Consider the following 461,373-nt stretch of genomic DNA (forward strand, 5'->3'; position numbering starts at 1 on the left):
TGATGGCGGTTGTTCTGGTATTCAGTTTATTAAATTCCCTCGCGGGAGATGTATCTGCCAAGTTTTTGGCTGAGCATCAGCCGGAGAAACTCGCAGCTGCCGAGTGGCATTTCGAGACGGAAAGCGGCGCGGACTTAATTTTATTGGGATGGCTGAATGCAGAACATGAAATTATAGGAGCCCTCCATTTGCCGAAAGTACTCAGTTTCCTTGCCTTTGGAGACTTTAACGCTGAGGTAACCGGGCTGAACGAATTTCCGCCTGATGAGCACCCGCCATTACTTGTGCACTACTTGTTTGATCTGATGGCTGGAATAGGTTTCGCTCTACTCGCTATATCCAGTCTGTACTTCCTGTTTGTGTTCTGGAAGAAACGAAATCAGTTTAACAAGTGGATGCTTCGTATGGTTGCGCTCAGTGCACCGCTCGCTTTTCTGGCCGTTGAGATGGGTTGGTTCTATGCAGAGATCGGTCGGCAGCCATGGATCATTCGAGGTTATATGCGCGTAGAAGAGGCCGCTACTTCTTCGCCGAGTGTAAGAATTTTATTTTTCGTCTTCTTGCTTCTGTACATCGTGCTCGGCGTCATCTGTGTTCTCGTGCTGAGACGGTTGTTCAATAATAATCCAGCCGAGCTTGAGATGGAGAAATGGTTGAAGGAGAAACATGATCAATCAGCTGAGAAAGGGGACAAAAGCTGATGAGTTATGAGTTAATTGGGATATCGGTACTCTGGCTGTTCTTGTACGGCTATCTTATTGTAGCTTCCATTGATTTTGGAGCAGGTTTTTTCGCCTTTTATGCACGCCTGACGAAGCAGGATCACCTGATTAATCGTCTGATCTCCCGTTATCTATCACCGGTCTGGGAGATCACCAACGTATTCTTTGTCTTTTTCTATATTGGTATCGTCGGATTCTTTCCAGATACGGCCTATTATTATGGTTCCGCGCTGCTTGTTCCGGGAAGTATTGCCGTCATTTTGCTTGCCATACGTGGGTCGTTCTATGCTTTCGAGAATTATGGTTCCAAAAATAACATCGTATATCTGTTTTTATACGGAGCTACAGGGTTACTTATTCCGGCGTCGTTGTCAGTGGCACTGACATTGTCTGAAGGCGGCTTTATTCTAAAGCAGGGGGACAGCGTTTCCCTGGATTATTGGGCTCTGTTTACGAATCCATTATCATGGAGCATCGTTGGACTCGCCATCGTATCCGTATTGTTCATTAGCGGATCATTTCTTACATTTTACGCTTCTCGGGCAGAGGATCATGCGGCATTAAAACTGATGCGTAACTATGCTCTGTTCTGGAGTACACCGACCATTATTCTCGCGCTGACTGCATTTATATATTTGGGTCAACACAATGAGCGTCATTTTCAAAATATGATGGATTTATGGTGGTTACTGGCGCTATCCGTTGCATTTTTCATGATTGCCATGTGGCTGTTGTATAACGGACGCCGCTACGGATTAGCTTTTATCTGCATCATGCTGCAATTTTTCACAGCCTTTTTTGCATACGGGATTGGACAATATCCTTATATTCTTGATCCATTCATCACCATTCAGAGCAGCGCCACACCACCAGCGATGGGGTTCGCACTCGTCGTTGTGTTTATCGGAGGTCTGTGCCTGTTAATTCCATCACTTATTCTGGTCTTCAAACTGTTTCTGTTTGATGCGGATTATGTGAAAGGGAAAAAATAAAGGAGGAGCATTCTGTGAAGAGGAAAGCCAAATCCAATCTGATCTCGCAGCAAATGTCTTTACAACGAAAAAACAGGCTTCTCCTTGCGATCATCTCGCTGGCATTGGGTGTAGCTATTGTGAGCCAGGCCACATTGGTGGCCGAAGCAGTGCAGCGAATCTTTGTAGAGGGAGCTTCCTTCTCATCAGTGATGCTGTTGCTTGGACTATTGCTAGCTGTTATGGCTGTACGCACACTGTTGACGTATGGTAACGGGAAAGTGGGCTTGCATATGGCAGCCCATGCCAAGACAAATATGCGAGCGTTGGTGTTGCGGAATCTGACCCGCGCTTCCATGCCTTCAACCCTTCATGGACAGACTGGAGGAAAGGTCAGCATTGCGCTGGATGCTGTGGATGAAGCCGACAGTTATTTCAGTCAGTACATGCCGCGTATGATGGAAGCTGCGATGATCCCGATACTGATTCTGATCGTTACGTTTACGCAGCACGCCAATACAGGCTACATCATGCTGTTTACAGCGCCGTTTATCCCGCTCTTCATGATTTTGGTGGGACTCAAGACCAAGAACAAATCCGAGGAGAAATACGCGCAGCTGGCTGAGTTTTCCGGTACATTTCTGGATTCGCTTCAAGGGCTGGTTACGTTGAAAATATTCGGACGGGCTAAACGTCAGCAGCAGGAGATTGAACGCAGCAGTCTGGGGTATCGTGATGCCACCATGGGCATTTTGAAGATTGCCTTTACAAATACGTTTATGCTGGAATCGATCGTCATGTTAAGCATCGGTATTGTGGCGCTTGAACTGGCTATTCAGTTACTTGTGTTCAAATCGATGACCTTTCATACGGCCTTTCTCGTGTTGTTACTCGTCCCTGAATTTTACAGTCTGTTGAAGAATACGGGAACAGCTTTTCACAGCGGACGAACCAGCATGGGGGCCATTCGCAAGGTGGAAGAGATGCTTAAGGAAACCAATATCATGAGCACGCCAACGAAGCTTGAAGAAGGTTCCGATCAAAGTGAATTAACCGATGTCGATGTAACAGCACATGCAGAAGAACTCCGCAAAGCTCGTGCTGAATTGATTCCGATGCCACCATCCATTGAACTGGAGCATGTCCGGTTCCAGTATGCATCGGATTCCTTTGGACTTGAGACTGGACAGGTCTCGATTGGACCGGGAGAACAGATCGCTATTGTAGGCAAAAGCGGTTCAGGTAAAACCACGCTGCTTCATCTCATTGCCGGTTTGCTGAAACCAGATTCGGGAGCAGTTCTGGTTAACGGAAGCAAGCTATCGCAGCATGATGAAACTGCATGGTTTGAGGATGTTAGCTATATTACACAGCATCCGTATATTTTTGCAGGTACCTTTGCAGAAAATATCTCGATTGGTGCAGGTCGAAACGTCTCCAGAGCTGAAATAGAACAGGCGGCAGAGGAAGCAGGACTAGCTGGCGTTGTCGCTCAATTGGAACAGGGATTGGATACCTTTGTTGGAGAGGGTGGTCGGGGGCTATCTGGTGGGGAAAAGCAGCGACTTGCCTTGGCACGTGCTTTTCTGAAGAAACCAGCCGTTATTTTGTTCGACGAACCCACTGTTGGACTGGATCTGCACACGGAGCGGGTACTGCAACAATCCATTGCGTTATTAGCCAAAACGGCCACGATGATTACGGTGGCACACCGTTTATATACGATTCAACATGCAGACAACATTTTGTTTATGGACAATGGGCTGTTGGTGGATTCAGGACCTCACCACGAGCTTCTTGTCCGCTTGCCTCAATATGCCGAGATGGTGGATGTTGGGCGAAAAGGAGGGTTAGCATGAATGAGCTGACGATACTATCGAAAGCGATGATTCAGGAGCGCAAGGATATCTTGTTTTCGATTTTGGGCGGATTCATCGCCGGCATAGCAGGGGTAGCGCTCTTTTCCGCGAGTGGATACATGATCTCGCAAACGGTATTTGCGCCTCCGCTATACACCTTAATTGTGCTCACCTCGATGGTTAAACTGCTCGGTTTTCTTCGAGCGGCGAGTCGTTATGCAGAACGTTTGTATTCCCATAGGGCGACGTTCTCCATGCTAAGCCGTTTGCGGACATCCTTTTTTGCCAAACTCATTCCGATAACGCCGGGTATCTTGAACAAAAACCGAAGCGGAGATCTGCTTGCGCGGATCGTGGGTGATGTGGAAAGTTTGCAAAATTACTTTTTGCGCGTCGCATATCCACCGATCATTGTTGTTATGGTGTTTTTGGCTACCATGTTGTTCACTTCGGCTTTTTCAATCTGGATAGCGTGTTTGCTGGTACTCGGCATGCTGATCACGGCATTTGTTGTACCAGGCATTGTCTTGTTGGGTCAGCGAAAAATACACGGACGTGTCCGCCAGCAACGGGCTTTGCTGTCCACGGAAGTAACCGAAGTGTTGTATGGTTTCCGGGACCTGAAAGTATACGGTCAATTGGAACAACGTGAGCAACAGCTTCAGCAGGCTTCCGCTGCATTGGCAATAGAACAGAAACAAGCCGCTTCGCACTTGCTGCGAGGGCAGTCCATGCACGTTTTTGTGACATATCTCGTGACATGGGGAGTGCTGGCACTGAGTGCTTCTTTAATTATGAATGGAGTGTTCGCCGGTGTATTCCTCGCCATGCTGATCCTGGCTACGCAGACCGTGTTCGAAGAAGCTGCGGCAATGGCAATATTACCTCTATATAAGCAAGATAGCGAACATGCAGCTCAGCGACTGTCGGAAACGGTGCCGACCTCCGATGTGCAACTTGTACAGCCAAGCGGTGAAGTGTCAGCCGATCATACGGTTTCGATCGAGTTATCTCATGTTACTTTTCAATATGAAGGGGAATGGAGACCGGCACTAAAGGAGTTATCCCTGCAACTTGCTGCAGGCTCCAAAACAGCGATTGTTGGGCCGAGCGGGTCAGGCAAGTCAACGATTATCGATGTGCTACTCAAGCTGCGAACACCAACGTCTGGTGATGTACGTTTAAACGATGTTTCGGTGCAGGATCTGAATGAGGAGAGTATATGGCAACGGGCGAATGTTGTGTTGCAGCAAAGTCACTTCTTCCGGGGAACCATTCGGGATAACCTGCTGCTGAGTGGAGAAGAACATACGGATGAACAACTGCTGGCTGTTCTGGATAAAGTACAACTGACGAATAAGTTGTTGACTGACATGGTGTATGAAAAAGGGGAGAACCTGTCGGATGGCGAGAAGCAGCGGCTGGCTCTTGCACGCGCCATGTTGCGCAACGGACGTTTATGGCTGCTGGACGAACCGACTTCTTCTCTGGATTACGTCACAGAGCAACGTGTATTACAGCAGCTTATGGCGCAGGCATCCGAAGATACACTGCTTCTAATCTGTCACCGGCTGACCGGATTGGAAGAGATGGATCGCATTGTTGTCATGGACCAAGGCAAGATTGTGGAGTCCGGTTCTTTCTCCGAGCTGATGGAGCAAAAAGGATATTTTTATGAAATGAAGCAAATTGAACGACAAATGATTGGGGACACCGGGGCGTGAAAATGTAAGAAGAGTCCTGCTCATGGTGTCAGTCGTACTTCAGAACAGGCTAAAGAATGGTCACTGATAGTATCGTCAGTTAGCCGTTCTTTAGTCTTTTTTGTTCGCTAATTTAAACTTATATAGGATTCTCGCCAACAAAAGGTTCGCTAGACTCCTTCGCAAGAGTTCGTTTAATGGTAAAATATTTAAAAATGGTCCATGTTGGAGGATACGCATGTATAAACTGATGATTGTCGATGATGAATTGCTCATGCGGGTTGGAATTCGTTCCATGCTGAATTGGGAAGAGTACAATTTCCATGTTGTTGGTGAAGCTGGGAATGGTAAAGAGGCATTGAGCCTTGCACTTGAAATGATGCCTGATCTAATTATTACAGATATCAAGATGCCCATTATGGATGGGCTGCAGCTTATACAAGAGGCGTCCGGCTTACTGAAAACCTGTAAGTATGTCATCCTGAGTAATTTTGACGAATTTCATTATGTGAAAGAAGCACTAAAACTTGGCGCTTCAGATTACTTGATTAAGAGCGAGATCACGGAATCCTCCCTTATTGAGCTCCTGAGCACAGTTGGACAGAAACTGCAAAGCGAACATGTTCATCCAACCAACTCATCCTCTATCGCACAGGATTATTCCAAGAGCCTAAGATATTTAAAGGATAGTTTCTTCCAGGATGTTGTAAGCGGATTCATAAGTGGAGAGGATATCGTCTCCAAAGCAGAAGAACTGCAATTTCGTATCCATTCGGACCAGCTCGTCGTCATCAAGTTCATCGTGAACTATTACGAGGACGCGAAGAGGAAATATGTCGAGAAGGGGGAAAAGCTGCTCCGATTTTCAATTCTTAATATTATGGAAGAGATCATTCCTTCGAAGTGGGAGAAAGAGATTTTTGTTGAAAGTTCTTCTGAATATTGGGTAATCGTCAATGTACATCCTGAGAGCCAATCTGTTCACACCGATTTAAATAAACTATGTAACAAATTGCTGTCTTCCATCAAGGATTTCATGAATCTGTCGCTCACGGCAGGGGTAAGTACGATGGTTTCCGGCTTCCCTCACATTAAAAAGGCCTGCCAAGAGGCGGAAATGGCTCTACAACATGGGTTCTTCACAGGTAGCAACCAGGTATTGTATTACGAGTATAGGGTCCAATCCCCAGATCGACATGAAGTTAAGGGGGCTTTAAGCCCGCAACAAGAACGAGATTTGTTGAAGTTGTGGGTAAGCAAAGACATCAAAAAAGCGGAGGGATTCCTTGAAGGCATCCGATCCAATCTGGAACAGCTACGAGCGGATGAGAACAGCATTCGCAAGCAATATATCATGGTCATGGAGACCATTCACTCCCATCTATCCCGAGCTGCGGAGAGAGGTACCCCTTCCTTAACAGAGAAATCGCCATATGAAATCGTTCTAAAGGGGGAGTATTGGGAGGATATCCATCAAGATATGCTTGCTCATATTGCGTATTACTTCCAAACCGATTCCCAAATCAAACAGGAAAGCACCTACACCGATCTTGCGACTGAATTGATCGACAAGTATTATGCGGAGGATATCTCCCTGCAGAGTATCGCTAACCAAATCAGTGTTAATCCGTCGTATTTAAGCCGAGTGTTCAAGCAGGAACGGGGAGAGAACTTTATCACGTACTTGACCCGAGTTCGAATTGAACATGCCAAAGCCTATCTATTGAGTAGAGGAATGAGAGTATATGAAATAGCGGAAAAGGTAGGCTACCATAATTACACGTACTTCAGTAAGATTTTCAAAAAATCGGTAGGTGTTACTCCTGAGGAATATCGAGAGTTACAGCAGGGATGAATGTAATCGGTGAATAGAGGTGCAGCATATGAAGCATGTTCGGCCCTTCCGAATCAAGTACAAAATTATGGTGATCTGTATGACGGTCATTATCCTGCCGGTATTGGTGATGACAATCAATTCGTATTACTCCTCAGAGCGGTTACTGGCACAGAACTATACAACGTTGCTAACCGATCTGGCCAAGCAGACGAATATTCGCATTGACGAGTTCCTCAAGGAGATTGAGAAAATTTCATTGTTAGCCAGCAATGGCCTCAGTGACAATCTGTCTGCAACTCATGAAGGGAGTTTTCCGATCCAGGATTTCCTGCGAGAGGGTGATGAACAACATGAGATTGCCGCGTACAATATTCTGATGAATTATATCATGATGAAAGATCGGGTATTCTCCATCTACCTCTACAATATGAACGGAGGGCAAGACCTTTTTGTCAGTCCACATCAACCCATTGATCCAAACTTCAAAGTAACGAACGAACTGTGGTTCAAAAAGTTCATGCATGATAATGATCGAACCATTACGCTCACAACACGAATCGACGAGCAATTGGAGAATAAAATACTGGCAGTGTCACACGCTCGCAAAATTCATGATGTGTCTAGTGGGGAACTGCTTGGCGTGATCGTTGTCAGCATTGATATCAAATTCATCGAGATTGTCAATCGAAACTTGCAGGAAGGGTTACGCTCCAGATTCATGATCGTTGATGAGGATGACAAGATCGTATACAACGTGAACGAACGATTAATCGGGACTTTGTTCCGGGACAACGTTCGTCCACCTGAATCATTAAATGTCGTGGTGACCAGTCCCCTTAGTCAGCAAAAATGGACAACTTACTTGTATATGCCTTTGGATGAGCTGACAGCGGATGGAAAAATATTGGGCCGTAATCTGGTGACTCTCGCTATAGTCATTGTTCTTTTTGCTGCCGTCATATCCATTTTTCTATCTCACGTGATCACAACTCCCATTAAAAAACTGCTACGGAATATTGCCCTAGTCGAGAAAGGTCAGTTTGAACAAGTCGAACCTATTGACTCACGAGACGAGATTGGACATTTATCCATTCGATTTAACAGAATGTCCCACGAGCTAAAGCGGTTGGTCGAACGGGTGCAGCAGGAAGAGATTGAAAAAGCCAAGGCGGAGATGCGTGCGCTGCATGACCAGATCAAGCCTCATTTTCTGTATAACACACTTGGGTCGGTGAAATGGATCGCCTCGATGCAACAAGCTGACAAAATCGTGGAAATGACCGATGCCCTAATCTCGATGCTTCGCTATGCAACAAAATCCGATGGAACTCTCGTCACAATTCGTGAGGAACTCGATAATATAACCAATTACGTAACGATCCAGAATGTCAGGTACTACGATTGTATTCAGATGAGATATGAGGTAGAGGATAGAGTGCTGGATTATCGAATGCCCAAAATGATCCTGCAGCCCATTGTGGAAAATGCAATTTTTCATGGTCTGGCCGAACTGGAGGAAGACGGAATCATTACCATTCGGATTCAACTGCGGGTGGATGAAGTTGTAATCGAAATCTGTGATAATGGCGTGGGTATGGATGATCATACCATGCAGAACCTAATGGAAGAAAAGTCTGGTGCAGGTACAGGAGCCAATGGGATTGGTTTGCATAATGTACAGCGTCGAATTCAACTTCATTTTGGAAAACCTTATGGAATACAGGTGGAAAGTAAAGTAGGTGAAGGTACCAAGTTCTCCATTCTGCTGCCTGCCATCTCAGAGTATAGGTAGTATAAAAGGGCTCGCAGTAATAACTGCAAGCCCTTTGGTTTACCCCTTGACGCTTCCTAACACCAAACCCTTGGTAAAGTATTTCTGTAAGAACGGATACACGAGTAAAATGGGAATAGCACCCAAGAACATTTGAGCTGCGCGTCCCGTTCTGGCGTTCATCATGGACAACAGCTGCGTGTAATCTGATCCTGATTTCAGCATGATTTGCTCAAAGCTCTGCAACAGGGTCTGGAGGTAGCTTTGTAATGGGTAATTGGCTGGATTGTTCATATAGATAATGCCATCGAACCACGAATTCCAGTGGGCCACGATACTGAACAAACCAACGGTTGCGAGAGCTGGCTTGAGAAGCGGGAGGAGTATACGAAGCAATACCTGTACAGGGCCAGCCCCATCGATAATGGCTGATTCTTCAATCTCCTCGGGCAACCCCCTAATGAAATTCATGAGGATGATCATACTGAATACGGGGAGAGCCCCAGGCAGGATCAGAGACCATATGGAATCGATCAGCCCCATTTTGACGACAACGAGATAGGTTGGAATTAGTCCTCCACTGAATAACATGGTTACGATGAAAAATCCCATATAGATATTACGCCCCATCAATTTTTGCTTCGATTTGGAGAGGGGATAGGCCGTGAGTACGATCAGAACCAGATTCACCAAAGTCCCGATAACGGTTCGTTGAATGGCTACCCAGAGAGAAGAGAAAAAGGAACCTCCCGTTAATGCAAATTCATAGGCCTTGGTTGTAAATTCCACTGGCCAGAACGTAACACTTCCCGCAGAGACGGCCGCACTGCTGCTGAATGATACAGCTAACAGGTTAATAAAAGGCAGGATACACAGGAGAGAGATCAGAAGCAATATGATGTAGTTTAGGATAAGAAACACCCGCCTGCTCAGACTTTTGTCATAGATCATAGTATCAGTTCCTCCTTCTTAGAAGATGCGATAGCCAGCCACCCTGTAGGCCAGGATATACGATACGGCAACCAGAACACTGGAAATGATGGATTTGAACAATCCTACGGCGGTACCGATTGAATACTGTGCCTGCTGAATTCCCAGACGGTATACATAAGTGTCAATAATATCACCGGTCTGATAGACGACAGGGGAGTAGAGATTATAGATTTGGTCAAAGCCAGCATTGAGTACATTTCCAAGTGACAACACGGTCATTAAAACAATTGTTGGCATGAGGAGGGGCAGTGTAATGTAGATGGTTTGCTTCCAGCGCTTGGCTCCGTCAATTACAGCGGCCTCGTAAAGACCCGGATCAATACTGGTAAGGGCTGCCAAATAAACAACCGTGCCAAACCCGAAGCCTTTCCATATGTCACTCACGATCATCGTCCAGGGAAAAATGGAGGGTGTGCCAAGAAAGGAGATCGGTGCAATTCCGAATACGCCCAGAAACGTATTAATAATGCCATCGGAACTAAGGATATCCAGCATGATGCCGGCCATAATGACCCAAGAGAGGAAGTTTGGAATGTAGACTAATGTTTGGAATGTGCGTTTGATTCCACTGTGAAGTACCTCGTTGAGCAATAATGCAAAAATGACGGGCACGATGATACCCCCAATAATCTTGAAGACAGACATGTACAATGTATTCCAGATCGTTCTTACGAAGTTCGGCTGATTAAAGATATGCGCAAAATTATCCCATCCGACCCATGGCGAATTGAAACCAAGGCCCGGATTGTACTTTTGAAACGCGATAATAAGTCCGTAGAATGGGATGTAACTAAAGATGAAGACCAGGACCAGACTGGGGATCAACATGAGGTGATAAGCTCGCTGTTGCTTCCATTTTCTCAGCATTCGTATTCCTCCGTTCTTGGCGCGATAAAGTTGTAACCGCTGCCAAGAAGGGACGAGAATCATTCCCGTCCCTTCTTGGCAACAGACTTATTATTTTCCGTATGCCTCATTGACGGCCTGAGTTGCATCATCGCCTCCGGCTGCTCGCCAGTTCTGGACAATCACATCGAAATAATCAATACTTTCGCTACCCATAATGATCTTGGTGAAGCCCTCCGTCAGGATATCATCCAAAGTTGTTCCATAGCTTGACAGGATCTCTGGTGTAACACCCCATAAGGCTGTTTTCGTATAGTTTTCGCTGTCGAGTACTTTTTTGGCAAGACCATACGCATTTTTGGGAGCACCTTGTTGCAAATAATCACCGACTGCTCCTGGGGTTGCATTCTCCATGAATTCAACACTGTTATTATATTTTTGCCACATACCCGAAGTCGTGAGTCCACTGGTATCCTTGGATTCAAGGGCAGCAGACACCGCCTCAAATTGCTCGTAATCCGAATTCGGATTCAACACACGGAACGCACCGACAACATGGGCAATATCGTTATCCAGCAAAGCAGATAGCGTTTCTGTAGATTCCTTGCCATTGCCTTCATCCACGATATAAGCATAGTCGTTCAAAATCTCGATCACTTTCTCGGGGTTCTTGAATCCCTTCTTCATGACAATATAATTGTTGTTGGCGAAAAAGATGGATTGTTTGGCTTCCTTCCCATCGACGGTAGGAATGATATATGGATAGAAGATAGCGTCCTTACCCAAGTTGGATACCGTATCGACACCCGGATTATAACCCCACCATTGATAATAAGGCTGCATTCCCACTTTGCCGGCGACAATGTCTGCGTTCATCGCGTTGAAGTCTTTGATTGCAAATTCCGGATCAATGATGCCTCGCTTGTACCATTCTGACCACTCAGCCAGTGCATTCTTCATCTCAGTCTGCACGGAGCCATACACGAGTTGTCCACTTTTATCCTCCATCCACATATCCGGATGCGCATTCCATGCGATCGCGAGCAGGTTAAGGTAATCCAACGACTGATCTACTGCTATGCCATAACCACCGTGCTTTTCCATAAATTTCAATGCGATATTCTTAATGTCTTCCACAGATTTCGGGTCCTGGAGCCCTAATTCTTCTTTCCAGTCGTTCCGAATCCAGATGAAGTCTGGTTGTTCAATTAATCCCCAGTGCATCTGCGGTATGCCGTACAGCTTACCGTCCTTCTTTCCGGACTCGTAACTGTCTGCATCCGCTTCCATATAACCTTTGAGACGATCCGAAGCGTGTTGATCAAAGACCTCTGAGAGGTCCATGACCATATCGGCTTCGACCAACTGCCTCAATTGCGATGGGTTAACCCTGAAGACATCAGGCAGATCGTTCGATGCGATAGCCAAATTCAATTTGGTATCATACTCATCGCTGACCCAGTCTGTTTTCACATTGATATTAAACTTCTCTTTGTAGCGCTTGATCCACACATTGTTGGTGATGTCGTCGCCCTTTGGATATTTTGCAGAAGTGTATTCAGATGTTACGGTGTGAATGGTTGTCGTTCCAGCCTCGTTGGAATCCGGATCTGTCGTTGAACCTTTCTCTGCACCGCTTCCATTGCTACAGGCTGCGAGTAATAAGGTTGACATGCACATAGACAAGACTAAAGCTTTCGTTTTCTTGTTCATTTCTTTTCCCCCTTATCAGTCAGAATCAATAACGCTTTCTTGAAAATATTCTAAACGAGAAAGGGGGAATGCGATATAAAGGTTATTGACGGGAACCCGTATGTTTTTTTACTTTCGAGTCTTAGCGAAGACAAGATCAATGAGCTTTGTGCACTTTTTTTACTTTATACTCCTTCTTTTTTTACTCATGTCTCCAAAAAGTGCTTTAGATGACGTTCGATAACGATTGAATCCGCTTCGTTAGCTCCAATTCCAAAGCAGTGTCCCCACTTGGACTCTATAAGTTGAAGTACAGCGTTGGGCATATGTTGAACATCATACGCACTGTCTTCAGGCGTAAAGAACAAGTCACTTGACCCTGGCATAACGAGTGCAGGAGAGGTGATCTTACGCAGGGCCTGTTCGAAGTTACAGCGATCCTCGGGATTGTTACTAATGTCTCCATCTATTCCTGTACGCAGCATGGTAATCAAGTCGTTAGCATCAAAGGAAAGAAATACCTGATCCCAGTAATCTTCCACATATGATTTTAAGGTATCGTAACCCTCAGATCGGTACAATTGCTCCAAATAATACGCTTGCGAAAATCCCCATGGAGCATAAACTCTTCCCATCGCTGCGAGACCGGCAACCGGAGGGCGCTCATACCTGCCATTTTTAAAATTGGAATCTGCCTGTAATGCTGCGATCATGGCTTCGAATACCAACTGTGTATGGGGTCTGCTCTTTGCCGTTCCGCCAAATGGGGCAATACGTTCAACCATCTCCGGATAACTGGTTCCCCATTGATAGACCTGCATGGCTCCCAGAGACCAGCCTACAACGAGTTTAATCTTGTTAATACCGAATTTCTCAGTGAGTAATTGATGTTGGGCACGCACATTGTCATACATGGAGATGAGAGGAAAGTTCTCCTTATCAAATGGGGCAGGGGTATTGCTCGGAGAGGACGATAATCCGTTACCTAACATATTAGGTACAATGATAAAATACCGACTGGGATCCAAGGCCTTGCCCGCTCCAATTAACCATTCATTATCTGTGTGAAGCCCAGCAAACCATGTTGGGACGACAATAACATTGTCTTTTGCCGCATTTAGGTTTCCATAAGTCTTGTATGCCATAAAAGCTTGAGGGAGATGTTGCCCCGATTGAAGTAATGTATTTCCAAGGTTATATGTTTCATAATCGTTCATGGATGGATTCTCCTTAAAATATAGTCATAACTTGATTTCACTCTACATTACGTCTATCATCAATTCAACGAAACGTTATTGAATATATCGTTCATTTTTTTTGAACAGAGGAGGCGCTTGATTCATGGAAATACGTCAGTTAAAAACCTTTTGGACACTTGCATCGACCTGTAGCTTTCATCAAACTGCTGAATTATTGAATTATGTACCGTCTACCATTACGATGCAGATCAAATCACTGGAAGAAGAGCTCGGGGTGAAATTGCTGGATCGATTAGGCAAAAAGGTTGTGTTAACCGACGCTGGGCAACAATTTTTGCCGTACGCCACTAGAATCTTAAATGATGTAGAGGAAGCGAAGTGCATATCAAGTCAACATGGGGAATTGGCGGGAACGGTTGTCATCGGAGCAGACGAGGTACTCTGTGCTTATCTTCTTCCATCCTTGTTCAAACGTTTCCGAGTGGAGTACCCTGGTGTGCGGTTATTCTTCCGCCCGTTGTCTGGTCAAGAGCTTAAATCGAGTCTGAGAGAAGGGCATGCAGATATCGTGTTTGTATTGGATGAACCTGTTGGTTCCAAAGATCTCCATTCCGAGTTTTTAAAGGGTGAGCCCTTTCGAATGGTGGTTTCTCCGGATCATATGTTAGCATCGCGTTCCACGTTGGTCATTGATGACTTTCACAAACAGCATTTTTTACTGACCGAAAAGAACTGTTCGTATCGCACTCATTTTGACCAATCCATAACAAAGAAAGGTGCGGATGCTCTGACAGAGCTGGAGTTTCATAGTGTAGAAGCCATTAAACAGTGTGCTATAGCTGGACTTGGAATTGCGCTGTTGCCTGAAATGGCTTTGAAGAAAGAGTTAAGCGAGGGGGAAGTGGTTTCTCTGCCATGGGATTTGTCAGATGTGTCCTTTACTGCACAAATGCTATGGCATCGGGAAAAATGGATTTCTCCGTCCATGGCTGCTTTCATGCAGGTCGCAAAGAGTGAGTGGAATTGATTGTTCAGAATTTGTTTAGATGTATGTGTTAAAATATTCTTCACAAAATATATGGGGGATTACAATGGAAAGAAAGATTAGAAATTCTGCAAAAGCATTAATTATCAAAGACGGGAGGATGCTGGCGATTAGGCAGGAAGATCATGGAGATGTCATCTATACCTTGCCTGGCGGGAGCCAGAATGCAGGTGAAACACTGACTGAGGCTGTGAAGAGAGAAGTCGCAGCAGAAGTCGGTGTAGATGTGGAGCCTTTATCTTTGGAATTCGTCATTGAAGGTGTCTATGGTGCAGCTCTTCATCGTGTAGATTTTGTTTTTTTATCCGAATACATAGGTTTAAGGGACAATAACAGTGCTATTCTGTCAAGTGACGAAAATCAAATAGAGTATGAATGGCTTGAAATTAAAAATTTGATGCAATTACCTTTATTGCCTTCAAAATTAAGGAAACAGATCGTAAGGTTGGTTAAGGGAGAACAAACGGTTATGTATTTAGGGAGTGAAGAAGATGACGAGACTGAATCGTTAGATGTGCACACGGCAGCTTTGTAAGTACAAAGCAAAGGCTATTTCAAAGGACGTGATGGTCCGGTGAAATAGCCTCTTTGCCATTGAACAAAATGTACCGAGTGATTCAAAATGAACTTCCAGTCGAAGAGTTTACATGAGACCAGGCATTATATATCTTGTTTCTTCAAACCTGCTGTCATATTTTTCTGACCCCACATTACAACGGATTCGATTAAAGGAACCAATTCCTTACCCGATTCTGTGAGCGAATATTCCACTCTCGGAGGTACCTCATTATATTGCTCCCGGTGTACAATGCCGGAATGAATCAAATCCTTCAGACAGTTCGTTAGCATCGTTCCGGTAATGCCAGGCAGTCTTCGTTTTAATTCATTGTAACGTATACAGTCACTTTCACTAAGGATTGCCAGGATCGGAAGATTCCACTTGCCTCCAATAACCTGAAATGCATAAGTCGCTGGACATAACTGATCAAAATTAAACTCGTATTTCACTGGATACCCTCCAATAGTATACTTTTTGATACTAAGTCAGAAAAAGAATCGTACTTGTTCAGAAGTTTGTAGACATTATAATCAAACTAACACAAGAAAATCAATTCATAAAACAAGATAAAGGCGGGATATACGTGAGTAACGAATCTATGATGTGTGATCTGGAAACAGGCATATGTGGTGTGGGCGAAGAAGAAACTATGCAAAAAATCAATCTGAATCACGTTGAGAAAAGGATAACTCTTTATTACGCAACAGATCCGATCTGCTCTCACTGTTGGGCGCTTGAGCCTGTGCTTCAACGGTTTGTAGAGGAATACGGTCATTATTTTACGATGCAAATCAAAATGGGTGGGCTACTGGCTAACTGGAACGGTTTCTCGGATGGTGCTAACGGGATTCAAAAGCCTTCGGACGTTGCAGAACATTGGAAGGAAGTGGGTGAGCACTCACGCATGCCCATCGACGGTTCCTTATGGCATGACAATCCAATACTTTCTTCCTATCCGCCATCTCGCGTATTTAAGGTCATTCAGAGTACACACCCTGGTAAAGAGCATGAATTTTTAAGACGTGCGCGTGAGGCCGTGTTTGCATTTAATCGAAATATTGGAGAAGATGATGTGCTGACGGATATCGTCAATCAACTGGGCTTGAATGGAAAAGAAGTGGTTGAGGCGGCTACACAGCAGTCGGCACAAGAGTTATTAGAGGAAGACTTTGAGCGTGTCGCCAGCTTGGGAGTTAGAGGTTTCCCATCCATCATCATTGTGAATGAAGAGAACCAGGGTATGAAAATTGTCGGAGCGCGTTCTCTTGAAACATATGTGCAAGCACTTCAGCAGGTACTGGGAGTTGATCTGCAACCAAAACAGATTACCTCGTTGGAGCAGAAAATGAATGAAGGACACCTTCTTTTTTCTAAAGAAATGGAGGTCATGTACGATATTGAAAAGAGTGATATTGCATCCTATGTAAAATCTGAATTGGCAGATAACACATATCGTGTGGGTCATATTTTAAATGAGATGTATATTGAGCGTATCTGAGGAAAAAACAAGGAATCTGTAGTCGCACGTCAGAATCTTCCTGCTTCGGCACAGGGATGTGTTATTCGCACAGGCAAGTCGTCCACCCATTGCGTAGACTGAAGTAGATCAAGTCAAGTGAGGTGAATTCCATGGCGAAGACCAGTGAAATACACGTCAAGGCAAAACGGCTTAAGGATCGTCCAGTCTGCGTGACTCTTCATAATGGCGAAACGTACGTTGGCTACATCTCTGATGTCAATCACGCAGGAGTAGTGATTACCGGGGGTGGAAAGCTTACTCAGACCGCAATTACAACACCTTCATCTGAAGGCAGTACGCGCAAAACCAAACCTAAAGCAGGGGCTGCGAGAAAAACAGCATCTTCTCGAAAACGTAAACGGGGCAACAGTTCTCATAAGTCGCAGGTACGATCCCGGTCGATGTCTCGTTCAACTTCCCGGCAAGCTCAGGTATCATCTTTCATGCCTATGTTAGGGTCATTGTTAGGTGGCTTTGGCGGACTTGGCGGTGCAGGCTCGATTGGAGGTATGTTGGGTGGAGGTATGCGGTTGTTTGGCATGATCCAACGCTTTACACCTGTGGTCAAAATGGGGTATGGCATGATTAAGCAGATTCAGCCATTTATGGGGGCCGTTCAAGGGTTGATGAATCCACCAAGCCAGACAGCTCAGGGTGAAGCCGCCGAAGCGGAAGAGAACGAGGACTAATCAAATGCTCATGCAAGAAAGCAAATTGAAAGCTGCTTCCCGTGCTCGATGGAGGCAGCTTATTTGCATGCCGTTATAAGCTGAAATGGTGCTCTCGCAAAGAATTTCCCTTGGCAGCATGTGCTAACGAACCTACCACATCTTATTAGGCTGATAATCAAGAAATAAAAATTGTAACGAACCTCAGTGAAGCTAATGCTCTATAAAATGTCTTCTGATCCTGAAATGGTAGTCCGTTTGCCGAAATAAAGTCTCTGTGATTCGTTACACGTCAAATCTGCGCAAAAGAAAGCGAATAGCGTGTGTGATATTCATTAGATCATTACAGCGATTTGCACTAACAAGGTTTCCTTGTTACAGTGAACGCGAATAAGGGGCCTTCCCAGTCATCGGTATGACTCATGGGACGGCCCCTCACTATACTGATCTTGCCTAGCATTGAAACACGTATGGTAATTTGGACTATTTTAACGAAAAAGATCTTTCAGCTAACTAATTTTTATTAAGCCTGTTTGGTTTTCAGGCGAATTACGTTCCATGACGCTTTGTTCAGCACAGCTTGAACTTTACCTTGATCCACGGTTGTGTGTCCGCCATTGTGTGGAAGGACGTTGCGTGGATTTTCTTTGGTATTCGTAGCTTTCAGGTCGTTGTTTTCCAGTACGATGTGCTCCACAAATGTGGTTTCTCCGAAAGAACGCAGATCCACATTCAATTCCAATTGCTCATCCAGATGTCTGTTCACCGCAAAGATCGTAATTGTGCCGTTCTCTTCATCGTGCACACTGATCGCTTCGAGATAAGGAACATCTGTAAAGTCTTTGGAGTCGTATTTAGGTGAAGTTGTAATGGAGCGCAACACTGTACCACGACCGAAGTTGGAGGCGTGCATGAACGGGAAGTACGTTGTCTGGAACCAGATCGCTCCGTTATTTTCAGTCATGATTGGTGCAATGGTGTTAATCAGCTGTGCAAGGCAAGCCATTTTAACACGGTCAGCATGTTTGAGTATGGTGATCAGATAACAGCCCACTGCCAATGCATCTTCATGTGTATACACATCTTCAAACTCTGGAGGGGCAATCTGCCAACGTTCTTCCATACGGCTTGTGCCAATGGATTTCCAGACATTCCACTCATCCAGGGACAGCATCAATTTCTTTTTGCTGCGTTTCTTGGCTTGTACGAAATCACAGATGGAAGCCACACTATCAATGAATTGATCCAGATCCAGCGAAGTCGCCAGGAAGTCATATGTGTTGTCCTTGTTGTTATTGTAATACTGATGCAGGGACAAGTAGTCCACATTTTCATAGGTAAGATCAAGCACGGTTGCTTCCCAATCTGCAAATGTCTTCATATCACGGCTGGAGCTGCCACATGCAACGAGTTCAATCTCTGGATCAACCCATTTCATCGCTTTGGCTGTTTCATTCGCAATACGACCGTATTCATATGCAGTCATCGCACCAATCTGCCAAGGGCCGTCCATTTCATTACCGAGGCACCATGTTTTGAATTTATGTGGATCTTTATATCCGTGAGAGATACGCAGATCACTCCAGTATGTGCCAGATGGGTGATTGCAGTACTCCACCAGGTTTCTGGCTGCATCAATACCGCGAGTACCCAGATTTACAGCCATCATTACTTCCGTACCTACCAACTTCGCCCAATCTGCAAATTCGTTCGTGCCCACAGCATTGGTTTCAATCGTCCACCAAGCCAGCTCAAGTCTGCGTTTACGCTCTGCTACCGGACCAACGCCGTCCTCCCAATTGTAACCGGATACGAAATTACCACCCGGGTAACGAACGATGGGTACGTTCAGCGCCTTGATCGCTTCAATGGCGTCCTGACGAAAACCTTGAGCATCCGCATTAGGATGACCTGGATCATAAATGCCGCCATATACAGCCCGTCCCAAATGTTCTACAAATGAACCGTATACGCGAGGGTCAACCTCCGCAATCTGAAAATCTTTATCAATAAGCATCTTGGATGTAAGCATGGGAAAACCTCCATAGAATTAATTTTAGATGTATAAGAAACTTTATTTGACGATGAGTTCGCATAAAAGCAAAATCAACTCATTGATTTGTTATCTAATGTGTATCATAATGCTATTATAATGAGCAAGTTCATTTTGCAGGGTTCGCTAAATAACGAATCCTGAATCAGAAATATATGGATACTATAATTTGATAAAGGTGTGAAGTTCATGATGCTTGGCACGGATGCCTCATCCTTGATAATATATGAATCGCTAGCCAGCGAGGCTCGTTTAAATATCGTTCGTCTATTATTGCAAAACAGGGAAATGCATATCAATGCACTTGCCAAAGAGCTGTATCTGAGCAAAGCCATCGTTAGTACACATGTGAGCAAATTGCAGAAAGCGGGCATCATAGGCAGCCGCATGAAGCGTGAGAACGGTGGGACATATAAATATTGCTTTATTCTGCAAGAATTCATGACGATCAATCTCTCTCCGGAACCAGTTGATGCTCCGTACCATGAAGTCTCTATTCCGGTGGGTCAGTATACGGATTACGAAGCCTGGCCCACCTGTGGCATTGCAACTACAACGCAAATGATTGGACAATATGACACACCAGCCTGTTTCATGGATCCGGATCGGGTCAATGCAGGCATTCTTTGGTTCGCACGAGGCTTTCTGGAATATAAGATTCCCAATTATCTGAATACAGAACAGCATCTCCAGGAAATTGAAATTTCACTCGAACTCAGTTCGGAAGCACCCCAAGTTAATGAAAACTGGCCTTCCGACATTCGCTTTTCCCTTAATGGCAAACACTTGGGAACATGGACAAGCCCTGGTGACTTTGGCGATCGGAAAGGCAAACATACACCGCTATGGTGGAAATTGGACGTCAATCAGTATGGTGTACTGAAGGTGCTGCGCGTTAACGGAGAAGGCACGTTTATGGATGGTCAGCGCATCTCGGATGTGTGTATCCACGATCTGCAACTGGATTCTTCCACATACTGGACATTTGGATTAAGACCGGAAGAAGGGGTGCCCGGTCGTGGAGGACTTACACTTTTTGGGAAAGGGTTCGGTAACTACGATCAGGACATTTTGATTCGATACTATTACGATGAAGGGGAGTCTACATCTCCTAATGTATAAAATGCTGTCCTTTATGTCATTGTAATAAGACAATAATCACCTAGATGAAGCGTAAGAGAAATCCTTTGTATTGGTATTGACAACGATTACATCGGTGGTGTAAGATACAGCTAAATAAGGAGTGTCACTGATTCGATCAGGCACCACCACAGTCTGGATTTCACAAGTTTGTTTGACTTGTGTCCGGGACCATGGTGGTGCTTTTTGCATATTGGGGGTGAGAACATCATGAGGTTCAAAAAAACGTTAAACAACAACATTGCCCTGGCAGAGGATGCCGAAGGCTGCGAAGTCATTGTGATCGGAACCGGAGTTGGGTTCAAAAAAGTGAAAGGACAATGGATTGAACGGGAACAGATTCAAAAAACATTTCGAATCGGCTCAAATGACAAATACCAGCGATTGGAGCAATTTTTTAATGATATCCCGCTGCAAGTCATTAACGTTACCGATCAAATCATTGAGCATGGCCGAAGCCAAATCGGTAAAAAGCTGAACGATTCCATTCTGCTCACCCTGGCTGATCACATTCACTTTGCGCTGGATCGCTTCAAGAGTGGTGTTGACGTGCCGAATCCGCTTCACTGGGATATCCGTCATCTGTATCCTGTGGAATACCGTATCGGAGTCTATGCCGTCGAGCTAATTAACGAAGCTTTTGAGGTAAGTTTGCCATCGACAGAGGCCAGTTCCATCGCTCTTCATTTTGTGAATTCGCAGTTTGATTCGGGCAGTATGAATCAAACGATCAAGATAACCCAAATGATTAATGACGTATTAGATATCATGACGGATCATTTTGGAATGGCACTGAATCAGGAGACCACTGATTTTTCCCGTTTCGTTACCCATCTCAGATATTTCATCGTCCGACAATTGAACAGGGAAGTACTTTCCTTCAAGGATCAGCAGTTTCTGTATGACGTATTGTCGGAGCGATACCCGTCCAGCTTCCGGTGCGCACTTAAGATAAAAGAAGCGATGGAGCAGCAGCGCGGATTCGAGATTACTCCCGATGAGATGGTATACCTCATGATTCACATCGAGAGAGTGACATCCCGTTTCGACACGGGTTGATCTCAATACAACCAGCTTGGAGCTATATCACATGATTATGAATATGGAGTGTTACTGATTCGATCAGGCACCACCAAATGTTTCCGACTCCGCTACCTGCGGCGGGCCGGGTTGGCATTTGGTTTTTTTTCGCCCAAAAAAGGAGGAAGCAGCATGAATCACCGGGAGTTGTCGCAAGAAATCATTCACTTAACAGGAGGGCAAGGGAACTTAACACAAGCCTGGCATTGCATCACACGGCTGCGATTCAATGTTCGTGATGAAGATAAGGTTCAGCTCGAGCAGATCAGAGCATTAGACGGTGTGCTCGGAGCCCAGTTTCAGAGCGATCAGTTTCAAGTCGTCATCGGAAACAAGGTCGCGGCCGTGTATGAAGAGATTGAGGGTCAACTGAAACAGGATGGCAAGCCGCAACCCGAAGCAGGTGCTCCACGTTCCAGAGGCATTAATGCAGTACTGGATACAATCTCGGGTATCTTCACTCCCATCCTTCCTGCCATCATAGGTACAGGTATGCTGAAGGGTATTCTGGCTTTACTGGTTACACTCGGAGCCATCCAGGAGACGAGTGGAGAGTATCAGATTCTGTCATCTATAGCGAATGCAGCTTTTTATTTTTTACCTTTTCTGCTTGCTGTCTCGTCTGCCCGCAAGTTCAAAGTCAATGAATATATTGCCCTGACCCTCGCAGGCACGTTATTGTATCCAACCATCCTGAATGCATATCTGGCAAATCAGCTGGAGCCGATACGTTTTCTTTCACTGCCCGTGTCCATTGTGAATTATACCCAGTCTGTCATTCCAATCATTCTGGGTGTGTGGCTTCTGAGTTACGTTCATCGCTGGGTGGATCGATTCATTCCTGGCCCGGTCAAGGTGATCTTCACCTCGATGATTGTATTAGTCATCACGGTTCCCATTCTGCTTATTGCCATTGGGCCACTCGGAAATTACATCGGTATCTATCTCGAAATGGGTACATCCTGGCTATTTGCTCATTCAGGTCCGTTGACCGGAATTGTTCTTGGTGGATTAATGCCATTGATCGTGATGACAGGCATGCACTATGCGTTTTTCCCGGGTACGTTGCAGAACTTGAGCAAACTTGGATATGACGTGCTTTTGTTGCCGATCAACCTTGTGACCAATATGAGCCAGGCGGGTGCCGTGGCGGCCGTGTTTCTCAAAACAAAAGACAAGTCCATGAAATCCATAGCCTTGTCCAGCGGCATCTCTGCCTTGCTCGGCATCACGGAGCCAGCACTGTACGGGGTAACACTGAAGTTGAAAAAACCATTTTATGCTTCACTGATCGGTGGGGCCGCTGGCGGCGGGTTTATTACTGCAGTTGGTCTGAAGTGCTTCGGCTTTGCCGTGCCGGGACTGCTGGCCCTTCCATTATACATTGGCCCAGGGGGAGGCATGGCTAACTTCTGGTATGCTCTGAGCGGCATCGGCATCAGCTTTACCGTTTCCTTCATACTGACATTACTGCTCAAGTGGGATGAGCCGAACACAGATCGTATTGCCGTATCCGATTCATCCCAATCACATCAAGCCACAACAACGGTTGTGACTGATGAAGAGGCAAGAGCTGTAACCGTGCATTCAATCGAAGAAAAGAAAGGCGAAGTATTCAGCCCGCTCACTGGCGAAGTTGTGCCGCTTGCATCGCTACCGGACAAAACCTTTGCTGAGGAGATGACCGGAAAAGGTATTGCCGTTCTTCCGCAGGAAGGACGCGTAACAGCCCCATTTGACGGAATCGTCACCATGGTTGCCAAAAGCAAACATGCGGTCATGTTAACGTCGACGAGCGGGGTTGAAATTCTTATTCACGTTGGATTGAACAGTGTATCGCTCAAAGGGAAATTTTTTGACGTGAAGGTTACTGCCGGACAAGAAATGAAGAAGGGTGATCTGCTTCTGGAGTTCGACATGGATGGTTTGCGGGATGCTGGGGTTAATCCGGTTACACCGGTAATCGTAACCAATACACCAGATTACCTTGACGTGGTGCCGGTTCAGGTGAAGGGGGTGATTCCGATGAATGAATTGCTTCTCCTCACTGTTCGCTAACAGCTGTATGAAGGCGTAATTTATTTATAAGGGACTTACGAGCAATATAAAACAACTTTGTATTCACCCAAAAAAGGAGAGAAACCACATGACAAAAACAATTAAACACTCATTTCCTAAAGGATTCCTATGGGGAGGAGCTACCGCAGCCAATCAGCTCGAAGGGGCATATGACGCAGATGGCAAAGGTCTCTCTACTTCAGACATGGCACCTTATATCCCTCATGAAGAGCGTAACGGGAAAGATTTTACTTTCGACGTGGATTCCGTTCAACTGGAAGAATATCTGAGCGGTAACTCAGGCGTCTACTTTCCAAAACGAAATGGTGTGGATTTCTATCATCGCTACCAAGAAGACATTGCATTGTTTGCAGAGATGGGTTTCAAAGTGTTTCGTCTGTCGATCGCGTGGACACGCATCTTCCCGACAGGAGAAGAAGATGTTCCCAATGAAGCTGGACTTGCCTTCTATGATAACGTGCTCGACGAACTTTTGAAATACGGCATTGAACCGCTCGTAACGATCTCGCACTACGAAATGCCTGTAGAATTAACCCGTAAATATAACGGCTGGGAAAGCCGAGAAATGATTGATCTGTATCTGAAATTTGCCAACACACTGTTTGACCGTTACAAAAATAAAGTGAAATACTGGATCACCTTTAACGAGATGAATATGATGCTGACAAGCCTGTACACCGGCGGCGGCATTCTGGAAGATAAAATTAAGGGTTCGCAGGAACAGGTGGCATACCAGGCGACTCACCATCAATTTGTCGCAAGCGCACTCGCTGTCAAAAGCGGCAAAGAGAAAATGCCGGATGCTCAGATTGGTTGTATGATCTGCCGCCTGGAGACGTATGCTGCGTCCAGCAAACCGGAAGACGTTCTGCAAACACTGAAAGAAGATCAGATGAACTTGTTCTATCCGGAAGTACAGGCAAGAGGTGAATATCCGTCTTACATGCAACGTTACTTTGATGAACAGGGTATCGAACTGGTAAAAGGTCCTGAGGATGATGCCATTATCCGAGATAATACAGTGGACTTTATCGCATTCAGCTACTACATGACGTATATTGGAAAATATGACCCGAATGATAACAGCAACTCCGGCATGCTCGTCAGTCAGATTAAAAATCCGCATCTCAAAGCTACCGAATGGGGATGGCCTATCGACCCAATCGGCCTGCGTATTGCGCTTAACCGGCTGTATGATCGTTACCGGATGCCGCTCTTCATCGTGGAGAACGGGATGGGTGCAAAGGATACACTGGAAGAGGACGGAAGCGTATATGACACCTACCGGATTGAATACCTGCGCAGTCATATCGAGCAGATGAAAGAAGCGGTAGCTGATGGCGTGGAATTGATGGGTTTCACCAGCTGGGGTCCTATTGATATCATTAGCTGTTCAACTTCAGAGATGGGTAAACGATACGGATTTATTTACGTGGATCAGGACAATGCAGGACATGGTTCACTAGAAAGAACACGCAAGGATTCGTTCTACTGGTACAAACAAGTCATTGAAACAAATGGAGAAAACCTGTAATTATACAAAATTATAAGCCGCCCTTATGGGCGGTCTTTATTATGTACTAGCCAATAAAGGAATAATTACGTAAAATTGTGATATCCAAACAAGAGGAGTGAATTCAATGTCTAACAAGGTGATTGTGCTTTAGGTTCACAAAAGGATAGTTGTGTTAAGCATTCCTTTTGTGGACATTGCCGTGCGGGAAACCGTCCCAACAATGTTTACTGGAGGAGATCATGATTAACTTTAACGAAGCTGTTAACATTAGCAATACCCATGTACTGGCGCGAGTACCCGAGCTGTTTCATCTGGACGGTTACAACATTCAGCTTGTTGCCCCTCATGAGGGTGGGCGGAATATCGTTTACACTTGTGAGCAAGCGGGATGCGAACCGCTAATTCTCCGCGTGTCTTTTATGTCTGACAGAAAGCGGGAAGATTACATTGCCGAACTGGAATATGTCCGGTATTTATTTGAGCACGGGGCCAGTGTCTCGAATGTAGTCAGCTCGATTAAGGGCCATCTGTTGGAAGAGATCACTTATGATGAGCATACGTTCTTTATCAGTATGTTTGTGAAGGCCAAGGGAAAGTTGCTGGTAGAGAACCATTATCAGTATCGTGAAGGGGTTCCACTTGCCGAATACCATTATAATAGCGGTAAAGTTCTTGGGAAAATGCATCAGCTATCCAAAAGCTATGAACCCGTTCATAGCAGGCATCATTTTTTGGATAAATATAATAAGGAGTATATCGAAAGGGTGGTCCCTGAATCATTCTCTTTGCTCAGAAGTAAAATGATGGAACTTCTTCAAACGGTACAAGAATTGGGGATGAGCCAAGAGACATTGGGCATGATCCATTTCGATTACAATGACGGGAATTATTCGATTGATTTTGATACGGGACAAATCACGGTATATGATTTCGACAATTCCTGTTTTGGCTGGTACATGTTTGACCTCGCAAGTTTATGGATCAACGGGGTCGGCTGGATTCAATCTGAAGCTGAAGCGGACCAACGTAAACAGTTCATGGATGAGTATTTCCAAACCGTGCTCGCAGGATACACTTCAGAAACCCAGGTTTCTGATGCCATGCTGGATAAGCTGCCTTTATTTATTCAAGTCAGCCTTCTGGAGAATATTGTGGATCATTTTGAGATGACGCAGCGCGAAGGGGAGGAGCCGGAAGAGGATGACGAGGCTCTGTTATATCTGATTAAATGTTTGGAAGAAGATATTCCTTATAAAGGATTCTTCCATGAGATATATTCCACTGAGGCTCCCTTTGAATATGAGGAACGCTGAAGGGGCCTACATTGCAATCAAGAATAATGAATGATCAATCGATACAAAGAGGCAGCCGGCATAGACCGGCTGCCTCTTTGTGTATCTGAAGGACGCTATTCAAATTTGGAAGGAGGCACGTTGTAAAATTTTTTGAATGCTTTGGAGAACGTAAAGGGATCGGGATAACCCAGAAATCCGGCAATTTGCTGAATCGTATATTTTTTCTCGTACAGATAGTCTCTGGCCCGGTTCATTTTGATTTGATTGATGTACTGCCCTGGTGTGATACCCAGTATTCTCTTGAACAAAGAAATAAAATATTTCTCAGAGACGCCGGCAATAGCCGCAAGCTCGTTAACTCGGATGGCACGATGCAGATTCGCATCTACGTAGGGGAACACGTTCTGCAGAACTTCCAGACTTCCTTCGATTTTTCTCGGTTTGCTGTCTTTCAGAAAATCACCGTAATACAGACCTTGCCGGTGTAATTCAAATATTCTGGCGATCACGAGAAGCAGAGAGGCTTTCAAGTAAAGTGGGCTTCCGGAAGCACCGCTACTCTGCTTGTACCTTTGATAGGATGAGGTGAACAGCGTTGATTCCTCCCAGATCAAGTTGCCAGGTACGACGCCCGGGAGTTGAAACTCGCCGAGAATGCGCTTCTGTTCAGCGATGCTGAAATCAAAGTGCATATATACAAATCGGCACAGATCTCCGGTCGTCGAGGCGGTGTAGGGCATATCCGGGTAAAAGAACACGACGTCACCCGGGTTGGCCATATGTTCGAATCCATCAATACTAATCTGGACGGAGCCTGCTGTAATGAACCAAAGATCATAATCGGAATGGGACTTGTGCTCCGTCCAATGGCTGTCGTGTGTTTGTTCCAGATAAGAGCTCATGCGCAGTGTGATATACTCCGATAGTTCATCAATTATACTCATATTTACAGTCCCTGCATGCATCCAATTCAACCTAATCCTCTCCACTTTATGACATCCTGCATCTTTCACTATCATAGCAAAGGAATTATCTCTTGTTAACTATCGTACGATATGACATGTATTGAAAACTATCACACATTCCGATTCCAGCCCACTCACCTATAATGAATTTATATCGTTAAGAGGAGGGGTTATTGATGAATGCTACAAAAACACAGCATCCAAAGGTAGTCGTTATTGGGGCAGGCAGCCTGTTTTTCGGTCGTCAGTCCATCTGGCAGATGGTTCACTCCCCATATTTGAATCAGGGAACGCTGGCTTTGGTGGATACGGATGAGGAACGGCTCTCGAAAATGGTAACTCTGGCAGAAAGGGTTGCGCGGGAGAACAATGTGTCCTTAAAGATTGAGGGCTCGGTGGACCGAAGACAGGTCCTTCCGGGAGCCGACTTCGTCGTGCTCAGCTTTGCGGAGCAATCGGTGAAGTATAGGGGCATTGACTGCCAGATTTCTCTAAAGTATGGAATTCGCATGTGTTCCGGCGACACCATTGGCCCGGGCGGGATCTTTCGCGCGATGAGGGAACTACCGGTTATTATGGAATGCGCCAAAGACATTGAGGAGCTGTGTCCGGATGCATGGGTGATCAATTATATTAACCCGTCTACCGTGCATGGCATCGCATTACATCGTTATGCACCGAAGCTTAAATCGTTTGCATTGTGCGATAGTCATCATATGCCGCATAAAAAAGCCTACTACGCCGCACGAGCCGGGATCATTGCAGACAATAGCCAGTTTACAGAAGAAATCAACCAGAAATTCGATTTTCGTATCGCTGGTGTCAATCATTTCACTTGGCTGCTCAAAGCCGAGTATGAAGGAAAGAATCTAATGCCTTCAATCGCAGAGGCCATGCGTAAGCTGGCAGGTGACGAGAACAACGGCGGTGATCGGGGCGCAAAAGCTCTTTTTAACGATGCAATTACGTATGAACTGTATGATATTTTCGGAATCATTCCTACTTGTACGGCGCACACGAAGGAATACGTTCGGTATTGGCAAGGACTTGGCAAAACCACAGACACAATCCCTCCATTATCGATCTGGGAGACAGAGGACAGGTATGAACGTCACGATGAAATGTGGCGTCAGGTGGATGACTTTCTTGCCGGGAATATCCCGATTACTGACTACATGAACATGTTTGGACCGGATCATGCGACCGATATTATCGAGAATATGGTGGGGAACTTGGGCAAAAAGTTCTTTATCAATACACTCAATCAAGGCGCGGTAACCAACATGAATGCGGATTCGTTTCTGGAACTACTGTGCGATGTAGATATGGACGGAGTGAAACCACTCCATGTAGGCGAGATGCCACGCGGGATAAGAGGGATGCAAGAACTTGTGCTGGATACCCATGAGCTTACGGTGGAAGCTGTACTGGAACAGAGCTTTGTGAAACTGAGAAGGGCGATGCTTACCGATCCGCTCGTGAATTCCATTAGTGACGCAGACAAGATCATTCATGAGTTGTTGGAACTGGAGCGTGATATGATCCCGGACGTTTGGTACAAGGATAGACTGCAATACAGCTAAGAGTAGATAGTAAACAAAGACCATGTCTCCTTCAACAGGAATAACATGGTCTTTGTTTGTATTATTTTACATTTTTCATATGTTAAGAAATTCTATTCCACTTTATATAAGCCTGCATTTTCTGCATAGTACGAAGTAATAAAATCACGAAATTCGATAACAGAAGCAGATAACCATTTTTGTTTGACCCAGGATAAGCTTATTGGATATATCGCTGAATCATCAGCAATTTTTACATAACTTAACCCAAGCGTTCTGCATACGGAGATAGGAAGTAATGCAACACCCTGATTAAGCCGGATAATTTCGAGCAGGGTATGGGAATCAACTTCGAATGCAAGATTAGGGTGAAAGCCTGCTTTTTCACAGAGCATGGAGGTAAATCGGCTGTACTCCTTATTATCCGCAAGGGAAATAAAGGGCTCAGTAGCAACAACACGTAATGAAATGCTTGTCTCTCCGCCGTATGCATGATTTTTGGGCACAACCAAGACAATATCCTCCTCGACCAGGACAACACTCTCAATCTCCTCATCCAGAATCGGATGCCCCGTAATGCCCAGATGCATGTCGCCTTTTTTCAATCCTGTAATAATTTCGCTACGGGTCCCGATCCCCTGATGAAGTTTGGTTTCAGGGGAACCGTTGATGTAATCACTAATAAGGCCAGTGAGAAATCGGGTATTCGTAATGGAGATTCTGATTGTATTGGATATTTGCTGTTCCTCCGCTCTGATCTCCATCTCTGCATTTTCAATTTCGATAAAAATTCGGTTTACGTGCTTCAAAAGAATCTCACCTGAGGCATTCAATTGAATGTTTCGTCCTCTTCTATGAAATAAGGGGGTACCCAGTTCATCCTCAAGTCTTTTGATCGTCAAGCTTAGGGAGGGTTGAGCAATATTCAATTGTGCAGCTGCCTTGGAGATATGTTCGGTGTAGGCAACGGTCTGAAAATATTTGAGCTGAAGCAATTCCATTCACGCGCACTCCTTATTTATTCTGATAAATATATATAGTACTTATTATGTATTATATTAAATTTAAATATTGATGTAGAATTTTTTTATGAGATGCAGTTCAAATTTTTATATAACAAAACTTAATTAAATGTATAAGGTAGGTGTCTTTGATGAAAATCGATGTGAACAACATAGCTAAAAATCTGAATACACCCCTAACGGCTCCGGCATACCCGATGCCACCGTACAAGTTCGTGAATCGTGAATACTTGAATATTATCTACCGAACGGATGAAAAAGCGTTGCGGGCAGCCGTACCAGAACCCTTGGAAATTACGGAACCCTTGGTTAAATTCGAAGTGATGTGGATGCCGGATGTTTCTGGACTCGGTGCCTATACAGAAGCTGGACAAGTTATCCCTGTGCAATTCAATGGGGAGCAAGGCGATTATGTGCATTCGATGTATGTAGACAATTTCCCCGCGATTGCAAGTGGCCGAGAGCTCACCGCTTATCCGAAAAAGCTCGGTGCACCGAAGTTGTATACCGATTCAGATACACTTGTTGGCACACTTGATTATGGAACGCTGCGTGTAGCCACGGCAACAATGGGCTATAAACATGTGGAGATGGATAAGGAGCTCGCCAAACGTGAAATATGCCGTCCTAATTTTATGATTAAGATAGCTACCGACTATACAGGGAATTTAAGAATATGTGATCTGATTCGAACTCAGATTACGGACATCGAAGTGAAAGAAGCGTGGACAGGACCTGCCCGGCTTCAACTGTTTGAACACGCATTGGCACCTCTTGCAGATCTGCCTGTATTGGAAGTTGTATCTGCTTCTCATATTCTTACCAACTTAACCTTGAACGCAGCACAACCTGTATACAACTACCTGGAAGAGAAATAAGGAGGAACAATATAATGAGAATTGCAATTGTAGGAGCAGGATCTTTGGGAACCATCGTAGGTGCATACCTCGCGGATGGCGGTATGGACGTTGAGCTAATTGATGCATATCAGGAGCATGTAGAATCTTTAAATCAAACGGGTGCTAAAGTAACGGGTACCACGGAGTTTCAAGCAAAAGTAAAAGCCATTACTCCTGAGCAGAAATCAGGACAATATGACCTCGTTTTACTTTTAACCAAACAACTGTATAACGATTCCATTCTTCAGGAATTACTTCCATTCTTGAAAGAAGACAGTATCGTATGTTCGTTGCAGAACGGGATTCCGGAAGAAAAAGTGGCGTCCATCGTGGGTGAAAAACGCGTCGTTGCAGGCTCCGTTGAGTTTGGCGCTACGTTCATTGAACCAGGTGTATCAAGTCTGACAACGGAGTATACGCAGTTTAAGCAGTATGCTTTTCAGATTGGTGAATTAAATGGTGAGATGACCGAACGAATTCAACGCGTGAAATCGGTGTTGGACCTTGTGGGTGGAACACATATTTCTGATAATCTGGTTGGAACCAAATGGTCCAAATTGCTGATAAACAATGCATTCAGTGGATTATCCGCTGCCTTGAATGGGGAATATGGAGACATTATTGATCATGAAGCTGGCATTGTGAGTGCAGCTCATATTGCGGACGAGACGATTAAAATTGCTCGCGCCAATGGAGTCACATTGGTTAAAATGAATGGATTCGACATCGCTTCACTCGAACTGAACAGCGAAGATGATATTCCTGAACGGGTGAAAACATTACGTTACGTGATGGAGCCATCCAGACTGCTCAAAGCAAGTATGCTTCAAGATCTGGAGAAGAACCGCAAAACGGAAATTGATTATATTAACGGAGTCGTTTCAAACAAAGCAAAAGGCACCGGAATTGCGACCCCTTATAATGATTTAGTTGTAAAACTGGTCAAATCTGCTGAAGAAACACAAACGGTTCCCGATTTTGATACGAATATAAAAGCATTTGAAGAACTATTAACCACACATAAATAAATCATATATTCACACTCTATATTGACCGAATCAGGAGAATAACGTCTCTGTGATTCGGTTCGATCTCGGAACTAGGCCTGTGTAGCGAATAGCGTGTGTCAGGTTCATTAGAACAAAATCACATTAATTAGGGATGTCCTCCGTCATATTTGACTTGTGGGACATCCCTGTTTGTTGTATTAATAAATCTAGTCGGACTTTCAGGACGGGTTAATCCTTAGCAAAAATAGAAGGTAGGACCGTCAGTAACCTCTCACGGGTCAGGGGATCATCGTAGTTCCAGCCAGCTTCTACTACATGTACATTACTTGATGCCAACACTCCAACCAAACTTAGGAGCGGAGAAGGGGTATTTATATTCATCCCCTCCTCGGGAACCATCACGAAGTTTCGGTCTCCAGCGTATTGAGTGATTTTATCGTGACCGATTTGTATCCATGCTCTGCCATTAATGATCAGTTGATATACGGATTCGGTGGGGCGAAAGCCGAGAGATTCATACACTGTAGCGGCAAATCCCGTCTGTCCCATAACATATATGTTCTTGTCCAGCACCAGGAAGACCGTTGCCCGTTCTCCTGTAATATAATCATCTGCCAATTGTCGCCGGATCTTCCTGACGCTCCCCTCATAGCGGTCGATCCATTGCTCGGCCGTTCTGCTTCGGCCGAACAGATCCGCAATATAACGAAGACGCTCAAAGGTGCTGGTTGCTTCGCTATAGACGATCGTAGGTGCAATGGCGTCCAATTGAGGTAACTGCTGCTCACTATAGTTGCCAAGCAGTATAAGATCAGGCTCAAGTAAGGAGACTTGCTCCGGTGCGCCTTGCAGTCCAATGTCCGGCATGTGCTGAAGTCTGTTTCGATATATGACTTGTGATTTCATTGTCGTTATACCCGCACCGACGGGGCGGATACCAATCGCAAGCAACTCGCCAAGGGTATTGGTACCTGTGGCCACGATACGCATAGCTGCATCAGGTAGGGAAATCTGCCTGCCGAGGGAATCGGTGATCGTTCTTTGCCGGGTACGTCTTTGTATATTGGCGTATTCCCGTGGAGGATGTCCTGTGAGCTGATGAAAGCGTCGGCTGAAATAATACTCATCCTTAAAACCGACTTGTCGGGATATTTCACGCAAGGTCTCGTTTGAACTGGACAATAGCTCCTTAGCATGCTTGACTCGAAGCTCTGCCAAATAATCTGTTGGCTTTTTGCCAGTTGCCACCTTAAACGATTTGCTATATTGCCATCGAACCATCCCGGCCATTTCAGCCAAGAACTCTACGTTCAGATCTTCGTTGTAGTGCTGCTCCATATAACTAAGTGTACGCTGTACCGCTTGATCATTTTGCACCGGCGGAGGAACGTTTTCTAGCTGAGCCATCAGGCCAAGTATCAGTTGCAGCCGGGCTTGAGTAACTGCTAACTTTGAATGAGGCGTAGGCATATGTTTTTTGTGAAACCGATTTTGTTTGTTTGATTGCACAGACGACGGAGAAAACCAGTCCTCGCCCGCCAACGCAAGTTTTATAGTTGAAAGAGACAACCTGTAAGGAAAGCCCAGCATAAGAGGAGGGCAGGATGGGAGCAGATTCAACTTATCCACTTGAAACGCGAGAAAGGTAAACCGGGCTACATCCGCTTGCTCTTTTGTCGTTTGAAGAATGCAGGATTGCTGAGCAGGGAGCAGAATACAACTGCCTTGACTCAGATCTTGGGAAATGTTGTTCGTTAACAGCCGAATTCCATGATTCAGAGCAATAAGCAGTGTATATTCATTGCTATCCTTGCTCGTGGTTGATGTATTATGGTGATTGGTTTCCTGCAATGATGTGAGCTGAAGCAGATCATGCTGCTGCAGTTGAATGTATAGGGAAGCCATTTGCATTCGGGAGCACTCCGATCTAATGATAATAATTATCAATGACTAGTGTATCACATTTTGCACGATAGAGAATATTTCGCTGCAGATCTTAGTATGAGCAGTACAAGTTTACCAAAACCAAAAATCCTCCATATCCCAAAGGATTCGGAGGATTTTTGACATTATCAATGCGTTATTTTGGATTGATCCATTTCGGCAGTTCATCAAGCAATTGCTCCAGTGCCAACAGGTTGTCGGTATTCCAATCGGTTGATGCTGTGTAGACGCGTCCTTGCTGAACGGCAGGCAACGTTTTCCACAAAGTGCTTTGTAACAAGCGATCGGACTCAGCTCGACTTTCGTCATTATCCAACGTAAGGACAAAGAGGTGATCTCCTGCATAGTCCGGCATTAGTTCTTCCGAAAGCTCGATGAATGTCTGGCCCTTGTCAATAATGTTCTGCTGAATTGCAGGGGGAATGGAAAATCCGTGCTCTTGATACAAGACTACGCCCAAGGAACGATTACCCATCACATAGAGCTGTTTACCCAACTGCAAGAAGATGGTCGCTGTCTCGCCCTCTGCCACATTCAACTTGTCCCACATCGCTTTCGCTTTTGTATCAAATTGGCTGATCCATTGCTCGGCTTCATCCTCTTCGCCAAAAATGTTACCAAGCTCGCGTACGCGTTCTGTAAATGGTAACGCCGAGTTGAAAGGAATGGTAGGCGCAATCTTCGAAAAAGCGGCATTCCGGTCAGCATCCTGGTTATAACCATTCAAAATTAAGTCAGGCTGCAAGGCGGTTATGGCCTCCAAATCACCAGGGTTCCCGACATCCTCAATACCTTCTAATTGGTCTACGATATAGCTTTCTGAAGCATGAATCAGATTGGCTCCAACGACAGGGATGTCCATTGCCAGAAGATCTCCAAGTGTTGAACCAAGATAGATAACTCGTTGTGGTTGAGTTGGTATTTCAATCACTTCGTTTGTTTGGGTTGTATAACTTTTTGTCGTTTGCTCGTTGGAATTTACAGGCTCTTGTGAAGAGGCGCTTTCCGAACGGCTGCATGCTGCAAGGACGGATAGAAGTAGAAAGCATGCTCCCCATACGAATAGATGTTTCCTCATTGTACTGTTCATTATTTGTTCCCCCTAAGTTCTCTTTTTCTCATTGATAACCATTATCAATTACAATGTAATTATAGAAGCCATTCCGAGGGCTTACAATGAAAAAAACGCAGTGAATTTCTTTGTACAAAAGTCAATATACGCACATGGATAATAATGACATTGACAACTGCGAGTTTTTCTAAAATAATAGAATGTAATTGAATACTGGTACCTTTAATTCAGTCCAGAGAGGCTGGCAAGGGCAGCGGATTTCATAATCACGCGAGAATCAGGGCATATTCCGTCACGGGGTGCTTTGTATCTTCGCGCGGGTTATGATGCAAAAAGAGGCTACTTGTCAGTGTATAATTTGACGAGTAGCCTCTTTTTTCTGCTTTTTTGGTATCAGATACACTTTACGTTGGGGGTATTCTGATGAGCAAACAAGATCAAGAATTTTCATGGCAAGCTGTGCCGAAATCGCAAAGAAACCACTTTTGGAAGACGTTATCCGTCATGCTCGGTTTCACATTTTTCTCAGCAAGCATGTTGGCAGGAGGGACATTGGGCGTCAGCTTGACGTTCATGCAGTTCATTGGCATCGTGCTTGCAGGTAATCTGGTGCTGGGTATCTATACAGGGGCACTGGCGCATATCGCTGCCAAAACAGGCCTGTCCACACATTTGCTCGCTAAATATGCTTTCGGTGCAAAAGGGTCGTATCTGCCTTCGTTCCTGCTCGGTTTCACACAGGTCGGATGGTTCGGAGTTGGCGTAGCCATGTTCGCCATTCCGGTCGCCAAAGCGATGGATTGGAACGTGTATCTGTTGATCATCATCTTTGGACTTGCCATGACGGCATCAGCCATCTTCGGCATGAAGTCACTCGTCATTCTCGGTTATATTGCAGTTCCTGCGATTGCCATTCTGGGTGGTTACTCCATGTTCGAAGGTGCAGGAGCGCTGGGCGGTCTGCAAGGGTTGCTTGAATATACGCCGACACAGACGCTTACCGCGGCGGCCGCATTGACGATCTGTATCGGATCATTCATAAGTGGCGGAACATTGACACCCGATTTTGCCCGGTTTTCCCGGACATCCAAACAGGCAGTTACCGCAACAGTTATTGCATTTTTCCTCGGTAACTCACTCATGTTTTTGTTCGGCGCAGTTGGTGCAATGGCCTATAACCTGGCCGATATCTCGGAGGTCATGTTCCTGCAAGGATTGATCATCCCGGCAATTATCGTTCTGGGCCTAAATATCTGGACGACTAACGATAATGCATTGTACGCTTCTGGTCTTGGTTTTGCCAACATCACCAAAATCTCGAAGAAATTCTTCGTCATCGTTAACGGCATCGTGGGTACCGTATTCGCCATGTGGATGTACAACAACTTCGTCAGTTTCCTGAATGTATTGGGCGCGGCGGTACCGTCCATCGGGGCTATTATTATCGCAGATTACTTTATTGTGAAACGTAGAAACTATAAGCCATTTGCCGAGATGTCATTCAAAAATGTAAACTGGGTAGCGATGGTGGCTTGGGCCATCGGCGTTGCATTCGCCCAACTGGCTCCTGGCGTAACACCACTGAACGCATTGCTTGGTACAGCAGTGGCCTATATTATCTTGATGCTAATTGTTCCTGCCAAAGAATCCAAAGAAATGGGGAAAATAAATGATTATACAGAACGCAAAATTGCGGGGTAAAGAAGGACTATGGAATATCTTAGTGAAAGATGGGAAATTCGAACGAATCACACAATCACTTGAAGTGACCGAAAATGAGGAAATTCTGGATGTCAACGGATCACTTGTGCTGCCACCGTTCATTGAACCACATATTCATCTCGATACAACGCTGACAGCTGGTGAGCCGGAATGGAATCTAAGCGGAACGCTGTTTGAAGGCATTCAACGCTGGTCACAGCGCAAGGCTTCATTAACACATGAGGATGTTAAAACACGCTCTAAAACCGCACTCAAGTGGCAATTGGCACAGGGCATTCAGCATGTGCGGACTCATGTGGACGTTACCGATCCGAGCTTGATTGCCGTTAAAGCGATGCTTGAAGTCAAGGAAGAAATGGCTCCATATATGGACATTCAGCTTGTTGCTTTTCCACAGGAGGGCATTCATTCTTATCCAAACGGAGCAGAGTTGCTGGAAGAGTCACTTAAAATGGGCGTAGATGTGGTTGGTGGTATTCCACACTTCGAATTCACGCGGGAATACGGCGTTGATTCAATGAAAGTTGCGTTTGATCTGGCTGAGAAATACGATCGTCTAATCGATATCCATTGTGATGAAATTGATGACGAACAATCTCGTTTTGTTGAAGTGGTTGCCAAGGAAGCCTACGAACGTGGACTGGGTTCACGCACAACGGCAAGCCACACAACTGCGATGGGCTCATATAATGACGCTTATACGTATAAGTTGTTCCGTCTGCTGAAGATGGCTGATCTGAACTTTGTCTCGAATCCGCTGGTTAACATTCACTTGCAAGGACGTTTCGATACGTATCCAAAGAGAAGAGGACTGACGCGTGTCAAAGAACTGCAGGAAGCGGGTCTGAATGTATGCTTCGGTCACGATGACATTTTCGATCCGTGGTATCCGCTCGGTACAGGCAACATGCTTCAAGTGCTGCACATGGGGATTCATGCTTCGCAGTTGCTTGGTTACGATCAAATCGTAAATTCGATCGACCTCATTACCAAAAACAGCGCAAGAACGCTGCACATCGAGGATGTATACGGTATTGAAGAAGGCAAGCCTGCTAACTTCATCGTACTTGAAGCAGAGAACGAGTATGAGGCTGTTCGCAAACAAGCCGGCGTACTGTATTCCTTCAGAGGCGGTCGTAAAATTGCAGAATCGAAGCCGCGGGACACATCCATCATTTTTGAGGGCGGATCAGAGAAGGTTACTTTTAACAAATAATAGATATTAGTCTGTTGCTGTATGCATGTAAATGATGAAAAGCAAAAAAAGTCGCAATTTTAGCGGCTTTTTTTGCTTTTTAGTACTAACCATGCCATGCATTATTCTACTGAATTCAGAAGAACAAAAAGATGCTTTAGAGCAACATTCCAATATTCAACCACTTAACTAAGGGCTCCACTAGCAGCTTGCTTCCCGCCTTTTTTACGAACAAAACTAAGAATCAGCAGCAGCAGTGGTAATACGCCAAATAAAAATATGGACATATTGCCGAGAAAATCACCCAAAGCTAACGTTTCCTCCAGGTTTTTAGGCAGGTAAGCAATCAAATATAGCACGGGTAACATCGCAAATTGTATTCCGGTAATTTTTTTGAGACGAAACAAATCTCGAATACCAATGGAAGCAAAATAGTGCTTAAAGGCATAGGTTGCAAAAATTTGCATGAGCCAAAATACGATGAAAAGCGATTCATAGCGCTCAAATAAAAATCCCTCAATCTCAAAACTTCGAACCATATCAAACGTTGGCCACATCCGCGTCTCAACACCCGCTAAAGACAAATTTCCCACGACGGTGACAATCGTGACCATGTATATAATCGTGCAAATAAGTATGCTATAAATGGCAGTTTTATTACTCGCCTTCACGTCTTTCATATAAGCTGTGACGATGAGCAAAACTTCATATCCGGAGTAAGAGAGGCATGAAGGCTTGAGTCCCTTCAATACAGGCATAATCCCCTCACCCAGAATGGGTCTGAGATTAATGATATCAAACATTTTAGTACTCAAAAGGAATACCAGCGCGAGCAATACCAGCGTAACCGGCAGAACGATTGAAAAGACACGGATGATGACCATGAGACCACCTGATAGCATGTAAATACCTATCCACAAACTGACCATAATAGTCACCCAACTGGGGGTACGCTCAAGGATGTACATACTCGTAATTTCCGCCATGACTCTGACTTCGAATGAGCATAGAACAACAAAATATACGATAATTAAAAGTCCCAATAGATAAGCAATCCATTTTCCTGTGATTTCAGGAATGAACTCGAACACCGTTTTACCGGGAAATCTACGACATAAAGTGACAAGAAGCAGGCTGATTATGGTTACGACCAAACCAGCCAGAATGACGGAAATCCATACATCCGGTGTTTCCACCGCCTTGCTAATCGTACGAGGGAGCGTTAGTATTCCTGCACCAAGGATGGAGTTAATAACGACAATAATAACTTCAGAGGTACTGATTGTAGATGCGGATTTCGTCACAGGTTTCACTCCAAACTGGAGAATTTGTTTGTAGTGTTACCCAAGGCAGTTATTTTATGTAATCATTCATTCGATGAGTTAAGATGAATACTCTTGAAATGCTTCTCTAGCTGAACGAATGGTAATGTTTCTCCGTTTGTAACAACTCCTATATTCAATGTAATAAATGTAATTTTTTACATAAGTTTTACATTCAGGTAACAGACCTTTGATCTCCTCTTGTTATGCTGGTTCTGTTTGAAATTACATAAGCCATTCTATTAAACAGACAAGGGAGAGAATTATGATCAGTCACTTCTGCAAAAAGATGTTACCCATCCTGTTATCGCTTTCTTTAATATTCGGATGGTTCGCGGGTATTGGGGGAGTAAATTCAGCTCAAGCCGAATCGTTATCTGAGCCCGACATTCTGTTAGAACGCAACACCGATTGGAAATACTTCGATCAGGGGCAGAATCTGGAAACGCAATGGCGTACTTCATACGATGATTCGTCATGGGAGCTAGGATCCGCCCCGTTTGGCTATAAGGACAATGGTAATGGTATAAGCACTTCCTATTTCGGGTCTCTCAAAACGGAAGTTGGTTATGGTGATGACAAAAAGCTAAAATACCGCACGACCTATTTAAGAACGAACCTAACCGTTAATAAAAATGAAATTGATGGCTATGGACAAATTCTCGGCACATTCGGAATTGATGACGGGGCAGTTATCTATGTAAACGGCGTTGAAATACGTCGCTTTGGCATGCCTGAGGGCGAGATTCAGTATTCAACCAAAGCAACATCAAGCCAGGACTTGCCTGTAATGTATGAGGATATAGATCTCACTGAGCCGCTAAAAGCTTACCTGCACGATGGCGACAACGAAATTGCGGTCGAAGTTCATCAACAAAGCGACAGCAGCTCAGATTTGTATTTTGACATGGAGCTGAAAGCATTGGCGGAAGCGCCATCACTGGATATCAGTAAAGTAACGGTTACTTTCTATGGTGATGCAACAACAAGTAGAGGCTTCACTTGGTATACACCTCTTGCATCCACACAGAGCAGCGTTCAAGTAGTACCGAACCAAGGAACAGCTGTAGACTTCAGTCAGGCCCAAAGCTTCAACGGGCGCACAACCGTGGCTTTCAACTCTCCGGGAGAGATGGTGCATAAGGCAGAAGCGACAGATCTTATTCCGGACACCTCTTATTATTTTCGGGTTGGCGATCAAAATCTGGGCATATGGAGTGAGGTTGGTACATTCAAAACTGCTCCCATTAGCGGAGCCTTTACATTTATTGACCTGACGGATACTCAAGCGAAGGAAGAGGATGAGGCTATTCTATCTGGCTCTACGCTCTCCAAAGCATTAAACCAGATTCCAGATGCTGCGTTTGTTGTTCATAATGGTGATGTTGTAGAAAACGGAACGTCCGAGCAGGAATGGAACTGGTTGCTTGGTCATTCCCAATCCAGTCTGATGAACACAACCATTGCACCATCTGCGGGCAATCATGAGAACAAGAATTATGCGTTCTACGATCACTTTAACCTGAAGCAACCTGAGAATGCTGCAATAGTGACAGGGGCTTACTATTCTTATGATTACAGCAAAGCTCATTTTATCGTATTGAACTCCAACGAAAATTCCACGGAATACGCAAACTTCTCCAATGAGCAAGTGGCATGGATGAAGCAGGATGTGGAAAACGCCAAAGCTGCCGGAGCAGAGTGGATCATCGTCAACATCCATAAAGGACCGTATACAACATCCAACCATGCCACAGATAGCGATATTATCGGCGCAAACGGTGTACGAAATAAAATTGCTCCGTTGATGAATGAACTGGGTATCGATTTGGTTCTTCAAGGACATGACCATATCTATGCACGGACAAAACCCATTAAGAGCGATGGTACAGCTGAAGACGTGTCCAAAATTACGGAGACGGTGAACGGACTGAGTATCGAATACGCAGTGAAGCCTGATGGAACGATTTATATGATTCCAGCTACCGCAGGGGCGAAAGTATATTTTAAGAACCAGAAACCAGAATTAGGTGAAGCGTATTTCAGTTTGTTCGAACGTGCTGAAGAAAATCATGCAAGGCAGTATGGTGATACTACGAGCGCAGCCAGAGGGCAGGTTCAGAATTTTGTTTCATTTACAATTGATGGCGACAAACTTACAGCTGTAACATATGAGATTGACCAACATACCAATAGCGGGCAGCCGTTCATTGTAGATCAATTTGGAATTCTCAAAGAAACGAATACGGTTCCCGTTCCAGAAGAGATCAAAAAGATCACGGTAACGTTCCATGGAGATCCGACCAAGAACAAAGGGTTTACATGGTATACATCGGATAACCTAGTGCGAAGCGACCTTCAAGTCGTGGAGAAAACATCAGCAGCACCAGATTTCACACAAGCCAAATCGTTTGAAGGACGTTCTGCTCAGCCTGCCAATGCTCCAACCGAGCGGATGCACAAAGCAGAAGCGACAGATCTGAAAGCAAATACCACCTATTTCTTCCGTGTAGGCGATGCTACCAAGCAAGTATGGAGTGCCACAGGTACGTTCCGTACAGCACCGGCAAAAGGAAAATTCACCTTCATTGATCTGGCGGATACCCAAGCGAAAGAAGAAGATGAGGCTATTCTGTCTTCCGAGACATTGGCCAAAGCACTAATAACGGTACCCGATGCACAATTCGTTGTGCATAACGGTGATATTGTGGACAAAGGTGTCAAAGAAGAACAATGGAACTGGCTGCTAGGACACTCACAGGAAAGTCTGTTGAATACAACCATTGTTCCTTCCTCCGGAAATCATGAGGACGAAAACTATGCTTTCATTGACCATTTTAATGTACAGCCTCCGGTGAATTCCGCAACTGAAACAGGAGCTTATTATTCTTACGACTATAGCAATGCGCATTTTATTGTACTGAATTCCAATGAGGACTCAGAGGAGTATAACAACTTTTCTCTAGAGCAAGTCCAGTGGCTGAAGGAAGATGTTCAGACTGCCAAGAAAAAAGGAGCAGAATGGGTCATCGTCAACATTCACAAAGGCCCATACACAACATCTAATCATGCAACAGATGCTGACATTATGGGAGTAAATGGAGTGAGAACCAAGATTGCTCCAATCATGGCTGAACTTGAGATTGATTTTGTTCTTCAAGGGCATGACCATATCTATGCACGTACTAAACCGATTGATCAGAAGGGGAGTGCACGTCAACCAGAAATAATCACGGAAATGCAAAATGGACAGAAGATGGAGTACTCTGTGAATCCCGATGGCACAATCTATCTGATTCCGGCAACAGCAGGTCCAAAAGTATATTACAAAAATCCAAGTACGAGTCTGGGAGATGCTTACTATAATCTTTTTGAACGCGCGGAAGAAAATCATGCGGCACAATATGGCCCGGACCCAAGTGACAACCGCCGTCCAAAACGTAGTCAGGTCCAAAACTTTGTCGGTATTACGATAGATGGGAGCAAATTGACGGCGATAACGTATGAAATTGATCAGAATTTGAATGGGGCGAGTCCATTCATCATCGATCAGTTTGGTATTGTGAAGAAATCAGAGACTACGAATCCAAATCCTGGTACATCCAATCCGGGAACATCGAATCCAGGCTCAGGTAACGGGTCCAGTAGCGGGAATAGCTCCTCAGGAAACGGTGGAAATACAGCAACCGATAACCGTCCAGACACTGGTACTGACAACGGAAGCAATCCAGGGAATGGGGCAGGGACAGGATTAAATAATAACAGTAGTAATGAAAATACACCAACCATGAATGATACGGCTGGGCATTGGGCCAAATCTGCCATTGATCGGGCGCTTGCAGCTGGATTCGTAAATGGTTATGGCAAAGATACATTCCGTCCTAATCAGAAGGTTACACGTGCCGAATTCATCACCATGCTGGGTCGTGCAATGAAACTGAATAACGTAAGTGACAATATCTAGTATACGGATGAAAACAAGATCCCCTCTTGGTCTAAACCGTATATTGCAGCAGCTGCATCTCTGGGCATCGTCAACGGTTACGCCAATGGTTCTTTTGGGCCAGGTAAGACACTAAGCCGATCAGAGATGGTCACCATGATCGTACGTGCAGGCGGAATCCCTGCGGATTCTAATGCGAAACTAAACTTCAAAGATGCCAAGGATGTTCCAGCATGGGCAGTTTCGTATGTAGCTGCTGCTGTAGAAGCTGGACTGGTAGGCGGTGTGGGCGGCAATCGGTTTGCACCGGCGCAGACAGCTACCCGGGCGGAGGCAATCACACTTATTATCGGGCTTCTGGATACGAAAGAATAACTTAATCATTCATAAAAAAAGAAACCAATGTGAGAATCCTTTTCTCTCATTTGGTTTCTTTTTTTTATGACTACTCTCTTCATCGATGAAGATCGATAAGGCAGACGAAGAGAGTAGTCGAAGGGTTGCTGATTGGAAAAAGGTATCTCCATGAACAACTAGTTAAGATATTTCTTGCGAAATTGGAGGGGAGATATGCCAACACTTCGCTTGAAGCAGGTAGAAAAGTAAGGAGAATATTGAAAGCCTATCTCAGTCCCAATCCGATCTATCGACCATTCCGTCGAAATCAGAAGTTGTTTTGCCCGCTCAATCCGGAATTGATGTAAATACTGAACAGGTGTCACACCGTATTTCATTTTCATACAGCGAACGATGTAGCTGGGATGGAAGTGCAGTGCTAACGAGAGAGTTTCATTGGTGATCTCCTCTTGGTAGTTCTTCTGTAGAAACACAGCTACGTTCTCAGCAAGCCGTGAAGCAGGTGTCTTGGCCATATCGGAGATGCCATTTTCGAGTATGGCCAGAAAGCTGAACAGCAGTTGCTGCTTCTCCCAGAAGGACTCCCCTACCGGCAACTCCAAAAGCTGTTGCATCAGATCAAATGCGATCTGGGGGGTTAGTATTGTGGTTTTCTTAGGTAATCGTATGGACTTTGGCTTATCGAATGGCGATAACGGAATGGTTGCTTCCAATTCTTCTCTTAAGCGACTTTGATCCCAGTCCAAATGCTCAAAATGAACCCAGTAAAACGTTGTTTCCTGTTTGCAGGACTTAAACGAGTAATGCGAACCTTCCGGCAGCAATACTAGTGCATCACCTGTACCGAGTGTCCATTCCATCCCGTTCTCACCGATATGTAGTTCTCCATCAACTACAAGCAGCACATCAAACAGGCCGAAATTTCTTCGATTCGGATGACGGTCACCTGCACGGAACGTTGAACGACCAGATTCCCAGTAATATGGAAGAGGTGGGGTTTGTAACGCAACAATTAATTCTTCGTCCAATGAATTAACCTCATTTTTTAGTGTCATTTTGTATAGAAATAATCTTATTTCATTACTATTTTCACATCTGATAAAAGCATATACTCGACTATATAAAGAGTCAAATTTTATAAATTTGAGGTGTGTATAATGGGAAAAAAGCAAATCGAAATTCAAGACCAATTTTGGAATACATATTCCGATCTTGTACGAGAAACCGTTATTCCTTATCAATGGGAAGCCCTGAACGACAGGGTGGAGGATGCTGAACCCAGTCATGCCATTCGAAATTTCCGTATTGCTGCTGGCTTGGAGCAAGGAGAGTTTGGCGGATGGGTATTTCAGGATAGTGATCTTTACAAGTGGTTGGAGGCCGTTGCTTATTCGCTCCGTCATCACCCCGATTCGAGGTTGGAGCAGCTCGCCGATGATTCTATTGAATTGATCGCTCAAGCTCAACATGACAATGGTTATCTGAATACCTATTTCACGATCCAGGAACCTGGGAAACAATGGACCAATCTTTACGAAGCGCATGAGCTGTATTGTGCAGGTCATCTCATTGAAGCCGCAGTTGCTTATTATCAGACGACAGGCAAGCGTAAATTACTGGACATCTCTTGCCGATTCGCTGATCTGATTGATCGTATGTTCGGACCCAAGCCTGGACAGATAAAGGCTTACTGCGGACATCAGGAAATTGAGCTGGCATTGGTCAAGCTGCACACCATTACGGGTGAAGAGCGATATCTGAATCTTAGTCGGTTCTTCATAGATGAACGTGGCAAGCAGCCGAATTATTTTATCGAGGAATGGGAACGTGGTAGCCGGACAAACATCTGGTCCCAGGGAATGCCTAATCTTGAAGTCTATCAATCTCATCTTCCTGTTCGTGAGCAAAAAGTAGCGGTTGGACACTCCGTTCGGGCAGTTTACATGTACACAGCGATGGCTGATCTTGCAAGAATAACAGGTGACAACGGGCTGAAGGAGGCCTGTGAACGACTCTGGTCGAACACAACAGGCAAACAAATGTACATTACCGGCGGCATTGGTTCGACACATCTCGGGGAAGCTTTTACGTTTGACTACGATCTTCCGAATGATTCCGTATACGCAGAGACCTGTGCTTCAATTGGTTTGATTTTCTGGGCACGCCGTATGCTTCAGTTGGAAGTGAAGAGTGAGTATGCGGATGTTATGGAGAGAGCGCTGTACAACAATGTTCTGGGTAGTATGTCTAAGGATGGAAAGCATTTCTTCTATGTCAACCCACTTGAGGTATGGCCTGAAGCAAGTCTCAAAAATCCGGATAAACATCACGTCAAGCCCGTCCGACAAAAATGGTTCGGATGCTCCTGTTGTCCTCCGAATGTTGCACGGTTACTAAGTTCGCTGGATGATTATATATACGATATATCAGAAGAAGAGAGAACGATCTATACTCATCTGTATATTGGAAGCAAAGTTTCCTTTCAACTTGACGACAGTACAATAATATTGCATCAACGCTCTAATCTGCCTTGGAACGGTCATGTTGAATTCTCGATTCAGCTACCTCAGGATGGCGTCGAATTTGAACTTGCGCTGCGTATACCGAATTGGTTCCAGGAAGAACAGCCAGTGTTGAATGTGAATGGAGAAAGGCAAGATTTTCTTGTTAAGAATGGGTACGCAAAAATAACGCGCGGCTGGTCCGATGGAGATACAGTAGAGTGGCTGCTTCCGGTTGAGCCAAAGTTCATTGCTGCGCACCCGTCCATTCGGGCAGATGCTGGCAAAGTAGCCATTCAACGCGGTCCGCTCGTTTATTGCATCGAAGAAGCAGATAATGGAGTACCGCTCACTTCGATCGCTCTGGAAGTGGAGCCACAGTTAACCGCGTATACTGATCCAGATTTGCTAGGTGGTTGTGTCGTTGTAGAGGGGGACGGTCGTGTGAATGACGACAGCGATTTATGGTTAGATGGTAAGCCGTACCGCCCTTATGTTAAACAGAAAAAGACTCTGCGTTTCAAGGCCATTCCCTATTATCTGTGGGGGAATCGCGAGGCTGGTGAGATGAGTGTTTGGCTCCGTTATTGAAGATGAAGTATGGACACTCGAGGCTTTGTTCACAGTCACTCTCCAAATAAGCATAATAGAAAAAACGAAGGCAGTTGCCTTCGTTTTTTTCTGTTTTGTTGGACTCCACCGATTACTCGTTCTTTTAGCTGAATTAAATCGACGATCATGAATTGGTGATTTCTATAGATTTTTGCATAAATATCACCTTTTTGAAGCCTGCCTTAACAGTAAATGGGCCGGATTTCAGTTCTTTGTGGACTCTATAACCGAAACGCTCATATAATTTTTGAGCTGAAGGATTCGTATCCACGACCTCAAGATTGATTGTCGTCATATGCTTACCAAGGGCGACTTGTTCCAACTTGCTTAATAGCAATTTACCTATTCCATGACCACGTGCTTCTTCAGATACGGCGATGGGGTCAATATGCAAGACGTTTTCGTTATACAGATGAAATTTTAAATAAAATGCATAGAATATATATCGCCAAGTGGCCACTAAAGGGGAGTATACGTTCCGAAAAACTCCAATCTTAGCTGGCATGAACGCTTTTTTTCCGATATTATATCCGAGAAATCCGACCACTTCTTCATTTCTTAATGCATATATGCCTTGTTCAAATTGAATAGATTGACATAATAATTGTACTGCTTGTTTTTTCGTTTTCGCATAAAACCAAAGATATTTTACTTTCAATGGAAAAGCTTCGTAAAATAAATAAGCAACTTGTTCTTGTTGTTTTGCATTAAGCTGCTGTTTGATTTGAATTTCGTTCATAGATATCTCCCCAATCCTTCATTTAAGAGTTTGTTGATGTTCTATCATTTATTTTCCTAAATTGCAGAAGCGTGAACAATTCACATTCCTTTGGGTTATGGGAACATTTCTTAGGTTTCTTCGTATGTTGCTTGGGAATCGCCTCATTGGAGGGAAAGGAGGTAACCAGATGAATAGTACGGGTAATTTTACCGACAGTGCTCCCATGAACGTGCAGTTATTATATGTCAGAGATGAACCGTTCCGATGGCATAATTCCATTGAGGTGGTGATTGTGCTGGAAGGTAGTATACATGTTGCCATTGCAGATGAGCAAAGAACGTTAGGTGCTGGTGCGATAGAAATTTTCAACATCAATCAAGTTCACCGTCTATGGCAGACCGATGAGAACAATGTCATACTCCTAATAAATATAGATGCTGAATTTGCAAAAGGGTATTGTCCGGATTTATCGTATGTGTGGTTCGCGCATGAATTTAGCCCTGGGGCATATCTAGGGATAGAACGAGTAGAAGGGGTTATTAAGGCGATATGCACGTTAATAACTTCAATTGTAGCTACAGGTGAGAAACCATTGCTAAGTATAAAGAACACAGTCGAACATATGCTGGATCTGCTCATTGCGAATTTTGATGCAAAAAGAATGTTTGAAGGGAACTCAACCAAGCTGCAAAGAATAGGAAGAATATACGATTATTTATTCAATCATAAGGGGTTTATAAACAAAGCATCTTTGAATGAAATTTCCAAACATACCGAGGAATATTTAAATTTGGATTATTTGTCATCACAGTTCAAGCTATTGATCGGCGATACGCTGCAAAACCTGCTACATTACTTGCGCATTGAGCATGCGATTAAACAATTATTAACGACAGATAGCAGTTTAGCAGAAATATCAGTGGAGAGTGGTTATTCTTCGCCCAGATATTTTTATCAACGATTTAATAAAATTTACCCAGAAGGTCCGAAGGCATTTCGTGAACAACACATCAAGAAACGGGAGATGAAAGGACATACCAGAGAATCAATCGATCCAGCATTGGTTATGGCAAGGCATCATGAAGTATTTAGATTGTCTGAGAAGATCGAGAATGAACAAAATAAATGGATTCACATCGATCTATTTGGACCTGCTGAACAAAATTCGACTTCTCCCTCTCTGATCCAGATATCTGAATTGATAGAAGGTAATTCACATACGTATCTCCAGATGATCCTTCATGCAAATAATGCAAGCCCAAAAGTCATCTTTAGATTTGATGAAACTTTCCATGTTGCTGGCCGTGGCGATATTCAAGTTTTGACAGGCATTCTCAACAAGTTCAGGGAAAACGATATTTCTCCTGTATTTGTCGTTAGAACAAGTAGTCAAGCTATTTCGGAACAGATAAGCACAATACAAGGACTACTTCAAAACTATACACTCACTTATGGGGCAGAATATATGAAGGGATGGAGAATTGAACTTCAATAACATCAAGGATTAAGTGAGCATCTGTAACCACTATATTGATAAAAAAAGTTGCGAAGCCGTGCTGCTTTGGATATGATTAATCAATTGATGATAAAGATAGTGAGGTAGAAAAAATGATCGCAAGAACAGAAGAAGACTTTAATGGTTTGAAAGAAATCGGAAAAATTGTTGGTGCTATTAGAGATGAATTGGTACAAAAAACAGTTCCAGGTATAACAACTAAAGAACTTGATGATCTGGCTGGGGCATTGTTTGAGAAAGCTGGCGCAGTTTCTGCTCCAAAAAGTGAATATAATTTCCCGGGGTATACTTGTATTAGTGTTAATGAAGAAGTGGCGCATGGTATCCCGGGAGAACGAGTTATTCAAGAAGGCGATATCGTGAATATTGATGTGTCCGGCTCCAAAAACAGTTATTTTGCGGATACGGGAATATCAATTGTGGTAGGCGAAGGCGAAGAAGTATTAACGAAGGTATGCGACGTTGTTAAACTGGCATTCGAAGCAGGACTTAAAAAAGCAAAACCGGGTTCCAAAAAAAGTGGAATCGGAAAAGCGGTATTCCAAACGGCCAGACAGCATGGATTAACAGTTATTAAAAACCTTACGGGACACGGTGTTGGACGTGCGATACACGAAGCACCTGACCACATCTACAATTATAATGATCCATCGGATGATGAATTGTTAAAAGAAGGCATGGTTATTGCATTCGAACCATTTGTCTCAACTTCAGAAGAAGAAGTATTCCAGACTGGAGATGGCTGGACCTTTGCTACTAAAAATAGCTATGTAGCTCAGATTGAACATACGATTATTCTTACTAAAAATGGTCCAATCATCGTTACACTATAATGAGTTCAACTTGGAAGTCGCTAATTAGCGGCTTTTTTGTTTTATTGTGACGTTATAACAGGTCGAAATAATACGTTCGCTTATTAATTTATGTTGAAATTTTGGAAGGATTTAACGTATATTTAGATCTGGTGACGAATAAGTAATATCCTTAATGTTTCCAATACAGATTTAGTAGTTTTTATAGATTCAACTCAGCAACCCCAATACATAAGCTTACTATTATCGTGCGGGCAGTGGTGAAGTAATGCGTGATGAAAAATGAAGCATGTACATTCAACTTTCTTTTACCACTTAGACTTGAAAGGATCGGTATTGTGCTAAAAATAATTAATTTTCTTCTTTTCTTGCTGATCATTTGGGTAGTCATTTTTTACCCTTTTCGTTTGGTTTGGTTTGAAGGTGTAAAACAGATTCCCGCAGATCTTCATGGTGTTTATTTGCTTTTCTTGTTCTTTGGATATCTGATCTGTTCATCTGCAATGGGACTTATGGTTGGCAAGATGTTTTTTAAACGAAAAGAACAATAATTGTGGGTAAGAATAATCTTCTTTGATCGATGTATTCTCCAAAACAGGAGGTGATATATGAATACCATTCTCAAAGTTATAGAAAAACTAAACTTAAATGTCTTACATATTGAAGATGTTCCAGAGTCATTTAGTTCTGATGTATACAAACTTACTCTTGTCAGTGGAGAAAACGTATATGTGAAAATTCCATTTAATAAGGATAAACTATTCCGTGAATTTCAGATGCTTGAACAATTAAAGGATGTAATACCTGTTCCCAAGGTATTGGACATTTGGGACGGGGATGAAAGTGATATCGGAGCGTTGCTCCTTTCAGCAATTCAAGGTATACCTTGTACAGGAGAGATGGATGAGAATCTTTCTTTTCAGATTGGCATGTATCACGCTATGCTCCATGAGGTTAAAACTCCTGGGTACGGTTACCATGGATCCGATGGTTTTAAGTTACTTGACCAAAATAATTGGAGATTATATATCAAAAGTAATTTTGAAAAGTGGAAAGAACCCTGTAAAGAAATTCTCGACCCTGAATTGGTTGAGAGATGTATTCATCACTTTGATGGTGTTTTCTCTGCTTTACCGCATCCTGACGGACCGTGCATTGTTCACATGGATTTTAGGCCAGGTAATATATTGGTAAATGGTAACGAGGTGGCTGGCATTATTGATTTTGAGAGCGCTCGTAGTGGTTCCTCGGAAATAGATTTCACAAAAGTGAATCGATATATTTGGAAAGTCAATCCGAGAACAAAGATCCCGTTCATTAAAGGTTATGAATCGATTCGACCTATGATGGCTCTGGAAAGCGTGCTACCATTTTACGATATGTACGATGCTTTCAGCGCAGTTGTTTGGTGTAAAAATAGAGGCATTCAAAAAAATAATGCGTTCCTTCAAGAGAATATCCGTATTCTAAGGAATTCGGTGGGTTTCAGAATAGAGTAATAGAAGGGGGATTTGACTTAACATGAATGAACAAAGTGCTAAAAATAAGGCAGCTTGGGAACATCGGGCATATGAATTTTGGAATAGACGAGATGGTTTACCTAAGGAAAAGGCACAACAAATATTAGCTAATCCCCTTGCACAGCTTAAAAAACATAAGCAGTATTTTGAACAGATTACCGGGAAAAGAATTGCTAATCTTTGTGGTTCAAACGGAAGAAAAGCAGTCCCAATAGCATTGTTAGGGGCAGATGTTACCGTATTCGATATATCTGAAGAAAATAAGAAATATGCTTTAGAACTGGCAGATGCCGCCAATGTGTCTATACAATATGTTGTTACTGATATTTATGATATAGATGTAGAAAAGTATGGTGGTCATTTTGACATGTTATATTTGGAAGGCGGAATTTTACACTATTTCAATGACATTGAAAAATTCATGTCGCTACTGTTCTCGTTACTTAAAGATGATGGTGTAATGGTTCTAAGTGACTTTCATCCTTTAAGAAGGTGTCTCGTTTCCTCTAATTCTCAAATCGAATACTCAATCCAGGCAAACTACTTTGACGAGGAATTACATAATGGCGATGTAGCATATAAACATTATTTCGATCAAGATGAACAACAGGACTTTCCAGATGTTTCGATCAGGTTGTACACGCTTAGTGAAATAATAAATTCCGTTATTACTACTGGTTTTAATATAAAGAAATTTGATGAGCATCGTGGTTGGGATAATGAGAACATTCCATGGGAATTTACAATTGTAGCTAACAAGTAAACTGAAAGTTTAATCTCTAAGGAAACCACTTATAGGGAATAAAGTGAATCAGCACAAAGTCGGACAGGATGAATGGCGCCATGGAATATATCGAAACAAATCTAGCGGACACAATCTCATTTGACGAAATAGCACAGCGAGCCTTTTGCTCGACCTATCATTTTCAAAGAATGTTTCCATTTATTACTGGCGTATCGTTATCGGAGTACATTCGACGTCGACGGTTGACTTCTCCAAAAGCCTATCCTCGAATGTCCTTTCATATTTCAATAAAATGTGATGATGATGGCAGCGTTGATCATATGAATGACTTACTGGGACGTTTTGGTGATACCATGTTACATGCCGCCCTTTATGATCACACGAAAGAATCTTTCAAATACATGATCTGTTATCATGCACCTAAGGGGCTTGAAATTCCGGAGAAATTCACCAAACTTGCTGTCCTACCATTAACGTGGGCGCTTTTCCCGGAGCCGTAGTGTGATATGCAAAAATTATGGTAACGAATCTATTCTGAGTGGTTTCCAACATCTGAATATGAACAGGTTGAGGGCCCTGCTTTCGAAATGTATTATGGAATGGCACGACATGGGAATGTTTCAGGTGAGATCTGGATACCCGTGAAGAAACGAGTGAAGTGAAGGATGGGGTAGGGGGTGAACTGCCAAAGTAATTAAAGAGCTTAAATCGTAAGTTATATAGGTTCATTCAAAGTCGCTAATCTAAAATAGCGGCTTTTTTGCTTTTCTGTTTTGAGTGGGGGCTGAACTTACGGTCCACAAGGGGATGGGACGGAGTGCTCTTACAACTCATTGATTATATTTCGAATTAGTACCAATACTACATAATCAAGGGGGATTGTGAAAATGAAGTTGCAACCCAAATTTTCCAAACAAATCGTTCGCAATATCGATCTAATTGGTGACTTCATGGGAAACAGTTCTGATTTTGTTGTTCGTGAGATCACGATTGGAAGGAAACACGCCGCTCTGTTTTATTTGGATGGCATGGTTGACATGCAGAAGGTACAAGACAACGTGATTCGTCCATTGCATGAATTCACCTTTTCAGATAGGGATGAGATGTCTTTACCATTTTTGAAAAATAGCATTCTGGATGTCGGCGAAGCAAGTTTGGCTCAGAGCATTGAAGATGCATTGGATCAAATTCTTTCAGGCGGAGCTCTATTGTTACTGGACGGTATGGATGAAGGATTAGTTATTTCCTTGCCAGGATGGGAAGAACGCAGCATTACAGAATCGAAGGCGCAGCCTGTGATCAGAGGTCCGCAAGAATCGTTTACGGAAACGTTACGCACAAATACAACGATGGTTCGCCGCAGGGTTAAAGATACAAGAGTGCGGCTATCAAACATCAAAGTTGGTGAGAAAACCAAGACGGACATATCGGTCATGTATATGGATGGGATCGCTGATCAGGATATGGTTCTGAACTTGATATCCAGATTAAAAAGGATGAACGTAGATCGTGTGCTTGAAGGCGAATATCTCGAAGAATCCCTCACAGAGAAGAAACAGTTTACTATATTTCCGATTTTCTATAATTCGGATCGTCCAGATTCTATTGCAGCAGGCGTCATGGAGGGCAAAATTGCGATATTTGTGGATGGAACTCCTTTCGTTATCCTTGCCCCCGCGGTGTTTGTTGATTTCATTCAATCAGCTGAGGATTATTATCAATCTTATATTTACAGCAGCATTATTCGAATATTAAGATACATCTCCCTGGTAATTTGTATGTTGGCTCCAGCCATATATGTCGCGTTAACAACGTTTCATCAGGATATGATTCCAACAGTTCTGTTATTAAGTTTATCTGCGCAGCGTGAAGGAGTGCCTTTTCCGGCATTTGTAGAGGCCATAATCATGGAAGTGATTTTTGAAATCCTGAGAGAGGCAGGACTTCGAATGCCAAGAACGGTTGGTCAGGCAGTTTCCATTGTCGGTTCCATCGTTATTGGTCAGGCGGCCGTAGAAGCAAATATTGTTTCACCTGTTATGGTCATTGTCGTTGCCATTACAGCTATTTCAAGCTTTGTTATCCCTTCTTATACGATGGCCATTCCAATACGGATATTGCGATTTGTATTTATCGGGTTAGCTGCGATCTACGGAGTATATGGTTTGACAGTTGGCATGCTCATACTCTTTGTACATCTGAATAGCCTTCATTCATTTGGTGTGCCGTATATGACTCCTTTTGCGAATTACAATTCGTCGAAGCAGAGTGATGCCGTATTGCGTTTCCCATTTAGGAATAAAACAAATCAGTACAAAAAACAAAAGGAGTAAGCCCCCATGACCTCGTACCGATCCACAACTTTAAAACTGCTTACTTACATCTTGCTCATGGTCGTTGTTACGGGTTGTTGGAACAGTAAAGAGCTGAACGAAATATCCGTTGTGATAGCCCTGGGTATTGATACAGTGGATGACCAATATGAAATCAGTCTGCAAGTCGTCGACCCTTCTCAAATGTCTCGTAATCGGGCTATGGAACGGTCACCAACGATCGTTTTTTCCAGCCGCTCTGACACACTATTCGAAGCTCTTCGAAAACTCACCACCGAATCATCTCGGAAAATGTACATGTCTCACCTGAAGTTTGTAATCTTTGACGAGAAGACGGCAAGAAACGGCATCAAGAAGCCATTGGATTTTCTGTTACGGGATCATGAAATTCGCCCTGATTTTCATTTGGCCATTGTCAGAGGGAGTTCCGCTAAGGATGCCGTTACGTTCGTAGCTCCAACCGAAGTTTTACCTGCAATGGATATGTATAAAGCTTTGAAAGTATCTGAGAAAACATGGGCACCGACCTCTGCGGTCGATGCCAAAGATCTTCTTCAACGTTTAACGAAAGATGGCATCGAGCCCGTTCTTACGGGCATTCGATTGAACAATCTAAATAAAGGTCTAACTCTCGATAACGTGAAAGAATCACCGAAACATGTGAATTATTTATTTACCGGAATTGGCGTATTCCAGGGGGACCGGTTGACTGGCTGGATAGAAGAATCCAAGAGTAAGGCTTTTACCTACATATCCAACCGCGTTTCCAGTACAGTTGCTTCCGTTAGCTGCCCGAATACCAAAGGAAAGTTTGCTTTTGAAGTCATTCGTAACAACGTAAAAATCATTCCAAAAATAAAAGACAGTGAACCACACATTACGCTTGTAGTGGATACAGAAGCCAACATCGGAGAGGTCACGTGTAATGCTGACCTGAAAGATGAAAAGACGTTTAATCAGTTTCAGGATGCAGGCAGAGAAGAACAGGAACAGATTTTAAAGGAAGGCATTCAAAATGCGCAGCAGATCGGTTCCGATATATTCGGATTTGGGGAGGCTTTTCATCGAAAGTACCCCCATGAATGGCACAAATGGAAAGAGGATTGGACGAAGAAATTTCAAACTCTCCAGGTAGACATTCATCTCCAATATCGTTTGCACCGTGTCGGAAAAATTACCAATTCCGTCGGTTCCCATCAAGACAATTAGGAGAGGAAGTATATGTTATATGTAATACTGGTCGGATCTATTTTCGCAATGGTTATTGAATTTCGAGCGTTGAAGGAGAAGCAATACGTACGTGAAATCGTATATAGCTTGGTATTGTTTGCTGTAGGCGTTATATTTATCGTTCTGAGGATAGCGCATATTGAACTGCCTAGTCCACTGGAAGGGATTCGGATGATATTCCAACCGGTAAGCCAGTTTATTACAACAATATTATCATAGAAGGGGACTTTGGAGTGAATACCAAGCTGACTGTTCGCCAGGCCATTACATGGTTTGCTCTGTATCAAATAGGAAGTGCATACTTGGTACTGCCTGCAGCTATTACCTCTGTTGCTAAACAGGATGCGTGGCTTTCCATTCCCATGTCCTTGGCCTTTTATCTGTTGTTGATCCCGTTGTATACCTCTATCGCCAGGCATATGAAGGGAAGAACTTTCGTGGAGTATCTCCGTTGTCTCTTCGGCCCTCTGGGCGGGACGATTGCCACAGTTTTCATTTTTTCCTTTCCATTTCTTGAGTGTATCATGACACTTCGAAATCTAGGAGACTTTGTCACGACATCTATTATGCCTGAAACACCTTACGATGCCATATATTTCATGATGCTTATAGCCGTTTATTTTGCCGTACGATCGGGTCCGGTCGTCATTGGCCGTTGTGCGGAAATTTTGTTTTTTTTCCTTCTGGCGCTGTATCTATTGGTCAGAATTACTCTTCTTCCTGGTGCGGAACTAAACAATCTTCTTCCTATTTTGGAAAACGGTTTGAAACCTGTCGTTCTCGCATCCATCAATTTATTTGCTTTCCCTTATGTAGAAGCGATCCTTTATCTTTTTTTTGCACATCACTTCTCAGATCCAAAACAATGGAGAAAATCGGTGATTGTAAGTGCCTTGATTAGCGGCAGTATGTATTTTTTCATGGTGTTGCAAATCATCACAGTCATCAGCGCTGGTGTAATAGCGGATTTGACGTTTCCTACATTTTTTATTGATCGAACCATTAATATTGGCGAGTTTCTTCAGCGATTTGAGATCATCCTGGCAATCGTCTGGTTCGTTACTATTTTTTTCCGCCTTGCACTGCTTCTGTATATTTCAGCACAAGGGATTGCGGATGTTTTTCGCCTTCGTACCGTTAACGCTCTGCTGATTCCCATGATACTGATCATATTAGCCATGGCGAATTTCATATGGCCTAACATTTCATTCATAATCGAGTTAAATCAAGTATGGCCTTATTCTGCCATGATGTTTGGCATTATGTTTCCTGCTGTGCTTTGGGTGACTAGCAAGATTAAAGGATCGTTAGAACCGATTAAGGAGTACTAATTCTTGTCCTCTGCTGAAGATAAGAACTTGTATTCCGCCTGGCGAAGACTGCATTTTGGACTTTAGGAACATAATCGCTCAGTGGCGTTAAAAAAACATCAGTACCTATAATTTCATTGATGCATCATATTTCTACGGTACTGGTAGGGCGTAACCCCGTATTCCAATTTGAACAACTGGATAAAATATTGATTTTTTCGGTAACCAACCATCTGGGCTATATCGGCTACACGGAGTTCCGAATCTTGAAGCAGTTGCGAAGCTTTCTCCAACCTCTTCCTGGAAATATAGTTTGACACATTTTCGCCCGTCTCCTGTTTAAACAGTTTGGAAAAGTAAACAGGATGGAGATGGGCAACTTTGCCCAGTTCATCCAGACTAAGGCCATGTGACAGATGGTCTTCGATATACGTTTGCACTTTGTCGACGATAGTCTGAATGGACATCTGTTTGTTGTTTCGGATCCGACTGACCCGTTCCATGAGAGTTGAGGATAGTTCATCAGGATGCCGTAACTGGTGGAATATCCAATTCAAGGTTTCCGAAGAATTGCGATCTTTATCGGTCAGATATACATATTGAATGGTATTCATAAGAAAGATTATTTTTTGCTTACGGAGGCAGATTTGATCATATTTTTTAAGGATAACTCCGGCTGATTCCCAATCACCGCATGACGGGGAATGGCTGAATATACCAGTAAGATCCTCTGAGTTTACATCCTCATTAAGGAAGAACCTGTAGAATATCTGTCGGGTCACGTGTCGATCAGTCAATACAAAGGGAGGGGACATAAGCGATTGCTCCAGTTTAATGGTCAGTTCTGAAGCAGTTTCTTCCGGAACAAAAGCGACCAATTGGGCTCCAGCAGCCCATACGAGACGATCCCATTGTTCACCGACAGCATGTTTTAGAACACTCTCTTGTTCCTGTGTGAAACCCTCCAGCTTGAGACAGCAAAAGCGGCGTTTCCCTATAAATTCAGCATAAGCCTCATATTGCTTTTTTAATATTTCGTTATGTCCAAGCAGCGATAGCAAAAACTCCAATCCATTAAAGTTCTCCCATGCAACAGTTTGAGCAGGCCGTGTCTTTGTAATATTGTTGATGGCTTTGGTCATGGCTTTCTCCACATCATCTTTGTCGACAGGTTTGAGCAGATAGTCCAGTGCGCCTAAACGGATTCCTTGTTGCGCATATTCGAACTCGGAGTAGCCGGAAAGGATGATCACTTTGGTTGGCAAGTTATGTTGGTGAATATGCTGAAGCAGATCAAGACCTGAGACCTCAGGCATTCGGATATCAGTGATTAGAATATCAATATGGGTTTGAGTCAGCATTTCCCTTGCCTCAATCGAATTGGTCATCGTCTCGATCTGATCAATACCGTAAGTTTTCCAATCGAGCAAGTGCTTCATATACTCAACGACATAATGTCCGTCATCCACAATTAATAATCGCATGAACTATCTCCTTTCACTTCTGAAGTGCTGATGAGAAGCAGGACGGACAAGCCGCCCCAATCATTTGTTGTAAAATGTAGCCCGCTATGTTCGCCATACGTATTTTTCAGACGTCGATTGACATTCCAGAGCCCTACGCCTTTGATTCCTTCAGGCGAAGCATCGCTCTCAAGTCGAGCCTCCAGGCTGCGGATATCCTCCAGCGAAAGACCTTTTCCATCATCGGAGACTTTGATCGTTATCGCAGCTTCTGTCTGTCTTACATCGATCCTCACCCGATGGGCACCTTGATGTCCTTCAATTCCATGTTGAATCGCATTTTCAACCACGGGCTGGATGATCAGCGGCATGAGGGGAAGGGAGGACAGTTCTTGCGGCAGATCAATGTTGTACTCCATTTTTTTACTGAGAGCCATAATAATCAGGAAATGTTCCGCAAACTGAAGCTCGCTTTCTAACGTAACTTCATGCCGGTCCAACTTGGTTAAATACCGATAATATTCAGCCAGATGTTTGCTCATACGCATGACAGAATCAGGTGAAAACTGAGCCACTGACATAATGAAAAACAAACTGTTGTACAAAAAATGGGGATTAATCTGAGCTTGGAGTTGTTGAAGTTCCGCACTTCGTCTTAGTTCCGTTTCGGTTTTCAAGGATACGAACAGATCCTGGATCTCGGTGACCATATGATTAAAACTTCTGAACAGGGTGTAAAACTCTCTATCCGTATTTTCGGTAATACGCGTGTTATGATTTCCTTGTTCGACCTGTGAAAACTTTCTCTCCAACAAGCGGATATTACGGTAATAGTTCCGGTAAAACGTAAAGATCACAACCAGACCAAGTGTAAAAACAGCTAAAATGCTCGCAAAGAATACTTTACGGTTACGGTCAAGCGGTTGCAGGAAATCATTCGTCTGTGTATATGTAATCAGATAGGCGTCGATCGATTCGATATATCGCGAAAGAACATAGTAATCGTCCGAATTCGTGTGATAATCATATTTTATAGTTACTTCTGGCTGAGGTAAGAGCATCTTGGTAACCGCTTTCAGAAGTTCGTTGTCGATTTCTTTCTCGCTCCATACCTGCTGGGGGCTAAACCAAAAAAAAGCATTTGAGCTGTCGTTGTTCACAGCTTTTTTCAGCAGATTTTTCAAATAATCGGTATTCAGCTTTACACCAACGATGTACTGAGTCGGTTCTGTTTGTCCCGATTTTTGAATGTAAGGGTAGAGAGCGAAGTAATACAAGCTATTACCGACAATTTGCCATCCTCGCTCATGAACATCCTTGAACGGAAGTCTTGCCTCTGGCGTACTGTTGGTGGACAGAAATGTTTCTTCAGATTTCCAGTAGATGCCGATTGATTCGATCGATCGACTGGATAGGAGTGTTTGGCGCAGGCGATCAACGATATCGTTTTTCTTCATTTGGGAATCGTAATTGCTGAGCTCGATAACATGCCTCTGATAAAAGCGAACATCACTGTCGGCTGCATATTGAACCCCGTACATATTCGCCTCGTATATAATCCCGTCCAGAATACCTGTCACATAATCAAGCTGGTTTTTGGAAGCGCCAATCAGATTTTCTTCTAGTGTCTTGGAGCTCAAGCGGTTCATTATGAAAAACAAACTCAATGTCAGCAGCAGAAAAAAAACAAAGAAATAGATGAATCGCTTCATATACATTTTTCGGATCATATGTGTTTCCTTTCATATCGCTACACGTATAGGTTAAACCCCGGATCGGATTAACTTTAATATAAGCCAAACCTTTCAAAAGCGGAAGAGTAGCAACCATGATATATGAAAGCGTTTTTAAAATACTTCAGGGCGGGGTGATGATCTTGAAATTTTGGCATTTTGGAGTGAGAGCGCTTTTGTTAAGCTTATCTTCAAGGATCGCTTTCGAAAAGCCATCATAGAGGAGGTATTCAACATTAACGAGATTGTGCCCGCCAGATCCGCAAAAAAAACAAAAACAAAGCTTTCCCAGCGGACTTCATTCAGAAAGGAACTCAAGAAAAGCTGGCCTTTGTACGTCCTGTGTATTCCCGCTTTTGTGTTTGTCTGCATCTTTTCTTATGGTCCGATGGTAGGTTTGCTTATGGCATTTCAGGACTACAAGCCATGGCTGGGCATCACAGGTTCACGGTGGATCGGGCTAGATAACTTCGAACGAATTTTCCAGTACAAAGAAGCCACACAAGCGATCGTCAATACGCTGATTATCGCCGTTTCTAAAATTATCGTTGGCATCATTGTTCCGATCGTCATGGCCATTCTGCTGAGCGAGATCCGAAATATGGGCATTAAGAAAAGTGTTCAGACACTGGTGTATCTGCCGCATTTCTTGTCCTGGGTTACTGTGGCAGGCTTGATGATCGATATTCTCGGATTAGACGGAGGCATCAATCACATTTTGACAAGGATTTTCGGAAACGATCCCATTTACTTTTTGGGTGATCCTGATCTGTTTCGATTCACGGTTGTAATTAGTGACGTATGGAAGAGCTTTGGCTTCGGCATGATTGTTTATCTGGCGACCATTGCGGGAATTAACCCTTCCTATTACGAAGCGGCCGAGATCGATGGGGCCACACGCCGGCAGCAGATTCGATACGTCACCTTGCCTAGCATGTTACCCATGATTATCGTCATTTCTACGCTGAGTCTGGGCAATATTCTGGATGCAGGCTTTGATCAGGTATTCAATCTGTACAATCCGCTTGTCTACAGTACAGGAGATATCATTGACACCTATGTCTACCGTTCATCCTTGTTAAACGGACAATACGGCTTCGGGACCGCTGTAGGACTGTTCAAATCAGGAATAAGCCTGATCTTGATCGTTGTCTCCTACAGGCTGGCCTATAAATATGCCAATTACAAAATATTCTAACAAGGAGGGAGAGGGATCATGTACCATAAAACGACAGGCTATAGAGTATTCTCCTATTTTAATTACGCATTCATGATACTGGCAGGTCTCGCTTGTTTTCTACCACTGCTTCATCTGCTCGCGCAATCGCTCAGTAGCAAAGCGGCTATTAGCGGTAATATGGTGTCATTTTGGCCGGTGGGGTTCAACGTGGATGCCTATGTTAAAACGTTCAACAATTCCAATTTCAACGGTGCCATGCTGACATCCATCACTCGGACCGTATTGGGTACGACCATCAGCATGTTTATCCTTACCTGTGCAGGATATGCCCTGTCCAAGGAATTCCGGGGACGCAACGTGCTCATGTGGTTTTTTATCTTCACCATGCTCTTCTCCGGGGGATTGATACCTTCTTACATATTGATCACAGCCCTTGGATTAAAGGACACCATATGGGCGCTTGTGTTACCGGGAGCATTTGGTGCGTATAACCTGATTCTTCTCGTCAATTTTTTTAAAACGATTCCCAAAGCCCTGGAAGAAGCGGCATTCATTGATGGAGCATCCTTCTTCGTCATTCTCAGCAAAATATATTTACCATTATCTCTGCCAGGCATTGCGACCGTATCCTTGTTCATTATGGTGGGGCACTGGAACTCCTGGTTTGACGGCATTTTGTACATGTCGGATGCGAGTAAGTATCCGCTGGCTTCGTTCCTGCAGACCGTTGTCGTACAGAGCAATATGCAGAATATGGCGATGAGCCAGTCTGAGGTGGCAGCCATGTCTGAACAGAGCATCAAGGCAGCGCAAATTTTTGTAAGCACGCTCCCAATCATTTTGGTATATCCATTTTTACAACGATATTTCGTAAAGGGGATTGTACTAGGAGCCGTCAAAGAATAGTTAGGATGACGATAAATTGGATTACTATAAGTTCATCTAAACATTTACACGATAACGGAGAGGACAGAAGAGACCTGAAGAAGCGGAGCGTTCGCCTAAAAGCTTTCTGAAAGAAAGCTGCATCGGAAGCATACGCTATTACCAGAATTTCACCTTTGAAAAAATGAATAAAAACTCTGGTAATAACAACGATCGGAAGGTTGTTCTGTCATCGGAGTGCCAGTGTAAATATGCAATTAGTTGAACTTATATAGAAAACAAATTGAGTATGAGTGAAGGGGGCATGTTTCCATGAAGAAAAGAACTGATTTATGGAAAATGGTAAGTATCGTTATGCTGTCGACTATTCTTGTGGCTGGCTGCAGCAAAGGGGAGAGTGCTTCCGAGACCGCACCGGCATCGGTGCTTAAGGACGGAAAATATGATCCGCCATTTACGATCACCATCGCCAAACAACAGGATGAGAATGCCGGGAAGTACATCAATGGGGAGACGTTGAATGACAATGTGTTGACCCGTTGGGGCGAACAAAACCTGGGTATCAAAATCCAGACCACCCTGCTGGGAGGTGATGCTTCACAATATAATACCAAGCTGCGGCTGGCCCTGACGGGTTCCGAGAAGCTGCCAGACGTTCTGCCCGTCTATGACACCATGCTGGTCAATGATCTGATCGAGTCAGGGCAGGTCAAGGAGATTACGGAAGACATATCAACCTACATGCCTGAACGGATAAAAGAAATTTACAAACAATACCCGACTACCTTCAATCCAGTGGTTAGGGAGGGTAAGGTCTACGGAATGGCGATTGCGCCGAATCTGACAGAAGGCGAAGTCATGCTGATCCGCCAGGACTGGTTGGACAAATTAAATATGAAAGCGCCAACAACGATTGAAGAGTTTGAGCAAGTCATCGCGGCATTCACCAATGAGGACCCGGATGGGAACGGCAAGAAAGACACATACGGCTTTACATTTTCGGGTAAAGATTCCTACAATACGGGCTGGGTTAGCGATCCGGTTATGATATTCAGCGCATACACGGGCAAGCATCTTCCAAGGCAATGGCATAACGACAACGGCAAACTTACCTATGGATCGGTGGCTGATGGCAACAAAGAGGCACTTGCCAAGTTACGCGATTGGTATGCGAAAGGATACTTGAACAAAGAATTAGCCACCCAAGGGGCATGGGACGCACTGTCCGATTTTACGGAAGGAAAAGCAGGTATCATCATTGGTCGTCCTTGGCTGTACGACAGTGTGAAGGACGTGGAGAAAAATGTTGAGGGTGCACAAATTAGTGCATATCCGACCATTCAAGGCGTGAACGGTGACAAGACCTATCAGTCCGCCCAGTTGAACGATGGCGTGTTCATGTTTAACAAGGATTTTCAGAACATGGAAGCCTTCTTCCTGTACTACGATAAAATGTACGATGCGGCGTTCAGCACGGGAGATTTTAAATATGGCTACGCTCAAGGATACGATTACGACATCGTCAATGAGGAAGTCACTTTCGATCCAACGAAATTCAATACGCCACTCGAGGCGGTGCAGGGCGTTGGAAAAATGGCATTTACCAAAAATACACCGAGTGTTGATGGTCCCGGGCAATCGTACTACGATCTGGCGAACGGCGTTAAAGCCGACACGGGAGTCCTCATTCAGAGTGCTTCAAAGGACCAAACGACCCAGGATGGATACCGGATTTCATATGAGAACAGGGATGTTTTGCTGCCAAATGAGTTTAATGGTCCGCCAACACCAACAATGCAAAACGTGTGGGAACAGTTGACCACCATGGAACAAGAAACGTTCACCAAAATCATATATGGCAATGAACCACTTGAAGCATTTGATACCTTTGTGAAACAGTGGCACGAAAAAGGCGGAGACACGGTTATCGAAGAAGTTAACGACTGGTACAACCAAGCCAGCGAGACGGATGTAATGACACTGATGAATCTGAAATAAAGTCAAGTTCACCTGGATCAGCCTTCCTGCGACAGGAAGGTTGGTCTTCCAATAAAGGAGATGATGAGACATGATCAAAGGTAAATCGTGGATTGCTGTCGTCATTGCATTGATGTTGTTAACCGTACATTTAACGTCCTCAGCTCAAACCGTTCATGCTGCTGGTGAAGAGACCCAGATTGCTGCAACACTGTTTGTATTGAAAAATGAATCCGAAGTATCCAACGCCAAAATTCATTGGGCACCTGTCCAGGGAGCGACTGCATACGAATTGTACAGATCCGAGAACAACGCGCCCTATACGTTATTACAGACATTAAAAGGTATAACGACGGATGATTATGACCTCAACATGGGTAGCACTTACAAGTATCAAGTCAAGGCTTACGGTGGAACTTCCTTGTTAACCTCCGCTGTCTCGCCAGATTATATCCCTTACAGCCTCCCGGATAACCTCACAACTTTCGATAACACCACGCAATCTACTCTCATGCTCCCGAATGAACTTAAAGTGGGGGGTACCTACTACAGGTTTAACTTCGTACAAAAATCATCCGGTGGATTCGGCGAAATGATTCAACAGACATCAACGGATGATATTACGTATGGTAACGACAAAGTGGTCCTTTCCTACACGGATCATCCGGATCTTGCGAATGCTAAGTTTGAGGGAATTAATATCCTGTACCATGCGCCCACGAACAAATTCGTTTTTTGGGCTCACTATGAGAACAGTACAGATTACACACTAGCCAGAGTATCGGTTGCTTCGGCCACGCCAGGAGAAGACTTTACATTCCACAAAAGCTTTCGGCCAGAAGGGAACGAATCCAGAGATATCTCCATTTTCAAAGATGACGATGACTCAGCTTATCTGATCTCTACCGCCAATAATAATTCGGACACGATTCTGTATAAGTTAACCTCCGATTGGCTGGATGTAGATCATCAAGTTTCTGTTATTTATCAAAGTCAACACAGGGAACTGCCCAAGATGATCAAGAAGGATGGCATTTATTATCTGTTCTCTTCCCAAGCGGCAGGTTGGTATCCGAGCATACCTTTGTATTCATCAGCAACAAGCATAGACGGAGATTGGTCAGAATTGCGGACGATTGGCAACACATCAACCTTCTCGGCGCAGTCAGGTTCCGTCATGCGGGTGAAGCCAGATACGGGCAACAACGTGGTTATGGTTGCGTATCGCTGGATGTTCGGCTGGGCAGGCACGCAAAATGGAACAACGGAAGAACGACTGCTTCCCGTTTGGTTCTCCGATGGTTACGCATTTTATGATTATTTTGATCAAGTCCTGTACAACACAAGCGATGATGTTGTCGTTCCAGTTCAAAATGGAAAACTGCTGTCGCAAGGTAAACCTGCAACAGCACAAACGGCTACCGGAACGAACCCGGCAAGTTATGCCAATGATGGTAACTATCAAACCGAATGGGTCGGTACAGGCGGTTCCTGGCCGCATTGGTGGAAGGTAGACCTCGGCTCCGTTCAGCAATTGAATAACGTGCAGATCTCCTGGTGGATGCAAAAAGGCTCCGAAGGGTTTTACAAATATAAAATTGAGACCAGTACGGATAATCTAAACTGGACCGTAGCATTGGATCGAACCAATAATACATCTTACGGCTTCACCTCAGATAGTCTATCAAGCACTGATGCCAGGTATGTACGAATTAATATGCAAAATGCGGCACTCCATAACAACCCTAACAATTGGTACACGCCAAGGCTATGGGAGGTGAAGATATTTGGATCGGATACAAATTAAAGATACTTCCAAGAAGAGAGGTAACGGTGGGAATAATCGATTAGCTAATGGTCGCATCTGGAATGATTCAAGCGGTAATCCGATCCATGCCCATGGTGGACATATGTTATTCCATGGCGGTTATTATTACTGGTATGGTGAGGATCGTAGAGAGGATATATATGTGAGTTGTTACCGTTCCAAAGATCTATTCAACTGGGAGTTTCGGAACCATATCCTGACGGCTTCTACGCCAGCTGCACCCATTCGAGTTCGGACGAATCTGGCATTAATGAACGACAAGGGCGGAAAGGTGAATCTCGAACGCCCTAAAGTGATTTTCAACACGGTGACACAGAAGTTCGTTCTCTGGGTTCACTATGAGAATGGAAACCATTACAACGATGCCGCTTGCGCCATTGCCACATCTGATTCTCCGGATAGCCAGTTCATTTATCATGGCAGCTTCAATCCCTATGGTTACATGTCGCGTGATTGCACGCTCTTTCAGGACGATGACGGGACGGCATATTTTATATCCGCTGCCAGAGATAATGCGGACCTTCACATCTATCGTCTGCAAGAGGATTACCTTAATGTGGAAAGTCTTGTCGGAAAGCTGTGGCAGGGGGAATATCGGGAGGCGCCAGCTGTCTTCAAACGGAAAGGGACGTATTATATGGTGACCTCCTTTTGCACGGGTTGGGCTCCCAATCAAGGGAAATACGCGATGGCTAATACGATGGATGGACCATGGGGAATACTAAGCGATTTTGGCGATGAAACGACGTACCGCACGCAACCAGCGTTTGTGCTGAAGCGATCAGAAGAGGAGTACCTATACTTTTCGGATCGCTGGAACGGATCGGATTACTTCCAATCCAGCTATGTGGTCCTGCCCATTGAATTCAATGGAGACATTCCGACTCTAGGTGAGTATTCCACGTTTTCTTTGCGAGAGGATGCACATCTGATTCATTTTGAACGATAAAAAGACTGATGAGAAAAGACTTTGATCCTACTGCGAATGCAGGTTCAAAGTCTTTTTGGATGAATTTTATAACTTCAAATCGATTGAATAGCGATCGCGGAGTACTGATAAATGGTGGAGCTCATGCCCAGCCATAACAAATGCAATCGATCGAGCTGAAGCAGGATTCTCACTGACGATCCCTCTACAGAGCCATGCTTCCGGGGTGAGGCGACGAAGCATAAGAATGGTTGAGCGGCGTGTGACGGCATATTCTTCACTTAAATCGTTGAGGTTATATTTATTAAAAGGGTGGGTTTGCATGAGCACATCCTGATCATATCCAGGATGATTTGTTTTGTCACCTCTGGCGATGCGAAGCAATCGGCTGCTCATGATGCGTTCGTTATCCAGAAGGTGGCCGATGACCTCTTTCACGCTCCATTTGTCTTCGGCGTAACGATAATTTGCTCGCTCCTCTGTTAATGAAGAGAGCAGCGTTGGTATGATGTTGGCTTGCAGTTCTAAGCGTTCGATGATGTTTCCTTCAGGCACAAGCCGGATATAACCTTCATAATAAGCTCCATATTCATCTGTAGCAGGTCTTTCAACCATGTTAATACCTCCTTTGGGATTCATAACTTTGAAATATATTGTAGCATATATCTTGCTTCCAGCATTAAAAACAGCCCTCCGCTTGATTGGCGGAAGGGCCGTTTCATGTGATTTGAACAGTTTATATCGTTGGGGTGTACCACTTCTAATCCGTATGTCCTATTCCTTTTTTCTGGGCAAACTTCTCCAAAACCGTAAAATCCTCTGTTACTTTTTTGAACGGCAACGTGTCCAGCACCTGTTCCCGGTAACTCTTTTTAGCCGCTGCACTGAGACGGGAGTCAAGTATACTGAGTATGCCAAGGTCCATTTCACTACGAATCAAGCGACCTGTTCCTTGCCGTAACCGAAGAAGCATGTCCGGTACAAAAACTTCCATGAACGGATTCTCCGTCACAGATGCCTTATATTCATATACAGGATCGGAAGGAACAGGGAAGGGCAGACGGAAAATAATAACCTGTGACAGGTCGGAACCCTCGATATTCACACCTTCCCAGAATACACCGGTACCCAGGAGTACACCTTTGCTTTTCCTGAATTCGGCGATGACACTGTCCTGGGAAGATCCCTCTTTTTGAACATGGACTGCCCATGTATTTTCACTCCCACTCGAACTCAACTTTTGGTGAATGTACTTCATGTCCTCCTTTGCTGAAAAAAGGACGATGGTTCTTCCCTGAGTTAGATTACAGAGTCGAACCATCTCTTGGTAAGCTGCTTCAAGATAGTTTTCTCGCTGGTCATGGTGGTAATATGGAACGTTGTTCGAGATGTACATCATGGCATGATTCGTGTAGTCAAAAGGGGAGGATTTGCGATCCATGAACTCCCCCTTATAACCGAGGGAATGTGTCAAATAAGAGTATTGTTCCTCCAGTGTATCTCCGCCTTGGCACAGCGTTGCCGACGTTAGGATTACAGGTACCTTGCCATTAAATAAAGCGTATTTCAGAAATTGGCTGATATCTTTGGGACAGATGCTGATCTTGGCTACTCCGAGGGGACTGCTTGCCCATAAGAGATAGTTGTCCTCTGATTCAGCCAAGACATGGATGACGGTAATCAGTCCGTTGATGGCTTCAAAAGCGTCATCGATCTCCCGCTCATGGCGTGAGGTCAAAATGGAAAGGCGCAGACTGAGATCTTTCAGATTGCTCAAAACTTGGTTTAACGGTATTCCTCTGATCTCCGACACTTTGATTCGGTCGTTATCCTGCTTGGCATGGTGCAGCAAATCTGCACTGATCTGTTTGAATATATGCTGAGCACATTTTTTAATAAAATTGGATTGTGAAAAGAGCCTCTTATCCCCGTACTGCTTCGTGAGAAGCTGCACCGTGGTATCCAGAATGCGGCAGATCCCCCGATACGTAAATTCAAGCGTTCTGGCATCTCGAACTTTTGCTTCCAGATTATGCGCCTCATCAATCACGATTAGAGCAGGCTGTTCCGAGATGATACTCTTGGTTCCTTCTTTTTTCTTCATCAAATCTCGTATGAGCAGGTCCTGGTTTACGATAATAAAATCAATCTCGTGAGCTTTTGCATTCAATTTCGCTCTCATATCGTAGAACAAACATGAATTTTTATGATGACAACGTTCAAATGTGCAATCATTTACGGAAACATGAGACCATTCGGCATCACTAATTCCAGCTTCAATATCCGCTCTTTCATCAATTTCATAATTTAATATGCGCTGAGCGAGGGTAGACACGGAAGAGGTCGTATCATCAGGTTCAGGACTAATCCATTCCGCCGCTCTACTTCGGCAGGCATACTGACCCATGCCTTTCCCAACGACAGATCGAACTGTTGTGAATCCCAGCCGGCTGCCAATGATCCTTAAATCTTTATGTATCTGTTCCGAAAGCTGAATGGAGGATGTCGCTATAATGATTGGTTTCTGAGACATTTGATTCGTGAGCAGACTTGGGATCAGGTACCCAAAAGACTTACCGATTCCGACACCAGCTTCAATCATGGCGTTATGGCCATGGATATAAGCATCGGCTATATCGAGGGACATTTCTTGCTGTCCGATCCGCTCTCTAAGGCCCATTCGGGGGAACCTGTCATATATTCGGAAGATGGCATTAACCAAAGAACGTTCGATTTCCTTGTCCGGTTCCCGCTTATTTATTTTATAGAGTTCATTTAACCAATTCATAACAATCACCCCTCTTCCGAATAATGAACTTCTTGTACTACATTTTGGAGACGATGTACCTCACAATGGGGCTGTGACGGCATTTTTCAATCGGGATACGCCTTCCTGTAATTGTGCATCTGACAAATGTGCAAAAGACAAGTATAACCCGTATTTCGTACCAACAGTGCTTGAACTGCTGACTTCTGAGTATACCACACCTTGAGACTTAGCCGATGCCCGAAAGGCCTCATACGTGGATACATTACCTCGCCACCAGCCGAACACGTGCAGACCTGCTTCGTTCTCCACCCAATCAAACCATGTGGAAAGTTGCTGGTTCAAAAGTTTGAGTAACAGATGGAATTTGCGACTGTACAATCGATTCATTCTGCGCAGATGACGCTCATATTGACCACTTATCATAAATGCGGCTAACGCCCGTTGTTCAATCAGATTAACAGGTCTTGGCTCGTATAGTGCCTGTGCCTTTCTAAAGGTGTCTGCCAAGGTGGGAGGGAGAACTACAAAACCAAGTCGTACTTCAAAAGGTAGTGTTTTCGTAAAGCTGCCCAGGTAGATTACACGTCCTGCTTTATCAAGTGTTTTCAGCGGTTCAACATGCATCCCGCGATATCGGAATTCGCTATCATAATCATCTTCGACAATCATTGCATCATGACGGTGTGCCCAATCCAGCAAGGTTTGTCTGCGTTCAAGGCTGAGCATTTCGCCAGTAGGAAACTGTCGTGAAGGCGTGACAAACAACATGCGAGCTTCCCAGTCTTGGGGCACAACGCCCTGACCATCGAGATTGGCTTCAATCAACTTGGCACCCGCAGCCAAAATGGCTTTAGAAATCCCGACATAACAAGGACTTTCCGTCACGACATGATCCCCGGGATCTGCAAGTAACTGAGTGAGTAAAGCTATGGCTTGCATGGAGCCTGCAGTCACGGCAATATGATCCGGATCGACTTGAATTCCCCGCATTCTTCGAAGGTACGCGGCAATGGCTTCTCTCAATCTCGGCTCCCCGGTTGAGCTTACAATAGAAGAGGTGGTGTCCGGATGATGTTCACGCTGCCTTATCTCCGCATATAAACGGTTGTTCCATTCATCGTAAGGGAATTTGGATAAATCAGGTTGGTATTTGCTAAAGTCGATAACTTCGTCGTTCTCTAGACTGGAATCATGGGCATGTGCATTCGCGGGTAAATTACTTTGAAACGTCTGTTGTTCAAACTTCTGGATACGATTCCCCCAGGCTGATAAGTGATGGTTACAAGTTTTTACGGTGGACCCATCCTTACTTAAATCCAACTGATAGGCAACAAAGGTTCCTCTCCCATGCTCTGATTGAATGTAACCCTGAGCAGTCAACGTATCATAGACCTGATTCACCGTTCCTCTGGAAATGTGATACGTTGCGGCTAGCTCTCTAGTAGAAGGTAACTTCTCGCCATGTATAAGCTGGCCTTCATGAATAGCATCACGAATCGCATGATAAAGAGCCTTCATCTTGGTATATTTTCGGTTCAGATATGAACTGTAAGCTACATGAAATTGCATATGCCCTCCAGGAGTTGTATTTGAAGTGGTACAATAAAAACCGAAATTATTGGATCTTTTTATATGACCATTCTCATTTTATACTAAATCATAGATTAGAGCGATGGCTTTATTGAAAACCACCCAAAAGTTAATTAGGAGGACTACAATCATGCAAACAGGTACAGATCGTGTAAAAAGAGGAATGGCTGAGATGCAAAAAGGTGGCGTCATCATGGACGTTATGAATGCAGAACAAGCTAAAATTGCCGAGGCGGCAGGGGCAACAGCAGTTATGGCTCTTGAGCGGGTACCCTCCGATATTCGTGCAGCTGGCGGTGTAGCTCGCATGGCGGATCCAACCATTGTGGAAGAAGTTATGAAAGTTGTGTCTATTCCAGTTATGGCCAAAGCACGTATCGGTCATTACATAGAAGCCAAAGTACTTGAATCGTTGGGTGTGGACTATCTCGATGAGAGCGAAGTTCTCACACCTGCAGACGAAGTGTTCCATATTGATAAACATGAGTTCACTGTACCATTTGTATGTGGAGCCAAAGATTTGGGAGAGGCACTTCGCCGTATTGGTGAGGGTGCATCGATGATTCGTACAAAAGGTGAGCCTGGAACGGGCAACATTGTTGAAGCAGTTCGTCATATGCGTCTAATTAACAGCCAGCTTCGCAAAGTGCAAAACATGTCCAAGGACGAGCTGTATGCTGAAGCCAAAAACCTGGGTGTAGCTTATGAGCTACTCCGCGAAATTCATGAAAATGGCAAACTTCCTGTCGTTAACTTTGCAGCAGGAGGTGTAGCTACTCCGGCTGACGCAGCACTTATGATGCACCTGGGAGCAGACGGTGTATTTGTAGGATCAGGTATTTTCAAATCCGATAATCCTGAGAAATTCGCTCGTGCGATCGTTGAAGCTACAACACATTACACGGATTACAAACTGATCGCCGAAGTATCCAAAAACTTGGGCGCCCCTATGAAAGGGATCGAAATTTCGAAGTTGGCTCCAGAAGAGCGCATGTCCAACCGCGGCTGGTAAGATAGCAGGGCATCAGTGAGTAGGTAGTTTGAACATTTATAAAGAAGAGCCGATCATTAAACTTAAATGATCGGCTTTTTTGTTATTTTTGAACTTCAGTTCGCCATTGCATTCTGTCGCTCTTGACGTAACGGACGTCGCACTGTTTAGCTTGTTGATATCTTCAAAATGCTGTGTCTATAATAAGCGGTATGAAGGAAGGTGCAGACAATTCGCTATCTATACGAGTTTATTCAACATCAGGACGATTTGCCTATGAAACTCTTCGTGAACTCGGTGAAGCATATTGATTTCCATTGGCATAAGGAAGTGGAAGTTGTATATGTTCTTCATGGTTCAATCATCATGTATCTGGACCAGCAGCAATATACACTGTATGAAGATGATGTGATCGTGGTAAACAGCATGTCCGTCCACAAGATCGAACGAACCAATCAGGACAACGTGTTATTGACATTGCAGTTCGGTCCTGAGTTGATGAACAATAATGCGTTTATCTCCTGTAACTCTGCCTTGAATGTGGAGCAGGACGCTTCCTGGCTGCATAGCATTAAACAATATCTTGCGCAGATGGTATGGGAGATCAACAAAAAAACACCGGGTTATCAAAATTTCACTATGGGCAGATTACAGATGTTATGCGGCTGTCTGCAGAGGTATTTTTCCAGTGGAACAAATTCCGCATTGGAAGACGGCAGCAGGGATTATGACTATAAAAGACTAAACAGGGTCCTCACATATATTGATTTACACTACAATGAGAAGATTACGCTGCAGGATATGGCCGATTCCGAACATTTAAGTCTGCATTATTTCTCCCACTTCTTCACCGACAAAATCGGGATACCTTTTCAAAAGTATTTGACGCTTATTCGTTTGGAGAAGGCTCAGGCTCAGCTGGCAGCAAATGATAAAAATATTTCGGAGATCGCGCTGGATTGCGGATTTGCGAATGTGAAGCTGTTTAACAAATACTTCAAGGAAAAGTACGGCTGCACGCCCGGTTCCTATCGGGAAGCTTCGCGTACACCGGAACCCCATCAGTTGAATGTGAACCGCAAGCCCAAAACGTATGAGGAATCTTCAAGCGGAGATTATTACGAGATGGAAACGTTGAATGCGATAGGCTCACTGTATCGATATCTGGATGCTAAGGTAGACCCCGATCATGACACGATCCCTGTACCGTCTACACATCTGTCAGACCAAACCAGCATTGAGGTTCGTGCGGATCAGACGTCGTTCGTCTACGAAAAGCACTGGAATATCACCATGACGGCGGGGAGAGCCATCGAAGGTTTGCGTGAAGATTGGCGGAAGCAGCTGTCTGCTCTGAAAGGCAAAGTACCTTTTCAGTACATTCGATTTCACGGCATATTTAATGATGAGATGATGGTGTACAGCGAAACAGAGCAAGGCGCTCCTGTCTATAACTGGTCTTATGTGGACAAGTTGTATGATTTCCTGCTGGATCAGGGAGTTCGGCCATTTGTGGAATTAAGCTTTATGCCGAGCCAGCTGGCGAGATCCAAGGAAACGTTATTTTGGTGGAGGGGGAATATTAGTCCGCCATCCGACCCTGCCAAGTGGCAGACCCTTGTTCGCGAATTCATCAGGCACTGTTTGAATCGTTATGGGGCGGAAGAAGTGAAGAAGTGGTACTTCGAAGTATGGAACGAGCCTGACCTGGCTGGTGTTTGTTGGGCGGGAAGCAAGGAAGAATATTTCGCTTTTTACGAATTGACCGCCCATGCTATCAAAACGGTATTGCCCGATCTGAGAGTGGGGGGCCCAGCGATGGGTTATGGATCTCTTTGGAACGACACCTGGGCTGAGGATTTTCTGTCATACTGCAGGAAGCATGAAGTTGTTCTCGACTTTTTCTCGTTCCACATCTATTCGGAGTATCCCAAGTTAAAAGTTGAAGAGGATCGTTTAACTCAAATCATGCCGCCATCTTTCTATAAGGAAAGTATTGATCTTCTTCGGCAGAAAATGAAGGCGTCTTCGTACGGTCATGTTGAACTCCATGTCACCGAGTGGAATTTTTCGCTGTATGACCGTAACTTGCTGCACGATACCATGTTCATGGCTCCATTTGTCATTTATCACACCATGAATACACTCGGTGATGTGAAAGCCATGGCTTTTTGGTCCTTTACCGATGTATTCGAAGAAAGTATCGTTCCTACTTCTCCTTTCTATGGAGGCTTTGGCCTGATCAATCGCGATGGTCTGAAGAAACCCAGCTATTATGCATTTGAACTTATGCAGAAGCTGGGTGATGAGCTGCTAATCAAGGGAGACGGTTATGTCGGAACGCGAAAAAGTGACGGAAGCATGCAATTTTTGTTCTATCATTATGTGCATGTCGATCAGCTGTTTGCGAGTGGAGATTGGTCCGAATTATCCAGCTCAACCCGCTATGACGTATTTGAGGAAAAAGGAAACAAAGCTTATGAACTTACCCTGAGCAAGCTCGAGGGACCTTATAAATGCACAAGTTATCGACTGGACAGGGAGCATGGATCGGTATTTGATGAGTGGGTCCGCATGGGATCGCCCGATTCCTTGACGGAAGAAGAAATCCTCTTTTTAAACGGGAGGAGCGGCCCGGTAATGAAGACAGAGATGGTAAGGGATGAATGTTGGCGTAAAGAATTGCTACTCCCTCCTCATGGCGTGTTGCTACTCATTTTGGATAGACAATATTAGAAAAAATTACTCTTAAGACATCCTTTCAGTATTGAAGGGATGTTTTTTGTTGTTTATTTCTTGTTCAGGCTGGCAAGCTAGAACTGTAGCGATGGATTGGGCAAAAAACGATCCATGATGCGGCAAGTTCCAACAAGAAAGCGTTAACACAAATCGATATACTATGGTTGTGGCAGCATAGAGGAAGACAGGGGGAGTTTTGGATGAAGCGTTTCATGAAATGGATGACAGATTCGTTTGCGCCAAGATTGGAGGCGTTTACGAACAATATTTGGGTTTCTTCGATTCAAGAAGCCATCATGGTCGCCATTCCGATGATTTTCATCGGTTCAATTATCACATTGATTTCGATTTTGCAGGATTTCATTCCGGGAATGCCGGACCTGACACCCATCACAACATTCAGTTTTGGTTTGCTGGGGTTGTTTATTGCTTTTTTGACACCTTATGTCGTGATGGAAAAAAGAGAACGACATAAAATCAAGTTGCTTGCGGGAATGACGGGGATATCTCTGTTCGTTATGCTGCTTAACCCAACTCTAAACGAAGACGGTACCATTCAGTTCATCCTTGAACGATTTGGACCCTCGGGGATGATTACAGCACTCTTGGTAGGTGTATTTGTCGCTCTTGTAATGATCATGTGCAACAAATTTTCGTTCTTCAAAAAGGGATCTTCACTTCCCGAATTCATTATGGACTGGTTCGATTTTCTCGTCCCGATCGCCCTGGTATTAACAACAGGATGGTTGCTTGTATATCAGCTTCATTTTGATATTTTTGGACTGATCGTGAACGTATTTGAGCCGATCAATGCCGTAGGGCAAAGTTTAACCGGATTTTTATTGTTCAATTTCATTGGTGTTGTACTGTATTCTTTCGGCGTAAGCCCGTGGGTCATGACACCGATCTGGTACGCGATCTGGATACCTGCAATCGAAGAAAATGCAGCTCTTGTGGCAGCGGGACAAGATCCCGTCAATATCAACACGTTTGAAACCTTTTTCTCCGGATGGCTGGGTATTGGAGGAATGGGAGCGACCTTGCCGTTAGTTGTTTGGTTCCTGATGGCACGTTCGAAAAAACTGAAATCTGTCGGCAAGGCGACTATTATCCCATCCTTGTTCAACATCAATGAACCCGTCGTATACGGAGCACCTATTGCCTTTAATCCATTACTCATGGTGCCGATGTGGATTAACTCACTTATCACGCCGGTGATTGTGTACTTGGCTCTCGACTGGGGTTGGGTACGGATTCCGAGCAAGATCTTCCAGCTATGGTACACGCCGATCGGCCTCTCCACCTATATTATGTCCGGACTCAATGGGCTGATCTTGCTGGCGGTCGTCCTGGTCATTGTATTTATTGTCTGGTTTCCGTTTTTCAAACTGTATGATGCACAGGAACTGAAGAAAGAACAAGAACAAAATTGATATCAGAAGGGTGAGTACGATGGATAAATCAATCAATGAATTGTTGTCGGCATTGACGCTGGCCGAGAAAGCTTCGCTCTGCGCAGGATTGAATATGTGGATGACAAAAGGAATTGAGCGGTTAAACATTCCGCCGGTTCATATGTACGATGGGACAAACGGTATCCGTAAAACGAACAGCGATGAAGAAATGGGGATTACAACGGAAAATGTACCCGCAACCTGTTACCCTACGGGTTCAGCCATCGGCTCTTCGTGGAATACGGAATTGTTGTATGAAGTTGGTGTGGCACTGGGACGTGAATCAAAAACCATGGACGTTGAGTTGCTGCTTGGACCTGGTGTCAATATGAAAAGAACGCCACTTGGCGGAAGAAACTTCGAATACTACTCTGAAGACCCATACTTGACGGGGGAACTTGGAGCGGCGTTTATAAACGGGATCCAAAGCGAAGGAGTGGGCGCTTCTGTCAAACACTTTGCGGGTAACAACCAGGAGTTCGAGAAAATGGTGACCAGTTCGGAAATTGACGAGCGGACGCTTCGCGAAATTTACCTGAGTGCTTTCGAACGGATTATTAAGAAATCCGATCCTTGGACGGTCATGTGTTCTTATAATTTATTGAATGGAACGTACACGAGTGAGAACGAACATTTGCTGCATGACATTTTGAGAGAAGAGTGGGGTTATGAAGGTGTAGTTCTATCCGACTGGACTGCTGTCAATGATCGCATACGCGGACTGAAGGCTGGACTTGATCTGGAGATGCCGGGCCCTGCGCATTACAATGCCAAGGCAATCATTGAGGCGATTCAGAACGGAAGCCTTTCCGAAGAACAACTGGATCGAAGCGTGGGTCGTATTTTGAAGCTGGTTGAGCGGGTAACAGGCAACAAAAACATGGGGTCTTCTGAAGGTGCGGATTACCATGCACTTGCTCGCAAAGCGGCATCCGAAAGTATTGTGCTTCTGAAAAATGAGAACGCGACTCTTCCCCTACAGCAGGAATCGCTGGCATCGATTGCCGTGATTGGACGGTTTGCCAAGAAACCTCGAATTCAGGGTGCAGGCAGTGCGAAGGTTACGCCGACAAAAATCGATATTCCGTGGGACGAGATAAAGAATCTGGCTGGCGATACCATTACCATGGGGTATGCAGAAGGATATCCGGAGGATGACTCCATCCGTGATGAGTTAATTCAGGAGAGCGTTGCATTAGCCAAGAATTCCGATGTTGCTGTACTGTTTGTTGGCCAACCGGAATATGCCGAATCGGAGATGCATGATCTGCAAGGCATTGATCTTCCCGAACATCAAGTAAAATTGATTCTCGCCGTAGCCGCAGTGCAACCCAAGTGCATTGTCGTAACTAGCAGCGGCACCGCATTGGCAATGCGCCCATGGATACAGCACGTACCAGGTGTGATTCACGCGTGGTTGTCGGGTCAAGGCATGGGTAAAGTGGTTGCAGATGTATTATTCGGACACACGAATCCGTCGGGTAAGCTGTCCGAGACCTTCCCGGTGAAGCTATCGGACAACCCTTCCCATATGCGGATTCGCGGAGAGAACGGCAAGCTGTATTATCGTGAAGGTCTTTTTGTAGGATATCGGTATTATGACCGGAAAGAACTGGCTCCTCAATTCCCGTTTGGACACGGATTGTCCTATACATCGTTCTCGTACACGGATCTGAAAGTGGCCCAGACGAATGCTGGTGTTACTGTTTCTTTCCATTTAAAAAATACAGGTAAACGTAAAGGGAAAGAAGTTGTTCAATTGTACGTGCACGATGAAGAGTGCACATGGACCCGTCCAGAGAAAGAGTTAAAAGCCTTTGTCAAAGTTGAACTGGAGCCGGGTGAAAAACGCAAGATCACGTTTGAACTGGAAGAGAGAGATTTTTCATATTACAACACCAAGTACAACCGCTGGGTAGCAGAGACCGGATACTTCCAAATTTCGCTTGGCAGCTCGTCCAAAGACATTCGAATCACCGAACGTCTGCATTGCGACTTTGGTAAAGAAGAAATCACGTTCCACAAATTCAGTCTGCTCAGTGAGTGGATGAGTGATTCGGCAGCGAAAAGGGAATTGGAAAAATGCCTGATTGAAATGAACGAACATGTTACAGATAAGGTATATCTTAACGAGGAGTTTGTGGGATTCTGGGCAGATTTCCCAATGATTAAAGTATTCCAAATGTTCGGCCAACAATGGATGAACGAACGTTCACCTGATGAAATTATTAATGAACTTATCGGCAAGGTTAAGCAGGCACGAAATGAATAGTTAAGTACAAGAAAACCAAGTTTGATCCTAAACAAAGGACATAAACTTGGTTTTCTATCGTTTTGGGATGAAGGTTAGGAAAATGCGACGAAGTGAGCCACCAGATTCCATGAAATAAAATTTATGGTCATAGCAAAAAGGCATCCAAAGGGAGGAGGGGCTTTATATTCAATTTATAGTTGATATTGATTATTGTTCTCATTTACACACTTCGACATTTACTGTATACTGACAATAGTCATTTTACATATTGGTCAAAAAGACAAGAGAGAATTCAAAAGGGAGAGATTATTCACATGTTGGTATCCGTTAAAAAAGGGATGTTTCTTGGTTTGATTACTGCAATGATTCTGGTGCTCGCAGCGTGTTCAAGCAACAATGGTGGCAGTGAAGATGCAACTGGCAGTTCACAGCAACCTGCGGAGAGCAGCGCCACGAATACAGCGGCAAATGGGGAACAAACCGACGCAGACGCTTCAGGTGCAGCTCAAACCACCTATCCAGTAACCGTTTCAAACTATACAACAGAGAACGGCACATGGGTGAAGAAGGATCAAACGTTTGACAAGGCACCTGAACGAGTAGTTGCCAATACGCAAGGTGCAGCCGAGCTGATGATTCGCCTGGGTTTGACAGACAAGCTTGTAGGTGTAGCAGCGCTGTTCGGCAGTGTGCCTGATGATATTGCTGATGAGTTCAAGAAAATTCCTGTGCTGGCTGAAGGCTATGTGGGCAAGGAATTGACTATTGGCGCTTCCCCTGATCTGGTTGTGGGGCGTGGTGGATTGTTTGAGGACGCGGATTGGGGTGTTGGTACAGTAAGCAGCTTGAATGATATGGGAATTAAAACGTATGTACAAAGCACCAGTGTTCCTGATGCATCGTTAGATAGTCTGTATCAGGATATTACTGAATTAGGTGAGATCTTCAACGTACAAGCTAATGCAGCGGCATATATTGAGACGCTTAAAGCACGCGCGAATGCCTTGTCTGCCCGAGCTAGCGCTGAAACGATCAACTATGCATCTTTTTCGGATAATGGTGATGGAACCATCGGAATTTACAACGGGAACGGAGATACATTTATTGAAAGTGCAATGTCATTGATCAATATGCATAATATGCTCATTAATGAAACCGGAACACTAAGTCTGGAGAAGCTCATCGAGATGAATCCGGATGCCCTGATTATTTCGAGGTATGCGGGTGGCATCGATCCTGAACAGACGATTGAAAAACTGTTAGCCAACAAACAGGTACAAAACATTAACGCAGTTAAAAACAAGAAGATCTATATTATTGATTTCAATAACTTCTGGGGTTACGGAGATTCTATCTTCACAGGTGTTGAAGGACTCGCTGATGATTTAGGTTTATAAATGAGTAACATATAAACACCAGTTGCTAATTAATAATTAATGCACGACCAATAGCTAGCCGTACAGACAGAGAGCCAATAACCCTATTTCGTGGTTATCGGCTCTTTTATAGTTCAGGCTGTTTGCCATTTCGGATGCTTATCCGGCCCCAGTCCTGCCAGTATTATTATTAAGCTTCGCTTCGTGGCTCCATTAACATGATATGACATTCCTTTTTGGCGGAAGGCTTAATCTCGACTCCTTTGGGGACAATATACATTTCGTCCTTAGAAATCTTCACTTGCCCATCACGAAAATCAATTATCATTTCCCCTTCGAGCACAAAAAACAACTTATCAGTTTCCTCATGAACATGCCACTCAAAATCTCCAGCAATCTTTACGATCTTAAATTGATGGTTATTCATTTCTCCAATGAGTTTCGGAGACCACAGATCGTTTATTTTCGAAAATTCCTCATTCAATTTAATAGATTGATAGTGCATCGTAATTCCTCCTGTGTATTATTCGTTTAAGTTCAGTATACTGATTTGGATTATGGTATAACATGGATGCCTGTTGAAATCAGGATGGATTATTGATGAACTTCTGACGATACTCAGTAGGAGAGACACCATATTGTTTTTTGAACACTCTACTAAAATAAAAAGGATCGGCAATGCCCACCGTTTCAGCGATCTGTTGCACAGGCACATCATTTGCCAATAACATTTGTTCTGCCATGTCCATACGATATTTCAATATATATTCTGCTGGACCCATACCTGCATGTTTTCTAAACACGTAGGAAAGTCGATTTCGATTAACGTTATTTTGTTCTGCAAGCGATGCGATAGACAGACTTTGATCATAGTATTCCTGAATATACGCAGAGACCCGTTCAAATAAAACATCTGATTCACAACTGTTTTGCCTATGGTCAACACATAATAAAGTTTCATTCAGTACATCGCGAAACAGCATCTCGGTCTGAAACCTTGAAATACCTCCATGCTGGTTATACACATGCCAAAGACGCGTAATTAATTCAATCAGACGAGGGGATTGGCCCGTTGATAATTCAAAATGCTGATGAGAAAAGCTTGACTCTCCCAGGTCTGAACTACATATCCGGTATAATACCAAGATGTACTCCCAATCATTTTTATTAAACACGGTTTGGTCAAGTTTCATTTTTGCCCCCCCATGTACAACTTTTCCTGGCGAAAAGATATAGGGCGTCCCATCAAATTGAAATTGTATTTTTCCTGTCAGAGGAAACACAAATCCAGGGAAAGAATCGGTATAGTCAGCGTGGGGCACGCCTGGATTTCTGGCATATCGATATATTCCTTCAACTTGAAAAGGAATGTGTGCAAAATGCGCTGCTAACTGATTAACGTCTACTTTCACATTACATACCTCGTTTCAATAATGTTGCCAGTCCTGTTGAGATAAATCGCTACAGATCTTACTACAAGACTATTGATAATCATTCTCACTGTCAACATGTTAAACAAAAACCCTTCAAGAATCACGAGAGCACGAAACCTCTTTTTTTGCATCTGGGCAATTGAATCGATCTTGTGTTAACATGTGCACTAACTAATCCAAATGCTTGCTTGAGAAGGGGAACCCATGTCCATTCGAATAAAAATGCTGCTGTCCTTCACGGGTATGCTCGTTATAAGTCTACTGTTTATCCTGCTTACGGCAAGCCTGTACACGATTGCAGCCACAGGGGATCTACAGAGTTTTCGCGATATTTACAAGGTACATTATCAGATCAATCCACTGACTGAACAGGGAGAATCGATCTTTCAAGAGATGAAGTTTCTGGCTAAAAATGACCCGGATGATCTGCAGAACAAGGTTTTACTGCGTGAATATGACATGAAGCTGCGAGCTGAGAAGTCAGGGCTCTACGTCAGACGGGAGAATAGCCAGATCTTCGAATCGTTGACCTTCAACCAGCCAGAACTAAAGCAAGCACTGCCTGCCTATGATCTGAACAATTATCAGATTCGAAGCACTTTCAATATTGGAGAACGATTTTATGCGTATGCAAAGTTTGATTTTCAATATTCAGATGGGGAACGGGGAAGTATCTTCGTCATTCGTGAGAGAAGCCCCTTCGCAGAGCTTACTCGCAAGCTGTTACCTGTGATGTCATTACTGCTTATCGGCGTCCTGATCATCGCGAATCTTCTCTTGTTCCGCTGGATCACGCGTAGTTTCATTAAGCCGCTCAATCAACTACGAAGCTCAGCCGAGCAAATTAAGGATGGCAATCTATCTTTTAAGATTCAATTAAACTCCAATGATGAGGTTGGACAACTCAGTGAAGCATTTGAGAGTATGCGAAATCAGTTGCAGCGCTCCTATGCCCTACGACAACAGGACGAAGCGAACCGCAAAGAACTCATTTCCAACATTTCGCATGATCTCCGTACGCCGATCACCAATATTAAAGGATATATTGAGGGCATTCGTGATGGGGTGGCAAATACTCCTGAGAAAATGGAGAGTTACGTTAATATCATTCACTCCAAAGCAGTTAGCATGGATAAGCTGGTGGATGAACTGTTTTTGTATTCGAAGCTTGATTTGAACCAAGAGCCTTTCCTGTTCGAGACAGTTGATATCGCTGATTTCCTCGAAGACAGCATTGAAGAGCTGAGATACGACATGGAGGATAAAGGCGTTGCGTTGTATTGGAATAACCAGGTGTCTGGTCCCGCTATGGCTGCTGTGGACCCGGAGAAGTTAAAACGTACCGTTGTTAATGTGGTGGATAATGCACTCAAATACATGGAGAATGAACACAAACGATTCGAGATTACACTTCAAGCGGATGAAAATTGGATTACGATGACGTTTCGAGATAATGGCAGAGGTATACCTAAAGAGGCATTACCCTATATTTTCGAACGCTTCTATCGCGCAGAACAGTCCCGCAATTCCTCAACCGGTGGAAGTGGGCTTGGGCTGGCCATTGCCCGCCAAATCATAGATGGACATGGAGGTTTTATCTGGGCCGAAAGCCAGCCCGATGATGGCACGAGCATATATATCAGACTGAAACGGCTGAATGAAGAGAGGGACTAATGAGTATGGCTAGCATATTGATAATTGAAGACGAAACGACGATTGCTGAACTGGAACGGGATTATTTTGAACTCAACGGATTTTCCGTGGATCTCTGCCATACCGGTGATGAAGGCCTGAAGCAAGCACTGGAGGGAGACTACAATCTGATCATTGTTGATCTGATGCTCCCTGGACTTGACGGGTTCGAGTGTTGCAGGCGGATTCGTGAGGTGAAGGAGGTACCCATCCTTGTCGTTTCCGCGAAAAAGGAAGAGATCGATAAGATCCGGACATTCAATCTGGGAGTCGATGATTTTATTACAAAACCGTTTAGCCCAAGTGAATTAGTTGCACGAGCCAAGGCTCATTTAACCCGATACGAGAGACTACTTGGCAAAAACAAACCGGCCCAGCAGGATGAAATTCACATCCGCGGTCTTCACATCGACAGAGGCTCACGCCGCGTTTTCGTTAATGGCGAAGAGGTAGCGATTACAACCAAGGAATTCGAGTTACTTGTATTTCTCGCCAGTCATCCCAACCGTGTATTCAGCAAATCCGATCTGTTCGAGCGCATCTGGGGCATGGATTCCACCGGAGACATTGCAACCGTCACCGTCCATATTCGCAAACTCCGTGGGAAACTCGAGACAGACCCCAAAAATCCGGAATACATCGAAACCGTCTGGGGCGCGGGCTACCGATTCACCGTATAAGTTTTGTGAAAATTTAGAGCCAGTTTATAATTTGTTAATCATTTTGTCCTTGGGAGTTTCTTTTTGTCCTCTATTCTATAGATACAGGCAACTACAATCTATAGAGGAGGAATTCAACGATGAATTCGACAACCCGCAAAATCGCTACATTTCTAACCATAACTGCATTAGGTACAACCGTATTCCCACTAACTGCGAATCAAGTACACGCAGCTACATACGTTACTAACATTGCCGCAACAACGGCACAACTTAGCCAACAGCAGATTGATGCTGCTGTCCAAGAACTAAATAGCTTGGGAATCATGAACGGATATGCAGATCAATCCATGGGTGAACATAGAGCGATTACGCGTGCTGAGCTAGCATCCTTGGTTTACAAAACGTTTAATTTGGAAGGCAAGACGGGCGAAACCTTAGAAATAACGGACGTGAACCCGAACGCGTGGTATGCACCTTATGCGTCAAAGCTAGTTGAACTCGGCATCATGCAGGCAAAAGACGGACAATTCTCTCCGCAAGCTCAAGTGACAGATGCTGAACTTGAACAGGTCGTATCCAAAGCAATGCAGCGTGATGTAAAGTCCGTTCATCATTGGATGAGCAAGTTCTACTCCGAGAACGGTTCAGCAACGCGCGGTGAAACCGCAGTACTCCTGCAAACAGCCTACCAAGCCATTCCTTCGGATCAGGCTCAAATCGAGAGCGTTCGATCACTGAATGCCATTACGCTGATCGTCACATTCGACAAACCGCTGACAGCAACGGATGAAGCTTTTGCGAAGGCACAAACGGACTTTGCGTTTACCGGTGGTCTGACGTTGACCAATATGCCCCGTTTGAAAACAGGGTCAATTGCGACTTACATCGTTCCAACGTCCGTACAAGATGCTGGTGCAATATACAGCCTGACTTACAAAGACCAAGAGGTTGGTTCCTTTGAAGGCAGTGGCACGAAAATAAATATGACAACAGCTACTCAAGTAACGAATGATACATTCGAGATTGAAGCACTGCAAGAGAACGGTGTGGTGGATTACGGTTATATTATTTCGGCTTACAGCGGTGGTCGAGGAGCTAATGCGTTCGTACTGAATGATCAGGAGCAAGCAGGCGGCAAAACGTTTCAAATCATCTCTTCCATGCAGGCAAGACAAGTGGTAATTACGCCAGAAGGTGGCGAGTCTATCGTTGCCAGATACGTTCCGTTTACACAATCCACAGATGGAAAACAAGAACCGAAGTTCCGTTTGCCTGAAGGTCAAACGCTGCAATCAGGTGTCACGTATACCGTTTCTTCGGATTGGGCCAACATCGAAAATGCTTCATTCACTGCGAAATCGTTCGACGCGCTAGAAGTGGCAAGTGCTCAGGCAGTGAGCGAAACTTCCATCGAAGTTATGCTTGCCCAAGATCCTGGAGATGAGCTGTTCTCTGGTCGAAGTGTAACGTTAACTTCACCTAGCGGGGATGTTCTGACAGCCACTTATAAATATTCAAGTCGAAAAGGTGCGACAGGTGTATTCGACCTCGCTAATGACGGGAAGCTTACTCCAGGTACGACTTATACAATAAACCCAGTTGGGGATTGGAGTATCGCTTCTTCGGTAACCTTGACACTGGAATAAAGGAGGCAGTATGAGTAAGTCGTTGATCATCTTAATCCTGATAAGCAGCATGTTCATCGTGCAAGGCTGTGTACCTGAAGCAAGAAACGACTTCGCAGTGGAGGAGAGGAGCATGACTTCACTGGAAGAACAATTGTTCAAGGCGGTAGAGGACAGAGATAATGAAAGTATTCAAAAGTGGATTCAAGCAGGCGCCAATATCAATGCTCAAGATCAGAATGGACGAACGGCTGCCATGATTGCAACTTACAATAATGATCTAACTTCGGCCAAAGCGTTAATTAAAGCGGGTGCGGATGTGAATATACAGGACGATATGAAGAATAACCCGTTTCTGTACGCTGGCGCTGAAGGATACCTGGATATTTTGAAGCTGACAATCGAGGCGGGAGCGGACCCAGCGATAACGAATCGATATGGAGGGACGGCACTTATTCCGGCATCGGAACATGGATACGTGGAAGTAGTACAGGAACTTCTGACTCAAACTTCGGTGAATGTGGACCATGTTAATCAACTGGGATGGACAGCACTGCTCGAAGCGATCATTCTTAACGATGGCAATGCCCGGCAGCAGGAGACAATACAATTACTCATTGACCATGGAGCAGACGTGAATATACCGGATCGTGATGGGGTATCACCGCTCAGTCATGCGAAGAGTAAAGGCTTTGAAGAGATTGAAGCCATTTTGATACATGTTGGTGCGAGATAGATCTAGTTAGGGTAAATTAAGAAACAATCATGTATAGGTAGATATATGTGAAAATGCTATTCATGGAGAGCCTGATTCCTTCTATGCTGAAGGGCAGGCACTTCATGAATATTTTTTTATTTAAGAAATCAGCGTAATCTTAGTGTCATCATGAGATACGACAATCTTAAAAAATGAATATCTCTGCTTTAAAGTTTACTATAGTGTACCCCACTGCTTCCAGATAAAATGGAAATACCAACCATGTAAGCGATATCTATTATTGTAGCTCAGGTATCTTCATCGTTTTCACCTGCTACTCAGTAGCTCTAACTTGAACAGGTTGGAATCATTCATGGAGGTGTATGATGAAAAGGAAGTCTTGGTATACATTGGCGGTAACTGGTGTCATCTCTTTGTTTTTTTCGGTAAGCGCTTTCGCGGGTTATGTTTTCTGGGAACCTCTAACCTATTTTAACGCAAGTACGTGGCAAAAAGCGGATGGGTATTCCAATGGGAGCATGTTTAACTGTACGTGGAGGGCCAACAATGTTAATTTTACAAGTGACGGCAAGCTTAAGCTTGGTTTGACCAGCTCTGCACAGAACAAGTTTGATTGCGGAGAGTATCGTACCACAAATACGTATGGGTACGGCTTGTATGAAGTCAGCATGAAACCTGCCAAGAACACGGGTGTAGTATCGTCTTTTTTCACATACACAGGCCCTGCACATGGCACCCAATGGGATGAGATTGATATCGAATTTTTAGGAAAAGATACAACCAAAGTGCAGTTTAATTACTATACCAATGGCGTTGGCAATCATGAGAAGGTTATCAATTTAGGTTTTGATGCATCTCAAGGTTTCCATACGTATGCTTTCGACTGGCAGCCGGGACATATCAAATGGTATGTGGACGGTGTCTTGAAACATACAGCAACCAGCAATATTCCTTCAACACCTGGAAAAATCATGATGAACCTGTGGAATGGAACGGGTGTAGACAGCTGGCTCGGCCCTTATAACGGTGCCAATCCACTCTATGCGGAATACGATTGGGTTAAATATACGAGTAATTAAGCAGATTGAAGCAGCCGTTACCGGCTGCTTTTTTTACTTTCTTCAGGCGTTGTATTTATTAAATATATGTATTCAATATCCAATATCCTAAATTAATGCAATAAATGTTGCAATATTAGTATGGGCATAAATATCATTCATTCATTATGATTAACGTGTAAGCAACATTACATAGACTGGGGGAACGAAGTTGGACACAAGTAAAAAGAGACGCGTAGGCAGCTTGGTCATGATCGGTGTATTGGCCCTATCAGCAGCCTTGAGCGGATGCAGCAGCGGAAACGACAAAAAGACAGAAACGAGCGCACCGGCAACAACGTTGGAGCTCAAAGATGGGAAATATGATCCACCCGTATCTATTACGTATTTACGGCCATGGGGTCCAGATGTGAAGTTTAAGCCGGGTGAGGATCAGGATAACAACGTCCATACCAAATGGGCCAAGGAGAAACTCGGAATTGAGCTGAAAAACCAGTGGATATCTCCTTCCACCAATAATGCATTCGAAACAAAACTGCGCCTGTCACTTGCTTCCAATGCGGACATGCCGGACATTATTTCGTATCGTGGGGAATTCAATCTGGTGCGTGAATTGATTGAGTCCGGAAAATTTGTCGATGCGGGCGAGTTGTTTGACCAATATGCAAGCGATACATGGAAAGCAGCCGTAAACGAAGATCCTTCCGTATGGTATCCATACATGCAGGATGGCAAAAAGATTGGTATTCCGATTCTGGACTATGCCTATAATGGTGATCCTGTCATGTGGATCCGTGAAGACTGGATGAAGAAATTTAATCTGGAAGCACCTAAAACGATAGACGATCTTGAAGTCATTATGGAAACGTTTACGAATCAAGATCCGGATGGTAATGGGAAACAGGATACCTACGGACTGACCATTGGTTTCAAAAACTGGCTGAACACATGGATGTCAGAAGCTGGATGGGTATTCGGCGCTTATGGTACAATGCCGAACCAATGGAATCTGACGGCAGACGGTAAACTTGAATACGGTTCCGTTACACCGGGTGCGAAGCAGGCTTTGGCCAAGTTACAAAGCTGGATGAGCAAAGGTTATATTCCGGAAGAAGCCGGTGTGTATGACGAGACGAAAGCTGCTGAAGAATTTACTGCTGGAAAAGCAGGTATTGTGGTAGGACCTCACTGGATGCCATCCTGGCCGCTCGAGGATGTGAAGAAGAATAATCCTGAGGCTGAATACAAGGCGTATCCGATTCCTTCCGGTCCGGATGGTCAAGCAGGGAGACATGGTACGTCGAACGGTAACGGCGTGATTTTGATCAACAAAGACATGAAGAATCCGGAAGCCTTTTTCACCTATCAGAACTATCTCTTTGATCACTATGCGAATCCTAAAGAGGGCGATGAGTTCGAACATGGATTTGCGGAAGGATACGATTGGGTTATGGTAGATGGGAAACCATCAACCGATGCAAGTCTTACAGGTGGTTATGCTCCCGAGAAGTACACGTTAACGTTTGATGGAGCGCGAATTCCGAATCTGAGCATGACAACACTTGCGAAGCTGGCAAGCGGTGAAGAACCGACTACGCCTTTCGAGAAAAAGATCAAATCAGGTGTACCTACACCTATGCTTGATGCCGCCAAAATTGTATTGGATCAAAAGGACATCGTGTTCAATCAAATGTTTACAGGTGCACCTTCCATGACAATGCAGATGAACAATGATATTTTGACGAAGATGGAGAAAGATACCTTCTCCCAGATTGTATATGGCAAAACCTCCGTGGATGCATTCGACTCGTTTGTTGAGAAGTGGAAATCCTCAGGCGGAGACCAGATTACTAAAGAAGTAAACGAGTGGTATGAATCCGTGAAAAGCGGAAAATAGGACGAGGGGCGCCGCAAACATGAATTCGATGCGGTGCGGTAACATAAGCAGCATAAAGGCATTGCAGGAGAGCAACTCCCGCAATGCCTTTTGTTATGTCATATGAATATGGGGGAACGGTGAGTGAACTTGAACGTCAAGTCTGATCTGAGTACCCCTTAAACTGGAAGATTTTCCCGATATTCTTGCGGAGTGAGATCATAAAATTTCTTGAAGACTCGAATGAAATATGCGGTATTGTTGTACCCGACAAGTTCTGCGATCTCAAACACTTTGGCAGTAGATGTTCGCAAATGATAAGCGGCTTTCTCCATTCTTAATCGGTATACGTATGCTGTAAGTGCTTCACCGGTCTCCGCTTTGTATACCTTGGACAGGTATACCGGATGCAGATGAACATGGTCAGCAATGGCAGGCAGTGATACATCTCCAGCCAGATGAAGGTCGACGAAACTTTTGACGCTGCGTACAATGGTGCTGTGATTATCCCTAAGCTCTTGTTCGGCATCATCTCTTATGTAATGAAGTGTGCGTATGGACCAGTCCTGTAATTGCTGTGCAGTGGAGTAACTGGGAGCTTGAAAATAGCGATAGGACTCTGCTGGAATCAAAGAAGAGATTTGTTTGCCATTTTTATGAATGATGTAGGCAAACGCACCCGCAATAGCGAAATACACCTCAAAGGTTGACTCCGCAATATCATGATGTTCATTGTAATGCAGCAGTTCCTCAAAAATATGCTCGATTTTCTGTTCCACATCCTCAAACCGCCCAGCTTCCAATAGGCTGATCAACGTTGGCGGCTGATAAAGGGACCTGATCGTATGTAAAGGGTTGGCGTCTGTTTCATCGGAAGCTGTGACAAACAATCCTTGGACTTGACCCATCCGTTTACGCATGGACATGACCGTACGCTCATAGAGTTCACCAATTTCGTAAGGAAACTTACCCCAGTTGGATACAGAGATTGAGATTGCACCCTTTAAGTATAACTGAACATTGGTTTGAATTTGGGCAGCATACTGCTCAAGCAGGGTCTGAGGCGTCTCGTTTCTGCTATAGCTCATTGTTGTTGAGTGTTTCATGCTAACCAGAACAACGATGTAATCATGAACATCTCGTGTGTGCCAGATATGAAAATGATTATGCATTACTTCACTAATGATATTACATATCGCATATTCCATTAGGGCCAGATCGCCGTGTGCCATATCGGATAAATGTTTTTCCATACGAATAATCAGCATACCGAGATCTTCGCCTATGGAGTAGGGAAGCTCCAGCAGATCAAGCTTGTCTGTCAGTGTCTTCGGATCATAGACTTTTCCGGTCAGCAACTCATGCAGCATCGTGGATTGAAGCAATGGAAGATGATCCTGAAAGGCATGTAAGGCTCGTTGATGAGATGCTGCCGTTTCCCATTTTTCTTTAATTCGATGAACAAGACGTTGCACCGATTCGATCAGATCTTCATCGCTAACGGGTTTCAGCAAGTAATCGAAGCTTTCCTGCGCAATGGCCTGTTTGGCATATTCAAAGTCCGCGTGACCTGATAAGAGAATCGTCTGCACATGAGGCCACTTTTCATGAATCGCTGTAATAAGTGCAATGCCTGACATTTCAGGCATACGTATATCGGTAATTACAATGTCAATGTCGTGATTGTCCATGATTTCCAGTGCTACTGCACCGGATAAAGCTTCATGGACCGTACCGATCCCGCAACTCTCCCACGGAATGGTCTCTGCTAGTGTCTCCACGACTGAACGTTCATCGTCCACTAATAAAATTTGCAGCATGGGTCGCTCACCTACTTGTCTGTATTGTCGTGCCATCTGATGTTAACTTTAATCCCACCCATTGAAGATTGTTCATATAAGAGTCCCGATCCTTCACCGTACTGAAATGACAAACGCTGATGCACATTCCATGTACCACATCCCATATTCTCATCCAGCGGCTTAAGAAGGTTATCTCTCAGAAGATCCAGCTGTTTCTCAGACATGCCAAGCCCACTGTCCTCCACGACGATCGTGTACACATCTTCCTCGCAGACCGCATAGATTTTAATCTCACCATCCACCGATTTGGGCTCCAGACCATGAATAATAGCGTTCTCAATAATAGGTTGAAGGGTTAGTCTTGGAACTGTTTTATCTAAAATATCATGAGGCACATCGATTGTAAAATGCATTCGTTCCAGACGCAGTGACTGGATTTCCAAATAATTTTTGACCATCGTCAACTCTTCCCGAAGCGTGGCTTGGTCCTTTTCGGACCTGGTTATGTATCGGTAATACTCTCCTAGATTCAGTGCCATGGCTACCACAGCCTTTTCATTTTTCATTCGGGCCATGTTCTTGATATAGAAGAGACAGTTATAGAGAAAATGCGGATTAATCTGCGATTGAAGCTGTTTGAGCGTAGCTTCGCGGCTCCTTAATTTCTCCTCGTATACATTCTCGATCAACTCTTGAATTCGCTGGGCCATGATGTTGAATCGTGCAAATAACAGACTGAATTCATTGCGTGCCGGGTGATGCAGCCGAACAGAAAAATCCCCAGTGGATAAGCGATTGGTCCCTTTTACCAACTGTAGAAGCGGAAGCTGTACACTGCGATAGAGTGTATATAAAACAACGACACTCATTACGATCAGAACGGCAATTGAAGCGTAAAACAGATTTCGGCTGCTCGTAATCGGTTTCAAAATCTGTTGCATGGGCACATAGTCAACATAATACCAGCCCAGGCTCTTGGATTGAATATAGGAGACGTAATATTCCGTTTGGTTTAGCGTTGTGGTGAATCCACCGCTGGCTTGCAGTTTTGTTTCTTTCAGAGAGGGCAGTATGGCATTCAGAGTATCCTTTCCAGAGCTATTGCTGATTAGTCCATAGTCGGGATGGAACATGAATGGATCGCCCTTATTGTTTAACTTGTTTTGGTTGAGAAGGGCAGTTAAGTGATGAACTGGAAAACTGATTTTGGTTATTAATCGAGCTTTGTCGGGTTGCACCATCGCTGTCGTTGGGTCTGTCGTGTACCAGATAAACTGACTGTCGGCATAGGTCCAGGACTGCGATAGAGGCTCCTTAAATTCATTATCACTGTACGGAATGTAAGCGTAGTAATCCGTCGATATCACTTTTTTCATTCGAGGAAAGTATAGTGTGATGGTCGAATGCCATTTGCTTGCCGCGTTGTACAGATTCATCTTTTCCAGAATGGCACTTCCAACTTTCACACGTTCATAGGGAACATCCTTGTAGTCAGGGCGCTGATATTCCTGAATGCTTGAATCTTGTCCAATGGACATTCCATATAATGACAATTGGTAAATGTTGGATTCTACTGAATCAGCAAATGTCGACAGGTGATTCATCGTATTGTTCTGAATCTCGTGTTCAATGACACGTACACTTTCCCGGTTTGAGTATGTGTAGAGAAACAATACCAGAATAAGCAGCATCACAAACAACAATGTAATTTTGGTAAAGACATTCATGCGTGTAAACAAAGTCCAACCTCCTAAATCTCATTTAAATATTGATATCGTTGTTGCAATATTAGGATATAGATCGCAAATTTCCATTGCTATAATTTTAATATACAAGTTCACGATGACTTGTAAAATACAAAATTTAGAACATGGGGGATGCAGGAGTGAAGGAACATACGTTAGAAACGCCGCATAAACGGCGCTCCACCAGGGTCAAACAACGCTGGAATATGCAACGGAATTGGACCTTGCATATGATGCTCGTTCCAGCCGTTTTGCTGGCACTGGTGTTTCAGTACATACCGATGGGTGGCATTGTAATTGCTTTTCAGGATTTTAAGCCTTACTTGGGATTTTCTGAATCCAAATGGGTTGGTTGGGATAATTTTCGGTATCTATTCTTATATCCGGACGTAGGTCAGGTAATTTGGAATACGCTGGTCATTGCATTTTTCAAAATCATCGCGGGACTGTTCGCTCCATTTTTGTTTGCCATTTTGCTCAATGAAGTGCGCTTGACGGCATTCAAAAGAGTGAGTCAAACACTTGTGTATCTTCCGCATTTCCTATCATGGGTTATTCTCGGTGGGATTCTGCTTGATATCCTGTCTCCTCAGGGCGGCATGGTGAACCAGCTTGTCGTAGCCTTTGGAGGAGAACCGATCTTCTTCCTGGGAGATGGCACATGGTTCCGTATTACGCTGATCGTCAGCGATGTCTGGAAAGAATTTGGTTTTGGTACGATCGTATTTCTGGCTTCTCTATCAGGAATTAATCCTGCGCTCTACGAGGCTGCCGAGGTGGATGGGGCCAACCGGTTCAAACAGACGCTGCACATTACGATTCCGGCATTGATGCCGATTACAATTGTACTGATGACACTCTCTATCGGTAATATCCTGAACGCCGGTTTTGATCAGGTGTTCAACTTGTACAATCCGCTTGTGTATGACAAAGGCGACATCATTGACACCTTTGTGTATCGACTCGGAATTTTGAACGGGAAGATGAGTTTTGCCACAGCAGTGGGGTTATTCAAATCAGTGGTAGCTACCATTTTGATTGTTATATCGTACAGAATGGCTTACAAACTGGCTAATTATCGAGTTTTCTAGAGAGGAGAAAAGGGCTTGTATTATAAAACAAAAGGATACCGCATTTTTAGCATCGCTAACTATACTTTTCTTGGAATATTATCGTTACTCTGCATTTTACCAATTATTCACATATTGGCTGTTTCATTCAGCAGTATGGCGCCTGCTTCATCGAATCTGGTCAGCTTCTGGCCCATTGGTTTCACAACGGACGCTTATGTGAAAACCTTCGGAAACTCCAATTTCATCAACTCGCTTCTGGTGTCTCTTAAACGGACTGTGCTTGCAACGATCATCGGTATGGTCATCATGCTCATCACCGCATTTCCGTTGTCGAAGGAAGATATCAGCTTTAAAGGCCGCTCCTTGTATACATGGTTTTTTGTATTCACCATTTTGTTCAGCGGCGGTTTGATCCCCAGTTACATTCTGATACAGAAGCTTGGGCTGATGAATACGATCTGGGCGCTTATACTGCCCGGTGCTCTGTCCGTGTGGAACGTCATTCTGATGATGAATTTCTTCCGTGGTCTGCCGAAAGAACTTGAAGAAGCAGCCTATCTGGATGGAGCAGGTCATATCAAAACATTGATTCTGGTCTACGTTCCATTGTCGCTTCCAGCAATCGCAACCTTGTCTTTGTTTACAATGGTGTATCAGTGGAACTCCTGGTTCGACGGCATGATCTATATGTCTGATATTAAAAATTATCCGCTTGCTTCTCTGTTACAGACCATTATTGTTCAGCAAGATCTCAGCAAAATCAATGTGGACCCCTCCATGTTGGAAAATATCTCACAACGAACCGTGCGCGCAGCACAGATCTTTATTGGTGCGCTTCCCATTCTGATGGTATACCCGTTTTTACAACGTTTCTTCGTAAAAGGAATTGTTATTGGAGCAGTCAAGGAATAGGCTATGCAATGCAAGGATAACCGAGCTGAGGGAGGAAGTAAGATGAGAAGAGGACTGGCATGTATGGTGGCATGGAGTTTAATGGCTACCCTTGTATATCCGGCAACCGCTGGGGCAGAAAGGGTACAGGAACAAGCGGAGGTGGGGAATGTGCAGGCGAGAAGCCTGCACTCCTCTGTTTCCTATAATGACCTTACCGGGCATTGGTCACAATCCGCAGTTACCCGGTTGCAGGACTTGAATCTATTGAAAGGTTACACGGACGGCACATTCAAGCCCAATCAGGTCATTAGCCGAGCTGAATTCGTTATGATTCTGGATCGGGCGTTTGGTTTCTCTGGTCATGCGGAGAGGGGTTCATATGCTGATCTGTCTTCAGACGATTGGTACCATGATGTGATGGTTAGGGCCAATGGTTCTGGCATTATTGAAGGCACAGATCGTGAGCATCTGTCACCGAAACAACCGATTAGCCGGCAAGATGCTGCAGTTATGGTAGATCGAGCTTTTCAACTTTCAAGGACTGCGAACGAAGATAGTGAACCATTGCAATTTCAGGATGCAGATGATATTTCCAGTTATTCCAAGAAAGCGCTTACCTATTTGGTGAACGAAAATATGATTAAAGGTTTCCAGGGGAAATTAAATCCCAAAGCTCCGATTACACGAGCGGAGACGGCCGAGTTACTGTCGGCGATGATTGCCGATGTGAAAAGTGCTCCTGGTATATATGAGTCCCGGGTGGATGGCAACTTCATTATTAATTCAACAGATGTCACGCTGAAAAATACCGTTATCAAAGGAAATCTTCTACTGGCAGAAGGCATTGGCGAGGGGACTGTTGTTCTTCAGGGCGTAACCGTTACAGGAAGTGTCATTATTAAAGGCGGGGGCAGTCATTCCATCGACATTAGCAACTCCAAGCTGAATCGAGTAGTGGTTGACAAACGAGGGGAACCTGTCAGAGTTGCCATCACGGAAGAAAATACGATTCAGGAGATCGTTGTCATGGAACAATCCATTCTGGAAATCTCTTCAGAGAGCCTCATTGATTCCATGAATATTCATGCAGAAGCGAATCAGACCCGAGTGGATACCAAAGGTACGATTCAACAATTAAGTGTTGATGCGAATGATGTTGTTATTAATGGAGAGAAAGTGAAACAAGGTCTGCGTACATCCATGACAGGCGAAGTTCAGCAACCTGTATCGTCACAGCCTGGGGGTTCAACGAGTGGGGCAAACACGCCAACGCAATCTACTCCTGGAGAGCAAACACCATCCAACCCATCGATACCGAGCAATCCTGGGGGTGAAAAACCGGTACCTGCTACAACGATTCCGAATGACCAATGGGAACTGGTCTGGAATGACGAGTTTAACGGGTCTGCGATTGATGCCTCCAAATGGACTGTTCAGGATACGGGTCTGGTCTATAATAATGAGTTGCAATATTACAGCCCGGACAATACTCGCATTACGAAAGATGAGAATCGGAGTGTACTGCAGATTGAAGCGAAAAAAGGGCAGAAAAATGGTAAAGATTACAGCTCAGGCAAACTGATCTCCATGGGAAAAGGTGACTGGACTTACGGTAAAGTGGTCGTACGTGCGAAGCTTCCTATTGAAAAAGGCATGTGGCCTGCCATCTGGATGATGCCTACGGATGAAGCGCATTATGGTGGATGGCCGGCATCTGGAGAGATTGATATTATGGAGCTCATTGGTGGCAATGAGAGTAATAACAAGGTATATAGCACATTGCATTATGATAGTGTGAAGCCTGATGGTTCCCATGGACATGATCAGGGAAGCCTTACTCTTCCGAAGGGAGAAACGTTTGCTGATGATTATCATGATTTCCAGGTGGAATGGTTGCCGGGCATGATCCGCTTCTATGTAGATGGTAAATTGCATCATGAAGTGACCAACTGGCAAACAAAGGCGGCGGGCCAACCTGAGTATTACACGTTCCCTGCACCATTTGATCGTCCATTCTATCTGATTCTGAATCTGGCCGTTGGCGGAGACTGGCCGGGCTCACCTGAGAGTGACTTCACTTCTGAAACGATGAATGTTGATTTTGTGCGTGTGTACTCTTACAAAAATCTCAACACATGGCCTGATGTAACAACCAATCCCATCGAGCCTGTACAACAGCGTGAACCACAAGCAGATGGCAATCTAATCTACAATGATCGTTTTACGGAAGGGTCTGAAGAAAATGGAGTGCCTCTGCAGTGGAATTTCATTACGAATGCTGACGGAGCGGGCAGTGTGCAAGTTGTAGAGGATGAGCAGAAAGGCAAAGCAGCACAAGTTACCATTGATGCATCGGGGACTGAAAACTATTCAGTTCAACTCACACAGATGCCGATGTACATCCAGAAAAACAAAAAGTACAAAATACAATTTGATGCGAAGGCATCTGCTAACCGTACAATCATGTCCAAAGTGAACCAATATGAAAAAAGCTGGACGAATTATTCGGGTGAGAACACCTTTGCACTCACGACTGAGTGGAAATCCTATGACTATACCTTCAATATGCGGGATGGATCGGATAATAATGCCAGATTCGAATTCAATCTGGGGCTGGATGATACAAGCGTTTGGTTTGCCAATGTCAGGCTGATCGAGGTGGGTGATGCTGATCCGCTAACGGTTGAACGCAACGCGTTACCTGATGGCAACTTCATTTACAATGGAACGTTTGATCAAGGTAAAGAGCGTCTGGGATTCTGGTCAAGCAGCATTCAAGAAGGTGCAAAGGCTCAGATCGGCGTAAATAACTATTTGAAATTCCCAATTATGGAGCGCGAGCTCGTCGTTGATGTTACTCAAACGAATGGTGAGCCGCAGCAGGTGTCTGTGAACCAACCGGAGTTGAAGCTGGAAGCGAATACAACGTACGGCTTCTCCTTAGAAGCCAAGGCAGATACACCACGAAGAATGGATATCGATCTTGTCAGCAGCAATGGGCATACGGTGCAGGTTCATCAAGGACAAAACCTCTCATTGAGCCAAGAAATGAAAACGTATACCGGAGAGATCGTTATTGGAGATGGGACATCCATAGCCCAGTCCGATCTACAACTGTTATTCGGTAGTTCGAAAGGTAAGGTATATGTGGACAATGTGCGTCTGACCAAACGAGGCAAACCGCTGTCCGTGAATGGCTACGCACATGTACCTGCAACCGAAGCCTGGACGATGCAGGGCCTGCAACTGGAGGACTCCGTAGAAGGTGGAAAACATGTCAGTTACATGGATCAGGGAGATCTGCTGCAATATAAAATTGAGGTAGCCCAAGACGGAGAATATGTTCTGTCTGCGCGAATGGCCAGTGGGAAAAGCGATTCTGAGGTACGGTTCAGCATTCAGGATGAACAAGGTACAATCGTTGCTCAATCCGAACTGAATCTCGGAGACACGGGGGGATGGCAAACATACAAAACCGTGTATTTCCCGGGTGCCAACTTGACAGCAGGCAAATTCTATTATGTGAATTTTGAAGGAGCAGATTATAATACACGTTGGGTGGATATTTCACTAAACAAAGTTCAGAACAGCCAGCTTGGAGCGGATCTGAATCATTGGGAGCTAATTCCTGATGATCTGACAGCTTCACATGACGAGGGTAAGGGATTAACGATCAATTTGCCTGGTACAAGTGAACATTGGTGGGATGCATTGCTGCAACAAGGTCAGATCGAACTGGAGGCAAATAAATCATACCGACTTACGTTCGAGGCATCTGCTTCAAGTCCTAAGTCGATGCAAGCGGCCCTCTCTCAGAATGCAGGGGATTTTGTGAAGTATTTGGAAGAAGAAGTGCAATTAAGCACAGATCCACAGCCATATAGTTATACAATAACCATGGGAGATACCTCTGATTCGGCAGCGATACTTGCATTCGGACTAGGATACCCGTTACCTGCAGGTGAACACTCGATGAACATCTATAACATTCAGTTATATGAAGTTAATCCGAATGCAGATCAAGGAGGCCAGCCAGCTCATGTTAATCTTATTTCCAATGGAGACTTCTCCAAAGGTAAAGACAGCTGGTTTACCCATGCGGATGGTAATGCGGCTGATCTAGAGATACAAGTTAGCAACCAACAACTTCACGCCAAGATTGGTAATGCAGGACAGCATCCCTGGGATCGTCAAGTCATCAATGAAGGATTTGGCATACAGCAAAGTTTTAAGTACAAATTGACGTTTAAAGCCAAAGCGGAGAAGTCCAGAAAAATGGGTTTGGGAATTGGATGGGTTGACGCAGCTGCCAACTATGAATGGCATGGATTTTTTGGGGCACGAGTTGACTTGACTCCTGAAGAACAGGAATTTACTTTTACATTCGATGCAACAGAAGCCAGCTATGCGAATACTCGCATCTCATTTGATCTCGGTAACATTGGCGGTGAACAAGACGGCAACACTACCGTCTCATTGTCCGAAGTTAGCTTGATTAATCTGGGTCCTGCCAATTAACTTTTAATCTCATTCTCTTAGCAGCCAAAAAACGTAGAATAAAGTTGCCTAACAGTGACATCATAAAGAGGTAGTACACATCTCAGTTTCCAGAGGAGGATCTCTTTTATGGCTGACCAGAAGAAACGAAAAGAAGCTGCCTGGAAGTCACGAAAGCAAGAACAGCATCCCCATGGTAAAATCAAATCGCTAAAAGAATTATCCAGCGAATATGAAGAGAAACCTACTACGAATTAAGCAAAAGACTGTCAGTGAACATTGCTGGCAGTCTTTCTTCATATGTTGCAGATATCGAGCTTAAGTACAACCTCTGTTCTAAAAACGAATGAATATAAGATATTAAGTATATATAGTTCGTAAATAACTGTGAACAAATCGTCAAATCGTTGACAACACATGTTATTTTAATTAGAATACGAAATGGACTTCAGGTTAAAACAGAGATGAGTATCTTTATGTTTCGTTTATTTAGAACTTAGCTGTTAAATCTTTAAATCCTAACAACGAATATAGGAGCGATAATATTACAATCCTATATGAAGATTAGGATTTTTTTGTTTTTAGCTTAGGAGTATAATTTGAAGGTTGGAGGCGGGCTTTTCATGGACAAATGGTTCAAACTCAAAGAAAGAGGCACGAGCATTCCCACAGAAATTATCGCAGGGGTTACAACATTCTTCACAATGGTATACATAGTTATCGTAAACCCAGGAATACTCAGCAGCACGGGCATGGACTTTAACGGAGTATTCATAGCAACGGTACTGGCAAGTATTGTGGGAACTCTGATTATGGGGATATGGTCCAATTATCCGATAGTCATCGCACCGGGTATGGGGCTGAATGCATTCTTTGCCTATAGCGTAGTTGCCGGATATGGCGTATCTTGGCAGGTTGCACTGGGAGCCGTATTTATCGCAGGGATTTTGTTTATTATTTTATCGCTTACTTCGTTCCGTTACATGTTGCTAGATGCCATTCCAGCAAGCTTAAAACATGCAATAACTGCTGGGATCGGATTGTTTATTACAACGGTAGGTCTGCAAAATGCCGGCATTATTGCCGATTCAGAATCGAATTTGATCACCATCGGGAACTTGGCTGAACCAATGACTTATCTGACCATTATCGGATTGATTATAACCGTTGTGCTGATGGCTTACAATGTGAAAGGATACCTGTTCATCGGAATGGTGGTTACAGCGATACTGGCCTGGATCATGGGATTATTCCAAATGCCGGAATCTATTGTATCCATGCCGCAAGGCCTCTCGTCAACGGCGTTGCAACTGGATCTGGCCGGTGTATTCTCGAATGGCTTGTATACAATCATATTTACGTTCCTGCTGATCACACTGTTCGATACGACAGGCACGATGCTCGGCGTTGCTGAACAAGCAGGATTGCTGAAGGAAGGCAAATTCCCGCGCTCACGTGGCGCATTATTGGCCGATGCAGTAGGAACCACAAGTGGTGCTTTGCTCGGAACGAGTCCAACCTCGGCTTACATCGAGTCGAGCACAGGAGTAGCTGCAGGAGGAAGAACGGGACTGACCGCGGTAACGGTAAGTGTGCTGCTTGCATTGACGTTGTTCTTCACTCCAATTGTAAGTGTAATTTCAAGCATTCCGGCGATTACTTCTCCGGCACTGATTATTGTTGGATACTTTATGATCAACGTTATCAGCAAAATCAAATGGGATGATCTCGAAGAAGCATTTCCTGCCTTCCTGATTATCATCCTTACTCCGCTCACGCATAGTATTGCGACAGGGATCGGCGTAGGTTTCATCTTCTACCCAGTACTTAAATTGCTTCGTGGAAAAGGTAAAGATGTTCATCCGATCTTCTACATTTTTGCGGTATTGTTCTTCATTCAGCTTGTATTCCTGGACCACTAAACAAGGTCTAATCATAAAGAGAACTGCTCTATAGAGCAGTTCTCTTTTTTTGTAGTTCATACTCCGTTCATATTCCCGTCACGAAGGGTACATCTTCCATTGTTACACTATACCTAAGTCGCAAGAGCGGCTCTACAGATATAAAGACAGGAGAAGATGGACGTGGACAAAACAGAAGATACAACAGTAACGGGGACTAAGGGCCGTAAAAAACGGAAATTATGGTTGAAAATAATTGGTGGTATTATCGGCGCGCTGGTGCTGTTTATGGGTATCACCTTTGTCGTTCATACAATCAGTAACGGAATTGAGAAAAAGAAAATTGAATCGTATGGCCAATATGTTAATGTAGATGGGAAAAATATGAATGTGTCCATTCAAGGCAGTGGTGAACAAACCATTGTGCTGTTGCCTGGACAAGGAACCCCGTCGCCAGTACTCGATTTCAAATTGTTAATTGATGAATTAACCTCGGATTACAGAGTTGTGGCAATCGAACCTTTCGGTTATGGTTTAAGCGACCAAACCGAGACGGAGAGAACAACCGAGAATATTGTCAGCGAAATTCATGAAGCTGTACAGCAGCTCGGAATTGACCGTTATATATTGATGGGGCATTCCATCACAGGGCTATACGCAGCGACTTATGTGAACACGTATCCGGATGAAGTTTCCGCTTTTGTCGGGATCGATAGCAGTGTTCCAAATCAACCTGGCATGGATGTTAAATTACCTTTGAACTTAATGAAATTTCTTAAACAATCAGGTCTGATGAGAGTAATTTCAAAAGTGAGCGGTGATTCAGATGCATCACTTGCATACGACGAACATACCAAAGAACAGATGAGGCTGATCTCGAATCAAGTCTCTACAAATCCGACAATGATCGATGAGCTTGAGCACTTGGGTTCCAATTTCAAAAATGGAGAAAACCTCACTTACCCTCGTGATATGCCAATGCTTCTATTCGTTCAATCCAATAACGAGCACAATCCACAGTGGATTCCGCTGCATGAAGAGCAAGTGAAACAATCTGCACTGGGCAAAATGATTCCGATGGAAGGTTCACATTACCTGCATCATACGAAATTCAAAGAAATCGCCGAGGAATTCAAATCTTACATGAAACAACTCCAATAAAGATTGATCATCGAACTGCGGTACCGAAATGGGTACCGTGGTTTTTTGGTTATCAGATGGATCAAGAAGTTAATCACAGATCTGAGGTATCCTTTACCTTTGATATATCACCTTATCGATGTTCATTCAGTCCAACCAAACTAAGAGTTTGTTCCAGCCGATCCAAATCCACGGAGAAATCCTCCAATCCCGGAAAACGTTCCTGTGTTGTCCCGTCTTCTTGTCCATACATCATATAATAATCAAGTTCGTTATGGTTGCTGATCATCCAATAAGTAGGTACTACATGGCGGACATGAAAAATTTCGACAACAAGGGTTCCTTTACTGCAAAAAGCAAGATTGGCCAGTCCGGCTCCATGTGGTGAAACGATTGCCTTTGCTGAGGCGAAAATTTGAATTTGTTGGGCTATGGTCCAATCTTCCAGGCAGATAGGAATAAAACCGTACCTCTGTAAATGCCGGATGACATCCTCCTCATTAACTATTCGTCGGGCATAGGCTTTGTTCCGTGATATGAAAATGCGAACAGGAGAATGGAGTGTTGTGTCGCGACTGGGTAACATAAACTTCCGGAGGATAGCTGTAGCGCAAGGGGGATAATGGGAATTCATCATTAGGGAAGGCACGACCAATCGATCGGCCTGAATCTCCAGATCATCTCTAGTGCGAATGACGTTAGATTCCGATACACCAAACATTAGTAACGTTTCTTCCACAAAAGGTGCATGCGGATTCGGATTCATGACCAGGGATTCATAAGCAACATTTACCATCTGAAGCATACCCAGGCGTGGCAGAACATCATATAACCAATGAAAATAATTGTGACTCCCACAAAAAGTCAAAACAGCTGCAGTTCCATGGAGATGTTGATGGTTATGAGCCTTTTCCCGTTGCAAAGCGGGGTGTTCATCCACTGTCATCATTCGGTGTTGTTGTCCATCGTATTCAGGGGAAAGGTCGAAGATCAGTTTTTCGTCGGATGTGAGAATAGCACCTGATGTTCCCCATACACGGCCATTGGATATAAATGCGACATATCCGCCTTCGGGATGAAGGGTATATGGCATTAAATAACGGTGAATTTCCGCTTCAAGAGTTTTCGGAATCTTAAATTCAGCAGCACCGCCAAGATCAAAAAGGGCAATTCTTTCATCGTCGCCTGGGGTAACGGAAGCGATCCATTCATGGATGTCTTTATAAAAACCGGGCTTATTAGGGTTGAAGTCCTTCGATTGAACATTTCTATACATTTCATTCATTGTTTGTCCCTCCAAGACCCATGTTTCTTATGATGCTAATTTATGCCAACGGTCCTTAAAGGGGACGATGTTATGATCATATGATAACTTTAAAATAAAACATTGACCTTAGGTCAGCCCTAAGGTTTATGCTTGTAATATGAAAAACAACAAAGGCGGTGAAAAAATTGGGTGATGAAATTACGATTAGCGAGTTGGCGAATCTGATGAAAGTCTCTATCCATCAGATTCGTTACTTTGAAGAAAAAGGGGTATTGAACCCTGCTTATATAGCAGAAAACCAATATAGGATGTATGGGCTTGATGAAATTTATCGTCTATCCCATATTTTGTTGCTTCGTAAAATGGGACTGTCTGTTCCAATGATCAAGCAATCTTTGAGTAACCTGACATCCGATCAAATCAAATCATTATTTCAACAAGCGCTGGATGACACGGATGCAGCCATAATTCAGCTTCAGCACACAAAGAACCTTATCAGCAAATTGTTACATGAGAATGAGCATATCCCGGATGAGAATCAAGTGACTTATGATATTGTTACCCGTGAGGAGATTTACTTATCACTTTGGTTCCATATGGAAGCGAAAGGGTCCTTGCACGCAAGGCTACTGACTCAACAGAACGAAAACATTCCTCATTTGTTTGAAACCGATATTCATTATGCATACGATGAGACGGACACTGTAGGAGTTTATACTCCAAAAGAGGGAGCAAACGATTTGGTTCTGCCTGGAGGGAAGTATCTTTCTCGTCATGTGTTTGTACAGATTGAAACTGAACTCAAAGACCATATCAACGAATTTTATGCCTACGCAGAACATCAGGGTTATCCGTATCACGGTCCGCTTATTATGGTAGAGAAATCTTATTTATCTTTATTTACACCGGAGAAGCTTTATTACGAGCTATTATTAAAAATGAACGATTAGGGGGGCCAAGTGATAACTTCCATTCAGATCAAACCCGTTCGTCCCCAGTTTCATCAAGCTGTTGCTGAGCTCATGGCATACGGTTTTGGACACAAATTTCAAAAGATTACTTCATTGTCGATGTATGAACTCGCGTACGTTTTTGAACAGATGCTCAATCATCCGCCCATGCAACAAAATACCCTTCGAGTCATTGCCCGCCAAAATGAAGATATTGTTGGTACCATGAGCTTGAAATGGATGGAAAAAAGTAACAGAGTAGCAGTAAAAACAGTTCATGCCAACTCCCATTGGTGGAGCAAATGCAATAGAATCAGTAACGGGAAACGGCTTCTGTTCATAACTGGTCTGCATCTGCTGAAGCATACTCCCAAGTTAAACGAATGTTATGTGGAAGATCTGGTTGTACATCCTCAGCACCAAGGCAAGGGAATTGGTACACAGTTGCTCCAATGGGCACAGAAATATATGTTGGAATCCCAACTATTCTCATTTCTTAGCTTGCATGTGGCAAGTCAGAATTCTCAGGCAATCCAGTTATATGAACGCTATCAATTTCGGAAGCAGTTTAATACGAACAGCTTTCTTACTGGTCTTCTTTTAGGCGAAGAGCAATGGCATTACATGATTTACAAAGGAGATTCTTGTGTTTAGATGGAAAAAACGATACATCATGATTATTTCGGCACTCTTATTGATCGTTGGTGCAGGGCTGTACATAGTCGATCAGAATGATTTTGATATGGTTGAACAATCCATAGAAATTCCATCACCACACGGCAAGTTAACAGGTACGCTTACAGTACCCAAACACCATTCAGGCAAGCTCGGTTTAGTACTGTTCATTCACGGAGACGGTCCAATAGACTCTACTCATGGTGAGGGATACAAGCCGTTGTGGGAGCGACTGGCATCGATCGGGTATGCATCCTTGTCGCTAGATGAACGAGGAATCGGGGGATCAGAGGGGAACTGGCTAGATCAAAGCATGGATGATCGTGTAGTGGAAGCACAGCAAGCTATTGCATGGGCGAAAGAACAATCCATCATTGATGATTCCAAAATAGGCGTATGGGGTGCCAGCCAAGCAGGCTGGGTAATTCCTAAGCTTGCTGGCAAAGAACATCTTGCCTTCAGTATTTTGGTATCGCCAGCGATAAACTGGTTGGAACAGGGCGAATTCAACACACGCAGCCAAATGGCGAAGGATGGTCATTCCCTTGTGGAGATTCAGCATCAGGTCGACTATGAAAATCAGATTAAAGCGATTTTAAAAAAACATGGCACCTATGAAGAGTACACCAAGATTGCTCGAAAGGATGACCTGATCTCCAAGGAACGCTGGAATTTCATAAGCAAAAATTATGCTTCTGATGCCACCGCAGACTTGCATTATTTCAAAACCCCTGTATTACTTCTGCTTGGAGAAGATGATGTGAATGTGGATATTGCAGATACAGAGCAAGCATACCGTTCAGGAATTCAGCCATCTTCGTTGCTTCATGTGAAAATCTTCTCTAATACAGAACATTCGATGCTACCAACATCTATTGCAGGCTCATCATGGAAACAATCACTTCGATTTCTGTTTGCTCCGAGAAGTATTACAGTGGATGGCTATATGGACGAAATAGAACATTTGTTGACCAACTCTTCTTTGTGACAGTTAGAGTTACGGTCTCCTGGTCGCTAGATAGATCATTGTCATTTGGAAATAAGAGAGCAGGGTCAGGGAGCACCCTTATCCTGCCTTCTTGTGTGTTGCATGTTATCTACTGTGCCAAATGAGCCAGATCCGGCTGTAATTTGGTCCGCAAAACATATAACATGATGGCCCCTACAAGGAACGCGACAGCATCCGCAATAACAAGCGACCAGATTACTCCATGAAAACCGTTCATCTGATTAGCAATATACAATACAGGAATTAGCGTAATTCCTTGAATGATCGACATGACAAAAGCGGCAGTTCCTTGGGCAGTTGCTTGGAATATCCCCATAAACAACGAAGTCATTCCTGTAATAAACAAGGATAGGAAGGTCACATGGAGAATGTAGCTACCCATTTCAATTAATTGTGGATCAGTCGTAAATAAACCGATTAAGTGGTCAGAAATCAAATAGACGATAACCCCGAACAGGACAGCCAGGGCCAGAATAGTTTTGATCGTGAATCCAATCGTTTGTTTCATGCGTAATTTGTTCGCTGTAAATGAGAAGGCAATCAACGGCACGACTCCCTCGCACAAACCCATCAGAATAAACTCAGGAAATTGCAACAAACGCGATGAAATCCCATACCCTGCAATGGCTTGGTCTCCATATTCGACAAGAAAAAGGTTAAGAATAAGCGACATGGCACCCAAGAAAACACTCATAACAAAGACAGGAATTCCGATTTTGAATACATTGCTTAGAATATCCTTGGTAACCCTGAACCATTTCAAGGAGACGGTTAAGAATGGACTCTTATAACTCATATGGAAAGCGTAAAATGCACTTGCAACCAAGTTGGAGATGACCGTTGCAGATGCAACACCGATCACGCCCCAATGGAAGACATAGATGAATAGTGCATCAAGAATAATGTTCACAATAACACTGAGCATCATGCCGATCATTGACGTGATTGCTGAACCTTCTGAGCGCACAATATTCTCCAACGTGAAAAATAAAATGACAAATGGAGAACCGATAAGCATGATCGTGACATATTCTTTCGTAAATCCGAAGGAGTCCGGCGTTGCCCCCAGACTCTGAACAATTGGCTCGATCAAAGGGAGGCCAACAGCTATTACAATAAGTCCAAGAACCAAACTGCTGTAAAAGGCAAATGAAGATACGTGCTTCAGATCATTAACTTTTTTCTCACCCATCAAACGGGAAATGAATGTACCGCTACCTATACCAATTAAGTTGCCTAGCGCCATAATAACCGCGAATAACGGCAATGTCAGTGCGAGTGCGGTTAGCATGGCTGTGTTACCCAGTGTGCCAAGGAAATAGGCATTCAAGATGGAATAGATAACACTCATTGACGTCCCTAGCATCATTGGGACAGCGAAGTGAGCTACAGCTTTGGCGATCGGTGCTTTTTCAAAGTAATGGAGATTCTCTGCATCCATGTGAATCACTACTTTCATCATTAATTTCGATCTAATCTAACACCGTTAGATTGAACCTTACAGTGTTAGATGTTATCATGAACTTATAGACCTGTAAAGCATAAACTTACACTGTTAGATTAAAGGGCGGATAGCGATGAAAAAACAACAACCTCAGATTTCGGAAGATAAGATCTTGGAAACTTCGTGGGAGCTTTTGGGGGAAGAAGGCATTGAGAAATTCAGCATGAGACGTTTGGCAGACAAGCTGGGAATTCAGGCACCATCTCTATACTGGTACTTCAAGAGCAAGCAGACACTTTACCAGCGGCTAGCCAACCAGATATCGAAAATTATTCTGGACGAGTTTCACGCTGAAGGGGACTGGAAGGAACAGATGGAAGGGCTCGCGATAACTATACGGAGTGTGCTCAGCCGATACCCGTGCTCTACACAGCTCATGATGATGACGCTACCCCACGAGCCGGACATGATCCGGTTCACCAACCGCATGCTGCTCTGCATGGAATCGACGCCACTGGAGCAAGAACAAAAACTACAGGCCGTACTCACGCTTGTGAACTATGTGTTTTATTTCGTTCTGGACAATTACCAGCATCAGCGTAATATCTCTGCTGTTATTAAGGACAACGAGGAACTTCAGGGTGAAGAGATGATCCATCTTCTGGACTCCATGAGTGAAAAGGAAGCGGGACTATTCAGTAGGATGTATAAGAATGGTATGTTTGAGGCGATGGGAACGGACGGAGCGTTCGAGTTCGGCTTGAAACTGATTTTGCTCGGGATCGAACAAGTGATCAATGCTAAACAATAAAGGAATATCAGGGATAAATAATGGTAATGGCATCAGACCATTAATCTCCACCTGGAAAAAGAAGTATACCAGCTCATGCTTAAGGACGATTCCCATTCGGAAATCGTCCTTTTTTGTGATAACTTGAAATGGATTCAGACTATATTGATTAAAAATCATTGGGAAACAATGGGTCTATTTTGAAAATAAATTTCCATATCCGGGCTTGTTCCTTTGAGTATCTTCTCCGATACAATATTGGCTAAAACACTGTTATATACTGTTCCGTTATCTCCGTAGGCCATAATGATATAACAATGCGGAAAAGATTCGTATTGACCTATCACAGGTAATCCGTCATGTGTTCCTCCATAAAATGCGCCCAAGTAGTATTCCGGTTCGACCTGGATGTCCGGAAATAACTTACTAAATTCCTCAATTAGTTTGTTTTTGCTTGCACGTATTTTGGAGTCTCTGGTTTCAGCGTATGCTGTGTTCTTATCCATTCCTCCGATGATCACCCGATTGTCTGCGGTTGTACGCATGTACACATATGGCCGAGCAGTCTCCCATATCAATGTCCTCTTATACCAGCTTGAAAAATCATTAATGGGTTTAGTAATTACTGCATAGGAGCTGGAGAGTATAGCATTTCTCTCGACTTTGAAGTCCGCATCTTCATAACCTGCTGCGATGATAACGTGTTTTGCCCGGATCTCGCGTCGTTCTTTGGTATAGAATATAGCGTAATCCTTTTCGAATCGCTTACCGATTATTTCCGTATTCTCGAATATCATTGCTCCTTGTACCTTAACTTTCTCCAAAAGTCCGTATACATATTTTAACGGATTCATCTCAGCATCATCATGATAGTATAGTGCTGCTTCTTTTTGAAAAGGGTACACCTCGGTTATATGCTGTTTGTCCCACAGATCGACTTTGAATCCATGTTTCTGAAGAAGAGCATGCTCATCTTTCAGAGCGGATACATCCGCTTGATTACTTGCAAAATACAGGCTATCACGTCTTGTGAAATCGGGATCAATCGGAAGCATTTGACATGCTCGCTCGATCTCATTAATGGCTTCTTCGCATAATTTAAGATGACGAGCAGCCACTTTTTCACCAAAGGAGTGACTAAGCGATACAAAACTTTTTTCTCCCGCATATTGAATCAAAGCTGTGTTGGTACTGGTACTGCCTTCTCCAGTTTTCCTCTTATCCACGATAACGACGGACAATCCCTGATCACTTAGGAAATTTGCACATTGGGCACCTGAACTGCCAGCCCCTATGATTAGTACGTCGCAGGATAGGTCCTCTTCAAGTTTGGGATAGGAGGGAGGATTCACCATTGTTGTTGGCCAATATAGTTTGCCGCTTTGCAGATCCATATCAAGTCTCCCCTTATATATATTCGGCTCTTAGTATGAACAGTTTGCGGAAACTCAATGCAGGCCAACAGATTCTCAATTAATCAAGGAGTTTAAAGATAACATCAACGCGATTGAGCTGAAACTTACATTGGTGTCATTTCACGTACAGATAGCATTCTATCTCACATTTCAACTGAAATAGGCAATCGGCGTTTTTTATTATTACCGTTTAGGCATTTTGCTCTCATCCATGTACAACAGGTTCCAGCGGTGGCCGTCCAGGTCGGCGAATCCTGCTCCGTACATCCAGCCGTCCGTTTCACCGGGCTTTCCAAAGATGGTCCCTCCAGCGAACTCTACTTTTTGAATAAAAGCATCCACTTCTTCTCTGCTGTCAGCACCAATGGAAAAGATAACTTCTGCGCTATGGGAAGTATCTGCCGTTTTGGCACCTGTAAATTTCTCAAACGATGCATCCGGAAAGAGCAGAATCATTGTTTGACCAATGACAAACTGGGCTCTCTCGTTACCAACATTCTCCCCATGGAATCCAATCTCATTGAAAAAGGTCGTGGATTTCACAACGTCTTTCACCGGCAGGTTAATCCAGATCTTTTGTGACATGGCAGCAGCCTCCTAGATTATATTTTTAACATTCTTACTATACTCTACTTAAATCCAAGATTATATTATCATGTATGTACAGTAATGAGATGTTTAGAAATAACTGGTATAATAAATGAAGATTTAGAAAAATTTTCATTGTAGTGAAGGGATGATTCCATATTGATAGATCACGATAATCTTGAAGAGTATCTCGACCCGATTAATTATGATCTTGAGTTTGGCGGCGAGATCAATAAATACAATTTTTATCTGGAATTGGCTAGATTGAATCCAGGCGAGGTTTTGGAACTTGCATGTGGTACAGGCTTGACTACCATTCATTTATCCAAATCGGGGATACACACAACAGGTGTTGATATTTCTTCATCAATGCTTGACTATGCCCGGGTTAAAGCTCAAGGTTTGCCTGTTGAATTCATTGAAGCTGATGCCCGTACATTCGATTCCGAGAAGCGTTTTTCCATGATTTATTTGACAGGAAATGCATTTCAGGCTTTTTTAAGTGATGAAGATCAGAGGGCATTACTTGAGACCGTCAACAAACACTTAGAGCCTAATGGATGGTTTGTTTTTGAAACTCGAAACCCTCTGGGGACTGATCTATCCAATGAAGAGGAAAGCACATGGGGAGAATTTATCGATAAAGATGGGGTTACAGTCAAGGTGTCTGGTACACAGACATATGATACACGTAACCAGATCATGCACTGGGTCACGTTCCGTGATTGGGGAGGATCAAAGAAAACCATTTCACGAATTGCATGTCGCTTTACCGATAATGAAGTGCTTCAGGATTTATTGACGAGCAAAGGCTTTTCTATTGAAAATCAATATTCAGACTGGGATAAAACACCGTTCACTCCTTTATCTCCTTCGATCATTAGTGTTTGTCGAAAAACACACGGAGCTTAATACGAACAATCCAGCTACTCATCCGAATCGCCTTAGTCAGTGTTACACCAATTAGTGGTGTTCCATTCAAAGTCGCTTAATTAAGCGGCTTTTTTTAATTTAATAGGCTCAATGCTTGACCTATAGTTAACTCTATGTCTTATACTCCGATTAGGCTTGAAAATTATAAGAGGAATTGGAGATTATATTTATCATGGCGAAGAGCACGAATTGGAATGTATTTGGACTCGCAATACTACTCGGATTATTTTCGACATTAGGTCCATTTACGATTGATATGTATTTACCGGCCTTTCCAGAGATTGCACAAAATATGAATACAACGGCATCACTTGTACAGTTTAGTCTTACTGCTTGTTTGTTGGGACTAGGTGTAGGACAACTCGTTATGGGTCCTTTGAGTGACGCATACGGTAGACGCAGACCTTTGTTGATCTGCATGGCAGCCTACATTATTTGTTCCTTGGCATGTGCGTTTGCTCCGAATATCGGACTATTGATATTGTTTCGTTTCACGCAAGGATTTGCGGCATCAGCAGGAATTGTCATTTCCCGTGCGATAGCTAGAGATCTGTATAGTGGACATGAGCTCACTAAATTTTTCTCTTTGCTGTTGCTTGTAGGGAATTTGGGGCCTTTGGCAGCACCGATTGCGGGAAGTGGCATTCTTTCCTTCACAACATGGATTGGCGTGTTTATCTCGCTTTCATTCCTGGGGATTTTCTTATTGATCATGACAAAGTGGAGCTTAAAAGAAACACATCCAGCCGAAAGACGTATGGTTCCCGACTTCAAACAGCAATTGGGCAATTACAGAATGCTTCTGCGTGACCGCACGTTTGTAGGCTACATGCTCGCACAGGGAATCATGACGGCAGGGGTATTTGCTTATGTAGCAGGAACACCATTTATTTACCAAAATATATATGGTGTCACACCCACAGTATTTGCTATATTATTTGCTTCGAACGGCATCAGCTTGATCATCGGATCTCAAATCGTGGGTCGTTTGGCCAAGCGGATCCCTGAGCAGAAGCTTCTATTATCGGGACTATGGCTTGCTCTAATAGCAAGTGTTGCTGCTTTGGTGGTAACCCTTGTTCATGGTCCACTTTTCGCTTTGGTCATTCCATTGTTCTTCTTCGTTTGCTCAATCGGCATTACGTCCACTGCGGCATTCCCGCTGGCCATGGAGAGTCAAGCCAAGATGGCCGGAAGTGCAGCAGCACTGCTCGGCGTTGTTCCGTTTCTTCTGGGTGCACTCGTTGCACCTCTGGTCGGGATCGCAGGTGAGGACACTGCCGTCCCGTTAGGACTTACTTTATTAATGACCAGTGCCATTGCCATTGTTACTTATTTTCTACTCGTTAAAAAAATCACGCAACATACACCTAATCATGCCCAGTCTAATGCTGACTTTTAGTATAGAAGGAACACCCTGCCAAGCATTGGTGTGAGACAAAATAAATAGGATTCCATTATAAGTCGCTCAAATAGCGACTTTTTTTGGTTTATTGTACTGATGCTCACTTCTTCATTTGGTAAAAGCTCATTCTCTCTTGAAGAGAAGTCAGCACTTCATCCGGAATTAGCTCACCCTTGATATCTTCACCCAGAAAAAGCAACCAATTGGTGATTTCGGTTACTTCATCTGAGTTATGGACATTCATAGATGCCTTTAGGAGGGCTGTCGTTTGGTACGGATTCATATAGGCAATTGAAAATGTTATAGGATGGTACTTTTTGAATTGGGCAATTGCTTTTGGGCCAAGCTCCAGAACAAGGTTGATGACCTCTTCCTCCGTATTTCGTTTTAGTTGTTCTACCATCTTTTTTGTACTTGGTCTTTTTTTTGCCGGGTATGCTTCGACGTGGATGAGGTTGTCGACAGATATAATTTGTCTCTTTTCTTCCTCCAAGTCATAACCTTCAATGATCCAATGGCCCTTTTGATGATGAAGGTGTAAGAGAACAATGGGATAGGACTTTATTTTCGTCTCTTCCTGGACAGTAACTAACATATAACGTTCGATAAGAAGTATTTGGATGAGTTTTTCCAAGGTAGGGTGGGGCAGGTCTGACAGATCCAGCAAGTCCGGATTATGGGGATTGGTCCCCTCAAAAAGCAATATTTGATTCAGATGCACAAGGTCATCTTGCTGATTCTCTGAGATGAGGCCCAGTAGTTTTTCAGCCAAAGATTGACGACTCTTCAGATAAGGAAGTTGTTGATTTCTTGTCGCCATAAAGGCAATGAATAACGCTTTAAGTTCATTATCAGTAAATCGAACCGTGGGCAGGAGGGAGTTGTTCATGACAAAATAACCGCCATCTCGCCCAACTTCAGCAACAAGTGGCATTCCCATGGCTTCAATTTCTCTGATATCTCGAATGGCTGTCGAACGGGAAATGTTAAATTCTCGCATGATTTCAGAGATGGTAAAGTGGGCACGGTTATTGATATACCGCGTGATAACATTAATGCGTTCAACTTTTTTCATGGGGCCCCCTAAACAGTATCATATTCTGACATGATTTAAGGTTATTATAAACCCATCAAGTGAAAACACAAATAAATTGAAAATTGTAAGAGGATGGTGTACACAATGAGTAATTATCATTTTGAAGAAAAAGACAGCTTTATCGTATTAGGTATTGGAACAGAGCTTAAAAGCGACTACACAGACTATGCTGGTATCAGCAAGGAGAAGGCGGATTTTTGGTCCACTGTGAAAGAGGATGGAAGCCTGGACACATTAAAGTCTTTAGCTACTAATGACTATATTTTTGCTGTAAACGAAGCAGTCAATAACAAGATGATGCATTATGCTGGCGTCATGACAGAAGAAACTCTGCCAGAAGCAACAAGAGTGATCCAATTTCCCAAGGGAGAATACCTTGTTGTGAAGGGCGAAGCAGAGACGGCAGATATGCTCAGTAATATGCTTACTGGCATTGCCTTTGGTCAAACTCTCCCCGTAGAACAGGATTATGCCTACGTTGGCGGTCCGAATGCAACGGTTGAAATGGGACAGAAAAACGGTTTGGTATATGGTGAAATGTGGATTCCTGTTGTAAGGAAGTAATGAGAAGAGCTTAATACATTATAAGTCGCTGATTGAAAGTCGCTAAAAGCCGTTGTCCCCTGTGAGTACACAAGAGAAAATGCCATCTGTAGAGATGGTCTTGATCTTGTTTGTTCTCAGGGGATTTTTCGCCATTTACAGAGGGGCTTCATCTAATAAACGAAGATAAATTCCTGACCACAAGTGTAATCCATAAAAAAAGCTTGCCAGAAAAGTAACTATATCATAAACTGTTGATATATCAACGTTGATGTATCAACAGTTTTGATTGATGTCTATCACCACAGTTGATTTCGAAAAGGGGAGTGTGAGCGACCAATACACGATGGAATGGAAACAACGGAACAAAATAGATTGAATTATAGTAACATTCATTTTAATTGAACGTATTCACACTTTAATGAATCGCACGTGAAAAAAGGAGAATGACAAATGACAAAAACAGCACTGGTTACTGGCGCAAATAAAGGCATTGGATATGAGATTGCAAAACGGTTATTAGGAGCAGGTTATCGTGTTTTGGTTGGGGCACGAGATCAAGAGCGAGGAGAAGCGGCAGTAGCTGCCCTTAAGACATATGGGAATGCACATTTGATATTGCTGGACGTTGCTGACTTGCACAGTGTGGATCAAGCCGTAAATACGATTACACAGAACCATCCTGAGTTGTCACTCTTGGTGAACAATGCCGGCATTCCTGGAGATATGCATCAAGTTGGTTGGGAATGTACAGTGAAGGATCTTCAGGCAACACATCAAGTTAATTTTCTTGGTCCTTTTGCGCTTTCAAAAGGTCTGCTACCCCTGTTGATTGCCAATAAGGGCATGATTCAGAATATTAGTATTCCCATCGAACCGTTACCTTATTTCAATGCATTTGCTTACAGCACCTCCAAGGCTCCATTGAATGTTATGACCAAGTCTTGGGGAATGAGCTTCGAGAAGGAGAACATACCTGTAGAGATTTTAGCAGTGATGCCGGGTGCAGTATCAACCGATTTGAACGGCCGCATGACTGGAGACTTTGTAAAAACACCTGATCAAGCTGCGGAATTAATTGTAAACTTTATTTTGGATGGAGAAAATCACAATGGCCAGGTTATTAATTATGATGGCACTTTAGCCGTTTACTGAGTTTCACAAGATTGTAATCTTATTAAAGGTTAATTTGAATCCTAACCCCGAAAAAGCCTCCTCCACTGAGAGAGGTTTTTTCGGGGTTAGCGTAGGTGAAGAACAATTGCCTTAAGGAGACCAAGGTAGCGATCACATATATATCCTCGTCTTTTCAGCCAACTTTGCTTGTAAACTGACCATTTAAGTTGTATATTGACAATACATTGCAAGCCTTAGCAATAAATAAGATTAAGAAAGACGTGATGGTTTTGAGTCAAGATTGGTCGAATGAGTCCACGTTGTTATACGATATGTACCGCGTAAATAACGCCATAAATACTACATTTGATTCCTACATCAGCATCAGCCAATCTCGCTTTGAAATACTTGCCTTAATATATAAGGAGATCGAAATCAGCCAAGGTGACTTACAAAAAAAAGTGACCCTCGACAAGGCTGCTGTTGCTAGACATCTTAAACAGCTTGAAGACAATAATATCGTATCCAGAAGAAAAAAAGATGAAGATAACCGTATCATTTTAGTTCAATTAACAGAGTACGGAAGAGGAATCATTGAAACTTCACAAAAAGAAAAAGAACATTTTGCAAAGGAACTCTTAACGGATATCAGTGAGTCGGAGCTTCTCTTGTTAAGAAAAATTTTAGGGCAATTAAATAAGAATGTAAATCAAATGAAGGAAAAATAGTGTACCGGAATTGGGTCTCCATACATCATCGATATGTGAAAACCGCCATCTTAATGAAGAGATTGGCGTTTTTTTGTATTTCCAAAGAAATACGATTTAACGCCAATTATTTCTCTTGTAACTAATGTAGCCTGTGCTACATCCATAATTTACAATCGAATTAGAAACTTTTTCCTAAATCTAGCGTCTAATACTATGACTTTTCGAGGGGATATAAATAAATGACTAGAGAGTAGAAGGAGCCAAAGACAACGCATGAATATGAAGAAATTATCCATTTTTACCGCTTTAGCCGTTTTTCAAGCATTTGCGGTAGGTTCTGTGAATGCGCAATCAGCACCGCAAGATGACACTGCGTCAGTCAACACAGCCAAAGTAGAATCCGTAGAGGTGTTAAAGCAAGAGCAGCCGATTGCAGAGCGAGAAGTGAAAACGGAGAGCAATAACAAATCTATCAATACTCAATCCTCTGAAGCCAAGGATACCAAAACCTTGACCGGAGATCAGGGAACATCATCTAAAACAGATAGCGAGAAATCTGCAGTGGATGGGGGAGACACCACTACTAACGATACGGGCACGAAACCATTGGTTCAGGAGGAAGACCCTGAGAAGGTAGAAACACCAGTTACGCCGGCTAAAATCGAGCAACCCTCCATTGATGGGACGTCACCAGTAGCAGCAGGTGGTAATCTGACGTTGTACATGAATAGCAATAAAATGGAGCAGGATGGAAAAACGTACCTTGCTGGCCAGCCCATGGCTGTCAAAAACGGTGTATCCTATGTTGCAATTCGTGCACTCGTTGATCGTGTGGGATACGGGGTCAAATACGATAACAAAACCAAAGAAACGATCATCATTAGTGGTGAGGATGAACTCCGATTTAAGACCAACAGCAAGGACTATACGGTAAATGGAGAGACCAGAACGATGAAAGGCCCTGCTTATCAGCAAAAAAATACGTTCATGGTGCCGTTAACTTCCATTACTCAAGCCCTGAACATTACCTATAAAGTAAATCAGTCGGCCAAGACGGTTGTGCTGAATCTGAATACGAAACCTGTTGCAAGCTTCACCATTTCCCAAAAGGAAATCTTTGCTGGCGATCAAGTGGACTACGTGACTTCTAACAGTTCTCCCAATGGAGTGGATATCGTTGATGAACGCTGGACAGGCCGCCAGGATTCATTTGATCAAGCAGGTACATATACGATTTCATATCAAGTACAGGATTCCAACGGCCAATGGAGTGATCCCTATTCAGTTACCATTGAAGTATTGAGTCCCAATCTTCCTCCTGTAGCCATGTTCGCCACGGATAAAGAAGAATATAAAATGGGCGAAAAAATAACATACACAGACCAAAGCACAGATGATGAAAATAATATTGTCAAAGCCGTATGGGAGAACAATTCACTTGCGTTCTTTGAACCAGGTCCAAAAACGGTGACACTTACAGTTACGGATAATCACGGCGCTACGAACACGTACTCCAAAGTCATTACCATAACCAATGAGACATTATATTCATTTACCGACTTCAATTTACTCTTCACGCCGGTAGGACAGAAGTTTACCTTTAACGGCGGCGAAGTGACTACCATGGAGAAAGTTCCTTATACGTACATGGATGAGCCAAGTTTGCTGATTCGTAGTAACAGTCCGGAAACCGTGAATACGGAAGGCATCGTGTATAAAGAATCATCTTCGGGACAGACCCGTTTCATGATTCACCACGTAAACAATACAGGCAAAAGAGTAAAAATGTATGTGATTGCAACCAATAACAATCCGAATCCGGCTGTATTCGAACAACAGAATATGGGCTTTGCCGGACCTACTCCGTATGCTACCGTAGCTGGGAAACTGTCTATTGATAAATGGTTCAAGTCGATTCAGACTGGAGCTGATCAAAAGAAAGAGTACCTTCAACCTGGGGAAAGCAAATTGATTTTGACAGAACTTAATAAAATCCCGATGAAAGAAGGACAAGTCATCTCTCTCTATTCGGATGCATATAGTGATTATTCTTTAGACTATAACGTTATCCTGGTGGAAGAAAATAAAGATCCGTTCGAAGCCTTGCCATTGCTCCCCGTGCTTGATCGTGACGGAGTACACAACCGGGGTACTTACCCGAATGCGACTCGCATCATCAAGTACGATGAGCACGTGGGAACCAAACCGGCCCGTCTGCCACTTGGTGACAATTCAAGCGATCCCAATCTGGTAGGAACAGATCCGATGGCTTACACAGATGCATCCAATGCGGGTAATTTCGGCGTATTGTACAAAATCACGTTGACCAATGTTGCACCGCGTACGCTAATCTCCTTTAACCCTCGTGGAGGGAAGTACTCCGGAGTAGCTCTGGTGAATAACCAGTTGGTATCGATAGCCGAAGGCAACGTTGCGGTTGCCAATTCAAGTGAACAAAGCGTTCTTTACCGAACCGGATCCATTGGAGAGAGCGTAACGATTCTGTTCTCAGCCGCGCCAGGAAGCAACCTGCCGGTTAATCTGCTCTTTACACCGCTCCCATCGGAGAAGTAAGGTAGCTATCTCTCTTAATAACTGGTGTGAAGACAAATATGATGTCCGTGTTATGCTTTGCAAAGAAACCGTTACCTACTGGGGCGATGGTTTCTTTGCTTTTTTATTTTATTGGAACAAGCTCTTGTCCCGCTTGCCGGGATGAGGTGTAGGAACAAACCCAAAATAATTAAGTTTGCCAAACCCAACTTTTTTGGATACTCGTAAAAAAATTGCCGCTTCAGATTATGTTTCGTCACACTCAAAACGTTTCTCTAGACCCACACAAATCTTCAATGATACTATCATACAGGTGCTCGAAATGAAGATTGCAGGAGGATATCATTGTGGATCAACTCAAATACGACAATCTAAAGCTGGGGGAGCGCGGAGCGATCATCAGCATTATTGCATACATAGGATTGACTGTATTAAAACTGATCGTTGGCAACATGGCCGGATCAGAAGCGCTCAAGGCGGATGGATTAAACAATGCCACCGATATTGTGGCCTCAATAGCTGTACTCATTGGTTTGAAGCTTGCCCAACTCCCAGCCGACAAAGATCATACCTATGGTCACTGGAGAGCAGAGACCGTTGCATCTCTTGTTGCTTCTTTTATTATGATGGCAGTCGGTTTACAAGTGCTGTTTGAAGCCATTAGTTCTGTGTTCCAGGGTACACATGAATCTCCGGATATCATCGCCGCGTACACAGGCATATTCAGCGCAGTGATCATGTACCTGGTCTATCGCTATAACAAGAGACTCGCTACACGTATTAAAAGCCAGGCGGTCATGGCTGCAGCTCGGGATAATATTTCCGATGCCTGGGTAAGCACCGGTGCGGTCATTGGGATCGTGGGTTCTCAGTTCGGTTTACCCTGGCTGGACCCTGTAACGGCTGTTATCGTAGGATTCCTGATCTGCAAGACGGCTTGGGACATCTTCAAGGAAGCCACACATCATCTGACCGATGGTTTTGATGTTGACCTGATTCAGGAATACAAAAAGACCATTGCCGGAATCGATGGTGTAGAGAAGGTCAAGGACGTAAGAGCACGCAATTATGGTAGCAATGCGGTAGTGGACGTGGTCATCACAGTCCATGCTGCGCTGGATCTTCAACAAGCACACGATATCTGTACAGACGTGGAGAACGAATTAATGGAGGAGCATGACGTGTACACTGTTCACGTTCATGTGGAACCTGAAATGTTGAAAGAGTGCATTTGATATTACGTTTTAAAATAAAGAATTCTGTACAGCAAAAAAAACCAGTGAGTTTTATTATTCACTGGTTTTTTGCTTTTTTTAATTGTTCATCTTTGAAAGAATCCACGCGTTATATTCCACACATGACTATCTCGGCAAATTGTAAGTAATCAGATTGTTATATTTATCCACATGTTTCTGTTCATCCAGGATGATTCCCCACACCGTGTCTTTATATATGCCATAAGGAAGACCAAACCATATTTTTCTATACTTTTCGACGGCTGCCAATTCACCCTGAAACGCCTTTTGCAATCCGACAAGATAGGAGGTAACCGTCTCAACCGGCTCACTGCTTGCGCCCGAAATCTCCTGGCCTGTCAGATCCTTGTACATTTGGCGGAACATTTGATTATGTCCGCGTTCATCATTGCGGATGCTTGTGATAATGGCAGCTTGGTTGGCATCAGGTGCGAACTGAATCAGTGAATCATAGAACATCTCATCGTTTCGTTCTCCCTGCACAGCCGTTTTGATTAACTCGAGTGCTTCGGCTGATGATGTTGCCCATACCGGATTAAAAGTGTACCTGTAACCATACGGATATGTTACATACATTACGAATCCCTCCAAGACCAATATGAGGTAGGGTATGCACATAAGCCTATCAGCGTTAACCCATATCAATCTTTCCCGGCTTATTAATCGAAAGCTTTAATGGAACTTTACTTGGTGTATCTCAATATTTTACTGTAACCATAAGCAATGACAAATGGCAGGAGGTATGACAAAAAGGTCCAAAAAATGTTCCATCCATTAAAATAAATGACATGTCCCATCATTTTGGCAACCCACTCAATGAAGGTCAGCGACAATGATGCAACAAGGATCGCTAACCATGGATTGGCCCCTTTCACGATAATCGCATACATCATCAAGCAACCGGTAATCGGGTAGATTCCAAGATCCATTGGAAGAGCAGCATAGGATTGATTACGTGTATTCGGGAGAATATTCCAGAAATAATTGAATCCCACACTGTTGATACAGGCCGAAACAGCTACGCCGAGTGCATAATATTGAATAAGGATTGTTAAGTTCCGGCGCAGAACCCATACACCTAATATAATGGGAATGACCATACCCAGCAGAATGTTTCCTATCATACAGTTTCCCCCAAAGCTTGTTACTTCTATAGTTCAAAATAAGCTGCATCACTCCGTAGTCTTCTCTTCGAGAAGACGATCCACCTTATCTGTAAGTGTATCCAGTTTTTTATCATAATGCTTGTACGTGTAGAAACCAATGACTGCTTTGACTGCAAAAAAGAGCACCGCAGCTATGACAATGAGTAGATAATTGTGGCTGATCTGCCTTAACCAATCGTTAACTGCATTTATCGGATTTCTCTCCCTTCCATGCAAGTGGTGTTGTATAAGGTAACCAACTCCTTGGGATATAATGCATATTAGAACATTCGGAAGAGCAAATGAAAAAATCCCTTCTCTTCGGATGAAGAAGAGAAGGGATGATCGTAAACTGCTGAATTATTGTCGAATTATTGGTGCTTGTTGAGAATATCAAATATGATCTTGGCATTATCTGTGTTGTCGATCAAACCGGCGAAGCGATGACTTGCCGGGCCGTAGGCATAGACCGGAACATCTTCACCTGTATGTCCACCTGTTGTCCAGCCCGTAAATGAACGGTTATCAATAATCGCTTCAATGGCATTATCAATCTTCGTTACATCCGCACTTTTGGCTGCTTCTTTCACCGATTGAATCTCTTCCGGCATAAGCTCCAGCTTCAGATAACTTTTCAGTGTTTCTTCAACCGAAGCACCTTTTGCAATTTGTGCTGCCATGAAGTCTGGCGTCCGCAGTGCAGCTTTGATCGGGTCTGCGAAGAAGTTGTATTCTCCGTCTTTGCCAAGGGTAAGTCCGCCCGTGGAGTGGTCGGCGGTAGCTACGACAAGTGTTTCACCATCTTTTTTGGCAAAATCAATAGCTGCCTGAAATGCTGCTGCGAAATCGTCCATTTCACTCATCGCGCCAACGATATCATTATCATGTCCTGCCCAGTCGATCTGGCTGCCTTCAACCATCAGGAAGAACCCTTTGTCGTTCGAACTGAGACGATCAATCGCTGTATTGGTCATCTCAGCCAGTGATGGAGTTGCAGCACTACGATCAATCAGCTTGTCCAGACCTCCGTCCGCAAACAGTCCAAGAACTTGTTGATTCTTATCAGCAAGGAGAGAGGAACGATCCGTCACATAGCTGAATCCGGCTTTCTGGAATTCCTTCGTCAGGTCACGACCCTCGCGTACAAAATTGGATTTCCCTCCACCCAGAAGTACATCCACCTTATGCTTGCCATTAATCAACTCATCATAATAATCGTCCGCAATAGCATCCATATTTTTACGACTGATGTCATGGGCACCGAATGCAGCCGGTGTGGCATGAGTAATCTCCGATGTAGCCACGAGTCCAGTAGCCTTCCCGTTTTCTTTGGCCTGCTCAAGTACGGTTTTCACTTCCTTCTGTTCAGGGTCAACCGCAATGGCCGCATTGTAGGTTTTTACACCGGCCGACATGGCTGTTGCTGCGGAAGCGGAATCCGTCACATTTTGTTTATCATCATCCGGATAGGTCATTTGTGCCCCAACCAGATAAGGGTCAAATACGGTTTTGTCCATGCCCTTCGTTGAAGGATCATCTTTCATATAACGATAGGCGGAAGTATAAGAGGTACCCATGCCATCCCCAATGAGGAAGATGATGTTCTTAATTTGTTTTTTCTCCACGCTTACAGCTTGAACGGCACTTGCTTGTCCAGCAGACAAGAGAGTAGAAGCCGATACAGCCAGAGTCAGCGCTACCGCTGGTAATACTTTTTTGGATAATTTCACAATGATTCCTCCTCGTCATATCTCAAAACCAAAATGAATGCATGAATCTATATTCATTTGTTCATCATCAAGAAGATTAGCATTTATTTGTAAATGAAAACCAGGAACTTTGTATACCCGAAGTAAAATCAAGGCGATATGTTAAATCTTGCATGAGCAGCTAGTCAAACATCGCAATCTGGGCAATGTGGTTTCGGGGAAAGATCAACTGATTTACAACATACGAGATTATAAACATATACTCATTACGCTGTTTTTGAAGTATGATACAACATAAGTAGAACGCTTTCATTTTTATGACTTTTGATATAAAGTCAATTTCATTTTCAGGAGGCTCTTTACCATTGATGAAAACAACTCCAAATTATGATGGGTATCTCTTTGTACATTTTATTGGTGAACAACCAGACGGAGAGCAGGTTTATTTCTCCTATAGCGAGGATGGTCTTCATTGGAAGGATCTTAATGGTGGTTCACCTGTGCTGTTTTCCGATCTTGGAGAAAAGGGGGTAAGGGACCCGTTTCTGATTCGTTCCGTCAAGGAAAATAAATTTTATCTGATTGCTACGGATCTCCGCATCGCAAGCGGCAAAGGGTGGACTCATGCCGTTAATTCCGGAAGCCGTGATGTGATTATATGGGAATCCAGCAATCTCGTGAACTGGTCATCCCCATGGAACGTCACATTGGGTGTTGAGGGGGCTGGATGTGTCTGGGCACCGGAAGCTGTGTATGATGAAATAACAGATGAGTTTCTTGTATTCTGGGCTTCTGCCACGCAGGAACCTCAAGAGAATGAACGAAAGCAAAAAATATACAACGCTCGCACAAAAGACTTTCGTACGTTCTCTGCATCGGAAAAATACATTGAGCGGGACAATCATATTATTGATACAACGATTCTTCCTGCTGCTGGCTCTTACTATCGATACTCCAAGGATGAAACAACGAAAAACATACGAGTAGAAAAAGGAGACTCACTCGACAAAGGCGCGTTCAATACGCTGCAAGCGCCTGTACTGGAGGCATTGGCAGGAGTGGAGGGACCTCAAATCTTCAAATTCAATGACCGGGAGGAATGGTGCCTGATTGTTGATCGATTTGCTGAAGGCAAAGGTTACCTTCCTCTGCTGACTACAGATCTGGGAAGCGGAGACTTCCGAATCGTCCCAGAAGGTGATTTTGACATGGGAGCAACTCAAAAGCGGCATGGAAGCGTCCTGCCAATCACAGCTGACGAGTGCAGCCGGCTTCTCGCGGCTTTGGGGGATGGTCATCAGGTACTTCCCGGACAATATGCTGATCCTGATGTCGCACAGTTTGAGGATCGTTACTATATGTATCCGACAACGGATGGCTTCGAGGGGTGGTCGGGCACCCAGTTCAAGGTGTTTTCTTCTTCAGACCTGAAGCATTGGCAGGACGAAGGCGTGATCCTTGATCTGGGAACAGAGGATGTCCTCTGGGCAACCGGTAATGCTTGGGCACCGGCGATTGCCAGCCGTAACGGAAAGTTCTATTTTTATTTCTGTGGCAAAATGCTAAACGGCGAGAGTGCCATTGGCGTTGCTGTAGCCGATAAACCGATGGGTCCTTTCCAAGCTGAGTCACAGCCTTTAATCACAATGGAGCAGTTGAAACGTCTGGGCATTACCATGGGCCAGGCTATTGATCCCTCCATCTATATTGAAGATGATGGAAAACCGTATCTGTTATTTGGCAATGGACATGCTGCCATTGTGGAGCTTAATGAAGATATGATAAGTGTCGTTGAGGACACAATGAGCAATCTGGCGGGCTTGCATGATTTTCGTGAGGCGGTAACCGTTTTGAAGCAGGGTGGACTATACCATTTTACGTGGTCCTGTGATGACACAGGCAGCGAAGACTATCATGTGAATTACGGTACGGCAGAGCAGCTCTATGGTCCTATTACCTATCATTATCCGATTCTGAGCAAAAATGTCGAGAAGGGCATGCTGGGCACAGGTCATCACTGTATATTTAATGATTCTGACACGGGTCAATACTGGATTGCCTATCACCGTTTTGTCACGCCACTATCCAGATTTTCCTCTGGAAAGGGATATCATCGCGAAATATGTATGGACCCGCTTCTATTTGGTAAAGACGGACTGATTCGGCCGGTTATACTCTAATATAGGACGTTTAATTAAATCGCTATTTATAAAGACCTGATAAAGTATGATTGCCTGTCAAATATCGCTTTTAGCGGTTTTGGCAGGCATTTTTGTCATCCATCTGGAACAAGCCAAAACCTTAGAGTAGAGCCAGTATGCGACGAATTGAATGCATTCACTTCAGAATACATTTGACATCCATATCAATAAATCGTATTATTACGATATAACGATTTAGGAGGAATACTTTTGAACACTCCCGCTTTTGACAGCAACAATATTAAACAGTTCGATGAACCCGCTAATCTATTGAAAGCTTTGGCTCACCCCATTCGTTTATGCATTGTGCGGGGATTGATGCAGAAGAAGAAATGTAATGTTTCATATATGCAGGAATGTCTGGATCTTCCCCAATCTACCGTGTCACAGCACCTCCAGAAGCTTCGTAGTGCAGGTATTGTTGCTACAGAGCGGAATGGTCTTGAAGTGAACTATGTACTTGCCGATCAACGGGTGGAACAGATTATCAAAACTTTGTTTGAAAAGGATGATTGTGAATCATGAGCAAAAAAGTACTCATTGTTGGCGGTGTAGCTGGAGGTGCTTCTGCAGCTGCACGTCTTCGCCGTCTGGATGAACATGCCGAGATTATTATCTTTGAGAAAGGACCCTATATCTCATTTGCCAATTGTGGCTTGCCTTATTATATAGGTGGCTCAATTGCGGAGCGAGAGCGTCTTCTGGTGCAAACACCAAAAGGGATGGCTGATCGTTTTCGTATTGATGTACGTACAAGAAGTGAGGTTGTAGCTATTGATTCGCAGAAGCGAGTCGTTAAGATACAATCCCAGGAGCGCGGTGCATATGAAGAGAGTTATGACGAGTTGATATTGTCACCCGGTGCCAAACCGCTCATTCCCGATCTGCCGGGTAAAGACAATCCGCTAATTTATACCGTACGAAGTATTCCAGATATTGATCGAATCAAAGACCAGATAAATTCTTCTAACAACAGTTCTTCGATTGTCATAGGCGGTGGATTTATAGGCGTGGAAATGGCTGAGAATTTAAAGGAAGCGGGTCTGGATGTAACGCTGATTGAGGGGAACGCACAAGTACTGACACCATATGATACCGAGTTAGCAGCCGCATTGGCACAGGAAATGGAGAATCATGGTGTGAACCTGTTATTTTCCAAGCGTGTTCAGGGATTCCATTCCTTAGAGCAGGGTATAGGGGTTGAACTTGCGGATGGTCAGACGCTAACTGCTGATATGGTTATTCTTGCGATAGGCGTCACGCCGGACACCTCTTTTTTGAAAGATAGCGGCGTTTCGCTGGGTGAACGTGGACATATTATCGTAAATGAAGCTCTTGAAAGCAGTGTGCCACATATCTATGCTGTTGGGGATGCCATCGAAGTAACGGAAACCATTCATGGGACGAAGGCAACGATTCCTCTTGCCGGACCTGCCAACAAACAAGGCCGTATTGTTGCAGACCGTATCGCAGGACTTCATTCTACCTATAAAGGGACACAAGGGACATCCATTATCAAAGTTTTTGGAATGACCGCAGCCACGACAGGCAGTAATGAGAAAACTCTACAGCGACTTGGCGTGGAATATCAAACTGTTATTGTACACCCTGCTTCTCATGCATCGTATTATCCGGGTTCTAGCGCAATTACTCTTAAGCTGCTGTTTACACCGGAAGGTAAAATTTTAGGCGCACAAGCAGTCGGTTATGATGGAGTGGATAAACGAATTGATGACATTGCCGTAGCCATTCATTTTGGAGGACATGTCCGGGATCTGACAGAGCTTGAATTGAGTTACGCGCCACCGTATTCTTCTGCCAAAGATCCCGTGAATATGGCTGGATATGCAGCAGAGAATATTATCACCGGGCGTGTTCAGACATTCACCTATAATCAACTGGCGGATCGTCAGCCGGAGCAATCGATACTTCTGGATGTTCGCAGTGAAATCGAGCATCAAAATGGTCATATTCCGGGTTCACTCTCGATTCCAGTCGATGAGCTTCGCGAGCGGTTAGATGAATTAGACCCATCCAAAGAAATCTGGCTATACTGTCAAGTCGGCCTGCGTGGTTATACAGCTTCGCAAATTCTGCGTCAGCATGGTTTTAGCGTGGCAAACTTGAGTGGTGGTTACAAAACGTACCGTCAAGCCCAGTTTAAGCCTGCTCCTTTCACTGCTGCAAAGCAAGATCATCATGAAACTGCGCTGGACGGTAAGGAAAAGGAGTCCATTACCACTGACTCGGCACAGCCGCAACGTATTGATCATGACTTGAACGTATGCGGATTGAGTTGTCCTGGTCCGCTAATCCAAGTGAAGCAGAAAATGGATCAACTCTCGAACGGAGAAACCCTTCGGGTGAAAGCTTCCGATCCAGGCTTCTACGAAGATGTCAAAGCATGGGCCTCGATGTCGGGTTCCACAATCCTGCAGCTGGAACGAATGAAGGGCGGGACCATTGAGTCGGTTATGGTTAAAAATACAGCACAATCCGTATCGGATGCCCCCATCAGCGATCCTGCCAGCACGATGGTTGTTTTCAGCGGCGATCTGGACAAAGCGATTGCCTCACTGATTATTGCAAATGGAGCAGCGGCCAGCGGAAGAAAAGTAACACTATTTTTCACATTTTGGGGATTGAGTATAATTCGTAAGTCACAACCGCAGAAATTATCAAAAACGATGATCGGTCGTATGTTTGATATGATGTTACCTCGCGGCAGCCAGAAGCTTGGCATGTCCAAAATGAATATGTTTGGGGCAGGTCCGAAGATGATCCGTGGTTTAATGAAAAAACATCAGGTACCTTCGTTGGAAGAATTGTTAGAGAGCGCAATTGCTCAAGGAGTAGAGATCGTTGCCTGCCAAATGTCCATGGATTTAATGGGAATTCAGCGTGAAGAATTAATAGAAGAGGTTAAAATCGGTGGGGTCGGTTACTATCTTGGACAAGCCTCACAAGCCAATCATAATCTGTTTATATAAAATTTATCACAAACTCCAAAAAAGCGTTGATTCGAATTCGAACCAACGCTTTTTTGGACTTAATCATCAAGTAAACATTGACTTCATTTTTTTGATATTATAATATAAGCATACACTTATATGTATTGAAGGAGGAAGTGCTATGGATTCTATGCAAGAGGTAGCGGATAAGCTTAAATTGCTGGGTGATAAAACACGCCTTACGATCCTTACACTCCTCAAAGAACGTGAATGGTGCGTGTGTGAATTTGTAGAGATTTTAGACATGTCACAACCTGGAATTAGTCAACATTTGCGCAAACTGAAGGATCAAGGCTTGGTTAAAGAAAGTAAACGTGGTCAGTGGGTATACTACTCTTTAAATGTAGAGAATACACCTTATATTTCATCTGTTCTGGAATTGATGCCGGATAAAGCAACTATTCTTAAATCGTTAAATAAAGAAAACTTTACATCAGTATGTAATTAATTTTTGATCAATATATAAGCATATCATTATATACCAATGTAAATTAAGAGAACTGAAAGGGGGGGATCGTTTTGTTTTCTACGCTGTTAGCCTGCATCATCTTTTTGATTACACTTGTACTCGTTATTTGGCAGCCTAAAAACCTGTCCATTGGTTGGTCTGCTTGCGGCGGAGCAATCCTTGCTTTACTTGCGGGTGTGGTCAATTTGGAAGATGTATGGGATGTAACACGAATCGTATGGAACGCCACGCTTGCTTTTGTCGCAATCATTCTGATCTCATTAATTCTGGATCGTATTGGTTTTTTTGAATGGGCTGCTTTACATATGGCCAAAGCCGCTCATGGCAATGGTGTACGTATGTTTGTTTACGTCTCCATCCTGGGAGCGGTGGTTTCTGCTTTCTTTGCCAACGATGGAGGCGCACTGATTCTAACGCCGATTGTTCTAGCCATGGTACGTGCATTGAATTTCAATGCGAAAAAAGTATTTCCATTTATTATCGCCAGTGGATTTATTGCGGATACAACTTCCTTGCCATTCGTTGTAAGTAACCTGGTCAACATAGTGTCTGCCGATTTCTTTGGTATTACGTTTATGGAGTACGCAGGAAGGATGTTTGTTCCAAATCTGTTCTCACTGGCGGCGAGTATAGGTGTACTGTATCTCTTTTTCCGCAAGAGTATTCCCAAACGATTTGATGCCAGTGAATTGAAACCTCCGGCAACTGCCATTAAGGATATGAAGATGTTTCGGTTGTCGTGGGTGGTGTTAGCCGTTCTTCTCATTGGATACTTTACCAGTGAATTTATCGGAATTCCCGTATCTCTTGTGGCAGGTATTGTCGCGATATTCTTCCTGATTATGGCTTCCCGCAGTTCAGCTGTACCAGCTACATTGGTTGTCAAAGAAGCGCCGTGGGCCATCGTATTTTTCTCCATCGGCATGTATGTCGTGGTTTATGGTCTACGTAACGTAGGTTTGACCGATCTGTTGGCCGTAGTCATTCAGGCTGTGGCTGATCAAGGATTGTTTGCTGCAACAATGGGTATGGGCTTTATCGCGGCAATCATCTCATCCCTGATGAACAATATGCCTACCGTGTTGATTGATGCGCTTGCCATTGATGCAACCACAGCTACAGGGACTGTTCGGGAGGCGCTTATCTATGCCAATATTATTGGCTCGGACTTAGGTCCCAAGATTACCCCGATTGGTTCACTTGCGACCCTGCTTTGGCTTCATGTACTTAGCACCAAAGGTGTCAAAATCTCATGGGGCACTTACTTCAAGACGGGTATCATAATCACCATTCCGACTCTGTTTATTACGCTAGTGGGTCTGTATCTGTGGTTAAGCATTCTATAAAAGCAATCTATAATTCAAGTAACAAGGAGACGATGAACATGAGTAAAAAAACACTGTACTTCCTGTGCACAGGCAACTCTTGCCGGAGTCAAATGGCCGAAGGCTGGGCCAAGAAATATCTGAGTGAGGACTGGAATATCTATAGCGCAGGAATTGAGGCCCACGGTCTGAATCCAAAAGCGGTTGAAGCCATGAACGAAGTTGATCTGGATATTTCAACTCAAACCTCGGACATCATTGATTCAGAGTTGTTGAACAACGCTGATTTCGTAGTCACGTTGTGTGGGGATGCCGCAGATAAATGTCCAATGACGCCTCCACATGTGAAGCGAGAGCACTGGGGATTTGATGATCCTGCCAAAGCGCAAGGTACAGATGAAAAGAAATGGGCCGTATTCCAAAGGGTTCGTGACCAGATCGGGGAGCGTATTAAAACATTTGCTGAAACCGGGAAATAATACAAACCTGACTGAGCAGGATAATTGAATGAGTACCGAGAGAATGCCACGATGAGTGGCATTTTTTTGTTCAAAAAAAATGAACGTTTCATTCAGAAACGGTTCTTTGACTTACCCATAACAGCAACATAGAGTGATGAGAAGGGCGGTGATTGATTTTAGCTAGGCAAATGAGAAGCATATATACCCTTGACTTTCCCCTGTACGGGAAACTATATACTCGCATTATGTTAAAAGATTGGAGATGATATGTTGTTCAAAATCAGTACGTTTTCCAAGTTAAGTAGGGTCTCATTAAAGACACTGCGTTATTATGACCAGATTGGCATACTTAAGCCGAGAAAGGTGGATCACGATACGGGTTACCGTTACTATTCCGCAGATCAGCTCCTCGAGCTCAACCGAATCTTCTTTTATAAAGAATTGGGGTTTACGTTGCCACAAATTACACAGCTGTTACAGGAACATATTACATTGGAGAATATTCAAGGCATGTTTAAGCTAAAAAGAAGCGAAATTCAGCAGATTATTGATACGGAACAAGCCAAACTCGTCAGAATCGAGGAACGCATGCAGCTTATAGAGGAAGAGGGGCACGTCGAAACTGGGCAAGAAATCCGAATAAAAGAGGAAAGTGCTCGGCAGTTTCTTTTTCAGACAGGGTGCGGGAGGGAAGAGGAGATTCCGAGTTTATTTCGTCAGTTTGATCAGTCATTATCAAAAGAAATGCGCCAACTGATCCACGGTCCTCAGGTTGTTTTATGGAAAGAAATCGCAGGACAAGAGGAAGAGTTCGAGTTTGAAATAGGTTACTTCTTAACTTGTGAGCTGCGATCACCTCCCGACCCATTTCAACTGCGGACTCTTCCTGCTGAGCCCATGATGGCCACCATAGCTTATCGTTCCAATGCCACCTTTGCCTGTAAAGCCTGTGTTCATCTAGCTACATGGATTGAGAAGAATAACTATCTGATCAAGGAGAACGAAGCTGGTAGGGAATTGTATTTACCCTTATCTCAAGAACAAGATGCACAATTTATAGAAATACAAATTCCAATATTAAATAGATAACTGAAGAAGATGGAGTGGAGTAAAGTGAAAAATAAATGGATCATATATATCTTGGCATTGGCTGTTTTTCTGATCGGAACTCTTGAATACATTATTACAGGAGTCATTGAAATGATCGCCTCAGACTTAAGCGTATCTACTTCCGAAGTGGGTTTATTGGTGACTGTATTCGCTCTGGCAGCAGCCATTATCGCTCCGATTCTCATAGCAATTACAATAAATATGGATCGCAAGAAGTTACTGTTGGCCACCCTCAGTGTGTTTATTGCCAGTAACGGACTTATGCTTGTTAACCTTTCTTACGAAACTTTACTATGGGTACGAATTATTCAAGGGGCTAGCGGAGGCATGGCTACCGTAGTAGCAATGGCCGTATCGACACGACTGGTTGAAAAAGAAAAAAGGGGCAATGCCATCGGCATCATTTTGATGGGTTTAAGCAGTTCGCTAGTACTCGGTGTCCCTTTAGGCACATTTTTTAGTGAAATGTTTGGATGGAGAGTTCTATTTGTTTTAATCGGTTTATTAAGTGTTCTTCCATTACTTATTATCTACAAAATGGTTCCGGCAATCAAAGAGGAAGAAAAAATCACCCTCAGAATGCAGCTATCCATTTTAAAAAATCCACTCATTCTGACTGCCTTACTTATTACGTTATTGTATATCGGCGGCTATTCAACACTGTTCACGTATATTACGCCGTTCTTGCAAGCTAAATCCACACTTACCATGACCGAGATCAGCGGTGTTCTGTTTCTCGCGGGAATTTGCAGCTTTGTCGGATCAAAATTGGGCGGTCAATTGGCAGATGCAAAGGGATCAAAGTTTACAATTTGTCTAGGCCTTCTGTTACAAGGGGCAACTCTTCTTTTGTTTGCTCTAGAGGGAGTTAATCTTATGATGTTAATCTTGGTTTTAATGATTTTTATGTTAGCAACGTGGAGCATATCTCCGGCCCAGCAACTATTTCTGGTTACACTGGCACCTCGTAATCCCGACATTGCCCTTAGCGTAAATACGTCATTTATCCAATTTGGTTTTGCATTGGGATCTGGAATAGGTGGGATTGTGATCAGTCGTACATCTGTCATGTATTTGAATTGGTTGGGTTTTGGAGCTGTAGGAATTGCTTTACTTCTTGCCATAATGCTATTTAAGAAATTGAGAAGCAGGACTGGAACGACAGATCCAGTGTAATTTCAGTGATGGTAATTCTTGCTTCTAAAGTACTTGGCTTTGTTGAGATGCAGTCATCCGTTATATGTAAAATAAAAAAAGATCTCTTCAGCATTCACTGCAAAAGAGATCTTTTTCGTGTATAACAAAGTTATAATGAGAATCGCATTACATCATCATGGCAGAATATAGCATGAGATATCAAAATAAATAAGAGCGGAGATTATTATGCGAGAATACATCATCGGAATTGACCTGGGTGGAACCAATATTAAGTCCGCCATTTTCAACCTGGAGTTTCAAAAAATTCACGAAAGATCTGACCCTACGGAAGCGGCAAAGGGACCATCTCATGTATTAAATCGAATGGTAGACATTATTCAAGAGATGCTGTCTTCCGAAGGAATCCAGCCCGCTTCAATTCTGTGCATGGGTATGGGCATTCCTGGATTATTAGATCCGGAGCAGGGACTATCCATATTTTCACCTAATTTTCCAGACTGGGAAAACATCCATGTCGTGAACTATATGAAAAATCATTTTGAATTTCCCGTTTACATCGACAATGATGTTCGGGTAAATCTGTATGGTGAATGGCAGTTTGGCGCAGGCACCGACTATAAAAATCTGATATTGATTACATTAGGCACTGGTCTGGGATCTGGTATTGTCAATAACGGGAAGGTTCTCTACGGTACTACATCAAGTGCAGGCGAAATCGGTCACATGAATATGTACCGGGAGGGTCGGCCTTGCCGTTGTGGAAGTTCGGGCTGTCTGGGGAGATACGTGTCTGCGATAGGAATCGTCAAAACCTTTACAGACATGCTGGAGGAAGGCCATTCAAGTATGATTCTGGAATGGGTAGGAGCGGATTGGACGACAATTACTGCACGTATGATCTCGGAAGCATATGATCTTGGAGATTCACTTGCTATTGAGGTTATGCATGAGACCGGAAACATTCTCGGAGTTGGTCTTTCCAATGTAATCAATCTGTTTAATCCAGAAGTATTTATTGTTGGTGGAGGAATGTCCGCGGCAGGTGATCGATTGCTGAATACAGTGCGTGACACTGTTGAGAAACATGCGTTAAAGCTTTCATCCCGTGCATGTAAAATAGTACAAGCGAAATTGGGTGAGCAAGCAGGGATGATTGGTGCGGCTGCATATGCCAAAAACAAGATGTCATTATAAAGTATCACAATATGATAATTGATCAATTTTGCTTGAGAATATGTCATTGCATTATACAGTCCAAAACCTTAACTTAAAATGACAGCAGAGAACGCTAATAAGCTGGATGGCGTTTATACCAATTGGATGGTTAAGTTATGTGTAAACGCCCAATGGACAGAGTGGGAGAGTGAGATTTATCTCTCAATTCGGTTATGTCAGCCGGGCTCTTCATGTCATTTGTGAAACTGTTTAGGCGAGGAACCGGTCATTTGTTTGAATTGCCTGCAAAAATGCTCGACATTACGATAACCGCATCGATCGGCGATCTCTGCAACCGTATATTGGTGATGTCTGAGGTACTCTTTAGCTAACCGAATTCGGCTATCAATCACTTCATCCATACAGGACACCCCAAAGGAGTTCTTATATACAAACTGTAAGTACCCCGGACTAATATTCATGCTTTGGGCCATGGCAGCAACTGTCCATGGGTGACTCGGATTATTGTGAATGTCTGTTCGAAGTTTCATCAGAGGATAATGCTGCGGACCAATATTCTCTTGAACGCGAGACTCCAACAGCTTGTTGAACAGCGTTCGAAGTAAATAATCTATCGATGATTCTCGGTAGTTTTTTTGGAAAGAATGCTCAGCAACAAGCAATTGAAACAGCTTGTGACAAAATTCAGGATCATCTAATGGAAATGGTTCGCCCTTCGGTAGGGAAGTTTCGGTTACATACATCTCATCACTTTCAAAACGAATCCAATCGTTCACATATTGCTCCGTACAAGAGCGGTAATATATTTTCTGATGAGGTGGATATAGAACGGCACAATGAGGTGGACAATCTATCAGTTTCCCGCCTACCCAGAACTGTGCCGGAGTCTGCGTAACAACTAACAGCCAGCAATCATGACCTTCTGGAATATCAAACACAAACGGATGGTTATGGGCAGCATCATATTCAACGTAAAAAATAGTATTCATTGTTCTTCACCTTTACCATGCAGGTTATGTAATAAATAGAGACTCTTTTGGAACATTGCAGTTGTTTCCTATTATACGAAAGTTATCGTCAGTGTAATAGACTGTCTATCACTTTAAACAAGGAGTGTACGTTGAATGAATAAACAAGGATTGAACCCATACCTGCCATCCTGGGAATATGTCCCTGACGGCGAGCCTTATGTATTCAATGGAAGAGTGTATGTGTATGGTTCACATGACCGGTTTAACGGACATGCCTTCTGTCTGAACGATTATGTGTGCTGGTCTGCACCCGAAAATGACCTTGGGAATTGGAGAAATGAAGGGGTGATCTACCGAAAAACAGATGATCCGCTGAATCCGAATGGGCATATGTGCCTGTATGCGCCAGATGTTACGCTGGGTCCCGATGGGCGGTATTATCTGTATTATGTGCTGGATAAGGTACCCGTTGTTTCGGTGGCTGTATGTGATACGCCTGCCGGCAAATATGAATTCTACGGTTATGTGCAGTATGGCGATGGCACTCGTCTGGGTGAAAGAGAAGGGGACGAGCCCCAGTTCGATCCCGGCGTGATGACTGAAGGACAGCGCACTTATCTGTATACCGGCTTTTGTGCACCTGGAGACCAATCCAGGCATGGCGCGATGGCCACGGTGTTAGGTCCGGATATGTTGACGATTGTGGAAGAACCTGTATACGTAGTACCAAGTGAGCCTTACAGTGAGGGCAGCGGTTATGAGGGCCATGAATTTTTTGAGGCGCCTTCCATCCGGAAGAGAGGTGATACCTACTACCTCATATATTCCTCCATCGTTATGCATGAATTATGTTATGCCACCAGCCTGTTTCCAAACAAAGGATTTCAATATCAGGGCGTCATCGTAAGCAACTGTGATCTCCATATCGACTCGTACAAACCTGCCGACAAGCCCATGTATTATGGAGGGAATAACCATGGTAGCATTGTGGAGATCAACGGAGATTGGTATGTCTTCTATCACCGTCATACCAATGGGGACGCATTCAACCGACAGGGCTGTATTGAAAAGATATTTTTTGAAGAGGACGGCAGCATTCATCAGGTGGAGATGACTTCCTGCGGCACAAATGGTAGACCGTTGGAAGGAACAGGTGAGTACCCTGCGTATCTGGCATGCAATCTTTTTACCCAGGATGATCAGAAGTATACTGGAGGTTTCGGGGCAGGAGCCTGGCTGGACAGCCGCTTTCCGAAGATAACCCAGGATGGTAGAGACGGTGATGAAGAGACCGGATATATTGCCAATATGGTTGAATCCGCAACGGCAGGATTTAAATATTTTGCTTGCAAAGGGATTCGCCAGGTCTCGATCAGGGTGCGCGGATATTGTAACGGGGAATTCGAGGTTAAAACAGCATGGGACGGTCCTGTACTGGGTACAATCCCGGTACATTTTACAAATCATTGGAAATCCTATACAGCCGAGATTAGTATTCCTGATGGTATACAGGCGTTGTATTTTACATATCGGGGTTCGGGAAATGCGAGCCTCGCTGCATTTATTTTATCGTAAAAGTTACAGCAGAACATCGAATACCTGAGAAAGATAGAGCAGCTTCTGGACATCCAGCAGCTGCTTTTTTGTATTGGTTAACTTCCTGCGGCTCAGAGAATGCTGCATCTCATGGTCTTAACACTCTTACTGGAATGGTCAGGTGGCTCTAAAATTCCAGAGATTTTCTCAGGATTCAAAAAGTTAAGTATAGTCAACTGAATGCGTGGCTTCACCATTCTGCTGCGAATGACTGCGAAATTCACTTGGCGCGATGCCTGTCCACCGCTTGAACTGGCGGCTGAAATGCGCATTGGTCTTATATCCCAGCATCATCGCAATATGGTCTATGTTCAGGTCGGTTTGTTTTAACAAGCGCTGCGCTTCGTTCAGAAGGGTTTCCGATAGAAACTTGCGCGGAGCGATACCGTATACCTGCCGAAAAATACGATTAACCTGTGACGGGCTAATGCTCAGCGATTTGGCAATGTCCTGAATCCAGGTTCGCTCGCTCTCCTGAATCTCCCCATGAAGATGGATATATCTCACCGAATCCTCAATGTGCTCAGCAATCTGATGGGCAATGGTTTCTTTTCTCGACAACGTAACGGATGCTTGCTGAGATAACTGGCCGACCAGAGAACCTAGCAGTTCGAACACAGCGGCATGTACCTTCATCTGCTTGGAAGAAGATAGTGAACTCGACAAATGCTCTGTGGCCAGATTATACAAGGTAGACAGGGAAGAGGACAGCCCCAGAGCCAAATTTGAATTTGCCGGATAATAGATGTCTTTGCAACGGTTAAGTTCTCTGCAAAAGGATGTATCGTGTATGCTGAAATGGACGGAAAAATAAGTGAACCCCTCCGGTCCGGCTCCCGTGCAAGAGTGGGTCATACCAGGCCGGATGAACAGAAGGTCGCCAACCGACTGACGGTAAGACTGCCCGTTGACAACCATGTTCATCTGCCCGTCCATCATCCAGTGGACTTCATACATTGAATGTTCATGGGACGGATAAGTCCAGCTGGAATCTACTTTTCTGGCATGCAGCCCCAATAATTGAAAAGACATGCGAACATCGGGCAGACGACCTAAATACACAGCATCCGAAAGCTTGGTCACAACAAGCCAACCCCCTTGTACTATTCTATATTCCAAAATCCTGTCATCGGAGTATCCTCGTAAATCATCTGTATTCCAACGTTTCTAACCTCATCTTAACAGAAAAATAATGCGTGAAAAGGGTAAATCGTCGGAGTGATTAGAACATCGTCATGAACCATAGCGGGTGCTATGGTAGTATTATCAACCCAATGGGGAAAAATGGAGGCAAGCTTGAATGAGAATTATTCGATTTCTGGATGGACAACAGAAGTGGCTGGCAGCCGTTACGGATGATGAACAAGCGTATCGTTTGCCGCAAGCAGATTTTATGACTTTGATCTATCAAGCAAGAAAGCAGGGGGTTCCCCCAGTTCAACTTGTTGAAAGCGCTTTTAAACCATTAAACAAGTTAACTGACGATTGGACTTCCTTGCATCTAATCACTCCATTGGAAGCACCGGAAGTATGGGCGGCGGGTGTGACTTATCAGCGCAGCCGGGAAGCGCGCAATTATGAAGCGACGGAAGGCAAGCTGGATGCAAAGACCTTTTACGATAAAGTTTACGATGCCGAAAGGCCGGAGATCTTTTTTAAATCCACGGCAGCCCGCACCGTCGGACCCAATGAGGCTGTCACACTTCGCAGCGATTCCAATTGGCAGATCCCGGAGCCTGAGCTGGGGTTGGTGCTTGCCGCAGATGGTAGCATAGTAGGATACATCGTTGGCAATGACATGAGCTGCCGCGATATTGAAGGGGAAAATCCGCTGTATCTGCCGCAAGCAAAAATGTGGCGCAATTCCTGCTCCATAGGTCCGGCCATTCGTCTGGCGGAGACGGTACAGAATCCATACGCCTTCAGCATCATTTGCGAGATATATCGAGAAGGTGAAATCGTTGTCAAAAGCGAGGCAAGCACGAGTGAGTTAAACCGAAAACTCGATGAGCTGGTTTCCTTTTTGGCAAGAGATAACGATCTGTTTGACGGTACGGTGTTATTGACAGGTACAAGCATTGTGCCCCCTAATGATTTTACACTTGCACCAGGGGACCGCATTGAAATATCCATTAGCGATATCGGGACACTTATTAATCCAGTCATTTCAAACTAATGTACAAGGAGGATGAATGCGATGACCACATTTCAGTTAGAGCAGACATACAGCAATTATATTAACGGAGAATGGGTGAAGGCGACATCCGGTGAAACCGAACCGAGCATCAGCCCGGCGAATCGGAAGGAGGTAGTTGGCTATGTACCCACCTCCGGCGTAGAGGATCTGAACCGGGCTGTCGCAGCGGCGAAGGAAGCAGCAAAAGATTGGCGGAGGTTATCGGGTGCGGAACGCGGCAACTATCTATTTCAAGCAGCCAATGTGCTGGAACGCCGGGCCGATGAAGTTGCAGAGGCGATGACCAGGGAAATGGGCAAAACACTCCCTGAAGCCAAAGGAGAGACACTGCGCGGTGTCGCGATCTTAAGGTATTACGCCGGAGAAGGCATGCGAAAAACCGGTGATGTCATTCCATCAACGGACAGCGAAGCGCTGATGTTTACGACCCGCGTACCCCTTGGCGTTGTGGGGGTTATTGCTCCTTGGAATTTCCCTGTAGCCATTCCAATATGGAAAACGGCTCCAGCCTTGATCTACGGCAATACGGTTGTGTTGAAGCCGGCTCAGGAAACTGCGGTCACTGCCGCTAAAGTAATGGAGTGTTTCGAGGAGGCAGGCATCCCGGCAGGCGTTCTTAATCTGGTATGCGGCAGAGGCTCAGTGATCGGATCTGCCCTTGCTGAGCATCCGGATGTGGGCGGAATAACGTTCACAGGCTCCAATGAAGTGGGCAAACGTGTCGGCGGCGCAGCACTGGCACGTGGGGCCAAGTATCAACTTGAGATGGGTGGCAAAAACCCGATTATTATCGCGGCTGACGCTGACCTGGATTTGGCTGTGGAAGCCACCATCAGCGGAGGCTTGAAATCAACAGGGCAAAAATGTACGGCCACCAGCAAGGTCATTATTGAACGAAAAGTATACGATGCCTTCAAAGAAAAGCTGCTCTCGCAAATCCAGGAAATTCGGCTGGGTGACGGCATGTCTTCTGGAAGCTGGATGGGTCCATGTGCAAGCGAAGGACAGCTCAATACCGTGCTCAGTTATATTCAAAAAGGTCTGGATGAAGGTGCTGTTCTGCTCGCTGGTGGAAAAAGAGGGGATGGTCCTGGACTGGAAGAGGGGTTCTATGTGCAGCCGACCGTATTTGAAGGGGTAGAATTCCATATGTCCATTGCCCGGGAAGAAATCTTTGGCCCTGTCCTGGCCTTGATTGCGGTAGATTCCCTGGAGGAAGCCATCGAAGCGGCTAATGATAGCGATTATGGCTTGAGTGCTTCCATCTATACACAGAACGTCGGAGCCATGTTGTCTTTCATCCGGGATATGGATGCAGGACTGGTCAGAATTAATGCAGAAACGGCCGGCGTAGAGCTGCAGGCTCCGTTCGGCGGAATGAAGATGTCAAGTTCACATTCAAGAGAACAGGGGCAAGCGGCTATCGAATTTTTCACGGCCATCAAAACGGTCTTCGTGAAGTCATAAACTGTGGGAGGCTACCATGTACGAACAGATTACGTCGATTATGGGAGAGACTGCATCCAACTGCTTTGATATCATAGCCCATGCTCCAGGGGCTGCCGGACGTCTTCCTTTAACGGATGATTTGCTGCGGAATGCTCCAAGCGGCGACTTGTTCGGCATGTCCCAGAATGTTGGAATGGGCTGGAAGCCTGGGGAATTGAACGGAAAACAATTTCTGATCTTGAGTACACAAGGTGGCATACGCAATGAAGACGGCAGCCCGGCAGCACTCGGTTACCATACGGGCCACTGGGAGGTCGGCCTGCTGATGAAGGCTGCCGCAGAAGAACTGTCAAGCCGTGGAGGAATCCCGTTTGCCGGATATGTCAGCGATCCGTGTGACGGCAGATCACAGGGGACAACCGGCATGTTTGACTCGCTTCCGTACCGGAATGATGCCGCTATGGTATTTCGCAGACTGATTCGCTCGCTGCCAACGCGTAAAGGCGTGCTTGGTGTCGCCACTTGTGACAAAGGTCTTCCAGCGATGATGCTCGCGCTTGCCGGCATGCCTCAATTGCCTGGTGTAATCGTTCCCGGTGGCGTCACACTTCCGCCTACCGATGGAGAGGACGCCGGTAAAATTCAGACCATTGGCGCACGTTATGTCAACGGGGAACTTTCTCTGGAAATGGCGTCCGATTTAGGATGCCGAGCTTGTGCTACACCGGGAGGAGGCTGTCAGTTTCTAGGTACCGCGGCTACAGCCCAGGTTGTAGCAGAGGCATTGGGTATGACAGTGCCACATGCCGCGCTTGCACCTTCCGGGCAGCCCATCTGGTTTGAAATGGCGCGCCAATCGTCACGTGCACTCATCCATATGGAGTCTCAGGGGATGAGGATGGCAGACATTGTCACGGATGCATCCATTCGCAACGCGATGACCGTTCATGCCGCGTTTGGCGGATCGACCAATCTGCTTCTTCACATACCGGCCATTGCCCATGCCGCCGGTTTAACCGTACCCACGGTACAGGACTGGATACAGGTTAACAAAAATGTTCCGAGGCTGGTTAGTGCCCTGCCAAACGGACCGATCTTTTATCCGACCATACGTGTCTTTCAGGCCGGAGGCGTACCGGAGGTCATGCTCCACCTCAGACAGCTTGGTCTGTTGGATGAGTCTGTACCAACGGTTACAGGTACTTCATTGGGTCAGGTACTGGATTGGTGGGAATCGTCGGAACGGCGTCATCTCATGCGGAAGCAGTTAAAAGAGCAGGACGGCATTGATCCGGACAGTGTCATCATGAGTGTAGAACACGCTCAGCGGCTTGGCATCTCATCGACCGTAACATTTCCAACCGGGAATATCGCTCCAGAAGGTTCTGTCATCAAATCCACTTCTATTGATCCTGCTGTGCTGGATGAGCATGGCGTATACCGTCACCGTGGCAGAGCAAAGGTATTTACCACCGAACGTGAGGCGATCCATGCGATTAAGACAGGAGGTATAATTGCTGGCGACGTTGTTGTGCTTCTCGGGCGAGGTCCATCGGGAACCGGAATGGAGGAGACGTACCAGCTTACATCTGCGCTTAAACATTTGTCTTTTGGCAAATACGTGTCACTAATTACGGATGCCCGGTTCTCGGGTGTTTCCACCGGAGCGTGTATTGGTCATGTTGGCCCCGAAGCGCTGGCAGGCGGACCGATTGGCAAGCTGCGGAACGGAGACTTGATTGACATCGCGGTTGATCGTAACACGCTGGAGGGCAGCATTAACTTTGTAGGAGAAGGAGATCTGGAGTTTTCGCCGGAAGAAGGTGCTCTCATCCTGGCACAAAGGTCCTTCCATCCGGATATGAGGCCTGATGAAGCTTTGCCGGATGATACAAAGCTCTGGGCTGCATTGCAATCGGTCAGTGGTGGGACCTGGAGAGGGAATGTATATGATGTAGAGCGAATTATAACTGCTCTGGAAGCCGGCAAAAAAGCGCTGGGCTGGTACTGATTTCTAACTTTTGTGTATCTGCTGTTGTACAGATCATCACTTTCATACCGGAGGTTTCTTCCATGAATAAGATCAAGAAAATGATCACCAATCCCATTCTTCCCGGTTTCCATCCCGATCCGTCCATATGCCGAGCGGGGGAGGATTATTATATTGCCACTTCCACCTTTGAATGGTTCCCTGGTGTACGGATTCACCATTCCCGGGATCTGGTTCATTGGCGGCCAATCAATTCACCGCTGACTCGTGCAACGCAGTTGAACATGGAGGGTAACATTAACTCCGGAGGTGTATGGGCACCATGTCTTAGTTACGACAACGGTATGTTTTACCTGATCTACACCGATGTCAAAAGCCGGGTAGGCGCTTTTAAAGATACCCACAATTACCTTGTGACAGCAACGGATATTGAGGGCCCTTGGTCCGAGCCGGTGTATCTGAACAGCAGCGGTTTTGATCCTTCCCTGTTTCATGATGAAGACGGGCGTAAATGGCTGGTCAATATGATATGGGATCACCGTAAGGGCAAAAATCGGTTTGCAGGCATCGTTCTTCAGGAATATTCCGTCCAGGAACATAAGCTGATCGGACCGGCCATGAACATATTTAAGGGAACAGAATTAGGCCTGACCGAAGCACCCCACCTGTATAAACACAACGACTATTATTATCTCATTACGGCTGAAGGTGGAACCGGTTATGAGCATGCGGTTACCGCAGCACGTTCCCGTACGTTACAAGGCCCTTACGAGGTCGATCCTGCCAATCCGATCCTCACTTCATATGGCAGACCGGATTTAGCTCTGCAAAAGGCAGGCCACGGTAGTCTAGTCGAAACGCATACCGGCGAATGGTACATGGCTCATCTGGTCGGACGACCCGTTCATCACAAATATTGCATTCTTGGACGTGAGACCGCACTTCAGTCGTGTTCGTGGAGCGAGGACGGCTGGCTGAGACTCGCGAGCGGTGACCGATATCCGGAGGTTCAGGTGCCTGCACCGATGATCCCGTCCCATCCGTTTGAGCCGATTGCTGAAATGGATCATTTCGATCACTTTGAGCTTCGGAATGAGTGGAATACACTTCGCATTTCACCCGATTCGACTTGGCTCACCTTGACGGAACGTCCCGGTTACTTGCGCTTGCACGGCATGGAGTCAATGAGTTCAACGCACAGGCAAAGCATGATCGCACGGAGACTTCAGGCCTTGGAATGTGAAGCCGAGACATGTCTGGAATTTGCGCCGGACCATCCACAGCAAATGGCAGGATTGATTTTGTACTACGATACCCAGGACTATCTCTACTTACGTGTAACTTATCATGAGGATAAAGGGGTCTGCCTGGGGATCATTCAGTCCAAATACGGGGTATACGACGAACTGCTGGAAGATATTCCGCTAGAGTCGGGAAATACGCTTAGCTTAAAGGCTGTGGTAGATCATGATCGCGCCCGCTTCTACTATTCGTTAAATGGTGAATCATCCTGGAATCAAGCAGGCGAGTGGATTGACATCACTCATCTTTCCGATGAATCTCCGGAGTATATCCGGTTTACGGGGACCTATATCGGTCTTTGTGTGCAGGATCTTGGCGGAACCCGAAAACATGCCGATTTTGATTACTTTGTGTATAAAGAGACAATGCATGCAGCTGCGGGAGGGGAATGAGAGGAGAGGCCTGTCAGATTTAACCGCGTGATATTAACTTAGAACTTTTGAAACCAAAATGATAAAAAGACCTTACGTTCGCGGAAACGTTAAGGTCTTTTTATCATTTTGCAATAGAAAAAATCGTAGCCTATATTTTGTAATGAGGAAATTATAGAAAGCTTAAAATAGTTGATATTTAGTATGTTTTAATTGATTTGTTCAATACTCACAATCGTCCTAATGGGTGGCGAGGGTTCTAGTTGGTCAAAGCCAGCAGTGATTCTTACTCTTTGGCCTATCTCAATTGTTTCATATGTTTCTCTATCGACCAAATAATACGAAGCTTCCTGGTCTTGTGCTAGTTCTATAAGATCCTCAAGATTTCCATTCTCCAGATCTTCCTTACTTATATTTTGTAGTACAAGAAATTTGTACTTGTCATTTTCATCTGTTTTAAATACTACAGTGCCCTCGAAAACTGGATAATTTTCTTTCTCATCCTTGTTAGAACAGCCCGCAAGTATAATCATACTAATGAAGATAAACAATATTATTTTTTTCATAATAACCTCCTTGATTTGAAATAAAGTTTTCCCCTTGCTTTTAAGTATACCCTACATAAAAAAAGCAAATTATTACTAAAAGGTAGTTCATACGAGAAAAGTATGAAACATGGCTTGAGGATTCCTTTAAATAATAAGTTCCTAGAGTAGAAAAAAACAAAAAAAGAGGTCACGACGATGGATAGCCTAAAATGGATTCAAAGCTGGTATTATGAAAATTGTGACGGCGATTGGGAGCATTCATACGGTGTGCGAATTGATACGGTGGATAATCCTGGTTGGTCTGTCGAAATCGATTTGATGGACACCTATTTAGAAGATGTGCCATTTGATTCGATTGAAGAAGAGAGAAATGAAGAAGATTGGTTCTACTGTATCGTGAGAGATGGCGTGTTTCACAGTGCAGGGGGAGCAAAAAATTTAGAAGAGATGCTTAATTGCTTCAAAAATTGGGCTTCAAGTTTGGATAGAAGTTAATGATGCATTGACTCAGGATTTAAACCATGGAGAGGATCAGATGATGTATCTAAAAGAATTCGATTTAGATTTACCGTATATTGTAGATGATGAAAATATTGAATCTATAATGAAAAAGCAAAAATGCGAGCGGAACGAAGCAACAAAATTAGATTATGCGTTGAATTGGAAATGGAAAAGACGCTCTTTTAGTTTGGAAACTCGCTGTATTACAGCGATGTATGAACGTCTGCTGGGGAAATACAAAACGAAAGATTGTTGGAAAGTCCTAATAGAATGTGTAGAAAATATTACGGATGAACGGATTGTTAACGATTCTGGTGTGTATTCGGTACCAATCCAATTTAGTTTGAATGACTTTAGTGCAAAAAATGAGTTGGAGAAAAAAAAGACTACGCTTCGCCTGCTAATGGAAGGCATAGAGAAACTTGCTCTACGTAATAATTGGGAGATTGATCCATTTAGGGAGATAGCTTTGCAAATAGAGGAGTTAGATTATGTAAATGAATGGACTTGGAAAAAATTAGTGAAGAGCCCTAATAAGAAGTACAATGCTAGAGTCATTTGCCATCATAATGTAGAAAGTATGGATATATTCATATCGGTTTTACAACGAGATGGTACACAAGTACTCTTTGAGAAGGTCATATCAGAACAACCAGATGAATTTGCCTATGCTGAACATCTAGGTGAACTTACATGGGTATCTGATTTTGAAGTTGCTTTAATTAATAAAACAGGCACTGAAAAGTATTCTGCAACCCTGAAATATTTTGGCCGTTAGAAAAAATAGTCGAACCCTCTGTTAAGAAGACTATAACAAAATCTGCAGTAAAAGCAATCAAAAAGGGAACGTCGTCTGCGGCAAAGAAAATGGGAGGGTCAGAAAACAAGTTAGACGTACAGAGATAGCAAATGATGATAAGGTTTCAACTTCATTGAGAGGTGAAATCAAACGTGATCTAAATGTAATATGAGCAAGAAACACAAAAATGCAATAGTCCACAGGGGATACCAATGCAGCATAAATTCTTTAATAAAGTTGATGCTGCTGTACTGGATGTCGGGATACTAATTGAGGATTTGAAGGCAGAACTCGAAAGATATTAATCTCATTTGGACAAATTTAAGCTACGGACAAGACCATTGTGTCATCTCCGATTAGACAATAAATAATTGTGATTTGTGAAATTGGCTATTCAATAAGGATTGCTGTGATGCATATAAGGTAACATATAGTCCCATTAGAAGTCGCTAATATAGCGACTTTTTATGTATGCATCTAATTTAATCAACTTACTCGAAATCACGCGTCAAACGTCTCACCCACATAATGAAAAGAGTGAATATGCGTTTTGGTGAGTTCAATCACGTTCTTAATAAATGCCTCACGTGATTCGCGATATCCGCTTAATATCCAATTGTTCAACAGTCCAAAAAAACCGTAGGCGGTGTAGTACTTGAAGTAGTCCATGTTCACCGGGGAGTTATTGATCGTCTCAAAGACAAATTGCTCCTGATAGATTTTGAGTATGGTTTGTGGAAAGCCTGTATGTAAACCAGGTAACGTATCATCGTATTGAATCAGTTCGAAGAAGTCACGGTGTTCATAGATATAATCCACGATTTGAAAAGATTCGGCATCCAGCTTGTTTGTTGAAACCTTTTGGCCGTGCCAATAGGGTTTACCTACTGCACCCCTCAATCCTTCGAGTGTCATACTCAACAACTCTTCGGCGAGTATATATTTATCCTGGTAGTGTAAATAAAACGTGCTGCGATTATAACCCGCCTGATCAACGATGTCTTTCACAGAAACACCATGGAATCCTTTTTTCTTAATAAGCTGAATCAGAGCGGTTTTTAGGTGCTCCTTGGTTCGATTACGATGTTGAGCTGTCACAGTAAGTTCATTATTCATTCAAAAAAACTCCTATAAATATAGACATATTTTTATGAAGTGTCTACGAGGTAGACACTTGGTCATATCTTAATGATTGGAATGTTACAATTTTAAGCATAGAATTAGTTTTGTAAACATCATATAGCACTATTTATATAGGCGCTATTCAAAATATTATACTGGGGGATTTATTCATGGGCAAACTACAGGATAAAGTAGCAATCATTACAGGAGGAGCATCCGGAATCGGCGCAGCGACAGCTCGTCTGTTCGTTTCCGAGGGAGCCAAAGTGGTTTTGGTCGATCTGAATGAAGAAAAAGGCAAGGCGTTTGAGCAGGAACTGAAAGCGCTTAATGCGGAAGCTCTCTTTATCAAGGCAAACATCACGAGTGAAGAAGAGGTTTCCGAGATTTTCAAAAAAACCGTAGAAGTGTTCGGTCAAGTGGATATCGTATTCAACAATGCGGGCATTGGACGTGTTCATCCTACACATGAGCTTGATTATGCCGAATGGCGCAATACGGTCAATGTTGATCTGGACGGCGTTTTCTTGGTTGCACGTGAATCGATCCGCGAAATGCTGAAAATTGGCGGAGGCACAATCGTCAACACGGCATCCATGTACGGATGGGTTGGTTCACCTGGTTCTGCAGCCTACAATGCTGCTAAAGGTGGCGTTGTGAACCTGACTCGTTCACTGGCGCTGGAGTATGCTGAGCAGAATATTCGGGTAAACTCCCTTTGCCCAGGCTTCATCGACACACCAATTATCCCGGAAGAGAGCAAGCAAGCACTCTCTGCAGCAACACCGATGAAACGTCTGGGTCAGGCAGAAGAGATGGCGAAAGCCGTTCTGTTCCTGGCTAGCGATGATTCTTCATACATGACTGGAAATAGCCTGATCATCGATGGTGGGTATACCGCTCAATAAGTGTTGCATTTGTCACCAGAGAAAAATCTATTTCCCATTTCCATTAAAAGTCGCTTTTATAGCGGCTTTTTTTGTTATATCAGTAACTTTGAGTACAAGTTCAAAGACAAGCAAAAGGATATGCTCCAAATGCCAAATACCTGCTTCTGAGTGAAGTCAAAGATTGAAGGTTGCAAGTTGAAGAGTTAGACGGATGACGAGCACACAGCAGTTGGCTATTCATAATAGATGGCTTCATAAGGAAATTCCAACTTATTCAAGCGATATTCTTTGGGCGACATGGACATATATTGGCGAAACACTTTGCCGAAATAGCTGGGACTCTCAAAGCCGCATTGTTGACCAATTTGTGAGATCGGAAGTTCTGTTGTACGGAGTAGCCGAACTGCAACCTCAATTCGTCTGTCTTTGAGATAGGCTAGCGGTGAGGTTTTCTCCGATTTCTGAAATAGCCTGCACAAGTAGTGTTTATTGATATCGCAATGGCTGGCCAGCAGATCCAGCGTTAATGGAGATGCATAGTTCTCTCGAATGAACTTTTTACATTTCTCAATTGTTGTTATGGATAGGGCACCGATATCCTTCTCCGCATCCCGACTCGTCTGCACGAGGATAAGTAGCCACCGATAGACTTGCATGGACAAGCGATACTTGTCCGTGACTTTATCTTGATGGATCAAATGGATAATTTGCCATAACTCTTGAATCAGGGGAGAATCCGCGTTTCGTTGAATGACATGTCCCTCATTATCATGAATCATATCCCAGATTCGGTTGGCTTCATCCCCGCGAATGTTAATCCATATAAATTCCCATGGTTCGTTATTCTCTTGTTTATAGTAATAGCAATGTTCTCCGTAGATTTTAACAAGCAGGGCATGTCCCTTTGGTAAAGGAATCGTTTGATTATCAATATCCAAATACCCCTGACCATTAAGCGTGTATTGAAAAACAACATGCCCCGGGTCCGGTCTATCATCACTTGGACAACGATATTCCTCGCTTGAAACGATCTGCCATCCAATAGAGTCCAGTGTCATGATTGATGTATCGTCATTACGAAAAGCGTAAGATACCGTATGAACCATACGTGAATCTCCTTCCTGAAAAAGTCAATTATTTTATATAATACGTCACATTTTTTAGATTGTCTGTCTTTTTTTAGACCTGTAAGATAAATGTAAGCGGTAACATAAAGAGGAGGTGGCTGTAAATTGAGTTTATATGACAACAAGCTGGGGAAGATCGAACTGTTGATTCTAAAAATGAATTTTTAGATAAGGAGGCGTTAATCGAATGATCCGAAGAACTGTTTCCATCCAGAAGTCGATGTTTGTATCTTTTTTAGCACTCCTTATGGTTATTTCACTGGCTGTTCCTCCGGCGCCCATCCGTGCAGAGTCATCACCCAACACCATGCAGGGTCGTCAGGCAGAATACCTGAATCGGGGTTTGGTTGCGGTTCTTGTAGACAATGGCGTTTTCTTAAGTTGGAGGTATTTAAACAACGACCCAGATGATATCGCTTTCAACATATATAAAAATGGAACCAAAGTAAATGCATCGCCTATAAGCGACGTGACAAACTATGTGGACACCACTGGTTTTGACAGCTCGCAATATCAGCTCTCTACCGTTATTGCAGGCAAGGAGCAGATGCTGCCGGAAGTTGTATCGGTCTGGCATAACGATTATTTGCCTATCCCGCTCGATAAACCAGCGGATGGACGGACGAAGGATGGAGGAACCTACTCCTATTATGCAGGGGACGCTTCCGTAGCTGACTTGGACGGAGATGGTGAATATGAGATCGTCTTCCTGTGGAGTCCGAGCAACTCCAAAGATAATTCGCAGGCCGGTTACACCGGCAATGTCTATATCGATGCCATCAAACTGGACGGCACGAAGCTGTGGAGGATTGACTTGGGCATTAACATCCGTGCCGGAGCGCATTATACACAGTTAATGGTGTATGACCTGGATGGAAACGGAAAGGCAGAGGTTGTTGTCAAGACGGCGGACGGCACGAAGGATGGCCAAGGCACAGTCATTGGTGACGGGACGAAAGATTATCGCAACGATGGCGGATACATACTGTCAGGGCCGGAATATCTCACGCTGTTTGATGGTGAGACTGGGGCGGCCGTATCGACCGTTAATTATGATCCCCCAAGAGGAAACGTCAGTGATTGGGGTGACGGCTATGGTAACCGTGTAGACCGATTCCTTGGCGCAATTGCTTATCTGGACGGCACAAAACCGAGTGTCGTGATGAGCCGGGGTTATTATACCCGTACTGTGCTTGTTGCATATGACTATGTAGGCGGGGAACTCGTCAAGCGTTGGACGTTCGATACCAACGAAGCAGGATCACAATATCAATCACAGGGCAACCATAATCTAAGTGTGCTGGATGCCGACAATGATGGCAAGGACGAGATTATGTTTGGCGCCCTGGCCATAGATGACGACGGCAGCTTGATGTACAGTACCGGACTTGGACACGGTGATGCCATGCACGCTGGCCAGCTTGATCCGAACCGGGATGGTTACCAGGTGGTAAGCGTACACGAGCATTCAGATGCAGCGTACGGACTGGAGATGCGCGATGCGGCAACAGGTGAGATTCTCTGGGGCGAGAAAACAGGTTTTGACACCGGTCGCGGAATGTCGGCGGACATTGATCCGAACTATCCGGGCTACGAGTCATGGGCAACGACCGTTACCAACGGTCAAAGTGTACCTGTGACCAATACCTATTCGGCTGCAGGAGAAGCGATCTATACTGTGGACGAAGGACCCACAACTGCCAACTTCGCCATCTGGTGGGATGGAGATCTTCAGCGAGAGCTGTTTGACCATCAGTGGGATAACAGTACCGCCAAAGGAATTCCCCTCATTTACAAATGGGATTACGAAAATAAAAAGCTGAATGAAATCTTCCGTGCAACTGGTACGCTAACGAACAATCATACTAAAGGCAATCCGGCGCTTCAGGCGGATATTCTGGGCGACTGGCGTGAAGAAATTCTGCTGCGGAGCGAAGATAGCTCGGAATATCGTCTCTATACAACGACCATCCCTTCAGATTATCGCATCCCTACGTTGATGCAGGACCCTGTGTATCGACTTGGCGTAGCCTGGCAAAATGTAGCCTACAATCAGCCGCCTCATACCGGCTTTTATCTCGGAGCGGAAGCTACAGCATTCCCGAAAGCCGATCTGTCGCTGACCCGCGAAGCAGAAATGCCGGAGCAGGTTTACCGTTTTGATTTTGGTACAGAGACAGCTTCAGGAAATACGGCTATACAAGACACGTTATACACACAAGAGACGGGATATGGGTTCAAGGATACAAGTGGTGTTACCGTAGGTGAAAATGAGGTTTCGGTCGCGACAGGTACGACATTTGCTGTTGACCTGCCAAATGCCAACTACAAAGTGACACTGCGATTGGGGAATGAAGCACATGACTCCAACGTGGGGGTCAAATCCGAATTCGTTCAGAAGCTCGCCGTAACAAATGTGACCGCTGGAACACCACTGGAGTATTCCTATGATGTTGCATTGGTCGATGGACAGCTTGATCTGCTCTTCACCGGTACAGCCATAGACATCCAGGATGTCATCATCGAAAAATATCCGGAGAAAGCAGCGGGTGCGGCAACAACGATCTATATGGCTGGTGATTCAACCATGCAATCGTATAGTGAATTGCAGGCTCCTCAAGAAGGATGGGGTCAGCAGTTCGGACGTTATTTCTCGAATGGCGCAGTGATTGTGAACGATGCGATTGGCGGCCGAAGCAGCAAATCATTTATGGTCGATGGTCGTCTGGATACGATCTTGCAACGAATCAAACCCGGGGATTTCTTCTTCATTTCCTTTGGTCATAATGACGCCAGTGCAGGGATACCGGATCGGTATGCTTCACCGGAGGATTATAAGGTCTACCTGGCTCGTTATATAAACGGTGCTAAACAGCGTGGTGCTACACCGGTACTGCTCACTCCGGTAGGTCGCAGAGATTTCAATACGGTGACTCAGGAATTCAACGTCAGCTTCCCTGCATATGTGCAGGCTGCAAAAGAAGTGGCGGAAGAGCAGAACGTGCCGTTGATTGATCTGAGCAAGTTAAGTATTGCGTACTACGACAAAATTGGTAATACCGCTACGGAAAAGGTATTCCTGTATGCTAATCCGGGTGAATATCCAAAGTACCCGAATGGAATCAACGATAATACCCATTTCAGCAGCTATGGTGCACAGAAAATTGCCGGACTTGTTGCTGGTGCGGTCAAAGACATGGAGCTGAGTATCTCATCACTGGTCATTGACCCGGATATTACCGAACCCGAACCAGAGCCGGAAATCCAACTCTATGAAGAGGATTTTGAAGGCGATGCTGCGGGCTACCAGTATGCAATGGTCAATGCAACGGGTATTGCAGGAACCATGGCGGGAACGGTGGTCGAGCAGTCCGGAAATAAGGTACTGTCCGTCACAGGGTCCGGATCGGGCAATCGGGCCAAGGTGTTTCGTCTGTTTGATGCCGTAAACGGTGATCAAGTAAAAGTGAACTTTGACTGGCAATCCGGTAATGTGAGTGCCTATCCATCAGAAGGACATCTCACGATTCAGGATTCTAACGAAAATGCCCTGTTCACGCTGTATACCAAGACCGGAAGCTCGAAAATCCATTATTTTATCGGTGCGTATAATCCGGACTACGGCACAGGGGATACGGCCATACCCGAAGGGGGAACAGCTACAGATATTTCCAAGAATCAGTGGATCAATGTGGATGCAACCATTAATTTCACGGAGAAAACACTTGATTTGACATTAAGTAATCTGGCAGACTCAACAGTTACTCAGACGATCAAAGATATCCAGATGAGTTCCGCCGCCTATGCGGACAATATCAGATCCATGCGGTTCCTGGGTACGAGAAAAGGCGGTGGAGGCACGTTGAACTGGACCACCCAGATCGACAACGTGCGGATTGAAGGCACAGAACTTGCTTCGGAGGGCGGCGACCAGGCGGCCTTAATCGCTCTGTACGATGAGATCAAAGCACTTGATCTGTCGGAATATTCAGATGCATCGAAGGCCGTGCTGAACCAGGCTTTGGCAGCTGCTGAAGCGATATTCAATACGGAAGCCACTCAGGCTCAAGTGGACCATACGTTTAATATGTTAACTGTTGCGAAGAATTCATTGACAAGTGAAGCAAGCGAAGAGATAAACGAATACCAATTTGATTTTGGTTCTGGCAGTGCAGCCGACGGATATATCAAAGTAGATGCCAAAAGAGCGTACATCGAAGGTAACGGTTATGGCTTTGCCGATACTGCACTGACCAAAGATGAGAACCGTGAGACCGGGGATGCACTCCAAGAGGATTTCACACGGGTAAACGGCACCTCCTTCCTGGTGGAGATGAAGCCAGCCAATTACCGGGTAACGATGACCATCGGGGATGCGGAAGAATCAACCAGCGCAAATGTTGTTGTCGAGCAGATGACAAAGCTGCCGCTCACAACCATTGCCAAGGGCGAATTCAAAGAAATTACGTACGACATTGCCTTGATCGATGGAGTATTTAACTTCAACTTCACCGGAAATGCACCGAAGATTAATGCGCTGAAGCTGGAGCGTCTGCCAGATCACAGTGCAAGCGATAAACCTGTTATATATTTGGCGAGCGATTCCACCGTGGCCAATTACGCGGAGAACTATCGTCCGCAAGCTGGCTGGGGTGAAACGTTAGATGACTATTTCGATCAGAATGAAGTCAGTATTGATAACCGGGCAGTCGGGGGATTGAGCAGTAAGACCTTCCTGGTTGGCGGATATCTCAACGATATTTTGCTCGACATTCATGAAGGTGATTATCTGTTCATGCAGTGGTCTCATAACGATTCCACGCCATCCCGTCCCGAGCGTTATCTGACGCCCGAGCAGTTTAAGGTATATTTGAAAGAATACATTGACGGTGCACGCCAGAGAGGTGCAATTCCGGTTCTGGTTACACCAGTGAATCGCCGTGATTTTACCGGAGAGGTGCTGAATAAAAGCTTCCCGGCATACGTACAGGCGATGAAAGAAACGGCGCAGGAAACGGAAACGCTCATCATCGATCTGAACCAGGCCAGTTGGGAACATTTCCAGGAGCTTGGCACAGAAGGAACCAAATCGATATTCATGTGGGTAGGTACAACCGAAGACAATACACATTTGCAGATGAACGGTGCAATCAAGGTGTCTGAACTCGTGGCACGCCTTGTAAAAGATTTGAATATTCCGCTATCTGATTTTGTCACACTGGAAGGGGAGTCACCGGAGCAGAAAGCCCCGCATACCAAGGCGACTTTGGAAGGGGAATCGCAGAACGACTGGTATACTTCTCCTGTACAAGTAACCTTTACAGCAAGTGATGAAGATTCCGAAATCGAAGGGACCTATTATCAAATCAATGGTGGCGAAACGGTGAGTGGTACACAGTTGACCCTGACTGAAGAAGGTACACATACGATCACCTACTGGAGCGTCGATGTTGACGGTAATAAAGAGAGTGAACAATCGTTGTCCGTGTCCATTGATCTCGTACCTCCAACCATTGAAATTCATGGTCAAACCGAATACACCATTGATCAACATGTGGAAATTGGTTATACCGCTTCCGATACGGTATCCGGTGTGTCAGAACCGGTGGGTGTGCTCCTGGACACTCCGGCGTATTCCCTGGAGCCGGGCCTGAACCAGGTTACGGCTACGATCACCGATGTGGCAGGCTGGGAACAGACGGTAGAATATCGTTTTGGGGTTATTGCTACATTCGACAGCCTGATCAATCTAACCAACGCCTTTGCTGATGAATCGATCGATCCAAATGCTGGTGTACTTGCAGATCAGCTTGCGAACACGTTACAGCAGGCCAAACAGGCAGCAAACAATCGTGAAGGTGCAAAAGCGCGTCAATTGCTAGCATCCTACGGTAATGATGTTCAAGCAGCTAGAGGAACCGTATTTACAGATGAGCAGGCAAGTGTGCTAATCAAGTGGGGAGAATGGCTCCATCAGGCAACGCCACTCGCAAACGATGCACCTGGCACACCGGTGTTATCTGACAATAATGGTTACGACACGGGGCTCAAAGACGGGGAGTATACCGTCACGATGAATCTGTGGTGGGGAAATAACGGCAATCAGTTCAAGCTGTATGAGAATGGTGAATTGATTAAGGAAATTTCTCTGGTGGATCAATCCCCAGCCGCCCAATCTGTTCAAGTTGACATGACTGGGAAGAAAAATGGTACCTATATCTATACCGGGGAATTAATCAATGCACTCGGTACGACCATGAGTGTTCCGTTGACAGTTGTCGTCACGGATGCTTCCCCGGGGCAAGCCGTTCTGTCGCATGACAATTGGGACGGTGACGGGAACTATCATGTCACCATGAATCTATGGTGGGGAACAAATGCAACCGAATATGAACTTTACGAAAACGGTGTACGGATTGATACACAATCCCTGCAATCTCACTCACCTGCTGCACAGTCTGCGGTTACTTCAATCTCGGGGAGGGCACCTGGAATCTATGAGTATGAAGCAATACTTCGTAATTCTTCAGGGGAAACCAAATCTCACAAATTAAATGTGACGGTACGAGAGTAGAGTAGGTATATCAAAAGTGCTGCACCTCATCATTCTGAGGTGCAGCACTTTTGTCTTTTCTGAGAAGCTCTGAACAGTAAGGGTAATGACAACTACAAGTATGAAAGCGTTTGACTTATTTGAATATCAATCTATAATGATGAAAGGAAATTGGACTTGGAGCAAGCTTCCATACACAGGAGGCTTGCTGTTTCATTTTCAGAAGGAGAATGACCCCATGACTCTTAAAAAAAGAATATTTTTATTGTTCTTTCTCAGTGCATTTATCCCTTTTATCAGCATATTTGCAATCTCCTATTATACCATTGACTCCATTTTCGCCAATAAGATCGACGATGGCATTCGGAGCAATTTACAGCAGGTGACAGCCTCATTGGAGAATTCAATTACCAATCTGAATCACGTTACGCAGCAATTGTCCTATAGTGGTACTTCAGGCAAGAGACTGGATGAGTTTTTGAATCCGTCCGCTGATATCTTTCAATTGATTGAGGCCCGGGAGGAATTAAAGAGTGAGTTAAGCGTGGTTACATTTACCAATCCGAATATCGGGTTGACCTTGTATTACTTCCAGAAAGAAGGAACCACACAGTTTGGCAACTTTCCAATCAAAGACCGTTTATCTTTTGAATCTTTGCCTGTGCTCTCTCAAACCTATGGTATTAAGTACTACGGCCCTCATATCAGTATGAACCGATTCGATGACCAACTCGTTCTGTCTGCGATGCGAAAAGTACAACTCTCCAAAAGGGACGATGTGTATATTTACGTAGAATCCGGCTTTCGCCTTACTCAGGATATCTTGGGCTACTCTCAATACAACGGCGCCTTATCCCATCTCATTCTGGATGCTTCAGGAAATATTGTGTACAGTGAAATACCGGAAGCCATGAAGGTCGGGGAGAATTTCCCCAGCCTAACATCAGATCCTGCCAAGGACGGAGTATCCCGCGGGTATCACTGGTTCAAGGAGGATTCTTCACAGAAATGGAGTGTCATATCGGTCATTTCGCAGGATCAATATCAACAGGAGAAAAACCAGTGGTTGCTTCAAATTTTGCTGGTCGCTTTATTTTTCCTCGGCTTTACCGTGTTTCTCGCCTGGCTCTTGTGGAAGATGGTCTACAAACCGCTCGGGCTGTTCCATTCGGAAATCAACGGGATGTCCAAGAATCCACAAACCACAGGAAGCCGAGCTCGTACTCAGATTCCCGAATTTGATTTTCTGCTCGGTGAATTTTCGAATATGCAGCATCAGATTGGTGACCTCTTTAAGGAAGTTCAGCAGAAAGAGAAGATCCGTGCAGACCTGGAGGTGGAAAAACTGCTCTATCAGATCAACCCGCACTTTCTGATGAATACACTGGATACGGTACACTGGTTGGCCGTCATGAACGGTCAAGGGGAGATCGACAAGCTGGTACAGTCCTTGAACAAGCTTCTTTATTACAATCTGGGCAAATTAGGACAAATATCCACGATGGCAGAGGAGATTGATGCGTTAAGACAGTATCTGATTTTGCAGCAAATTCGGTATGACTTTGAATTTGACGTTCGCATTACTGCAGATGAACAGGTACTCCAAATTCCTGTGCCCCGCTTCATTCTGCAACCGCTGGTTGAAAATTCGTTATATCATGGATTGAGTGACGAAGGTTTTATACAGATTGAAGTGACATGCACTGCAACGTTGAACATTATGATCCAAGATAATGGTGCAGGCATGACAGAAGAGACCATTCATAATCTGCTGAACAATCGTGTGGCTGAACAACAAAAAGTTGGGATGGGCATCGGACTCAATTACGTTCATCGCATGTTGAAAGCACAGTATGGGGACCAAGCACAACTGGTGATCGAGAGTGAATTGGGAACAGGGACCAGCATTCTGCTCGTATTACCTATTAAAGGAGAAGATATCTCGGCATGATTAAGGTGTTGATTGTAGATGATGATAAGCTGGTTCGCAAAGGCATTAGCTCTGCGATGCCATGGAACGAGTTCAACATGGAGGTTGTAGGAGAGGCCAGCAACGGGGCGAAAGCGCTGGATTTCCTGAAAACCCAACCGGTCGATCTGATGCTGACGGATCTTGCGATGCCCGTCATGTCAGGGATTGAACTGATGCGAGCTGCGAGACAGCTTTATCCGGAACTTCATATTGTTGTGTTAACCCTGCATCAGGATTTCGATTATATCCAGGAAGCGCTTAGGCTTGGAGCCATCGACTATATAGCCAAAGTCCAGCTGGAGAAAGAGCAATTCGAACATGTTCTGCAACGGATACATACCCGGATGAACGGGTTGACGAATACGATCCGAAAGTTGCCTTCGCAAAATGAAATCAATGTCCATTATCAAAATGTGTATGTACTTGTTTCACAGGATCGCAAATCAGAGCATAAGTGGCCAATGGAGATAACTGCGCAGGACAGTGAGATCAGGTGGGAAGTTGAACGTAATAGCTGCATGTGGGCTGCCCATCCGTCCAAAGAGGATCAACTATTCCATCAATTGAAGGCGTCTCTGGATCAAATTCCCCATGGTACGTTGTTGGTGTTGTCTGATGTACAAGAACGTACGTGGTCGCAAATCAAAAACTGGATTATAAATTATACAGATACGTCTTTATTCTATGCTTACAACCCCAATATCCCAGTCATTGCTGTTTCAATGAATGAGGAAGACATATGTTCAAAAGAACCGCAGGATGAAGATATGGATCGGATCAAACAAAGTTGGTTCCAGACACCATGGACTCACCAGGAGAGTTACTATAACCAACTTATTGACCAGTTTATATCATTACGATTACATAAAGGTCCCTTGATGGGATTGCTGTACTCAATCGTGATGGAATGGAACCATCTTTTTGCCCAAACCACGCTTGGAAGAATCTCCATGATTCATTCTTTCGAGTCCTGGTACGAGGTTGAGGAATGGATTAAGCAGACTGCTGCAAGCATACGAAAGGCAGATGAACAGACGTCATATTCGCCGGAGATCATCGATGCGGTAAAAAAAGCAGTGATGATCGTGCAGCATGATATGGAACAGGCCTATACAGCTTCAGGACTCTCCCAACAACTTAATATCAGTCGAAGTTATTTCAGTCAATGTTTCAAAGATCTGATGGGGAAAACCTTTAATGAATACTCCCGTTTCATCCGGGTAGAGAAGTCCAAAGAATATTTGCTCAATACGAACGACACCATTTTCTGGATTGCGGAGCGAGTGGGTTACACGGATGAGAAATATTTTAGCCGGATTTTTCGCGAATTGACAGGTCTTCTACCAAGCGAGTATCGGCAGCAAGGCAGAGGGAATTAATAGCCGACAGCTTCCTGTTTCAGGAGCTGACGGCTTTTGTTTTTGATTCAAAGTAAGGGTAGTTAGACGAATGTAGATCAGCAGGTAGGGTAAATGTTCTCAAGTTTGAAGTGCTTTGTAATTTCGATTGAAAACTGTACACATTACTCTATCCAAACGACCGTACAATCCCTATCTCCATTAGTCTACACTTCATTTTATAATGAAAGCGCAAACAAAAATGAACATCAGAATAAAGGGGAATCGAATTAGATGAAAACAACATGGTCCATGAAAAACAAACTGCTGACAAAAGGTCTGGCTGTACTGTCCATGTCAGCCTTAATGGTTGCAATTCTCGCGGCATGTGGAGACTCTTCCACTCCGCCTACTGCAGAGGAAGCAGGCAAGTATGAGGTAACGCCGGGGGATCCGTTCAGTGCCTATAAAGACGAAATTTCCGTAACCATGGGACGGGTAACTACAGCCAATCCAAAACTGCCGGCCGGTGATACCTATGAAAACAACGCATATACCCGACTGGTCAAAGACACGTTTAATGCTCAGATTACAGATCAATTTGAAGCCAATGGCGAAGATTATAGCCGTCAGGTTTCGCTCGCCATCGCATCCGGGGAATTGCCAGACATGATGCGTGTTGATTCCAAAGATGAATTGAAAGAACTGGTGGATAACGATCTGATTGAGGATCTGACAGCCATATATGATCAATATGCTACAGACAATATCAAGCAGATATACGATTCCTATGATGGTCGTGCATTAGAAAATGCAACGATTGATGGACGTTTGATGGGACTTCCGGCGACTTCTCTGGATTCCGCACCCACCATGGTTTGGGTTCGTCAGGACTGGTTGGATCTGTTGGGAATTCAACTTGATGCAGACGGAGACGGTGCCATCTCGCTCGATGAAGTAGAGAAAACGGCACAGGAATTCCTGGAAAGAGACCCTGGCCAATCCGGGAACCCGGTAGGTATTCCATTTGTGAACACGATGAATACAACAGATTATAATGGCTCTGCATATACGATGCTGGGTGTGGCCTCAACCGAGGGTGCCTTCCCGCAATATTGGATGAATGGTGAAGACGGTAAAATCGTGTATGGTTCCACGACAGAAGCAACGAAGAAGATGCTGGGTATCATGGCGGATTGGTTCAAGAATGGCGTCATTGATCCGCAATTCGGAACCCGCACGTTTGACGATATTACCGCACTGTACGCCAACGGCCAAAGCGGTATTGCTTTTGGACCATGGCATATCCCTGACTGGGGACTGATCAGTGCGAAACAGATGGATAAGAATGCGAAGTTCTCGGCTTATACGCTGGAAGATGCAGACGGCAAAGTCAACGTGGCGCATGCCAATCCATCCAATCAATTTATCGTGGTGAGAAAGGGATATGAACACCCTGAACTGGCTGTTAAGATTCTTAATCTGTTCTACGATAAATTGGCCAATGATAAAGATGCCGCTACAACCATGCCGGAAGCTGCCAAGTACCAGGAGACCGGGGTAGACGGATCAACAAGACCTTTTAACATCGAAGTCAACTCGGCTACATCGCTCCTGGATGATTACTCTGACGTTGTTCGTGGCATCAAAGGTGAGATTGGCCTGGATGAGGTTCGAACAACCGAATCGAAAAACAATATCGGAAGCATCAAAACCTATTTGAGCGACATGGATACAGATGATGTAACTGCTTGGTCCAAATATCATTCACGAATCAACGGAGTGGGGCTGATCGACAAACTGACACAGGAAAACAAATTCGTATGGATGACACCTGCATTCTCCGGCACTACAGCAAGTATGAAACAGACGTGGGCCAATCTGACGAAGTTGGAGCAGGAGTCGTTTATCAAAATCATAACGGGTTCAGAACCTTTAGATTACTTCGATACATTCGTGAATAACTGGAAAAAACAAGGCGGTGATCAAGTGATTCAGGAAATTGAAGATGAGATCGCATCCAAACAATAATATCCATGCACAGTAGCAGGGCTGCGATACGCAGCCTTTCTTCAACGAAAGGGGTTCATCCATGAAACAGGGGAAATTGAAAGCGAGAGGACGGCTCGGTCCAGGTGCCATGTACCATATGATGATGCTGCCGGGCATTTTGTTTTTGCTGGTATTCAGCTATATCCCGATGGTTGGCGTCATCACAGCCTTTCAGGACTATGTACCGGCGAAAGGAATGTTTGGCTCCGAATTTGTGGGGCTGAAGCATTTTATGTATATGTTCAAGCTGCCGGATATTGCGCAGGTCGTCAGTAATACGTTGGTGATTGCGATTGGCAAGATTTTGCTTGGAACGATGATGGCTATCATTTTTTCCGTTTTATTAAATGAAATTCGTATTAAATACGTTAAAAAGTCCGTGCAGACGATTGTTTATCTGCCGCACTTTCTATCCTGGGTGGTCCTAGCATCCGTCGTTGTCAACATGTTCAGTTTGGACGGAATTGTAAACCAAATGCTTGCGTTCTTTGGCCTGGAGAATATTAATTTTCTTGGCAGCAACACCTGGTTCCAGCCACTTATTATAGGAACAGACGTGTGGAAGGAGTTTGGTTACAGTTCCATCGTCTATTTGGCTGCCATTACGTCCATTGATCCCGGTCTGTACGAAGCGGCAGGAATGGATGGAGCCAGTTGGTGGAGAAAAGTATGGCATATTACCTTACCGGGTATGCTCCCTATTATTCTGCTCATGGGTGTAATGAGCCTGACCAATATTTTGAGCGCCGGTTTCGATCAAATCTATAACTTGTATAACCCGGTTGTCTATGAGTCGGGCGATATTCTGGATACCTATGTCTATCGGATCGGTCTCGTTGGGCGACAGTACAGCTTCGGTACGGCTGTTGGTTTATTCAAGTCTGTAATCGGCATTGTGCTGCTTATGTCTGCCAACCAGTTGGCCAAAAAATATACGGATCGAAAAATCTTCTAAGGAGGCCAAACCTGTGTCCTATTCTGCAAACTTCAAAGAACGAATTGGCCGGTTTGTCATCTATGCCATCGTCATTATGCTGGCATTGGTCTGCCTTCTTCCATTATGGAATATCGTTGCCATATCATTCAGCAGCAGCGAGGCGGTATCCGCAAATGCGGTAGGTCTCGTTCCGGTCAATTTTACAACAGCCGCGTATACCAAAATTATCGATGATTCACAGTTCTGGCGTTCCTTTGGCATCTCCATTCTACGTGTCGCGCTTACTCTTGCGCTTAATATGATTTTGATTATTTTAATGGCATATCCGTTATCCAAATCAAAGAGGGATTTTAAAGGCAGGAACATTTATATGAATATCATGATTTTTGCCATGTTGTTCAGTGGAGGCATGATCCCAAGTTACCTGCTGATCAAAAACCTGGATATGCTGAATACGATATGGGCACTGGTTCTGCCAGGCGCTGTCCCGATATTCAGTGTCATCCTCGTGATGAATTTTTTCTCCGCTGTACCTAAAGCGCTTGAAGAGGCAGCGTTCATTGATGGGGCAAATCCGCTTCAGGTATTGTTCAAAGTGTATGTTCCCGTGTCCATTCCTGCGCTGGCGACAGTCGCCCTGTTCAGTATCGTAGGTACATGGAATGACTTCTTCAGTGGTTTGATCTATATGACCAAAGTCAGCAATTATCCGCTAATGACCTATATTCAGTCCCTTAACGTGAATATTGCCGATTTGCTTCAAGCCGGCACGAACTCCAGCGAACTCAGCAACCTGACTGAAATTTCGAACAAAAACCTGAACGCAGCCAAAATCGTGGTCGCTGTTATCCCACTGTTGCTGATTTATCCGCTGCTGCAAAAATACTTTGTAACTGGCATTGTCGTCGGATCGGTCAAAGAATAAAACCACGTTTTCGTGTGTTAGAAAGGTTGATTGAACATGGAAAATAAAAAATGGTGGAAAGAAACCGTTGTGTATCAAATATATCCACGGAGCTTTCAAGATCGAAACGGAGATGGTATCGGCGACTTGAAGGGTATTGTATCCCGATTGGATTATTTGCAAGAACTCGGCATTGGTGCGATCTGGTTATCACCTGTTTGCAAGTCTCCTCAGGATGATTACGGTTATGATATTTCAGATTATCAGGATATCGATCCGATGTTTGGGTCTTTGGAAGATATGGAAACGTTAATTCTTGAAGCCAAGAAACGAAATATTCGGATCATCATGGATCTGGTGTTGAACCATACATCGGATGAACACCCATGGTTTCAAGAAGCCAAAAAAGGCAAAGACAATCCGTACCATGACTACTACGTCTGGAGAGATGGTGTTGAAAAAACACCTCCGAACGACTTGGGTTCCACTTTCGGCGGTTCAGCCTGGGAATGGGTGCCTGAGATCGGGCAATATTATTTGCATCTATTTTCCGTCAAACAGCCAGATCTCAACTGGGAAAACCCAAAAGTCCGGCAAGAGATATACGACATGATCAATTGGTGGATCGACAAGGGTGTTGGTGGTTTCCGACTTGACGTTATCGACTTAATTGGCAAAGAACCGGATGCAAAGATTACAGGTAATGGACCTAATTTGCATAAATATATCAGGGAACTGAGCAAAGCAACGTTTCAAAAGGCGGATGACCTGTTAACGGTTGGAGAAACATGGGGCGCTACTCCAGAGATCGCCAAACTGTACAGCAATCCGGATGGCAGTGAGTTCTCAATGGTCTTCCAATTTGAACACATCGGCTTGGATGAACAGGAAGGCAAAGGAAAGTGGGATCTTAAACCTTTGGATGTGCTGGAACTGAAAAAAGTGTTGTCCAAATGGCAGACGGAGCTGGGGGGCGATGCATGGAACAGTCTATTCTGGAACAACCACGATTTGCCTCGCATTGTGTCCCGTTGGGGAAATGACGGAGAATTCCGAATTGAATCGGCTAAAATGTTGGCTACCCTTCTTCATGGCATGCAAGGCACACCTTACATTTATCAGGGTGAAGAATTGGGTATGACCAATGTTCAATATGCGATCGAGGAGTATCGGGATATTGAATTGCTGAACTTTTATAAGGAAAGAATGGGGAAAGGTTATCCTGAACGAAGCGTAATGGAGTCGATCTATGCCAAGGGACGTGATAATGCACGCACACCGATGCAATGGGATGCTTCCGATAACGCAGGTTTTACACAAGGGGAACCTTGGATTAAGGTGAATCCGAATTATATGCATATCCATGCCGAGGAAAGTTTGAATAACCCTGAATCCATATTCCATTATTACCGGGAGTTAATTCAATTACGAAAAGATCATGAAGTCATTGTATATGGTGATTATGAGCTGATCTTTCCAGAGAACCCAGACGTGTTTGCCTATACCCGCACGTTGAATGGTACTACGATTCTAGTGGTATGCAATTTCCAGGGGAATACGATCGAACTCTCACTTAAGGAACAGTTAACAGCGTCCAATCAGCTTTTGATATCCAATTATGCAGGTGAGCACTCAGAGAGCATATTACGACCATATGAAGCAAGAATGTACCTTAGTCATAGTTAAAGCATAATACGTAATACGTTATATCATGTTCAGTTCTCAAGAAAGAAGGATTATATTCAATGAAAAGAGTATGGTGGAAAGAAGCAGTAGCCTATCAAATCTATCCGAGAAGTTTTATGGATTCCAACGGAGACGGGGTTGGTGACATTAAGGGTATCATATCCAAACTGGATTATATTCAAGATCTCGGTATTGATCTGATCTGGATCTGCCCGATGTATAAGTCACCCAATGATGATAATGGTTATGACATCAGTGATTACTGTTCCATTATGGATGAATTCGGTACGATGGCAGACTTTGACCAATTACTGCATGAAGTGCATCACCGCGGCATGAAACTTATTATGGACTTGGTAATCAATCATACAAGTGACGAACACCCATGGTTTATCGAATCCAGAGCTTCGCTGGATAACCCCAAACGAGATTGGTACATCTGGAGAGATGGGAAGAACGGAGACGAACCGAATAACTGGGAGAGCATCTTTGGCGGTTCTGCCTGGGAATATGATGAAGCATCCGGACAGTACTATCTCCATCTGTTCTCCAAAAAACAACCGGACTTGAATTGGGCAAATCCAGAAGTTCGGAAATCCATATATGAAATGATGAATTGGTGGCTGGATAAAGGAATTGATGGTTTCCGTGTCGATGCAATCAGCCATATTCACAAAGAAGAGGGCTTATTGGATATGCCCATCAGGGAAGGCGTCAAATACATCTCGTCTTTTGAAAAGCATATGAATGTGAAGGGAATCCAGAGTTATCTGCAAGAAATGAAAGAGAACACATTATCCAGATATGACGTCGTGACTGTTGGTGAAGCGAACGGAGTTAAAGTGGAGGACCAGGAAGATTTGCTTGATTGGATCTGTGAAGTCAGAGGGAAATTTAATATGGTCTTCCAATTCGAACACCTGGACCTTTGGAACAACAGCACAGACAGGCAACTGGATGTTCCCAAATTGAAAAACGTCTTGACCAAGTGGCAAAAATCACTGGAAGGCATCGGCTGGAATGCTTTGTTTATTGAAAATCATGATCAGCCGCGCAAAGTTTCATCTTGGGGAAATGACACAAAGTATTGGTATGAAAGTGCCACAGCGCTTGGAGCGATGTACTTTTTTATGCAAGGTACACCTTTCATATATCAAGGGCAAGAAATAGGCATGACTAATGTGGCTTATCCTTCCATAGAAGACTATAACGACATAGCTGATCGGAATCTATATCAGATCAAACGTGAAGAGGGGATGTCCCATGAGGAAATCATGAACATCATCTGGGCTTCAAGTCGTGATAATTCCAGAACGCCGATGCAATGGACTTCGGCCACAGAAGCCGGGTTTACCACGAGTACGCCATGGCTGAAGGTGAATGACAATTACATCAATATTAATGTAGAGAAACAACTGCAGGAACCGCGTTCCATCCTTCACTTTTACAAACAAATGATTCAGCTGCGAAAAAAACACGATACGTTGACTTATGGGATCTATGAACTTCTCATGCCGGATCATCCGAGTGTATATGCATATACACGTACACTGGCAGACCAAAAGGTGTTGGTACTCATCAATCTTACTGAACACATCGTGGAACTTGAGGAAGATCAGCTTGGCCTGAACTTCTCAGAAATCTGGCTTACCAACTATGAGAATGGCATGCTGCCACTCGTGTTGCGACCGTTCGAAACCATTGTTGGTTTAAGCAATCAAATATAAGCAAAAAAGGCGTCTATATCATGGTTTGAATGATATAGCGCCTTTTATTGTTGTGTAAGCATATAAAAATCAGCTGCAAATATTAGCCCTAGTGTTACTGATGGAGAACATCCGCATATTCAGAGATACGCTCGAAACGTCCCTTGGCAAAAGGACATAATGGTAAAATCTTAATGCCGTTTTCCCGCGCGTATTCCACCATAGCTTTGATGAGCTCATCGCCAAGTCCTTGTCCGCGATATGCATTTTCGACCAATGTGTGATCAATAATGTACAGCTCCGGACTTGAGATTACATACGTCATCACTGCAGCAATGTCGCCTTTATCTTGAATAAGAAATCTTTTATTGGCAGCTTCATGTTCTACATTATGCATGTTCATCCTCTTTCTTTGTTGAGAATTCATCGTTCAGAAGCTTGTACGTCAATGCTCCGCTCGGACATGTATCAATATGCCGGGCAATGGCCTCCGAAGTGTCACCATCGGGATCAACCCAAGGACGTTTGCTCAAATCAAAAACAGCAGGAAGACCCTTTACGCAAATACCGGAATGAATGCAGACATCCGAATTAAACATGACTTCGATATCTTTACCGTAGTACAACTTTTGTTTGCTCATATTTCCTCACATCTTTCACTGTTGAGTTTGTTTACAGATCCTTATTCCAGGATTTCATGGCAAGCCATCTCCGGCTCTCAATGTCCGAATTATAAATGAGGAATCATGAATTAGTCAACGTGACGAATTATCTAATACGTTGATGTATGCTGTAGGCGCTCGTCTCGTTTGCACAGAAATTTCCTTTCTCAATCAGTGAGAGACTCATCCTTGATGAGATGAGGAACTGGTTTAGTGGCTTCGATCTGAAATTGATCGGAATATGATTTGAGGTTGCCAGCAAGGCCGGCGAGCTGCCCGGAGATGTTCGACAGTTCACTCGCCGATCGCTGCTGCTCCTCAGCACTGGCCGTTACTTCTTCAGCCATGGCCGAAGTTTCCTCCGTTGCAGAGGCGATATAGCTTAAGTGCTGTTCCACTTCCTGACGAATAGAATGCATATTCATTGTACGATTTTCCAAACGCTGAGCAAGCTCGTGCACTTCAGTTGATAAGCGGCTAACTTGTCGGAACGCCTGGAGACAATCAGCGATCTGTTCTTCCTGCTCCTTGACCGCCACCATATTCGCTTCAAAATGGCTGCCCATCCGGTGGATCTCTTGAACAAACGAACTCAGAATCTCATCAATCTCCTGGATTGAACGTTCCGATTGCTGAGCGAGTTGTCCCATTTCACCAGCAACGACTGCAAAGCCTTTACCTGCCTCGCCAGCGCGGGCTGCCTCGATGGAAGCATTCAGCGATAGAATCTGGGTTTGTTTCAGGATACTGTGGATTTGTCCACTAATGGAGGAAGCGAGTTCCGATTGAGTGGTCAAAGAACTGGATATTTCCTGCTGATGCTCAACCCGCTTGGCATTCTCCCGGCCTTTTTTAAGCAAAACTTCATGTTCACGTGTAACTTGCATTTGTACGGCAGACAGCTGCTCTGATGTATGGGTAAACTGATGCACATAGGAACCTACTTCATCCATAATTCTGCCGAGGTTCTCCGAATGCTGGACGGAGTGTTCTGTCTCTTCAGCCTGTTTCATGGAGCCAATGGCGATTTCCTCGATTGCTCTGGAGAGTTCTTCCGTCTGACGTTGGTTCGTCTGAGCCGTTTCCGCAATATTTGTCGAGGAATTCTGCAGCGTATTCGACCCTTGCTGAATGCCCGTCAGTATGTTCGTCAATTGCGCAATCATGACATTAATCAGATCACTGATATCGCCGAGCTGATCGTTGGTCATATGTGTGGATACAACTTTGAGATTCCCATCCGCGACCTGTTCGAGGCTCGACTTAATATCGCGTACTTGTCTAAGGATGCCTCTTACCACCAACAGCATCATGACCAGCGATAGAATCAATACAACCACGAAAAACGGAATAATGGTCCGATACGCATGATTCACCGATTCAGCGGACACTTGATTCACTGCTGCAGCCGAAATATCAATGCCCAGATAGCCAATAACTTCACCTTGTGAATCCTTGATCGGTGTAAAGGAGGAGAGAAGCTGGCCCCAGGTTGGATCGTCCACAATGCCTGTAGTAACAACTTCACCGCTTAACAGGCGTTCCTGAATCTGGGGATTGAATTCCATTGCCGTCCCGTAAGAGCTATATTCCCCGTCGTCCCAATCTGCCCCATCTACCGTGTAAATCCACCCGTCTGACGTTTTGTTATACATATATACATAGAGGGCCCCCGATTGAAGCCGGACTTTAACGAGTTCGTCTCTAAGTCTTTTGTATTCATCGCTTTCCTCTGAAGCCATAGAGGATAATGTCTTGATTGATTCCGATTCCTGGCCTAGCAGGGAGGCGGTATTTACTGCTAACTGCTGATTCTTATGCTGCATGGTCATTACAGATGCATTTTTACTGGAGTCGATGGTTGTCCACATGATAAGGCCGCCCATGGCCAGTAATGGAACCAGAATGATCAAATACAGCTTAAATCTTAAATCCATCTTTTTTTTGCGAGTCTGTCTCAAGTTCTGTTCCCCCTTGGATGTAATAAAGCAATATGGTTTGTTTGCAAAACCCCATACTATTTATCGTAACATTGAAGGGGGAAATGAAGACTAATTCTGAATTTGTATATACATAAAGGTTGAAAGAGACATACTTGAGAAAGTATTCGAATTTTTCAGTGAGGGTAAGGGCTATAAATGGATTGTACTTGGTGGTAAACAGTGTTACTCTAAAAGTCTGTGTTCGACAAATTATTTAATAATACTCACCAATTTAGTTATAAAGAAAGGTAACACTATGATAAAAGTTGATAACTTATCCTTCTCGTTTCCACAAAAAGAACTATATCAAGACATTTCGTTTACACTTGAAGAGGCGCAACATTGCGCTTTTATAGGAACGAGTGGCAGTGGAAAAAGTACACTGATTGATATATTGATGGATCCGGAAAGATATTTGTTCGATGGCAAGTTAGAGATTGACCCGGATTGCAGAATTGGGTACGTGAGTCAGTTCTCGCAAGTCGACAGCGCGAAAGAAATGACCGTTTTTGAATATATCGGAGAAGAATTCATCAAGATACAAGATAAAATCACAGCCCTTTATGCTGAAATGGCCACTACAACCGATATGGATTCGTTGATGGAAAAGGTTCAATTGGCTTTGGATGCCTTCGAGGCAATGGATGGGGATAATTACGAGAATACCATTAATAAGCAGCTAAATCTGGCCAACCTCATGAAGCTAAAAGATCTGGATGTATCCGAATTAAGCGGCGGGGAATTCAAACTTATTCAAGTGATGAAGGAAATGCTGAGTCGCCCTGACTTAATGATCATGGACGAACCCGATGTATTTTTAGACTTCGAAAATCTAAACGCACTTAAAAAATTAATTAATTCCCACAAGGGTATGCTGCTCGTTGTTACGCATAACCGCTATCTGTTGAACCATTGTTTCAATAAAATAATACACCTTGAAAACACGGAGATCCAAGAGTTTGACGGGCGATACATTGATTATAACTTCTCGCTGCTTCAGACTAAGATCGAGCTGCAAGAAATCGCGGTTGCTGAAGCTGAAGAAATTGAAAGATACGACCACATCATCGACAATCTTAGAGAGATCGCCACGTATAACTCGGAAGCCTCCAGAGGCAGAGCGTTAAAAGCCAGAGTCAGGTTTCAAGAGAGATTGGAAGCACGTCGAATTAAAGAACCCTTTGTCGATATCAAGCAGCCAAATATCCGTTTTGGTATGGATAAGGAAATGGAAGACACCGTTGTGGTTAACGTCCATAACTATAGCGTTTCCTTTGACGAGTTGCTTTTGGAAAATGTGAACTTTGAGATCAAATCGACAGACAAGGTAGCTCTGATCGGTCCAAACGGTACTGGGAAGACGACGTTACTTCGAGAAATCTTCCAAAATAATCAGGATTCCATTGAAATACATGCTGAGGCTACAATGGCTTATTTATCTCAGTTCCAAGGCGAAATGCTCAAGGATTCGAATACTATACTAAACGACTTTATTGATGCCGGGTTCCAAACGTATGATGAGATTAGATCTCATCTTTTGCACTATGGCTTCGAAGGAGAAATCCTTGATCAGAAGATAGAATCTCTATCTGGTGGCGAAAAAAATATGCTTCAATTGGCCAAAGTTGCTGCCAGTCAAGCGAGCGTGTTGCTTTTGGATGAACCGACAAGCCATTTAGACATCTATTCACAAATCGCATTGGAAAAAGCTATTGAGGACTACAAAGGTGCAATTCTCATGATTTCTCATGATTTCTATTCTGTTGTGAATGGTATGGATTATGTTTTGATTATTGAGGACAAAACGATTACTAAAATGAGTATAGAAGAATTTAGAGAGATGATATATACGAGTCATTTCGATGAGAACTATCTGGAAACGGAACAACAGAAAAAGTCTGTTGAAATGAAAATCGAATTGGCTTTGAAAGATACTAATTTTGAACTTGCAAAAAGTTTGGTTGATGAACTGGAAAAGCTGATTAAGTTGCTTTAGACAAATAAATAGTTCATAAATCTAAATCCCCCTGTACGCGGAATGATCCGTATACAGGGGGATTTCTTCTAGAAACAGCTAAACGAACTGATTCGCTGCAGATCGATGCCGGTGTATAACCAAAAGAAGCCATTCCAGCGGAACCCAGCCACCGAATTTCTACCTACAAATACCGGGTACATCCAGAAGCCGGGACCCCGATCCGGCCAGATGTATGTGTACCGAAACAGACAGCCGGAGATAGCTCTTGGATCTACCGCAAACAAAGTAGCGGGTTGCTGTGGAGTGAATGATGGTGGCGGCCCGCTAGGTGCCTGCACGCCTTGTGGTCCGCCGCCTCCACCTCCGGGGAACGATGGAGGACCTGGCATTCCCCCAGGTCCACCAGGTCCACCAGGTCCACCAGGTCCTCCGGGTCCCCAAGGTCCGCCAAATCCTCCGCCAGGTCCAAAAGGAGGTAAAAATGTCATATCGCATCACTCCTGTTCATTAGTCTAATGTATTGTATGTAGGCAATTGAACAGGGGAATGGGTGGGAGCCCAGATTTTATATTTGAACTATGGTGAAGGAGCATCCGCTGGTTCTCCAGTAGCTTGAATAATTCTTCTGACGATAAATCCTGTTGCCCAAGCAATAAACGAAGAGTTGGTTCTATTGTTTATACAACCGAGCAAAAAATGGTAAAATGGATTTAATCAAAACAAAGACATGGAAAGAGACGAAAATGCCGTAGACCCCAACATACATTCAGAGGGTCACCTTTCGGGCGAATATATTCATTTCTCAGCTTGTACGATATGAGGAGGAAGAAGGTGCACAGTGAAGAGTAAAATCCATGAATTTCTAACTTGGGCTGAAACCAACGGCTGGACAATTAGCTTCAAAGCAGATCGTGATTTAAATTTAGATCTGGATGTGAGGATCAGATATAATAACATTCCTGATCAATATTTAGAATTATTACGTGTAGTAAAACAATGTATTTCATCTAGTGAGCAGACATGGTTCCTGTGTGAAGATGAATATAATCACAGCGCAGATACGGCATTTCGATGGAGTGAATTTGAATTACTCAGCTTGGAAGCAGCAGCTGGAGATGATCAATGGTCATCAGAGATTAAGACATGGTGGGATCATTATCTGCCAATTGTCATCTCTGTTCATGGAGGATATTCGTTCTACGCGATTGATCTGTTTAACGAGATAGGTTCAATTGTGCATGGAGAAGAACCTGAATTTGAAGAAGTCACCAAAGTCGCAGACCATTTAGATGATTTTTTGCAACGTATTATGACCAGTTCAATCGTTCTAGAATGAGCGGATAGACTGCAATCATCTTTTTGCGGCGGCAATGATATTCATGTTAAATTCAAAATATATGTTGACATGTAACCAGTTACATATTTTAATCTTGCTTTGTAGAGAGAGATCACATAATCTTTCAGGTAACTCCCGATAGATCTCTTTTTTTGAACACTTATTAAATATACATTATAAAGTGTTTGAATGAAGTTTGCGGTCTCAATCCGAAGGACAAACAGGACATACTAAAATATGGAGGTCATAACGATGATAAAACTGGTAGTAACTGATTTGGATGGAACGTTCCTCAACAACAAAGGTTCGTACAATGTCGAACTCTTCAAAAAAGTGTACGCAGAGATGCAGCAACAAGGAGTCACCTTTGTCGCATGTACCGGGAAACAATGTGAACGTGTAGAGAAACTGTTTGATGAGCACGGAAAAGGTGTTTGGATCCTGGGTGATAGTGCTGCTCGAATTAAAAAAGATGGTGAAGTTGTCAAAGAGTTCAGCATGGATAAGGATCTCGCCTTGAAGGCGATTGATCGAATTCAGGACTTTGACAAAACGATGACTCTCATCGTATGTGCAAGTGATGCTGCTTACGTTCATTCTTCCATTTCAGAAGAGATGTACAAGGTGGTTAAGAGCTCTTATGAACGCGTAGTAAAAACAGATTCATTTGAAACGATCGAAACTCGTTTTATCAAAATTACGGTTTTTGATACGGAAGGACGCAGTACAGCATTAAGAGCACATGTGGAGGGTACAATGATGGGACAGATTTACATTGTTGACTCCGAGGCTAAATGGCTGGATATTACGGCATTGCACACACATAAAGGAGAGACGGTGAAGAAGCTGCAAGACATGTTGGGTGTCACTTATGAGGAGACGATGTCATTTGGTGACGGTGAGAATGATGTAGAGCTTATGGCCATCGCCAAATATAGTTTTGCAGTAAGTAATGCTTGTGATAATACGAAAAAGGCAGCAAATTTCATCACGAAATCCAATGAAGAGAATGGCGTTCTTCTAACGGTTCAAAAAATACTGGATTTGCAGTAATACTTGTCTGTCAACAGGTATTGCATATCCGAATCGGTAAGGCAATCATTGGATTGCCTTATTTTCATTGGATAAAAAACGTTACTTGGAGTCCGATTCGTTGCTCGTAACTTGTTTGCGATAATGTTGCGGAACCAGACCCATTTGTTTACGAAAAATGGATGAAAAATAACTGGAGCTTTGAAAACCACAGGCAAGTGCAATTTCACTAATGGATCTCCGTGTTTCTTTTAACATTTCACAGCTTTTCTGAAGTCGATACTGCGTGACATAGTTGCTCGGTGATTGACCCACATATTTGTTAAATAATTGGCAACAACGGCTTCTGCAAACCGCTCCGGCAGATGCGATCTCCTCAAGCGTTATCTTCTGGTCATAGTTCTGGTGAATAAATTGAGTCATTTCCTGAACATGTGTTAATATGCCTGGCTGACCGGAAACAGGCTTTAACTGATCGCCAATTGTAGCACACAACGACAACGCCTGGGATACCAAACGAAGTGGATTGGGAGGCGTATGTTCCCTGTGCATCTCCCGATAGAGTTCCTGAATGGACTGTACGATGTCTTGTTGCCAGGTTATCTGCTCCGTGAGCACAACAAAATCAGCCATTCTGGAACTGAACTTCTCCTCCCAGTACGTCTGAAGATACGAAGTTTTCTCACCAAGGATAGAGGGATGAATAACGACCACTAGGAACGAACAATCGTCGTGATCCGTAACAGCGTAACCATAATGCAAGCGTTGGCTATTCACAAAAAGTCCATCTCCTTGATGCAATCGAGTGATACGTCCATTAACAGAGAAATTCATCGATCCCTTTAATATGTAGATAAACTCCAGATCCACATGCCAATGTGCAACTGCTGCATGATTATTAAATTGATGAAGGCTTCCTTTGCGGATATACAGGGGTAAATCAGGAAGATTATAATCCAACCGTTCTGATAAATCAGAGAACACCTCTAGATCTGTCATTGTGAATCCCTTCTTTATACAAATGTATACGATATTAATAAAAGTATAGCCAATATTGATGGAAACAACAATCAATGTATCCTATTCTTATATTATTGAAAACAACAGAGAGGACAGATGGAGGTGAGAAAACACATGCAACTTCAAGGTTTCGGCAAACGTGACTTTAATCGAGAGTTAATATCGCTTGTCATCCCCATTGCATTACAGAATCTAATATCAGCAACGGTGATATCTGTTGATGTGATCATGTTGGGTATGATGAGTCAATCGGCAATGGCGGCCGTATCGCTCGCAGGACAAATCACCTTCACATTAACATTATTTTATATGGGGTTGTCAGCCGGGGCCAGTATCCTCACCGCTCAGTACTGGGGAAAGAAGGATACACTAACCATACAGCGCATTCTGAGTATCGCCTGTGTATGCTCCTTATGCATATCGATCCTGTTTTTCCTGTCTTCCTTCCTGATTCCCGAAGCACTAATGCACTTGTTCACCAATGATCCTGAATTGATTCAATATGGTTCAAGGTTCTTACAGTTCAATTCCTTTTCTTACCTCGTAATGGGATTATCGCAGATGTATCTGAGTGTGATTCGAAGTATGGAAAATGCAAAACTCAGTGCGTGGATCAGTTCTTTATGTTTGGTCTTAAACATTTTGTTTAATGCCATTTGCATTTTTATCCTGTTCCCATCCAATCCGGAACTTGCGATTGCGGCTGTTGCTCTTGCCACGGTGTTGGCACGTACGATTGAACTGGCATGTTGTGTGCTTCACTCCTTAACCAAGGGAACCATTCGTTTTCATTTGCCTATACGTGACCGTACGCAGCGTAGTTTATTGAAGGATTTCTTGAAATATACACTGCCTGTGCAGGGAAATTATATCGTATGGGGAGGAGCGCTTACCGCTACGGCGGCCATTATAGGTCATGTGAACTCCGATATGGTTGCAGCGAACTCTATCGCATCTGTAGTCAAGAACTTGGCGGTTGTTCTCTGTGGCGGCATAGCCACCGGGGGGTCTGTACTAATTGGAAAGTATCTTGGACAGGGTGAAATGGAGAAAGCAAAGTATGCGGGTAACCATATGTGTTATTATGCTTTCATTTTTGGAGTCGTTGCAGGCTGTACCATCTTGCTTATTAAACCTTTGGTTTACTCCATCGTCAATCTGAGTCCAACCGCTCAAAGCTATCTGGATGGCATGTTATACATTAGTGCATATTATTGTATCGCGAAGTCGTTTAACTCCACAACGATAGCAGGTATATTCCCGGCTGGTGGAGATGCCAAGTTCGGATTATGGTGCGACATGGTTGTCATGTGGTTTATTATTCTTCCACTTAGTTACCTGAGCGCTTTTGTTTGGCAAGTGTCTCCCATATTGTTATACGTCATCATTAGCTTGGACGAGTTGATCAAACTGCCTATTGCTTTGGCACGATATCGTCAGTATAAGTGGCTGAACAACTTAACTAGAAACTTTAAGAAACCTGATCTTAACCAGGGATAAAGGAGAAGAGTATATGAATATTCAAGAACGAATGGCGAGCAAACAATTGTTTACAGATAATGATGCGAATTATCCGAAAGAAGCAAAAGCATTAGCCAAAGCACGTCAGCGAGGTAAGGCACTATGTCATGAAATCAATAATTTGCATCCAGATGAGGTGGAGAAGCGCCAAGCCTTAATGAAACAGCTTTTTGGTAGCATGGGCGAGAATGTATGGATGGAACCTCCGCTCCGCATGTCATACGGATCAAATACCACCGTAGGAAATAATGTATATATCAATTTCAATCTAACCGTGGTGGATGACTATAAAGTAACCATTGGGAATGATGTCATGTTTGGCCCAAATGTAACGATTGCTGTAACGAGTCATCCTGTACACCCTGAGAAGCGCAAAGAAGGCGGGATGTTTGCACTACCCGTCGTTATTGAAGATGGAGCGTGGATTGGAAGCGGAGCGATTATTCTACCAGGAGTCACGATTGGCGGGGGCAGTGTCATTGGTGCTGGCAGTGTCGTAACCAAGGATGTGCCTGCAAACGTAATCGCTGTTGGCAATCCATGCAGAGTTCTTCGTGAGATTACGGAACAGGATCGAGAGTTCTACTATAAAGACATGCGATTTGATCAGGTTGAATGGTAAAGAAGTGACTTTCACCTCCTAGAAAGGAGTTTGTCTATGACTATCATATATGCTTTTACTACATTGTTATCTCTGTTTTTTGTCATTGGAGCCATTGTTCATTCCCGCCGAACCCATTTCATAGCTAGTAAAATGAATAGAACGTTTGAACATTACTATGATGAAGATAACTATCATAACGATATTTCTTCTGATGGAGTAAAGTGAAGGCTATAGACTGGTTCAAGAAATAAATCGAGCCGTCGATTCGTGCATTTGATCGGAATATGTTCTTGCCCCCAAGCGAAGACAAGACCCATATTCCATTGTGCAAATCAGTTTGCGCGATAGATGGAATTCAAGTAATTCGAAATCGCTGCGGGTTCATCCATGGATGTACGCAGTGAGATGTAACCGTCGGGACGAATCAATATGAGTTCTTCACTTGTTACATCGTAAATTCGATAGGCATTGCCTGCTGTGTCTGTTACGCCTTCCGCTCCCACTACATTCGATGGCAGGATATAATGCACATGGAGTTCATTGGTAGTGAAGTTTTCCAGCGAAGGATGGGTGCGGTCTGCAAAAACCAAAAGCGTCCAGTGTGGACCACGCAACAGGTCGAAGATGCTTCCTGCAAACCCGGTGCCTTGCAGACCTGTAGCATTAGGAGCACGATCGCCAGGACATAAACAGCAGGTATTATGTGTCAGAGCAGACGGACGGATTAGAGAACTTGACCGATAAGAAATCAGAAGCCCGCTCGTCAGATCATCAGATATGGTGCTCAAAGTTTGAGACAAGCCACCGCCTTCAGTCGCTGTTCCTATGACCACTCCCATCTTCTTCGTGCTGTCATCAAGCACGGCTTGAGCCACTGGGCGACGCTCCTCATCGTACGTGTCGAGTAAGGCGGTGTCCGCTCCCCGTAGCACAGCAGCCAGTTTCCAGCCGAGGTTGTACGCATCCTGCATCCCCGTATTCATGCCTTGTCCGCCGGCTGGTGAATGAACATGAGCAGCATCGCCGGCAAGAAATACCCGGTCATTGCGGTAACGTTCAACCATCCGAATGTTGACCCGGTAAATGGAGAGCCAGGAAGCATCCGTGAACTGAACACGTCCGGCCCCGGCCCTGCGGTCAAACATGGCTTGATATGCTTCCAGCGACGGCTGCTCCGGTTCTTCGATGTCTTCCGGAATTGTAGCCTGTAGCTGCCAAATATCGGATTTCGGCAGCGGTGTCACCCCGACCATTCCCTCTGAAGATGTCCAGATATGGATATGGCCACGATCCAACCCTTCCAATCGTACATCGCCTAGATACCAGCGCTCATGATCATGTGTTTTCCCAACCAGCGGTAAGTGAATAAACTTGCGGATATTGCTTTTTCCCCCGTCTGAGCCAACGACATAACGAGCGCGAATGTGTTCTTCTCCCTGTGGTGAATTCACGGTTACCGTTACTCCATCCACATCCTGAACCAGCCCCACAGCTTCCATGCCTAACTCAACTTGACCGCCAAGCTCTGTATACCGATCACGCAGTGCTTTTTCCACATCAAATTGAGCAATCCAGACCGGATCACGATAGGGAGTTTCCAGTTCGGCGCTGGCTGCAACAGTAATCGTCGGCTTTTCCACACTTTTTCCATCTGCGGTATAATAACGAACAGGCAAATCTACAGCACCAGTGTCAGTGATGTATTGAACGGCATCCAAATCATCGACGACTTCAAGCGAGCGAGGCTGGATTCCTTTCGCGCGAGAGGCAACGTTATATACGGAGCTTCGTTCAATAATGCGATGGTCAACGTTTCGACGGGCAAGATCGCAGGCAAGTGTAAGCCCTGTAGGTCCGGCCCCGACAATGAGAACATCAACAAAAGACCGCTTGGTATTCATGGTACAATCCTCCTTGATTATTGATTTAATATGCTACGTTTGCTATACTACACCGTGCAGTGTAGTTTGTAAACAAAGCTTTGATTCTAGTTAATATCAGATCGTAAACCTATAGGGGGCAACATAAGAATGGGTATGACGGAAAAAAAGACAATCCGCAAAGGCTCTGCTGACAAACGAGCCAAAATTACAGTGGCAGCACGAGACCTGTTTCTTTCAGAAGGATTTGATCGGTCCAGCATGGATGCGGTCGCAGCTCAAGCGGGAGTTTCCAAACGGACAGTGTATGATTACTATGGCGACAAGCAGAACCTGCTGCTTGCCGTTGTGGAAGAATCCAGTATGGCCGTTCTGGAGATGATTGAGCAAGGGATTACAGACCATCTCTTGGAATTCGAGGATCTGCAGCAGGCACTCATCTTATTCTGCGAACAGATTGTGGCTTCCGCGAACGGTTCGGCCGATTACATGGCTTTGATCCGGCTGGTTATGGTGGAAGAAGCCAACCTGCCAGACTCTTTTTTTGAAAGGCTGGATAACGCAACGGAAGAGGGAATCATGAGGCGGTTTATAGAGTTTGGTCAAAAGGGATTAATCGATGTGCCAGATCCTGAAATGGCTACCAAACACTTCGCTGCTTTAACGTTTCTATTGGTATTTAATCAACCTAGAAGAACAGGGAGTATGGATGCAGAACAAACCAGACGTATCATCACTGATGGCGTACGTGTCTTTCTTAGCGCTTATGCACATTGAAAGAATCAGCCGCAGGCAGATGACATATTCTGAAGAAATGATAGGGGGATTGGGATGAGAAGACTTGAGTCTGGTGTGTCCGTAGACAACGAATTATTTTCTGATATTGTCAGGTACGAGCACGAAACGATAAATGGAACGACTATAACCAACTCGAATGTGGGCTCACCCATATTTTGGAACTGTAACCTGCATCAGCTTGTATTTGATACCTGCGATCTTTCGAATGCGAGATTTTTTGCCGGTAGTACGATTGGTGATTGTACATTTATTCGTTCCGACTTGCGCTCAGTAGGTATTGCCAAAGACGAAGCTGTTTTTACCAATTGCGAATTTTCCTCGTGCGATATGAGAGGCATGACACTGGAGAATGCTACCTTTATCGACTGTACTTTTGTTAAATGTAGATTCAATGACCGGATATTACAAGCAGCAAATATCGTCAATTGTTCCTTTACCGGCAAGCTAGTGGATATTACGTTTGAGGGACAAGGCAGACAAAAGCTTACCGCCAATTTTGAAAACTGCATTCTTGAAGGTGTTCGTTTTGTGGGCTGTGACCTGACGCTATGTGTTCCGCCAAACTCCAAAAACCATCTCTATGTTGAACAGGTATCCGCACGTGTGAAAAATGCTTTGACGAAGATCGAAGCAGACCCTAATCTCTCTGAAGAGGATCGAAAAATGCTGGTACGCAGTCTGCGCAAGCTTGAGCATATGGAACAATATATTTTTAACATGAATCATATGAAGAAAATATATGGTGATGTTTTTGTTGAACGATTCTTCAGTAGTCTGGAATGTACCCATTTTATCCACATTAGTTATATTGACCAAAAAGGTGATTCTCAAATTACCGAAAGGAATTGACACAAATAATCCGCTTTTTACTTTCGTGAACAGTTTGATTTCATTAAGCTTTGTTATGGCGATGTTAGTTAGTAGGCCTTGAGCTATGGGTACTTACTGTTGTCTTGATGGTGTTGACTGATTGCCATGCAAGTGAGGATTTGGGGGTGAAACAAGTGCTGGAATTAGAGTTTATGACAATAGAAGCTTGGGATGAAGCATTGTGGGCACGGATGGAACGAATCTACCATGAAGCTTTTCCAAGCGGCGCCAAGACAAAAGCGATTCTTCGCAGTATGCTGGATCGGCGCATTGGTTATTTACACACGGGCGTGCATCATGGAGAAGTGGTTGCAATGGCTGTTACTGGACTGGTGGGGAAGGGTGCAGACCGCATCCTGATTATCGATTACCTTGCGATTGAACTGAAGCTTCGCGGGTCGGGAGTAGGAACCTGGATGCTGAAGCAAATCAGAGATTGGGCGTTAAGGGAACACGAGATCAGAGGCATAATCATCGAGGCGGAGTCCGGGACAACAGAGGCTCATCAGGAACGCATTCAGTTTTGGCAACATAACGGGTTTGTCCTCACCTCCTATGTTCATCAATATCGAATGGTACCTGAACCGTATCAGGCGATGATGTTGCCACTGGATGGAAGCACGCAGGTGTCTGATGAGGGTGAGGAGCTTTTTCGATATATCCAAGATTTTCATAAGGTTGCTTATCGGAAGAGTTAGTCTCTCAGCAAAAATCCTTTTACAATCATTGTCAATACGCTATAATACAATCACCAGGTGGATTAACCCACAAAAAAGTGAAATATTGTAATTCACCCATAAAGCTGAATCATAGCTTATATTGGTTTCGAACAATATCATGAACTATTGGAGGTCTATTTATGGTCAAGAAGAAAATTTCCAAGGCTCTCAGCACAACTTTAATCGTTTCTATGCTGGCTTCTGGCGTCATTGTTGCTATCCAAGGCAGTACCACGACAGAGTTAGCCAAGACAGCAGGGGATAAAAAGGTTGAAGTTATTAAAGGTATTGAAAACAACTGATGTGATCGTCAGATGAATCATGAATATCAAATCAGACTCCAAAAGGATAGAAGAAAAACAGTTAAGTTTATTAACCTCAGAATGGCTATCTCATCTGAGGTTTTTTATTATTGCTATGGAGGAAAGATATGGACTACGATTCACGGAAAAAAACGGTGTTGGATCCAAGACGGCTCCGTAACGACACCGTAGCGGCAGGTCATCGTCATACCGTGGCTCTTCAATCTGACGGAACAGTCACAGCCGTGGGTGATAATAAATGCGGGCAATGTGAGGTGAACGATTGGTCCCATATTGTAGGAGTTGTTGCTGGTAATGTTCATATGGCTACGAACACCGGGAATGCCCACACAGTTGGTCTTCAATCGGATGGTACGGTAACAGCCATAGGTTGGAATAAGCATGACCAATGCAATGTAAGCCAGTGGCGCGATATAATAACTATTTCGGCAGGCTGGTGCCGTACGGTAGGGGTTATATCAGATGGCACGGTGGTTGCAGTGGGGCGAAATAATGAAGGTGAATGCAACGTGAGCAGTTGGCATGATATTGTAGCGGTCACGACGGGTGACTGGCACACGGTCGGTTTGAAATTAGACGGTACGGTGACAGCTGTTGGTAACAATAAGTATACCCAATGTAACGTAAACGACTGGAGCAATATCGTGGGTGTTTCGGCAGGGTATCTTCATACGGTTGGACTCAGATCAGATGGTACGGTAGTGGCTGCGGGTAGAAATAACAAAGGGGCATGCAACGTAAGCGGCTGGTTCGACATTGTGGCCGTTGCAGCGGGCAGTTATCATACCGTCGGTCTTAAGTCTGACGGTACGATCGTTGCTGTGGGTTCAAATAAACATCACCAATGCGATGTTAGTGACTGGCACCAAATTAGAGCTGTTTCGGCAGGGTGTGCTCATACGGTTGGACTGAAATCAGATGGCACGTTGATTGCTGTGGGCAATAATGATTATGGACAATGTGATGTAAGTGAATGGAGTCATATCCTCTAATGACTACCCTGACAGAGCGGTTATTTTTTGTTCCAGAGAACCGCGTTCTTAGGCGTGAATATCAGAGTTGAGACCATAAGCCACAGTCTATAGAAAAAGGCACCCGTCTGAAGACAGGTGCCCTTTATTATAGAGGTCAAGTATACATTAACTTATGGGAATTTCATTCTGCGAGGTTTCTTGTTCCTCCAACAGTCGTTTCAGCTTTTTACGTTGTCGTTTTTCCTTCTGACGTCGTTCTCTGTCTTCAGCCTGCAAAGCCTTGAGTAGGGAGACACACATACCAATAAGAACAACCGCGAACGGTAGTGCGGCTACAATAGATGCCGTTTGAAGTCCATTCAACCCCCCGCTGATCAACAGGACGACAGCGATGGCAGACTGCATAATTCCCCAGGTCAATTTCACTCTTGCACTCGGGTTCAGAGTGCCGTCTGAAGTCAACATGCCCAGTACAAAGGTAGCCGAATCAGCTGACGTAATAAAGAAGATCATGATGAGAAGTGTGGCGATGGATGCTACGATCGTGCCCAAAGGCAACTGCTCCAGCATAAGGAATAGGGCGGTTGTCGTATCTGCCTGGACAGCCTCCGCCAGATGGGTGCCATTGAACAATTCCATATAAATTCCTGTACCGCCAAAGACGGAGAACCAGATAAATCCGAAAAGGCTTGGAATAAGCAAGACGTAAATTACAAATTCCTTAATGGTTCTTCCTTTGGATACCCTGGCGATAAAAGTACCGACAAAGGGAGCCCACGCGATCCACCATGCCCAGTAAAATAATGTCCATGCCCCAATCCAGGTTTCTTTTGAAAATGGTGTCAATCTCAAACTCATATTAATGATGTTTTGCATGTAACTGCCCAAGGTTGTTGTAAATGTGTCAAATATAAACGTAGTCGGTCCAGTCACCAATACAAACAGCATTAATAGCACAGCGATAACAAGGTTGGTGTTACTTAGAATTTTAATCCCTCTATCCAGACCGGAAGTTGCCGAGATTAAAAATAGTACGGTCACAACTGTGATAATGATAACTTGGACTATCGTCGAGTTTGGGATACCGAATAAGTGATTCAACCCGCCACCAATCTGAAGTGCACCCAATCCAAGTGAGGTCGCAACACCGAAAATGGTGGAGATCACCGCCAGAATATCAATGGCCTTCCCAAGCCAGCCTGCAGCAAGCCGCTCACCGATTAAAGGTATAAAGGTGGAACTAATCAATCCTTTGTAGCCTTTCCTGAACTGGAAGTAAGCAAGCGCTAAGCCGATGACGGTATAGATCGCCCAAGGATGCAATCCCCAGTGGAAAAAAGAATAACGCATTGAAAGTCTTGCTGCCTGAGTAGTTCCTGGTTCTGCTCCCTCCGGCGCAGATAAATAATGGGACAACGGCTCAGCGACTCCCCAGAAAACCAGTCCAATACCCATACCAGCACTAAACAGCATGGACAGCCAGGAAACTGTAGAATACTCGGGTTCATCATCATCGTCCCCGAGCCTGATATTACCAAATCGGCTGAACGCCAGATAAAAGGCAAAGATCAGGAAGAACAAGGTAGCCAGCAAATAAAACCAGCCAAAATTCTGAATAGAGAAGTTGTAGGCAACACTTGCCACATCCGCCAGTTGATCGGGAGCGAAAGCACCCCAAATTGCAAACAGTGCTACGATGATAATTGTGATTGTAAATACCATGAAGAGACCTCCGTTATGTAAGCTTCATCCAACTTTTCCTTAGTATGTACTCGTGTAACTTGTAATATTTCGGAAAGCCGCTGTTGATTAAATAAAACCAACCGCCGAGTATTGAAACACCCGTCGGTTGGTTTTATTTAATCCAGAATACAATCGCGAAATACTGAGAAAGTTTTGTTGGACGATTCTACGCGTACTCTTTTGCGCTAAGTGTTAACAATTGCTTCAGATGGTCATCAATAAACTGATTATCGGTAATGTTGATTCCACGACCGGCAAAATGACCCCAGATCGATGGTATTGGGTTAAAGGTAGCATTAGGGATATGTTCCGCTTCATATTTATTGTCGTCCGCTGTGCAGAAAAGATCCGTGCTTCCCGGCATGATGCTGGCAAGAGCTGTTATGCTCTTAAGCGCCTTAACGAAATCTCCGTTATAGGAGGAGTTGGCACTAATATCTGCATACTGGCCTGTCCATAACATGGACAGAACATTATGCGGTGCCATATTCATAAAGCTCTCTTCCCAGACACCGGCTACAAAATTCTCCAATGATTCGAATCCCATCTCACGATAGACTTCCTCTCTATAAAACGCATGTGATAGACCCCATCCCGCATAGACCCGGCCAACGGCGCGCATATCTGCAGAAGTCAATTGGTTGAGTTTACTTGAGTCGAAGCGGACTGCAGACAGCAGGGAAGATTTCACACCTTCCAGAACTACATATGTGTGAGGCCAAGGTTTAGCGATTGCCCCGAAAGGTGCAATTCGTTCGACCATCTCTGGATAACTTGCCCCCCATTGAAATGCCTGAATGCCACCCATAGACCATCCTACGACGAGAGCAATTTTTTGAATACCGAATTTCTCGGTCAACAATTGGTGCTGTAATCTAACGTTGTCATAGATGGTTACCTGGGGAAAGTGAGCCCGGTCGAATGGGTGGGGTGTGTTACTGGGAGATGAGGATAGTCCATTGCCCAGCAAATTAGGAACGATAATAAAATATTTCTCTGGATCTAACGCCATCCCGCTTCCGATTAACCATTCATTTTGCACATGATGATCCCCAAAAGCCGTTGGATAAACGATAACATTATCTTTCTGTTCGTTTAATTTCCCATAAGTTTTATAAGCAAGAAAAGCGTTTGGTAACGTCACTCCTGATTGTAAAATGACATCACCCAAATTAAAAATTTCATAATCCATCGTCTAGTCGCTCCCTTCAAAATGAAAAACCACATGTTCACTGTGATCTCTTGTGCTTAGTATAGAGCCATGGTACTCTCAACAAAAGTGAATGTAATTCAAGGTAGCATTCAATAAAATTGAAAGATGAAGGGAGAGCACCCGATGGAATTTCGCCAACTGAATACGTTTTGCACGGTTGCAACAACATTAAATTTCACGCGAGCAGCAGAAGTGCTTAGCTACGTTCCTTCCAATGTTACGATGCAAATTAAAGCTCTGGAAGATGAACTAGGCGTTCGCCTTTTTGATCGGTTAGGCAAACAACTCGCTCTTACAACAGCGGGCAAACGATTTTTAACGCATGCCCAAGAGGTGCTTGAAAAATTGGATGAAGCACGTAGTGTTGTCCATGACAATGAAAAACTAAGTGGCACCATAACGATAAGTGCCAATGAGGTTATTTGCTCGTATCGGCTTCCACCTGTCTTTCAACGGTTTCGTGCACAACATCCTGGCGTTCGTCTGATCTTTCGCTCAGTTCCAAATCAAGAGCTCAAGCAAACACTTTTTGAGGGAACCACGGATATCGTCTATATGTTGGACGAACCCATCCGCTCAAGCGGACTTGCCGTGGAAACGATGCTGGAAGAACATTTCCGTTTATTAGCTGCTCCAGATCATCCGCTCGCAAAACGACCTTTGCTGCAGTTGGAAGATTTTCATGAAGAAGTGTTCCTGACTAATGAAAAGGGTTGTCCGTATCGAACGATGTTTGACCGATCATTTGAGAAAGAGGGCATTGATAGCATTACGTATTTGGAGTTCCAAAGTGCGGAAGCCATTAAAAAATGTGCAATTTCTGGAATCGGCATTGCCTTTCTGCCTGAGATCGTCGTGGAGGCTGAAATTGAACGAGGAGAACTTGTTGTCCTTCCGTGGGAAATTCCGAATTTGCAGGTGTATACACAGATGTTGTGGCATAAAGACAAGTGGCTTTCACCCATCATGTTATCTTTCATAGAGGCAGCAAGGGATGTTTTTCGTGTAGAGAACGAGAATAAAGAGATCAAAGGCGTTCGATGAAATTTGTTCATACATGATGAACTGGAGTATGATTAGGGAGGACAATGTTGATAATCACCATGTAAGTAAAAGTCCCTTGGAAACTTACTATAAAATCAAAACCACATAACTTATTTGAAGGGGGACATCTGTTTTGGATGAGCAATTTCTAGATTTATTGGCCCAGAAATATGATACGGAAGAAAAAATCATCACAGAAATCATCAACCTTGAGGCGATCTCCAATCTCCCAAAGGGAACCGAGCATTTTGTCAGTGATTTGCATGGGGAGTTTCAGGCTTTTCAGCATGTACTACGAAACGGTTCGGGTACCGTCAAAGAAAAAATCAAGGAATTATTCCGGGAGGTATGGACAGATCAGGAAATCAATGATTTTGCAGCGTTGGTTTATTATCCGGAAGAAAAAATACAGCTGGTTATAGGCGAACTGAGCAACAAACAGGCTTTGAACCAGTGGTACAGAGAAACAATTGAACACATGCTTAAGCTTATTGCTTACGCCTCTTCCAAGTATACGCGCTCGAAATTGCGTAAAGCTTTGCCGGAGCAGTATGTATATATTGTAGAGGAGCTTCTATACAAGACGGATTCAACCAACAATAAGGATCCTTACTATGAGGAAATATATCGGCAGATTATTTCCCTGGGCCAAGCCGACAAGCTCATTATTGGCCTTGCTTATACGACCCAGCGCCTGGTGGTTGACCATCTTCATGTGGTTGGAGATATCTATGACCGGGGACCGGACCCCGATAAAATTATGGATACGCTAATCAACTACCATTCTGTAGACATTCAGTGGGGGAACCATGATGTCCTCTGGATCGGTGCCTACGCGGGTTCTCTGGTCTGCCTTGCGAATATTATCCGGATCTGCGCCAGATACGACAATCTGGACATCATTGAAGATGTATACGGAATCAATCTGCGCCCGCTGCTTAACTTGGCGGAAAAATACTATGAAGACAATCTGCCCTTCAGACCTAAACTACAGGCCGGACATAATGTATCTGAGCAGGAAATTCTGCAGATCACCAAAATTCACCAAGCCATTGCCATGATCCAGTTTAAACTTGAAAGTCCGATTATCAAGAGACGCCCATACTTTAATATGTCTGAAAGACTTTTGCTGGAGCAGATTGATTACGACAAAAATGAAATCAACATTTGCGGAAAAACGTACCAGCTGGAAAACACCTGTTTTACCACCGTAAATCCGCAGAAGCCTGAAGAATTGCTAGAGGAAGAACGCCAGGTGATGGAGAAACTGCTGTTCTCCGTTCAGCATTCCGAAAAGCTGGCCAGACATATGAATTTCCTCATGAAAAAGGGGAGCCTTTATTTAAAATACAACGGGAATTTGTTAATTCACGGCTGTATTCCTTTGGATGAAGAAGGAAATATGGAAGAAATGCAGATTGAAGACAAGACATATGCGGGCCGTCAATTGCTTGATGTTTTTGAAGATTATTTACGTTATGCCTTTGCGCATCCGGAAGAAACAGAAGATTTGGCGACGGATATGGTATGGTACATCTGGACAGGGGAATGTTCCTCACTCTTTGGCAAGAGAGAGATGACCACTTTTGAACGTTATTTTATTCTAGATAAAGAAGCACATAAGGAGAAAAAAAATCCTTACTACCATTTACGTGAAAACGAAGAGATCTGTCGAAGAATCTTGCAGGAGTTTGATTTGAATCCGTATCATGGACATGTCATTAACGGGCACACGCCAGTCAAAGAAATTAGTGGAGAGAGCCCTGTGAAAGCAAACGGAAAAATGATCGTGATTGACGGCGGTTTTTCCAAAGCCTATCAATCCACCACAGGCATTGCGGGATATACCTTGCTGTACAACTCTTTTGGCATGCAGCTCGTCGCCCACCAAAAATTTAATTCAAAAGAAGATGTGTTATGCAACGGAACGGACGTATTGTCTGTAAAAAGACTGGTGGATAAAGAACTGGAACGTAAACTGGTGAAGGAAACCAATGTGGGGGAGAAGCTGCTGCAGAAAATCTCAAATTTGAAGGACCTTCTGGAGTATCGTAACCCCATTCAATAGGAATTGCGGATAGATCTTTAAAATCACTTTCAAGCATATGTTATAGCATGTACTTGAAAGTGATTAATTTTCTAACCGACATGTGATACTTCTTTTAAAGGTTGACAAATTTAATAATATCACACAAAATACATGCTATAGCATATACTAATTCTATATGCACAACTTAATGAAAGAAGGATAGCTATGTTCATTTTTATTACCGTTTTACAGATTCTTTTAGGTCTCTTTTTCCTATTCACAGGAAGCAAAATTATTTCGGGTAAAATGGCAGACGAATTCAAACGATTTGGATTGCCCTCTTTCTTTAATGTTCTGACCGGTTCATTTGAGATTGTGGGAGCCATTGGTATGATCGTTGGCATATGGATACCTGTTTTTGCACTTTTGGCGGGTCTGCTTCTAGGTGGAACGATGCTTGCTGGGGCGTTTACCTTGATTGTTTTAGCCAAAGACCCCATACAAAAGGCCATTCCTGCACTCGTTTTGTTTATTCTTGGCATGATTGTGTCGATGTATCATTTCTTTTAAACGACTTATTTAAGAAGGGTAGCGATATAAAGTAGTTTGTAACAATCGTTCAGATCACCTATAATTGGTGTAAGAACATGATGAATGAGGGTACAACAATGGACTTATACGATGTGACTGGTTTTTTAATTCACCGTACTGATCTCAAGCTTACAAATTATTTTATCAAACAATTGAAACCTTATAAGGTCACGCCTGAACAATGGAGTATTATTTTTTATATGGACATTGATAAAGCTACGACTCAAAAAGAGCTGGCGGAGGCAATCGATCGGGATCAAACAACTGTCGTGAGGATGATACATTCGTTAGAACGTAAAGAAATGGTTCGACGTATGATTAATGATCAAGATAAGCGTTCACATCATTTATATTTGTCTCCTAAAGGAGAAGAAGTTAAGCAACAGTTGTTGTTAACGGTCAAGGACGCTCATAATTACGTTACACGAGGGTTAGAGCCAGAGGAACTTAAGCAGTTAAAAGTAATCTTAGAAAAACTGTACATGAATGTGCAAGAGGATTAACCGAATTGAAATGATAGAATTTAAAGCCCCTAAAAACATGCTATAGCATATATTTTTGGGGGCTTTAAGCGATTCCGCTTTTCTGCAATTTGCAAAGCAGGTACAGTGAAAATGAACAGGCGAATGTTAGGTGAATATCTGATTGAGTTTGCTTTCAGGCTCTTCACCATTTCCTACACGTTTTATATTCTTTATAAAGAAATCATATCTTATTTTATGAAATTTCCGACCATCAGGCATTCCTGCTGTATGGGGAGTAAGTATCACATTACTCAGATTCCTAAGCTCACTATCCATAGGAAGTGGTTCAGATTCAAACACATCCAGGCATGCGCCTGAAATATCCCCGTTTTTCAATGCATCAATCAAGTCTCTTTCGTTAACAATTCCACCGCGGGCTGTATTGATAAAAAGAGTGGTATTCTTCATTTTCTTGAATACCGCTTTGTTGATGAGCTGCTTGGTTTGCTGATTCAAGGGAATATGTACACTGACGATGTCCGATGTGCTTATAAGCGTATCGAAATCGGTCATTTTCACCCAGTCGTCAGATTGTACAACAGCTTTTCGTGCATAGGCCTGCACATTTATATCAAAAACCCTGCAAAACGCAGCCACTTTTTGTCCAATTGAGCCCAAACCGATAATCCCAATCGTTTTCCCCTTTAACTCACTCCCTGTATAGTCCAACTGATTCTCATCCATCTTGTTTTTCATGAAGTTATCGAGAAAAGGTATGTTTTTATAATAAGACAATATCAGTGCCATTACATGCTCGGCCACTGCCTGTGCATTCACTCCCGCAGCATTGGCCACCCAAATACCGAGCTGTGTACAGGCAGGGATATCGACATTATCAAACCCGGCCCCCGTCTGTACCAATTTTAATTTTTTGGCGTTAGCGAGCAGGCTGTGATCCACTTTAATATGTTCAGGAATGAGTACCTGACAATCTTTAATATGATGCAGCATTTCTTGTCCGGGCAGGACAATGACAACATTCCAGTCTTGCGGAAAATACGCTGTAATATTTGATTTTGCAGTTTCGTTAAAATAACCAACGATGAGAATTTTCATATCTATACCACCTTTCATAATTTATCCCATGCTAATCGTATGGAAAAGATTCTAGATTATCAATATACTAGCTATAACAGTTTATTTATTGTTGAGGTGAATATGAAATGGATGACGTCAATGATTCAAAACAAATGGTATTACAAATGGGCAGTGCCCTGAAAAAGTACAGAAAAGAAAACCAAATGAGCTTAGACGACTTAGCGGAATTAACGGGCGTAAGCAAACTTACTCTGGGCAATATCGAACGTGGCGAAACAAATCCAACTTTGGCGATGATATGGAAAATTTCTAAAGGCATATCTTTACCGCTATTGGCTTTGTTCCAAACAGAAGACCCTGTTACTGTGTATCGAGCAGGTGAAGGACTACGATTTTCCAATGACCAAAAAAATTGGATCATTGAACCCGTCTTTAAAAGCAACGGTATTGAAATGTGTCGGGCTTACTTGCAGCCCCATAGCTCATATCACCCTGAAGGTCATCATGTGAATACCACTGAAATTGCGACAGTAATGACGGGTTCCATTGAAATTCAAGTGAACGAAGAGATGTACACATTGAATCAATATGACACGATCAGTTTTCGTGCAGATTGTCCTCACTCGTATACCAATCATACGAATAGCGAAACAGTGCTCCATATCTCCTTAAAGTATGGTTTCTAAAAATCAAAAATGCTGCTTATCATACAACTTCGAATTCCATGATGGGATTTTGGAGTTGTATTTTTATTCCCCTGCATTTTTAGTATAACATAAAATATTTATTGTAATTAAAAATATATTATAATATACTTTCCTTGTCCGCGCGGATGTTATTTCAGAAAGGAGAATCGAAGAATGCCGAACAAACAAAATAAAAAAGCCATACCATCTTCTATAGGGTTTATCATTCTCGGCATTATTGTTATCGCAGCCAATTTACGTACTCCCTTAACCTCAGTTGGTCCTCTAGTGAGCCTTATAAGGGAAGACGTTCATATTTCAAATACATTAGCAGGCCTGATCACAACGGTACCCTTGCTTGCCTTTGCTTTATTATCGCCTCTGGTACCCAAATTGGGAAGAAGGTATGGGGTTGAGCGTATCATTTTGATTGCCCTCATCTTTCTTACTGTTGGTATTGTTATACGATCTTTATCTGGCGCAGTTCATCTATTTATTGGAACAGCAGTTCTTGGATTCGCCATTGCCATATGTAATGTATTATTGCCGAGCATAATCAAACGGGATTTCCCAAATAAAATTGGCTCCATGACAGGGATTTATTCCATTTCAATGAATTTGTGTGGAGCTATAGCATCGGGAGTCAGTGTACCATTAGCCATGAACGCAGGGCTCAAATGGCAGGGAGCAATGGGAATATGGGGGATACTAAGCTTTGTATCGATCCTCTGTTGGTTACCTCAATTAAGAAATCGAACCAAACAAACAGCTACGACGAGTCAACAAGTGGCCAGCAACAATGTGAATGTATGGCGATCCCCGCTTGCCTGGCAGGTAACCATGTTTATGGGTATACAGTCCATGGTTTTCTACGTATTGATCGCATGGTTGCCTGAAATTTTAAAGCAGCAAGGAATTGAGTCCAACCAATCTGGATGGTACCTCTCGATTATGCAATTAGCTATGCTTCCATTTACCTTTATCGTCCCCGTTATTGCTGGGCGCATGTCTAGCCAACGTTTATTAGTAGTCATCACAACCATTTTGCTAATGACGGGCACGCTTGGACTTCTTTACGGGAGCTCCAATGTCATTCTGTTGTGGATCATCATACTCGGAATTGGTGGAGGTTTCGCCTTTAGTTTGGCTATGATGTTTTTCGGTTTACGTACCGAAAATGCGCACCAAGCAGCGGAGCTGTCAGGCATGGCTCAATCGATCGGATATCTACTTGCCGCCATCGGTCCTGCCCTTATCGGATATCTGCATGACGCGACAAATAGTTGGAACCTGCCACTTTTCATTCTGCTTGGCGCATCGGTCTTACTCTTTATAGTCGGTATAGGGGCAGCCAAAAATCGTGTTGTAAGTGAACGGAATGGAGAAAGCGATATTGGAACAGCTGCAACAAACCAAATCTAAATTAGAATCTGCGGGAATTAACACGGATACAGTACATTAAAAATAAAAATAGGACCGTAAGTGTTCATCTTCCATCGATGAATGCTTTCGGTCCTTTTATCAATGAATGACGGTATCAATTTCCGCCTCTCTTTGTTAACGTCTTCGGAAGGCTCCGCCGCGTGCCAGAGCGAAGAAGATGAGCAGGGCAATAATCGAGCCAATGATGGCTGGAATAATATGAAATCCGCCAATTACCGGCCCTCTGGGTCCCAGCAATTCCGTTCCTAACCAGGAACCGATAAAACCCGCAATAACGTTCCCAAGTACACCGCCCGGTACGTCCCGTCCAATCAAGTTGCCGCTTAACCAACCAATAAGTCCACCAACAATGAGTACCCAGAGCAGATCCATGGATTGTTCTCCTTTCTTCGGGTTTATTACAAGTTATGTTGGGTTCGTTGGATTATACCTCATCTTGCTGTTGGTGGAGGAATCTAAAGTGTCTGTGCTAAGATTGGGTTATATATAATTGAAGCTGGAGAACAAGGCTAGTTAGGGGTGTACATTGAATAAAATCCTAGTTATTGATGATGAAATCGCAATTCGAGATTTAATTGAGCTGGTGCTACGGCGAGAAAACTACGATGTGCAGACCGCAGAAGACGGCAAAACGGGCCTGCAGCTGCTTGACTCTTTTCAACCGGACCTGGTGGTACTTGATCTGATGCTACCTGACTGCTCCGGATATGATCTGTGCAAGGAAATCACCGGGAAACGTGCCATTCCTGTGATCATGCTCTCTGCCAAAAATGAGGTGATCGACAAGGTACTCGGACTAGAACTGGGGGCGGAAGATTATATGACCAAACCCTTTGACAATCGGGAATTGCTCGCTCGAATCAAGGTGATTCTCAGAAGAAACGAGAGCAAGGAGGAGTCCAGCGAAGGAACAGAAGTGAAATCTACACGCATCATTCATGAAGAGCTGACATTTGATCTGGAGAGCCGGAGAGTGCTGAAAAATGGTGAACCCGTCTCTTTAACGGCCAAAGAGTTTAAAATTCTGGAAACGTTACTCAAAAGGCCAGACAAAATCTTTACCCGGGATGAGCTGCTACAGATCGGTTGGGGATACGACTTCATGGGAGACAGTCGCAGTGTGGATATGACCATCATGCGTTTACGGAAGAAGCTGGAGGATAACGCGGACGAACCGAAATACATCAGGACGATCTATGGATTTGGCTATCAGCTTGGAGGTGGCGAGGCCTGAAGTATGCAACTCGGCTCCTGCTGAATTATTTATTTTTCTCCGTGCTTTCTTTTGGCATCATCATTTTTGCGGTGAACAAAGCCATTGATTACTATAGCTTCGTTACGATTGAGAAACAAATGATGGAGAAGGCGGATCTGTCCGAGCTGTCCTTTCGTGAGGTGCTGGCACAGCATAGGTCATCGTCAGGAGAGCCTGAGACGGAGGAAATCGTCAGACTTGCTCTGGAGAAGCTAAAAGCTTCAGGCAAGGAAGTACGTATCTATAACAGCTCCAAGCAATTGCTGGGCTTGGCTGTGGATGGCATCATCATTAATGATGGCAAACCGCTTATTTTTGACAAAAATATTGAGAAAGCTCTTAGCGGCAGTTATGCCTACACAGTAACGGAAGATCATCAGCTTTATTTTGCGACTCCCATTCAGAATCAATTTTACGAAAATGCTTATGTGTATGAGTTCGTGGACGATATTTCTTACTTTTATGCAATTATGGATCAAATCCGTTATATCCTGTTTGCAGGTGCAGGCGGCTTCATTGTGCTGATTACGTTAGCCAGTCTGTGGATTGCCCGAAACACAACCAAACCGATTAAAGTTCTGCTCGGGGCTGTGCAAAGCTTCTCTAGACAGGAGTTTCGGAGAGTTCAGCTGAACCGGAAGGATGAGCTGGGCATGCTGGCAGAAGGGCTGGATTCCATGGGGCGGCAGCTTCATGATTACATTCAGTACCAGAAACAATTTGTCTCCAACGTATCTCACGAGTTAAAAACACCCTTGGCAGCCATACGTGGTTTCTCTCAATACTTATATGAAGGGGAGAACGAGAACAAGGAGCTGCAAAAAATCTATGCTCATCTTCTGCAGGAATCGGATCGGCTGACGCGCTTGATTAATGAACTGTTATTGCTCTCCCGATTCGACAAGGCCGGATCTAACGAACTGGAAGCAGAGAAAACGGAAATGAACGAACTGATCCAGCAAGTTGCAATGAATATGGAAGCGAAGGCCAAGGATAAAGAGATCGAGATCAAAGTTAGTACAGCGGAGGAAGGATCGGTAGATGGAGGTCTGACAAGAGTCTACGCCGACGTCAATCCAATGTTGATGTCCCATGCCATCGCCAACCTTGTGGACAATGCCATCAAATACTCAGGCAATCACTCCCAGATTAAAATAGAGATGGAACATACACCGAGTGAGGTGGTTATACGGGTACGTGATCAAGGGATTGGCATCGCGGGCGATGAGCTGGAGCGAGTGCAGGAACGCTTTTACCGGGCGAAAAATGCAAGCACAGCGAACGGATCAGGTCTTGGGCTTTCCATCTGCAAGGAGATTGTAGAGCGGTTTAATGGATATATCGATATGGAAAGTCAAATCGGGGAAGGAACAACCGTTACGATTGTTTTGCCTCGTGCGTAGACCTGTATCCAAACCCAAGCCTAAACAAATAACGTTACAAGATTGGTACATTTCTGTTATAAGACTAACAAATGTTTTATTTATAATCACTTCATAAGAACAAATCACACATTTATGGAGGGATCATGATGAAATTAACAAAGAAAGCTGCAGGATTTATCGTACTAGGTGCTTTACTAACGGGGGCATTAACGGGCTGTCAGTCCAGTGATGCTCCATCTCCAGCAACCGGACAGAACACGGCAAATGAACAAAGCAAAGGCGAAGGAGCAACCAATTCTACTGCGCCTGCTTCCGAAAATTCGGAAGAAAAGGGTACTGAAGCGATTAAGGAAGGTTCGATGGAGAAGGAAAACAATGTGGTGCTGAAGGAGCTTGCTTTTGTCTATAATGAGCACACCATCGCAATTTCGGATACAGCGAATGAAGAACAGATGGAACAGATGCTGGGCAAACCCGATAACCTGAAATCTCACACGTACAGTGCCGACGATGGAACCAACATGGATACGTTAATCGGTTTTACAGAAAAAGTGTACACCTATCCTGGTCTGGAGATTAAAACAATCAGTATACCGGAGGGGAAACAAGACTCCATCTTTCATATTGAAATCACAGATCCCAAGTACGCGACAGTCCGAAACATTAAAGCAGGAGACAGTCTGGACACACTCAAAAATGCCTACCCAGAGGGGAAACTCCTTGGTGATGGAGCTCCAGATGAGGAGGATGACTTCCGTTACGAGCCATCCAATTATGTGGATGTGATGTCGTTTCATATCAAGGATGCCAAGGTGGAGAGCATTCAGATCTACAGCCTTCTGGACTAATATCAATGTTGGTAAGCCATTCATACGATTCACCTTTCATACCTGAATAAAAATTAAAAGTTAACCCTCATGCATATCCTGAAAAGGAGTATTGAGGGTTAACTTCGTTTTAGGACTTTTAAATGAAGCGCTGCTTGGGCAAATGAAGAAGTAAAACATGAGCAACAATCGATGATTTTGCAGCATTAGATAACATTCCATGAATACATATTATTTTTCCAAAAAGGATACCATCCGGAAGCGGGATTGCCTCATAGTGGAATCATGAAATTGCCCATACGATGGGAAAAGTAATCGGACAAGAAGCAGCTGCAGCGGATACTTTGATTGTTCTGATACCTGCGGTAAATTCAAATGGGATCGACAGTTCCAATATCATCGATAACAAATGTTTACTTTTGCTTACTTGGGTGAATATAAGGTTATGCAAGGGTTCGTTAATTCATTAATAAAGGAGTATTGATCATGAGTAAACGTTTTGAGTCGAAAGTTGTTTTGATTACTGGAGCAGGCTCAGGTCTGGGACAAGCAGCAGCACTTGAAATCGCAAAAGATGGTGCCAAGCTGTCTCTCGTTGACCTTAATCAACCTGCACTTGAAGAGACCAAAAAATTGATTCTGGAAGTTGCACCTGAGACAGAAGTTCTTCTCCTTACTGCTGATGTATCAGATGAGCAAGCTGTTCAAAAATATGTAGATGATACGGTCCAAAAGTTCGACCGCATCGATGCTTTCTACAACAATGCGGGGATCGAGGGTACACAGGCTCCTACAGCTGAATATGACAGTAAAGTGTTTGACAAAGTCATTGACATTAACCTCAAAGGTGTCTTTTATGGCATGAAATACGTTCTTCCAGTGATGAAAGAACAACAATCCGGTTCGATTGTCAATGTCGCATCGGTTGGCGGAATTCGCGGAGTTCTGAATCAGGCGGCATATGTCGCAAGTAAACACGCGGTATCGGGTATGACAAAAAATGCAGCAATCGAGTACGGACAATATAACCTGAGCATCAACGCGATCGCTCCAGGGGCGATTATGACTGCGATGGTCGTGGGTTCCCTTAAACAAATTGGTGGCGAAGAAGGATGGGAAGAAGCCGGCAAAGAATTTGTTAGCGTAAACCCTAAGAGACGTTTTGGTAAACCAGAAGAAGTAGGTCGTCTTGTTTCCTTCCTGCTATCCGGCGAATCCGAATTTATTAATGGTGCTGTCATTCCTATTGATGGTGGACAATCGAACCAATACTAATCACTTGAAAACTCTTTTTAGGCAATGTAATGATAAGGACTCCTAAAATGAAGAAAAAGAGCAAGTCATCCAGAGATGGCTCGCTCTTTTTTTCGTTGAAAGACAATGATCGACGGTTCTTCACATTCTGATGCACCGATTGCCAGCTTTCGAAAAATAGAGCCGTTGACAAAAGGGGTTACACAGGTCACCACCTAAAGGTGGATGCCAACGAACAGAATCCTGGAACTGCACAATTCTATAGCAAAATGGGGTTGGTACAAATTGAATGCTCCGAATTTGATGGTCGTATGCCTAATATAAATATTTACCTCTTGCATAAAGAACGTGTGTTCGGTTTATAATATATACAAACATACGTTCTCAAATGTACAGGAGTGATTTCAGTGTGGACTAAGCAGCGAACCATCATGCTCATTGATATGCAGAGCTTTTATGCTTCAGTCGAAAAGGCAAAAATGCCCCAATACAAAAATAGACCACTCGCCGTTGCAGGCGATCCAGCAAGACGTTCTGGCATTATCCTTGCCGCTTGTCCATTGGCCAAAGCTAAAGGTGTATCTACCGCGGAACCACTCTGGCAGTCTCTTCAGAAATGCCCTGAATTGATCATTGTAAAACCTCACATGCAAGAATACATCGAAGTTTCCACCCAAATCATGTCCATTATTGAGGAATTCACCGATCTGGTCGAGCCGTACAGTATAGACGAATTATTTGCTGATGTTACAGGGTCTATGCATCTATTTGGTAATGATCCAATCGATCTGGCCAAACAAATTCAAGACAAAATCTATAATGAAACAGGGGTCTACGCCAGAGCAGGCATTGGTGAAAACAAAATTATCAGTAAATTATGCTGCGATATGATTGCTAAAAAAGCGGTGGGTGGCATTTTTCACTTAAAGAAAGAGGAGTTACATCTTCACATTGGAGATAAGCCGATCCGCGATATGTGGGGAATTGGCTCAAGAATGGAAAAACATCTATGGAAGATGGGCATCCGAACCATTAAAGACCTGGCGAATACGCCTCTTACCAAATTAAGAAGCAAGTGGGGCGTTAATGGAGAAGTCATCTGGAGAGTCGCCAATGGACTCGATAATTCGCCGGTAACGGTCAACACGCACAGTACACAAAAGGATATCGGAAACGGAATGACCCTGCCTAGAGATTTCTCAGAAGCATGGGAGATCGAAGTAGTTATCCTCGATATCTGTACAGAAGTGTGCAGAAGAGCCCGTAAAAAAGGGCTGATGGGTAGTGTCATATCTGTGAGTGTATCAGGAGCAGATTTTGATCACCCAACTGGTTTTCACAGGCAGGTTAAACTGTCTGATCCTACAAACATAACCGTTGATGTGTGCAAGATCGCCAAACGCATATTCCATCAACACTGGGATGGGCAACCGGTGCGCCGTGTAGGCGTATCCCTGTCTCAATTATCCGACGCGGATACATATCAACTATCTTTCTTCGATGATCAAGAGCAGAAACGAGCCATTGATCAGGTGATGGACGACATTAAGGATCGATTTGGCGACATTGCCATTCTGCGAGCGAGCTCCATTACGGCTGCGGGTCAAGCAATCGATCGAGCATCTAAAATTGGGGGGCATTACAAATGAGCAAAAAACTTGAGGCCAATGGATTATGGGAATCGAGCCGCATGATGCTTCCACAACATAAAGAACGAATTATACAGCATCGTACTCACATTCACTATCAAACGAAACCTATACTCCATGAAGATGAGTGGGAGATTATTGCTCAACATATAGAAATGTCGCTCAATTATACGCTGCAAGCCACCATTGAAGTATTTCATGAGTCCGGCAATCGGTATATACATGGGATCGTCACTTCCGTCAGTACCTTTGGAAAGAAAATCAAGATTGAAATGGAAAATGGATTTGAATGGGTCGATTTTGATCAATTGGTCGCTGTAAAACTTGAAGAGGGAGGTTTGTAAAGTGAGACAGACTTCTGAGGAACTTTTACTCGTGAAGAGAGTGGTAGAGCTCCCTTATCTTTTAGGTGCGCTGGAAGTAGATAAGCATAAAATATACGCTTCGAACTTTAAGATGAAATCGGTGTATATTGACTATTTGGACGGTACCCAAAAGAAAATTGCTGTAGAGATGTACAAATTAAAACAAAGTTTAAAGCAGCATCATATCAAAATTATAGATGAAAAGAGATCCCAGCTGAGTTTAACGGTAGATTATTCTGTAAGAGGTTATCTTCATAAAATGACACTATTGTGGAGCAAAGTGAAAGTGGATGTAACTTTAATGCTGACTGAACATATGAATGTTGATATCACCGATATGACAACATGAACATGTAATCAGAGCGGGATACGGTATATAAAAGCATAGGGTGGATATAATACATCTATAACCATTGTTTTCTTCTCCCGATTTGGGTAAACCGACCTTTGTAGTTCAAAGGGTCGGTTTTTTTTGTCTCAGATTTTTATGGATTGGCATATCGAGCCATATAAAATGAGAGAAATCAGGTTAGTTCAATAAGAATTGCGATATTTGGCACCTAACCTGTATTTATCTTGACAGTAATTGGGTCCAACTCGTAATATTTGAACTGGAGATGTAGGAAAGGGGACTCGCCGGACAATGTGGACTTCCTTGTAATGATTATCTAAACTGGATCGCTCGACTTGGTGTTTTGGTTATTACCACACGCCTCGTTTGTGATGCCGATCTGCAATCATTCAAGGGACGCGAGAAACCGTTTGATCAAACCCGGGCGCGGATACTTGATGTATCCGTTTTTGTTATACCTAGGATAATTCCATCTTCAATAAAAATGGATTTCTCCCTCCCTTATTAAACGGAGGAAATAAAATGACCAAACTACATGGAAAAACCGCTATCGTGACAGGCACAAGCCGCCCTGGAGGGATCGGAACTGCCGTCTGCCGCACGTTGGCACATGAAGGCGCTAATGTGTTCTATACCCATCTGTACGATTACGATAAGATAGAGAATCCGGGAGATGCCGACAAGAACTGGCCGGATCTCTTCGCTGAAGAACTTCGATCCTATGGCATTAAGGCAGCGCATATGGAGGTCGATCTTACCGATCCCACTTCTCCAGCGCGAGTGCTTGATGCGTGCCGGTCGGCTGTCGGGCTGCCGACCATTCTCGTCAACAACGCTACGTACAGCGTATCAGCTGATTTCCGTCAATTGAATGCATCACTGATCGATGCGCACTGCGCCATGAACATTCGAGGTACGTTCATGCTATCGGCCGAATTTGCGCGTATGCTGGAGGTTGAACTGGCAGGCCGTCAGGTCCTTTGCGGTGGCAGGATCATCAACCTTACGTCGGGTCAGGGCAAGGGGCCGATGCCTGGCAATCTTGCTTATGCCGCAACGAAAGGCGCCGTCTCCACCTTTACCGAATGTCTATCTGCTGAACTAGCTCCTTTTCACATTACTGTGAATGCGGTTGATCCCGGTCCTACTGATACGGGTTGGATGTCAGAAGAAGTGAAAAAAGCCTTGCTACCGGGATTTCCGATGGGCAGGATCGGTCTTCCTGAAGATGTATCCCGTTTAATTGCTTTTCTGGCAAGTGATGATTCCCAATGGATCACCGGTCAAATCATACATTCCCGAGGTGGGTTTAATTAGGAAGGCAGTTCGTTAACGCACGGGAAACAATAGTTCCATAAAACCGAATAAGGCCGCTGATTAACAGGATCGGCGGCCTTATTTGATTACTAAGCAGTAAAGTTTAGTTATAATCAACTTTTATCACCAGAAAATAAAGTCTGCTTGGTAAAATTGTGAAGTAAAAATCACATTAACTGGAGTGGATACTATGCTTTCTGAGGAAGATTACGCGAAGGTAGCGAAAGAAGCTTTACATCAATACCCAATCATTTGGGAAAAACTTGTGTATCTCGGAAAGAGTGATAATGTTACATTTCAAGTTCAGACCTACGATGATAATCAAAAGTATCTTATCAAAATCCATATCTCAACGATTTCCATTCACTCAAAAGGGAATGTTGCATCAGAGCTTATTTGGCTTGAAGCTTTGGTTAAAGATACAAATCTCGTCGTACCTGCCCCTGTCAGAAATTTTCAAGGTGATCTGGTAACAGAAATATCAACTGATCTTAGCGAAAATACAGTCATGGTGACTATTCATCATTGGATTCATGGAAGTGTGCTTAATAGAGAGCCAACAAGTAATGAAACTGAAAATTTGGCTCTCTTAATGGCGGCTCTACATAAACATTCTATGCAGTGGAATCCACCTGAAGGCTTTAATAGACCAATATACAATTCTGATCATTTATATTCATCACTTAATCAATTAAAACAGTTAGTAAATTTGAAGCTTATCTCAAGTGAAGTGTTTGTTTATGTGGAAGAGTCAGCCCACAAAATAGCGAATGTGATACAAAGTCATAAACGTTTGCCAAGTAATTGGGGAATTATTCATTCTGACCTTCATGAGAGTAACTATGTTTTTTATGAGGATATTCCTCGACCTTTAGATTTTTCAAATTGTGGCTATGGCTTTTATTTATTTGATATGGCTGAAACATTTATGCACCTATCATCTGAGAATAGGAAAGTATTTATTTCATCGTATAGCGAAGTAAATCAACTACAAGAGAATTATTTCGAATTATTAGAAGCATTCTTTATTTGGTCAATAATCAGGACTTTTGCATTCCATTCTCTAAATTCAAATGAACAACCATCCTTATCGGAAAATTTCCCATCAGTTATTCAGAACTATTTTAGAAAGTATCTTAAAGGAGAAAATTTTTTATTGAACTGACGGCGAAATTATAGTTTAACGAAACTAAGAAGCAGCCGACCAAATTAATCGGCTGCCCTCACGACTAATTTACTCAGACCGATCCGGATGATTTCTTCATTAATCGAACAACTGAAATCCAAAGAAGAGGCCGTAATCATGAACACGACTTCTGCGCTTGAATTCTATACGCTAGCAAACATGAGGGGAGCATAATTAATGTTTGATGACATAGATTTCTCACCAGGAATTATTGCTTACAATGGAACGGAATTCTTGGATCAAGAAGATATTTTTCAAGTTAGATACAATGAAGGAAGGAATATTATTATTGATGTTGGCTGGTATAAGAAGGAGTTTGCTGTGGTTATAATTAAAGATTATGATTGGGATAATCCACTAATGGAAAAACGATGTGTAGACGTGAATAAGTTACATGACTTGGTCCAAGAGTGCTCTGAATATGTAAGGGAAATAATAGGATGGAGATAGTTGACGCTTAATAGAGTAATACTGCAGCTGAGAGTAATAATCTCCAAGTGATTTTAGCCATCACCATGCACCATCCATTTAACTGCCAGCGATAACAAAATATTGTTGAGAGAAACGAACTAGTATGGACAAAAACACTGGCCCGAATCGTTAATCATTCTAAGATTATCGGTTCGGGCCTTTTTGATGAAAGTCGCTGATGTCGCAGCATCTCTGATCAGGATTATCCACTATACAACAGATTTACGTCTCCGCCTATTAACGTCTTCGGAACGCTCCAGCGCGCGCCAGAGCATAGAAAATCAAGAGAGCAATCACGGACCCGACGATCGCGGGTATGATATGAAATCCACCCACTACCGGCCCCCTCGGTCCCAACAGTTCATACCCTAACCATGATCCAACAAAACCAGCAATGATATTTCCGAGTACGCCTCCCGGCACGTCCCGTCCAATCAGATTTCCGCTTAACCAGCCAATTATCCCACCGACAATAAGTATCCAGATTAAATACACAAATTGGTCTCCCTTCGGTTGATTTATTACAAGTTATGTTTCGTTAGGGGGAATGTTGCGGATGATCTATCATGAAACCATTTCCATTTTAATCCAAGGATAGTAAAATCGGTTGTACCACTACTCATATAAATGCTGGTGAAGATGGGATAAGGATGACCAGTATAGAAAGGAGGCACTTAGGTGTTCATGTTTCGAAGACTTTCTATTGTAGCTGTGTTGATGATGTGCCTGATGTCAGGTTTGACTGCTTGTTCTGAGTCAGAGCAAGCGGAAGATGGGCACGCTTCGACAAAGGCTAACTTCACGGAGCAGATACAGGGCCTTAATCTGAATATGGAAGTACCGTCATGGAAGCTGAATACCACCCCCGTGAATCTAACCTGGTTCGTTGGGGCCAAATGGTTCGGGCACACATGGGGTGAGAGCCTGAATTCCAAATATGTCACCGAAAAAACAGGGGTTAATATCGAATTTGAAGTAGCCACTGGTGAACCAAGCGAGAGGTTATCACGGATGTTGACGACTGGTAGTCTGCCGGATTTGATAACCATCGGCTCCTGGGAGAGTGCAGTTAACAAACTCCGGGAGAGTAATCTCATCTATGCCCTGGATGAGTTAGCCAACCAGTATGATCCTTACTTTTTCAAGGTAGCAGGTGATGGTGCTCTACAATGGTATCGGCAGGAAGATGGCCACACCTACGTCATTCCCAATGATGCATACAGTCCCGAACAAATGCGTTCAACCGGCTTGACGGGAGCAAACCAAACCTTTCTCGTGCGTAAAGATCTTTATGAATCGATGGGTAAACCGGACCTTAGCACACCGAAAGGTTTTCTAGATGCACTGCAATTGCTGAAGAATCAATATTCGGTTTATAAAGGCCAGCTGATCAGTCCATTTTGGGCACAGGGTAATGCATCCTATGGCATGACCGAATATTTGCAAAATTTGCTTGCCATCCCCCACGAACAGAACGGTAAGGTATACGACCGAATGACAGATCCCGATTATATTCAGTGGATGAAAACATTTCGTACCGCTTACGAGCAGGGCCTGATTAATGTTGATTTTCTGGTCGACTCCAGTGCACAGGTGCAGGAAAAAACCAACCATGCCCAATATTTTATGATGATTCGGGAATGGACAGACATATCGGACCTCAATGCGAAATTGGAAGTCCTCACGAATCAGAGTTCAACCTATATTGCTGTAGATGGACCCCGGAACAGCAAGGGAGAATCCGCCAAACTGTTCCCCGGCAGCATGGACGGCTGGATGGTTACGATGATTAGCAGATCCACGAAAAACCCTGAACGAGCCATCCGATTTTTGACCTATCTGGCCAGCGAAGAAGGCCAACGGGATTTATTTTTGGGCAAAGAAGGTGAAACCTGGGCGATGGAGAACGGTAAACCGCAGTTAACGTCGGCAATGGTCCAGTTGTATGACACGGATCGGGAGCGGCTGGAAACGGATTATGGCATTATAGATACCTACTGGATGCTGCGAAACCCTGCTTTCGTTAACCAGTGGAGACCAGAGCATACCCCATCCATTAAGCAAATGGAGGCGTTCGCCAACCAGCAGGCCGATGTGGACAGCGGTATCTACAAGGGACTTGATCCTGTAGGGGAGTCCGATATAGCGTTAGCCTGGTCACGTATCTCCCAGAATTGGGAAGAGGTGCTGCCAGAACTGATTACAGCGAAAGATGAAGCAGCCTTTGACAAAATTTTCGAGAATTTTCTGATACGTCGTGTGAACTACGGCTTTAACCAGGTGATGGAATATCGCCAGGCTGAACTGGAACTGCGGAAAGCCAAGATAGCCAGATAACCATTCCCTAATATAGGGTACCAATCAGCTAACTAGTAATATAGGGTATAACAAAGGTGGTGAATACATCCGAATGAAATACCTGCTGACGAGATTGAGGAAGCTTTACCGCAATGCCCGTATATCCCAGAAGCTGTTCCTGGCATTTAGCCTGATGATTGCCATACCTGTTATTTTGATATCCTTTGTGTATATCCGCATGCAAGAAAACCAGTTATATAAGGACATTATGGCAACGGGCAACAGTCACGTTTCATGGCTGAATGAACAATTACGCAGAAGAATGGATATGATTGAGAACGCTTCCAACACAGCACTCACTCAAAAGTCATTTGTCGATTTTATTCATTCCAATATGATTGTGGATGGACTGCGTCTGGTAAAGTTTAAGCAAAACCAGTATGAACAAATGCTTAATATCATTCAAAGCAATGCGATGATCAGTGAGCTTAGCTTTTACGTCGATAACCCAAACCTGTATGAAATCTGGCCTGAAATCTATCATTACAAGAAATTTTCGCCGCAGGATTATTGGATAAAGCTTCGGGACGAAGGCGGTACGGCTTACCGCTTATTTTCTTTTAGAGATGGTGAACACACATTATCCTACTACCGTCTGGTCCGCCTTCAAGGGCAGGAACAAAAACGCCCTAGTATTATGGAAGTGCGCGTCCCCCACAGCATGTTTTTCAGCGACTTACTACAGGAGAACAAGGGGGACTTCTTCTCCGTGTTGATGAACGCAAGCGATTCTCCCCAATATGTTTACAATCCCCAGCATGAGTTTTCGGAGAAGTATGGGCAGGAACTGGAGGAGATCCTCGGCGGTATTTATCACCAACTGGATGTATCGCTACAGGAAAACCCACTTCAGGTTAAGGTAGGAGATCAGAGCTACTATGCATTGTATCGATACATCGCTCCGTTGAACACATATGTGGTCGATATTGCTTCTCATCAGGCATTGATGAAAGGGCCGCGCAGCTGGTATGCATTTGTGGTAACGATTACATTATGTGTATTGCTGCTGATTATGCTACTCGTATCCCAAACGACGCGACGTATTTTCCGGCGGTTGGACAGCGTACTGGTATCCATGCGTCAGGTAGGGAAAGGCGAGCTGGATGCAATGATTGATACAGGCCTGGATGAGAACGAAAGAGGAGATGAAATCGATGAGGTGGCGGTGAATTACAATGATATGTTACAAGAGGTCAAACGTCTAATGACACAGGTCGTGGATAAGCAGTTAATTGCCAAAAACGCTCAGTTGCACTCCCTGCATTCGCAGATCAACTCCCATTTTTTATATAACGCGCTGGAATCGATTCGAATGGTTGCAGAGGTACAGAGGCAGCCTGCCATAGCCAAATCATTGGTGTCGCTCGGCTCCCAGCTACGCTACAGCATGCAGTGGCGCAGTGATACCGTTGCTTTACAAGAGGAGCTTGCCAATATCCGAAGTTATATTGAATTTATCAACTTTATGGAAGGCGGCAGTATTGCTATGACGGCGGATCTTCCTCAGGAGATACTTCGCTACGCCATTCCCAAGATGTGTATGCAGCCCATCGTTGAGAATGCAATTCATCACGGGGTACCTTCAGGCGGCAGGCTATCGGTGGAGATCACCTTTTCTGTGGAGAATGACAGCCTGCTTTTCATTAACATAAGAGATGACGGAGAGGGGTTAGAGCCTGAGGTGTTACACCGTCTTCAAACCGTATTGCGGAGCGAATCGGATACGCCGATGGTTACGAGCAGGAGCGGACTTGGTTTGGAAAACGTGAATAAGCGGTTACAGCTTCATTATGGCAAGAATTGCGGTCTTTGGATTGATAGTGTGCAAGGTGCATATACCTGCGTAACGATACGTCTGCCTTGGGAAAATGAAAATCTTGGAGGGTGGTAGAGCATGATTAATATCCTGATTGTGGACGATCAAAAACACATTCGTGACGGCCTGCAGAACATGCTGCATCAATTCCCTCTGGAGCTGAACAAAATATATTGTGCCGCCAGCGGGATTGAGGCCCTGTGCCTATTACGACAGCATTGCATTCACATCGTTATTACCGATATCAGGATGCCGGATATGGATGGGTTGGCACTCATGGCTCAAACCAAAGAGGAATCCATGGATGTGGAATACCTTATTATCAGCGGTTATAGTGATTTTACATATGCCCAACAAGCGATCGGGTTTGGGGCAAAGGGCTACTTGCTAAAACCTGTGAAGCGAGAGGATCTGCAAAATTCCCTGGAGCATGTATGGAAAGAAATCCAGGTCCGGCAGGCACTTACGCAAAATATGCAGCATGTATCCCGTCTCGCTCAAGAGACCGATCGTAAAGAATTAAGAATGTTTATGCAAGGGGCGTTAAGTGATGACGCATGGATTGTTCAGGTTGAAGAACAACATGATGCGTTATGGCGTAATTATCGCCTGGCCCTGCTGCGGGAAGACGTTTGCATGAACAAGCCTGGAGCCAGCAGCGCCCATAGCATGGAAGCCATTGCTTATCATGTGTTTGGCAGACAAGGTTGTATTTGCCTGCAACATCGCCCATACCTGATTCTTGCGGTGGATGCGTCCATAGATGCAAGTGTTCTGCCTGCAGCGCTCAAGGAAGGAAAGATCGATGCCATAACGGCCATGACCAACCCGATTCAGGGGTTAAAAGAACTACCCAACAGCTATACCCAAGTGCTTGAGCTCTATCGCAACAGTTACCTGTTTCCTGATCAGTCCAGTATCTTCCCAGCGCATATTGAGCACATGGAGCAGCAGTGGCAACTTCCCTATGAAGACTTGTATGAACTGTTCCAGTCGGTTGGAACAGATAACAGTGGAATCATGACTCAGGGTATTTCTGCACTATTTCACAAAAAGGTGCTGCAACGCTATCCTATTCGCTATACCCAACAGCTCTGCGCCGCCACCGTTCAGATGATGGAGGAATACGAACGAGTTATCCGCCCTTATATGGGGGAGGAAGAGCTGGATCTTGAATCATTGCGTAATCTCTTTGATTATCCAGGGATGCGTGATTATATACAGGCACTGCAACAGCAGCTGCTTCGACTGAATCAGTTCTATTATGACTATAAATGCAGCTATCGCCATTCGCAGGATCTCAATGAAGCCATTCGTTATATTCACGAGAGTTACCACAAACCGCTGGACCTCGCGATGGTATCCAATCATGTATCGCTTAATTATGCTTATTTTTCAAATCTGTTTAAGAAGAATATTGGTAAAGGCTTTGCTGAATACCTGCGAGATGTGCGTCTGGATAAAGCCCGGCGGCTTCTGGCCGAAACCGATCACAAAATTGTTGAGGTGGCGGCTATGGTCGGCTATGAAAGCTACAAAAGCTTTACACGCGCGTTCCGACTTGTGATGCAGATCCAACCCACAGAGTACCGACAGATGATGCGGCAAAAGGCAGATTGAATCAAAAGCCAAAAAAATGGGATACGACAAAAACAATTGTACCTTTTCAGCAAATTAACCTATTCGATAGAATAAAGATATCCCTCATGTAAGCGATTACCTTAATGCGCATGGATTGGGAGAATCTATTATTCTATTAAAGGAGGGCAATGATGAAACCATCTCATTTTACGGAGAAACGATTGATGAAAAAGGCACTCGGTATATTGCTTGTGGTTGTGATGTTGGCTAGTGCCGGCATACTGCCAGCGTCAAAGGTTCAGGCAGCAGGAAGTACCGTAACCTCAATGGAGTACTTCTCGCCAGCAGACGGGCCAGTTATTTCAAAATCAGGAGTTGGCAAGGCCAGCTACGGATTTGTTATGCCTAAGTTCAATGGAGGCTCTGCGACATGGAATGATGTTTACAGTGATATAGGCGTTAATGTAAAAGTGGGCAACAACTGGGTTGATATCGACCAGGCAGGTGGATATATCTATAACCAAAACTGGGGGCACTGGAGCGATGGCGGCTTCCATGGCTATTGGTTCACCCTTTCCACAACAACCGAGATACAACTGTACTCCAAAGCGAATGGTGTGAAGCTGGAGTATCAACTTGTATTCCAGAACATCAACAAAACAACCATCACAGCAATGAATGCGACACAGGGTCCACAGATTACAGCAAGCTTCACAGGCGGTGCAGGCTTTACATATCCAACGTTCAACAACAATCCTGCGGTCACTTATGAAGCTGTTGCGGATGATTTGAAGGTGTATGTCAAACCTGTAAACAGCAGCACCTGGATTGATATTGACAATAACGCAGCCAGCGGCTGGATCTACGATCAAAATTTTGGCCAATTCACGGATGGCGGAGGCGGGTACTGGTTTAACGTAACGGAGTCGATCAATGTCAAATTGGAATCAAAGACTTCTTCGGCTAACCTTATTTATACCATTACGTTTAATGAACCTACACGAAATTCATATGTCATTACGCCATACGAAGGAACAACCTTCACCGCAGATGCTAATGGTTCCATCGGGGTCCCGCTACCGAAAATTGATGGAGGGGCGCCAATCGCCAAGGAACTGGGCAATTTTGTATATCAAATTAACATCAATGGGCAATGGGTGGATTTGAGTAACGCCAGCCAGAGCAAATTTGCATACTCCGGTAATGGGTACAACAATATGTCCGATAAGAATCAGTGGGGATACTGGGCCGATTACGTCTATGGACTTTGGTTCCAGCCAATTCAAGAGAACATGCAGATTCGTATCGGCTATCCACTGAACGGTCAGGCGGGCGGAAGTATTGGCAACAACTTCGTCAACTATACCTTTATCGGCAATCCCAATGCTCCGCGTCCGGATGTATCCGACCAAGAGGATATCTCCATCGGAACGCCAACCAATCCGGCTATCGCGGGCATGAACCTCATCTGGCAGGATGAGTTTAACGGAACTACGCTGGATACAAGCAAATGGAACTATGAAACAGGATATTATCTCAACAACGATCCCGGTACATGGGGGTGGGGTAATGCAGAGCTGCAGCACTACACAAACAGCACCCAAAATGTATATGTACAGGACGGGAAGTTGAATATCAAAGCCATGAACGACAGTAAATCTTTCCCGCAGGACCCGAATCGTTATGCACAGTATTCTTCAGGAAAGATCAACACCAAGGATAAACTGTCCTTGAAGTACGGCAGAGTTGATTTTCGTGCCAAGCTTCCTACAGGTGACGGTGTATGGCCAGCGCTGTGGATGCTTCCACAAGACTCGGTATACGGCACTTGGGCTGCATCAGGTGAAATTGATGTGATGGAAGCGAGAGGCCGTCTGCCTGGATCCGTAAGCGGTACTATTCACTTTGGTGGACAATGGCCCGCGAACCAGTATTCGGGTGGCGATTATCACTTCCCGCAGGGGCAAACTTTTGCCAATGATTATCATGTATACTCGGTAGTCTGGGAAGAGGACAACATTAAATGGTATGTGGACGGCAAGTTTTACTATAAAGTCACTAACCAGCAGTGGTATTCCGCAGCTGCACCGAATAATCCGAATGCACCTTTCGATGAGCCGTTCTACCTCATTATGAACTTGGCAGTCGGCGGAAACTTTGACGGTGGCCGTACTCCGAACGCATCTGATATCCCGGCGACTATGCAAGTGGATTATGTACGCGTGTATAAAGAACAGTAATAAAACAGCTGTTTTCGCAATGAACAAACCGTTGATCTGGTGATGATCAACGGTTTGTTTGTTCATTTGTCTGCGCGAGCTTGAGCATATGGATTAGTATGGTCAGAATGATGACAGAGTACATTTCTCTGTCCTGGATTGAAGAGTGATGTTGTAATGTCAAAGAATGCAGTTGATAATCATTATCATTCATGATATATTGTTCAATAGTAAACAAAATATAATAAATTATTTAAAATCACTTTATTATTAAAACAATATTTTTGTTTATAAGTAAACAAGGAGCGATCACAAGATGACTTCAAAAGATCGAACAAAACAGTTGCTTCATGACCAATTTATCCGTTTTTTACATGTATATGAGAACCACAAGGATACAGAAATCGAGCATTTCCTAAGTGTCGCACAGCGAGAAAGCATCGAGAACATTCCTCAGCATTTGACCGCGGTTCATATGATAGATTGCATAGGCAAGCATGAACCTATTAACAACACAGGTATTGCCGAAGCCATGAATTTATCCAAAGCGAGTATCACCAAAATTGGCAACAAACTGCTGGAGGAAGGTTTCGTCAAACGCACAAAGATGAATGACAACAAGAAGGAGAGTTATTTCCGGTTGTCATCGCAAGGCAAAAAGATCTTTGAACTGCATGAGCGTCTGCATGTGCATGAGACTGAACGCTTCTACCGTACTCTTGACAAATATACGGAAACAGAGCTAAAAGTAATTCATCAATTTCTTCAAGACAGTAGCATCAATATTGAATCCAGATCGAACGAAGGAGAGTGAGGCATGTGAGTCTGGCGGAATTGATCAGGGCACGCAGAAGCATTCGTAAATGTAACTCTACGCCGGTGGACCAGGAGCTAGTTGTTGAATTGCTACGCAAGGCTAATCGGCTTCAACCATTTGGTGAGACTGGCTCGTGGCGTGTGGTATATGCCGGAACTCCAGAAGCACGCCAACGGTTGGTGGACTGCATGCTTGAACAGATGTCGCAGAGCAAGATTGGCAAACTGATTCCCGGGAAACTTATGGATGTTTTCAAAAAGAGAGTTACCGATATTCCTGCCCACGTCATTGTTATGTCGAATGTAGGAACGGATCGTCTGACCAATGACCGCAATTATGCGGCTGCCTGCGGGATGATGCAGAGCTTCCAACTGCTCGGATGGGAACGAGGGCTAGGAATGCTATGGGATACAGAATCCATGATTCAGCATGAAGGATTTTTCAAGGGAATTGGCCTGCGCGAGGATGAAAGATTTGTTGGCATTCTTCATATTGGGTATTTCGACAAAGCGCCAAGAAGTCGAAAAAGAACGCCAGCCGAGCAGAAGTGGACCGTATTACGAGGTCAATCTACATAGAATAGGAGGATGTAAAAATGAAATTGTCAGATCTGCAAGGGGACATGGGCGGTCCGATTGAGTTTTTGGATCGACCGGTGTCGCAGGATCTTATCCTTGAGTTGCTCAATCATGCCGTATGGGCGCCAAATGATGGACTCCGAGAGCCGTGGCGATTTATCTTTGCTGATAACCGGTATGGGGACATCATGCAGGGATTGCAGAAGCAAGCCCCTGCGTATCTTCTGGTCTTGGTGAATGCAGAGACGGATCAACATAAGCGGGAAGAGGACTTTGCGGCGGTCTGCTGCCTCATTCAGAATTTCCGCTTGTTGGCTCATGAGCAGAGTCTGGGTGTGCGCTGTACCTTGCATGACTGGATGTACGACCCAAGCCGTACGGAAGTGTTTGGTGTACTGAGTAACGAGCGTATTGGTGCGGTTCTGGAATTGGGATACGGTGCAAATCAGTGGAAAGGGAATACTGAGATACCTGAGACTCAACTTCATTTTGAACTTCTCTAGTGGATATAAGGAATGTTTAACTTCACTACATTTAGGAAAACCGTAACAAAAACCACCCGCTATGAACTGCACCTCCAATCGTTAGATAGCCTCCAACAATAGAGATACAGCTCACCGAACGCGTGGTTGTGATTTTCCTTTTCCTAACGGAAGGAACTGAATTTCTGCTTATGTTTTTACGGAAGGGCAGTAATCACGATATCATCCACGAAAGCTGTGTTGTCCCCGGTTCCCGAAGTTGCCACAAACCGGATTTGATGTTTTCCCGGCTTGATGAGCTGAAAGGAATTCGTGGTGAACTCAGCATAAGCACCGCTTGTCGGTATAAATGAACCGAGCAACTGATTATCCATGTAGACATCAAAGGACTGTTGACCCCCAAAATTGCTCCGCTTCGCAGACTGAAATTGAATGGCATAGTTGCCTGCTGGAAAAATCAGCGATTGGCTGAACTCGCCCTGCTTGCCATTCAGGGTCTGCAAATACGCAGCTTGCGTGCCTTCCGGTGCGTCGGAAGCACCGAACACACTGCCATTGCGAATTCGGCCTGCATTGTTTTTGAAGCTCCAGCCGTCACCGCTTGCCACGGCTACTCCGTTCTGGGACGTGACGGTTGGACTTTCGAATCCGCCATGTTGCAGAGCGGCATAGTCAGGAACGGCAACCTTTTCTATGGAAACCTGATCAATAAACGTTGCACCTGTGCCTGTCCCTGTTGCGGAAAATAGAATCGTATGCGATCCAGGTTCAACGGTAAACCAATCCGTAGTGAAGGATTCGTAGGTGCTGCCGGACGGCGTAATCGTTGCGACCGTTTGCCCATCCACTTCAATCTGCACCGGTTGAGCTTGCCCTGCATTCTGAGCGGCAGCTTTCAGGTTCATGACGTAGCTGCCTGCTGGAAACGTCAGCGACTGTTGAAATGAACCATGAGCGCCATCTTGAATTCGAACAAATGCAGCCTGAACCCCGGCGGGTGCTGGAGTAGAAGTCATGCTGCTGCCACTTCGCAATATCCCCGCCTGATCATTAAAGCTCCATCCAGCAGTTATGCCGCTCACCGTGCCCGACGGATCAGTAACCACAGGTGACTCAAAGCTCGAATTGGTGATATAAGGGTCTTCCGGAGTCTGTGGCAACGTAATTCGTACATCATCGATAAAAGCCGTATTGTCACCATCCGTCGTTGTGGCTACAAACTTGATCGTGTGTTTGCCCCCAGCGCTCTCGAAGGGCTCCGTTCGGAAAGTTTGGAAGTTGCCGGATTCAGGCCGATACGAGCCAATAACCTGATCATCGAAATAGATGTCAAAGGACTGCGTGCCCCCAAAGCTGGTGCGTTTGGCCGCCTTGAATGACATTTGGTATGTTCCCGGCTTGAAATGGATCGACTGCCTTATCGTGCCGGAGACGCCGCCATCCGTTTTCAGATAACCTGTCTGTACACCTTGAGGCGCAGCAGTAGCCTGGAATGGACCGTTGTTATGCTGCACGCCGGAGCGACTGTCGAACACCCATCCGTTGGTCATGGGTCCTGGTCTGGCCGATGTGGTAGCCGGTTTTTCAAAACCAGCGTTGAAGAAGGTGACCACAGGAAGCTCATCCGGTATTTCGGGGTTAACAAAGCAACGCTTGTCTACGCCGGGAATCGGATCGCCCAGCATGGCGCTTGAACAGGCAACGCCGTTTTCCTGAATGGAATAATTAAATAATCCGTCTGCACCGTAAGCGACAACCGCTTTCCCCTGAAAATAACACTCTCCGCCGTTTTCGATCATGCACAGCTTATACCCGTCCGGAGCACTGCTGATTTGTCCAATCTGATACAGGGAGGACACCGTGCCGGATGGTTGCAAGCCATCTTTGAATGCTTTGGCTTTGTAGAGTGCAAGCGAACCTTCGTTCAGAACAATCGGTCTGACATACAGGGAGGACTGGGCTGTAGGTTCGCTGCCGTCTGTCGTGTACCGAATTTGCGCTCCGCTCGTCGTTGTCTCCAGATAGAGCATTTCGGAGCTAGGGAATATGTGCCGATCCAGGCTGAATGTTGGAACTTCAACTTTACCCGCCTGTGACGATGGCAGTACGCGTATGAGGGCAACACCATACGCCGATGGATCGGCCGTGCTGGTTGCGCGAACCGCAATCAACGTTTCATCCGTCACCTGAGGTGCCTGATATACGCCGCTGCTACTGTTAATGGTACCGTTGTTTTGTCCAACCACGCTCCAAGTCACACTTCCGGTATTATCGATTACTTCTGCCCCAAGCGTGATGGAATCACCTGAGCGAACAGTAGGATCAACTTCATCCAGCTTGACCTGAGTCTCGGCAGGCCGGGTCGTGTAGATGATTACATTGTAGTCTCCATCCACGTTGCTGTCTGTCAATGAAGTCCCTCCTGGAAAAGTTGCTGCAACCGGAGGAAGAATCGCGTTGGCTTCTTGAACAATATCGTTGTTGTATACAAATTTGCGGAACGTTTGATTCACCGCAGTACTGCCAAAATTCAGCTTAATTTCTTTCTCAGTGCCGGCTTTGGTCTCTACGAGCACGGTATAATTGCCATCGTCGCCTCTGAACGCCGCAGCGCGTACATCGGTCGAACCGCCAGTGTCCACAGGCAGAACCTCGCTATGCTCAGGAATATAGCGATTTAGCATGCCTGCGATATAAAAGGTTTTGCGAGGGGTCAGCCCCAGTACGAGCGCATCCCACATCGTATATGTGCCGTTCGTTCCACCGGTAGGATCATTGGTCCAAACCCCGCTTAACTGCCACATGAGGGCTGATTTCACACCCATATTGGCGGTTTGGATGACGGAGTTCGCATATCCCGCATCCCAATTGCTCGCCTGATCATCTGCCCACCCGAATTCGGTCAGATGAAGCGGCTTGTCGCCAACATACCCTTTCCGCAGAGCAAAAGCATTGCCAAGCCCTTCATACGATTCCCCATATACATGGAAGCTGTATCCATCGATGGCATCATCCGCATATTGTTTCATGTACTCAATCCAGGCCGGAGCGCCCGTCTCTTCAGGACCCCAGATTTCGATCAGATCGCGCAGACCATCCGCAGTCAGCCTGGCACTTGTTTTATTTACCATTGCAGCATAATAGGCTTTCTGGTCACCAGGAGCCTCAAAGTCCCAACTGCCGTTCGGTTCGTTATAGAACGTCAAATACTTCACGTTGTCGTAGCCCCGGTTCAGTATCAGTTCCTCCAGCAGGGCAGAGGCAGAAGCGGCATAAGCATCCAAGTCAGCTGGCGCACTCATCCATGGATCTATGCCCGGTATTGTAAACCAGTCATGCACAGTCGATCCGACTTTCCAACCAAAGTTCAGCTCAATTTCGGTTCCCGCAGTCTTGAAGGCGTCGAGATATTTGTAGAAAGCTTTCATTTTTGCACTGTCCCACGTATAGGTTCCTTTCGCAGGTTCCATCCAGTCGATCTGAAACCACACTCTGGCCACCTTGGGCTGAATGGTCTGAATTCGCTTGTTGTCTACCTCCCAATGGGCTTCCGAATAGCCGTATTGAGTTTGCCCGGGCATCAGGGCCGTGGGAATGGTGTTGACGCCGACGCCGAGAAAATCATCCTGAATCACATCACTCGTATCCATCGTAATCGTGTGGCTGGTACGGTTCAGATTCTGGCTCTGGCTCTGATTCGCGTAAATCAGGGAAGGAGCGGGAACAAACGAAGCGAGCATGGTGGATATAAGAAGCGGAATTGCCCATCGTGAAGCTAAACGACCGGATCTACTTTTCATCTCAGCTCTCCTTTTTCATGTTTTACCGCAACGGTTACTCCATGAGGTGGTTCATGTCAGTCGACTTGCGGCACTTAAAATGATAGCGTTTACAATATAAGTCAGATTTGAATTATCCATTGAAACAGTTGAAAAAAAAAGCGGCTGAGGTTGAACAAAAAGAAGCCGGGTTGAACGATTCTGCTCGGTAAAGGGCCTTTACGAATACAAATGTGCATTTTATGCTTTCATTAGAAAGTGTTTCGTCAGAAACATGAAATGATCGTCATTTGCAACGCCCATGGAACTGTAAAAATAGGGAGGGTCCAATAACATGTCAACTAATTCACACTCTCCCATCACTGCGCTTCGGGTTTCCGACAACGGTCGCCATCTGGAAACGTCGGAAGGAGTCCCTTTTTTCTGGCTCGGTGACACGGCTTGGGAACTTCTGCATCGTTTGAACCGGGAAGAGAGTGAACTGTACCTTCGTACAAGGGCCAACCAGCGTTTCACGGTCATTCAAACGGTACTGCTGGCCGAGTTCAGCGGTACCACAACGGGCAATGCTCAAGGCAGACTGCCTTTTCATATGGACAGGAACGGTCAACCTGAACCAATCCGTCCGGATACCGATGGACCTTACGCCTATTGGGATCATGTGGACGCCCTGTTGAAGCTTGCAGGCAACCTTGGGCTGTATGTTGCACTGCTTCCGACTTGGGGTGACAAGTTCAACCAAAAGTGGGGGAAAGGTCCGGAAATATTTACACCGGAAACGGCCTTTGATTACGGCAAATGGCTGGGAGAGCGATATGCTGAATATCCTCAGATTATCTGGGTACTGGGGGGAGATCGTCCTCTGGAGACGAAGCTTCATTTCGATATTGTCACGTCCATGGCACAGGGGCTGAAACAAGGTGGTGCCCGGCAGCTAATGACATTTCATCCACCGGGATGCGATTCATCTTCTCGCCAACTGCATGATGAGCCGTGGCTTGATTTCAACATGATTCAATCCGGACACGGGGAGCGGGAGATTACCAATGATAGACGTGTACAGCAAGATTATGAACGTAAGCCGGCGAAACCCACGCTGGATGCCGAGCCTTGTTACGAGGATATTCCTGTCGGCTTTCGGGGGGAACAAGGTTATTTCGATGCAGCAGATGTGAGGAAAGCTGCGTATTACGCTTTATTTGCCGGTGCGCTGGGTCATACGTATGGACACCATTCCATATGGTCAATGTACCAAGGCCCGCATGATCTCATTGAATCGAACAGCCAAGGTGATTATTTCATTATGCGCTGGCGCGAAGCATTGCATCGTCCTGGAGCGGAGCAGATGCGCCATGCGCGTGCTTTACTCGAAGGGGAGCTGGGGCCGGATTGGAGACCCAATTCGAATCTGATTCATCAGAACCGCGCAGGCGCAAATCATGCCGTAGCTGCGCAGAGTAAATATAACGCTTACATTTATCTGCCCAATGGCTTGTACGTCGATGTCGTCATGGGGTATATTGAGGGCAAGAAAGCAAATGCCATGTGGTTTTGCCCCAGAACAGGTGTTACGACAAAGGTTTCTTCAGATTCAGATTCTACAATACCGAATCAAGGCATTAAACGTTTTGCAGCCCCAACCAGCGGAAGAGGGAATGACTGGATTTTGATTTTGAAGGGGGTCTAATGCATGTATAAGGTGATGATCGTAGAGGATGAAATGCTCGTTCGCATCGGACTGAAAAATTCCGTCGAATGGAGCAAATTCGGCTTGGAGGTTACAGCCGATTTCCCGGACGGCCTGGCCGCATGGGATTATTATGAGCGCGAGAAACCCGACGTGGTCATTACCGATATCAGTATGCCCAGAATGGATGGAATGGAGCTGATCTCCAACATCCGCAAGCAAGACAAACATACACGCGTCATTGTGCTGTCATGTCTGGAAGAATTTGAATTGGCTCGCAAAGCACTGACACTGGATGTTTCCAGTTATATTCTTAAACTAACCATGACCGAAGAAGAGATTGAGCAGGTACTAACAGGGGTCAGGGAAGAACTGGATCAGCAGCATATCCCACCTCAATCGCAAAAGACAGGGGCGGCGTCTCCGGATATGGAGCTTGTGAAGGAAAAGATGTTTAAAGATTTTATGTTCTATCGCATTTTCTCAACGCAGGAATTCGCCAGATTCGTCTCGGAAAGCGGTCTGCGCCTTTCGCCCGTTCGTCTCGTCGTGTGCGTAATGGAAGTGGATCGATATGCCTCGCTCAAGGAACGTTTTCGGGATGAACACGGCCACTTGGTCAAGATGTCGCTGTTAAACATTTTAAGTGAGATCATGTCAGGTTATAAACGGGGAGAGGCGGTTCAGATCAACGACCGGCATTACGCGCTTGTATTGCATTATGCCGATATACTGTCTGAACAAGCCATCGTGCAGGAACTTCGGCAGTTGCTCGAACATGTTCAGGATACGATTCGTCATTATTTCAACAGTACCGTTTCGTTCGGGATCAGCAGCATCAACGGGGGATATGACTCGCTGCCGAGACAATATGCCGAGGCACAACGCGCATTGCAGCGTAAATTCATCACCGGCCCCGGACAACATCATCAAGGAACAGGGCGTGCAGACCATTCAGGCGTGCTTGGAAGACTTGAACGGCTTCGAAGCCATACACCTCTTCGGGAATTGCTTCTCTCGCTCAAACAGAAAGAATACGACGAATTCCTGGATGAGATTGAACGCGGCATGAACGAAGAGCGAAAATCAATGGAGATCACCATTTACCAGTTTGTGCAATGGATTAATACGAATGTATACGATCATAACAATGAAAAAACGCTGCTGCTTAGCATGACCGAAAAGTTGGAAATCTGTGACACGATGCCGGATATGCTTGACCAGGTCGTTATCTATATTGATACGTTGGTTGAATTGTTTCGCAAGCGCTTACAAATGAGTGATGAGATTACCCGTGCCATTGAGTACATCAAGCGTCATTATACCGAAAACATCAGTCTCCAGATGGTTGCAGACCATGTAGGTCTAAGCATGGGGTATCTCAGCAACCTGTTCCGGAGAGAGCTGCAGATCACTTATATTGATTATCTGAACCGTTATCGGATTGAACGCGCCAAGGACCTGCTTGCCCAAAATCAACTGCGCTCTTCCGATGTGCCGGCTCTGGTCGGCTTTTCGCCCGAGTATACGTATTTTAGCAAGGTATTCAAAAGAATCACGGGTCTTAATCCGAACGAATATCGGCGCCAAACGACGCTCAAAGACAGAGGGTGACATGAATGAGGACATCCGTCAAATCCCTGTTTGTCTCCAGACAGCTCCGAACACAGCTTATTCTGTATATTATGGTCATCAGCCTCGCCGTACTGGCGGGGGCTTCTTATTTTATTTATTCCTTTATGCAGAATATGATCAAAATCCAGAACGAACGATTGCTCTACCAGCAATTCCAACAGCTTGACCATAACATAGGCGGCCTGGTGAAAGAGATCGATCGCCTATCCATGCTTTTTCTGCGGGATGATCACATTCAGCAGTTTTTGTACAAAATTTCGGAGAAAACGGAAGAGGAATTTCTCGAATCGAAAAACGACGTGCAGCGGGTGATTGCCGATTTCATCGACAACTACAACTATATTGACTCGATTTATATTACGGCGGACAATCTCGGGGCAGTAGGAGGTAGTCAGAAGCGGACGCTCGTTTACGATCGGGACGCATGGCAGCAGAGCTTCTTTACTTCCGAGCCCTTCCGTCAAACGCTCGAACAGTACCCTCATCTGGTTATGCATTCCGGGATCAAAAAATCATTCTACAATCCCTATCTGACCGGAGAGGACGATGGTTACCTGATCAGCCTGATGCGTGGCACGCGTGCCATCTATGATCCAACAACAAGCGCCACGCTGATTTTTAATATCGATGAACGGTATCTATCATCCATTTACGCTACGGCGCTGAACAGTGAGGAAGGCGACATGTATATCGCTAGCGCTGACGGAACCATCATTTCGGCCAGTGAAGCGGATCGGGTGGGTACGCAGAGCCACTTCACACCGGGTGCGGAGCTGACGGACGGAGCTTACGGAAGCCTGGATGACGAAAAGGCCGGACGCAGCATGCAGGTTGTATATTACAAACTTCATGACGGCGGGTGGTACCTGCTGAAAGAAATTCCGCTCAGTCAGTACGCAGACCAGATTCTGGGCGTTCAACGAATGCTTGTACTCGTGTTCACGATTAGTGTGCTCGCAATATTCATAGCCTCCTATTTCTGGCTTCGCAAAATTATTAAACCGCTCAACCAATTGTCTAGCAAAATGAAAGACATGAGCCGCGGTGAACTCGGGGTTACCGTCGATCACGTTCCGAATAATGAGCTGGGCACCGTCATTCGCCGCTTTAATGAGATGTCGCTCAGCATGGTAGAACTCGTGGACAAAAACAATGAGATTCAGGAGAAAAAGAGGGAGCTGGAACTGGAGGCATTGCAGTATCAGATTAATCCGCATTTCCTGTATAACACCTTGAACATGATCCGCTGGATGGCTGTCATTGTGAAGGCGGACAACATCGTAAATACGATTGTAGCACTGGGCAATATATTGCGCCCTGTATTCTCCAGCAAAGCCTCCATGTGTTCTCTACGGGACGAACTGTCGTATCTGGACAATTATCTGAAGATCATTAACATGCGATTCAACAATAATATTACATTTACGATGGACGTGGATGAAGAGTGGATGGATTGTCAGGTGCCTCGTTTTATCCTGCAACCTCTGCTGGAAAATTCCATTGCTTCCGGCAGACAGAGCGAAGATTTTGCCATTCAGATTGGAATTACGGCCTCGGTCAACCAGGAACGTCTGATGCTGAGGGTCACCGATTCCGGCGTCGGCATGGATGCAGAGAGCATCTTAAAGTTAAACGAAAAGCTGGCCAAGGGGGAATCGCCCAAATCCACTGTTGGCGGGAGCGGAATCGGACTGAATAACGTCAATAAACGGATTCGTTTGTATTATGGACCGGACTTCGGCATTCATTTCGTTCCGGCCGATCAGGGCGCAGAGGCCATCGTTACCTTGCCTGTACATCGATTATAGAAGAGGAGCTGCGGCTTCGAATGATCCATGCTCTCGTGAGCTTCGCCGAAAGGCAGCACATGAGGGCGTTTTTTTCATATTGGAGCACTGTTTATTCGTTCAAGCGGAGCCTCAAAATTGTTCAAGTCAGCTAGCGGGGAAACTTTGTTTTTTTCAAGCAGATCCAGAGATCTTTCATTCAAGGGCAAAAAAGAAAGCGTTATCATGTGAATAAGCCAAAACGAAAGCACACGTACAAAGGAGAAATTCATATGCAACGTACCAAGACCCTGAACGGAGCCGTAACCCAAAGGACCGGCAAGCTGAATCGCAAGGACGGCATACACCTCCTGCTTCTGGCAACACCATTTGTACTGTTTACGCTGGCCTTCAGCTACGTACCTTTATTCGGATGGATCTACGCATTCTTTGATTACAAACCAGGCATTCCGCTTCAACAAACCCCTTTTCTGGGGCTGGAAAATTTCCGCAACATGTTGGATGATTCACGGATGGGGCCCGTGCTGGCGAACACGCTGGCACTAAGCTTGTTGTCCATTGCAACCGCCCCCGTACCGATGCTGCTTGCCATACTGATCTCGGAAGTCCGCTCCGGCTGGTTCAAAAGGCTGGTGCAGACCGTCTCTACACTGCCGAATTATATTAGCTGGATCATCGTATTTTCCCTCGCATTCAGCATGTTCAGTACGGAGGGAGCCGTCAATTCCATCATGATGAAAACGGGGATCGGAAGTCCACCCTTGGATATTCTCGGTAACTATGACCGGGTATGGACGGTGCAAACCTTGCTGCTGCTGTGGAAGTCCGCAGGATGGAGCGCCATCATCTATCTGGCTGCCATCGTTGGCATAGACAGCGAACAGTACGATGCTGCCAAGGTGGATGGAGCCGGGCGCATGCGTACGATCTGGCACATTACGCTGCCAAGTATCATGCCAACCTTCATTGTGCTTTTGCTGCTCTCCGTCAGCAACCTGCTGTCCGCAGGGTTTGAGCAATATCTCGTATTCAGCAACGTCATGATTGCAGACCGGATCGAAGTGCTTGACCTCTACGTATACCGGCTCGGACTGGTGACAGGTGACTACTCGTACTCGACAGCTGTGGGCATTTTCAAAACCGTAATTAGCGTTCTGCTGCTCTTCAGCGTCAACATTCTATCCAAGAAAGTTCGCGGTCAAGGCATCGTCTGACCCCAGGGAAAGGAGCAAAACAAACATGCGCACACAACCCGCAGGACAGACGCTTCGTCCCGTCCGCCATACCGACTGGAAAGACCTTACGTTCACCCTTTTTAATTACATCGTGCTGTCCTTGCTTGTCATCATCACCATCTATCCGTTCTATTATATCTTCATCTATTCGATCAGCGACCCCATCGAGGTCCAGAAAGGGGTATATTTCTGGCCAGCCGGCTTCTCCCTTGAAGCATACCAAGCGACGGTGAAATTGCCGGGTATCATGGACGCAGCCATTGTCAGTGTCTCCCGGACCGTGCTCGGAACGTTGATTACGGTGTTCTGCTGTTCCTTCTTTGCCTATCTCATTACCAAAGAAGAGATGCCGTTCCGCAAAATCATTTACCGTTTTGTACTGATCACCATGTACTTCAATGCAGGCTTTATCCCATGGTATCTGACCATGAAAACGTATGGATTGCAGAATAATTTCCTCCTGTACATCATTCCAAGCGCGATGTCGGGCTTTAACATCATCTTGATCAAAACGTTCATCGAACAGCTACCCGCATCCCTGGAGGAATCGGCCAAGATCGATGGGGCCGGCTACTTCCGCATCTATCGCAGCATCATTTTCCCGCTGTCGATGCCGATTATCGCCACCATTGCCGTATTCTCCGCCGTAGGCCAGTGGAATACCTGGTTCGACAACTTTTTCCTGGTGGAAAATCCGAAGCTGCAAACGTTGCAACTGGTACTCTACAACTTCCTGAATCAGTCCAGTAACCTGTCCAACATGACAACAGATGAGTTGACCCGCGGCGATGTTGTCCGAACGCTCACACCGCAGTCCATTCGCATGACCATTACGATGCTTGTCACGCTGCCGATAGTCCTGGTGTATCCGATGCTGCAGCGGTATTTTGTCAAAGGCATCATGATGGGAGCCGTCAAGGGCTAAGGTAGTACATGGTGCAATCACACCGGATTATCCGGCAATCGCCGATAATTATAGAAGAAGAAACAGGAGGGTTATGACATGAGAACTAAAAAGTCGTTCCGTCAAGTAATTGCATTGCTCATGATGACGTCCTTGCTGCTGGCAGCTTGTACGGGCAGCGGTTCGGGAACGGGCCAGACCAGCACAGGCGAAACCGGTTCGTCAGATACCGGCTCGGACAAAGACCTCGTAACGCTGCGAGTACTCATCATGGAAACCGGCTCCAAGTGGAATACGCAGCAGAACAACGAAGTGGCCAAGGCTATTGCCGAGAAGATCGGTGTCAAAATTGAATACGTTGAAGCAGATGAAAACAAATTCAATGTATTGCTCGCTGGCGGCGATCTGCCCGACCTGGTACGTACGGACGTGAACAAATATCAAAAACAATTGATTGAAGGGGATCTAATCGTTCCACTCGACGACCTGCTCGCTACATCCGGCAAAGACATTACGGCGAACATCGGTACTGTGGTCGAATACAGCAAAAAGAACTGGAGCAACGGCACCGGAAACCTGTATTTCCTGCCTCCCCAAGTTCAATCCAAACCGGGCACTTCCATTGCGCCAATTACCATAGGCCCGACGATTCGTTGGGACTGGTATAAGGAGATTGGCACCCCGGAAATGGCCACGATGGATGACTTGCTGGACGTTGTAGGAAAAATTGTGGAAAAGCACCCGCAGACCGAAGACGGTAAAAAAGTGTACGGCGTGTCCATGTGGCAAGATTGGGGATTATGGCCTTATACGATTCCGCCAATCATCTTTACAGAGAATGTAGGCACTACAAGCGACCTGACTGCAGCCAAAGTTGGCGGCAGCGATTTCATCAGCAACTTGACTGACGAATCCTCCAACTTCTGGACTGCACTTAACTTTTATAACAAGGCTCAACGCAGAGGATTACTCGATCCGGATTCCCTGACGATGAAGAACAATGACTACATGGCTAAGGCAACTGCAGGACAGATCGTTGTTGGCCCCGCTACCTGGGCGATGGGGGATTTCAATGCACAGCATGCCAAGGATGGCAAAGGATATCTGGTTGTACCTGCCGGCAAACTGGCCTGGACGGGTGCAGTCAATCCGCTCGGATGGCAGGATAAAGCCTACAGCATATCCAAAACATCCAAACATCCTGAAAAAGCGATGGAATTCCTCAATTATATATACTCCTATGAGGGTGCACGCACCATGTATAACGGCGTAGAAGGCAAGCACTGGCAGATGGTTGACGGCAAACCGACACTCACGGACGAAACACTCGCATTGAAAGCAACAGGCGGAGCTCCATACGAAGCAACCGGACTTTCGCTGGATCGCAACATCATCGGTCTGGGCGGCGACATGGTCAATCCCGATGACAAGATGCCGGTCGACCTCTTTACCTCGGAGGAGGCGCTGTCCAAAGCGGCCACCGCGCTTGAGAAAGATTTTGCAGAACACTATGGCGCTTCTTACTCGGGAGAGGTATTCAAAAATTGGATCGATCAAGGCAAACTAAATACGTTCACCACCTGGATGGACGGCATGACGGACGAGGAGATCGTAAAGCGGAACACCGTTCCAGGCGTAACCTTGGACGACAAACTGAAGAAACAGGAAGCCGAACTTAAAGAACTGGCTGCGCGCGAAGCGGCCAAAGTTATTCTTTCCAAGGATGAACAGGCATTCGAAGCAAATAAACAGGCTGCACTTGCGGCATTCAAAAAAGCAGGAGCAGATGAGTTTACCGCCTGGTATAACGCCGAAGTGCAGCGGCTTCGTCAAGCTCACGGGCTGTAATACGACTTCGCTCGCAACGACAAGCGTCATGAAGAGGGGCTAAAGCTGTGAAGTTTTAGCTCTTTTTCTTTTAAAACATTCAGTCAAACGGGAGTTGATACAGCCGTGGAGCACATTTTATCGACTGGCGGGAGGGATCTGCCGACGGAACGGAAAGAGAGCGCTGTTCGGACAGAAGCATTCACGTGGCATGCCTCATGGATCTGGGGAGAAGGCGAGGACTGGCCGCGCAATGAATGGCGTTGTTTTCGCCGGGAATTCGAATGGCATCATGGGGACCATGGAAGCGCTGAGGTAACCATCACAGCAGATGCCCGATATGTGTTATATGTCAACGGAGTGCTGTGCGGAAGAGGACCCAATCGCTCTTGGCCTTTTGAACTTAACTATCACGTGCATGAAGTGGGCCATCTGCTGCATTCCGGTCGTAATACGCTGGCTGTACTTGTTATCAGCTATGGTGTAGCTACGTTCGCGTATCTGCCGGGAAGGGCCGGGCTTCTCGCTCAACTGGAGTCAGTTCGCTATGAGGCTGACGGGGGTTACCTGAGAAGAGAACTTATTGTGGGTACAGATACATCCTGGCAGACCGCTCTACATGACGGATATGAACGAAGGTCGGCGCGCATGTCCTGTCAGCTTGGCTTTGCCGAACAGGTGGATGCTCGCTGCTGGAATGATCGTTGGCAAGGAGTAGACACCTTGCCGCTCGAAGAGCAAGGCATTTGGACTCCTGCCCGCATCATCGGCACGCCTGGCGATGCGCCATGGGAATGTTTGGTCGCAAGTGATATTCCGGAACTGACGGAGCAAGAAGTATGGCCTGTCCGGGTGGAATCATTGAAAGAAGCATCTCTAGTGTCCTGGACGCATGTGCTTGATGTACGTGAAGCGATGGAGCCGACAAGTCGGATGCACGCCAATCCGGTATCCTTTGCCGGTTATGTCATAGCGGTCATTCGGGCAAGTAGCGAAGCCGAAGCGATTGTCGGATTTTTCAGCTCGTTCCATGCTCTTCGCGGCATCACGCTTAACGGCTCATATTACCCTGCATCAGATATGGAGGGAGAACGGCCGCGCAGGCTTCAGCAGGTTAGATTGCGGCAGGGAGAGAATCTGCTGCTGATCGAGCTGGCAGGGCAGGATCATGGCGGAGGACTGCACTTTGGAATCGACTGCGATGTTCCGTTTACGGTTGTATCGCCATTCGATGATGCGCCAATAGGCAACACACCGTTTATCCTGATTGGTCCGTTTGCCACCCTCGTGCATATCGAACACCAGCCGGATCATGATCCCATCCGTGCATATCAGGGCTTTGGCGGCGGTAGGCCTTTGGACGAGAAGGCATTTCCGGATGCCGAGGTATATCTGCGATGCCGCAGCTTGGCTTCCATCCCTGAACTTGCTCCATTCCGCAGCTGGATGAAGCCATTTCCCGAGAGGCTTAGCTCGGAAGCTTCAATCTTTGTGTCCAGCATCTGGAAGATGCAGGAGCAGGCGCGTCCCGTTCCTGCGGACTTGCAGCAGGTATGCGTCGCCAATCGGCAGCCGGCAATCGTGCCGACAAGCTCTGGCGGAAGGAGCACGGAGCTGATTCTGGACTTTGGCCGCGAATGGTCGGGCTATCTGCGATTCGAGGTCGATGCGGGGGAAGGCACCGTCATCGACGCGTATGGCTTCGAGTATATGGACAGCGACTGGCGACAGGATACCTTTGGTGTGGATAATACGCTTCGCTACGTATGCCGCGAAGGCAGACAACGCTACGAATCGCCGATTCGGCGCGGACTTCGTTATCTCATGCTTACCATACACGGGAATGCGAGACCAGTGCGACTGTTCGGCATTAGCCTTGTGCAAAGCAACTATCCGGTGGCAGAGATCGGCCGATTCCATAGTTCGGATGCAATGCTGAATGACATTTGGGAGATCAGCAAGCATACCACCTTACTGTGCATGGAAGATACATTTGTGGATTGTCCCACATATGAACAGGTATTTTGGGTTGGCGACAGCCGTAATGAAGCACTCGTAAACTACTATCTATTCGGTGCAACGGATATCGTAAAACATGGTCTGCAGCTTGTTCCGGGATCAAGCCGGCAAACGCCTCTCTATGTGAATCAGGTGCCTAGCGGCTGGAGCAGTGTGATTCCGAACTGGACGTTTTTCTGGGTCACCGCTTGCCTTGAATATGTCCGTCATACAGGAAGCAGGGACTTTGCAGCGAAAATCTGGCCAAAGGTAAAGTTCACGCTCGATCACTATATCTCACATATCGATGCCAGAGGATTATTGTTCATTGAAGCCTGGAATCTGCTGGACTGGGCACCAATGGAGCAGCCGAACGACGGAACGGTCACCCATCAGAATGCGATATTTGCGCGCACGCTGGCAGATGCGGCCCAATTGGCCGAGTTGGCAGGTTGCGCAGAAGACAGCCCCTACTACTGTTCTGCATCGGAAAGAGTGGCCCACGCCATAAACAGTTATCTATGGAGTGAGGGTCGGCAGGCTTATATGGACTGCATCCATGCCGATGGCTCTCTTTCCAGCACCTATAGTATGCAGACGCAGGTGATGGCGCTGGTTACCGGCATTGCAGTTGATGAGCGAAAGGAGAAGCTCAACGCGTATTTAACATCGCCACCTGATGATTTTGTAACCATAGGAAGTCCGTTCATGACGTTTTTCTATTATGAAGCGCTAATGATGAACGGCAAGACGGATCTAATGCTCCGGGACATGAGAGAGAAGTTTGGGGAAATGGTGAAACATGAGGCGACCACTTGCTGGGAGATGTATCCGGGATTTGCCGAGAATCGGCCCCATCCGAAATACCTGACGCGCAGTCATTGCCACGCCTGGTCGGCAGCACCAGGTTACTTTTTGGGAACATCCGTGCTCGGGGTTTGCCCGATGGCAGACGGTTGGACACGAGTTAAGGTTGCCCCCCAGCCTGGCCATCTGCAATGGGCAAAAGGAGCTGTACCTCTGCCTGGCAACGGAAGGATCGACGTGAAATGGGAGATTAGGGAAGAGGAAGGTAGCGAGTCCACGTTTCATATGGAGGTATGTGCTCCGAAAGAAATTGCAATTGTGATGGAAGCACCTGAAGGATACCGACCAGTACTGGTACACAGGACATTATGAGTGCACATGCAAAGCGAAACTGATCAAGAATGGAGAGTTAGCGCGATGACACACATCTCATATTACCGTTCAGATGAAACTAAACGCTACCTGGACGAAGTTCAGGACGAGGCCTACGCCCGTTCCTCGCTGCATGGGGATGCATGGGTGGAGAAGGACAGCCGCATCCCAATCCGCTGTACGACAGACAAAGTGCAAATTTCAATAGCATCCCGCCATGCCGATGCAGAGCCATCCCCTGATTTCACATATGCCAATCACCACAACGTTCGCAATTCTGCCTCCAAAAAAACATTACTTCTGTCCGGAATCTGGCGAATGAAGGGAGGCGAGGCGGCTGATCATGGAGATCCGGCGCCTGCAACGGGCTGGTATGGACGAAAAGCTCAGGCAAGTGAAGGAATGCGGGAACGCTGGTACGAATCGGCTCACGATCGGAGCGATTGGCTGGAAGTCAGCGTGCCCACAACGGTGCAAAAAGCGCTGGTTGATCAAGGGCTGCTCGAAGATCCCCACTGGAATACCAATACGATCGATGAACTGGAGAATCACGGCATGCCTGAAGAGATCCCCGTTTGGTTCCGCAGGACACGCGTGGAATGCATGGAATGGTGGTTTGCTACTTCATTTGAACTGCCTGAAGAATGGGTGGGAGACCGACTTTCCTTGCAATTCAACGGGATCGACTACTCGGGCACCGTATTTCTCAATGGCGTATCACTGGGACATCATCAGGGCATGTTTGGCGGTCCGATTCATGACATTACAGACTTGGTTCGATGTGATGAATCCAATGTGCTTGTCGTTCGACTGGACCCTGCACCTCAAAGCTGGAACGGCCTGATGAAGCCCAGTCCGGGCTTTGGCTGGCATTATGGACACCTGATTTCACTCGGCATCTGGAAGGATGTACGGATGGTGGCCGAACCGGACATAGCTTTGCTTGATCCGTATGTTGTAACCCTGTCCCACACCTCGGATGAAGCTGTGCTTCACTTGGAGTTTACGGCTGAGAGCAGTCTCATTGAGCAAGTGGAATTATCCATCAAAGGCTGTATCCGGTCGAAGAAATCGAAAACGGGTGTGGATTCATTTGACCCTGATAACCAGACATTTTGCCAAAGGGATACCCATTTTAGTTATTCCATTGAAGTGCCATATGGTCGCAGCAAATTCAGTACCGTGATCAGACTGACTGATCCCGAGGTTTGGTGGCCGACGGGTTACGGGGAACAGCCTCTCTATGAGCTTGTGTTAACTGGATCCAATTCTGAGCCCATTAACGTCGGAGAAGCTCACACGTCTTTTGGCATCCGTACAATTGAAATGCGTCCTATGAACGATGCAGCACCGGAAACGGAATATCGCTGGCAGTTTGTCATCAATGGCGAGCCAATGTTCATCAAAGGCGCGAACTGGTGTTGGCCTGATGCCATGCTTGACCATCAGAATGGGCAGTATGAACGACTGCTGGAGCTCGCCCGCAGGGGAAATGTGCAGATGCTCCGGGCCTGGGGCGGCGGCTTGGTGGAAAGTGACGAATTTTATAATCTGTGTGATGAAAAAGGCATTATGGTTTATCAGGAATTCCCGCTCTGCTGGGGTCCACCCGATTCACCACTGACGGACCTTGGCGTTATTGACCGCCAGACCACCATTTCAGTAAAACGGCTCAGAAACCACCCTTCCTTGATCATGTGGGGGGGCGGCAATGAAAACGGCAATCATGGCGGTGCAGACGAAGGATTATTTTTGGTCGGAAAAAGATGCCGCGGATACGATCCGTCCCGTCCGTTCCATCGAACCGATCCATGGGGCGGAAGTGTGCATAACTGGAACGTATATCACGGGGGTGAATCCCTGGATGAGGCAACATTAGCGATGCCATCGGTATTTTACGGCGAATTCGGCATTCCAAGTCAGACCAATATTTTAAGCTGTCTGCGCTATATGCCGGAAGAAACGTTGGCGTCATTTCCTCCAACTGAGGAGAGCAGGGGTTGGAAAGCGCATTTTCACCAGTTCGGTCTGAAGGATGTCATTAAAGTCATGCGCTACGCGGCGTACGGACCGATCCGTAACTGGCAGGACTACATCACGTATTCTCAGACCGCTCAAGGTGATGCGATTCGACTGACCGCTGATGTACAGAGGGCGGGAACAGGAAGAGATAAGAGCGGCTTCTGGTACTACAAATTCACGGATTGTTTTCCCGGACATTCGTGGGCGGTGGTCGATTATTACGGAACAGCCAAGCTTTCCTATTATCGTGCCAAACAGGCTTCACGTCCGCAAAATGCCTTCATCACCTGCACCAAACTGGATGCGTGGCAGCCAGGTGAGATATTCCGCGCAGCAATGCATGTCGTGAACGATTCGCGTAACGCTCTTATCAATGCAGCTATCCAAGTCTCGATGTACGATAGTCAATTAACCGAGGTGATGAATTGGAATTATCCGGCTCTAACCGTGAAGACCGGGCTGGCGAGCTGCATCGATCAACTGGAAGTCACGTTGCCGGAAGAATCAGCAATTCGGCCGTTCTTGATTGTCGTCGCGCTTCATGAAAGCAATGGAGATCTTGTGTCCGATCAGTGGTATTGGTTCAATGCCCAGCCGAAGACTCCTGAGTTGATCACGTTTGAGAGAGAGCACCGCCATCAAGCAAACGAATATCCTGGCGATGAGGCTAAGCAGGCATTTGCATTGTACGCCGAACTCTCCGATGCACCGCTGCGTGAACTTCCGCGCACTGCGCTTGAATGGTCTGTCGAGACCCAAGACCAGAACGGCTTCATTGTCATTCGAAACATGGGAAACGTGCCTGCGATTCGAGTGATGATTCACCATTTTCCAGACGAGTGGAGTTGTTATCTGGATGACAATGATTTTGGACTACTTGCGGGAGAAGAAAGACGCATCCCGTTTGAAATCGGGCCTGACGTGATGCTGGACGGCATTACGGTAAGTGCCTGGAATGCGTTTGAGATATCCCAAAGTGGCGTGCCCGTCACAAGTAAATCGTGCTGACTGACAGGAAGGAGCGACAACATGACATCCATGGAGAATATGGCGGAATTGAAGGAAAAATCAGTATCTGACGAATGGTGTGCCCAGTGGATTACACGCCCCGTAGTCCAGCCTCATGACTGGATTTCATATCAGGCGGAGGTCATTCTCAGCGTGGAAGAAGGCGGTGCAGCATTTCTGTTCGGTTATCGTGACGAAGGCAATCACTGTGGTATTGAACTGCTTGAGTCTGAAGAAGATGCACAGCAGACACACGTGTACATTTACCGCGTTGAAGAAGGCGTACGCCAGGATTTGGGGAGGATTGTTTTACCTGCACTGCACAAACTTCCTCCACGTCTATCGCTCAAGATAAGTACGGAAGCCGGGGAATGGCAAGTATCCATCGATGAACATTACACGTATCGCTGCATGGCAGCAGATTATGAAGGAACGATTGCATTCCGGACGACAGACGGGCAAAAGGCAACCTTCCGTGATCTAAAACTCAGCGGGAGTGATGGCCGCGTGCTGTACTCCAACCGCTTTTATGATCCGAAGACGACTCATTTTACCACAGATACGATTAGCCCTTCGGGGAATGGACTCGTGCTTGAGGAAAATATGCTGTCGATCTGTGAGGCACCCCTTCCTGTTGACAGCCCTCTGTTTCGCAAAACATTTGAATTGCCATCGTCTGCACTCCAAGCCAGATTGCGCATCTATTCGGTAGGCTGGTATGAGCTTTGCATCAACGGGAACCGGGCGGACAACCGAGTTCTGGCTCCAGCCAATTCACCGTATTCCCGCAGAATGCTCTTTGACACCTATGACGTGACCCATCTGATTCAAGACAACGATAACGTACTCGGCGTGTGGCTCGGGAATGGTTACCATTTCAATTATTCAAGGTGGGGATGGAAATGGAATCAGGATAAAGCCTTTATCCTACAATTGGACCTCCAGTTTGAGGATGGCAGCAAGCGCACCATCATAACGGATGAATCTTGGTCATTCGCGTCAAGCCCGATACTTTCCAATGATATCTATGACGGAGAGTCCTATGATGCACGACAGGAGTACATCGGTTGGGATCAACCGGAATTTCTTGAAAACGGAAATTGGTCGAGGGCTGTAACTGCCGAACCACCTGTCGGCAAGCTTGAAGCGAACATCCAACCTCCTGTTGTACCTCACAACCCGGTTGAGCCCATCGCTGTCTTAAGGCCACGTCCTGGCGTGGGCATATACGATTTTGGTCAGAACATGGCAGGGTGGGTTCGCATTCAGGTAACAGGCCCGGAAGGCAGTCAAGTGCGGCTGCGATACAGCGAGCTGGTCGATGAACAAGGCAACATTGATCCCTGGACGAATCGAAATGCCAAAGCAACCGACACATACATTCTCCGTGGGGAGGCGGAAGAACGTTATGAACCTCGCTTCACGTATCACGGCTTCCGTTATGTGGAAGTCAGCGGTGAAATAGATCATCTCTCCATTCAGGCCATTCCGATTCATGCAGACGTAGAGCCGGCAGGCAGCTTTGAATGTTCAGATGAAGGGCTCAATCAGCTCTACAGTAATATTCGATGGTCGTACCTCAACAATCTGGTCAGCATACCCACGGACTGCTGTCAGCGAGATGAACGTACGCCTTGTCTCATGGATTCTGCTGTTGTGGAGGAAGCCGGCATGCACCATTTCAATATGCAGAATTACTATCGCAAATGGCTCGGAGATATTGAAGAAAGCATGACCAACCCGGACTGGAGCGGGGACAAAGTGTTACTTCCTTGGCGTCTCTATCAGCATTATAACGATCTGGATATCTTACACCAGAGTTACCCGTCCATGAAAGCATATATTGACCATCTGCATCAGGTATGGCCAGAACACCAAGTGAAGGAGGGCTTTGGGGACTGGTGTCCTCCCAATGATGATGGTTGGGAAAACTACTTCCACGAAGTCGAACTGGTGAATACAAGTATTTACTATAAAATCACGTCCATTGTTGCCGAAACGGCGTTGATCCTGGGCTTGAGCGCAGATCATGAGTATTATTCGGGGCTGGCTCGGGACATCAACCAGGCCTTTCATCGCCATTGGGACGTGGGGAACGGCGTTTACAGCAGCGGTTCCCAGACCGCTCAGCTTCTGCCGCTCGCGTTTGGCATGGTGCCAGTCAAAGAGCGGACCTCAGCCGCAAAACGGCTTGTGGAAGCTATTGGGGAACACGACGGTCATCTTCATACAGGTATTTATGGCACCAGATATCTCATTGACGTACTGGCGGACTACGGATACATCGATGTTGCCTATGAGCTTCTGAGCAAGAAGGAATATCCCGGGTTCGGATACCAGATTGAGCGCGGAGCCACGACGCTCTGGGAACAATGGAGCGAGAAAGGTGGCATGCATTCCCATGACCACGCCATGTTCGGGGGCATCAGTGTTTCTTTTTACACGCGGCTGGCTGGTATTAGGCCCGACTCACCCGGTTACGAAAAAATATGGATTGAGCCGATGATTCCCTCCAAGTTGGAAAGGGTGAGCGCTTCGCTCAGGACGGCACATGGAACCATTGCGGTAGCATGGAAAAAAGACGATTCAGGTCTGCACATGGAGGTGACGATCCCTGAAGGAACTACAGCCACATTTGTCGTGCCTCCTGATATGGTAAACGCTACCAATCTACGCCGTTCTCACACATTGAACCCGGGACAACACATCTTCTCCGTCCCTATCGATACGATCCGATAAAATATGAAGCGAAGGGGAAATACAGATGACGGATATGAAGCATCGTTATGAGAGCGGATTTCCAAAGATCGGCATTCGCCCAATCGTGGATCGCCGCAAGCTTGTAAAGGCTGCGCTGGCTGAAAGCACGATGGAACTGGCGCACGAAGCTGCTGCTGCGATTACCTCCGTTCTCCGAAACCCGGACGGCTCACCAGTGCAGGTTGTCATCTTTGATACATGCATCTCCGGAATGAGCGAAGCAGCCCGTTGTGCCGAGCAATTCAGGAAGGAAGGTGTCGGGGTCCTGGTCACGGTAGCAAACGGTTGGTGTTATCCACTTGAAACGATGGAAACGGATCCAACCCTGCCGCACGCCGTCTGGGGATTCAATGGCACCGAACGGCCCGGTGCGGTCTACTTGGCTGCGCTGCATGCGGCGCATAACCAGAAAGGCCTGCCCATTTTCAAAATCTACGGCAGACATATTCAGGATCTGGAGGAACGCAAACTGCCAGAGGATGTCCGGGATCAACTAGTCCGGTTCACCCGTGCGGGTCTTGCTGCTGCACTGCTGCGAGGAAAATCCTATCTGTCGATCGGCTCCGTCTCCATGGGCATCGCAGGTTGTATTGTAGACGAAGATTTCTACCAGCGTTATCTGGGCATGCGCAACGCTTATGTGGACATGACCGAGGTTACGCGCAGGCTGGAGAAGCATATCTATGACGAGCAGGAATTCCACTCAGCTATGGCTTGGGCCGATTTTCATTGCAAAGAAGGGCCTGATCCCAATCCGGAATCGGTTCAAATCGATCCAATGAGCAAAAAGGAGAACTGGAAAACTTCCATTCGCATGACGTTGATTGTGCGTGATCTGATGATTGGCAATCCCAAACTGGCCGAAATGGGATACGAAGAAGAGGCGTATGGTTATAACGCCATTGCTTCCGGGTTCCAGGGACAGCGTGAATGGACCGATCACCTTCCCAGTGCAGATGTGCTTGAAGCAATTCTGTGCAGTTCATTCGACTGGAATGGCATTCGTGAACCCTATATGGTCGCCACCGAGAACGACAATCTGAACGCCATCACCATGTTGTTTAATCACTATTTGTCGCATACTGCCCAGATTTTTGCGGATGTTCGTGCATTCTGGAGTCCGGAAGCCGTGAAACGAGTGACAGACTGGCAACCGGATGGCCTGGCTGCGGCAGGGTTCATACATCTGATCAATTCTGGACCGGCGGCGCTTGATGGAACGGGGGAGCAGCTTCGCGACGGTCAGCCCGCGATGAAACCTCACTGGGAGATTGATGAACAGGAAGTTCATGCCTGCCTCAATGCGGTTAGCTGGCGACCAACCTATATGGACCAATTTGCAGGCGGAGGCTATTCTACCGATTATACAACCCGTGGGGGGATGCCCGTCACCATGGCACGCATTAACCTCATAGCAGGGCTGGGGCCGGTGCTTCAGCTTGCGGAAGGGTATACGTTGGAGTTGCCGGAGGAAGTACATCAACGACTGGATCTGCGAACGACACCAACGTGGCCAACAACATGGTTTGTCCCGAATCGGGTAGCAGGTGATCCGATATTCGATGACGTCTACAGCGTGATGGAAGCTTGGGGTTCGAACCATTGTGCTGTAAGCTATGGCCATATCGGAGGTGACTTAATTACACTTGCGAGCATACTGCGCATTCCGGTTAACATGCACAATGTTGAAGCAAAGCGCATTTTCCGGCCTAGCGCCTGGTCAGCATTTGGCACAAAAGATCATGAGGGTGCAGACTATCGTGCTTGTGCTGCATATGGCCCGTTATATGGCTAATTAGAGAGGATGACAGGATTGAGAATCCTTTGTGACTATGGACAGGTATTCATTCATGACTTGGAGGTTGCAGACATATGACGACTCATTTACAGCCTAAAGGGATTGGCAATATGGAAAAGTTCGACTTGCTTCCTGTATTAAAAGACGGCGTGCAGGTTCACTATGAAGGAAGCATCGACAAGCAAGGGCGAAATGCAGACTGGGACTGGTGGCTTTATAAGGACAGGGAGGAGTGGGTCATTTTTGATTATTGCGGCCCAGGATGCATCTATAATTTTGTCCAACACCGTTATCCCGAAAGTCCGGAACCGACCTTTTCCTTTTATTTTGACGGCGAAGATACACCCCAATATGTGATCAAGGCCTCCGAATTCGGGAGTAAATTTCCTTTCGTAACTCCGCTGGCAGACGCTTATATTGGCCCCGAGGACAATGGGCGCGGACCGATACGCGTTGTACGAAGTTATGTCCCTATGCCCTTTCAGAAATCATGCAGAATTACCTCGGATATTCAACTGAAAGGAGCTGCCAAAGGGGATGGCGGGTGGGGCCATGTCGTTTATCATTCCTATGATGACTCTGATCAAATATCTACGTTCACCGGAAAAGAAAACTATGCCCCGCTGATTGAAATGTGGTCTCGGGTTGGTGAAGATCCCAAAACAGCCGTGAGATGCAAATCTCGATATTACGAAATGCTGGCCGTTAAAGCAGGAGAGAAACGAACCATTCTGGAAGAGGTGGGCCAAGGCAGTATCGCCTCGATAAGCGCTGCGTTCAATCCCCACTCCTTTTCATCCGAAGACCTGCAGCACCTCTGGATCAAAGCAAGCTGGGATAAACATGAACAACCGGATATTTGGTGCCCCATAGGTGTATTCTTCGGCAACGAGCTTGGATTCAATCCTGTCGGTGTACTGTCGCATGGGAGAAGAGGGGACGGATTATTCTATAACTATTTCTCCATGCCGTACTGGGAGCATGCGGTGATTGAACTGGTGAACAAAGGGAACCGTGACGTCTTGTTATCCGAGTTACACATTGAATTTACAGCAGAGCGAAACGCAGTTTATGAGAAGGGTCGAACCGGTTATTTTCGCACATCGAAATATTATGAACGCCAGGCAACAGAAGGGTCGGACAGCATCATCGGTCAACTCAAGGGAAGAGGACACATGGTGGCTGGACACGTAACAGGTTTTACCCGTAAACCGGGCACAATCAGCTGTGAAGGCGATGTCCGTATCCACATTGACGGCAATGCGACACCACAGGTTGAAAGCGACGGTTCCGAGAGCTGGGTATGTTATGGTTGGGGATTTCCCACGCCGCCTGAATGTAATCCATCCAGCGCCTATGACGGAATCCCTGACAACCCATGGTCCATGGTCAGAATGTGCAGCGGTGACTGGTATCCGTTTCAGACGGAGCTCGTATTTGGTATCGAAGCTGGTGAACATAACAACCAGTATCTCGAACATTCAGGCATTTTGTTCTACTATGGTGTGGACGATCCGGGAATGGTTCTGACGGACGAGATGGATATTGGCGATCCCTTATCGGAGAGGAACCATGATTACAAAACAGAAGGCAGCCGCGGTTACTATACTCTGGATTCAGCTTATGAAGGCGATCAAGACGATATCATAATTCGTGATAGAGGTCATGAGACAGATGGTTATAGTGAATTCACAATCCGCATCAGGGAGGACAACAGAGGTGTAAGACTGCGGCGGCGATGTGATCAGATCACAGGCAGACAACGGGCCTTCGTTCATGTAGATGGGGTGAAAGTAACAGAAAGAACGTGGTACACGGCGGACCGAAATCCCTATAAACGATGGCTGGATGACGAGTTTGTAATCCCTGAATCCTATACCAAAGGAAAGAAGGAGCTTCGTATTCGAATCGAATTTATTCAGGACGGCGAGGCCAGAGCATGGAACGAATTTCGTTATTGGGTTTATACAATGATCTAGAAGAACGGAAAGATGTGCTGGGCGTTCGACTCTTTGAATCAATTGGGCAAGCAATCCATTGATCCTATCGGCTCCCACTTGTGTTACACCAGTTTGGTTCGCAACATCCAGGAGTTCGCCTGATCTTTCACTCAGTTCCTAATCAAGAACTCAAGCAGACATTAATTTGAGAGAACCACGGATATCCTTTTATATGCTTGACGAACCTATTCGCTCACCTGTAGATGCTTCCAAAAGACTCGGTATACGGAACTTGTGGAGGTACAAGAACATATTCCCATTACAGTCGCTAATTTAGCGACTTTTTTTATTTTATCGGTGCAAGTACTTATCCCGAGCCAGGGACAAGAACATAGCCCGATTACTGATTGGCTGAGAAGAGTTTCACCCCACGGATCAAAGGATGTATTATTAAATATTGGAAGGTTAGATGTTGAATTTAGTCTTACAGCATTTGGATTTTGATTGGTATGGAATATGTTTGAACAACAATCTAGAGACTTTTCTGAAAAATGTCCCTTTAGAACTACCTCGTTTGTTATACATATATAAACTTCATCGCGAATACTTGGGAGGTGCCTTAAAGAAACATGGATGAGGAAACTGAATACAGAATTAAAAGAGTACAAGCGGGCGAAATTCAGGATTACGTTTATATCGTTCAAAAATACCAAAAACAGATATTTATGTATTGCTGGAGACTTATATCAAACAAACAGGAAGCCGAGGATGCTGTTCAGGACGTTCTGGTTAAGGCCTATGAGAAAATAAATCTCTATAAGCCTGAGGTGAATTTCTCCGCCTGGCTCTACAAAATGGCTTATCATCACTGCATAAACATTATCCGTCGAAAAAAAATGCAACAGAAATGGAAATTCAGACTATTAGCTCAAGATCAGTCTGCCATTAGTCCTGCAGAAATGCTGGATAGCCAACTCTTTAACGAACCACTAAGCCGCGCGCTTGCGAAACTAAATGTAGCTGAACGGAACCTACTGATTCTACGCGTTTTTGAAGAGAAATCGTTTGCAGAAATAGCTGAGATTCTAAACAAAAGTCCCGATGCCGTCAAGAAAAAGTTTGGCAGAACCAAAATTAAACTCAAAAAATGGATGAGCCCAAAGGAGGAAGAACTATGCCAAAATTACAACGTACTTCTCAAAACGAAAATTTGAAAGAAATGGATCTTTTGATCAAAGAGGAGTTGCAGAATTTTGATGTCACTGACAAAGTCATGACTCGCGTCCATAAGCTGGCAGTTCACAAGCGAGGCCTGGATGCCAGAGCACGCGTTCGTCAAAGAGTTTTGGTTCCCGGGCTAACCGCAATGTTCGTGCTTGGAGTATCAGTGACAGGGTACGCGGCCTCACAATATATTGAATTTCTTAACCATAAAGGCGAGGTGGTATTGAATACTGCCGCCGCCAAAGAGCCAACTGATTTTATTACAAATTACACGAACCGACTGGAATTTTACACAAATCAGATTAAAGATCAGTTGCAACCTGGAGATTATGTTGCCTATTATGTTAAAGATGAGTTAATTAATAACGCGGATAAAACAAATCCCGTAAAATTTGAATATAAATGGATCGAATATTCTAATTTTAGCAGTTTACAAGCTGAAATTAAGCGGACGCAGGCTCCCGTTTTAAATTCAATAACGCATCTTCCTCAAGGTTACCAGTTTGATTACGGATACGTTTATCCTGCCGATCTGTATACAAATCATCTCGCAGATCCTGCTTACCTGAAGTTAACAGACGACCTGAAAAAACAAGCTGAATCTTCTTCGGATGGGCAAAGGGTGTATATTCAAAAACTGAACTGGAACAAGGCCGACTTCTCTTTAGCACGCTATGTTAATGGGAAGAACATTGTAACTGTAACGGCAACAAAAATATTCCCTGACTCCAAAGTGACCATATTCCAGAACGATCAAGCTAAATCCGAGAAGCTGAACATTCAAGGTAAAGAGGTATATTATATTCAATCCGATACCAGAGATAGAGAAACTAATTCCGGTACTTTCCATCGAATTGGATGGAGGGACGATCACAATCATTTGTTATATGAAATATCCAATAATGCAGACAGCAATCTAAGTAAGGAAGATCTGTTCAAAATAGCTGAAGAGATGATTACATCTCGCTAGTGTTATAAAGGGAGGCACTTTAGATATTTGTTCTGCTGCACTGAACTGAAGGACACAAGATATGCGGCAGCACTGATATGTGAAACTAAACTCCAGGGACAAGAACATTGTTCCATTCTAAGTCGCTATGAAGCGGCTTTTTTCGCATACTTTCAGCTTGGTAGGAAACTTGATAAACTTAATTCATTAAAGCGACTCACATTAATACGTAGGAAAAGAGGGATACATATGACTACGCTAGGATTGATACGACACGGAATCACAGATTGGAACGATGAATATCGAACACAAGGCCATTCCGATATTCCGCTCAATGAGAGAGGTCGAGAACAAGCTGAACTATTGTCCATAAGAATTGGCATGGAACATTGGGATTATATTTATTCCAGTGATTTGTCCAGAGCACTCGAAACAGCAGAAATCATCGGTAAGATCAAGAATATCGAAGTGAGAACGGACCCGCGCTTAAGAGAAATGAACTGTGGACTTATAGAAGGAACGACAGAACAGGAGCGCGTCAAACGGTGGGGATATGGATGGTTCAGACTGGATCTCGGTATCGAATCAAACGATCAGATTGTAAAAAGAGGAAAACAGTGCCTTACCGACATATCACTCAGACACCCAGACCAGAATATATTAATTGTGAGTCACGGTGCATTCCTTGGAATGACTCTGAAGAGACTTATACCCCATATCGATATGACAGAAAGTTTATTCAATACATCGGTTACCCTGCTGAATACGGGGCAATCGCGATGGAACTGTTCGCTGTATAATTGCACTAAACATTTATTGAATCTTTAGCTGTTATCGAAAACATCATAGGCCATAGCGTGCAAAGCATCGTTAAAGATGAGCTCCTTTAGATTTCTTCAAGAAACAAGAATATGTTCCCATTGCCGATTAGTTGATTAACTAAGTAAGGGCGATGGGTCTTTTTTTTGAATAACTGAACCGCTAAAGGTTTCTTTTCGCCAAGAGAACACTCGAAAGTATTTATTGGCCATCCGGGCGAGAGAGCCCAAATTCGTTGGTTTATTTTGCATCCAGACTATAGGGGGATGGGGATCGGGAACAAGCTCATTCAAGATGCTATCGCATACTGCCGAGAAAAAGGATTCCGAAACGTCTTTCTCGAAACGACGGAGAATCAGAAGACAGCCATCGCTATGTATACGAAAGCAGGGTTTGTCAAAACCATAGAACAAGAAAACAATAATTGGGGAGTTCGTCATATCGAACAAACCTATGAACTTCATCTTTTTGAAGAATAATTGAGCCAGCTTAAATATTTAAAGCATCTTAATAGAGCAACGGTTCATATAAAGAGATTGATATGGAGTTAAACTCTTGTCGAGGGACAAGAACGTTTTTCCATTCAAGATCGTTTCCAAAGCGGATTTTTTGTTTAAAGGAGCCAAGTACTTATCCCAACTGAGGATAAGTACTTGGCTCCTTTGCTGAACTAGTACATGAACATTTGTTGTTTAAAAGTTTTATCTGTTTAAGTCCGCATTTATTAACATAGAAGTGGATATCTCACTTTTATTACGCATCACGGCTATCCATTAATCAGCGACTTAAGAATTCTTAAGAATTATGAAGCCCGTATCTTAAGAAAATTCACATAAGCTTATTAAGCATAAGCAATAGAGAGAGGGAAGGACGTAGGGTGTATCCAAAAAAAGATTCGACAAGATTATCAAATTTTAACAAAAGTAATAGGAGTCGTAATAATTTCATCATTAGTGAGGAGAATCTATGTTTATAAAGAATATTCCCAATCTGCTTACCTTTATAAATTTGTCATTTGGGGTACTTTCAATTGTCGAGGTAATTAATCAAAATTACTTCGCAAGTGCAATGTATATCATTATTTCAGCGTTTATAGATCGATACGATGGGATAATCGCTAGACGATTAGATGTTTGCAGTGAATTCGGTAAAGAATTGGATTCCTTGGCCGATTTGGTTTCCTTTGGTATTGCTCCTGCTTTACTTATTTATTTTAAATTCAATTTTGATGATCTTGGCATGATGAGGATGCTTGGTATCGTTGCTCTATTGTTATATATCGTCAGCAGCTCCTACAGACTGGCGCTATTTAACATAAGAGAATTTGAGGGTACCTTTCGCGGAATTCCAATAACCGTGGCAGGTTTTGTTCTCTCCACATACTCGGTGATTGCACCAAGTACAGATAGTTTAAAACTTATATCCGTAATTACATTGCTTGCCTTTTCCTATTTAATGGTATCAAGTATAAAATTCAAGAAAATATAATAAGGAGTAATCATGAATATTCAAGATGGATATATAAATAATCGAGAGTGTGACAAACCTTTAAATAAAACCGGCCTACGCTATTTAACGAAGCTTTTATTCTCTACAGGAGTTCCCAAGGTGGTCCTATGCATTGCCCTTATTCTAAGTATTGTCAGTTCTTTAGCAGGGTTAATTGTTCCAATTGTTACCGGAAACATGATTGATCAATTTCGTTTGGAATTAATAAACGCCACGATGATTATACAGCTTGTGCTTATTTTTATCTTGCAAGCCGTATCAAGCGGGTTCTCATATTATCTGTTAGCTTATGTCGGCAATAGAATGGTCAATCAAGTGCGTAAACAGCTTTGGGAAAAGATGCTTTATCTACCGATGCGTTTTTTTGATCGCTACCGCTCTGCGGATCTCATGAGTCGCGTTTCAAACGATACAAATGAGATTAAATCACTCATTACCGATCACTTAATCAATTTTATTTCCAATTTAATTACAGTTATTGGTGCATTGGCCATGCTGTTTTATTTGGATTGGCAAATGACGTTAATCATTATGTTGGTATTACCGATTAGTTTAGCTGTAATGATGCCAATGGGGGATAAGATGTATGCAATATCCGTACGTCTACAAGAACATTTGGCGGCTCTATCCTCGACGCTTTCGCAAATAATTGGGGAAATGAGACTGGTTAAGGCCTCTAACTCGGAACGAAAAGAATTGAGAAACGGCGAAGTTAACATGGATGATTTATATCAAGCAGAAATGAAAGAAGCTCGAATTAATGCAGTACTGATGCCTTTGATGACTTTGATTATGATTGTCCTTCTGGTTGTAATCATTGGTTATGGTGGGGTACGAGTTTCCTCTGGTGCTCTTACTGCAGGAAAACTTGTGGCGTATATTTTACTGTTGTTTCAAATTATGATTCCTTTTGAACAGTTTGGATCTTTTTTTTCGAATTTAAAAAAAGTAATGGGGTCAACAGAGAGGTTGAGGCTTATCTTGGAACAGCCCCTCGAAGATGATCACACAAACTTTGTCATGCCGGACAAGAATAACATCTTAGAGTTTGGCGAGGTTTGTTTTGGTTATGAAAGTGATAAACAAGTTCTGTTAAATGCTACATTTACTATACCAGATCGTAAAGTAACTGCTATTGTGGGTCCTAGCGGAAGTGGAAAAACAACCATTTTTTCGCTTATTGAGAGATTTTATGAGCCGGAAAATGGAAACATATATTGGGGGGGTAAACCAATTAAATCATTTTCTCTTCATGTTTGGCGCAGAAAAATCGGTTATGTGTCTCAAGAAAGCTCTCTTATTTCAGGTACAATTCGAGAAAATATAATCTATGGAAGGGAAGACGAAGTGAGTGAACTGGAGATGATTAACGTAGCACGACTTGCATATGCCCATGATTTTATTGATGCCTTACCAAAAAAATATGAAACAGAGGTAGGAGAGAGAGGGATTCAGCTATCGGGCGGACAACGCCAGCGTATAGCTATTGCTCGTGCTTTGTTGCGAAATCCGGATATTTTGCTGTTAGATGAAGCAACCGCTAGCTTGGACAGTAACTCAGAACATGAGGTTCAAAAGGCCTTGCATCATTTGATGCAAGATCGTACAACCATTGTAATCGCACATAGATTATCGACAGTTGTTCATGCAGATCAAATTATTGTATTTGATTACGGACAAGTTACAGGCGTTGGAAAACATGAAGAATTACTCCAAACACATCCTTCCTATGCAGCTTGGGCATACAAGCAGTTTCAAGGTATAAAGACTATTAATTAAATTGTAACTTAAATCTAATTTTATTTCAGATCGACCGCAACTTCGTTGCCTCTGCCCGGGACTGTGTGCTTAGAGTTGAAGATCAATTGTGATAACGCTTGAGTTGAGTTAAATCGCGTCATGTATCGGAAGATTGTTGCATGGAAACTGCTCTATTCGGTCTTTATAATGAGGGCAGACTAGGGCAGGAGCGATATCACCAGCTCCACTCAGGGAACAGCATGCAACAATAAGGAGGCACATAATGCTAACTAGCGATACAGCCATACAAGTGCAGCAACAGGATGATAAACTTGTAAACGTTACAAATGGGTACGTAAGCCTGGAGATCAATCTTGAAAATGGTGAAGTGTCCTTCATCGGCAAGCATTCTTCCCATGTGAAGGGCATTCGTAGTGCTTTTCGCTGGCAGGGCCGGGAATACGGCACGCATCATTATCAGAACCATGAGCTAACGACACAGGGAGATATTGTTCAAGAAGGTTTTGGAAAAGGCATCCGTTTGGTTGTTCTGCATACAGCCTCGTTGCTCCCGCAACTGGAGCAGCATTTCTATATGTATGAATCCTCACCGTATGTACTGGTGCAGACCGCTATAGCAGGTGATGAAGAGCTTAAGGCGAATCGCATGGCTGTCATCCAATCAAAAACCATATCCCTTGGCGGAGAATCCGGTCAAGATGAACCAAGCATTCTACGCGTTCCGTTTGATAACGATAAATGGGTCAGATATACGGTGGTCAAGCCGCCGCTTGACGTGGAAAGCTACGAAGCGACAGCCTTGTTCGCGTCCCAGAGCCGCCGGGGAATTGTAATGGGTTCACTAACGCATAACGTATGGAAAACAGGGATTCGTATGCAAAGCGAAAAAAGCGGACAGCTTGAGGAACTTGATCTGTACGGTGGTGCCGTGAGTGAACTGACTCGCGATTCCCAGCCTCATGGCTATGTGAAGGGAAAAAGAGTGGAATCTCCCCTAGTATTCATCGGGTTCTATGAAGACTACCGTGAAGGTCTTGAAGCCTACGGTCAGGCGAATACCTGGATTGAGGCTCAATTGGCTTGGGAGGGCGGCGTTCCGATCGGTTGGAACAGTTGGTCTGCGGCCATGAGTGATCTGGACTATGATCTGTATACAGCAACCAGCGATTTTCTGAAAAATGAAGTCCAGCCGCTTGGATTCGAGAATGAGAATACGTTATATATCAACTTTGATGCTTTCTGGGACAATTTCACACCGGAAGAGATGAATAGTGCGCTGGAACGAGTGCGACAAAATGGACATAGAGCTGGAACATACTGGACCCCATTTGCCTTCTGGGGAGGGCCTGATCAGTTCGGTCAGGAGGTTGAAGGAACAAACGGCAAATACAGCTATGCTGATATCCTGCTGCGAGACAGTGAAGGCGAAATTCTGCCAGATGTAGACGGTGGTCTGGCGATAGACCCGACACATCCTGGCAACCTGCAAAGAATCGACTGGTTCACGGACAAATTCATCTCGGAAGGTTTCGAATATATCAAATTGGATTTCTTGGCGCATGGCGCACTGGAAGGGCAGCACCACAACCCGGATATTACAACAGGAATCGCGGCTTATCATTATGGCATGTCTTATTTGCAGCATAAGCTCTCGCCAGACGTAATCGGACGACCGTTTTTCATTAACTTGTCCATCGCTCCATTATTTCCTTATGCTTTTGCCCACAGCCGCCGTATCTCCTGTGATGTCTTCGGTACACTTGCGGATACGGAATACCTGCTGAACTCATTGACACACGGCTGGTGGATGAGCAATACGCTCTATCGTTACAATGATCCTGATCATTCGGTGTTGTACAAGAGCTTTAAGCAGGAAGCTACCGGCTGGCATGAAGGACGTAGCCGTCTGACCGCTTCAGTTATTGCCGGTACGGTGCTCCTGCTCGGGGATGACTTCCGCAAAGAGGAAGCTGCCGAACGAGCAAAAGAATGGCTTGGCAACAAGGATATCTTGAGCGTTGTTCGTATGGGCAAAACCTTCCGTCCAGTTGAAGGTGATTATGGGAAGCTGTCTTCTGACGTGTTTGTCCTGGAATCGCCCGAAGAGAAGGTTTTCTATCTTGCCGTCTTCAATTTTGATGCTGAACAAGCTGTGGTTAAATCCATTTTACTTGAGCGGGCCGGACTAAACGCCAATGCTGTATACAGCTTGCAGGATCTGTGGGAAGGCTTGCAAGGGGAAACGTCTGGAGAGCTTAAGACCTCACTGGAACCTGCGGAATCCAAAATCTTCAGATTGACCGCTAAAGAGAACTCAGCTATGAGGCAAATTGATAAACCTGAGACGTGAACGGCTTCAGGATAAATTCTAAGACAAACGCGCGCTTATGTATCTCACAGATCGCGCGTTTGTCTATTTGGGGAATGTGTCTACTTCAAGATAAATATTATGGACTGGAGGACATGATATGAATGATTTTACTATGTGGTATTCAACGCCGGCTGCAAATTGGTCGCAAGGCCTGCCGCTGGGAAATGGAAGAATAGGGGCAGTTGTTATGGCTTCATCGCATCAAGAGGTATGGAGTATGAGCGAGGTTACCTTCTGGTCAGGTCGGATTGAACAAGAACAGCCTTCCGAAGGAGGCAAGGTCGCACTGGAAGAGATGCGCGGCTACTTCTTCGCCGGCAATTATAATGAAGGAGATCGTCTGGCCAAACAGCATCTGCAGCCAAAGAAGGGTAATTTCGGAACTAATCTTGGCTTATGTGAGGTCGTTATTGATTTTGAGCAGAAGAGTTCAGGCTCTGATGAAGGTGGCAGCTTCCAACGTGAGCTGGATCTGACTCATGCGCTGGCGGGGGCTTTCTGGAAAAATGATGACATCATGATCCATCGTGAAGTTTTCGCTTCTCACGCTGATGATATAGTGGCCTCCCGAATTTGGAGCGATGCTCCAGGTGGCGTATCCTTCACACTTGGTTTGCATGCAGGCACGGAATCATTCAAGGTTGTAACCTTAGACGACAACACACTTGAATTCCAAGGGCAGGCTACGGAAAATGTACATAGTGACGGGACTTGCGGTGTATGGGCCAAGGGTTTGGTCAAGTTGGTTATTTCAGGGGGAACCAACGCAAGTAGAGATGGTCGATTGATTGTGACCCAAGCGGATGAGGCATGGATTTATTTTAGTGTAAGTACAGATTATCGTCGTACAGGTTCGGATTGGAAAACAGAGAGCAACTATACGCTGGTGAAAGCTTTAAATAAAGGTTATGCCTCCTTGAGAGCGGATCATATCCGCGATTACAGCCAGCAGTATGACAAAGTAGATCTTCGGCTCGGTATTAAGGAGAAATCCGGCTTGACTACTGATCAGCGCATTCGTTTGTTGGAACGTGGGGGCGGGAACGAAGATCCGCAGCTGTTCGCATTATTTTTTCAATATGGACGGTATCTGACCATTGCAGGTTCTCGCAAGAACTCTCCGCTGCCGCTCCATCTCCAGGGAATCTGGAATGATGGTGAAGCGTGCCGGATGGGCTGGAGCTGTGACTATCACCTGGACGTGAATACCCAGATGAATTATTACCCCACAGAAATTGTGAATCTGGGAGAAAGCCATCTTCCACTGTTACGCTACGTTGAAGATCTGGCACTGGCAGGCAGAGAAACGGCACGTAACGTCTATGAATGCGACGGATGGGTCGCTCATGTGTTCTCCAATGTATGGGGTTTTACCTTACCTGGATGGGAGACTTCTTGGGGATTGAATGTTACAGGCGGATTATGGCTGGCTACACACCTGATTGAACATTATGAGTACAATCAGGATCGTGTTTTCCTTGAAAATGTGGCCTATACCGTACTTAAAGAATCGGCGGCTTTCTATCTGGAATATATGTGTGAGCATCCTCGGAACGGTTGGCTGGTAACGGGTCCTTCGAATTCGCCGGAAAATCATTTCTATCCCGGTAATTCGAAATATGGGGCTCAGCAGCTGTCCATGGGAACGACAATGGACCAGATGCTGGTGCGCAGGCTCTTTGAGTTTTGTCTTCATTCAGTTGAACTTCTGAACAAAGACAGGGAACTTGGGCGTAAACTGGAAGAAGCAATTAGCAAGCTTCCACCTCTACAGATCGGCAAGAAAGGCCAGCTACAGGAGTGGCTGGAGGATTATGAGGAGGTGCAGCCAGAGCATCGACATTTGTCTCATATGTATGCGCTGTATCCGGACAATCAGATTACACCTGACCATACACCAGAACTCAGTGCGGCAGCACGAGTAACGTTGGAGAATCGCATGCTTCATGCAGAGCTGGAGGATGTTGAATTTACAGCTGCTTTGTTTGGACTGGGTTTTGCGAGATTGCACGATGGCGAGACGGCATATAAACACCTCTCACATTTGATTGGCGGACTGTGCTTCGATAATCTGTTCACCTATTCCAAATCCGGAATTGCTGGTGCAGAGAGTAATATATTCGTTATTGATGGAAATTTCGGCGGTACAGCTGTTTTAGCGGAGATGTTGCTGCAAAGTTATGCTGGCAAGATTCTTCTTCTACCAGCGCTGCCACAGGCATGGAGTACAGGCTCGATAAATGGGCTGAGGGCAAAAGGCAATGCCGAGATTGATATCGTCTGGGAGAATGGAAAGCTGACCTCTGCGAACATTCATACTTTCTCGCCGGGAACGTTCAACATCTGTTGGGGCAAACGCGGAACGATTCTTCATGCCAAAGCAGGCGAAAGTTACAATTTCAATAGCAAGCTGGAGTTGGTAAAATAACGATCTATACATGAAAATAACTTTCATTTATATGAACCATGATCCCACGTAAAAGAAAACATATAATAGAGACAGAAGGAGATAAAGGGAGGGGACGTTGATGTATAGTATTTTCTTGGTAGACGATGAAGAACTGGAACTTGAGATGATAAGGGATTATATCCGCTGGGAAGAGATGGGCATCTACATCATGGGAACTGCGAGTAACGGCAGGGAGGCATTGGAGAAGATTGAGGCCACCCAGCCCGATATCGTTCTTACTGATGTTCAGATGCCGATCATGAACGGTATTGACCTGGCTAGAAAAATACATGAGGGCTATGATTCGATCCAGGTGATGTTTCTGACCGGACACGATGAATTTCAATATGTAAAATCGGCTATCAACGTAGGGGCCGTAGGATATATGCTAAAACCACTGGATTTAAACGAAATTGAAAGCGTTATCAGTAAAGTTAAGCAACGTTGTGAAGAAGTTGCAATAAAGAACCGTTCCATGGAGGCGGCCAAAGCCAATATTCTGAAGGAATTATCTTACGAAAAAAATGAGGATCGTGCTCTTAATCTCGCTTGTAGTTACAGCCATCTAACCCGACAACCGGAGACCACCCGATATGTAATGGCCTTGTTCAGTATCGATCCCAAGGAAGCTGAAGGGGAGCAGCAAAGTTTGGAGGAGTGTACAGGTAGGCTGGTTTCTTTTCTCGACCATTTCTTCAAAGCGAAGAACATGAAAGCCATTTTTGTGGATTATAAGGAAGGAGAGACCGGTGTATTCATGGAAGCAGCCCAGCAGCCGGGACACTATGCCTGGGAAGACTTGGCTGAGGCTATTCGTAGTGCCCTGGATTTTACGGTGACGTCAGCTGTAGGCGGACAAGATAAAGAGCTAGCCCATATTCACTGTCTGTACGAACAGATGCGAACCATCTTGAACGAGCGCTTCTATAAAGGTACAGGCACGATCATCCATGCGGAGATGCTTTCGAACCAATTGTATACGGAGCATATGCCCCCTTTTGAACAAAAGGAATGGTTTGAGGCTATTAACCTACTGGATTTTGAATGGGCGGCACAGAATCTGCACGGGTATATTGAGGGATTGGCAACACTGCGAGTCAAGAAGAAAATCATATGCGACTGGTCGATAGATCTCGTGAATGAGCTGCTGGAACAGCTTCACAAACCTATTCCGAAGCGGGCTGAGCTATATCATTCCATCTATAATGCACTGACTCTGCATGAGATCGAAGATCTGATTCTCGGTACTGCGGAAGATGCGGTGAGCATGTTGGGTGAGCGGTTTATGGACAAAAATGCAAAATTGATTCACAAGGTCCGTACCCTCATCGATCAGAATTACAATCAGCCGATTACGATCAACAGCCTGTCTGATCAGGTCTATCTGTCACCGAACTATTTGAGATCCATTTTTAAGGACAAAACAGGGATGACTATTCATGATTACCTGACACGCATCAGACTGGATAAAGCCAGGGAACTGCTTGCAGATGACTCGCTCAAGATTCACGATATCGCGCGGAACGTCGGTTATGAAAGTACGTCCTATTTTATTTCTCTGTTCCTGAAGACACAGGGCGTAACACCCAACGAATACAGAAAAAGCATATGACGATACAGGCTGTCTGGTACACGATAATGATCCTTCTTTTTTCCTTGAATATGATTGGAACAGGTTCCCTCTTGCTAACCCATGATATGGCAAATGAAAGAGGATTTGCTGTATGAATAGTAACATTGTGGTATGGAACATCCCCCTCCTCCTTTTTACAATTAGGCATATAGGAAAGGAAGGAGGAGAGATGGGATTTAACAGCACTTTATGAAAGCGATTACAGATAAGGCTGTGAATCACCGCACGACGGCATATGGAGACCTAACTCAATCAAAAGAAAATGGAGGCATGATATGTTGGGACGAATTATGAAAAAAGGATTTGTGTTCTTTATCATTATTTGTTTGGTCATAGGCGGGGGCCAGTTCGCCCGAACAGCTCACGCCGATGAGATGAATACCTATGAAGCTGAGGCCGAGGGGAATATTTTGCTTGGTAACGCGACAATCTCTGATAGCCCGACGGCTTCAGGCGGCAAAAAAGTCGGAGGCATGTATCAGGGCAGTTCCTTGCAATTTAATAATATTACTGTAACTGAGACAGGAAATTATAAGATTTCCGTTTACTACATTTCAGGTGATTCGCGGCCATTCAATATTAGTGCCAATGGCGGGGAGAAGCAATATGAAGAGCCGTCCAAGACAGTTGACTGGGATACGGTAGGAATGTTTGATGTGACCCTTCCGTTGAACGCGGGTACCAACACCATCCTGATTGATGATAACAACTGGTATTCTCCCGACATCGACAAGATCGTGATCCGAGGTTTGGACAGTGGTCATCCTGGAGAAGGTGGCGGAGACGACTGGAAGAAAAATCTGCATGGTGCAGTCATTGAGGCAGAAGCAGCCGACAGTATTTTGAAAGGCAATGCCAAGGTGGTGGACAGCAGTATCAGTTCAGGCGGCAAAAAAGTAACGGATCTGAACAAAAACAGCTCACTGCAATTTACGAATGTTACTGTACCCGCAGAGGGTACATATTTGATCCGAATATCCTATATCTCCGGTGACCAGCGACCTGTCTATATGCAGGTAAACAATGGCACGGATGAGATGATTGATCTGCCCAAAACGGCAAGCTGGAATACGGTAGGCACGTATGATGCGGAAGCTTCCCTCCATAAGGGAGTTAATACCATTACGTTCTCGGATCATGATTGGTACTCCCCCGATTTTGACCGAATTGAAGTCATCCCGTATACGCTTAGCTATGAAGCCGAAGATTCGGGCAATACGCTGACTGGTGAAGCGCGTGTAACAGAGAGTCCGAATGCTTCCGGCGGCAAAAAGGTCGGCTATCTGAATGGCGGGAGCTCCTTGACGTTCAACAAAATTATAGCCCCCATGACAGGTGATTACCGCGTTAAGGTAGATTATTTTTCCGGTGATCCACGGAGTTTCTATGTCCATGCGAATGGTGGGGAAGAGCAGTTCCATGACCTGCCCAAAACCCCGGATTGGGATACGGTAGGTACGTATGCTCTTACACTCCAATTAAATGAAGGCGAGAATACGATAACTTTTTCAGATAATAATAGCTATTCTCCCGATCTGGACCGGATTATCGTTGAGCCTGCGATAGAGACAGAACCCGAAAGTCCGGGTGAAGGCGATGATGATCTGGGAACACCGGGTGACTCGCAACGATACGGGGATATCACGGTGACTGATTATACCCATGGGCTTCTGGTATCGAACGGAAAATATGAAGTGTCTTATAATACCCAAACCGGATTTGCCGGGTACAGCTGGGCAGAGGGACAGAAGATGCGAGGTATCTTCAGCAGCATTAAACTTGGTGAGGGCCTTGTTGAAACCAAAGGGTATGAGAGTCATGCAAGCGGTGGAAAACCGGTGGAAATTCAGGATGGCTTCGGCAAAGGCGTGGAGCTGACTTTTGTTCATACTTCCACTGGCAAGCCAACTCTGAAGCAAGTCTATCGGTTTTATGAAGATCAATCGTATTTCCTCAACCGTCTGGACGCTATCAGTGATATAGAGATCCAGAGTAATTATATGTCACCCATAACGGTGAAAAATACGGGCGGTGTGGATATCGGCGTCAGCTCAGATAATCGAGTACTGACGGTACCTTTTGACAACGATGCCTGGATTCGTTACAAATCTCAAACGATGAACCGGGCGGATACCAGCTACGAAATGACGACGGTATTTAATAACTCGTCTCGTCATGGTCTGGTGATCGGTTCAGTAACCCATGACACATGGAAGACTGGTATTGATTGGAAAGGTTCTGCTAATCGGTTGAATGAATTTGCTGTGTACGGTGGCGCAGCGAGTGACGTTACTCGTGACACCCAGCCGCATGGCAGCCTGACCGGTACTGAACTATCTTCACCACTGATTATGGTAGGTGGTTTCAGTGATTACCGCACAGGACTTGAAGAATACGGAAAAGCCAATGCGATTATTACACCTCCGCTGGCGTTGAATCCGGATCTACCACAAGGTGTTCCAGTAGGTTGGAATAGCTGGGGAGCTTATGATAGCGGGCTTTCGTATCAGAACGTAGTGGATGTGTCCAATTATTTCAAAAACAATCTTAAGAAGTTCAACAATAACGGCAATGTATTTATTAATATGGATTCCTACTGGGATAATCTAAGTGATGCTGAGCTTGCCCAAGCTGTATCTGTCATTAAGGACAATGGTCAGCATGCAGGCATCTATTGGGGACCATTTGTGTATTGGGGCAACGATATGAGCCAAAAAGTGGATGGTACCAACGGGCAATATACGTATGGTGATATTGTGCTTAAGGATGTTGAGGGGCAACCTTTGCCTACACTGGATGGAGCATATGCACTGGATGTGACTCATCCGGGGAGCAAAATGCGCATGAATTATTTTCTGGATAAGTTTAAGGAGCTTGGCTTCACGTTCATCAAACTGGATTTCCTGACCCATGGCTCACTGGAAGGTCAACACTATGACACTACCGTGACAACAGGAATTAAGGCTTACAATGAAGGGATGCGTTACGTCGAAGAGCGATTGGATGGAAAAATGTTTATTAGTGCGTCCATCGCACCAATCTTTCCGAGCCAATATGCGCACAGCAGACGGATCTCCTGCGACACCTATGGCAAAATCAATGAAACGGAGTATATGCTCAATTCACTGACCTATGGCTTCTGGCAAAATGGAACGATCTATTCCTATACAGACCCTGATCATCTGGCATTAAGCAGGGCATCCAGCCTGGAGGAAGCCCGCAGCCGTGTGAATTCCGGTGTAATTGCCGGCACGGTGATGATGGATTCCGATGATGTGAACGATCCCAAGGCACAGGAATACATGACAGCATTGTACAATAACACGGATGTTCTTCAGATAGCGCTGAAAGGCAAAGTATTCAAACCGCTTGAAGGAAATACAAACGCCAACGCCGCAGATACGTTTGTTCTGAAAGACGGCAATGATTATTACCTTGCCCTATTTAATTACAGCGGCAATAGTTCAGCAAACAAAACGATTCATTTGGGGCGTGCCGGATTGAATGAATCCAAATCCTATACGTTACAAGATTTGTGGACAGGTGAGTCTTCCTCAGCCACGGGTTCATGGTCCACCTCGCTAGGTCCAGCTGAATCGAAGTTGGTTAAATTGACCGAAAAAACAATCCATCCTGAAAATCCAGGCAACCCAGGTAATCCAGGTAATTCTGGCAACAATGGCAATACCAATAATACTCCTGGTGGGAACTCCGGCAATAATACGGCTCAGGAGAACGACACATTAAAACTGGTCGTCACAGCCGATATGCTGAAAGTAGACAGTAGGACAGGGAAAGCCGTTGTGGACATCATGGCTGGAACTCAGGAGCTACAATTGTCATCTGCTGTTTTACGCCAGCTCGGTAACCATCCACTGGAAGTGAAAACAGGCCAGCTAACCCTGCAAATCCCTGCAAGTTTGTTCCAGCAGCTATTGAGCAAGCTACCGGCAGGGCAACAGGAAGAAAGTACAATATCCCTGAAAATGGTTTCGCTTGGCAGCAAGGCCAGGGAGGTCGTTGCTGCAGTGGAATCATCTTCCCGGGCAACGGTTACCCTTAAGGGAGAAATCTATGAATTTAGTCTTTCAGCAACAACTAAATCAGGTACAACCGAAACACTCGCTGCGTTTGATCACCCGGTTACACTGAGTCTGGCAGTGGAAGAAGGTTTCGAATCTTCACAGGGAGGAATATATTATATTAACAAAAATGAGACTTTGGAATTTCTGAAATCAGATTACGTGAATAGTGTATTAACGACTAAAGTGAGCCACTTTAGCAAGTATGCCGTGCTGGAACTGGATCGGACTTTTACCGACGTTCCGGCCAATCATTGGGCTAGCTCTGTCATAAAGGAGTTAGCGGCTAAGCTGTTTGTAGATGGCACAAACGAGGAACAATTTGAGCCAGGACGTGCAATCACCCGCGCTGAATTCACCACCATGCTCGTTCATTCTCTGGGGCTGACCGTAACAGGAGAAATACAATTTTCAGATGTTGCGACAGATGCCTGGTACGCGGATCCTATCTCGATTGCGACACAAGCCGGTATTGTGAAGGGCCGAAGCGCAGTCAGTTTTCAGCCGAATTCACAGATTACCCGGGAGGAAATTACGGTGATGCTGATGAAGGCATATGAACTGAATGTTGGGAACGTGCCTGTTGGTTCTACGGATATCTTGTTTACCGATATGGGTCAGGTTTCTACATGGGCAGCTGATTCGGTAAAGGATGCAGCCCGATTGGGACTGGTTCAAGGCCAAAGACAGGGACAGTTTGTGCCTAAAGGGATCGCTTCCCGGGCAGAAGCGGCTCAGGTCATTTATAACCTGATTTTGAAGTGAGGCTTAAGGCTGCGAATTGAATCGCAGCCTTATTTTCATACCTTTGAAATGACAGACGATATCCCCTATGGATTGTAAGAATGCGATATAGCTAATGTAACTCCTGCTTCCTACAATAATAAGTATGTTCACAACCCACAGCACGAGGTTAACAGGAACTCGAAAGGATGATAAACTTGACGATTCAATATAATGAACAGCTACGTATATTTGCAATACAGACGCAAAATTCGTCCTACATTTTCGGAATTAATGAAAGAGAACACCTCCAGCATCTATATCGGGGTAACCCCGTGGACATCGAGGACAGCGCCCCGTTGCTCCATCTCCAATCCCATAGCTCTTTTGACGCGGAAGTGGAAGGAGAAGTGGAGGAGTACAGCTTCTGGGGAGGCGCATCTTATACAGAACCGTCTTTGAAGGTTCGTATGTCTGATGGGGTTCGTGATCTTCAGGTAAAGTATGACCGTCACGAGATTATTGAACAGGATGGCAGACAGACGTTAATTATCACGTTGAAGGATCAGATATATGCACTTGAAACGCAGCTGATATATCGGGTTATCCCGGAATTCGACCTAGTGGAGCGTTACGCCAATATCGTAAATACGGGACAGGAGGAAATCGTGCTGGAAAGCATGCAATCCGCAGCCTGGACTTTGCCATATCTCCAGGATTATCGCCTGACTCATGTTACGGGGAAATGGTCGGGTGAATTCCAACTGCGCAATACCATTTTGACAGAGGGAAAAAAGGTACTTGAATCGCGGAGAGGTTTCACTGACGGTCATGCCAACCCATGGTTTGCGATTGATGATGGTCTTTCCACAGAAAGCGGCGGTGGGGTATGGTTTGGTGCTCTTGCCTGGAGCGGCAACTGGAAGATTGTTGCGGAGAAGACGCCGTTCACTCATGTACGGATCACAGGTGGCATTAATGATTTTGACAATGAATGGCTGCTGGGTGCGGGTGAAATGTTTGAGACGCCTGTCTTTGTCGGCGGATTCAGTCCGGAAGGCTTTGGCGGCATGAGCCACCGCTTGCATCAGTACCAAAACAATTACATACTGCCGCGCAGTGAAATCGGTAAAGTGCTGTACAACTCCTGGGAAGCTACCTATTTCGATGTTAACGCACAGGATCAAATGGCCCTTGCCGAACGTGCAGCCAAGTTGGGTGTGGAGCTGTTCGTAGTGGATGACGGCTGGTTTGGGCAGCGGCATTCCGACCGTGCGGGCTTGGGCGACTGGAACGTGAACAAAGAGAAGTTCCCGAACGGACTTGTTGAGCTGATTGACCGGGTTCACGGACTGGGGATGGAATTCGGCATATGGGTGGAGCCGGAGTCGGTCAACCCGGATAGTGATCTCTATAGAGCGCATCCGGATTGGGTATATCATTTTGAGACCCGGGGACGTACGGAGCTTCGCAATCAGCTGCTGCTGAACATTTCCAAGCCAGAGGTTAAGCAATACATTATCCATTTTATGACCGAACTGCTTGGCAACCATGAGATTAAGTTCATTAAATGGGACATGAACCGGACCATCACGGAGCCGGGCATGAAGGGTCACCCCATTAACCGCCAGAAAGAAGTATGGGTAAGGCATGTCCAGAGTCTCTATGATATATGGGCACAGCTGCGAGCCAAGTTCCCGGATGTCGAGTTTGAGACTTGCGCAGGAGGTGGCTCGCGAATTGATCTGGGCATCTTCCGTTATTCTGACCAATCCTGGCCAAGTGACAATACGGATGCGTTCGACCGTCTGAGCATTCAGGAAGGCTTCTCGTATACATACGCACCACGTATGATGACCTGTTGGGTAACCGAATCGCCTACAGGAATGAACGGTCGAAACGTCTCCCTGAAGTATCGCTTCCACAGTGCAATGATGGGTACGCTCGGTATTGGCTCCAATCTGAACGAATGGAGTGAGGAGTGGCTTGAGCAGTCCGGGGAATTCATCGATCAGTACAAAACTATTCGCCACGTGGTGCAATTCGGCAGACAATTCCGCCTTACTTCGCTTCGCCATATGGGAGTTACAGCTGTCCAGTACAGCGATGCTGCTGGAAGCGATCATGTTTTATTTGCTTTTCTTCACTCACAGAAGCTGGGTGAATCGTTACCTAGACTTCGTTTGACAGGTCTTCAGGCTGACAAGACCTATCTCGTTGAAGAGTTAGGGTTATCGATCAGTGGGCGTGCGCTAATGAACATCGGGGTGGAGTTGCCTCTGCGTAGTGATTTTGACAGCCTGTTGTATCGTATTCGTGAGCAGATATAATAGGATGTTGTAGAACAATTTAAAAGGAGTGCTTTGCAGGTCGATAACGGCTGCATCGCACTCCTTTTTTATTGGATCTCTTTTTGCGGCAGACGGATCTGGACCGTGGTTCCCATACCAAGTTTGCTATACACTTTAACACCGTAGTATTCACCGAATTTCAGTTTAATCCGCTGATCCACATTTGAAATTCCATAACCCCGTCCTTCTTTTTCCTCAAACAAAGCCTCAAGCTTCTCTCGTCGCATGCCCATTCCATCGTCTATAACCGATAAGATGATACTATTGTCCTCAATGACACCTTTGATGTGGATATTTAGAGGTCGATCCTGATTCCAAAGAGCGTGAATCACTGCATTCTCCACAAAAGGTTGCAGCGCAAGCTTCACGGTCGAGTAGGGCAGTATCGACTGATCTATCGTGTAGATGATATTCAGCTTGCCCTTAAATCGAATAAGCTGGATGGCATTATAGCTCTGCGTCAGCTTCATTTCCTCATTGATGGTCAGGATGCTCTTTCCTTTATTCAGAGAGATCCGATAAAACTTGGCCAGATGAAGAACCATATCCTGAATCTGTGGATCCTGATGTTTCACGGCCAGAGAAGAGATCGAACCGAGTGTATTATACAGAAAATGCGGATTGATCTGAGCTTGAAGCAGATCAAGTTCGGCTTCTTTGCTCTGCAGCTCCTTCTTGTAGACTTCGGTAACCAGGCTTTTCAACCGGGAGGTCATCTGTTCGAATGCAAAGTGAAGCTGACCGATCTCATCACTGCCCATTTGCTCCTCATGAGCAGGGTTGAAATCTCCCCGCTCAATCCGCCGAATCATCCGAATTAACGTCCTGATGCGATTGCTGAACAGCGATGCGGTAATATAAATGAGCAACAGCGCTACTCCGATGAAGCCCAGTGAAATGTTGATAATAAGCTGAGAGAGAGATTTGGCATCCTTGATAATACTGTCGTAAGGGAAGATGGACACCGTTTTCCAGCCGTTTTTGAGCGTGTTATAGACCGCTAGAGCCTTCACGCCTTGATATGTTGTATCAAATCTGCCTGAAGGCGTCTCGTCAAAATTCTGATGAAGCAATTCCGGCAGGCTTGTATTGATTAACTGCTTGTCCGCTGAAGATAAAATAATACCATTGTCATTTATGATAAAAATATCTTTGCCGCCCGCTTCTTTTTCCATGAGAGAATAGATGACTGACTCGGAAATTTGAAAGACCAGCATTCCGTAGGGATACTGATTACTATTGTTGTTCAGTAGCCGGGCGAGTGTAAACATCGCAGGACCGTTCTCTGTCTGTGGCGATGAGAGATGAATTATATTCCCATAGGATTGTTGCAGCTTGTGAAACAGTTCCGTGTTCTGAACCTCGGGGGTGATCGGCCGGATATAATAATTGTCTTTGGGCAGTGAAGGATTGTCCGAATATATGAATGCGCTATCAAAATCAGGGTAGGCAGCCATTACGGTGTCGATTCGATTGCCAATGTAATTATAGACGTCGAGATAGGAAGGATCATCATGATATTCGTTTGTCAGGTAATTGGCAAGTCGGTTATCCAAATAAATAGAGGCGGAAATATGTTCGTAGCTGTCCAGTTTATTCTCCAGATTTTTAGTGATCTGAGCTGTTGAGTTCGTCATGTTGATGTAGATCTGCTCGGTAAGTTTCGTTTTGGTAAGTTCATAGGAGAGATAAACCAATGACATCATCGGAATGATGGTGACGAGTACAAATACTGTAAATAGTTTGGAACGAAAACTCAGGTTTACAAAAGGCATGTACATATATCTTCTATAAAATTGGCGCATCCGGCAGCCCTCTCTTGACTGAATATTCATTGCACAGTTCATCATAGCAGAGTAAATATGGAAATCCAATCCTCGCTTTGCACAAAAACATCATTAAAAAGCGGTATCTTTCGGAGAATTCAACTATGGCGAGTAAACCGTGTCAAATTTATGATGAATAGGAGAGAAGTTGAATCCAGCTATGTTCGGCCTTGCTGCTGTATAGAAAAAGGGAGGGTACCTAATGCATAAGGTAAGCGCTATCAAAACAGTCAGGAGCAATAATCTGATAAGCAGAGTAAAAGAGCAAAAATGGTTATTCGTGCTTATGCTTCCTGCCTTCATTGCAACATTGTTATTTTCCTACGGTCCGATGTTTGGACTATATATGGCGTTTACGAATTATCAGCCGGGTGGGGGATCGTTTTTCTACCAGTTCTTCCATGCTGAGTTTGTCGGTTTCCAGTGGTTTGAGTATTTCTTTACTACAGGAGATTTCTACCGGGTGATGCGTAATACGCTTGCGACAAGCTTGCTGACGTTGTTTTTCGGATTTCCTGCTCCAATCATTCTCGCGCTTGTGCTGAATGAAGCGAGGCAGGGATTTTTCAAACGTTTTGTACAGACGGTTTCTTATCTGCCGCATTTTATCTCATGGGTTATTGCAGCCAACATTGTAATTACGCTGCTTGCTTCAGATGGAATGCTTAATAATATTCTGGTTCTGCTCGGCATTGTCAAAGAACCCGTCGCATTTTTGCAGAACGGGCCTCTGTTCTGGTGGATTATCGCACTGTCGAACATGTGGAAGGAGATGGGGTTCAGTGCCATTATGTATCTTGCTGCAATCGCTTCGATTAATCCGGAACTTTACGAAGCGGCCAGAGTGGACGGAGCCAGCCGATTCAAGCAAATGTGGCATATAACGCTGCCATCCATGCGCCCTACCATTGTCATATTGGCTATTCTTGCGGTCGGCGGCATTTTGAATGCAGGATTCGAACAACAATACTTGCTGCAAAATAATACCGTGCTTGAATACTCCGAGGTTATTGATATTTATGCTTACAAATACGGACTACAAAATAGCATGTTCTCTTACGGGGCTGCTGTAGGAATGTTCAAATCCGTTGTCGCCTTCATACTTGTCCTTATCGTGAACCGGATTTCGAGAAAAGTGAACGATCAGGCATTGTTCTAACTATAAAAGACAGAAGGGAGCGCTTGTAATGATTCTGAACCGATTCGGGGATCGTATTTTCAAAATTATTGTATATTTCATTCTTATTCTCGTATTACTGGTTACATTTCTTCCGTTTTGGAATATACTCGTTCTTTCATTGAACAGCGCGGAGGATACGGTGCGAGGCGGCGTTTATCTGTGGCCCAGAGATCTGACCCTGGACAGCTATCAGCAGATTTTGAAAGATAGCGAGATTTTAAACGGTCTGTGGGTAACCGTCAAACGAACGCTGATTGGCGCACCGCTATCGGTTCTCGTCATTACGATGCTTGCGTATCCGTTAAGTCGGCGGAATCTAATTGGTCGCAAAGGCTGGAACCTGTACTTTATTTTTACCATGTATTTCAGTGGCGGACTGATTCCGTTCTACATGGTGCTTAAGGCGCTGAATATGATCGATACCTTTTCGGTGTTCATTTTGCCAAGTTTGATGAATGTCTTCTATATGATCATTGTCCGTACTTTCATGGAACAGCTACCCCATGAGATTGAAGAATCGGCGAGGGTAGACGGGGCTAACGATCTGACAATTTTCTTCCGGATTGTGATGCCGCTGACAACACCTGTACTTGCAACAGTGGGACTTTTTCAAGCGATAGGGCATTGGAATGCGTGGTTTGATTCCTATGCGTTCACCTACAGCTCGGACCTGAAAACCCTTCAGGCTGTGCTTGTGAAAATATTGAATCAATTTCAGACGGGTGGCATGATTTCGCAAACGCAAATGCTGGCCAATTCGGCCAAACGAAATGCCGTTTCAAGCGATACCATTCGAATGGCTGCTACGATGGTAGCCACCTTACCAATCGTTATGGTGTATCCGTTTCTGCAAAAATACTTTGTGAAAGGCATGACTTTGGGAGCGGTGAAAAGTTAATCTGTTCCATAATCCGGTTACAGGGAAGGCTTGTTTCAGTGGTCTCTCCCTGAAAGGGGGTGGGCAAATATCGTTTTGGAAATGCTCAATCTAGCACAACAGGAATTTATTCATTGGGAGGAATTAGGGTGTCAATAACAAAGACTAAAAAAAGGATGACCATGGGGATTACAGCTGCATTAGTCGTTGGTTTGCTGGCGGGCTGCTCCTCCAATGATGGGGAGAACAATACAGCAGGTAAAGACGGGGAGCAAGGGCCGATTACGCTGACCTGGTTTGATGGCAATACCAAAGGAGAACCTTTTACCGATGCGGTTGCCCAGGAAATTACCAAAAAGACTGGCATAGAGATTTCCATCCAGCAGCCAACGGGTAATCCAACAGAAAAACTGAGCCTAATGCTGGCGAGTGGTGACTATCCGGATGTGGTAGTCATGAGCCGGGGAGATGCTTCTCTCGACAAATACATTTCAAGTGGGGCATTCATTCCACTGGATGAGTTAATTGAGAAATATGGTTCTGATCTGAAAGAAATGTACGGAGATACCTTGACCAAAACACGTAATACAGACGGCAAGAACTACTATCTGGCAAACTGGTATGGACTCGACAGTGATCCGGTTTTCGGTATGCTGATGAGACAGAGTCTGTTGGAAGAGTTTCTTCCGGACAAAGCAGATGGTTCACAGCCCCTCACAACAGACGAATTCGAAGCACTCCTGAAAAATTTTAAAGAGAAATACAATACGATTGATGGCAAAGAGTCCATTCCGATGACGATGAACGGGGAAAACATGGGTGCGAATCTGGGCACATTCAAAGGCATGTGGGGCTTAAAGACGTATTATGACAACAACGGACGTCTGCAATATGATGTCAAGGATCCAAAATATCGTGAGATGCTGTTATACATGAATCGCTTATATAGAGAAGGTCTGATCGAAAAGGAATTTGCGATTAGCAAAACACAGACCTGGATTCAAAAGCTGACGACTGGTGCGGTGTTTGCTACCCCAGGTGCATATTGGGACCCTGGTAACGGCAATGCGGCCCTGAAAAAGGATGGCGGGGAAAAGAATCAGTTATTCGCCTACAAAGTGGTTGCTCCAGGCGTAGATCCGGCTCAAACGACGTTTGGCCCTAGAAGTTCGCTTGGATGGGATGCAATAGCCATTACCAAAAACAACAAACACCCTGAAGAAACGATAAAGCTGTTTAATTATCTGGCGAGTGATGAAGGACAGCATTTGCTGCTGTGGGGCAAGGAAGGCGAACAGTACACCATGGTGGATGGCAAGCGACAACCGAAACCTGAATTCCTGCAAAGCTTCAAGGATAATTGGGATGATACGGTGAAGAAAAGCGGCGTTCGCAAATGGTTATGGTTTATCAAAAATGGTCTGGACCCGAACGGACAGCCATATGACATGGCGGTTAAATTCCAGCGCAGTGAAGTGGATGAACTGGCCATTAAGAGTCTTGGCGATTCCGTATGGGACACAGCGCAGTATGATAATCTGAATCCAGATGGGGGAACACCTCAAGCACTGACCGCCCAAAAGGTGAAGGATATTATGGATCAGAGCATTACGAGAGCCATTATTGCTCCAAGCGAAGGTGAAGCCAACTCTGTATTTGACAAAATGCTGGAGGATATGAAGAAGGCCGGCGATGAAAAAGTGGAAGATATCATTAATGAGAAATATGCTCAGCGTATGGAACTGTGGTCTTCGAAATAATTGGAAATCAACTTATAAATAAGAGTGTCTCGGGTGATTGCCCGGGACACTTCTTATTTATGAACGCATTTTATCATACTGTTGCTGTCGCGAGATAAACGCACAATTCGCTTTCTGAAGGCAAGAACTTTGTTCCATTATTGGTTTAGTGTTTCACCGATCATATAATGCATCCTTAAAGCCGTATTGTTTACCGAGATCTTGCATTTGTGTTTCCGTTTTGCTGGAGTTGTTACATGATATTTGTATTGTGAATCTGGCGAGAATAAAACATATATCCTTAAAAGGAATAATATCACTGATTAATTTCCACTTTTGGCCATTATGTATTCTTATACATATTAAAAAACGCCCCTGATGCTTGTTTTTAGGTTTTTTATTGAAGATACGTATATGGGGATTGATGAGGGTTTTCACAAGGGTAATAACCCTGTTTTGTTGCTTAAAAAGCTATATTGACCTATGGTTTTAGGTCTATTATCATGTTGAGGAACGCGTTCGCATTGTTTGAGATATTGTTGTTGAGGAGTAGGTAGAATGGAGTTTATATGGTATTTGGCTTTAATCATTGTTAGTACAAAAATAGCAGGACATGTATCCGTAAAATTGGGGCAACCCTCTGTACTTGGGAAATTGGTTGTCGGCATTATTTTGGGACCTGCAATTCTGGGGTGGATTGATAATAATGAATTCATTCATTATGTCTCTGAAGTAGGGGTATTATTACTTATGTTTATTGCTGGATTAGAAACTGACCTGGATCAGTTAAAGAAAAACTGGAGATCAGCAGTTGCTGTTGCTGTTGGTGGGATTATACTTCCTTTTGCAGGTGGATTTGGAGTAGCAGATTTATTTGGATTATCAACGAACTATGCACTTTTTATGGGAGTTTTATTCAGTGCAACATCTGTAAGCATTTCAGTACAAGTGCTAAAGGATATGGATCGTTTAAGTTCCAGGGAGGGCACAACCATTCTTGGAGCTGCTGTGGTAGACGATATTTTAGTTGTTATCCTTTTAGCATTTATGATGAGTTTCTTGGGTACAGGTCAGGATGTATCCTTGGGACTTCTAGTAGGAAAGAAAGTGCTGTTCTTCATAGGTGTATTTGTTGCAGGGGCATTTATAGTTCCTCATGTTATGAAATGGCTCTCAACTCTTAAAGTAACAGAGCCCATAATATCAATCGCACTCTTCATTTGCTTTGGATTTGCATACTTTGCTGATCTGATGGGTATGGCCGGTATAATCGGTTCATTTGCTGCCGGTATTGCAATCTCACAAACAAATTTTAAGAATGTTGTTGAAAAGAAGATCGAGCCAATTGCATATTCAATTTTTGTTCCCGTATTTTTTGTAAGCATTGGTCTCAATGTTTCATTTGAAGGTGTAGGTCAACAGATCGGATTCCTTATCGTTCTAACCGTTGCTGCTGTTTTAACCAAATTACTTGGTGGTGCGTTGGGAGCAAAGATTACAGGATTCAGCAATGTTTCTTCATTTGCTATAGGAGCTGGGATGGTATCACGAGGAGAGGTTGCATTAATTATTGCATCAACTGGTTTACAAGCAGGGCTTCTTTTACCTGAATACTTCACTTCAGTTATTATAATGGTCATACTTACAACCTTAATAGCGCCACCATTGTTAAAGGTGTTATTTAATCCACGTAAGGGAACTGCTTCAAAAGAAGGCGGGCTATAAGAATAAAAGGGGGAGAATACTATATCTAAACTCTATTTGTTTTCCTATAAGCCTAAAAATGAAGGATGGACCGAGGAGTGTATTAACTTTCATCTGGATAACCTCTTTGAGGTCAAACATCTTCATGACAGAGTGTATTTAATTAAAACAGCGGATGATATTGATTTGTTAGAGAAGTACCTTCTTGAGTGTCTACGTACACACGATAGTTACTTTTTACTACAAATCAGTGAAATGCCTGTCACACATCGTCAGAATGGTCTTATATCTGAAGATGTGACTAGATGGCTTCAACTCTAATTAATTCAACGGACTATCATTAGATAGTTCGTTTTTATTTTTGTTAAAAGTGAGGATTCTATAGTAAAGGGTGGACTAGTATCGTTAGTTGTAAGTTAGTTTTAAGTCATTCGATATGAACCTTATCACAGTTAGGTTTTGTTGTGCGCATTTGTCAAGAAAGAACAGGGCTCGCTAACACTTCAGCGAGCTCTGTTCTTTCTATGTCAAAACCATGTCAGAGTAAAACTCTTGTTCGAGGTCTGAAATTAGAGCAGGATGAACAGGCTGCCATCCCAAGATTCTCCGGGTCAAGTTGTCAAATGAAGAACGCACTTAGACGCATTCTCATCCGCAGGTTAAGAGTATTCTGGACTGTTTAAACAGATTTATTGTACACGTCTGCAAAAACTTTCGCAAAGTCTCCGACCTTAACTTTACCAAGGTGGTAGTCGGTTGTACGGAGGCTGGCGTAGAACTCGTCGGCGTTCTCGCAGGCGCGGTTCATTTGGGCAAACCCGTTGGCAGTGTTTTCGTGGAAGCCGATTTTCTTCATATTCTCAGCAAGAGTTTCAACAGATATTTGTTGGTATTTGGCTTCGATACCTTCTTCAGCAAGGGCGTTGAGCCAGTCGTTGCCTGTGGCCCAGTCACTAACTATGAACTTCGCACTTTTACCCGCTGGGGTGTGAGAAATCATGGCGTAAACAACGTTTGCAATATCAACAGGGCTGACCCAGCCTTGTGGGATGTCAACAGAAATTGGGCTGAAGATAGTCTGCTGGGTTTTGAGGCTTTGCATGTCGGCAAAAAGATTGCTGTAAAAGCCGACAGGTCGGATGTGGACAATATTCACGCTTTCAAGCGAGTTTAGCGCGTCTTCTACATAATGATAGCTGTAGAGAATGCCGGCGTTTGCGTTGTCCGCGCCGACTGAGCTGAGGTTGACGACATTTTTTACGCCTGATTTTAGCACAGCGGTCTTATAATTTTCAGCAAGATCAATAGCAGTCTGCCGCATGTCGGTGCCAGAGGCATAATTGATGCCCGAAATCATGAGGTAAACGACGTCACTACCTGCGAAGGCCTGTGCGAGGAATTCGACGTCGAGGTTTGATCCGACCGCTGGTTTGGCACCAAGCGCTTCGATGTCTGCGATACGGTCTTTGGAGCTTGTGATGACGGTGACATCATGGCCGTCTGCGATTAGGGATGGCAGGTAGTTACGGTTAATATTGCCGAGTGAGCCGAGAACTGTGATTTTCATTGTGTATTCTCCTTTTAATAATGTGATTTCGAGAAATGTATATTGCTTTTGATACCGTTATCCCTTCCTCGATTGGTTATTCATTACAAGAGAGATTATACAACCGGTTATTAACTAAGTAAACTAAAATAATAAAATTAGTTAATTTAATATTTTTATGCAATATTGTTTGTTGATACAGCTATTTTGATATAATATGATTTGATGAGCATTAGAGGAGGCTTCAATCGTGAGAAAACCCGTGAGCGCAGATCAATATCTAAATAAAATCAAACCTGTAATTAGAAGAACCAGATTCAGCCAACTGAAAATTGACGATATCGCAAAACATATGGATATTAGTAAGGTAACGCTGTATAAGCACTTTTCATCCAAAGATGAAATCATCGAACAGGTTGTAGAGTATGGAATTCAGTATTTGCAGCAGGCTGACACCGTTGTAAATGATGATTCCGTTTCATATATTGATCGATTTCAAAAAACGTTTCTGGAATCGTTAATAGGTGTTATATATATATCCGATTTGTTCCTGCAAGATCTTAAGGAGTTTTATCCACGACTTTTCGAAAAAATTTCCATTGCTCAACAAAATAGAATTAAAAATTTACAATCTTTTTATCAATCCGGTATGGATATGAAGATTTTTAACAGAATGCACGCTGCACTGTCCTTAGTTCAAGATGATGCGACGCTTCGGCGCATTATGGAACCGACCTTTAGTATTCAATGGTATGATCTGACCTTGAAACAAGCTGTTATGGAGTTTTATAGAATGAAACAGTATCAAGTGATTAGTCCTGAATATCTGGATACTATTGACGATTCAATTGTCGAAAAAGAAATCATTCGCATTTTACAAACCATTTCGTAAACGCGTTCGTTTCCGACGACTTGTTCTTATTGATGCTATCGTCCCGTTATCAGAGTAATCGTTGTAAAATTTGTAGCTTTTAACACTAAAAGGCCATCCGGGTAGGTGACCATTAAACTTAGCGGTTAGAGTCAGCGCGGTGAACCTTATCACATTAAGTCACTATGCTAACGTAAAGACGTAGTTGAACAAACTATTTATTATCAGGACTTGTACCGATTACCGTATCTCGTTTCATTCAAGAGGGAGGATAATTCCAAGTAAAAATTGTCGAGGGACAAGAACATAGTTCCATTGAAGTCGCTATTATAGCGGCTTTTTTATTTTATCCGTACACGTTCCAAGTTCCGAGCCAAGAACAAGAACTTGTACGGATTGCCGGAATGGTCAAGATCATAGTCCTTTTTTCGATTAGATGCATATCTAAGTGTTGAGGCGAGTTTAACTTTGGCAAGAGCTCCCATATGGACTCATCTCATTGTGTTGGCCATGTAAGAATCCGTTTGGTTAGGATAAATCCATTGATTTAAAGGAATAAACAAAAATTGAATAGCGATTGCTTCCGGAGGTGGGGGAATAATCACTATGTATATTTGCGTATTTTTTTATTTTTGTCCTCCACATGTGTACAAAGAATAAAAAAGATGCTACATTGAAATTAATAAAACCCCATTTACAACAAGGTTTTTTCGCAATATGACATGTCTCCCGTACAAGGACAAAGGTATATTAAGGAGGGAATCGAATGTCAAGTCAAACATTGGACCAATTTTTAAGTTCGAACATTGAAGATCTAAAGAATAAAGGTCTATATAACTTCATCGATACACTGCAGGGTGCAAATGGTCCTGTTATTCGTATTGACGGAAAGTCCTTAATCAATTTGTCTTCTAATAACTATTTGGGCTTGGCAACAGATTACCGCCTGATTGATGCTTCAGTTAAGGCGGTGCAGACATACGGGGCAGGGGCAGGCGCTGTGAGAACAATTAATGGTACGATGGATCTTCATATTGAGCTTGAAGAAAAACTGGCCCGTTTCAAAAAAACGGAAGCCGTTATCGTGTATCAATCGGGATTTAACTGTAATATGGCTGCTATATCCGGGGTAATGGACCAGCATGATGCGATTTTATCCGATGAGCTGAATCACGCTTCCATTATTGATGGCTGCCGCCTGTCGAGAGCCAAGGTGATTCGCTTTAAGCATTCGGATATGAATGATTTAAGACGACTGGCGAAAGAGGCCAAGGAATCCGGTCAGTACCATAAAATTATGGTCATTACCGACGGGGTTTTCTCCATGGATGGTGATATAGCAAAGCTTCCCGAAATCGTGAAAATAGCAGAAGAATTTGATCTGATTACTTATGTGGACGATGCTCACGGTTCGGGCGTTCTCGGAGCAGGTGCGGGAACCGTGAAACATTTTGAATTGTCCGACCGCATTGACTTTCAAATTGGTACTCTTTCCAAGGCGATCGGCGTTGTCGGCGGTTATGTGGCGGGTAAAAAACAATTGATCGAATGGCTGAAGCTGAGAAGCCGTCCGTTTTTGTTCTCGACATCGCTACCTCCGGCTGCAATCGCTTCATCTATTGCTTCTGTTGACATTTTGATGAATGACAAAGAGCTGATTGATAAGCTGTGGGAGAACGGCAATCATTTGAAAAATGGCTTGAGCCGTCTTGGATATGATGTAGGCCAAAGCGAAACGCCAATCACACCTTGTATCATTGGCGATGAAGCAACCACCCAACAGTTCAGCAAACGGCTCTATGAAGAAGGCGTTTACGCCAAGGCAATCCTGTTTCCTACGGTCCCGAAAGAAACTGGAAGAATACGCAACATGCCGACAGCTGCCCATACCAAGGAGATGCTGGGCCAGGTGATCTCTGTTTATGAGAAAGTTGGCAAGGAAATGAAGCTCATTTAGATGCATTCGCGGGAGTATATTTCGGGAGGAATGTCTTATGAACAAGATTTTGGTGACCGGAGCACTAGGCCAAATCGGTTCTGAGTTAGTTGTTAAATTACGTGAGATTTATGGTGAGGATCACGTCGTTGCTACGGATCTCAGGTCATCAGCCCACGAAATTACCCGATCCGGACCATTCGAGCTGCTGGACGTGACGAATGATAAGGCGATGTTCGAAATTGCCAAACGGTACGAAGTGGATACCATCATGCATTTGGCTGCGCTGCTGTCGGCTACCGCAGAGGAGAAACCCCTGCTTGCCTGGAATTTGAATATGGGCGGATTGATGAATGCACTTGAAATATCCAGAGAGCTCGGCTGCCAATTGTTCACGCCAAGCTCCATTGGATCTTTTGGCCCTACGACTCCAAAATACAATACCCCGCAGGATACGATCCAGAGGCCCAATACGATGTACGGCGTGAACAAAGTATCCGGCGAACTGCTTTGTGATTATTATTTTCACAAGTACGGCCTGGATACTAGGGGGCTGCGATTCCCAGGTTTGATATCTTATATGACGCCTCCCGGCGGAGGAACGACCGATTACGCAGTGGAAATTTATTACGCAGCCGTGACGGCTGGCCGGTATACATCTTATATCGCAAAAGACACAAACATGGACATGATGTATATGCCGGATGCCCTCAACGCGATCATCGATTTAATGGAAGCGGATTCATGCCGGTTGACGCATCGAAACTCTTTTAATGTTACAGCAATGAGCGTGGATCCGGAGGCGATCGCTGCAGCGATTCGTGAAGAGTTACCTGGCTTTGTCCTCGATTATGAGGTTGATCCGAAAAGACAGGCGATTGCTGATAGTTGGCCGCATTCCATTGATGCGACGGCAGCAAAAACAGAATGGGGATTTCATGCCCGTTACGACTTGAAAGCCATGACGAAAGATATGCTTTCACAGCTAAGCGAGAGACAAATGCTTCGCAAAGCTTAAATTTATTATTTATCCACTGAGCAAAGCGAGTAGAAATACAAAAGAATCTGCATCAAGAGAAGCTCTGACATTACCGGGCCTTTTGTTGCAGCTTCTTTTTTTCATCATCATCTTGCCAGAAGTAATATGGGCTGGGTTGAAGAACTAGACAAGATCACATCCCGAACACCGATTTAAAAAAACCGACCTTATTCCAACTTTAGTAGAATTTAAGGTCGATTTGTTCGTTTTAGTGAAAGGACCCTACTAATAATGTAATAAAGATAAATCCATATTTCATGGGCTAGACGTTAATAGAGTCTTTACTAATCCTAACTGTCAATTATGCTCTTGATATTTTTAATTGTTGCGAAGTGCATTGCTTCATGATAAATCAGAAACCCCAGTAATTGTTCTGCATTAGTAAAGATAAGTCCTGTAGAAGACTTGTAATGAGGGTTGATTTCTTCTCTCAATTTGCTTGAAAGTACCGATTCAACCCTCCCAATTTGTTCGGTTAACACTTCGATTATCTGTGCCATCGTTGGAGACTCTACATTCCAGTCAGACGGTTTCGTTCCTGGATCAAATAACTTGCTAAAATGAGCAGGATATCTGGTTTCTTCCCCAGTAAGTTGGAAAGCGAACTTCTCATGTATAACATACATGTGGCCTAGATTCCATTTTATATTGTTTTTCAAACCTGTTGGAATTATTTCCGAGGTGGAGTCATTTATATTCCTCACATATGCAACTGCCTGACGGCGAACAAATCCCAATTGATCTGTGACAAAATTGCTCATGATATTGACCTCCCGTAAAGTCGCTAATGAATTCGTTAAAAAAAATCACTTGTTTCTTGGGTAAGAAATTCCGCGAGTCCTACAAAAAAACACTTTTGAGTCAGTGAGCAGAGTTGCTTTTAGAAACATAAGTTGAGACTCGTTGTGACAGATTTGCCAACGAACGTTCAAAATAGGATTCATCATGAAGTGCTCTACTCAGAATTAATCCCCCCTGAATACTGCCAATCGTTTCCTCTGAAATCTGGTCAGCAGCTTCTTTAGAGATTCCTGCTCGAACTAGTGCCGCGCTTAAAGCTTCAATCCATCTTACAAAATATTGCCGAATTACAGCAGCGAATCGATCTCTTGTTTCGTCCAAAGCGAATGCACCAATAAGGCATATGCGCTGACCGGATTGAAAATAAGTATTGACCTCTTGCCACATATGATCAATGGCTGCCCGGGGTTCATTCTTTTCCAGCGGCTCAAAAATGTTCTTGATAAACCATTGATCAATATGAGCAAGAATTTCAGCAGCCATCTCATCTTTTCCACCGGGAAAGAAATAATATAAGCTTCCTTTAGATAGACGCGTACGGGCTGTAATTTTACTCAAGGATGCGCCCTCATAACCTAATTCACGAAATACCTCAGCAACGAGAGGGATAACATCAGATTTTTCAAAAACCGTGCGCGTCATAGGTTTAACTCACTAAGGCTTGGATGTTCAGCAGGGCGCGTACCGAGAGGCCAATGAAACTTGCGTTCTTCTTCCTTAATCGGCATGTCATTAATCGAAGCAAATCTACGTTGCATTAAGCCGTCATCAGCGAATTCCCAATTCTCGTTCCCATACGATCTGAACCAATTACCACTATCATCACGCCATTCATATGCAAATCTTACTGCAATACGGTTATCCGTAAATGACCAAAGTTCCTTAATAAGGCGATAGTCCAGCTCTTTAGCCCATTTTCTAGTTAATAAAGAGACAATTTCTTGGCGGCCAGTTATAAATTCGCTCCGGTTTCTCCAATAACAATCCTCAGTATATACAAGGGAGACGCGCTGAGGGTCACGGCTATTCCAGCTGTCTTCTGCCATACGAGTTTTTTGGATTGCTGTCTCAAGAGTAAATGGGGGGGGTAGATTGTTCATTCATTTTTCCTCGCTTTCTATACCGTTTGCATCAGTATAAACCGATCGGTTTATAAATGCAAATTGTACATCCCAAATTCAATATCTAATTCGAATCGGTTACAGATTCATAATGAACCAAGTAGCCGTCAATCTTATGCATAGCGGCTCTTTTTGTGTATTACCAATGATCAAGAGGGTATTGATTCTTCAAATGCATATCCTATGAAATAATGAAAAAGCAGGACGTCCTTTATAGGAGGCGTTCTGCTTTTTCTCTCATTTTGTTTCTTTTGCTAAAATCATCAGTGAAGTTAGTTTTAACCCTGCAAAAATTCGATCAATGCTGCATTAAATGATTCAGAATGGGTCGCATTAAATCCATGTGGTCCACCTTCGACAACGACCAGTCGGCTGCCAGGAATGGATTCATGAGTACGTTGTCCACTCACCTCCAAAGGCACGATGGCATCTGAGTCGCCATGGATAACCAGTGTTGGAATGTTAAATTTCTCAAGATCCTGACGGAAATCAGTCAGTGCAAAGGCCGCAATACAATCCAATGTGCCTTTAGGTGAAGCCTGTGCTGCAATATCCCGATTATAGATACGGAATGGTTCGCTCACGAGGTCTGTACGGTCTCCAGCAGCGAAAAAGTTGTTTGTGAAACTATCCAGGAACGCCAACCGATCCGCTTTTACCCCGTTTTGGAATTCTGCAATCGTTGCATCATCCAATCCTCCTTGAGGATTACCTTCGGTTATATAGAGATATGGAGGAACCGCTCCCGCAAACACGGCTTTGGAAACGCGCTCTGTTCCGTAGGTTCCCACATAACGTGCAACTTCGCCGCCACCCATGGAGAATCCGACTAATGTGGCATCACGCAGATCAAGGTGCAGAATCAATTTATGCAAATCCGAAGCGAAAGTATCATAGTCATAACCATCCCAAGGTTGGGAAGACTGACCAAATCCACGACGGTCGTATGTGATAACACGGTAACCCGCTTCAATTAAGGCAGGAACTTGCTTCTCCCAGGATCGTCCACTCAAAGGCCAGCCATGAATCAGAATGATTGGTTTTCCCGCACCATGATCTTCATAATACAATTCAATTGATTGTTCATTCTCAGCGCCTACATTTACTTTACCCATGGAAAATCCCTCCACTAGTTGTTATATTTTTGTTTATACAGAAGCTATTTGGTCCAAAAACATGATTGGGGGATTGTTATGAATCGCCTCTCTTTCTATACCGTTTATATCAGTATAAACCGATCGGTTTATACTTGCAAGTTAAAATTATTACCTTTATCTGAAACCATGTATGGAAAGGATTAAACAAGATGCTAGATGAACCCAATTCAGCTATTCATCATCTCCTAATGAACGATGCTCAACCCGGTGGGGTTGTACTAAAAATCGATCTTCGGAACGAGCATGAGCGCATGAATGAAGGTAAGGATGGGCTTGTAAAACAGTTTTGAAGTGTCTCAATGGAAACATTTGCAATCTGTAATGATTGGATAGCACTAGAAAAAGACGGTCTTCAACAGACCAATGTTTCCACCAGTTTTGCCTTTACTGGGAGATTGTAAGCTGACTCCCGTACCTGAGCAATTATTTTATCGAACAATACGTAATAAGCGACACTACGAAGTTCAAAGGGACTAGGAGTGAGATTATGAAATTATTACTGACTTATGCAGGCGTGAATAACAAAAGCATACACGATGCGTTAGTTGATATGTTGGACAAGCCGATTGGAAGTCTGTTGGTGTACTGGAGCTTACCGCGCTGCCAAGTATCAGCAAAGAACGTTGGGAACTACTGGTTCGAGAGATAGACGTTTTTGCTTATATTTGGTGGGCACGCTCTCTACCTGTATCATTGGATGGCTACTGCTGAAAACTGGGCGGCGCGAATACAAAGTCCGGCGTATGCTATTGATGATCAGACCGCCATCCAAGTGACCAACAGAGCAGTAAAAGTGATTTCAGAAGGCAGGCAAAGAAAAGACTAGGATGTTGAATATGCTATTATCAGTTAAAGGGTACACTTGTGGATAAATTTACCTGTATTAATAATTGCTAATTCATGTAAAATTCATTAATAAATAAGTGAGGAGTACATATGAAAATCATTATTTTGAAAAAAACATTTTTGTGGGTTATTTTTATATCATTGTTAAGTGGCGCTTTAATCATTGATCCAATGAGTTCTTATGCCGCAAATGATGACTATGATGGAAATGACGGAGTAAACGGGTTACTTTCTGAAGGTAGATTATATGCGCCTCTCCGCAGTGTGGCGACGAATTATCAATTCAGATACGATGAACAACTTGATAAATATTTTGATGTAAAAGTAACTTGGAATCAGAAGACAAAAACTGCTTCACTAACTAAAGGCGGCAAGACTTTTAATGCCCACGTGGGTAATGGAGTATTGTTGCAAAATGGCTCGGTGTATGTACAATTTAAAGCTTTAAATAACTTCTTCTATCCGAATGATTCTCTTCAATGGGATAAATCCACTCTGACAGGAAATTCTGAGCACCTTACGGTATACGCACGTCCATTGACAGATCATCAATCATTGACTTTTGCCACAAATTCGATGTCCAAAAAGAAATACTGGATTCAATATCATAAAAATAACGTAGAAATAGGTCTTCCTGAATCACAATATATTCAATGGAATAAAAATCTTACTAAATATAAAGCGGTCTTTCATTCAGACGGGATTAGTGGCGACTATAACTATAGCTACAGTCTTGAAGCTGAGATGACTAAGAAGGGTAATGATTGGACTATTACTTCATTTAATTATTTCGATAATACAAGGATATATTATCCTTAAACCTTACCTGGTCAAACGCTGATTAACTAACATAGAAACAATAACTCAAAAACACTAAGAAAGCAGCTGATCTATGATCGGCTGCTTTATTCATTTTACAAATGATTGTTACGTAAGGAGAGACCAGAGACAGTTTATGACACAACGGGCAGCGATTGTTAATATAAACCATTCCCGTTGGAGGTCCCCCTTAATAACTTTCTGTATGCAAGAGGACTGAGCTTCATCTTTTTTTTGAATGATTCTATAAAATAACTTTGGCTACTGAATCCCATAGATTCAGAGATTTCAGAGATAGCGAGATCTGTGGACTGTAGAAGTTCAACTGCACTGGAAACCCGATATTCCATGAGGTAATCGGATATGGTCATGTGCATCATTTTCTTGAAATAGCGGCAGCACTCTCCTCGACTCACATTGCAATGGGTGGCCATATCGCTTAACGAGAACTTCGAAGAATAATTTGTGTGAAGATATTCAATCATCTTCAGAACTCGAGAGTTGTGATGCTTACGGTTGCCTTCTTCTTCCTTGGACAATAGATTGTTCCATAAAATAATCCAAATATCTTGAACAATCCGCTGCACATTTAATTGAAAAGCCGGGCTATTCTCGGTTTCGTGGTCATAGACCCACTTCATTTGCTCAAATATGGGATGTGTCCATGTATCTTGTATATTGAACTTATGAAAGGTTTCTTTCTTACTCAAAACTGGCAGATAAAAGGTATGTTCGAAGAAACTCCCCTTAAATCCGGTTAACAAGACGGGTTCAAATATGAAAGTGAAGTATTTAACAACTTTAGCATCTTTGTGCGGCTTTAACGTGTGTAACCGTCCAGGCAAGATTAAGAATCCATCCCCAACTTCCATGGTTTCTTCACGTTCGAGGACGGTCACATGAATACTCCCCTCTAAAACAATAGAAATCTCTACAGCAGTTTGCTTATGCCAGTTTACGAATCCACCCACATATTCACTTAAATCATCACGGGAAAGTAAAAAAGGAAAATACGGATTCAATTTAATTGTGCTGTTTAGATCCTCATCGACAGGAATAATAAGATTTTTGATTGGGTTCACCACATTCCGTTTTCCGTTAACACTCAAATAACATTCCGTTAATAAAGTGATATTTTCAATCAATAATTATATATAAAGCGTTAACAAATATCAATAAAATTGAATTTACATGGGAATTGGAGAATTTTCAAAAGGAGGATTGTTTATTAGGTGAGAATGTAGAAAGGGAGTTACGCATGGATCGAAGTCAGACAGCAAAATTAACAAAGGACCCCATATCCAAGTTACTACTTAGCTTTTGTTCCCAAACCACAATGTCTGTTATGTTATACAGTTTTCAATCGCTTATCAACACATATTTTGTTGCAGTAGGTGTTGGTGCTTATGCGGCAGGTGCTGTTGCACTATCCACTCCCATCATGTTAATTATCGGTTCTTTTGCGAGTACTGTTGGGGCAGGTGGTGCTTCCATGATATCCAGAGCATTAGGCAAGAATGATCCAGAGAAAGCGGCCTCAACGGTTGCCAATACATTATTATTCTTCTGGATGATTTCGTCCGTGTTCTCCGTTTTGGGCTTGGTGTTGTTGAATCCATTGTTAGAGCTACTAGCAGTAGATGATGTCTTGATGCCTTATGCTAAAGGATATACAGAAATCATACTGATCGGCGCTGTAACAGCAACTGGTTTTTCCTCACTCATTCGGGCAGAAGGAAACATTCGATTTTCGATCTATCAATGGACGGTTTCTGCACTCGTGAACTTGATTTTAGATCCCTTGTTTATCTTCTACTTTGATATGGGGGTCGAAGGTGCTGCGCTAGCCACTGTGATTTCTCAAATGGTTTCCATGGGTTTATGTATGTATTACTATTTCCTATCCAAAAGGCATGTTTTTTCGATATACCGACGTCATTTTCGGGTAAAGCCATCACTCATGGGAGAGATTCTTAGTATTGGTTCTCCCGCACTGTTAACTCAATTATGTAACAGTATTTTTTTAATTGCGATTAATCACAGACTTGGAGCTCTCGGTGGTCCAGAGGCAATAAGTGCGTTTGGTATCGTTAGCCGCTTAAGATCTTTTTTATTTATGCCCATTAGCGGAATTGTACAGGGTTTGCAACCGATTATCGGTTTTAATTACGCCGCTGGATTAAACAAAAGGGTGAAGGAAGGAATACGTCTTTCCATGTTAGCTACAATACTATATGGTCTGGTCATAATGCTTCTTTGTATCCTTATACCCAGAGAATTGATTCGTATTTTTATTCATGAAGAACACATTATTTCAATCGGTATACCAGCTTTGCAATCCATCGCTTTATCGTTTCCATTCATGGGAGCTCTAACCATTACAGCTGCCTATTTTCAATCTACGGGAAAAGCTTTGTTTGCTTTTGCTCTTCCAATAATGAGTGTAGTGCTAATTTCGATACCAACATTATATATGTTGTCCTGGTTATTTGAATTACAGGGCTTATGGCTTACCTATTTGGTTTCAGATGGAATTACGTTCTTCATGGCAATCTTCTTTTTACAGCTTATCTTGAAACGTCAGAATGAAAATGAAAATACAAAGGAGAAATGATAACATGCTCAGTAATACGAAAAGTATTTTGTCACGGGAAACGATCGAGAGGATTGTCCGAGAAAATTTCGGGAAGGATGTTGTGGTTGAAGATATTACGGAATTGACAGAAGGTTGGTTTAATGCCATATATGTTTTATCTTTTGCTGGGGAAGGTGTACTCGGGTATACAGAATTGGTGTTGAAGACAGGTGTAGAATCCTCTAAATACGTACTTTCCTATGAGCAGGATATCATGCGTGCAGAGATACTCGTGTACAGCCTACTAGAGGATACCATTGTTCCCATTCCCAAGATTATCACAAAAGACTTTAGTAAATCATTAGTCGATTTAGATTACTGCTTTATGGAGAAGCTTCAGGGAAGCAATTGGATGAAATTGGACGATCAGATAACGCCGGAAAACAAGGAGAAATTAATTGCTGAATTTGCGAGGTATACGGCTGCACTGCACAATGTCAAAGGTGATTTTTTCGGATATCTAAAGGATGACAAGCAGTTTCAGTTTTCTGATTGGAGCTCAGCCTTCAAAGGGATGATGAACTCACTGATTCAGGATGGGCGCGAACAAGGACTAGACCTGCCGTACGATGCTATCATGATTGCATTTGAACCGCTATGGGAAATTTTAAATGAAATCACGGTGCCTTCTCTTGTAAACTTCGACATGTGGAGTAAAAATATTATGCTGGCTGAAAAAGAAGGGGAATATTATATTGATGCTATGATCGACCATGAGCGTGCATTTTTTGGTGACCCCTATGCCGAATTTATCTCTAGTGCAACCATCTGTGGAGATATATTAAATAGCCAAACCTTCATGGAGAACTATAGTTTAATATCCGGAAAACCATTTACATTTACACGTAATGATAGAATTAGATTGTATATGTACAACCTATATTTGACCTTGCTTATGGGGGTAGAAGTTTACCGTTATAGTGAGGAAGATAAGAAGCAGCGTATGGAATACTGCAATTGGAAAATTCCTAATGATTTGATGGAGTTGAGAGAATTTCTCTCAAGCTAAATAAATCTGTTTTTTTCTATCACATATGGTGGATTGAGAAACTGGAATCTATGAAAACACACATCGGCTATCCTGAGGCACTCAATCAGGTGTATTCGCAAATGCGTATCAAAGACGGTGCATTTCTTGACATTATGTCAGTTTGATTCGACTCCTTACAGATGACAATCTACGCAGTTGTGGACAGAAAGTAAACCCTATTGATGTCACTGAATGGGAACCCTGATTCGGATGTCAGAGAAGTCCGTTTCACTCAGATAAGATTTGATTTCTATCCCATGAAAATCTTTTTTTGTCGCTACAGGTGTCGCATTGGAATACTTGCAGTGCAGTGGATCCTGGAGATTTAGTGCACTCGAAGACACATACGTAAGAAATTTCATTATTCTTTAATTAGATTATCTCCAAAAGGGATGTGGATACCCTTAGAGAAAAAGTAACATTGAAAACTTTAGATAGCGCTATAAAACAAAGAGAGCAGCCGATTAGGCTAATAACTAACCAGAGGAGAAGAAGTAATATGTGTGACAAGACAACGCAAAAAAGATCACTTCATGTAACACACAAGAATTATGAGATAGGCGGGAATTGTACATTTTTTCGGGGAAAGATCTTTATTATGTATATAGGAAATGATAAGCGGGGCTTATACAATAACATTAGAGATTGTAAACGCTTGCTTTAAATTGTGAGGATGCAATCAATTAATTATGGTAATCGCCGGATATTTGAGCGCTATTCCTGAACCGAGTGCGGGAATGCCTACATGCCGGACGATGAGGCGCCTCCCGTGTTCGCGTGCCTCGGCCAGCGGCTTTACCGGCGTCTGCCTGGGGCTGCACGCCTTGGGCAATGGTACAGAGAACGCCAGACCTGCTTATGATGAAGGATTCTATTATTCCAATACCAAAAGGAGATGCCGCCTTATGAATCAACAACAACTACCTAAACCCCACCAGCCGCTCGTAACCCACATTTTCACTGCGGACCCGTCCGTCCATGTCTACGAGGGCAAAATCTACATCTATCCTTCCCATGACCTCGATCATGACGAGCCTAGCAACGATAACGGCGACCAGTATAAAATGGAAGACTATCATGTCCTCTCGATGAACAACTTCGATTCCCCGGTGGTCGATCATGGGGAAGCGTTGCATCTGAGAGATATTCCGTGGGCCTCCAAGCAGCTCTGGGCACCCGATGCCGCTTATAAGAACAATACCTATTACCTGTTCTTCCCGGCACGGGATCATGACGGCATCTTCCGTCTGGGTGTGGCAACATCAGACTCTCCGGCAGGCCCGTTCATGCCGCAGCCGAATTATATGGAAGGCAGCTTCAGTATCGATCCGGCTGTACTCGTGGATGACGACAATCAGTCATACATCTATTTCGGCGGACTCTGGGGCGGCCAGTTGGAGAAATGGCAGACCGGCAGCTTCATGCCAGATGCAGAAGGACCGGCTCCAGAACAGCCAGCGCTTGGACCGCAAGTTGCACGGCTTAGCGACGATATGCTGTCCTTCCAGGGCAAGCCTGCCGAGATATCAATTGTCGATGAAGACGGGAATCCGATTCTGGCAGGGGATGAGGAACGGAGATATTTTGAAGGCCCATGGATGCATAAATATAACGGCTATTACTACCTGTCCTACTCTACAGGAACCACGCATAAGCTCGTATATGCGATCGGCAAGAACCCAATGGGACCATTCACGTTCAAGGGCGAGATTCTCTCTCCGGTCATCGGCTGGACAACCCACCATTCCATTGTGCAAGTTGAAGACAAGTGGTATCTGTTCTATCACGACAGCTCCCTGTCGGAAGGCGTCAACCACAAGCGCTGCGTTAAATATTCCGAGCTGAAATACAACGAAGACGGAACGATTCAGAAGATCAATCCATATCCGGGTTCCGAGTAAGTTAGCCGGTTAGCGGAAACAAATAAGATTACAAGATAATGCATAACATGGGGCAGTTCCTGACGGGGCTGCTTTTTTGACAGGAGGATCAGTTGTGTCACTCAAACTTGGATATACTATTATATAACACAACCGTATCCACATCCATCGCGTGATTTTCCATAATGATACAAACATTCGGGGCAATAAACACGTTGTCTCCAATCGTAATAATTTCGCTGTCCATAAGCTTGCAGTTGAGATTAATGAAGCAATTATTGCCCAACTTGGTTTTATACCCATAAGTCCAAAAAAGTTGCTGCTCCACAACACAATTTTGTCCGACCTTCCCGAACAATTCGATTATAACGGAATACCGTAGATTGCGTTCCAATGGGTGTAGGTTGTTGTAGTCGTGAAGTTTCTTAACCGTGACATCACGGTCCGCAGCAAGCTCTGGGTCACTAGGTTGGTACATCAAGCCAGCATGTAATGTTTCCTTTTCAGTCATTTAAAACATCTCGTAACATATTTGATTTTCTCTCCGTAATTCTATGATTCCAGTGAAAAATGTGCCATTTCGTCATGTTCAATACTATAGATATAATTGTAAAATAAAACCTTTAATTCCATTTTTATATAATTTGTGCTATGAAAACAACATGATCTCATGTTCCTTCAGTAGAGGAGTCTAAAGTCTGAAAACTATTATTCTTACACTTTTTGTGAAAATTAGGGGTTGCTATAATGGCGTGCATTTCTTAAAACTTTAAAAACTTTCTTCATGTCGATCCTCCGGAATTCGCTTTTGATGATGTGTGATGTATTTTATTCGGTTGGCATGTATCGTTTCAGATACTCGTTTACCTTATCAATATATTTGGCATAAAGCTTATTGTCATTTTGCAGACCGTGCCCTGAATGGGGAAACTCGAGATAATCATGCGGAACTTTTTTTTCCTCTAATGCGCTGATCAAATGTTGTACTGCTCCGAATGGAGCTACCTTATCGTGTTTTCCATAGGCAGCCAGTGTGGGTACGTGTCAAGGGAAGATGAGTTGCACGGGAATAATGGCGTTCTTAGGAGAATACATATCTTCCATCTGTTCACGTAACAGCTTGACTGCTGTTCGTGCCATTTCCTGTTCATCCTGCTGCACATAAGCTACGCCAGAAAGATGTGGATTATCGAAAGATAGCAAATCGATATTGGAGTGATCGTTCAGACGACGGATAGCGGTCGATGTAAGGCGTGCTGTTTCTTCAGTCAAGGAGAAGGCTGCCGAAATTCCACTGTGGTTCTGCAAGAAGTTGCTTACATATTCCAATGCATGCTCGCTGCGTAGAATGTTGAGAGGGATGTGACACCACAAGCTCTTGTCAATCGAGATACCTTGATCTGTATATGCCTGCTCGAAGCCAAGCGTGCGATCCTCGACGGCTGTATTGGCATTTTCAGGTGAGATGAGCGCAATCTGCTGATGACTCTTGGATAACAAATGGGATACAGCCTTATACGCACCGCCGTAATTGTCGGATGTAATGGTGTACGTCTCAATGTTGCGCAGATAGCGGTCGATGAACACACACGGAAATTTGTCGAGCGACAGACGCAGCAATGATTCGTTGTACTTCTCATCTTCCGTCGGAAAAACGATCAGCCCCTTCACACCGAGTTCCGTTAGTGTACGGATGACGTTTGTTTCGATAGAGGAGGACTCTCGCGTGATGCTAAGTACCATGTTGAGGCCGGCTTCTTGAAGGAATTGTTCTGTGTAGTCCACGAGCTTTTGAATGACACGGGTTCTCATCGTCGGAATGATGAAGCCGATGAGCGGTATGGAGGACGCGCTGCCTTGGGATGGTGGAGAATGGATGCTAGAACCAACAAGACTTGAAGAGACGAATGAGCCTTTGCCTTGTATGCGTATAATTAATCCTTCGTCAGCTAGTGAGGTTAGGGCGTTCTTGACGGTTATTTTACTTACTCTGAATTCGTCCATTAGTTCTTGTTCAGAAGGAATGCGGTCTGTGGGCCGAAGCTGCCCGGATTTAATTTTCTGTGTAATATTTTCTCGAATTTGTTTGTAGAGCGCCAGCTTTTTCAAAGAGTAGCATCTCCCCATAAACTTTATGATTTTATAATCAATTGGTTATATAAAGCTTATTTCATATATATTATAATACGGCATGTAAAGCGCTTACAATATGAAATCTGAGAAATTGTTGCGAAGGGGTCTTTTATTTGAACGGTTAGAATGATGTTGAGAATGGTGGTGCTGAGATGGATTGAAACCGCTTAAATTAACAGAACTAACTAGTCAGCCGACTTTTCAAATGCATAACACAAAAAGAGAGGATGACGAACAAATGAAAAAACGCAGTATGTTAATCTCCATCGTTACAGTCCTTATGATGTCCCTTTTTTTTACGGCATGTGGTAACCCTTCTGATTCAAATACGGAAACACAGCAATTAGGCGCTAATGCCGGTGAGAACGCAACAGAATTGTCGTTTTGGACATTTGTGGATTTGCACGGCAAGCATTTGGATAAAATGCTGGGCTTATGGAACGAAGAGAACCCAGACAAACAGATTAAGTTGAACGTAACGGTTATGCCTTACGATGATATGCACAACAAGCTTTTATTGGCAGTTACAAGCGGAAAAGGTGCTCCTGATATCGCGGATATCGAGCTTGGTCAATTCCCTAAATTCCTGGAAGGTGACAACGTTCCACTGGAATCTTTAAATGATGTATTTGCACCATACAAAGACGTTGTTGTTCCTTCGCGTGTCGAGATTTACTCCAAAGCCGATCAGGTTTATGGCTTTGATTATCACGTAGGTGCGACGCTTGCTTTCTACAACACTGAAATTCTCGAACAAGCCGGTGTTGACTACAAGAAAATCATAACGTGGGAAGATTACAAACAAGCAGGTATCAAGGTTTATGAAAAGACTGGCAAGTACTTAGGTACTGCTGATACATCTGCTACGTGGCAAGCATCGTTGCTGTTAGCTCAGCAAAACACTGATTTTACAGATGAAAATGGTAATCCAAAAGTGAACTCACCTGAAATGATTAAAGCCTATGAAATGTTAGTTGATCTGCAGAAGAACAATGTTATTCATACGATCCCAGGCGGACAACCCGACACAGAAGAAGCAAAAGGCGAATACAACAAAGGCAACTACGCAAGTGCATTGATGCCTGAGTGGTACATGTCCCGCTTTGTAAACGAAATGAAAGACCTTAACGGTAAGTATGCAATTGCTCCATTGCCTGTATTTGAAGAAGGTAATCCTCGTTCCGTTGGCTTAGGCGGTACTGGCACAGTTGTTACGAAGAGTGGTAAAGACGTTCAATTGGCCAAAGAATTTGTAGCCTTTGCCAAGCTTTCGAAAGAAGCTACGACTGAAATCTGGAATACACTTGGTTTTGACCCAATCAACATGGAAGTATGGAAAGATGATGCAGTAACGAAAAACCCTGATAATGAATACGTCCAATACTTTAAAACAAATGCATTTGATACTTTGAATGAAATCAAGGACGAAATTCAAGCGATCAAGTCCGTTAAAGCTTCACCGACCATTGGCAATATATTCAATACGGTTACTTTGAACGCCATCTTTGAAGATGGTCAAGACGTGAAGGAAGCGTTGGATGAAGCACAAGCAGCAATTGAACAAGAATTGAAATAAATATAATAAGTAAATGATTTGATTAAACCTGTCGGCAGGTATAGTAGTCGGCAGGTTTAACCTTAGTCAAGGGAGATTGAGAATATGATAAAGAAATTTGTATACTCTCAAAAAGTGGCGCCTTATGTTTTTGTGTTGCCATTTATACTTATATTTTTGATATTCTGGTTTTTTCCGCTTGTAAATTCATTCGTAATGAGCTTTCAAGATCGGATGCTGGGACAGGATCCGAAATGGATTGGAGAAGCGAATTATTCGAAATTACTTACGGATAAAGTGTTTTTGACATCTATTAAAAATAGCGTTGTGTACATGTTGGGGACCTTAGTGCTGTTAATTCCTTTCCCAATGTTATTCGCCGTTATGATCAACAGTAAGTTAATGAAGGGAAGAGAATTTTTTAAATCTTCGTTCTTTCTCCCTGCATTGACTTCTGTCGCAGTTGCGGGTACCATTTTCCGCCTTACATTCGGTGAAATGGAAGGTTCATTAATGAATAGTTTCCTGGGTCTATTTGGTATAGAGCCTATTAAATTTTTGAAAGACGGAAATTGGAGTATGGCAGCACTGTTAATCCTCGCATGTTGGAGATGGACTGGCGTAAATATGCTTTACTATCTATCCGGTTTGAAAAGCATTGACAATGAGTATTATGAGGCTGCTTCAATTGACGGGGCATCTGCTTGGCAGAAGTTTAGAACGATCACAATGCCATTATTGAAGCCGACCACGGTATATGTTACGACAATTAGTGTTTATGCAGGTTTAGCCATGTTTACCGAGAGCCTCATGATGTTTAACGGTAACAATTCACCCAAAAATATTGGCTTAACCATTGTTGGATACCTCTATAGACAAGGGATTGAGCAGAACAAGCTGGGTTACGCAGCTGCAGTTGGTATCATTCTGTTAGTCATTGCTATGGTTATCAATTTAACGCAGTTGAAATTTAGTGGAATGTTCAAAAAGGAGGAGGATTAAAGTGGGCAGAAGTCAGACGAGGAGTGATTTCATCTCTAGAACAGTAATCATTTGTTTATTCATTATACTATTCGTTATAATTATGATCCCATTCTACGCAGTGGCCCTATCTTCCTTTAAACCAGGTGAATCATTAGTTAGATATGGTCTTAACCTCAGTTTGGATTTTGAAATCATGAGTTTTGATAATTTCATCTATTTGTTTACTGGACAACATGATTATTTTGTGTGGTTTTGGAACAGTATGATTTTAACAATCGTTCAAGTGGTTTTAACCCTTTTTGTAAGCGCATTTGTAGCTTATGGTTTTGCAGCATATGATTTTAAAGGTAAGAACTTCCTCTTTATATGTGTTTTGCTCATTATGATGGTGCCTTTCGAAATACTGCTGGTTCCTTTGTACAGCTTAATTAATGATTTGGGAATGGTGAATAGCTATTCGGCAATCATTCTGCCCGGTATAGCCAATGCCGCGACAATATTTTTCTTCAGGCAGTATCTACGAAGCATACCCAAAGAGATTATTCAATCCGGGCGGGTTGATGGCGCAAACGAGTATGCGATTTATTTTAGATTAATTATGCCGATTATGAAGCCATCCTTTGCGGCAATGGCCATTCTGAATGGTATGAATAGCTGGAATAATCTGTTGTGGCCTTTCATGGTGCTCGGAGATCAGAGTAAATATACATTGCCCATCGGTTTGAAAACGTTGTTAACTCCTTATGGCAATAACTATGATCTATTGATCGTGGGCTCGTTCTTCTCCATCATTCCAATTTTCATACTGTTCATAGCTTTCCAGAAATACTTCATAGACGGTATGACTGCAGGTGCTGTTAAAGGGTAGCATATATTATGATGAAACAGGTGATACGATGGAAATCCAACAACGAGCGTCACACGATATTCAACCATTAATTGAGCAGAGAGCTGATCCTTTTATTTACCGACATTCGGACGGTTATTATTACTTCGTAGCCTCCGTTCCGGAGTATGATCGAATTGAAATTCGTAGAGCCCGGAACATTGAGCAGCTTGTTACATCAACTCCTGTAGTGATCTGGATAAAGCGCGAGACGGGTATTCTTAGTGCCAATATTTGGGCACCCGAACTGCATTTTATTGATGACAAATGGTACGTGTATTTCGCTGCCGCACACACGACGGAAACGAATGAAGGCTTGTTCGACCATCGGATGTACGTGCTAGAGAATGAAAATGCCAATCCGCTCGAAGGCAGCTGGATGGAAAGAGGCCAGGTTCGTACCGAATGGGAAAGCTTCGCCCTTGATGCCACTACCTTTGAGCATAATGGCAGCCGTTATTACGTATGGGCACAAAAGGATCCGAATATCGAAGGTAACTCTAATCTGTATATATCCAAAATGAGCAATCCATGGACGCTGACTGGGCCGCAAACGATGATTTCGATGCCGGAATATGACTGGGAAATCATTGGTTATAAAGTGAACGAAGGCGCGGCATTTATTCGCAAGGATAATCGGGTATTCCTCTCTTACTCGGCTAGCGCCACCGATTTCAATTATTGCATGGGCTTACTTGAAGCCGATGCGGATGCTGATTTGCTCGATGCCGCCTCATGGCGCAAGTCGCAAGCAGCGGTTTTCTCGACAGATGAGAGTATCTCAATGTATGGTCCCGGTCATAATTCCTTCACGGTGTCAGAGGACGGCGAAGACACGCTATTTGTGTTCCACGCAAGAACGTACAAAAACATTATAGGAGATCCGCTGTACGATCCGAATCGCCATACATTTGTGACGGAGCTTTTGTGGACGGCTGACGGCAAACCCGATTTCCGCGGCTCTGTTGCAGCACTTGCTCGTTCTGTACAGTGAATGAGTGTACCAACAAGGTTGATTGATGGATTTGAGTTCGTTTATCCAACTTGCCGATCCAGTTATCCCGGAAAATCATATCAAATAACAAAAAAAAGTCGCTGATCAATAGGATCGGCGGCTTTTCTTTTTACATATTGTAAGTTAAAATACTTACATAACGAAACCCAGTTTCATCTAACGAAATAACCCCCCCTTAGTTTGTATTGTTGTAGTAACTGAGTGACTCAACATAATATTGGAGGTATTTATGGAATTTATAACAGCAACTGTAGAGCACCTTCCTGCAATTGTCCAATTATTAGCGGACGATGAATTCGGTATTACCCGAGAGCGTTATGAAATGCCATTACCCAAAGAATACATTGAGGCGTTTGCAAAAATTGAACAACAGATCGGCAATTCCTTAATTGTTGCTATAGATAATGATGTAGTTGTAGGTTGTCTTCAGCTTACGATTATTCCTGGCATATCAAGATTAGGGGCAACACGAGGACAGATTGAGGGTGTTCGTGTGGACAAGAATTATCGAAGCAAAGGCGTTGGCGAGGAGCTATTTCGCTATGCTATCAACCAGGCAAAAACGTTGGGGTGCACTTTGATTCAACTGACAACAGATAAACAACGTAAAGGTGCTCATAAATTCTATGAACGACTTGGATTTATTGCTAGTCATGATGGTATGAAACTTGTACTCAGTAAATAAAAGATAGGTTAAGCCGACGGGTAACGTTAGCTCAATAAAACACAGAAAGCAGCCGATCATTGAAATTGGCTGCTTTTATTCAATGATCGGGCATATTCCTATTGAAGTCGCTAAATTTGCGGCTTTTTTTATGTTATCGGTACAAGTTTTAGTCCATGCCAAGGATAAGAACTTCTATCAATTGACGGGATGGACAAGAAACTTTGTCCGATTACCGTTTAGAAGTACATCTAAAGAATAAAGATGTAAATTAAATCTTAACCGGCAGCTTAAATTCTGCACAGTGTTCAAATTTCTTATGGGTCAAACAACTAGATAAGATACAAAAACGGGATTTGAGTCACTTACAGCTAGACGACCTGTAAGGGGTAAGTTTCTGATTTGTTAGAAGGCTAGCATATGACAAGGTTGTAATTATGTAAATTTCAGTTGGAAATGATGATTTCGCCCTGATGTAATGATTTGTAAAATAAGGTTATCAAAGAACAAGGAGAGGTTCCCATGACAAAGCCGGACGTCACGCACCATCCACAGACCTCAGGTTATAGCCATAAAATCAACGATCCATTCTGGTCGCATTATATTGAACTGGTCCGCAACGTAGTTGTTCCTTATCAATGGGAAGCGCTCAATGACCGTATCGAAGGAGCTGAACCAAGCCGGGCCATTCGGAATTTCCGCATTGCTGCTGGGGATGAAGAGGGCGTTCATTATGGCATGGTATTTCAGGATAGCGATGTTGCGAAATGGATTGAAGCAGCTTCGTACCTGCTCTCCGCGAAGCCCGACCCGGAACTGGAAGTCCTCGTGGATTCCGTTATTGAGACCATAGCTCGGGCACAGCAAGCTGATGGCTATTTGAACACGTACTTCACCCTGCGTGAACCTGGCGCGCGCTGGACGAACCTCGCCGAGTGTCATGAACTCTATTGTGCAGGACATATGATTGAGGCTGGTGTGGCGTACTATCATGCCACGGGCAAGCGCACGCTGCTGGATGTGGTTATTCGCCTGGCGGATCATATAGGCACCGTGTTTGGTACAGAGCCGGGACAATTGCCAGGTTATGATGGACATCAGGAGATTGAACTTGCACTCTTCAAATTGTATGAGACGACAAAGGAAGAGAAATATCTGGAACTGAGCCGTTATTTTTTGGACCAGCGGGGAGCGAGTCCTCATTTTTTTGTAGAAGAATGGGAGCAAAGGGGCCGTACCATACATTTTGGCGAGTTGGACATGGTTCACCGACACACATACTCCCAGTCCCATCTGCCCATTAGGGAGCAGTCGACAGCAGAAGGGCATGCGGTTCGACTGGTTTACATGTGCTCAGCTATGGCAGATGTAGCTGCGAAGACGGAGGATATACCGCTGAAAGAAGCCTGTGAACGGTTGTGGCGCAACATCGTAAGCAAGCGAATGTACATTACGGGAAGCATTGGTTCATCAGCCAAAGAAGAAGCATTTACAGGCGATTATGATCTGCCGGGAGATACCGCTTACGCAGAGACCTGTGCCTCAATTGGCCTGATCTTTTGGACGAAGCGCATGCTGCAGATGGAGCAGGATAGCCGGTACGCAGATGTTATGGAGCGGGCCCTGTACAATACGGTGATTAGTGGAATGTCCCTGGATGGTCAACGTTTCTTCTATGTGAATCCGCTTGAAGTCGATCCAGGGATTCAACGTGTGAATCCTAATTATGCCCACGTGCGAACACGCCGGCAAGGGTGGTTTGGTTGTGCCTGCTGTCCGCCAAACATTGCGCGATTAATTGCCTCATTGGATCAATATGTATTTACCCCGGTTGTGGAACAGGCTACGTTGTATGTGCAATTGTACATCGGCGGGGAAGGGAGATTCACACTTCAGGGTAGGAGAGCAGCCCTAACCATGGACTCTGAATATACCTCCACCGGAGATGTGAAGCTGATCGTTCGGCCCGATTCCCCAGAGGGAATGCAGTTTACGATAGCTCTGAGAAAGCCGGACTGGTGCAAGATTCCCGAGCTGTGGATTAATGGGGAGAAGACCGAACAGGATGGGTTTATTTTTGAATGCGGTTACATAAAAGTGACCCGTACGTGGAGAGCTGGTGATGAGATCAAGCTTCACTTCCCAATGGAGTTGCTGCGTATGAAAGGGCATGATCACATCAAAGCCACTTTCGGAAAAGTAGCCATTCAGCGGGGACCGTTTATGTACTGTCTCGAAGAAGTCGACAATGGCCGAGGATTGCATCGCATTCAGCTGCCTCGTGATGCCGAGTTTCATATCGGTAGCGAGGAACGGATGCCTCTGGGGGTTCCGGCACTTACAACCATTGGGCAGCGCATAGTATTCCATGAAGACTGGGGAATACATCTGTATCGCAGTGATGTTCGCTGGGATACACAGCCTGCCGAGCTTCGGTTCATTCCATACTTCACTTGGGCCAATCGGGATGAAGGAGAAATGAGCGTTTGGATTCAGGAGAGCGAATAAGAAGAAGACTACTAGTGCTGCTGTAAAAAGGTAGGCAAAAAGGAAAGCGCCCGATAGACCCAGAATGCGCGCTGCAGGATAACGCGATCTTTGGTGAGCGGACACTTCATATTTTTCACGGCAACAGTTCTGATTGAGTCAGTCTATTTATCTGAGTTGGTAAACTTGCTGCGGAAGTTGGAAGGAGAGATGCCCTCTTTTCTCGAGAAACAGGAAGAGAAGTAGGATACATGATTGAAGCCGATCTCTTCGGCAATGCGAGCAACAGACCATGCGGTTTGCAGCAGCAGCTTTTTGGCCTGTTCGATTCTGTAATGCAGCAGATATTCCATGGGGGTCATGCCATACACTTTCAGCATGCTGCGTGCGAGATAGTTTGGATGGTAGTTGAGTTCCTTTTGCAGCATCGGATTGGAGATCGGTAGCGGGTAATTGTGGCGGATGTAGAGTTCAACTTTCTCGGCAATCCGGATGGCAGCAACGTCGGAAAGTGAAGACAGCCCGAGGTCCAGATGCTGCATAAATTGCTGGAAGGTCGCCTGTCGTTTCCAATTGCGCATGGACTGAGGCTCCTGATCAAGCTGAGAGAAATGCTCCAGCAGTTCCATGTCTTTGGATGCAATGTGCAAATGTTTGGGAATGAAAATGGAACAGACATCACAGTGGTTCAGATATGCGCTCACCTTATGTGTCTCAATTAATTCGGCTTGATTGGCGAGGCATTCGTCCATGTTGGCAGACTCTCTCCAGCTGCCATAGGTTTGAAAATGAATCCAGATCATTTCCGTTTCCGCCTTACAGGCTGCGCTGCCGTAATGGTGTCCATCCGGCTTAAGGATCAGTGCTTCTCCTTGGTTCAGAAGCCATTCTGTCCCGTTCTCGTTAATGGCAAGCGAACCGCGTGTAACGACAATTAGATCAAAGACACCGATGTCACTGCGGCTAATGTGATATTCACCGGCTTCGTAACAAGCACGTCCGCAATCAATAAAATAGGGAATGGGCGGGGTGATGAAATGAAGGATGGGCGAGTCCAATCCGGCACCTCCGAACAGGTTGAAAAATTTAAAATCCATGTTGGCATCGAGCATTTATTTTTTATGATACAGCAAGTAACATGGAAAATAAAGCGCTTACGTAATTCGGTTTTAACCTTAACCGGATTCAGGATTAGAACCTGATCTTCACTCTTTAGAGTTTCTACTTTAGACGAAAGAATGAACGTCATTTTCGATGGATCGGTCAAAGGTATTTCGTAGAAGAAACTATACTTACCGGTTTAAGAGAATTAAACCCCTAATGGATATGATCACATATATACAGGAGGTTATAATGACAATGATTTCGAAGAAGTGGAAGCCGCTTATGATCGCGCTGCTCCTGGCATTTTCAAGTCTGCCGCTGCAGGTTAGCGCTTTGCCTGGGGCCGCGAAGGCTGCGGTAAAGACCGGTATCTCCAATGCCAGCCTGTCGGCCAAAGTCGGTGACTTAGGTCAGATTGAGGAGCTCTATATCAACAACAATCCTACCAATAAACAGGGGAAGCCAATCAATTTCGTCCTGCCTAACACTACATCGCCGCAGAATGGTACCCAGCACCAATGGATGGGAGAAATGATCTTCTCCTACCGTACGGGTGCCAATGGACAATTCCCTGATAACAGGGACGGCTTTGTAGAAGTTGATACCAATAAAACATTGGCTGCCGGCGGATCTACACAAGTTTCGACCATTAATCCGGATAACCCCTATATGAACAAGACCGCATCAGCAAACGGCAAGAAGGTAGAAGTCAACTTTATTGGACAGAACCTGAATTCTACAGACCAGCGGGTAATGAAGGGCTTCGATGTAAAATCCGTTTTTGATATGGAGACCGATGACGGTTCAATGCTTTGGGAAATTACGGTGAAGAACAAAAGTAATCAGTATATCGAATTCGGGGATATCGGCTTGCCGATGCCATGGAATAACAAATATCAGACCTTATCCGATACCTATGATGACCGTGTGACGGTGCATCATTTCGCAGGTGCTGACAGTGGGTATTCTTATGCCATCCGCACCAGTGGTGAGGGAAACTTTATGCTCTTCACTCCGGTGCCGGAAAGCGGCGCTCGAATCGAGTATGTGGATTATTGGATGCATGAAGCAGGAGAGCGACGTGCTGCTGACACCTTTAAAAACTGGACAGGAGACAGTGGCGGCTGGTATCCGGGGCTGAACGTGCTCTATATTCACTCCAAAGAAATCCAGAAAACGGGACGCGGTTACTTCACTGATGCTTCCAGCCTCGTACTGGGACCGGATGAGTCCAAGACGTATAAGTTTAAATTCTCAGCAGTCCGTGGAGGAGACAACACGCCGCAGGAAAGTGCCCAAAGCCCAAATAACAGTTCGACCTCGATGGAAGACCGTGAAGCCAATCTCCGGTCCATCCTGTATAAATCAGGCATGATTGATGCCGTAGCGGTGCCGGGCTTCCAGACTGCAATCAATATGCCTGTCAAGTTAGACCTGCACTATGACGACAGTATCGTTGATGTGCGATCCATCGATATTCAAAATGTGGCAGAGAATGATCCGTTTGATGAAGCGCATATTCCGGATATCAAGCCTGGGAAGAGCAGGCAGGAAATGGTTGACAACTCGCGGGCCGGACGTGGACTGCCTGACGGGAACCCTGGCTACAACGAGTCGGTTGAGTTTGTGGAGACCAAAATCGTAAATGGGGAACAGCATCACATCTATTCGCTTCAGTTTGATTCGATCGGCAATAACAGCGTGCGTATCGAATATAAGCTGAAGGACGGCAACGAATGGGTGGATAAATTCACTCAATTTGAATTCAATGTTCTAGCCGAGCTGGATGCAATATCGGATACCCACTCCGAATTCATGGTCGAGCAGACACAGGACATGAACCCGAAAAGTCCGACTTATGGTAACTATTTCGATTGGTATCTTTCAAGCGGCAAGGATCTCAACATTAATCATTGGGGAGATGACTGGAGCCATGACAACATCAACTTCATGACAATGAAGAACTACCTGGCTCCAAGTCCAGACGAAATTCGCTCTATCGAGACCTATCTGATCGACTTCATGTGGGAACGATACATGAAGAATACTCAGGAGAGCTACATCGTTGCGAACTGGCTAAAAGATTCTGGAGCGTACACCGACAAAGATAAGCCTTATACACGTACGTTCTCCGAAATCATGGAAGCTACCGGATTTTTTAATATGTACCGGATTCAGAAGGCTTATCCTAATCTGATCGAGTACCGGGAATCGCCTCAGTTTTATCTGGAGAAAGCTTATAACATCTACTATAAGCGCGTTTCCACCGGGGCCATCGGATTCTATGGCGAGCAGCAAATCCCGGATATGATTGAAGCACTGAAGGAAGAGGGAATGCAGACCGAGTCAGCCAATCTGCAGAAAAAGTTCGCTCTCGACAAGGGACGGAATATGACTAGAGCCACTTATCCTTACGGGTCGGAATTTGAATATGACAATACTGGCGAAGAAGGGGCTTATGCAGCAGCGAAGGCACTGCGCACGTACTATCCAGCAGACGCACTTACAGGTGCAGCTGAGAAAAGTATGGAAATGGCCGATTGGAAAACACGTGCCATGCGCGGTATTCAGCCTACCTGGTTCCATTATTCCGTGCCCGTTTTCCGCGGCGGTGAAGGCTGGTGGAATTTCCAATATACTGCGTCTCTAGCAGGATACATTATGGATGACTGGTTAAGGTATGAGAATGATGGCAGATCGGTGGAGCAGAAGGCCATTGCACAGCAGCGAAATTATGCCGCGAAGATTTCGAACTTCAATGCCGTCAATATGGGACAGATTTCGGCTAATTCAGTTGGCAGTACCTCTTGGAGATATTCGATGTATAAAGGAGGCACAGGTACGAAGGACGTATACGATGGCGGCTCACGTGTCATGAGTAACGGCTGGAATGATTTTTCGGGCGAATCGGAAGAAGGCCTCTATGGTTCCCTTCTCAGCATCAGCTCCGATATTGTTACAGATCCGATATTCGGGCTGTTCGGTTATGGAGCGCTGGTGAGTGACGAAGGAGACAGCTACAACATTACGCCGAAAGACGGTTTCGGCAAGCGGATCAATCTGATCGATGAGAAAATCTATTTGGAACTGGAAAGCGATAAAGTAGAAAGCGCGCAAATTCAAAAAGATGGTAAGGGTTTTACGCTTCAGCTCCTGAATCCATCAGGGAAAGAGCATACGTCACGAATTTTGTTCGATGGAGTGGGGATGGAGAATGGCTACTATACCATGAAGCTGAATGGTGCAGTTGCCGGACAGTTCTATGTTCAGAATAATGAAGGCGTTGCCATGTTTCAGATGGGCAGCGCGCAGCGTGCTGAATTGATCATTGAAAAGTCAGCCAGCGGTGAAAATGAAGCTCCGCAAATTACTGTAGAGCTGGCGACACAATACCCACAGGCGTTGATTCCATTTATGCTGAATGGGATTGTAACCGATGATGGCGCGCCTGAAGGGACTCTGTCTTATCAATGGGAAGTGGTCAGTGCCCCGGAAGGCGCCAAGCTAACCTTTACTCATCCCAAAGCAAGCATTACACAGGCTACGGGTACCAAAGCAGGCTCATATACAGTTAAGCTTAGCGCAAGTGATGGACAACGGACTGGCTCCAGCCAGGTCATCTTCGAGCTGGCTTCACCGCCAGATAAACAGCCTCCAGCAATTGGCCAAGTAACAGCGGTTCAGGATGTTACCAATAACAGTATCGTAGTATTGTCCGGGGAGGCCATTCCTGACCCTGTGCATAGCGAGGCAGAAGAACCCCAGTTGAATTACACTTGGGCCGTCAAGCAAAAGCCTGAAGGTTCAGCGGATATTTCATTTGTGGATGGTGACAAAGCAGCAGCCTATGCGCGTGTAAGCACGGCAGGCACCTACGTGTTTACCTTCAGTGCGGCGGACGGAGACAAGAAGGCCAGCAAGGACATAACGATAGAGGTTAAGGAAGATACCGTTGACGTTTACAGGGCACTCAGCGTTGTCACCAAGAAGGATATTGAACCAGAACTTCCTAGACAAATCTATATCCTGTCAGAGGAAGGGTATCTAGAGCAGGAAATCACTTGGGATGCTATAGATCCAAGCAGCTATGCTAGTGTAGGCCAATTTGAAGCCAGAGGAACGGTCAATGGAAGTGCTTTGGAGGTATGGGCTACCATACATGTCGTGAATACTGAGCTGCAAAATGCGGCGCTGACAGCCAAGGCTTCCGCTAGCTTCTCTGGTGGCGACGGTTATCCGGAAGCGATGAATAACGGCATTGAACCTAAAAGCTCGGCAGATTTCTCGCCGAACCGGGGTGCCCCCAACAGTGCATGGCATAACTGGGGTAGAGAAGGAGATCCGGCATGGGTGACGTATGAATGGGATCAGCCATTCCTGGCCTCGTCCATGGATGTATATGTATTTCAAGACAACGGCGGGAACTTCCGTCCGAAGGATATGCAGCTTATGCTTCGCGGCGAAGATGGGAAATGGTATACTCCGCGGGACATAAAGGGATTGGGCAACGAACTTAATAAATACAATACATCGACCTTTGAGCCAGCATATATTACAGGTGTTCGTATGGACATGAAGCCTTCCGTCAATGGCAGCGGTATTCTGGAATGGAAGGTATACGGCTATACCGGAGCGGTAGATAAGTCAGAGCTGATCAAGGTCTATAACTATGTAAATATATTAAATGCTTCGAACCTTGCCGATCCAGGGCTTGCGCCAATCGAAGCGGCGAAGACAGAAGCGTCTGCTGTGATCAAGAATACGAATGCCACAGACGAAGAAGTTACCCTGGCGCTTGAGAAGTTGCTGACGGATTTGCATCTGCTGAGTCCGAGAGACGGCAATATGGCTTTCCTCGCGAATGCTTCTTCCAGCTACACCTCACCTTGGGAGAGTCTGGCGGCAGTGAATGATGGAAGGAAGGATAGTAACAACATTTCGCATTGGGGAACCTGGGGTCATGAAGGCGCAGAGGAGTGGGTGCAATATGAATGGCCGCAGGGTGCATCTATACGAAGTTCGAATCTGGTGCTGTGGTCAGATGGCGGCGGAATCAAGCCGCCTACCCAAATTGTATATTCCTACATCCCGGCGGATAGCGCAACTGATGAATGGGTAACAGCGGGAACGGTTACGGAGGGTATCAAAGTGGTTGAACATACTCCAGCGGAATCTTCCAATCCGTACACGTTTGACTCGGTGCTGAATGTAAAGGCAGTGCGAGTAACCCTGACCAAGCAATCGCGGGCAGGCGATAACGGTGTAGGCCTATGGGAATGGGAAGTTCACCAGGCCATATCCAGTCCTGATCGTGAGGCTCCGGTAACACCGGCCGGTGTGGCACCGTCCATTACTGATGGAGATGACGGCAAACTGATCGGTGTGACAACAGAAATGGAGTATAAGAAGGAAGGTGAAGAAGAATATATTACAATTGCAGGAATTGAGGTCACAGGTCTCACCACCGGTAAATATTATGTCCGGTATATGAAGAACGGTTCGCTGAGCGCCAGCCTGGATAAGGAAGTCGTTATTCCGAAAGGGCAGACACAGGAGCAGGTTGCACCCGATGCGAGTGGTTGGGTGATCTCACACGCCAATTCGGATACCGGCATAAAAGGCAGAATTGAGGGCTTGAATGATACGATGGAACACCGGAAGCTGGGTGAAGAGGACTACACGCGTGTTACAGGTTCAAGTATCAACGATCTTGAGCCTGGCAGCTATCAGATCCGTTATGCAGCCACAGACAGCCTAAAGGCAAGTCCTCCGGTAACTGTGGACATTCGCAATGAAGCCAAGGCAGACAGAGAGGCACCAACAGCGGAAGGACTCGTCATTATCCCACCTACCGCAGCAGGCGGGATTGATGGCAGAATTGAAAATGTGACTGTCGATATGGAGTACCGAAAGGCGGATCAAGGTGGTTACATGCCGGTTAGTGGAACCAGCATTGAAGGCCTCGAGGCCGGCAGCTATGAGCTCCGGTACGCCGGAACGGATATGAGCAATCCAAGTCCTGCTATCCTGATCGTTGTGCCTGACGGAACCAAGCAGGAGCAAAGTCCGCCGTCCAGTGCAGAGGTCAAGGCTGTAAATGTCAGTGCATCCGGAGCCAAGGATGGTAAGATCACTGGTGTAAGTCCTGTAATGGAATACCGGCAAGCGGGAGTGGACGCTGGCAGCTGGAATGCGATCACAGGCACAGAAGTTACAGGTCTTGGTAACGGAATCTACGAAGTAAGATATAAAGAAACGGCAACTCATTATGCAAGCCAATCCCTTACTGTCGTTATCAACGATCCAGTTGTCAATCCAGAACCACCGACGGAAACACCGCCGTCAACAAATGCACCTGTGTCAGTGACCACACCTTCACCGGCTCCTGAAAACATCAAAGTCGAAGGGAATTGGATTAAGATTGTGGCACCAAAGACGGATACCAAAACCGGTAAAGCTAAAGGAGCACCCATCCGGCAGGAAGACCTTAACAAGGCTCTGGAGCATGCAAAGGCAGATAGCAGTAATGTTAAAACAATCATGGTGGACATTCCGAAAGCAGAGGGAGCCAATTCCTATGCGGTTGAGCTTCCTGCAGCTGCACTAGCCGCAGCGCATGCCAACATCAAGATTGAGATTAATACGGAATTGGGAACCGTTGCAGTACCTTCTAATGTGCTTAAGTATGTATCAGGTGCCAACAATGTGGAACTGTCACTGAGCCGGCTAGATACGGTCAAGCTTCATTCAGAAGTAAAATCAGTGATAGCCAGCAGACCTGTTATTGCATTCGCTGTTCAATTAGATGGAGAAGAAATGGCAACCTTGAATGCACCGGCTGAAATCAGACTGCCTTATACCCCTGATGTTGAAGAATTGGCCAATTCCAAATACCTTACAGTTTCGTACGTGGCTGCAAACAGTACATTTGTTCAGCTACTGAACGGCAAATACGACAGTTCTCTACAAGCCATGGTTTTTCCAGCGGCAAACACAGGTCAATATGCAGTTGTTTATACGAAGAAGTTTTTCAATGATGTCATCAAGGATTCGTGGTACGCATCAGCGGTTGAAACAATGGCGTCCAAAGGATTCATCGACGGGACATCGGCAACAAGCTTTAGTCCCGGGCAAAAGGTCACAAGAGGTCAGTATCTAGCCTGGTTGGTAAGGACACTGGATCTCAAAGCAGAGTTCAACAACACCTTCAGTGATATGAAGCAAACAGACCTATATTATGAGGAAATCGGAATCGCGAAAGCACTCGGGATCGCCCTGGGCACGAACGGCAACTTCTATCCGGAAACGGATATTGCTAGACAAGATTTGGCTGTGCTGACCATGCGGGCTTTGCAGGCAGTGGGCAAATCCGAGCAGAGCGGTACAGCTGAGGACCTCAAGAGATTTACAGATGCGGCAAATGTAGCAAAGTACGCAGTTGATGACATGGCTGCAATGGTTAACATGGGTTTCATAAACGGACGAAGCCATGTCACCCTGAGTCCTGGCGGAACGACAACCAGAGCAGAAGCTGCTCAGGTTCTGCATAAGATTTTCTTGCAATTATAATTAAAGAAACCGACCTTGATCCTGTTTTATTCAGGATCAAGGTCGGTTTCTTTTTTAGGGAATGCTTCAAGCATGATGCCTTGCCCAATATTAATTACCCATACGTAGAAAAGCTTAAAAATCTAAATTATCCCGTTGAATCTGACGTAATTAGGTCGAAATTTGCGGTTCATCTACAGGCTCTCGTCCACTCACCACAAGCATGATTACAGCCACAATGATAAGTATAAAGCAGAAGATAAATGAATATCGGTAACCCACGATGCTGGCTACTCCACCCCCAACAAGACTACCAATCAACCTGCCGATAGTGGATGAATTCGAATAGAGTGTGGAAGCATATCCGGGCATACTAGGCAGCAGGTCCTGAATGTAGCTAATTCCAATCGCAGAAATGACGGCGACAAAAACAGCGAGCAAAATTTGTGCTGCAAGCATTTGCCACATCTCGCTCGAGATAAGAATAACGAAATAATAAGCCCCTCCGAAAATAGCCCCGCAAAACACCAAAATTCGGTTACTATACTTTGCACTAAGTAGACCGAGTACAATCATAAAAGGAATTTCCAGCGCAGCACATATACTGCTGACTAAACCGACATGACTTGTCGTTCCCCCAAGATTGACTGTAATAAAGAGAGCCGTGTTTATGCTGCTCATCCAATGAGCCGTATACATGAGTATCATAATGAGAAAAGGAATTAGAATATCCCGGTTTTGAGCCAGTCGGAAACTTTTTATATTCGCTTCAGCATTACTGCTCTTCATTTCTGTGTTTGATTTGAGAAACAGGAAAACAAGCAGAGCAACGAGTAAGAAAGCTCCGATCGTTCCCAGAAAAATCCCCTTAAATCCAATAGCAGCGAGTAATAAAGTGCCGATTAAAGGACCTGTAATAAAGCCGAGAGAGAAAGCAGAACGCAAGGTAGAATTAGCAAACGCACGCTCCGTAAAATGACTCTTTATCACTGCTTCTCTGGAAATAGCGAACAACTGGGGCATTCCTGGTGCACCAAGAGCAGTAAACACGGTCATGTAAATGAACAAAATCGGAAAATCTTGAATAAACAAGTATCCACTAAAGGCCAGGACATTAGAGAGAGTAGAGAAAAGATAAACGCTCTTCCGATTCAAGCCGAGGTCAGAACGTCTTCCGATTAGCGTACTGATCCATATTCCTGCAATTAGTGTAACGGCTAGATAAAGACCAAACATTCCAATAGATACCCCAAGCTGTTCCGTGAAATAAATAGATAAAAAGGGGGTACTGAGTGAAATGCCCATTCCCTGTAGTGCCATACACATAAAGAGTAAAGCATACGAAGGAATGGAAAATAAGCTGATGAATCGATTGATCATAGTGTAAAATTACTCCTCAGAATTTGTTGTTGTGTAATCACCGTACATGACCTTGCTTTATCTCGTCTAATTGCATTTTACTGTTGAATGTTTCACATCCACTCTGGGAAGCAGATAAACGCTACATTCATGGCTGATTAGAATTAATCGTACATCTTTATTATGTACTAAATGACAACACAAACAATATAACATTCGTGCCAAATGCTTGCCTAAACCTATCATAGACTCGTGTGAGTATACAGTAAATAATTATAGGCAGTTTCCCGGAAAAAGGAGCTTCCCTTTTCACTATCAACAGGTTGTTCTTAAGGAAAATCTTATTTGGCATATTAAACCATATAAAATGAAAGAAAATACGGGTGTTATAATTGCTTATAGACACATTTATCCATGCAAAGAATCAAAGTGATTCATGTGTAGTTAGAAACTCTTTTTAAACATGTATCACTCATCATCTATTGCAATACCTGCTGCTTTTAAGTGTCCATAAGTTAGAATTTTTCCGAATTGAGAAGCAAGTTCATTTGGAGTATAAGAAAAATCATTTTTAACCCACCATATTACAATGCCCATAAAAGTAGATGCGATATATTGGAGTAATAATTCCTTTGAAATCTTCAGGGGAGTATTATCCAAGCCATCTTCCACTGTACTTTTTATAATTCCCTCCATTTTTGATTGAAACCCATAAATTCTATTTTCATCGAGTAACAATGCTTTATAAAAGGGGAGATTGCCTTTAATTTTCTCCAGTATGGTTTGCATTAGTTGTTCAAGCATAGAGCCACTTATAGGAGATTTGCTGCTCGAACAAAGTTTGAGTGTACTCTTTAATTCTTCTAACAATTCGTCCATAGATACATTTAATAAATCGGGTTTGTTCTGATAATGAAGGTAAAATGTATTACGGTTTATCATCGCCTTATCGGCAATATCCTGGATCGTAATCCCTTCGTATCCCTTTTCATTAAGAAGTTCTATAAACGCCTTTTTTATCGAATGTTTGGAGCGCAGGATACGCAAATCGGTTTTTTTGTTCATTATGACTCATTCCCTTAACTTTTTTTGTTAGATATACGACATTTGGTCTCAAACTGTATTTTATCTCTCAAAATCAAAATTATTAAACATTGAATGCTGACCTTTTGTTAATCATAATAAACAAAAGATAAATATACAACACGTTGACCATTATTTATCTTACTGATGATTAACTCTAATTAAAGGGGAGATTATTAAATGAAAACGATAGCGATTGTTGGAGCAGGAGCAGGGTTGGGAATGTCCATTGCGAAGAAATTCGGACAACAAGGCTTCCGCGTAGCGCTTATTGCGCGGAATGAAGAAAAGTTGAACCAACTGGTTACTGAATTAGAACAATTGGGAATCGAAGCTGCTTCATTTCAAGCGGACATATTAAACAAAGAACAAATTGAGATGGCATTCGCTGCTATTAAAGAGAAGTACGGATTTATTGATGTTCTTGAATACAGTCCAACGCCGAGTTTTGACACAGTAGCGCCAACACTTGATGTAACTGAAGAAAATGCGGTGTACCAATTTCAATATAATGTTTTAGGTGCTTTATCGAGCGTTCGACAAGTGCTTCCGGATATGTTGGACAAGCAAAGCGGTGCACTGCTATTTACAACTGGAGGCGCTGCAATTCACCCGGTACCGATGATGGGCAATGTCGGAATTGCAATCTCAGGACTTCGCAATTATATCTTTAATTTGAACAGCGAACTTGCCGACAAAGGTGTTTATGCAGGTCACCTTTCGATCGGAATTTGGATGCAACCGAATTCAGGAGTTCAAGACAAGATCGCTGATATTTGGTACGACATGTACATCAAAAGAAACAGAGTAGAAGAGTTTATAACTGAAGATAGAGTGTGAGTTGAATAATTTATTTTGAGGGAGATACAAGAAAAGAATATGAATATCACCATTTTTGGTGCAAGTGGCGCAATTGGACAGCTTGTAACCCAACTAGCTTTGGATCACGGAGATTTCGTTACGGCATACGTTAGAAACCCCAAAAAAATCAGTCTCAAACATCCAAATCTGAAGCTTGTACAAGGGGAACTTTCGAATACTTCAACCATTGAGAAGGCCTTTGTTGAATCGGATGTCGTCATCAGCACATTGGGGCCAGCATCCGATATGTCACGAAAGCTAAAAGGCACGCCAATTGCTGACGGACACGAACTGATTATTAGAACTATGAAGAAACTTAACAAAAAAAGGTTCATTACACTTGCAACGCCAGCTTTGCAATCAGATGACGATAAGAAAAACATGTCCACGATACTTCCAGGTATATTAGCCAAAGTTTTCCTTCCGAATGCTCATGCAGAAATGAAGAAAATGGAAGGGTTGATTAAAGAATCGAATCTGGATTGGACAGTCGTTCGAATTATTAACCCCAATGTTAAATACACAGGGCAGTCTTATGACTATTCATTCGGAGATAAATCAGCTAAATTATCTGTTTCTAGAGAAAATGTTGCCAAATTCATGTACTCTGCCGCTCGTGACAACCAATTGATCAAGAAAATGCCTATTATTTATAACAAATAAGCTCAATGAAAATAGTATTCACTGATTAAGATGGTTATTGAGGGAGGATTCAAAATGAAAATCGAGATATGGTCGGATTATGTTTGTCCATTTTGTTATATTGGTAAACGACGATTAGAGTCTGCACTGGAGCAATTCGCTCATCCAAATGAAGTGGTCATTGAATATAGAAGCTTTGAACTTAACCCCCAAGCATCCATGTACTCAGGCAAAAATATGCATCAGATACTTTCTGAGAAACATGGTATGAGTATCGAGCAAGCGAAAAAGGCAAATACGGAACTTGGACAACAAGCGGCGATGATGGGTCTCGTGTATAATTTCGACCAAATGAAACCCACCAATACGTTTGATGCGCATCGTTTAACCCAATATGCCAAATCTGTTGGTAAAGATCAGGAATTAGCAGAGAAGCTGTTCTATTCTTATTACACGGACGCCAAGCTAATCAGTGATCATGATACTTTGGCAGATATTGCAGAATCAGTTGGAATGAACAGGGACGAGTCAATGGCAGTTCTCCATGATCCCTCCAAATATGCCAGCGAAGTGCGTTCAGATGAAGCTACAGCAAAACAATTAGGGATTACAGGAGCACCTTTCTTTGTCATTGATAGAAAATACGCGATATCCGGCGCACAACCAACTGGGGTATTTATAAATGCTCTTAACCAAGCATCTCAATAGGCAGAACAATAAACCGCCCAAAATCCGTAATGGACTTGGGTGGTTTATTCTTTTTGTCATGACTCAACGAAAGCAGTCTCAAGATCATTAAATGAAGTGACAAAGTTGGATTGTTTTCAATATTGCTACTACATTATTCTATGAAATCCCTATTCCGTGGATTGGTAAGAAAGGAGATTGCAAATCGTTTCTATTGGAACTTCTTAAACGGCTATTATAAAAACAGAGATTTTAATGTTCCTGACTGGAACGAATGGGTAAGCAGCCCCGACATGCATTCAGCCTATAAAGGATGCAATATTCACCTTTATACTGATGCTAGGAAAGAATTATGCTATCAGTGAAATCGTTGATTGAGAGTATCGGAATCGGAGGAGTCTCCAGTAATCTAACGAGAGCTAGGCAAACTGCCGAAATCATTCAGCAATGTTTAGGAGTACCCGTATTCACTGATGAACGTATTAGAGAGATTAATTGCTGCTAATTGAGGGCATCACCGAGGAAGAGCGTATCACTCGTTGGAGAGCAAATTGGCGAGGAAATACCAGTCTGACCTTTCGCTTCGGCAGAAAGTAAACCTAGTTTGAGGACCACTCAGCAAAATAACTCAACGCAACCAAAGATGAAGTGTCTTTGTTGGGTTGATACCGTAATGCAGAAGATAGAAGAGACAAGTAAAGGTACTGTTATTTTAGCAGCTGGTAGATTGTATGGTGCTATTGAAAATTTAAATAAACATGATTGGATTGAATCTGTAGGGTCAAACAAAACAAAACTAAAGAACCAGTCACCGGAGCTCTCAAGCATTAAAGCAATGAATTCGTATACACCACATGCATATACGCAATCACCTTTTTTTAATGAAGATCAGCAACTATATTACCCTTGAATCCAATCCATAGTAACGATAATGGATGATTATGAAGCATTGAGGTTACAGGTGCTCTCAAGAAAAAAATCAATTTCACGCAGGGAGTTTATTCGCAGAGTCGCGGGTACCGAAATTAAACTGAACAGCAATGGGGAGACAGCCCTGAGTTATTTTAATTCCAAATTAAAAAATGACACATTATATTGTTTGGATGAACCGGAGAACAGTATATCTCCTAAAATGCACCTTGAACTTGTCAAAATGATAGAGGAAATGGCTCACTATTGCGGATGTCAATTTATCATTGCAACGCACTCACAATTTTTACTGGCGATGGAGTTTACAAAAATATATGATTTAGAAGCTAATCCAGTCGACATAAAGCAATGGTGGGAATTAGAAAACCCAAAAGTGTACTTTGATTTTTTCAATAAGCATAAAGGGCTGTTTCTACACGATAAGTAGAGAAACAAGATTTGAACAAAAATATATCCGCCGCGTATATTAAAAAAATTTGGAGCTTAATTATTTATCGCTGATTATGCTAACAGGAAACGATAACTCAATAATACCGAGTAAGCAGTTGATCCATGTGATTAGCTGCTTTTCTTCAACAAAGGGCAAGTTGTTTTGAATTACTCGTCTTCATGAAGAGGTACTGCTAAAAATAAAGATTCTCATGAAAGCAAGAAGAAATCTACAAGCTTATCTTTAATGACAGTGCAGTTTGATTGTAGTTTCGTATCCTTGACTTACACTTAACTCTAAGTCATATACTCTGATTAAGCTCTTTGTAAGGAAAACCAGACGAGTTGAGTATCAGGTTAAACTTGGGGAGCTATAGGAGGGAAATGCATTTAATTTGATTGAGGAGGAAAGTGTTTGAATTTCACCATCGGACAGATAGCTGAAAAGATGAACATTTCGGCGTATACATTACGATATTACGAAAGAGAAGGTCTATTACCCTTTGTTAAAAGAAACCAGAATGGCATAAGGGTGTTTGATGAAGCAGACTTAGAATTCTTGCATGTCATATATTGCCTTAAAAACACAGGAATGTCCATTAAAGATATTCGTACGTTTATTGATTGGACCAAAGAAGGTGATTCATCTATACAGAAACGATTCGAAATGTTCGGGCAGAGGAAAGAGGAGGTTGAAAGACAAATAGAAGAGTTACAAGTATACCGAGAATGTATTGAATTTAAATATAACTATTATAAGAGAGCATTGGAAGCCGGAACAGAAGAAATCCATCACAATGATGGAGAAGCACCTAAAATGCCACTGGGAAGATTGGCAAAAATAAGTAAATCGGAGGGATAATGTTATGAAAGTTGTAGTAATTGGTGGTAGTGGTCATATTGGAACGTATCTTTTACCTAAGTTAATCAAAGCCGGGCATGACGTCATTAACATCACTCGTGGTCAAAGCAAGCCCTACAAAGCAGACCCTACATGGGAAGAAGTCAAACCAATGATTCTTGACAGAGATAAAGAATTAAATGGGGATTTCGAGAAGAAAATAGCTGAATTGAATGCAGATATTGTGGTTGATCTAATTAACTTTTCCTTAGGGGAAACAAAACGTATGACGGAAGCACTTAAAAATACGAATTTATCCCATTATTTGTTTTGTTCATCCATTTGGGCTCATGGGAAAGCGACAATCTTTCCGATTGTAGAGGATCAGCCTAAGTTTCCATTGGATGAGTATGGCCTTCAGAAAGCTAAAAGTGAGGAATATTTGCATCACCTTTATCGGCAAGAGAGTTTTCCGGAAACTGTTATCATGCCAGGTCAGATATCGGGTCCGGGTTGGGTGATTATGAATCCTGTTGCTAATCATGATTACATGGTTTTTGGTAAAATTGCACGAGGCGAAGAAATTGCCCTACCGAATTTTGGTATGGAAACATTACATCATGTTCACGCAGACGATGTGGCACAAGTTTTCTTTAATGCAATTAATCATCGTAAGGCAGCTTTAGGAGAGAGTTTTCATGCTGTAGGTGAAGAATCAATTACTCTACTAGGGTATGCTCAAGCTATGTACCGTTACTTTAAGCAAGAGGAAAGAATCAAGTTTCTTTCGTGGAATGAATGGTGTGAATATACGAAGAATCCAGATTATATTGATAGAACATATTATCACATTGCCCGTAGCGGAAATTTTAGCATTGAAAAGGGCAAGCGTCTTATCGGCTATAAACCAAGGTTTACGCTGCTGGAAACCATTGAAGAAAGCGTAGCATATATGTTAGAAAATAACTGGTTTGATTCAGCGAAGAAGTAGATAATAAATTTTTATCTGATCTAAAAGGCCGCTAAACTATTTAATATAATAAAGAAGAGAACTTGTACTGTCGCGGGACAAGAACATAGTTCCATTCAAAGTCGCTATTATAGCGGCTTTTTTGTTTTAAGGAACCAAGTTCTTGTCCCAAGCTGAGGACAAGAACATTGTACCATTGCCGAAAAGGACAAGAACAATGTGTCATTTAGGATTAGGTGATTATCTAAATAGCATCATGATAGAGAGATCTTGTGGCTAGATAAAAGCATATGAATCTAAGACTTCGCTTGTATAACGATTTTTTGGTACCAGGAACTAGGTTTTTCCGACTAAAGGCAATGAATTTGTTGAAGTTTGAAAAGGGGGAAGAACTTGAAATAAATTTCGAGAAGAATCTTTATCTGTTTCATTAAGCTAACGGGCAGTATAGTTCCAGTATGTGGTACTATTTTTTTCAATGATGGGAAAATTGTAGTCATTAAGGAGGAAGGTATGGCGACCACCACAATAGGTCTTATTAGACATGGGGTTACTGAATGGAATAATCTTAGCAAGGCTCAAGGAATATCTGATATACCCCTAAACGAAGAAGGAATAGAGCAAGCAGCTGCATTGGCAAAAAGACTTTCAAGCGAAGAATGGGATGTTATATTCTCCAGTAATCTAACGAGAGCTAGGCAGACTGCCGAAATCATTCAGCAATATTTAGGAGTACCCGTATTCACTGATGAACGTATTAGAGAGATTAATTGCGGACTAATTGAGGGCACCACCGAGGAAGAGCGTATCACTCGGTGGGGAGCAAATTGGCGTGAGCAAAATATTGGTATGGAAGATTTCAAAATGGTCGCAAAGCGAGGTCTAACTTTTCTCGAAAAACTGATTAATGAATATGTTGATAAAAGAATATTAGTTGTAAGTCATGGAGCATTGATTGGGCTGTCATTACAACATCTTTTGCCGCAGCATTTCCAAAAAACGTATATAGATAATGCTTCTTTAACCATTCTTACACACACTAACACCAAGTGGGCATGCCAATTAAATAACTGTACCAAACACCTTTAGCTATTGTGGACTAAGCTAACGGGAAACGTTAGACCAATAAAAATAATAGGGCAGATGATTAACGTGACAGGTTGCCTTTTGTTCATTTAGCTATAACTGGTTTCAATACGAATCTAAGTATGGATTAGAATTACTCTTTAAGATATGACACACTAATAACAGAACAAAGATTCAATTCGCTTCGTGATATGTTTACGGAGCTTTTTAAAATTGTTATTTAAACAGAAAAGTGATAATTCAATTCTTGAGAGTTCATTCGCTAAAAGTTCAGTTATCACAAAATTTTAACCCTGACATCAGCCCGCTTCATGTTGCAAGGGCTATATGGATTTGATTGGTTTATTCGGAAATCTGATACCTGATTCAAAAATGAGTCCTAATGTACCATAAAAATTGCAGTGTTTTTATTATCCTAAGAGAGTCACCGCGATCCTTCTCGATTAGAAGCATACAACGGGGCGAACTTAAGGGGGCGGATTTGAGGTCGGAACATTGCGAACAGAATATTTGGAGAATCCTCAGGGTCTGGATTACGAGATGAAGAGTCTTTATTCAGTGAATGCGCTTTCTTTGAAACAGGACTTCTCCATAGCAGTGATTGGCATGCTTTCTGGATAGAAACGGAAACTGAAGTGGAAATTGAAATGTATAAACCTGCCCCGTATATCCGTAGTTGTAAAGAAGGGACTAGCCCGAGCCAGAGCATGCTTTACTGCGTGTCGCGGGACAAGAACATGGTCCTATTGAAGTCGCTATTTTAGCGGCTTTTTTATTTTATCGGTACAAGTTCTTGTCCCAAGCTAAGGACAAGAACTTGTACCGATTGCCGGAATTGACAAGAACATAGTCCGATTTCCGATTAGATGTATATCTAATTAATACTGAGTACGTATAGCCGATAATAAAATAAGTATTTGGGCATTGGCTAACATTTAGCAAATTTTTCATTTAGAAAATATTCCAATGATATGGTATAACTCTTCTTGCTGTAAAAAAATAGACAAGGGGATACAACATGAGAAAGAAACACAAATTTTGGAATAAGGTAATTAGCTTAATTATTGCTGGCTCCTTAATTTCTACATCATCGCTAAACAATACCACTGCTTGGGGGAACCCCTCAACCGAAAGATCAACGCTTCAAGAAAGCAACACTTCCGATGATTCTAACTTGTCATCCAACAACACTCCAAAAGAGATCGCTTCGCTTCGAAGTGAGAAATCGAAGACATTCGCAAATGAAAACGGAACGTACACAACTCAAATTTCTGAAACTCCCATTCACTATCAAGACTCCTCAAATCAAGAGTGGAAGCCTATTAATAACCGTTTAAACACGACGAGTCAAACGGCTTACAATAATCATCATGAATTCAAAGTAGAAATGAACAAGAAACACTCTGCTACTGACGATTTAGTAGAGATCAAAGAGGATAAATTCAGCATTGGCTTAAACCCCGTATCGGAAACAAATCCGGTAAAAACCACGCAAAGCATATCTAGCACAAAACCTGCAGGGATTGTGACGGATAATGTAATGAAATATAAGGGACTTTATCCCGATACTGATTTAATTTATACCTTGGGAAACGATAGACTCAAAGAAGAGCTTAGACTTAGCAAAAAGCCGACAGGCAAAAAGTCAGTGATTTACTCCTTTGCCTTAACTCTAGGTAATCTGGATTATCGCCAAGAACAGGATGGCTCCGTTTCCTTGATTAACCCATCTAATGGCGATATTGAATATATCATCGATAAACCGTTAATGTATGACTCTTTTATACCCGAAGGTTATCAGCAGGTAGAGGGAGTTAATGCTTTCCCTGAAGAGTCTCTTTCCTACGATATTCACTATGAATTAAAAGAGAAAAAGGGACAGTTATACATTGACGTGATCCCAAGTATCGCTTGGCTTAATGATGCGTCCCGTGTATACCCAGTCATCATCGATCCGACCATTGTTAAATTTCAACCCACATACCGCTTAGCGGATACCAATATACGTAGTGCTTTTCCCAAACAAACTGGAGCAACCGATACGACACTAGGTGTTGGTCTATATAAAGACGCTACTAGCTCTAATGTCATCCGTTCTCTTATTCAGTTTGATACATCGACCATCCCACAGGGGGCAAAGGTATTAACGGCTGACTTGAACCTCTGGTTAGCCTCCGTTTCAAATAATACCAATGTAGATATCACACTAAATAGTGTCAATACAGCATGGACGGAATACTCTGCATCCTGGATGTATGCAGATGCTACAAACTTGTGGAGTAAACAGGGTGGAGATTTCAATGCTTCGCAAGTCGCTACAACTGCTGTCGGGCCGTTAACATCACTTTCAGCAAACTATAAGTGGTCCTTGCCTGCCAATATGCTAGAAAAGTGGATAAATGACCCCGCAACAAACAAAGGTTTTATGTTGAAAAGCAATTCAGAAACAACAAACAGCTACAAGAAGTTTATATCCGGTGATGACACGGCCAATTCGGATTACACGCCGCTTTTAAGCGTGACATACACCTCTGCTAGCCGACTTGGTCTAAAAGATTATTGGACATATGATAGTCATCCGATTGCTAACGGAACTAGTTATACCAATTTGGGCACGGGGAACAATATCATCCAGTTCAATGATTATTCCTTAACGGGTAGAGGAGATACCTCCGTAGATTTCATGCGGACATATAACTCAAAATCTAGCGAATCTTCACCCTTTGGCTACGGATGGTATTATACGGGTGGTGAAACCATCGTAGATGCTTACAAAACCGGAGACGTATTGTTTACAGACCACACTGGATCTGCTTATGAATTCAAATATAACGCATCAAACAATACGTATACGCCTTCAGCGGGCGAATATCTGACACTAAAAAAAGTGAAAAGTAGCTCAGGAGCCACAACTGGTTATGATTTAACGGACAAACATGGATACCTGATGCATTTCGATACGGTTTCTAACGATGATCAAGTAAGCATCACTCAAGCCAAACTCAGTTATGAACAAGATATGCATGGAAACCGAATTACGTATAAACGGAATGGGGACGGAGCACTAACGGGTATAGAGGACCCATCAGGACGTACCATTGCATTTGAATATACTTCAGATGGGTTAGTTGATTATGCCATGCTAGAAGGGCGTAAAACGGATTATACGTATCAGAATGGAAAGTTAGTTACTGTGGATCAGTATAGTGAGGATGGCACTTATAGTCGAACTCAGTTTAGTTATGGTGGCAATTACATTAAAACCATTTTTGACCCGAATAATCGATTAACCACTTATACCTATGATCAAGAGTACTTGGTTAAAGTGCAGGAACCTTCAACGGTTTCGGTTACAGATGCAAGTGATCGGCCGGCAACCCAGTACAAATATGACACCACTGCACGTACAGCAGACGTAACAAATGCAAACGGCCATACGACAAACTATACACTGAACGCTAACTTCGTGGCGGAGAAAATCCAAGATGCCAAAGGTGAAATCACTCAGTTTGTCTTAGATGCAAACTACAATGTCAAGAAAGTAACTAATCCAGATGGAACTGTTGCTGAGCAGACATATGATAGTAAAGGTAATGTTCTAATTCAAATCGATGAAGTTGGAAATGTTACGACATACGAGTACAATGACCTGAACCACGTGGTCAAAGAAATTGACCCTAGACAAAATGTGACTAATTACTCGTATACCGCAGTTGGTGATTTGGAAACCATCGTGGATGCGAAGCAAAAGGTTACGCGTTATGAATATGACACCTATGGAAACTTAAAAAAGACGACGTATCCAGACCAATCGATAGAAACGTACAGCTACGACGATAAAGGTAACGATATCAAATCTGTAATAGATGCAGCAGGAAATACAACAACAGTGACAACAGATACGGTTGGGAATATGATCGCAAATACCGACGGAAATAACAATCGTACCGATTACCATTATGATAAGTTAAATCGTCTGAAAACTGTAATCGATCCGAAGCGAAAAGAGACAACGTATGAGTATGATACAGCCGGAAACTTGACTAAAACGATTAATCCAAAACAGGCTGTAGTTCAGTATGAGTACAATGGGCAAAATCAGTTAATGAAAAAGACAGATGCCATTGGCAAGGTGACAGATAACAAATATGATTCAAATGGCAACCTAATGGAGACCACGACTCCTAATGGGAACACAATCTCTTCAACATTCACGGCTTTGGATCAACTCAAAACTATAAGTATAGATGGGCAACAAAAGTGGTCTTATGAATATGATGAAAATGGATTACTGGTCAATGTAAACAATGGTGCTCGTTCCTTTACGTATAAGCCTGATGGGTTACCTGAAACAGAGGTAGATAGAGGACATCAAAAGTCTTATACCTATAATGCGAATAGTGGACTTCAGGAACTCTCATATGCAACCGGTGCACATTCGTCTACTGTAAGTTATGATTACACCGAGTTAGATCAAGTCAAAAGCATTAGCAAGGATAATCAAAACCTCATTTCTTATCAGTACAATGATATGGCTGCAATGGAACAAGCCGATCGGGCAAACGGAATTGTAACCAAGGCTGTCTACGATACGGGGGAACAGTTGCGCACTTACGGTGATTACTCCAGCACAGGAAGTGTACTTCGCGAGTACGAATACACGTATGACTCTAATGAGAATGTAAAGACAATTCATTCAGAATTAGGAGATACAGCGTATGAGTATGATGCGCTTAACCAACTCGAACAAGAAACTCTACCCGATGGGACAACAATTAAATACCGCTATGACGACGTGGGTAATCGGACACAAAAAGTCGTTGTCACCAATGGGCAGGAGCAAACCACTGTATACGAGCATAATAACGCCAATCAATTAACTTCTGTTAATGGACAATCTTATCAGTATGACAATAATGGAAACCTATTAAACGATGGAAAACAAACGTATATATATGATGTACTGGATCAATTAATTGAAGTGCATGATCAATCTGGTCAGAGAATACAACACTATAGTTATGATGAACAAGGGCGACGTATCCAGTCCATTGGTCAGTCCGGAACGACGAATTTCTTCTATGATGGCGATGAAGTCATCTATGAAACGGATGGAAATAACAAAACACTTCGAGAGTATACGTGGGATGATAGTGGAAGTCCGGTAGCAATGACTAAAGATGGGCATACCTATTATTACCACTTGAACGGTCATGGAGATGTCGTTAGTTTAACGGATCAAACTGGTAACGAAGTAGCACAGTATGAATATGACGCATGGGGGAATATTGTAAATCAGAGCGGCTCGCTTGCGGATGAAAACCCATACCGTTATGCTAGTTATAGATATAATGCAGAGACTGGATTATATTATCTGATGACCAGAAATTATAATCCCCAACTAGGCTCGTTTATTTCTGTAGATGCGGAACAAGATTTAGATCTGGATAATCCGTTGAATAGGAATGGATATAGTTATGGATTAAATAATCCAGTTGCATTTGTGGATGGTGATGGAAATAATCCGTTTATAATATTTGTTATCGTCTTCGTTGTAAAAGTAGTCGCTAAAAAAGTAGTTAAAGCTGCTGTTAAGAAGACTGCGAAAAAGGCAGCTGCTAAGGTGAGCAAAAAAGGCGTTGTATATAAGCGTACTGACAAGAATGGCGGAAAGTATATTGGACAGGCAAAAAGTGATGCCAGATACAAAGCAAGACAGAAAGAACATGACAGAAGTAACCCTCTTGCTGAATATAAATTTAAGGAAGTAGGGCGCGCTAAACCTGGGAAAGACCTGGATGTGCTTGAGCAGAAAAAAATCAACCAATACGGTGGTTTGCAAAAAAATGGTGGAACATTACAAAATAAACGAAATCAGATTAGTGAGAAAAGGTGGAAAGAATATGGTATCAGCCCACCTAAAAAGAAATAGTAAGGGAGAGACTAATAATGGCAGGTAAAAAAAGGGTTAGAGTGAAGATAGGAGATGTCTTCGCAATAAGTCTTAATCAGAATCGTTATTGTTATGGCCAAGTTGTATCTGAAGGAAGGATATCAGATTGTATGATTGTATACGATATGGTTTCAATGGAACACCCAACGATCAGTGAAATTACGTCTAAACCAATCATTTTCTTAATCCAGACTGTAAACTCAAGAATTGAAGACGGGATATGGAGTGTGATTGGAAATGGATCAATCCCAAGCATGACATTTCCGTTGTACAAAGTGGAAACTGAAGATGGGTATATGCTGGTAGATCATAAGGGTGATGTTATTAATGAAGACCCCAGTGCTTCAGAGATCGAAGAAGTCCCCGAACTGGAGTCTTGGTCACCTGTTAGTCTAGAAAAGGCAGTCCATGCTAGATTTATAACTGGAGAATGGGACCCGTATTATAATGAGTTAATTTATACAGATTAAATAAAGAAACCTTGATGGGCTAATTGCCCTCAAGGTTTCTTTATTTCCTGCCAGCTTTCGAAGGAACTAAGGACAATGTACAATGACAAGTTACAGCTCAATAGCTTTAAGTCCGGATCCAAATTACATTGAGGATGAGTAAACATCAAACTACGCCGAATGTCGCGGGACAAGAACATTGTATGGACAAGAACATATACATATGTACAAAATACGAGTTTTGTGAAACAGTACTAACGATTTAAAAGCTGCACAGTGATTTCAACTCTGTACAGCTATTCTTTATAATACCTTGAGTTAATCCCAGACTACTTCTGTTCCTGCGATAAAGTCGTGAATCGCACGTCGATCTTCACGCATACCGACCATAAAAGCACTCACGATTACTCCGATACCCAAAGTTATTACATACACAAGTCCGGCCACAACAACTCGCATTAGCATCGTACCAATTTTTGGTGGTTCGTGTGTATCGTAGTTACGGATTCGGATTCCACATATACGTTTTCCGATCGTTCGACCATACCAGTAAACTGGTAATAAAATTGAATATAACGCACTAAGTAGTTTCGCAATCGGCTCATCCGTATCAAAATTACCCGTAATCACACCTGCGATAATCACTAACGGGATTGAAATAATAAGACTATCCAGTATGCTTGCTCCTAATCTAATCCAAAAACCTGCTTTATACAAAATGCTTTCCTCCAAACTAAAATTTTAAACTAAACTCTTGATGAACTCCTTTCATAAAACATTTATAAATTTATGTACGCAATTCAAATAGTATAACAGAAAATTTTACCTATTTACGATATAACTCCTATTTTTCTCATAAATCCTTGTGAATTTTATTACAAACCATCAGATATTTCTGACCTGCTTCCATTTCACTTATTACAATCAAAGATCCCCTTCATTGATTCGTAGCTCCCGCTTCGTAACAACAAAATAATAATTATGTAAACCAAGAAGGCTACTCAACTTTTGTTAAGTAGCCTTCTGTTCGTTCTGCATCTGCTCTCTTCGCCAAACCTTGCACTCCACAATGGCATAGACTACGCCGGCGATAGCAAAGAGCCAGACAGATGTCATTCGGTTGAGTTGATATCCTTTTACGAAATATGGACTGTACACTTGATCAAATACCCACAACCCTCCCCATCCAAAACCACCCATATATACGATAGTTCTCACTGCAAGAAAGCGCACACATTTCCGCAACAGCCATGAGAATGGACTCAGAATTAGAACATAAAAAGCCAATATATAATGACCGAATCCCAGGATGAGCGACAAAATATATATCAGGACCCCAAGATTACGCAAGCCATAATACTCTGTTGTTGTTATTTGGTACCCTTCAATCCTTTCAAGAACAATGAGTGCTGTAAAAAAAATCCCGATAAATAGTAGACCTGATACCACGTATCGTTGAACTGCGTTCATTAACATCAGATCCCCCCTTATGTATAGACGCAGCCAGAAGCGTTCAAGTTACATCATTTTTTTATATCTAAAGAAGCCATATTGGACATATGGCCTCTGACTTTGATCGGTTATGAAATGACACTCACATATGGAATGCTTTCCAGAACGAACCTTCTGTATTAATGATATCCTTGATCTGGACAAACGGAATTGTAAACGTTGGAAACCCCGCCGCATAAGGTGCGATATCATATGGATTGAAGTAGAGATGCAACGCATCTGCAGTGACAAAAAACGGCTGATCCGCACTAATCCCCGTATAAGTGTCCGGAAACACATACGAGTATTGAGGATCATTTTTGATCTGATCCCCCACAATCTGGCTTAACACTTTGACATAGTCACTATTCGGTTTAAATAAATCCTTCAGCTCATACAACTGACCATTCGTCAGGTTAATAATCGCATAGATCATCGTAGGCATACCATGCGCTGCACCCGCCGGATAGTTATAACCTGTGAGTTGCAGCTGCAACAATTGCTGCTGATAGAACGTAATATCATAATCCCCTGTATATGTGTAATCCAGCTGCTGATCGGCAGGGATCGGTTTAACTTGGGAGAGTTGCTTCAACTTGGCATTCAGGGCAAGCTGCTCCGCTTGGTTCGTTAATCCCTCGACCTGCGGGTAATATACGAGATAGTCCCTGTTCGGTTTGTACTTCTCTTCGCGTACACGGTACGGCGGATGAAGTGGTACGATTGTATTTTGCCGCCAGATGATCTGTCCTGCCCGGTTTACATAAGATAAGCGCTGGTCTACATATGCCTTAATCAGATCTGGTGCCACGACCTCCAGCGTACCCGAACCTTCTACATAAGGATACCCAGCGGCAGGCCTCCCACTCAGATCCAGCAGATAGGTCTGTCTTCCGTCCGATGCAGATGCCAGACCGTGTGTATAATTGCCTACATCGCGATATACGAACTCCGTAAGCCTTCTACCGTTAGTCTCTGCAATCGCGTATACAGAGCCAATATAAGGCTGCTCCGGATTAATTGCTTGACCCAGCGCATAACGGTGCTCGCCTAGTTCGCGGATGTCATTATACGCGGGTTGAATAATAAATGATCCCTGCGTATTAATGACACCATAGATCGATTTGTAATCCTCCGCTGTATTGACAATCGCTTGGCCGTCGCTAAAAGGAAATGCTGATGAAAATTTGGGTTGAATGCGAATATTGCCCCGTTCATCGATGTACCCATATTTGCCCGAGAGCTCTTTTTGAAAAGCAAGCAGTCCATCCCCAAGTGGTCCCACATAGGCATAGGGATAAGTAGCGAGTCGTTGTCCATTGCGATTAATAAGCGCATATTCGTTGTCCTTGATCTGCACAACCGCTTTGCCATCTTGAAAATCATTCGCCGTAGCAAACTGTGCCGGTATCACCTCATTACCCGAAGCATCCAAATAACCATACCGACTCACTGATCCATCTGCCTGACCAGGGTTTGAATCGTAAAATAATGCTCGGCCGTCCTTCATATTCGAGATATACGGGTATGCCCGTTTGGTCAGGACTGTACCTTGTTCATTAATCATCTTAAAACCTTGAGAATCAATGGTTATCGCCCGTTCTTCAGAAAAGGAATTGATGGAATCGTATACAGGTTGAACGACATACTGCCCTTGAAGATTAATTACTCCAGCATGACCATCCTTTACAACCACAGCCAATCCATTGGGCTGGAACGCTTGCGCGTCATCCAGAACCGGCTCAAGCCGAATATGACCTTGGGCATCCATATATCCCCATCGCGTCCCACTCGTGGTTCGAACGGAGATGGGGTATAACCATGTCGTTACCCGAGCATAGCTTATGGGGACCATCGCCTGCTTAATTTTCTTTTCAAGTTCCTGTAGTACCTCTCTGGAAGGATACGCTTCCGGAAAGCTGAGTGCCTTCTGAACTGAAACGAGTGCTGACGGATACTGACCCGCATGGTACTGAGCATCTGCAAGGTAATACCAGTAAAAGATATAATCAGGATATTGCTCGGTTAGTTGCTCGTAATATTGCACCACTTTGGGATAATAGGTTGCATATACGTCTGGTGCTGGAACCCATTTCCCATTCTGCCATCGGATAATCTCTACACGATAGGCTTCCCCTGTATCATGTATCCAGAGTGCAATCTCCACCTTGCCATCTCGACCATGTGAACCGGGCATATCTATAATCTCAGCATAGCTATAATATAGATCGTCAGGCGCCAGATCTTTGAGCCCTGATTCAGTCCACTCATATACGGCAAGCTTAGACCAGATAGATCCAATCCGCCAACCGATGATGAGGTTGTTCCTTGCCGTTGAAGTTACAGGGGCTGCTGTCATTAAAGTCACCCCATACCCCAATCCCTTAATTAGTGCCATCTTGATCCAATGTCCTTGAACAAATTTCAAGATGAGCAAATACAGCTCACCATTCAACTGGTAGACTGCCGCAATCTCCGGCATACCGTCACCGGTAAGATCCGCCGCATAGATCGCTGGATGTTGAACAGGTTTATCAATAGTGACGACCGTTGCACCAGCCGGAATATGTTGATTCACAATCTGCGTTAACAGCGGTTCGCTCATGGACATTTCAGTTTCCTCCCTTATGACCGCATTCGCCTAATGGTATGCGTCATAAATCGGGATATGACATGTAATTCATTTTATATAAGTTGAACTAAAGAATATTCACACTTACCACTCCGATGACAGAACAACCTTCCGATCGCTGTTATCCCCAGATTTTTTGATTCACTTATACAAAGGTGAAAATCTGGCGATAAAGGCGAACGCTCCGCTTCTTCAGGTTCTTTCTGTCCTCTACGTTCTCGTGTGAAGGTTTAGTTAAATTCATAGTTAACTGATTCACTTTTCATATTATTTATCTTGCAAAATCACTTTCTCTCCATTGAGTAGCAAATAGCTCACATCATTCACTGGAATGGTTGTAGGGGATATCCACTTGATGAGATCCTGATCCAGCTGGAGGAAACCTGATGCAGCGGTTAATGTAGTACCATCCTTCAGGTGTACTTCAATACGCAGATCCTCCATCTGAATCTTGCTCAGTGCCTCACCTGTAATCGTGACACCAACCGAGGAAAGAGTTACATTTGCCTCTAAACCTCCATTTGCATCAAGCTGAATGTTTCCTGTTCTATTCAAAGCATTTTGACTCAGGTTAAAGGTCGTTTTCCAATTTCCCTGCACAACTTCACTAATGCTTGTAAAGCTCCCTTGAAGTCTCAGCGTATCTAATTGGTCAACAGCGGACAGATCATACACAAACTCCCTATAATCTCCTCCATACCTAACCCCATCTTTCACATAGTGTCCATAGCTAATGGAGTATTCAGGTATATCGAGCTTTTGACCTTGCTCATCCGTGAAGTAGAAGTACCCATGATTGTACTCCCCTATTTCATTATCCGGATCAATCTGAATGTGTAACTTGCCATCCACAAAACCCATATTGGAAATATGCATCCAAGCAATACCCTCAACAGGGATATTCGTTACATCCTGATGCAATACCGGAATTGGATCGGTTTCCAATTGAATATCGGTTTTACCTCCCAAGCCGCTTATGCGATCTCGATCCAGGATTTCATAGCTATTGATTTTCTTTTCTTGTAGTAACTGCTCCCAGTCCACTTGTACGTTGTAACCATCTTGAAGAGATGTACCCGACATCAGCGTATTAATCTGAACTGTAATTCGGTTCTTGGTGACTTTTCCTTGAATGAGGAATCGAACAATAGCCGTTTTCTCCGCATCATCATAATGAATAATCTGAGCGTTGTTTGCATTACCTCCGGTTACCCTGTAATCATATACATCCAGTGTATCATCAATACGATGTCCGGTCAGATCCGACAATGAAACATAGATCTCGGTCGTATCTCCGTCCCTGACAGCACCTATAATCTCCATTCGAATCCCTTGATCTTCACTCACCTGATGAACAGGCTGAAGAATGCCTAACCGATCTGCACCTATAAAATGAAGAACGGAAGACAGGTCGATGATTCCCATGGATGCAGCTGCTCCTGTAACGAGACTTAACGATAACGCAGCGGTTAAAGGAATATAGATCGCTTTGCGATACCTTCTTTTCCTATTCATGGACTTCTTGATCTGTATGGATGGATATAAATCGGGTGAAGTTAAAAACGAATCTGATTTAGTCAAGGTTCTTGGTTCATTCAGCGCCAATTTATCATAGAATAACTTCTTAATGTTAAAAAGGTTCTGCTCAGTGAATTCTTTTTCGGATTCTCGCATTTGATCGCCTCCTTTATTTCCTGTTCATCCACCATGTCCTCAATCGTTGCCTGGAGCGATAAAGCTTGTTATGGACTTGCCTAACGTGCAGAGACAATGCTTCCGATATTTCATGTGGTTTCTGTCCTTCGTAAAACCGACGCTTCATAATTTCCCGTTCCGGTTCTGGAAAAGATTCAATCATGTGAGTAAGTTCCGTATACATCTCTTTACTGATCATCTGAACCAACAAATCCTCCGTTTGCACCAAATGAATCTCTTCTTCATATGTAAGCTCAGATCTTCTCTTAAGTTTCCTGTAGCGATCAATTGCTTTATGTTTGGTGATCAATGCAAGGTAATTTTTCAGGCTACTTAGCCCAGATTGGAACGCATCCGGATTCTGCCAGAAAGCAAAAAATGTATCTGCAACGCATTCTTCAATCTCTTCTGTCGATGCATGATATAGGATGGAATGAGCAATCTTCCATAACAAACCTGCGTAATGATTCATCACCCATTCCATAGCCTCCGGATCACGATTCGCCACTGCCTTTCGTATTTGTTCTTCTTCCACAATTATATATTCCTCCCTTCCATGCTCATATGAGTCACGAATGTTCGTGTTGATCCGTGCTTCCTACCTATATTCGTTTGGCAAATGACTTTTACTTACTCCACGATAAAAAAAGATTTGCAGTGACCTTGTGGCCTTCTGCAAATCTTCTTATATTCTATAAATACATCTTATTTATTACATCATATCGCTTTATGTGCCTTAGCTTCGGTAACTAACCAATATCACGCCTCTTCTTGCACAACAAGCTGTACATATTGGGTGAGACGACAATACTGAAATAACAGCAGCTCTTCATGACCTTGCCCAAGAGCCACGCTACGCCCTTCCTTGATCACGTGATTCAACAACTCATGCAGGAAACTCATCTGCAACCGCAAGGATTCCGCTGCAAGCTGCTCAAGTACTTCAATATCGCGGATTGCAAACTGGGATACCCCACGCAGGAGAAGCTCTTCTGACCAGCCGCTAATACGCTGCATGAACTGATTATATTCTTCCAAGTCTCCCCATCCTTCCATTCCCAATATCCAGTTTCAGACTGAGCACCGTTTGACCCTTCAGGAAACTGATTGGGCTAATGCGTTTGGCTCCCACCCGCACAAAGGCATAGAAGTGTTCAAGTGATTGGGAACCATATCCTGACTCCAGTCTTTGGATCATCGTCTGCCAATCCACTGAATACGGGAGAGCAAGAGTTAATAGTTCTCCATCGGCACTCTCAACCTTTAGGACAAGATCTTGCGTTTGTTTGACAAAGCTGTGGTCCACAATTCGGGTAACTTTGATCACAGCCAGCCGTTCTCTAGGCGCAGCGAATAAGTCAAATGTTCGCGATTCCTCTTGAAGTACTGACGATGCATCTTGCATGGTCTTACCCATTTGTAACGTCTCCACAGCCGAACGCGGCAAAATGGCAAGCTTGGCACCTTCCCCGGAAGATATCCGGCGTTCTTCATTCACTTTAACGGATTGGAATTGAACTTCTTCACCCGCCAACTGGCGAAAGGTCAGATGAGGCAGCCAAGGTGTGAATGCACCATAATGCTCTGTATATGAGAACTGCTGATCATCATAATACACAGCACGTACATCACTATAGGTGTAGATTTCCTCATCATCGAAACAATAGAAATAATAGGTGATACCTCGGAAACCGGATCGAGTTTCCCATGCATCGGCTCCCAGTCCATATAGGTGAAGTGAAGGAACCGTAAAGTATTTACTTCGAAAACTGCCAATGAGCTGACTCTGCTGAATGGTCGATACCTTTGTCTCTTCAAGAACCTGGAGTGCAAGATACAGCTTGCTTACCCGATCCAGCATGGATTGCATGGAGAAACGGATATGTCTGTTGAAAAACAACTGTAGTTCGCCTTGAATCCCTCGCAGACTACGTTCGATGTCAGGCAGATTGCCACTATGGGCTGCGATGGCCAAAGTCTCCAGTTGTGCCATATAGGACTGAGGAAGACGGGCCAGTCCCGTCTTCAACAACCCTGCCAGCATCATGCGACATTCCTGCACCGTCTGCAGAGAAAACTTGGCTTCGTATACTCTTCCACTTAATGCATCCGTATCATCCAACCCTTTTAGTGCACGATATCGTAGCAACGCTTCAAGTTTGGCCATCTTTCCGGCTGTCTGCGGTACCTTACATAACGCTTTTGCAAGGCTAGCTTCCTCGGTAAAAGACACCTCAATATTCTGGGCTGTCAGATGTACCGTAAGAAGTGAATCTTCAATGATCTTAATTTCTTCTGGGTACCTTAGTCGGAAAACAACTTCCTCTATCATGGAAGAACTGTATGGTTTAATCAGTGGTGTCAGATCAGACTCCGTCATCCAGCGGAAGCGCGAATTGATCTCACGAGGCACCCCAGGCGGAACTTCACCGGGATCTTCCATGTTTGATCCTACGTTTGACACAGAGTCTGTTAATGTTACCCCTTTTGATACGTCCAACGAATCATGTTCCGATATCCCTGAGTCCTTATCTGGCATTTGCTGCTCGTCAACACTGATCGAATCCTCTAACGAATGTTCCCGTTGATCATATAGTATGGCGATCAGCACATGCTTGCAGATATGCTCTGATGGACAGGAACAATCCCAATGATCCAGCGTATTCTCAAGCGTACAGTGTGTCCCATCACTTAACTCGCAACTCACGGATGATGCATTCCATGTGTACGTTACACTTACACCATTGTCCAACTCTTTCAAAGACCTTTTGTACAATCCCTTGTTTGCGTACCGGATCAGATAATCCTCTGTGCACAGCTTCGAAAAAATCCGGAATTTCTCCTTGAATGCACTCACGTTATCAACGCCCCGTTGCTCTCAAAATATCGTAGATCGTTTCACTGAATACGCGACCTGGAACGTTGCCGAGAGTCATGGGTTTGTTATCACCGTAGTAATAATATTGCTTGTTCTTAGGTTTAAAGAAATGTAGGGATTCCAGGGTAATGTCATCCAATCCCTCGTAATACGAAATACTCGTACCACTGAATTGCAATTCCGCAACAAGATCACCGTACTCTTTATAAAATTCATGATACCAGCCGCCGTCCTGTGCCTGTCCTTTGATCCAACCGTATTTCTCCAGTGCTTTGGGGAAAGACGTTGGTGAGAAGTCGGACTCAGGCAGACGATCGTATTCATTCTTCGTCTTGTCCTCATCTTCAGGCTGATGGATTTCACGAGTCAGTTGTTCAAACGGCTGTTTGATCTCGTAATCCTCCAACTGGGTTGTCCAACCTTCAAGCGTCGCCTGATCCAGTTCCAATGGATGTATGAGTCCCACCTGTGCACCTGAAGGCAGATCAACCTCATCCTCATCCACGGAATTAAAGGTACCGTCCTCCATATAACGGAACGTACTGGTCAGAACGCCATCCTCATACGTTCCCCAGATCAGACCAACAGCGAATTTTTGCATGATGACATTATCGACAAACAGGTTTTTCCACTCGTCGGCAGACCACAGACGTTGCTTGGACAATGACTCTTCCAGACGCTGCGCCTGAATGTTAACCATGGATTTGAGATCTTTTTTCAGCTGCGTGAAACGTGCCTTGGACTGTGCAGCGAGTTCAGCATCGTCTTTCTGTGCAGGAGCAGGCAGACTCTTCACGGATTTGCCTGTTTCTTCATTGAGAACAACCACTTGCAAGTCTCCATTGACCTTAATGAGGAAGGAACGCTCTCCGTAACTCAACTGCATGGTTCCTTTTTCATCAAAACCAAGCGTAGTGACCAGCCGATCTTCCAATTGTTCCGAGGTAAGTCCCATATTATCGGCTGCAAGCTGCAACGCCTCTTCTGCTGCACCTTTCACCTGACGGTTCTTCACGCCACGTTTGATCTTGTCAATCGCCATAAGAGCAGATGGATCTTTCAGATAAGCGAGCACTTTTACAGCATCTGCTGCAATCGCGCCACGACTGTTTTCGGTCCATTCCTTAATTTGCGGAGCCAGAATATTCACAATCTGAAGATCACCAAAGAGTGCTGAAACATACATCACCCACTTCTCTTTCGCAGGAGCACCTTCCTGAATCCAGACCTGAAGCAATTCACTTGCAAAACGAGCGAGCGATGCCTCACTTACGTAGTCCCGTAATTCATTTAACCTTTCATTGGGACCAGATGTATGATCCAGCGATTGCACCAGCACATAAAGCTTAATTCGGTCATCTACCGGCTGATTATCTTCTGTCCGTATCAGGGAAGGGAGATCTTTCAGCGACAACCAGCTTAGTCTGGACAGCTTTTTGCTATCTGCCTGATCAGCAAGCGCAGCATGAGCATACTCCGGACTCAGATCTGCGGTATCCAGCAGAATTTGAATCAGGTTCTTCCAATCCGCTGCCTTCTCTTTCTTCAAAAGCTCACCATACAGCTCTTTGCTGTTTTTCAGACTGCGAATTGCGGTCAGAGCCATCTCTTTGATTCCCACTTTTTTCTCCGAAAGGTAAACGAGCGTATACAACTCCTGATCAGGTATCCGATTGAATTCGGCTAACGCCACACCGTTGGCTTTCTTGGACGAATCCTGCAATCCGGCACGAACTGCTTCGGCCAATTGTTTCTTCGAGAGCTCATCACGCTGTTCAAAAGTGATCTCCAGAACTAAAATACGCGTATCCGTTGGCAGTTTCTTGTACTGTGTCAGTGCATAGTCCAGATTCTGCTGAATGATTCGGCGGTATTCGTCATGTGGCATGGCTTTGTATCTGTAGTCGGTCATGCCATTAAGAGAGATCAGGCTGGTCAGCAATTTCTCACGTTGCACCTCAGGATCCTGTCCATAACGTTGAAGCAGTTTCTCTCCACTAAACGCGTATGAATTATACATGTCTGAGACAATATCCAGCGTCCAATCGGGATGAGTAGTCAGGATTGCGAATCTGCGCATCGCTTCCGACTCCATCGGCAGAAAACTAATGCTGATGAGATTATGAACGCGCTTCTTGTCCCGATTCAGTTGATTAAACAACGCGCGACTATTCGAGTCTTGCCAATATTCCTCAAGGGTGTTTTCCCCACTCAAGTATCTTGCAATCGCAATTCCCTGGCGTCCCCCATCCAATGGATGCCGAAGAGCGTTGAATACCGCTTGCTCCAAGGAACAATCCGCATTAGGCAGCTCCAATCCCTGATCCTCCATGAATTTTTGAATGCAAAGTTTGAGGAATGGCGCTTTGATCAACTCGTAAGCTCGAATCGCTTGTTCAGGATGATTCGTGATCGCGGATCGTAACATGTTCCAGGATACGGTGTACATATTAAGCTCGTCCCTCAGCATTTCAACCAACTGATAAGGCTCATCCAGAGGGACAAGTCCAGCAAGCAAATCATTGGGACTCTTTGCTCTCGGGTCCATACTCAGCAAGTAACTTCGAACTTCAAGTGGATAAATCTCATGTAACTGATGCAGGGTGTGAAGCAAAATATCTCCAATCTCACTCTTCGTATCAAGAAACCGTTGTTTGCCTCCACTAATATTAATCAGGTACAACAAGGCACTGCTCACCAGTACCATTGTTTGATGGAATACAGCATGTGAACATTGCTCTTTAGGAGAGTAAGACGTATTGGGGTACATTTCAGCTATGAGCTGATTACGCTTCTCCTTGAGGAATTCATCCTTCAATTCCTGGGAAGATCCGTTATGCTTCCCTTGAATGTTACTGACCACTATAGGTTCAATCAACGTATGTAGCTCATCCCGCAACTGATCCGAATCATTCGCCATCACATGTTGAAACAACATTGGTAACGATTGCGCAGCAGATTCAACCTCTGCATGAGAAGGGGTATCACTCAGCTTCGAATATAGTTGCAGGAGCATTAATGCATTAATGACATCCCGATAATTCCCCTGACTGTCCGCTTTTTTGGAATCAAAAAGCCACTGGGCACGTTTTAATTTGCTCTTTAATTCAGCCAGAATTTCGTTTTCGCCTGCAAACTGTCTGATCTTCTCCAACCGGGCCAACAACTCGCCCATACGATCTGAACTTTTGCTCTTCCCGCTTAAGCCGTAAGCTTCTGAATCATTTCCCATACAGATGGTAAAGGCATCCGTTCTCCATGTATTTCTTTTGGAATACGTCGATTCCAGATATATCACAATAGCCCCGGCACGGTAAAAGATGTCTCCATCCTCTTTTTTGGCGAGCTTCATGAGCAGATCAATCGTTTGATATACATAATGACTCGAATTTCCCAACATATCCGGGAACTTGTCTGTCGTTCCCAAGACATAATCAATAATCTCGGAGCTTCGATCTGTTTTTAATGAGTACTCATTGGAACACGTTACTGCGAATTTCTCCACCAACGTTTCTACTGCACGGTCTGCGGTAAGCATTATACATTCCTCCTTGAATTTAAGTGATGATCTCGCCAATCCAATCCGCGAGTTCGTTAGGCGTAATGGCTGCTACATGTGCGCCCATATTGGTTAATGTCTGTGCGGCATGTTTGTTATAGACTGAATCCCCGTTAAAATCGAGTACGGTGAGAACCAGCAATTTGCAGCCTGCATCGATGATATCTTTACAGGCCTTGTACATCTGCGCAATCGGGTAACCTTCCTCCAGGTCACTAACCAGAATAAAGATCGTTTTGCCCGGATTATCGATCAGTGTCTCCCCATAACGTAACGCTTTGGTAATATGTGTTCCCCCGCCGAGCTGCACATTCATAAGTACGTCTACGGGATCTTCCAGCCTGTCGCTCAGGTCAACCACCTGCGTATCAAATATGAACAGTTTGGTGCGTAGCGCATTCAAGCGATAGAAGATGCTGGCCATTACCGAGCTATAGATGACTGAATCCAGCATACTGCCACTTTCATCCACACCAATGATGATGTTCCACTTGTTATGAGGCTGTATATTCCCGTCGAAATAGAGGCGATCAATCACAAATCTGCGCTTGTTTTTATCATAATTCTTCAAATTTTTGGTGATGGTTCTTTTGAAATTCAGATTGCGTAAGGATCGTACTGAACTGGAGGTATAGCGACTGCGCTTGCCCATTATACTGGCTCGAGTCTGAGATTCCAGTTTGCTTCGGAGTTCCTCAACCACCGTTCGCACAATCTCTTTGGCGCTCTTTAACACCTCACCTTTCATCCGTCCTTTGAACTGCATAATGTTCTTGAGCAGATTCATATTGGGTTCGAGAGATTCAAGCAACTTTTTGTCAGTTAACAATTCAGTCAGTCCATAGCGGTCGAGCGCCTGTTTCTCCAAGATTTCTACCGTTGATTTGGGGAATAACTCCCTGACCTTGTGCAACCATTTCGGTACAGTCAGATTGGACGCACCACGTCCTCCCTCTTTTCGGTAACCTTGTTCTTCACCGTATTCACGGTTATAGAGATACCCCAGAATCTCATCCATTTCCGTATATTGAAATTCATTCGAAGTGTATTGGTCTGTAGTACACAGCCCTTCTTCGGCCGATTCACCGAGAATCAGACGCCAGCGATTTAAGGTTTCAGCAGAAGAATGCTCCCCTCGGTTGCTTCCATCCAGATTGGAACTTTCATTGTTATCCCTGGATTCGTCCGCTTTCCGATTTGCCTCATTCATATTAGCTTCCATGCGGCAAACTCCTTTCGAAGCGCTTCGTCCCATGCTTTGGACTGGATCAGCATCTGTTCATCAACCGCTGGCCTTGACATCTCTCCTGGTTCAACCTGATGCAGACTTGCCACCCGTTCAGCAATTAACCCCGTCTCCATTGGTGTAAAGTAGGTGAAAGCCAACCGCAATTCCGGAACCATGCTGATGAAGTCGTCGTATGATAGCTTTTCAATCAAAACATTCAACTCGGATAAGAGCTGATCTTCATATAAAAAAGCGTCACGTGCTACCGTGAATACGCCCTGTAAAAAAAGTGCCGTTTGACGGGTCTGATCCGGTGTACCATGGATATACCCGCGAGCACGATCAACAATCTCATCCTTGGGCCTGTCGCCGAGCCCAGAGGAAATAGCCACACACACACCCTCCAGTTGAGCCGGAAGCTGGTGATCAGACAGAAGCTCATTCAGATGAATTCGGAATGTCTCATCCCGAAAATACGCCTCTGATGACTCCGCGAGCATGGCTAACAGCTTCAATCCCTGAATAATGGCTTCATGTTCATCCGGATTGGCTCTGGAGAGCTGTAGCAGCTTGTCCACGGCGTTCCTATACGCTTCGGATACAAGATCAGGGAGATGCTGCTCTTCAGATAATCCCAGTAGCCTGCGGTGCTGGTGAATTCGGTTCAAGACTTGCAGGCTGTGACATAAGGATAGAAAATTCCCGTCGGTTCTCAGCGCCGAGCGCACCTGTTCATAGAGCTTCATCGCTGTGTCTTGAAGTCCCATGAGCAGTGCTTGAAGCATAAGTCGGGCAAGTTCACCGCTATGATGATCCGGGATCTCCTGCATTTGTTCTTCCATTTTGCGTGTGGCTGCTCCAGCAAGCGTTCCGCCATAGAGGGAGTTCTCAATCACTCTGGCCTCTATACGGGAAGAGTACATATAAACCCAGGTTTCGCGAACCAGATTCATGTCACGCTCTGCGATCCAGTCCGGCCCCGATTGCCGTTTCGCGAATTCAGGAACCAGATAGGTGATGCATTGAATCAACTGACTGATCTGACGATGCTCCGGTTTCGCATACAGATCCAGCACTTTCTTGTGTTGTCCTGTTGTGCGAATCTGCAATTTGTAGACTGTACAGCGCGCCTTGAAATCCTCCACGATGGGGATACTGAATGAATTGGGAGCCACGCTTCCAATAACGTCTCCTGTCAATAACTGCTGCAGCTCTTGCAACGGTTTATCGGTAGCCAAGGTAAGCTCCCCCTTCACAAAGGAAGAGAGTGCTGCATCCATCAACTCGTAGACGCCGCCTTCCCTTTTACCCCGTAGCCCGGCAAGCCCCTGAATCATACTGTACGCCTCAATCGCATCACTGGTCGATACATGTTCGTGACTGTCCCGTAATTTGCGCATCAGCCGAGATAACAAGTCCAGAGCCGTTAGATTGTAAGGTGTACTCTTCTTGCGGAGCAGCTGGTTCCAGATCTGATCGTAATAATTCACATAAGGCATGCCGCTTGCATATCCATTAAGCCGATCTGCTTCAGCAAAGGTATAGACCATCGGGTACATCTGTTGGTGAATCGTAATTGGTTCATCTGAACATTGATCCGCCTGCTGTTTATCCATCTTCGACTGTTTCAAGACGGATTCATGTCTCTCCGCCACTAACAGTCCATACGTATGAAATCCACCGGTAATGACAAGCACACGGTCATATTCCTGTACCGCTTGTTGAATACGTTCTTTCATATGTGCTTCCCTTGCCAGATCACCGTTAGAGTGTAATTGTTCCGTGGAATAGCACATTCGGGAAAGCGTACAATACGTGAATACATCCCGTACGAACTCCGGAGTGGATTTTTCCAGACCGCCAATCTCAAACACTTTTTCCCACAATTCATCAAAACTGCGACAGTTTGTTTTTTGGCACAACCGGTTAATGAAGTCAGACCCCGCAAGCAAGGTTTCGTCTTGAATGGAAATCTCCTTTTGCTCTATCTGTCCGGATTTGGATGCACGTGTGGTGAAATGTTGATAGTCCAGATCAATAAACCTCGCCGGAATATCCAGTCGTTTTGCTTCTTTCAAAGCCACATATTCAGGCGAATAACGAAGCATCGGATAATAGCAGGCTTCTCTCTCCAGTTCACTCTCATAAGTGTAGTACAGACTGACAGGAGGTAAGGTTGCCTCATCACTCAGTACCGAAATGAATGGATTACCGCTCTCTGGTCCTTCGATCAGAATGATATCCGGCTTGTACTCTTCGATTAAACGTAACAAGTGATATGAACATGCAGGACTATGGTGTCGTATTGGATAATAGACCGTATGATTACTCAGGTTACACACTTGGGATTCGAACAAGGATTGCAACTGATCAACGTCAGGGTCCAACACTGCTGTTAACCGATCCATTTTCTCTCCTCATAATAGTCCTTCCACATTCCCTCTTCCCTGGAACGCTCTTTTACGACCTTGGAGAAGTAGGTTTTGAGAATGGACAGATCCTTGTCGTTTTCCTTTGCAATGGTCCCCAGCATGTTCTGCACCAACCGATCCAGCGCAATAGCCTTATCTTCGTAATAATAGGAGGTCATCGCACTCTGGACATAGACAGACACTGCTTCTGCCGTACTCATGGATGCTTGAGGTGTGTCCAGCTTGTAGCCTTCCCGTGTCATGCCAGTGCGCAGTTCCATAAATGTTGTAGCCAGCAATTCGACCACATCCGGCTTAATTTCAATATCAATTCCACTATGTAATAACAGGCTTCGTGCCTGGGATTCAATAATTTTGGCTTCCATCTTCACGTTATGAATGGGCTTGATCGTTTCGAAATTGAACCGACGTTTCAAGGCACCGCTCATTTCATTTACACCTTTGTCCCGAATATTGGCTGTAGCGATAACGTTAAATCCCGGCTGGGCAAATAGTACACCGCCATCCAGTTCAGGAATGCTCATGACCTTGTCACTGAGAATACTGATCAGACTATCCTGGGCTTCAGCGGGACAACGTGTAATCTCTTCAAATCGGGTAAGAATGCCTTTCTTCATTCCGTTATATAACGGCGATGGTACAAGTGCGGCTTCCGAAGGGCCTTTATCCAGCAACATGGCGTAATTCCATGAATACTTGATCATGTCTTCCGTGGTACCTGCTGTACCTTGAATCGTGTTCAGACTCGTACCGGAGATCGCAGCGGTCAGAAGTTCACTAAGCATGGTCTTGGCTGTACCGGGTTCTCCCACGAGCATTAATCCCCGATTGCCTGCCAGAGTGACTACTGCGCGTTCAATCAGCACATCGTTGCCATAAAATTTGCGGGTTATCGGAATTTCTTCTCCATTGATCAGCGCAGGTTTGTCCCTGCCAATAATAAAATCGCGCACATAGGCAGGAGATAACAGCCAGTTCGGGGGCCGTTTCCCCTGATCCTCTTCTCGCAGTGCACATAATTCAACCTCGTATAATGTCTCGGCGGGTGGTTTAAGCATCTCCATCGTCAAGGTGTCTCCTCTCGCATAAACAGATCGTATGTTCTTATTCCTATCATTTTATCACAGCCCTCCAAGATCTACCCGGTAAAACGGTAAAAATGGTTGAAACGTCCTTCTTATCAGCACTTTCCCTAAGTCCATGGACATAGCCTCTAGCACAAATATGAAGGTGAAATATCCTTACAGTCGTGCCTAGACACTCGTTTCAGTTCTGAAGAGCGTGCTTATTACATCTGCATTCGCATTGTAGATCATATGCCATAAAATCATTACACTTCCCATAATGCGTTTCAACCAAAAGAGGACGATATTACAAAGAAGACACAGGTCAACAACCGATGTCTTCTTCTAATAGATTCTTATTTTCCCCGATATCAATTAATTTTTTTGATCAAAAAAACTCAATATCTCCGATGTCCCTGCTACATTCTACGTCCGCATGAAGCGGAATACAGCTCGTACCACTCATAACGGGTAAGCTCAATATTCGTTGCATCACGACAGGCCAGAATTCGTTCTGGTCGAATCGAACCAATGACAGGTTGTATCCCTGCTGGATGCTTCATTAACCAAGCCAGTACAATAGACTCCGGTGTCACCCCACGCTCCTTGGCCATTCGATCAACCAGTTGAGCCGTATGCTCAATCTCCGCGCGCTGTCCCTCAACTACCCTGCCAGTAAATCGCCCCTGAGCAAGGGGACCCCAAGCTTGCAGTTGAATATGCTCTGCCTGACAATATTCCATCGTGCCATAGGGAAACACGTTGTCTCTGGCTTGGAGCCGATTAACTGTCACCCCAGCTTCTACGAATCCAATTTTGTCCAGACTCATCTCCAGCTGATTCACAATCAGAGGTACTTTACTATGAAGCTGAAGAAGGCGAATCTGTTCAGACCCCATATTGGACACGCCAAAATGGCGAACTTTACCGGAATGATGCAGAGCAGCCAGTGCTTCTCCAATCTCTTGTGGATAGGCGAGCGGATCAGGACGGTGTAACAGCAAAATATCCAGATATTCGATCCCGATCCGTTCCAGAATACCATCTACACTCGCCAGGATATGTGCAGCTGAGGTGTCATAACGCTGCGGTCCTTCATCATCACCCATAAGACGTATGCCACATTTCGACTGTATGATGATCTGTTCACGCAAACCAGGAGTTTCGGATAAAATTCGCCCCAATACGTGTTCAGCCTTACCGCGTGTGTATATATCCGCCAGGTCAAAATGGTTAATGCCTATTTCGATAGCAGCTTCTACTGCCCGTTGACCTTCCACGACAAGATCTGAAGTAATGGGGAGACCATCCCATTCACCCCCAAACCGCATACAGCCAAGAACCATTCGACTTGCCGGAATCTGGTAGTGATGCAAAGGAAGTTGTGCGTAAGACATGTCAGCGTTCACCTCATTTTTAATTTTACCAAACATGGTTATGGATTCTCTCTACCATGTCTTCTTCCATCTTCCTCTATTTTCCTGCACAATCATCCATATGGATCAAAAACAAGGTTTCAAAAGCTTACGTATTGAATATATAGAGGGTGCAGGTATATACAGAAATATGAGAGGAGATTTTGCATTTGAAACCGAATGAAATGAACGAATCCTCAAGACCCGCGTTTTTTACCAAAGAATTCACGCATAACCCTTACCCGGTATATGAAAAGTTAAGAAAAGATGAGCCCGTGTTCAGAGTCATGTTTCCACATGGAGAATTCGGCTGGATGATTACCCGATACGAGGATGCTGTCCAGATTCTGAAAGATCCTCGCTTCAGCAAAGACATGGTCCGTCGTTACGGGACTGATAATCAAAGCATTTTCTCGAATAATATGTTATTCTCCGATCCACCCGATCATAGACGTCTTCGGGGACTTGTGCAGAAAGCTTTCACGCCCAAAATGGTCGCAGACATGCGAAGCCATATTCAGGACATTGCTGATGAATTGCTGGACAACCTCCCGTCACAGGAAAAAATGAATCTGATCGATGATTTTGCCTTCCCGCTGCCCATCATTGTCATCAGTGAGATTCTGGGAGTACCTCTTGAGGATCGTGACAAATTCCGCATGTGGTCCAATACGGTAATTGATGCTTCCACAGCGGAGAGTGCCGAGCTGTTTGAGCAGCATGCCAAGGAGTTTACAGATTACCTTACGGCCTGGTTCGCCAAAGTGCGTCAAGATCCCGGCGCTGATCTGATCAGCCAGCTCGTCATTGCAGAAGAATCCGGGCAGCAGTTAACGGAACAAGAACTGCTTGGCGTTGTCTCGTTATTAATCATTGCCGGTCATGAAACAACGGTTAATCTCATTGGCAACGGCATTCTCGCCCTGCTGGAGCATCCGGAGCAACGCGAATTGCTGAGCAAGCAGCCAGAGCTTATTCATAATGCCATTGAAGAGATGCTGCGCTATAACGGACCGGTGGAGTTCAGCACATCTCGCTGGGCTCTGGAAGATATTGAATTCCGTGGACAGCATATCGCTCAAGGTGAACTGGTTATCGTCGCACTTGATTCGGCTAATCGAGACGAACAGCAGTTTAAGGATGCTGATGTCTTCGACATTACCCGGGAGAAGAGTTCACATCTGGCCTTTGGCAAAGGCATTCACCTTTGTCTCGGAGCGCCGCTTGCTCGCCTGGAAGGTGAGATTGCAGTCAGCACACTTCTGAATCGTTTTCCAAATATACAGCTTCAGGCAGATGTGAATGAACTGGAATGGAGACCTGGCATGATTGTTCGTGGTGTCAAGGAAATCCCGGTTCAACTTAAATAATGGCTAATGAGGAATACATGAAAGTGAGGCACATGACATCATGGAAATGAACACCTTGGTATGGATCGTATTTCTGCTTCTGATCCTTGTATTACTGGTCAGAGTCACCAGCCTGCAACGCCAATTGAATGATCTGAAAAGAGATATGGAGCGTCTGGAGAATGGTTCAACCGCAATCGCCAGCCCACGCTCCGACTTCAATTACACCTTATCACCGAAGGAAGCGTCTCCTTCGCACACAAGCCAACAAGCCCCAACGGATCTGGATCAGGAGCTGCTTGCACTTATACAACAAGGGAAAAAAATTATGGCGATCAAACGACTGCGCGAGGCCAGAGGTCTTTCGTTGAAGGAAGCCAAAGACTATGTCGATTCCCTGGAACGGTAGAAGAATCGTTAAGCAAAAGATAAACCAAAAAAAGAGAGGCACTGTACGCATACAGTGACCTCTCTTTAAACATTTTAACGACTACTCTATTGCCGATAAGCTTAACGCTTATTGGGCTGTAACTGCACCATCAATCGGATATACTGCACCATTGATATACGGCGCTTCATCTCCAAGCAGGAAGGAAACCAGGTTCGCGATCTCTTCCGGTCTGCCAAGGCGTCCAGATGGAATGCTGTCAACCGTTGCTTTGAACACTTCAGGGTTATCTTTACCAAACTGAACAACCATCGGTGTCTCAATAGTGCCTGGTGCAATCGCGTTCACGCGAATATTGTCCTTGCCATATTCAATTGCGGCTGTACGGGTCAAGCCGACCACGCCATGTTTGGTTGCTGCGTAAGGTGCAACCGCGGGTACACCAACAATACCGGCTGTAGAGGCTGTATTCAGAATGGAACCCCCGCCTGTTTTGAGCATTTCCGTAATCACATACTTCAACCCGTAGAACACACTTCTCAGGTTGATATCAATAATCTGGTCAAACTGCTCGATCGTATGTTCAATCAACTTGATCCCAGGACCCGCAATACCTGCATTATTAAAGAACATGTCGATTCGTCCGAACTCCTCGACTGCTTTTTTTACATAATTCTCAACTTCAGGTGCTTTACTCACATCTGCTTGTACAAAAATAGCTTTACTTCCGAGCTTCTCAATCTGCTTAACGGTTTCACGACCCGTCTCTTCGACAAGATCCACAACAACAATGGATGCGCCCTTCTCAGCCAGCTTTAGCGCTGCTGCTTGGCCCAATCCACTTCCTGCTCCAGTGATAATGGCTACTTTTCCTGCGTGACTCATGTTGATCTCCTCCATGGGTGTGTGTCATCTGGTTATTGGATCGTACTAATACGATATGAAACGTACGTACATGCAATATTGCCATATGTAGGTCAAAAATGGCATAAATCCTTCCTGCCTTTACCTATTCTAATAGACTTTCGACATAAAAACAAATCATATAATATGTATTCATACTATATAGCATGTCACATTTTCAGCATTTTTAATGAAGAAGCATGCAACCCTAATGTCTCGTTGCATGCTCCTCCTTTACATGTACAATACTTTTAAAGTCGCTATCTCTAACATTTCAAATGGTGTTCATCTGCGTATCCTAACGCCTATCTCAGCAAATTGGTTTTTGCCAATTCAATAATCTCGTCACCGCGTCCGTTTAACACGGCTTTCATCATCCATAAAGTGAAACCTTCCGCCTGTTTGAACTCAATCTTCGGAGGTAAGGACAATTCCTGACGGTTCACAATGACATCAATCAGTACAGGACCATTATGCTGAAGTGCACGCTGCACAGCCCCTTCCAGTTCAGCCGGATCTTCAACCCGAATCCCTTCCATTCCCATAGCCTGAGCAACCGTCGCAAAGTTGGGGTTTACGAGCTCTGTTCCCGATTCGAGGAATCCGGCAGCCTTCATCTCCAGCTCAACAAAACCAAGTGCTCCATTATTAAACACCACAACTTTAATCGGCAGATTATGCTGCTTCAATGTCAACAGATCACCCATCAGCATCGTAATACCACCATCACCCGACAACGAGATGACTTGTCTGCCCGGATCAGCGACCTGGGCACCAATCGCTTGCGGCAAGGCATTTGCCATCGTACCGTGACTGAATGAACCGAGCAGCCTGCGATTACGAGACATCTCTATATAACGGGCCGCCCATACTGTCGGTGTACCGACATCACAGGTGAAGATCGCATTTTCTGCGGCGGCATCACTAATGATCTTGGTTAAATACTGCGGATGGATGGGCTTTTTACCTGGTTTTCCAACGGCTAACTCGTCCAGTTCTTTACGTACTTTCACATAATGATCCACACTTTTACGCAAATGTTTGTCACTATGTTCTTCAGTTAGATATGGAAGCAAATTCTCAATGGTTGCTTTTACATCCCCACATACGCCATAATCCAGTTTCGTACGCCGACCGAGATGGGAAGATTGAATGTCAACCTGAAGCACTTTCGCATCTTCGGGATAGAACTGACGATATGGGAAATCCGTTCCCAACATCAATAATACATCACAGTCCATCATGGCATGATAGCCGGATGAGTACCCGATCAGGCCGGTAAGGCCGACAGAATAGGGGTTGTCATACTCCAAGTATTCCTTCCCTCTTAAGGCAATAACCATGGGGGATTTCAACCGTTCACAGAGCTGCATCAGGGGTTCCCGTGCTCCTGCGCAGCCTGCACCGCACAACAACGTAATTTTTTTGCCTTGATTCAGATATTCTGCCATTTTCACGAGTTCCGGCTCAGAAGGATGTACCACAGGGTTGGTTGCGTGATACACATGCTCTGGCACAGGCAGATCCGCCGCTTCAAGTCCAGCAACATCCCCCGGTAATACAACAACAGATACACCTGAACGTGCAACTGCTGTTTGGATAGCCATGGTTAGGGAACGAGGCATCTGTTTCGCTGTGGTAATCACTTCACAATAATCGCTACATTCTTGAAAAAGATACTCCGGATGAGTCGCCTGAAAATACTCGCTGCCAATCTCGTCACTTGGGATGTGGGCAGCGATGGCGAGTACAGGCACACGATTGCGATGACAGTCGTATAGACCGTTAATCAGATGCATGTTACCAGGACCACTGCTCCCTGCGCAGACGGCGATACTCCCACTGACCTCAGCGTCTGCCCCGGCTGCAAATGCAGCCACTTCCTCATGACGTACATGAATCCATTCGATCTTGCCAGAACGACGAATGGAGTCGAGTACCGCATTCAAGGAATCCCCCACAATACCATATATGCGTTTGATACCAGCGTTCAATAAGGATTCAACCAGAACATCCGCGACTGTTTTTTTCATAAATGATGGGTCTCCTTTAATTGCTCATTTTGATTATGTTTCCACTCTGTTAATATACCTATTCTTATACCCCAATCTTCTGAAACCCGAACCAAATCATATGTATGTCTGGATATATGAAACAAAATATGCCCTTTACCCTTTAAAATCGTTATTTCGTTGTCAGCAAAATGCCAAAAAATCCGTTTGTCGAATGACAAACGGATTACGATTACACTCAATTATTCATATTTCTTATGGATCTCCAACCAAATCCAATTGGACACTAGATGGCAGGCATCACATTTCCACCACTTACCGGGATATAGGCACCCGTGATAAATGAGGACAAATCCGAAGCGAGAAATGCTACTGCATTGGCGATTTCCTGATCTTCACCCCTGCGTTTCAGCGGCACGGTACGCGTGTATGCCTCATCATGTCCAGGCTCACTGGACCGATCACGCTCGCTAATCGTCCATCCAGGTGCAACCTGGTTCACGGTTATCTGATACTCGCCAACCTCCTTGGCAAGCACCCGATATACCCCATCCATGCCCCGTTTGCCAGCGGTGTAGGCAGATTGGTGAGCGAAGTTTTGCATCGCACATTCGGTATTAATGCCAATAAAGCGACCACCTTTGATATTTTGCATATGTGGTATGAAAGCTTTGGCCAGATACACACTCTGCATAACACAGGATTCGAATTGGCTTAAGTAATCTTCAGGAGACTGTTGCAACACCGTTGTCCATTCGTATTGAATGACCGCATTGGCAACGACGATATCCACTCCGCCGAGGACAGGCTGAATCTCATCACGCATCCGAAATGCCGTATCCTGCTTCGTAATATCTCCCTGTACAATTACAGCCTTACGACCAAGCGCTTCAATTTCACCCTGAAGTTCCCGGGCCTTGGTATCATTATTTATATAATGTAGAGCCAGATTGGCCCCACAGGCTGCCAACGTGCGGGCGATCACTCTCCCCAGTTGACCGGTTGCGCCTGTAACCAGAGCCGTTTTTCCGGTGAGATCCAATTGCATAACAGCAAAAACCTCCTTGAATTCATTTTATATCGAAAACGGTTTCGGAAAATGCTATAGTCTCTCGCTAATTACGAATATTAAGAGAAGTATACAGCATTGTTCAATGCTGTATAGTGTGATTCAGCTTTCTTCCCTATATGTAGAGAAAGAATATTAATGATTAATGTTGAATAAGATCAATTTCCTGGAAGCGACTGACTTCCTTTTCCCAACGTTCTTCTACATATTGACGGTGAACCGGGTGATTGTTGTAAGCATCATACGCAGCCTGATCCGCAAAGACCATCGAAAAGCTGTAGTCAAACTCATTCTTCTCACTTACTTGTTTTAGAACCTGAAATTGCTCTACCCCAGGAATGACAGCCAATGCGTCCGCACTTTCCTTCAAAAAGGCTTCTGCCTCCGGTGTGTCTTTACCCGCGTAAAGTGTAAACGTTACCATGTGTGTGATGCTACTCATCTCTATCTCCTCCTCCAATATGTTCGTACTCTGTTTCCTAGTGTACATCCGAATGTGTTGTAAGCGCAATAATTGGTTGAATTAATTTTTATTAATACACAAAAAAACCTCAGGACGAATCCCGAGGGTTTCTTGTAATGTATGGACAAACTTATTTGTTGATGTTGTATTTACGGTTAAATTTATCAACACGGCCACCGATATCCACGTTTCTTTGTTTACCAGTGAAGAAAGGGTGGGATGCGGAGCTAGTGTCCACACGGATTACTGGGTAAGAGTTACCGTCTTCCCATTCCATAGTTTCGTTAGAGAACTTCGTGGAAGAACTCAGGAATTTGTAATCAGCACTTGCATCGTAAAAAATTACGAGTTGTGTCTTTGGATGGATGTCAACTTTTGGCATAATCTATTTACACTCCTTTAATATGGGTACTTCTTTAGAATCAAACTAAATTTTATTATACTCTTTTTTTGGACAAAGTACCAGCAGGATTTGACGAATTGCAAAAAAAATTATGATATCAATGATTTTGTACCTAATCAGGTGTTATGCCGTCCCCTTCTCCAGTACATTCAACATGTACTCCAAAGCCTCCAGTTCATCCCTGCCTCTTGTCTGTAACCTGACAACACTACCATATCGAATGGGAAGTAACGCCATTCCAAGCAGGCTTTTGACATCTACACGATGCTCATGCTCAGACTCCATATACGACAAAATAATATCCGAGGAAAAACGTGACGCTTGAGAAGATACCGACATCAGATCATCCCGATGAAAATCAGCGTGAATCATAAATTCATGTACTCTCACAACCTTCATTTCCTTTCGCTAAGTACTTGTTCACCATTAAGGTGTGTATCATTTTATATATTAAAATCTTCATGAATTATACCATGTTATGGGAGCTTGTCTATCCCTTTATTTTGCGAAAAAAACAAAAAAAGAGTCCTGAACTGCCGGACTCTTTCAAGTTGTGCCTATCTGCCGTTCGGATATACCATAACCTTCAGACTGCCGCTTTTATTGTGTAATGCACGCTCCATCGCCTGCTGTGTCTCTTCGAGTGAATAACGATCTGTAATCAGGGACATTACGTCATGCTGACCGGAGCTCAGGAACTCAATTCCTGCCGGATACGTGTTGGCATAACGGAATATGCCATAGATATCAACTTCATTGTCCGCGATAAATGGAATATTGAGTGCAATCTCATCCTGTGCAGGCAGGCCCACAATCGCAAGTTTGCCTCCACGTCGAAGTGAATACAGAGCGGATTGTAGCGCCTTCGGATTGCCCGCTGTTTCCCATGCGGTATCGACACCCAGGCCATCTGTTATCTCCCGAATCACAGCCAGCGCATCTTCATTCCGTACGTTAATGGTATGGGTGGCACCCATGCGGCGAGCCGCTTCCAGCCGCACTTCTTCCAGGTCTGTAACAATGATCTTCTCTACGCCAAATGATTTGGCAGCCGCTACGGCCATGAGTCCAACAGGACCCATACCCATAATCGCCAAGGTTGTACCCGGAGCAAGCTTGCTGCGACGTGCAGCGTGAATACCAACGGAGAATGGTTCATTCATGGCTGCTTCCTCATAAGACAGATGATCCGGGATCGGGAATACCATATCTTCACGCATCACCATGTATTGTACAAATGCCCCATCCACCGGCGGGGTCGCCAGAAATTGTACATCCGGACAGAGGTTATAGCGACCTTCCTTGCATGCCGTGCAACGTCCGCAAGTCACCCCTGGCTCAATAGCAACCCGATCCCCTGTTTTCATATGGGTTACGTTCGAGCCCACAGCAGCAATGATTCCCGCACACTCATGACCCAGAATGATCGGTTTTTCCACGACAAATCTGCCAATGCGTCCATGTTCAAAATAGTGCACATCCGATCCACACACACCGACAGCCATCACCTGAATCAACACCTCATCGGCTGCGGGTTGGGGAACGGGCTGTTCTTCAATAATAATGTGTCCGGGCTCAGTCATGACAGCGGCCTTCATGAACTCGGGCAGTTGATGTTGTCCCATACGTATCTCCTCCTCAGGTATGTCCATGCTGTCTATTCTACATCAAAGAAAACAAGGTATCTTCCCTCTTCACATTACCGATCAATAGATTGTTCGACCTTGTTCATCCGCAATGCCACTCTTACGGTAGAAATACGTATTGATCATGTCCCGCCATTCCTTCGCATGTTCGGCCTGATTATCCTGTAATGAAGCAACTTTGCTGAAAATGTCCGGATCGATTTTGCCCTCCAGCTGTCTCCATGTCTCGGCTAACGCCTCCGCCTGCGCAACACCTTCAAAGTGTGTGTCATAAATATGCTGAATGACCGTCTTACCGGAATGCAGAACATGGGTGTACGGAACGTGATGGAAGAATAAGATCAACTCATCCGGACAGGTATCCAATGACTCATAGCAATCCGCATTCTCAGGATGATACTGTGACGTGTATCCTGTGCCGCTGTTCACGGTTCGATCTACGCCAATGCCATGACAATCGGCAAAGTGATACGTTCCCCATTTGGAATACTCGTATCCATCTACATTCGGTCCATAATGATGCTCCGGATTAACCATCCAACCCACACCGAGAGGGGCCGTGTAATTCTCATAGATATCTAATGAAGTCAAAAGCATGCCCGTAACCTGCCGTACAACTTCTTCATCATGTCCAAATGTGAGTCGCACCCACTCATCGGCAATCTTTTCCGCAGACAGCTCCGGATTCCATGCAAGTCTACCATATCCATACAGATTCGCCTGCGCGAGTGGATGTCCTGTCCAACAGGCATCAGCACCAATGTTGGAGACTGCCGCGAAGCCACTGTGAGGTCGTTCATACAGAGAACCGTCTGCGATTCGCTTGATCTCTGAACCTTTTCCTTTGGCATAGGTGTCAAAGTCCAAAACTTCTTTCCACTGGGGAACCAGATAACAGAGATGACGTTGTTGCCCGGTATACTCCTGTGTAATCTGGAATTCAATCACTTGATTCGTATGTTCCATGGCGCCGAACAGCGGGGATACCGCCTCCCTCACCTGAAAGTCCATCGGTCCGTTCTTGATCTGCAAAATAACGTTATCCGCAAAACGCCCGTCCAGCGGCGTAAAGTGGTCATAGGCAGCCCGTGCGCGGTCTGTGGAACGATCCCGCCAGTCTTGCTTGCAGTTATAGACGAAGCAACGCCAGATCACTAATCCACCGAATGGCCGAAGAGCTTCAGCGAGCATGTTTGCACCATCGGCGTGGTCCCGATGATATGTGAACGGTCCCGGCCGATTCTCGGAATCAGCCTTAATCAGGTAACCCCCGAAATCAGGAATGGCTGCATACACCTTCGCCGTTTGAATGTGCCACCATTCCCGTACCTTCGCATCCAGCGGATCGGCCGTCTGCAATCCACCAATCTCGATCGGACTCGCGTAGTTGGCGCTCAGGAACAATCGAATGCCATACGCTCTGAATTCAGCAGCAACCTTCGCGACATCACCAAGATAACGTTCTGTCAGAAACAGGCTCTCACGGCGGTGTACATTAACATTGTTGATCGATATGGCATTCATGCCCGTCGAAGCGAGTAATCGTGCATAATCCCTGATGCGTTCCAAGTCCAGTGTGAATTCCCCGTTATCATAGAAAATGGAGTCTCCTGCGTAACCACGTTCAATGCTTCCGTCCACGTTATCCCATTGATTAATCATTCGTAGTGCGTTGGTAGGTTGCTCTGTAATGAAGCTCCACTTACTCACCGCATCTTCCGTCTCACTTGCACTACCTTGATCCATTGTCAGTTCCCGGAGCAGATGGAATGCACCATACAACACACCTTGGGGAGTCTCTGAACCAATGATCAGTACACCCTCGGTCTCACGAATGATGTACCCTTCTCCTTGAACAGTTGAACGCTCTGTCTCACTAAACGCCCCTGCTACCGAATCGCTCCCTGTCCAAGTACCAATTTGTATTGCGGGAGCGGAAGCGTAATTGTCCCGCTCACTTTGCTGCACATCAGACAGATAACTGACCGACGGTTTCACACCATACAGCTTCTCCAGCCCCCGTGAAAGTTCGGTTAACGCTGTTGTGATTACTCCTTGGTTCTCTTCGACCAGTATCTGCTTGCTCCATGCAGGAGCCGTCTTTGGGGCAAGTCCATTCGCTCTTGGCAATTCGGAGTGATACCCCAGCCATGCATCATACTGTGGACCTGACAAGGCAGATTGAACGATAGATTGGCTCATTGTACCGCCTCCTTGCTCGCATAGATATGTGTAAGGCAATTTCCTTTTCCTTCGAGTAACCATAGAATCGACGTTACACCACGCGGATAGTATTTACTACCAACCGCCACACCAGACAGGATCTGGTCACTCCAGCACCAGTAGGATTCCTCCGGATGCAGCAGCCAGTTGACATGAGCCGCGTCTGCTGCCTTGCCTGTCTCATTCCATTCTACTTTCAGTAGCTCTCTAGCGATAAACTGGGACAAATAGATTTTGCTTAACCACGAGTTATTGCTGGTTGAGGAGAGTTTCCAGCCACCATCTTCAAACAGGCATGTTCCCGGTACAAGGACCGTCTTCAGATGAGTTTGGAGTGCTTTCAGATAAGGTCCAAAGCGACCATTCACGTCCAATGCTGCTTCACAGCCTGTAAAGTATGGGAACACCAGACCTTCAATCGCCGGAATGATACGAGAATCATTATTCTCTGCAATAACAGCCGGAATGTAGCCGCCATCTGTCAACTGTGCAGCAATGCTGGCAGCGCAGCGATCCGCCTGAAGCCCTGCTTGATGTGACAGATCTGCCAACTTCTCCGTTGCGAACAGCTTCTCCAATGCAACATAGACCGCCCAACATTTACCCGCCAGATAGATATTATTGCGAGACTGACCAAGTGACACATCCAGGCTATCGTAAGTTGTAATTTCCGCTCCGCCTTGGGTACGGCTGCTATCCAGACCCATCAGACCGTTACGCTGCTCAGCGTTAGGATGGTCACGATTAAGCATGCTTTCGAAGCAATCCTCGATAACAGGCAACATGTTTTTCACAAACGTTTGATCCTGTGTCTGTTCAATGTATACTGTCGCGCAGCAAAGCCAGTTCACCAGTTCCTCGTGGCTCATCTGTGAGAAGCAGTCATCAATGCCAACCAACTCATATGCCGAGTGCCCAGGGCGTGAGAACACATTGGCAACACCAATATCATGGGTAAAGGTAATTCCGCCCGGATATAACTTCTCTTCACCTGGGAAACGAACCTGATCGGTATAACTGTATCGTTTCACAAACCACTCCAACTCATTACGTACCGTCCATGGATTCAAGGCAAGCTCGAAGTACAACTGATCAGCCGTCAGATCAAGTGTATTCATCATCCGATACTCCCCTTCGTTCACCACCCAGAGTGGTTCACCATCGGCATCCAGCAGTTGCGTACTGGCATAATAGCTGTGAATGGAATGAGCAAGCATGAATGACTGATCTTCGGTTAAAGCCGCTGTTCCAAGGCGCTGTTCAACCTCGCCACAGGATGCAGTTAACTCATTGAAGCGTTGGAGCGCATATGCTCCTGCTGCCTGAATATCGGAGAAATAGCGCGTATACCAATACGTTGTGTCCATTCCGGTTGTCACAATGCCTCCGCGATAGAAACATACGGCGAATTGATACGTACGTTTCTCTCCAGCCGGCACCTCCATCAGTAGTGCAGCGGTTGAGCCAAGTCCAAATGCCAAGTTCTCCCGATGTTGCTCCTGCAAGAGTTTCTCCAGCGTAAATCCGCGTGCGGGCCACAGTCCGTCATCTGCCGACATAATTGCTGTAAGCCGACCTTGTCCCACACCTGTGATAGAACCGCCTTCCGGTCCACCAATCAGACGCATCGCAGAGTACGGATCATTGCCCTGATAGCCAAAGTAGGCTTTGCGTGGTTGTTGACCTTGCGTATTGTCAATCGTCATCTCAACCAATACGGCAGGTACGAGTGCATCCATTAAAGCTTCAACATCCCCACTCGTTGGATCCGGTACCGGACGTACAGGCGAGTAGATACGAAACGTCAGATCTCCTGCTATCCACGTATCCGTACCTGAGGTGAATTCACGGGTGATATCTTCATCACGAAAAGCCGCAATAAGAGGTTGTGGAACTTGGGACGCTGTGGTTGACGCCGTGTCTCCGTTCTCCAACTTCTCTACATCATAGCGGCTGCTCTCATCCTCGGAAGCTTCATAAAAAGGAAGCGCCTGATAATTCTCTCCATCACGAGATTGTAATCCAATATATACATTCTGGTCTGCCGGTTTACCGAGTTCAAGACCCAAACCGCCTTTGGCTCCTTTGTACCCCAGTGTAAAACTCGCAAAAGCACCTATTGGTGCGTGATGTGCATTATAAAAGATGGATTTGGATCTGCTCATGAATCTTAACCCCTCTCAAAATGGTTTGCATACGTTTTCATTAGCCCCATCCTAACACGCGGTTCCACCACAGACCATGATCAAATCAATCTGATATTTACCCAAATCAAGCTGATAGACTATAATAGATTAAAGCGGTTACACAAGACCGTTCCATTTGATGTAAATTCGTGTTCAACAGAGTGGTTTTCAGTACCAAGAAGATGGATGAAGCTAGAAATGGAGTAGCGGAGTGTCTAGTTCTACGTGAACAACCCTAATGTTTACGAAAGAAACATACTTCGCAAGCTCTCCTACTTATTTCGGCTGAATGCCATATTCGATGCTGATGATGCCAATAGGCATCCACGTAATCAAAAGCGCTTTTTTGAACAACCTCTATAAAGGGGGATCTTCCATGTCTTCAACGTATTTGCCTCCTGCTTTGGGAGAAAGTGTCCATGAAATTTTTTATCCAGATGTGCAAACAACCGTTAATCTGTTCGCCATTCATTTACGAAGTGTCGGTACGGATTGGGATTATCCGGCGCATGAGCACCCTCAATATGAATTGAATTATGTCACGGAAGGCGAGCAACGCATGATGGTGAACGGTACCCTATATATTCAAAAGGCAGGCGAACTGCTCCTGATTCCTCCGGGTAGCATTCATTCCAGCCAGAGCCATAACGGTAAGGGGTTCACATATTTTTGCATGCATTTTGACATTGACGATCAGTTGTTCCTGTCGTTGCTGGCTCGAATCAAACAAGTGCGATTTAGTAGAGATAGCCCCGTTACACAGCAGATTGAGCCGGTTTTACGCAAGTTGATGTCATCCGCGGATGATGAAACAGCAAGTACGATGGTGCAGCGTATGCAGCTGCAATCTGCGGTATTCGAATTATTTGGCCATCTGTGGGAGGCGGTCTCACAAGAGGCAGCGCAATGGTTTACAGACGACGGACATGAAAAGATTGAACTCGCCCACCAGATTCGTAATCGACTGCAAGGCCTGATGAGTCAGCAATTCAAACAGGGACATGAATCGAAGCATCACTATGGCATTGATGATATTGCAGCAGAGCTGGGCATCAGTTCTTCTCACTGTAATCGTGTGTTCAAGCAGGTATTCGGTCAGTCTCCCCGTGCTGTATTGTCCCAGTTGGTTTTGCATGAAGCGAAGCTTCTTCTGGGCAATCCGAAGCTGTCCGTTCAGAATATTGCCGTCATGCTTGGTTACAAGGATATCGCCCATTTCAGTCGCCAATTCAAGCGCTGGTCCGGCATGTCACCATCCCGCTACCGACAGGAACAGCCTGCTCTGGAATAAGGTCCAGTAGCAGGCTGTTGGGCTTGATTCAACGTTTTGCATCATTCGATTCAAGACGTTCTCTGTATTGATATGATGTTATTTCAACAAACGTTTAATCAACTTCAGCTTGTTATCATACGGTGGATACAGAATTGGCAGATTCAATGTGGTGCTTTTTTTCAGTACACTTTTCAGATGGGAAAAGGTTTCGAAGCTGTACTTCCCATGATATGAGCCAACACCGGAATGACCAACACCGCCAAATGGCAGACGCGGATTCGCAACATGTGTGATCGTATCGTTAATGCAGCCGCCTCCAAAAGAAACTTCGCGCAGCACTTTGTCCTGAACCCGGGTGTCGGAAGTAAAAAGATACAAAGCGAGTGGTTTCGGCCGATTTACGATTTCTACAATCGCTTCATCGAGGTTACGGTAGCTGATGATCGGCAGAATCGGTCCAAAAATCTCATCTTCCATCGTCGCTGCATCCCAGGACTCCGCATCAATCAGCGTAGGTTCAATAAAACGATCTTCCTCATCCGATGCTCCCCCGTATATCACTTTGGCCTGATCCCGTTCAATCAACGTCGTCAGACGTTTAAAATGACCCTTGTTCACGATGCGCCCGTAGTCCTTGTTGTGCTGGATATCCGTACCAAAAAAGGACACGATCGCTGCTTTCATCTCTGTAATTAACGGTTCCTTCACGCGCTCATGCACGAGCAAATAATCGGGCGCGATACAGGTCTGTCCTGTATTGAGCAGTTTGCCCCATATAATACGCTGGGCAGCTACTTTGATATCCGCCTGTTCATCAACGATGACCGGACTCTTACCGCCCAATTCCAACGTAACGGGAACGAGATTTTTGGCAGCTGCCTCCATCACAATTTTGCCTACCGGTACACTGCCCGTAAAAAAGATATAGTCAAATGGCGCGTTAATCAGCGCTGTCGTTGTGTCTTTGGCACCGTCAAGTACTTGGACGTATGCCGGTTCGAACACAGTAGCTATCATTTCACGCACAACAGCAGACACCGCAGGTGTATTCTCTGACGCTTTGAGCACAGCTGTATTGCCTGCCGCAATCGCACCTACCAACGGTTCGATCAAGAGTTGAAATGGATAATTGAACGGTCCGATGATCAGAACAGACCCGTAGGGTTCAGGTATAATAACACTTTTGGAACCGATGAGTGCCATTTGCGTTTTCACTTTAACGGGTTTCACCCATTTCTTCACTTTACGAATGGTGTGTGTGATGCTGTCCATCATAAATCCGATCTCGGTTGTGTAAGATTCGAACTCACTTTTGCCCAAATCCTGATATAGAGCCTCTGTCAGCCTAGTCTCGTACGTTTGAATCGCCTGCTTGAGTTGGGACAAACGGGCAATGCGGGCTTCTGCCGATCGTGTGGCCCCGGAACGAAAGAACTGTCGTTGCTGCTCCAAAATCTGTTCGACTTCCTGACTGGTTACTTCCTTTATCGTTGTTGTCATATATACATACTCCTCTATTTATTATGGATTAAGCGTTTAAACTTACGAACCTATAAGGCACATGCCAAAGCATGTTTGATTACTATTAATCTACAGACACTCTTCTTCCAAAGCAGCTACCAGTTCCTTCAGCAGTTCCACCGATGCATTCAATGAAGCCGAATAATAGCGCTGTGTGCCCTTCTGTTCCACAGATATAAGCCCCTTCTCCAGCAACAGCTTGAGATGATGGGATATGGCTGGCCGGGACAGGCTGGATTGTTCGGTAATTTCATTCACTGTCATTCTGCCCTTCTCGGTGAGTGTCAGCAAAATGGCTTGACGATGATTGTCACTTAATACTTGAAATAACGGGATACATGTTTGAAAAACGTTAATTGCTTTTTGTCCCATGGGTTCACCTCTATCCTATTTCTTTTTCAATATTAATATGTTTCTTCTCAATTTCATGACTGTTGGTTTAAACATTTGAACCTAATAACTGAATTGTACTCTTTACTCCCTTGAACTGCAAGTGAATCCTCAACTAAATTTAATACAATGAAGATAAAGCGCTTCCATACTACCATACAAGTATGGTAGTATGTTAAAGAAGGAGTTGAAGTTGTGGAATATACCCCAAAGTTACCATCCAAAGCCGGTCTGTTGCCTGTTTCGAACAGTATGTCTTCCATGAATAAGCAATCTTACTCAACGCGAGATGTCGTTTACTTCACGCTGAAAAAACTCATTTTGAGTCTGAAAATGCCTCCGGGGACAGCTATTTCCGAGAAGGAGATTTCACTGGAGTTTCAGGTCAGCCGGACACCTGTTCGAGAGAGTTTTGTAAGACTTGCTCAGGAAGGTCTGCTGGAAGTGTACCCACAGCGTGGCACATACGTCTCTCTGATTCAGGTCGATCTCGTTGAGGAAGCACGGTTCATGCGTGAACAGCTCGAACGAGCCGTAATCAGGCTCGCCTGCGAGGACTTTCCAAACGAACAGATGGTGGCACTGGAACAGAACCTCGCGTGGCAACAGGAATGCAGGGTCACACCGGATGATGAACAAATGTTTCAATTGGATGAGGAATTCCATAGCACTCTTTTTGCAGGCTGTAATAAAAGCAATATCTGGACTGTTATCCAGCAGATGAATGTACATTTGAATCGAAGTCGTATGCTTAGGCTGTCCTCCGATCACCAGTGGGATCACCTGATTGAACAGCACAGGTCCATGGTCAAGGCCATTCAGCAGCATGATGGCGACACAGCAGAGCAACTGATGCAGGAACACTTGCATTTAACTGTCACCGATTTGGCTGTCCTGCAGGATACATATCCTTCCTATTTTCAATGATTTGAATTTTTCTTACTACTATTCATGATGAGGTGAACGTGATGAGAATGGTTTTTCGCTGGTTCGGCGAAGGCAATGATACGGTAACGCTGGATCATATCCGGCAGATTCCGGGTGTTGAAGGTATTGTGTGGGCACTTCACGATGTTCCTGCTGGCGAGGAATGGCCAATGGATAAGATACTCGCTGTCAAAGCGGCAGCGGACAAGGCCGGGTTACATCTGGATGTCGTTGAGAGTGTGAACATTCATGAGGATATCAAGTTGGGTCTGCCATCAAGAGATAAATACATTGCGAACTACATTAAAACGATGGAGAAACTGGCTCAGGTGGGTGTGAAGGTCATCTGTTACAACTTCATGCCAATCTTCGACTGGCTTCGCACGGATATGCACAAGGAAATGGAGGATGGCTCAACTGCCCTCTTCTATGAGCACAGTAAACTCGCAGATATAGAACCCCTGGAACTCGTTCGTCGAATTACCGAAAACTCCGCACTCACCATGCCAGGTTGGGAACCGGAACGATTGCAGTATTTAACAGGTCTGTTTGAAGCTTATAAGGATGTGACCGAGGATCATATGTGGGAGCATGCACGTTATTTCCTGCAAGAGATTATTCCTACAGCCGAACGGCTGGGAATTCGAATGGCCATCCATCCGGATGATCCGCCTTGGCCAATCTTTGGATTGCCGAAGATCATTACGAGTCAGGAGAATGTACGGAAATATTTGAATCTATATGATAGTCCTTGTAATAGCGTGACACTATGCAGTGGCTCTTTGGGAGCGAATGCTGATAATGACATTATCGGGATGATACACGAGTTCAAGGATCGGATTCCATTTGCCCACATTCGTAATGTCAAAATCTACGATAATGGCGACTTTATCGAGACCTCCCATCGCAGTCAGGATGGCAGTGTTGATATTGCAGGGGTTGTTGAGGCTTATCACGATATCGGTTATGAAGGTTATGCAAGACCCGACCACGGTCGTCATCTCTGGGGAGAACAGTGCCGACCTGGCTATGGACTCTATGACAGGGCTTTGGGGATCATGTATCTCTGGGGCGTCTGGGATTCCCTGCAAAGGAGGGCAAAAGCATGAGTGAGCATCAGTATGAACGTTCCTCACGTCTCGAAGGCAGAACGGCAGTAATCACCGGGGGTGCCGGAGTATTATGCCGCTCCATGGCGGAAGAACTTGCTCGGCATGGTGCAAGCGTAGCCATTCTGAATCGTACCGTGTCCAAGGGACAAGAAGTTGTAACTGCAATTGAAGCTGCGGGTGGCAGAGCGATTGCTGTTGCCTGTGATGTAACACAGGCTGAGAGTGTGCAAGCGGCGGCAGATGCTGTGCTGGAGCAACTTGGACCCTGTGATATTCTTATTAATGGCGCGGGTGGTAATAACGCCAGCGCCAACACCACGAATGAAATTTTCAAGTTGGAAGATCTGGAAAAGAGCGATGTCACTACATTTTTCGATGTCAGTGTAGAGGGATTTCGTCAGGTAATGGATCTGAATTTTGTTGGTTCGCTCATCCCCACTCAGATCTTTGCAAAACATATGATAGAGCGCGATGTTCCCGCAACTATCATTAACATCTCTTCCATGAGCGCCCCATCGCCCATGACCAAAGTTCCTGCGTACAGCGCTGCGAAGGCAGCCATTAACAACTTCACACAGTGGCTCGCCGTTCATCTGGCCGAATCCGGTATTCGTGTCAACGCTATTGCACCGGGGTTCTTCCTGACTGAGCAAAACCGGAATCTATTACTGCAACCCGACGGCTCACCTACGGAGCGTTCCAGTAAAATTATTGCTCATACACCCATGCGCCGCTTCGGCAAACCCGAAGATCTGCTGGGTACATTAATGTGGCTTGCCGATGAAAGACAGTCCGGATTTGTCACTGGCACAGTCATTCCGGTAGATGGTGGATTTATGGCATACTCCGGTGTATAACGAAAAAGCGAACGCTTCGTTTTTCTTTTCTCTTCGTTACGTATAAATGAACCATTTCAACTCATATAGGTCGTTATTGAAACCGATACGTGGAATACTTATCCATGTGTCGGTTTTTTGCGTTCAAGCATAAGATTATCCAACCTAGGAAAGGCTTGTTATAATACGTGTTCAAAATCGAACTTTTGGACAACCACTTATAGAGCTATGGTGATATAAAGGAAGGTGAACCATATATGATGGAAGAAACATGGGTTGTTGCAGTAAGATCTATTATTGCCTTCCTGACCCTGATCATCTACACAAGGGTGCTGGGCAAACAGCAAATGGGTAACTTGACGTACTTTGACTACATTAACGGCATCACAATCGGTTCCATTGCCGGAACGTTTGCAACGGATCTCTCCTCCAAAGCATGGATTCATTTTGTGGCCTTGACCATTTTCACAATCATTACGATCATCTTTCAGTATATTACACTGAAAAATCGTACCATCTCCAAATTAATGGACTCTGATCCCACATTGATCATCCAGAACGGTAAAATTCTCGAACAGAACCTGAGTAAAATGCGAGTCAAATTTGACGAATTAACGATGATGCTGCGGCAAAAGGATGTATTTGATATCACAACGCTGGATTATGCCATCCTGGAACCGGACGGTAGCCTCTCCGTTGTTTTGAAACCTGAGAATCAACCCGTAACCGCGAAAGACATGCATATGCACCCGCCCAAGAGCAAGCTGATGACCGAAATTATCATTGATGGCCTGCTGATTAAGCAAAATCTGGAGGAAAGAAACAAAGATATCAACTGGCTCAGTGAGCAACTGAAAAAGCAAAAGATTACGATACAGGATATTGCTTTTGCCGCCATATTGCCCAATGACAAATTGTATGTGGATCTGTTCAAGGATAAAATCACTGAAAAAATCGATATGGGCGATTATGAGGGGCCTTTCTAAACTCTTTACATCAAGGAGGCGGTTGAATGAAAACGCGTTTCTGGCTGCTATATGTGCTTCCGATCTTCCTCATTCTTGTGTTTGTTGCAATTATGGCCAGCGGAGCATTTCTCAAAAAGCCCTTTGGCACCGATGATCGCTTACTAGAATCCATACAAACCTTAGAGCAACAAGTTGAGGGTAAAAATTGGACTGAAGCCAAGTCTCAAGTTAATTACGCCATGAAGGCCTGGGATAAAATCGTCAACCGCATTCAATTCAGTGTGGAACGTGAAACCATATATGATATTCTGGGCACCCTTGCACGGATCAAGGGCGGTGTTGCGGCAGAGGATGATAAGGCGATTATGGAAGAAATTTATTACTTTTATGTACTATGGGAAAATCTTGGAGATTAAATATAAAGCATTTAATATTCAGATGCAGATGTAAGTCCAAATACAAAAGGCACTTTCCTTTCATGAAGAAAGGAAGTGCCTTCTTTGCTTATATATAACTTTATATCCGTTACGCTCTTCGTAATCCCCGAGACCGTGACGATCGCGTAGTGCCTTCTTTGCGGAAAAAGAGACTGAGTGCTCCCTTGGCACACCATAATGCAAACAGTGCAAACAGCGTTCCCCAGAATAGCGCCGGAAGGAATGTCTGCTGAGCGAGATTCGCCGCATCCCCTGCCCGTGAAGGTTGAGTCCAGGACATCAGTCCAACGTATACGGCACTAACGACCGACTCTTCCAGCGTAAGAAACGCCAGTAACAGATAATAGAACTTCACGATCTTGGCACCAAAAATCATAATGACAACGTTAAGTACGATGAACCCGGTCAACCATAACATGCCAAACTCTCCTCTTACATATAAAAGGAGCGAGACCAGAGCAACAGCCGTCATGATGCCAAGTCCCCACATGTGCAAGCCTTTGCGGTATAAGTAAAACAACAGCCAAGCGAACAATGATGCACTGATATATCCCGCGAGAGAAACCAATATGGATCTGCCTGGCGTCAGCATGGATGAATACGTTACACCGCTATGATCAGCGTATAATTCAATTCGCAGCACTTTACCGGACAATATCAGCGTCATTAATGCATGGCCGAATTCGTGAATCATCGTATCCAGGTTGCGGAACAAGGACGAGAATGGGATGAATCGTGTAAGAAAGACGGAGCCTAGCAGAAAAAGTATCGTTTTGACCCACTTATTCAATCGTGTCATACCTCCTTCATTTTCAAGTGAACAAACCTATCTTTTATAGAGGTTGTTCAAAAAAACGATCTTTTGGAACACGTACTTATACTACGCTTTTTTCACTCGATTCGTTTCGGCTTTCAAACTGTGAGGCACAGTGTTCCATCCACCAGCAGAAGCTCCGATTGTGTCCAATGAAAAAAGAAGACAGATCATAGCGGCCCTTTTCGGACTCTAGCGTAACGAGCAGTCGATTCCGCATGCGATGGAGTGCGTAGTTCACGAATTGATCTGCAACTTCACTTTGTACCAGTGTAACATAAGCATATAGGGAATGATCGACAGGTTCATCGAGTGGACTCACCCCTGCACATGAAAATTCCGTCATTACCCCCGCCTTCTGAAGTATGGACAATGCGTTCACGAGCTCGGCATCGACTTCAACACCGTTCCAAATCTCCGTTTTCTTCGCGGATACGGTCTGTTTGTCACGTTCCGTCCAGTGCATCAGCTCCAGCTTGCGCCTTCTCCACAGATGGGCAGGCTGTTCACTTAACAGCACTTCATGTTCTTCATTTAAATTCATTTAATGCGCCCTCCTGTTCTCCTTGATCCGGTCACCTTATCAACAAAGAGAGAGCACATCCCTGTGCTCTCTGCTTCGCAAAAAGGCAAAGGAATGGCAATCCATTCCTCAGCATGTTGTATTATTGTACCTTTTTCAGTGAAAGGCATCAAATTGATCTTTAATTATTCGTTCAGTGCCAGTTTCAGAGCCTCCAGATTCTGCCTCATCACACTGATGTAGTCCATTCCCGCCGTGATCTCTTCCTCGGTGAGTCCTTCGATCGGGTTCAATACAGCCGTTTTGGCCCCCACTTCACTTGCAATCGTCTCAGACACTTTGGATGAAACCAGTGTTTCGAAGAAAATCGTCTTTACCTGGTGCTCTTTTGCAAAATCAATGACCGATGCCATCTGCGCTGCCGAAGGTTCTTGCTCCGGAGACAATCCTGCGATGGGCACCTGCTGCAATCCGTATTCCTGGGCAAGGTAGCCAAATGCAGCGTGTTGTGTGATGAAATCCTTGCGTTTGCTATCCGCCACAGCCGCCTTGAAATCCTGATCCAGTGACTCCAGTTGGGCAACATAGGCATCTGCATTCTGCTTGAACTGTTCAGCATGTTCAGGGGCGGCCTGCGCCAGTCCTGCTTCAATATTGCGTACTTCTTTGATAGCCAGTGCAGGTGACAGCCATACGTGGGGATCCAGTCCACCATGATCATGCCCATGTCCTTCTTCCGCCTCGGCGTCATGATCATGATTGTGTTCTTCCGTAGTCGCTTCATCTGCATGATTGTGGTCATGATCATGTTCTTCTGTAGTGGCCTCATTCGCATGGTCATGATCGTGATCGTCTTCTGTTGCCTCTGAATCTTCATGATGGTGATCATGATCCCCGCCTTCAAGCAAGTTGATGCCTTTGCTTGCTTCCACCTGAATGAGCGAAGCATTGCTCAGACTTCCAGTGACCTGATCCATCCAGGACTCCATACCCGCACCGTTGTATACAAGCACATCCGCTTTTTCAATGCTGGCAATATCCTGTGGTGTTGGCTCCCAATCATGAGGCTCCATCCCTGCTGGAACGAGCGTATGCACCTCTGCCAGATCACCAGCCACATTTTTGGTAAACTCGTACATCGGGTAGAAGCTGACCTGTACATTCAATTTTGCAGCTTCACTCTCTGTGGAGACTGCATTATTGGTACCTGTAGAGCTTGCATTCGTATCTGAAGCGGATTTTTGTCCGCATCCTGCAACAATAAGTGTAAGACTGAACAATAAGCCGAGCGTAGCTTTTTTACTGAATTTCATGTGATGTTTTCCTCCTTGAATGGTTGACCAGAATGACGTGCTGTGATTTTGTTTCTGTGCGGTGACGCTTGCGATTGTATCGTGCAATCAGCTTTTGCGCTGATATTCCAGTCAATAGGAAGACCAACAGGATAAGAGCAATCGTTCCTCCCGGTGGTGTATTTAGATGATAAGATGTGGTCAGACCGCTAAAAATACCGATTAATCCCGTGATTACTGCCACAATGATCGCTACTGTAAAACTGCGGGACACTCTCAGCGCCAAGGCAGCGGGCAGTACAATAAGAGCGGAAACCAGCAACACACCGACAATCGGCATGGCTGAAGCTACAGTCATTCCTGTCAGAATGGCAAATGCAAACGATAAACCTTTCACCTGAACGCCTCCAATGGAAGCTGTCTCTTCATCAAAGGTAAAGCTATACAATGGTCTTCGCAGCAGAATGAAAAAAAGTAAACCAATCCCACATACGCCTGCCATCATCCACAACTGCATATCACTAACCGCGACAATTGATCCAAATAAGTATGAGCTGAAGGTCTTGGACAGATTGGTTTGGAGACTCATTAATACCACAGCCAGGGCCAGCCCTGAAGTCATGATGATCGCCACAGGTACCTCACTGTAGGTTCGGTAACTTCGCCGCAGTTGTTCAACCAATAATGCACCGATAATTGCGATGGCGAATCCGCCGATCACCGGGTTAAGATTCATGACCGAACCGAGCGCCACCCCTGCGAGTGAGACATGGGATAACGTGTCTGCCATAAGAACCTGCCGCCTGAGCATTAGATAGACACCCAAAATTGGAGCGATAACGCCAATCAGCCCCCCTGCCCAGAAGGCACGTTGCATGAATTCGTACTCAAACACTGCCATTCCTCACTTTCTTGCCGCTCCAGGGTAATGGTTCGGTCCAATCGATCTCCCATTTCTTCCAGCCCGTGAGTAACCATAATAATGGTGATCCCATGTTCATCAGCGTAGTGGCGCATCAGATTGTAGAATCCTTCACGACTGTGGCGGTCCATTCCCGTTGTAGGCTCATCCAGTACCAGAATCTGCGGTTGCCCTGCCATAGCTCTGGCTATACAGATCCGCTGCTTCTGTCCACCGGACAGCTCACCAACCCGTGTATTCCGATATTCCCACATGCCCACTTCACGGAGACTGCGTTCAACGATGGCATCCTGTTCTGCTGTGAATTTGCGGAATAGTCCCAGCCTGGAATAACACCCTGACCGGACCAGTTCAATCACCGTACTGGGAAATCCACTATTAAACGATGCCACCTGCTGGGGCACATAACCGATATTGGAGTTGTTCCCACGTTTCAACTGGGGATTCATATGTATCGTGCCGCTCCAGGGCTTGAGCAGCCCCAGCAACAGCTTTAACAGGGTCGTTTTGGCAGAACCATTGGGACCTGTGATGCCAATGAACTCTCCCACATGGATATCCAGCGACAGTTGATCAATGACCGGCTCTTTGCCATATCCAAAAACAACATCACGCATGGAAGATAGTAGCATGCCACTCCCTCTTTTCGTAAATATTACGATTTAAAAATAACAAAAAAATTATCTGGTTTCCCGATGGATCGTCATCTTTTTCAAACGTGGCGAGTACTTCTTCATCTCAAGTCTCTCCGGATGGTTACGCTTGTTTTTGGTTGTTGTGTAGTTGCGATCTCCGCACTCGGTGCAGGCTAGGGTTACAATGACTCTCATGGTTGTTGCCTCCTCTTGTTTAATCGTAATTATTACTATTTATTGATAGTAGCTGATGGTTTTCTTTTTGTCAACTCCACGACGGAAAAGGATCTTTCAGTTCACGCCAGTTCAACTGCATCTCCTTCTCCGTAAGAAGGGTCTCATCCAATGTACGTTCAATCTCCGCCCGATTCATGTCAATTCCGATGAATACTAATTTCGTTACCCGGTCACCCCACTCATCATCCCAGTCTGGTATGTTTGGCAATCCATCACCAAAGTGAAGTTGCCTTTCCTCCTCACTCATCGCACCTACCCATATTCCTGCTGGCGCAAGCTGCTTCGATGTACCTGCATGACTGAACGAGATCGCCATATGGTTCCTTGTCGCCAACCACATCAGACCTTTGGATCGCACGATGCTATCCGGATATTTCGCAATCCAGCGCAGTAAGCGTTCTGGGTGGAATGGACGTTTACGATGATAGACAAACGAATGTATTCCATATTCTTCTGTCTCCGGTGTGTGTTCTTCTTTCATTAATTCGCGAATCCAACCCGCGGACTGGCTTGCTTTTTCAAAATCAAAACGTCCTGTATTCAATATTTCTCTCGAATCAATCTGCCCGTGTGTCGTGCGAATGAGCTTGGCTTCCGGTTGCATGGCATGTAGTGCCTTCTCAAGCTTAGTCAGTTCTTCCTCCGACACCAGATCACATTTATTCAGAATCAGCACATCACAGAATTCCACCTGATCCGTCAGCAGATGAACAATACCTCGAACATCGTCCTCCCCTGCTTCCTGTCCCCGATCTTTCAACGTTTCTTTGGAATAGAAATCACGCCAGAACTGGGCAGCATCGACTACCGTAACCATCGTGTCGAGGCGGGTGAATTTCGTCAAATCTATGCCGAGTTCCTCATCAATATAGGTAAACGTCTGCGCAACAGGCACCGGCTCACCAATACCCGTGGATTCAATCAATATGTAGTCAAAAGAACCATCGAGCGCCAGCCGCTCAACTTCTTTCAGCAGATCCTCCCGCAACGTGCAGCAGATGCAACCATTAGACATCTCAACCAGCTTCTCATCAATGCGCGATAATCCTCCACCATCGCGTATTAAACCTGCATCGATGTTAACCTCACTGAGATCATTCACGATGACAGCAACCCGCATTCCCTCGCGGTTATGAAGCACATGATTGAGCAGTGTTGTTTTGCCTGCACCCAAATATCCACTAAGTACGGTTACTGGAACCCGATGTTGAACCTGTTGATCTGACATTTCTGCTTCCTCCACTCTGTTTAAATTGTACTGAACCATCTTCTCTCCGACTTAATTAGGGGCCAAAAATGGAATCACCCCCTTTAATCGTAATTATTACTATTAAGGTTGATCAATCGAACTATACCTCAGTTTTCTTTAGATTGTCAACTCTACTATGATGAAGATTCCTCATTAATCGTAAAAATGCTGATTAGAACATAGGATTGATGTATGTTGCTTCACGTACAAGCATATAGTTTAGCAAAGTCGTAGTTGTGGAGGTCTGTTTCATGAAAATGGCAGCCAATCTGAAGCTCCTGTCCTTCTTGATCCCTTGTGCATTTCTTGTTCCCGTGTTGATCACGATGGCTCCAGATCTGAAGGAAGCATGGAACAGTGAAGCTTTGCAAAATATGAAAACCGTATTCATAGGTATCTTCCTTGAAGCCGCACCTTTTCTGCTCATGGGTGTGCTATTGTCCTCGCTCATGCAGTGGTTTGTATCGGAAGAAATGGTCCGCAGACTCACGCCCAAGAATCCGATCGGCGGTGTGCTGGTCGCAGGGCTGCTCGGTATTATTTTTCCTATCTGTGAATGTGGCATGATCCCGGTCGTGAGAAGATTGATGCATAAAGGCATGCCAGCCTATATCGCAGTTACGTTCATTTTGAGTGGTCCCGTCGTTAATCCCATTGTATTTACCGCTACCTTGCTCGCCTTTCCCTCCCATCCTGAGATTACCATCGCCCGCATGGGACTCGCCTTTGCCGTAGCAGCTTCCATAGGCATGCTTGTCTATGTGTTCGTTCGTCGAAATCCTCTTCGGTTGCCAAAAGTCGCGGTAACAGAGGTTAAGACACATCCTGGATTCAAAATGGCTCAACCACATGCTCATGCACACGCAAATGCTCATGATCACAACCATGTGAAAAACTGGCGCAGCTTCTTCATTCATGCCGGAGATGAATTCGTCGATATGAGCAAATATCTGGTGATCGGTGCCCTTATTACAGCCTGCATCCAGACATTCATTAGTCGAAGCGATCTGATCTCACTTGGCAATGGTCCTGTCGCTTCCTATGTGTTTATGATGGCCTTTGCTTACGTGCTGTCTCTCTGCTCCACTTCGGATGCGTTTGTGGCTTCTGCGTTCTCTCATACGTTTGCACTGGGGCCGCTGGTATCCTTCCTCGTGCTGGGTCCAATGCTGGATTTCAAAAGCACCCTGATGCTACTCTCGACCTTCCGTACCCGGTTTGTTATCGGTCTAAGTCTAGCCATTATCTTACTCGTCTTCACTGGCTCATGGTTGATTAATCTGCTGGTATAAATGTTTAGCAACATGCTTCATGACATAAATGGTTAATCCCGTGAACTATCATTCTGATGATGAATAGAAATGAGGTGATGATATGAACCACACGGTCTATACGATGACTAAATCTCCTGTTCCACGATCACGCATCATACAATGGCATAACCTGATTCGTGCGGTCTGGATCGGCGGGCTGGCAGTGTATATTATTCACTTGAATTCAAGTGATTCACTTCATTATTATTTGGCCCCCACGATGCAAAAGTTGTTGCTATGCTGTCCAGTTCCCTTAATGTTTATCGCTGTTATCATGGCCTGGCATGGTCTATTTGGCAGAAACGAGGTTCATTGCGATTGCGAGCATCCACCGCCTTCCGGGTTTCTACGCAGCACGCTGGTATATGGTCTGATCGCTATCCCCTTGTTGCTGGGATTTCTGTTACCTGATCGGGCTCTCGGCAGCTCCATGGCCAGTCAGAAAGGCATGTCTCTCACCTATGCCCCTCCCGAGATTCGTCGGAAAGAACCGTTACCTGATCCGGCAGCGCAATTGAATGTACAAGATTTCACCCAATCATCAACGGCTGTCCAGTCTGCATCGTCTACCAAGGTACAATTCATTCCGCCGGATGAATATAGCCGTGAATTTGCTGAACTGGCGGAGAGGTTGTATGCCGAACAGGTCATCCGCGTCTATCCCGAGATTTTCTCTGAAACACTCGGCACGATCGACATGTTCCAGCGACAATTTGCAGGCAAAGATATCTCGTTAACCGGGTTTGTTTATCGGGACAACAGTATGGATCATGAATCACATTTTGCACTGGGACGATTTCTCGTCATGTGCTGTCCCGCTGATGCAGCTCCCTTCGGCGTAATGATTCACATCCCAGAGGCAGATAGCTTCCCTACAGATAGCTGGGTGCAAATTGATGGTAGCATCGGCTCTGCTCAGGTGAACGGTAAAGATACCATTGAGATACGAGCCACAAAGGTGACGCCTGTATCCGAGCCGTCCACGCCTTACATTTATACGAGTGCCGATTCCGTGATGGCGTATGATAAGCTTAGTGTCCCTTAAGAAGATACGTAGGGTTATAAGAAACCTAAAATGATGAATACAAAAAAACACACTATACATTTCATAGTGTGTTTTTAAGTCTTTATTGGTTGAAGCTTCCTAGCCACTCACTCCAAACTTGCTTGTTGGATGGCTTACCGGAATCATTTATTTTCATATAATCCAGCAACTGGTCCAGGTTATTCGAATGATTAAGTCGGTATTCTTGTATGAATTGCACCATAGCTTTGTATACAATAAGATCAAGCGGTGAATAAGTAGGCGTTTCATTGGAGCTTCCATCTCCATTACCATTCCCACCACCACTAACAGGTTCTTCTGGAGGTGTCTGAGTTACGGAATCCGCATTTGTGAAGGTACCTGTGTCTCCAATATATGTAGGGTAACTAATGGCGATTTCTCCTGATAAACTGTTTCCGACCCGACCAATATTTGGTTTTTCGAGAGTTGTTATTACACCTTGATTATTAACAATTCCTTTAAGAGCGGGAATGGTTAGTCTTGTTGGGAATGCTTCAGGGAAGGCTAAAGGTTCATAACGAGTGTAAGGATGCTGATGTAATCCAAAACGAGGCTGTACGGTTTGATATGTAGGCTTGATCCCTAACTCCTTTACCGCTTCGCGATAAGCAACAAGCGCGTTGGGAAACTTCTTTTTTAATAGCGGGCTGTCACTCGGAATTGTATAAGGTTCATTAAAACTTATATTTATTGTTCCATGATAATCTATCTGTACTCCTCTAAGAAAAATATCTTTTCCAAACGCATTTTTTATGAATCCTAAGTCTCGATAAAATCCTGTATCAGCCATTCTTGCATCAGCAATTGAATTCATAATAACCGAATTAATTGTAGCAACTGTATCTATTTTATTGTTTGAAGCATTAATCAGTGCTCCCGCACCAAAGTATTCATTCCATTTTTTCACCAAATAAATCTGCGCATCTGAGGACCACTGTAGACTGAACTTTCTATTGGTACCCCATAAATCGTCGTACCCCTGGATGGAGGACGTAATTTCTGTTTTTGTAGATACATCTGCATCTTGCCATGCCTGTTGTCCAAATTGATGAAATTGCTCCATAATAACGGGGTCAATACTTGTTGCATTTCCCGCTGCTGCTAGGAGTGCTGTTCCTCCCCACTGCATAATTGCTCCCGCCTCCAGTTCACCAGAAGCAAAGTCTGGATTGGCTGCCTCGGCTCTCAATTGAACTGTCGCAACCAAAAATAAAATGAGAACGTTCAACACAACAAATGTTCTTTTAGATAATTTTTTCTTAGATTCGGTAAACAACTTGAATTCCTCCTAAAGTATGTACTTGCTAAAAATCTAACTTCCCCGTCTTAATGAATAAATTATAGCTTTCTTTAGATACCTCGGACCTCAGAAAGACTAATCTGACCCTTTTATTAACCTAATTCCTACCCTCCTTAAAAGGAAAAATATAACTTTAATATTATCTCAGATATTGAAGTAGGAGTAAATATAGTCACACAAAATATAATGTAATTCCTCATAAATCGTATATTAAAAAGCCCCAAAACTATGGATAACATAGCTTCGGGGCTTTCATGTTCGGTCAGGAGTGAGATTTCATCTCATCTACTCTGATGATTTATTATTCGGTTACGATATCATGGACCAATACAGGTGCATCGGCATGATCCGCAATCGTAATGTTTTCTTTGATCTTCGCGATGACGTCTGCTACGTCTTCACGGTTGGCATGAATCGTTACGAGGGACTCACCAGCTTTAACTGGGTCCCCAACTTTTTTGTTCAGCATCAGACCAACCGCGAGATCGATCTCAGACTCTTTTGTTGCACGGCCTGCGCCCAGCAGCATTGCTGCCGTTCCGATTTCGTCAGCGACGATTCCGGCAACATAGCCGTCTTTGTCTGCTGGGACTTCAACCAGGTATTGTGCTTGTGGCAAACGATCTGGATGATCCACAACCGAAGCGTCTCCGCCTTGATTAGCCAGGAAATCTTTGAATTTCTCCAGTGCTTTACCGTTCTGGATCACTTCTTTCAATTTCTCCTCAGCATGCTCCAAGGAATCTGCCTTGCCAGCAAGGAATACCATCTGACGTCCAAGTGCCAGACACAGTTCTTCGAGATCTTTCGGACCTTTCCCTTGCAGGGTAAGGATGGCTTCTTTCACTTCAAGCGCGTTACCAATCGCCAGACCCAGTGGTTGGGACATATCGGAGATTACCGCCATCGTTTTACGTCCAACGTTGTTACCGATACTTACCATGGCATGTGCCAATTCTTTAGCATCTCCCGTTGTTTTCATGAATGCACCGGCACCCGTTTTAACATCCAATACGATTGCATCTGCACCTGCTGCAATTTTCTTGCTCATGATGGAGCTGGCGATCAGTGGAATGGAGTTAACCGTAGCTGTTACGTCGCGCAGGGCATACAGCTTTTTGTCTGCTGGCGTGAGGTTACCACTTTGTCCGATAACCGCAACCTTGTGTTCGTTGACGAGACGAATGAACTCTTCTTTTTCAAGCTCAACGTGGAATCCAGCGACGGACTCCAGCTTATCTGTTGTACCACCTGTGTGACCAAGTCCACGTCCGGACATTTTGGCAACAGGAACATCCAGCGCAGCAACGAGCGGAGCGAGTACCAGTGTCGTTGTATCACCCACTCCTCCTGTGGAGTGCTTGTCTACTTTGATACCTTCAATAGCAGACAGGTCAATCGTTTCACCGGAATTCACCATCGACATCGTTAGGTCCGCGCGTTCCTTGTCGGTCATATCTTTAAAGAATACCGCCATAGCCCATGCGCTGACTTGATAATCCGGGATCTCTCCTTGTGTGTATCCTTGAACAACAAAGTCAATCTCAGCAGTTGTCAGTTCTTTACCGTCGCGTTTCTTGGCAATAATGTCTACCATTCTCATGATGATCTCTCCTTGTGTGTGAAATTGATTGTATAGAACACTTTGTAGTTAGACCGTTACGGCCCCGGATCGTTCTTACGATCGCTGTTGTCTCCAAGTTTTTTGATCCATTTTACAATGGGAAAACTCGGTGACAAAGGCGAACGCTAACGCTTCTTCAGAATCGATTCCGGGTCCTTCACTCCGTGCTTCAAACAAAAGTTTCGATTAAAATCAAATGATTATGAATGCAACAATTACAGTGTGATTGCTGTGTCCAGAGCCACTACCATCATGTCGTTGAACGTTTTTTGGCGCTCTTCGGCAGATGTTTCTTCGCCTGTCAGCAGGTGGTCACTTACCGTCAGGATGGTCAGTGCGTTAACACCGAACTTGGCAGCGATGGTGTAGAGTGCTGTTGTTTCCATCTCTACGCCGAGTACGCCATGTTTCATCAACTTCTCGGTTACGGAACGGTCGTCGCGGTAGAAGGAATCGGAGCTGAACACGTTACCGACGTGTATCTTCATGCCTTTAGCAGTTGCACGGTCATATGCTTCTTTCAGCAAGGAAAACGTAGCGATTGGCGAGAAATCGTATCCACCGAATACGTGTTTGTTCATGCTGGAATCTGTACATGCTGCTTGTGCAAGGATAACGTCACGTACACGTACATGCTCTTGCATACCGCCGCAAGTACCTACACGGATCAGGTTTTTCACGCCATATTCACTGATTAACTCGTTAGCATAGATTGCAAAGGACGGAATACCCATACCTGAGCCTTGCACCGAAATCCGGTGTCCTTGATATGTACCTGTGTAACCGAGCATTCCACGAACCTCGTTGTAACATACAACGTCTTCAAGGTACGTATCTGCAATATACTTCGCGCGCAAAGGGTCTCCTGGCAATAGGATCGTTTCTGCGATATCTCCGGGTTTTGCTCCAATATGTGTACTCATGAATGAATCTCCTCCAGTTAAATATGGTCTATTATGATGGCAGGAACCGGAGCAGCACAGCTGCTCCGACATCCCCTATCCAGTTTTCAGCAAAAACCTATTTCAGATCCTTTAGGAAGCTTGTGCCGTATTCTGGCATTTTCACTCCAAAGTTCTCGGCTACGGTTGCGCCAAGGTCAGCAAATGTGCTTCGCAGATCAAGCTTTTTGCCCTCGCTAAAGCGCGGAGAGTAGGCAAGCAACGGTACATATTCACGTGTATGGTCTGTACCACGGTATGTTGGATCGTTACCATGGTCGGCTGTAATCAGCAGCAGATCATCGTTGGTCATTTTGGCAAAAATCTCTGGCAGCCTTGCGTCGTAGTCTTCAAGCGCCTGAGCATAGCCTTGCGGATCACGACGGTGACCGTACAGCGCATCAAAGTCAACCAGGTTCAGGAAGCTGAGTCCAGTGAACTCTTCATCCATCGTTTCAGACAACTTGTCCATGCCGTCCATGTTGGAGACGGTACGAACAGCTTTGGTCACACCTTCACCATCGTAGATATCCGCGATTTTACCCAAAGCAATCACATCAAATCCACCATCCTGCAGTTCATTCATCACCGTACGACCAAAAGGTTTAAGTGCATAGTCATGACGATTCGCAGTACGTTTCCAGTCACCGTTCTCACCTACGAATGGTCGTGCAATAATGCGGCCGAGCATGTAGGGATCTTCAAGGGTAATTTCACGGCAGAACTCACAGATCTCATACAGTTCTTTCAGCGGAACAACATCTTCATGTGCTGCAATTTGCAGAACGGAATCCGCGGATGTGTACACGATGAGCGCGCCAGTTTCGACATGCTCTGCACCCAGCTCATCCAGAATCTCAGTTCCGCTGGCCGGTTTGTTACCGATCACTTTGCGGCCCGTTTTCTCTTCAATGCGCTGAATCAACTCATCGGGAAAACCATTCTCGAATACACGGAAAGGTGTATCGATGTATAGACCCATCAGCTCCCAGTGACCTGTCATCGTGTCTTTGCCTCTGGATGCTTCCTGCATCTTGGTGTAATACGCTTTAGGTGCATCCGCTACAGGTACACCCTCGATTTCTTTGATGTTGGACAGTCCGAGACTGGCCATGTGAGGCATGTTCAGACCTCCGCGTTCACGTGCAATGTGACCAAAGGTATCTACATCAAAATCATCGAATTCTGCTGCATCCGGCGCTTCGCCGATCCCTACAGAATCCATAACGATCAGATGTACTCTTTTAAATGTTGACATAACCTAAGCACTCCTTCCAATAATCCGGTTTACAAGAACAGTCCGGCGATGATCGCTGACAATACACTGACAAGCGATGCACCGTAAAGCAGTTTCAGACCGAAGCGGGCGACCACATTACCTTGTTTCTCATGAAGTCCCTTCACCGCACCGGCAATGATACCGATGGAGGAGAAGTTTGCGAACGATACAAGGAAGACGGATACGATCCCTGTTGTTCTGGCAGACAATACGGTCTCCTTCGCCAGCGCAAGCATGGCAACGAATTCGTTGGATACCATTTTGGTTGCCATAATACTTCCCGCCTGAATCGCTTCCTTCCAAGGAACACCCATAATAAAGGCAAGTGGTGCAAACACATAACCAAGCAGTTCCTGGAACGAAATGCCAAGCACCGCACTGAAAATTCCGTTAACCAACGCAATCAAGGCGACAAAACCAATTAACATCGCAGCTACAATGATGGCGACTTTGAATCCATCCAGGATGTACTCGCCCAGCATTTCGAAGAAGGATTGTTTCTCCTCTTCCTGCACTTCCAATATATCTTCTTCCTCGGTTACCTCATAAGGATTCACAATGGAAGCTATGATAAAACCGCCAAACAGGTTCAGCACGAGTGCCGTAACCACATATTTCGGATCAATCATGGACATATAGGCACCGACAATCGACATCGATACCGTGGACATCGCCGAAGCACACAAGGTGTACAGCCGATGTTTTGGCAACAACCCAATTTGTTTTTTCACAGAAATGAACACTTCAGATTGCCCCAATACAGCCGAAGCAACCGCGTTATATGATTCCAGTTTGCCCATTCCGTTGATTTTGCTTAATACCAGACCAATATATTTTATAACAAAAGGTAAGATTCGGATATACTGCAATATCCCAATGAGAGCTGAGATAACAACAATCGGCATCAGGACGTTCAGGAAGAACGGAACACCGCCAGTTGCATCTTCAACCTTCATTAAATCACCAAATACAAACGCGATTCCTTCATTTGCATAGTCAAGCAAACTTTTAAACACAGTCGCGAAACCGCCAATCAGCCAGGTCCCGACCCCTGTATTCAGCAAGGCATACGCCAGGATCACTTGTAAAACAACCATAACGACCAGCGGCCGGTAGCGAATCTTCTTCTTACCGTTGCTTGCGATATAAGCCAGTCCAAAAACAACAAGCAAGCCGATAATGGCAATTAAAAATTTCATTTGATCTCTCCTTTGAAGGTAGTTAAGCCGGATGTGGAATGCAGCTCAAAGGTCTTTAAACAACATGAATCATGCAGCTTTCAGAAAACTTATGAAGCGCTTACAATAAGATCCGTTAATTAGAAAAATATGTGTAAATGATATTCCCCGTACCTGAGACGAACGCCCAAGCACAGAGAATATAATATTACTTTTATTTATCAACCTTTTTCTTGCCTTGATAAGATGCTTTTGCTTAATAAGAAGATGTAGACTGGCCACCCTGCATGATCTTCACGCCAGAGCTTGCACCGATCCGTGTCGCACCCGATTCGATCATTTTCTGCATATCTTCCAGGCTACGTACGCCACCGGAAGCTTTAACCCCAACATCAGGACCCACAGTACGACGCATCAAAGCGATATCTTCTGGCGTTGCTCCACCTGTGGAGAAACCTGTAGAAGTTTTAACAAAATCAGCTCCAGCTCGTACAGCTGCCTGACAAGCACGTACTTTCTCTTCATCTGTCAACAGACAAGTTTCAATAATGACTTTCACCAAAGCTTTACCCGCGGCCGCTTCTACCACAGCACGAATATCTTGTTCAACGTAATCATCTTTGCCATCTTTCAGTGCACTGATATTGATGACCATATCGACTTCAGTTGCACCTTTAGCAATCGCATCCTTGGTTTCGAAAGCTTTTGTCTCCGATGTGGATGCGCCCAGAGGGAATCCGATAACAGTACAGATATCTACGCCAGTACCCTGCAACTGCTCAGCAGCATAAGCAACCCAACCCGGGTTAACACATACGGAAGCAAACTGGTATTGCTTCGCTTCTTCGGTTAACTTGGCCATTTCACTTTGCGTTGCGTCCGCACGAAGCAACGTATGGTCGATCATTTTAGCTAATTGTGGTGTAGTCAATTGAATCTCTCCCTTATCTGAACTAGTTATTTTCTATACCCTTACACTATCATGAACATATGTAAAAATCAACTTGAACTTTTGTTCACAATTTAAATTACAGTGCTTGCTTCGTTATATTTTCTGCCTTACAAAGCAAAACATCCGCCCTTTTTGCGTGGCAGATGTTGTCATCCATATCCATTTGAAATTAGAATCGCAGTAAAGCCTGTGCTGTATACTGATCCGTAACCAAAATATTCGCATAATGGCCTTTAAGCGCAGCGTGAATGGCTTCAATTTTGCGTTGGCCCCCGGCGACCAGGATTGATTTTTCCTTATTTCTCAACTCGGCCAGATCAATTCCAACGGTTCTGCTGTTAATCTCTTCACTGATCAACTGACCTTCCGCATCAAAAAAGCGTGAACAAATGTCACCTGCACCGGAGTTCATCAGTAATTGTTGCTCTTCTTCATTAAAGTAGCCGAGCCGGAACAATAACGCATCTTCTTTCACAGTGCCCACGGTGAACAAAGCAATATTGGCCTGTCTGCCAAGCTCTACGATTCTGCCGATATGCCGATCGGCTTCCACCATGTTTTTCACTTCAATGTTGTCGAAAATAACCGGCAGGGGCAAATATCTCGGTACCGTATGGAATGCCTCAGCGAACAAATGAACAATCTCAGCGGCATACGTATTAACATGGGAGTGGCTTACGCCCCCCTTCAATTGCACGACTTCGACACCTTTCACCTGCTTGGGACGAAGCTGGCGTGCTACGGCATGCATGGTTGTCCCCCAAGTCACCCCGATAATATCTGCATCCTGAACCGTCTCTTGGAGGTAGTCTGCTGCTCGTTTGCTGATATGCTTCTGTATCTCTTCATCACTCTTCAGCGGTGCAAAACACACAAGTGCCGTATCGAGATCATATTTCGCCTTGAGTTCTGCGGCAATGATATCGATATCCTCCAGCGGGTCCATAATTTCAATCCGGACGTATCCACGATCTTTGGCGTACTGAAGTAACCTTGATACTGTTGGTCGCGACACACCCAATCTTGCGGCAATATCCTGCTGGCTGTAATCGGACTGATAATACAATTTCGCTGCTTCAATGCTTAATCGTTGCTTCTCCAGGTCCATTCCCATGTGCGCTCATCTCACTCATCCCTATTATCGTTGGAAAATAAATGCTCGTCCTGTATATTATACATGGATTGAGTATCTGGTCACTATATAGCATTCAATTCAGTTTCATGATCAATCCCTTTAATTTTCATCCGACGTATAAAACGGGGAAAACGATACATACTACTGCGGTCGCTTCATCATTTCCAAGATCGGTTCACCCCACTAATCGCACAGAGAGGAAGAACAACATGTCTACCTTATTGTATATTACTGCCCATCCTCATGATCATGAAACCTCCTTCAGCATGGCTACGGGTAAAGCATTTATTGATGCGTATCGTGAAAGTAACCCTTCAGATGAGGTTGTTCACCTTGATCTGTATCGCTCGGATATTCCGCATATCGATGCGGATGTCTTCAGTGGCTGGGGCAAACTGCAATCGGGCAGTGACCTAACTTCCGAAGAGCAGGCCAAAGTAAGCCGTTTGAATGAACTGTCGGATCAATTTGCCTCAGCAGATAAATATGTTTTTGTAACCCCGATGTGGAACTTCTCATTCCCTCCCATCCTGAAGGCTTATGTGGACTCCATCTGTGTAGCTGGCAAAACATTCCGTTACACCGAACAAGGTCCTGTCGGACTGTTGTCTGACAAAAAAGCACTGCATATTCAGGCCCGCGGCGGCATTTATTCTGAAGGCCCAGCGGCACAGATGGAATCAGGTCACCGTTATCTGAGCATTATCATGTCTTTCCTCGGTGTGCCGAAGCTTGATGGCATTTTTGTAGAGGGGCATAACCAATACAAAGAACGAGCGGATGAGATCAAACAACAAGCTATTGAGCAGGCCCGCACTTTCGCAAAACAGTTTTAAGAGAAGTCACTTCATCCCATCTTCTCGTACTGAAAACCGATTTTTGAACACTCACTTAAAGTGTATTAAACAAAATTAAAACAAAACCCGCGTGTTTCCTAGGGATATTCCCAGGATACTCGCGGGTTTTCAATGTATAATCAACCTAGAGCTTATTGATGTCCAGCGCTGGCACGGCTCATGGTTTCAAGTTTACGTGTGATGGCATGACGGTCTACTTTCAATCCCCAGATCATCTCAATAATCTGCTCTTTCTCCTCAGGATTGTCAGCATGTTTCAGTTGCATTAACAGATCATGCATCTGTTCATTAATACCTTCAAATTGGCTCCATAAATCCTGTCTTACCTCTGTTGAATCCAAATGATGATTCGCATCGACTTCTTCCTTCAACGCTTGCAGAATGGCATCTTTCCATTCCTCATCGCCTAGCTGTTTCGCAATATTCAGGAGATCCAGATAATCGTCAACAAGAAGTGAGTTCAATTCAGCATGTGTTTTCATCGTTTATTGCATCCCCTTTTCGTCTATTTACCAAGTATTATACTCGGTATTTCAGGATATGCAATAGCTGTCGGAAAAAGTTGCTTTATGTAGCCTGTCCCTTCAACCTGTGAACAAGCAAATTACACAAGACAAAACCGATCAAAACATACACACCGATCATACTCACGATGCCGGTCCATCCCAGATGGCTGTATAATAGTCCGCCCCCTGTTCCACTTATGCTGGAACCAAGGTAGTAGAAAAACAAATACAACGCATTAGCCTGGGATTTGTGCTGTTTGGCCACGAGTCCAACCCAGCTGCTTGCGATTGAATGACCACCAAAGAAACCAAAGGCAAACAGAGCGAGTCCAATGATCTTGACCCAAAGCGCTGGATGAACGGTACAGACTGCACCCGCCAGAATAATGCCCAGCGCGATGCCAAGCACATGTGATCTGCCATACCGGTCTGCCAGCCTGCCCATCCATGTACTGCTGACAGTGCCCATCAAATACACCACAAAAATACTTCCAACAATGGACTGACTGAGAAGATAAGGTTCACCCGTTAGTTCAAAACCAATATAGTTGAACAGGGTCACGAAGCCCCCCATCAGGAGAAATCCGAGTCCATACAGGCACAGCAGCCTTGGATTGCGACACTGTGACCACAAAAGAGGTATCGGATTTTTGAATTCGGGTGATGCTTTGACAAAATGACGAGATGGCGGGATGACAAGCCAAAAAATAACAGCGGCACACAGTCCAAGAATACCAATGAAGCCCAAAGCAGAGCGCCAACTGAACCAATCTGTCACCACACCACTGATAAATCGACCTGCCATGCCTCCAATCGAATTCCCGCTGATATATAGGCCCATCGCATAACCAAGACTTTTAGGTTCTATTTCTTCTGACAGATAAGTCATGGCTATCGCTGGCAACCCTGCGAGTGCAACCCCCTGCAGAATACGAAGCAGAAGAAGCTCCGGATACCCCACGCTGAACGCACTCAGCAATGCAATTACAGAAGATATGACCAGTGCTGCTGTCATGATAAAGCGTCGGCCCACAGAATCAGACAAAGACCCGATGAACAGCATCGTCAGTGCCATGGCGATTGTTGTTACCGATAACGTAAGACTGGCGTGTGCCGGCGTAATGGAGAATGCCTCGCTAATCTCAGGCATCAGGGGTTGGAGGCTATAGAGCAAAGCAAAAGTGACAAAACCTCCGGCGAACAGTGCAAGGCTAATGTTACGAAACGTCTTAGTTCCCTGCTGAATCATGGATGTTCCAACTTTCTCAGTAAGAAAGCTTCTTGGATCGACTGTGGTCTGATCGCCGGTCAGTGAAGCCTTCCATTTATCGTTATTTAGTGAACAGTTTCCGCTCCATATGGGTCAGAAACTCATAACCATCTGGCGTTACGACAATGGTATCCTCGATCTGGAATCCACCAGCACCTAATTCGTAATATGGTACTTCAACACATAGCACCATACCGGGCTCCAGTATGCGCTGGTCACCCGGGGAGAGAGTTATATCGTCGTACAGTTCCAACCCGATGGCATGGCCGACATGCTGACGTCGGTAATGCGGAATCCCCTCACGCTGTACGCGGGACACTGCCGCATGGAATACGTCTGACGCCTTGACGCCAGGGCGTACGGTATCAAGCGCCGTCTCCCAGCCACTTTTGACGGCATCAAAATGTTTTTTCATCCAAGCAGTAGGCTCGCCTGCAACAACCGTACGGCCCGTATCTCCCCAGTATCCTTCCAGCTGGAGGCAGAGGTCGAAACGAACCTGATCACCCACCTCAATCGTATGAAAATAATTTTCAATGAGTGGCAACGCACTGCGTGGCCCTGCCCCTACCGCTGTCATTGCGGGAGTTCCACCTGCTCTCATCACAGCCAGACGGTAATGATCAGCAAGTTGCTTCTCATGAACACCTGCGGCAATCCGGTCAATGAGTTCCTGTTCAATTCGTTCATTTAATTGCGCAGCCTGACGCAGTTGCTCGATTTCAAAAGGTGTCTTGACCAGACGGATATGTCGGAACAGCTTATATGCGTGAACTACCGGTCTGTCAGGAACCTCTTCCTTGATTCTCATCAGAATATCGGGAGCGATCCGCATCTCATCGATTCCAATCGGCTGATCTTCGATCTCAAGTTTTTTTAATGCTGCCTTGAGCGCTTCCACAGGGCTTGGATGAATAACTGTCGTGTGCAGGAGAGAATAGAACAGATTAATGTCGTCAGTGGAAGGTTTTCCTTCAATTGAACCATCCACGAAAAAATCACTGTAGGCAAATATGTCCACCCCAGTGATACCGAATTGGGCCACAACGCCCAACCGATTCGTTGGAATGATGATACACGGCTTAGCGGATCTATCAGCTGGCAAAACCGCGTAAATCTGCATCGTCCAATTGCTTGCACGCAGTTGGGACCCGATGACATACTGAATGTTCTCGGGAGTGGTTGCGATCAGGGCACTTAGCCCCTGAGCGTTCATCACTTCTTCCGCCCGATCCCGATTCAAACCTGAGCTATGGGGTAGATCCTGTGGATTATTCATTTTGATCCAGACCTCCTTTTGTTTTCCTGCGACCCAACCAACTCTCAAGTCCGGGTACAGAACGCAAAACCAGCTTAATTGTCATAAACAGAGCCAGCGCAAAAGCGATCAGAACAACAGACACAACAGCAATTGTTGGGTCCTGCCATTTCTCCATATACAGGAATAGCTGTATTGGCAACGTGTAGCTATCCTGACGGAGTAGCAACAGTGCAGCCTCGACCTGATCGAAAGTGAAGACAAAAGCAATGGACCCTGACAGAAGCAGGGATAGTCGGAGCTGTGGCAGCGTAATTGTGAAAAAAATACGCATCGGTCCTGCGCCAAGGTCCGCGGCAGCTTCCCGGTGAGCAGGGTGCAGATTGGCTAACGCACTCCCCACTAGAGTGAGCACGAATGGAAGCACAATGACTGCTTCACCCAAAATAAGCGCAAACAGTCCGCCGGCAATATGCATTTTTGAGAATAAAATCAAATATGCGATACCCAGTGTAATTTTTGGCATAACCATCGGAGATACAAAAAATGCCCTTAATATACCTGACCCCGGGAAAGGATACTGCACGATCGCTAGCGCTGTAAGTGTACCTGTAATCAAAGCCAGCAGAACCGCTCCTGTGGAAGCAATAAGGCTGTTCTTGAACGCATCAAGAAACTGGGTCTGCTCACTCAGATTGGCATACCATTTCAAGGTGAGACCTTCCGGCGGAAATTTGCTGGCTGAACCAGAGCCTACAGATGTCAACATAATCATCAGCAGCGGCAGCAGCAAATAAATGGCTACGGCACCCGCAAAGATATAAAGCAATAGCTTGGTGCCCCTGTTTGATTTAACCATATGCCTGACCTCCCTTACGGGAACGACGGAACATCAATACTTCTGCTCCTTTATTCACAAGCAACGAGACAACGATGGAAGACACAAGCAAGAACAGACTGGCAACCGCAGCCATCGGCCAGTTGGTGTCCAGGGTACGCTGGTATATAAATACCGGGAGTGTCATGACTCTTCCCCCGCCGATTAGCTGAGGTGTGGTGAATGCGGTGAGACATAACGTGAACACAATCTGTACCCCGCTTGCGATGCCTCTTGCCGATAAAGGCAGAGTAATGGTCAGGAATGTTCGGCAGCTGCCCGCCCCCAAATCCTGAGCAGCTGCCTTTAAGGAAGCATCACTTTGGGACAATACATTCAGGATTGGAAAGACCATAAATGGCAGGAAAATATGGACAAGTGCAACAACAACACCAGTCTCGTTATAGATCATGCTGAATCCTTCCTCGGTAAGCCCCAGCCGGATGAACAACCAGTTCATGAAGCCCTGTTTGGACAGTAAAAGCTGCCATCCGTAAGAACGTACAACCGCGCTGACCAGTAGCGGAAGAAACGTGAGCAGCAGCAACAACTGCTTCATGCCAGGCTTCTTAAGACCCGCTATGCAATAAGCCAGTGGATATGCAAGCAACAGACTCCATAACGTAACCTTAAAGGCAATGCGAAATGTTGTGCCAATCAGTTTCCAATAGTAAGGATCCGATAGAAAAGCATGATAGGTCCCCCAATCCCAGCCGCGAATAAGCTTTCCATTCTCATAGATATCGAAGCTATATCTGCCAAAGATCAGCAACCCGCCAAGATACACGATGCCCATCAGAGCAAGTGCAGGCAACAAAAGCAGCAACCGGGTTACCCATGTGCGATTACCAAAGGAATACAAATTCACGATCCGTTCTGCGATCCGGTTCATATTTCTGCACCCTGAACATGGTCATGCATGGGATCAGATAACAAGAGCGCATCCTCTGGATCAAAGCCAACTTGTATGGGTTCGCCTGGACTATAACGTGGGGCTCCGCGTTGATGCAACACACTAGCCTGAATCAGAAAACCCTCAGCAACCTGCACGCTGTATCGAATATTTGCTCCGCCGTACACCGCTTCAATCACTTGTCCATCCAACTTGTTCATGCAATGAGTTGCCTCTTCTCCGAGTCGAATGTACTCGTTGCGAATCGACAAGGAATGTTGTGCTCCCGCTTTCGGTGCGACTTTGCCATCACTGGCTTTCACCAGTAATGGCTTGCCGAAGCATTCCACCCGAATTCCATTCACATCCTGCCCTAACACTTCCGTCTCCAAAAGGTTGGTATCTCCAATGAACTTGGCTACGAAACTATCGGTCGGCCTTTCATAGATCTCATCAGGGGTTGCATATTGCAGCAGCTTTCCGGCCCGCATGACGCCAATTCGGTCAGACATGTTCATGGCTTCGCTCTGATCATGAGTTACAAAGATAAACGTTCCTCCGAATTCGCGCTGGATGCGTTTCAATTCACGCTGCATATCGAGACGCAGCTGCATGTCCAATGCAGAGAGAGGTTCGTCAAGCAGCAGCACTTCGGGTCTGTTAATCAGTGCGCGAGCAATCGCGACGCGTTGGGCCTGACCCCCGGACAGCTCGGATACAGCACGCCTGCCATAGTCTCCGAGCTGGACCAGATCAAGCATTTCACCTACCTGCCGTTGGATATCGGCTTTGGGTAGTTTCTTCACCTTTAGCCCATAAGCAATATTGTTGAATACGTCCATATGAGGGAACAGCGCAAGCTGCTGAAAAATCATGTTGCTATTGCGTCCATAGGCTGGAATGCCGGTCACATCCCGCCCTCCCAGCATAATGGTGCCCTGATCCGGTTGCTCAAGTCCACCAAGCATGCGTAGCAGTGTTGTTTTGCCACAGCCACTCGGACCAAGCAAGGAAACGAATTCTCCCTTTTTCACTTGAAGTGTTACTTGATCAACGGCGGCGCGTTCCCCATAGGTCTTCGTGACTTTCCTTGTTTCAATGGATATGGTCTCTTGTCGGCTGCTCATCTCTGAGTCCCTCCCATCCATGCCGGGTTCATAACCGAATCCGGCATTGTTGTGTTCCTGGCAACAATCCGTTTATTGAAGTTTTGTTTTCACGAGTCGATCCCATAGTTCCTTCCAGGAAGAGCTGTTCTGTGCAAGCACATCCCAGTCTGGATTAATACCGTTGCTTTGCGTTTCCACGGAGAAGGAAGGATCATCCTTGTACTTGTCCGGAACTGCAGCTGTCGTACTGGTTACTGGCGTACCCGTTGCTTCCGCATATTGCGACAGCGCCTCTGCGCTCAACAATTCGTTGATAATTTCATTTGCAACACGTGCCTGCTCAGGTGTTGAACCCTTCACGACCTGAAGTGTGTACGGGAAGGAGATCGCACCTTCACTCGGATACGCTACGGCAAGTGGAGAACCGCCATCAATCCATGTCTGTGCAACTTGTGCACTGAATGGGGCAATGAGCGCATCACCTGACTCCAGCAGTGCCTTCAGCTGATCATTGGATGAAACCAATGTGCCAATCTGGTTACTGCGATCTGCCCAGAACTGGAAGGCTGGCTCGGGATTTTCATAGGATGCACCAATCTCTTGACCTTTGGTAGCAATAAGTGGGGAGATATAGGAATAGAACATGTAGTCCCAGAGCGCAGTTTTTCCTTTGAACTCCTCGTTATTCCACAGATCGTTCCAGCTGGTAGGCGGCGTTTTCACAAGGTCTTTGTTATACACCAGGGCGAAGCTCGAAACACCCCAGACCACGCCTTTATTGTCTGGCTTGTGGAAGGACTCCGGGATGTCCTTGATATTGGTCACGATACTTGTATCCAGTGGCTCCCACATGTCGTCATTTAAGCCTTTAGCCGTTGCATCTGCATTAAAGTAACCAAAGTTAACCACCGGATTGTTGGCATCAGCCTGCTTGCCAGCAACCATCTTGGGGTACATTACCGAATTGGAGGATTCCTCAAAGGTGACTTCAACGTTGGGATGTTCTTTCACATACTCGGCAACCACTTCTTTTGGAACGACATCTTGATTGGAACCAGCCCAGATAAACATGGTCAGCTTAACTTTGTCTCCGCTTGCTCCTGATGCCTCAGTCTCTCCGTCAGTATTACTTGAACCGCCTGTTCCACCGCAGGCGGAAAGCACCAATGTACCGGCCAGTGTCAGAGAGGCTAGGCTGAGAAAGCGTTTTTTGTTTGATTTGAACATGCTAATTCCCCCATCCATGAAGTTGGTTTTATCGATAAGACAGAACTAGACAGTCTCCATGCACTTGATCAATGCAACCCTATGTTCTGGCATAACTCTTCCATAATGTCGGATATCTCCCGTGGATCTACAGAGAGGGATTCCTTATACTTCTCCTCAACAACGCCCATGGTCTGGCGCTTCAGGTAGTCTCTCAGTGCAAGCGGAGCATTCAGCAAGGCCTGATTCAACGTTACCTGCATCTCATCGCTCCATATGGCTTCAAATTGCTCCCGTGCCTTGCCGTAGGCAAATTCCTCCTGCTTCCGTGGTCGCTTGGCTCGCAGTTGTTCGGTATCGCTCTCGCTCAGCTCCAGGCCGTCAATTACAACACCGTATAACTCAAGGGCTTTCTCAGGGGATACCAGCCCACTTCTTACGTCATCCAGAACCAGACGAGAATCACGCTCATACGGATCGCCATATCCGCCTCCGCCTTGCGAAAGGAACGTAACCGTTTCTCCGGGCTGAAGCAGCAGCTCATCAATCCTTCCCAGATGATACTCACTTGCACGCCCGGCATTATGAATCGCTTCTCCATGTGAACCTACACCGCCACCGAGCCTGCCCCAAGGCTGAAACTCCATTCGCTCCATGTTTCTGGCTGTCATCACGGTATCCGGTGTTAGAATTCTGACGCACAAGTCGATTCCACTTCCACCACGGAAAGTTCCTGCACCTGCCGAATCGGCACGAAGACCGTAATGCTCGATCAACACAGGCATCTCGGCTTCCACCGTTTCCGCAGGGATATTTCGAAGATGACCAACCGCAAAATCCATACCATCAATCCCGTCTTTCATCGGCCTTGCTCCCGAACCTCCGCAGATCGGCTGAATGACGCCCACCTTTTTCTTACCATCGGACGCATCGGTCATCGCCATCATGACGATACAGGCTTGTCCAGCTCCTGCTGCGGGAACCATACTGCCCTGAGCTTTCCCCAGAGCTCCCGTGATAACGTCCATCAGCCGGATAAAGGTCGCAGCACGTGCCCCTACAGCTGCCATCGGCTCAGGGTTAAGAACGGAAGCAGGAGGGGCATAATTTCGCACCATGCGAATCATGCCCGAATTCCACGGAATGGTCGGATCAAGTGTACGGAAATAACGAATAAGTGCAGGTACCAGCATGTAATGTCCCTGTTGGTTGTGGGTAGGAATATTGAATGAAGCCCTGACCTGAGGATCGGTGCCGCTAAAGTCCAGATGAATGTCACTGCCTGAAATCGTCATTGTGCAGCGCAAGCGGATGGGATATCCTCCTGGGCCCTTCTCCAGGTAGTCCCAGAAGTCATAGGAACCGTCAGGGATATCCTGCACGATGGCACGAGCCTTCAGCTCGGCATATTCCAGTAAATGCTCGATGCCCTGCTGGATTTTCTCCACGCCATATCGTGCAATGAGTTCCGCAAGTCGCTGCTCTCCCCGATTCAATGCGGCCATAAGCGCATTGAGATCACCCAGATTTTGCTCCGGAATTCGACTGTTGTCCAGAAACATGCGGAGAATCTGCTCGTTCAGAACACCGGCTTCATACAACTTGACTGGTGCAATTCGAATGCCTTCCATATGAATATCGTAGGCGCTGGGAGATACGCTTCCCGGTACCTTGCCGCCTACATCGGATGAATGAACGAAGCACATGCCATAAGCGATGATTTGCCCTTCGTGAAAATAAGGCTTAATGAGATGAATGTCTGGAAGGTGTGTGACCATGCCCCTGGTGGAATAGGGATCATTACATATAACGAGATCCCCTTCTTTCCAGTCTTCTATACTGTTAATGGTCGCAGCAGCAGGGATGCCCAGAGACAGATTGTAACCCGTCTCCAGCGGCGACCCGAACGTTTCCCCGGCTGGAGATAAGAGGTAGGTTCCAAAATCGCCCGTTTCCTTGACAAAAGCGGTGAATCCTGTGCGCAGTACGACATTTGCCATTTCTTCCACGGCGGCTTGAATCCGGTTGTTGAAAATCTCAAGAAAGACCTTGTCAGCGATCATGCTTTCACCTCCCCAATCACGTTCCCGTGCACATCCCGATACACCATATATCCAGGCGGGATAAAGATCGTTGTATCGTATTCCTCCACAATAATGGGTCCGGAAATGGGAGCATCCACGAATGGAATCTGTTCCCTTTTCAGTACCTTTGCTGTCTGCTGTACATGGTCAAAGGTAATGATCCGTTCCTCCGCTCCACTCTCGTCGAACGGTAAATCTATTGGATTCACCTTGTTATGAGTAGGCAAAACACCTACAATGGTCGCTCTAAGACTTACAAACATAACCTCAGCCTCTGGCTGACTAATGCCAAACACATTCTGGTAGGACGTATGGAATTTAATCCCTGCCTTCATGGGATCTTCAATTTCTTCCAATGTCAGCGCGACCTCAAGATCAAAGGCCTGTCCTTCATAGCGCATATCCGCACTGTACAGACAATAGATATTGTCCAGCTTGACACCGCCCCGGGCTTCCTCATCGACCCATTTACGCCCCTGGTTTTCCAATGCAGTGAAAAGGAAACTTAACTCACCAGGCTCCAGAGTCTGGATGCTTTTGTGTAACGTATGAACGAAGTCATTGCGAAGATTGGCAACCGTGCAGCCCATGGCACACAGGGTTCCCGGAGATGGCGGGATCAGCACTCTGCCAATTCCTACCTCGCGTGCCATCAGAAAAGCATGCATCGGGCCAGCTCCGCCATATGCCAGCAACGTAAAGTCGCGGGGATCAACACCCTTGCGAGCCATAAGGGGAGAAAACTGGGCATACATATTGGCGGTTGCCACATCTAGAATGGCTTGCGCAGTCTGTTCGGCATTCAGACCGAGTTTCTCTCCCAGATTGCCCAGCGTACGCTCTGCAAGTTCGGGATACAGACGCATTTGTCCGCCAAGGAAACGGTCAGCATGCAGGATACCGAGCTGTAGATAGGCATCTGTGGTTGTCGGCTCTTCTCCCCCGCGCTGATAACAGGCCGGACCGGGGTTGGCTCCCGCACTGCGTGGCCCCACCTTGAGTACGCCTACGGAATCAAGCCAGGCAATTGAACCACCCCCTGCCCCTATAGCCGTTACATCAACAGCAGGAATGATGACCGGAAAATCACCAACCTTGTTCTCGGATGAATAGGTTGGTTCGTTGTCGATGAGAGCAACATCAACGCTTGTCCCGCCCATGTCGAATGTAATGACCTGATGAATGCCCGCTCGTTCAGCAATATGGGTCGCGGCGATTACACCGGAAGCAGGCCCGGATAGAAGCGTACGTACCGGCTCATTGGCCGCTCTGGCAGCCGTCATAATTCCACCGTTGGACATGGTCGACAACAAGTTGGCTTTAAGCCCATACGCCTCAATACCTTTTTGCAGACGCAGGAAATATGAACCCATTCGTTCACCTACATAAGCGTTCATCACCGTTGCGAGTGTTCGTTCGAACTCACGCTGTTGTGGCCAGATAGCGCTGCTCCGGCTGATGAACAGCTGCGGATAATGTTTCCTGATCAGATCTTCCGCAAGCTGTTCGTGGACCGGATTCACATAAGCATGTAGAAAACTGATCGCCAACGCAGTAACGCCATCCTCCACCAGCTCATGTACCGCTTGCAGCAGCTGTTCCTGATTCAATGGCTGGAGTATGCCCCCACCCGCAATCACACGTTCATCAACTTCCTTGACATGCTGTCTCGGTACCAGCGCATCGGTCTTGTCACCATACAGATTGGTTGTATCCTCAAGTCGCAACCGCCGGATCTCAAGAATATCGCGAAATCCTTTGGTGACCAACAGGCCTGTAACCGCACCATTTCGTTCGATTAACGTGTTCACGCCAAGAGTTGTTCCATGCACAAATAGATCAATCTCACGAATGTTCACACCATTCTCCTTGAGTTGATCAAGTGCGTTAAAAATCGCCTGTTCCGGAGCTGTTGCAATCGATGGCGTCTTGAGCGCCGCAATCACCCTGCCCTCATGGTCCATCACCAGCGCATCCGTGAAAGTACCTCCGATATCTATGCCTAAACGGTAGATCGTGTCCACAAGCTCAACTCCTTTATCACAGGATCTCAATCTAAGGAATGTTATTGGTTTTGCATGGCGAAATAACGTTTGACATCATCAATCATTTGGTTGATATGATTCACCATTGCCGCTTCAGCCTGCTCCGGAGAGCCAGCTACAATAGCATCCAGAATCTGCTGATGGTCCACAACTAATTCACTTCCTACTCTCCGGCGAATATATGCTGTCTCCAGAAAATCACGGCTTGTCTCCCATACCAGTTCAACCGCATGCAGGAGAATTCGGTTTTGCGCAGCGTAGGCCAGCAATCTGTGGAACTCCCGGTCCTGCTCATATGGTATAATATTCTTGGAAAGCAATTCATGCTGGTTCGCAATGGATGCTTGCAACAGTGCTATGTATTCTTTCGAGGCATGCTGTGCTGCCAGGGAAGCAATCTCCCGCTCAAGTGCCCTTCGGGCAACGAGAACATCCAGAAGAGCCTTTTCCCCGGAATGGTTCAGCATCTGAATTAACTGTGAGTTCACATTTTTTTGCTGCAAATCTCTTTCCAACGTCTTCATTCGATCCAGTCCCTGTTCGGTCAAAGTCCTTCCCTTGCGGCCTTTCAGAACGGTAAATCCTTCAACATCCATCTCCATAAGTCTTCTTCCGATGGTTGCCTGACTCAGACCATACGTTTTGCCCAAAGTATGAACCAACGTACTGGCCCCGATGGGAGCGTTCGCCTCTTGAAGCTGCTTCAACAGTTCGTATTCCAACTCCATTTCGTTTAGCTCAGGACCCACACCATTTCCCCCCTCATAGTTACTTCATTAATATTTTTTATCGTCTTCCTCGTAGTTGTTACTCATTGATGATTAACGATAGTATACCTTCTAAACGTTTCATTTTCAACAATTCTCATCAAATTAGTATGAATTATTTCTCCCAACTACATTTTTCGACTTTCAATTCTATCTCAACATAAAAAAGAGCATTTCACATCCTGTATTCCAGTTTCGATCTGGAGGATGCAATCTGCTCTTAGCGTAACAACCTATTATAGTTACTAACATAATCATGAATGCTCAAAACAGGAATCAGGACTTTAGTTGTTGCAACAGCTGCACACGGTAGGCTTCACTTTCAAGGGATTGAATTTCCTTATATTCCTCAGCAGTTAACACTTTGGGTTCTCCGGTTGCCTTGGCGATCATATATACTTTCGCGCTTTCTTCCACCACCTGGGTGCGATAATAAGCTTCGCGGAGGTTTTTACCCGTTGTAACCAATCCGTGATTGACGAGAATGAGTGCTGTATGATCCTCTACCTTTGCCGAGACTGCATCGGCAAGTTGTTTCGTCGTTGGCAGAACATATGGTACGAACCCGATATCGCCCACCAATGCAGACTGATCAGGGAACAAGTGTGGCAATTCATCGAAAACGAGACTGAGTGCGATCGTATACGCCGGATGCGTATGCACAATGGCTTGGATATCCGAACTGATACGATAGCTATAGAGATGCATCAATACTTCAGAAGACGGACGTGTTGATTCCGCGCTAGTCTCTCCTGTCTCGATATCAATAGCGATCCACTCGTCCGGCTCCAGGTCTTCAAGTGCATAACCACTCGGAGACAACAGCATCGTTCCACCAGAGCGAGCGCTCAGATTTCCGCCGGGACCTACCACCAACCCTTGAGCAACTGCTCTGCGGGCATATTTCGTCAATTCTTCCCTTATCTGCTGTTCAGACATGTTCCTCACCACTCCTCGTACTTTTCTTTTTGGCAAGCATTTTGCATCCATGTTCATTACATCTGTATATTACCTTTTGATTTGATTCAAACTTTGGTAGTTTTCATGAGCTTCTTGCCAAAGCTCTGTATCCTCAGATTCATAGGTCTCGGGGGAAAAGGAATCAGCCATGACCTCCCGAACATCGGCCAAGCTACTCACTTCTCCATGAGCAAGGAATTGCAGCATGCAATTCCCGGCTGAAGTCGCCTCTGCGGGGCCTGCCACCACCGGTACACCTGCTGCATTGGCTGTAAACTGGCACAATAGTCGATTGTGTACACCGCCACCAACCATATGAATGACACCAGGTCTTGTACCTGTAATCAACTGCAGTTCATCCAGCGTCTGTCTGAATTCCAGAGCAAGACTTTCCAGTATGCAGCGTACAACTGCTCCAGTCGTTTCGGGTATTGTCTGTCCGCTGGCACTGCATTGTTGCCGTATTCGTTCAACCATATTCCCTGGCGCCAAATATACGCTATCTCCCGGCGATACGTAACTTTGATGCGGCGTTGCCAAGGCAGCCAGCTGAACCAGTTCTTCATGTGTGAAACGTTGATTCTCCCGTTCCCATTGCCGTTTGCATTCCTGTAGCAGCCACAGACCTGAACGATTTTTCAGGGTACGTACTTTCCCACTTACGGTGCCTTCATTGGTGAATCCCAATGCACGGCTTCGGTCATCCAGTACAGGTGTATCACGCTCCACACCCATAAGAGACCAGGTACCACAGCTAATAAAAGCGAAATTCGAATCCATCGCAGGGATGGCTGCCAAGGCAGATGCGGTATCATGTGAGCCCACTGAGACTATCTGCAACGGACCAATTTGTAATTCTGCACACAACTCAGCCGTTAAATTACCCAGTACGGTACCGGGCTGAACGAGACTTGGAAATAATGTTTCCGGTATGCCGAGACGTCCGATCAGATGTTCATTCCAACGTGCCTCGCCTGCATGCAACAGTCCGCTGGTACTTGCAATCGTATACTCACAAGCCTGCTGACCGGATAGATAATAGTGAAATAGATCCGGCATGAATAACATGTGCACATCCGGATGCAATCCTTCCGCCTGCTCTCGTACATTCCCTAGCAGTTGAAATACAGTATTGATCTGCTGCGGCAGAACGCCGGACATCGCATACAGTTCTTCTTCTTTCACCATGTGCAGTACTTCTGCCATCCACTGTGCGTTGCGTGCTTCCCGGTAATGCCGGGGATTCGAGCATAATCTTCCCGCCCCATCGATCAGTCCATAGTCCACTCCCCACGTATCCACTGCTATAGATCGGACTGATGGAGAGATGCCTTGCGTCCCTTTCACGATACCTTGTTTTAATTCATGAAAAAGGCGCAAGAAATCCCAATACAACCCATCCCCCAGCTGCACCGGTTCGTTGTTGAAACGATGCACTTCTCGTAACGAGAGTCTGCTTCCATCAAAAGAACCCCGGACTATGCGTCCACTACCGGCACCGTAATCGGCAGCAAGCACATGTGTTGCTTGATTGCCCATTCTACCAAGCCTCCTTAACTCTACGCGATAAGCCATGGTCGCTATCTGAACACAGTCTTCAAGAGAACGCCATGTTAACTTCATTTCATAAGGAACATGGCGTTTGACAGGAATGGAACGTTATATTAACGATACAACGGGCCAAACACACTGCAAGCACGGTAATCTGCACTCTCCGGCTCACTGGTGCCGAATAATCCCCATGCACGCGGGCGGAAAATTTCCGTCTCGGGTACATTGTGCATATTTACCGGAATACGAAGCATGGAAGCGAGCGTAATCAGGTCGGCACCAATATGTCCATACGAGATGGAGCCATGGTTCGCGCCCCATTGATTCATCACCTCGTATACGGAAGTAAACGCTCCCGATCCGGTTAGAACAGGTGCAAACCAGGTGGATGGCCAGGTTGGATCTGTCCGTTGATCCAACGTATTATGCACGTCTTCAGGCAGATCGACCGTGTAACCCTGAGCGATTTGCAGTACCGGTCCCAGTCCTTTGACGAGATTCAGACGTGTCATCGTTACAGGCATGCCACCTTTGGTCAGAAAATCCGCTGAATAGCCGCCCCCGCGGAAATATTCTACGGATGCCGGTCTCCACGATGTTGCTTTCAGACAGTCCTGAACTTCTTCATCTGTAATTTCCCAGAATGGCTTGAGGACAGGCTTCCCGTCTCTGGACTGTTGTCCTGTGCCATCCAATGCTGCTGAACCGGAGTTAATCAAATGCAGGATGCCATCCTTCGCTTTTCCTTCCAACTGGTGCCCCGTCACACGCTCTACGGAATCCGGACTCCAATACGTACGTACATCAGCGAAGATCTGAGCCGTGTGCGTGAGCAACGAACCGAACAACATCGATACTCCATTCAGGCTATCATTCTCCGTTGCAACCAGATAAGGCGCACGTTTGCCATTCCAGTCAAAGGAAGAATTCAATATCGACTCCAGAAAATCTCCGTTTGGAGAATGATCCGTCCACTGCCGTTGTCCCTGAAACCCGGATACAATTGCATGGTGCCCCATCGATTCCTCTGTGAACCCCAGCTCTGCCAATCTTGGGTTGCCCGCCATGAGGTCACGCACGATTTGGGTCATTTTCACAACGGTTTCCCATTCGTACCCTTTGCGTTTGCGATCCGTTTGCAGGTGGGCAGCGTTGTTGTCCGGACCTTCACTACAGTTCTCCTTCACCCAGGCCAGCGCGAGCTTATACTCCTCGGGGTCATAGATCTCTTCTTCGATACGCCGAGTGAGTTCACTCATATCCACGTACTCATTGCGCATGCCCAAATACTCCTGGAAAAATGAATCGTTCACGATTGAACCTGCAATCCCCATGGATACCGATCCAATCGACAGATAGGCTTGCCCTTTCAAGGTAGCGGCTGCAAGACCCGCACGGCTGAAACGGAGCAATTTATCACGCACGTCATCGGGAATCGTTGTATCTCCGCCGTCCTGTACATCCTCTCCATAGATCCCAAAGGCCGGAATCCCCTTCTGTGCATGGGCGGAGAGTACTGCTGCAAGATATACTGCACCCGGACGCTCAGTTCCATTAAAACCCCAGATCGCTGTAGGAATGGATGGCGACATATCCATCGTTTCGGTACCATAACACCAGCATGGTGTCACGGTAATCGTTACACCCACGTTGGAACGGCTGAATAGTTCAGATGCTGCGGCCGCTTCGGCCACTCCGCCAATACAGGTCTCGGCTACAACGCACTCTACTGCTGAGCCGTCAGGATAACGCAGTTCGGCTGCAAGCAGCTCGGCAACGGACGTAGCCATCCGCATCGTCTGCTCTTCCAGCGACTCCCGAACTCCCTTGCGTCTTCCATCAATCGTGGGACGAATACCAATCTTGGGGAAAGCCTGCTTATAACGATAATCCTGATGTGTCATACTAGAGTGTCCTCCTTCAATTCGTTTCATAGAATTTGGGTTGAATTGAGAAACCTAATGCGGAAATACAACCGATACCCCGGTTACTCGCAAGATCTGCATACACAGACTTAAGAGCCTCTTTAATTTTGAATGCGTTTACATATTTAAATGAATAATAAAAAACCACTTCATTAATCAGCTGTCTATGTAGTTCCTCTAACAAACAAATGGAACGAGCATGAGCGAATTTAACGAAATGGTTTGTGTAGTAAAGACGTTCAAAACCCAGTTAGGGTTATCGGTAACCCTAACATAGCACGAGCCTATCTTGCTGTCAATTGGCATTATCCTATAGAATGGTAAGACTATGTTGCGGAAAGGTTAGATTCTAATGATTACCATTTATGATATTGCCAAAAAAGCCAACGTCTCCGCCATGACGGTCTCCAAGGTCATTAATCATACAGGTCGCATCAGTTCCGCGACACGTGAACGTGTTCAACAGGTGATCGACGAATTGGGCTACATCCCAAACTCCAATGCGCGCAGCCTTGTGCTTCAACGAACCCAGATGCTCTCCCTGCTGATTACGGATATTACCAACCCTTTTTATACAACACTGGCCCGTGGTGCTGAAGATGCAGCCCATCTTCGTGGGTACCGGCTTCTATTCGGTAATAGTGACGAGGATTACAATAAGGAAAAGGATTACGTGGATGCGATTCTGTCCACTCGCGTGGATGGTGTACTCTATGCGCCGGCGGGAGATCGGTCTCTGCCTCATCTGAAACAGTTGCAGGAACGACACATTCCGTTTGTCTTTCTGGACCGCACCGTACCTGGCATTACGTCAGATATCATTGCCGGAGATAGCCGGGAAGGTGCAATTGAGCTAATCCGTTATCTGGTGCATTTGGGACACCAGCGCATTGCACTGGTCAATGGTTCTTCGGAGGTTTCTACCGCCAGACTGCGGGAAGAAGGTTATATAGCGGGTTTGCGTGAGGGCGGAGCCGCTTTCGATCCCGAGCTTGTCCTTCGAACCGGGTACCGGGATTTCAGCGATGAAGAGGGACTGGATCGACTACTCTCTCAACCGGGGCAACCAACAGCCATTTTTGCAGCCAACAACATGTTGGCGATTGCGGTCATCCGGCTTTTGCGTAAACGGGGACTGCGCGTGCCAGAAGACATCTCCGTCGTATGTTTTGACGATCTGGATCTGGCTTCTGCCTTTGATCCTTTCCTGACCGTAGCGGCACAGCCCGCATATGATTTTGGGTTTCAGGGCGTACAGATGCTGATCGACCGGATTGAGGGAAAAGCCCCTTCGGAAGCCCAGACCGTCATTCTACCATCAGAACTGCGCATACGTGCTTCTGCCTCTGCTCCACGTGAGTTGACTAAATAAGTGGACCAAAAATTATTTACACTGACACTACGATAACAGAACAACCTTCCAATCGCTGTTATCCCCATATTTTTTCATTCCCTTTTAAAGGGGAAATCCGGAGATAGCGTATGCTTCCGATGTAGCTTTCTTGCAGAAAGCTTGTAGGCGAACGCTTCGCTTTTTCAGGTTTTTTCTGTCCTCTACGTTATTGTGTAAATGATTAGTCCCTCTTATCTGGATTAGGTCCCGTTCAACTTCGAAAAAACGACAACATAAACAGGGTGCACCGGAGATTACGCTCTGGTTGCACCCTGTTTGATGTTCATTCGTTAGAATGACCCGCTCGTCCAAACCGATTGGTTCGTCAGGTTCATTCAGTTTCATTTTGGTTTCATCCGAGCCGATATTCTACCTCTCCGACTGTAATGCGAGAGCAACCTCACGAACAAGTCCCGGGAACCAGTCCATCAGAGGTTCGAACGTATATCCAGCTTGTTCTGCCTTGGTCGTCACCATCGTCCATGATTGCTCGACGCCGAAGGGTGACATGTCCTCTTTCACCGTTTCCGTGAGGATCTGGGACTGCATGCCCGTGACTGTCTCGATCAGATGTATCATGGCTGACAGCGTAATCGAACCCTTGGAAGCTGCATTTATTGGACCGGTAATGGAAGAATGTCCAAGCCAGGCGAGGAATCTTGCTGCTTCGGTGGAATTGATAAATCCAATCTCTGCATCCGGATTTGGCATGCCGATCGGTTTTCCTTTTTGCACATGTTCAATATGAAAATGAAGTCTTCTCGTATAATCATCAATCCCGAGTACAATGGGAATGCGCATCGCCACAACCGGGAAATCCGCTTCCTGGAAAAATACTGCCTCGGCAAGCCGTTTGCCTTCTCCATACGAAAAATCCTCCGCACTCCCATACTGTAATGGGTACGTATACGGGTCAAAATCCGTTTCCTTGAATCCAGGTCTGGGATCACCGTACACCGAGAGTGTTGATGTTAAAACGTACCTTTTGGTGCGTCCTGCAAAAGCTTCACAGGCCGCTATCGCCGCATCCGGGGAATAACAGATATTGTCGTACACAACATCCCACATGTCTGTCTGCGCAACCTCTGCCAGAGATTCCGGGTCTTCTCGATCCATCTTGATCCGGTTCACTTCCGGTCCGAAGTCGACATCCGTTTTACCGCGAGTTGCGACTGTAATCTGCGATTTTCCTTCCCACAGCAAGTGATCGACCAGACGTTTACCAAAAAAACGTGTACCCCCAAGTATAAGAACTTTGTTCATTCGAAAAACCTCCTATCTTGTTCATGAATGTTTAACGATTTGAAGCATGGTGTGCGCATTCCGTTGAAACTCATATGATGTTGGTTCTTCGGATACGGTGTACCCACGCTCTTCGAGTAATAATTTTAAGGCGTCCATATGCTTGTAGCGTTCGCCAGACAGATCAACCGTCGGAAAAATGCGAACCTCTCGTTTGCTCACACGCAGCAGTTCCATTACGGTTGCAACATGAAAATCAACATCCAATCGATCCGCATACGTAAACAGAAAATGGGCGGATAACGTCAGATCGAATTGTTCATCGGCAAACGGAAGATCCGGGAGCACAGTCGCCACATAACAGTCAGGGAAATTTCTCATATCTGCGATGCAATCTGTGATGGCACGAGTTCGTTCTTCCTTTAACCCCTGGATGGATCCAAATTGATCCCACACATAGATCCCTTGTACAGGTTCCATCTGTTTCATCGTATGTTCAATATCTTGAAATCCCTTTACTTCAAGCTCGTTAATCTCGTATTGGTAGGCAATGTCCGCGGCCATGGGCTCTGCACCCAACTTGCGCGCTTGGCTACTGAAAGAACATGCTCCACCTGGACAATCCAAAATGGACTTGCCTCTAAGATCCTCCACCGTTAAGTTGAACATCTTCATATATTCCCCGAAGGTTCTTCCTATGAAAACAATCTGTGTCAGTTCCAAACCACCAAAATCATTGGAGCAGTTATCTTCTCTGCTGTTCTTCTTCTCATCTCTGCTCATCTCGTCTCAGCTACCTTTCCTGTTTTTGTCTCAATCGTTAGGGAACACAAGCCCAATCTGCTTCCGAATTTGATCCATGACCTGCATCGTAACATAAGAGCGTTCATACGTGTTCATACTGGACTCCTTGCGGCCATCCTGAACCAGATTCACGAACTCCTCCACTTCATAGTACATCGCCGGATGGTTTTGTTCGACTGTGAGCTGCTCCACCGTACCGTCATTGTATCGTATCTCTGCATGTTCTGGTGAACCAATCTTGTCAATGATGATGCTGCCCAGTTCCCCCATAATCTCGCTTGGTAGATGAGAGTTGGAGATTTTGGAGTATGTAACGACCGCATCCATCCCGTCATAATCCAACAGCACGCTACCCTGTCCATCCACGCCAGATTCCAGCATCATCGCTTGGGACTGAACCCGATTAGGTGCACCAAACAATGTAATCAATGGGTAGAGACAATACACACCGAGATCCATTAATGCCCCATTAGCCAGTTCAGGCTTGAAGGCGTTCAAGACAATCCCCTCTTTGTATTTGTCGTAACGCGAAGAATACTGAGAGTATCCTGCTACGTATTTACGGACAGGACCAATTTTATGCAGGCTTTCCTGTACCATTTTGAACTGGGGAACAAGGGTGGATTTCATCGCTTCCATGAGCAGAACTTCGTGTTCACGTGCTGTATCGATCATACTCTGAACTTCGGCGCTATTCGCAGCCAAAGGTTTCTCGCACAATACATGTTTGCCGTTTCTCAGAAAAATCTCTGCTTGCTCCGCATGAACGGTATTGGGTGTCGCGATGTAGACTGCATCAATCACATCACTTGCCGCCAACTCTTCCAGACTGGTGAAACGGTATTCTACATCATATTTATCTGCAAATGCATTAGCCTTTTCTTCAGTTCTTGAATACACGGCGGTTAATTTGAATCCTTCAACCTGTGCTGCGGCTTCAAGAAGCCTTTCTGTAATCCAGTTGGTACCCACTACGCCAAAACGAACCATGCTTACCTACCTCTTTCATCTATAAATTTCATTTGTGATATAACCTTTATACCATCCTGTATATTGTAGCTCATATTTCATTCAGATTGAAGAAAGGTCCTGTATCCCAGATATTGAAATCTTGCTTTTTAAGCTGAAACTTCGTCAAGCTCTTGGAATCAGGGGTATAATTAGAGATGAGGTGATCACTGTGGAAAGTCCAGATCAAGATCGCATACTGCCCAAACCGATAGATGAAAAATACTGGCATGCCATCATCCACAACGATAGTTCCTATGATGGAACGTTCTTTTACGGCGTGCAGACAACGGGCATTTTCTGCCGACCTTCCTGTAAGTCCAGAGCACCCAAAGCTGAAAATGTGTTGATATTTCAACATGTTGAAGAAGCTTTGGCACGAAAGTTCAGACCCTGCAAACGCTGCAAACCAACAGGCGAGCGGGTACCTGATCAGGAGTGGATATACGGAATCACGGATTACATCGAACATCATTATGCCGAGCCTCTAACCCTGGACATCCTTGCCACTGTTAGTCACGGCAGCCCTTATCATCTGCATCGTGTGTTCAAGCGGATTACAGGCCGCACACCGGTTCAATATATTCAGATTAAACGAATCACCGAAGCCCAAAAGTTGCTTGAACATACCAGACTCACCGTCACCGAGATTGGTCGCCATGTCGGTATACTCAACTCTGCTTATTTCATTACTGTATTTCGCAAACATACAGGTCTCACACCTGCACATTACCGTGAAAGGCATGACAACTCATGAAGACCAACTTATCTTACAAAGTACCCAAAACGTTAATGAACAAAGGAACCGGTTTTCTTCATGGCTATACACATACGCTGAATCCTTACACAGGCTGCGCCTTCGGTTGTTCCTATTGTTATGTCAGACAGATGCCTGTTTCCTTATTTCGCAAAGAGGATTGGGGGAGCTGGGTTGATGTAAAACAGGAGGCTTCCCGAGTGTTCGCCAAAGAATTGCAGCGTGCCCTGGCGAAAGGGAAAGTCACTCTGTTCATGTCATCGAGTACCGATCCGTACCAACCCGCTGAATACAAGGAGTGTATCACTCGTTCATTGCTTGAAATCATGGTACAGTATCCGCCCGATTTTGTATTAGTCCAAACCCGCAGTCCTCTCGTTACCCGGGATATAGATCTGTTACAGCAGTTAGGTGACCGGGTTCGGGTAAGTATGACTGTAGAGACAGATTTGGACGATATGCGCAAGCATTTCAGTCCTACCGCTCCCCCGATTGCAGGCCGATTACGTGCACTGGAACAGTTGCGGGATGCCAGAATACCCACACAGGTTGCGATTGCTCCCGTATTACCCAGCAGTGAACAGTTTGCAGCCATCTTGAGACCTCTTGTTCAGCGTGTATGCATTGACGACTATTTCATGGGCGATGGCAGTGAGGGGAAGCGCACCCGTCGACTTGGCATGGAATCGCTATACCAGCAAGTGGGGATGGAGCACTGGTATCATCCAGATGCGTATCAGACTGTCGTTCAGCGGATGAAAGACCATTTTGACGAGGATGAGATCTGGATCAGTCAGGCGGGATTTGAGCCTTAAATGGCTATAGAAGTTGAACCAAAGAATATTTACACTGGACACTCCGTTGGCAGAACAACCTTCCGATCCGACCGCTGTTATCCCCAGATTTTTTTGATTTAATAAAAAAACAGCCCCTTTCCTTTTTAAGGAGAAGGGGCTGTTCGTCATGACATTAACAATAATGGCTATCTTACTTATCCAATGTATACAGTGGCAGATCCACAGGCAATGCAGCCGGACGTTGACACGAGCTTTTCATCTGGTAGAATGTCTGTTCATCGGATGAATCGTGGAATGCCCACATGGCCTCAAGAACATGGTATGCCAGCTCCCCACTCGCCCGATGTGCGCGTCCGCTATGTGCCGCATAGGCCATATCTGCTACACCAATGCCGCGTGTATTCTGCTGATACCCTGGGAGGAGCGGAACTTCCGTCCATTCCTGTTCACCCAGCAAGCGGTAACGAACCGGACCGCCGAAGGTATTGGGGTCAGGGACCTGTAATGTACCGTGCGTGCCATATATCTCAATCGGTGGCAATGCACTTCCGCCAAATACGTCAAAGCTCGTAATCAGTGTGCCAATGGCTCCCTGTTCAAACTGCATCAAACCCGTAACGTGAGTTGGAATTTCGACGGAAACCGTCTGTCCTCTCTTTTTCTCACTCGTAATCGTGCGTTCTTCCATGGCTTTACCTGTCATGCCTGCAATGGATTTGATCGGTCCCATCAGTTGAACCAATGCCGTGAGGTAGTATGGACCCATGTCAAACATTGGCCCACCGCCAGAGGCGTAATAAAACTCCGGATCGGGATGCCAGTGCTCATGACCACGGCTCATCATAAATGCCGTCGCCGCTACCGGCTTGCCGATGACCCCTTCCTCCACCAATTGAAGTGAAGTCTGGATGCCTGAACCGAAGAACGTTTCTGGTGCACAGCCCACGAGCAATCCTTTACGTTTTGCTGTTTCGAGCACGGCCTGCCCCTCTTCACGGGTAACAGCAAGTGGTTTTTCCACATAAACATGTTTACCAGATTCAAGCGCCCGCAAGCATACATCCGCATGAACGGAAGGAATGGTCAGGTTGATGATCAGCTCAATCTCGGGATCAGCCAAGATTTCGTCCACGCTGTATACGTTAGGCACGTTATAGGCTGCTGCCTGCTCTTCGGCACGTTTCCGATCAAGATCCGCTACAGCAACAAGTTCCAGCACCTCAAACCGGTGACAGTTTTCCATATAAATACCGCTGATTTTACCGCAGCCAATAATGCCTACTTTCATTGTTTTCATGCCTGGGGCTCCCTTCGCCGTGGATCAGATATGGTTTATCCTTTGAGGATGAATTGTTGATACTGAAGTTATGCTTACATTCCAACTACAATCTCATTAGTTCTGGTTGTCCGCCATGCCTGTGTACACTTCGGTTGCGGCACTTACTCGACTCTTGGCAAGTTCTTTGCCTGCTGCTGTCCATTTGAAGCCACTGCGCATCATTTCAGTCACAGGTTTCATGTCTACAATGTCTGCATGGTGTCCCAGTGAGTTGTAGAATACCCGTCCTGCGCCCCATCGTTTCGTCCAGACAACAGGCATATCTACCGGTCCATTCGCGGCATGCGGACCACTCACCACTGGAAAACGAGTTGTGGCCAACACTTCCACGGCCGGGTCTACGTGTAGGTAGTACTGTTCGCTTTTCACCTGAAAATCTTCAATATGATCCAATAACGGGCTGGAGCCACGCTTCATGTTCACCATGTACTCCACCCCATCGTTACCTGGATGAGCAACCCATTGTCCACCCGTCATAAACTGCCAATCCACGTTATTTCGGAAGGCATCACACATCCCACCGTGAAGACCAGCCAAGCCCACACCGCTCTGAACAGCCGCTGATACGTTATTGACCAGTTCCTGCTCAATCTGCCCCATCGTCCACAATGGCACGATCAGATCCAGACCGAGCAGCTTCTCTGCATCCGCATAAGACTCCAGCGTATTCGAGACTTCAACCTCGAACTGCTCTTCCTTCAAAATGCGTTCAAAAATCGCCGCTACCTGCTCCGGTTCATGTCCATCCCAGCCGCCCCATACAATCAGTGCTTTACTCATCGTTTCATCACTCGCTTTCGGATATTTTAGTTGTGTTCAACCTCATCCTGACTTCGCTGTCTCGCTGTTCATCTATGTTCACATCTCTTCAAGCGTCACCCAGCGCCGCTCCGTTACCGAACGTTCTACGGCTTCCAATACAGCCTGACAGGCGACTCCATCGTGGAAACTCGGGGACGGTTGTCGTCCTTCAGAGATCGCAGTCACCAGCTCCAGCATCTCATGGGTGAACGTGTGCTCGAATCCAATCGTATGTCCGGCAGGCCACCAAGCTTCGGCATATTTATGTGCAGGATCGGTCGCCAGTACACGGCGGAATCCCTGTACATCCTCTTCATCCTTTGTAAAATACACTTCCAGTTCATTCATCCGTTCAAAATCAAAGCGTACACTGCCGAGACTGCCGTTAATCTCAAACGAGTTCGTACTACGATGCCCCGCTGCAAAGCGTGTTGCTTCAAAACTGCCCAGCGCACCTCCAGCGAATCGTGCAAGGAACAGGGTAGCGTCATCGACGGTCACTTCTCCTTTGGGAGCATCCGCATTCGAACTGCCTTTTGCACTCAGCCCTGTCATCTCGGCTGCAAGCGGTCGCTCTTTGATAAATGTTTCGCTCATACCGATGACTTCCTGGAATTCACCGACAAGGAAACGAGCCAGATCGATTAAGTGCGCACCCAGATCCCCATGGGAACCGGAGCCTGCCACTTCTTTTTGCAAACGCCATACCAGCGGGAACGATGGGTCCATGATCCAGTCTTGAAGGAAAAATGCACGGAAATGATAGATTTTACCCAGTCGCCCGCTCTCCACTAGATCTTTCGCTAACTGTACCGCTGGTGAGAAACGATAGTTGAACCCGACCATATGGGCGATTCCAGCATCCTCTGCTGCCTGAAGCATCTCACGTGAATCCGCAAGTGACAGGGCCAGAGGCTTCTCACAAAACAGATGCTTGCCCTGACGGGCCGCTTCCAGCGCAATTTCCTTGTGGGCATCACTTGGCGCATTAATATCGATCAGATCGATATCATCTCGCTTCACCAGTTCGCGCCAATCGGTTACACTTTCGGACCAGCCGAACTGATTCGCTGCTTCCTGCACTCCCTGCTCGTTACGTCCACAGATCACAGACATCTCAGGCTGCAGCGGAGCAGATGGGAAAAACATCGGCAGACTGCGATAAGCATTACTGTGGGCCTTCCCCATAAACTTGTATCCAACCATTCCGACACGAAGACGATTTGACATGGTCATTTCCTCCTTTGGAATAATAAAAAGTCTTTCAATATGTGTACCACTACATTATTGACGGATAGAAGAAGCACGGATGATCAATTCGGTAGGCAACAACGCTCTCGCTGATTCGGTTACCGTCACAACAGCGTTATTTGCTTTATGCGCGTTACCTACAGACCCATGCATAAGCTTCGATGCTGCTAGTTCACCCATCTCAAAAAATGGAACCCTGACGCTGCTCAGCGGTGGAACCGCCATCTCGGCGGCATCGGAGTCGTCATAACCCACGAATGCCGGAAAATCCGCAGGCCCTATTCCCCGCTCACGTAAACCATGCATGACACCAATGGCCATCCGGTCATTGGCAGCAAATACAGCATCAATCTCATGCAGCCGATCTGCTACAATCGCTGCCGCCTCAATGCCGCTTCTTCTACTATAATTCCCCTCAAGCAACAGACTCGGGTCCAGCTCCATACCTGCTTCCTTCAGGCCAAGTCGGACACCATCCATTCGCTCCTGGCTGTTGGAATAGCTGTCTGGACCATTGAGAAAAGCGATTTGGCGATACCCTTGATCCGTAAGATGGCGTATGGCAAGCCTGCTGCCTTCCACATGATCCGCATCCACTTCCGTGAACGATTGGCCCGCAAAATGCTGATTCATGACACAGAACGGGTGTCCTTCCTGTTGAAGCTGCTGCATGGCTGCGAGTTCTTCATGTTCATCTCTGGCACCAAGGATAATGCAAGCGTCCACTTTCTGACGCCGAAACAGATCCGTATAGTTCATCACTTCACCGGGTGTCCGGAACATAACCAGCAGGTCCATGCCATTGTCTCTGGCTTTGCTTCCAATTCCACTCAGCATTTCCGAGAAAAAATAAGCCGAGAACAGATGCGCCTTCGGAACATAAGGCAATACTACGCCAAGGTTCCCGCTTTTACTTCTGGCAAAACTGCGAGCAAGAGCACTGGGCACATAGCCTAGCTGTTCGGAAGCTTCAAGAACCTTGCGGCGTGTCTCTTCTTTAATAGGACCTACCCCATTATGCACCCGGGATACCGTCGCCTCGGAAACACCCGCAAGATCAGCCACTTCTTTACGAGATGCCATGAATTTCACCCCTTTCCAGCTCACCGTTAATCATGGAATAATTAAAAATCGATATTTATGTACGCGCGTACATTTTCTCACGTCATGTAAACGTTGTCAATGCTTTTAACATAAATAAATAATGAGGGTTTGGGTTAATCCAAGCCCTCATTATTATCTTGCCAGAGTTGGTACTTTTATTATCTCCATGCCCTGTAACCTTAGGGGTTCAAGTTACTTAGCCAACACACTACAACGATAACGGTTGCTGCTATTTGTTCAATTCATGGAGAGTGCAACTCACAACGTCGTTGTAACGCCAAGATCAACGGAAGATTGACTAAACTCAGCCTGTTCCATCGTTTTTACATGATTCGGAATGCGGTCCGATGGTTCTGGCGTGGATTGGAGCTGTCTTACTTTGTGCAGTACTTCTTTGTTAGGCAGGAAGTGTTGGGAACGAATGAATCGGATGGTTTTGGTTTTGGCACGCATGACAATCGAATCCGTCTCGGCCCGATCATCCGCAAGATATCGTACTCCTCCCAAGATCTCGCCTGGCGTCACACCTGTTGCGGCAAAAATGACGTCCTCCGTGCCGATCATATCCTGCATCGTTAACACTTTGTATGGATTATCAATCCCCATCTGCAGACAGCGCTGGAATTCGTCCGCGTTAGCTGGCATCAGGCGACCTTGAATCTCGCCCCCGAGGCAGGAGAGCGCCGCGGCAGCCAGCACACCTTCAGGCGCTCCTCCAGATCCAACATACAGGTCAATGCCTGCCTCCGGGAAGGCCGGTGCCATTGCACCCGCCACATCACCGTCACTGAGGAACTTGATCCGCACGCCGACCTTGCGCAGGGTCTTAATTGTGCTCTCATGTCGCACACGATCCAGAATCATTACTGTTAGATCCGAGATGTTTTTGTTTAATGCGACAGCGGCTTTCTCCAGTGTGACTTCAACCGGATCTTCAATGCTGACCTTGCCTACAAGCGCAGGTCCTACCGCCAGTTTCTCCATATACATGTCCGGTGCGTGAAGCAGGTTACCTTTTCCCGCCACTGCAATAACCGATAGAGCGTTGTTTAGTCCTTTGGCCACGATCTCTGTACCTTCGAGCGGGTCTACAGCCACGTCAACCTCAGGCCCCTCAGCGTTGCCCACTTCCTCGCCGATGTACAACATGGGTGCTTCATCCATTTCTCCTTCACCGATTACCACCGTGCCGCGAATGGACACGGAATCGAACATGGCGCGCATGGCCAAAGTAGCTGCTTCATCTGCACTGTTCTTGTCGCCTCGTCCCATCCAGGGTGCTGAAGCTAACGCAGCCAATTCTGTTACTCTGACAATTTCCAACGCCAGTTCGCGTTCCATTTTTCCCACTTCCTTTCCAATTTCCAAAAGCATATCGTGAAAGCGGTACTAAATCCATCGCAAATCCATATGAAATCGATCTATAAAAGGCGTAGTAGCGCCTTTTGAACAATTTATACCTTATTTATCCAATTAATATTTTGATTGATTTCACTTCTTTTTGGGTTTGTTTCAAGAGCCCATTCGATTGGAGTTTTCTCTTGAAATATTAATTCATTTTCCATTTTCAGCTTAAAAATACAGAAAGTTCAACCTGGTTAATTAACATGTTCGTTTATGCGCAAAAAGTTCTTTTAACATGAGGAATATACAACTCATAACGTAATTTTCAAGAACATAACGCTCTCTAACAAACAACGAACGAAAACGATTTTCGACTGACTGTCCAAATGTAAAAATAAACTAATAAACTGTAATAATAGTCCTTGAGGTTAGCCGGCTGCCTTCACAATTATTAAGCTAAATTCCACTGCCAAACAAGTATTAATCAGATCTTTAACTTTTACTAAAGCCATAGATACAGTTTATGAAGGTCATCGAAAATAATAAGTTTACATAATATTTGTTATGTAGAATTTCTCATCCATTTTTTTATTTTAGTATTCAACGGTTCTGTCAAAACATAAAAAAGCCCGAAAGAATTCTGCTTAACAGCATTTTTTCTCCCAAGCTTCCCCCCCATTGGACCAGTTAAACAGTTAAAGTATCGTTTTGGACATTATAAAATCAATCTGCTGCTCATCTCCCATGTAAAAAGCATGAGCTCCAGTCTGTACAAACCCCATCTTTTCATAAAAGGCGATGGCATTTTCGTTTTTCTCCCACACCCCTAACCAGATCTTCCTTTTATGATTTTCTGTTGCCATTTCTATCGCTTTATGGAGCAATACTTTACCAAGGCCATGTTTTTGGAACTCTTTCTTGATGTATACCCGCTCAATCTCAAGGGATTCGACGCCCATCTTCTCAGATTGCGCATCATTGATATTTACTTTCATGTACCCTGCAAGTTCATGGATGACATAAATAAAAAGAAATTGTGAATCCGCCATGGAAAGTTCCGTTTCTAATTGTTTCCGATTAAACGCCTTTTCCAGATAAGCTTTCATATTTTCGGGTGAATTTTGCGCTTTAAACGTTTCATTAAATGTCTCATAACTGATCTCCTGCAGTGCACTTATATGTTCACTGGTGCATCTCTCTATACGAATCGTCATCTATATTCACATTCCTTTAACAAGTTAATCATGAATCATTTGTTGCAAATGCAATAAAAAAGGATTACATTGAATTTATCTTATTTTTGTTGTATTTGCAACATAATATCAAAAAAGAGGTTGAATGAATTGAAATATGTGCTTTTTGTCGCAGGTATTCTCATCTTAACACTTGGCATTTCTATTACCATCCAATCCGATCTGGGCACCTCGCCGTTTGATGCACTTTTGGTAGGGCTTTCCCAACATGTAGGGCTAAGTGTAGGAAGCTGGGAGGTCATCATTGCTTTCCTATTGATAGGATGTAATTCGCTCCTGAAGCAGCAAAAACCCGAGTTTATGGGGCTCGTCACCGCATTCATTACTGGTGTGGGGATTGATCTATGGCTTTATGTATCTAAATCTTTAATCACGCCCGAGGTTTGGTACAGCAAACTCATGACTTTTGTCATTGGCTTAGTGATCATAAGTATCGGCACGGCCATCTATTTACAGACTAATTTCGCACCCATTCCCGTTGACCGCTTAACGTTAATTCTGCATGAGATCACTAGAACTCCCTTATTTGTATCGAGAACATTCATTTACTTTGTATTTCTGATTTTGGCATTCCTCCTCAGTGGGCCGATCGGGCTTGGAACGTTGTTAACCGTCTGCTTTGCAGGTTTACTTCTTCAGTTCATCATGGCACATACGAAAAAGATAATAGATCGCATAGTAACACACAAGGATACATCGTCACATGCTGAACGGGAAAAAGAACATTCCGTCTAACGGGTATAGACACACTTCACAATAAAGGGCTGGATCAGAGGTCTAACCCCTGATCCAGCCCCTTAACCGTTCTCTCTACCTTACGGCTCAATTCCCCACACAAGCTGACCGTTCACATACCCGGTGACCTTATCATGGTTTGCGAACTGACTACCAGATGCCTTGAAAGAGTAATCATCAGTCTGAGTGTAGTTCGACCAATTGTTTTTGGAAAAGCGTGCTTGAACCTCTGCGCTCTGGCCCGCATTCAGTGATCCCGCCGCACTTGTGAAGCCTACTTCAAGATAATGATCCGCCCCGGCAACTGGAGTCGCCAGTTTAACGAATTGGCTGGTTACATTTGCACTGCCCATACTGGCCCAGTCCGACCAGAAGGTCTGAGGTTCTTCCCCGTCAATCGTATAGTAATACCGGAGTTTCACATCACTCAACGGGATGGCCGAATTACCAGAGTTGACCAATTTGAATTTGGGTGAAATTCCGTTAGTGGATGCACTTGTATTGCCGTTAAATGCTTGAATCGTCAAATCTCCGGCCGGCACAGTAACCGTGCTGTCTATTACATTCACTGTAAGCACAGCGTTATTACCGCCATTAAAGTGAAAGGTCAACATGTTCTGGCCTAAGGGCAGAGTAGCAAGATAGGTTTTGTTCAGAACAACAGCAGAGCTGGATGCTGTATAATTCTGACCTGCTACAAGAGTGAAATTCCCCTTCGTGATACTTGTGAGCTGACGGCCATTTAAGGTCAGAGATACATTAATATCTTGCGCGGAATTCGTCGCTTTATCGAATGTTGCATTCACGGGAGAAATCGCAGCATTCGTACTCGGTGTTGAATCCACAATTTTGACTTTTAACACAGGGTCCTGCCCTTGATTGAAATCCAGAACAATCGAATGTTCGCCAACTGGCAGGGTCGCCAGATAAGCTTTTTTCAGCAGCAGTGTGCTTCCGCTCAAGGTGTAGTCCGTTGTTGTGGTCAACACATTATTGCCTGCCCGAAGAGCAGTCAGCGTATGACCATTTGCATTCACAGTTACGGCCTTGTCACTTTGATTGGGTGTGTATTTGTCAAATTCGACGTTTGCAGGAGTAATGGATGCGCTGGGATTGGGATTGTTAACCTTTAGATTCGGCAACTCATCCAAAGTAATGACATAATCACTTTGGTAGAGCGTTTTCAACGTTGCCGGGTAATTAAATGCAGAACTCATCAGATGCTCGCCGTACCAAGGACAGAAGTACAGCCATCCTGATTTCTCTTCTGTCAGATTTTTCACGCTGGGAATCGTATCGTTCTCCGTCATCGCTACCATTTTCGTACCATCCGTCAACTCAACAAGCTTATAGAAAATCGAAGTGATTGCATCCTCATTGGGTACGCCGGACAAGCCGTCATAACGGTTGTAGATTGTATTGTATTTATCGTATCCGACGAGATCCACCTGATCATCGCCCGGATACCATGCTGGAGAAGTACTATATACATAGCTGTTGTAGGTCCAGATCAGATTGTGCAAGCCATACGTCTCCGTAAGTTCCGTATATAGCATATCCCATAGCTGTTTGTATACGTCTGCGCCTGCTGAAGCCCACCAGAACCAAGCTCCTTCCCCATTCAGTCCGCCGTTGCCTTCCGCTTCATGATACGGACGGAACAGAACCGGCACGTTGTTGTCCTGCAAAATTAGCAGTTGTTCTGCCAGATCCTCAATGGTCAACATCACGTATTGATACTCTTTCGTACCGGGAATTACCGCATTTGCTGTATTAAAATTCGTTTCGGTTGGCTTATACGTAGCTTCTTTCCAGTCTACAAAGTCACCGAGCTCATACGTATTGAAATTACGAGGTACATTGATATGCCAGGAAGCTGTTGCAATACCTTCACGGTTATTCACCCAATCAATCATGCGATCGGTTGTACCGTCCTCCCAACCATACAGCGGATTGTAATTCATGAAATCAAAGCCGCGAATAGCCGGATACTTTCCAGTCAGATCATGAATCCATTCGAATTCAAGCTCCGAATCTCCGTCATTCCCTCCTCCGTAGATTTCTTGCTGACCCGAAATAATATGGTTACCGTATACCTCCGTTAAATAGTTCATCAAAATTTGTGTTTCCGGTGTGGCCTCAGGATCACTTAGAATTGGCTGTACATTCAGGGGATCCAGATCCGCATGATCCACGGTAAAAGTATCAAAATACGCGAAGCCCCAACCTGCCTTCAGCTCAATGGTATTACTACCCTGATTCAACTTGTGAAAGCCAAAATCGAAGTCTGACCACGTTGTCGTATACGGCAGCATGTACGCCCCCTTCGTAACACCGTTAACAATTAAATTTTGAGACCTTCCATCCGCACTAAGCTCCTGCATATATCGTGTGGAGATTGCGTACATGCCGGTTTCCGGGACAGTAACGGTGAAAGTTAATGAGCCAGAGTTCTGCATCCAGACAAATCCTGCCCCCGAAAATCCGGGCTTGGGTTGTCCATAGATTGAAGTAACCACTTGAAGATCCGGGGTGAGCTGCGTATCTTCGCTTTCGAGGGTGAACAGTGGGGTGTCTGCATGAACGGGCGCTATCATTAGTCCAAGCAGCAGGGCCAATGCCAGCATCATTGCGGTTGCCTTTTTGAGCAAATTTTTCATCAATTCCATCTTCCTTCCCGAGTGAAATATGATAATGAAATGTCAATGAACCCATTCATGATGGCGCTTTCACAGTTAACATAGCATGTGCATCAATATTTGTAAATATATGGTGATTGTATTTATTGAAACTTCTTTTATACCATCAATTTATACACTTTTGTGAAAAATCATCTATATTCAAATGATTTTCCGAAAACGGTTCATTATCAAACGAAATTGGTTCGAAAATTCACCCTCATCATGTATTATGTGTTTGGCAAAAACCTTGATAAAAAAACAAAAAAGCATTCCTGGGTCGAATGCCTTTTCAGAGAACGTTCCGTCAATTTCACCCTGCTTATGTCTACGTTGTGCGTTCCAACTCAACCAACGGTCTCCTCGGCAGACGTTTCCTTTATCGCACAGCGTTCTCCTGCCTTGTGTACCGCACGAATAATGCCACCGTAACCGGTACAACGACATAGATTCCCGCATAATCCCGTTTCTATCTGTTCTTGTGTAGGCTCAGGATGTGCATCCAGCAATGCTTTGGTTGAGATCACCATGCCCGGAGTGCAGTAGCCGCACTGAAAACCACCTTCCTCCACAAAAGCCTGTTGAATCGGATGCAAAGTCCCTTTCTCATCCCCGTGCAGACCTTCAATCGTCGTAATTTCACTACCATCACATTGATAAGCCATGACAAGACATGAATTCACGGGCTCTCCATCCATCAGAACCATACATGCGCCGCAGCGGCCAACTTCGCAAGATACTTTGGTACCCGTCAGTTGCAAATGAGTCCGAAGCACATCAACAAGTCGGGTCGTTTGCGCAATCTCCAGATGTTTCTCTTCGCCATTCACAACGGCTTTCCAGTGACTCCCTAGTGGCTTACTCATGATGGACTCACTCCTTCCTGCAAAGGTACATTTAAAGGTCTGACCAGTTGTTCCCTCGGTACAGGAAGACGGTTAACCCATACACCTGTCGCCTGATGTATTGCGGCTGTAATGGCTGGTGCAAGCGCTACGGAGCCAATCTCGCCGATCCCCCTTGGACCGAATGAATCACCCTCGGGCAAGTCTTCAATGGCTTCAACCTCCAGATGAGCATGGATATCCTTAATGGTTGGGATCAGATACGTGTCGAGATTCGTGGTTACATAGCGGCTGTCCTGCATGATCGCATCCTCGCTCAACGTGAATCCAAGGGCCATGACACTGCCGCCTTCAATCTGTCCGATATAGCCCATGGGGTTGATAACCGGACCTGCCGCTACAATATGGCGTGTATCGAGCAGCTTGGTTTCTCCGGTCAAAGTATTGACCTCCACCTCTGCTGCAACCGCCGCATACGTATACAAATAATGCCCGCCTACCACATTGTCCGGCGTAGTTGGGTAATCAAACTTCGTATCGAAAATCCAGTCATCGGTTTCGCCCTGCGTCGCGAGTTCAGCATACGAGATCACGAAGCCTGAACGTATTCCTGCTTTCGCAATCGGATCAGATGCACGTTCATGTTCAACATGTTGATCTACTGCATTCAGCGCTGGAATTTCACTCTTCTCGCTTTTTCCTGTGACTTGCACATCTGTTGCTGCTTCTGAAGTTTCGGCAGGAAGCTGGACTTTGCGCCATATCCCCTCAGGTCCTGTTACCAGTTCATTCGCCGGAATGCCCGACTTCTCAGATGCAACAGCGAGAACACGGGAACGAAATGGAGTCTGCAACCGTTGAAGGGCCATCCAGGCCATCGTTGTTGAACGTGAAGCTGTGCTTGACCCGCTGTGTGGCACACGATCCGTATCTCCAATAATGATACTGAGATCCGCTGTACTGCACTGGAAAAGATCACACAGCATAATTTCCAGCGTTGCAACGAGCCCCTGACCGAATTCCTCGTAGCTGAATGCCACTTCAATCTTGCCTTCATTATTCAGGGACAGACGGCCGCCCGCTGGGTCTGGAATGCCATAACCCAGCCCTGCACCATGCATGGCAATCGCTGCTCCGACACCGCGTTTGATCCAGGGCGGCAGAGAAGGATCTGCCGGGGAATGCTGATGTTTCTGCCACAGTTCGGAGCGATCCAATGCCTCCCATACTTGGGACAGTCCATCCGTAACCAGAATACGTTGATTCAGCGGTCCGGGATCATTCTTTTCTCTCATATTACGTCTGCGGAACTCCCAAGGGTCCATGTTCATGATTTCTGCAAGCCGATCCAGCTGGCCTTCCATGGCAAAAATCGCCTGGTTCCCACCAAATCCGCGAAACTCACCGGACAATCCATTATTCGTATATACAGATACACCTTCCACATCCACATTCGGAATGGCGTAGGGTCCAAGGCAATGCTCGGTACAGAAGTTCAGCACCGGTGCACCCAATGTCGCATACGCGCCAGTATCTGCTGTAATGCGGACACGATGCGCTTGTATGATACCTTCTTGAGTCATACCCGTTTGCATTTCAATCTTCATTGGATGCCGTTTCAACCCTGCACGCACGGATTCTTTACGTGAATTATGCATTTTCACAGGACGTCCGCATCTCAAGGCCAGCAAAGCACCATAAGGCTGTACGTTGAGTTCATCTTTTCCGCCAAATGAACCCCCAATCGGTGAAGACACCACGCGAATATCTTCTTCGGGACAGCCAATAATGCGCGCAAGCTGCATCCGGTCCTTATAACCATGTTGCGTTGCCGCGTATACATTCAGCCTTCCCTCTTCATCCGGAACAAACAAGCCACCTTCAGTCTCCATGTACGCATGCATCTGTCGAGGCGTATAATACGTCTCTGTCACGATATGATCACACGTGGCAAAAGCTTGCTCGGCGTCTCCACGTTTGATCTCCGTCCGATGCAGCACATTACCTGGACCATGCTCATGCAGCTCTGGTGCGCCGGGAGCCAATGCAGCATCTGTACTATTCAGCGGCGTGAGTTCCTCATACTCCACGCGAATCGCATCCAGCGCAAGTGCTGCACGTTCCGGGGACTCCGCGGCAACTGCTGCAATGGCATCCCCGACATAACGGACAATATCCTCGCAGAATACAGGCTGATCCGGGGTCGCAATGCCAAAACGATTCAGACCAGGTACATCTTTGGAGGTCAGAACCGCATATACACCTTCCAACGTTTCGGCTTCCGAAGTATCTATAGATAATATGCGAGCATGAGGATATTCACTTCGCAATACTCTTCCATGAATCATGTCAGGTAGCGTCATATCCGTCAGATATTGAAGCTGCCCTGTTACCTTGGGTGCCCCATCTGGCCGCAAATGCCAGCGTTTCCCACTCTGTTTCCGATTCAACAGCATGATCCCTCTCCCCTTTACTTGATCCCATTGATCTATTCGTGAAGTGCCTCCCATAGCCCCGCGCCAAGCATATTGCCTGCGGTCTGCTTGCGATAATGTTCCGTTGCAAATGCATCCCCATAAGTTATTAACTCGTCAGCCACAGCAGCAGCAAGAGCCGCCGCTTGCATGACAGAAGCTTCGCTATTCAGAAGCTGTTGTTCTGACTCCAGCAGTCTCATTGCCATGCCTGAGCCCCCGCCTGCGGCAATCGCAATCCTGATCCAGCGATGATCCGAATCCATCTCACCGTATAACGCAACCGTCACCAGCGATGCACTGAACGTCTCCCGTCGACCCAGCTTGCGGTAAAAGGAAACTTCTCGTGTAGCAGGTCTCTGCTGCTCACCGTCCACATCGAACATAGATGACGATCTTATCGGAATATGAATCGAGATCAATACATCCCCTGGATTACGGCTGCCATCCCTTCCACCCTGAAGCCAGGAAGACACACTGCGAGTCTCAATTCCTTTGTCAGTCAACCAGTGCAGCTCCGCATCATATACAAGCAAAGCAGGCAGGGTATCGCCTACTCCGGATACAATATTCCCGCCAATGGTTGCCACATTTCGAATGGAAGGAGCTGCAATTGCATTCACCGCTTCTTGCAGGATCGGCAGTTGATGCAGCAACGCCAGTGAAGCACATTCCTTTAATCGGGTCATTGCGCCAATGACGATCTCATCTCCGCGATTCGATATACCGCTCATTTCAGGAATACGAGCCAGGCTGATCATGTGTTCAGGTGCTGGAACCAAGCCGCCCTCCCACTGGGTTCGCAGCAATGTTCCGCCTGCCGTGAAACAACATATTCCCTTCAGTCTACTTCTTAACGTTTGCAGTTCTTCTAGGCTCTCAGGCTGCCATACGGATGGCAATGCTCCAGAACCGTACGCCGGTGTTACCATCGCTGCATCCCCTTTCTCTCTCTTCCTTGGGTAGGAAATTCAACCGTCTGAACCAGATAATTCTTCAAATCATATGAGAGTTGAGCAGCAACGTCAATTACCTTCACATCGTTTTGGATAAATGTATAAAACCTGCGTTCCATTTGTGCTTGATGCATTATGATCTTTCAAAATCTAACATAAAGTCTCTTCCACCACCTGTGAAAAGAAGGCAAAAAGGCCACCCAGACTGCCTGGCTGACCTCATCATGTTATTATTTTATACATGGTTATTTATTTTCTCCTGATATATAGTCTGCCTGCCCGATTCAGTTACATGACTCAAAATACGTTTTAATTCCGGTTCCGTATCCGCATCCCAGAAACGAGTCTCAGGCAGGGGTACGTGTACACCTGAATAGTTAGTGCTGCGCATAATCTTGCGCGCCCCCTCATCTCCATGCAGAGACAACAGAGGTCCGAACATATGGGAGCGAAAAGCAACGGGCGGCTTGCCGCCCTCACCATCGGTAGCTGCGACATAGTCACACAGCTTGTGGGTAGCCAGTGCTGCAGTCACCCGATTAATATCCTGCGCTTTTAGTAAAGGCTGATCACCCAGCAACATGAGAATGCCCTCCGGTTTGTATTCCATGGCCGACAATACGCCAGAATGAAGAGAGTTGGCCATACCGCAAGCATAGTCAGCACAGGCTACAATTCGAAGTCGCGCTGTGGGATGATACACATACGTGGCAGAATCAATCCATTTTACAGGCAACCAAGCCAATGAATCTTCCGGTTTGACTACACAGATCACCTGATCCAGATCCGAATCCAGCGCAGCTTCCAGTGACCATGTAGCCAGTGACCTCCCGTCTGGCATGACAACCGAGAGTTTATCCCGACCAAGGCGTGAACTCCTACCTGCCGCCAGAACGATGCCCGTCATTCGCATGTGCAACGCCTCCCTTCTCCACCACCCCAGTACTCAAGGCAGAAACCTTATGTTTACATGCAATCAATTGCGCTGCAATGCTGATGGCGATCTGTTCGGGACCGTCTGCTCCGATGCTCAAACCAACGGGAGAATGCACATATTTCAACGATGGTAAGCCATCCAGCAGACGAGCTGTTCGTGTCCTGGAACCCATGATGCCAAGATACGCGTACTCACAGTCCACTAACATCTCCAACAGTTCACGTTCGCGGGGAAAATTGTGACTCATCATAATCAAATAATCCCCGTTGTTTACATTTAACAGAGGCATGATCTCACATGGGAAACCCAATACGAGCTCAGTTCCAGGGAACCGTTCCAAGGTGCATAAGGTCTCTCGCCAATCGGCTACCACAACACGGAATCCTGCGGATTGGGCAAGTCTGGCAACAGGAATAACATCATTTCCGGCTCCGATGATAATCAGGCGAGATTTGGGCGTGTACTGCGAAGTGAGTTGCTGCGGGAGATCCCAAGGATTCGTTGAAATCGCATCGTTAGTCAGTATATCAGCCTCAGAGATATGTTGTGAATCACCGGACGGAGGGGAAGAGTGAGATCCGTGTGATGTAGCAGGTACCATCTCAGGCACAAGCGTAAGGCGAGGCAGTTTGGAATCGAGAGATGGTTGTGTTGATGTCATATGTTCATATCTGATATTCCCACTGCTGTGTTGTACATCAGTCTGCAATGAAGTTAGATTATCATTTGCCAGAAGATCATGAGGAGGGACGAGCGCAGGACGTAAGACTGGCTGGTGCCCCTTTTCCGTAGGTTCAATCCGTTTCCAATCATATCGAACTTTCGTATACTCTTCCTGAAATGTTCGGGTTAACACTGTTGGAGCCCCGGATTGCATACACTCATGCATCTTCTGCATAGCAGATCGAAGTTCACCATACACAGGTTCAAGCAATACAACAACGAGCCCCCCGCAACCAATCGATTCACCCCAGGACAGATCATCCTCGGGACGCATGTCGTACTCCGCGAATTCCATCTGGTTTGTATCCAGCACATGGCTCACCCGGGCCTGAAGATCACTCTCCAGGCATCCCGGACTGATACTGCCAACCATTTTGCCATCCTCCGTCAACAGCATAGAGACTCCCTGCTTACGGTAAGCATGACCCTCTACCTTGATTGCTGTTGCGAGTACACAGCGCGTTTCACGGGCTGCGATTGCACACAGATCATGCATTTCCATAGTCGTCTCCATCCTTTCCGGAATCGCATAAGTTCCCTTCAATCAGATGCGCTTCATCAATCTCGCAATGCTTTTATCTGACTCACGCAGCACAATGCCACGATCTATCGTCTGAATCTTGCGATTCTTGAGTACAATGCTGCCATCGATAATAACAGTGTCCACACAGCTACGTGTTGCAGAATAGACTACGCGAGAATAGACATCTGTCTCATAGGAAGGGTAGGTGTGGAAATCATCCAGATCCAGCAGCAGCATATCTGCCTTTTTGCCCACTTCGAGACTGCCGATTTCCTTCGACAAGCCAAGCACCTCTGCACCACCCATGGTAGCCATGCGTAATACGGTCCGGGCATCCATCACTGTAGGGCCATGAGGAATCTTCTGCATCAGCGCTGTGAGGCGCATCTCCTGAAACATATCCAGATTGTTGTTGCACGCTGCACCATCGGCCCCGATCCCAACTGCGATCTGACGATTCAGCAGATCCGGAATATCCGCTACTCCAGAGGAAAGCTTCATATTCGATCCAGGACAGTGAGTGACTTTGACTCCGCGCTTGCGGATGATCTCTTTCTCTTCCTCACTCAGCCATACACAGTGGGCCAGCACCAATCTTGGGGTCGCCAGACCAATATGATCAAGGTATACGATGTTACGCATTCCACGTTCATGTTCTACCAGTTCAATCTCTCCGCGATTCTCGGAGGCATGGGTATGAACTTTGACATGATATTTATTCGACAGGTCGCGGACCTCTACCAGCAATTCTTCGGTACACGATACAACAAAACGTGGACAGAACGCATATTGAATGCGACCTCCACCGAACCCGTTCCATTTCTCCAGCAGATCCACACTCTGTTGCAGCGAAGTTGCTGTATTCTCACGCAAAGGTTCCGGAACCTCGTCTCCATGATCCATCATCACCTTGCCGGAGATGACTCGGATGCCGCTCTGTGCCATCGCCTGAAATGCCGAGTCTGTGTGATGTACCGTCTCCATATCCAGAATGGTCGTAGTACCGCTAGAGATTAATTCGCCGAGTCCAAGCATTGCTGAATAGTACACAGACTCCTCATCATGCGCTGCTTCCAGCGGCCAGATCCGTTGACGAAGCCAATCCATCAGTTCCAGATCGTCCGCACGTCCACGGAATAAGGTCTGACACAGATGAATATGCGTTTGGATAAAGCCTGGCAACAGCACTTTGCCGCGCGCATCAATGACCTGGTCAGCCTGAACGTCAATGTGAGCTGCAATCTCCTTAATTTTGTTATCCTCGATTAACAGATCTCCAATGAACACTTCCTCTTCTGCATTCATCGTCACAAGCTGTGCGCCTTTCAGCAGGATCGTTCCCATGCCAATCTCCCCTATCTGTGTCTGTCTATATCGTTCAACTCGCTGTTATCGTGTAATTATCCAGTTGAATTTATAAGTTTTCCTGTAACTGTTACCACCCAATAGCCATACCATCGCCTCTGGGATCTGCCGCGCCGCTGATCATGCCATCCTCACGGATGACAATGCCTTGCGACTGTCCCATAATACCGTCCCACGGTGCTCTCCCTTCAACGTTATGTCCCCACTTGGCCAGGGTTGCACATACGTCATCGTGATATCGGTTCTCCACACGCATCGTATCGCCTTCTTCGCCCCATGTACGTCCATACACCCAACGCGGCAGGCTGATCGCTTCCTGAATGTTGAACCCGTAATCAAGTACGCCGGTAAGCACCGATAATTGGGTCTGCGGCTGACCTTCTCCCCCCTGTGTACCCACGAGCATATAGGGTTTGCCATCTCGTGTAACAAGGCCCGGCATGAGGGTGTGGAATGAGCGTTTGTTGGGTTCCAAAACGTTGGCATCCCTCGGATCTAAGGAGAAAAACGACCCCCGATTCTGCATGATCACCCCCGTATCCCCTGGGACATAGGCTGCACCAAAGTCAAAATATAAGCTTTGAATGAAGGAAATGGCATTGCCTTCGTTATCAACAACAGCTGCATACGCCGTGTCCTGACCTATTGTTTTGGACAAAAACGGCTGTGCCACAGGTGGAGCAGACTGAATCTCATTCCACAATTGGTCTCCATAATCCTTGGATAACAGATGTTCCAGCGGAATGTGCCTGAAATCCGGGTCCGTCAGATATTGGTCACGATCACGAAACGCCTTTTTCACCACTTCCGCCATCAGATGATAGAATTCCGGTGAGGTACGTGCAACCGAGGACAGGTCAATATGCTCCAGCATATTTAACATCATTAGCATGGAGAAACCCTGCGAGTTGGGCGGCATCTGATGAACTTCATACCCACGATACTCCGTACTGACGGGCTTCACCCATTCTCCCTGATGACCTGCAAAGTCCGCTGGTGCAAGCATGCCCCCATCCTCACGAATAGCTGAAGTCAGACGATCCGCGAGTTCTCCTGTATAAAAAGCATCTCGCCCTTCCGTCTGAATCAGACGAATGGAGGCAGCAAGATCAGGCTGGATCAATAGCTCGCCTTCCTGCAAAAGTGTACCCAAAGGCGCAAATACCGCTCGCAGCGGTGTATGCCCCATGATGTAATCTTCATCCCTTTCCATCCAAAGGCGGAGATTCCGGGATACAGGGCATCCTTTTTCCGCATACTGCGCGGCAGGTTCAAGCAGTTGCCCCCAGGTTAACTTTCCGTACCGGGACCAGACCTCCCACCATGCATCGACCATTCCCGGAACCGTGATGGCACTAAGCACACCGCGCTGAGGGATCGCACTCATCCCCATCGCTTTGAACGTATCCGCATGAATGCCTGCGGCTGAACGGCCACTTCCGTTGTAGGCGGTAATCTCACCGCTGGCTCCGTCATGAATCAGGAAGAAGGCATCCCCTCCAAGTCCGGTCATGTGCGGATATACCACACCCAACGCTGCACTGACCGCAACAGCAGCATCATAGGCATTCCCACCCTGCTGGAGGATGGAGCTTCCCACTGCACTCGCCAGATAATGAGGAGTGGTAACCATGACTTCTCTGGAGATTGGCATCTGGTTTAACATAAGGCTCCCTCCTTCCCTGCATACACATCCAATGCAGCCTGCACCGCTTCACCGGCAGGCAATACGTGTCGATGACGTACTAGTACGGCTTCCAGCGCTCCGAGCACATGAAGTACGTTCTTGCGCTGGCAGCTGAATCCCATTGTACCGATCCGCCAGATTTGTCCTTTCAGTGGTCCAAACGAACTCGCAATCTCAATGCTGAAGTCGTTCAGTAACATGCTGCGCACCGACTCACCATCAATCCCCTCCGGAATCGTGATACAAGTGACTACCGGAAGTTTACTGGACATATCCCCATACAGTTGCAGTCCCATTCCCTTAATTCCAGCGACCAATGCACGTTCATTCACAAGATGTCTCTGGAATCTGGCCTCCAATCCTTCTTGCAGCAGAATACGTAATCCTTCGTGAAGACCGTAGAGCATGGAGGTGGCTTCTGTATGGTGGTTCAGCCTGGCCGAACTCCAGTAATCCTGCAATTGGCTCAGGTCAAAATAATTGCTGGCAATCGTGCGGCCTTCTGCCCGTGCACTGGTTGCATCTCGCAGTCCGCGTTCAACGGTTTTGCGGCTCATCAGTTTCTGTTCCACACGACTGTTGTACGTGAGAGGTGCCATCCCTGAAGGAACGGACAGGCATTTCTGCGTCCCGCCCATCACCGCATCCAGACACCAGGCATCCGTCTCCACCGGCGTCCCGCCAATGGTAGCCACAGCATCCACGACGAGTAAAATATCAAGGTCGCGACAGGCTTTGCCAATCTCGGCAAGGGGCTGCATCTGACCGGTGGAAGTCTCACCGTGAACCATCGCAACCAGACTCGGTTTATGGGCATGAATCGCCTTGATCACCTCTTCCGGATCAAATACCGTTCCCCATTCCGTTTCGAAAAAAACAACCTCCGCACCACAGCGTTCCGAGATTTCAACCAGCAGATGTCCGAATCGTCCGTAGATCGGAACGAGAACTTTGTCACCAGGCTGGATCAAACTGACCAACACAGCTTCAATCCCTGAACGGGATGTACCATCGACTGGATAACACCACTCGTTATCTGTCATGTATAACTCACGCAGCATCGCCATCGTCTCGTTCATCAAGGATGTGAACTCCGGGTCAAACTGCCCCAGAATCGGAAAGGACAGTGCTCTGAGTACACGTGGATCAACTTCAACCGGTCCCGGGGTCATAATGGTCCGCAAGGACGGAGATAACTCTTTATAGTTGGACATCTACATTCAACTCCCGTAACCGTATTTATAGAGTAGCCGGACCAGAACCCGAAAACCGTGCATCAGGTCTGCTTCAGCTGTATATTCAAGCGGATTATGACTGATACCATCCTGACTAGGCACAAAAATCATGGCTGTCGGACAAGCCGGCTGAAAAATCTGCGAATCATGTCCCGCGCCGCTTGGCATTAGCCAATAAGACAGCTGTTCCTGCTCACAGGCATCCTGAAGGTCTGAGATAATCTCTTCACTCATCGGAATGGGCGTCACCGACAGATGTTCTTCCCAGTCCAGTCCGAGCTGCTGCTCGGCTGCGATCCGACTAAAAGCCTGAAGCATATCCTGCCAGCAGCGATCAATACTCTCCTGCCGGATATGGCGGATATCCAGTGAAAACACCGCTCGCGCTGCAACCACATTCCCAACACCCGGATCGGCTGTGATTCGCCCAACCGTGGCTACCAGCGGTTCTCCTGCTTCCAAAGCGATATCTCTTACTGCAGTAATCATCTCGGCTGCTCCAGCCAATGCATCCTTGCGCCAGGACATCGGTGTCGTTCCCGCGTGATTCGCTTCACCGCTTACGGCAATACTGAACCGCTTCTGACCTACAATGTCGGATACGACTCCAATCGAATGTCCCAGTCGTTCCAGAACCTGACCTTGCTCAATATGAAGCTCAATAAAGGCACCATAATTTTTCGCGGCAGGTCTATAGGCACTATCGGGCCCAAAACCCGCATCGTAGATCGCTTGTGCAAAGGTAACGCCGTCTTGATCCTTCAAATGCGCCACATCTTCCAGAGACGTTGTTCCTGTAATACTGCGTGATCCCCAATATGCATAAGGGAATCGACTTCCCTCCTCCTCACATAGGGAGACCACTTGAAGTGTGCGCTTCGGTGCTCCAAAATGTTTCTGCAAATACTCCAAAGCAAGGACACCCGCAACCACACCGTATGCACCATCATACTTGCCGCCGTACACCACGGTATCCATATGTGATCCAGTCACGATCGGTAATTCTTCAACACCAGTCGCTGATCCCTTACCCTCGGCCTTGAGTGTGCCATACAGATTCCCGGACTGGTCGAACTCGGGAGATAGTCCTTTTTCCTGCATTTTGGCAGCAAGAGCACCTTGGGCTTCACACCAAGCCGAGCTATACAACAGTCGTGTGACGCCACCCTGTGCGTCCGCACCAAATGTCGACAGCCAGTCAAGCATGGCTTGCAGCTCCACCTGTTCCACATTTGGCAAAGAAAGCGATGCATTATTAGTACCGGATGACCGTTGTACTCCTGACTCCGTCATGGCGTTTCCTCCGTTCCCGCTTCGATGGGATTAGAAGAGTACGCCGCGATGTGTTGCCCGATAGGCACAGGAGATAACCCGGATTCCGAGTCGTATACGCGCTGCCCACGGCAAAATACGTCTGCTATCTGACACTTGAATGTACGTCCCACATAAGGGCTCTGTTTATGCGTATAGAGCAAATTCTCCGTGTTCAGGGTTGTACTTTTCTCCCAGTCGATCAGCACCAGATCTGCATCCTTGCCGATCGCGATCTCTCCTTTGCTCTCCAGACCAAGCCTTCTGGCAGGTTGCAGGGAAAGCACTCTTCCAAGCAACGGGAGATCAATATTACGCTGAAGATGTGCGTCCTCCAGCATGATCAGCAGTGTGCTTTGTGCACCGGATATGCCGCCCCAGATTTCGAAGAAGTTATCCGATTGTTTCATGGATGGCGGACATGGAGAATGGTCCGAGGCAATAACATCAATCAACCCTGAAGTCAGTGCATCCCATAACTGCTCCTGTTCGGAAGAGCTGCGAAGCGGTGGAGCACATTTCGCTACAGCACCCAATCGGACGACATCCTGATCGGTCAGTGTCAGATAATGAGGGCATGTCTCCGAAGTGACATCCTGTCCCCGCCGTTTGGCCTCTGCAATCAGATCCAGCGCTTCCCGGGTGCTAATATGCACAAAATGCAGCGCACACCCGGTCTGTTCGCCATATTTCAACGCCCGGGCAACAGCAATGACCTCGGCTTCCGCAGGACGAGACCGGATGTAATCCATCGGTTCCGTCTTTCCCTCAGCGATGCTTCTCGCACCAAGTTCGGCAACGATGCCTTCGTCCTCTGCATGAAGTGCCAGCACACGCTTTAATGTTGCAATTTCGTTCATCCCGTCCAGCAGCGTATGGTCATCAGCTCTGGCAAAGATGTCTTCCCCTTCTCCACCCGGTTCCGACATGAATGCCTTGAATCCGGCAGCACCCAGCTGTGAGAGTGAAGCAAGTTCCTCACGGTTGCCAGGTACCAAACCTCCCCAGAAGGCATAATCCACATACGATTGGTTTGCCGCTGCTTTCCTTTTCATCTCCCATGATTCCGGCCTTGTGGTTGGCGGTACGCCGTTAAGCGGCATATCAACATAGGTCGTGATTCCCCCTGCGGCAAGAGCTGCCGAACCCGATCGGAATCCCTCCCAACTGGCGAGTCCGGGTTCATTGAAGTGTACATGAATGTCCACGACACCCGGCATCACTGTAAGCCCCTCAGCTTCTATGATGCAAGTCGCTTCACCAGGGGTCAGCCGTGTGGACAGTTCCGTAATTTTCTCACCCGTAATGCCAATATCCAGTTGTTCTACCCGATCTCTCAGCACCACCCGGGCCCCCCGGATTATGGTATCAAATGTTGTCATGTGGATGACCCTCCCTCTGAATCAGAACCGGATGTGTGCATGTTCAGCTTCCCCGGTATGTACTGTAACCTCCTGGAGCAATCAATAATGGAATATGGTAATGGCTTGAGGCATCAGATACGGCAAAACGAATCGGAACAATCGTCCATAATACCTGCCCCAGTTCCTCCAATGAACGATGTGCGTAATAACTCTCGACATGGAATTGAAGCTCATATATCGCTGGCTCCAACTTGCCTCCAGACAGCAGCGGTGCATCCAAACGCCCATCCGCATTAGTCACCGACTCAGCTACTTTTGTCTTGCTTTCCTGTTCTCCATCCCTCTTCAGGGTATACAGTTCGATCCGAACACCCGCAGCAGGGACGCCTTTGGATGTATCCAGCACATGGGTTGTAATTCGTCCATCAGACATCGACATTAGACATCACCTGCTTTCCCGGCGTCCCGGCCGTCTGTTCCCAGATCATCCCTTGTCATCGAGAAACCCTGGAATCCATAAGGTGGTCTCGGTTCAGTAAATACTTTGCCTTCCCCCTCTTTCACTTCCTCCAGCACTGTTTCCCAAGTCCGATTGTTGGATTCAAATGAAACCTCACTCAGTTGCTCAAATCGACTTAACAACCTTCGTCCAATCTGGTAGATCAGATGTTGAATGGAAGCGGATCGACACTCATGAAACACCGCAGCAGCCAAATCTCTGACCTGTTCCGCCGCTACATACCGTCCACGCTGATCATCCATGCCATCTCTCGGATCTTCATAACGCCAATTGATGTTCAGGAAAATAAATAAAGGCCGGTCCCATGTCTCTGGAAGAGTCGTATATTCATCCTGCATAAATCCGGCAAACTCACTCCCTTTGACCTTAATCAGTCTCAGATCGGCAACACCACTGAAATGGTTGCTTAGTTCAATTGCATCTCCCGTTCGTTCTGCCTCTATGGCAGCCGTCGCGCGATCATTCTGTGAATAACGGAATACGAGTGCACTCGGTCGGTAATTGCCTTCCAAACCAATCGGTATATCTTCAAAAGGGATCTGGTCCGCTGTCATCTGAACCTTGCTCATCTGCGGATACGTCTCCAGGAAACGCCGACTTACCAGCGCAAGAAATCCTTCGACCGTTGCCCCCGTGTAATCCGCTGCATGTTTGAGAATAAAATTTTTCATCGAATCGGTGGCCACCACCAGCGAATTATCCCCTTCTGCAAAAGAAGGCAAGAATTCATCGCCCTGCACAGCGACCTTAATGTTTAATCCAAACAAAATATTGCTGCGTCCCATGAATGGCGATTCCGGAATGGACTGTATACCCGTCAACGGTTTGGCGTAGGAACGGTACACCCACACATCCCCTTTGCCGTAATACATAGTCCGCTGCTGCACTGCGGCTGGCTTGCTCACGAACTCATGTTCATGACCGATCTGTGCGAGCCACTGCTCCAAGCGAATGCCCGCAATCTTGAATACTTCCCTCAAGGCAGTCTCGAATTCTTCTTCCCTGCCTCGGCGATGACGTTGCCTCATGGATTCGAGGATGGAGCTTGCGGTATGGCCTTTTACAGCCAGTATGAATGGAAAGCCGAATTGGCTTGTATATGCTTTGTTTAATTGTTGAAGTTCGTTGTATTGCTCTTGTGAGAGTGAATCAAGTCCTGCACCAGCTTGTTCCTGAACGGAATTGCTGCTCATGCTGATTCGCGCTCCAAGATCCGGGTGATTTCGAAGCAATTGCAACTTCACCTGGTCATCCGAGGCCTGAACCGCGTTCTTCATCACGTTCATCATCTGTTCAAATGAATCAAAAGGTCGTAAAAGCCCGGAACGCTCAGCCACCCATGGTGATTCCTCAAATAAGCCGCCAAACGTATGCACGAACTGCGTGATAGACCAGTTGTTAACAAGTTTAATTAAGTCGCTCATGTTAGAACCTCCGGTCTGTTATGGATTATTGTTCTTCATTCTAAGTGTCGTTCAATGTCGCGGCAACAATATTTACGCAATTTTGTAATATAACATAACATCATAGTTTCGATTTGTTTGCTGTGCACGGCAAGATTAGCTCTCCTTGCCCTTAAACATGAAAAAACCGCACTCCATCAAGGGAATGCGGTTCTGGGTTGTCTGAACCTGTAGCATTGTCACGATGCACAAGGTGCGGTCTAGAGTTGCATATTGTGCGGTTTTGCAGCTGCTTTGTCCCGCACAAACTTGCGGAAAGTGAATACCAGCTTTAATTTGAGCAGATCATTCGTTTTCTTAAAGTCCATTTGCAGCAAGCTGCCGACTTTCTCCATACGATAAGTGACTGTGTTGCGATGCACAAACAGCTGCTTGGCAGCTTCATTAATCAGTCCATCATTTTCGATAAAGGACTCCAATGTATTCATCAATACCTGATTGGGATCACCGTCTCTGGCAAGTAACGGTTCAAGTACTTTATTACAGTAGTTCTCCATGATGTTATCCGGTACGTGTTGGAACACATAGGCAAATTCGAGCATTTCAAATTGCAACGCACGGTCTTTCATGCCGAAACGACGAGCCAGTTGTCGCGTATCCAGACACTCTTGGTAAGCTTCACGGAGCGATTTGGGTTCATGTTTCATCTTGCTGATCCAGAAGCGCGGTGCCGGTGCTCCTTTCGCTTCTTGTGCTGCCAGAACATCACCGAACCGGTTCAATAGAAAACCTGACAGCTCTTCTCCATAATCTCGCCCTGTTGGACAGGTATAGATGGACAGTATGCCATCTTCTATCTGAAAATGCTGCGAGGCCGTGAATTGCATCAGCGGATTGTACTGCAATTCGCGATGAATCTGTTTAAGCAGTTTCCCCTCGGCAAACAGAGTCGGCTCAAGTGTAATGAATACGCACTGATAAGTTCCCTGGAACAGATGTACACCTTTGTTTTCACTCATGGTGGTTAATTCCTGAACGGTCATCTTGTTATCCAGGTATTGTGAAAGCAACGTACGCATCTCATCTTGCACGGTCGGATTAATATGCTCGCGATACGTCATATCCATATAAAATGCCAGTACATCAGCAGCCTGTTGGAACAGTTCTTCTTCTGCTCGAAGGGATAAGGCTGAATCGGTAAACACCAGCAACGATCCGTATTCTTCATCATTTTGTCTGATCGGTACGCGATGACAACTTCCCTGATTCCATTTCACTCGGTGCATGACAGATTTCCATGGCCAGCCTTGGGTTACCGCATCCCCTGCAATGCCTTCACTACCGTAAAGCACATGTCCACGTGAACCAATGACGGCAAGCGGATAGTTCAGTACAGTAGCTAGTTCGGCAAACACATTCCGGTGTGGCTGCTGTTGCAATGCAAACTGCATTAATTTCTTTTGCTTCTGCACAACCTCATGCAGCAATCGGTTACTGCGTTCATGTTCAGCCTTGAACAAAGCATTCATCTGGTCCGAAAAGGTGAATTGAAAAGGAAGCTCAAGCAATGGCAAACGAAGTCGATCAGCTTCCTCCACTATGCCTTGTGGAATGGACTGCCAGAAACGTCCAAGTTTGATACCGAGTCCTGCACAGCCGCGTTCGTTTAAGCGCCGCATCAAACGCAGCGCATCCGTCTCACTGTCTTTCATAATAAAAGCGGTGGTAAACAACATTTCTCCGGATTTGATCCAATCCGCGATATCAGGAGCGTCCATGACGTTAACGGATTTCATCATCCGTGAAGTCCCTTCTCCACCCGCAACCAGTTTGGCCTCTGACAACGGGTATACCTGTAAAGCCTCTTTAACCGTAAGTTGCATGGACACTACCTCCCATATATATAACACAATATTATGTTATTTTCGTATCCATAGAATTTATTCTGGATTACATTGCTAATTAAATCTATATTCATCCATTTAATTTCGTTTGTTGTTAAGTATTATAACATCATTCTTTCCGATAAAGCTTACACGACAAAAAAATAAAACCTATGACCTAATTACAGCGCACTTCCCTGTAATCGGCATAGGTTTTAGATCAGATCTCCAACGTTTCGTGATTCATCCATAATTTCATACGAGATAATACATCTTTGATATTCAGCGGTTTGCTGAGATAGTCGGAAGCGCCTGCTGCGATACATTTCTCCCGATCCTCTTTCATGGCTTTGGCTGTCAGTGCAATGATCGGAAGCTGAGTCATGCCAAGCCGTTCACGGATCTGGCGAGTCGTCTCATAACCATCCAGTTCCGGCATCATGATATCCATCATGATAATATCCGGCTTGACTCCTCCACGCTCCAACAATTCCAGACATTCGTAGCCGTTCTGAGCTGATATGACATTCATGCCATATTGCTCAAGAGCGTTAGCCAGCGCATACACATTTCGAATATCATCATCAACGACAAGCACTTGACGACCACTGAGTAATGCTTCTTCCAGAGGGGTCAATAGGACATCAGATTGTTCAGAGCTCAATGAAGAAATTTTGTTGATCTCAGGAGTGGAGCCAGCCACCTCATTCAGGAACAACCGCGATGCATTCATCGTCTCAGGTTCATCTCTTCGCAGTGGCAGGAACAGCGTGAACACACTGCCTTGGCCTTCACGGCTTGTTGCGGAGATTGAGCCCCCTAGCAATGTCGCAAGCGATTGAGAGATGGACAATCCCAGCCCTGTCCCTCCATATTTACGAGCCGTAGCCCCATCCGCCTGTTTGAAGGCATCAAAGATCTGCAGAAGTTTGTTATCTGCAATGCCAATCCCCGTATCACTGACAGAGAAAGCAATGACGTCAGTCTCTTGCCCTTTCTCTTCAGGGTTCGCCAGACTCATTCTGGAGATCGTCAAGGCAACTTCACCCTCACTGGTGAACTTGAACGCGTTCGAGAGCAGATTTCGGAGAATCTGGTGCAATCTCATCTCATCAGTCACAATGCTTTCTGGCAAAGGACTTTGGAGCTGAATTCGGAAATCGATTTTTTTCTGCTCCGCTGTTTTCAAGAAATACTGATTCATAACTTCAGGCAGACTGCCCAGGTAGACATCATCAAAATCCACTTCCATCTGCCCGGCCTCTACCTTGGATAGATCCAGAATATCATTGATCAGATTCAGCAGGTCCTTGCCTGACTTGTGAATGACTGAAGCATAGTTCTGTTCTTCACTATTCAAGTGTTGATTTTTGTTTTCAGACAATATTTCAGACAAAATCAACATGCTGTTAAGCGGTGTCCGCAGCTCATGGGACATGTTCGCCAAAAATTCGGATTTGTACCCCGAGCTTGTTCTTAACTGATCTGCCACAACTGCGAGTTCATTGGCTGAAGTTTCAGCAGCGCTTTTCTGTATTTCCAGGCGATCATTAAGCATATGAAGCTCTTCGGTCTGCATTTGCAGTTCCTCTGTCTGAGACAGCATTTCTTCAGTCTGAGCCTGAAGTTTCTCCGATTGTGCCTGTAATTCTTCATTCAGAACTTGTGACTCATCATATAATTGCTGTAATTCCATGCGAGTGACCGTCGAGTGTAGTGAAACACCGAAAATCTCAGTTAGTTCTTGCATCAGTTTCATGTCATGCTCTTGCAACGGCTTCATTGAAGCAAGCTCAATTACCGCAATCGTTCTGCCTTCGAACAGGACCGGTACCACAGTAAGGGATGTGGCGGATGCATGTCCAAGACCCGATGAGATTCGGATATAGTTTTGAGGCAGATCATTCATGCGCAAGACTCGCTTCTCGACAGCACTTTGTCCGACAAGTCCCTCACCCGGGGCAAGCGACACTTTACCAAGCGAACGTTCTTTCTCTCCATCCGCAGCGTATGCAGCCACGCGTAGCAGTCGATTGTCTTTCCAGTAATATAAGACGCTATAAGGCACTTCAAACAACATGGCGAGCTCGTTCAGGAACAAGCGGGACAATCCCTCCAGATTGGTCGGGTTCTGCAAGAGTGTGGCAATCCCTGCAATCTGATCCTTGACCCGATTCTGTTCTTGTACTTCATCCAGCAATTTGTTGGTTTCGTTGCCCAGGTCCCCCACTTCATCATGTGTCCGCACCTGAATTCGCTGCTTCAGGTTTCCACCTTTGGAGATATCACTGATCGTCTGCATAACATCTCGCAACGTTTTGACGATATTGCCTGATATCACAAGAGCCGCTGCAATTGATAACGCCGCGATAACCCCCCACAGCGTATACATAATCGTCAGCAGTGTGGAACTGCGTTTGGCAAGTTCAGTAACCCTCGCCTCGGTCAGAGCGATCTCCGTGTTTCGGAAGGTGGTAAGTTGGGAGCGAATTAGATCAATTTCAGTTTTACCCGGGTCAGATTGAAAGAAAGCAACAACCTTTGCTTGATCCCCCTGCTTTTTCAACTCCACCAACGGCTCCCCGGCAATTTCAATCCAGCGTGTAATATGGGCTTTGATGCTTTGCAAGCTTTGCTGCTGTGAAGGATTGTCGCTAATGAGAGCGTTCAACTGATCATAGTTGGAACTCCACTGGGACAGACCTTGGGAATAAGGCTCCAAGTAACTCTCATTGCCTGTAATCATGAATCCACGCTGTCCTGTCTCCATATTCAAGACATTTTTTTCAATTGCGTTGGTCAGATTATGTACTTCCAGATCATGATGAGAGATAAAATCATTTTCCTTCTGTAACACATTAATTTGGGCCGTAAGCACTAACAGAACTGCTCCAAACAAAAGCACAACCACAAGATAGCCCAATAAAATTTTGGAGCGTATCGTAAATCTTCTCGTTTTTGACAACGCGGAAACCTCCAAATATATACGAATCCTATTCAATTAAATGAAAACTGGTGCATATGTAGTTTATATGTATACGTATAGTCTGACAAGCTTTATGTTCACCGGAATCCATAAGAAAAACGACCTACTTATGCAGGTCGTCCTCTTCATTGATCCATGCTGCTTATTTTGACTGAATTTAAGCCTTTGGAGCGATCATTTTGGCTGGATCGACATATTGGTCAAATTGCTCTTCAGTAAGCAGGCCTGTTTGTAACGTCGCCTGTTTCAAGGACAAGCCTTCTTTATGTGCAAGCTTCGCAATTTTGGCTGCATTCTCATAACCAATGTGCGGATTGAGCGCAGTAACCAGCATAAGCGAATTGTTCAGATTATGTTCAATCTGATCCAGGTTAGGCTCAATGCCTACGGCACATTTGTCATTAAACGCAATAATGGAGTCCGCCAGAAGTTGCACGGATTGCAAGAAGTTATAGATGATAACCGGTTTGAATACATTCAGTTCAAAATTACCCTGACTTGCCGCGAAACCAATCGCTGCATCATTACCCATGACCTGCGTAACCACCATCGTAATGGCCTCGCTCTGAGTTGGGTTGACTTTACCCGGCATAATGGAGCTGCCTGGCTCATTCTCCGGAATACGGATCTCACCCAATCCACTGCGGGGGCCACTGGCTAACCAGCGAACGTCATTGGCGATTTTCATCAAATCAGCTGCAAGCGCTTTAACAGCACCGTGCGCATACACGACTTCATCATGACTTGTAAGTGCATGGAATTTGTTTGGTGCAGATACAAAATCTTTCCCCGTATGTCTGCCAATCTCCTTGGCAGTAAAGTCACCAAAATCCGGATGAGCATTGATGCCTGTGCCGACAGCTGTACCGCCGATCGCAAGCTCCTTCAGGTACTGTACACTTTCACGGATCATACGCTCACTCTTGCCCAGCATGGCTTCCCAACCACTGATCTCCTGGCCAAGCGTAATTGGTGTGGCATCCTGAAGGTGGGTACGTCCAATTTTGATGATATCCTTGAATGCTTCTGACTTGTCTGCAAAAGTCGCTTTTAATACCGCGATGGCCGGCAAGAGTTGATCCTCAACAGCCAGAACACCTGCGACATGAAGAGCCGTTGGGAATGTATCGTTGGAGCTCTGAGACATATTCACGTCATCATTTGGATGCAGACGCTCTTCTTTTCCCTTTTGCTCCAGCAGTTGGTTTCCCAGATTGGCAATGACTTCGTTCACGTTCATATTGGATTGCGTTCCGCTTCCAGTCTGCCACACGACCAGTGGGAAATGATCATCTATACGGCCTGCAATGATCTCGTCTGCCGCATAAGCGATCGCATCGGACTTCGCCGCAGATAATTTTCCTAATTTATGGTTACTGGCCGCAGCACTTTTTTTCAAAATGGCTAGGGCACGGATAACTTCCATCGGCATATGTTCACTGCCAATCGGAAAATTCTCCTTGCTGCGCTGCGTCTGAGCTCCCCACAGCCTGTCGGCTGGTACTTTCATTTCGCCTAACGTATCTCTCTCAATGCGGTATTCCACTTGCTTGTCCTCCTCCAAAAAGATGGTTTGGGTCTCTACAAAGCTTGTGTATCTCGTCATATTATACATGATTTACGAGCAGGTTTTCACCTTTTCGACAAAATTGTAAGCGTAGCGCAAAGCGAGCGTGAATTATTTATTTGAGGCAATTGGATACAATCGGCTGCTCTGTTCGAATAGTTCACCTGGTTCCAGACCGACCAATCCGATTTCTTCTGCCGGGATGCCTTCAACATTAGGAGCGTTAACCAGGTTCATCTGTGGTTCAGGACAGAAGAATTCGCCACCCATGTTATTATTCCAGATCATCCAGTGCTTGTAGGATGTACCCACATCATATACCAGTTTGTCTCCAGTACGGTGGTCCGTGAGCTCCATATAGTTACGTCCATTTTGCGGTTCCGCAGTGTAATGATTATCCATGGCAGCAAAGAACGGACTAACCCCGTCTTTCTTCAGTTGTTCTTCCTCAGGTGTAAGCGGTTGAAATTGTCCTGTTGGCAGAGAACGCTCATTCAATTCACGACGTTGTCCAATCGTAACTTTGGCCGTGTAATCCGAGGCCTGACTGTCCGGTGCAAAAGGTACAGCAATCGCCGTGTGGAATGCAAACAGATTCGGCATATATTCAGTCCCGTTATTATGAACGATCAATTGTTGCTGAAGACCTTGGCTACTCAAAGAGTAACGAAGCGTCACCGTGAACGTAAACGGCAGGTACTGATAGAATGTATGTCCTTCTTTCACATCTTGACTAAGCAGCACATAACTCTCCAGCTGATCAGAACCGTATCCTTCGACCTTCCACTCCGCATCATGCAAAAATCCATGCAAATGGTTTCCTGTAGCCGGTTCGTTCACAGGTAACTGATAGATTTTACCATTCCAGGGGAAACGTCCGTCCTCATAACGGTTCGGTGGAGATAGAATCGGAATGCCATAGACCGCAGGTGCAGCCATAAATTCATCCATCTGATCCTGATTCGGCTCTCTCAAATAACGGAAACCCTTTTCTGTATCACGGAAAGCAACGAGGTTGGCACCCACGCTTGGAATAACTGCCGCTTCAAACTGATTAAAACGAAGCCAGATGGCCGGTATCCCTCCAAATTGTTCTTCAAATGCTGCATTTTGTTGTGTCATCGTTATATGTACCTCCTGCATACTAAGGTTATATTATACGGCTCGACTATATCATGCCCGAGCACAAAATACCAATCTATGATAGAGAACAAATTCATGATAGGAAAACAAAAAAGACAGCTGCAATCCGCTGCGGCTGTCTCTGCTTGCTTTTTTAATGTTGGTTCAATTAATCCACATACTTGCCGTGATCCGGCACAGTAGTCTCTTCAAAGTCCATATCAAGCCGCTTCAGGGATTCTGTCAGCATATCTCCGCTCAATGCATGCCCATGCCCGGTAATCGCAAGTTTTGGCCCTAAATGCCTTATATGCTGGACAGATTGATGTGCGGCCTCCCAATCGGTTGTAAAATAGGAAGGCGGGCCATGCAACTGTTTGTCCTGAAGCAACACACTCCACAGCGATTCCTGCTTCACTGTGATGATCGCGTCTCCTGCAATTAACAAACGGTCTGCTTCACGAAACAGCGACACATGTCCAGGCGTATGCCCCGGCGTGTGCACCCACTCCCATCCTGATACGCCTGGAACGGAATGATCTTGGGGCAAACTGAATATCCGATCATCCAGATTGATTGCCTCATTAGGATAAGCGAATGACAACCTGGACATTAAACCTCCACCTACAGAAGGATCCGCTGGCGGATAATCTTTCAATCCCGTTAAATACGGAATTTCAAGCGGATGAGCGTACACCGGTACACCCCAGAATTGTTCCAACTCAATAACGGTTCCTACATGGTCGAAGTGACCATGCGTCAATATGATCGCAGACGGCGGACCCTGAAATCGTTCTGTTGCAACCTGAACAATATGATCTGTGTACCTCGCCATTCCGGTGTCCACGAGGACCCAGTTCCTGCTTCCTGGCTCTCCAATGAACACGACATTAACAAATAGTGTACGTAGACTGAGAATATCGGGCGCGACTTCTTCAAGTCCCGTCAACCCTCCTGTAATCAGATTGTCAGATGCCATTCACGGTTACCTCCCATTTGGCGGATTGTCTCTCTGGTTCCATTCTTCTCGTAGACTTCCCTTTTCTGGATCATCTATTCAACCTTTCCAACAAAATAGACGGTGTACACCCTGTTTCGGGCATACACCGTCTAGTATAGTCATCGACACGACACAATAGAACAAGAACATCTCGGCCAGTTAAGCCGGATATGCCTCCAAAGCAGCATCGAGCAATTGATTGTACAGATCGTCATCATTCTCCAGTAACTCGTCCATACGCAGTAACTCTTCTTCATCACCGGATTGCTCCGTGAAATGCAAACTATAGTCCCAATCTTTTCCGTTCTTGCTCATGAAGGTAATCTCATACACTGACTTTTCGCCTTCTGTACGGAAAACGGTATTTCCCACGAAACTTTTTTCATCTTCACGGCGCATTTCAGCACGGATAATTTCAATATTCACAATCATTCTCTCCTTTAATCTTTCATTTACAGCCGGTCTCCAACATTTCTGGTAAACCTAGTTTGGTAATTATTATTGGTTAATTGTACAATATATAACGTAGCAACGTATACCTTATTCAATGAAGGAACCCTTCTGAGTCCTTGCATAGTTGTAATGAGGACTATCATACGTGTTTGAACAACATCTATAATAGCCAACAAGCTACGATATTATTAACACATTGGAGGAAAAAATAGCATGAATACTTTTGAAACGAATCTGCAGCAATACGCTGAACTGGCTGTACAAGTCGGTGTTAATATCCACCCCGGACAGACACTTGTGGTTAACGCGCCAATCTCTGCTGCCCATTTTGTACGACTGATCGTCAAAGCAGCTTACGGTAAAGGTGCCAAATTGGTCAAAGTCAACTGGAGCGATGAAACTGTTACACGTCTTCATTACGATCTTGCACCTGATGAAGCCTTCTCCATTGAACCGAAATGGTTTGCAGCGGAAATGACTGAACTCGTTGAAGAGGGTGCCGCTATTCTGCACGTCATCGCTGAAAATCCGGATCTGCTGAACGGTGTAGCGCAGGAACGCATTATTACTAGCCAAAAAGTACGCGGCAAAGCGCTCGAAAAATATCGTTCTTATCAAATGGCTGACAAATTCAGCTGGTCTATTGTAGCTGTTCCATCTCCGGAATGGGCAGCTAAAGTATTCCCGGACCTGCCGGAAGCACAACAAGTGGACCGCCTGTGGGATGTTATTTTCAAAACAGTACGGATCGGTGAACAGGACGCTGTTGCCGAATGGAAAACCCATTTGCAAAATCTCGATTCCCGCGCTGATCTGCTGAACAACAAGAAATACAAGAAACTCCACTATACAGCTCCAGGTACAGACTTGACCATCGAACTTCCGGAAGGCCATATCTGGGTATCCGGCGGAAGTGTGAATGAGCAAGGGCATGTCTTCATTGCCAATATGCCTACGGAAGAAGTATTTACGGCTCCACTGAAAACGGGTGTTAACGGCACAGTGCGCAGCACAAAACCACTCAGCTACGGCGGCAACCTGATTGACGGATTCTCCCTGACATTTGAGAACGGTCGAATCGTAGATTACACTGCCGAACAGGGACTGGATGCACTCAAAAATCTGATTGAGATGGATGAAGGCGCACACTATCTGGGTGAAGTGGCCCTTGTTCCTCATCAGTCACCGATTTCGGATACGAATATTTTGTTCTACAATACTTTGTTTGATGAGAATGCGTCCAACCATTTGGCAATTGGTAATGCCTATGCCTTCTGTCTGGAAGGTGGCAAAACGATGTCCAAAGAAGAGTTGATTGAACGTGGTATGAACTCCAGTCTTACTCATGTAGACTTTATGATCGGATCTGGAGAAATGAACATCCACGGCGTAACCTCCGAAGGAACGGAAGAGCCGATCTTCCTGCAAGGAAACTGGGCATTTTAATCCGGTTTGATGTGGAGAGAGGAGATTACTCCTCTCTTTTCCTGCGTCAACAGGTCAAAAATTCGATAACTGGAGGGAACGCATATGTTAAGTTTTGAACAAAAACTGGATCGTTACGCGGAACTGGCTGTAAGAGTAGGCGCAAACGTGCAGCCAGGACAAGTATTTGTCATTAGTGCGATGATTGATACCGCTGAATTTGTACGCTTGTTGGTGCGTAAGGGATACGAGGCTGGTGCCAAGCAGGTTATTGTAAAATACGGAGATGAAACCGTCAATCGCTTGCGGTTTGAGATGGCCCCTGAGGAATCCTTCCAAGAGCCTCCGAAGTGGCATGCAGCGGAGCTTGAAGAACTGGCAGCCAATAATGCAGCTTTTCTGACGGTATTGTCATCCAGTCCGGACCTGATGAAAGGTATCGATCCGGAGCGGATTTCCACCCATCAGCGTACATTTGGCCTGGCGATGGCCAAGTACCGTCAGTATCAACAGGCGGATAAAATGAGCTGGACGGGTGTGGCTTGCCCTTCCCCCGATTGGGCAGCCAAAGTGTTCCCGGATCTTCCGGCAACGGAACAGGTTAACCAGCTATGGGAAGCCATTTTTGCAGCGGTGAGAGCCGATCTGGAGGACCCTGTTGCAGCCTGGGAACAGCATATTGAAAGACTGGAAACAAAGGCAGTTGCCCTGAATAACAAAAAGTATCAAGCACTGCACTTCCTCTCCCCTGGGACGGATCTGACCGTTGAACTTCCTGAGGGACATATCTGGGCGCAAGCTGGCAGCGTGAATGAGCAAGGTACACCTTTTGTAGCTAATATCCCTACAGAGGAAGTATACACAGCTCCAGCCAAGCATGGTGTTAACGGCACAGTATCCAGCACCAAACCGCTCAGTTATGGTGGAAGTATCATAGATCGCTTCTCACTCACCTTCGAGAATGGACGCATTATTGATTTTCATGCGGAGGAAGGTCAGGATACGCTCGAAAGACTCATCTCCATGGATGAAGGTTCGCATTACCTCGGCGAAGTAGCATTGGTTCCCTTCCATTCCCCGATTTCAGAAAGCGGGATCTTGTATTACACCACGTTGTATGATGAGAATGCCTCCTGTCACCTTGCGATTGGCAGTTCCTATGCATCTAATATCCAAGGTGGCAAGACGATGTCTCCTGAAGAGCTTGCCGCTCGTGGCATGAATTCCAGCATTACTCATGTGGACTTCATGATGGGCTCGCCCGAGACAAATATCTACGGTATTACGGCAAACGGTGAACGTGAAGCCATCTTCCTTAAGGGAGACTGGGCATTCTAACAGATAACGGTTGAGTGCTTTCCCGTATATATTTTCACTGAACAGTCATCTAGGCTTTCTTGCAACCATGTGTTTATGGTTGCAAGAAAGCCTTTTTATTAATTTTCAGCAAACTGTCCGGAGGCTGTACCTGCTCTCTTCATCTGGTTTTTTTCGGACCAACCTCCCATTGTATCGTTTCCATATTATGTTGTAAAATGTAATGATACCAATGTTTGTGGACTGTTCACCAGAAAGGAGAACATCATGGCCAATCGGCTCCAGTTATTACTCGCCTCAGATTTCCATAATTTAGGTTCTGCACTTCAGGAAGAAGTGTATTATGAATATTATAATATGGTACATGGTCTTATCGTTTATATCATCAAGGAGCGTGCTGCTGCAGAAGATATTATTCAGGAAGCTTTTATCAAAATCATTAAAAACAAACCCATTTTCGAAGACGAGGTCAAACTAAAAGCCTGGCTCAAGGTCGTCACGCGGAACACCGCTATCAATTATCTGAGAAAAAATAAAAATAACCGTAACCAATTGGATACGGATAGTGTTTTTATAGATATAGAGACGATGAATCAGACTGCAGCTTCCGTGGAAAGCATGGTAGAGACGCAGATGATGGAAGAGTCTATTGAATATTATCTCGGACAGCTCAAACCGGAATATCGTGTACTGGTGGAGTTACGGTGGAAAAAAGGTCTCTCCTACAAAGAGATGGCTGAACTGCTGGATACCTCCGAAGACATTGTGAAGCAACGCTTGTTCAGAGCCCGCGGCAGTATCAAGAAGAAATTACATAAGGAATGGGGTGGAAGCATTGAGCAAAGGCAAGTCCGATAAGCATGTGGAGCGATTCGATTCAGAGATGGAAGACGACTATTTCGACGCTGCGTTTGATCTGGCTTTTGATGAGGCTTTCCATCAGGCCGTCTCTGCCCCTTCCGCCTCCCATACCGAATCCATGCAGCAATCCTGGCAGAAGGTACAACGGGAAATTAACAGAATCGGTTTACGTAAAAAAAGAATACGTACGTTACGGCTGTCTGTCGTAGTCGCTGCATCCGTGACCTTCGGGGCGGTTATTTTCAGCCTGCCGTCCGGTACACAAGCCGTATCCCCATTTGTGCAATCCATCAAGGATTGGGGCAATGGCATGAAATCCATTATCATTGAGGATCGTACGACCCATCTGGGGGCTGATCCGTCAACAGCCAAAACGCCTCCACCACCGGAAACGGGATTGGAAGATATGCTTAAAGCACAAGAAGAAGAGGCTCTTCATACACCTTCGTATGAGTTATCGAGCCACATGCTTCGTCCAGTACTTGTTACGGAAGAGATTGCACGCGAAGGGTTCATGGGTGACTTTCTGTTATCCAAGGCCATTCCGGAGCGATTCAACAAGGTCAAGTTCGAACTCGTACTCGATACTGAAAACCCTGTGAATCCTGACGATTATTATGAGTCCACCCAAATGAGAGTTCAATATACCAGTGAAGGCAAAAGCATAGAGGATGAGATTATCCAGTTTGATTATGTCTATGTCATGCCTGGGGAGAAAATTGAAGGGGCCATGCTTCGTGACATGAGCACCGTGAAGCTGGCTGACGGCACAGAAGCACTAATGTATATCGGCCCACCCTATAACTCCTTTCAGTGGATGATGGGTTCCAACAATATGAGTCTGTTTGGCACCCTTTCGGAAGAAGAAATGACTGCTATTGCCAACGATTTTCAAGAGCAGAAGTTTCCCGGCAGCACCCGTCGCTAAGTTTAAAATAACACGTTGCCAGAGACATGTTTGCTTGTATCCGTAGTACTTCCATCATACGCTTTATGAATACTGGTAACGCGATAATAATATCCTGGCATAACGGTCCAATCCGATGAGGCATTCAATAGATTTGTATTCGTTGCATTGTTGGAACTGGCTTTGAAAGTTACCCATGCTGTTCCTGTCCAGCGCTCAAGTCGATAATCTACGGAAAGTGTCTTCATTGCTGTATATGTTGTGGTTTTGGTATTGACAATAGCCGACAGGCCTCCTCCTGGGATAATTGCACCGACCGCCTGATAGATATGTCCACGTTCGCGAGTGTTAGCGAGCGAATGAATAGCTGGTTCTGGTGGCGGCGGAGCTGTAAGAGCACCAGAGGACACGTTGATCGTGGGGCTTGCAACGGCTGGTTCAGACGTAGATATAACCAGGAGCGTTGGCACCATTAACAAGGCAACAAGGGTTATTTTTAGTTTAGATGCTGCACTTTTCGTTTTTGTTTTCCGCATATTATTCCATCCTCCGCTTCATGTTTGATTTTGTGTAAGGGTATAAACGGACGGATCGGGTGAGAGGTTTCAAAAAAATTTTAGACGCTCCGATGTTGCTGTCGGTAGCGTCTTTTGTCTTTTATATACATTTCTAACATTGTGAAACTTAAATTATTCCAGCCCGTATGTATTGGATAATGCGGATATTATTGTTCACACCTGCAGAATCAATGAGCATGCAAAAAAGCTGTACGATGACCATTACGTCACCATACAGCTTCATTTGTTACAATTTTGATCTGACTACGCGCCTTCTTCTTCAACCAACAGTTCCAGCTTAATCACATTTACTCGGGAAATCCGTTTATGCTCTGTCTCTTGAATGACAAATACATAACCTCCATACTCAACCGATTGACCGACCTCAGGTGGAATGGCATCTACTCTGGAGTATAGCCAGCCTCCGATGGTATCGTAATCGGCACGGTCCATCTCCAGTCCGAATCGTTCACTGACTTCTTCAATCAGCATCAATCCATCAATGGAATATTCCATCTCATCCACTTGCTCAATGGCAGGACGCTCCTGGTCGAATTCATCCTGAATCTCGCCTACGATCTCTTCCATGATATCTTCAAGTGTGACAAGCCCGGAGGTTCCCCCATATTCATCAATCAGAATCGCAATCTGTGTCTTGCTACGCTGCATTCGCTTGAGCAGATCACTGATCAGGGTGGTATCTGGCACAGCCAGGATAGGCCGGATCACGGAGATGGTGTCCGTAAGTTGGGATCGCATCAGATCCTTAATGTGAATAAAGCCGATAATATGATCCTTGTCTCCGTTATATACCGGATACCTTGTTCGCATACTCTCACTGGCAATCTCCAGATTTTCCAGCATGGACTGATTGGCATTCAGACAGATCATTTCCGTCCGCGGAATCATAATTTCACGGGCAGTTGTATCCGTAAAATCAAATATATTATCAACAAGTGCTAATTCAGTGTTATCAATTAAACCGCTCTTATTGCTTTCTTTCATGAGAATACGTAATTCATCTTCACTATGCGCGTCGTCCATCTCGGAAGCGGGTGCCATTCGGAACAGTCTCAACAAGCCGTTAGCCATACCGTTCAGTGCCCATATGAATGGATACATTAATTTGTAGAAGAACGTTAGCAAGGCTGCAGACCACAGCGTGATCGTTTCCGACTTTCGAATCGCCATCGTCTTGGGAGCAAGTTCCCCCAGTACAATATGCAGGATTGTAATAATCACAAATGCAATGGCAATAGAGATTCCATGAACATAGACCGGTCCCAGTCCAAATGCGGTAAACAGGGGCTCTAACAGGTGTGCAATTGCAGGTTCACCCAACCATCCAAGTCCCAGTGAAGCCAGCGTTATACCCAATTGGCAAGCTGACAGATATGCATCCATATTGCGTATGATATTGGAAGCGTATCTTGCATTTTTGTTGCCTGTTTCCACCAAAGCCTCAATCCGACTTCCACGGACTTTCACCATCGCAAATTCCGCCGACACAAAGAAACCATTCATTAATACAAGTAAACCGATTAATACTAAATTTAAAATACTCGGTAAGGGGTCACTCAAATTTTCATCCTATTCGCCGTCATTCTTCGGCAAATAGGTCCACCTCCTTCGAAAATGTAGGATATTAGCCATTCTGCCGCTCATATGCAATTTCAACTTCCCAATGCTTCCACCTCCACCTTGTTCTGTCGAATAACAAAGATATGCTTCTTTTATTATATAATTCTACACTACACAGTCAATCCGTGTCCTATGACAACGAAATGGCACAAACGCCTTTTTTCTTTAACAAAAGTAATGATTACGCCGTTTCTTTAACATTTCATAAACCATGATCTAACCAGTTCAAAAAGAGTATCCTCACTCATGCTCCGCATGGTAGGATACTCTCTTCTTGCAATACTGCTATTTTTCTCAGATTCTATCCGTTAATTACGATGTTGACTCAATCTCTACTACAGTCTCAGAAGCAGGATTCCAACGCCATCTGGCTTGTTTCCCGCTTGCATTATGCAATCCACCGACCCAGAATTCGTCTTGCTCAAGCAGTGCCCAATCGACTTCTCCATTCAACACCTGAATTCCGAGTTTCGTTAGTGACAGAACTCCGTCACGGAATGTTTCATCATGCTGCATGAAATTGGGGAATGTTGTTGCACCGGTCATCTGAAGTAAAGCGTTAGGTCCCTCTGTCATCCGCCTCAGATGTGCCCAGTATTCAAGATCACCCATTCCGAGAATATGCAGTTTGTCTCCGACCTCGCGAAATAATGGATATGGACGCTCCACACCTGCTCTTATGGTCTCCAGTGTTGTCTGCTCAATGATCCCTAGACCGTTCGATACAGATGGCAAACGAGACAAGTGTGCCTTAAAGGCAGCTTTTGCAAAGGGAAGTGCAGAAGTGTCTGTCTGCAAGTAATCCAGATGATGCCGGATATCAGTTGAAGTATAGGCTTCCCAGAACTGTGCACCGGCTTGTAGCTCGTCCGTGTTAATCACATGCCAGCTGCCGGACAGCCGCTCAATCTGTGTGGAGGTAAGCTGTCCCAGTCCTCTAAAGTGCTCAATTTCTGGATACGAGTCAATGCAAAGCAGATTCAGTTTCGTATTCTGGAGTGCTTGTCCTTTGAAATAATGTAACAGATACGATAACATCGTCTGATCATAGAGGTCGTATTCAAACCATAGGACAATCTCCTTATATTGTTGAAATGAATGCAGCTTGCGTTCAAGCTCCTCAATCTGCAAATATTCCGCCTGTGGAATGCCCAACTGATGCTCTAATACGGATGCCCGATTCTTCCGCTCTTTTGCATGGTCCATATCTAGCACTACCGGTCCGAACGTGTACAATTCTCTCCATACAAGGATATCTCCGTCGATTCCACTCTCTCTTAAACGATTGGCAGCGTGATCCCCATTCATAATGTGTAACAATCCTTTTCCTCCTTCATACAAGTCACTGAACACAGAAACCAGATCCCTTACTGGTATAGAGCGCTTAAGTTTGGATCGGGCATCGAACAGCCTTTTCTTTAGTGCAGGTACCTTGACCCCGAGGAAATCCGATATTTCCTTGAGCGAGTACCCTTCCAAATAAAACAGTTCAACAGCAATTCGCATCGATGATGGCAGTATTGCAATCGAATCCCGAAGCGTACGATGCATCTCGTTTTGCACCGCTTGTTTTTCCGGATTATGCGCCTGATCCTCTTCAGGGAAAACATGCTCTAACTCCTGAACCGGAATCATCGTATGCTGCTTGCGTCGTAGCCAGCGATAACACTGTCTCTCCACGATCACCTTGAACCACCCCGGAAAAGCCTCCGAGTCCTCCAGCTTGGACAGATTGCCAAAGGCCTCAGTAAATGCCTCCTGCACGACATCTTCAGCCCAAAATGTGTCTCCCAAACGATTGTAGGCAACAGCAAGAGCCATCCCGCGATATTGAGACATCAGTTGTTCGTAAGCTTCGGGTTCCCCCTTCATCGCTCCTTCAATCCAAGACTTCAATGCTATGGACTCCCTTCATATAGGCATGTTGTGTATTCTGTTCATATATAAGTGCCATGTTTTTATCAAAAGGTTACGTTTGGCTCAATCTATTGAAGTCAATTTCGCATAAATGCTTATGTAAAAGCTGTCCCGTTTGCGGATCACCTCCACATTCTCGGGACAGCCTGCAATTCACTATATGTTAGACATGTCAACTATCCATTGAAATCGTTGTGAAGTGCCAATTAAAATCTGCTTGGAGCTTGTGGGTAGTTACCTACCACGCCCGGATATTGATACAACAATGGCTCATCAAATGTAGCATAGTCGAAGTTGACCATCAACAGCATGATCCGTCTGCCTGTCTTCGGGTCGCTGATAATAATATGGTCACGGCCCGCTGCTTCAATAATACCTTGGAATATGCGAGCATTCCATTCTTTGTTGCCTTCATATGTCATGTAGAACGTACCGAATTTGCCAAGATTCAGACGCAAAATATTCTCAATGTACGATTGCTCAAACTGTGGAGCCGTTGTCGTGACCACTGCACCCGTCGGTGTCATTGGGCTTCCACTGGATACGAGTGGGGGTACACTAGTCGAGCTTGGTGATACCATCCCTGGCGTTGGTGACATGCTAGGCATGCTGTTCCCAATTTTGTAAGATGTACCTTGAACCTGAGAGTTGGCTTGTTGACCCAACACGGAATTCGCTTGCTGACCCAGTGTTTGAGTCGTTGGTTGATAAGGCTGATTAATCATGAATGATTCCTCCTAAAGTTTAATATACTTCCGGACAGTCATCGCCTGTCGGACTGAAGAAACAATGTGCTTTGAAACGTCCTGTATTCTGCTGGTCATACCACGTTGGTGGACAGTCGCCCACTGGTCGGAAAAACCATAATGCATTGCTCGCTGGCCAGATGCGCTCTCCATTAATGACACGCTGTGCCAGACGAATCTCGGATTGTCTCGCCCGTTGGTAGAAGTAACCCTTCTGGGTTGACTCGAATCCTCCGGGGTTCTGGAATACCATGCGGTTGATGTCACGAATATCTCTGAAGTCCAAACAATCCACCAACACCCTGTTCACACCTACATTACCTACAAGCAGCATGCCTTGTTCGCCGTCACCTTCAGCCTCCGCCCTCATCAGCCTAGCCAGCAGCCTGACGTCCTCTGAGTTGGCTTTAATAACAGCCATAGTCTGTTTCCTCCCTTATCTCAGCTGTTCATCACCGTACATCGTATTGTGCAGGAGCCCATTCGGTGACACGATTCCATCTTTTTTCCATAAAAAAAGCCCGGAACCCCACCCAAGGTGAAGTCCCGAAGCAATTCGTTTCTTATAATACTCGCTGGTTTAAGGCTTGGCTTCAATCCAATAATCATAAGCATGAACGATGTTGCCCTGGTAAGCCTGATGTTCGGCTAGCAGATCCGGAAGCTTGGCAAGCTGAAGTTCCATCTCCGCTGCCCCTTTCTCATAGAAAGAAATATGAGGACCTTCATGGTTCTGTTTCATTTCGACCGAAATCATTAACCTTTTGCCCAGACGATCTGCAATCTCCATCTCCTGACTCACCACAGCAGCAATCCCATTGGAACCTTCGGCACTGTTACGGAAAGCCATTAGAGACACATGGTCAAGTGTACGAATCATAAACTCTGCCACAGAAGTATCCTTTCCTGGCAACGCGAAGCTATCCAGCCATACAGCAAGATCTGCACTTGTTTCAAGATCGCTGTCCTTCTTCGTTTCTTCCTGGAAAAATGTAATGTTGGCCGCCCATTCAGTCAACAGGGTGTCCCGATTGCTCTCCCACTCCGGCAAAGTGTAAGGCTCAATATCCAGATGGATGCCTTCAAATCGTTCATCCGGCTCGGATTCAGCATTATAGTTTTTAACATAATCAATCAAGCGCTGGATGCGTGGACGGTTTTCCTTTTTGCCCCAGATCGGGTGTCCGCCCATCGCATGGATTTCAATGCCTTGTGCTTTTGCCCGTTTTACAAAACTGCGGTAACTCGAATACGGTTGATCCAGATCTAACCGAACATACAACCAGTTAATATTTTGCGCTCTCGCAAACTCTAGTATGTGCTCTCCCCCGTCATTCGTCACCTGAGAGGCCTCCCAGATATATGTCCCCCGAATCTCGGGCTGATTGGCTGGAATCTCCGGTGATGGCAGTTCTGACGGCTCCAATTGTCCCCAGTATACGATGTCATGTACAGCAGAACCAGCGTAGGAAGTATGGCTGCTGAATGCAGAAGCAACTTCCTCCATAACGCTTTCCAGCTGCGATGCACCTTTACCTGCAAATGTCGTAAATTCCTCCCCAGGCATCGGTTTGGTGTTCAACCCGACAGTCACGCTCACATTGCTGGCATCAGCCCAGTTCATTTCCTGTTCAATTAAACGTATGATTCCATTGTTCCCTTGTGCGTTATCACGGTAAGCGAGTAAAGTGACATGTTCCACTTGTTCAATGAACCAACGTGACAACGGTTCGTTATCTGCATCCTCAGAAACTCTATTCCCTGTAACGGTGTACGAATCCAGCCAAAATGGCAGATCCATATTCACGTCAACTGCGCCTGCCTGTCTCACTTGCTCAAATAACAGATTCATATTCGCTACCCAGGATTGTACCAGTGGCTTGGCATCTTCTTGCCAGGCTGGTAACACATAGGGCTTGATATCCAGATGTATGGCGTCAAATTGCTCGTTGGGCTCAGCCCCCTGATTGTAGTCATTGACCCATGAGGCTAATCTGAGCATGGGACCTTCACGGCCACGGATTGCCCAGGATGGATCGCCTCCCAGCGCTTCAACCGCAATACCCGCACGGCTGGCTTTGGCTATAAACGTCTGGTATACCTCCTTGGACAGCGTCATGTCTACATTCACGTACAGTCTGTTTATCTTATGTTTAGCTGCATTGGCTATCAGCTCATCTCCGTTGCTAACAGACTGCGCCTGCCATACCCAGGCCGCCCGTATGTCTGCGCCGTCAGCTTCAGCAGGTGACTCATTCCCTATCATTATCATCCCTCCGATCAGCAGTAACAGCCAAAATACCTTCCGGGATTGTTTCCCGAACATATACTCCCTCCATTCCCCTACTGTTGTAAAATCACATTTATTATAGCAATCGAGTTATCAAAAACAAATAAGCCCAAGTGCTTAACTTGGGCTTATTACTCTTAAATGAGGACAGTGTAAGGCTAGCCCGGTTCAATCCCGGTTCTAGTCCTCATATATCATTTTTCGGGTCATGCCTCCATCAATAACGAGGTTGGTCCCTGTGACAAAGGTATTGCTTGGATCAGACAAATATAGACAAGCACGGGAGATATCCGAAGGAACACCCACACGACCGGATGGATGCTGTTCATGATCCTCCTTTTTCAACTTTTCCACGTCTCCTGTCTCAATCCATCCCGGACTGATACAATTGACCCGAATTTGGTCTTTGCCCAGTGAGACCGCCAGCGCATGTGTCAGAGCTACAATCGCTCCTTTGGATGCGGCATAAGCTTCGGTATCCGGCTCAGACATCAGGGCACGGGTAGAAGCCATGTTGATAATGGCACCACCGTGTTCATTGCTTTTCATATGTTTCGCTGCTTCCCGACTCGCCAAAAAGCAACTTCTCACATTGGTATTGAGCACATCGTCCCATTCTTCCAGCGTGAGTTCATAGGGTGATTTCCATTTGGCAAGTCCTGCATTATTCACAAGTACATCTATTTGTTTAAATTCATCCACGGTCGTACGAAAAAGGTCCGTAATATCCTGCTCGTTGCGGACATCACATTGAACAAAGATGGCTTCTCCGCCTTCATTACGAATGGAAGCTGCGGCTGCCGCCCCCTCTGCTTCCTTATTGTCAGCAAGTACAACTCTGGCTCCGGCGAGCGCATAGGCTTCAGCCACACTCCGTCCGATTCCCTGAGCAGCACCAGTTACAACAACGACCTGATCTGTAAATGACATATCCATTGCCTCCTCTATATTAATGATCCATTGATCCTAATCTCATTATGCCTCTTCTTATATAAATACACGTCAGGGCCAATAAGAAACGCTTGTCCAGTAAATAATCAAAAAAAGCTTACGCCATCCTGGCGCAAGCTGCTCGGTTTAACCACGTAGCCGTTCGGAATACACGCGATTATATCGCTCGAAGCCCACATAACGCGTTCCTTTGAATGAGAGCCGTCCTTCGTCCCCCTCAGCGCACAAACCATACTCCTCGCCATTCACTTTGAATTCGAGCCGATCTCCACTCTCTACTTCAAAGGTGACGTAGTATAACGTCCGTGCTGTACTGCCTGGTTCAGATTGCGACTGGCTCATCTTCATCCGTCTGCCGGTAATTCGTGAAGGCACGGTCAACAGCGGCTCCGAGTTGTTTCGTCCCCACCTCCATACCTCTTTTCCCATCGACAGAAGGACTATACCTATAATCAGAACAAATACAACCGGAAAGACGGTTCCAAACAAATCAAACATCCAGGATGATTCAATGCCCATGTCTCTCCCTCCGTTCATACAACTTAGGACAGCCGGAGTCTTGACCCGTCTCCTGTAATGTATATGCGGACGGACTCGGAACTTGTTAACCCGATGAAATATTTGAGCAATTAATTCTGCACTGGATGTACAACAATATATGAGTTTTGACAAAAAGGTAACCACGAACTCCATAACGTGTTGAGTTCACTTATGCTGATTTTTCGATTGTAATATTCTTCATCACAATTCATCTTGTGATCCAAGGATTCTGCCAAATAAAAATGCGTTTCATCATAACCGACAACGGGAACAAAATGCAAATAACGTTGTTTGGGATGTACTCTGACAAATAAAATAACAGGTACCCCTTGGCTGATCTGCTTCTTCAACGTATTCACATTCCCACGTAAGTACATTGCCCGATATCCTAGCTTCCTGAAAAAAACAACGACCGCTTTGGGAGATACCGTTCCATCCAGTAATTTTCGAGGATAGGTCTCATAGAGCTTGGTTCCATTAGCCTCCAAACCGAAATGTCTCAACACAAACGCACTGGAAAATGCAGCGCATTCATAATTCTTTTGCATATCCAGTCGATTGGAGGATTGAATGTAATATGTACTTGGCACATTGACGGTGTTCATGCGATCTTTCTTGGGAAAACTGAAATAAATAGAGATCACCCAGAGGATAATCAACCAAAGTAATACATTGAGAAACAATCCGTGCCCTCCTTCGCTTCAGTAGGATATCTTTTAGGTGTTCATTCCTCGCACCAGTTTTTTAGAACCCATTCTTTAATCTGTTCAGCTACTTCCTCTGCTGTAAGTTCTGCCGTTTCGATTTTTTGCATTGGCGGTTCGAAAGCAGTTTCCGAATTCTGGAGTAACCAGCTGGCAAAATTTTTGTGGTCTTCAATCAAGTTCTCGTCCCACCCACGAGCTCTTAAACGCGTCTCGCGAGTAACATCGTCACAATGCAAATTCATGTATAAAATTCGATCAAATCGATCTATATAATCGGAGGATGCAATGTTTTCCGGCACCATCGTTCCGCACAAAACGGTCCCTCGTCCACTTAACGATATGCTATACGCAATCCTCAACCAGTTCTCTTTGGCAATCTGCCAATCCACATTATCGATGATATCCATATCAAAGACGTCAAATTCGGGAAGCTGCTTGCGAACAAGCGAAGAGATCGTTGTTTTTCCTGTTCCACTTGCGCCTGTCACTATAAATAAAGGTATTTTGTTCATATAAGTTCCCCCAATAACTAAGTCCGCTTCTAAAGTTTCCTCGCTTTGATCACAAAGGTTACAGGTAACACCTTCGCTCTTTTAAGGAGATTATCGCTATTATCATGTAATTGCATAATATCCTCATCGGATTCCTCGATCATGTGTTCAATGACAAATCCCGCTTTTGCTAACGCATTGACATAGGTTGATAGTTGACGATCAGCCAAGGTTAGTTCACCCTGAACAAAATCAGGAGATACCGCATACCACGATTCATCAGAATATCGCTTATTAAAAACAAATCTATCGTTTTCTTCAACAACACATCTATGAATTGGATGAGACCAGCTGAAAATAAAAATGCCATCTTTCTTTAAATAAGAAGCGATTCGGCTGAAAGTACCTTGAAGATCAGTGGTCCAACCTATGGCATAAATCGAATACACAGCGTCAAAATAATTCGTAGGAATACCACATTCCTCTTCCATGGGTGAACATATCAATGTTGCCGAAATACCGTGTGTCCTCAAGTGTTGTTGTGTCTTTTCTATCTGTTTCTGGGATATATCCATACCCCATAGCTCACCAGCCTGGTGGTCTCCATGATACTGCAAGGATTGACCATCTCCACAGCCCACCTCTAACATCTTTAATTCTGAGACATCACCAAAAAGTTGGTGTTTTTCTTCGGAGATAAATGCTCCATAATGTGGAAGCACGATCGCTCTCAAAAATTCATTCCCTTTTGTATCCCAATAGAAGCTGTTTGTTTCATAGACATCGTGTTTGTTCATCTGATAGCCTCCTCGACCAGCTTGAACGCCCTACATTTCTTACTGCAAGCACTTTAGATTTGGATGGATTGGTTAATAGTGAGTAAACTACATCGACTCGTTTCATTGATTGAACTTCCTTTCCGGAAACATTAAATATTATTCTTGTCACTGAACTCAATGCAAAAAGGTTGCATCTCAGGGTTCAAGCAATACTCTATTCTTTCTCTGAAGTTTTTCCATTCGACTTTTAAAATCGCTTCTTCAATTGGAAAGAAACCAGACTCTAAACTCTCCGATGATGTCATTAATTCCCCACCTATCGGTCTTGCTAGAAATAATGTGTTACAGATTGAATTTTCGATATTCTGAAAAATGCCGCAGAATTTAATGATCTCAATGTCGATTCCGGACTCCTCTTTGGTTTCTCTGATCGCAGCCTGACTTAGAGATTCTCCTTCTTCCACTTGACCACCGGGCATTTCCCATCCTCTTCGTGGTCCTCTAATAAGTAATAATTCATTTTTTTCGTTTATTACGATTGCAGCGGCAGATAAGATATGTTTTGGAGGGCTCATTTATTCGACTCCTTCTTAAGAGATTGGGTATGTATCTGGAGCATGATTTGTTGCCAGACTAAAAGAAGTTATATATCCCGTCTTCAAAATAATTGTATTCTTCATCCGTTATTCTGAACTTTCCATAGCCGTTATAAAATATTTCTCTATCTCTTTCATTATCAAACGCATTAAGCTTCGGTCTAATGGCTAATGCTACATCATATCTTGGATCGCCATATGCCGCTCCTGCCCAGTCAATAACTCCAACAATATTGCAATCATTAACTAACACATTATCTATAGTAAAATCTCCATGAATGAAAGTGTGGTCTATTGGTTTTGGCCTTGCTTCTTTCAACTGTTGAAGTCGTTCTGCTGTGCCGTCTACCGCAAAGTGAGTTAGATTATATTCTGCTTTGTTAAGCATTGTATCTAACCAGAGACTGTCATTATTCAATAATTCAACAGGACAAGAGCATTCATGTATTTTCTTTAAATAAAGCCCAAAGTTAAAAATCGCTTTTTCTTTACTTTGAAGGTCAGGCATCGTAGAGAGAAATTCTCTTAAACTTATTCCGTCAATATAATCCATCAGAAGCCATCTCGATGTCTCCTCAGTATGAAATAGATGTGCCTTTGGAACGGGGAGTCCCGTGTGATAAAGGGATTGAAGCACCTGATATTCATCGGATAACCATTCATTATAGAGATCATTTTCTGTCTTCTTGATGATGTACTTTTGGTCGCACGTATCCAGAAGAGCCACAGTCGAAGTATGACCTTGCCTAGGAAAAATGATTTTCTGAACTTTACCTATATGTTCTTTGATTTCAGTGGGGAGATCCTCTATATTCATGGTTTCATCCTTCCTGCTATTTCGTATATTTTCTGATTCAATGCACGTTGCATACCTTCTAAAAGTACAAATCCCATCCCAGAATAAAAGAAGCAAAGAGGAAAGCAGATACGCCAGACATGATGTACACCGCCTTTTGCTTTTTACTGTAACTTCTCTTCCGCAGTTTGTAGAACATCAAGACAAGGTACGCCACAGCTAGAATCACATAAACCATGTTCAAAATGAGATGTATGCGTAATGAGGAATAGGGGGCAAAGCCTAAGGCGCGCATGAACAATAGGACCGTATTTAAAATCAATGCCAGACTGGCAATATTAATTCCAACATGATACTTATCAAATCCTGTACCGGGTCTTTCCCAGTTTTTTAATTTGTATTGGGATAACCGAATAAAATAGCCAATCATCGCTCTTAAGTTGAGCAGGACGGCTATTGCAAGAGCAATAAAAGATGCTTTGATCAAGTTTATCGTTAAGTTGGACACGGGTAAAAAGTCATTATAAGAAATGGAGGCCTTCTCAACAGTCCCGTTATGCTCAACAACATTTGCAAAATTACTAAGATCAAATGTTGTATACTTCTGCAGACTTAACATCGAATATGCCTTCGTAAAACCGGATACGACCCGTCGTGCAGGCAGATAATATCCCCCACTTTCAGATGTAACCGAATTCGTGTTGAAACTACTTCCAAACACCTTCTGGACAAGTCCAACACTATAAGCCATTTCATTTGACTGGTTTGTCATGACCACGAACCCGAAATTAGACTTCGGATCAAAAACAAATCTACTTGAAAATCCAGCCGTACTTCCAGCGTGTTCCAGTGCAGGCACCCAGTACTCTACTTCAAAGAAGCCATGCGCAATACGAGGAGTGGAAGTTCCATCGTAATATAGACTTGTTGAAAGCATCTCGCCTAACATGTCCTTGTTCGCGAATAATAAATTGCTACGATTCACCGGCATCAAGGCTGCGAGAAATTTAGCCGCATCTTCTGCAGTGCCAATGGCCCCCGCAGCAGGGTACAAACTTATGTATGCTCTGTTCTTAGGGATGAACTTCAGATTCGTAGTGTATCCTTGAATCTCATTTCTCCTTTTCAAGACGTTGAGATTATCATATTGTGACGGGTGAATCGAAGTTTCTTTCATATTCAGCGGTTTAAATATATGTTCATTTACATATTTATAAAAGGGTTGTCCGCTTTGCACTTCAACGATGTAAGCAGCCATAGCCGTACCATAGTTGGAATAAGCAACGACACTCCCAGGTTTATCAATCTGCCTTGGCTCAAATTTTTGTAAAGCTTCACCTAATTCCACAATATCACTCTCGGATGAATACCATAAATCGATCAATCTATCCTCCCACCCTGCGTTATGATGCATAAGGTTCATTAGGGTGATGGGAGCATCGTATTCAAGCTTCTTAAGAAATCCTTCCGACAAATATTCCTGAATATCGGTATCCAAATCAAGCTTACCCTTCTCGACAAGTTGCATAACACTCGTCCAGACTAACAGTTTAGAGGTTGAACCCCATTCAAATACAGTAGAGGTGTCTGCCTTTCTCTGTTGCTCAAGATCTGCGTACCCGTAGGCCTTATTCACAATCGTCTCACCGTTCTTGATAGCTACAACCGAAACAGCAGCGGTTTTCTTTTGATTCGTGGCCACATATGAATCTATCGTTTCCTCTAGCGAAGACAACGCAATTCTAGAGGGGGTTGTATCCATACTACCAATTTCGGCTTGCACTGGCACCGCACATGTCATAATGATAAATAGTAGTGACAAAATACAAGCGATCACTCTAATAAGACCGTGATGTCTTCGATTAATTTCCATTAGCTACTCCCCTTATCGCTCTCCTATAGTTTTCGTGTTTTTAAGACAAAGGTTATAGGGAGCATCTTTACTCTATTGGCAAACTCATTTTGTAATTACATCAACTCAGCATCAGATTCTTCAATGAACTGTTCAATGGAAAATCCTGCTTATGCCATTGCATTCACTTAGGTTGATAGTTTACCGCCCGATAAAGGTGGCTTAAATCAATTCCACATTTTGAGTAAATCACCTTAATTATTTCTATAATAACCCATGCTGCACGATTTGCGAAGTACATTTAGAAGCGCATACATTTCATGGTCAGGCGCAGGATGCCTGTGTGGTTACTTATGGATCCAGCATCATAATTTATTTAAAAAAAATAAGAAACCCTGCCAACTTTTATTGTCAGCAGGGTTTCTTGTCAATTTTAAGCCTCCACAGCTTCGGGTCTTTTCACTTGAAGAGGCGGGGGAATAAGCCACCCTTTTTCTTTACTCATTTGGAGAATACGAAGGCCTAAAGCCGTTTTAGTAACGTGATATTTCGCGAATAAGGCTCCGATATCTTCTCTAATGGATTGGCCCATAACTTGACTGCAGGCGACCAATCCCATAGAAGTATCAGAAGCTATACTTGCTGCTATCTCAGGATCTGTGATCCTTGCACCAACAGGAATGTCTTCCAGTTTTACTGGAGGTCTTTCTGGTAAAACTGGCGTTGTAGCAATTCCGTTATCAATGAGAAGAGTATCACACTCTTTAATCTCAAGTTTAGCTTGGTCAATCAGTGCCTCCAATATTTTTTTCAAATCTTTATCACCTGCATGATTATAAAATGCTTGGTAAAAGGAAAGAGCCCCCTTCGCGACCGTTGAACATTGCCATACGCTGAAGATTTCACCGTAATGCATAGGTTCATTTTTTGGATTACCACTTAATATTCCCATCAAAACAGCTCCTTCAAATTTGATTTACCACCAGAAGTATAGTTCCATGTTCATGAGATACATATTCATAAGTAAAAAAATACCGATGGTATAATGGATTCATTTTTTTCACAGCGACATGCATGTAAGATGCGCTAGTTTTGTCCTTTAATAGTTTGTTAACCGTCAGTGGAGAGTACGGAAGTCGGATAATTTTAAACTTCTGGGTATACTACAGCAAGTTAATTTAACAACGTTAAGGAGGATGAGCTAATGAAAGAAGAAATGAACTACGGGACAGATTACAAGTTTATCCCTGTAACTTCAGTGAGAAATGGTGTGGGGACTGAAATACGACCTGATTTATTTTGCTACACGACCCAAATTGTAAATATCTGTTTAGTGGGTAACCTGAAATCTGATGAGTTCGTTTTAGTAGATGCTGGAATGCCAAAGTCAGCAAATGAAATAATTTCTGTCATTGAGGAACGTTTTGGTACAAATAGTCGCCCCAAGGCAGTAATCTTGACCCATGGACACTTTGATCATGTCGGAGGGGTAATCGAACTTGTCGAACACTGGGGAATTCCCGTTTATGCACATCCGTTGGAGATCCCCTTCCTCACAGGGTTAAAAAACTACCCGGAACCAGACCCTACGGTTGAAGGTGGTTTGGTTGCGAAGATGTCCCCCACTTTTCCCAATGAACCAATAAATCTTGGAAGTCATGTACAAACGTTACCACCGAACGGAACTGTACCCCATATGCCAGGATTTAAATGGATTCATACCCCAGGACATTCCCCTGGTCATGTTTCGTTGTTTAGGGAAAGTGACGGAGCGTTAATCGCAGGAGACGCCTTCGCTACTGTAAAACAAGAGTATATGTATAAAGTATTTAGTCAGGAATTGGAGATCAGTGGTCCCCCTCGCTATTTAACAACAGATTGGGGAGCTGCAAAGCAATCTGTTGTTAAACTTGAGAGTTTAAAGCCATCCGTTGCTGTAACTGGCCATGGACTACCGATGTCTGGTGAATTACTGACAACAAACCTGAGAAAACTGGTTGATGAATTTGACCGCATTGCCGTACCGGATTATGGAAAGTACGTAAACTAATAAAAAAAGCCCCCGGTTGGGGGCAAAACGTTGATATAACAGCCTTTTTTTGATCAGTCTTGATTACTAAGCGTACATCAGATCCATAAACCCGCGAGTTACTTCTCCACCTTCAGCTGGTTCAGGCTGGTCTGCCTGTGCGTGTTCTGCCATGCAAGCCTTCACCGCTTCCTCTGTTGTACAACGATTGGCATCGTCACATGTGTAGCATAATTGAAGCATATATCTGGTTAATTCGTCCGCCTGCGTGAATTGAGTCTGACCGTTGGTTCTCATCTTCATCACTCCTTCTCTTGTTGAGTTAAATATATCACCTTCAGGTGTTTTTATTTGTGATTTTTTTCACAAACTAAATAAAAAAGAAAAGGAACCTTCAGGTTCCTCCCCGATCTACTCTCTATTCACATTAAGAACACACTACTTTTAAAGCACTTTCCAGTGTTCACCGCCGTCCACTGTTTGCAGTAACAACGACCTTTTGGCATCCGTATTTTCAACCAATATCCATCCTAGCTTGGAGGTAACCATCTGAATCTTCACAATCTCTGGATAGTCTTCGAAAATTTTCTCCAGTACACTGCTTGCGGGCAGAGCGTTCCATGTCTTGCCTGAATCCTTGGTGTGGTAGGTTATGCCCTTTTGCATCGCCCAACCCTCTAATCCGTTCAGAAATACCGGTGAAAGGTTACGATTCGCACCCGTTTGTTTATTCAAAGTAAAATTAGACACCTTCCAGCTCTTTCCGCCATCTGTGGTGAAAAAACCATTAAATGTCGTGCTCTCGCCTTGAGCGCAGGACATGGACATCCAAGCTGACTGTGCTTCACGTCCAAAGAATTGTGGTGGGCTAATACTGAAATTACCACACCCATTGAATTTGTTCCGATCAAAGAAAGATGGTCCTGCATCCCAGTTCTCTCCGCCGTCTGAGGTCACATACAACTTCGGTGTACCGAACTCAATCGCTGTCAGGAAACCATGCTTCGGATCCGAGAAAGTCATGCCTGTGGTGTATCCACGTCTGGAAATCTCTTCTGCTTCCTGTTTACCATCTTCATCACTGGATGACATCCGATTCCAGGTGATTCCACCGTCCTTGGTGAAGTACAGTTTCTTGTCCTGTTTACCAATAGCGGTATCTACCGTGGTAAGAATCCAGCCTTTTTCAGGAGATACAAATGAGATCGCAGTCACTTTATCCGTCTTGGACAGAGAAGAGAGACTCCAGGTTACGCCCCCATTGTTGGTGCGAAGCACCATGGTATCTGTCCCACCCATGCCTTCACGAACAATCCAACCATGTGTACGATCTACAAAATAAATGCTTTGTCCATATTTAGGGTTAGCCGGGAATTGTACATTTTCCGAGGGTGATATGTTCGTCCAGGTCTTTCCCTGATCCTGAGTGTAGTAAAGGCGCAATGCATTCCGCGTCACACCCCACGCCAATCCCCCATTATCATTGAGCAACTGAAAATCGGTTAAACGGGTCTGTATTTGGTACTTGGCCATATCTGCAGATTCTGTACTGTTCACAGGGGGTACAACCGTTAATGTCTGTCCTGTATTCCCGGCGTCCTCCTGTTGCTGCGGAGGTTCTGCTTCCGGAGGTTGATCCGAGTCGGTGCATGCAGCCAATAAGGCTGCTATACCTATAGACAGTAATACTGTCTGCGCGATTTTGATCCATTGCGAACGCAAGTGGGTTCCACCTCTCTCATCCAATATACAGGCGCGCATGCCTGTCCTATGGCATTTTATTTACGATTCATCAGAATCCACTGCTCCTATTCTACCACAAACCTTGCGTAAAAGGCTCATTGGCCGCTCTTGGCCGGCTCGTCCCCTTTTTTCAGTTGATTTTCTGGGCTGTATGTCGCACATCTAGTACCATTATTTTCATCCTAATTTGTTTTTCGACGGAATAATTGGTAAAAAGACATGAAATGTGAACTATTTTATAGACAACACTCGCTTTATATTCTGTAATCCCTTAATATGGATGGGAGTATAACCCAAAAGGAGAGGATATGAACATGACAAACAGTGCAGCATTGAAACCAAGTCGTGTCGTGATTGTAGGCATGGGTGCGGTGGGAACAACAACGGGATACACGCTCATGTTGAGACAGCGTTCGTCCGAGTTGGTATTTGTGGATGTGAATCATGATAAGGCAACCGGCGAAATGCTGGATATGAACCACGGTCTTCCGTTTACGGGTGGCGTGAAAGTATGGGCTGGCGATTATTCCGACTGCAAAGATGCAGATATCATTATAATTACAGCAGGTGCTTCCCAGAAACCAGGCGAGACCCGGATTGATCTGCTGAAGAAAAATGCAAGCATTTTCAAAGATATTATTGAGCGTATTACAGAAGTGAACTCTCATGGTATTTTGTTAATCGCAACGAATCCTGTAGATATTTTGTCCTATACTTCCTGGAAACAAAGCGGATGGCCTGCTTCCCGTGTCATCGGTTCAGGTACATTGCTCGATAGCGCACGTTTCCGTTACCTGATTGGTAAAAATAAAGGGATCGACCCACGTAGTATTCACGCCCACATTATTGGTGAGCATGGCGATTCCGAAGTACCCGTATGGAGCCTGGCTAACGTTGCAGGAACAGATCTGGAACTGGATGAAGAGACACAGCAAGATATCTTCGACCGCACCAAAAATGCAGCGTATGAGATTATTAATGCCAAAGGCGCAACTTCCTATGCAATCGCCCTTGCTCTGGACCGCATTGTAGCTGCAATTCTCGGTAACGAGGGCTCCGTTTTGAACGTGTCCACATTGCTTGAAGATTACAATGGCGTATCTGATGTCTATCTGGGCGTTCCATGCGTTGTGGATCGCAACGGTGTACGCGAGATTCTGCCGCTTCCGTTGAATGAAACTGAGAAAGTGGCTTTCCAGGCATCTGCTAACAAATTAAAAGAACAAATTGCTGGCCTGGAGTAATCCAGCCATAGCATACGCAATCTTTTATGTTATAAACGATTCAGCACATTAAGCGTTAGGAATTAAAATACGCGTTACATGCCAAAGGACCATTTGTTTCTTCCAGAGAGACATTCAAATGGTTCTTTGGTTTGAATTTTATTATCAACATGACTATTTGATTTTTAGTTTACATAATAATAATTACGTAATCATATCTCATCCTCCAGATAAAAACAAAAAAAGCCTGTCGCTGGGACAGACTTCTCTTCAGATTAAAAAAGTACTTTTCACTTCTTAATATATCGGAAGCTTAACGTCCAGTAGAGCCATAGCCTCTTCTTTCTCCCTGCTGGTGACATGTGTATAGACAGTTGTCGTTTGAATCGATGCGTGACCGAGCAGCTCTTGCACCGTACGTAGGTCGGCTCCACGCCGCAACATCATGGTCGCGAAAGAGTGACGCAACTTATGACTGGAGTAGTTCTGACGTTGATTGGCTGGTGATTCCTGCTGGAAGCGTTCAAAGGTTTCCGTAGATATCAGCTGGATGCTGCGAATCGACAGTCTCTTGCCTTTTTGCGAGACAAACAGGGCTTCCTCTTTTGGACGCCAAGGTTCCAGACGCTCAGCCATCGCTTGAGACAGTACGTTTGCCACAGTCTCCGGTACAGGAAGGGTACGCCATTTACGGCCTTTACCAAATACATCCAATGTACGCCGCTCCGCATTATAGTCTTTGCAATCTAAAGCATGTACTTCTCCAACCCGCAATCCCATATATCCCATCAGCAGAAAAACAGCCAGATTACGTGTGCGATACTTGCCATCTACCGACTCCAGGAAACGCGTCAAACCACTTTCATCAAGGAAAACGGGCGCACGATTTTTCTCGGTTTTGGACTTTTTGATTCCAAAAGCCGGGTTATTCGTTAACAATTCGAGTTCAATGAGGGACTTGTAAAAACAGTTCACCGCCGCATGTTTGCGATTTCTCGTGGCATCACTAACCCCACGCTCCCGGGCACGGGATAGAAAAGACAGCACATGCAGCTTTTTGACCTGCTCCAGTGACTTCCCCTGAATGGAGACCAGAAATTCTACCACGTCACCCGTGTATGATTTTACCGTATATCCTGTGTATCCGGCGTCCTTCATCCATATGTGAAAAGCTTCTAGCTCGTCCGCATATTGCTCCTGGATCTCCTCAGTTATCATCTGTCTACGTCACCTCAATTCATTTTAAAATTGGTTAAGCTGAACACAAACCCTATGCTTCATCCACAATGACAACGTCCACCAGCGGAATAATCACTTCGGGTTCGCCCTGACTACGGGTAAGTACAAACGATGGCAAGGGATTCTCATGTAAACCCTTCACCGATTCACAGATCTGAGTATATAGATCCATATGCAACGTCTCGCCTTCGCCTGCAACATCGATGACAGGCCAATCGTTCTGAACACAGGCAGGCCAGTAAGCCAGTTCATTCGCCGGCACAATACTTAATTGCTGAATGGAGGGATCGATACGGTAGATTCCTTGCCGTTCAGGTTCATCACCCAGCTTGTCCACTGCAAGCATTCGAGCGGATGGCTGGTCTGGTGCAGAATAGAGCGAATAACACCATGGCGTCACGCCCCATGCCATCGCGATCAGACCTTCTTCCAGCAACGTATCCGACAGTTCCCCTTCCGCAAATTTTTCGATCAGATTATGGTTGCCAGGTCCGATCAGTTCTTCGACACGTTTAGCAAGTCTAGGCAGATCAGCGAGAATAAATCCTCCTCTGCCGTAGGAATCAAACACATGATGGTTTCTGCTCCACACAGCTTGAGATGGTGAACTCAAGGACACTGCTTCTGCCGGGAAAAGCGATATAAATACGGTAATCACCTGGGCGTACTTAACCATTGCCATCTGCTCAGGTTCGAGCACGCCTTCAGCAATACGAGGTGTTTTCATATGTAGGGAGATTCGAAGTTCGTATTCCCCTTCTGTAAATGCTGACCATCCCAGATTAACAGGCTGTTCTACGCCTTCAATAGAAGCAATGGAGATCGTGCTGTCCGGTTTCAGATTAACAGCATATTGCACATATGCTAGCTCCTGACCATAGATGATATTGGCATCCTGACGATGGACGGGTGAATCCAACGGTTGTGCTATAACAGATACCTTGCGGCCATCTTTCAGAAGACGCTGCGGATCAATATCCAACTGCAAGGTTTGTGTAACCTCGGATTGTGTAACAAGCAATTGTGCATCTGCAAGTACGGCTGAATCAGCCAGGGCGAAGCCAAAAGCTGCATTTTGATGATCTGAATTCGTATGTAATGGTGTGTTCATGATACATCCCCTCTCTTCTCTCTGATGGCATGTCACATCCCCAAATATATTTCATATTTCACTTAGCTGCAACCCTGTCCCCTTGATTAAGTTCGTCATGCCTCTTATTACTTACCCATATATGAAGAAAAATCCAACCTTCTCCGGCTGTTATCTCCCTTTGTCCTGCTATAAAAAAAATCCTCATTTCGTTTCGCCTAAGCGATTGAAATGAGGAAAATAAAAGATATTTCTCGGTTTAAGATTTCTTGGCTTGTCTACTTATCCTTCGATCTGAAAGCACTGGAGATTCGGCGTGCCGGATTCAGATGGCTGTGATGACGTCCATACGCAAAGTAGATGATCAATCCGATGATTAACCAAGCAAAGAACGTAATCCATGTCAGAGCCGCAAGGCGTGTCATCAAATATACACAACCCAAGGCACTCAGAATTGGAATCAGCGGCACCAGCGGAACGCGGAAGCCGCGTTTGAGATCCGGGTTATTTTTACGCAACACGATAATGCCCAGACTTACGACAGCAAAAGCAAACAACGTTCCGATGTTCGTGAGCTCTGCCAAGTGTCCCAGTGAGATGAACCCGGAGAACATAGCCACGATAATGCCTGCAACCCATGTTCCTACCGCTGGTGTCTGACTCTTGCCACTAACCTTGGAGAAAACCGGCGACAGCAGTCCGTCCCTTGACATGGAGTAGAGCAGACGTGTCTGACCATACATCATGACCAGCAGTACCGTTGTAATACCCGTAATCGCTCCAAGGGACACAATCCAGGACAAGCCCTTCAATTGCACAAATTCAAATGCGAACGCAACCGGATCACTTACATTCAACATGTTATACGGCACAATGCCTGTGAGGATCAACGATACAACGATGTAGAGAACCGTACATATCGCCAATGACGCAATAATGCCAATGGGCAGATCCCGTTGTGGTCGCTTTACCTCTTCTGCCGCTGTGGAAACCGCATCAAATCCAATGTAAGCAAAGAATACGGTTGCTGCTCCCGCAGTTACGCCTGAGATACCAAAAGGCAAGAAGGGTTGCCAGTTTGTCGGCTCTACATAGAAGACACCTACACCAATGAAGATCAGCACCACAATAATTTTAATCGCTACCATGATCCCGTTCGCACGAGCCGCCTCCTTCACCCCTCGGGTTAGCAGGAAGGTGATAATTAACGTAATGACTGCAGCCGTGATGTCAAAATAAGTTCCCTTTTCCGGGCTGAATGCACTCGTGAGCGCATGGGGTAACTCCAATCCGAAACCGGATAATAACGTTTGAAAGTAACCTGACCATCCGCTGGCTACCGCTGCACTCGCGAATCCATACTCCAATATCAGATCCCATCCCAGAATCCAGGCAATCACTTCACCAAAAGCCGTATAGCTATACGTGTACGCACTACCCGACGCCGGTATGCTTGAGGCAAATTCCGAGTAACACAATGCAGCGAATGCACATATGATACCTGCCAGCAAAAACGACAGTACAAGACCAGGACCTGCATATGTTGCGGCAGCTACTCCGGTCAACACAAAAATCCCGGTACCAATAATGGCACCCACCCCAAGTGTGGTTAAGTCCAACGGACCGAGCGCTCGTTTCAATGCACTGCTGTTATCGCCCTCCGAGGCAATTGGTTTTTTACGAAATAATGAAGATCGATGTTCGTTCTCACGCATAGTCATGTTCCTCTCGTCATGAATCTTAAATGTGCTATGGATGTAGCAGAGATTGGATGGCTTCCCATCTGTTCTATGAAAAAGTCATTTGTTCTATCTTATCGATCACCTATAAAAACCTATTGAATTCTACACGTTATCGCGTTGCTTGGTTAAATTTATTTTTAATGATCTCTTATTTTGTTCCTTTTTCGCGAAAATTATCATGAACTGTTGCACGGAGGTAAATATGAAAATCGATTTAAAACAAAACTGCGTATAATTTATATTATGCGCAGTTTTTAAGAGCCTTATTTTCTAAGAAAATTATCTATAACTCTCTGTTATATGAAGTTTGGAAGATGAGAGCTCTTTTCGTCTTTTTCCGATGTTTCTTCCTGCCTTATCCTGTCTAATTCGACGATATGCAGGCATGTAAAAGAGCCACATAACGTTATGTGGCTCTTCATTTCTTACTTATACGATGTATATAAAAATACGAACTTATCTTGGCTTTGAAGAAAAGAATTAAGAGAACGCAATTCTCTCCGCATCCGACATCCGATATTGGGATAACAAGTACTCTTTGCTTTGCATCGCCGTATGACGAATCGCATCCAAATCAACATGGAGCAGCTTACCCTCTCGCTTCACGAGTTTACCTGCCACAAAGACCGTATCGACATTAGATGGATTAGTAAATTGCACGACAGCGCCGATTGGATCATGGACGGGGAACAGATTCAGATCGGTGGTCCGAATCATGATCAGATCTGCTTCCTTCCCTGGGGTCAACGTCCCCACCTTCTGCTCCAATCCCAATGCTTGGGCACCAGCTGAAGTTGCAAATCTCAGTACTTGGCTGGACTGCAAGTTTAATTCACCCGGCATCTCACCTTGCTGCAGGAGTTGTTCATTCGCTCTGGATCGTTCAGCTTGCAGTGCAAACTTCATCTGTGAGAACATGTCTCCGCCTGTGGACGTTACGACATCTACACCCAGTGTAGGGGTTCCCCCGTGTTCGAGGAAATATCCGGTTGCCGGATAGCCATGCCCCATCATCATTTCAACTTCAGGTGTGACCGACAGGGAAGCACCGCTATCCGCCAACATTTTATATTCATCCATGCCCATCGTGTTACCATGAACGATATTCACTCGTGGACTCAACAGTCCCGCTTCGTACAAGTGGCTAATGGATCGATCCACAGAACCCCAAGTGCCAAATCCGGCATGCATGGAACAGATTGCATCCAGTTCTTGAGCCAGCTCGATCTCCTTCACGGTTGTATCCCAATGACTGAACTCCGGACCACGAATAGCAAGCCCAAAGGTAAGCAGCTGATCCCGTGATGAAAAATACCGTTCTTTGACTCTTCGCACATCATTCGAATACGTCAGTAGGCTATCCCGATTCCAGTAGTTTGTCTCACCAGGTACGCCGTGAGCAAATACCGCCCGAATCCCGGCATCCTGAAGTCCACGAATTAGTTCATCTGTGTGCTCAGCGGAATACGGCATGCTCCAATCCAACAAGGTCGTCACTCCTGCATTAAGCGCTTCCAAGGAACCGAGCAAGTTGGCAATATAACTATCTTGTGGACGGAGCTTGCTTCCCATCGCTCCATAATAGAGATTTTGCAGATAGACTGGCAACGACCAGTTGGTTCCCACTGTTTTGACAAGCGATTCCCACACATGCCGATGCGTGTCCACCAGCCCAGGCATAATAATCATGGAAGAAGCGTCAATGACCTCCGCATCCGGAATATCCAGATCGGGCTGAACCGCCATAATTAGTGAATCCTGAATCAGAACGTCCGCCCTCTTATACTGTCCAATTCGAGCATCCATCGACAACACACAGCCATTTTTCAACAGATAACTTGTCCGCACAAGACACATCTCCCATCTGATTTGGTTTGAAAGACGATCATATCCTGCTTACGAATCCGTACTGCTTCTGACTATTGTTTCGCTAGTATATATATATTATATAGTTAATGTTAGTATTTATCAATTTTGGGATTTTCGTTTCGCTCGAAATCTGCGAACCTTCATCAGATTGCCACACATCTTATCATCACAATACTTCTGTGTTCTGCTTCGAGTATCATCATAGAACATCCAGCGACAATCCGAATTATCACAGATCCGAATCCGGTTACTCTCTCCCTCCACCAAAGTCATAGCAAAATCAGCAGCCACTTCAGCCATGACCTGATGCCAATGAGCATCTACAGCAATCAGTTGGATTTTCAGTTCATGATCAACAGTCGTCACCACTTTTCTCCTCACATGCCCTGCCTCCATAACGCTGTTCAACCATTGTTTTTCTATTCTTGTTAATGATGCTCCAGAAGACAAGCGGGCTCCAAGAGCCATCAATTCATTCCTGAAGTTTCTCATCGACAACTCATCTTCTGGAGATGCAGGAACAGAAGCGTGAAGTTGCCATCGATCCAGAAAATCTTGCTGCCAGCTCGCCTTCCCGAGCCTGTCCTCCGATCGATCTCCCCCACGCCAGTCATGATAATCGCTGTTTACAAAATCGGTCCAAAGTCTGTCCATATATACCTCCGTTTAGTGTAACTATCTTAATTTAATAAAGATGGTTACACGCCTTCTTTGATGTGTTATATTAAGTGTAACCTCATTGATTAGTTTTAGCTAGTTACATCAAAAATTACATTCTACGCAAGGAGGAATAGGCAATGACGCAAACAACAGCACTAGATGTGTTACTTATTCAAAAGGATGATACTTGGGATCAATGTAATTGGATTGTACCTTTATCCAAATCGTTGGAGGGTCTTACCGCAGAACAAGCAGCCTGGATTCCACCCTCAGGTGGATTAAGCATCTGGCAGTTGGTTAACCATATGTATTATTACAATCATCGCTTATTATCTCGCATGCAGGGTAAAGAGCCTACCCTTCCCGCTGTAGACTCCAATGAATACACGTTTGGCAATCCTGGAGATGCAACGGACACAGCCGGATGGAATACACTGCTACAGGGTACAACTCGATTAGCGCAACAGTTACGAGATCAATTGGCTGCACTTCAAGAGTCAGATCTTGAAGCCGCATATATGGACTCCGAATCGAAATGGGCAGACCAACTTGCCCGCTGGATACTTCACGATGCCTATCACGCAGGACAGATCGTACTGCTTCGCAGACAGCAAGGAAGCTGGAATATCATTTTCTAAAAAAATGCTTGAACTGCTAGCGCTTACAGGAATAAGATGAACTTATTAATGTTACAGCTTGTTCAACCCACTATATAATTGAATAGGATCTTCGGGGTAGGGTGCAATTCCCAACCGGCGGTGATGTTCTTCGGAACCAGCCCGCGACTCGCTATTATTTGTTCTTACGAAGGACATCTAGCGACTGACTTGGTGTGAATCCAAGGCCGACGGTACAGTCCGGATGAGAGAAGATCAACACATTGACATGCCGTTCATGGGAAGGCCTCTTTCCTGACGCATGTCCTTGGATGAGCCCCCGTTTATTTGGTATATACCGAAACGGGGGCTTTTGTCGATTTTGCCAACTGAAGATTCCGTGTTCTGACGAAGGAGTCCTGAATATGGAAAAGACATCAGCAGCATCACCTGTTTATCGCAAGGAACGAAGTAATACCGGATTCTGGCTTGTTGTTCTCGGCGCCGCCTTATGGGGTGTTGATCCACTCTTCCGCATTATTTTGCTAAATACGATGACATCCACACAGATTGTACTGGTGGAACATATCATCGTGAGTCTGATCGCCATTCCCGTGCTGTGGAAATTCCGGGCTGATCTGAAAAATCTGCGTGCTCGCCACTGGATTGCGGTGATCTTTATCTCATGGGGAGGATCAGCACTCGCAACAGTATTGTTCACCATGGCACTTACACATAACGATCCGAATACGGTGCTTTTATTGCAAAAAATGCAACCCCTCTTCGCGATCGTACTGGCTAAGCTGTTACTGAAAGAAACGTTGCCACGTCGCTTCGGCGGACTGTTCTTCATTGCCTTATTAGGTACGTACCTGCTTACATTCGGCTTTACATTGCCGCTGGGTAACTGGGACAACTGGATTCATGCTGGAAGCTTGTTATCTCTTGGGGCTGCTGCCTTATGGGGAGGTTCAACCGTTATGGGACGATTGATGCTGGGACAGGCGCGTTACGAAACGGTCACCTCCCTTCGCTTCGTCGTTGCGCTTCCACTCCTGATCTTTATGACATGGAATGAAGGTGCGGCATGGACACTCCCATCCGGAACTGGAGAACAGGCTGCTGTCATCCTCAACATTCTCGGTCAGGCGTTGTTACCAGGTCTGCTAAGTCTTCTGTTGTACTACAAAGGTCTATCCTCAACCAAAGCGTCTGTTGCAACACTCGCGGAACTGAGCTTCCCGATGGCAGGTGTGTTGGTGAACTGGATTGCTTTCCGTACGCTGATTACATGGGAGCAGCTGCTCGGTTTCATCTTAATCTGGGTTGCCCTCTTTGCCATTTCCAAACAGCAAGAAAGATCATCCACTGCGGCCGATGCGGCACCTAAACTGCGAACAGAGTAAGAATATATTTGACCATCACGTATAAAGCAATAATTCAATATAAAAATAAAACCATTGCACATCAAATTAGATGAGCAGTGGTTTTTTCACTTCCATTACTCGATATTCATTGATCTGTTTTGTCTTTTGCCTAATCCGGTGGTACGATGACATATGGAATAAACAGAAGAATTATACTCAGAGAGGAACGATCATTCATGTCTTCATTCTCATATACCTCCTACGACGCCGTAGGTTTGGCTGAACTGGTTCGCTCCCGGGAAGTTTCCCCGGTTGAATTACTGGAAGCGGCATTTGCACGCCTTGAAGAAGTGAATCCGCAACTTAATGCGGTTATTCGTACATATGAAAATCGCGCACGGGAGGAAGCAACCTTGGTTCGCCCTGGAGAACAACCTTTTGCCGGTGTGCCCCTGCTCCTGAAAGATATTTCGCAATCCTTGGAAGGTGAATTTCTCACTTCAGGCTCCCGTCTGTTCAGCGAGCATCGGGCAATACGCAATTCCAATTTTGTCACTCGACTCCGGGATGCGGGTTTTATCATCATGGGACATACGAATACGCCCGAGTTTGGATTGAAAAATATCACCGAGCCTCGCCTCCATGGTCCAAGTCGCAACCCCTGGAATATCAATCACTCGCCAGGCGGATCAAGCGGTGGTGCCGCTGCGGCTGTTGCTTCGGGTATTGTTCCTCTCGCTGGAGCTAGTGACGGAGGCGGCTCGATTCGTATTCCGGCTTCCTTTAGCGGGTTGTTTGGATTGAAGCCGACCCGCGGACGCACTCCTGTAGGACCGGGTGTTGGTCGCCAATGGCAAGGCGCATCGATTGATTTTGCTCTATCCCGCTCGGTTCGGGACAGTGCTGCATTGCTCGATACTTTGCAAGTCATACAGCCTGAAGCTGCGTTTCATGCTCCACTCTTTCCAGGGAGTTACTTGGCAGATATGAACTATCCACATCAACGCAAACTGAAAATTGCATATACAACGGATTCACCGGTGGGTACGCCTGTCAGCGCTGAAGCCAAAGAGTCTGTATTCAAGCTCGTTCGCTGGTTGGAAGAACAAGGTCATCATGTTGAAGAAAAGCTGAGTCCAGTCAACGGAGTCCGATTAATGGAGAACTACTACATGATGAATAGTGGTGAGATGGCCGCGATGATCTCTTCCATGGAACGCTCCATGGGTCGTGCTCTGACCTCTGATGATATGGAGATTGAATCCTGGGTTCTGGCTGAAGCTGGAAAAAAGGTGTCCGCTGCGGAATTTGTACATAGCTTAGCTGAATGGGATGTAGCCGCAGCTCAGATGTCCACCTTGTTTGAGCGTTATGACTTCTACGTCACACCTGTGAATGCTTTTTCTGCGCCTAAGATTGGAGAATTAACACCTCATGACGAACAGATCCGTAATTTGATGCGGATTAGTGAGTTGGACAAGACTCAGCAACAACAACTCATCTATGAAATGTTTGAGCCCAGTCTTACGTATACACCATTCACCCAGCTTGCGAATCTGACCGGCCAGCCTGCGATAAGTGTACCTCTTCATATGACACCAGAAGGTTTGCCAATGGGAGTTCAGGTGATGGCAACCAAGGGACGCGAAGATTGGTTATTACATCTGGCCGCACAGCTCGAACAATCAGATCTCTGGATCGGGATGCAAGGTAATCCGCTATTTCCCGCATAAACGCAATATTTCACACGTTTCTGAGTAACTTTTCATGCACTATTCTTATTTTTCATATTCACATGCCTGCATTACTTGCTATAGTGCATGAAAGCAATATCATCTCCGCATACTGAAGTAAAAAGAGGTCGGAGGAGATAGGAATGAATTCAGCGGAATCTCACAAGCAATCTATTCACATTCCTGCCAAGACAGGCTACGCTCTTAAAGTGAAAAAAGGCTCACTGGTCCGTATAACTGATCTGGAGGGGCAGCAAGTGGTTGATTTTGTCGCTTATGATGCACAGAATATTAATAATCGGCTTGATCCCGGGGTAACGCTCGATGTCCTGCGCAATTACAGAATTAAACCGGGGCAATGCCTGTATTCCAACCGTTATAAACCTCTGATTAGCATTGTCAGTGAAACTGTAGGGATTCATGATTTTTTCAATTCGGCCTGTCGTCCGGAAATGTATGAGGTCTTATATGATAAAAAGGACCATCCAAGTTGTTATAATAATCTGAATACTGCCCTTGAACCTTTCGGTATCTCTCCCCCGGATCAACATTATCCTTTCAATCTGTTTATGAATTCCGTAGTCGATGGTGAAGGCAAAATTGATGTTATCGCTCCCGAATCATGTGCAGGTGATTATGTTGAAATGGAAGCTTTGATGGATCTGATCATCGGTTTATCGGCTTGTCCGTGCGAGGAAAGTTCTTGCAATGGTTATCATTGTACACCTGTTCAACTCGATGTGGAGTCGCCTGACGTTTAAAGTGCTATACCCTCTCTCAGTTTGTTCTAATTCACTCCTTGCGGGAATACGATGACTTGTACCCATTTTATGTGACTACTAGGTACAATTCGTCGAACCCGTTAAGGAGTGAACGTGTTTATGTCTG

361 protein-coding genes, 4 pseudogenes and 1 riboswitch (2 of these 366 cut by a window edge) are annotated in these 461,373 nt (G+C 45.1%); of the genes and pseudogenes, 205 read left to right on the top strand and 160 right to left on the bottom strand.

Annotated features, from left to right (window positions below; translation table 11 throughout):
* The 6 genes from ACTHPG_RS09940 to ACTHPG_RS09965 form a co-directional block, all read left to right on the top strand.
* Positions 1-701, top strand: the 3' portion of a protein-coding gene (locus ACTHPG_RS09940) for a cytochrome ubiquinol oxidase subunit I (RefSeq protein ID WP_440389034.1). Its footprint begins 664 nt before the window's first position; 701 of the gene's 1,365 nt are visible here — the last part of the coding sequence; its start codon lies off the left edge, out of view; the stop codon is at positions 699-701.
* Positions 701-1,714 carry a cytochrome d ubiquinol oxidase subunit II gene (locus ACTHPG_RS09945; RefSeq protein WP_440389035.1) on the top strand — a complete coding sequence of 338 codons (1,014 nt, stop codon included), beginning with the start codon at positions 701-703 and terminating at the stop codon, positions 1,712-1,714. Before ACTHPG_RS09940 ends, ACTHPG_RS09945 begins: the two co-directional genes overlap by 1 nt.
* A 53-nt stretch (positions 1,715-1,767) precedes the next feature.
* Positions 1,768-3,552 (top strand): thiol reductant ABC exporter subunit CydD, encoded by a 1,785-nt coding sequence (gene cydD / locus ACTHPG_RS09950; RefSeq protein ID WP_440390209.1) that lies wholly within the window; start codon positions 1,768-1,770, stop codon positions 3,550-3,552.
* Positions 3,549-5,276 carry a thiol reductant ABC exporter subunit CydC gene (gene cydC / locus ACTHPG_RS09955; protein WP_440389036.1) on the top strand — a complete coding sequence of 576 codons (1,728 nt, stop codon included), beginning with the start codon at positions 3,549-3,551 and terminating at the stop codon, positions 5,274-5,276. The genes cydD and cydC overlap by 4 nt, the downstream gene beginning before the upstream one ends.
* A 217-nt stretch (positions 5,277-5,493) precedes the next feature.
* The gene (locus ACTHPG_RS09960) at positions 5,494-7,110 is read left to right on the top strand and encodes a helix-turn-helix domain-containing protein (RefSeq protein WP_440389038.1); all 1,617 of its coding nucleotides are present in this window, start codon (positions 5,494-5,496) and stop codon (positions 7,108-7,110) included.
* 28 nt (positions 7,111-7,138) lie between these two features.
* Positions 7,139-8,884 (top strand): cache domain-containing sensor histidine kinase, encoded by a 1,746-nt coding sequence (locus ACTHPG_RS09965; RefSeq protein ID WP_440389040.1) that lies wholly within the window; start codon positions 7,139-7,141, stop codon positions 8,882-8,884.
* Positions 8,885-8,923: 39 nt separating this feature from the next.
* Here ACTHPG_RS09965 and ACTHPG_RS09970 read toward each other — a convergent pair whose 3' ends face one another.
* The 4 genes from ACTHPG_RS09970 to ACTHPG_RS09985 all read right to left on the bottom strand — a co-directional run bounded on the left by ACTHPG_RS09970 (position 8,924) and on the right by ACTHPG_RS09985 (position 13,611).
* A complete protein-coding gene (locus ACTHPG_RS09970; protein WP_440389041.1) occupies positions 8,924-9,814 on the bottom strand; it encodes a carbohydrate ABC transporter permease in 891 nt (296 codons plus the stop codon).
* An 18-nt stretch (positions 9,815-9,832) separates the two neighbouring features.
* On the bottom strand, positions 9,833-10,723 hold the full coding sequence (locus ACTHPG_RS09975; RefSeq protein WP_278295126.1) for an ABC transporter permease: 891 nt from the start codon (positions 10,721-10,723) through the stop codon (positions 9,833-9,835).
* A gap of 90 nt (positions 10,724-10,813) precedes the next feature.
* The gene (locus tag ACTHPG_RS09980) at positions 10,814-12,415 is read right to left on the bottom strand and encodes a hypothetical protein (protein ID WP_440389042.1); all 1,602 of its coding nucleotides are present in this window, start codon (positions 12,413-12,415) and stop codon (positions 10,814-10,816) included.
* Positions 12,416-12,600: 185 nt separating this feature from the next.
* Positions 12,601-13,611: an alpha/beta fold hydrolase gene (locus ACTHPG_RS09985; RefSeq protein ID WP_440389043.1), complete on the bottom strand. Its 1,011-nt coding sequence runs from the start codon at positions 13,609-13,611 to the stop codon at positions 12,601-12,603.
* A 124-nt stretch (positions 13,612-13,735) separates the two neighbouring features.
* Between ACTHPG_RS09985 and ACTHPG_RS09990 the strand changes: the two genes are divergently transcribed.
* Positions 13,736-14,620, top strand: coding sequence for a LysR family transcriptional regulator (locus tag ACTHPG_RS09990; protein ID WP_440389045.1), 885 nt, complete (start codon positions 13,736-13,738; stop codon positions 14,618-14,620).
* A gap of 64 nt (positions 14,621-14,684) precedes the next feature.
* A complete protein-coding gene (locus ACTHPG_RS09995) occupies positions 14,685-15,173 on the top strand; it encodes an NUDIX domain-containing protein (RefSeq protein ID WP_440389046.1) in 489 nt (162 codons plus the stop codon).
* A gap of 125 nt (positions 15,174-15,298) precedes the next feature.
* Here the strand turns inward: ACTHPG_RS09995 and ACTHPG_RS10000 are convergent, their stop codons facing one another.
* Complete coding sequence (locus tag ACTHPG_RS10000) at positions 15,299-15,646, bottom strand: winged helix-turn-helix transcriptional regulator (RefSeq protein WP_440389047.1); 348 nt, start codon at positions 15,644-15,646, stop codon at positions 15,299-15,301.
* A gap of 134 nt (positions 15,647-15,780) precedes the next feature.
* Between ACTHPG_RS10000 and ACTHPG_RS10005 the strand changes: the two genes are divergently transcribed.
* Together ACTHPG_RS10005 and ACTHPG_RS10010 are read left to right on the top strand one after the other, a co-directional pair.
* On the top strand, positions 15,781-16,695 hold the full coding sequence (locus ACTHPG_RS10005; protein WP_440389048.1) for a DsbA family oxidoreductase: 915 nt from the start codon (positions 15,781-15,783) through the stop codon (positions 16,693-16,695).
* A gap of 131 nt (positions 16,696-16,826) precedes the next feature.
* Positions 16,827-17,405, top strand: a complete 579-nt coding sequence (locus ACTHPG_RS10010; protein WP_440389050.1) for a hypothetical protein — start codon at positions 16,827-16,829, stop codon at positions 17,403-17,405.
* 502 nt (positions 17,406-17,907) lie between these two features.
* Here ACTHPG_RS10010 and arfA read toward each other — a convergent pair.
* A complete protein-coding gene (gene arfA, locus ACTHPG_RS10015) occupies positions 17,908-19,416 on the bottom strand; it encodes an arabinosylfuranosidase ArfA (RefSeq protein ID WP_440389051.1) in 1,509 nt (502 codons plus the stop codon).
* Positions 19,417-19,626: 210 nt separating this feature from the next.
* Here arfA and ACTHPG_RS10020 point away from each other — a divergent pair, with 210 nt between their 5' ends.
* The 5 genes from ACTHPG_RS10020 to ACTHPG_RS10040 all read left to right on the top strand — a co-directional run bounded on the left by ACTHPG_RS10020 (position 19,627) and on the right by ACTHPG_RS10040 (position 26,565).
* Complete coding sequence (locus tag ACTHPG_RS10020; RefSeq protein WP_440389052.1) at positions 19,627-20,559, top strand: ArsR/SmtB family transcription factor; 933 nt, start codon at positions 19,627-19,629, stop codon at positions 20,557-20,559.
* 228 nt (positions 20,560-20,787) lie between these two features.
* Positions 20,788-21,636, top strand: coding sequence for a BglG family transcription antiterminator LicT (licT, locus tag ACTHPG_RS10025; RefSeq protein WP_440389053.1), 849 nt, complete (start codon positions 20,788-20,790; stop codon positions 21,634-21,636).
* A gap of 153 nt (positions 21,637-21,789) precedes the next feature.
* Positions 21,790-23,715, top strand: coding sequence for a beta-glucoside-specific PTS transporter subunit IIABC (locus ACTHPG_RS10030; RefSeq protein ID WP_440389055.1), 1,926 nt, complete (start codon positions 21,790-21,792; stop codon positions 23,713-23,715).
* Positions 23,716-23,803: 88 nt separating this feature from the next.
* Complete coding sequence (locus tag ACTHPG_RS10035; RefSeq protein WP_440389056.1) at positions 23,804-25,270, top strand: glycoside hydrolase family 1 protein; 1,467 nt, start codon at positions 23,804-23,806, stop codon at positions 25,268-25,270.
* Positions 25,271-25,491: 221 nt separating this feature from the next.
* Entirely contained in the window at positions 25,492-26,565 is a 1,074-nt protein-coding gene (locus tag ACTHPG_RS10040; protein ID WP_440389058.1) for a phosphotransferase enzyme family protein, read from the top strand.
* Between the two features lie 95 nt (positions 26,566-26,660).
* On the opposite strand, the gene ACTHPG_RS10045 is transcribed toward ACTHPG_RS10040, so the two are convergent.
* On the bottom strand, positions 26,661-27,491 hold the full coding sequence (locus ACTHPG_RS10045) for an AraC family transcriptional regulator (protein ID WP_440389060.1): 831 nt from the start codon (positions 27,489-27,491) through the stop codon (positions 26,661-26,663).
* Positions 27,492-27,688: 197 nt separating this feature from the next.
* Between ACTHPG_RS10045 and ACTHPG_RS10050 the strand changes: the two genes are divergently transcribed.
* Positions 27,689-29,095: a family 4 glycosyl hydrolase gene (locus ACTHPG_RS10050; RefSeq protein WP_440389062.1), complete on the top strand. Its 1,407-nt coding sequence runs from the start codon at positions 27,689-27,691 to the stop codon at positions 29,093-29,095.
* A 92-nt stretch (positions 29,096-29,187) separates the two neighbouring features.
* On the opposite strand, the gene ACTHPG_RS10055 is transcribed toward ACTHPG_RS10050, so the two are convergent.
* Positions 29,188-30,075 (bottom strand): LysR family transcriptional regulator, encoded by an 888-nt coding sequence (locus ACTHPG_RS10055; RefSeq protein WP_440389063.1) that lies wholly within the window; start codon positions 30,073-30,075, stop codon positions 29,188-29,190.
* Between the two features lie 152 nt (positions 30,076-30,227).
* Here ACTHPG_RS10055 and ACTHPG_RS10060 point away from each other — a divergent pair, with 152 nt between their 5' ends.
* Positions 30,228-30,974, top strand: a complete 747-nt coding sequence (locus tag ACTHPG_RS10060) for an acetoacetate decarboxylase (protein WP_440389064.1) — start codon at positions 30,228-30,230, stop codon at positions 30,972-30,974.
* 14 nt (positions 30,975-30,988) lie between these two features.
* Positions 30,989-32,023 carry a ketopantoate reductase family protein gene (locus tag ACTHPG_RS10065; protein WP_440389065.1) on the top strand — a complete coding sequence of 345 codons (1,035 nt, stop codon included), beginning with the start codon at positions 30,989-30,991 and terminating at the stop codon, positions 32,021-32,023.
* A gap of 210 nt (positions 32,024-32,233) precedes the next feature.
* Here ACTHPG_RS10065 and ACTHPG_RS10070 read toward each other — a convergent pair whose 3' ends face one another.
* Together ACTHPG_RS10070 and ACTHPG_RS10075 are read right to left on the bottom strand one after the other, a co-directional pair.
* Positions 32,234-33,916 carry a helix-turn-helix domain-containing protein gene (locus ACTHPG_RS10070; RefSeq protein WP_440389067.1) on the bottom strand — a complete coding sequence of 561 codons (1,683 nt, stop codon included), beginning with the start codon at positions 33,914-33,916 and terminating at the stop codon, positions 32,234-32,236.
* Positions 33,917-34,085: 169 nt separating this feature from the next.
* Complete coding sequence (locus ACTHPG_RS10075; protein WP_440389068.1) at positions 34,086-35,039, bottom strand: ABC transporter substrate-binding protein; 954 nt, start codon at positions 35,037-35,039, stop codon at positions 34,086-34,088.
* A 405-nt stretch (positions 35,040-35,444) separates the two neighbouring features.
* Here ACTHPG_RS10075 and codB point away from each other — a divergent pair, with 405 nt between their 5' ends.
* Positions 35,445-36,722, top strand: a complete 1,278-nt coding sequence (gene codB / locus ACTHPG_RS10080; RefSeq protein WP_440389069.1) for a cytosine permease — start codon at positions 35,445-35,447, stop codon at positions 36,720-36,722.
* Positions 36,691-37,959, top strand: a complete 1,269-nt coding sequence (locus ACTHPG_RS10085) for a cytosine deaminase (protein ID WP_440389071.1) — start codon at positions 36,691-36,693, stop codon at positions 37,957-37,959. The genes codB and ACTHPG_RS10085 overlap by 32 nt, the downstream gene beginning before the upstream one ends.
* A 164-nt stretch (positions 37,960-38,123) precedes the next feature.
* Here ACTHPG_RS10085 and ACTHPG_RS10090 read toward each other — a convergent pair whose 3' ends face one another.
* Positions 38,124-39,242 (bottom strand): GerAB/ArcD/ProY family transporter, encoded by a 1,119-nt coding sequence (locus ACTHPG_RS10090; protein WP_440389072.1) that lies wholly within the window; start codon positions 39,240-39,242, stop codon positions 38,124-38,126.
* 283 nt (positions 39,243-39,525) lie between these two features.
* Here ACTHPG_RS10090 and ACTHPG_RS10095 point away from each other — a divergent pair, with 283 nt between their 5' ends.
* The 3 genes and pseudogenes from ACTHPG_RS10095 to ACTHPG_RS10105 all read left to right on the top strand — a co-directional run bounded on the left by ACTHPG_RS10095 (position 39,526) and on the right by ACTHPG_RS10105 (position 43,578).
* Complete coding sequence (locus ACTHPG_RS10095; RefSeq protein ID WP_440389074.1) at positions 39,526-43,224, top strand: metallophosphoesterase; 3,699 nt, start codon at positions 39,526-39,528, stop codon at positions 43,222-43,224.
* Positions 43,225-43,236: 12 nt separating this feature from the next.
* Positions 43,237-43,341 (top strand): annotated as a pseudogene (locus tag ACTHPG_RS10100) (S-layer homology domain-containing protein); the annotation flags it as partial.
* Positions 43,342-43,359: 18 nt separating this feature from the next.
* Positions 43,360-43,578 (top strand): S-layer homology domain-containing protein, encoded by a 219-nt coding sequence (locus tag ACTHPG_RS10105; protein ID WP_440389075.1) that lies wholly within the window; start codon positions 43,360-43,362, stop codon positions 43,576-43,578.
* A 158-nt stretch (positions 43,579-43,736) separates the two neighbouring features.
* Here ACTHPG_RS10105 and ACTHPG_RS10110 read toward each other — a convergent pair whose 3' ends face one another.
* On the bottom strand, positions 43,737-44,588 hold the full coding sequence (locus tag ACTHPG_RS10110; protein WP_440389076.1) for a helix-turn-helix domain-containing protein: 852 nt from the start codon (positions 44,586-44,588) through the stop codon (positions 43,737-43,739).
* Between the two features lie 129 nt (positions 44,589-44,717).
* On the opposite strand from ACTHPG_RS10110, the gene ACTHPG_RS10115 reads away from it, so the two are divergent.
* Positions 44,718-46,652 carry a glycoside hydrolase family 127 protein gene (locus tag ACTHPG_RS10115; RefSeq protein ID WP_440389078.1) on the top strand — a complete coding sequence of 645 codons (1,935 nt, stop codon included), beginning with the start codon at positions 44,718-44,720 and terminating at the stop codon, positions 46,650-46,652.
* Between the two features lie 145 nt (positions 46,653-46,797).
* On the opposite strand, the gene ACTHPG_RS10120 is transcribed toward ACTHPG_RS10115, so the two are convergent.
* Entirely contained in the window at positions 46,798-47,412 is a 615-nt protein-coding gene (locus ACTHPG_RS10120; RefSeq protein WP_440389079.1) for a GNAT family N-acetyltransferase, read from the bottom strand.
* A 169-nt stretch (positions 47,413-47,581) separates the two neighbouring features.
* On the opposite strand from ACTHPG_RS10120, the gene ACTHPG_RS10125 reads away from it, so the two are divergent.
* The 11 genes from ACTHPG_RS10125 to ACTHPG_RS10175 all read left to right on the top strand — a co-directional run bounded on the left by ACTHPG_RS10125 (position 47,582) and on the right by ACTHPG_RS10175 (position 56,881).
* Positions 47,582-48,889, top strand: coding sequence for an AraC family transcriptional regulator (locus ACTHPG_RS10125; RefSeq protein ID WP_440389080.1), 1,308 nt, complete (start codon positions 47,582-47,584; stop codon positions 48,887-48,889).
* Between the two features lie 113 nt (positions 48,890-49,002).
* Positions 49,003-49,743: a type I methionyl aminopeptidase gene (gene map / locus ACTHPG_RS10130; protein ID WP_440389082.1), complete on the top strand. Its 741-nt coding sequence runs from the start codon at positions 49,003-49,005 to the stop codon at positions 49,741-49,743.
* A gap of 251 nt (positions 49,744-49,994) precedes the next feature.
* The gene (locus ACTHPG_RS10135) at positions 49,995-50,273 is read left to right on the top strand and encodes a hypothetical protein (RefSeq protein WP_440389084.1); all 279 of its coding nucleotides are present in this window, start codon (positions 49,995-49,997) and stop codon (positions 50,271-50,273) included.
* Positions 50,274-50,330: 57 nt separating this feature from the next.
* The gene (locus ACTHPG_RS10140; protein WP_440389086.1) at positions 50,331-51,221 is read left to right on the top strand and encodes a phosphotransferase family protein; all 891 of its coding nucleotides are present in this window, start codon (positions 50,331-50,333) and stop codon (positions 51,219-51,221) included.
* A 22-nt stretch (positions 51,222-51,243) separates the two neighbouring features.
* Positions 51,244-52,005, top strand: coding sequence for a class I SAM-dependent methyltransferase (locus ACTHPG_RS10145; protein WP_440389087.1), 762 nt, complete (start codon positions 51,244-51,246; stop codon positions 52,003-52,005).
* Positions 52,006-52,085: 80 nt separating this feature from the next.
* Positions 52,086-52,487: a hypothetical protein gene (locus ACTHPG_RS10150; protein ID WP_440389088.1), complete on the top strand. Its 402-nt coding sequence runs from the start codon at positions 52,086-52,088 to the stop codon at positions 52,485-52,487.
* A 27-nt stretch (positions 52,488-52,514) separates the two neighbouring features.
* The gene (locus ACTHPG_RS10155) at positions 52,515-52,649 is read left to right on the top strand and encodes a GyrI-like domain-containing protein (protein ID WP_440390211.1); all 135 of its coding nucleotides are present in this window, start codon (positions 52,515-52,517) and stop codon (positions 52,647-52,649) included.
* Positions 52,650-52,874: 225 nt separating this feature from the next.
* A complete protein-coding gene (locus tag ACTHPG_RS10160; RefSeq protein ID WP_440389089.1) occupies positions 52,875-54,320 on the top strand; it encodes a spore germination protein in 1,446 nt (481 codons plus the stop codon).
* A 6-nt stretch (positions 54,321-54,326) separates the two neighbouring features.
* Complete coding sequence (locus ACTHPG_RS10165; protein ID WP_440389090.1) at positions 54,327-55,529, top strand: Ger(x)C family spore germination protein; 1,203 nt, start codon at positions 54,327-54,329, stop codon at positions 55,527-55,529.
* Between the two features lie 12 nt (positions 55,530-55,541).
* The gene (locus tag ACTHPG_RS10170) at positions 55,542-55,769 is read left to right on the top strand and encodes a hypothetical protein (RefSeq protein ID WP_440389091.1); all 228 of its coding nucleotides are present in this window, start codon (positions 55,542-55,544) and stop codon (positions 55,767-55,769) included.
* Between the two features lie 14 nt (positions 55,770-55,783).
* On the top strand, positions 55,784-56,881 hold the full coding sequence (locus tag ACTHPG_RS10175; protein WP_440389092.1) for a GerAB/ArcD/ProY family transporter: 1,098 nt from the start codon (positions 55,784-55,786) through the stop codon (positions 56,879-56,881).
* 113 nt (positions 56,882-56,994) lie between these two features.
* On the opposite strand, the gene ACTHPG_RS10180 is transcribed toward ACTHPG_RS10175, so the two are convergent.
* Both ACTHPG_RS10180 and ACTHPG_RS10185 read right to left on the bottom strand, forming a co-directional pair.
* The gene (locus tag ACTHPG_RS10180) at positions 56,995-58,344 is read right to left on the bottom strand and encodes a response regulator transcription factor (RefSeq protein WP_440389093.1); all 1,350 of its coding nucleotides are present in this window, start codon (positions 58,342-58,344) and stop codon (positions 56,995-56,997) included.
* Positions 58,332-60,053 (bottom strand): sensor histidine kinase, encoded by a 1,722-nt coding sequence (locus ACTHPG_RS10185; protein ID WP_440389094.1) that lies wholly within the window; start codon positions 60,051-60,053, stop codon positions 58,332-58,334. Before ACTHPG_RS10185 ends, ACTHPG_RS10180 begins: the two co-directional genes overlap by 13 nt.
* A 406-nt stretch (positions 60,054-60,459) precedes the next feature.
* On the opposite strand from ACTHPG_RS10185, the gene ACTHPG_RS10190 reads away from it, so the two are divergent.
* From ACTHPG_RS10190 to ACTHPG_RS10210, 5 genes are all read left to right on the top strand, one after another.
* Complete coding sequence (locus ACTHPG_RS10190; RefSeq protein WP_260632754.1) at positions 60,460-61,254, top strand: ABC transporter permease; 795 nt, start codon at positions 60,460-60,462, stop codon at positions 61,252-61,254.
* An 18-nt stretch (positions 61,255-61,272) separates the two neighbouring features.
* Positions 61,273-62,142, top strand: coding sequence for a carbohydrate ABC transporter permease (locus ACTHPG_RS10195; RefSeq protein ID WP_017688372.1), 870 nt, complete (start codon positions 61,273-61,275; stop codon positions 62,140-62,142).
* A gap of 291 nt (positions 62,143-62,433) precedes the next feature.
* A complete protein-coding gene (locus tag ACTHPG_RS10200; RefSeq protein WP_440389095.1) occupies positions 62,434-64,119 on the top strand; it encodes a hypothetical protein in 1,686 nt (561 codons plus the stop codon).
* 70 nt (positions 64,120-64,189) lie between these two features.
* A complete protein-coding gene (locus ACTHPG_RS10205) occupies positions 64,190-65,905 on the top strand; it encodes a discoidin domain-containing protein (RefSeq protein ID WP_440389097.1) in 1,716 nt (571 codons plus the stop codon).
* On the top strand, positions 65,886-66,875 hold the full coding sequence (locus ACTHPG_RS10210) for a family 43 glycosylhydrolase (protein ID WP_440389098.1): 990 nt from the start codon (positions 65,886-65,888) through the stop codon (positions 66,873-66,875). Before ACTHPG_RS10205 ends, ACTHPG_RS10210 begins: the two co-directional genes overlap by 20 nt.
* 66 nt (positions 66,876-66,941) lie before the next feature.
* On the opposite strand, the gene ACTHPG_RS10215 is transcribed toward ACTHPG_RS10210, so the two are convergent.
* From ACTHPG_RS10215 to pdxR, 3 genes are all read right to left on the bottom strand, one after another.
* Positions 66,942-67,469 carry a DinB family protein gene (locus tag ACTHPG_RS10215; protein WP_440389100.1) on the bottom strand — a complete coding sequence of 176 codons (528 nt, stop codon included), beginning with the start codon at positions 67,467-67,469 and terminating at the stop codon, positions 66,942-66,944.
* Between the two features lie 145 nt (positions 67,470-67,614).
* The gene (locus ACTHPG_RS10220; RefSeq protein ID WP_440389101.1) at positions 67,615-69,642 is read right to left on the bottom strand and encodes an ATP-dependent DNA helicase; all 2,028 of its coding nucleotides are present in this window, start codon (positions 69,640-69,642) and stop codon (positions 67,615-67,617) included.
* Between the two features lie 60 nt (positions 69,643-69,702).
* Complete coding sequence (pdxR, locus tag ACTHPG_RS10225) at positions 69,703-71,193, bottom strand: MocR-like pyridoxine biosynthesis transcription factor PdxR (RefSeq protein ID WP_440389102.1); 1,491 nt, start codon at positions 71,191-71,193, stop codon at positions 69,703-69,705.
* Positions 71,194-71,341: 148 nt separating this feature from the next.
* Between pdxR and pdxS the strand changes: the two genes are divergently transcribed.
* The 5 genes from pdxS to ACTHPG_RS10250 all read left to right on the top strand — a co-directional run bounded on the left by pdxS (position 71,342) and on the right by ACTHPG_RS10250 (position 80,049).
* On the top strand, positions 71,342-72,226 hold the full coding sequence (pdxS, locus tag ACTHPG_RS10230; RefSeq protein ID WP_253442583.1) for a pyridoxal 5'-phosphate synthase lyase subunit PdxS: 885 nt from the start codon (positions 71,342-71,344) through the stop codon (positions 72,224-72,226).
* A 255-nt stretch (positions 72,227-72,481) separates the two neighbouring features.
* Positions 72,482-74,941 carry a GH39 family glycosyl hydrolase gene (locus ACTHPG_RS10235; RefSeq protein WP_440389103.1) on the top strand — a complete coding sequence of 820 codons (2,460 nt, stop codon included), beginning with the start codon at positions 72,482-72,484 and terminating at the stop codon, positions 74,939-74,941.
* A 203-nt stretch (positions 74,942-75,144) separates the two neighbouring features.
* On the top strand, positions 75,145-76,377 hold the full coding sequence (locus tag ACTHPG_RS10240; protein ID WP_150367180.1) for a PTS sugar transporter subunit IIC: 1,233 nt from the start codon (positions 75,145-75,147) through the stop codon (positions 76,375-76,377).
* Positions 76,378-76,396: 19 nt separating this feature from the next.
* A complete protein-coding gene (locus ACTHPG_RS10245) occupies positions 76,397-78,670 on the top strand; it encodes a beta-glucosidase (protein WP_440389104.1) in 2,274 nt (757 codons plus the stop codon).
* A 296-nt stretch (positions 78,671-78,966) separates the two neighbouring features.
* Positions 78,967-80,049, top strand: a complete 1,083-nt coding sequence (locus tag ACTHPG_RS10250; protein WP_440389105.1) for an ABC transporter substrate-binding protein — start codon at positions 78,967-78,969, stop codon at positions 80,047-80,049.
* Positions 80,050-80,218: 169 nt separating this feature from the next.
* Here ACTHPG_RS10250 and ACTHPG_RS10255 read toward each other — a convergent pair whose 3' ends face one another.
* Together ACTHPG_RS10255 and ACTHPG_RS10260 are read right to left on the bottom strand one after the other, a co-directional pair.
* Positions 80,219-80,533 (bottom strand): cupin domain-containing protein, encoded by a 315-nt coding sequence (locus ACTHPG_RS10255; RefSeq protein ID WP_440389106.1) that lies wholly within the window; start codon positions 80,531-80,533, stop codon positions 80,219-80,221.
* Positions 80,534-80,612: 79 nt separating this feature from the next.
* Positions 80,613-81,440, bottom strand: coding sequence for a helix-turn-helix transcriptional regulator (locus ACTHPG_RS10260; protein ID WP_440389107.1), 828 nt, complete (start codon positions 81,438-81,440; stop codon positions 80,613-80,615).
* Positions 81,441-81,665: 225 nt separating this feature from the next.
* On the opposite strand from ACTHPG_RS10260, the gene ACTHPG_RS10265 reads away from it, so the two are divergent.
* The 6 genes from ACTHPG_RS10265 to ACTHPG_RS10290 all read left to right on the top strand — a co-directional run bounded on the left by ACTHPG_RS10265 (position 81,666) and on the right by ACTHPG_RS10290 (position 89,113).
* The gene (locus tag ACTHPG_RS10265; RefSeq protein WP_440389108.1) at positions 81,666-83,135 is read left to right on the top strand and encodes an ATP-binding protein; all 1,470 of its coding nucleotides are present in this window, start codon (positions 81,666-81,668) and stop codon (positions 83,133-83,135) included.
* Between the two features lie 5 nt (positions 83,136-83,140).
* On the top strand, positions 83,141-83,833 hold the full coding sequence (locus ACTHPG_RS10270; RefSeq protein ID WP_440389109.1) for a response regulator transcription factor: 693 nt from the start codon (positions 83,141-83,143) through the stop codon (positions 83,831-83,833).
* A gap of 119 nt (positions 83,834-83,952) precedes the next feature.
* Positions 83,953-85,461: an S-layer homology domain-containing protein gene (locus tag ACTHPG_RS10275; RefSeq protein WP_440389110.1), complete on the top strand. Its 1,509-nt coding sequence runs from the start codon at positions 83,953-83,955 to the stop codon at positions 85,459-85,461.
* Positions 85,462-85,471: 10 nt separating this feature from the next.
* Positions 85,472-86,176 carry an ankyrin repeat domain-containing protein gene (locus ACTHPG_RS10280; RefSeq protein ID WP_440389111.1) on the top strand — a complete coding sequence of 235 codons (705 nt, stop codon included), beginning with the start codon at positions 85,472-85,474 and terminating at the stop codon, positions 86,174-86,176.
* 347 nt (positions 86,177-86,523) lie between these two features.
* Positions 86,524-87,237 carry a beta-glucanase gene (bglS, locus tag ACTHPG_RS10285; RefSeq protein WP_440389112.1) on the top strand — a complete coding sequence of 238 codons (714 nt, stop codon included), beginning with the start codon at positions 86,524-86,526 and terminating at the stop codon, positions 87,235-87,237.
* Positions 87,238-87,427: 190 nt separating this feature from the next.
* Positions 87,428-89,113 carry an extracellular solute-binding protein gene (locus ACTHPG_RS10290; RefSeq protein ID WP_440389113.1) on the top strand — a complete coding sequence of 562 codons (1,686 nt, stop codon included), beginning with the start codon at positions 87,428-87,430 and terminating at the stop codon, positions 89,111-89,113.
* Positions 89,114-89,271: 158 nt separating this feature from the next.
* Here ACTHPG_RS10290 and ACTHPG_RS10295 read toward each other — a convergent pair whose 3' ends face one another.
* Positions 89,272-90,912, bottom strand: coding sequence for a response regulator transcription factor (locus ACTHPG_RS10295; protein WP_440389114.1), 1,641 nt, complete (start codon positions 90,910-90,912; stop codon positions 89,272-89,274).
* An 11-nt stretch (positions 90,913-90,923) separates the two neighbouring features.
* Complete coding sequence (locus tag ACTHPG_RS10300; protein WP_440389115.1) at positions 90,924-92,633, bottom strand: sensor histidine kinase; 1,710 nt, start codon at positions 92,631-92,633, stop codon at positions 90,924-90,926.
* Positions 92,634-92,779: 146 nt separating this feature from the next.
* Here ACTHPG_RS10300 and ACTHPG_RS10305 point away from each other — a divergent pair, with 146 nt between their 5' ends.
* The 6 genes from ACTHPG_RS10305 (at position 92,780) to ACTHPG_RS10330 (ending at position 102,165) form a co-directional block, all read left to right on the top strand.
* Complete coding sequence (locus tag ACTHPG_RS10305) at positions 92,780-93,730, top strand: ABC transporter permease (protein ID WP_421889768.1); 951 nt, start codon at positions 92,780-92,782, stop codon at positions 93,728-93,730.
* A gap of 15 nt (positions 93,731-93,745) precedes the next feature.
* Positions 93,746-94,624, top strand: a complete 879-nt coding sequence (locus tag ACTHPG_RS10310) for a carbohydrate ABC transporter permease (RefSeq protein WP_253435956.1) — start codon at positions 93,746-93,748, stop codon at positions 94,622-94,624.
* A 42-nt stretch (positions 94,625-94,666) separates the two neighbouring features.
* On the top strand, positions 94,667-99,124 hold the full coding sequence (locus ACTHPG_RS10315; protein ID WP_440389117.1) for a carbohydrate binding domain-containing protein: 4,458 nt from the start codon (positions 94,667-94,669) through the stop codon (positions 99,122-99,124).
* 108 nt (positions 99,125-99,232) lie between these two features.
* Positions 99,233-99,361: a DUF6254 family protein gene (locus tag ACTHPG_RS10320; RefSeq protein WP_219845137.1), complete on the top strand. Its 129-nt coding sequence runs from the start codon at positions 99,233-99,235 to the stop codon at positions 99,359-99,361.
* 365 nt (positions 99,362-99,726) lie between these two features.
* On the top strand, positions 99,727-101,025 hold the full coding sequence (locus tag ACTHPG_RS10325) for an NCS2 family permease (RefSeq protein WP_440389119.1): 1,299 nt from the start codon (positions 99,727-99,729) through the stop codon (positions 101,023-101,025).
* Positions 101,026-101,181: 156 nt separating this feature from the next.
* Positions 101,182-102,165: an alpha/beta fold hydrolase gene (locus ACTHPG_RS10330; RefSeq protein WP_440389120.1), complete on the top strand. Its 984-nt coding sequence runs from the start codon at positions 101,182-101,184 to the stop codon at positions 102,163-102,165.
* 112 nt (positions 102,166-102,277) lie between these two features.
* On the opposite strand, the gene ACTHPG_RS10335 is transcribed toward ACTHPG_RS10330, so the two are convergent.
* The gene (locus ACTHPG_RS10335) at positions 102,278-103,429 is read right to left on the bottom strand and encodes a glycosyltransferase family 61 protein (protein WP_440389121.1); all 1,152 of its coding nucleotides are present in this window, start codon (positions 103,427-103,429) and stop codon (positions 102,278-102,280) included.
* Between the two features lie 167 nt (positions 103,430-103,596).
* On the opposite strand from ACTHPG_RS10335, the gene ACTHPG_RS10340 reads away from it, so the two are divergent.
* From ACTHPG_RS10340 to ACTHPG_RS10350, 3 genes are read left to right on the top strand one after another with little or no spacing between them, the layout of a single operon-like run.
* Entirely contained in the window at positions 103,597-104,361 is a 765-nt protein-coding gene (locus ACTHPG_RS10340) for a MerR family transcriptional regulator (protein WP_440389123.1), read from the top strand.
* 9 nt (positions 104,362-104,370) lie between these two features.
* Entirely contained in the window at positions 104,371-105,015 is a 645-nt protein-coding gene (locus ACTHPG_RS10345) for a GNAT family N-acetyltransferase (RefSeq protein ID WP_440389125.1), read from the top strand.
* A gap of 19 nt (positions 105,016-105,034) precedes the next feature.
* Positions 105,035-106,024: an alpha/beta hydrolase family protein gene (locus ACTHPG_RS10350; protein WP_440390213.1), complete on the top strand. Its 990-nt coding sequence runs from the start codon at positions 105,035-105,037 to the stop codon at positions 106,022-106,024.
* Between the two features lie 109 nt (positions 106,025-106,133).
* Here the strand turns inward: ACTHPG_RS10350 and ACTHPG_RS10355 are convergent, their stop codons facing one another.
* Positions 106,134-107,486: an MATE family efflux transporter gene (locus ACTHPG_RS10355; RefSeq protein ID WP_440390215.1), complete on the bottom strand. Its 1,353-nt coding sequence runs from the start codon at positions 107,484-107,486 to the stop codon at positions 106,134-106,136.
* Positions 107,487-107,622: 136 nt separating this feature from the next.
* Between ACTHPG_RS10355 and ACTHPG_RS10360 the strand changes: the two genes are divergently transcribed.
* Positions 107,623-108,300, top strand: a complete 678-nt coding sequence (locus ACTHPG_RS10360) for a TetR/AcrR family transcriptional regulator C-terminal domain-containing protein (RefSeq protein ID WP_440389126.1) — start codon at positions 107,623-107,625, stop codon at positions 108,298-108,300.
* 155 nt (positions 108,301-108,455) lie between these two features.
* On the opposite strand, the gene ACTHPG_RS10365 is transcribed toward ACTHPG_RS10360, so the two are convergent.
* Positions 108,456-109,673, bottom strand: coding sequence for an NAD(P)/FAD-dependent oxidoreductase (locus ACTHPG_RS10365; protein ID WP_440389128.1), 1,218 nt, complete (start codon positions 109,671-109,673; stop codon positions 108,456-108,458).
* 204 nt (positions 109,674-109,877) lie between these two features.
* Positions 109,878-110,279 carry a VOC family protein gene (locus ACTHPG_RS10370; protein ID WP_440389129.1) on the bottom strand — a complete coding sequence of 134 codons (402 nt, stop codon included), beginning with the start codon at positions 110,277-110,279 and terminating at the stop codon, positions 109,878-109,880.
* A 162-nt stretch (positions 110,280-110,441) separates the two neighbouring features.
* Here ACTHPG_RS10370 and ACTHPG_RS10375 point away from each other — a divergent pair, with 162 nt between their 5' ends.
* Entirely contained in the window at positions 110,442-111,194 is a 753-nt protein-coding gene (locus tag ACTHPG_RS10375) for a class I SAM-dependent DNA methyltransferase (RefSeq protein WP_440389130.1), read from the top strand.
* A 193-nt stretch (positions 111,195-111,387) separates the two neighbouring features.
* The gene (locus ACTHPG_RS10380; RefSeq protein ID WP_440389131.1) at positions 111,388-112,617 is read left to right on the top strand and encodes a multidrug effflux MFS transporter; all 1,230 of its coding nucleotides are present in this window, start codon (positions 111,388-111,390) and stop codon (positions 112,615-112,617) included.
* A 103-nt stretch (positions 112,618-112,720) separates the two neighbouring features.
* On the opposite strand, the gene ACTHPG_RS10385 is transcribed toward ACTHPG_RS10380, so the two are convergent.
* Complete coding sequence (locus ACTHPG_RS10385; RefSeq protein ID WP_440389133.1) at positions 112,721-113,695, bottom strand: helix-turn-helix transcriptional regulator; 975 nt, start codon at positions 113,693-113,695, stop codon at positions 112,721-112,723.
* A 105-nt stretch (positions 113,696-113,800) separates the two neighbouring features.
* On the opposite strand from ACTHPG_RS10385, the gene ACTHPG_RS10390 reads away from it, so the two are divergent.
* From ACTHPG_RS10390 to ACTHPG_RS10410, 5 genes are all read left to right on the top strand, one after another.
* The gene (locus tag ACTHPG_RS10390; RefSeq protein ID WP_440389134.1) at positions 113,801-114,280 is read left to right on the top strand and encodes a GyrI-like domain-containing protein; all 480 of its coding nucleotides are present in this window, start codon (positions 113,801-113,803) and stop codon (positions 114,278-114,280) included.
* Positions 114,281-114,712: 432 nt separating this feature from the next.
* Positions 114,713-115,414 carry an SDR family NAD(P)-dependent oxidoreductase gene (locus ACTHPG_RS10395; protein ID WP_440389135.1) on the top strand — a complete coding sequence of 234 codons (702 nt, stop codon included), beginning with the start codon at positions 114,713-114,715 and terminating at the stop codon, positions 115,412-115,414.
* 245 nt (positions 115,415-115,659) lie between these two features.
* Entirely contained in the window at positions 115,660-116,103 is a 444-nt protein-coding gene (locus ACTHPG_RS10400) for a MarR family transcriptional regulator (RefSeq protein WP_440389136.1), read from the top strand.
* Between the two features lie 255 nt (positions 116,104-116,358).
* Positions 116,359-118,659 carry a stalk domain-containing protein gene (locus tag ACTHPG_RS10405; protein WP_440389137.1) on the top strand — a complete coding sequence of 767 codons (2,301 nt, stop codon included), beginning with the start codon at positions 116,359-116,361 and terminating at the stop codon, positions 118,657-118,659.
* Positions 118,660-118,985: 326 nt separating this feature from the next.
* A complete protein-coding gene (locus tag ACTHPG_RS10410) occupies positions 118,986-119,873 on the top strand; it encodes a cation diffusion facilitator family transporter (protein ID WP_440389139.1) in 888 nt (295 codons plus the stop codon).
* Between the two features lie 126 nt (positions 119,874-119,999).
* On the opposite strand, the gene ACTHPG_RS10415 is transcribed toward ACTHPG_RS10410, so the two are convergent.
* The 3 genes from ACTHPG_RS10415 to ACTHPG_RS10425 form a co-directional block, all read right to left on the bottom strand.
* Positions 120,000-120,470, bottom strand: coding sequence for a ferritin family protein (locus ACTHPG_RS10415; RefSeq protein WP_440389141.1), 471 nt, complete (start codon positions 120,468-120,470; stop codon positions 120,000-120,002).
* Between the two features lie 107 nt (positions 120,471-120,577).
* A complete protein-coding gene (locus ACTHPG_RS10420; protein ID WP_440389142.1) occupies positions 120,578-121,018 on the bottom strand; it encodes a CBO0543 family protein in 441 nt (146 codons plus the stop codon).
* Between the two features lie 392 nt (positions 121,019-121,410).
* A complete protein-coding gene (locus ACTHPG_RS10425; protein WP_440389143.1) occupies positions 121,411-122,769 on the bottom strand; it encodes an alkaline phosphatase in 1,359 nt (452 codons plus the stop codon).
* Positions 122,770-123,116: 347 nt separating this feature from the next.
* Here ACTHPG_RS10425 and ACTHPG_RS10430 point away from each other — a divergent pair, with 347 nt between their 5' ends.
* The 9 genes from ACTHPG_RS10430 (at position 123,117) to ACTHPG_RS10470 (ending at position 133,677) form a co-directional block, all read left to right on the top strand.
* Entirely contained in the window at positions 123,117-124,928 is a 1,812-nt protein-coding gene (locus tag ACTHPG_RS10430) for a family 43 glycosylhydrolase (RefSeq protein ID WP_440390217.1), read from the top strand.
* Between the two features lie 231 nt (positions 124,929-125,159).
* Positions 125,160-125,474 carry an ArsR/SmtB family transcription factor gene (locus tag ACTHPG_RS10435; RefSeq protein WP_440389145.1) on the top strand — a complete coding sequence of 105 codons (315 nt, stop codon included), beginning with the start codon at positions 125,160-125,162 and terminating at the stop codon, positions 125,472-125,474.
* Positions 125,471-127,939 carry an FAD-dependent oxidoreductase gene (locus tag ACTHPG_RS10440; protein ID WP_440389146.1) on the top strand — a complete coding sequence of 823 codons (2,469 nt, stop codon included), beginning with the start codon at positions 125,471-125,473 and terminating at the stop codon, positions 127,937-127,939. The genes ACTHPG_RS10435 and ACTHPG_RS10440 overlap by 4 nt, the downstream gene beginning before the upstream one ends.
* Positions 127,940-128,081: 142 nt before the next feature.
* A complete protein-coding gene (locus ACTHPG_RS10445; protein WP_440389147.1) occupies positions 128,082-128,408 on the top strand; it encodes an ArsR/SmtB family transcription factor in 327 nt (108 codons plus the stop codon).
* A 71-nt stretch (positions 128,409-128,479) separates the two neighbouring features.
* Positions 128,480-129,775 (top strand): arsenic transporter, encoded by a 1,296-nt coding sequence (locus ACTHPG_RS10450; RefSeq protein ID WP_440389148.1) that lies wholly within the window; start codon positions 128,480-128,482, stop codon positions 129,773-129,775.
* A 38-nt stretch (positions 129,776-129,813) separates the two neighbouring features.
* Positions 129,814-130,233 carry an arsenate reductase (thioredoxin) gene (gene arsC / locus ACTHPG_RS10455; RefSeq protein WP_440389149.1) on the top strand — a complete coding sequence of 140 codons (420 nt, stop codon included), beginning with the start codon at positions 129,814-129,816 and terminating at the stop codon, positions 130,231-130,233.
* 252 nt (positions 130,234-130,485) lie between these two features.
* Complete coding sequence (locus ACTHPG_RS10460) at positions 130,486-131,304, top strand: MerR family transcriptional regulator (protein WP_440390218.1); 819 nt, start codon at positions 130,486-130,488, stop codon at positions 131,302-131,304.
* A 24-nt stretch (positions 131,305-131,328) separates the two neighbouring features.
* A complete protein-coding gene (locus ACTHPG_RS10465; protein WP_440389150.1) occupies positions 131,329-132,501 on the top strand; it encodes an MFS transporter in 1,173 nt (390 codons plus the stop codon).
* Between the two features lie 207 nt (positions 132,502-132,708).
* A complete protein-coding gene (locus tag ACTHPG_RS10470; protein WP_440389151.1) occupies positions 132,709-133,677 on the top strand; it encodes an ROK family protein in 969 nt (322 codons plus the stop codon).
* 215 nt (positions 133,678-133,892) lie between these two features.
* On the opposite strand, the gene ACTHPG_RS10475 is transcribed toward ACTHPG_RS10470, so the two are convergent.
* Positions 133,893-134,648, bottom strand: coding sequence for a helix-turn-helix transcriptional regulator (locus ACTHPG_RS10475; protein ID WP_440389152.1), 756 nt, complete (start codon positions 134,646-134,648; stop codon positions 133,893-133,895).
* Positions 134,649-134,783: 135 nt separating this feature from the next.
* On the opposite strand from ACTHPG_RS10475, the gene ACTHPG_RS10480 reads away from it, so the two are divergent.
* The gene (locus tag ACTHPG_RS10480; protein WP_440389154.1) at positions 134,784-136,205 is read left to right on the top strand and encodes a family 43 glycosylhydrolase; all 1,422 of its coding nucleotides are present in this window, start codon (positions 134,784-134,786) and stop codon (positions 136,203-136,205) included.
* 183 nt (positions 136,206-136,388) lie between these two features.
* Here ACTHPG_RS10480 and ACTHPG_RS10485 read toward each other — a convergent pair whose 3' ends face one another.
* Complete coding sequence (locus ACTHPG_RS10485; protein WP_440389156.1) at positions 136,389-137,309, bottom strand: helix-turn-helix domain-containing protein; 921 nt, start codon at positions 137,307-137,309, stop codon at positions 136,389-136,391.
* Between the two features lie 217 nt (positions 137,310-137,526).
* Between ACTHPG_RS10485 and ACTHPG_RS10490 the strand changes: the two genes are divergently transcribed.
* From ACTHPG_RS10490 to ACTHPG_RS10505, 4 genes are all read left to right on the top strand, one after another.
* Complete coding sequence (locus ACTHPG_RS10490; protein WP_440389157.1) at positions 137,527-138,402, top strand: fumarylacetoacetate hydrolase family protein; 876 nt, start codon at positions 137,527-137,529, stop codon at positions 138,400-138,402.
* Positions 138,403-138,423: 21 nt separating this feature from the next.
* The gene (gene gucD, locus ACTHPG_RS10495; RefSeq protein WP_440389158.1) at positions 138,424-139,890 is read left to right on the top strand and encodes an alpha-ketoglutaric semialdehyde dehydrogenase GucD; all 1,467 of its coding nucleotides are present in this window, start codon (positions 138,424-138,426) and stop codon (positions 139,888-139,890) included.
* Between the two features lie 16 nt (positions 139,891-139,906).
* Entirely contained in the window at positions 139,907-141,883 is a 1,977-nt protein-coding gene (locus ACTHPG_RS10500; RefSeq protein ID WP_440389159.1) for a YjhG/YagF family D-xylonate dehydratase, read from the top strand.
* Between the two features lie 62 nt (positions 141,884-141,945).
* Positions 141,946-143,556 carry a glycoside hydrolase family 43 protein gene (locus tag ACTHPG_RS10505; protein ID WP_440389160.1) on the top strand — a complete coding sequence of 537 codons (1,611 nt, stop codon included), beginning with the start codon at positions 141,946-141,948 and terminating at the stop codon, positions 143,554-143,556.
* Positions 143,557-143,744: 188 nt separating this feature from the next.
* Here the strand turns inward: ACTHPG_RS10505 and ACTHPG_RS10510 are convergent, their stop codons facing one another.
* Positions 143,745-144,101 carry a DUF3221 domain-containing protein gene (locus tag ACTHPG_RS10510; protein WP_150367132.1) on the bottom strand — a complete coding sequence of 119 codons (357 nt, stop codon included), beginning with the start codon at positions 144,099-144,101 and terminating at the stop codon, positions 143,745-143,747.
* A 177-nt stretch (positions 144,102-144,278) separates the two neighbouring features.
* Here ACTHPG_RS10510 and ACTHPG_RS10515 point away from each other — a divergent pair, with 177 nt between their 5' ends.
* Positions 144,279-144,578, top strand: coding sequence for an immunity 53 family protein (locus ACTHPG_RS10515; protein ID WP_124114848.1), 300 nt, complete (start codon positions 144,279-144,281; stop codon positions 144,576-144,578).
* Positions 144,579-144,618: 40 nt separating this feature from the next.
* Positions 144,619-145,362, top strand: coding sequence for a hypothetical protein (locus tag ACTHPG_RS10520; RefSeq protein WP_440389162.1), 744 nt, complete (start codon positions 144,619-144,621; stop codon positions 145,360-145,362).
* A gap of 522 nt (positions 145,363-145,884) precedes the next feature.
* Here ACTHPG_RS10520 and ACTHPG_RS10525 read toward each other — a convergent pair.
* Positions 145,885-146,499, bottom strand: coding sequence for a TetR/AcrR family transcriptional regulator (locus ACTHPG_RS10525; RefSeq protein WP_440389164.1), 615 nt, complete (start codon positions 146,497-146,499; stop codon positions 145,885-145,887).
* Positions 146,500-146,675: 176 nt separating this feature from the next.
* Between ACTHPG_RS10525 and ACTHPG_RS10530 the strand changes: the two genes are divergently transcribed.
* Entirely contained in the window at positions 146,676-147,413 is a 738-nt protein-coding gene (locus ACTHPG_RS10530) for an SDR family NAD(P)-dependent oxidoreductase (protein ID WP_440389165.1), read from the top strand.
* 215 nt (positions 147,414-147,628) lie between these two features.
* On the opposite strand, the gene ACTHPG_RS10535 is transcribed toward ACTHPG_RS10530, so the two are convergent.
* Positions 147,629-148,501: an AraC family transcriptional regulator gene (locus ACTHPG_RS10535; RefSeq protein WP_440389167.1), complete on the bottom strand. Its 873-nt coding sequence runs from the start codon at positions 148,499-148,501 to the stop codon at positions 147,629-147,631.
* A 208-nt stretch (positions 148,502-148,709) separates the two neighbouring features.
* Here ACTHPG_RS10535 and ACTHPG_RS10540 point away from each other — a divergent pair, with 208 nt between their 5' ends.
* The 8 genes from ACTHPG_RS10540 (at position 148,710) to ACTHPG_RS10575 (ending at position 165,690) form a co-directional block, all read left to right on the top strand.
* Positions 148,710-155,096 carry a rhamnogalacturonan lyase family protein gene (locus ACTHPG_RS10540; RefSeq protein WP_440389169.1) on the top strand — a complete coding sequence of 2,129 codons (6,387 nt, stop codon included), beginning with the start codon at positions 148,710-148,712 and terminating at the stop codon, positions 155,094-155,096.
* Positions 155,097-155,313: 217 nt separating this feature from the next.
* Positions 155,314-157,026 (top strand): histidine kinase, encoded by a 1,713-nt coding sequence (locus ACTHPG_RS10545; RefSeq protein ID WP_440389171.1) that lies wholly within the window; start codon positions 155,314-155,316, stop codon positions 157,024-157,026.
* A complete protein-coding gene (locus ACTHPG_RS10550; protein ID WP_440389173.1) occupies positions 157,023-158,426 on the top strand; it encodes a response regulator transcription factor in 1,404 nt (467 codons plus the stop codon). The genes ACTHPG_RS10545 and ACTHPG_RS10550 overlap by 4 nt, the downstream gene beginning before the upstream one ends.
* 252 nt (positions 158,427-158,678) lie before the next feature.
* The gene (locus ACTHPG_RS10555) at positions 158,679-160,415 is read left to right on the top strand and encodes a sugar ABC transporter substrate-binding protein (protein WP_440389175.1); all 1,737 of its coding nucleotides are present in this window, start codon (positions 158,679-158,681) and stop codon (positions 160,413-160,415) included.
* Positions 160,416-160,476: 61 nt separating this feature from the next.
* Complete coding sequence (locus ACTHPG_RS10560; protein WP_440389177.1) at positions 160,477-161,391, top strand: ABC transporter permease; 915 nt, start codon at positions 160,477-160,479, stop codon at positions 161,389-161,391.
* A 13-nt stretch (positions 161,392-161,404) separates the two neighbouring features.
* Positions 161,405-162,298 carry a carbohydrate ABC transporter permease gene (locus ACTHPG_RS10565; protein WP_440389179.1) on the top strand — a complete coding sequence of 298 codons (894 nt, stop codon included), beginning with the start codon at positions 161,405-161,407 and terminating at the stop codon, positions 162,296-162,298.
* A gap of 36 nt (positions 162,299-162,334) precedes the next feature.
* Complete coding sequence (locus ACTHPG_RS10570) at positions 162,335-163,963, top strand: glycoside hydrolase family 13 protein (protein ID WP_440389180.1); 1,629 nt, start codon at positions 162,335-162,337, stop codon at positions 163,961-163,963.
* A 59-nt stretch (positions 163,964-164,022) separates the two neighbouring features.
* Positions 164,023-165,690, top strand: a complete 1,668-nt coding sequence (locus ACTHPG_RS10575) for a glycoside hydrolase family 13 protein (RefSeq protein ID WP_440389182.1) — start codon at positions 164,023-164,025, stop codon at positions 165,688-165,690.
* A gap of 94 nt (positions 165,691-165,784) precedes the next feature.
* Here ACTHPG_RS10575 and ACTHPG_RS10580 read toward each other — a convergent pair whose 3' ends face one another.
* The 3 genes from ACTHPG_RS10580 to ACTHPG_RS10590 form a co-directional block, all read right to left on the bottom strand.
* On the bottom strand, positions 165,785-166,066 hold the full coding sequence (locus ACTHPG_RS10580; RefSeq protein ID WP_440389184.1) for a GNAT family N-acetyltransferase: 282 nt from the start codon (positions 166,064-166,066) through the stop codon (positions 165,785-165,787).
* Complete coding sequence (locus ACTHPG_RS10585) at positions 166,059-166,310, bottom strand: (4Fe-4S)-binding protein (RefSeq protein ID WP_440389185.1); 252 nt, start codon at positions 166,308-166,310, stop codon at positions 166,059-166,061. Before ACTHPG_RS10585 ends, ACTHPG_RS10580 begins: the two co-directional genes overlap by 8 nt.
* 188 nt (positions 166,311-166,498) lie before the next feature.
* A complete protein-coding gene (locus ACTHPG_RS10590; RefSeq protein ID WP_440389187.1) occupies positions 166,499-168,292 on the bottom strand; it encodes a methyl-accepting chemotaxis protein in 1,794 nt (597 codons plus the stop codon).
* A 277-nt stretch (positions 168,293-168,569) separates the two neighbouring features.
* Between ACTHPG_RS10590 and ACTHPG_RS10595 the strand changes: the two genes are divergently transcribed.
* The gene (locus ACTHPG_RS10595) at positions 168,570-170,309 is read left to right on the top strand and encodes an ABC-F family ATP-binding cassette domain-containing protein (RefSeq protein ID WP_440389188.1); all 1,740 of its coding nucleotides are present in this window, start codon (positions 168,570-168,572) and stop codon (positions 170,307-170,309) included.
* A 68-nt stretch (positions 170,310-170,377) separates the two neighbouring features.
* On the opposite strand, the gene ACTHPG_RS10600 is transcribed toward ACTHPG_RS10595, so the two are convergent.
* Entirely contained in the window at positions 170,378-170,779 is a 402-nt protein-coding gene (locus ACTHPG_RS10600) for a collagen-like protein (protein WP_440389190.1), read from the bottom strand.
* Between the two features lie 350 nt (positions 170,780-171,129).
* Here ACTHPG_RS10600 and ACTHPG_RS10605 point away from each other — a divergent pair, with 350 nt between their 5' ends.
* Entirely contained in the window at positions 171,130-171,627 is a 498-nt protein-coding gene (locus tag ACTHPG_RS10605; protein ID WP_440389191.1) for an SMI1/KNR4 family protein, read from the top strand.
* A 252-nt stretch (positions 171,628-171,879) separates the two neighbouring features.
* A complete protein-coding gene (locus ACTHPG_RS10610; RefSeq protein ID WP_440389193.1) occupies positions 171,880-172,680 on the top strand; it encodes a Cof-type HAD-IIB family hydrolase in 801 nt (266 codons plus the stop codon).
* Positions 172,681-172,761: 81 nt separating this feature from the next.
* Here ACTHPG_RS10610 and ACTHPG_RS10615 read toward each other — a convergent pair whose 3' ends face one another.
* Complete coding sequence (locus ACTHPG_RS10615; protein ID WP_440389194.1) at positions 172,762-173,658, bottom strand: AraC family transcriptional regulator; 897 nt, start codon at positions 173,656-173,658, stop codon at positions 172,762-172,764.
* Between the two features lie 135 nt (positions 173,659-173,793).
* Between ACTHPG_RS10615 and ACTHPG_RS10620 the strand changes: the two genes are divergently transcribed.
* Complete coding sequence (locus tag ACTHPG_RS10620; RefSeq protein ID WP_440389195.1) at positions 173,794-175,179, top strand: MATE family efflux transporter; 1,386 nt, start codon at positions 173,794-173,796, stop codon at positions 175,177-175,179.
* 13 nt (positions 175,180-175,192) lie between these two features.
* The gene (locus ACTHPG_RS10625; protein WP_440389196.1) at positions 175,193-175,822 is read left to right on the top strand and encodes a sugar O-acetyltransferase; all 630 of its coding nucleotides are present in this window, start codon (positions 175,193-175,195) and stop codon (positions 175,820-175,822) included.
* Positions 175,823-176,136: 314 nt separating this feature from the next.
* Here the strand turns inward: ACTHPG_RS10625 and ACTHPG_RS10630 are convergent, their stop codons facing one another.
* Complete coding sequence (locus ACTHPG_RS10630; RefSeq protein WP_440389197.1) at positions 176,137-177,705, bottom strand: FAD-dependent monooxygenase; 1,569 nt, start codon at positions 177,703-177,705, stop codon at positions 176,137-176,139.
* 129 nt (positions 177,706-177,834) lie between these two features.
* Here ACTHPG_RS10630 and ACTHPG_RS10635 point away from each other — a divergent pair, with 129 nt between their 5' ends.
* From ACTHPG_RS10635 to ACTHPG_RS10655, 5 genes are all read left to right on the top strand, one after another.
* Positions 177,835-178,461: a TetR/AcrR family transcriptional regulator gene (locus ACTHPG_RS10635; RefSeq protein ID WP_440389198.1), complete on the top strand. Its 627-nt coding sequence runs from the start codon at positions 177,835-177,837 to the stop codon at positions 178,459-178,461.
* 54 nt (positions 178,462-178,515) lie between these two features.
* The gene (locus ACTHPG_RS10640) at positions 178,516-179,331 is read left to right on the top strand and encodes a pentapeptide repeat-containing protein (RefSeq protein ID WP_440389200.1); all 816 of its coding nucleotides are present in this window, start codon (positions 178,516-178,518) and stop codon (positions 179,329-179,331) included.
* A gap of 146 nt (positions 179,332-179,477) precedes the next feature.
* Positions 179,478-180,050: a GNAT family N-acetyltransferase gene (locus ACTHPG_RS10645; RefSeq protein WP_440389202.1), complete on the top strand. Its 573-nt coding sequence runs from the start codon at positions 179,478-179,480 to the stop codon at positions 180,048-180,050.
* A 161-nt stretch (positions 180,051-180,211) separates the two neighbouring features.
* Positions 180,212-180,373 carry a hypothetical protein gene (locus ACTHPG_RS10650; protein WP_440389204.1) on the top strand — a complete coding sequence of 54 codons (162 nt, stop codon included), beginning with the start codon at positions 180,212-180,214 and terminating at the stop codon, positions 180,371-180,373.
* A gap of 128 nt (positions 180,374-180,501) precedes the next feature.
* A complete protein-coding gene (locus ACTHPG_RS10655; RefSeq protein ID WP_440389205.1) occupies positions 180,502-181,386 on the top strand; it encodes an RCC1 domain-containing protein in 885 nt (294 codons plus the stop codon).
* Between the two features lie 147 nt (positions 181,387-181,533).
* On the opposite strand, the gene ACTHPG_RS10660 is transcribed toward ACTHPG_RS10655, so the two are convergent.
* Together ACTHPG_RS10660 and ACTHPG_RS10665 are read right to left on the bottom strand one after the other, a co-directional pair.
* Positions 181,534-183,090: a glycine betaine uptake BCCT transporter gene (locus ACTHPG_RS10660; protein ID WP_440389207.1), complete on the bottom strand. Its 1,557-nt coding sequence runs from the start codon at positions 183,088-183,090 to the stop codon at positions 181,534-181,536.
* A gap of 187 nt (positions 183,091-183,277) precedes the next feature.
* The gene (locus tag ACTHPG_RS10665) at positions 183,278-184,303 is read right to left on the bottom strand and encodes an alpha/beta fold hydrolase (protein ID WP_440389209.1); all 1,026 of its coding nucleotides are present in this window, start codon (positions 184,301-184,303) and stop codon (positions 183,278-183,280) included.
* Between the two features lie 144 nt (positions 184,304-184,447).
* Between ACTHPG_RS10665 and ACTHPG_RS10670 the strand changes: the two genes are divergently transcribed.
* The 4 genes from ACTHPG_RS10670 (at position 184,448) to ACTHPG_RS10685 (ending at position 188,491) form a co-directional block, all read left to right on the top strand.
* Complete coding sequence (locus ACTHPG_RS10670) at positions 184,448-185,368, top strand: LysR family transcriptional regulator (RefSeq protein ID WP_440389211.1); 921 nt, start codon at positions 184,448-184,450, stop codon at positions 185,366-185,368.
* A 133-nt stretch (positions 185,369-185,501) separates the two neighbouring features.
* Positions 185,502-187,436 (top strand): fructose-1,6-bisphosphatase, encoded by a 1,935-nt coding sequence (locus tag ACTHPG_RS10675; RefSeq protein ID WP_440389212.1) that lies wholly within the window; start codon positions 185,502-185,504, stop codon positions 187,434-187,436.
* A 180-nt stretch (positions 187,437-187,616) separates the two neighbouring features.
* Positions 187,617-187,967 (top strand): DoxX family protein, encoded by a 351-nt coding sequence (locus tag ACTHPG_RS10680; protein ID WP_440390219.1) that lies wholly within the window; start codon positions 187,617-187,619, stop codon positions 187,965-187,967.
* Positions 187,968-188,065: 98 nt separating this feature from the next.
* Positions 188,066-188,491, top strand: a complete 426-nt coding sequence (locus ACTHPG_RS10685; RefSeq protein ID WP_091020165.1) for a MarR family winged helix-turn-helix transcriptional regulator — start codon at positions 188,066-188,068, stop codon at positions 188,489-188,491.
* Positions 188,492-188,617: 126 nt separating this feature from the next.
* On the opposite strand, the gene ACTHPG_RS10690 is transcribed toward ACTHPG_RS10685, so the two are convergent.
* Positions 188,618-189,568, bottom strand: coding sequence for an NAD(P)-dependent oxidoreductase (locus ACTHPG_RS10690; RefSeq protein ID WP_440389214.1), 951 nt, complete (start codon positions 189,566-189,568; stop codon positions 188,618-188,620).
* A 107-nt stretch (positions 189,569-189,675) separates the two neighbouring features.
* Between ACTHPG_RS10690 and ACTHPG_RS10695 the strand changes: the two genes are divergently transcribed.
* Positions 189,676-190,236, top strand: coding sequence for a helix-turn-helix domain-containing protein (locus ACTHPG_RS10695; RefSeq protein WP_440389216.1), 561 nt, complete (start codon positions 189,676-189,678; stop codon positions 190,234-190,236).
* A 174-nt stretch (positions 190,237-190,410) separates the two neighbouring features.
* The gene (locus ACTHPG_RS10700) at positions 190,411-191,658 is read left to right on the top strand and encodes a CynX/NimT family MFS transporter (protein WP_440389217.1); all 1,248 of its coding nucleotides are present in this window, start codon (positions 190,411-190,413) and stop codon (positions 191,656-191,658) included.
* 135 nt (positions 191,659-191,793) lie between these two features.
* On the opposite strand, the gene ACTHPG_RS10705 is transcribed toward ACTHPG_RS10700, so the two are convergent.
* Positions 191,794-192,051, bottom strand: a complete 258-nt coding sequence (locus ACTHPG_RS10705) for a GlsB/YeaQ/YmgE family stress response membrane protein (RefSeq protein WP_440389219.1) — start codon at positions 192,049-192,051, stop codon at positions 191,794-191,796.
* 154 nt (positions 192,052-192,205) lie between these two features.
* Here ACTHPG_RS10705 and ACTHPG_RS10710 point away from each other — a divergent pair, with 154 nt between their 5' ends.
* The 10 genes from ACTHPG_RS10710 to ACTHPG_RS10755 all read left to right on the top strand — a co-directional run bounded on the left by ACTHPG_RS10710 (position 192,206) and on the right by ACTHPG_RS10755 (position 201,719).
* A complete protein-coding gene (locus ACTHPG_RS10710) occupies positions 192,206-192,913 on the top strand; it encodes a response regulator transcription factor (RefSeq protein WP_440389221.1) in 708 nt (235 codons plus the stop codon).
* A 71-nt stretch (positions 192,914-192,984) separates the two neighbouring features.
* Complete coding sequence (locus tag ACTHPG_RS10715; RefSeq protein WP_440389223.1) at positions 192,985-194,337, top strand: sensor histidine kinase; 1,353 nt, start codon at positions 192,985-192,987, stop codon at positions 194,335-194,337.
* Between the two features lie 125 nt (positions 194,338-194,462).
* Positions 194,463-195,167 carry a hypothetical protein gene (locus ACTHPG_RS10720; protein WP_440389225.1) on the top strand — a complete coding sequence of 235 codons (705 nt, stop codon included), beginning with the start codon at positions 194,463-194,465 and terminating at the stop codon, positions 195,165-195,167.
* 465 nt (positions 195,168-195,632) lie between these two features.
* On the top strand, positions 195,633-196,421 hold the full coding sequence (locus ACTHPG_RS10725) for a glucose 1-dehydrogenase (RefSeq protein WP_440389227.1): 789 nt from the start codon (positions 195,633-195,635) through the stop codon (positions 196,419-196,421).
* Positions 196,422-196,831: 410 nt separating this feature from the next.
* Positions 196,832-198,049, top strand: a complete 1,218-nt coding sequence (locus tag ACTHPG_RS10730) for a DNA polymerase IV (protein ID WP_440390220.1) — start codon at positions 196,832-196,834, stop codon at positions 198,047-198,049.
* Positions 198,046-198,393 (top strand): YolD-like family protein, encoded by a 348-nt coding sequence (locus tag ACTHPG_RS10735; protein ID WP_440389229.1) that lies wholly within the window; start codon positions 198,046-198,048, stop codon positions 198,391-198,393. Before ACTHPG_RS10730 ends, ACTHPG_RS10735 begins: the two co-directional genes overlap by 4 nt.
* Before the next feature lies 1 nt (position 198,394).
* On the top strand, positions 198,395-198,763 hold the full coding sequence (locus ACTHPG_RS10740) for a hypothetical protein (RefSeq protein WP_421890035.1): 369 nt from the start codon (positions 198,395-198,397) through the stop codon (positions 198,761-198,763).
* Positions 198,764-199,288: 525 nt separating this feature from the next.
* Positions 199,289-200,083: an SDR family oxidoreductase gene (locus ACTHPG_RS10745; protein WP_440389231.1), complete on the top strand. Its 795-nt coding sequence runs from the start codon at positions 199,289-199,291 to the stop codon at positions 200,081-200,083.
* Positions 200,084-200,273: 190 nt separating this feature from the next.
* Positions 200,274-201,248, top strand: coding sequence for a phosphotransferase enzyme family protein (locus ACTHPG_RS10750; RefSeq protein WP_440389233.1), 975 nt, complete (start codon positions 200,274-200,276; stop codon positions 201,246-201,248).
* Positions 201,249-201,446: 198 nt separating this feature from the next.
* Complete coding sequence (locus tag ACTHPG_RS10755; protein ID WP_440389234.1) at positions 201,447-201,719, top strand: hypothetical protein; 273 nt, start codon at positions 201,447-201,449, stop codon at positions 201,717-201,719.
* Positions 201,720-201,977: 258 nt separating this feature from the next.
* On the opposite strand, the gene ACTHPG_RS10760 is transcribed toward ACTHPG_RS10755, so the two are convergent.
* Positions 201,978-202,235, bottom strand: coding sequence for a GlsB/YeaQ/YmgE family stress response membrane protein (locus tag ACTHPG_RS10760; RefSeq protein WP_440389235.1), 258 nt, complete (start codon positions 202,233-202,235; stop codon positions 201,978-201,980).
* A 189-nt stretch (positions 202,236-202,424) separates the two neighbouring features.
* Here ACTHPG_RS10760 and ACTHPG_RS10765 point away from each other — a divergent pair, with 189 nt between their 5' ends.
* The 7 genes from ACTHPG_RS10765 to ACTHPG_RS10795 all read left to right on the top strand — a co-directional run bounded on the left by ACTHPG_RS10765 (position 202,425) and on the right by ACTHPG_RS10795 (position 211,612).
* Positions 202,425-204,077: an extracellular solute-binding protein gene (locus ACTHPG_RS10765; RefSeq protein WP_440389237.1), complete on the top strand. Its 1,653-nt coding sequence runs from the start codon at positions 202,425-202,427 to the stop codon at positions 204,075-204,077.
* Positions 204,078-204,150: 73 nt separating this feature from the next.
* A complete protein-coding gene (locus ACTHPG_RS10770; RefSeq protein ID WP_440389239.1) occupies positions 204,151-205,989 on the top strand; it encodes a sensor histidine kinase in 1,839 nt (612 codons plus the stop codon).
* 3 nt (positions 205,990-205,992) lie between these two features.
* On the top strand, positions 205,993-207,534 hold the full coding sequence (locus tag ACTHPG_RS10775; RefSeq protein WP_440389241.1) for a response regulator transcription factor: 1,542 nt from the start codon (positions 205,993-205,995) through the stop codon (positions 207,532-207,534).
* 152 nt (positions 207,535-207,686) lie between these two features.
* Positions 207,687-209,735, top strand: a complete 2,049-nt coding sequence (locus tag ACTHPG_RS10780) for a glycoside hydrolase family 16 protein (protein WP_440390221.1) — start codon at positions 207,687-207,689, stop codon at positions 209,733-209,735.
* A gap of 295 nt (positions 209,736-210,030) precedes the next feature.
* Positions 210,031-210,528 carry a MarR family transcriptional regulator gene (locus ACTHPG_RS10785; RefSeq protein WP_440389243.1) on the top strand — a complete coding sequence of 166 codons (498 nt, stop codon included), beginning with the start codon at positions 210,031-210,033 and terminating at the stop codon, positions 210,526-210,528.
* Positions 210,529-210,533: 5 nt separating this feature from the next.
* Complete coding sequence (locus tag ACTHPG_RS10790; RefSeq protein ID WP_440389245.1) at positions 210,534-211,109, top strand: nitroreductase family protein; 576 nt, start codon at positions 210,534-210,536, stop codon at positions 211,107-211,109.
* 17 nt (positions 211,110-211,126) lie between these two features.
* On the top strand, positions 211,127-211,612 hold the full coding sequence (locus ACTHPG_RS10795) for a nitroreductase family protein (protein WP_440389247.1): 486 nt from the start codon (positions 211,127-211,129) through the stop codon (positions 211,610-211,612).
* A gap of 176 nt (positions 211,613-211,788) precedes the next feature.
* On the opposite strand, the gene ACTHPG_RS10800 is transcribed toward ACTHPG_RS10795, so the two are convergent.
* Positions 211,789-215,391 (bottom strand): FN3 associated domain-containing protein, encoded by a 3,603-nt coding sequence (locus tag ACTHPG_RS10800; protein ID WP_440389248.1) that lies wholly within the window; start codon positions 215,389-215,391, stop codon positions 211,789-211,791.
* 313 nt (positions 215,392-215,704) lie between these two features.
* On the opposite strand from ACTHPG_RS10800, the gene ACTHPG_RS10805 reads away from it, so the two are divergent.
* The 23 genes and pseudogenes from ACTHPG_RS10805 (at position 215,705) to ACTHPG_RS10915 (ending at position 257,000) form a co-directional block, all read left to right on the top strand.
* Positions 215,705-217,057 (top strand): glycoside hydrolase family 140 protein, encoded by a 1,353-nt coding sequence (locus ACTHPG_RS10805; RefSeq protein WP_440389250.1) that lies wholly within the window; start codon positions 215,705-215,707, stop codon positions 217,055-217,057.
* A gap of 3 nt (positions 217,058-217,060) precedes the next feature.
* Positions 217,061-218,671, top strand: coding sequence for a response regulator (locus ACTHPG_RS10810; RefSeq protein WP_440389251.1), 1,611 nt, complete (start codon positions 217,061-217,063; stop codon positions 218,669-218,671).
* A 5-nt stretch (positions 218,672-218,676) separates the two neighbouring features.
* On the top strand, positions 218,677-220,500 hold the full coding sequence (locus tag ACTHPG_RS10815; protein WP_440389253.1) for a cache domain-containing sensor histidine kinase: 1,824 nt from the start codon (positions 218,677-218,679) through the stop codon (positions 220,498-220,500).
* A 251-nt stretch (positions 220,501-220,751) separates the two neighbouring features.
* Positions 220,752-221,693, top strand: coding sequence for an ABC transporter permease subunit (locus tag ACTHPG_RS10820; RefSeq protein ID WP_440389254.1), 942 nt, complete (start codon positions 220,752-220,754; stop codon positions 221,691-221,693).
* A 25-nt stretch (positions 221,694-221,718) separates the two neighbouring features.
* A complete protein-coding gene (locus ACTHPG_RS10825) occupies positions 221,719-222,639 on the top strand; it encodes a carbohydrate ABC transporter permease (protein ID WP_440389257.1) in 921 nt (306 codons plus the stop codon).
* Between the two features lie 78 nt (positions 222,640-222,717).
* Entirely contained in the window at positions 222,718-224,466 is a 1,749-nt protein-coding gene (locus tag ACTHPG_RS10830; RefSeq protein WP_440389259.1) for an extracellular solute-binding protein, read from the top strand.
* A gap of 105 nt (positions 224,467-224,571) precedes the next feature.
* Positions 224,572-227,622 (top strand): family 78 glycoside hydrolase catalytic domain, encoded by a 3,051-nt coding sequence (locus ACTHPG_RS10835; RefSeq protein WP_440389261.1) that lies wholly within the window; start codon positions 224,572-224,574, stop codon positions 227,620-227,622.
* A gap of 45 nt (positions 227,623-227,667) precedes the next feature.
* Positions 227,668-230,652 (top strand): glycoside hydrolase family 2 protein, encoded by a 2,985-nt coding sequence (locus tag ACTHPG_RS10840; protein ID WP_440389263.1) that lies wholly within the window; start codon positions 227,668-227,670, stop codon positions 230,650-230,652.
* Between the two features lie 21 nt (positions 230,653-230,673).
* Positions 230,674-233,391, top strand: a complete 2,718-nt coding sequence (locus ACTHPG_RS10845; RefSeq protein WP_440389265.1) for a family 78 glycoside hydrolase catalytic domain — start codon at positions 230,674-230,676, stop codon at positions 233,389-233,391.
* 25 nt (positions 233,392-233,416) lie between these two features.
* Positions 233,417-235,207 (top strand): L-fucose isomerase, encoded by a 1,791-nt coding sequence (locus ACTHPG_RS10850; protein ID WP_440389267.1) that lies wholly within the window; start codon positions 233,417-233,419, stop codon positions 235,205-235,207.
* Positions 235,208-235,284: 77 nt separating this feature from the next.
* The gene (locus ACTHPG_RS10855) at positions 235,285-237,189 is read left to right on the top strand and encodes a DUF2961 domain-containing protein (RefSeq protein ID WP_440389269.1); all 1,905 of its coding nucleotides are present in this window, start codon (positions 235,285-235,287) and stop codon (positions 237,187-237,189) included.
* 62 nt (positions 237,190-237,251) lie between these two features.
* Positions 237,252-237,406: pseudogene (locus ACTHPG_RS10860) on the top strand (LysR family transcriptional regulator); the annotation flags it as partial.
* 373 nt (positions 237,407-237,779) lie between these two features.
* Complete coding sequence (locus ACTHPG_RS10865; protein WP_440389271.1) at positions 237,780-238,364, top strand: RNA polymerase sigma factor; 585 nt, start codon at positions 237,780-237,782, stop codon at positions 238,362-238,364.
* The gene (locus ACTHPG_RS10870) at positions 238,325-239,344 is read left to right on the top strand and encodes a DUF4367 domain-containing protein (protein ID WP_440389273.1); all 1,020 of its coding nucleotides are present in this window, start codon (positions 238,325-238,327) and stop codon (positions 239,342-239,344) included. The genes ACTHPG_RS10865 and ACTHPG_RS10870 overlap by 40 nt, the downstream gene beginning before the upstream one ends.
* 228 nt (positions 239,345-239,572) lie before the next feature.
* Positions 239,573-240,151, top strand: coding sequence for a histidine phosphatase family protein (locus ACTHPG_RS10875; protein ID WP_440389275.1), 579 nt, complete (start codon positions 239,573-239,575; stop codon positions 240,149-240,151).
* 194 nt (positions 240,152-240,345) lie between these two features.
* Positions 240,346-240,621 carry a GNAT family N-acetyltransferase gene (locus ACTHPG_RS10880; RefSeq protein ID WP_440390222.1) on the top strand — a complete coding sequence of 92 codons (276 nt, stop codon included), beginning with the start codon at positions 240,346-240,348 and terminating at the stop codon, positions 240,619-240,621.
* A gap of 487 nt (positions 240,622-241,108) precedes the next feature.
* The gene (gene pssA / locus ACTHPG_RS10885) at positions 241,109-241,630 is read left to right on the top strand and encodes a CDP-diacylglycerol--serine O-phosphatidyltransferase (RefSeq protein ID WP_440389277.1); all 522 of its coding nucleotides are present in this window, start codon (positions 241,109-241,111) and stop codon (positions 241,628-241,630) included.
* 12 nt (positions 241,631-241,642) lie between these two features.
* The gene (locus tag ACTHPG_RS10890; protein WP_440389279.1) at positions 241,643-243,430 is read left to right on the top strand and encodes an ABC transporter ATP-binding protein; all 1,788 of its coding nucleotides are present in this window, start codon (positions 241,643-241,645) and stop codon (positions 243,428-243,430) included.
* 244 nt (positions 243,431-243,674) lie between these two features.
* Positions 243,675-245,762, top strand: coding sequence for an alpha-galactosidase (locus ACTHPG_RS10895; protein WP_440389281.1), 2,088 nt, complete (start codon positions 243,675-243,677; stop codon positions 245,760-245,762).
* A 118-nt stretch (positions 245,763-245,880) separates the two neighbouring features.
* Positions 245,881-248,211, top strand: coding sequence for a glycoside hydrolase family 95 protein (locus ACTHPG_RS10900; RefSeq protein WP_440389283.1), 2,331 nt, complete (start codon positions 245,881-245,883; stop codon positions 248,209-248,211).
* Between the two features lie 100 nt (positions 248,212-248,311).
* Positions 248,312-249,844, top strand: a complete 1,533-nt coding sequence (locus tag ACTHPG_RS10905; protein ID WP_440389285.1) for a response regulator transcription factor — start codon at positions 248,312-248,314, stop codon at positions 249,842-249,844.
* A gap of 296 nt (positions 249,845-250,140) precedes the next feature.
* Positions 250,141-254,712, top strand: a complete 4,572-nt coding sequence (locus ACTHPG_RS10910; RefSeq protein ID WP_440389287.1) for an S-layer homology domain-containing protein — start codon at positions 250,141-250,143, stop codon at positions 254,710-254,712.
* A gap of 167 nt (positions 254,713-254,879) precedes the next feature.
* Complete coding sequence (locus tag ACTHPG_RS10915; RefSeq protein WP_440389289.1) at positions 254,880-257,000, top strand: alpha-galactosidase; 2,121 nt, start codon at positions 254,880-254,882, stop codon at positions 256,998-257,000.
* Between the two features lie 68 nt (positions 257,001-257,068).
* Here the strand turns inward: ACTHPG_RS10915 and ACTHPG_RS10920 are convergent, their stop codons facing one another.
* Positions 257,069-258,796, bottom strand: coding sequence for a cache domain-containing sensor histidine kinase (locus ACTHPG_RS10920; RefSeq protein ID WP_440389291.1), 1,728 nt, complete (start codon positions 258,794-258,796; stop codon positions 257,069-257,071).
* A 253-nt stretch (positions 258,797-259,049) separates the two neighbouring features.
* Here ACTHPG_RS10920 and ACTHPG_RS10925 point away from each other — a divergent pair, with 253 nt between their 5' ends.
* The 4 genes from ACTHPG_RS10925 (at position 259,050) to ACTHPG_RS10940 (ending at position 264,368) form a co-directional block, all read left to right on the top strand.
* Positions 259,050-260,006, top strand: coding sequence for an ABC transporter permease (locus ACTHPG_RS10925; RefSeq protein ID WP_440389293.1), 957 nt, complete (start codon positions 259,050-259,052; stop codon positions 260,004-260,006).
* A gap of 28 nt (positions 260,007-260,034) precedes the next feature.
* Complete coding sequence (locus tag ACTHPG_RS10930) at positions 260,035-260,925, top strand: carbohydrate ABC transporter permease (RefSeq protein ID WP_029880772.1); 891 nt, start codon at positions 260,035-260,037, stop codon at positions 260,923-260,925.
* A gap of 128 nt (positions 260,926-261,053) precedes the next feature.
* Entirely contained in the window at positions 261,054-262,664 is a 1,611-nt protein-coding gene (locus ACTHPG_RS10935) for an extracellular solute-binding protein (RefSeq protein WP_440389295.1), read from the top strand.
* Between the two features lie 537 nt (positions 262,665-263,201).
* Positions 263,202-264,368, top strand: a complete 1,167-nt coding sequence (locus ACTHPG_RS10940) for a cation:proton antiporter (RefSeq protein WP_440389297.1) — start codon at positions 263,202-263,204, stop codon at positions 264,366-264,368.
* 658 nt (positions 264,369-265,026) lie between these two features.
* Here the strand turns inward: ACTHPG_RS10940 and ACTHPG_RS10945 are convergent.
* Positions 265,027-265,914, bottom strand: a complete 888-nt coding sequence (locus ACTHPG_RS10945; protein ID WP_440389299.1) for an NAD(P)H-binding protein — start codon at positions 265,912-265,914, stop codon at positions 265,027-265,029.
* A gap of 229 nt (positions 265,915-266,143) precedes the next feature.
* Between ACTHPG_RS10945 and ACTHPG_RS10950 the strand changes: the two genes are divergently transcribed.
* The 3 genes from ACTHPG_RS10950 (at position 266,144) to ACTHPG_RS10960 (ending at position 269,718) form a co-directional block, all read left to right on the top strand.
* Positions 266,144-266,785 (top strand): TetR/AcrR family transcriptional regulator, encoded by a 642-nt coding sequence (locus ACTHPG_RS10950; protein ID WP_440389301.1) that lies wholly within the window; start codon positions 266,144-266,146, stop codon positions 266,783-266,785.
* Between the two features lie 745 nt (positions 266,786-267,530).
* Positions 267,531-268,721, top strand: a complete 1,191-nt coding sequence (locus tag ACTHPG_RS10955; protein ID WP_440389302.1) for a glycine C-acetyltransferase — start codon at positions 267,531-267,533, stop codon at positions 268,719-268,721.
* Positions 268,722-268,758: 37 nt separating this feature from the next.
* Positions 268,759-269,718: an L-threonine 3-dehydrogenase gene (locus ACTHPG_RS10960; protein WP_440389304.1), complete on the top strand. Its 960-nt coding sequence runs from the start codon at positions 268,759-268,761 to the stop codon at positions 269,716-269,718.
* A gap of 311 nt (positions 269,719-270,029) precedes the next feature.
* Here the strand turns inward: ACTHPG_RS10960 and ACTHPG_RS10965 are convergent, their stop codons facing one another.
* The 4 genes from ACTHPG_RS10965 to ACTHPG_RS10980 form a co-directional block, all read right to left on the bottom strand.
* A complete protein-coding gene (locus ACTHPG_RS10965) occupies positions 270,030-270,500 on the bottom strand; it encodes a DinB family protein (RefSeq protein WP_440389306.1) in 471 nt (156 codons plus the stop codon).
* 100 nt (positions 270,501-270,600) lie between these two features.
* Entirely contained in the window at positions 270,601-271,182 is a 582-nt protein-coding gene (locus ACTHPG_RS10970) for a TetR/AcrR family transcriptional regulator (protein WP_440389308.1), read from the bottom strand.
* A complete protein-coding gene (locus ACTHPG_RS10975; protein ID WP_440389310.1) occupies positions 271,179-271,640 on the bottom strand; it encodes a nuclear transport factor 2 family protein in 462 nt (153 codons plus the stop codon). Before ACTHPG_RS10975 ends, ACTHPG_RS10970 begins: the two co-directional genes overlap by 4 nt.
* A gap of 299 nt (positions 271,641-271,939) precedes the next feature.
* Positions 271,940-272,776 (bottom strand): alpha/beta fold hydrolase, encoded by an 837-nt coding sequence (locus ACTHPG_RS10980; RefSeq protein WP_440389312.1) that lies wholly within the window; start codon positions 272,774-272,776, stop codon positions 271,940-271,942.
* A 529-nt stretch (positions 272,777-273,305) separates the two neighbouring features.
* Here ACTHPG_RS10980 and ACTHPG_RS10985 point away from each other — a divergent pair.
* Positions 273,306-273,644: pseudogene (locus tag ACTHPG_RS10985) on the top strand (hypothetical protein).
* A gap of 110 nt (positions 273,645-273,754) precedes the next feature.
* On the top strand, positions 273,755-274,483 hold the full coding sequence (locus ACTHPG_RS10990) for a stalk domain-containing protein (protein ID WP_440389314.1): 729 nt from the start codon (positions 273,755-273,757) through the stop codon (positions 274,481-274,483).
* Between the two features lie 158 nt (positions 274,484-274,641).
* On the opposite strand, the gene ACTHPG_RS10995 is transcribed toward ACTHPG_RS10990, so the two are convergent.
* Positions 274,642-275,565, bottom strand: coding sequence for a helix-turn-helix domain-containing protein (locus tag ACTHPG_RS10995; RefSeq protein WP_440389316.1), 924 nt, complete (start codon positions 275,563-275,565; stop codon positions 274,642-274,644).
* A 176-nt stretch (positions 275,566-275,741) separates the two neighbouring features.
* Between ACTHPG_RS10995 and ACTHPG_RS11000 the strand changes: the two genes are divergently transcribed.
* From ACTHPG_RS11000 to ACTHPG_RS11010, 3 genes are all read left to right on the top strand, one after another.
* On the top strand, positions 275,742-277,097 hold the full coding sequence (locus ACTHPG_RS11000) for an MATE family efflux transporter (protein WP_440389318.1): 1,356 nt from the start codon (positions 275,742-275,744) through the stop codon (positions 277,095-277,097).
* Positions 277,098-277,101: 4 nt separating this feature from the next.
* Positions 277,102-278,127, top strand: coding sequence for a phosphotransferase family protein (locus tag ACTHPG_RS11005; RefSeq protein ID WP_440389320.1), 1,026 nt, complete (start codon positions 277,102-277,104; stop codon positions 278,125-278,127).
* Between the two features lie 926 nt (positions 278,128-279,053).
* A complete protein-coding gene (locus ACTHPG_RS11010) occupies positions 279,054-280,049 on the top strand; it encodes a glycoside hydrolase family 43 protein (protein WP_440389322.1) in 996 nt (331 codons plus the stop codon).
* Positions 280,050-280,146: 97 nt separating this feature from the next.
* Here ACTHPG_RS11010 and ACTHPG_RS11015 read toward each other — a convergent pair whose 3' ends face one another.
* From ACTHPG_RS11015 to ACTHPG_RS11025, 3 genes are all read right to left on the bottom strand, one after another.
* On the bottom strand, positions 280,147-280,539 hold the full coding sequence (locus ACTHPG_RS11015) for a maltose acetyltransferase domain-containing protein (protein ID WP_440389324.1): 393 nt from the start codon (positions 280,537-280,539) through the stop codon (positions 280,147-280,149).
* Positions 280,540-280,856: 317 nt separating this feature from the next.
* The gene (locus ACTHPG_RS11020; RefSeq protein WP_440390223.1) at positions 280,857-281,060 is read right to left on the bottom strand and encodes a prolyl oligopeptidase family serine peptidase; all 204 of its coding nucleotides are present in this window, start codon (positions 281,058-281,060) and stop codon (positions 280,857-280,859) included.
* A 12-nt stretch (positions 281,061-281,072) separates the two neighbouring features.
* Entirely contained in the window at positions 281,073-282,137 is a 1,065-nt protein-coding gene (locus ACTHPG_RS11025) for a GntR family transcriptional regulator (RefSeq protein ID WP_440389326.1), read from the bottom strand.
* Positions 282,138-282,399: 262 nt separating this feature from the next.
* Here ACTHPG_RS11025 and ACTHPG_RS11030 point away from each other — a divergent pair, with 262 nt between their 5' ends.
* The 6 genes from ACTHPG_RS11030 (at position 282,400) to ACTHPG_RS11055 (ending at position 289,773) form a co-directional block, all read left to right on the top strand.
* Positions 282,400-283,737 (top strand): ABC transporter substrate-binding protein, encoded by a 1,338-nt coding sequence (locus tag ACTHPG_RS11030; protein WP_440389328.1) that lies wholly within the window; start codon positions 282,400-282,402, stop codon positions 283,735-283,737.
* Between the two features lie 84 nt (positions 283,738-283,821).
* Positions 283,822-284,718 (top strand): carbohydrate ABC transporter permease, encoded by an 897-nt coding sequence (locus tag ACTHPG_RS11035; protein WP_221821455.1) that lies wholly within the window; start codon positions 283,822-283,824, stop codon positions 284,716-284,718.
* A 31-nt stretch (positions 284,719-284,749) separates the two neighbouring features.
* Positions 284,750-285,568, top strand: a complete 819-nt coding sequence (locus ACTHPG_RS11040; protein WP_440390224.1) for a carbohydrate ABC transporter permease — start codon at positions 284,750-284,752, stop codon at positions 285,566-285,568.
* 28 nt (positions 285,569-285,596) lie between these two features.
* Entirely contained in the window at positions 285,597-286,580 is a 984-nt protein-coding gene (locus ACTHPG_RS11045; protein WP_440389330.1) for a glycoside hydrolase family 43 protein, read from the top strand.
* 250 nt (positions 286,581-286,830) lie between these two features.
* Positions 286,831-287,286, top strand: coding sequence for a GNAT family N-acetyltransferase (locus tag ACTHPG_RS11050; protein ID WP_440389332.1), 456 nt, complete (start codon positions 286,831-286,833; stop codon positions 287,284-287,286).
* Between the two features lie 501 nt (positions 287,287-287,787).
* On the top strand, positions 287,788-289,773 hold the full coding sequence (locus ACTHPG_RS11055; RefSeq protein WP_440389334.1) for a glycoside hydrolase family 127 protein: 1,986 nt from the start codon (positions 287,788-287,790) through the stop codon (positions 289,771-289,773).
* Between the two features lie 143 nt (positions 289,774-289,916).
* Here ACTHPG_RS11055 and ACTHPG_RS11060 read toward each other — a convergent pair whose 3' ends face one another.
* Positions 289,917-290,810 (bottom strand): helix-turn-helix domain-containing protein, encoded by an 894-nt coding sequence (locus ACTHPG_RS11060; RefSeq protein WP_440389335.1) that lies wholly within the window; start codon positions 290,808-290,810, stop codon positions 289,917-289,919.
* A 295-nt stretch (positions 290,811-291,105) separates the two neighbouring features.
* Here ACTHPG_RS11060 and ACTHPG_RS11065 point away from each other — a divergent pair, with 295 nt between their 5' ends.
* Positions 291,106-298,425, top strand: coding sequence for a DUF5695 domain-containing protein (locus ACTHPG_RS11065; protein WP_440389337.1), 7,320 nt, complete (start codon positions 291,106-291,108; stop codon positions 298,423-298,425).
* A 150-nt stretch (positions 298,426-298,575) separates the two neighbouring features.
* On the opposite strand, the gene ACTHPG_RS11070 is transcribed toward ACTHPG_RS11065, so the two are convergent.
* Positions 298,576-299,784 carry a sugar efflux transporter gene (locus ACTHPG_RS11070; protein WP_440389339.1) on the bottom strand — a complete coding sequence of 403 codons (1,209 nt, stop codon included), beginning with the start codon at positions 299,782-299,784 and terminating at the stop codon, positions 298,576-298,578.
* A gap of 447 nt (positions 299,785-300,231) precedes the next feature.
* Positions 300,232-300,828 (bottom strand): TetR/AcrR family transcriptional regulator, encoded by a 597-nt coding sequence (locus tag ACTHPG_RS11075; RefSeq protein ID WP_440389340.1) that lies wholly within the window; start codon positions 300,826-300,828, stop codon positions 300,232-300,234.
* 198 nt (positions 300,829-301,026) lie between these two features.
* On the opposite strand from ACTHPG_RS11075, the gene ACTHPG_RS11080 reads away from it, so the two are divergent.
* The 11 genes and pseudogenes from ACTHPG_RS11080 to ACTHPG_RS11130 all read left to right on the top strand — a co-directional run bounded on the left by ACTHPG_RS11080 (position 301,027) and on the right by ACTHPG_RS11130 (position 313,715).
* The gene (locus ACTHPG_RS11080; RefSeq protein WP_440389342.1) at positions 301,027-301,686 is read left to right on the top strand and encodes an SDR family NAD(P)-dependent oxidoreductase; all 660 of its coding nucleotides are present in this window, start codon (positions 301,027-301,029) and stop codon (positions 301,684-301,686) included.
* 39 nt (positions 301,687-301,725) lie between these two features.
* The gene (locus tag ACTHPG_RS11085) at positions 301,726-302,370 is read left to right on the top strand and encodes an NAD(P)H-binding protein (RefSeq protein WP_440389344.1); all 645 of its coding nucleotides are present in this window, start codon (positions 301,726-301,728) and stop codon (positions 302,368-302,370) included.
* Positions 302,371-302,424: 54 nt separating this feature from the next.
* The gene (locus ACTHPG_RS11090) at positions 302,425-303,057 is read left to right on the top strand and encodes a DsbA family oxidoreductase (protein WP_440389345.1); all 633 of its coding nucleotides are present in this window, start codon (positions 302,425-302,427) and stop codon (positions 303,055-303,057) included.
* A 331-nt stretch (positions 303,058-303,388) separates the two neighbouring features.
* Positions 303,389-303,541: a histidine phosphatase family protein gene (locus ACTHPG_RS11095; RefSeq protein WP_440389347.1), complete on the top strand. Its 153-nt coding sequence runs from the start codon at positions 303,389-303,391 to the stop codon at positions 303,539-303,541.
* Between the two features lie 138 nt (positions 303,542-303,679).
* Positions 303,680-303,874: pseudogene (locus ACTHPG_RS11100) on the top strand (hypothetical protein); the annotation flags it as partial.
* A gap of 93 nt (positions 303,875-303,967) precedes the next feature.
* Positions 303,968-304,393, top strand: a complete 426-nt coding sequence (locus ACTHPG_RS11105) for an AAA family ATPase (protein WP_440389349.1) — start codon at positions 303,968-303,970, stop codon at positions 304,391-304,393.
* A gap of 417 nt (positions 304,394-304,810) precedes the next feature.
* Entirely contained in the window at positions 304,811-305,257 is a 447-nt protein-coding gene (locus ACTHPG_RS11110; protein WP_440389351.1) for a MerR family transcriptional regulator, read from the top strand.
* 4 nt (positions 305,258-305,261) lie between these two features.
* Positions 305,262-306,227 carry an NAD-dependent epimerase/dehydratase family protein gene (locus tag ACTHPG_RS11115; RefSeq protein ID WP_440389353.1) on the top strand — a complete coding sequence of 322 codons (966 nt, stop codon included), beginning with the start codon at positions 305,262-305,264 and terminating at the stop codon, positions 306,225-306,227.
* Positions 306,228-306,719: 492 nt separating this feature from the next.
* On the top strand, positions 306,720-307,295 hold the full coding sequence (locus ACTHPG_RS11120; RefSeq protein WP_440389355.1) for a histidine phosphatase family protein: 576 nt from the start codon (positions 306,720-306,722) through the stop codon (positions 307,293-307,295).
* Between the two features lie 1,015 nt (positions 307,296-308,310).
* On the top strand, positions 308,311-313,224 hold the full coding sequence (locus ACTHPG_RS11125) for a DNRLRE domain-containing protein (RefSeq protein WP_440389357.1): 4,914 nt from the start codon (positions 308,311-308,313) through the stop codon (positions 313,222-313,224).
* A gap of 17 nt (positions 313,225-313,241) precedes the next feature.
* Positions 313,242-313,715, top strand: a complete 474-nt coding sequence (locus ACTHPG_RS11130; protein WP_440389359.1) for an Imm26 family immunity protein — start codon at positions 313,242-313,244, stop codon at positions 313,713-313,715.
* 297 nt (positions 313,716-314,012) lie between these two features.
* Here ACTHPG_RS11130 and ACTHPG_RS11135 read toward each other — a convergent pair whose 3' ends face one another.
* The 12 genes from ACTHPG_RS11135 to ACTHPG_RS11190 form a co-directional block, all read right to left on the bottom strand.
* Positions 314,013-314,411, bottom strand: a complete 399-nt coding sequence (locus ACTHPG_RS11135) for an RDD family protein (RefSeq protein WP_440389361.1) — start codon at positions 314,409-314,411, stop codon at positions 314,013-314,015.
* Positions 314,412-314,705: 294 nt separating this feature from the next.
* A complete protein-coding gene (locus ACTHPG_RS11140) occupies positions 314,706-315,170 on the bottom strand; it encodes a hypothetical protein (protein WP_440389363.1) in 465 nt (154 codons plus the stop codon).
* Between the two features lie 118 nt (positions 315,171-315,288).
* Entirely contained in the window at positions 315,289-317,796 is a 2,508-nt protein-coding gene (locus ACTHPG_RS11145) for a WG repeat-containing protein (protein ID WP_440389365.1), read from the bottom strand.
* Positions 317,797-318,084: 288 nt separating this feature from the next.
* Positions 318,085-319,491, bottom strand: coding sequence for a hypothetical protein (locus ACTHPG_RS11150; protein WP_440389367.1), 1,407 nt, complete (start codon positions 319,489-319,491; stop codon positions 318,085-318,087).
* A gap of 13 nt (positions 319,492-319,504) precedes the next feature.
* A complete protein-coding gene (locus ACTHPG_RS11155) occupies positions 319,505-320,047 on the bottom strand; it encodes a sigma-70 family RNA polymerase sigma factor (protein ID WP_440389369.1) in 543 nt (180 codons plus the stop codon).
* Positions 320,048-320,271: 224 nt separating this feature from the next.
* Complete coding sequence (locus ACTHPG_RS11160; protein WP_440389371.1) at positions 320,272-320,550, bottom strand: hypothetical protein; 279 nt, start codon at positions 320,548-320,550, stop codon at positions 320,272-320,274.
* Positions 320,537-322,369: a hypothetical protein gene (locus ACTHPG_RS11165; protein ID WP_440389373.1), complete on the bottom strand. Its 1,833-nt coding sequence runs from the start codon at positions 322,367-322,369 to the stop codon at positions 320,537-320,539. The genes ACTHPG_RS11160 and ACTHPG_RS11165 overlap by 14 nt, the downstream gene beginning before the upstream one ends.
* Before the next feature lie 4 nt (positions 322,370-322,373).
* Positions 322,374-325,928: a DUF4132 domain-containing protein gene (locus ACTHPG_RS11170; RefSeq protein ID WP_440389374.1), complete on the bottom strand. Its 3,555-nt coding sequence runs from the start codon at positions 325,926-325,928 to the stop codon at positions 322,374-322,376.
* 19 nt (positions 325,929-325,947) lie between these two features.
* Positions 325,948-327,171: a VWA domain-containing protein gene (locus ACTHPG_RS11175; protein WP_440389376.1), complete on the bottom strand. Its 1,224-nt coding sequence runs from the start codon at positions 327,169-327,171 to the stop codon at positions 325,948-325,950.
* Positions 327,156-329,585, bottom strand: coding sequence for a DUF5682 family protein (locus ACTHPG_RS11180; RefSeq protein WP_440389378.1), 2,430 nt, complete (start codon positions 329,583-329,585; stop codon positions 327,156-327,158). Before ACTHPG_RS11180 ends, ACTHPG_RS11175 begins: the two co-directional genes overlap by 16 nt.
* Positions 329,573-330,673, bottom strand: a complete 1,101-nt coding sequence (locus ACTHPG_RS11185) for an ATP-binding protein (RefSeq protein ID WP_440389380.1) — start codon at positions 330,671-330,673, stop codon at positions 329,573-329,575. Before ACTHPG_RS11185 ends, ACTHPG_RS11180 begins: the two co-directional genes overlap by 13 nt.
* A 419-nt stretch (positions 330,674-331,092) precedes the next feature.
* Positions 331,093-332,070, bottom strand: a complete 978-nt coding sequence (locus ACTHPG_RS11190; protein ID WP_440389382.1) for an aldo/keto reductase — start codon at positions 332,068-332,070, stop codon at positions 331,093-331,095.
* A 203-nt stretch (positions 332,071-332,273) separates the two neighbouring features.
* Here ACTHPG_RS11190 and ACTHPG_RS11195 point away from each other — a divergent pair, with 203 nt between their 5' ends.
* Positions 332,274-333,458 (top strand): cytochrome P450 family protein, encoded by a 1,185-nt coding sequence (locus ACTHPG_RS11195; protein WP_440390225.1) that lies wholly within the window; start codon positions 332,274-332,276, stop codon positions 333,456-333,458.
* A gap of 40 nt (positions 333,459-333,498) precedes the next feature.
* Positions 333,499-333,846 carry a ribosomal protein L7/L12 gene (locus ACTHPG_RS11200; RefSeq protein WP_440389384.1) on the top strand — a complete coding sequence of 116 codons (348 nt, stop codon included), beginning with the start codon at positions 333,499-333,501 and terminating at the stop codon, positions 333,844-333,846.
* A 108-nt stretch (positions 333,847-333,954) separates the two neighbouring features.
* Here the strand turns inward: ACTHPG_RS11200 and ACTHPG_RS11205 are convergent, their stop codons facing one another.
* From ACTHPG_RS11205 to ACTHPG_RS11245, 9 genes are all read right to left on the bottom strand, one after another.
* Positions 333,955-334,710 (bottom strand): SDR family NAD(P)-dependent oxidoreductase, encoded by a 756-nt coding sequence (locus ACTHPG_RS11205; RefSeq protein WP_278294762.1) that lies wholly within the window; start codon positions 334,708-334,710, stop codon positions 333,955-333,957.
* 323 nt (positions 334,711-335,033) lie between these two features.
* Positions 335,034-336,761 (bottom strand): ubiquinone-dependent pyruvate dehydrogenase, encoded by a 1,728-nt coding sequence (poxB, locus tag ACTHPG_RS11210; RefSeq protein ID WP_440389386.1) that lies wholly within the window; start codon positions 336,759-336,761, stop codon positions 335,034-335,036.
* 265 nt (positions 336,762-337,026) lie between these two features.
* Positions 337,027-337,788 carry an SDR family NAD(P)-dependent oxidoreductase gene (locus ACTHPG_RS11215; RefSeq protein ID WP_440389388.1) on the bottom strand — a complete coding sequence of 254 codons (762 nt, stop codon included), beginning with the start codon at positions 337,786-337,788 and terminating at the stop codon, positions 337,027-337,029.
* A 163-nt stretch (positions 337,789-337,951) separates the two neighbouring features.
* Complete coding sequence (locus ACTHPG_RS11220; RefSeq protein WP_440389389.1) at positions 337,952-338,251, bottom strand: Dabb family protein; 300 nt, start codon at positions 338,249-338,251, stop codon at positions 337,952-337,954.
* A 151-nt stretch (positions 338,252-338,402) separates the two neighbouring features.
* Entirely contained in the window at positions 338,403-338,654 is a 252-nt protein-coding gene (locus tag ACTHPG_RS11225; RefSeq protein ID WP_433743910.1) for a type B 50S ribosomal protein L31, read from the bottom strand.
* Positions 338,655-338,798: 144 nt separating this feature from the next.
* Entirely contained in the window at positions 338,799-339,065 is a 267-nt protein-coding gene (locus ACTHPG_RS11230; protein ID WP_026081056.1) for an HPr family phosphocarrier protein, read from the bottom strand.
* A 167-nt stretch (positions 339,066-339,232) separates the two neighbouring features.
* Positions 339,233-340,300: an NAD(P)-dependent alcohol dehydrogenase gene (locus tag ACTHPG_RS11235; protein WP_440389392.1), complete on the bottom strand. Its 1,068-nt coding sequence runs from the start codon at positions 340,298-340,300 to the stop codon at positions 339,233-339,235.
* An 81-nt stretch (positions 340,301-340,381) separates the two neighbouring features.
* On the bottom strand, positions 340,382-342,523 hold the full coding sequence (locus tag ACTHPG_RS11240; protein WP_440389394.1) for an alpha-glucuronidase family glycosyl hydrolase: 2,142 nt from the start codon (positions 342,521-342,523) through the stop codon (positions 340,382-340,384).
* Positions 342,520-344,709, bottom strand: coding sequence for a glycoside hydrolase family 52 protein (locus ACTHPG_RS11245; RefSeq protein WP_440389395.1), 2,190 nt, complete (start codon positions 344,707-344,709; stop codon positions 342,520-342,522). The genes ACTHPG_RS11240 and ACTHPG_RS11245 overlap by 4 nt, the downstream gene beginning before the upstream one ends.
* A gap of 397 nt (positions 344,710-345,106) precedes the next feature.
* Here ACTHPG_RS11245 and ACTHPG_RS11250 point away from each other — a divergent pair, with 397 nt between their 5' ends.
* Positions 345,107-346,021, top strand: a complete 915-nt coding sequence (locus ACTHPG_RS11250; RefSeq protein ID WP_440389396.1) for a helix-turn-helix domain-containing protein — start codon at positions 345,107-345,109, stop codon at positions 346,019-346,021.
* 78 nt (positions 346,022-346,099) lie between these two features.
* Here ACTHPG_RS11250 and ACTHPG_RS11255 read toward each other — a convergent pair whose 3' ends face one another.
* Together ACTHPG_RS11255 and ACTHPG_RS11260 are read right to left on the bottom strand one after the other, a co-directional pair.
* Positions 346,100-347,503: an aldehyde dehydrogenase gene (locus ACTHPG_RS11255; RefSeq protein WP_440389397.1), complete on the bottom strand. Its 1,404-nt coding sequence runs from the start codon at positions 347,501-347,503 to the stop codon at positions 346,100-346,102.
* A 90-nt stretch (positions 347,504-347,593) separates the two neighbouring features.
* Positions 347,594-347,896, bottom strand: coding sequence for an ArsR/SmtB family transcription factor (locus ACTHPG_RS11260; RefSeq protein ID WP_440389399.1), 303 nt, complete (start codon positions 347,894-347,896; stop codon positions 347,594-347,596).
* A 270-nt stretch (positions 347,897-348,166) separates the two neighbouring features.
* Here ACTHPG_RS11260 and ACTHPG_RS11265 point away from each other — a divergent pair, with 270 nt between their 5' ends.
* The 5 genes from ACTHPG_RS11265 to ACTHPG_RS11285 all read left to right on the top strand — a co-directional run bounded on the left by ACTHPG_RS11265 (position 348,167) and on the right by ACTHPG_RS11285 (position 352,173).
* The gene (locus ACTHPG_RS11265; RefSeq protein ID WP_440390226.1) at positions 348,167-348,841 is read left to right on the top strand and encodes a GntR family transcriptional regulator; all 675 of its coding nucleotides are present in this window, start codon (positions 348,167-348,169) and stop codon (positions 348,839-348,841) included.
* A 41-nt stretch (positions 348,842-348,882) separates the two neighbouring features.
* Positions 348,883-349,950: a mannonate dehydratase gene (gene uxuA, locus ACTHPG_RS11270; protein WP_440389401.1), complete on the top strand. Its 1,068-nt coding sequence runs from the start codon at positions 348,883-348,885 to the stop codon at positions 349,948-349,950.
* On the top strand, positions 349,947-350,810 hold the full coding sequence (locus ACTHPG_RS11275) for an SDR family oxidoreductase (protein ID WP_440389403.1): 864 nt from the start codon (positions 349,947-349,949) through the stop codon (positions 350,808-350,810). The genes uxuA and ACTHPG_RS11275 overlap by 4 nt, the downstream gene beginning before the upstream one ends.
* Before the next feature lie 236 nt (positions 350,811-351,046).
* On the top strand, positions 351,047-351,775 hold the full coding sequence (locus ACTHPG_RS11280) for a DUF421 domain-containing protein (protein ID WP_083684362.1): 729 nt from the start codon (positions 351,047-351,049) through the stop codon (positions 351,773-351,775).
* Between the two features lie 26 nt (positions 351,776-351,801).
* Entirely contained in the window at positions 351,802-352,173 is a 372-nt protein-coding gene (locus ACTHPG_RS11285) for a DUF4363 family protein (protein WP_440389404.1), read from the top strand.
* A gap of 109 nt (positions 352,174-352,282) precedes the next feature.
* On the opposite strand, the gene ACTHPG_RS11290 is transcribed toward ACTHPG_RS11285, so the two are convergent.
* From ACTHPG_RS11290 to ACTHPG_RS11320, 7 genes are all read right to left on the bottom strand, one after another.
* Positions 352,283-352,984 carry a M50 family metallopeptidase gene (locus tag ACTHPG_RS11290; RefSeq protein WP_440389406.1) on the bottom strand — a complete coding sequence of 234 codons (702 nt, stop codon included), beginning with the start codon at positions 352,982-352,984 and terminating at the stop codon, positions 352,283-352,285.
* An 85-nt stretch (positions 352,985-353,069) separates the two neighbouring features.
* Positions 353,070-353,552 (bottom strand): hypothetical protein, encoded by a 483-nt coding sequence (locus tag ACTHPG_RS11295; RefSeq protein WP_440389408.1) that lies wholly within the window; start codon positions 353,550-353,552, stop codon positions 353,070-353,072.
* 164 nt (positions 353,553-353,716) lie between these two features.
* Positions 353,717-354,844 carry a metal ABC transporter solute-binding protein, Zn/Mn family gene (locus ACTHPG_RS11300; RefSeq protein ID WP_440389410.1) on the bottom strand — a complete coding sequence of 376 codons (1,128 nt, stop codon included), beginning with the start codon at positions 354,842-354,844 and terminating at the stop codon, positions 353,717-353,719.
* On the bottom strand, positions 354,831-355,724 hold the full coding sequence (locus ACTHPG_RS11305; RefSeq protein ID WP_440389411.1) for a metal ABC transporter permease: 894 nt from the start codon (positions 355,722-355,724) through the stop codon (positions 354,831-354,833). The genes ACTHPG_RS11300 and ACTHPG_RS11305 overlap by 14 nt, the downstream gene beginning before the upstream one ends.
* Positions 355,670-356,377 (bottom strand): metal ABC transporter ATP-binding protein, encoded by a 708-nt coding sequence (locus ACTHPG_RS11310; RefSeq protein ID WP_440389412.1) that lies wholly within the window; start codon positions 356,375-356,377, stop codon positions 355,670-355,672. Before ACTHPG_RS11310 ends, ACTHPG_RS11305 begins: the two co-directional genes overlap by 55 nt.
* A gap of 48 nt (positions 356,378-356,425) precedes the next feature.
* Positions 356,426-356,575 carry a 50S ribosomal protein L33 gene (gene rpmG, locus ACTHPG_RS11315; RefSeq protein WP_036613813.1) on the bottom strand — a complete coding sequence of 50 codons (150 nt, stop codon included), beginning with the start codon at positions 356,573-356,575 and terminating at the stop codon, positions 356,426-356,428.
* A gap of 70 nt (positions 356,576-356,645) precedes the next feature.
* Positions 356,646-357,845: a GTP-binding protein gene (locus tag ACTHPG_RS11320; RefSeq protein WP_440389414.1), complete on the bottom strand. Its 1,200-nt coding sequence runs from the start codon at positions 357,843-357,845 to the stop codon at positions 356,646-356,648.
* Positions 357,846-358,117: 272 nt separating this feature from the next.
* Here ACTHPG_RS11320 and ACTHPG_RS11325 point away from each other — a divergent pair, with 272 nt between their 5' ends.
* Both ACTHPG_RS11325 and ACTHPG_RS11330 read left to right on the top strand, forming a co-directional pair.
* Positions 358,118-359,158 carry a permease gene (locus tag ACTHPG_RS11325; protein ID WP_440389415.1) on the top strand — a complete coding sequence of 347 codons (1,041 nt, stop codon included), beginning with the start codon at positions 358,118-358,120 and terminating at the stop codon, positions 359,156-359,158.
* Between the two features lie 82 nt (positions 359,159-359,240).
* Positions 359,241-360,224, top strand: a complete 984-nt coding sequence (locus tag ACTHPG_RS11330) for a TIGR03943 family putative permease subunit (protein ID WP_440389416.1) — start codon at positions 359,241-359,243, stop codon at positions 360,222-360,224.
* 82 nt (positions 360,225-360,306) lie between these two features.
* Here ACTHPG_RS11330 and ACTHPG_RS11335 read toward each other — a convergent pair whose 3' ends face one another.
* From ACTHPG_RS11335 to ACTHPG_RS11365, 7 genes are all read right to left on the bottom strand, one after another.
* Complete coding sequence (locus ACTHPG_RS11335; protein ID WP_440389417.1) at positions 360,307-361,521, bottom strand: hypothetical protein; 1,215 nt, start codon at positions 361,519-361,521, stop codon at positions 360,307-360,309.
* A gap of 325 nt (positions 361,522-361,846) precedes the next feature.
* Positions 361,847-363,148, bottom strand: coding sequence for a pyrimidine-nucleoside phosphorylase (locus ACTHPG_RS11340; RefSeq protein WP_440389418.1), 1,302 nt, complete (start codon positions 363,146-363,148; stop codon positions 361,847-361,849).
* Positions 363,149-363,384: 236 nt separating this feature from the next.
* Positions 363,385-364,092: a purine-nucleoside phosphorylase gene (gene deoD / locus ACTHPG_RS11345; RefSeq protein ID WP_017688193.1), complete on the bottom strand. Its 708-nt coding sequence runs from the start codon at positions 364,090-364,092 to the stop codon at positions 363,385-363,387.
* Positions 364,093-364,189: 97 nt separating this feature from the next.
* Positions 364,190-365,368 carry a phosphopentomutase gene (deoB, locus tag ACTHPG_RS11350; protein ID WP_440389419.1) on the bottom strand — a complete coding sequence of 393 codons (1,179 nt, stop codon included), beginning with the start codon at positions 365,366-365,368 and terminating at the stop codon, positions 364,190-364,192.
* A 29-nt stretch (positions 365,369-365,397) separates the two neighbouring features.
* Positions 365,398-366,588, bottom strand: a complete 1,191-nt coding sequence (locus ACTHPG_RS11355; protein ID WP_440389420.1) for a NupC/NupG family nucleoside CNT transporter — start codon at positions 366,586-366,588, stop codon at positions 365,398-365,400.
* Positions 366,589-366,823: 235 nt separating this feature from the next.
* Positions 366,824-367,474, bottom strand: a complete 651-nt coding sequence (deoC, locus tag ACTHPG_RS11360; RefSeq protein WP_440390227.1) for a deoxyribose-phosphate aldolase — start codon at positions 367,472-367,474, stop codon at positions 366,824-366,826.
* A 214-nt stretch (positions 367,475-367,688) separates the two neighbouring features.
* Positions 367,689-368,627, bottom strand: a complete 939-nt coding sequence (locus tag ACTHPG_RS11365; protein ID WP_440390228.1) for a sugar-binding transcriptional regulator — start codon at positions 368,625-368,627, stop codon at positions 367,689-367,691.
* Between the two features lie 236 nt (positions 368,628-368,863).
* Here ACTHPG_RS11365 and ACTHPG_RS11370 point away from each other — a divergent pair, with 236 nt between their 5' ends.
* Entirely contained in the window at positions 368,864-369,490 is a 627-nt protein-coding gene (locus ACTHPG_RS11370) for an FMN-dependent NADH-azoreductase (protein ID WP_440389422.1), read from the top strand.
* Between the two features lie 152 nt (positions 369,491-369,642).
* Here ACTHPG_RS11370 and ACTHPG_RS11375 read toward each other — a convergent pair whose 3' ends face one another.
* From ACTHPG_RS11375 to ACTHPG_RS11435, 13 genes are all read right to left on the bottom strand, one after another.
* Complete coding sequence (locus ACTHPG_RS11375) at positions 369,643-369,993, bottom strand: hypothetical protein (protein ID WP_440389424.1); 351 nt, start codon at positions 369,991-369,993, stop codon at positions 369,643-369,645.
* Positions 369,994-370,078: 85 nt separating this feature from the next.
* The gene (locus ACTHPG_RS11380) at positions 370,079-371,266 is read right to left on the bottom strand and encodes an MFS transporter (protein WP_440389426.1); all 1,188 of its coding nucleotides are present in this window, start codon (positions 371,264-371,266) and stop codon (positions 370,079-370,081) included.
* A gap of 82 nt (positions 371,267-371,348) precedes the next feature.
* A complete protein-coding gene (locus tag ACTHPG_RS11385) occupies positions 371,349-372,566 on the bottom strand; it encodes a M24 family metallopeptidase (RefSeq protein ID WP_440389428.1) in 1,218 nt (405 codons plus the stop codon).
* The gene (locus ACTHPG_RS11390) at positions 372,559-373,404 is read right to left on the bottom strand and encodes an ABC transporter permease (RefSeq protein WP_440389429.1); all 846 of its coding nucleotides are present in this window, start codon (positions 373,402-373,404) and stop codon (positions 372,559-372,561) included. The genes ACTHPG_RS11385 and ACTHPG_RS11390 overlap by 8 nt, the downstream gene beginning before the upstream one ends.
* A complete protein-coding gene (locus ACTHPG_RS11395; protein WP_440389431.1) occupies positions 373,397-374,314 on the bottom strand; it encodes an ABC transporter permease in 918 nt (305 codons plus the stop codon). The genes ACTHPG_RS11390 and ACTHPG_RS11395 overlap by 8 nt, the downstream gene beginning before the upstream one ends.
* Positions 374,311-375,441: an ABC transporter ATP-binding protein gene (locus ACTHPG_RS11400; RefSeq protein ID WP_440389432.1), complete on the bottom strand. Its 1,131-nt coding sequence runs from the start codon at positions 375,439-375,441 to the stop codon at positions 374,311-374,313. The genes ACTHPG_RS11395 and ACTHPG_RS11400 overlap by 4 nt, the downstream gene beginning before the upstream one ends.
* Before the next feature lie 72 nt (positions 375,442-375,513).
* On the bottom strand, positions 375,514-376,650 hold the full coding sequence (locus ACTHPG_RS11405; RefSeq protein WP_440389433.1) for an ABC transporter substrate-binding protein: 1,137 nt from the start codon (positions 376,648-376,650) through the stop codon (positions 375,514-375,516).
* 68 nt (positions 376,651-376,718) lie between these two features.
* The gene (locus tag ACTHPG_RS11410) at positions 376,719-378,692 is read right to left on the bottom strand and encodes a hydantoinase B/oxoprolinase family protein (RefSeq protein ID WP_440389435.1); all 1,974 of its coding nucleotides are present in this window, start codon (positions 378,690-378,692) and stop codon (positions 376,719-376,721) included.
* Positions 378,689-380,737: a hydantoinase/oxoprolinase family protein gene (locus tag ACTHPG_RS11415; protein ID WP_440389436.1), complete on the bottom strand. Its 2,049-nt coding sequence runs from the start codon at positions 380,735-380,737 to the stop codon at positions 378,689-378,691. Before ACTHPG_RS11415 ends, ACTHPG_RS11410 begins: the two co-directional genes overlap by 4 nt.
* A gap of 41 nt (positions 380,738-380,778) precedes the next feature.
* Positions 380,779-381,507: an FCD domain-containing protein gene (locus ACTHPG_RS11420; protein ID WP_440389437.1), complete on the bottom strand. Its 729-nt coding sequence runs from the start codon at positions 381,505-381,507 to the stop codon at positions 380,779-380,781.
* Between the two features lie 294 nt (positions 381,508-381,801).
* Complete coding sequence (locus ACTHPG_RS11425) at positions 381,802-382,464, bottom strand: class II aldolase/adducin family protein (RefSeq protein WP_440389438.1); 663 nt, start codon at positions 382,462-382,464, stop codon at positions 381,802-381,804.
* Positions 382,465-382,533: 69 nt separating this feature from the next.
* Positions 382,534-384,024, bottom strand: coding sequence for a rhamnulokinase (locus ACTHPG_RS11430; RefSeq protein ID WP_440389440.1), 1,491 nt, complete (start codon positions 384,022-384,024; stop codon positions 382,534-382,536).
* 125 nt (positions 384,025-384,149) lie between these two features.
* Positions 384,150-385,940 carry an L-fucose isomerase gene (locus ACTHPG_RS11435; RefSeq protein ID WP_440389441.1) on the bottom strand — a complete coding sequence of 597 codons (1,791 nt, stop codon included), beginning with the start codon at positions 385,938-385,940 and terminating at the stop codon, positions 384,150-384,152.
* Between the two features lie 373 nt (positions 385,941-386,313).
* Here ACTHPG_RS11435 and ACTHPG_RS11440 point away from each other — a divergent pair, with 373 nt between their 5' ends.
* Positions 386,314-387,333 (top strand): LacI family DNA-binding transcriptional regulator, encoded by a 1,020-nt coding sequence (locus ACTHPG_RS11440; protein WP_440389442.1) that lies wholly within the window; start codon positions 386,314-386,316, stop codon positions 387,331-387,333.
* 390 nt (positions 387,334-387,723) lie between these two features.
* On the opposite strand, the gene ACTHPG_RS11445 is transcribed toward ACTHPG_RS11440, so the two are convergent.
* Genes ACTHPG_RS11445 through ACTHPG_RS11455 form a run of 3 tightly spaced genes read right to left on the bottom strand, consistent with a single transcriptional unit; the run spans position 387,724 to position 390,390 of the window.
* Positions 387,724-388,617 carry an NAD-dependent epimerase/dehydratase family protein gene (locus ACTHPG_RS11445; protein WP_440389443.1) on the bottom strand — a complete coding sequence of 298 codons (894 nt, stop codon included), beginning with the start codon at positions 388,615-388,617 and terminating at the stop codon, positions 387,724-387,726.
* A 21-nt stretch (positions 388,618-388,638) separates the two neighbouring features.
* The gene (locus ACTHPG_RS11450) at positions 388,639-389,379 is read right to left on the bottom strand and encodes an SAM-dependent methyltransferase (protein ID WP_440389445.1); all 741 of its coding nucleotides are present in this window, start codon (positions 389,377-389,379) and stop codon (positions 388,639-388,641) included.
* A gap of 30 nt (positions 389,380-389,409) precedes the next feature.
* Entirely contained in the window at positions 389,410-390,390 is a 981-nt protein-coding gene (locus tag ACTHPG_RS11455) for a Gfo/Idh/MocA family protein (RefSeq protein WP_440389447.1), read from the bottom strand.
* 190 nt (positions 390,391-390,580) lie between these two features.
* Here ACTHPG_RS11455 and ACTHPG_RS11460 point away from each other — a divergent pair, with 190 nt between their 5' ends.
* Both ACTHPG_RS11460 and ACTHPG_RS11465 read left to right on the top strand, forming a co-directional pair.
* Positions 390,581-391,165, top strand: coding sequence for a bifunctional transcriptional activator/DNA repair enzyme AdaA (locus tag ACTHPG_RS11460; RefSeq protein WP_440389448.1), 585 nt, complete (start codon positions 390,581-390,583; stop codon positions 391,163-391,165).
* Positions 391,162-391,980 carry an SPL family radical SAM protein gene (locus ACTHPG_RS11465; RefSeq protein ID WP_440389449.1) on the top strand — a complete coding sequence of 273 codons (819 nt, stop codon included), beginning with the start codon at positions 391,162-391,164 and terminating at the stop codon, positions 391,978-391,980. Before ACTHPG_RS11460 ends, ACTHPG_RS11465 begins: the two co-directional genes overlap by 4 nt.
* A 172-nt stretch (positions 391,981-392,152) precedes the next feature.
* On the opposite strand, the gene ACTHPG_RS11470 is transcribed toward ACTHPG_RS11465, so the two are convergent.
* From ACTHPG_RS11470 to ACTHPG_RS11495, 6 genes are all read right to left on the bottom strand, one after another.
* On the bottom strand, positions 392,153-393,259 hold the full coding sequence (locus tag ACTHPG_RS11470; RefSeq protein WP_440389451.1) for a Gfo/Idh/MocA family protein: 1,107 nt from the start codon (positions 393,257-393,259) through the stop codon (positions 392,153-392,155).
* Between the two features lie 96 nt (positions 393,260-393,355).
* Positions 393,356-394,081: a ThuA domain-containing protein gene (locus ACTHPG_RS11475; RefSeq protein WP_339234275.1), complete on the bottom strand. Its 726-nt coding sequence runs from the start codon at positions 394,079-394,081 to the stop codon at positions 393,356-393,358.
* A 78-nt stretch (positions 394,082-394,159) separates the two neighbouring features.
* Positions 394,160-395,332, bottom strand: coding sequence for a Gfo/Idh/MocA family protein (locus tag ACTHPG_RS11480; RefSeq protein WP_440389452.1), 1,173 nt, complete (start codon positions 395,330-395,332; stop codon positions 394,160-394,162).
* A 54-nt stretch (positions 395,333-395,386) separates the two neighbouring features.
* Entirely contained in the window at positions 395,387-396,436 is a 1,050-nt protein-coding gene (locus tag ACTHPG_RS11485; RefSeq protein WP_440389454.1) for a LacI family DNA-binding transcriptional regulator, read from the bottom strand.
* A 279-nt stretch (positions 396,437-396,715) separates the two neighbouring features.
* The gene (gene glpX / locus ACTHPG_RS11490) at positions 396,716-397,798 is read right to left on the bottom strand and encodes a class II fructose-bisphosphatase (protein WP_440389455.1); all 1,083 of its coding nucleotides are present in this window, start codon (positions 397,796-397,798) and stop codon (positions 396,716-396,718) included.
* A gap of 698 nt (positions 397,799-398,496) precedes the next feature.
* The gene (locus ACTHPG_RS11495; RefSeq protein WP_440389457.1) at positions 398,497-399,015 is read right to left on the bottom strand and encodes a GNAT family N-acetyltransferase; all 519 of its coding nucleotides are present in this window, start codon (positions 399,013-399,015) and stop codon (positions 398,497-398,499) included.
* Positions 399,016-399,144: 129 nt separating this feature from the next.
* On the opposite strand from ACTHPG_RS11495, the gene ACTHPG_RS11500 reads away from it, so the two are divergent.
* Positions 399,145-399,789, top strand: coding sequence for a YczE/YyaS/YitT family protein (locus ACTHPG_RS11500; RefSeq protein ID WP_440389459.1), 645 nt, complete (start codon positions 399,145-399,147; stop codon positions 399,787-399,789).
* Positions 399,790-399,869: 80 nt separating this feature from the next.
* On the opposite strand, the gene ACTHPG_RS11505 is transcribed toward ACTHPG_RS11500, so the two are convergent.
* The 19 genes from ACTHPG_RS11505 to ACTHPG_RS11595 form a co-directional block, all read right to left on the bottom strand.
* Positions 399,870-402,449 carry a glycosyl hydrolase gene (locus tag ACTHPG_RS11505; RefSeq protein ID WP_440389460.1) on the bottom strand — a complete coding sequence of 860 codons (2,580 nt, stop codon included), beginning with the start codon at positions 402,447-402,449 and terminating at the stop codon, positions 399,870-399,872.
* Between the two features lie 365 nt (positions 402,450-402,814).
* Positions 402,815-403,333 carry a (2Fe-2S)-binding protein gene (locus tag ACTHPG_RS11510; RefSeq protein ID WP_440389461.1) on the bottom strand — a complete coding sequence of 173 codons (519 nt, stop codon included), beginning with the start codon at positions 403,331-403,333 and terminating at the stop codon, positions 402,815-402,817.
* Complete coding sequence (locus tag ACTHPG_RS11515) at positions 403,330-405,768, bottom strand: molybdopterin cofactor-binding domain-containing protein (RefSeq protein ID WP_440389462.1); 2,439 nt, start codon at positions 405,766-405,768, stop codon at positions 403,330-403,332. The genes ACTHPG_RS11510 and ACTHPG_RS11515 overlap by 4 nt, the downstream gene beginning before the upstream one ends.
* A 32-nt stretch (positions 405,769-405,800) precedes the next feature.
* The gene (locus ACTHPG_RS11520) at positions 405,801-406,718 is read right to left on the bottom strand and encodes an FAD binding domain-containing protein (protein ID WP_440389463.1); all 918 of its coding nucleotides are present in this window, start codon (positions 406,716-406,718) and stop codon (positions 405,801-405,803) included.
* Positions 406,719-406,977: 259 nt separating this feature from the next.
* Entirely contained in the window at positions 406,978-407,655 is a 678-nt protein-coding gene (locus ACTHPG_RS11525; RefSeq protein ID WP_440389464.1) for a nucleotidyltransferase family protein, read from the bottom strand.
* Complete coding sequence (locus ACTHPG_RS11530; RefSeq protein WP_440389465.1) at positions 407,621-408,904, bottom strand: XdhC family protein; 1,284 nt, start codon at positions 408,902-408,904, stop codon at positions 407,621-407,623. Before ACTHPG_RS11530 ends, ACTHPG_RS11525 begins: the two co-directional genes overlap by 35 nt.
* Positions 408,905-408,946: 42 nt before the next feature.
* Positions 408,947-410,269, bottom strand: a complete 1,323-nt coding sequence (locus ACTHPG_RS11535; RefSeq protein WP_062834805.1) for a 5'-deoxyadenosine deaminase — start codon at positions 410,267-410,269, stop codon at positions 408,947-408,949.
* Positions 410,270-410,360: 91 nt separating this feature from the next.
* Entirely contained in the window at positions 410,361-411,956 is a 1,596-nt protein-coding gene (gene ggt / locus ACTHPG_RS11540; protein ID WP_440389466.1) for a gamma-glutamyltransferase, read from the bottom strand.
* On the bottom strand, positions 411,950-413,191 hold the full coding sequence (locus ACTHPG_RS11545) for a pyridoxal-phosphate-dependent aminotransferase family protein (RefSeq protein WP_440389467.1): 1,242 nt from the start codon (positions 413,189-413,191) through the stop codon (positions 411,950-411,952). The genes ggt and ACTHPG_RS11545 overlap by 7 nt, the downstream gene beginning before the upstream one ends.
* Positions 413,192-413,197: 6 nt before the next feature.
* Complete coding sequence (locus ACTHPG_RS11550; protein WP_440389468.1) at positions 413,198-414,505, bottom strand: Zn-dependent hydrolase; 1,308 nt, start codon at positions 414,503-414,505, stop codon at positions 413,198-413,200.
* The gene (gene allB, locus ACTHPG_RS11555; protein ID WP_440389469.1) at positions 414,502-415,905 is read right to left on the bottom strand and encodes an allantoinase AllB; all 1,404 of its coding nucleotides are present in this window, start codon (positions 415,903-415,905) and stop codon (positions 414,502-414,504) included. Before allB ends, ACTHPG_RS11550 begins: the two co-directional genes overlap by 4 nt.
* A 43-nt stretch (positions 415,906-415,948) precedes the next feature.
* Positions 415,949-416,326, bottom strand: a complete 378-nt coding sequence (uraH, locus tag ACTHPG_RS11560; RefSeq protein WP_440389471.1) for a hydroxyisourate hydrolase — start codon at positions 416,324-416,326, stop codon at positions 415,949-415,951.
* Positions 416,326-417,831, bottom strand: coding sequence for a factor-independent urate hydroxylase (gene pucL / locus ACTHPG_RS11565; RefSeq protein WP_440389473.1), 1,506 nt, complete (start codon positions 417,829-417,831; stop codon positions 416,326-416,328). Before pucL ends, uraH begins: the two co-directional genes overlap by 1 nt.
* Before the next feature lie 239 nt (positions 417,832-418,070).
* Complete coding sequence (locus ACTHPG_RS11570; RefSeq protein ID WP_440389474.1) at positions 418,071-419,693, bottom strand: PucR family transcriptional regulator; 1,623 nt, start codon at positions 419,691-419,693, stop codon at positions 418,071-418,073.
* A gap of 220 nt (positions 419,694-419,913) precedes the next feature.
* Positions 419,914-422,658: a CHASE3 domain-containing protein gene (locus ACTHPG_RS11575; protein WP_440389475.1), complete on the bottom strand. Its 2,745-nt coding sequence runs from the start codon at positions 422,656-422,658 to the stop codon at positions 419,914-419,916.
* A 178-nt stretch (positions 422,659-422,836) separates the two neighbouring features.
* Positions 422,837-424,225 (bottom strand): class II fumarate hydratase, encoded by a 1,389-nt coding sequence (gene fumC / locus ACTHPG_RS11580; RefSeq protein ID WP_440389476.1) that lies wholly within the window; start codon positions 424,223-424,225, stop codon positions 422,837-422,839.
* 132 nt (positions 424,226-424,357) lie between these two features.
* Positions 424,358-425,368, bottom strand: a complete 1,011-nt coding sequence (locus ACTHPG_RS11585; protein WP_440389478.1) for an aldose 1-epimerase — start codon at positions 425,366-425,368, stop codon at positions 424,358-424,360.
* A 169-nt stretch (positions 425,369-425,537) separates the two neighbouring features.
* Entirely contained in the window at positions 425,538-426,347 is an 810-nt protein-coding gene (locus ACTHPG_RS11590) for an MBL fold metallo-hydrolase (protein WP_440389479.1), read from the bottom strand.
* A gap of 180 nt (positions 426,348-426,527) precedes the next feature.
* The gene (locus tag ACTHPG_RS11595) at positions 426,528-426,794 is read right to left on the bottom strand and encodes a hypothetical protein (RefSeq protein WP_278294696.1); all 267 of its coding nucleotides are present in this window, start codon (positions 426,792-426,794) and stop codon (positions 426,528-426,530) included.
* 240 nt (positions 426,795-427,034) lie between these two features.
* Between ACTHPG_RS11595 and ACTHPG_RS11600 the strand changes: the two genes are divergently transcribed.
* The 4 genes from ACTHPG_RS11600 to ACTHPG_RS11615 all read left to right on the top strand — a co-directional run bounded on the left by ACTHPG_RS11600 (position 427,035) and on the right by ACTHPG_RS11615 (position 431,352).
* On the top strand, positions 427,035-428,267 hold the full coding sequence (locus ACTHPG_RS11600; RefSeq protein WP_440389480.1) for an aminopeptidase: 1,233 nt from the start codon (positions 427,035-427,037) through the stop codon (positions 428,265-428,267).
* 84 nt (positions 428,268-428,351) lie between these two features.
* Positions 428,352-429,584 (top strand): aminopeptidase, encoded by a 1,233-nt coding sequence (locus tag ACTHPG_RS11605; protein ID WP_440389481.1) that lies wholly within the window; start codon positions 428,352-428,354, stop codon positions 429,582-429,584.
* A gap of 246 nt (positions 429,585-429,830) precedes the next feature.
* Positions 429,831-430,421 carry an RNA polymerase sigma factor gene (locus ACTHPG_RS11610; RefSeq protein WP_440389482.1) on the top strand — a complete coding sequence of 197 codons (591 nt, stop codon included), beginning with the start codon at positions 429,831-429,833 and terminating at the stop codon, positions 430,419-430,421.
* Positions 430,399-431,352 carry a hypothetical protein gene (locus tag ACTHPG_RS11615; protein ID WP_440389483.1) on the top strand — a complete coding sequence of 318 codons (954 nt, stop codon included), beginning with the start codon at positions 430,399-430,401 and terminating at the stop codon, positions 431,350-431,352. The genes ACTHPG_RS11610 and ACTHPG_RS11615 overlap by 23 nt, the downstream gene beginning before the upstream one ends.
* A gap of 2 nt (positions 431,353-431,354) precedes the next feature.
* On the opposite strand, the gene ACTHPG_RS11620 is transcribed toward ACTHPG_RS11615, so the two are convergent.
* From ACTHPG_RS11620 to ACTHPG_RS11690, 15 genes are all read right to left on the bottom strand, one after another.
* Positions 431,355-431,867 carry a hypothetical protein gene (locus tag ACTHPG_RS11620; RefSeq protein WP_440389484.1) on the bottom strand — a complete coding sequence of 171 codons (513 nt, stop codon included), beginning with the start codon at positions 431,865-431,867 and terminating at the stop codon, positions 431,355-431,357.
* A 285-nt stretch (positions 431,868-432,152) separates the two neighbouring features.
* Positions 432,153-433,469, bottom strand: coding sequence for a hemolysin family protein (locus tag ACTHPG_RS11625; protein ID WP_440389485.1), 1,317 nt, complete (start codon positions 433,467-433,469; stop codon positions 432,153-432,155).
* Between the two features lie 372 nt (positions 433,470-433,841).
* Positions 433,842-435,425: a sigma-70 family RNA polymerase sigma factor gene (locus tag ACTHPG_RS11630; RefSeq protein ID WP_440389486.1), complete on the bottom strand. Its 1,584-nt coding sequence runs from the start codon at positions 435,423-435,425 to the stop codon at positions 433,842-433,844.
* 227 nt (positions 435,426-435,652) lie between these two features.
* Positions 435,653-436,114 (bottom strand): spore coat protein GerQ, encoded by a 462-nt coding sequence (gerQ, locus tag ACTHPG_RS11635; protein WP_440390229.1) that lies wholly within the window; start codon positions 436,112-436,114, stop codon positions 435,653-435,655.
* Between the two features lie 76 nt (positions 436,115-436,190).
* The gene (locus tag ACTHPG_RS11640; protein WP_440389488.1) at positions 436,191-436,613 is read right to left on the bottom strand and encodes a cell wall hydrolase; all 423 of its coding nucleotides are present in this window, start codon (positions 436,611-436,613) and stop codon (positions 436,191-436,193) included.
* 159 nt (positions 436,614-436,772) lie between these two features.
* Positions 436,773-438,458, bottom strand: a complete 1,686-nt coding sequence (locus ACTHPG_RS11645; RefSeq protein ID WP_440389489.1) for a hypothetical protein — start codon at positions 438,456-438,458, stop codon at positions 436,773-436,775.
* Between the two features lie 204 nt (positions 438,459-438,662).
* On the bottom strand, positions 438,663-439,412 hold the full coding sequence (locus ACTHPG_RS11650) for an SDR family NAD(P)-dependent oxidoreductase (RefSeq protein ID WP_440389490.1): 750 nt from the start codon (positions 439,410-439,412) through the stop codon (positions 438,663-438,665).
* A gap of 147 nt (positions 439,413-439,559) precedes the next feature.
* Positions 439,560-439,952, bottom strand: coding sequence for a DUF2500 domain-containing protein (locus tag ACTHPG_RS11655; RefSeq protein WP_440389492.1), 393 nt, complete (start codon positions 439,950-439,952; stop codon positions 439,560-439,562).
* 110 nt (positions 439,953-440,062) lie between these two features.
* Entirely contained in the window at positions 440,063-440,656 is a 594-nt protein-coding gene (locus ACTHPG_RS11660) for a C39 family peptidase (RefSeq protein WP_440389493.1), read from the bottom strand.
* Positions 440,657-440,697: 41 nt separating this feature from the next.
* Complete coding sequence (locus ACTHPG_RS11665) at positions 440,698-441,192, bottom strand: AAA family ATPase (RefSeq protein ID WP_440389494.1); 495 nt, start codon at positions 441,190-441,192, stop codon at positions 440,698-440,700.
* 29 nt (positions 441,193-441,221) lie between these two features.
* A complete protein-coding gene (locus tag ACTHPG_RS11670) occupies positions 441,222-441,968 on the bottom strand; it encodes a class I SAM-dependent methyltransferase (protein ID WP_440389495.1) in 747 nt (248 codons plus the stop codon).
* Positions 441,969-442,099: 131 nt separating this feature from the next.
* Positions 442,100-442,525, bottom strand: coding sequence for an NUDIX hydrolase (locus tag ACTHPG_RS11675; RefSeq protein WP_440389496.1), 426 nt, complete (start codon positions 442,523-442,525; stop codon positions 442,100-442,102).
* A 58-nt stretch (positions 442,526-442,583) separates the two neighbouring features.
* Entirely contained in the window at positions 442,584-443,363 is a 780-nt protein-coding gene (locus ACTHPG_RS11680) for a phosphotransferase family protein (protein WP_440389498.1), read from the bottom strand.
* 58 nt (positions 443,364-443,421) lie between these two features.
* Positions 443,422-445,215, bottom strand: a complete 1,794-nt coding sequence (locus ACTHPG_RS11685) for a serine hydrolase domain-containing protein (protein ID WP_440389499.1) — start codon at positions 445,213-445,215, stop codon at positions 443,422-443,424.
* Between the two features lie 412 nt (positions 445,216-445,627).
* Entirely contained in the window at positions 445,628-446,146 is a 519-nt protein-coding gene (locus ACTHPG_RS11690) for a DUF3231 family protein (RefSeq protein ID WP_440389500.1), read from the bottom strand.
* A 252-nt stretch (positions 446,147-446,398) separates the two neighbouring features.
* Between ACTHPG_RS11690 and ACTHPG_RS11695 the strand changes: the two genes are divergently transcribed.
* Positions 446,399-447,244, top strand: coding sequence for an MBL fold metallo-hydrolase (locus ACTHPG_RS11695; protein ID WP_440389502.1), 846 nt, complete (start codon positions 446,399-446,401; stop codon positions 447,242-447,244).
* A gap of 66 nt (positions 447,245-447,310) precedes the next feature.
* Here ACTHPG_RS11695 and ACTHPG_RS11700 read toward each other — a convergent pair whose 3' ends face one another.
* Both ACTHPG_RS11700 and ACTHPG_RS11705 read right to left on the bottom strand, forming a co-directional pair.
* Positions 447,311-447,520: a hypothetical protein gene (locus tag ACTHPG_RS11700; protein WP_091029464.1), complete on the bottom strand. Its 210-nt coding sequence runs from the start codon at positions 447,518-447,520 to the stop codon at positions 447,311-447,313.
* A gap of 147 nt (positions 447,521-447,667) precedes the next feature.
* A complete protein-coding gene (locus tag ACTHPG_RS11705) occupies positions 447,668-448,945 on the bottom strand; it encodes a YCF48-related protein (protein ID WP_440389503.1) in 1,278 nt (425 codons plus the stop codon).
* 335 nt (positions 448,946-449,280) lie between these two features.
* Between ACTHPG_RS11705 and ACTHPG_RS11710 the strand changes: the two genes are divergently transcribed.
* Positions 449,281-450,210, top strand: a complete 930-nt coding sequence (locus ACTHPG_RS11710) for an L-lactate dehydrogenase (protein ID WP_091029459.1) — start codon at positions 449,281-449,283, stop codon at positions 450,208-450,210.
* Between the two features lie 276 nt (positions 450,211-450,486).
* Here ACTHPG_RS11710 and ACTHPG_RS11715 read toward each other — a convergent pair whose 3' ends face one another.
* From ACTHPG_RS11715 to ACTHPG_RS11735, 5 genes are all read right to left on the bottom strand, one after another.
* Complete coding sequence (locus ACTHPG_RS11715; protein WP_440389505.1) at positions 450,487-451,407, bottom strand: tyrosine-type recombinase/integrase; 921 nt, start codon at positions 451,405-451,407, stop codon at positions 450,487-450,489.
* A 52-nt stretch (positions 451,408-451,459) separates the two neighbouring features.
* Positions 451,460-452,539: a hypothetical protein gene (locus ACTHPG_RS11720; protein WP_440389506.1), complete on the bottom strand. Its 1,080-nt coding sequence runs from the start codon at positions 452,537-452,539 to the stop codon at positions 451,460-451,462.
* A 257-nt stretch (positions 452,540-452,796) separates the two neighbouring features.
* On the bottom strand, positions 452,797-454,233 hold the full coding sequence (locus tag ACTHPG_RS11725; protein ID WP_440389507.1) for an amino acid permease: 1,437 nt from the start codon (positions 454,231-454,233) through the stop codon (positions 452,797-452,799).
* A 507-nt stretch (positions 454,234-454,740) separates the two neighbouring features.
* Positions 454,741-456,108, bottom strand: coding sequence for an amidohydrolase family protein (locus tag ACTHPG_RS11730; protein WP_440389508.1), 1,368 nt, complete (start codon positions 456,106-456,108; stop codon positions 454,741-454,743).
* Between the two features lie 120 nt (positions 456,109-456,228).
* A complete protein-coding gene (locus ACTHPG_RS11735) occupies positions 456,229-456,783 on the bottom strand; it encodes a CGNR zinc finger domain-containing protein (protein ID WP_440389509.1) in 555 nt (184 codons plus the stop codon).
* Between the two features lie 143 nt (positions 456,784-456,926).
* Between ACTHPG_RS11735 and ACTHPG_RS11740 the strand changes: the two genes are divergently transcribed.
* The 5 genes from ACTHPG_RS11740 to ACTHPG_RS11760 all read left to right on the top strand — a co-directional run.
* A complete protein-coding gene (locus tag ACTHPG_RS11740; RefSeq protein WP_440389510.1) occupies positions 456,927-457,427 on the top strand; it encodes a DinB family protein in 501 nt (166 codons plus the stop codon).
* 83 nt (positions 457,428-457,510) lie between these two features.
* A riboswitch (FMN riboswitch) is annotated at positions 457,511-457,666 on the top strand.
* A gap of 144 nt (positions 457,667-457,810) precedes the next feature.
* The gene (locus ACTHPG_RS11745; RefSeq protein ID WP_440389511.1) at positions 457,811-458,791 is read left to right on the top strand and encodes a DMT family transporter; all 981 of its coding nucleotides are present in this window, start codon (positions 457,811-457,813) and stop codon (positions 458,789-458,791) included.
* Between the two features lie 197 nt (positions 458,792-458,988).
* Positions 458,989-460,485, top strand: a complete 1,497-nt coding sequence (locus ACTHPG_RS11750) for an amidase (protein ID WP_440389512.1) — start codon at positions 458,989-458,991, stop codon at positions 460,483-460,485.
* A 143-nt stretch (positions 460,486-460,628) separates the two neighbouring features.
* Positions 460,629-461,246 carry a DUF1989 domain-containing protein gene (locus ACTHPG_RS11755; protein ID WP_440389513.1) on the top strand — a complete coding sequence of 206 codons (618 nt, stop codon included), beginning with the start codon at positions 460,629-460,631 and terminating at the stop codon, positions 461,244-461,246.
* Between the two features lie 120 nt (positions 461,247-461,366).
* Positions 461,367-461,373, top strand: partial view of a LysE family translocator gene (locus ACTHPG_RS11760; protein ID WP_440389514.1) — the 5' end (the start) only. It continues 620 nt past the right edge of the window; only the first 7 of its 627 coding nucleotides appear in the window; the start codon lies at positions 461,367-461,369; the stop codon falls past the right edge of the window.

It is taken from the genome of Paenibacillus sp. SAF-068 (assembly GCF_051967555.1).
In the GTDB taxonomy this organism is placed as follows: Bacteria; Bacillota; Bacilli; order Paenibacillales; family Paenibacillaceae; genus Paenibacillus.

Excerpts from the sequence above, each read along its gene's own strand:
- ACTHPG_RS09945 (WP_440389035.1), top strand. The coding sequence starts at position 701 with ATGAGTTATGAGTTAATTGGGATATCGGTACTCTGGCTGTTCTTGTAC.
- cydD (WP_440390209.1), top strand. The coding sequence starts at position 1,768 with ATGTCTTTACAACGAAAAAACAGGCTTCTCCTTGCGATCATCTCGCTG.
- cydC (WP_440389036.1), top strand. The coding sequence starts at position 3,549 with ATGAATGAGCTGACGATACTATCGAAAGCGATGATTCAGGAGCGCAAG.
- ACTHPG_RS09960 (WP_440389038.1), top strand. The coding sequence starts at position 5,494 with ATGTATAAACTGATGATTGTCGATGATGAATTGCTCATGCGGGTTGGA.
- ACTHPG_RS09965 (WP_440389040.1), top strand. The coding sequence starts at position 7,139 with ATGAAGCATGTTCGGCCCTTCCGAATCAAGTACAAAATTATGGTGATC.
- ACTHPG_RS09970 (WP_440389041.1), bottom strand. The coding sequence starts at position 9,814 with ATGATCTATGACAAAAGTCTGAGCAGGCGGGTGTTTCTTATCCTAAAC.
- ACTHPG_RS09975 (WP_278295126.1), bottom strand. The coding sequence starts at position 10,723 with ATGCTGAGAAAATGGAAGCAACAGCGAGCTTATCACCTCATGTTGATC.
- ACTHPG_RS09980 (WP_440389042.1), bottom strand. The coding sequence starts at position 12,415 with ATGAACAAGAAAACGAAAGCTTTAGTCTTGTCTATGTGCATGTCAACC.
- ACTHPG_RS09985 (WP_440389043.1), bottom strand. The coding sequence starts at position 13,611 with ATGAACGATTATGAAACATATAACCTTGGAAATACATTACTTCAATCG.
- ACTHPG_RS09990 (WP_440389045.1), top strand. The coding sequence starts at position 13,736 with ATGGAAATACGTCAGTTAAAAACCTTTTGGACACTTGCATCGACCTGT.
- ACTHPG_RS09995 (WP_440389046.1), top strand. The coding sequence starts at position 14,685 with ATGGAAAGAAAGATTAGAAATTCTGCAAAAGCATTAATTATCAAAGAC.
- ACTHPG_RS10010 (WP_440389050.1), top strand. The coding sequence starts at position 16,827 with ATGGCGAAGACCAGTGAAATACACGTCAAGGCAAAACGGCTTAAGGAT.
- arfA (WP_440389051.1), bottom strand. The coding sequence starts at position 19,416 with ATGCTTACATCCAAGATGCTTATTGATAAAGATTTTCAGATTGCGGAG.
- ACTHPG_RS10020 (WP_440389052.1), top strand. The coding sequence starts at position 19,627 with ATGATGCTTGGCACGGATGCCTCATCCTTGATAATATATGAATCGCTA.
- licT (WP_440389053.1), top strand. The coding sequence starts at position 20,788 with ATGAGGTTCAAAAAAACGTTAAACAACAACATTGCCCTGGCAGAGGAT.
- ACTHPG_RS10030 (WP_440389055.1), top strand. The coding sequence starts at position 21,790 with ATGAATCACCGGGAGTTGTCGCAAGAAATCATTCACTTAACAGGAGGG.
- ACTHPG_RS10035 (WP_440389056.1), top strand. The coding sequence starts at position 23,804 with ATGACAAAAACAATTAAACACTCATTTCCTAAAGGATTCCTATGGGGA.
- ACTHPG_RS10040 (WP_440389058.1), top strand. The coding sequence starts at position 25,492 with ATGATTAACTTTAACGAAGCTGTTAACATTAGCAATACCCATGTACTG.
- ACTHPG_RS10045 (WP_440389060.1), bottom strand. The coding sequence starts at position 27,491 with ATGAGTATAATTGATGAACTATCGGAGTATATCACACTGCGCATGAGC.
- ACTHPG_RS10050 (WP_440389062.1), top strand. The coding sequence starts at position 27,689 with ATGAATGCTACAAAAACACAGCATCCAAAGGTAGTCGTTATTGGGGCA.
- ACTHPG_RS10055 (WP_440389063.1), bottom strand. The coding sequence starts at position 30,075 with ATGGAATTGCTTCAGCTCAAATATTTTCAGACCGTTGCCTACACCGAA.
- ACTHPG_RS10060 (WP_440389064.1), top strand. The coding sequence starts at position 30,228 with ATGAAAATCGATGTGAACAACATAGCTAAAAATCTGAATACACCCCTA.
- ACTHPG_RS10065 (WP_440389065.1), top strand. The coding sequence starts at position 30,989 with ATGAGAATTGCAATTGTAGGAGCAGGATCTTTGGGAACCATCGTAGGT.
- ACTHPG_RS10070 (WP_440389067.1), bottom strand. The coding sequence starts at position 33,916 with ATGCAAATGGCTTCCCTATACATTCAACTGCAGCAGCATGATCTGCTT.
- ACTHPG_RS10075 (WP_440389068.1), bottom strand. The coding sequence starts at position 35,039 with ATGAACAGTACAATGAGGAAACATCTATTCGTATGGGGAGCATGCTTT.
- codB (WP_440389069.1), top strand. The coding sequence starts at position 35,445 with ATGAGCAAACAAGATCAAGAATTTTCATGGCAAGCTGTGCCGAAATCG.
- ACTHPG_RS10085 (WP_440389071.1), top strand. The coding sequence starts at position 36,691 with ATGATTATACAGAACGCAAAATTGCGGGGTAAAGAAGGACTATGGAAT.
- ACTHPG_RS10095 (WP_440389074.1), top strand. The coding sequence starts at position 39,526 with ATGATCAGTCACTTCTGCAAAAAGATGTTACCCATCCTGTTATCGCTT.
- ACTHPG_RS10105 (WP_440389075.1), top strand. The coding sequence starts at position 43,360 with ATGATCGTACGTGCAGGCGGAATCCCTGCGGATTCTAATGCGAAACTA.
- ACTHPG_RS10115 (WP_440389078.1), top strand. The coding sequence starts at position 44,718 with ATGGGAAAAAAGCAAATCGAAATTCAAGACCAATTTTGGAATACATAT.
- ACTHPG_RS10120 (WP_440389079.1), bottom strand. The coding sequence starts at position 47,412 with ATGAACGAAATTCAAATCAAACAGCAGCTTAATGCAAAACAACAAGAA.
- ACTHPG_RS10125 (WP_440389080.1), top strand. The coding sequence starts at position 47,582 with ATGAATAGTACGGGTAATTTTACCGACAGTGCTCCCATGAACGTGCAG.
- map (WP_440389082.1), top strand. The coding sequence starts at position 49,003 with ATGATCGCAAGAACAGAAGAAGACTTTAATGGTTTGAAAGAAATCGGA.
- ACTHPG_RS10140 (WP_440389086.1), top strand. The coding sequence starts at position 50,331 with ATGAATACCATTCTCAAAGTTATAGAAAAACTAAACTTAAATGTCTTA.
- ACTHPG_RS10145 (WP_440389087.1), top strand. The coding sequence starts at position 51,244 with ATGAATGAACAAAGTGCTAAAAATAAGGCAGCTTGGGAACATCGGGCA.
- ACTHPG_RS10150 (WP_440389088.1), top strand. The coding sequence starts at position 52,086 with ATGGAATATATCGAAACAAATCTAGCGGACACAATCTCATTTGACGAA.
- ACTHPG_RS10160 (WP_440389089.1), top strand. The coding sequence starts at position 52,875 with ATGAAGTTGCAACCCAAATTTTCCAAACAAATCGTTCGCAATATCGAT.
- ACTHPG_RS10165 (WP_440389090.1), top strand. The coding sequence starts at position 54,327 with ATGACCTCGTACCGATCCACAACTTTAAAACTGCTTACTTACATCTTG.
- ACTHPG_RS10170 (WP_440389091.1), top strand. The coding sequence starts at position 55,542 with ATGTTATATGTAATACTGGTCGGATCTATTTTCGCAATGGTTATTGAA.
- ACTHPG_RS10180 (WP_440389093.1), bottom strand. The coding sequence starts at position 58,344 with ATGCGATTATTAATTGTGGATGACGGACATTATGTCGTTGAGTATATG.
- ACTHPG_RS10185 (WP_440389094.1), bottom strand. The coding sequence starts at position 60,053 with ATGATCCGAAAAATGTATATGAAGCGATTCATCTATTTCTTTGTTTTT.
- ACTHPG_RS10190 (WP_260632754.1), top strand. The coding sequence starts at position 60,460 with ATGGCATTTCAGGACTACAAGCCATGGCTGGGCATCACAGGTTCACGG.
- ACTHPG_RS10195 (WP_017688372.1), top strand. The coding sequence starts at position 61,273 with ATGTACCATAAAACGACAGGCTATAGAGTATTCTCCTATTTTAATTAC.
- ACTHPG_RS10200 (WP_440389095.1), top strand. The coding sequence starts at position 62,434 with ATGAAGAAAAGAACTGATTTATGGAAAATGGTAAGTATCGTTATGCTG.
- ACTHPG_RS10205 (WP_440389097.1), top strand. The coding sequence starts at position 64,190 with ATGATCAAAGGTAAATCGTGGATTGCTGTCGTCATTGCATTGATGTTG.
- ACTHPG_RS10215 (WP_440389100.1), bottom strand. The coding sequence starts at position 67,469 with ATGGTTGAAAGACCTGCTACAGATGAATATGGAGCTTATTATGAAGGT.
- ACTHPG_RS10220 (WP_440389101.1), bottom strand. The coding sequence starts at position 69,642 with ATGAATTGGTTAAATGAACTCTATAAAATAAATAAGCGGGAACCGGAC.
- pdxR (WP_440389102.1), bottom strand. The coding sequence starts at position 71,193 with ATGCAATTTCATGTAGCTTACAGTTCATATCTGAACCGAAAATATACC.
- ACTHPG_RS10235 (WP_440389103.1), top strand. The coding sequence starts at position 72,482 with ATGAAACTCTTCGTGAACTCGGTGAAGCATATTGATTTCCATTGGCAT.
- ACTHPG_RS10240 (WP_150367180.1), top strand. The coding sequence starts at position 75,145 with ATGAAGCGTTTCATGAAATGGATGACAGATTCGTTTGCGCCAAGATTG.
- ACTHPG_RS10245 (WP_440389104.1), top strand. The coding sequence starts at position 76,397 with ATGGATAAATCAATCAATGAATTGTTGTCGGCATTGACGCTGGCCGAG.
- ACTHPG_RS10250 (WP_440389105.1), top strand. The coding sequence starts at position 78,967 with ATGTTGGTATCCGTTAAAAAAGGGATGTTTCTTGGTTTGATTACTGCA.
- ACTHPG_RS10255 (WP_440389106.1), bottom strand. The coding sequence starts at position 80,533 with ATGCACTATCAATCTATTAAATTGAATGAGGAATTTTCGAAAATAAAC.
- ACTHPG_RS10265 (WP_440389108.1), top strand. The coding sequence starts at position 81,666 with ATGTCCATTCGAATAAAAATGCTGCTGTCCTTCACGGGTATGCTCGTT.
- ACTHPG_RS10270 (WP_440389109.1), top strand. The coding sequence starts at position 83,141 with ATGGCTAGCATATTGATAATTGAAGACGAAACGACGATTGCTGAACTG.
- ACTHPG_RS10275 (WP_440389110.1), top strand. The coding sequence starts at position 83,953 with ATGAATTCGACAACCCGCAAAATCGCTACATTTCTAACCATAACTGCA.
- ACTHPG_RS10280 (WP_440389111.1), top strand. The coding sequence starts at position 85,472 with ATGAGTAAGTCGTTGATCATCTTAATCCTGATAAGCAGCATGTTCATC.
- bglS (WP_440389112.1), top strand. The coding sequence starts at position 86,524 with ATGAAAAGGAAGTCTTGGTATACATTGGCGGTAACTGGTGTCATCTCT.
- ACTHPG_RS10295 (WP_440389114.1), bottom strand. The coding sequence starts at position 90,912 with ATGCTGCAAATTTTATTAGTGGACGATGAACGTTCAGTCGTGGAGACA.
- ACTHPG_RS10315 (WP_440389117.1), top strand. The coding sequence starts at position 94,667 with ATGAGAAGAGGACTGGCATGTATGGTGGCATGGAGTTTAATGGCTACC.
- ACTHPG_RS10320 (WP_219845137.1), top strand. The coding sequence starts at position 99,233 with ATGGCTGACCAGAAGAAACGAAAAGAAGCTGCCTGGAAGTCACGAAAG.
- ACTHPG_RS10325 (WP_440389119.1), top strand. The coding sequence starts at position 99,727 with ATGGACAAATGGTTCAAACTCAAAGAAAGAGGCACGAGCATTCCCACA.
- ACTHPG_RS10330 (WP_440389120.1), top strand. The coding sequence starts at position 101,182 with ATGGACGTGGACAAAACAGAAGATACAACAGTAACGGGGACTAAGGGC.
- ACTHPG_RS10335 (WP_440389121.1), bottom strand. The coding sequence starts at position 103,429 with ATGAATGAAATGTATAGAAATGTTCAATCGAAGGACTTCAACCCTAAT.
- ACTHPG_RS10350 (WP_440390213.1), top strand. The coding sequence starts at position 105,035 with ATGATTATTTCGGCACTCTTATTGATCGTTGGTGCAGGGCTGTACATA.
- ACTHPG_RS10355 (WP_440390215.1), bottom strand. The coding sequence starts at position 107,486 with ATGGATGCAGAGAATCTCCATTACTTTGAAAAAGCACCGATCGCCAAA.
- ACTHPG_RS10360 (WP_440389126.1), top strand. The coding sequence starts at position 107,623 with ATGAAAAAACAACAACCTCAGATTTCGGAAGATAAGATCTTGGAAACT.
- ACTHPG_RS10365 (WP_440389128.1), bottom strand. The coding sequence starts at position 109,673 with ATGGATCTGCAAAGCGGCAAACTATATTGGCCAACAACAATGGTGAAT.
- ACTHPG_RS10370 (WP_440389129.1), bottom strand. The coding sequence starts at position 110,279 with ATGTCACAAAAGATCTGGATTAACCTGCCGGTGAAAGACGTTGTGAAA.
- ACTHPG_RS10380 (WP_440389131.1), top strand. The coding sequence starts at position 111,388 with ATGGCGAAGAGCACGAATTGGAATGTATTTGGACTCGCAATACTACTC.
- ACTHPG_RS10385 (WP_440389133.1), bottom strand. The coding sequence starts at position 113,695 with ATGAAAAAAGTTGAACGCATTAATGTTATCACGCGGTATATCAATAAC.
- ACTHPG_RS10390 (WP_440389134.1), top strand. The coding sequence starts at position 113,801 with ATGAGTAATTATCATTTTGAAGAAAAAGACAGCTTTATCGTATTAGGT.
- ACTHPG_RS10395 (WP_440389135.1), top strand. The coding sequence starts at position 114,713 with ATGACAAAAACAGCACTGGTTACTGGCGCAAATAAAGGCATTGGATAT.
- ACTHPG_RS10400 (WP_440389136.1), top strand. The coding sequence starts at position 115,660 with ATGGTTTTGAGTCAAGATTGGTCGAATGAGTCCACGTTGTTATACGAT.
- ACTHPG_RS10405 (WP_440389137.1), top strand. The coding sequence starts at position 116,359 with ATGAATATGAAGAAATTATCCATTTTTACCGCTTTAGCCGTTTTTCAA.
- ACTHPG_RS10415 (WP_440389141.1), bottom strand. The coding sequence starts at position 120,470 with ATGTATGTAACATATCCGTATGGTTACAGGTACACTTTTAATCCGGTA.
- ACTHPG_RS10420 (WP_440389142.1), bottom strand. The coding sequence starts at position 121,018 with ATGATAGGAAACATTCTGCTGGGTATGGTCATTCCCATTATATTAGGT.
- ACTHPG_RS10430 (WP_440390217.1), top strand. The coding sequence starts at position 123,117 with ATGAAAACAACTCCAAATTATGATGGGTATCTCTTTGTACATTTTATT.
- ACTHPG_RS10440 (WP_440389146.1), top strand. The coding sequence starts at position 125,471 with ATGAGCAAAAAAGTACTCATTGTTGGCGGTGTAGCTGGAGGTGCTTCT.
- ACTHPG_RS10445 (WP_440389147.1), top strand. The coding sequence starts at position 128,082 with ATGGATTCTATGCAAGAGGTAGCGGATAAGCTTAAATTGCTGGGTGAT.
- arsC (WP_440389149.1), top strand. The coding sequence starts at position 129,814 with ATGAGTAAAAAAACACTGTACTTCCTGTGCACAGGCAACTCTTGCCGG.
- ACTHPG_RS10470 (WP_440389151.1), top strand. The coding sequence starts at position 132,709 with ATGCGAGAATACATCATCGGAATTGACCTGGGTGGAACCAATATTAAG.
- ACTHPG_RS10475 (WP_440389152.1), bottom strand. The coding sequence starts at position 134,648 with ATGAATACTATTTTTTACGTTGAATATGATGCTGCCCATAACCATCCG.
- ACTHPG_RS10480 (WP_440389154.1), top strand. The coding sequence starts at position 134,784 with ATGAATAAACAAGGATTGAACCCATACCTGCCATCCTGGGAATATGTC.
- ACTHPG_RS10490 (WP_440389157.1), top strand. The coding sequence starts at position 137,527 with ATGAGAATTATTCGATTTCTGGATGGACAACAGAAGTGGCTGGCAGCC.
- gucD (WP_440389158.1), top strand. The coding sequence starts at position 138,424 with ATGACCACATTTCAGTTAGAGCAGACATACAGCAATTATATTAACGGA.
- ACTHPG_RS10500 (WP_440389159.1), top strand. The coding sequence starts at position 139,907 with ATGTACGAACAGATTACGTCGATTATGGGAGAGACTGCATCCAACTGC.
- ACTHPG_RS10505 (WP_440389160.1), top strand. The coding sequence starts at position 141,946 with ATGAATAAGATCAAGAAAATGATCACCAATCCCATTCTTCCCGGTTTC.
- ACTHPG_RS10510 (WP_150367132.1), bottom strand. The coding sequence starts at position 144,101 with ATGAAAAAAATAATATTGTTTATCTTCATTAGTATGATTATACTTGCG.
- ACTHPG_RS10515 (WP_124114848.1), top strand. The coding sequence starts at position 144,279 with ATGGATAGCCTAAAATGGATTCAAAGCTGGTATTATGAAAATTGTGAC.
- ACTHPG_RS10520 (WP_440389162.1), top strand. The coding sequence starts at position 144,619 with ATGATGTATCTAAAAGAATTCGATTTAGATTTACCGTATATTGTAGAT.
- ACTHPG_RS10525 (WP_440389164.1), bottom strand. The coding sequence starts at position 146,499 with ATGAATAATGAACTTACTGTGACAGCTCAACATCGTAATCGAACCAAG.
- ACTHPG_RS10530 (WP_440389165.1), top strand. The coding sequence starts at position 146,676 with ATGGGCAAACTACAGGATAAAGTAGCAATCATTACAGGAGGAGCATCC.
- ACTHPG_RS10535 (WP_440389167.1), bottom strand. The coding sequence starts at position 148,501 with ATGGTTCATACGGTATCTTACGCTTTTCGTAATGACGATACATCAATC.
- ACTHPG_RS10540 (WP_440389169.1), top strand. The coding sequence starts at position 148,710 with ATGATCCGAAGAACTGTTTCCATCCAGAAGTCGATGTTTGTATCTTTT.
- ACTHPG_RS10545 (WP_440389171.1), top strand. The coding sequence starts at position 155,314 with ATGACTCTTAAAAAAAGAATATTTTTATTGTTCTTTCTCAGTGCATTT.
- ACTHPG_RS10550 (WP_440389173.1), top strand. The coding sequence starts at position 157,023 with ATGATTAAGGTGTTGATTGTAGATGATGATAAGCTGGTTCGCAAAGGC.
- ACTHPG_RS10555 (WP_440389175.1), top strand. The coding sequence starts at position 158,679 with ATGAAAACAACATGGTCCATGAAAAACAAACTGCTGACAAAAGGTCTG.
- ACTHPG_RS10560 (WP_440389177.1), top strand. The coding sequence starts at position 160,477 with ATGAAACAGGGGAAATTGAAAGCGAGAGGACGGCTCGGTCCAGGTGCC.
- ACTHPG_RS10570 (WP_440389180.1), top strand. The coding sequence starts at position 162,335 with ATGGAAAATAAAAAATGGTGGAAAGAAACCGTTGTGTATCAAATATAT.
- ACTHPG_RS10575 (WP_440389182.1), top strand. The coding sequence starts at position 164,023 with ATGAAAAGAGTATGGTGGAAAGAAGCAGTAGCCTATCAAATCTATCCG.
- ACTHPG_RS10580 (WP_440389184.1), bottom strand. The coding sequence starts at position 166,066 with ATGCATAATGTAGAACATGAAGCTGCCAATAAAAGATTTCTTATTCAA.
- ACTHPG_RS10585 (WP_440389185.1), bottom strand. The coding sequence starts at position 166,310 with ATGAGCAAACAAAAGTTGTACTACGGTAAAGATATCGAAGTCATGTTT.
- ACTHPG_RS10595 (WP_440389188.1), top strand. The coding sequence starts at position 168,570 with ATGATAAAAGTTGATAACTTATCCTTCTCGTTTCCACAAAAAGAACTA.
- ACTHPG_RS10600 (WP_440389190.1), bottom strand. The coding sequence starts at position 170,779 with ATGACATTTTTACCTCCTTTTGGACCTGGCGGAGGATTTGGCGGACCT.
- ACTHPG_RS10610 (WP_440389193.1), top strand. The coding sequence starts at position 171,880 with ATGATAAAACTGGTAGTAACTGATTTGGATGGAACGTTCCTCAACAAC.
- ACTHPG_RS10615 (WP_440389194.1), bottom strand. The coding sequence starts at position 173,658 with ATGACAGATCTAGAGGTGTTCTCTGATTTATCAGAACGGTTGGATTAT.
- ACTHPG_RS10620 (WP_440389195.1), top strand. The coding sequence starts at position 173,794 with ATGCAACTTCAAGGTTTCGGCAAACGTGACTTTAATCGAGAGTTAATA.
- ACTHPG_RS10625 (WP_440389196.1), top strand. The coding sequence starts at position 175,193 with ATGAATATTCAAGAACGAATGGCGAGCAAACAATTGTTTACAGATAAT.
- ACTHPG_RS10630 (WP_440389197.1), bottom strand. The coding sequence starts at position 177,705 with ATGAATACCAAGCGGTCTTTTGTTGATGTTCTCATTGTCGGGGCCGGA.
- ACTHPG_RS10635 (WP_440389198.1), top strand. The coding sequence starts at position 177,835 with ATGGGTATGACGGAAAAAAAGACAATCCGCAAAGGCTCTGCTGACAAA.
- ACTHPG_RS10640 (WP_440389200.1), top strand. The coding sequence starts at position 178,516 with ATGAGAAGACTTGAGTCTGGTGTGTCCGTAGACAACGAATTATTTTCT.
- ACTHPG_RS10650 (WP_440389204.1), top strand. The coding sequence starts at position 180,212 with ATGGTCAAGAAGAAAATTTCCAAGGCTCTCAGCACAACTTTAATCGTT.
- ACTHPG_RS10655 (WP_440389205.1), top strand. The coding sequence starts at position 180,502 with ATGGACTACGATTCACGGAAAAAAACGGTGTTGGATCCAAGACGGCTC.
- ACTHPG_RS10660 (WP_440389207.1), bottom strand. The coding sequence starts at position 183,090 with ATGGTATTTACAATCACAATTATCATCGTAGCACTGTTTGCAATTTGG.
- ACTHPG_RS10665 (WP_440389209.1), bottom strand. The coding sequence starts at position 184,303 with ATGGATTATGAAATTTTTAATTTGGGTGATGTCATTTTACAATCAGGA.
- ACTHPG_RS10670 (WP_440389211.1), top strand. The coding sequence starts at position 184,448 with ATGGAATTTCGCCAACTGAATACGTTTTGCACGGTTGCAACAACATTA.
- ACTHPG_RS10685 (WP_091020165.1), top strand. The coding sequence starts at position 188,066 with ATGGACTTATACGATGTGACTGGTTTTTTAATTCACCGTACTGATCTC.
- ACTHPG_RS10690 (WP_440389214.1), bottom strand. The coding sequence starts at position 189,568 with ATGAAAATTCTCATCGTTGGTTATTTTAACGAAACTGCAAAATCAAAT.
- ACTHPG_RS10695 (WP_440389216.1), top strand. The coding sequence starts at position 189,676 with ATGGATGACGTCAATGATTCAAAACAAATGGTATTACAAATGGGCAGT.
- ACTHPG_RS10700 (WP_440389217.1), top strand. The coding sequence starts at position 190,411 with ATGCCGAACAAACAAAATAAAAAAGCCATACCATCTTCTATAGGGTTT.
- ACTHPG_RS10705 (WP_440389219.1), bottom strand. The coding sequence starts at position 192,051 with ATGGATCTGCTCTGGGTACTCATTGTTGGTGGACTTATTGGTTGGTTA.
- ACTHPG_RS10720 (WP_440389225.1), top strand. The coding sequence starts at position 194,463 with ATGATGAAATTAACAAAGAAAGCTGCAGGATTTATCGTACTAGGTGCT.
- ACTHPG_RS10725 (WP_440389227.1), top strand. The coding sequence starts at position 195,633 with ATGAGTAAACGTTTTGAGTCGAAAGTTGTTTTGATTACTGGAGCAGGC.
- ACTHPG_RS10730 (WP_440390220.1), top strand. The coding sequence starts at position 196,832 with ATGCTCATTGATATGCAGAGCTTTTATGCTTCAGTCGAAAAGGCAAAA.
- ACTHPG_RS10735 (WP_440389229.1), top strand. The coding sequence starts at position 198,046 with ATGAGCAAAAAACTTGAGGCCAATGGATTATGGGAATCGAGCCGCATG.
- ACTHPG_RS10745 (WP_440389231.1), top strand. The coding sequence starts at position 199,289 with ATGACCAAACTACATGGAAAAACCGCTATCGTGACAGGCACAAGCCGC.
- ACTHPG_RS10750 (WP_440389233.1), top strand. The coding sequence starts at position 200,274 with ATGCTTTCTGAGGAAGATTACGCGAAGGTAGCGAAAGAAGCTTTACAT.
- ACTHPG_RS10755 (WP_440389234.1), top strand. The coding sequence starts at position 201,447 with ATGTTTGATGACATAGATTTCTCACCAGGAATTATTGCTTACAATGGA.
- ACTHPG_RS10765 (WP_440389237.1), top strand. The coding sequence starts at position 202,425 with ATGTTTCGAAGACTTTCTATTGTAGCTGTGTTGATGATGTGCCTGATG.
- ACTHPG_RS10770 (WP_440389239.1), top strand. The coding sequence starts at position 204,151 with ATGAAATACCTGCTGACGAGATTGAGGAAGCTTTACCGCAATGCCCGT.
- ACTHPG_RS10775 (WP_440389241.1), top strand. The coding sequence starts at position 205,993 with ATGATTAATATCCTGATTGTGGACGATCAAAAACACATTCGTGACGGC.
- ACTHPG_RS10780 (WP_440390221.1), top strand. The coding sequence starts at position 207,687 with ATGAAACCATCTCATTTTACGGAGAAACGATTGATGAAAAAGGCACTC.
- ACTHPG_RS10785 (WP_440389243.1), top strand. The coding sequence starts at position 210,031 with ATGACTTCAAAAGATCGAACAAAACAGTTGCTTCATGACCAATTTATC.
- ACTHPG_RS10795 (WP_440389247.1), top strand. The coding sequence starts at position 211,127 with ATGAAATTGTCAGATCTGCAAGGGGACATGGGCGGTCCGATTGAGTTT.
- ACTHPG_RS10800 (WP_440389248.1), bottom strand. The coding sequence starts at position 215,391 with ATGAAAAGTAGATCCGGTCGTTTAGCTTCACGATGGGCAATTCCGCTT.
- ACTHPG_RS10805 (WP_440389250.1), top strand. The coding sequence starts at position 215,705 with ATGTCAACTAATTCACACTCTCCCATCACTGCGCTTCGGGTTTCCGAC.
- ACTHPG_RS10810 (WP_440389251.1), top strand. The coding sequence starts at position 217,061 with ATGTATAAGGTGATGATCGTAGAGGATGAAATGCTCGTTCGCATCGGA.
- ACTHPG_RS10815 (WP_440389253.1), top strand. The coding sequence starts at position 218,677 with ATGAGGACATCCGTCAAATCCCTGTTTGTCTCCAGACAGCTCCGAACA.
- ACTHPG_RS10820 (WP_440389254.1), top strand. The coding sequence starts at position 220,752 with ATGCAACGTACCAAGACCCTGAACGGAGCCGTAACCCAAAGGACCGGC.
- ACTHPG_RS10825 (WP_440389257.1), top strand. The coding sequence starts at position 221,719 with ATGCGCACACAACCCGCAGGACAGACGCTTCGTCCCGTCCGCCATACC.
- ACTHPG_RS10830 (WP_440389259.1), top strand. The coding sequence starts at position 222,718 with ATGAGAACTAAAAAGTCGTTCCGTCAAGTAATTGCATTGCTCATGATG.
- ACTHPG_RS10840 (WP_440389263.1), top strand. The coding sequence starts at position 227,668 with ATGACACACATCTCATATTACCGTTCAGATGAAACTAAACGCTACCTG.
- ACTHPG_RS10845 (WP_440389265.1), top strand. The coding sequence starts at position 230,674 with ATGACATCCATGGAGAATATGGCGGAATTGAAGGAAAAATCAGTATCT.
- ACTHPG_RS10850 (WP_440389267.1), top strand. The coding sequence starts at position 233,417 with ATGACGGATATGAAGCATCGTTATGAGAGCGGATTTCCAAAGATCGGC.
- ACTHPG_RS10855 (WP_440389269.1), top strand. The coding sequence starts at position 235,285 with ATGACGACTCATTTACAGCCTAAAGGGATTGGCAATATGGAAAAGTTC.
- ACTHPG_RS10865 (WP_440389271.1), top strand. The coding sequence starts at position 237,780 with ATGGATGAGGAAACTGAATACAGAATTAAAAGAGTACAAGCGGGCGAA.
- ACTHPG_RS10870 (WP_440389273.1), top strand. The coding sequence starts at position 238,325 with ATGCCAAAATTACAACGTACTTCTCAAAACGAAAATTTGAAAGAAATG.
- ACTHPG_RS10875 (WP_440389275.1), top strand. The coding sequence starts at position 239,573 with ATGACTACGCTAGGATTGATACGACACGGAATCACAGATTGGAACGAT.
- pssA (WP_440389277.1), top strand. The coding sequence starts at position 241,109 with ATGTTTATAAAGAATATTCCCAATCTGCTTACCTTTATAAATTTGTCA.
- ACTHPG_RS10890 (WP_440389279.1), top strand. The coding sequence starts at position 241,643 with ATGAATATTCAAGATGGATATATAAATAATCGAGAGTGTGACAAACCT.
- ACTHPG_RS10895 (WP_440389281.1), top strand. The coding sequence starts at position 243,675 with ATGCTAACTAGCGATACAGCCATACAAGTGCAGCAACAGGATGATAAA.
- ACTHPG_RS10900 (WP_440389283.1), top strand. The coding sequence starts at position 245,881 with ATGAATGATTTTACTATGTGGTATTCAACGCCGGCTGCAAATTGGTCG.
- ACTHPG_RS10905 (WP_440389285.1), top strand. The coding sequence starts at position 248,312 with ATGTATAGTATTTTCTTGGTAGACGATGAAGAACTGGAACTTGAGATG.
- ACTHPG_RS10910 (WP_440389287.1), top strand. The coding sequence starts at position 250,141 with ATGTTGGGACGAATTATGAAAAAAGGATTTGTGTTCTTTATCATTATT.
- ACTHPG_RS10915 (WP_440389289.1), top strand. The coding sequence starts at position 254,880 with ATGATAAACTTGACGATTCAATATAATGAACAGCTACGTATATTTGCA.
- ACTHPG_RS10920 (WP_440389291.1), bottom strand. The coding sequence starts at position 258,796 with ATGCCTTTTGTAAACCTGAGTTTTCGTTCCAAACTATTTACAGTATTT.
- ACTHPG_RS10925 (WP_440389293.1), top strand. The coding sequence starts at position 259,050 with ATGCATAAGGTAAGCGCTATCAAAACAGTCAGGAGCAATAATCTGATA.
- ACTHPG_RS10930 (WP_029880772.1), top strand. The coding sequence starts at position 260,035 with ATGATTCTGAACCGATTCGGGGATCGTATTTTCAAAATTATTGTATAT.
- ACTHPG_RS10940 (WP_440389297.1), top strand. The coding sequence starts at position 263,202 with ATGGAGTTTATATGGTATTTGGCTTTAATCATTGTTAGTACAAAAATA.
- ACTHPG_RS10945 (WP_440389299.1), bottom strand. The coding sequence starts at position 265,914 with ATGAAAATCACAGTTCTCGGCTCACTCGGCAATATTAACCGTAACTAC.
- ACTHPG_RS10955 (WP_440389302.1), top strand. The coding sequence starts at position 267,531 with ATGTCAAGTCAAACATTGGACCAATTTTTAAGTTCGAACATTGAAGAT.
- ACTHPG_RS10960 (WP_440389304.1), top strand. The coding sequence starts at position 268,759 with ATGAACAAGATTTTGGTGACCGGAGCACTAGGCCAAATCGGTTCTGAG.
- ACTHPG_RS10965 (WP_440389306.1), bottom strand. The coding sequence starts at position 270,500 with ATGAGCAATTTTGTCACAGATCAATTGGGATTTGTTCGCCGTCAGGCA.
- ACTHPG_RS10970 (WP_440389308.1), bottom strand. The coding sequence starts at position 271,182 with ATGACGCGCACGGTTTTTGAAAAATCTGATGTTATCCCTCTCGTTGCT.
- ACTHPG_RS10975 (WP_440389310.1), bottom strand. The coding sequence starts at position 271,640 with ATGAACAATCTACCCCCCCCATTTACTCTTGAGACAGCAATCCAAAAA.
- ACTHPG_RS10980 (WP_440389312.1), bottom strand. The coding sequence starts at position 272,776 with ATGGGTAAAGTAAATGTAGGCGCTGAGAATGAACAATCAATTGAATTG.
- ACTHPG_RS10990 (WP_440389314.1), top strand. The coding sequence starts at position 273,755 with ATGAAAATCATTATTTTGAAAAAAACATTTTTGTGGGTTATTTTTATA.
- ACTHPG_RS11000 (WP_440389318.1), top strand. The coding sequence starts at position 275,742 with ATGGATCGAAGTCAGACAGCAAAATTAACAAAGGACCCCATATCCAAG.
- ACTHPG_RS11005 (WP_440389320.1), top strand. The coding sequence starts at position 277,102 with ATGCTCAGTAATACGAAAAGTATTTTGTCACGGGAAACGATCGAGAGG.
- ACTHPG_RS11010 (WP_440389322.1), top strand. The coding sequence starts at position 279,054 with ATGAATCAACAACAACTACCTAAACCCCACCAGCCGCTCGTAACCCAC.
- ACTHPG_RS11015 (WP_440389324.1), bottom strand. The coding sequence starts at position 280,539 with ATGACTGAAAAGGAAACATTACATGCTGGCTTGATGTACCAACCTAGT.
- ACTHPG_RS11030 (WP_440389328.1), top strand. The coding sequence starts at position 282,400 with ATGAAAAAACGCAGTATGTTAATCTCCATCGTTACAGTCCTTATGATG.
- ACTHPG_RS11035 (WP_221821455.1), top strand. The coding sequence starts at position 283,822 with ATGATAAAGAAATTTGTATACTCTCAAAAAGTGGCGCCTTATGTTTTT.
- ACTHPG_RS11045 (WP_440389330.1), top strand. The coding sequence starts at position 285,597 with ATGGAAATCCAACAACGAGCGTCACACGATATTCAACCATTAATTGAG.
- ACTHPG_RS11050 (WP_440389332.1), top strand. The coding sequence starts at position 286,831 with ATGGAATTTATAACAGCAACTGTAGAGCACCTTCCTGCAATTGTCCAA.
- ACTHPG_RS11055 (WP_440389334.1), top strand. The coding sequence starts at position 287,788 with ATGACAAAGCCGGACGTCACGCACCATCCACAGACCTCAGGTTATAGC.
- ACTHPG_RS11065 (WP_440389337.1), top strand. The coding sequence starts at position 291,106 with ATGACAATGATTTCGAAGAAGTGGAAGCCGCTTATGATCGCGCTGCTC.
- ACTHPG_RS11070 (WP_440389339.1), bottom strand. The coding sequence starts at position 299,784 with ATGATCAATCGATTCATCAGCTTATTTTCCATTCCTTCGTATGCTTTA.
- ACTHPG_RS11075 (WP_440389340.1), bottom strand. The coding sequence starts at position 300,828 with ATGAACAAAAAAACCGATTTGCGTATCCTGCGCTCCAAACATTCGATA.
- ACTHPG_RS11080 (WP_440389342.1), top strand. The coding sequence starts at position 301,027 with ATGAAAACGATAGCGATTGTTGGAGCAGGAGCAGGGTTGGGAATGTCC.
- ACTHPG_RS11085 (WP_440389344.1), top strand. The coding sequence starts at position 301,726 with ATGAATATCACCATTTTTGGTGCAAGTGGCGCAATTGGACAGCTTGTA.
- ACTHPG_RS11090 (WP_440389345.1), top strand. The coding sequence starts at position 302,425 with ATGAAAATCGAGATATGGTCGGATTATGTTTGTCCATTTTGTTATATT.
- ACTHPG_RS11095 (WP_440389347.1), top strand. The coding sequence starts at position 303,389 with ATGCTATCAGTGAAATCGTTGATTGAGAGTATCGGAATCGGAGGAGTC.
- ACTHPG_RS11105 (WP_440389349.1), top strand. The coding sequence starts at position 303,968 with ATGGATGATTATGAAGCATTGAGGTTACAGGTGCTCTCAAGAAAAAAA.
- ACTHPG_RS11115 (WP_440389353.1), top strand. The coding sequence starts at position 305,262 with ATGAAAGTTGTAGTAATTGGTGGTAGTGGTCATATTGGAACGTATCTT.
- ACTHPG_RS11120 (WP_440389355.1), top strand. The coding sequence starts at position 306,720 with ATGGCGACCACCACAATAGGTCTTATTAGACATGGGGTTACTGAATGG.
- ACTHPG_RS11125 (WP_440389357.1), top strand. The coding sequence starts at position 308,311 with ATGAGAAAGAAACACAAATTTTGGAATAAGGTAATTAGCTTAATTATT.
- ACTHPG_RS11130 (WP_440389359.1), top strand. The coding sequence starts at position 313,242 with ATGGCAGGTAAAAAAAGGGTTAGAGTGAAGATAGGAGATGTCTTCGCA.
- ACTHPG_RS11140 (WP_440389363.1), bottom strand. The coding sequence starts at position 315,170 with ATGTTAATGAACGCAGTTCAACGATACGTGGTATCAGGTCTACTATTT.
- ACTHPG_RS11145 (WP_440389365.1), bottom strand. The coding sequence starts at position 317,796 with ATGTCCATGAGCGAACCGCTGTTAACGCAGATTGTGAATCAACATATT.
- ACTHPG_RS11150 (WP_440389367.1), bottom strand. The coding sequence starts at position 319,491 with ATGCGAGAATCCGAAAAAGAATTCACTGAGCAGAACCTTTTTAACATT.
- ACTHPG_RS11170 (WP_440389374.1), bottom strand. The coding sequence starts at position 325,928 with ATGCTTACCGCAGACCGTGCAGTAGAAACGTTGGTGGAGAAATTCGCA.
- ACTHPG_RS11175 (WP_440389376.1), bottom strand. The coding sequence starts at position 327,171 with ATGGAAGCTAATATGAATGAGGCAAATCGGAAAGCGGACGAATCCAGG.
- ACTHPG_RS11180 (WP_440389378.1), bottom strand. The coding sequence starts at position 329,585 with ATGGATCGGTTAACAGCAGTGTTGGACCCTGACGTTGATCAGTTGCAA.
- ACTHPG_RS11185 (WP_440389380.1), bottom strand. The coding sequence starts at position 330,673 with ATGGAGATGCTTAAACCACCCGCCGAGACATTATACGAGGTTGAATTA.
- ACTHPG_RS11190 (WP_440389382.1), bottom strand. The coding sequence starts at position 332,070 with ATGTCTTACGCACAACTTCCTTTGCATCACTACCAGATTCCGGCAAGT.
- ACTHPG_RS11195 (WP_440390225.1), top strand. The coding sequence starts at position 332,274 with ATGAACGAATCCTCAAGACCCGCGTTTTTTACCAAAGAATTCACGCAT.
- ACTHPG_RS11200 (WP_440389384.1), top strand. The coding sequence starts at position 333,499 with ATGGAAATGAACACCTTGGTATGGATCGTATTTCTGCTTCTGATCCTT.
- ACTHPG_RS11205 (WP_278294762.1), bottom strand. The coding sequence starts at position 334,710 with ATGAGTCACGCAGGAAAAGTAGCCATTATCACTGGAGCAGGAAGTGGA.
- poxB (WP_440389386.1), bottom strand. The coding sequence starts at position 336,761 with ATGAAAAAAACAGTCGCGGATGTTCTGGTTGAATCCTTATTGAACGCT.
- ACTHPG_RS11215 (WP_440389388.1), bottom strand. The coding sequence starts at position 337,788 with ATGCAATTGGATCTCACCGGAAAAACGGCTCTGGTTACAGGCGCAACC.
- ACTHPG_RS11220 (WP_440389389.1), bottom strand. The coding sequence starts at position 338,251 with ATGAGTAGCATCACACACATGGTAACGTTTACACTTTACGCGGGTAAA.
- ACTHPG_RS11225 (WP_433743910.1), bottom strand. The coding sequence starts at position 338,654 with ATGCCAAAAGTTGACATCCATCCAAAGACACAACTCGTAATTTTTTAC.
- ACTHPG_RS11235 (WP_440389392.1), bottom strand. The coding sequence starts at position 340,300 with ATGGGACAACATCAACTGCCCGAGTTCATGAAGGCCGCTGTCATGACT.
- ACTHPG_RS11240 (WP_440389394.1), bottom strand. The coding sequence starts at position 342,523 with ATGAGCCAATCTATCGTTCAATCTGCCTTGTCAGGTCCACAGTATGAT.
- ACTHPG_RS11245 (WP_440389395.1), bottom strand. The coding sequence starts at position 344,709 with ATGAGCAGATCCAAATCCATCTTTTATAATGCACATCACGCACCAATA.
- ACTHPG_RS11250 (WP_440389396.1), top strand. The coding sequence starts at position 345,107 with ATGTCTTCAACGTATTTGCCTCCTGCTTTGGGAGAAAGTGTCCATGAA.
- ACTHPG_RS11255 (WP_440389397.1), bottom strand. The coding sequence starts at position 347,503 with ATGACAACAACGATAAAGGAAGTAACCAGTCAGGAAGTCGAACAGATT.
- ACTHPG_RS11260 (WP_440389399.1), bottom strand. The coding sequence starts at position 347,896 with ATGGGACAAAAAGCAATTAACGTTTTTCAAACATGTATCCCGTTATTT.
- ACTHPG_RS11265 (WP_440390226.1), top strand. The coding sequence starts at position 348,167 with ATGTCTTCCATGAATAAGCAATCTTACTCAACGCGAGATGTCGTTTAC.
- uxuA (WP_440389401.1), top strand. The coding sequence starts at position 348,883 with ATGAGAATGGTTTTTCGCTGGTTCGGCGAAGGCAATGATACGGTAACG.
- ACTHPG_RS11275 (WP_440389403.1), top strand. The coding sequence starts at position 349,947 with ATGAGTGAGCATCAGTATGAACGTTCCTCACGTCTCGAAGGCAGAACG.
- ACTHPG_RS11280 (WP_083684362.1), top strand. The coding sequence starts at position 351,047 with ATGATGGAAGAAACATGGGTTGTTGCAGTAAGATCTATTATTGCCTTC.
- ACTHPG_RS11285 (WP_440389404.1), top strand. The coding sequence starts at position 351,802 with ATGAAAACGCGTTTCTGGCTGCTATATGTGCTTCCGATCTTCCTCATT.
- ACTHPG_RS11295 (WP_440389408.1), bottom strand. The coding sequence starts at position 353,552 with ATGAATTTAAATGAAGAACATGAAGTGCTGTTAAGTGAACAGCCTGCC.
- ACTHPG_RS11300 (WP_440389410.1), bottom strand. The coding sequence starts at position 354,844 with ATGAAATTCAGTAAAAAAGCTACGCTCGGCTTATTGTTCAGTCTTACA.
- ACTHPG_RS11305 (WP_440389411.1), bottom strand. The coding sequence starts at position 355,724 with ATGGCAGTGTTTGAGTACGAATTCATGCAACGTGCCTTCTGGGCAGGG.
- ACTHPG_RS11310 (WP_440389412.1), bottom strand. The coding sequence starts at position 356,377 with ATGCTACTATCTTCCATGCGTGATGTTGTTTTTGGATATGGCAAAGAG.
- rpmG (WP_036613813.1), bottom strand. The coding sequence starts at position 356,575 with ATGAGAGTCATTGTAACCCTAGCCTGCACCGAGTGCGGAGATCGCAAC.
- ACTHPG_RS11320 (WP_440389414.1), bottom strand. The coding sequence starts at position 357,845 with ATGTCAGATCAACAGGTTCAACATCGGGTTCCAGTAACCGTACTTAGT.
- ACTHPG_RS11325 (WP_440389415.1), top strand. The coding sequence starts at position 358,118 with ATGAAAATGGCAGCCAATCTGAAGCTCCTGTCCTTCTTGATCCCTTGT.
- ACTHPG_RS11330 (WP_440389416.1), top strand. The coding sequence starts at position 359,241 with ATGAACCACACGGTCTATACGATGACTAAATCTCCTGTTCCACGATCA.
- ACTHPG_RS11340 (WP_440389418.1), bottom strand. The coding sequence starts at position 363,148 with ATGAGAATGGTAGACATTATTGCCAAGAAACGCGACGGTAAAGAACTG.
- deoD (WP_017688193.1), bottom strand. The coding sequence starts at position 364,092 with ATGAGTACACATATTGGAGCAAAACCCGGAGATATCGCAGAAACGATC.
- deoB (WP_440389419.1), bottom strand. The coding sequence starts at position 365,368 with ATGTCAACATTTAAAAGAGTACATCTGATCGTTATGGATTCTGTAGGG.
- ACTHPG_RS11355 (WP_440389420.1), bottom strand. The coding sequence starts at position 366,588 with ATGAAATTTTTAATTGCCATTATCGGCTTGCTTGTTGTTTTTGGACTG.
- deoC (WP_440390227.1), bottom strand. The coding sequence starts at position 367,474 with ATGATCGACCATACGTTGCTTCGTGCGGACGCAACGCAAAGTGAAATG.
- ACTHPG_RS11365 (WP_440390228.1), bottom strand. The coding sequence starts at position 368,627 with ATGGACCTGGAGAAGCAACGATTAAGCATTGAAGCAGCGAAATTGTAT.
- ACTHPG_RS11370 (WP_440389422.1), top strand. The coding sequence starts at position 368,864 with ATGTCTACCTTATTGTATATTACTGCCCATCCTCATGATCATGAAACC.
- ACTHPG_RS11375 (WP_440389424.1), bottom strand. The coding sequence starts at position 369,993 with ATGAAAACACATGCTGAATTGAACTCACTTCTTGTTGACGATTATCTG.
- ACTHPG_RS11380 (WP_440389426.1), bottom strand. The coding sequence starts at position 371,266 with ATGATTCAGCAGGGAACTAAGACGTTTCGTAACATTAGCCTTGCACTG.
- ACTHPG_RS11385 (WP_440389428.1), bottom strand. The coding sequence starts at position 372,566 with ATGAATAATCCACAGGATCTACCCCATAGCTCAGGTTTGAATCGGGAT.
- ACTHPG_RS11390 (WP_440389429.1), bottom strand. The coding sequence starts at position 373,404 with ATGGTTAAATCAAACAGGGGCACCAAGCTATTGCTTTATATCTTTGCG.
- ACTHPG_RS11395 (WP_440389431.1), bottom strand. The coding sequence starts at position 374,314 with ATGAACCGGATCGCAGAACGGATCGTGAATTTGTATTCCTTTGGTAAT.
- ACTHPG_RS11400 (WP_440389432.1), bottom strand. The coding sequence starts at position 375,441 with ATGAGCAGCCGACAAGAGACCATATCCATTGAAACAAGGAAAGTCACG.
- ACTHPG_RS11405 (WP_440389433.1), bottom strand. The coding sequence starts at position 376,650 with ATGTTCAAATCAAACAAAAAACGCTTTCTCAGCCTAGCCTCTCTGACA.
- ACTHPG_RS11410 (WP_440389435.1), bottom strand. The coding sequence starts at position 378,692 with ATGATCGCTGACAAGGTCTTTCTTGAGATTTTCAACAACCGGATTCAA.
- ACTHPG_RS11425 (WP_440389438.1), bottom strand. The coding sequence starts at position 382,464 with ATGTCTGAACAGCAGATAAGGGAAGAATTGACGAAATATGCCCGCAGA.
- ACTHPG_RS11430 (WP_440389440.1), bottom strand. The coding sequence starts at position 384,024 with ATGGGCAATCAAGCAACACATGTGCTTGCTGCCGATTACGGTGCCGGT.
- ACTHPG_RS11435 (WP_440389441.1), bottom strand. The coding sequence starts at position 385,940 with ATGACACATCAGGATTATCGTTATAAGCAGGCTTTCCCCAAGATTGGT.
- ACTHPG_RS11440 (WP_440389442.1), top strand. The coding sequence starts at position 386,314 with ATGATTACCATTTATGATATTGCCAAAAAAGCCAACGTCTCCGCCATG.
- ACTHPG_RS11445 (WP_440389443.1), bottom strand. The coding sequence starts at position 388,617 with ATGAACAAAGTTCTTATACTTGGGGGTACACGTTTTTTTGGTAAACGT.
- ACTHPG_RS11450 (WP_440389445.1), bottom strand. The coding sequence starts at position 389,379 with ATGAGCAGAGATGAGAAGAAGAACAGCAGAGAAGATAACTGCTCCAAT.
- ACTHPG_RS11455 (WP_440389447.1), bottom strand. The coding sequence starts at position 390,390 with ATGGTTCGTTTTGGCGTAGTGGGTACCAACTGGATTACAGAAAGGCTT.
- ACTHPG_RS11465 (WP_440389449.1), top strand. The coding sequence starts at position 391,162 with ATGAAGACCAACTTATCTTACAAAGTACCCAAAACGTTAATGAACAAA.
- ACTHPG_RS11470 (WP_440389451.1), bottom strand. The coding sequence starts at position 393,259 with ATGAAAACAATGAAAGTAGGCATTATTGGCTGCGGTAAAATCAGCGGT.
- ACTHPG_RS11475 (WP_339234275.1), bottom strand. The coding sequence starts at position 394,081 with ATGAGTAAAGCACTGATTGTATGGGGCGGCTGGGATGGACATGAACCG.
- ACTHPG_RS11480 (WP_440389452.1), bottom strand. The coding sequence starts at position 395,332 with ATGTCAAATCGTCTTCGTGTCGGAATGGTTGGATACAAGTTTATGGGG.
- ACTHPG_RS11485 (WP_440389454.1), bottom strand. The coding sequence starts at position 396,436 with ATGGCATCTCGTAAAGAAGTGGCTGATCTTGCGGGTGTTTCCGAGGCG.
- glpX (WP_440389455.1), bottom strand. The coding sequence starts at position 397,798 with ATGGAACGCGAACTGGCGTTGGAAATTGTCAGAGTAACAGAATTGGCT.
- ACTHPG_RS11495 (WP_440389457.1), bottom strand. The coding sequence starts at position 399,015 with ATGACGATTCGTATAGAGAGATGCACCAGTGAACATATAAGTGCACTG.
- ACTHPG_RS11505 (WP_440389460.1), bottom strand. The coding sequence starts at position 402,449 with ATGAAAAATTTGCTCAAAAAGGCAACCGCAATGATGCTGGCATTGGCC.
- ACTHPG_RS11510 (WP_440389461.1), bottom strand. The coding sequence starts at position 403,333 with ATGAGTAAGCCACTAGGGAGTCACTGGAAAGCCGTTGTGAATGGCGAA.
- ACTHPG_RS11515 (WP_440389462.1), bottom strand. The coding sequence starts at position 405,768 with ATGCTGTTGAATCGGAAACAGAGTGGGAAACGCTGGCATTTGCGGCCA.
- ACTHPG_RS11520 (WP_440389463.1), bottom strand. The coding sequence starts at position 406,718 with ATGGTAACACCGGCGTACGGTTCTGGAGCATTGCCATCCGTATGGCAG.
- ACTHPG_RS11525 (WP_440389464.1), bottom strand. The coding sequence starts at position 407,655 with ATGCGAATGACGGGCATCGTTCTGGCGGCAGGTAGGAGTTCACGCCTT.
- ACTHPG_RS11530 (WP_440389465.1), bottom strand. The coding sequence starts at position 408,904 with ATGGAAATGCATGATCTGTGTGCAATCGCAGCCCGTGAAACGCGCTGT.
- ACTHPG_RS11535 (WP_062834805.1), bottom strand. The coding sequence starts at position 410,269 with ATGGGAACGATCCTGCTGAAAGGCGCACAGCTTGTGACGATGAATGCA.
- ggt (WP_440389466.1), bottom strand. The coding sequence starts at position 411,956 with ATGTTAAACCAGATGCCAATCTCCAGAGAAGTCATGGTTACCACTCCT.
- ACTHPG_RS11545 (WP_440389467.1), bottom strand. The coding sequence starts at position 413,191 with ATGTCCAACTATAAAGAGTTATCTCCGTCCTTGCGGACCATTATGACC.
- ACTHPG_RS11550 (WP_440389468.1), bottom strand. The coding sequence starts at position 414,505 with ATGACGGAGTCAGGAGTACAACGGTCATCCGGTACTAATAATGCATCG.
- allB (WP_440389469.1), bottom strand. The coding sequence starts at position 415,905 with ATGACAACATTTGATACCATAATCCGGGGGGCCCGGGTGGTGCTGAGA.
- uraH (WP_440389471.1), bottom strand. The coding sequence starts at position 416,326 with ATGTCGATGTCTGATGGACGAATTACAACCCATGTGCTGGATACATCC.
- pucL (WP_440389473.1), bottom strand. The coding sequence starts at position 417,831 with ATGAGCGACTTAATTAAACTTGTTAACAACTGGTCTATCACGCAGTTC.
- ACTHPG_RS11570 (WP_440389474.1), bottom strand. The coding sequence starts at position 419,693 with ATGCAACTTACGGTTAAAGAGGCTTTACAGGTATACCCGTTGTCAGAG.
- ACTHPG_RS11585 (WP_440389478.1), bottom strand. The coding sequence starts at position 425,368 with ATGACACAACAAAATGCAGCATTTGAAGAACAATTTGGAGGGATACCG.
- ACTHPG_RS11590 (WP_440389479.1), bottom strand. The coding sequence starts at position 426,347 with ATGGCATCTGACAATCTGATTACAGGAGGGTTGACGGGACTTGAAGAA.
- ACTHPG_RS11600 (WP_440389480.1), top strand. The coding sequence starts at position 427,035 with ATGAATACTTTTGAAACGAATCTGCAGCAATACGCTGAACTGGCTGTA.
- ACTHPG_RS11605 (WP_440389481.1), top strand. The coding sequence starts at position 428,352 with ATGTTAAGTTTTGAACAAAAACTGGATCGTTACGCGGAACTGGCTGTA.
- ACTHPG_RS11610 (WP_440389482.1), top strand. The coding sequence starts at position 429,831 with ATGGCCAATCGGCTCCAGTTATTACTCGCCTCAGATTTCCATAATTTA.
- ACTHPG_RS11620 (WP_440389484.1), bottom strand. The coding sequence starts at position 431,867 with ATGCGGAAAACAAAAACGAAAAGTGCAGCATCTAAACTAAAAATAACC.
- ACTHPG_RS11640 (WP_440389488.1), bottom strand. The coding sequence starts at position 436,613 with ATGGCTGTTATTAAAGCCAACTCAGAGGACGTCAGGCTGCTGGCTAGG.
- ACTHPG_RS11645 (WP_440389489.1), bottom strand. The coding sequence starts at position 438,458 with ATGATAGGGAATGAGTCACCTGCTGAAGCTGACGGCGCAGACATACGG.
- ACTHPG_RS11650 (WP_440389490.1), bottom strand. The coding sequence starts at position 439,412 with ATGTCATTTACAGATCAGGTCGTTGTTGTAACTGGTGCTGCTCAGGGA.
- ACTHPG_RS11655 (WP_440389492.1), bottom strand. The coding sequence starts at position 439,952 with ATGGGCATTGAATCATCCTGGATGTTTGATTTGTTTGGAACCGTCTTT.
- ACTHPG_RS11665 (WP_440389494.1), bottom strand. The coding sequence starts at position 441,192 with ATGAACAAAATACCTTTATTTATAGTGACAGGCGCAAGTGGAACAGGA.
- ACTHPG_RS11670 (WP_440389495.1), bottom strand. The coding sequence starts at position 441,968 with ATGAACAAACACGATGTCTATGAAACAAACAGCTTCTATTGGGATACA.
- ACTHPG_RS11675 (WP_440389496.1), bottom strand. The coding sequence starts at position 442,525 with ATGAGCCCTCCAAAACATATCTTATCTGCCGCTGCAATCGTAATAAAC.
- ACTHPG_RS11680 (WP_440389498.1), bottom strand. The coding sequence starts at position 443,363 with ATGAATATAGAGGATCTCCCCACTGAAATCAAAGAACATATAGGTAAA.
- ACTHPG_RS11685 (WP_440389499.1), bottom strand. The coding sequence starts at position 445,215 with ATGGAAATTAATCGAAGACATCACGGTCTTATTAGAGTGATCGCTTGT.
- ACTHPG_RS11690 (WP_440389500.1), bottom strand. The coding sequence starts at position 446,146 with ATGGGAATATTAAGTGGTAATCCAAAAAATGAACCTATGCATTACGGT.
- ACTHPG_RS11695 (WP_440389502.1), top strand. The coding sequence starts at position 446,399 with ATGAAAGAAGAAATGAACTACGGGACAGATTACAAGTTTATCCCTGTA.
- ACTHPG_RS11700 (WP_091029464.1), bottom strand. The coding sequence starts at position 447,520 with ATGAGAACCAACGGTCAGACTCAATTCACGCAGGCGGACGAATTAACC.
- ACTHPG_RS11710 (WP_091029459.1), top strand. The coding sequence starts at position 449,281 with ATGACAAACAGTGCAGCATTGAAACCAAGTCGTGTCGTGATTGTAGGC.
- ACTHPG_RS11715 (WP_440389505.1), bottom strand. The coding sequence starts at position 451,407 with ATGATAACTGAGGAGATCCAGGAGCAATATGCGGACGAGCTAGAAGCT.
- ACTHPG_RS11720 (WP_440389506.1), bottom strand. The coding sequence starts at position 452,539 with ATGAACACACCATTACATACGAATTCAGATCATCAAAATGCAGCTTTT.
- ACTHPG_RS11725 (WP_440389507.1), bottom strand. The coding sequence starts at position 454,233 with ATGCGTGAGAACGAACATCGATCTTCATTATTTCGTAAAAAACCAATT.
- ACTHPG_RS11735 (WP_440389509.1), bottom strand. The coding sequence starts at position 456,783 with ATGGACAGACTTTGGACCGATTTTGTAAACAGCGATTATCATGACTGG.
- ACTHPG_RS11740 (WP_440389510.1), top strand. The coding sequence starts at position 456,927 with ATGACGCAAACAACAGCACTAGATGTGTTACTTATTCAAAAGGATGAT.
- ACTHPG_RS11745 (WP_440389511.1), top strand. The coding sequence starts at position 457,811 with ATGGAAAAGACATCAGCAGCATCACCTGTTTATCGCAAGGAACGAAGT.
- ACTHPG_RS11750 (WP_440389512.1), top strand. The coding sequence starts at position 458,989 with ATGTCTTCATTCTCATATACCTCCTACGACGCCGTAGGTTTGGCTGAA.
- ACTHPG_RS11755 (WP_440389513.1), top strand. The coding sequence starts at position 460,629 with ATGAATTCAGCGGAATCTCACAAGCAATCTATTCACATTCCTGCCAAG.